Consider the following 461,373-nt stretch of genomic DNA (forward strand, 5'->3'; position numbering starts at 1 on the left):
CGCGAAATTGCTCCGCATTATTACAACAGGGCGATTTTCGATGTGCAGACGCACCTCAAAGAGAGGTTCGAGAGCATCGAAAGCGACGTGTGGGCGCTCGAGAAAAGCTGATTTCCGAGCGATGCTGAACTACTGAATTTGAAGGTTTTCCAGATGCTGATTATCCCCGCTATCGATCTTAAAGACGGTGCCTGTGTGCGTCTGCGCCAAGGCCGCATGGAGGACTCCACCGTGTTCTCCGATGACCCGGTGAGCATGGCTGCCAAGTGGGTGGAAGGTGGCTGCCGTCGTTTGCATCTGGTCGATCTGAACGGTGCGTTCGAAGGCCAGCCAGTCAATGGCGAGGTGGTCACTGCAATCGCTAAGCGCTACCCGCGTTTGCCGATCCAGATTGGCGGCGGTATTCGCTCGCTGGAAACCATCGAGCATTACATCAAGGCTGGCGTCAGCTACGTGATCATCGGCACCAAGGCAGTCAAAGAGCCTGAGTTCGTCGCTGAAGCCTGCCGCGCATTCCCCGGCAAAGTCATCGTCGGTCTGGATGCCAAAGACGGCTTCGTCGCCACCGACGGCTGGGCTGAAATCAGCACCATTCAGGTGATCGATCTGGCCAAGCGCTTTGAAGCGGACGGCGTGGCTGCCATTGTTTATACCGACATCGCCAAAGACGGCATGATGCAGGGCTGCAACGTAACCTTCACGGCGGCGCTGGCTGCGGCGACGCGGATTCCGGTGATCGCTTCGGGCGGTATCCATAATCTGGGCGATATCAAGACTCTGCTCAACGCCAGAGCCCCGGGCATTATCGGTGCGATCACCGGGCGGGCGATCTACGAAGGCACACTCGACGTGGCAGAGGCGCAAGCCTTCTGCGACAGCTACCAAGGCTAAGGAGCAACTCATGGCGCTGGCGAAACGCATCATCCCTTGCCTAGATGTCGACAACGGTCGAGTGGTCAAAGGCGTCAAGTTCGAAAACATCCGCGACGCCGGTGACCCGGTGGAAATTGCCCGTCTTTACGATGAGCAGGGCGCGGACGAAATCACTTTTCTCGATATCACCGCCAGTGTCGACGGGCGTGATACCACGCTACACACCGTCGAACGCATGGCCAGTCAGGTGTTCATCCCGCTGACCGTCGGCGGCGGCGTGCGCACCGTGCAGGACATTCGTAACCTGCTGAATGCCGGTGCGGACAAGGTCTCGATCAACACCGCTGCGGTGTTCAACCCGGATTTCGTCGGTGAAGCGGCCGCACACTTCGGTTCGCAGTGCATCGTGGTTGCCATCGACGCCAAAAAAGTCTCTTTGCCGGGCGAAACGCCGCGCTGGGAAATCTTCACTCACGGCGGGCGCAAGCCGACGGGCCTGGATGCCGTGCTGTGGGCGAAGAAGATGGAAGACCTTGGTGCCGGCGAGATCCTGCTGACCAGCATGGATCAGGACGGTATGAAAAACGGTTTCGACCTGGGTGTGACGCGGGCGATCAGCGACGCGCTGGGTATTCCAGTGATCGCGTCTGGCGGTGTCGGCAATCTGGAGCACTTGGCAGCTGGTGTATTGGACGGGCACGCCAGCGCGGTGTTGGCGGCGAGCATCTTTCACTTCGGTGAATACACTATTCCAGAAGCCAAGGCCTATATGGCCAAGCGTGGCATTGTGGTCCGCTAAGCCCGCCGGCTGATGTCCACTGGACATCAGTCGCGACGCACTGCACTCTGGGCATTGCCATGGATAGGGGTGATGCACGTGTTGAAACGTCTTCTCGTTGCACTCGCAAGTGCGGGTGTTCTGCTGACAGGTCTTGCCCACGGTGAGGCCGCCCCGGCTCAAGGCGCTTCTGGTGGAGATCCCCCCGCCTATTCAGTGGTCTTGCTGACCGAAAATTTTCCGCCTTACAACATGGCGGTCGATGGCAAGAACTTCGCTCCCGAAGACAGGATAAAGGGCATTGCCGCAGAGATCCTGCGCGAAACCTTCAAGCGCGCGGGGGTTGGCTACAGCATGACCCTGCGCTTCCCGTGGGACCGTATCTACAAGCTTGCGATGGTAAAACCCGGTTACGGCGTGTTCGTCACCGCGCGCCTGCCCGAGCGTGAAAAGCTCTTCAAGTGGGTTGGCCCCATCGGCCCGGACGACTGGATCATGCTCGCTCGCGCCGACAGCTCGATTGAGCTGACGACACTGCAGCAAGCGAAGCGGTACCGGATCGGCGCCTACAAGGGCGACGCGATTGCCGAGCAGCTAACCGCTGAGGGCATGAATCCGATCATGGTGTTGCGCGATCAGGACAACGCGAAGAAGCTGGTCGACGGGCAGATCGACCTGTGGGCCACGGGCGATCCTGCGGGTCGTTATCTGGCTCGGGAGGAAGGCGTTATCGGTCTCAAAACCGTGCTGCGCTTCAACAGCGCCGAGTTGTTCCTGGCGCTGAACAAAGACGTCCCCGATGAAATCGTCGCCAAGCTGCAGAAAGCGCTGGATCAAATGCGCGCCGAAGGACGGATTGACGAGATTCTTGGGCGTTACTTGTAACGGCCGCTATCGTGAGGGACTTGGTGCGGTCTCAGCGATAGATCCCATTCTTGCCGTGCGCGGCCATCGCCTGATTGCCACGTACGCTGATCATCCGCCGTAGATCGATCCATTGGATGCCTTGCGCCTTCAGGCGTGGCAGCTCGCGTTCCAGGACGTCGAGAGTCATCGGGTAGGGGTGACCAATCATCACCACTGAACCTTGTTTGTGCGCCAGCTTGATCGCAGCCTCGAACTGAGCGGTGATGGCTGCTGCCGTGCGTTCATCATCGAGAAAAATATCCCGCGAAAGACTGGCCAGACCGATGCGTTGTGCCTCGGCGGCGGCCACGGTGCTGGCGCTGGTGCGGCTGTCGAGCAGAAACAGATGACGGCGTTGCAGTTCAGCCACCAGCCACGTCATGGCCTCTGGCTCGGCGGTCATGCGGCTGCCCATATGGTTGTTGATCCCCACCGCGTAAGGCACGGCAAGGAGCGCCGCGTTCAGGCGCTTTTCCAGCTCGGCAAGCGGGAGTTCGGGATGCCAGGCAAAGGGCCCGGTCGCCGGGTCCATGGGCATATGCAAGATGACCGTTTTGCCCGCGCGATGGGCCTCGCGAGCAAAATCGGCAGCGTGGGGTGTGTCTGGCATCACGGCCAGCGTGACCGGGCCTGGAAGCGTCAGGGCTCGATAGTCGCGGGCCGGGTTTTGCCCGAGGTCATCGATGATCAGGCTGAGGTAGGCAACACGCGGTGGGCCGGTTGTCTTTTCAGGCTCAACCGGCGTTGCATGGGCAACGCCGATCAGGCTGCATGAAAGCGTCAGTAGCAGCCATAAGCGCATGACACTAGTTGCCGCGAGTGACACTCAGGCCCTTAAGCAGGCTCAGTGCCTGGTTCAGCTGGAAGTCATCGTCTTGTGGACGCGCTTTCTTCCCGGCCGATGCCTTGGTGGTCGGTTTGTCCGCGCCGCCATTGCCGTTACCCAAGTGCCCCGCCAGATCGGCTTCCTTGTAGTTCTCGGAATCCACTTCGCTGGTCAATTTGCCACGACGCACTTCGATGTCCGGCAAAATACCCTGAGCCTGAATTGAACGACCATTGGGCGTGTAATACAGCGCGGTGGTGATTTTAATCGCGCGGTCATTGGCCAGCGGCAGAACGGTTTGCACCGAACCTTTACCGAAGCTTTCGGTACCCATCAGTACGGCGCGTTTCTGATCCTGCAAAGCACCCGCAACAATTTCAGCGGCTGAAGCACTGCCCCCGTTGATCAACACCACCAGCGGTACGCCTTCACTGGCGTCGGCCGGGTCGGCGTAGAAGCGCAGTTCGGAGTTGGCGATACGACCCTTGGTGTAAACGATAAGGCCCTTGGTCAAGAACTGGTCGGCCGTTTCAACGGCGGCTTGCAGCACGCCGCCGGGGTTGTTACGCAAGTCAAGGATCAGCCCGCTCATTTTCTTGCCGTTGTCTTTGCGCAGTTTGACCAGCGCCTTGCCGACTTCTTCACCGGTCTTGACTTGGAACTGAGTGATGCGGAGATAGCCATAACCATTTTCCAGCATCTGCGACTTGACGCTCTTGACCTGGATGGTTGCCCGCGCGAGCGTCACGTCGAATGGGGTGCCGCCTTCGCGAATCAGGGTCAGGGTGATTTTTTCACCGATCTTGCCGCGCATCTTGTCGACGGCTTCTTGCATGGTCTGACCACGGGTCGGCGCGCCATTGATCTTGACGATCAGGTCGCCAGCCTCGATGCCAGCCTTGGAGGCGGGCGTGTCGTCGATAGGCGAGACCACTTTGATAAAGCCGTCTTCGATGCCGACTTCGATACCCAACCCGCCGAATTCGCCGCTGGTGCTTTCCTGCAGTTCAAGGAAGTCTTCCGGGCCGAGATAAGCAGAGTGCGGATCAAGGTTGCTGAGCATGCCTTTGATGGCGTTCTCCAGCAGCGTCTTATCGTCTACTGGTTCGACATAGGCGGCTTTGACCCGATCCATGACCTCAGCGAAGGTGCGCAGCTCTTCGAGCGGCAACGGTGCCTTGGCGCCTGCCGAAGTGGCGGCGGCTGCGGGCTTGACGGCCTCGGCGGCTTGCGCCAGAGGAGCACCGATAACGATGGCAATAGCCAGGGCCAGCGAGGTGAGGCGGGACAAATGCAGCATGTCTAACGAACTCCTAAACCTAAAGTAGTGCTTACCCTTGAGCATGGCACCATTGCGCTGGATCACTTGGGCGACCCTGCTGACGAATAGCGAAATACAACGCCGGAGTGTCCTGACCCCCACTGCTGCCCACAGTGGAAATCGCTTCGCCGGCTTTAACAATGTCGCCAGCGTCTTTGAGCAGACTCTGGTTGTGGCCGTACAAACTCAAAAAGCCGTTGCCGTGATCGAGAATGACCAGAAGCCCTGCACCGCGCAACCAGTCGGCGAACACCACACGGCCACCATGCACAGCATGCACCTGGCTGCCCGCAGCGGCGCTGATCATTACGCCATCCCACTTGGTACGAGCGTCATCGCCGCGGGTTTCGCCGAAGCGCGCCAACAGTCGACCATCGACAGGCCATGGAAGTTTGCCGCGTGCCTCGGCAAAAGGTCCGCCATAGGAAACGCCAGCACTGGAAACCAGCACGCCCGGAGCTTTGACCGGGCGTTTTACTGGGGCCTCGTCATCGTCCTCAGCGCTTTTTTTGCTGCTGCTGTTTTTCGCCAGGGCGCGGGCCTGCTCTTCATGTTTGCGCTGTTTTTCTGCTTCCTGCTGAGCGATCAAGGCTTTCTGTCGGGCTTCTTCAGCCTCGCGCGCTTGTCGGGCCAGGGTTTCTTCAATCGTTTTCAGGACATTGGCCAGATCGGCCTGTTCTTGTTGGCGAGTCTGCAGTTTCTGATCGCGGGCTTTCACGTCCTGATTGAGTTTGGCCAGCGCCTGTTGGCGTTCCTGGCGAACTTTGTCCAGTTCTTCGCGCTGACTATCGAGCGTGCTTCTTTGCACCAGTAACTGTGCCTGTTGCAGATCAATGTCTTTTTCGACGCCGGCCAGCTGGCGCAGGGTTTCATTGAAACCGTGCAGTTGAGCCAGGCGCGCCTGGCTCAAGTAATCGTAGTAGGTCAGGGTGCGCGCGAATTTTTCCGGGTTCTGCTGATTGAGCAGCAGTTTGAGGTATTCCTCACGGCCACTTTGATAAGCAGCCCGGGCCTGGATCGCGATCAATCGTTGTTGTTCAACGCGTGCGCTTTGGAGTTTTTTTTTCTCTTGGTCGAGCCGTTGCAGCTCGCTTTCAGTCTTTTTTTGTTCTTTTTGCAGGGCCTCCACCTGCTTTTCCAGCTTGCCCATCTCGGTTTCTGTACCGCGCAGATCTTTCTGCACGCCGGATTTTTCCTGCTGCAATTCACCGAGGCGCTTTTTCAGCTCGGTAACATCCTTGCGTGCAGCATCCAGCTGTTGTTGGGTTTGCGCGCGCTCATCGGCAAACGCCGGATTGAGCAAACACGTGAGAGCAAGGACGATCAGGGCGCGAAGCATGGGGCGGGCGACACCAAGGAAAGAGGATGAACAAAGCCTAGTATGCCCGCCGCGAGCCGCAAAAAAAACGCCTCAAGACGACTGCTTTGAGGCGTTTCGGACAATTAACCGGCGCGATGGTTTTTAAACGTGCCGGTTTAGAGCCTTTTTGTGCTGTTTATCGGGGAACAAGGATCGAATGACCGGTCATCTCTTCCGGTTTTTCCAGGCCCATCAACTGCAACAGAGTCGGCGCGACATCGGCCAGAACCCCGCCGTCACGCACTTTAAAGTCGCGTTTGCCCACATAAATGAACGGCACGGGTTCGGTGGTATGAGCGGTGTGCGCTTGACCTGTGGATTCGTCCGACATTTGTTCGACGTTGCCGTGATCAGCGGTAATCAATGCTTCACCCCCGACCTTCTCCAGCGCGGTCACGATCCGGCCAACGCACACGTCTAGGCATTCCACGGCCTTGATCGCCGCGGCCATGATCCCGCTATGGCCGACCATGTCGCCGTTGGCGTAGTTGACCACGATCACGTCGAAGCGCTGGTTTTCGATAGCCTCGACGATCCTGTCGGTGACTTCCGGTGCGCTCATTTCTGGCTGCAAGTCATACGTGGCAACCTGTGGTGACGGGATCAGGATGCGCTCTTCGCCAGGAAACGGTTCTTCGCGGCCGCCCGAGAAGAAGAAGGTGACGTGGGCGTATTTCTCGGTTTCGGCAATACGTAGCTGGGTTTTGCCGTTTTTTGCCAGGTATTCGCCCAGCACGTTATTCAGGCTGCCGGGTGCAAAGGCTGAGGGCGCCGGAATATTCGCTGCGTATTGGGTCAGCATGACGAAGTCAGCTAGTTTCGGTTGGCGGGCCCGCTCGAAGTCCTTGAAGTCATCTTCGACGAAGACCCGGGTCAGTTCACGGGCGCGGTCGGAGCGGAAGTTCATGAAAATCACGGCGTCGCCGTCTTCGACCCTGACCTGCTCGCCAATGCGGGTGGCCTTGACGAACTCATCGTTTTCGCCACGCTCGTATGCGGCTTCAAGCCCAGCCTGGCTGTTCGCGGCCTGGAATTCGGATTGGCCGTCGACGATCAGGTTGTAGGCGGAGGCTACGCGGTCCCAGCGATTGTCGCGGTCCATGGCGAAGTAGCGGCCAATGATCGTAGCGATGCGGCCTTTGCCCAGGCGGGTGAAGGTTGAATCCAGTAGCTCCAGCGATGACGTGGCGCTACGCGGTGGCGTGTCGCGACCGTCGAGGAAGGCGTGCAGGTAGATTTTTTCAGCGCCGCGCTGGGCCGCCAATTCGGCCATGGCAACCAGATGGTCCTGATGGCTGTGTACGCCGCCGTCGGACAGCAGGCCCAGGATGTGCACGGCTTTGCCCGCGCTGACGGCTTTGTCCACCGCGCCACAAAGGGTCGGGTTCTCGAAAAACTCGCCGTCGCGGATCGCTTTGGTTACGCGAGTGAAGTCCTGATACACCACTCGGCCAGCGCCGAGGTTCATGTGCCCGACTTCAGAGTTGCCCATCTGGCCGTCCGGCAGGCCGACATCCATCCCGGAGCCTGAAATCAAGCCATGGGGCTGGGTGGCGTACAAGTGGTCCATAACCGGCATCTTCGCCGCATAGATGGCGTTGCCCTCGTGACTCTCGCTGTGACCGAAGCCGTCCAGGATGATCAGGACCAAAGGTTTTGGTGTGGCAGTCATAAGAACCCACTCGTGGCTAGTGAAGTAACTTGAAAAAGATCGGCATTTTAAGGACAAGTTCAAACGGCGTCACTGCTTTACGGGCTTTGGCCGACCTTGGGTGCTGTGTATACTGGCCGACATTTTAACGCCCTGGAACCTACTGATGGTTGCTCACCTGATTGAATTTGCCACTAACCACTATTTGCTCGCTGGCGCTTTCGTCGTTCTGTTGGCTCTGCTGATTGCATACGAGCTGAGCAAAGGCGGCCGCAGCCTCAGTACCCGTGAGCTGACGTCGCTGGTCAACAGCGATCAGGGCGTGGTTATCGATGTGCGTAACGCCAAGGATTTCGCGGCAGGCCATATCGTCGGCGCACTGAACTTCCCGCAGGACAAGGTGATCGCTCGTATCGCCGAGCTGGAAAAACACAAGGCCAAGACCCTGATCATTGTTGATGCCATGGGCCAGCACGCTGGCGCCACTGCGCGTGAATTGCTCAAGTCCGGCTTCACCGCAGCCAAGCTGTCGGGTGGCATTTCCTCCTGGCGCGCCGATAATCTTCCTTTGGTGAAATAAAATGGCTGACGTCATCGTCTATTCAAGCGACTGGTGCCCTTACTGTATGCGCGCCAAGCAGTTGCTGCAGAGCAAAGGGGTGGCCTTCGAAGAAATCAAAGTCGATGGCCAGCCTCAAGTTCGTGCCGACATGACCAAGAAAGCCGGGCGCACGTCAGTCCCGCAAATCTGGATTGGCGCCTTGCATGTGGGCGGTTGCGATGACCTGTTTGCCCTGGAGCGCGCCGGTAAGCTGGATGCGCTGCTTCAGGCTTGAATCCGAAACCCTACAAGACCTTAAAAGTAAGAAGGATCTAAGATGACTGACCAACCGACCAACGGCGGTGTAGCAACCGAAGATGAAGCACCGCAGTTTTCCCTGCAGCGCATCTATGTTCGTGACTTGTCGTTCGAAGCCCCAAAAAGCCCGGCGATTTTTCGCAAGGAATGGACTCCAAGCGTCAGCCTGGATCTGAACACCCGTCAAAACGCTCTGGAAGGCGACTTCCATGAAGTGGTCCTGACGCTGTCGGTCACCGTTAATAACGGCGACGAAGTAGCCTTCATCGTTGAAGTGCAGCAGGCCGGGATCTTCCTGATCAAGGGTCTGGACGCAGCCGCCATGAGCCACACGCTCGGCGCGTTCTGCCCGAACATCCTGTTCCCGTATGCTCGCGAAACGATCGACAGCCTTGTCGTGCGTGGTTCGTTCCCTGCGCTGATGCTGGCGCCGGTCAACTTCGACGCGTTGTACGCGCAAGAGCTGGCTCGTATGCAAGAGTCGGGTGAAGGCCAGACTGTGCAATAAGCGACACGCTGGGATTGAAAAAAGCGCCTCTCGGGGCGCTTTTTTATGGCGCGTACTTAGGCGAAATCCAGCTGACGCCAGGCTTCATACACGGCTACGGCTACGGTGTTGGACAGGTTCAGGCTGCGGCAGCCTTCACGCATAGGCAGGCGCAGGCGGTGATCGCTCGGCAGGGCGTCGAGTATGTCCGCTGGCAGGCCACGGCTTTCCGGGCCGAAAAGAAAGGCGTCGCCTTTTTCGAAGGCCGCCTGGTGGAAAGGCCGTGAGCCTTTTGTGGTAAAAGCAAACAGCCGTGGGTGCCCGAGGCTTTCCAGGCAGCTGGGCAGGTCGGGATGGCGATGCAGAGTGGCGTACTCGTGATAATCGAGTCCGGCCCGGCGCAGGCGCTTGTCGTCGAGTTCGAAGCCCAACGGCTCGATCAAATGCAGGGTGCAGCCACTATTGGCGCACAGCCTGATGATGTTGCCGGTATTCGGCGGAATTTCTGGTTGAAAAAGGATGACGTGAAACATGCACGGCTCCGAACTGAAAGACGGGCTGCATTCTACTCCTGAAGAGGACCCGCGACCGAAGCTCTGGCCGCGAGTTCTTGGTTCTATGGCAATTGTCGGGGTCATGGTGGGTCTGATGATCGGCCGTTTGACCGCTCCCGACCCGCTGGAGCTGCAACAAATCGAGGCGCTGCCCAACGGGCTGGCAGTGTGGTTCAACCACGAGCCGCAAGTGCATGGCGAGGAGATTGAAGGCGCGGTGGCATTGCTGTTCAACGTGCACGGGGTGGCGCAGCGCGGAGCGTTCAAGCTAAACGGGAAGGATGTTCGCTGGAGGGTACAACGCAGTGACAAGGGGTTGTTGCTTAACCTGATGGCGGCCCGTCCATTGCACGGCGACTGGCGCGGTGCAAAGGTGGACGGGCGCTGGAGACTGGAGATTAGCCTCCGGGAGGAATAAAAGAGGGGAATCCCCGGCCTGCCTGTACCAAGGTCCCCAAAACTGGTGTTACTTAACCTATTGCAGGTGGCGTGCCAGTTTGAGTGGAAATGCTTATTTTCGTTGCTCAGGCCTTTAAAAGCGGGCTTTTCGCGATTTTCGAATGAAGGTACGAAACGTTTCGGTCGGTTTCTTGATCCGTATTCCTGCACATAATGTGCGCACCCAGGCACGCCAGGTTCCCAAAGTGATGCATTTCTCGCCCTTCGCGAATGACATCACGCAGTATTCCTGCCTTAAACGGTTTATCCCCTATGGGGTGATGATCCCGTGAGCTAGTCAGTGGGTCTGGCCGTGCCATGGCACCAGTTTACGTTGCAGGGCGCGTAGACCCATTTCCATGGCGAAAGCGATCAGCGCGATCACCAGAATGCCCAGCACCACGACGTCGGTGACCAAAAACTGCGCCGCCGACTGGACCATAAAGCCCAGGCCACTGGTGGCGGCGATCAGTTCAGCAGCAACCAGCGTTGACCAGCCCACTCCCAGACCGATGCGCACGCCAGTCAAGATGTCCGGCAGGGCGCTGGGCAGGATCACATGACGAATCAGCTGCCAGCGCGTTGCACCCAGCGATTGCGCGGCGCGGATTTTTGCCGGGTCTACGGTGCGCACACCGGTAGCGGTGGAGATCGCAATCGGCGCAAAAATCGCAAGGTAGATCAGCAGCACTTTGGACAGCTCGCCAATGCCGCACCAAATCACGATCAATGGCAGGTACGCCAGCGGTGGAATGGGCCGGTAGAACTCGATAAGCGGATCGAAGATGCCCCGGGCGATCCGGTTATGACCGATCGCGATGCCGATTGGAATGGCCGTCAGCACAGCGAAACCCAGACCCAGGCCGATACGTTGCAGGCTGGCGCCTAGATGCTGCCAGAGCGTGGAATCCATATAGCCCTTGGTTGCCAGCAGCCAGCCTTTTTCCAGCACCGCCGCCGGTGGCGGTAGGAACAGGGGTTCAATCCATTCGGCCGCCGTGACTGCCCACCAGATGGCCAGCAGGGTCACCAGAGTCAGAACGCTGATCCATCGGGTGCTCAGGCTGCGGCGCAGGGGTACGAGGGTGGACGGGCTATTGCTGGCCTTCACGGTGACCGGTAATTCGTAGCTGCTCATGCGCGCTGCTCCCATGTCGGGATACTGCGTTGAGAAAAGACCCTGGACAGGACGTGCTCGCGGGTCTCGATAAATCGCGGGTCGGATTTGAGTGCGCGCGCCGATTCGCCCGCCGCGTAACGCTGACCGAAGTCCAGTTGCAGACGCTCGACGATCTGCCCCGGATGGGGGGCCAGCAGGATCAAATCGGTGGCGAGAAATACCGCTTCTTCAATGTCATGCGTGATCAGGAACACCGGTTTGGCGGTGCGTTGCCAGACGTGCAGGAGCAACTCCTGCATCTGCTCGCGGGTAAACGCATCAAGGGCGCCGAAGGGTTCATCCATCAGCAATACTCGCGGGTCGGCGGCCAAGGCTCGGGCCAGGCCGACGCGTTGTTTTTGCCCGCCGGACAGCTGCCAGACACGCCGCTGTTCGAACCCGGCGAGATCCACCAGCGCCAGCATTTCCCGCGCTTTGGATTCACGTTGGGTGCGTGGTACTCCCGCCAGTTGCAGACCGAAGGCAACGTTGGCCAGAACATCCTGCCAAGGCAGCAGGGCATCGTCCTGAAACACCACGCCGCGCTCGGCACTTGGGCCTTTGACGGCAACGCCATCAAGGGTAATGCGCCCGGCGCTGGGCTCGACGAAACCAGCGATCAAATTCAACAGCGAAGTCTTGCCACTGCCGGACGGACCGAGTGCGACCAGCAACTGCTGCGGGCCCAGGCTCAGGGAAATATCCGCCAGTACCGGCTCGACTGCGCCGGGGTACTGTGCGCTGATGCGCTCCAGCTGTAATAAGGCCATGACAAGAACCCCTGACTGATTATTGAGTGATGAACTTGGCGCTTACGTAGGGGGAATAATCGGCCAGTACTGCATCGACCTTGCCTTGCTCCTTGAGGAACGCAGCCGTCTTGATCACCGCGTCGATGGTCGGTGCGCCCAGCGCGACAACCTGATCGGCCGCCAGCGGGTACGCATTGCCTTGCAGCAGCACGGGAATGTCAGCAGGTTTTGCACCTGACAATTTCACCAGCTTGTCGACATTGCCGCTGTTGGCGAGCCAGGCGGTCGGGTCTTTGCGGTAGTCGGCGTAGGCGTCGAGGGTGACCTTGGCGAATGCGCTGACGATTTCCGGGTGCTTGGCGGCGAAGTCTTTGCGCACGATCCACGCATCGAACGTCGGGGCGCCGAGCTTGGCCAGGTCGCCAGAAGTGATCAGCACTTTGCCGGTTTCTTTGGCAACACCCAGCGCCGGGTCCCAAACGTAGGTGGCGTCAATGTCGCCGCGCTTCCAGGCGGCCGCTATCGCAGGTGGAGCAAGGTTGAGGATCTGCACTTTGGACGGGTCGATATTCCAGTGTTTCAACGCCGCCAGCAGGCTGTAGTGGCCGGTGGAAACGAACGGTACAGCGACTTTTTTGCCGATCAGGTCCTGGGGCGAATTGATGCCCGAACCGTTGCGCACGACCAGCGCTTCCGAGGCGCCAATCTGGGTAGCGATCAAAAATGTTTCGATCGGTAATTTACGTGTAGCCGCAGCGGTCAGCGGACTTGAGCCGAGGTAACCGATCTGTACGTCGCCCGAGGCGATGGCGGTGATGACGTCGGCACCGTTGTCGAATTTGCGCCAGTCGACCTTGGCGTGGGTGGCCTTTTCATAAGCCCCGTCGGCCTGCGCAACTTTGGCCGGGTCGACGGTGGTTTGGTACGCGACGGTAAAATCTGCGGCGTGCGCGAGAAGAGTTGTGGTAACCAGGGATAGGGCCGCCAACACGCGTAAGGGGGTGTGTAGTTTCATTTGAAAGCTCCAGATCAGGCGGTCGAGGTTCGGCTGAAATAGAGACTAAATGATCTAAGAAACATTAAGTAAATAACTTATTGGTATTAGCTTATGAGGGGAATTGCTCTGGGAGCGATGGCTGAGTGGCCAATTGTCATCGTCCAGTCATAAAAGTGTGACTATATGTGTGGCCGGTATCGACGACGGGTAGGGAAGCAAAAACGCCTTATCCTTTAGTATTACTGGGCGATTACGTGACCGGTCGGTCTGAACGTCGGCAATTTGGTGGGAGAAAATAGACTCCCTGCTGAAAAACGCGCCGAAATATTTTTGGGAATTAAGTCATGAGGTCGATACACTCCGGCTCGACGAACAGAAACAGTTTGTCACTTATAACTCGATGATCTAAAAAATATTAAGTAATACCTTTTAGGTTGAGGAATTTTTGATTACCGTGCAGCGACCCGCACGCGCGGTCTAATCAATTAGTCTCGAAGCGACCAGTAACCATTGACTCAACAGGTCGGGTCTAGCGCTAATCGCGCATCTGCGGGCTTGAGCTTTTGCCTCAAGACCCGTGGAAATACAAAAATTAGATACACGAGGAGCGAAACAATGAACAAGTCCACCTTGGCTTTGGCCATCGCAGTAGGGGTTTTGGCCCAACAAGCCGGTGCTGCTGGTTTCATCGAAGACAGCAAGCTGAACCTGAGTTCCCGTACATTTTTCTTCGACAATGACAACCATTCCGGCAAAGCAGATCAGCGCGAAACGGCTGAGGTTCTGAAACTCGATTACCTTTCCGGTTTCACCCAAGGCGTCATTGGCGTCGGTGTTGACGCACAGCTGATTTACGGGCTGCACCTTGATGGTGGCCGTGGTAACCATCCAGATCCAAACACATTCTGGCCAAGCGATCACGACAACTCTGCCGTACATGACCTTGCTCGTGGCGACGCGAACGTCAAGTTCCGTTACTCCAAAACAGAATTGCACGTGGGTGGCGCCTTGGCCCCACAACTGCCGATTCTGACGGCTAACGACAGCCGCACCATGCCGGCGAACTACGACGGTGGCATCATCACCTCCAAAGACCTCGACAACGTAACATTTGTCGGTGGTCAACTGGAGCACTCCACCGGCCGTGCAACCACCAACAGCACTGGCCTGTCGGTTAACGGCGCCACGATGGACAGCAACCAGTTCCGTTTCGCCGGTGCTGACTGGAAGGTTACTAAAGACCTGACCTTGCAGTACTACTACGCGAATCTGGAAGACTTCTACAAACAGCACTTCCTCGGCTTGGTACACGTTCTGCCAATCGGCGACAATCAGTCGTTCAAAACCGATGTGCGCTATTTCAACAGCAGTTCCGATGGCAAGAGCAGCGCCGGTGATGCTGGGTACGCGTTCAACAACAACGGTGGTTACGCCAAGAAACCAGGAGAGGTTGATAACACCACCTGGAGTGCGATGTTCACCTACCAACTGGGTGGCAACTCGTTCTTGCTGGGTCACCAGCGTGTCAGCAACGACGGCGGTTTCGTCTACCTGAACCAGGGTAATGTCACTACAAATGGTAAGGCATCTGGTGCAAACGAAGGCAACGGCGGCCCGAGCTTCTACCTGTTCACTGACTCCATGATCAATGGTTTCGTTCGTGCCGGTGAGAACACCACGTTCGGTAAGTACACCTATGACTTCGCAGGGCTTGGCGTTCCGGGCCTGAAAGCCTCGATCGCTTACTTGAGTGGCGATAACATCAAAGACAAGACTCTCGCGGGTGTAGATCACTCCGAGTGGGAACGTGACATGCGTGTGGATTACGTGATCCAGACCGGTTACCTCAAAGGCTTCGGCACCACCCTGAGCAACGGCGCTTACCGTGGCGACGGTACTGGTATTGATTCCCAAAACCAGACTCGTCTGATCTTCAACTACACCTACTCTTTCCTGTAAGTGTATTGAGTACAAGAAGCCCCGCTTGCGGGGCTTTTTGTTGTCTGGGTTTTCATGGTCCAGACGGTGCAACACTATTTGCTATCAGCTGAATTCAATTGGCCAGGACTTTCGGCCAATCGTTCGCGTTGATAAAACCGAGCAAATGGGGTTGCTGTTGATCATCAACCGTGATGAACAGCGACGATCCGTAGTCGGGCGTCGGTGAGTCACGAAACTTCATGGTTTTCGCCAGCGCGTTCATGCATTCGCTGTGGGTCACCAGAACAAGATTGCGGTTCTTCGCTTTGTGTTGAAGCGAGTCGCTGAGCATGTTTTGCCGACAATTGGACAGCCACTCCTGACCCGCGCCCGTGTAGTTGAACATGAAGGCTGCGGTTTGTGCCGTTCGGGTCATAGGGCTGCTGTAAATGTCGGCCTTCCCCAGACCAAGCGTTTGAAAATGTTGCCCTACGGCTTCGGCGACACTTTTGCCCGGCAGGGTGATGCCGTCTGCGGGGCCCAGGCAAGGCGCAGAGGAGTGATCGCAGCGCTCGACGTGGCGCACGAGGACGATCATGTCACCTTGAGCCCAGCGTGATTTGAAGTCGGTGATCGTGACGTTGTTGCCTTTTGCAAGGTCAGGAACCGCAGCGGGTTTCAACAGGAAAAATGTCACGCTTGCCAAAGCGGCTACACAGACTAACGCGGCCAGTTTTGTTTTGTTTTTTGCGAAGTTACTTGGATGGAACAAACGTCGGGTTCCGCTCAGCAAAGTCTGTACTCCATGTTTAAACCGCTCCCACGGCAATTCTCAGCGTTGTAACGCGTCATCAGATAAACAACAAAATACGTTCCAGCGGGTGAAGGTTCTGAACCCGACGCCCAATAGCACCAGTAGGAGGTTAGTGTGCAGGTCCATACGTCAATGAACGGTGAAATAGGCGTGAAAATTTAACTGTTCCGGGCGTCCTGGGTGAGAGCCTTGCTGAGTTGAACGGGGCAGAGGAAGGCAGTGAGGTTCTTTAGATTCAAAATGAATAAACAAATTAAAATTCATTCTTTTTTATTTCTTTTGGATCGGTGCAAAGTAGGGCGCTTCATAGTCAACCAGGAGCCGCACCATGAGCCTACGACTCGGCGATATCGCCCCCGACTTCGAGCAGGAATCAAGTGAGGGGAAAATCCATTTCCATGAGTGGCTTGGGAGCAGCTGGGGTGTATTGTTTTCCCACCCGGCCGACTTCACGCCGGTGTGCACCACTGAGCTGGGTTTTACGGCCAAGCTCAAGGATGAATTTGCCAAACGCGGGGTTAAAGCGATTGCGCTGTCGGTGGATTCGGTCGATTCCCACATCAAGTGGATTGACGACATCAATACCACCCAGAACACGATCGTTAATTTCCCTATCCTGGCCGACGCCGACCACAAGGTGTCGGACCTGTACGACCTGATCCACCCCAATGCCAGCGACACCCTGACGGTGCGTTCGCTATTCGTGATCGATCCGAACAAAAAAATTCGCCTGACCATCACCTACCCAGCCAGCACCGGGCGTAATTTCCATGAAATTCTGCGGGTCATCGACTCGCTGCAACTGACCGATAACTACAAGGTCGCAACGCCGGCCAATTGGCAGGACGGGGATGACGTGGTCATCGTGCCGTCGATCAAGGACGAAGACGAAATCAAGAAACGCTTCCCCAAAGGCTATAAGGCCGTCACGCCTTACTTGCGTCTGACGCCGCAACCTAACCGATAAGCCTCGCTGTCTGGTGAGGTTGTTTTTTGTTGAAAAGAGGGCCGTTGAATCGGCCCTTTTTTTCATCTGCGATTTGGAGGCCTGCTAATTTCATGCGCTTAAATTGCATATGCAATTTAAGAATAAACAAATGAAAAAATAAGATTTATAGATATAAAAAACACCTGTTAATGTCTGTTCACTTAGCGAAATCGCTAACCCCACCTTACTCACCCGCCAACGGGCAAGCAGGTGCAACTTCATAGCTACAGCAAAGGAGAGCGCCATGCGCACTGTCATTTTGCGTCGAAGCTTGGTCGCTCTGTTTGCTGCGGCTGTCACCTTCGGCGCTATTACTCAAGCTCAGGCAGAAACCCTGCGCATCGGTTATCAGAAGTACGGCACGTTGGTTTTGTTGAGGGCCAAAGGCACGCTGGAGAAGCGCCTCGCCGAGCAAAACGTGCAAGTGCAATGGACCGAGTTTCCGGGTGGTCCGCAGTTGCTGGAAGGGCTGAACGTGGGTTCCATCGATTTTGGCGTGACCGGCGAAACACCGCCCGTGTTCGCTCAAGCGGCCGGTGCCGACCTGCTGTATGTCGCGTATGAGCCGCCGGCCCCGACCAGTGAAGCGATTCTGGTCCCCAAAGATTCACCGATCACGTCGATAAAGGACCTCAAAGGCAAAAAAGTCGTACTGAATAAAGGCTCCAACGTGCATTACCTGCTGGTGCGTGCGCTTGAAGATGCTGGTCTGAAGTACAGCGATATCCAGACCGTATTCTTGCCGCCGGCCGATGCGCGTGCCGCTTTCGAGCGCGGCAGTGTGGATGCCTGGGTTATCTGGGACCCCTACCAAGCGGCCGCCGAGCAACAACTGCAAGCGCGCACTCTGCGTGACGGCACCGGCATCGTCGACAACCATCAGTTTTATCTGGCAACCAAGCCGTACGCTGAAAAACATCCGCAAGTGATTCAGGCATTGGTCGAGGAAGTTCGCGCCGTCGGCGAGTGGTCCAAGGCCAACCCCGATGAAGTGACCCAACAGGTCGCGCCATTGCTCGGCCTGACGCCGGACATCACCCGCACCGCCGTCAAACGCCAAGGTTACGGGGCACTGTTCATCAGCCCAGACGTGGTCGCGGCGCAGCAGAAAATCGCTGACACCTTTTACCAGCTCAAGTTGATTCCCAAGCCGCTGAGCATCAAAGACGTGATCTGGACGCCCCCGGCCAAAGTAGCCACGGCTCAGTAATCAACAGGCCCCTAGAGGAGACAACTCCATGAGCCTCAGTGCTTCGCAAAAAATCATTCACAGGCTGGCGCCTTGGGCACTTCCAGTCTTGTTGTTGGCGGTCTGGCAACTCTCGGTCAGCGCGGGCTGGCTTTCGACTCGCATCCTGCCGGCGCCGAGCGCCGTCATCGAAGCGAGCATAAGCCTGGTGCGCAGCGGCGAAATCTGGAAGCACCTGGCAATCAGTGGCTGGCGTGCCGGGATCGGATTCGCCATTGGCGGTGGTCTCGGCCTGGCGCTGGGCTTTATCACAGGCCTGTCGAAATGGGGTGAACGCCTGCTCGACAGCTCGGTGCAGATGATTCGCAACGTGCCGCATCTGGCGCTTATTCCGTTGGTGATCCTGTGGTTTGGCATTGATGAGTCTGCGAAGATTTTTCTGGTGGCGTTGGGCACCGTGTTTCCGATTTACCTGAACACCTATCACGGGATTCGCAACGTTGATCCGGCGCTGGTGGAAATGGCACGCAGCTATGGCCTGTCCGGTTTCGCATTGTTCCGGCAGGTGATTTTACCGGGCGCATTGCCCTCGATTCTGGTGGGGGTGCGCTTCGCTCTGGGCTTTATGTGGTTGACCCTGATCGTGGCTGAAACCATTTCCGCCAGTTCAGGAATCGGTTACCTGGCAATGAATGCCCGGGAGTTTCTGCAGACCGATGTGGTGGTCCTGGCGATTCTTCTTTACGCGGTGCTCGGCAAGCTGGCGGACCTTGCGGCGCGCAGTCTGGAGCGTGTCTGGCTGCGCTGGCATCCGGCGTATCAAACGGTAAAAGGCGGTGCGGTATGAGCAGTCTTAAGCAGCAACAGCCGCCCCACCTGCTGCGCGGTATTCCGCTGGCGGTACGCAAGCTGCGCAAAACCTTCGGTCAGCGCAAGGTGCTTCGCGATATCGATCTGCATATCCCGGCGGGGCAATTCGTCGCGGTGGTTGGTCGTAGCGGTTGTGGCAAAAGCACCCTGCTTCGCTTGTTGGCCGGTCTTGATAAACCGACTGGCGGTGAACTGCTGGCGGGGTCAGCACCGCTCAGTGATGCGCTGGAAGATACCCGTTTGATGTTTCAGGAAGCGCGGTTGCTGCCCTGGAAAAAAGTTATCGATAACGTGGGTCTTGGCTTACAGGGCAACTGGCGCCCACACGCTTTGGACGCATTGGATGCTGTGGGCCTGGCGGAGCGCGCCGATGAATGGCCGGCAGCCTTGTCCGGCGGGCAAAAGCAGCGCGTGGCCCTGGCTCGGGCATTGATTCACCAACCGCGACTGCTGCTGCTCGATGAGCCCCTAGGTGCGCTGGATGCACTGACCCGTATCGAGATGCAGCAACTGATCGAACGCCTTTGGCAACAGCATGGCTTCACCGTGTTGCTGGTCACCCATGATGTCAGCGAAGCCGTGGCGATTGCTGATCGGGTGATCCTGATTGAAGAGGGCCAGGTCGGCCTCGACGTGATGATAGACCTGCCTCGTCCAAGGGTACGTGGCTCTCATCGCCTGGCGGCGCTGGAAACCCAAGTACTGAACCGGGTGCTGCAGATACCCGGCTCGCCGCCTGAACCGGAGCCCGTATCACCGTTGCCCACGCAGTTGCGTTGGGCCCAATAACCGAACCGTACCGATACCGTTTGAACCCCCAACTCTTACAGGAAATACATCATGACTATTAAAGCTATCAACGTTCGTAACCAGTTCAAAGGCACCATCAAAGAAATCCTCGAAGGCCCGGTGTTGTCGGAAATCGACGTACAAACAGCGTCAGGTGTCGTCACTTCCGTGATCACTACCCGCTCGGTCAAAGAGTTGGAGCTGGTGGTTGGCAGCGAAGTGATCGCCTTCGTCAAATCCACTGAGGTATCGATCGCCAAGCTGTGATCGATGCGTTGCAGACAACCCCGGACGGCCAAAGCCCTTCGGGGTTTTTTATGTGAAAAACGCAATCCATGTAAGCGCCCTTGCCCCGTCTTATCGCGGGCAAGCGCGCTCCTACAGGGGGGCGATGTGTTTCTTGGGCAGATACGGCGGTAAATACAATCCAAGATACGCATCGAACACCCGCATGCCTTCTTCGGCCAGGCGCGGGGTGATCTGGTCGTGGAGCTGCACCGAACGGGCGTAAACCCGGTCGCCGAGTTCCATCGCCAACGCAAACACGTCGACATCGTCCGGCAGGGCAGGGAGCTGGAAGTGCCTGGCGAACAGCGCGTGCATCAGATTGCCGAGCTCGATATCGTGCTGCCGGTCGGCCTGGGTGACTTCGGTCAGGCCGTGTTGTGCGAGGATCAGTTGGCGGGCGGCGGCATCGGCGCTGTAGATACTTAACATCCGTTGTTCGACCAGTCGTGATAGGTCGCGCCAGCTCGTCAGCTGTTCGTGTTCTATGGGCGCTTGCAGGCAGGCGCGAAAGGCAGCGTGGACGTCTGCGGTCAAGGCTTCGAGCAGGGCCGGGACGCCGGCAAAGAAGTGATAAACCGAAGACGGTGGTATTTGCGCACGTTCGGCAACGCTGTAGATCGACAGACTGGCCACCCCTTCGGCGGCAAGCAGCGTGCGGGCGGCATCGAGAATCGAGTCGATCCGGGCCTGGCTGCGTGCGCGGGGTTTACGGGGCGCGGCGAGTCGCGTCATGGGTGATTTCCTGTTTTGGGCAGTGGGCATTGTACGGGTTGCAGTGCAGCGGCCACAAAAAAACGCCGCCAACCTTGCGGCCGACGGCGTTCTTTTTATTGCACAGCGTTAGACGGTGTGCAGGTACCAGTTGTATTCGAGGTCGGAGATAGAGTGTTCGAACTCTTCCAGCTCACTTTCCTTACAGGCGACGAAGATATCGATGTATTTCGGGTCGATATAGCGCGCCATGATTTCACTGTCGTCCAGCTCGCGCAGGGCATCACGCAAGTTGTTGGGCAGGCTTTGTTCGTTCTGCTCGTAGGAGTTGCCTTCTACGGGGGCGCCTGGCTCGATCTTGTTGGTCAAGCCGTGGTGCACGCCCGCCAGCACAGAGGCCAGCAGCAAGTACGGGTTGGCATCGGCACCGGCTACGCGGTGTTCGATACGCACGGCATCGGGAGCGTCGGTCGGAACGCGCAACGCGACCGTCCGGTTGTCCAGGCCCCAGCACGGCGAGTTCGGCACGTAGAACTGTGCGCCGAAACGACGATAGGAGTTAACGTTCGGGCACAAGAACGCCATTGATGCCGGTAGGGTCTCGAGCACACCGCCGATCGCGTGACGTAATGCGGCGTTCTGCTCGGGATCCTCACTGGTGAAGATGTTTTTACCATCGCGATCAAGGATCGAGATGTGGACGTGAAGACCGTTACCCGCCTGACCCGGATAGGGTTTGGCCATAAAGGTCGAATCCATTTCGTGGTCGTAAGCGATGTTCTTGATCAGGCGCTTGAGCAGTACCGCGTAGTCGCATGCCTTGATCGGGTCGGCAACGTGGTGCAGGTTCACTTCGAACTGCGCCGGGGCACTTTCCTTGACGATGGCGTCAGCCGGGATGCCTTGTTCCTTGGCACCTTCCAGAACGTCCTGGAGGCAGTCGACGTATTCGTCCAGGTCATCGATCAGGTAAACCTGAGTCGAGTGAGGGCGTTTGCCGGAAATCGGCGAGCGCGGAGGTTGTGGGCGACCGTTCACGTTCTCCTGATCGATCAGGTAGAACTCAAGTTCGAATGCGGCGCAGATAGTCAGGCCCATTTCGTCGAACTTGCTGACGACCTGACGCAGTACTTCGCGGGGGTCGGCAAAGAAGGGTTCGCCTTCGATTTCGTGCATGGTCATCAGCAGTTGCGCGGTTGGGCGCTTTTGCCACGGCTCATTGCACAGGGTGCCCGGGATCGGATAACAGATTCGGTCAGCATCACCGATATCCAGACCCAGACCGGTGCTTTCCACCGTTGAGCCATTGATATCCAAGGCAAATAAAGAGGCAGGCAAGTTAATGCCTTTCTCGTAAACCTTATGGAGGCTGGTGCGTTCTATGCGCTTACCACGCACCACACCATTCATATCTGCAATCAGAAGGTCAACGTACAGAACCTCAGGATGTTCCTTAAGGAACGCGTTCGCTTCGTTAAGCTGAACGGCACGCGGGGGTACCGACATGATGCAACACCTTTGTTGTTAAAAATATCAATCATCGAGCTTCGTGGGATTCAGTCAATCCGAAAGCCATCATGAAGTCAATAGAGCTCTTTTTTGCACTCAAAAAGCGCTCAGAGGCCGTTTTTGCCGCAAATTAGGGCAAGTATTGCGTTTTGACAGCCTTGGAATCTGCGGGCTTGAGCGGGCTGTGTTCTATTTTTTACGGGGGTGTTGTGAAAAAAAATGAACAAGGCTAAGCTCGATTGCAACCCATAACAGCAATAATACTCGGGGGTTCCATGTCTCGCCTGCCGTTAATCGGCGTGACCGCCTGCACCAAGCAGATCGGTCTGCACAGTTATCACATCAGTGGCGACAAGTACGTCCGCGCAGTCGCAATCGCTGCCAAGGGCTTGCCGCTGATATTGCCGTCACTGGCTGAATTATTTAACACGGCCCAGATACTCGCCAGCGTCGATGGACTCCTGTTCACCGGCTCGCCCTCCAATGTCGACCCCTCCTATTACGACGGTCCAGCCAGCGCGCCGGGCACCGCTCATGATCCTGATCGTGACCGCACTACTCTACCCCTGATTCGTGCTGCTGTGGCGGCGGGCGTACCGGTGTTGGGAATTTGCCGGGGGTTTCAGGAGATGAACGTGGCCTTCGGTGGCAGCCTGCATCAACGTGTTCATGAAGTTGGAACATTCATGGACCACCGTGAACAGGATAACGAGCCGCTCGAAGTCCAGTACGGGCCAAGCCATATCCTGCATATCCAGCCGGGCGGCGTGCTCGCGGGCCTTGGCCTGCCAAGCGACATTCAAGTCAATTCGATTCATGGTCAGGGCGTTGAGCGTCTGGCGCCGGGCTTGCGCGTCGAGGCTCTGGCGCCTGACGGGTTGATCGAGGCGGTCTCGGTCGCGGCAGGCTCGGGTTTTGCTTTAGGTGTGCAATGGCACCCCGAGTGGCAAGTGACCTCGAATCCGCATTATCTTGCGATTTTCCAGGCATTTGGCGATGCCTGTAGAAAGCGGGCAATACAACGCGACGCAGCCGCGTCAGAAAGTGCCTGACCCCTTCGGGGCCAAGGTGTCTACCTCCTGAGGTATTTATGAGTACCAATCTCGACCAGCTCACCGATTGGTTGAAAGAGCACAAGATCACTGAGGTCGAATGCATGATTGCCGACCTCACTGGGATTACTCGCGGGAAGATCTCACCGACCAATAAGTTCATCGCCGAAAAAGGCATGCGCTTGCCCGAGAGTGTGTTGCTGCAAACGGTCACCGGCGATTATGTCGAAGATGACATCTATTACGAACTGCTGGACCCGGCGGACATCGACATGATCTGCCGCCCGGACCAGAACGCGGTGTTCCTGGTGCCATGGGCCATCGAACCGACGGCTCAGGTGATTCACGACACCTACGACAAGCAAGGCAACCCGATCGAGCTGTCGCCGCGCAACGTATTGAAGAAAGTCCTGAAACTCTATACCGACAAGGGCTGGCAGCCGATTGTGGCCCCGGAAATGGAGTTTTACCTGACCAAGCGTTGCGAAGACCCGGACTTCCCGTTGCAGCCGCCGATTGGTCGCTCCGGTCGCCCGGAAACCGGTCGTCAATCGTTCTCTATAGAAGCTGCCAACGAATTCGACCCGTTGTTCGAGGATGTTTACGACTGGTGCGAACTGCAGAATCTGGACCTGGACACACTGATCCACGAAGACGGCACGGCGCAGATGGAAATCAACTTCCGTCACGGTGATGCGTTGTCGCTGGCCGACCAGATTCTGGTGTTCAAGCGGACCATGCGTGAAGCCGCGCTGAAGCACGACGTGGCGGCAACCTTCATGGCCAAGCCGATGACCGGCGAACCAGGCAGCGCCATGCACTTGCACCAGAGCGTGATCGATATCGCCACCGGCAAAAACATCTTCTCCAACGAAGACGGTTCGATGAGTGAGTTGTTCCTGTGCCACATCGGTGGCCTGCAAAAATTCATCCCCGAGCTGTTGCCGTTGTTCGCGCCGAACGTCAATTCGTTCCGCCGCTTCCTGCCTGATACTTCGGCACCGGTGAACGTGGAGTGGGGTGAAGAGAACCGGACCGTGGGCCTTCGGGTGCCAGATGCGGGTCCGCAAAACCGTCGGGTGGAAAACCGCCTGCCGGGTGCCGACGCCAACCCGTATCTGGCCATCGCGGCGAGCCTGCTGTGCGGCTACATCGGGATGGTCGAAGCAATCAATCCGAGTGCGCCGGTCGTGGGGCGTGGTTATGAACGACGCAATCTGCGTCTGCCGTTGACCATCGAAGACGCGCTGGAGCGAATGGAAAACAGCAAGACAATCGAAAAATACCTCGGTAAGAAATTCATTGTCGGTTACGTCGCGGTCAAGCGTGCCGAGCATGAGAATTTCAAGCGCGTGATCAGCTCTTGGGAACGTGAGTTCCTGCTGTTCGCGGTCTGATTATGATGGGCGCGGCTATGGTCGGCCGCGCCACTTTGAATACGGAGAGAGCGGCATGAGTAATAACAATCCACAAACGCGCGTCTGGCAGGCCTTGAGCAATGATCACCATCTGGCGCCGTTCAGCGACTTCAAACAATTGAAAGAAAAAGGCCCGCGCATCATCACTCGCGCCAAGGGCGTTTATCTGTGGGACAGCGAAGGCAACAAGATTCTCGACGGCATGGCCGGTCTCTGGTGCGTGGCCATCGGTTACGGCCGTGACGAACTGGCCGATGCCGCCAGCAAGCAAATGCGCGAGCTGCCGTATTACAACTTGTTCTTCCAGACCGCTCACCCGCCGGTCCTGGAGTTGGCCAAAGTCATTTCCGATATTGCGCCGGAAGGCATGAACCATGTGTTCTTCACTGGTTCGGGCTCTGAAGGCAACGACACCGTGCTGCGCATGGTGCGTCACTACTGGTCGATCAAAGGCCAGCCGAAGAAGAAAATAATCATCAGCCGAATCAACGGCTATCACGGTTCGACCGTTGCTGGCGCCAGCTTGGGTGGCATGGTTGGCATGCATGAACAGGGTGACTTGCCGATCCCCGGCATCGTCCACATCGCACAGCCGTATTGGTTCGGCGAAGGCGGCGACATGAGCCCGGATGAATTCGGGGTCTGGGCGGCCGAGCAACTGGAGAAGAAAATTCTCGAGTTGGGCGTCGACAACGTGGGCGCCTTTATTGCCGAGCCGATCCAGGGCGCGGGCGGTGTGATCGTTCCACCCGACACCTACTGGCCGAAGATCAAAGAGATCCTCGCCAAGTACGACATCCTGTTTATCGCTGATGAAGTGATCTGCGGGTTTGGTCGCACCGGCGAATGGTTCGGCAGCGATTTCTACGGCCTGAGACCGGACATGATGACCATCGCCAAAGGCCTGACCTCGGGTTACATCCCGATGGGTGGTTTGATCGTGCGCGATGAAGTGGTCGACGTGCTTAACGAAGGCGGCGATTTCAACCACGGATTCACTTACTCCGGTCACCCGGTTGCCGCTGCGGTGGCCCTGGAAAACATCCGTATTTTGCGCGATGAAAAAATTATCGAGCACGTCCGGGAAGAAACGGCACCCTATTTGCAAAAGCGTTTACGTGAGCTGAATGATCACCCATTGGTAGGTGAAGTTCGGGGCGTAGGGCTGCTGGGTGCAATCGAGCTGGTGAAAGATAAATCCACTCGTGAGCGTTATACCGGCAAGGGCGTCGGGATGATTTGCCGACAGTTCTGCTTCGATAACGGCCTGATCATGCGCGCCGTGGGCGACACCATGATCATTGCGCCGCCGCTGGTGATCAGTTTTGCTGAGATTGATGAGCTGGTGACCAAGGCTCGTACGTGCCTGGACCTGACCTTACGTGCCATACAAGGCTAAGTGCTGGGATCAGGTGGAAAAGTGCTTGATTGAGGTGAGTGAAACCGTAGCAAGTTCAACGATTTTCACTCACTTTAAACAGGGCTGGTTTTTGATGTATGCAGTGGACAGGTATTAAGGCGGGCCATGTGGTCTTGAAAGCCCGCCCGGAATCTTGCCAGACTCATGGCGGATTCAGTTGCCGCTACCCAACGGTTAGTGTTCAAACAACGGAGCTGTACGCATGAAGATATTTGGCAAGACCCTCCTCGCCTTGTCCCTTATGGGCGTAGTGGCCGCTGCTGCTCAGGCCGATGACAAAGTTCTGCACGTCTATAACTGGTCCGACTACATCGCACCGGATACCGTCGCGAAATTTGAAAAAGAGTCGGGCATCAAGGTCGTTTACGACGTCTTTGACAGTAACGAAACCCTCGAAGCCAAGTTGTTGGCCGGCAAGTCCGGTTACGACATTGTGGTGCCGTCCAACAACTTCCTGGCCAAGCAAATCAAAGCCGGCGTTTATCAGGAACTGGACCGCTCCAAGCTGCCTAACTGGAAAAACCTGAACGAGAATCTGCTCAAAACCGTGGGCGCAGCCAGCGACCCAGGTAACAAGCATGCCTTCCCGTACATGTGGGGTTCGATCGGCATTGGTTACAACGCCGAAAAAGTTAAAGCAGCCTTGGGCGCTGATGCGCCGGTCAATTCCTGGGACTTGCTGTTCAAGCCAGAGAACGCAGCCAAGCTGAAGGGCTGTGGCGTCAGCTTCCTCGACTCGCCAACCGAGATGATTCCGGTGGCCCTGCATTACTTAGGTTATCCAACCGACACCAAGGACAAAAAGCAGCTGAAAGAAGCTGAAGACTTGTTCCTGAAAATCCGCCCATCGATCACCTATTTCCACTCTTCCAAGTACATCGGTGACTTGGCCAACGGCAACATCTGTGTGGCGGTCGGTTACTCGGGTGACGTTTACCAGGCCAAAGCCCGTGCTGAAGAAGCCGGTGGCAAGGTCAAGGTCAGCTATAGCATTCCTAAGGAAGGGGCCGGTAGCTTCTACGACATGGTTGCGATTCCCAAGGATGCCGAGAACGTCGAAGGTGCTTACAAATTCATGACCTTCCTGCAGAAACCGGAAATCATGGCTGAAATCACCAACAGCGTGCACTTCCCTAACGGCAACGCCGCAGCAACACCGTTGGTCAACGAAGATATCCGTACCGACCCAGGCGTTTATCCGTCGACCGAAGTGCAGGCAAAACTGTACGCCATCAGCGATTTGGATGCCGCAACACAGCGACTTCTGACGCGCAGCTGGACCAAGATCAAATCGGGCAAGTAATGCTCGTGTAAGACCAGCGTGGATCACTTGCAGGGGCTGATGTGTTGGCGAAGAACGCAACGCGGTGTGATGGATACGCCGCCTTCGCCAATACATGGGTTCTTGCAGGGGATCGCACCCATGCTATTGAAGTGTTTTTGGCTGGATGGGTTTATCGAAGGTCAGTTACGCGCCGATTTTGTTGTTCGGCAGGTACCGTGCTGTCTGACACGGGCAAAAGGCCCGCAATAGAAGAGGACCACCCCATTGTCTATTTCTTATTTTCACAACGCATTGTTGGTCGGTGCGAGCTTGACCTTGGCGGTCAGTGTTCAAGCCGCTTCCACGGTGCATATTTATAACTGGTCTGATTATATCGGCGAGACCACCTTGGTGGACTTTGAAGCGGCCACCCACATCAAACCGTTGTATGACGTATTCGATTCCAACGAAACGCTTGAAGGCAAGCTGCTCGCCGGGCATACCGGTTATGACGTGGTCGTTCCGTCCAACCACTTCCTGGGCAAGCAGATCAAAGCCGGGGCGTTCCAGAAACTCGACAAGGCCCAGTTGCCCAATTGGCAGAACCTCGACCCGGCGCTGCTCAAGCGTCTGCAGAAGAATGATCCGGGCAATCAGTACGCCGTGCCGTATCTATGGGGCACCAATGGTATTGGTTACAACGTCGATAAAATCAAGGCGGTACTGGGTGTCGACAAGATCGACTCCTGGGCAATGTTGTTCGAGCCCGAGAACATCAAAAAGCTTTCTAAATGCGGCGTAGCGTTTCTCGACTCTGGCGATGAAATGATTCCCGCCATGCTCAATTACATGGGCCTGAAACCCAACAGTGAAGACCCGGAAGATTACAAAAAAGCGGAAGCGAAGTTACTGGCCATCCGGCCCTACGTGACGTACTTCAACTCGTCCAAATACATCACCGACCTGGCCAACGGCGACATCTGCGTGGCCGCCGGATTTTCCGGTGATGTGTTCCAGGCAAGAGCCCGCGCGGCAGAAGCCGGCAAGGGCGTGAAGGTGGCTTACGTCATCCCCAAGGAAGGCGGCAACCTGTGGTTTGACATGCTGGCGATCCCCCGTGATGCGAGCAACGTCAAAGAGGCCCATGCCTTCATTAACTATCTGCTCAAGCCGGAGGTGATTGCTCAGGTCAGCGACACCGTCGGCTATGCCAACCCGAACTTAAAGGCTGACGCGTTGATGGATCAGAAAGTACGCACCGATGCCGCGGTTTATCCACCGCAAGAGGTCCTGGACAAGCTTTACGTCAATGCTGAGTTGCCCCCGAAGGTGCAACGTTTAATGACCCGCAGCTGGACTAAGGTCAAGTCGGGTAAATAAGAAAAATCCAGGCCCGGCTGTACTGGTCGGGCTGCAAATTTTGTTGGGAGTTTCACCAAATGGCAGTTGCCTCCGGCGCCTATAAGAAAGCCCTCGAAGGTGGTCAGCAACCTAAACAGGTGCTGGTCAAAATCGACCGGGTCACGAAGAAGTTCGACGAGACGATTGCCGTGGACGACGTGTCCCTGCAAATCAATAAAGGCGAGATTTTTGCCTTGCTCGGCGGCTCTGGTTCAGGAAAGTCCACGCTTCTGCGCATGCTCGCAGGCTTTGAGCGGCCGACCGAGGGGCGTATCTACCTTGATGGCGTGGACATCACCGATATGCCGCCCTACGAGCGGCCGATCAACATGATGTTCCAGTCCTACGCGCTGTTCCCGCATATGACCGTCGCGCAGAACATCGCCTTCGGTTTAAAGCAGGACAAGATTTCCGCTCAGGAGATCGATGCCCGCGTGGCTGAGATGCTCAAGCTGGTGCAGATGAGCCAGTACGCCAAGCGCAAGCCGCATCAGTTGTCCGGCGGTCAGCGCCAGCGTGTGGCCCTGGCGCGCTCGCTGGCGAAAAAGCCGAAGCTGTTGCTGCTCGACGAACCCATGGGTGCGCTGGACAAAAAACTGCGCTCGCAAATGCAGCTGGAATTGGTCGAGATCATCGAGCGCGTTGGCGTGACCTGCATCATGGTGACCCACGATCAGGAAGAGGCCATGACCATGGCCCAGCGCATCGCAATTATGCACCTGGGCTGGATCGCACAGATTGGCAGCCCGATTGATATTTATGAAACCCCGACCAGCCGGCTGGTCTGCGAATTCATCGGCAACGTCAACCTGTTCGAAGGCGAAGTCGTCGATGACGCCGAAGGTCACGCGCTGATCGCAAGCCCGGAACTGGAACGCAATATCTTCGTCGGCCACGGTATTAGTACGTCGGTTGAAGACAAGCACATTACCTATGCGATTCGTCCGGAAAAGCTTTTGGTTACCACGATGATGCCAAGCTGCGAGTACAACTGGTCGCGCGGCAAAGTACACGACATCGCTTACCTGGGGGGCCACTCGGTGTTTTATGTCGAGTTGCCGTGCGGCAAGATGGTCCAGTCGTTCGTTGCCAACGCTGAACGCCGTGGTGCACGTCCGACCTGGGACGATGAAGTCTACGTATGGTGGGAAGACGACAGCGGCGTGGTATTACGCTCATGAAAATGCGAAAAATAACACGCACGCTCAGCCGAATAATTCCCGGTGGCCGGCAGTTGGTCATCGGGGTCCCTTTCCTCTGGATGTTCCTGTTCTTCATGCTGCCGTTCATCATCGTGCTGAAAATCAGCTTCGCTGAGGCAGACGTTGCGATTCCGCCGTACACCGAAATTTTCAACGTTATCGAACAGAAACTGCAGCTGATTCTCAACCTCGGCAATTACGCGATGCTCGGCGATGATGAGCTGTACATCGCTGCTTACCTGGGCTCGCTGAAGATGGCGTTTTTCAGCACGCTGCTGTGCTTGCTGATCGGCTATCCCATGGCCTACGGCATCGCCACGGCGCGCAAAGAAAGCCAGACGGTCTTGCTGCTATTGATCATGATGCCAACCTGGACCGCGATCCTGATTCGCGTTTACGCGTGGATGGGCATCCTTAGCAACAACGGCCTGCTCAACAGCTTCCTGATGTGGCTGGGGGTCATCAACGAGCCCTTGCAGATACTCAATACCAACCTGGCGGTCTATATCGGCGTGGTGTATTCCTACCTGCCGTTCATGATCCTGCCGCTGTACGCCAACTTGGTGAAACATGATCAAAGCCTGCTTGAAGCCGCTTCGGACCTGGGTTCGAGCACCTTCAACAGCTTCTGGAAAATCACCGTGCCGTTGTCCAAAAACGGCATTATCGCCGGCTGCATGCTGGTCTTCATTCCGGTAGTGGGCGAGTTCGTGATCCCGGAACTGCTGGGCGGTCCCGAGACGTTGATGATTGGTAAAGTGCTGTGGCAAGAGTTCTTCAATAACCGTGACTGGCCGGTAGCGTCTGCTCTGGCGGTGGTGATGCTGGCGATCCTGATCGTGCCGATCATCCTCTTCAACCGTAGCCAGGCCAAAGAACTGGAGGCTAAAGCATGAAGCGCTTCAGATTCTCGAACATGATGCTGATATTGGGCCTGGTATTTATCTACGCCCCCATGGTCATCCTGGTTATCTACTCGTTCAACGCCTCCAAGCTGGTGACGGTCTGGGGTGGCTGGTCGATCAAGTGGTACGTTGGCCTGCTGGATAACACCCAACTGATGGGTTCTGTCATGCGTTCGCTGGAGATCGCGTGCTATACGTCGATCGCCGCCGTGGCGCTGGGGACCATGGCTGCGTTTGTGTTGACGCGTATCGCTCACTTCAAAGGCCGGACGCTGTTCGGTGGGTTGGCGACGGCCCCTCTGGTGATGCCTGAAGTGATCACCGGTCTGTCGCTGTTGCTGCTGTTCGTGGCCATGGCGCAGATGATCGGCTGGCCGCAGGAACGCGGCATCGTCACCATCTGGATCGCTCACACAACGTTCTGTGCGGCGTACGTGTCGGTGGTGGTTTCGGCTCGCTTGCGTGAGTTGGACCTGTCCATTGAAGAAGCGGCCATGGACCTGGGGGCGCGGCCGTGGAAGGTGTTTTTCCAGATCACCATCCCGATGATTGCGCCGTCACTGGCTGCGGGCGCGATGATGTCTTTCGCCCTGTCGCTGGACGATCTGGTCCTCGCCAGTTTCGTGTCGGGCCCTGGCTCGACGACCTTACCGATGGAAGTGTTCTCCGCCGTGCGCCTGGGCGTTAAACCGGAAATCAACGCCATCGCCAGCTTGATCCTGTTGGCCGTTTCGATAGCGACCTTCATGGTCTGGTTCTTCAGCCGTCGGGCTGAAGATCAGCGCAAGCGCGCTATCCAGCTCGCCATCGACGAAGCTGCTGCCGAGACCTGGTCACAACCCGATCCACGTCGGGCGCAGGTATCTGAAGTCGCGTGATTGATTGTGCCGGACGTCGTTATAAACGGCGTCTGGCACTTGGCTTTTGCCGAGAGACCGGCAGCGCCAGCGAACTCTATCTGGCTGGCACCAGCTTCAACGTCCCCCGCATATTTGCCGCTACATCCCCTTCATCGAAATGCTCCTGCACATAGCCGCCTTCGATGTAGGTCTTGGCTTGATCCGAATAATGCTCATCGAACAACACGCCACTTTGCCCAACCGGGTTGATGCCCAGGCTGTGGGCCGGGTCTGCAAAGTCGATCAAGCGTCGGGTCGAGGGGCCATAGGTCACTGGCCACGGCGCTGAACTGATACGGGCAGACTGGTTGTTCGGCACTTCATGGGTGCCCGGCGCGGGAAACGGGCCGACGTTGAACAGCCCGTCCAACGGTTTCTGCATACCCAGCGGGTGACCATGGGTCAAGGTATGCGCCTTGCCCCAGCGCCATTCATCAGGGTTAGCGCCATACAGGGATTTGAGGTGCAAGACGCTGGCGTGCCACGCGGCTTTGACCACGTCTGCCCGGTTCTTTTCGGCGGGTGAATTGCGGTTGTTCCACCACGGTGAGTCGGCATCGGCCACCAATCGCGGCAGCGCCGCGTCGATCACACGGCTCGAGAGCAAGGTGTCGAAAAAGCCATCGCCCAGTTCATCGTGCATCGCTTCCCGGATCAGGTCCGAGACGAACTGATTGAACAGCGTCGCCCCGACTGAATCCAGTGAGTAGTCGCCTTTCCAGTTGGCCAGGCGCTCGACCATTGCCCGTTCTTCGGGGTCGTCCACGGCGCTGCGCAAGACCGGAATCAGTGGCTTCAACACCCGTGGCGCGTAGTCGGTCTGGGTGCCCAGTTGCAGTTTTTTGCTGCTTTCCAGATCCCACTTCACGGCCGGGTCGCTCAGTTGCCTGTTCAGTTGTTGACCGCGGTCTGCGAGGTTGTAGTAACCGGGAATTTCCATGCCTGTCGGCGACACGGGCTGGAAGTTGGCCGAGACGATGTAGCCGCGTGCCGGGTTCTCTTCCTGCGGGTTGGCGCTGAAGGGGTAGAAGCCTGCCTTGTCTGCCTGCGCGGTGCTGCCGTCGAGGATGAAAGTGGGGTTCACGCCCTCGGGCCTGATGGGCAGTTGTGCCGCGGCCCACCAGCCGATGTCGCCTTTGGCGTTGGCCCAGACCACATTCAGCCCTGGCGATTGAATTTTTTCGGCCGCCGCGCGCATTTTGCTCAGGGTGTCGGCGCGATTAGCTTCGTAGAAGCCTTGCAGAATCGGGTTCTCGGACGCCAGAAACGACCACCACATCGCGACCGGTGCGGTGCCGGCTGTCGCACCCAACGCATCGTTGATGATCGGGCCGTGAGGCGATTGGCGCAGGTGCAGGGTGACGGCAGGCGCGTCCTTGACCAGGATTTGCTGCTCGCTTTGGATCATGTCGACCCAGGCCCCGTGATACCAGACCTGATTGGGGTTGTCCGGGTTGGTCTTCTCGGCGATCAGGTCCAGATCGTCGTTCTGGAACATGGTCAGGCTCCAGCCGAAGTCGCGGTTGTGCCCCAGCGACGCGAATGGGTTGAGCGCCTGGTGATGGCCATACAGCTCGAATCCCGGCGCCGACAATTGCGCTTCGTACCACACCGACGGCACGGCAAACCGAATATGCGGGTCGCCGGCCAGCAGCGGCTTACCGCTTTGGGTGCGGCTGCCGGAGATCGCCCAGGCGTTACTGCCTTCGAATTGCGGCAAGCCGGCCTCTTCCAGCGCGCGCAGGCTCAGGCGAGACAGGTCGTTCAAACCTTTCCAGTCGGCACTGGCGAGCGCGGGTGCCTGGCCCAGCGCGCCTTGTGGCTGCCAGGCGAGGTCAAAGACTTTCAGGTAGTCGGCCCCCAACTGGTCGCGCACATAGGTCAGCAAGGGTTCGGTGCGAAAGGCTGCGGCAAAGCTGTACGCCATGTAACCGCCGACGCTCAGGGTGTCTTCGGCGGTAAACGGACGCTTCTTGATGCCCAGCAGGTCGAACTCGATGGGTTTGGCGTGGGTGTCCTGATATTGGTTAATACCGTCCAGATACGCTTCCAGGGCCTTCCAGGCAGGCATTTGTTTGTCCTGTTGGGCGACGTAGGTGTCGGCATGCTCACGAATGCGCAGGCTGCGGAACAGTTTGTCGGTGTCCAGCAGCTTGGGGCCCAGCACCTCGGCCAGTTCGCCACGCGCCAGCCGCCGCAGCATCTCCATCTGAAACAGCCGGTCCTGCGCGTGGACATAACCCAGGGTGCGATACAGATCCGCCTCGTTTTCGGCGCTGATGTGCGGCACGCCGCGCTCGTCGTAACGTACGGTGACTGGCGCCTGCAGGTGGGCCAGGGTCATTTCGCCCTGACGCACGGGCTGCTTGCTGTGGATATACCAGGCGCCACCGCCCGTGATGAGGGTGATAACGAGGGTGACGGCGGTCAGGCTGCGCTTCATCTGCGTTCTCGTGAATGATTCAGGCCGGGGGGTTGCAGGCTACAGAGTTGCTTTAGGCCTGTGTAGCGGCGTCGGGGGCTTGATCAGTGTCCGGAATGTCGGATCACAGCCCGACCCGCCAAGGGCAATAGCAACCGACAGCCATGGTGTGCGTGGCATTGACTGCGCGACCGGCGCTCAGGGCCTGGAGAATCGGCTCGATAAAGCTGTTGCCGGAATTGCAGGTGGCGCCTTCGCTGTAGGGACCGAAGTAGGCCAGGCGACCTTCACGGTCCCAGATCGCGACAGCGGGGCTGGCGGTGATGCGCTCCGCACCGGGCAGGCTGGCCAGCGGTTTGATCGCGTCCAGGGTGCTGGGTAATTGGCCGTGGGTTCCCGGTTTCTGCACCGAGTAGAAGTCCACGCCCTGTGCGCCGCCGTAGTGCTCGACCAGTTCGCTCAAGTGCTGCTGATTGCCGACGTTGCACGGGCAGGCCGGGTCCCAGAAATGCACCAGGCGAATTCGCCCCGGCCCGGCCAGTTCGGCAGGCAGACTCAGTACGTCACCGGCGAACAGCGCCGTCTGGTCGCTGAACGGGCGGATGTAGCGGCCCTGGAACCAATCGTATGCCGCCCACAGCCCGGCCGCGCACATGAGGGCAAGCAGGCACGCGAGGAGGGTAGGGCGATGACGTGAGTTCATGCGGGACAGTTCGGTTTAGGGAGGCGTAGCTTGCCATGCCTGACGAGACAGATGAATATCGCAGCCAAATCATTGTCATGTTCGGATGAAAATGACCTCCGTTTTTGCCTGGATACCCCATGACTGCCACGTTTGCCCCTGATTCTTTACGATCCAGCCTGCAACCTTTGCTCGCCGCGCAGCCGATGTCCAGCCAAGGGCTGGCGTATCAGCGCTTCTATGGCCTGACGTTTGTCGGGCGCGCGACTCCGGTGCGCAGTTGGCTGGGACGCTTTGACATCGGTGGTTACCAAGTAGTCAGCCAGGTCTGGCTGCCCGAACAGCCTGTCGCGACCTTATTTTTGATCCACGGTTTCTACGACCATATGGGTTTGTATCGGCATGTCATCGAGTGGGCGCTGGATCAGCATTTTGCGGTGATTGCCTGCGATCTGCCGGGGCATGGCTTGTCCAGCGGCGCTCGCGCGAGCATCCATGACTTCGCCGAGTACCAGGAGGTGCTGCACGCGTTGTTTGCCGAAGCGATGAGGCTAAAGTTGCCGCAACCCTGGCATCTGTGCGGGCAAAGTACGGGCGGGGCGATAGTGATCGACCATCTGCTCAACCACGGCATCGACAGCCCTGCGCAAGGGCAGGCGATCTTGCTGGCGCCGTTGATCCGACCACGGGCCTGGGGTTGGTCGAAACTCAGTTACTACCTGCTCAACCCCTTCGTCAAAGGTATTGCTCGGCGTTTCAGCGAAAACTCCAACGACCCTGCGTTCCTGCCGTTTTTGTTGGCGGATCCGCTGCAACCGCAACGCCTGCCGACCGCCTGGGTAGGCGCCTTGGCCAAGTGGATCAAACGTATCGAGGCCGCGCCACGCAGTACCCGCAGCCCGTTGATCGTTCAGGGTGACGCGGACATGACCGTCGACTGGGGTCACAACCTCGAGGTGCTCAAGGATAAATTCGCCCAGCCACAGATATTGATGCTGAGCGGGGCACGGCATCACCTGGCTAATGAACTGCCTGCGTTGCGTCAGCGTTATTTTGCATTTTTGAGTGAGCGAATGGGGCAGGCGCGTTCTTAACCCGCGCTTAACCCCCCGGCTGCCCTGCGGGTGCGAGGCTCGATGTACTTTGCCCAACCGCCAGCCCGGCGCGAATCGCTGCCAGCGCGGCTTTGTAATACGCTTTGCCTGCGGGGGATTCGGCGAAGGTGGTGAACTCTTCCAGTTCCGGGTCTGAAAGGTCGCGGTAGACGTAGAGCAGGGTGTTGTTCATGTCGTTGCCGATCTGCGCCATCAAGCGTTCGCGCTGACCATCCAGCATGCCTTGGGCCTGGCCACCGCCCAGCAGGCCGGGGATCATCTGGCTCAGGCTGTCAGCCGCAACGCCGGCGATGGCAAGGCTGACCTCGGCTCCCGCCTCACGGGCGGGCAGGTCCTGGGCCAGATGGCCGATCAGTAATTGACGGGTTGCGCTGGCTTCAATGTGTGGCAGGCCTTGAGCGTTTTTCGCCAGTTGATCGGGGCGGGTCGCGGTCAGTTCGGCGGTGACGATCTTGCGGCCCAGGGGCGACTGGAAAAACTGCAGCGCTGGCGCCGGGTCTTTCAGGGCTTGTCGCAAGTGTTGCTCGGCGCGCTGATCCATGGCCTGCGGAGCGAAGCGCTGATTGCTGTTGTTGACCAATGCGTCATAGACCGCTGGCGGCAAGCTGTTGCGATAGCGTTGTTGAGCCGCGCTCAAGGCAGCATTGAAATGCGCGCGTTGTTCTGGCCAACCGGCGACCGTGTACAACTGGTCGTGGCCGTCTGCCCACGCGGGCATCGTGCAGAACATCAACAGCAAAACAAACAAACGGCGCATAAGGACTCCTGTCAGCAGGCCGCTATTCTCAGTGCGGTGGCGGGGACTTGTCGAGTTAACACTTCGTTCGCTCGGCGGTGCTGTCGGTTTTCAAGACGTATGGATACTATGCGCGACATGCAAATACCCTCTGATCACCCGCTACTGCTACGAATCGTCGATGATCTGGCCGCTCACGGTTGGTCACAGCAGAATATTTTCTTGCCGGAAACGCTGACCCTCGAGTTGGCCGCCGAGTGCCGCGAGCGTGCGGCTGAGGGCGAACTGTCGCCAGCGGCGGTGGGACGCGGCTCGACTCAGGAAGTGCGAGAGGGGGTTCGCGGTGACCATATCCAGTGGCTGGAAGCCAGTGAGTCCGCAGCCTGTGACCGTTATCTGGGCTTGATGGAGAGCCTGCGCCAGGCGCTCAATCGCGGATTATTTCTCGGACTGGAAGACTATGAGAGCCATTTTTCGCTCTACCCACCGGGCGCGTTCTACCTCAAGCATGTCGACCGCTTCCGCGACGATGACCGGCGCACGGTCTCTGCGGTGCTTTACCTGAATCAAGGCTGGTTGCCCGAGCACGGTGGCCAGTTGCGCATGTTTCTAAAAGAGGGCGTCGACCATGACGTGCAGCCCAAGGGCGGCTGTCTGGTGGTGTTCCTCTCTGGCGAAATTCCCCATGAGGTGCTGCCGTCGACCCGCGAACGCCTTTCCCTGACGGGCTGGTTTCGGCGACGCGGGGATGATCCGTTCTGACCCGGTTACGGTTTGGACGGCTTGCTCGCATCAATACCGAACCATTTTTCAGACAGCGCGCTCAACCGGCCATCGGCTTTGATTCGCTGCAATGCCCCGTCCAGCACGCCCTGGAATGCTGGATTACCCTTCTGAAACGGGATTGCCAGGACCAAGGGCGGTCCGACGTCATTGCCGGGCTTGACGGGCAGATGGCTGTCACGAATCGCAGAAGGTACTAGCAGGCGATCACTGATCGCGGCGTCGATCTGGTCGTTGGCCAGCGCCTTCAACGGCTGCTGTGCATCCGGGTAGCTGCGCAGGTCGATGCCTTCACGGGTACGCGCCTCTTCGGCGAACTGGCTGCTCTGGGCGACGCCCAGCGAGAGACCTTTAAGGGCGTCCAGAGTGCTCAACGGGCGCTTTTCCTCACTGCGCACAATCAGTTGCGCGTTGGAATAGCTATAGGGCTCGCTGAAATCGACGCGCGCCTTGAGTTCCGGGGTGACCGCAATGTGATTCAGGGCGATGTCGTATTTGTCGCCTTCGACACCTGGCAGCAGGTCGGCCGCGTCGGTAGTGACAAACGAAGCGCGTACGTCCAGCTCATCGGCCAACAGCTGGCCGAGTTCGACTTCGAAGCCCGTCAGTTTGCCGTCCTGCATGAAGCTGAAAGGCGCAAAGTTTGCCTCCATGGCTATGCGTAATTCGCCACGATCATTCACTTCGTCGATCAAGTCGGCATGAGCCAAGGGGCTCAAAAAGACAGATAGAAATAACAGGCTTGGCACAAAATGCATGAACGCTCCTAAGGTAAAAGAAATCACAACCGCTATGCTTTATGGTGTTTAGCTTAGTCGGCCGCAGCTTTGGACACTTAAATGAACCGAAGTTGTTGTTGTAGGTCCGATTTTGTGTAAAAAATTACCTGGAGAAACCATGAAGACCTTATTTTCAAGAACGACTATCGCCGGGTTGTTATTGGGAGGCTCTTTGTTAGGCGCTTCTTTAGTAGCTAACGCTGCCGATGTTCCGCGTACCGCCTCACCTGCGGGGGCCGAGGTGTACATTATTTCACCCAAAGATGGAGCCACTGTCGGCAAGACCTTCAAGGTCCAGTTCGGCCTTAAAGGCATGGGCGTTGCGCCTGCGGGTGTCGATATTCCAGACACCGGCCACCATCACCTGCTGATTGATGTGAAAGATCAGCCCGCGATGGATGCACCCCTGCCAGTGACCGACAACATCAAGCACTTCGGCAAAGGTCAGACCGAAACCGAACTGACCTTGACGCCAGGCAAGCACACCCTGCAATTGCTGGTGGGCGACAAGAGCCACATCCCGCTGAACCCGCCGGTCGAGTCGAAGAAAATCACGGTAAACGTCAAGTAACCTGAACTCGACGCGATAAAAAAGGAGACCCGAAGGTCTCCTTTTTGACATCTGAAAAACCTAGAACAGCACGCGGCTACGGATAGTGCCGTTGATGGTCTGCAGCTTTTCTTGCGCCAGATCGGAGTATTCGGCGTCGACATCGATCACCACGTAACCAACTCTCTCGTTGGTTTGCAGGAACTGACCGGAGATGTTGATACCGTTTTCGGCGAAGACCTTGTTAATCTCGCTCATCACGCCCGGGATGTTCTGGTGGATGTGCAGCAGACGGTGCTTGCCAGGGTGAGCCGGCAACGCCACTTCTGGGAAGTTGACCGAGGACACCGACGTACCGTTGTCGCTGTACTTGACCAGCTTCTCAGCCACTTCCAGACCAATATTGGCCTGAGCTTCGGCTGTCGAACCACCGATGTGCGGGGTCAGGATCACGTTGTCCAGGCCACGCAATGGGCTTTCGAACTCTTCGTTGTTCGAGCGAGGCTCGACCGGGAAGACGTCGATGGCCGCGCCGATCAAGTGTTTATCCTTGATGGCGTCTGCCAGGGCGTCCAGTTCGACCACGGTGCCGCGAGCGGCGTTGATCAGGATGCTGCCCTTTTTCATCGAGCGGATTTCTTTTTCGCCGATCATCCACTGGGTCGCAGCGGTTTCCGGAACGTGCAGGGTGACGATGTCCGCCAGACCCAACAGTTCGTTCAGGCTGGAGACCTGCGTCGAGTTGCCCAGCGGCAGTTTGGTCAGGGTGTCGTAGAAAAACACCTGCATGCCCAGGCCTTCAGCCAGCACCGAAAGCTGAGTGCCGATCGAGCCGTAGCCGACGATGCCCAGTTTCTTGCCGCGAATTTCGAAGGAGTTGGCCGCGCTTTTGATCCAGCCACCACGGTGGCAGGAAGCGTTTTTCTCTGGGATGCCGCGCAGCAACAGGATCGCTTCAGCCAGTACCAGCTCCGCCACCGAACGGGTGTTGGAGTAGGGGGCGTTGAAAACAGCGATGCCGCGTTCGCGGGCAGCATTGAGATCGACCTGATTGGTACCGATGCAGAAACAGCCGACCGCGACCAGTTTCTTGGCGCAATCGAATACTTCTTCAGTCAGTTGGGTGCGGGAACGGATGCCAATGAAGTGTGCATCGGCGATCTTTTCCTTCAGCTCGGCTTCCGGCAGAGAGCCGGTGAGGTACTCAATAGTTGTGTACCCGGCCGCCTTGAGGACGTCCACGGCGGATTGGTGGACGCCTTCGAGAAGAAGGAACTTGATCTTGCTCTTATCGAGAGAAGTCTTGCTCATCTGCGTAAACCTGTGTCCCGGAGAAAATGGCAGGGGTCGCAGATCGGCCATAGGCACGATTAGCGGGGGGCGTATGCTAGCATATGCACCCCGCGAAACACCCATTCCTGGACGTGAAGCGTTCTCAGGATGACCATGAATTGTTCGAGAGTTCCTTCGATGACCCATCCTGCTTTGATAGATGAGCTGAAGACCCTGGTTGAGCCTGGCAAGGTGCTGACCGATGCCGACTCCCTCAACGTTTACGGCAAGGATTGGACCAAGCATTTTGCGCCCGCGCCATTGGCCATTGTGTTTCCCAAAAGCACCGAACAGGTACAGGCCATTGTCCGTTGGGCCAATGAGCGTCGGGTTGCGCTGGTACCGTCCGGGGGACGGACCGGGCTCTCCGCTGCGGCCGTTGCTGCCAATGGCGAAGTGGTCGTTGCGTTCGACTACATGAACCAGGTGTTGGAATTCAATACCACGGACCGCACCGTGGCCTGTCAGCCGGGTGTTATCACCGCACAGCTGCAGACCTTGGCTGAAGAGAACGGCCTGTATTACCCGGTCGACTTCGCTTCCGCCGGCTCCAGCCAGATTGGCGGCAATATCGGCACCAATGCCGGCGGGATCAAGGTCATTCGCTACGGTATGACCCGCAATTGGGTGGCGGGCCTCAAAGTCGTTACCGGCAAAGGCGACCTGCTCGAACTCAATAAAGATTTGATCAAAAACGCCACCGGCTATGACTTGCGTCAGCTGTTCATCGGCGCCGAGGGTACGCTTGGCTTCGTTGTCGAAGCCACCATGCGCCTTGATCGTGCGCCGAAAAACCTGACCGCCATGGTCCTGGGTACCAGTGATTTCGACGCGATCATGCCGGTACTGCATGCGTTCCAGAACAAGCTCGACCTGACCGCTTTCGAATTTTTCTCCGACAAAGCGCTGGCCAAGGTGCTGGCGCGCGGCGATGTTCCGGCACCTTTCGAGTCCGATTGCCCGTTCTACGCGTTGCTGGAATTCGAGGCGATCTCCGAAGACGTGGCCAACGATGCACTGGCAACCTTCGAGCATTGCGTTGAACAGGGCTGGGTACTTGACGGCGTAATGAGCCAGAGCGACCAGCAGTTGCAGAACCTGTGGAAGTTGCGCGAGTACATTTCCGAGACCATCTCACACTGGACTCCGTACAAAAACGACATCTCGGTGACGGTGTCGAAAGTGCCAGCGTTCCTCAAGGAAATCGACGCTATCGTCGGCGAACACTATCCTGATTTCGAAATCGTCTGGTTCGGCCACATTGGCGACGGCAACCTGCACTTGAACATCCTCAAGCCGGACAACCTGAGCAAGGATGAGTTTTTCGCCAAGTGCGCGACAGTCAACAAGTGGGTGTTCGAGACCGTGCAGAAGTACAACGGCTCGATCTCTGCCGAGCATGGCGTGGGCATGACCAAGCGTGACTACCTGACGTACAGTCGTTCGCCGGTAGAGATCGAGTACATGAAAGCGGTTAAAGCGGTGTTCGACCCGAACGGGATCATGAACCCTGGCAAAATTTTCGCTGTTTGATCCGTTGGCCTGAACGGGCCGTATCGTATAGAGAGACCCAGGAGTCGCCCATGAGCTATCAGCACCAGTATGTAGACGGTACGCGGATCCACTTCCCGGTGGGTAAAGTCGTCTGTATCGGCCGTAACTACGCCGAACACGCCAAGGAACTGGATAACCCGGTGCCGACCGAACCGCTGTTGTTTATCAAGCCCGGCAGTTGCGTGGTGGCTTTGGACGGTGGTTTCACTATTCCGGCCGACCGTGGCTCGGTGCACTACGAAGCCGAAATCGTGGTGTTGATCGGCAAACCGTTGACGCGTAACCCGTCGCGTGAAGAAGTGCTGGATGCGATCACCGGTTTTGCGCCTGGCCTCGACCTGACCTTGCGTGACGTTCAGTCCAGGCTCAAGGAAAAGGGCCTGCCTTGGGAGATCGCCAAGTCGTTTGACGGTGCTGCGGTATTGGCGCCCTTCGTCTCGGCTGACGCCTATGAAGACCTGACCGATATCGGCATTCGCCTGACCATCAACGGTGAAGTGCGCCAGGACGGCAACAGCAGCGCGATGCTCAACCCTATCGTGCCGATGATTCAGTACATGGCGTCGAACTTCTCCTTGCAGGCCGGTGACGTGATCATGACCGGAACCCCTGCGGGTGTCGGTCCGCTCAATGTGGGCGATGAAATCGTGCTGGAGCTGACCGGCAAGAGCCGTTTCGAAAGCAGCGTGCGCTAAACCATTCGCAGCGGGACGCGTCCCGCTGCAAATGTAGTCTCAGCGTTTAAGTGTCTTCACGCCTTCAGCCGTACCCAAGAACAGCAAGTCAGCCGAACGCGCAGCGAACAACCCGTTGGTGACCACTCCGACGATGGCGTTGATTTGGGTTTCCAGCTCCACCGGGTTGGTGATGTTCAGGTTGAACACGTCGAGGATGATATTGCCGTTGTCGGTCACCACGCCTTCGCGATACACCGGATCGCCGCCCAGTTTCACTAGCTGACGGGCCACATGGCTGCGGGCCATAGGGATCACTTCGACGGGCAGCGGGAAAGCACCCAGCACGGACACCAGCTTGCTGCCATCGGCGATGCAGATGAAGGTCTGGGCCACGGCCGCAACGATTTTTTCCCGGGTCAACGCAGCGCCGCCGCCTTTGATCAGGTGCAGGTGCTCATCGGCTTCGTCAGCACCGTCGATGTAAAACTCCAAGTCACTGACGGTATTCAGTTCATACACCGGAATGCCGTGGCCCTTGAGGCGCGCTGCAGTGGCTTCGGAACTGGCGACAGCACCGTCGAACGCACCCTTGTGTTTGGCCAGCGCATCAATGAAACAGTTGGCCGTGGAGCCGGTACCCACACCCACAACGCTCTTGTCGTTGAGTTTTGGAAGGATGAAGTCGACAGCGGCTTGGGCCACGGCCTGTTTGAGTTGATCCTGGGTCATGCGTGCTCCACGGTGCCAAAGGTGTGCAAAAGGACGCGCATTATAGCGGCATGGCAGGCGTAAAACCCTGTCATTCGTGTGGGCGTGTATCTGAGTGCTGGGTTAAACTTCGCGACCTCGTCCCCATTCGCCAGTGATGCTTTCCCGATGCTTGAACAGTACGTCAAGAAAATCCTCACCTCGCGCGTCTATGACGTGGCCGTTGAAACCCCCTTGCAGCAGGCTCGCCAGCTGTCCGAGCGCCTTGGCAATCAGGTATTGCTCAAGCGCGAAGACTTGCAGCCGGTGTTCTCGTTCAAGATTCGCGGCGCGTACAACAAGCTGACGCAACTGAGCGAAGCCGAACGGGCCAAGGGCGTGGTCACCGCGTCGGCCGGCAATCACGCGCAGGGGTTGGCGTTGGCGGCCAAGGTATTGGGGGTCAAAGCCACGATCGTCATGCCCAAAACCACCCCCGAGATCAAGGTCGAAGGCGTGCGTTCGCGCGGCGGCAAGGTGGTATTGCACGGCGACTCGTTCCCCGAGGCGCTGGCGTTCTCCCTGAAACTGGTCGAAGAAAAAGGCTACGTCTACGTCCACCCGTATGACGACCCGGACACCATTGCCGGGCAAGGCACCGTGGCGATGGAGATCCTGCGTCAGCATCCGGGTCGTCTGGACGCGATTTTTGTCCCGGTGGGCGGTGGCGGTTTGATCGCGGGCATCGCGGCGTATGTGAAATACCTGCGCCCGGAGATCAAGGTGATCGGCGTCGAGCCTGACGATTCCAACTGCCTGCAAGCGGCCATGGCCGCAGGCGAGCGCGTGGTGCTGAGTCAGGTCGGTCTGTTTGCCGATGGTGTGGCGGTGGCGCAGATTGGCAAGCACACCTTTGATATCTGCAAGGATTACGTCGACGAAGTGATCACCGTCAGCACCGACGAAATCTGCGCGGCGATCAAGGACATCTACGACGACACCCGCTCGATCACTGAGCCTGCCGGTGCATTGGGCGTGGCCGGGATCAAGAAGTACGTCGAGCGGTACGGCGTCAGTGGTCAGACCCTAGTGGCCATCGACTCCGGGGCCAACGTCAACTTCGACCGTCTGCGCCACGTTGCCGAACGCGCCGAGCTGGGCGAAGGCCGCGAAGCGATCATCGCGGTGACCATTCCCGAGAAGCCGGGCAGCTTCAAAGCCTTCTGCAAAGCCATCGGTAAACGCCAGATCACCGAATTCAACTACCGCTATCACACCGATCGCGAAGCGCACATCTTCGTCGGCGTGCAGACCCACCCGGAAAACGACCCGCGCGCCGCGCTGCTCAGCAGCCTGACCGAACAGGGCTTCCCGGTGCTGGACCTGACCCACAACGAACTGGCGAAGCTGCATATTCGGCACATGGTCGGTGGCCATGCGCCAAGGGTCAGCGATGAAGTGGTGTTCCGCTTCGAATTCCCCGAGCGTCCCGGCGCGCTGTTCAACTTCCTGAACAAGCTCGGCGGCCAGTGGAATATCTCGATGTTCCACTACCGCAACCACGGCGCTGCAGATGGCCGCGTTATGGCGGGGCTGGTGGTGCCGGAAGAGGAGCGTCACCTGATCCCTGCGGCACTGGCCGAGATCGGTTATCCATACTGGGATGAAACGGATAACCCGGCGTACAAGCTCTTCCTGGGATAAAACGCTGGGATGAGGGGCGCGCTGCTACGCTGACGACAATGATCTGACAGGGATTCAAAGAATATGGAAACTTTCACCGCCCTAAAAATCGTGCACAGCGTGGCAACGGTGCTGTTTGTACTCAGTGCCCTGGGACTTGCGGGCTGGGTCATTCGCGGCCGTTTTGCGGGCGACGCACTGGTCCAGAACCGTACGTTGCAACTGCCTTGGGTGCTCGTTTGGGCCTTGATGGGCCTATGCCTGCTGACCTTGCCCGTCAGCGGCTGGTGGCTGGTGCATTACGGCGGCTGGCCGCTCAGTCAGACTTGGCTGTTGACCGCAGAAGTGCTGTATCTGTTCGGCAGCCTGAGCTGGTTGTGGCTGCTGGTGAGACTGAACCGCCTGCGCGTACCGGGCGCAACAGGTAACCCGAAACTCACCGTGGTGCTCGCCGTGTTCAGCGGTCTGTGTTTTATCGCGATTGCCGGGTTGATGGGCGCCAAGCCGGTCTGACCGATGACCCGTTAAGGTCCTTCGGACCTTATTCGCAGGCAAGCCTGCTCCCACAGTGTGGGAGCAGGCCTGACCGCGAAGGGTCGCAATGAGGGTCACTTACGCAGCGTAATCACCGGCCAGCCGCGACGTTTGGCTTCGGCGCGCAGTTGTGAGTCGGGGTCGACCGCTACCGGGTTGGCGACTTGCTCCAGCAGTGGCAGATCGTTCATCGAGTCGCTGTAGAAATAGCTGTCGTCCAGGTTCAAGCCGGTTTCCTCAAGCCAGAGGTTCAGGCGCGTCACTTTGCCTTCACGAAAGCAGGGTATATGGATGGTGCGGCCGCTGTAGCGCCCGTCGATGATTTCGCATTCGGTGGCAAGCAGGGTATCCACACCGAGGCGCGTCACTATCGGTGCCGTAACAAATCGGTTGGTGGCGGTGATGATCACCAGTTTGTCGCCTGCTTCACGGTGTTTGGCCAGCAACGCTTCGGCTTTGGGCAGAATGATCGGCTCAATGCAGTCGCGCATGAACTCGCGGTGCCATTGATCCAGCTGAGCCATCTCGGTACGGCCGAGGATTTCCAGGCTGAAGTTCAGGTAATCGTTCAGGTTCAGGGTGCCCGCCAGGTAATCCTGGTAAAACGCGTCGTTGCGCGCCTTGTAGGCGATGGCGTCAAGAATGCCGCGTTCGCATAGGTAATCGCCCCAAGCGTGGTCGCTGTCGCCACCCAGAAGTGTGTTATCAAGGTCGAATAAAGCCAGGCGCATGGAGTTACTCACTGAAATAGCTGAAAAAAGGCCACCAGAATACGGCGTTTTCACAAGAGTGCACATAAGCTGCGCAGCCTCGTTGCTGCTTTCATAATCTTTGTGGAACAATGCGGCAACATGCGTTTACGAGGTTGTTGCCGTGATCGACCCCGATGGTTTTCGCCCTAATGTCGGGATTATTCTGACAAATGATGCTGGCCAGGTCTTATGGGCTCGGCGAATCAACCAAGATGCCTGGCAGTTTCCTCAAGGTGGAATCAACCCTCAGGAGACGCCGGAAGACGCTTTGTACCGCGAATTGAATGAAGAAGTCGGGCTGGAACGGCATGATGTGCAAATTCTCGCCTGCACCCGGGGCTGGTTGCGTTATCGTTTGCCGCAACGTTTGGTCCGTACCCACAGTCAACCGCTGTGCATCGGCCAGAAACAGAAGTGGTTTCTCCTGCGCCTGATCTCCAACGAGCAGCGGGTGCGGATGGATTTGACCGGTAAACCGGAATTTGATGGCTGGCGTTGGGTCAGTTATTGGTATCCGTTGGGCCAGGTGGTGACATTCAAGCGCGAGGTGTATCGACGCGCCCTTAAAGAGCTTGCCCCGCGCCTGCTAGCGCGCGACTGACGACGGAGTTCGACCCCGAGCCATGCTCAATACGCTGCGCAAGATCGTCCAGGAAGTTAACTCCGCCAAGGATCTCAAGGCGGCGTTGGGGATTATTGTGTTACGCGTCAAAGAGGCCATGGGCAGCCAAGTCTGCTCGGTCTATTTGCTCGACCCTGAATCCAACCGCTTCGTGTTGATGGCCACCGAGGGCCTGAACAAGCGCTCTATCGGCAAGGTCAGCATGGCGCCCAACGAAGGCCTGGTTGGCCTCGTGGGCACCCGCGAAGAACCGCTGAACCTCGAAAACGCTGCTGATCACCCGCGTTATCGCTACTTTGCCGAGACGGGCGAAGAGCGCTACGCGTCCTTCCTGGGTGCGCCGATCATCCACCACCGTCGTGTGGTCGGCGTATTGGTCATCCAGCAAAAGGAGCGGCGTCAGTTCGACGAGGGCGAAGAAGCCTTCCTCGTGACCATGAGCGCCCAGTTGGCGGGTGTTATCGCCCACGCTGAGGCCACCGGCTCGATCCGTGGGCTGGGCCGTCAGGGCAAAGGCATTCAGGAAGCCCGATTCGTCGGTGTGCCGGGTTCGCCGGGCGCAGCAGTGGGTACGGCTTTCGTCATGTTGCCGCCGGCTGATCTTGAAGTCGTGCCGGACAAAACCGTCAGCGACATCAAAGCCGAACTGGCCTTGTTCCAGAATGCCCTGGAAGGCGTGCGCGGCGACATGCGCTCGCTGTCGGCCAAGCTTGCCACCCAGTTGCGCCCCGAAGAGCGCGCACTGTTCGACGTTTACCTGATGATGCTCGACGACGCTTCGCTGGGCAGCGAAGTGACCGACGTGATCAAGACCGGGCAGTGGGCACAAGGCGCGTTGCGCCAAGTGGTCAGCGAGCACGTCAAACGTTTCGAATTGATGGACGACGCTTACCTGCGTGAGCGGGCGTCCGACGTCAAAGACCTGGGCCGCCGCCTGTTGGCCTATCTCCAGGAGGCGCGCCAGCAGACGCTGGTCTACCCCGATAACACTATTCTGGTCAGCGAAGAGCTGTCACCGGCCATGCTCGGCGAAGTGCCGGAAGGCAAGCTGGTCGGCTTGATCTCGGTACTCGGTTCCGGCAACTCCCACGTCGCGATTCTGGCTCGGGCCATGGGTATCCCCACGGTCATGGGCGTGGTTGATCTGCCGTACTCCAAGGTCGATGGCATTCAGTTGATCGTCGACGGCTACCACGGCGAAGTCTTCACCAACCCCAGCGAGATCATGCGCAAGCAGTACGCCGAGGTGGTTGAAGAAGAACGGCAACTGTCCCAGGGCCTCGATGCCCTGCGTGAGCTGCCGTGTGTGACCCTGGACGGGCATCGCATGCCATTGTGGGTCAACACCGGCCTGCTGGCCGATGTCGCCCGTGCTCAGCAGCGTGGCGCCGAAGGGGTGGGCCTGTACCGCACCGAAGTGCCGTTCATGATCAATCAGCGCTTCCCGAGCGAAAAAGAACAGCTGGCGATTTATCGCGAACAACTGGCGGCCTTTCATCCGCTGCCAGTCACCATGCGCAGCCTGGACATTGGTGGCGACAAATCGCTCTCGTACTTCCCGATCAAGGAAGACAACCCGTTCCTCGGCTGGCGCGGGATTCGCGTTACCCTCGATCACCCGGAAATCTTCCTGGTGCAGACCCGGGCGATGCTCAAGGCCAGCGAAGGCTTGAACAACCTGAAGATCCTGCTGCCCATGATTTCGGGCACCCATGAGCTGGAAGAGGCGCTGCACCTGATCCACCGCGCCTGGGGTGAAGTGCGCGACGAAGGCACCGACGTGCCGATGCCGCCGATTGGCGTGATGATCGAAATCCCGGCAGCGGTTTACCAGACGCGCGAACTGGCGCGTCAGGTGGACTTCCTGTCAGTGGGCTCCAACGACTTGACTCAATATTTGTTGGCGGTCGACCGCAACAACCCGCGTGTAGCCGACCTGTATGACTACCTGCACCCGGCCGTGCTGCAAGCCCTGCAAAATGTAGTGCGCGATGCCCACGCCGAAGGCAAGCCGGTCAGCATCTGCGGTGAAATGGCTGGCGACCCGGCGGCGGCCGTGCTGTTGATGGCGATGGGCTTCGACAGCCTGTCGATGAACGCCACCAACCTGCCGAAAGTGAAGTGGATGTTGCGTCAGATCAACCTGAGCAAAGCCAAGGAACTGCTGGCGCAGTTGATGACCATCGACAACCCGCAAGTGATCCACAGCTCCCTGCAACTGGCCCTGAAAAACCTGGGCCTGTCGCGGATGATCAACCCGGCGTCGGTGAAAGGGCATTGACCTTTAGCGCCTGACACTCAGCCATCGCGGGCAAGCACAGGGTGTCCCCACGCTCTTACAAGGTGCTGCGGCTTACTGTAGATACCGTCCGCCAGTTTAGGGTCAAACCCAAACCTGCCGGAAGCCCGTGCCGGGCTTATTCGCAGACAAGTCAGCTCCTACCTATCAAAAGCATTGTGCCCACACGGTCTCAGCTTCTGGCCGCTATGCCGTAGGAGCAGACTTGTCTGCGAAAGGCCGGGGTCTTCGGTCGGACCCCGGCCCGATTCGCAGCCTTCGGCAGCGCCTGCAAGGGAGTGACGCCAACGCCCTAAACCCGCAACTCAACCTCACCCAAGTGCCCGCCATAGGGCCCGAAACTGTGCTCGACGAAGTGGCGGCTGCCGTCGGCGTTGACGATCAGCGCGCTGCTGGCGCGGGTGCCGTAGCTGGGGCTGGCGATGAATACGCTCGACAGTAAGCTCTCGGTGGCCAGGCCCACGCCGGTATCGGGCAATTCAGCGAACGGCGCTGTCGCCGGATCTCGCAGCAAGGTCAGAAGCCCCGACGGCTGCGGGTCATCCAGCTGCGCGACCAGGGCGGCCTTGGCCTTCAGCAGTTTCGGCCACGGCGTATCCAGGCTTGCGTTCGACACGCCATAGACGCCTTCTTCCAGGCGTTGCGGGTGCGGATTCACGGCGCTCAGGTAATACAGCGCTTCGGCATTCCCGAGCAACAGATTGAAGCCCGCGTACTCATCGGAGCGGCCCACCACTTCGGCCAGATAGTCCTCCATCGATTGCTCGCCACACAGAAATTGCGCCACCAGCTCGCCTCGAGAGCGACGCCCCAGCGGCTGATTCGGGTTGCGGATATTGGTCAAGGCGGCAAAGCGCCCATCAGCGCCGATACCCAGCCAGGTTCCACCCGCCTCAAGGTCACGTCCGGCATATACGTCGGGTGCCTCTGGCCACTGGGCCAGCGGCACGGTCGGGCGCGCATAAAACTCATCGCGATTGGCGGCGACGATCAATGGCTGGCGATGAGCAGGGCGCCAGGCGAAGACAATCAGGCACATGCGGGACTCCTTTTTTCTTCACTCTACCTTACGGATCAAGCGTACATCACATCGCTCACCGCTAGAGCTGAGTGCCGTGCTTCCGTTACCATGCCTGACTGATTTGAGGGACACCCATGGAATTCCTGCTCTATTTGCTATTGGGCGCCGGCGCCGGCGTGCTGGCGGGGCTGTTTGGTGTGGGTGGCGGGATCATCATCGTTCCGGTGTTGGTCTACAGTTTCACCCTGCAAGGCTTCGATCCGTCGATATTGACCCACCTGGCAGTTGGCACATCGCTGGCAACCATCATTTTTACCTCGATCAACGCGGTGCGCGAGCATCACCGTCTCGGCGCGGTGCGCTGGGCAATTTTTATCTGGATGACCGTGGGTATCCTCGTGGGGGCCGGGTTTGGCGCGCTGACGGCAAAAGCCATCGCCGGCCCGCACCTGCAAAAGATCATTGGCGTGTTCGCCGTGTTGGTGGCCTTGCAGTTATTTGCCGAGTTCAAGCCCAAGGCCAGTCGCGGCGTGCCGGGCAAGGTGGGTCTGACACTCGCGGGCACTGTTCTCGGCTGGGCCTCGGCCATCTTTGGCATCGGTGGCGGCTCGCTGACCGTGCCGTTTCTGGTCTGGCGCAGCGTGCCGATGCGGCAGGCAGTCGCAACCTCGTCGGCCTGTGGCTTCCCGATTGCGGTGGCCAGCGCCTTGAGCTTCATGATCCTGGGCTGGCATGACCCGCGGTTGCCTGCGCACAGCCTGGGGTTCATCTACTTGCCGGCGCTGCTGGGTATCGCCTTGACCAGTATGATTTTTGCGCGCTTCGGCGCCCGACTGGCGCATACACTGTCGCCACGCTTGTTGAAACGAATGTTCGCCGCGCTGCTGCTGTGCGTGGGTATAAGCTTTCTGGTTCAGTAGCTCTAGTGACTAGAGCGTTTTATTTGAGGAGTCGCAATGCTGCCTTACCCGCAGATTGATCCGGTTGCATTGGCCATTGGCCCGCTGAAAATCCATTGGTACGGCTTGATGTACCTGGTTGGTATTGGCGGTGCATGGTTACTCGCTTCACGCCGTCTGAACCGTTTCGACCCGACCTGGACCAAGGAAAAGCTCTCCGATCTGATCTTTTGGCTCGCCATGGGCGTGATTGTCGGCGGCCGACTGGGTTACGTGCTGTTCTACGATTTGAGCGCGTATATCGCCAATCCACTGTTGATTTTCGAAGTCTGGAAAGGCGGTATGGCATTCCACGGCGGGTTTATCGGCGTGATGCTGGCGGCCTGGTGGTTCGGCAAACGCAACGGCAAGTCGTTCTTCGAGTTGATGGATTTTGTCGCGCCGATGGTGCCGATTGGTTTGGGGGCCGGGCGCATTGGCAACTTCATCAACGCCGAGTTATGGGGCAAACCGACCGATGTGCCGTGGGCGATGGTCTTCCCGCCGTTCAGCGATCCGGCGCAGTTGGCGCGTCATCCGTCGCAGCTGTATCAGTTCGCTCTGGAAGGCGTGGCGCTGTTCCTGATTCTCTGGCTGTTCTCGCGTAAACCGCGCCCAACGATGGCCGTTTCGGGGATGTTCGCCCTGTTTTACGGGATTTTCCGTTTTGTCGTCGAGTTCGTTCGCGTGCCGGATGTGCAACTGGGCTATCTGGCCTGGGGCTGGGTCACCATGGGGCAGATCCTTAGCCTGCCGATGATCATCGGTGGTCTGTTGTTGATCTGGCTGGCTTATCACCGCGCTCCCTCGGCCAAAAACGCTGCGGTTTAACACTAAACGCCGGGGATACTGCCCGGCGAGTTCACCGATACAGGTAATTTATGAAGCAATATCTGGATTTAGTCGCCCATGTGATCAAGAACGGGACCTTGCAGGCCAACCGTACCGGAGTGAAGACCATCAGCTTCCCCGGCGCGATGTTGCGTTATGACCTGAAGGAAGGTTTCCCGGCGATCACCACCCGGCGCATGGCCTTCAAATCGGCTGTCGGCGAAATGGTCGGCTTCCTGCGCGGGGTGAATAACGCCGCCGAATTCCGTGCGCTGGGCTGTAAAGTCTGGGACCAGAACGCCAACGAAAACGCGCAGTGGCTGGACAATCCGTTCCGCAAGGGCGAAGACGATCTGGGCGAAATCTACGGTGTGCAGTGGCGTAAATGGCCAGCCTACAAAAGGATTGAGAGCAGCAATCCTGCGGCCATCGAACGGGCAATCAGTCAGGGTTATCAGCAGATCGCTCAGTCCGAAGAAGACGGCCAGGCCTACGTCGTGTTGTACAAGGCCATCGACCAGATTCGCCAGTGCGTCGACACCATCATCAAAGACCCTGGCAGCCGCCGGATTTTGTTCCACGGCTGGAACTGCGCTCAGCTCGATGAAATGGCGCTGCCGCCGTGCCACCTGCTCTACCAGTTCCACCCGAACCAGGAGACTCGCGAGATCTCCCTGACGCTGTACATACGCTCCAACGATCTCGGACTGGGCACGCCGTTCAACCTGACCGAAGGCGCGGCGTTGCTGTCGTTGATTGGTCGCTTGACCGGTTACACGCCGCGCTGGTTCACCTATTTCATCGGTGATGCCCACGTCTATGAAAACCATCTGGACATGCTCAACGAACAGCTCAAGCGCGAGCCATTCCCGGCACCGCAATTGGTGATCTCCGAGCGTGTGCCCGCGTTCGCCCAGACCGGTGTGTATCAGCCTGAGTGGCTGGAGCTGATCGAACCAGGCGATTTTACGCTGGAAGGGTACGAGCACCATCCGGCGATGACGGCACCGATGGCGGTGTGATGCGTTGTGGCTGATCGCTCTCACAGGACTTTCGAGATCTTTGTGGGAGCGAATGCATTGGCAAATGTCTCGACGCGGTGTGTCTTGATGCAACGCGATCAATGCCCGTGGCTTCTTCCCACATGAGAGTGTTCACTCTCTGCCGCCACAACCCCTCCGCTGGCTTCCAGCTGCTGCAAGATCCCGCAATGCTCCAGGGTGCCATCGATGCAGCGCTGACGCAGCTCCAGTAGCTGTGCCTGCAACGCTTGCAGGCTCGCCACCCGGGCGTTGACATGCTGGATGTGCTCGTCGATCAGCGCATTGACGTTCTCGCACTGGTCTTGCGGGCTGTCGCGCAGGCTTAGCAGGCTGCGAATTTCTTCGAGGGTCATGTCCAGGCTGCGACAGTTGCGGATGAACGTCAGCCGTTCGACATGCGCCTGGGTGTAGAGCCGATAGTTGCCATCGCTGCGTGCGGGCGGCGGCAGCAGGCCTTCGCGTTCGTAATAGCGGATGGTTTCTACCTGGCAATCCGTCAGTTTTGCCAGCTCGCCAATCTTCATGGGGATTAATCTCGTTTACGCGCTTGACCCTATAGTGGCTACAGGGTGTTCACTTGGCAACAAGCACCTTCAAGGACTCGATGATGAGCCGCTCTGAACATCCGCATTCCGAACACGACCATTCTGAACATCACCACGCCAAGCCCCATGCGGCGGCTGATCATGCGCACACCTGCTGTTCGTCAGCCGCCACACCTGCGGTCGTCCAGTTCAACGAATCCGCTTCGTCCTCGGCGCAGTTCAGCAGCTTTCGTATCGAGCAAATGGATTGTCCTACCGAGCAGACGCTGATCCAGAACAAGCTGGGCAAGCTGGCGGGGGTGCACAAGCTCGAGTTCAATTTGATCAATCGCCTGCTGGGCGTCTGGCACGAGTTGCCGTCTACCGATCCAATCTGCGAAGCGATCAGCTCGCTGGGCATGCACGCCGAGCCCGTTGAGAAGGGTGCCAGTGCCGATGCGACTGCTCCTGCGCCGGTGAAAAAACCGTGGTGGCCGCTGGCGTTGTCGGGCGTGGCCGCGTTGGCGTCTGAAGTGATCCATTTTGCCCAGTTGGCACCCAACTGGGTGGTAGCGCTGGTGGCGTTGGTCGCGATTGTGAGTGGTGGCCTGAGCACCTACAAAAGGGGCTGGATTGCCCTGAAAAACTTCAACCTGAACATTAATGCGTTGATGAGCATCGCCGTGACCGGTGCGTTGTTGATTGGTCAATGGCCGGAAGCGGCCATGGTGATGTTCCTGTTCACCGTGGCTGAGTTGATCGAAGCCAAGTCTCTGGATCGGGCGCGTAACGCCATCGGTGGCTTGATGCAGCTGACCCCCGAGTCGGCCACCGTGCAGCAGGCCGACGGTACATGGCTCAAGCAAGAGGTGAAAACCGTCGAGTTGGGTGCGCTGTTGCGCGTGCGGCCGGGCGAGCGAATCGGGCTGGACGGTGAAGTGGTCTCGGGTAACTCGACCATCGACCAGGCACCGATCACCGGAGAAAGCCTGCCGGTAGAAAAAGCCGCTGGGGACAAAGTCTTCGCGGGCACCATCAATCAGGCGGGCTCGCTGGAATATCGGGTGACTGCAGCGGCGAATCACTCAACGCTGGCGCGGATCATTCATGCAGTCGAAGCGGCTCAAAGTGCGCGTGCGCCGACTCAACGGTTTGTCGACAGCTTCTCTAGAATCTACACCCCGGCGGTCTTCCTGCTGGCCTTGGCTGTGGCGCTGATCCCTCCGCTATTGATGGGCGCTATCTGGTTCGACTGGATCTACCGTGCGCTGGTGCTGTTGGTGGTCGCTTGCCCCTGTGCGCTGGTGATTTCCACCCCGGTGACCATCGTCAGCGGGCTGGCGGCAGCCGCGCGCAAGGGCATTCTGGTCAAGGGCGGGGTGTACCTGGAAAACGGGCACAGGCTCGACTATCTGGCGCTGGATAAAACCGGGACCATTACCCACGGCAAGCCCGTGCAGACTGATTACCTGGCGTTAGGCCCCGATGCCCCGGGGATCAGCGACATCACGCGGAGCATCGCTGCCAGTCTGGCCAGCCGCTCCGATCACCCTGTGTCGCAGGCCATTGCCAAAGCCTCGGCTGAGCAGTCATTGACCCTGCATGAGGTCCAGGCGTTCGAAGCCCTGGCCGGTCGTGGTGTGCGCGGTGAGGTGGGTGGTCAGCTTTATCACTTGGGCAATCACCGGTTGGTAGAAGAACTTGGCCTGTGTTCGCCGGAGTTGGAGCTAAAGCTCGACGCAATGGAGCGCCAGGGGAAATCCGTGGTGCTGCTGTGTGATTCCCTCGGCCCGATAGCACTGTTCGCGGTTGCCGATACGGTCAAGGAAAGCAGCCGTGAGGCGATTCGCGAATTGCACGCGCTGGGCATCAAAACCATGATGCTGACCGGCGACAATCCGCATACCGCGAAGGCGATTGCTGATGTGGTCGGTATCGATCAGGCGCAGGGCAACCTGTTGCCAGCAGACAAACTGCAGGCCATCGAAGCGCTTTATGCGCGGGGTCATCGCGTGGGCATGGTCGGAGACGGCATCAACGATGCGCCAGCCCTGGCTCGCGCCGAGATTGGTTTCGCGATGGCGGCGGCGGGGACTGACACTGCAATCGAAACCGCCGATGTCGCCTTGATGGACGATGATCTGCGCAAGATTCCGGCCTTTATTCGCCTGTCACGTCAGACGTCGGCGATTCTCAAGCAGAATATTATTCTCGCTTTGGTGATCAAGGCGGTGTTCCTGATCGTCACCTTCGCCGGCATGGCAACCATGTGGATGGCCGTGTTTGCCGACATGGGCGTCAGCCTGCTGGTGGTGTTCAACGGGTTGCGGTTGCTCAGGAAATAGCGGTCGCCTGACATGATGCTTTCGCGATGTCAGCCTGGATAGCGCTTCTGTCCCCAGTCGATCAGCGTTTGCAGCAGGTTTTGCAGCACCTCTTGTGTGGGCTCGGCCAGGTCTGGGCGATACTTGAAGGGTTCGAACTCTTCCATGTAGGTGTTTTGCACCAGTTCCAGCTGCACGGCATGGATGTTGTTGGCAGGGTCACCGTAATGGCGGGTGATGTGGCCGCCCTTGAAGCGTCCGTTGAGGACATGGGTGTAATCGGTGGCTGATGCGCAGGTCGCTTCCAGCTCGCGGGCCAGTGTTGTGTCGCAGCTGGCGCCGTTGAACGTACCGAGGTTGAAGTCCGGCAGGCGGCCTTCGAACAGGTGCGCAATCTCGCCCCGAATGGAATGCGCATCGAACAGCAGCGCATAGCCGAATTCGTCACGCAGCCGCGCCAGTTCGTGCTGCAACCTTTGGTGATACGGGGTCCAAATCAGCGCAAGGTAGCGGGCGCGCTCTTCAGCGCTGGGTGCCAGGCCTTCGCGGAACAGCGGCGAGCCGTCAAACAGCGTCGCCGGGAACAGCCCTGTGGTCGCGCCGGCATACAACGGCTTGTCATCGGCCGGGCGATTGAGGTCGATGACGAAACGCGAATACTCGGCCGCCAGGGTGCTGGCGCCGAGTTCGCCGGCGAAATCATACAGCTGCGGGATGTGCCAGTCGGTGTCTGGCAGGCTTTGCGCTGCGTCCACCAGGCCCGCTTCGACCGCCGGGGTCAGGCGCAATCCAGCATGGGGCATGCTGACCAGCAAGGGCAGCCGGCCACGTTTGAAATCCAGAACCTTATTCACACCTACCTCCTGAGTATCACACCAGTGATTCGGCGCCGTGACGCACGATCCGCTTGTCCAGATCGCCGCCCAGCCAGTAAGCCAGGTCCGCTGGCCGTTCAATCTTCCACGCCACGAAGTCGGCGATTTTGCCCACTTCCAGCGAACCATGGGTATCGCCCAGCCCCAGCGCTTTGGCGGCGTTGAGGGTGACGCCCGCCAGGGCCTCTTCCGGGGTCATGCGGAACAGCGTACACGCCATGTTCAGCATCAAGCGCAACGACAGGGCCGGCGAAGTGCCGGGGTTCAGGTCGGTGGCTATCGCGATGTTGACCCCGTATTTACGCAGCGCGTCCATGGGTGGCAATCGGGTTTCCCGAAGAAAGTAGAAGGCTCCCGGCAGCAGCACTGCGACGGTGCCAGACGCGGCCATGGCGATGGCATCGTCTTCGGTCATGAACTCCAGATGATCCGCCGACAACGCGTGATAGCGCGCCGCGAGGCTGGAGCCGCCCAGGGATGACAGCTGCTCGGCGTGCAGTTTCACCGGCAGGCCCAATTGAGCCGCAGTGATAAACACCTGCTCAACCTGCGCGGGCGAGAACGCCAGGTATTCGCAGAACGCATCCACCGCGTCCACCAGACCTTCCGCCGCCAGTGCCGGGAGCATCTCGTGGCAGATATGGTCGATGTAGTCGTCGGCGCGGTTGGCGTATTCCGGCGGCAAGGCGTGGGCGGCCAGGCACGTACTGCGTACCGTGACCGGGAGCACTGCACCCAGCCGACGGATCACCCGCAGAATTTTGCGCTCACTGGCCAGGTCCAGGCCGTAGCCGGATTTGATTTCCACCGTGGTCACACCGTCGCGGAGCAAGCGCTTGAGACGCTGCTCTGCACTGGCGAAGAGTTGATCTTCGCTGGCGGCGCGGGTGGCGCGTACGGTACTGGCGATGCCGCCACCGGCCGCCGCGATCTCTGCGTAGCTCACGCCTTGCAAGCGCTGCTCGAATTCGCCGCTGCGGTTACCGCCAAAAACCGTGTGCGTGTGACAGTCGATCAGGCCTGGCGTGACCCAGGCACCGCCCAGGTCGACGACGTTGGTATGGTCGTACGCGGGTTGTTCAGCCTGCGGGCCGATCCACTCGATGTGCTCGCCTGACGTCACGATCGCGGCATCCTCGATGATCGAGTACTTACCTTGCGCCATGGTCGCAACGTGACAGTGTTGCCAGAGCGTTTTCATCTGCGGCCTCCGAGGTCAGTGAGGTGAGAAAAGAGAAGGTTCAGACACTAATCGCGCCTTTGGTGTGCCCGGTTTGACCCAGATCCGGTAGGCAATCACCAGCAGCACGATCCATATCGCACCGACGATCAGTGCCGCCCGGCTGTCCGGGAAATAACCCAGCACGCCAAATATGAACAGCATGAACATGATCGCCGCCGCCGGGGCATAGGGCCAGAACGGCACCGGGAATTTCAGTTGCGCGACCTCTTTGCTGTCCATTGAACGACGCATGGCGACCTGCGTAAACAGGATCATCAGCCAGACCCAGACCGTGGCGAACGTCGCGATGGACGCTATCACGAGGAACACGTTTTCCGGGATCACATAGTTGAGAACCACGCCGCCAAGCAGGGATGCACCCATGACCAGCACGCTCATCCATGGCACACCCTGGCGCGACAGTCGGGCAAAGCTTTTCGGCGCCTGGCCTTGCTCGGCGAGGCCATACATCATGCGTCCGGCACCGAAAATGTCGCTGTTGATCGCCGATACCGCAGCTGAAATCACCACGATATTGAGAATGGTCGCGGCCGAGGAAATGCCCAGTTTGTCGAAAATCTGCACGAATGGACTGCCTTGGGTGCCGATCTGTGGCCAAGGGTAGATCGACATCAGCACGAACAACGTCAGCACGTAGAACAACAGAATGCGCAATGGCACGGCATTGATCGCACGGGGGATCACGTGCTGTGGGTCTTTGGCTTCACCGGCCGTGATGCCGATGATTTCGATGCCGCCGAAGGCGAACATCACCACCGCGAACGAAGCGATCAGGCCGCCGATCCCGTTGGGCATGAAGCCGCCATGGGCCCAGAGATTACTGATGCCTGCGACCGTTTCAGGAGTAGAAACGCCGGACGAGCTGATGCCAAACAGCATGATGCCCAGGCCGCCGAGGATCATTGCGACGATGGCGCTGACCTTGAGCAGGGACAGCCAGAACTCTGTTTCACCGAAGACTTTGACGCTGCACAGATTGAGCGCGCCGATCAGGAATACGATGCTCAGCACCCAGATCCAGCGCGGCACATCGGGAAACCAGAACCCCATATAAATACCGAATGCGGTCACGTCGGCGAGGCAGACGATGATCATTTCAAAGGCGTAGGTCCAGCCCAGGACAAAGCCTGCCATGGGCCCGAGATACGTGCTGGCGTATTGGCCGAACGAGCCAGACACAGGGTTATGCACGGCCATTTCGCCAAGGGCACGCATGACCATGAACACCGCTGCGCCACCGATCAGATAGGCCAGCAACACGGCCGGCCCCGCCATCTGGATCGCCGACGCGGAACCGTAGAACAAGCCGGTGCCGATAGCTGAGCCAAGGGCCATGAATCGAATGTGCCGAGCGGGGAGTCCACGCTTCAGGCCGGTTGGGTGTGGCTTCATATCGCATCCCTTATTTTTGTTGTATGGCGAGAAGTGCTGCGAATCCTGGCCTCCGGGTTCGCAGCACTTCTCCCATAACGAACCGGTCCAGGTTCGGCAGTGATTTACAGGCTTGGCAACAGATTGGCGGGCACCAGCGTGTTCAAGCAGTTGGATGCCAGCAATTGGCAGGCGGCTTCGATGTCCGGTGCGAAGAAACGGTCCTTATCGTAGAACGGCACTTTGCTGCGCAGAGCGGCGCGGGCTTGTTCGAGTTTTGGCGAGGTTTTCAAGCCATCGCGGAAATCCAGACCCTGACAGGCCGCCAGCCATTCTACGGCGAGAATGCCCCGAACGTTCTCAGCCATTTCCCACAGACGCTTGCCGGCAGCAGGAGCCATGGACACATGGTCTTCCTGGTTGGCAGAGGTCGGGATGCTGTCGACGCTGTGCGGGTGGGCCAACGCCTTGTTCTCGCTGGCCAACGCGGCTGCAGTCACTTGCGCGATCATGAAACCGGAGTTCACGCCGCCATTGGCCACCAGGAACGGTGGCAATTGCGACATGTGCTTGTCCATCATCAACGAGATGCGACGCTCGCTGAGGGCACCGATTTCCGCCAGGGCGAGGGCCAGGTTATCCGCCGCCATGGCGACCGGTTCAGCGTGGAAGTTACCGCCCGAGATCACTTCGCCTTCAGCGGCGAACACCAGCGGGTTGTCGGAAACGGCATTGGATTCGACGGCCAGCACTTCAGCGGCCTGACGCAGCTGGGTCAGGCATGCGCCCATGACTTGTGGCTGGCAGCGCAGCGAGTACGGGTCTTGAACCTTGTCGCAGTCGATGTGGGAGTTAGAGATCTGGCTGCTTTCACCCAGCAGGTCGCGGTAGCAGGCAGCGGCGTCGATTTGTCCGCGTTGACCGCGAGCGGTATGAATCCGGGCATCGAACGGTGCGCGCGAACCCAGCACGGCTTCGACCGTCAGCGAGCCACAGGACAGCGCGGCGGCGAACAGGTCTTCGCCTTCGAACAGGCCGCGCAGGGCAAACGCAGTGGAGACCTGAGTGCCGTTGAGCAGCGCCAGGCCTTCCTTGGCCGCCAGGGTCAGGGGTTTCAGACCAGCAATGGCCAGGGCGTCAGTCGCTTGCAGCCATTCGCCTTTGTGACGGGCTTTGCCTTCGCCGAGCAATACCAGGGACATGTGCGCCAATGGCGCGAGGTCACCGGACGCGCCGACCGAGCCTTTGAGCGGAATGTGAGGGTAAACCTCGGCATTGATCAGCGCGATCAAGGCGTCGATCACCTGACGGCGAATACCCGAAAAACCACGGCTCAGGCTGTTGACCTTGAGCACCATGATCAGGCGCACCAGTTCATCGCTGATCGGCTGACCGATCCCGGCTGCGTGGGACAGCACCAGCGAGCGCTGGAGGTTTTCCAAGTCTTCGCTGGCAATGCGCGTCGATGCCAAAAGACCGAACCCCGTGTTGATACCGTAGGCGGTACGGTTCTCGGCGAGAATCTGCTCGACGCAGGCCACGCTGTTTTCAATTTGTTGCGAGGCACTTTCATGCAGGCGAAGGGTTACCGGGTGGTGGTAAATCGCTCGCAATTGCGCCAGGGACAGTTGGCCGGGGGTCAGGTTTAACTCAGTCACATTCATACTCCCTTGTGGGTGTTGATTAATGCCGGCTGCTTGAAGCCAACGCTTGTCGGCTGGGCCTTGTGGGCGTGTGCATCGGCTATCTTGGAAAGGCGGTGTTCACAATAAGTTCGCGAACATCGGCTGTAGGTATTCATTGTTCTTGAGGATCGCCGCGCTTCAGTTTTCACGGTCTCTCCCACTAACGAGTGCATTGGCGACCGTCAGTTCAGTGCGGCCTGGGATCGCAAATCCGATGGCATTCCTTCGGTCGTGTCGTTGTCTACCGGCAAAATCAGGCGATCTGGAATTGCGCTGTGCCATTTTTTGGCGATCAGGTAGTACGCGACGGCAGGCACCACCAGACCAATGATCCAGGATATATCGGTATCGCCCAGGGGCTCGACCAAGGGGCCGGTGTAGAAGTGGGTGGAAATGAACGGCATTTGAATCAATACGCCCAAGACATAGACGCTGATACCGATCCAGTTCCAGCGACCATAGCGGCCATCCGGGTTCGACAGCGCCGGGATGTCGTAGCGCTCTTTGGTAACGCAGTAGAAGTCCACCAGGTTGATCGCGCTCCATGGCGTGAAAAACGCCAGCAGGAACAGGATAAACGCCGAAAAGTCCTTGAGGAACGAGTCCTTGCCCAGCAAGGCCAGCAACGTTGCTACGCCGACCATGGCGAAGATGTACGTCAGTCGCAGACCACTGGAGATATGCCGGTTGCCACGAAAGCCACTGACGATGGTTGCGATCGACATGAAGCTGCCGTAGGCGTTGAGGGTCGTGATGGTGACTTTGCCGAATGCCACGCTAAAATACAGCAGGGCTGCGACAACGCCAGTGCCGCCGAGGCTGACGATGAACGACACCTCGTGGTGGGCGAATTGCTTACCCGCCAATGCGGCTGCGAACACACCGAACACCATCGATGCTTGTGCACCAATGATCGAACCCAGGCCGACTGCCCAGAACGTTTTGACTGCCGATATGCTGCGCGGCAAGTACCTTGAGTAGTCCGCCACGTACGGGCCGAACGCGATCTGCCAGGAGGCCGACAGCGAAATCGCCAACAGAAAGCTGCTCAATGAGAAGTGCTTGTTGCCCAGCAGCGCGCCAACATCATTGCCTTCCAGCAAGGCGCCAAACAGGTAGATGAACGCGATCACCCCAATCACGCTCGCCACGCGGCCAATCGCGTGAATGGCCCGGTAACCGAAGATGGTCGCCACCACGATCAACCCCGCGAAGATAACGATGCCTTGCCAGTCCTGCACATGAAGCAACTGCGCCAGCGCCTGTCCCGCCAGTAACGAACCACTGGCCGAGAAACCGATGTACATCAGGCACACCAACACCAGCGGGATCACCGCGCCATATACGCCGAACTGCACGCGGCTGGAGATCATTTGTGGCAAGCCCAGTTTCGGACCTTGCGCCGCGTGCAACGCCATAACCCCGCCGCCCAGCAGTTGCCCGACCAGCAAGCCAATCAACGACCAGAACACATCACCGCCCAGCACCACGGCCAATGCCCCGGTGACAATCGCAGTGATTTGCAGGTTGGCACCCAACCACAGCGTAAATTGACTGAACAGACGACCATGTCTTTCCCCGTCGGGGATGTAATCGATCGAACGCCTTTCGATCATTGATTTGTTTGCAACACGATCATTTGGAACAGCCATGCGACCACCTTCTATGGGGGAATGCGAAGAACTCTGTAGGAGCCGGCTTGCCTGCGAATGGGGCGGCTCGGTGTATCAGGCCAGACGCCTTCGCAGCTGGACGCTTAGTTGCACGCCTGCCCCCACAGGTTTATGCGATCAGCGGTTAACCATTGGCAGGTTCAGGCCCTGTTCTTTGGCACAGTCGATAGCGATCTGATAGCCCGCATCCGCGTGGCGCATGACGCCGGTGGCCGGGTCGTTGTGCAGTACGCGGGCGATGCGTTCGGCTGCTTCATCGGTGCCGTCGCAAACAATCACCATGCCCGAATGCTGAGAGAAGCCCATGCCGACGCCGCCGCCGTGGTGCAAGGACACCCAGGTCGCGCCGCTGGCGGTGTTGAGCAAGGCATTGAGCAATGGCCAGTCAGACACGGCATCGGAGCCATCCTGCATGGATTCGGTTTCACGGTTCGGGCTGGCGACCGAGCCTGAGTCCAGGTGGTCACGGCCAATAACGATCGGTGCCGATAGCTCGCCGCTGCGGACCATTTCGTTGAACGCCAGACCAAGCTTGGCGCGCTGGCCCAGCCCGACCCAGCAGATACGTGCCGGCAGACCCTGGAAGGCGATGCGCTCACGGGCCATTTCCAGCCAGTTGTGCAGGTGGGCATCGTCCGGGATCAGTTCCTTGACCTTGGCGTCAGTCTTGTAGATGTCTTGCGGATCGCCCGACAGCGCAGCCCAACGGAACGGACCGATGCCACGGCAGAACAGCGGACGGATATAGGCCGGTACGAAACCTGGGAAGTCGAATGCGTTTTCTACGCCTTCTTCTTGAGCCATCTGACGGATGTTGTTGCCGTAATCGAAGGTCGGCACGCCCATTTTCTGGAAGTCCAGCATGGCGTTGACGTGAACGGCCATGGATTGCTTGGCAGCCTTCACGACGGCCGCTGGCTCGGTCTTGGCGCGAGCGCGGTATTCGTCCCAGGTCCAGCCTATTGGAAGGTAGCCGTTGAGTGGATCGTGGGCGCTGGTCTGGTCAGTGACCATGTCGGGACGCACACCGCGACGGACCATTTCCGGGAGGATTTCAGCGGCGTTACCGCACAGGGCGATGGAGATCGCCTTGCCTTCGGCGGTGTATTTGGCGATGCGTGCCAGTGCGTCGTCGAGGTCAGTAGCCTGCTCGTCGACGTAGCGGGTTTTGAGGCGAAAATCGATGCTGATCTGCTGGCATTCGATGTTCAGCGAGCAGGCACCAGCCAGCGTCGCTGCCAGTGGTTGAGCGCCACCCATGCCGCCCAGCCCTGCAGTCAGTACCCAGCGACCTGTCAGGTTGTCGTTGTAGTGCTGGCGACCGGCTTCGACGAAGGTTTCATAGGTGCCTTGAACGATGCCTTGGCTGCCGATGTAGATCCAGCTGCCGGCGGTCATCTGGCCGTACATGGCCAGGCCCTTGGCATCCAGTTCATTGAAGTGTTCCCAGCTGGCCCAGTGCGGCACCAGGTTGGAGTTGGCGATCAGGACGCGTGGGGCGTTGCTGTGGGTCTTGAACACGCCGACCGGTTTGCCGGATTGAATCAGCAGGGTTTCGTCGTCATTCAGGTTGGTCAGGCTTTCGACGATCTTGTCGTAGCACTCCCAGTTGCGCGCGGCGCGACCGATGCCACCGTAAACCACCAGTTCTTTCGGGTTTTCGGCGACTTCGGGGTCGAGGTTGTTCATCAACATCCGCAGCGGTGCTTCGGTCATCCAGCTTTTAGCCGTCAGTTTGGTGCCACGGGCAGCGCGGACTTCGACGTCACGGTGCTTGGTCCAGGTTTCCGGGGTCCAGTGTTGGGTATTCTCAGTCACGAAAAAACTCCTCAGCGATCAATCCAAACCAGCCCAGGCAGTGGGCAAGCCGGCCTGTGTCGAGCATCTCGAAACAGACGAAACAGGTTTAGCAAGTAAATGGGGCAAGGCATGTGCATCGGGGTTGGGGTGGTTACCGGCTCTCTCTTACGCACACATCTTTACTTGTACATACAAGCATATGCAATCGGAAGACCAACTCGCTTTGCGGGTCGGCAATAAATCTTTAAACCCGCTGTGAGCCTCGAAATAGAAGGGCTGGGCGGATACCAAAAAAGATGAGATTTTTTTGGTCAGGACGTGGGCCTGTTGTGACGAGGTAGTTTTGCGCGGTATTGGGGCGTTTGGTAACAGTTTGCGAGAGGAGGGTGCGCGAGGAGAAACGGTTTGGAGAGAGGGGCTCTACAGGTCAGTCGTAGCGTTTGCACCGTGTTCTCGCCGCTGCGTTGCAATGGAGGACCTTGTGTCCTCCATTGCAACGCAGCGGCGATGACTAATCGTAGTGACTGGCGGTGTTTTTCACGTCAGCCAGCTCTGGGTGGGCGACCAGTTTGTCGATGTGCAGTTCGTCGTTGTTCAGCCAGGTTTCGGTGAGTACCCGGTAGTGCTCCATGTCTCTGCAGCGCATGCGCAAGCTGTAGTCGAACGGACCGCTGATGAGTTGGCATTCGAACACATGCGAGCATGCTTTGACGCACGCTTCGAAGGCTTTCTGGGCGGCCCGCCCGCTCTGATTGGACAGGGCAACCAGCACCAGCAGTGACAGGCCCGGCGAAACGGCTTTGACATCGATGATGGCGCTATAGCCACGAATCACACCGCGCCTTTCAAGCTTGCGTACCCGTTCCAGACAAGGCCTGGGGGTCAGATGAACCAGCGATGAAAGCTTCTCGTAGGTGATCCGTCCGTTATGCCGCAAGACGTCGAGAATGGCTTCATCGATGCGATCCAGGGGGGCTGTGCCAGGAGGTTCGTTATCCTTCGTAACCATTGGTTTTTTCACTTCAATCGGCTGGACAGAAACTGCGTAAGTCGTTCGCTGTTCGGGTGACCATCACTATGGTACGACCTTCCTCAGCCAGCGTCTGTATGACCTGAGGACCTCGCCTACACGCCGCTGTGTGGTAGGAGGGCAAGGATCAGGCGCGTTTTTTTGGGCTATCAGTGTAGGCAGATGAATTTCGGCGAGCATGCAGCGAGCGCTGCCGCCACCAATGCTTTCGATATGGTCGATGTTCACCACCACTGGCTGGGTGTGTCGTTCGATGTGCTGTTGCTGGGCGGGTTCGAGCGATCGCCAGGCACTGCGGGACATTACCAGCAACGCTTGACCGTTCTTGTCGTGCAGTTCAAGCATGTTGCCGGCGAAGGACTCCAACTGATCCCAGTTCAACGTGAGGATCTCTTTGCCGGTGTCATGCAGGGAGTTTTGCAGCGCTGTGCGTTCTTTGAGGTTGGGCAGTGCTTGCAGGCAGACCACCGAAAGGTGGCGGCCGACACTCATCATCACGTTGCTGTGATAGATAGGTGATTGATGGCGGTCGACGGCATGGAACAGGCACAACGTGTAGTTCAGGCGCTCGGCAAATTGGCGCAGGGCATCCGCGTGTGTTCGTCCAGAATGGCAGGCATAGCTAATTCGATGTTCGCGATCAAGCACCATGCTGCCGGTGCCCTCAAGGAAAATGTTCTGCTGCTCCAGCGGGCTGAAGTCGATGGTTTCGCGAATGGCGTAATGCTGGTCGAGTGCTTTCAATACCCCTTTTTGCCGCTCCAGACGTCGATTCTGGCCTTCCATGGGGTAGAGCACGAGACTGCCGTCGGCATGGCTACTCCACCAGTTGTTCGGGAAGATCGAATCCGGAGTATGCGGCGCTGGCGTGTCTTGCACCACCAGCACGTCGACACCGTATTGACGCAAGGTCTCGACATAACCGTTGAACTCTTCCAGCGCTTTATGCTGTGCCTGTTCAGGGTCGCGCGGCGCCCGCTGAAAGCGGTTGTTGATGGCGGTGTCCGGGTTGAAGGCGAACCGCGCCGGGCGGATCATCAAGACGCTGTTGGTGGTTTGCATGGAGCGCGCATCCAAGGGTTGGTTATGCGTCCATCTTGTGCCCGACATCGTTGTAATTCTTGCTGACCTGGCTGGGTTGCCCAGCGGGGATGGCCGAAAAAGGCGGCGCTACAGCCGATTCGGCTGCTAGGGGGAGGGCGACATGAGTCGCGTCGGCCCTTTCGTGAAGAAGGCAACGCCGTTTCGAATCAGATCGCAGTCAGTTCAATCAAACAGCACGAACCGCTGACGGAGATTTCCAGCAGTTCACGGTTACCGTTCAGTTGCAGGCAGTCATGTTTGCCGAGCGTTTCGGTGGTGGTCCCTACGCTGACCCTCAAGCCCTCAGCCACGCTGAAGACCAGCACGGTGCCTGCCGAGGTAAAAAACCGCTGCTTGCTGTCGATCCATTGCAAGCGAGCGGTGTAACGATCCGGCGCATAGATCAGGTTGAAATCACGAATGGCGCCACCGAGCAGCGTGCAGGCCACCTGGCTTTCGCCGCTGAAAGCGAAGGGGTCCAATGGCAGCAGGGGCCGAGTCGTTTGACCGTCCACGTGCAGAGTCATGCCCGCGCCTTGGAGCACGGTAATGATTCGCTGATAGCCGGCGAAGGTAGAGAAACCGCCCGACTCGGCGATGTCGGCAATCGACAGGCGCCAGCCGAAGCCGTCGAGGCCAACACCCGCATCGCGAGTGATTTCCTCCGTACTGCCCCCGCCATTTTTCCACGGCATGCGCGGGTAGCTGGCTGCGCGCAAAACAGTGAGCTGACTCATTTGCTGAAACGTCCTTCCAGTCGATGCCTGGAGCCTGGGTGGATAAGGCGCGCGGCTGTCACTGGCTGGCGCCCGGACCAGGTCCGGCGGCGAATCAGCAGGCAGGGCTCGCCAGGTTCTATTTGCAGCAGTTTGCATTCCAGCGGTTCGGCCAGAATCGCTTCGACCACGTGCTCGCCCTCGGTCAGCGGTGCGACTTGCGACAGGTAGGCGTAGGGCGTTTGCAGGGTGAAGTCCTGCTTGAGGTAGTCGGGCGCGACCAGAGCGTTGACGAAGCGGTCTTCGATTTGCACGGGAATATCGTTTTCGAAGTGCACGATCAGCGAATGAAACACCCGCTGACCTTCACGCATGTCCAGTGCCAGGGCGCGCTCGGAGCCTGCGGCCTCTTCATTGAGGATGATGACCTTGCAGGTGTGACGATGGCCTCGCGAGGCGATCTCATCGGCAATGTTGTGCACTTCGAACAGCGCCGACTGGCTCTTGGGCTCGGCGACGAAAGTGCCCACGCCCTGCATGCGCACCAATAACCCTTCGGCGGTCAGTTCGCGCAAGGCCCGGTTGATGGTCATGCGGCTGAAGCCCAGCTGGGTCACCAGTTCGCTTTCTGACGGCACGCGATGATGTGGCGCCCAGGTTCCGTTCTGGATCTGCTGGGCGATCATATGCTTGACGCGGGCGTACAGAGGCGCCGGACTGTCGCCCATTTGGGCAGCCAGCGAAGAGACGGCAGGCGGAGTCGGCACAGTGAAATCCTTGTTCGATGGGTGATGATTCGGGAAGTGGGTCCATGGCGCAGATGCGCTCAAGCTAACCATTGATCCGACCGACGACAAGCTTGCTGGAGTTTACCGAGCAGGCAAACGTCTGTATATGTATATACAAATAAACACGATGGAGTGTAGAGCCATGTCCGCCTTCTTTGCCGAGCGCGCATTATTGCCCAGTGGTTGGGCCAACAATGTTCGTTTCGACGTCAGCGCCGATGGCCTGCTCACCGGTGTCCAGGTCGATACCGATGCGCAGGGTGCCGAGTTTATCAAGGGGCCGTTGTTGCCGGGTATGCCTAATCTGCATTCGCATGCCTTTCAGCGCGCCATGGCCGGTTTGGCCGAAGTGGCAGGTAACCCGAACGACAGTTTCTGGACCTGGCGCGACCTGATGTACCGTCTGGTCGGGAAGATCAGCCCGGAACAGCTCGGCGTCATTGCTCGCCAGCTGTACATTGAAATGCTCAAGGGCGGTTTTACCTCGGTCGCTGAATTCCATTACGTGCACCAGGACACGTCCGGCAAACCCTACGCCGACCCCGCTGAGTTGGCCCTGCAAATCAGCCAGGCTGCCAGCTTCGCGGGCATTGGCCTGACCCTGCTGCCGGTGCTGTACAGCCATTCCGGTTTCGGTGGCCAGGCGCCTGACGAGGGGCAGCGTCGCTTTATCCACAGCACCGACAGTTATCTGGATCTACAGGCGCGCTTGGGCCCGATTCTGGCTCGGCAGCCCGCGCAGGCATTGGGTCTGTGTTTCCACTCGTTGCGCGCCGTCACTCCGCAACAGATCCGTGACGTGTTGGCCGCCAGCGACAAGCAGTGTCCAGCGCACATTCATATCGCCGAGCAGCAGAAAGAAGTCGAAGACTGCCTGAGCTGGAGCGGGCTTCGTCCGCTGCAATGGCTGTACGAAAATGTCGCTGTGGACTCACGTTGGTGCCTGGTACATGCCACCCATGCCGACCCCGATGAAGTTGCGCTGATGGCTGAAAGTCGCGCAGTGGCCGGTTTGTGCCTGACCACCGAAGCAAATCTTGGCGACGGAATCTTCCCTGCGGTGGACTTCATCGCGCAGGGTGGACGCTGGGGGATCGGTTCGGACAGCCATGTGTCACTGAGCGTGGTCGAAGAATTGCGTTGGCTGGAATATGGCCAGCGTCTGCGTGATCAGCGACGTAATCGGTTGCATCGCAGCGATCAGCCAATGGTTGGGCGAACCTTGTACGATGCGGCGCTTGGTGGCGGGGCGCAGGCCTTGGGGCAGGCGATTGGCTCGCTCCAGGTGGGGCAGCGCGCGGACTGGCTGGTGTTGGATGGCAACGATCCCTATCTGGCGACGGCCAGTGGCGACGCGATTCTCAATCGTTGGCTGTTCGCTGGGGGCGATCGGCAGATCCGCGATGTGATGGTCAATGGTCGCTGGGTAGTGCGAGCTGGGCGTCATGCGGGCGAGGAAGAAAGCAGCAGGGCGTTTGCCCAGGTATTGCGGGAATTGCTGGGATAGTCAGGCGGATCTTATGCGCCTGACATGTCGCCTTCGCGAATAAATCTGCTCCCCCGGCTCAGTTTTCTGCGGGAGCTGATTTATCCGCGAAGCGGTTCATACGGTCTATTTTCCGACAGGTTTGGCGATTTTCGAATCATCCACGCGCCAGATCAGCTTACTGGTGTCGTAACCCTGCTGACGTGCTTTGGCCAGCAGCTCCTCGCGCGTTGCATCGGACACCCGCGTGTTGCGCGACAGTAGCCACAGGTATTTGCGGTTCGGGTTACCTACCACCGCAGTTTTGTAGTCATCGCTGACATACAGCACCCAGTAACCACCCTTGGCGACGCCCGGTAGCAACCGGGAAAACCAGGTATCGAACTCCACCCAGAGCTTGTCGGTTTTATCAGGGACTTGCGGCGACGCTGTGCCGTGCACTTCTTCCCACTTACCCTCAAGTGTCCGACAGCGGTTGGTCACGCCCACGTTGCCATCGTCTTCAAGGATGTAATGGGCTTCGGACTTCGCACAATTGCGTTGGAAAAACATCGGCATCCGCGCCAACTCATACCAGGTCCCCTGGTAACGCTTGAGGTCAACATGATCGACCGTCTTGGGTTCGATCAGCTCGCTCGAGGAGTTGGCGCACCCTGCCAGCAATAGACCCGCCAGCATCCCTATCCATAAACGCATAAGGCTCTCCTTTCAGGCTTACTTCAGGCCCTGGCCGGAAAACATCAGCACCTTGTCGCCTGCGTATTGCACGCTGATAAAGGTCTTCTGATCGCCCCATGTGCAGCTAGACATGCCCAGCGCGCCGGAGCAATCAGTCGGGCTGCCCAGCAGCTTTTCGACTTCGGCCTTGGGCATCCCTGAGGAGATTTTCGAATAATTTTCCTGAGTGACTTTACTGCACGCAGCCAACAGCACACAAAACGACAACAACGCGAGGGTACGCAGAGACATGAGTGAAGCTCCTGAACAGTAGGGGGCGGCGCTACAGCGTGTAGGACGCTGGCGAATTGCCAATAGGTTAGAAGAGAAATACGCGATCTGGTTCCCGTGGGCGGCAGGGATTTATATCTCGCTTAAAATCGCGACCCAGGCTCTTTCAAAAACACCCGTTCTTCAGCTGTTGATGTACGTCCAAGGATTTGATTGCGGTGGGGGAAACGCGAGAAACGGGCAATGACCCTTTGATGCTTTTTGGCGTAATCAAGTTGGTCGGCGAAGACGTCATGATCCGTGGCCGATTGCTGGTGGAACAGTTCGGTAAAGTGGGCAACGGCTTGATCCTGCATCTCCAGGTCTTCACTGTGTTCCAGCACCAGGTAGATGAATGATCGCTGGATCGGCAGCAAATGCTGGTCGCGGCCCAGTTTCAGGCCGTGTTCGACCAATGCCTGGGCGCGTTGATCGCCTGCAAACGCCTTGGGCGTATCGCGATAAATCATGCGCGGGAGTTGATCGAGGAGCAGTACCAGTGCAAGCCAGCCTTGAGGGGATTCGGCCCATTCGGACAGCCCTCCCGCCAATGCGTGTTCGACCTGTACAGCGAAACGCTCGCGCGCATAGCTGTCCTGGCTTTTCTTCTTGCCGAACCAAAGCGGGCCCTTGGCCTTTACCACGTTGGTTGGTGATTCGGCTGAACCGAACCACCATTCAAGCAGCGGATGCCAGGGCGCGTACATGGCTTAGACGTTGTGATAGGACGTGGCGCGCTCGACTTCTTCCTTGGAACCCAGGAAGACCGCGACACGCTGGTGCAGGCCTTCAGGCTGGATGTCGAGGATGCGCTGATGGCCGTCGGTGGACATGCCGCCCGCCTGTTCTACGATGAACGACATCGGGTTGGCTTCGTACATCAGGCGTAGCTTGCCTGGCTTGGACGGGTCACGGCTGTCACGTGGGTACATGAACATGCCGCCACGGGTCAGGATGCGATGCACGTCGGCAACCATGGCTGCGATCCAGCGCATGTTGTAGTTCTTTTTCAGCGGGCCGTCTTCGCCAGCCAGCAGTTCGTCGACGTAGCGTTTGACCGGAGCTTCCCAGTGACGCGCGTTGGACATGTTGATGGCAAATTCCTGGGTGGTCTCAGGGATCCGCATGTCTTCGTGGGTCAGCACGAAGCTGCCCAGCTCGCGATCGAGGGTGAAGCCTTTGACGCCGTCGCCCAGGGTCAGGACCAACATGGTTTGCGGGCCGTAGATCGCGTAACCGGCAGCAACTTGCTGGGTGCCCGGTTGCAGGAAAGCTTTCTCGCTCAGGTTGTCGTTCTGGCTCAGGTGACCGCTCGGGCAACGCAGCACCGAGAAGATGGTGCCGACCGACACGTTGACGTCAATGTTCGAGGAACCGTCCAATGGGTCGAATACCAGCAGGTACGCGCCTTTTGGGTACTTGCCGGGAATCTGGTAGGCATTGTCCATTTCTTCGGACGCCATGCCGGCCAGGTGACCGCCCCATTCGTTGGCTTCGAGCAGAATGTCGTTGGAGATCACGTCGAGCTTTTTCTGCACTTCGCCCTGTACGTTTTCAGTGTTCATGCTGCCGAGCACACCGCCCAGCGCGCCTTTGGAGACGGCGTGGCTGATTTCCTTGCATGCGCGTGCTACCACTTCGATAAGGAAGCGCAGATCGGCAGGAGTGTTGTTGCTGCGGGTCTGCTCAATCAAATAGCGACTTAGGGTAACGCGGGACATGGAGAGCTCCGAAGTGGGGGATAAAAACCCGCACAGTTTAGCGCGAGTGGACACGTAATACTCCAGTCAGACCGGGTTCTGGCCCATAGAGTTCACATGTCGGTTGAGAGTAGCCTCAAAACGGCAACAAGCAGGTGACCCTGCTCAAGATTTTGCCGAGGGCGTGCGCAACAGGCTCACTGCCATCCAGCCAAGGAAAACGACGCCCAGCAACAACACTGCCCATAAACCGGTGCGCTTCCAGTCCGTGCCTTTCACGGCCGGTGTTGGCGTGCGTGCGATGACCACGGGTGAGGCCGCCGGTTGCGCAATGCCCAGTGATGCGAGCACCTGCGGTTGATAATCGGGGATCAGCGTGGACAGCGGCAAGTCTGCCGCCCGCGCCGCCGTGTTACCAATGGCGAGAGTATACGGCCCTGCACCTTTGGCCAGGAACACCAGTTGCGTGGCGCGGACTGCGAAACGCAGTTGTGGGGCCGCAGTGCCCAGACCGCCGCCACGCTCATCCACATCGAGCTTGAATTGCTGCACGGTACGGCCAGCCAGCTGTAACTCATCCTGCAGCACGTCCTGACCATTCTGTGTCAGTCGATACAACAAGCCGCCGCCCACGATTTGCCACGGGGCGTTGCTGTCGAGGCGCGCCGACAGGGTGGCCGGTGCCAGACTGTTGGCCTGGCTGATGTCGACCTTTACGCGCTCCACGGCTAGATCAATGGGCAATTGCCAGCTGTATTCGCCCGGTTTGACGGTGCTGCCCGCCAGCGGTTGTGACCAGACCAAAGGCTGCGGCAGGTGGTCGGGGCTGGCGCTGATCAATTGCGCGGAGGTCAGTGTCGGTGCGGAGTTCGGGGTGTTCCACAGCAAACGCAGGTAGCGCGCCGGTTGGCCGGGTAGAGTGACTTCGCGTTGCTCGATCACTTCATCGGCAAACGACAGTCGTGCAACCTGGCCCTCGCCCCAGGATTGCCAGTGCTGCAGATCGTTACTGGCCTCGATACTGAAGCGCTGAAAACCTTCCCGTTCGGTGTTCCAGTCAAGAATCAACTGCTCCAGCGGGGCCTTGATCTCGCTGGTGTCGAGCAGCCAACCGCGCAGTACTTCTTCGCCGGCTTCGATTTCGCCTTGTGGTTGCACTTCAACCAGCGTGCCGCTGGCGGTGCGCTCGACCCGAATCGTAGGCACTGCATCACTGGCATCGGCGGCGTCATAGAGGGCAAACCACTTAACCGGGATCGGCGTCTGGTTTTCCCGGCGCTGAACGTCGCTATGGGTCAGTGAGTACGCCAGTGCCTGGCCCTCAGCGTTGAAAACGCGAACGTCACCCAGACCGGCCTGACGCGCACCCAGTTGTACCGCCAGCGGTAGTTCAAGGCGATACCACGGGCCATTACCGCTCAAGGTCAACGGTACCTGACTAGCGAAATCAGCCGGTTTTTCCTGCGCATGGGCGGACATCGTTGCGAAGAGGGCCGCACATAACGCCGCGCCAAATACGGCGCGGATGAAGGTTGACTGACAGCTCAAGAATGAGTTCCTCATACGATGGTCCTAGTCGGATCGGGCGTAGATTTTTTAGAGGGCAAAGGCATCGGCGACGAAGGTCCGGGCGGCAAGGGAGAGAAATATCCCACTACCAATAGCAACACGCCAACCCCGATGAACGACACGATACGCGCCAGTCCACCGCGGTTGCTCAGTTCGACGAAGAACAGCTTGGCGACCACCACACCGATCAGTGTGGCGCCAACGATCCAGATATCACGTCGGCCGCGCAGGTGTCCGCCAACCATCAGTGCTAAGGCCATCAAGGTCCAGACAATCGACAGACCGGCTTGCACCCTCATCGAATCCAGCAATTCATCCAACTGATAGGGCACGCCACTCCAATTATGGGCCGTGCGCATGACCATCCCAGTGAACAGGGCGAATAAGCTAGCCCCTGCTACCACCTGTGCCACTCGCTGCGCGCGATCATGGGCGATACCGAGTTGAGGCAATCGGCTGCGCGCCCAGACGAATACCCCGGCCAATGCGAGCAACAGGCCCAATTCCAGCGGATTGAGCAGTGGCAGATAGGCCAGCGGTGCGGCGGCACCGTCGCTGACGATGTTCGCCAGCCAGAACCAGATCAACATCAGCAGCGCCAAGGGGGCAGCGGCCCAGACCCGGTATTCACGGGGATAGGCCTCGATGGGCCACGGCAGTGCGCGGGGCGCAGCCATCAATAGCAAATAGGTGCTCGGCAGCAACGCCCAGCCCAGCCAGCGCCATGCGTTGTAGTGTTCGGACAATGTCATCAAGCCGAAGCGCAACTCCAGCGCCAACACGCCGATGATCAGCCAGAAACCCAAGACATGTGCCGCGCTGACCACCCAGCTCGGCAGTGTGCCCGCCAGGTGCCGCAGCGACAGCAGATGTACGACGAACACCGCGCCCCACGCCAGCCAACCCCAGTAGGCTGCCGGGTGATAGCTGGCGTTCAGCGCGAGCAGCAATAGCAAGGTGCAGGCCGGGGTCAGCAGAGTACAAAGCACTGCCAGTGCCGACCAGTGCAGTCGCAGGGCGAGGACCGTCCATAGCGCGACGCTGACAGCCGCGAGGCATAGCAACGTGGGTATTTGCAATTCGGTCGGTGCGAATCGTTGTGCGCCGTTGACCAGTGCCACAGCCCACCAACCCACTCCCCACGCCAGCAGCAATGCGCTCAGACGCTGCAGATTCATGGTTTTCATGGGGATTGCATTGACTGGGCTCAGGCGTTGCTGGAGCCACGCGCTGAGCATCGCGGCCAGCGCGAGGACCATCGGCGTCCAGGCATCGCGATGGGCCAGTAAAGTGGTGTCGGTTCGATACAGGTCGCCCTGTAGGTCGCCGAACAGCGCGAGGCCTGCTCCCAGCTGCAACAGCAGGCCGAAAGCGCGTGCCAGCACTCGTTGCTGACGCAAGCCCAGCCAGAAAACGGCCGCGCCTTCCAGGGCCCACGCGGCCGAGGTCCAGCGTGCATCCAGCCCGAGGGGTATCGCCAATGACGCGAATACCACACCCAGTGCCAGGCAGGTCTCCACTAACAGTAAGGCGCGTCCCGGCGCCCGGCCGGACAGCAGGCGCGCCAGGCCTATATAGAGCATTCCCATTACCAGCGCGCTGTAGGCGGGAGCGAACTCCATGTGTTGGACCAGCGCGAACTGCAGGCCGAAACCGACAATCGGTGGGCCGAACAAGATGCTGCCGTCGACGTAGTCACCCTGGCGAGCTGACCAGCGCAATATCGCTTCGCGGCTATTGTCTTCGGGCGCGGTGCTCAGCTCTTGCAGTTTGCGTCGAGCGAACAGCAGACCAATCGCCAGATACATCAGGAAAAACACGATCAGAAACGGCTCGGTGCTCCAGAACAGTGCGGGCGTGTATGCCTGCAGGCCCCAGACGAAACCGATGCCGAAGGTGCCGACAAAACCGATCAGGTTCAGTAGGCGCCAGGCCTTGAACCAGGCGATGGCAAAAATCCCGGCATTGAGCAGTGCGAAGTAACTGAACAGGGCTACATGGCTGCCAGCGCCGGTAGACGTCAGCAGCGGTGCGGCGAATCCTCCGAGTGCCGCCGCCGCAGCCAGACCCAGTGCGTCCTGTTTTACCGCGAGGATCGCCGAGAACACCGTCACCACCACCAGCAGGCCGAACGCCATGTTCGGGTCGAGCAACGCATTCAAACACATGGCGGCAAATACCGTCAGGTACAGCACGCCGACCCCCGCGCCCTGCAGGATCAATGCGTAATTGCGGTTGCGTTGTCGTAGCCACCAGCCCAGCGCCAGCAATGCCAAGGCGCAGGCGGCAACGGCGGCGTAGCGGGCTTCCAGTGGAATGACCACACCTTCAGTGGCGTAGCGCAGCAAAAAGGCCAGCCCGAGGAACAGCAGCAGCACCCCGACCCGCAGCACGGTATTACCGCCCAGCAGCCAGTTACGTACGCCGGCCAATGCGCGCTCGATCATGTTTGGGGTTGCCGGCGTAGAAACCGGGTTCGGCGTTGCTGTTGGCTGGGTCCATTCGTCGTCGACGGGCAGATCCCAAGTCAATTCGGTGGCTGCTTCAAGGGCGGGGGGCACACTGACAAGTGGCTGAGCCGCAGGCGCCGGGATTTCAGCGTTGCCAGGAGCAGATTCGAGGAGGGTAAGGCGTTGCTGAACCGCCTCGAGCTGACGGCCAAGCAGGGTCATACAAATGGCCTGTCCAAGACCAAGCCCGGCGAGTGCGCCGATTGCAGCACCCACGAAAGACTCGTCCAGGTAACCACCCAGCACGAGACCGACCAGCAGGAGAATCCATTGCACGCGTTGACATCCCTTTATGCGGCTTGCCTGGAGTATATCGGTCCAGGCCGTCGGGGACATGATTTGTAGCGGAGGTCGGCGATGAATTCACTCGCGAAGACGGCACGCCGGGTAATCCGTGTCAGGCCATTCGCGAGTGAGTTCACCCACAGATTTATTCCTCCAACGCTTTCCAGATGTCGTTCGAATATTCGCGAATGGTTCGGTCCGACGAGAACCAGCCCATCCGTGAAGTATTGAGCACCGCTGAGCGCCACCACTGTTTAGGGTCGTGCCACAGTGTCTGGACCTTGCCTTGAGCCTCCCAATAGGACTCGAAGTCGGCGCACACCAAAAAGCGGTCGTAAGCGATCAATTGATCGATCAGGCCGACATAGCGGTTTGGATCATCCGGTGAGAATACCCCGCCCCGGATCGCTTCCAGCACATCATTGAGCCGCGGTGAACTCGCGATATCGCCAGTGGCACTGTAATCGCCGGCGCGTTTTCGTGCTTCGACCTGCTGCGACGTCAGGCCGAAGATGAACATGTGCTCAAGTCCGATTCGCTCGCTCATTTCCACGTTGGCACCATCAAGGGTGCCGATGGTCAGTGCGCCATTGAGGCCGAATTTCATGTTGCTGGTGCCCGAGGCCTCCAGGCCTGCGGTGGAGATCTGCTCCGAGAGGTCGGCGGCCGGGATAATACTTTCTGCCAGGCTGACGTTGTAGTTGGGTATGAACACCACTTTGAGCAAGCCGCGCACGGTGGGGTCGTTGTTTACGGTGCGAGCGATGTCATTGGTCAGTTTGATGATCAACTTGGCCGTGTGATAACTGGCGGCTGCCTTGCCGGCAAAAATTTTCACCCGCGGCACCCAGTTAATCTCCGGTTCGGCCCGCATTGCCTGATACAGCGCGATGGTGTGGAACAGGTTCAACAGTTGGCGTTTGTATTCGTGGATGCGTTTGACCTGAACGTCGAACATCGCCGTTGGGTCGACCATGATTCCCAGCCGCTCATGAATGAGGGTCGCCAGGGCTTGCTTGCTCTTCAGGCGCTGAGCGGCAAATTGTTGGCGGAACGCTTCCTTCTCGGCGAACGGCTCTAACTCGATCAGGCGTGATTCAGCATTATCCAGAACGTCTGCACCCAGGGCCTCGACCAGCATGCGGGTCAATGGCGGGTTGGCCTGATGCAGCCAGCGCCTAAAGGTGATGCCGTTGGTTTTGTTGTTGATCCGCTCGGGATATAGCTTGTGCAATTCGGCGAACACGGTCTTGCGCATCAATTGGGTGTGCAGCGCCGACACGCCATTCACACTGTGCGAACCCAGAAACGCCAGGTTACCCATGCGCACGCGGCGGCCGTTGTCCTCTTCGATCAGCGAGACTGCGCGCAGCACTTCAAAGTCGTGAATGCCTTTGGCCCGCAATTCGTCGATGTGCAGGGCGTTGATCAGGTAAATGATCTGCATGTGCCGCGGCAGCATCCGCTCCATCAGGCCAACCGACCAAGTCTCCAGCGCCTCGGGAAGCAAGGTGTGGTTGGTGTAGGCCAGGGTGTCGACGGTGATCTTCCAGGCCGAATCCCATGGGATGCCGTGGGTATCGATCAACAAACGCATCAACTCGGCAACGGCGATCGAAGGGTGCGTGTCGTTCATCTGGATCGCGGCGTGATCGGCCAGCGAGTGTAGGGATTCGTGCATGTTCAGGTGGCGTCGCAGCAAATCCTGCAGCGACGCGGAAACGAAGAAGTATTCCTGGCGCAGGCGTAGCTCCTGACCGGCTTCGGTGCTGTCGTTGGGGTACAGCACACGGGAAATACTTTCTGCGCGAACGACTTCGGCTACCGCACCAAAGTGATCGCCGGCATTGAAGCGTTCAAGGTGCAGGTCCTCGACCGCCCGTGCCCGCCACAAGCGCAGAGTATTGACGCTCGATCCGCGCCAGCCGACCACCGGGGTGTCGTAAGCAACGGCGCGCACAACTTCCGCCGGACGCCAGACCTGGCGTTGCTCGCCCGCTTCATTGACCAGCGTCTCGACGCTGCCGCCGAAGCCGATCGGGTAAATCACCTCGGCACGCTCGAACTCCCAAGGGTTACCGAAGTCCAGCCAGTTCTCGGTTTGCTCTTGTTGCCAGCCATCGACCACGGCTTGACGGAACAAGCCATGCTCGTAACGAATACCGTAACCATGGGACGCGACACCGAGGGTCGACATGCTCTCCATGAAGCAGGCAGCCAGACGACCGAGACCGCCGTTGCCCAGCGCGGCATCCGGTTCGAGCAAGCGAATGCGCTCGATGTCCACGCCCAGCTCAGTCATGGCTTCACGAGCGATGTCCAGCAGGCCAAGGTTGCTCAGGCTGTCGTAGAGCAGTCGGCCGATCAGGAACTCGAGAGACAGGTAATAAACCCGTTTCTGGCCTTTACGGTAAATCTGTCGGGTGTGGTCCATCCAATGCTCGACCATATGGTCGCGGGCGGCCAGGGCGATTGCTTCGAACCAGTCATGGTCAAACGCGTGATCTGGATCTTTACCCACCGCATAAGTGAGTTTTTCGAGTACAGCGGCACGGAAAGCGGCCACCTCGGCGTCACGAACAAGCGGTTCCTCTGACATCAATACGACCTCTAACGAGCAGACGAATAGGAAGCTGGATGATTAACTCTAGATGGTTCGACACGGGTCTGTCTTTCTGGTTCGCGGGTAATTGCAATTGATGAAAACCCTGCATTGATCGTTCCATCGCGAGCAACCCTTCTCTCTCTGGGGGCATGATCATTCTTCGATTCGGGTTTATGATGCTCCACGGCAAAATAAATAGAAGCCCCTGACCGCCCCTTTGGAGCACCTATGCAGACTTTGTACCCGCAGATCAAACCTTACGCCCGGCACGATCTGGCCGTGGAAAAGCCTCATGTGCTGTACGTCGATGAAAGCGGTTCGCCCGAAGGTTTGCCAGTGGTTTTCATCCACGGCGGGCCGGGTGCGGGTTGCGATGCCCAGAGCCGTCGGTTTTTTGACCCGAATATGTACCGCATTATTACCTTCGATCAGCGCGGTTGTGGGCGCTCCACCCCCCACGCCAGCCTGGAAAACAATACCACTTGGCATTTGGTCGAAGACCTGGAACGTATTCGTCTGCACCTGGGGATCGAAAAATGGGTGCTGTTCGGCGGCTCCTGGGGTTCGACCCTGGCATTGGCTTACGCTCAGACCCATCCGGAACGCGTCCATGCCTTGATCCTGCGGGGCATCTTTTTGTGCCGGCCACAGGAAATCAACTGGTTCTACCAGGCGGGTGCCAGCCGCTTGTTTCCCGATTATTGGCAGGACTACCTGGCGCCGATTCCGCTGGATGAGCGCCATGACTTGCTGGGCGCCTTCCACAAACGCCTGACGGGCAGCGATCAGATCGCCCAGATGCACGCCGCCAAAGCCTGGTCCACCTGGGAAGGGCGCACGGCAACGCTACGGCCGAATCCGATGGTGGTGGATCGCTTCTCGGAACCGCAGCGCGCGTTGTCTATCGCCCGCATCGAATGCCATTACTTCACCAACAACGCGTTCCTCGAAGAGAATCAGTTGATTCGCGATATGCCCAGGATTGCTCATTTGCCGGGCATCATCGTGCATGGCCGCTACGATGTGATCTGCCCACTGGACAACGCCTGGGAGCTGCATCAAGCCTGGCCCAACAGTGAACTGCAGGTGATCCGCGATGCAGGTCATGCGGCATCCGAGCCGGGCATTACCGATGCGTTGGTGCGCGCAGCCAGCCAGATTGCCCGTCGGTTGCTCGATCTGCCGCCCGAAGAAGCGTGAAAGGCCTGGTATGAAAGGTCTGCTCCAGCGCGTGAGTGGCGCGCACGTCGAAGTGGCGGGTGAGATCGTAGGTGCCATTGATCAGGGCTTGTTGGTATTGATCGGCGTCGAGCCGCAAGATACGCGCGCCAGCGCCGATAAGTTGCTGAGCAAACTGCTGAACTATCGGGTGTTCAGCGACGCCGAAGGCAAAATGAACCTGTCGCTCAGGGATGTCGGTGGCGGTTTGCTGTTAGTGTCGCAGTTCACCTTGGCTGCTGACACCAAAAGCGGCCTGCGGCCGAGCTTTTCAAAAGCCGCACCGCCCGCGCTTGGCGCCGAGTTATTCAGCTATTTGTTAGAGCAGGCGAGAGGCGTGCACGATAAGGTTGCAGCAGGCCAATTTGGTGCGGACATGCAGGTTCATCTGGTCAATGATGGCCCTGTGACATTTTTACTTGAGAGCTAAACAGGCGATTGCCCTGGGCCGCCCTGATTTATCAGGTGAAAAAGCAATAAATACTTCATCGGACCTGATGCGTTGTAACGCGGCCTGCTAGATAATCGCGCGCTACGGGGATCAGCGTTCGTTGACCCGATTGATATAGCCAGAGGCTGGTCCGTCGCCGTTTAGGGAATCATTAGGTCCTTTCGGAGTCGGAACAATGCTCGCCAACCCGGCACTTGATAGCTGGCCGTTGGTTTTATGATCTGTTTTTCGGCGAGGGTTGCTCGTGATTGTTAGTCCCTGTATTGCTCCAATGAAACCCGGTAAACGGTTACGTAGTGCCCTGTTGGCAGGTTCTGCACTGATCTGTCTGTTCAGCGCAGGCCAGCTTTGGGCGTTCAGCCTGGACGATGTTGCGGCCAAGGCCAAAGACATGGCCGGGCAGAAGTACGAAGCTCCGAAGAGCAATCTGCCGAACGAATTTCGCGACATGAAGTTCGCGGATTATCAAAAAATCCGTTTTCTTCAAGAAAAGGGCGTGTGGGCTGGGGAAAAGACACCCTTCAAGCTGTCCTTTTATCACCAGGGCATGCACTTCGACACGCCGGTCAAAATCAATGAAGTCACGGCGACCGATGTACAGGAATTCAAGTACGACCCTGGCCGGTTCGATTTTGGCGACATGAAGTTCGACCCGAAAGCCACCGAAAAACTCGGTTACGCAGGCTTTCGCGTGCTTTACCCGATCAATAAAGATGATAAGAACGACGAGATCATGACGATGCTGGGCGCGAGCTACTTCCGCGTGATTGGCAAAGGTCAGGTCTACGGCTTGTCTGCGCGCGGTATGGCTATCGACACCGCAATGCCATCGGGTGAGGAGTTCCCGCGTTTCACCGAGTTCTGGATCGAGCGTCCACAACCGGACGACAACCATTTGGTGATCTTTGCACTGCTGGACTCTCCACGTGCGACAGGCGCCTATCAACTGACCTTGCGTCCGGGCACCAACACCCTCGTCGACGTCAAGTCGCGCATGTTCCTGCGCGATAAAGTTGGCAAACTGGGCGTCGCTCCACTGACCAGCATGTACCTGTTTGGCGCCAATCAGCCGTCCAAAGTACTGAACTATCGCCGCGAACTGCATGACTCCAGCGGTCTGTCGATTCAGGCCGCCAATGGCGAGTGGATCTGGCGTCCGTTGAACAACCCGAAACACCTCGCGGTCAGCAGCTTCTCGGTGGAAAACCCGCGTGGCTTCGGTCTGCTTCAGCGTGGCCGTAACTTCAGCCACTACGAAGACCTGGATGATCGTTATGACAAACGCCCAAGTGCCTGGATCGAACCGAAAGGCGACTGGGGCAAAGGCACCGTTGATCTGGTAGAAATCCCGACTGCCGACGAAACCAACGACAACATCGTTGCGTTCTGGAAGCCGGAAGTCATTCCTGAGCCAGGCCAGCCGATGGAGTTCAACTATCGCCTGCACTGGACCATGGACGAAAGCTCCATCCATTCCCCTGATCTGGGCTGGGTCAAGCAGACCCTGCGCTCTACCGGTGACGTCAAACAGTCCAATCTGATCCGTCAGCCTGACGGCAGTGTGGCTTTCCTGGTCGACTTCGAAGGCCCGGTGCTCGCAAAACTGGGTGAAGACCCGGCGATCCGCAGCCAAGTGACCACTGACGACAACACTGAGTTGGTAGAAAACAATCTGCGCTACAACCCGGTGACCAAAGGCTGGCGTCTGACGTTGCGCCTGAAAGCCAAAGATTCGGGCAAGTCGATCGACATGCGCGCTTATCTGCTTCGTGAAGTTCCTGCCGAGCCTGGTAAGGAACCTGCGGCAATTGTTGCTGACAAAGCAGATAAGAAAGTAGAGAAGAAGGTCGAGAGCAAAGTGGCTCCGAAAGAAGAGAAAACCGTCATAGTCAAGGCTGACACGGCTAAGCCCGCCGAGGCGAAAGGCGACTCCACAAAAGCAGACGTAGCGAAGGCCGACTCGACAAAAGCAGACGCTGCAAAAGCAGAAGTAGCGAAGGCCGATGTCGCGAAAGACAAAGATGGCAAACAGATCCCGCAGCCTGAAGCCGAGACTGCCCCCACTAATCCGGAACCGGCCAAGAATGTACAAATCTTGACCGAGACCTGGAGCTATCAGTTGCCTGCCGATGAGTAATGTCCAGTCTGTGCCAGAGTCTCTGACCGAGTACCTGGCACATTTGCCGATGAGCGATGAGCAGCGGGCGGAACTCGCCAGCTGCACCTCGTTCACCGAGCTGCACCAGCGTCTTTCAACGCAGCCATTCACCGATAGCGCCGAGGCCGCTCAGGCTTCGGTTGGCCGTCGTTTGACATTGACCACCGCTGACGAGCTGGAAGAAGCTGAAATGCTCGTCCTCGACGCCAGTGGTCGGGTCTGCCTGAAAGCCACGCCGCCGATTCGTCGTACCAAAGTCATCCCTGAGCCATGGCGCACCAATATCCTGGTGCGTGGCTGGCGCCGTCTGATGGGTCGCAAGAATCTTCCCTCACCGCCCCAGCGCGAGCTGCCTTCGGCACGCTGGCGTTTTGTCGGCTCATTGCGCCGTTACATCTTGCTGGTGCTGATGCTGGGTCAAACCGTCGTTGCCACTTGGTACATGAAAGGGATCATGCCTTACCAAGGCTGGTCCTTCGTGTCACTGGATGAAATCACTCGCCAGACATTGTTCCAGACTGCGGTGCAAGTGCTGCCCTATGCCTTGCAGACCAGCATTCTATTGCTGTTCGGGATTTTGTTCTGTTGGGTCTCGGCCGGCTTCTGGACGGCGTTGATGGGCTTTCTCGAATTGCTCACCGGGCATGACAAATACCGCATTTCCGGGGCCAGCGCAGGTAACGAACCCATCGAAGCCGGTGCTCGTACCGCCATCGTGATGCCGATCTGTAATGAAGACGTTCCTCGTGTGTTCGCCGGTCTGCGCGCTACTTTTGAATCGGTAGCCGCCACGGGCGACCTGGACCGCTTTGACTTTTTCGTCCTCAGTGATACCAACGACTCCGATATCGCCGTCGCCGAACAGCAGGCCTGGCTTGAGGTCTGCCGTGAAAGCGAAGGCTTCGGCAAGATCTTCTATCGTCGCCGTCGTCGTCGGGTAAAACGCAAAAGCGGCAACCTTGATGACTTCTGCCGTCGCTGGGGCGGTGAATACCGCTACATGGTCGTGCTCGATGCCGACAGCGTCATGAGCGGTGAATGCCTGACCAGTCTGGTGCGTTTGATGGAAGCCACCCCGGACGCCGGCATTATCCAGACCGCGCCACGCGCGTCGGGCATGGACACGCTGTATGCGCGCATGCAGCAGTTCGCTACCCGTGTGTACGGGCCGCTGTTTACCGCCGGTTTGCACTTCTGGCAGTTGGGCGAATCCCACTACTGGGGGCACAACGCGATCATCCGCATGAAGCCGTTCATCGAGCACTGCGCCTTGGCGCCGTTGCCCGGTAAAGGGGCTTTCGCCGGGGCTATTCTGTCTCACGACTTCGTCGAAGCCGCGCTGATGCGCCGTGCCGGTTGGGGCGTGTGGATTGCTTATGATTTGCCCGGCAGTTACGAAGAGTTGCCGCCTAACCTGTTGGATGAACTCAAGCGTGACCGCCGTTGGTGTCACGGTAACTTGATGAACTTCCGGCTGTTCTTGGTCAAAGGTATGCACCCGGTACACCGTGCGGTGTTCCTGACCGGGGTGATGTCGTACCTGTCGGCACCGTTATGGTTCTTCTTCCTTGTGCTGTCGACTGCCTTGTTGGCGGTTAACACGCTCATGGAGCCGCAGTACTTCATGGAGCCACGTCAGCTGTATCCGTTGTGGCCACAATGGCACCCGGACAAAGCTGTCGCGCTGTTCTCGACCACCATCGTGTTGCTGTTCCTGCCCAAACTGCTCAGCATTATTCTGATCTGGGCCAAGGGTTCGGTAGGTTTTGGCGGTCGGATCAAAGTGACCCTGTCGATGCTGATGGAAATGCTGTTTTCGGTGCTGTTGGCACCGGTCCGCATGCTGTTCCACACGCGCTTCGTACTGGCCGCGTTCCTCGGTTGGGCCGCGACCTGGAACTCGCCGCAGCGTGACGATGACTCCACGCCATGGAGCGAAGCGGTCAAGCGCCACGGTCCGCAAACGCTTTTGGGTTTGTGCTGGGGTCTGCTGGTCGCCTCGCTGAACCCAAGCTTCCTATGGTGGCTGGCCCCGATTGTCGGCTCGTTGATGCTGTCGATTCCGGTTTCGGTGATTTCCAGCCGGGTCGGTTTGGGCCTCAAGGCGCGGGACGAGAAACTCTTCCTGATCCCTGAAGAGTACGCGCCGCCAAAAGAGCTGGTCGCGACCGATCATTACACCCATGAAAACCGTTGGCATGCGTTGAAACAGGGCTTCATTCGGGCCGTGGTCGATCCACAGCAGAACGCACTGGCATGCGCCTTGGCGACGTCGCGGCACACGCAGTCCGAGCCGATTGAATGGACGCGCATCGAGCGGGTTCGTCAGGCGATGAAAGTCGGGCCGGATAAACTCAGCAACCAGGAACGCCTGATGCTGTTGAGTGACCCGGTAGCCTTGGCGCGACTGCATGAACAGGTCTGGAGCGAAGGTCATCCTGAGTGGCTCGCCGCGTGGCGTCAGTCGATCGAAGCCGATCCGCATGCGCCTCTGCTGCCGTTGCAACCTGCCACCCATGTTGCCCCGCACCAACTGGCTAACGCCTGATAGCGCGGTAAAAAAGCGCCCTTGAGGTCACTCCTCAAGGGCGTTTTTTTTGGAATGGAATAAACAGCGTGTAGACGATTTCGCTCCGTTTTCGACGCTGCACCTACACCCGAAACCGCCCCACCAGCCCCTGCAAATGAGTCCCCAATCGCGCCAGTTCGACACTCGACGCTGCCGTTTCCTCGCTGGCCGCTGCCGTCTGTTCGGCGATATCACGCACGTTCAGTACGCTGCGAGTGATTTCCTCGGCGACGGCGCTTTGTTCCTCCCCTGCGGTCGCGATCTGCTGGTTCATGCTCTGGATGGTCGAGACAGTGAGCGTGATGTGTTCCAGGGCGCCGCCGGCCCGACGGCTCAATTCGACGCTGCTGTCCGACAGGGTGCGGCTGTTGTCCAAGGTGGTTACCACCTGCTGGGTGCCGTTCTGCAAGGCGGCGATCAGCTCTTCGATCTCTTCGGTGGATTGCTGGGTGCGTTGCGCCAGGCTGCGCACCTCGTCCGCAACCACTGCGAAACCACGGCCCGCTTCACCGGCGCGTGCGGCTTCAATGGCGGCGTTCAGGGCCAGTAGATTGGTTTGCTGCGACACTGATTTGATCACGTCGAGCACGCTGCCAATTTTATCGCTTTCCAGCTTGAGTTGGTTCATCGCCACGGTTGAGTTGCCGACCTCAACGGCCAGACTCTCAATCAGGGTAATGGCTTCAGCTACCACTTTGTCGCCCTCGCGGGCCTGCTGATCGGCCTGGACTGCGGCGTTCGACGCTTCCTCGGCATTGCGGGCGACCTCCCGTACAGTTGCTGTCATCTCGTTCATGGCGGTGGCGACCTGATCGGTTTCATCTTTTTGGCTGTTCACGCCGACACTGGTCTGCGCCGTCACCGCAGACAACTGCTCTGCGGCGCTGGCGATTTGCGAAACACCGTCGCCAATTCCGCCGATCAGCTCACGCAGGCTCAGGGTCATTTGCTGCATGCTGGCCTGCAGTTGGCCCATTTCATCGCGGCGCTCGATGACCAGGTCTTTGCTCAAGTCGCCTTGAGCAATGCGTCCGGCCGCAGTCAGTGTTTGTTGCAGGGGGACGATGATCTGTCGTGTTATTAGCCAAGCAGCAAAGAGCCCGAACAGCAGCGCCATAGAGGCAACGCTGATCAAGGTGGTGCGCGCCCGCGCCGCCTCGTTATCGCGCTGAGCGGTCTGGCGGTTACTCAGCTCGGCGCTGGAGGCGAGCAACGTGTTACCCAGCGCTTCCATGCTCTCTTGTGCGGCCTCGGCCTTGATCTGAATGTCTTTGAATTGGCTTAGTTTGTCGCGATAGTTCTGTAAAGTCTGATTGGCTTGTTGCAGCCCGGAGACATTGGCGTCGGCTTGATCCTCGGATATCTGGCTAACCTCTTTGAGTGCCTCATTGATGGCTGCAATCGCCGCAAGTTCATATCGCTCCTGACCGCTGAAGGTATAAGCCTGCACTTGATAGCGCGCAGCCTCGATCTGCTGCCGCAGCTGAGAGATGTTGGTAAATTCGCCCAGCCGTTCGTTGCTGTCCTGCTCTTGGCTGACGGCCTTCAGTACCTCGGTTTCCACCTGTGCCACCGTTTTCATGGCCTGCACGGATTGTTGCTCAAGCAGTTCGCGGATGTTGCCGCGTGCCTTCAATGTCTGCCCAAGTTCGGTGAAGGTCCTTTCAAAGCTGCGTACCGTCTCACTCTGGTTCGATAGCAACGCGAGGCTGACCGGGTCGTCCATGGTGCTGCGTAACGCATTGAGCTGTACTTGGAGTTCGTTAAGGCGCTTTAGCACTGTGGCGGCACTCTCCGGTGTATTTTCAACGCGAAAGGTGATCCGCTCAATCCGCAGGTCCTTGCTCGCGTTGGTCAACTGGCCGATGCCCGTCAGCTTTTCGGAGCGGTCGATCATGGTGTCGAGCGCATGCCAGCCCGTCACGGTGATCGCCAGAGTCAGCAGTAAGACCAGGCCGAAGCCCAGTGCGAGTTTAAGCTTGACGCTTGTATTACCCAGAGCCTGGGTCAGGGTTCGGAACATGAGAGTTCTCCTGCAAGGGATGCGAAAAGAAGGCAAAACATCGTTGTGCCTGGTTAACGCATCGGCAGGGGAAGGGGTCGCTCGACCTGAACAGGTCGTAGGAAAAGTCTGAAAATAACTGATAGATGTCACATGCGCTGTAGGAGGGACTGGACCGTCTTGTCTGCGAAGGCCCAGCAGCGCGGTGTCTGGCCGACCTGGTTGTCTGGTCTTCGCAGACAAGTCTGCTCCTACAGATATGTGTTGTTTTACACCCTGAACTTGCCCACCAACATTTGTAGATGGTTGCCCAGTCGCGCCAGTTCGACACTGGATGCTGCGGTTTCTTCACTGGCTGCGGAGGTTTGCTCGGAGACGTCGCGTACGTTCAATACGCTGCGGTTGATCTCTTCGGCGGTAGCGCTTTGTTGTTCGGCTGCGGCGGCGATTTGCTGGTTCATGCCCTGGATCGCTGACACGGTGCGAGCAATATTCTCCAGCGAGCTGCCGGCTCGGCGCGTCAGTTCGACACTGCTGACGGTCAGGCTGCGGCTGTTGTCCATGATGGTCGCCACGTGCTGGGTGCCTTTTTGCAGGCCGGCGATCAGCGACTCGATCTCTTCGGTGGATTTTTGCGTGCGCTGGGCAAGGCTGCGCACTTCATCGGCCACCACGGCGAAACCACGACCGGCTTCCCCTGCTCGCGCGGCTTCAATGGCGGCGTTGAGCGCCAGGAGGTTGGTCTGTTGCGCAACCGATTTGATCACGTCGAGCACACTGCCAATCTTGTCGCTTTCACGCTTGAGTTCAGTCATCGCGTCGGTGGAGTTGCCGACTTCACTGGCCAGACGTTCGATCTGGGTGATGGCTTCCTTGACCACCCGGTCGCCTTCACGCGCCTGTTGATCAGCGGCAACGGCGGCTTCAGACGCTTCTTCGGCATTGCGCGCGACCTCCTGAACAGTGGCCGTCATTTCGTGCATGGCCGTGGCCACCTGATCGGTTTCGACCTTCTGGCTGTTAACCCCGGCACTGGTTTGTTCGGTCACAGCGGACAACTCTTCAGCGGCGCTGGCGATTTGCGTCACACTGTCGCTGATGCCCCCAATCAAGGCACGCAAGTTGACGGTCATGCGCTGAATACTGTTCTGCAACTGGCCTATCTCGTCCTTGCGCTCGACGTGTAAATCCTGGCTCAAATCACCTGAAGCGACACGTTCCACGACGTGGAGCGTGTGCAGCAGCGGGGTGACGATCTGGCGAGTGATAGCCCAAGCCGCAATGACACCGAACAGCAGTGCCAGGGCCGTTGCGATGCCGAGCATGGAGCGGGCTTGAGCGCTATCAGCATCGCGCTTGAGGTTTTGTGAAGCAGACAGTTGGCTGCTGAGTGTCAGCAGGCTATCACCCAGCCCCGACATTTTTGCCAGCGCTTGCTGGTTCAGCAGTTGGGCATCACGGTATTGGCCCACGGCACCGCGATAGGCCTTGAGGGCATCGCTGGCGTCTTTGAGTTTGCCCAGATACTCGGACGGTATCGAGCCCGGCAGCGTGTTAAGCCCGGTCAGCGCGGCGTCGATAGCGGTGTTGGCGTTTTGCTCGAACTCAGGCTTGCCACTGTAGGTGTAGCTGCGCACCTCAAAGCGTGCCTGCTGGATCAGCTTGCTCAGTTCCACAACACCGTTGAACGCCAGAATGCTATCGCCCTTGAGCAACGATTCTTCGATGCCGGAGACATGCTCCACGGCACGGTCGGCGGTAGCGCCCAGATTCACGCGACTCGCTTCCCGGGTTTGAATGGCTTGGGTCATGTCGGCGAAAGCGCGACGGTAGCTTGCGCTGGCCTGGCTCTGCTGATCAAGCATGTCCTGATCAGCCTTGTTCTGAATCTTGGTTGTTGCAGTGCGCAGATTTTGCTCGACCTTATCGAGAACGCCAGTTACCGCGGCTGCGGACTCGGCGCTAGGTTGTGCTTCGTAATGTTGTCGGGCGACACGCAGGTCCCTGTTCAAGTCATTGAGTTGGGTGATCGACGCCAGCTTGTCACCCCGATCAATCAGCGAGGTCATGCTCAGCCAGCCCGTAAGGGTGATAACGATTGTGAGCAACAGCACCAGACCGAAGCCGATACCCAGTTTCAGGCTGACACTTATATTTCCGAGGCTTCGGACTAACCAACTGTACATGACGGCTCCCTGAGGTGAACTTGTTATAGCGTCCTCCTGCATCGGCTGCAGGGATCGGAACTGAAGCGCGTTGGTCGATAAAGTCGGACTAATTGCGTAGGAGATTTCGACCATTGCTCCATGCTGCGTCGTAAATCGAGTCTTGAAGATCGATGTGGGAATCTTCTTTAGAACAGGCGGGCGAGCAGGGCCGTGACAGCGGTTTCGACCCGCAGGATGCGTTCGCCGAGCTGGACCGGCTGGAGGCCAGCCTTGCTCAACAAGTCGATTTCGTAGGGGATCCAGCCGCCTTCCGGGCCGATGGCCAATGTGACGGACTGATCGGTGCCGCGCGGGCAGGCAGGGTAGTCACCCGGATGACCGACCAGACCCAGGCTGCCTTCAACCAGCTGAGGCAGACGGTCTTCGACGAACGGCTTGAAGCGTTTTTCGATCAGAATCTCTGGCAGTACGCAATCGCGTGCCTGTTCCAGACCCAATACAAGCTGTTCACGGATGGCTTCGGGCTCCAGAAACGGTGTTTGCCAGAAGCTTTTTTCCACCCGATAGCTGTTGAGTAGAATCACTCTGGGCACGCCCATGGTTGCGATTGTCTGAAACACCCGGCGCAGCATCTTCGGCCTGGGCAAGGCCAGCAGCAGGGTCAGGGGCAGTTTGGCCGGTGGCGCGCGATCAAGGCTGATCTGCAATTCGGCTTCATGGCTTTCCAGGCGCAGCAATTCGCCAGTGCCTAGCAAACCACCGATGCGGCCTACACGCAGGCTGTCGCCAACGACTGCGCGATGCACCTCTTGCATGTGCTTCAGGCGGCGGTCGCGCAGGATGACTCTGTCAGCTGCGATAAAGTCAGCTTTTTCGAGCAGCAGCAGGTTCACGGCTGGGTCGCAGGCGGCTGGTCGTGTTTGTCAGAGTCCTCATCCGTCTGGTCATCCGGGTGATCGCCACGCTTGACGATCAAGCCGCTGCACAACACGCCGATCTCGAACAGCAGCCACATTGGCACCGCAAGCAACGTCTGCGAAAAGATGTCCGGCGGTGTCAGAATCATGCCGACCACGAAGCAGCCAATGACCACGTACGGGCGCATTTTTTTCAAGTATTTGACATCGACGATGCCAATCCATACCAGCAACACCACCGCTACCGGGATCTCGAAAGCGACACCGAAGGCGAAGAACAAGGTCATGACAAAGTCCAAGTAACTGGCGATGTCAGTCATCATCGAAACGCCTTCCGGGGTCACGCTGGCGAAGAAGTGGAAAATCAGCGGGAACACCAAAAAGTACGCGAAGGCCATGCCTGAATAGAACAGGATAATGCTCGAAACCAGCAGCGGCACGGCGACGCGCTTTTCATGCTTATACAGACCGGGTGCAATAAAGCCCCATATCTGGTGCAGGATCACCGGCATCGCCAGAAACAGCGAGCACATCATGGTCAGCTTGAACGGTGTCAGGAACGGCGAGGCCACGTCGGTGGCGATCATCGTCGCGCCTTCGGGCAAATACACCCGCAGAGGTGCGGAAACCAGGGTGTAGATCTTTTGGGTGAAGTAAAACAACCCGGCAAAGATCAGGAAAATTGCCACAACGCAACGCAACAGGCGTGTGCGCAGCTCGGTGAGGTGCGAGATCAGCGGCATTTGCTGATCGTTTTCCGGGATATCAGCGCTCATGGGGCTCGCGGTGGCAAAGAAGAATCGTTGACGGGCGGTGCGCTTGGCACCGGGCTGACGTGTGCGACCGGGGCAGCCTCGGCTGGAGCTGCTGGAGCTGCTGGAGCAACGGGGACCGGGACAACGGCAACCGGTTCAGTCGCGACGACGGGCGTTTCCGGCTGCGATGCCGGTGTCGGCGGCGCGATGGTCTGTGCCTCGACTGGCGGGCTGACCGTCGCGACGGGCTCGACCGGTGCCTGTTGCGGCGCGAAAATCTTTTTGGCTTCCTGCTCTAACGACAGAATGTGCTCGTTGTGCAGCTGCCGACGAATTTCATCGGCACCGATTTCGCGCTCGACTTCCTGTTTGATCGCATTGAAGCTGCGCTTCAGCCGCCCGACCCAAAGGCCAGCAGTACGTGCAGCACCCGGCAGGCGCTCGGGGCCAAGCACCAGCAGGGCAACGAGGCCGACGAGCAGCAGTTCAGAGAAGCTGATACCAAACATTCAACACGACCTAGTCTTTGCGGATTGGCTCTTCGACTTTATGTGCTTGCGCGTCGATGGTCTGTGGCTCATGCAGGGTCGAACCCTGAGGCGCCTGCTGCGGTTGCATCGGCGGCTGCTGTTCAGCAGGTTTCTCTTCATCGTTCATGGCTTTGCGGAAGCCTTTGATTGATTCGCCAACATCCGTACCCAAGCCTTTGAGTTTCTTGGTGCCGAACACCAATACGACGACAACCAAAATGATGAGCCAGTGTTTCCAGTCAAAAATACCCATGAAACTTTCCTCCTCGAGGTGCGTGTTTAGTCGGCAGAGCGTGCGGCTTTTTCAGCGTGCCCGGACAGCCCGAAGCGCCGATCCAGTTCATCGAGTACAGCTTGCGGATGCTGACCCAAAGCTGCAAGCATCACCATGCTGTGAAACCACAGGTCCGCGGTCTCATAGATGACATCACTGCAATCACCGCTGATGGCGGCATCCTTGGCAGCGATGATGGTTTCGACCGATTCTTCACCGACCTTTTCCAGAATCTTGTTCAAACCCTTGTGGTACAGGCTGGCGACATAAGAACTGTCGGCAGCGGCGCCCTTGCGTGCTTCAAGCACTTCGGCCAGACGGGCCAGGGTGTCAGTCATGTGTGTGTCCTGCCTGATAGATAGCGTGCGGGTCTTTGAGCACCGGGTCGACAACCTTCCAGCCGGCATCGTCGTACACCCGGTAGAAGCAGCTTTCACGACCCGTGTGGCAGGCAATCCCGCCGATCTGTTCGACCTTCAGGATAATCACGTCGGCATCGCAGTCCAGGCGCAATTCGTGAAGCTTCTGCACATGCCCGGATTCTTCACCTTTGCGCCAGAGTTTGCCACGGGAACGCGACCAATAAATGGCCCGGTTCTCGGTCGCGGTCAAGCTCAGCGCTTCGCGATTCATCCAGGCCATCATCAGCACGCGTCCGGTTTCATGGTCCTGGGCAATCGCAGGCACCAAACCATCGCTGTTCCAGTGAATCTCGTCCAGCCAGTCTTTCATCGTCGACTCCGCAAGCCGGGCCTTGAGGCCTCGGCGATTGAATAGTGTGCCAGCGACCTGCGCTGCTGGCTATCGGCGCACGACCAGATACAGACCTGCCACCAACATGACCCAGGCTGGCCATGCTGCCAGCGCGACCAGGGCCGTGCCGCTGGCAGCCAGGGTCGAGCCCAGTACCGCGCCGCCTGCCAGTAAACCTGCGCCAGTCAGACGCAACGCCCAGCCGTCGCCACGCTCACGCCACGCGGGCTGCGGTGCGGAGGCGTGGGGCTTGGACATGCGCTCCAGCAGGTCGCGGGTCATGTTGGCCAGGTGGGGTATCTGTTCAACCTGCGTGTGCAGGTTGTGCAGCAGGGTTTTCGGGCTGACGCGCTCGCGCATCCAGCGCTCCAAAAACGGTTGAGCGGTGCTCCACAGGTCAAGTTCCGGGTACAGTTGGCGCCCCAGACCCTCAATGTTGAGCAGGGTTTTTTGTAACAGCACCAATTGTGGCTGGACTTCCATGTTGAAGCGGCGTGCGGTCTGGAACAAACGCATCAGCACCTGGCCGAACGAAATGTCTTTAAGCGGCTTCTCGAAAATCGGTTCGCAAACAGTGCGGATCGCGGCTTCGAATTCGTTGAGCTTGGTATGCGCCGGCACCCAGCCCGAGTCGATGTGCAACTGGGCCACGCGACGATAGTCACGCTTGAAGAACGCAAACAGGTTGCGCGCCAGATAGTCCTGGTCTTCGGGCGTCAGGCTGCCGACGATGCCGCAGTCGATGGCGATGTACTGCGGGCTCCAAGGCTGCACGGTGCTGACGAAAATGTTGCCGGGATGCATGTCGGCATGAAAGAAGCTGTCACGAAATACTTGGGTGAAGAAAATCTCCACGCCGCGCTCGGCGAGCATTTTCATGTCGGTGCGCTGATCGGCCAGGGTCGCGAGGTCCGTGACCTGAATGCCGTAGATGCGCTCCATCACCAGTACTTTGGGGCGGCACCAGTCCCAATAGACTTGAGGCACGTAGAGCAGCGGCGAGCCTTCGAAGTTGCGTCGCAGCTGGCTGGAGTTGGCGGCCTCGCGCAACAAATCGAGTTCGTCGTAGATGGTCTTTTCGTAATCGCTGACCACCTCTACCGGATGCAGCAGACGTGCATCGGCCGAGAGCCGTTCGGCCACGCGGGCCAGTATGAACAACCACGCCAGATCCTGGCTGATGATCGGTTTGAGGCCGGGGCGCACGACTTTGACCACCACCTCTTCGCCGGTTTTCAACTGCGCGGCATGCACCTGCGCGACCGAGGCAGAGGCCAGCGGTGCGACATCGAAGCGGCTGAACACGGCACTGATTTTTGCGCCGAGCTGCTCTTCGATCAGGCCGATGGCCTGCTGCGAATCGAACGGCGGCACGCGGTCCTGCAAGTGCATCAACTCGTCGGCGATGTCCTCGGGGAGCAGATCGCGGCGGGTGGAGAGCAGCTGGCCGAATTTTATGAAAATCGGCCCGAGGTCCTGCAGCGCCATGCGCAAGCGTGCGCCACGGCTCAGCTCCAGGGGTTTACGCGGGAACCAGCGCCACGGCATGGCATAACGCAGGGCGAGCATCCACCAGGGCAGCGGCAGGGCAAACAACAAGTCATCGAGACGGTAGCGGATCACGACGCGTTGGATGCGAAACAGACGGCGGACGGCAAGCAGCTTCATGCGTTATCGCTGGATTTGAGGGAGAGGGCAAGGCGCTCGAAGCGCGCCTCGAGACGTTCAAGGTCGAGCCTGGTCTGGTCCAGCTCGGCGAAGCGGGCTTCGGCTTCACGTTGGCCGACCAGGGTGCGCGATTCCTCACTGAGGTAGTCGGCGAGGTTGTGCGTGAGGTTGGTCAGGCTGTCGCGGGTCCAGCGGGCGCTGCTGCGCAGTTGGCCCCCGAGCAAAGGACTGGCGACCGGACCGAGCCAGCGCGAGAGTTCGTACTCCCAGTCCAGCTCAAGGTCTTGCAGCACGCCGACCAGTTCCAGCAATACGGCGCTGTCGCCTTCAAGCTCGACTTCAGGGCCATGCAGTACGGCGGTTTTGTCCTGGCTCAGGGCTAGACGCAGCAAACTCGAGGCTGGCGCACGCAGGGTACAGTCGGCCTCAGCGGCCCAGTGTGCCGCCAACAGCAAGCCTTCATCGCTGGGCAAAATGAACAGCTGAAAGGCCGGGTTACGGCAATCGACTGCAATCATCTTGCCTGCCAGGCGTTCGAGGCGTGGCAGGGCGGTGCTGTCCATGCGCAGCACACGGTTGATGCCGAGCTCGACGCTGGCGAGCAAGCCGCTGAGTAACATCAGGGCTTGATGCCGCGATGCAGGGCAACGATGCCTGCGGTCATGTTGTGATAGGTCACACGGTCGAAACCGGCTTCTACCATCATCGACTTGAGGGTTTCCTGATTCGGGTGCATGCGGATCGACTCCGCCAGATAGCGGTAGCTTTCCGAGTCATTGGTAATCAGTTTGCCCATCAGCGGCATGAACGCGAACGAGTAAGCGTCGTAGGCCTTGGACATCAGCGCGTTGGTCGGTTTGGAGAACTCCAGGACCAACAAGCGCCCGCCGGGCTTGAGGACACGCAGCATCGAGCGCAGGGCGTCTTCTTTATGCGTCACGTTGCGCAGGCCGAAGGCGATGGTCACGCAGTCGAAATGGTTGTCCGGGAACGGCAGCTTTTCCGCGTCGGCCTGAACGAACTTGACGTTGCCAGCCACACCCAGGTCCAGCAGACGGTCGCGGCCGACTTTCAACATCGAGGCGTTGATGTCCGCCAGTACGACTTCGCCGGTCGGACCGACCAGATGCGAAAACTTTCTTGCCAGATCGCCAGTGCCGCCAGCGATGTCCAGCACGCGATTGCCCGTGCGTACGCCAGACAACTCGATAGCAAAGCGCTTCCACAACCGGTGCATGCCACCGGACAGCAGGTCGTTCATCAAGTCGTACTTGGCCGCAACGGAGTGGAAAACCTCAGCGACTTTCTCGGCTTTCTGGCTTTCCGGTACGTTTTTGTAGCCGAAGTGAGTGGTGGGTTCGGCATCGCTGCCTTTGCGCGGATCGTTCATATCGCTGTCACCGGAATAAAGTGGGGCCATTCTAATCGTCGGGGCAGCCTTTGTCTTGACAAGGCTCATGGTTGACATCTCCTCTTGGTCTCGCTGCTCATGGTGGCGCGATATAGAATGTGGCTCGAAACCGACCAAGGAGTCCTTGCATGGCCCAAATAACTGTTGAACGTGAACACGCCCTTGGCCGCGAAGCTGCGCGGGAAAAGGCCGAGCATCTGGTGCTCAAGCTGGCGGATAAATATGCGCTGAAACCGACATGGTCAGGCGATGTAGTGGAGCTCGAGGGCAAGGGCGCCAAGGGGAAAATCGAGGTCGAAGACACATTGATCAGGGTCAGCATCGAGCTGAACTTTTTCCTCTCGGCAATGAGCGGCGCGATCAAATCCGAGGTGGAGAGGGTCCTGGACAAAGAACTGCTGGCTTGAATTCCTGAATCCCCTCGCGGCTGTGTGATGTTTATCGATTAAACGCGTTACCGCTCCACAGCCCGCCCCCCCCCGCAAAATAGCCACCAACCTAGGGTGAGCATTCTAATTTTTCTGATTATTTTGTGCTCATGCCCATCAACCCGTGGGCAGTTCCTCCAACCTTTTTGAGCGTGAGGTGCACCATGGCCAAAGTAGCCCTGAAGAAGAAAGTTGATGCCGAGCAAGCCACGGCCCTTTCCGAAGTAAAACTGTATGCCCGCAAAATCTGGCTGGCTGGCTTGGGTGCCTACTCCAAGGCCGGTCAAGAAGGCGCCGAGTATGTAAAAGACTTGATCAAGACCGGCGAAGAAGTTGAAAAAAAGGGTAAGAAAATCGTCGACAAGCAGCTCGATGCGGCCAACAGCGAGATCGACACGATCAAAGACGACGTGGCAGGCGTCAAGGGCAAGTTCGAAGTGCAACTTCATAAAGTCGAGAAGGCTTTTGACCGCCGTGTTGGCCGCGCCTTGAATCGGTTTGGCATTGCGTCTAAACATGATGTTGAGACACTCTCTGCTAAGCTCGATGGGCTGACGGCATTGCTTGAACGTGTCGCGCATAAACAATAAGGAGATCGGGATGGCTGGCAAAAAGAAGATTGAAAAAGAAGGCAGCTCCTGGATTGGCGAGGTTGAAAAATACTCCCGTCAAATCTGGCTGGCTGGTTTAGGCGCTTACTCAAAAATCAGCAATGACGGCAGTAAGCTTTTCGAAACCCTGGTCAAAGACGGCGAGAAGGCCGAAAAGCAGACCAAGAGCGGCGTCGACAAGCAAGTCGATGCAGCGAAGGCAACAGCGCAATCGGCAAAATCCCGAGTGGGCGACGTCAAGGACCTTGCGCTGGGTAAGTGGAGCGAGCTCGAAGGTGCTTTCGACAAACGCCTGAACAGCGCCATCTCGCGCCTCGGTGTCCCAAGCCGCAACGAAGTCAAGGCACTGCACAGCAAGGTCGATCTCCTGACTAGGCAAATCGAGAAACTGACCGGCGCGTCGGTGACGCCTGTGTCCTCCAAAGCCGCTGCAAAACCTGCGGCTAAACCCGTAGCCAAGGCAACGGCCAAGGCAGTGGCCAAACCCGCGGCTAAAGCGCCGGCCAAAACGGCAGCCGCCAAGCCAGCCGCGAAACCGGTTGCCAAGCCTGTTGCCGCGAAATCGGTAGCTAAACCAGCCGCCACCAAGCCCGCAGCAGCGAAAGCACCCGCAGTGAAAAAAGCAGCAGCACCCAAGCCCGCTGCGGCCAAACCTGCAGTAGCAGCAACGCCAACTGCCGTTGCTGCTTCAGCGGCAACCCCTGCGCCAGCAACGACCGCTGCGTCGACGCCCGCCAGCCAGTCCTGATTTTTACGGACTGCCAAAAGCCCGGCTGCAAGGTCGGGCTTTTTCGTTTGTGCGTTACCTGTTAGAGAGACATAAGTGCAGCACGTGACGAGTCGTTGCGTGATGGAGTGGTCGGTTTCAACTACTCCTCCAGATAATGCATCGCCAGCTTCTCCACCCCCTGCCGCGAGTCGGGGATCAGGTGGGGCGCGACCAGCATCATGATCTGGTAGACAACGACGCGTACTTCGCCTTCTTTGCCGAGGATGCGTTGGTAGTCCAGGGAGAACAGCAGGGTCATGCTGATCTGTTCCACCAGTTGCCCCAGCGCTTGTGTGTCGCTGACCAGTTGCCTCTGTGCTTTCAGCTGTGCCAGTAACGATGCCAGGGTGCGTTTTAGTGCGTTGAGCAGGTTGCGGATACCGCGTGCCAGTTTTGGCAGACGGCCCGCGAGGTTGGACAGGTCCTGGAACAGGAAGCGGTAATACGACAGGCGCTCGACGATCAGGTGCAGAAACACCCAGTAGTCTTCCGGCGCGAGCTGTGCGTTGGCCGGGGGATTGAGTAGCGGCGACAGTTCTGTCTGGAAACGCTCGAACAAGCCCATGACCAGCGGCTCTTTGCCGTGAAAGTGGTAGTAGAGATTGCCGGGGCTGATCCCCAGTTCGTTAGCGATTTCCAGTGTCGAGACGTTAGGTTCGCCCTGTTGGTTGAACAAGTGCAAGGCGCATTCAAGGATACGGTCGCGTGTTTTCATCCGGTCTTCTTGTGTGGGTTAATCAGGAATGCACGCAGTGTGTGTTCGCGGCGCCACAGAGGATTTGCATCTCAGCGCACACGCACATAGGTTCCAGGCGCGGCCTCCATCGGTGGGTAGTTCTGGTTGCCGAGGGCCATGAGGGTTTCTCGTTGTGCGCCGGAGCGCTGCTGAATCCAGTTCAACCAGTTCGGCCACCAGCTGCCTTCGACGGTTTCTCCATCGTAGTACCAGGCCCGGGGGTCGCTGCTGAGTTTGCCGTTTTCGATGTAGCTCGATTTGGGGTTGCCTGGCGGGTTGAGGATGCTTTGTACGTGACCGCTGTTGGCCAGCAAGAAGCGCCGGTCGCCGCCGAGCAGCAAGGTCGAGCGATAGACCGCGTCCCACGGTGTGATGTGGTCATTGATCCCTGCCACGCTGAAGCTGTCGACGGTGACTTTCTGCAGGTCCACGGGCGTGCCGCATACCTCCAGACCGCCGGGGTGGCTGAGTGGGTTGTATTTGAAAAAGTCCAGCAAGTCGCCATGCAGGGCGGCCGGCAGGCGTGTGCTGTCGTTGTTCCAGTAGAGGATGTCGAAGGGCGGCGGCGCCTTGCCCAGCAGGTAGTTATTGACCCAGTAATTCCAGATCAAATCGTTGGGGCGCATCCAGGCGAAGATTTTGGCCATGTCGCGGCCATCAAGCACACCTTGCTGGTAAGAGCGGCGCTTAGCGGCTTCCAGGGTCTCTTCATCGACGAACAAGGTTGCTGCGCTGTCGATCTGGCTGTCCAGCAGGCTGACCAGGTAGGTTGCGCTGGAGACCCGGCGCATTTGTCGCTTGGCCTGGAGATGGCCTTGCAGTGCGGCCATGGTCAGGCCGCCGGCGCAGGCACCCAACAGGTTCACTTCGCGGCTGCCAGTAATGGCGCGGCATACGTTCATCGCTTCTTCGACGGCTTCGACGTAGCTGGACAACCCCCATTCGCGATGACGCACATCCGGGTTGCGCCAGCTGATCATGAACATTTGCAGGCCGTTTTTCAGTGCGTACTGGACGAAGCTGTTGGCCGGGCTGAGGTCGAAAATGTAGTACTTGTTAATTTGCGGCGGAACGATCAGCAGAGGCCGAGCGTACTGCTTTTCGCTCATCGGCTTGTACTGCATCAGCTCCAGCAGCTCGTTGCGAAACACGACTGCACCGGGGGTGGTGGCGACGGTCTTGCCGACCTCGAATGCATCTTTGGTGATCTGGCTGGGCAGGCCATTGTTGTGCATCAGGTCATCGACCAGGTGGCTGATGCCCTTGAATACGCTGCTGCCGCCGGAGTTGAACAGCTCCTTGACCGCCAGCGGGTTGAGCAGGGTGTTGGAGGGTGACAGGGCATCGCTGAGCAAGGACAGGATGAAGTGCGCACGGGCGCGATCATCCTCGGACATCTCGCTATCATCGATCCAACTCTTGAGCTGATGCTGCCAGCTCAGATAGGCCTGCAGCCCGCGTCGATAGAGGGGGTTTTGCAGCCACGTCGGGTCCGCGAAGCGGCTGTCACGAGGGTTGGGCGTGTGCAGGTTGTCACCCAGTATGACGCGACCCAACTGACCACCCAGGGCCAGCACATGACGTGCGCTGTGGACCGGGTGACGCAGGCTTTGGACGGCCACGCTACGCAGCGTGGAAAACACATCTCGCCCGCGCAAACCACTGATGACGCTTTGCGCATTGATGAATGTGGCCGGGGTGGGCACAGATTCCTTCGCTGGCTTGTCTCGCATGGGGCAACACTCCTTCGTCAGGCCATGACTAAAGCCCTTTACCTATCGATGAATCGGGGTCGGGTGCGGATGCATGACCGCGCGCTGCCGCTCCTCCAGTAGGAATTTCATGATGATGGGCGCCACCGCTTCGGCACGGGTGATCAAAAATAAATGACCGTCATCGATTATGTGTAGCTGGGCATTGGGTATCCGCCAAGCCAGCATGCGCATATTTATCAAAGGAATGAGCGGATCGTCGTCGCCCGCGAGGATCAATGTAGGCTGACGAATCTTGTGCAGCCAATGGATGCTGGTCCAGCCCATCCCGGCAAACAGCTGCCAGTAATAACCCAGCTTGCCCGACGATCGGACCTTGGCGGCGTGATTGGCGGCCAGGTGAGGGTCCCGACGAAAGGCGCCACCGTAGATTTCCGGCGCGATGCGTATCACATGGGACGGCTGAATATATCGCCGTGGGCTGGCCATCAACCACAGCACACGAGGCTTGCCCGGCACCATGACTGCGCCGGCGGCTGTCGCGGCGAGCACCAGTTTTTTGCAGCGTTCTGGATAGTCGTAGGCGAACTGTTGCGCCAACGCGCCGCCCCACGACACCCCGATCACATTGACCTGGCCGTAATTCAGGTAGTCGAGCATCCTCGCGGTCAGCTTGGCCAGCCCGGGAAAGCGAAAGGGGCGACTGGGCGTGGAAGAGCCGCCGACACCCGGCACATCGAAGGCGATCACTTCCATGTCCGGGTCAAGCGCGTCGACGAACGGAAATACCAGCTCCAGGTTGGCGCCGATGCCATTGAAAATCAGCAACGGTGTCATATCACCCTTGCCTGGGCGGACGGCCGTGCGGATGGTGTGACCATCCAGGTCGATGGTACGAAAAACAAACGGTTTCGACATGCGCGGGCCCTATGGGTTAAACCGCTGGTTAAGCCGTCCTGCGCTTTTCCAGACGGGTCGAGGTGATCCTCGTATTACTGCTCGTCACGTGACCGCGCGTCGGAGGCTGATGGCACTTCCAGATATCCATCAGCACCCTGTTTTGTTGTTTAGCGTTCGTGTACGTAAGTGCCCGGTGCAGCTTCGCCAGCCGGGTGTGCTTTGTTGCCGAGCACGCTCGGCGCCTTTTTCAATTTACCTGAGCGCTCTGCTTGCCAGCTTTGCCAGTAAAGCCACCAGGAATCGGTGTGCTTGGTCGAGTTCTCTTGCCACTCTTTGGCATCGACCGGCAGCTCGGGGTTGGTCATGTAGCGTGACTTGGGGTTGCCCGGCGGGTTGAGAATGCTTTGAATATGGCCGCTGCTGGACAGTACGAATTCAGTCTTTCCGCCGAATAGACGGGCCGATTTGTAGCACGAGCCCCATGGCGTGATGTGGTCGTTGGTGCCTGCCAGGCTAAACACATCGCTGGTCACCTTTTTCAGGTCGATCGGTGTGCCACACACTTCAAGGGCGTTGGCGCGGATCAGCGGGTTGGTCTTGAACATCTCGATCAGGTCGCCATGGAACGCGGCGGGCAGGCGGGTGGTGTCGTTGTTCCAGAACAGGATGTCGAAGACTGGCGGTTCGTTGCCCAACAGGTAATTGTTGACCCAGTAATTCCAGATCAGGTCATTGGGGCGCATCCAGGCGAAAATCTTGGCCATGTCACGGCCTTCCAGTACGCCCGCTTGATAGGAGTGGCGCTTGGCCGATTCCAGGGTCTTTTCGTCGACAAACAGCGCGACCTCGCTGTCGAGGGTGGTATCCAGCACGCTGACCAACAAGGTCAGGGCATGGACCTTCTGCTCGCCCAGCGCGGCGTAGTGACCCAGCAGCGCGGTGCAGGTGATGCCGCCGGAGCAAGCGCCCAGCATGTTGATGTCTTTGCTGCCGGTGATAGCGCGGACCACGTCAACCGCTTCTTTGAGCGCGTCGATGTAGGTCGACAGGCCCCACTCCCGCTGTGCCTTGGTCGGGTTGCGCCAACTGACGATAAACGTCTGCACGCCACCGCGCAGGCAGAAGCGTGCCAGGCTTTTATCCGGGTTCAGGTCGAACACATAGAACTTGTTGATCTGCGGTGGAACGACCAATAACGGCCGCTCAAGCACCTGTTCGGTCATCGGTTTGTACTGGATCAGTTCAAGCACGTCATTGCGAAAGACCACCGAGCCTTCGGTGGTGCCGAGGCTCTTGCCGACTTCGAAGGCGTCCATATTGACCTGGCTCGGCATGCCGCCGTTATGCACCAAGTCCTTGGCCAAGTGTGACAACCCGTCGAGAAGGCTTTTGCCACCGGTTTCGAAAAACCGTTTGACCGCAGCCGGGTTGGCGGCGCTGTTGGTCGGCGACATGGCTTCGGTCATCAGATTGATCACAAAGTGACCACGATTAATGTTTTGTTCTGACAGATTGCTGTCACTGATCCAGTCGTGCAACTCCTTGCGCCAGGCCAGGTAGGTTTGTAGATAACGGCGATACAGCGGGTTCTGGCTCCAGGCAGGGTCAGCGAATCGACGGTCGTCGCTGGCAGGTTGCAAACTGGATTTCCCTAGCAAAACATTCTTCAGTTCGACACCGAAATGAGCGACATGCTTGACGCTGTGGAAAGGTTGCCTGAGGGCTTGGGTTAGAACCATCCGAGCAGTGGTCAGCAAATCTTTACTCCGCAAGCCGACCACGGGGTTTAGCCCCAGAGTGTTTTCCGAGGCTTGGCGCTGCAAGTCATCGTTGTTCTTGATACTCATCTACGACGCTCCATTGTCCTGAGACGAGTACCGGACATCCCTGTGGATCAGTGACACAGGCGCCTGCCGGTACTACTGCTCGGGTGACCGATGATGGCTAAACCACATGCTCCCGGCAGGTGTTTGCGCAAAGATGAGTCCTGTCTTTTTCGCGGCAGCCGGATCTCATCTGTTGCGTCATCGCACGCGCCAGCTCTGCACGGATTGAATGCAGAGAACTTGCCAGATCTATTGGTTACCCGAGATTTCAAAAAATCGCAAGCAGGGCCAGTCGTTGGCCTCTGCGAGGAATATTGAAGCAAACAGAATTAGAAACGTCGCCCTAAAAGGTCAGACGGTTGGGCTAGAGCATCAGCTTGATGATTTGCTCGGAGGGGTCGCGGGATTTACCAGCTGTTTTCAGCTCGGCAAGATAATCGGTCCACAGCTGTTCCTGGCGTTGCGCCAATTGGTACAGGTAGTCCCAGGTGAACAATCCGCTGTCATGACCGTCGTCGAAGGTCAATTTTAGTGCGTACTGCCCGGCCGGTTCGATTTTGCTCAAGCCCACGCCGAGCTTGCCAAATTGCAGGATCGGTTTGCCATGACCCTGAACCTCGGCCGATGGTGAGTGCACCCGCAAGAACTCGGCGCTCAAGTGGTATTCCTCGTCGGGCGCGTATTTCAGCGTCAGGGTTTTCGAAGCTTTGTGCAGATTGATTGCGCTGGGGAGCTTGGTATTGGCCATGAGGTTCAGGGCCGCGAGCGGCCCTGCCGGTTCCAGTTAAGTGCGTGTTAAAGGATATACCGCGAGAGGTCTTCGTCCTTGGCCAGTTCGCCCAAGTGACTGTTGACGTAGTCGGCATTGATCAGGAGGGTCTCTGCATCTTGCGCGCTGGCCAGGTCGGCAGCACTAAAGGACACCTCTTCGAGCAGGCGCTCAAGCAACGTGTGCAAACGACGCGCGCCGATGTTTTCGGTCTTCTCGTTGACCTGCCAGGCAATCTCGGCGATGCGCTTGATGCCGTCGGGCAAGAACTCGATGTTCAGGCCTTCGGTCTTGAGCAGTTCGCGGTATTGCTCGGTCAGCGACGCATGCGGCTCGCTGAGGATGCGCTCGAAATCCTGCGGTGTCAGGGCCTTGAGTTCAACGCGGATAGGCAGACGGCCTTGCAGCTCAGGCACCAGATCGCTCGGCTTGCTCAGGTGGAACGCCCCGGAAGCAATGAACAGGATGTGGTCGGTCTTGACCATGCCCAGCTTGGTGTTCACGGTGCAGCCTTCGATCAGCGGCAGCAGGTCACGTTGCACGCCTTCGCGGGACACGTCGACGCCACCGGAATTGCCGCGTCTGGCGACCTTGTCGATTTCATCGATAAACACGATGCCGTGCTGCTCAACCGCTTCCAGCGCCTTGGCTTTCAGTTCTTCTTCATTGACCAGGCGCCCGGCTTCTTCGTCGCGGACCAGCTTCAGTGCGTCCTTGACCTTGAGCTTGCGGCTTTTCTTTTTGCCCTTGCCCATGTTGGCGAACAGGTTTTGCAGCTGGCTGGTCATCTCTTCCATGCCTGGCGGCGCGGAAATATCGACACCGACGGACTCGGAGACTTCGATCTCGATGTCCTTGTCATCCAGCTGGCCTTCACGCAGGCGCTTGCGGAACAGCTGACGGGTATTGGAATCGGTGCTCGGTGCGGCATCTTCGTTGAAGCCAGCGCGTGCGGGCGGCAGCAGGGCGTCGAGGATGCGTTCTTCGGCAGCGTCTTCGGCGCGATGGCGGACCTTGGTCATTTCCTGTTCGCGCAGGAGCTTGATCGCGGCGTCGGCCAGATCGCGAATGATCGATTCGACATCGCGGCCGACATAGCCGACTTCGGTGAATTTGGTCGCTTCGACCTTGATGAACGGCGCGTTGGCCAGTTTGGCCAGGCGACGGGCGATTTCGGTTTTACCGACACCGGTCGGGCCGATCATCAGAATGTTTTTTGGCGTGACTTCGACGCGCAGTTCTTCAGGCAACTGCATCCGGCGCCAGCGGTTACGCAAAGCGATGGCGACGGCGCGTTTGGCATCGTCCTGGCCAATGATGTGGCGATTGAGTTCGTGGACGATTTCACGGGGAGTCATAGACATGGTAGTGGCGGTCCTCTAGCTGAAAAAAGCGCGCATGGCTGTTTATGCAAACGGCATGGGAAACGGCTTATTCGGCGAGGTCCTGCTCCTCAATGGTGATGTTGTGGTTGGTGAACACGCAGATATCGGCAGCGATGCCCAGTGCGGTTTCGGCAATTTCGCGGGCCGAGAGTTCGGTTTTCATCAGCAGGGCGCGCGCGGCAGCTTGAGCGTAGGGGCCACCGGAGCCCATGGCAATCAGACCGTCTTCAGGTTCAACGACATCGCCGTTACCCGTGATGATCAGCGATGCATCTTTGTTGGCGACCGCCAGCATGGCTTCCAGGCGGCTCAGGGAACGGTCGGTGCGCCATTCTTTAGCCAGTTCAACGGCCGCGCGGACCAGATGGCCCTGGTGTTTTTCAAGTTGGCCTTCGAAACGTTCGAAAAGGGTGAAGGCGTCGGCGGTGGCTCCGGCGAAACCGGCAATGACTTCGCCGTGGTACAGGCGGCGAACTTTTTTCGCGTTGCCTTTCATGACGGTATTGCCGAGAGAAACCTGGCCGTCGCCAGCCATGACGACTTTGCCGTTACGGCGCACTGAAACGATGGTGGTCAAAGGAGCGTCTCCACGCAGCGGGGCGAAAATGCCCTAATGGAAACTCATATGGGGGTGGTGGCTGACATTTCAACCATGGGGTATGTCATGGGGTGAATGGAAATATCTGGATACGGGCTGTCTGGGCAGATCGCTTTTGCGCAGGAACTCGCCCCCACGGAGCGCGGATGATCCACTGGGGGAGTGAATCTATTCGTCAAAGCGGCGTATCCGACACGCCGCTTTGACCTGGACTACAGGTGGATCACTTACCCTGACGCTGTTGTAACAGCAGATTGCTGAAGCCGCTGCCCGCCAGTTGTTTCTGCGCGATGGTCAGTTGCTCACGATTGCTGTAAGGACCGACGAGCACCCGATACCAGATTTCGTCCTTCACGGTGCCGGATTCAACCTGCACTGTTTGCCCCAGCAGAATGATCTGCGCCCGGACCTTGTCCGCGTCGGCTTGCTTGCGGAACGAACCGGCCTGCAAGAAGAACTTCGTCACCGCAGCCGGTTTGGCCACCGGTGGCGCTGGCGGGGGCGTCAGGCCGCTGAGTGCAGCTTGGGCGCGGGCGGTGTCAATCTTCGCCGCTTGCGCAGGCGTGACCGGTGCAACCGGCGCTACGACCGCGGGCAGTGTTTTTTCGGGCACGGCTTCGTTCGGCACGATGACTTCGGACTCCGGCAGCAAGGTATAGAAGTCGTACTTCGGCTTCGCCGGTGCCTGCGGGCTGGGTGCCGTCTTGTTCGCCTCGGCGATTTTCGCGGCCTTGGCGTCTTCTTTAACCCGCTTGACGTCAGTACCGCCTGGTTCGAGTTTCATCAAAAACACGATGAAAGCACCCACCGACAGGCCAATCGCCAGCCACAACCATCCTGGAATCGGCTTCTTCGCGGGTGCCTGATAACGGCTGGCGCCGCGCTTGGGAGCAGGTTTTTTTTTCGCAGCCAACTTACATACGCTCCAGAGTTTCCAGACCCAAGAGTTCCAGGCCTTGCTTGAGGGTGCGGCCAGTCAGTGCGGTGAGACGCAGACGGCTTTGCTGTTGTTCCGGGTTCTCGGCACCGAGGATCGGGCAGTTCTCGTAGAAACTGGAGAACAGACCGGCGAGCTCATAGATGTAGGCACACAGTACATGCGGCGTGCCTTTTTCCGCGACGTTGTTCAACGTTTCGCCAAACTGCGCCAGGCGGGCCGCCAGCTCCTGCTCTTGAGGCGCCTCAAGCACGATATGCCCCTGGTTGATGTCGAACGGCTTGCCCAACTTGCGGAACACACCGGCGACGCGGGTGTAAGCGTAGAGCAGGTACGGCGCGGTGTTGCCTTCGAAGCTGAGCATCTGATCGAAGTTGAAGCTGTAGTCGCTGGTGCGATGCTTGGACAGGTCGGCGTATTTCACCGCGCTGATCCCTACTGCATTGGCGATGCTGCGCAATTCGGCTTCAGCGACTTCCGGGTTCTTTTCTTTCACCAGGGTGTAGGCGCGCTCCTGGGCTTCGTCGAGCAGGTCTACCAGCTTGACGGTGCCACCGTCACGGGTCTTGAACGGACGGCCATCGGCGCCGTTCATGGTGCCGAAGCCCATGTGTTCCATGTGCATGCCATTGGTCACGAAACCGGCGCGGCGGGCGACTTCGAACACCTGTTGGAAGTGCAGGGCCTGACGTTGATCGACGAAGTACAGCGCGCGGTCGGCCTTCAACACATTACTGCGGTAGCGGATCGCGGCCAGGTCGGTGGTGGCGTACAGATAACCGCCGCCCGCCTTTTGCACGATCACCGGCAGAGGCGTGTCTTCAGCGGTCCTGAACTCTTCGAGGAACACGCACTGGGCGCCGTTGCTCTCGACCAGCAGGCCTGCAGCCTTGAGGTCGCTGACAACGTTGGCCAGGTCATCGTTGTAGGCGCTTTCGCCCCTGACGTCAGCCGGGGTCAGGTTGACGTTCAAACGGTCGTAAATTGTTTGGCAGTGAGACAGCGATATGTTTTTGAAGCGTTCCCACAACGTCAGGCATTCCGGGTCACCGGCTTGCAGTTTGACCACCAGGCCTCGGGCGCGCTCGGCGAACTCTTCGGATTCGTCGAAGCGATGCTTGGCCGCACGGTAGAAGTTTTCCAGGTCCGACAACTCATCGCTGGTCGTCGGTTTTTCCTGCAGGTACGCCAGGAGCATGCCGAATTGAGTGCCCCAGTCTCCCACGTGGTTCTGACGAATCACAGTGTCGCCCATGAACGCCAGCACATTGGCCACGCCATCGCCGATAACAGTCGAGCGCAGGTGGCCGACGTGCATCTCTTTGGCCAGGTTGGGCGCGGACAAGTCGACCACCACGCGTTGTACGGGACCGACCTTGCGGACTGACAGTTGTGGGTCGATCAGCGCGGCATCGAGACGTGCTGCCAGAGCCTGGGTGTTCTGGAAGAAGTTGAGAAAGCCGGGACCGGCGATTTCGACCTTGCTGACCTGTGCGTCGGCGGGCAGCGCGGCAACCAGTTTTTCCGCCAGATCACGGGGTTTCAAACCGGCAGGCTTGGCCAGCATCATCGCGATGTTGCTGGCGAAGTCACCGTGGGTTTTGTCCCGCACGTTTTCCACCTGGATCGCCGGTGTCAGCCCTTCCGGCAGGACGCCTTCGTTGACGAGTTGGGTCAGGGCTTGTTGGATCAGCTGGCGAATGGTGTCTTTCATGGTCTTCTCTTTCGACCGCAAGCGCGGCGGCGCCTGGATGCGCTGGTGGAAAAACTGGGCATTATCCGTTGCGAGAGCAGGCTTGCCAACCATGATGGACATGCGGTCTTAAAGATGCCGGCTTTGGCCCTTAATACAAATCAACCGGGTCCACGTCCAGCGACCAGCGCACCTGACGCCCGCTGGGCATGTTTTCAAGCACCAGCAGCCATGCGCTGAGCAAGCGATGCAGGGGCGCGCGGGCGCTGGCTTGCAGGAGCAATTGCGCGCGGTAGCGGCCGGCGCGCCGCTCCATCGGCGCCGGGACCGGGCCCAGCAACTCAATGGCGCCCAGATTCATTTCAGCCAACAAGCGTTCGGCCTCGGCGCAGGCGTTGTCGAGAAAGCCTTCGGCCTGTCCCGGCTTGTGCGCTTCGGCGCGCAGCAGCGCCAGGTGCGAGAACGGTGGCAGGCCAGCGGCCCGGCGTTCGCTCAACGCTTGTTCGGCGAAGGCGAAGTAGCCTTGTTCGGTCAGCTGAATTAACAGGGGGTGGTCGGCCAGATGCGTTTGGATGATCACTTTGCCTGGTTCTTCGGCCCGTCCTGCACGCCCTGCGACCTGAACGATCAACTGCGCCATGCGCTCGCTGGCGCGGAAGTCGCCGGAAAACAAACCGCCGTCGGCATCCAGAATCGACACCAGGGTCACACGGGGGAAGTGGTGCCCTTTGGCGAGCATTTGGGTGCCGACCAGAATGCACGGCTGACCGCGCTGAATGGTGGCGAACAGCTGGTTCATTGCGTCTTTGCGCGAGGTGCTGTCGCGGTCGACCCGCAGCACCGGGAAGTCCGGGAACAAAATACCCAGGCGCTCTTCTGCACGCTCGGTGCCCGCACCCACGGGGCGCAGGTCGACCTTGCCGCATGCCGGACAGTGTCGAGGGACACGCTCGACATGGCCGCAATGGTGGCAGCGCAATTCGCCGGAACGCTGGTGCACAGTCATGCGCGCGTCGCAGCGCGGGCATTCCGAGAGCCAGCTGCAGTCGTGGCAAAGCAAGGTCGGCGCAAAGCCGCGACGGTTGAGGAACACCAGGACCTGCTGGCCTGCAGCCAGAGTCTGAGCGATGGCTTGCTGCATCGGTCCGGAAATACCGCTGTCCAGTGGCCGGCTCTTCACATCCAGCCGCAGGAAGCGCGGTTGTTGCGCACCGCCTGCGCGTTGGTTCAGGCGCAGCAGGCCGTAGCGTCCGGTGTAGGCGTTGTGCAGGCTTTCCAGTGATGGCGTGGCGGATCCGAGGACAATCGGAATGTTTTCCTGCCGGGCCCGCACCAACGCCAGATCGCGGGCGTGGTAGCGCAGACCTTCCTGCTGTTTATAGGAGCCGTCGTGCTCTTCATCAATAATGATCAGGCCGGGGTTCTTCATTGGCGTGAACAGCGCGGAGCGGGTGCCGATAATAATGTCGGCCTCGCCGTCGCGCGCCGCCAGCCAGGCATCCAGGCGATCCCGGTCATTGACCGCCGAGTGCACCAGCGCGATGCGTGCGTTGAAACGTTGTTCGAAGCGCGCCAGGGTTTGCGGGCCGAGGTTGATCTCCGGGATCAACACCAGCGCCTGCTTGCCGGCTTCCAGGGTTTCGCGGATCAGCTGTAAATAGACTTCGGTTTTGCCACTGCCGGTGACGCCTGCCAGCAGAAATGCATGAAAGGTGTCGAAGCCGGCACGAATGGCTTCGTATGCGGCGCGTTGCTCGGGGTTGAGTGGCAGCTCAGGTTGCGCCAGCCAGCGCTCATGACGTTCGCTCGGCGCATGGCGGCGCACTTCGGCCTTGACCATGTCCTTGGCCAGCAACAGGTTCAGGCTTTCCCGGTTGAGCATCAGTTTGCTGAGTAACTGATTGGCCACGCCATGCGGATGCTGGGCGAGGGTGGTCAGGGCCTCACGCTGTTTCGGTGCGCGGGCGATGCGCGGGTCATCGAGTCTGGCGCCGGGAGCCACTTGCCAGAATCGTTCCTGCCGCGCTTCGGCGGGTTCGCCCTGGCGCAGCAGTACCGGCAAGGCCCAGCTCAAGGTGTCGCCGAGGCTGTGCTGGTAATACTGCGATGTCCACAGGCACAGTTTGAACAGCGAAGGCGGCAGCGGCGGATGCTCATCGAGGATGGCCACGGCCGGTTTGAGCTTTTCAGCCGGGACGTCACTGTGGTCAGTGATCTCCACCAGAATGCCAATCATCTCGCGCCGACCGAACGGCACGCGTACGCGCATGCCCGGCTGTAACGCACTGCGCAACACCCCGGTGGGGGCGCGGTAGTCGAATAAGCGTCTGAGCGGCGAGGGCAGAGCGAGGCGCAAAATGGCGTCGGGCACGCGGAGGGTTCTCTGTAACGGTCTGTGACGAAGCGGCGATCTTAGCAGACGGCCGGTTTTAACGTTCGCTTGCGTCGTTGGCGATGTCTGGTAGTATCCGCAGCCTAATTACGTGCGGTGTTCAACAATAGTGTTGCGCGGCGGCACGCTAGCCCGGAGAAGTACCCATGAAAGCTGACATTCATCCAGTTTACGAAGCCATTGTCGCGACTTGCAGCTGCGGCAACGTGATCCACACTCGCTCCAACCTCGCCAAGCCATTGAGCCTTGACGTGTGCAACGAGTGCCACCCGTTCTACACCGGCAAGCAGAAGACTCTTGATATCGGCGGCCGTGTCGACAAGTTCAAATCGCGTTTCGGTGCTTTCGGCGCAGCCAAAGCTCCTGAAGCTGCTGCAGAGTAAGACTGGCCGTTCTGGAAGGTCCATTGGACTACTCCAGGCTGCTTAAAAAGGCGTCCCTCGCGGGCGCCTTTTTTATGTCCGCGATTTGGCTGACGGCAGCCCAGGCCTTGTGCCCGGCGCCCGACTCCCTGCCTGTATTCGCGGTCCAGCGGGTCGTGGATGGCGATACCCTGCGCCTGAGCGATGGCCGCAGTGTGCGGATGATTGGACTGAATGCGCCAGAGACCGGCAAGAAAGGCCGTTCCGCCGAGCCTTTCGCTGAGGCCGCCAGGCGCCGCCTGCAAAGTCTGGTCGACGAAAACGACGGCCGGGTCAGTCTGCAGGTGGGCCAGGAGCCCAAGGATCATTACGGCCGTACGCTGGCCAACGTCTATGGTCGTCAGGGCGAAAACCTTGAGGCGCAGTTGTTGGCCGAGGGTTTGGCCTATCAAGTGGTGATCGCCCCCAATGTCGCCCTGCTCGACTGCCTGCAGCGGGCAGAGCGCAGTGCGCGCCAAGCCGGGTTGGGTGTGTGGCGTACGTCGCCGGTACAGCCGGTCGGGAAAATCAATAGCGGCGGTTTTGCCCTGATCTCCGGGCAGGTCAGCGACGTGCAGCGCAATGCTGGCGGCGTGTGGATTGAGTTGCAGGGCTCGCTGGTGTTGCGGATCGCGCCGAAGTTAGTGAGTCAGTTCGACGTCTCTCGACTGGAGCGCCTTAAAGGCCGGAGCATCGAAGCGCGTGGTTGGGTGATTGATCGTTCGCGTCGTGGCGGGCTCAAGTCAGGGCAGGCGCGCTGGATGTTGCCCATTACTCATCCCGCGATGCTGAGTTTTCTCGATCAATAAAAAGTGTAGGCAGTTTGCTTTTTGAGTTGTAGACAGTCCTGGTCTTGTGTTCCGTCCCCCTTGGCGTAAAGTCGTAGAGGCCGGGCCTTGACAGAAGTGACTAGTCAGTCTTGTGAGGACTTTCCTTCTTGCGTATCCTCGGCGGTCCGTCAGTCCAACAGTAAAAAAGCGGAATGCCCACATGTCAGATTTGAAAACTGCCGCTCTCGAATATCATGCCAAGCCTCGCCCCGGGAAACTGAGTGTCGAGATAACCAAACCTACCGCCACTGCGCGTGACCTGGCCCTGGCATACAGCCCGGGCGTTGCCGAGCCGGTGCGCGAAATTGCCCGTGATCCTGAGCTTGCTTATAAGTACACCGGCAAGGGTAATCTGGTAGCGGTCATTTCCAACGGCACCGCTATTCTTGGCTTGGGTGACCTTGGTCCATTGGCTTCCAAGCCAGTGATGGAAGGTAAAGGCTTGCTGTTCAAACGTTTCGCAGGGATTGACGTTTTCGATATCGAAGTCGATGCAGAAAGCCCGCAAGCGTTCATCGACACCGTTAAGCGCATCTCCATCACCTTTGGCGGCATCAACCTTGAAGACATCAAGGCGCCAGAGTGCTTTGAGATCGAGAAAGCGCTGATTGAACAATGTGACATTCCGGTGTTCCACGATGATCAACACGGCACGGCGATTGTTACTGCGGCCGGCATGATCAACGCATTGGAAATCGTCGGCAAAAGCCTGGACAGCGCCCAAATCGTTTGCCTAGGCGCAGGCGCAGCAGCCATCTCCTGCATGAAGTTGCTGGTGAGCATGGGTGCGAAGATCGAAAATATCTTCATGGTCGACCGTACTGGCGTGATTCACTCCGGCCGTAACGATCTGAACCAGTACAAAGCCGTGTTCGCCCACGCGACTGAAAAACGCACGCTGTCCGACGCCTTGAAAGGTGCTGATGTGTTCGTGGGGCTGTCCGGCCCGAACCTGCTGAGCGCTGAAAACCTGAGCTTGATGGCGGCTAACCCGATCGTGTTCGCGTGCTCGAACCCGGATCCGGAAATCGCCCCAGAGTTGGCTCACGCCACTCGCAATGACGTGATCATGGCCACTGGCCGTTCGGACTACCCGAACCAGGTCAATAACGTATTGGGTTTCCCGTTCATCTTCCGTGGCGCACTGGATGTTCGTGCTAAGCGTATCAACGAAGAGATGAAAATCGCTGCCGCCCACGCCCTGCGTAAACTGGCCAAGCTACCGGTTCCTCAGGAAGTCTGCGATGCGTACGGTGGTATCAAGCTGGAATTCGGTCGCGAATACATCATTCCGAAGCCAATGGATGCGCGCCTCCTGGGTGTGATCTCCGATGCCGTGGCTAAAGCCGCCATCGAAACCGGCGTAGCCACCCTGCCGTATCCGAAGAACTACCCGCTCAAGAGCGTCGATGACGTTTTCAACGGCTAAGTCCTGGTTGCGATACACAAAAAACCCTGCAGCGATGCAGGGTTTTTTTGTGGGTGCCAATCAGGGTGCCTTCCACAAGGAGTCTGTTGTGATCAACAGATTCCTTATGGAAGGCAAGGGCATCAGAACAGATCGATTGGCGCCGATTCATCCGCAGGTAGCGGGCTGTTGGGTGCATTGCCGCCGCCCACTTCGTTCACGCTGGGTGGCGTGTCTTCGCTTTTGAACAGCTCGAAATACGCGTTGGGCGTGCTCGGCGTTGCGGCACGGCCACTGACCGGGTCGACTCGCAGGCTGAGGATGCCTTCCGGTTCGGCCTGAACATGCGGTGGTTTATCTTTCAAGGCGGCGCTCATGTAGCTCATCCAGATCGGCAGGGCGACCGTGCCGCCGAATTCCTGGCGACCCAGGCTTTCCGGCTGATCGAACCCGGTCCAGACGCTGGTGATGTAGTCCGCGTTGTAACCGGTGAACCAGGCGTCCTTAGACTCGTTGGTCGTACCGGTTTTGCCGGCGATGTCCGGACGGTTCATCGACAGGGCGCGGCGGCCGGTACCGCGCTTGATCACGTCCTGCAGCATGCTGTTGAGGATGTAGGTGGTGCGGCCATCGACGATGCGCTCGGCGACGGCTGGCGCTTGTGGCTCGTTGGTCGTTGAGGTCGACGAGGCGGGCACCATGCTCGGGTTGTCATTGACGGCAAAGGTGGCGGTGTTGGCCGCGGGCTTGGCGTCATTGGCCGGTACGCTCGGCGGATTGGCGACGAACAGGGTTGCGCCGTCACGGTTTTCGATGCGCTGTATCAGGTACGGGCTGATCTTGTAACCGCCGTTGGCGAAGGTGCTCCAGCCAGTGGCGACTTCCATCGGCGTCAGCGTTGCAGTCCCCAGGGCCAGCGACAGGTTGCGTGGCAGATCCTGCTTGTTGAAGCCGAAGCGGGTGATGTAGTTGATCGCGGTGTCGATGCCAAGGCCTTGCAGCAGGCGGATGGACACCAGGTTGCGTGACTTGTACAACGCTTCGCGCAAACGGATCGGGCCGAGGAACGTGTTGGTATCGTTTTTCGGCCGCCAGACTTTGTCCAGGTACTCATCGACGAACACGATAGGCGCGTCGTTGACCAGGCTGGCGGCGGTGTAGCCGTTGTCCAGCGCGGCGCTATACAGGAACGGCTTGAAGCTCGAGCCCGGTTGACGCTTGGCCTGCATGGCGCGGTTGTAATTGCTCTGTTCGAAAGCAAAGCCGCCGACCAGCGCGCGAATCGCACCATTTTGGGGGTCCAGCGACACCAGTGCGCTTTGCACTGCCGGGGTCTGGCTGAACTTCAGGCTTCCGTCCACTTGACGCTGCACCCGGATCAGATCGCCCACTTGCGCGACATCGGATGGTTGTTGTGGGCGTGCACCCAAGCTGTTTGTATTAAGGAACGGTCGTGCCCACTTCATGCTGTCCCAGGAGACGGCTTCTTCTTTTTCGCCGTTGCGGGACAGCACATGCAGGCCGGCTTTATCGACTTGAGTGACAATCGCCGGCTCGAGGCCGCTGATGGAACGCTGTTTGGTCAGCTCCAGTGCCCATGCATCACGGGTTTTGCCGGGCAGACGGCTTTCCGGACCACGATAGCCGTGACGTTGGTCATAGCTGATCAAGCCTTCCTGAACGGCGGTGTTTGCATTTTCCTGAAGATTGCTGGGTACCGTGGTGGTGACGCGGAAACCTTCCGTGTACGCTTCGCTGCCATAACGGCCGACCATTTCGGCGCGGGCCATTTCGGCGATATAGGGCGCGTTTACTTCCGGGCTCTGGACGTGGTAGCTGGCATTGATGGGTTCGGCCAGGGCGATTTCATAGGCGCTCTGATCGATCTTGCCCAATTTGTGCATGCGCCCCAGAATCCAGTCGCGACGCTCTTTGGCCCGCACGGGGTTGGCCAACGGGTTGAAGCGCGAAGGTGCTTTGGGCAGGCCGGCGATCATCGCCATCTGTGCAATGCTCAGGTCGCGGATCGATTTACCGTAATACACTTGCGCCGCAGCTTCGATGCCGTAAGCGCGGTTGCCCAGGTAGATTTTGTTGACGTACAGCTCAAGGATTTCGTCCTTGCTCAGTTCGCGCTCGATCTGCAGGGCCAGAAGGATTTCGTTGGTTTTTCGGGAAAAGCTTCTTTCGCTGGTCAAAAAGAAGTTTTTCGCGACTTGCATGGTGATCGTGCTGCCGCCGGACTGGATATGGCCGCTCTTCACCAATTGGGAGGCGGCGCGCATCAGGCTGCTGGGGTCAACGCCGTAGTGATTGGCGAAGTTGTCATCTTCTGCCGATAACAGGGCGTTAATGAAATTGGGTGGAATGTCGGCGAAGCGAATAGGGGAGCGGCGCATTTCGCCGAACTCTGCAATCAATTTGCCGTCGCTGCTGAAAACCCGCAGCGGAATTTGCAATTGGATGCTTCTCAGCGACTCGACGGAAGGCAGGCCCGGGCTGAGGTACAAAAAAGCACCGCTCAAAACGAGCAGCAGCCCGCAGAACACAGCGACGAATGACCACCAGAAAAACTTCAGCAGGCGTATCAAGGCTTTTGGATTTCCAGATAAAAGAATGGGTTAAGCGCAGGCATCTACAAATGAACACGGTTTGAAGCTTGGCTTTACGAAAAAACGCTTGGGCATTATAAGCATTTTTCGTGTCGGAGCGTGATTTGCGCTACTGTCAAGGCGGCTGGCACAGGCATTGGACACTCAATAATCCGTAAGTGACGGAAACTCATAGGGAATCGGTTGTGTTCGAACTCTTCAGTAAGAAGGCCAATACCCTTCTAGGGATCGATATTAGCTCCACCTCGGTAAAACTCCTTGAATTGAGTCGTTCCGGCACTCGCTACAAAGTTGAGTCCTACGCGGTCGAACCGCTACCCGCCAACGCTGTAGTCGAAAAAAATATCGCCGATCTCGACGGGGTCGGTCAGGCATTGTCACGGGTGTTGGTCAAGGCCAAGACTCATGTCAAAAGCGTCGCCGTGGCAGTGGCCGGCTCTGCCGTGATCACCAAGACCATCGAGATGGACGCTGGCCTGTCGGACGATGACATGGAAAGTCAGCTCAAGATTGAAGCTGATCAGTACATTCCGTATCCCCTTGAAGAAGTCGCCATCGATTTTGAAGTGCAGGGTTACTCGGCGCGCAACCCCGAGCGCGTTGAAGTCCTGCTCGCCGCCTGCCGCAAGGAAAACGTAGAGGTTCGCGAAGCCGCCCTGGCGCTGGCGGGCCTCAATGCCAAGGTCGTGGATGTCGAAGCGTATGCGTTGGAGCGCGCCTTCGGCCTGCTTGCTGCGCAGTTGGGCAACGATCACGAGCAGCTGACCGTGGCGGTGGTCGACATCGGCGCCACCATGACTACTTTGAGCGTGCTGCACAACGGTCGGATTATTTATACCCGCGAACAATTGTTCGGCGGCCGGCAACTGACTGAAGAAATTCAGCGTCGTTATGGTCTGGCGGTAGAAGAAGCGGGCCTGGCGAAAAAACAGGGCGGTCTGCCGGATGACTATGTCAGCGAGGTGCTGCAGCCGTTCAAGGATGCCGTGGTTCAGCAAGTTACCCGCTCGTTGCAGTTCTTTTTTGCGGCCGGTCAGTACAACACCGTGGATTACATCATGCTGGCGGGTGGTACCTCTTCGCTTGCAGGCCTGGACCATTTGATTCAGCAACGTCTGGGCACGCCCACGCTGGTGGCCAATCCGTTCGCCGACATGGCGCTAAGTAGCAAGGTCAACGCGGGGGCGCTGGCCAGTGATGCTCCGGCCTTGATGATTGCCTGTGGTCTGGCGTTAAGGAGCTTTGACTGATGGCGCGGATCAACCTGTTACCGTGGCGCGAACAACTGCGCGAAGAGCGAAAGAAGCGTTTCCTGACGGCGCTTGTCGGGGTGTTGGTCATTGCCGTCGGCGTGATCTTCTTTGGCGATCAATACATCAGCAATGCGGTCGACCACCAAGTGGCGCGCAATGGGTATGTGCAGAAAGAAATTACCCTGCTCGATGACCGGATTAAAGAAATCAGCGAGTTGAAGGCGCGGCGCAAGCAATTGCTGGAGCGGATGAAAATCATTCAGGACCTGCAAGGCAATCGCCCGATCATCGGACGAATTTTCGATCAGTTGGCGCGTACCTTGCCTGATGGCGTGTATTTCTCTGATGTAAAAATGACCGGCAAGATTATTAGCATCAGCGGTGCCGCTGAATCGAACAACCGTGTTTCGGACCTGATGCGTAATCTCGACGCCTCTGATTGGCTTGAGGCGCCTAGTCTCAACGAGGTCAAGGCCAACCCGGCGGGTGCGGTCGACCAGACAAACACCTTCCAGTTAACGGTGCGTCAGACTCAGCCTGCGATTAAAGGGGTCAAGCCATGAATCCAAAGGAATGGCTGGACAGCCTGCGCAAGATCGACTTCAACGATCTGGACCTGAACAACCTTGGCTCATGGCCAGCGGCAGTCAAATCCATCGCCGGGGCGATGGTGTTGATCGTGGTCCTGGCGCTGGGCTACAACTTTTACCTCAAAGACTTGCTGGATCAGCTCGACCAGTCGCGAGCGACCGAAGTCGCGCTCAAAGAGCAATTTGCCACGAAGGCTTTCAAGGCTGCAAACCTGGAGGCCTACAAAGCGCAGATGACGGAAATGCAGACGTCCTTCGGCGCATTATTGCGGCAATTGCCCAGCGACACTGAAGTCCCTGGGTTGCTCGAAGACATCACCCGCACCGGTCTGGGCAGTGGCCTTGAGTTCGAAGAGATCAAATTGCTGCCGGAAGCGGCTCAGCAGTTCTATATCGAATTGCCGATCCAGATCACGGTGGTCGGTGCCTATCACGACCTTGCGACCTTTGTCAGCGGCGTGGCCAGTCTGCCGCGCATCGTGACCTTGCATGATTTCGAGATCAAACCCGTGGAGCCTGGCAGTACGCAAAAGCTGCGCATGAGCATTCTGGCCAAGACCTACCGTTATAACGATAAAGGGCAGCAGCAATGAGGGCCGCTCGACTGTTGTGCATGAGTGTGGCTTTGATCGGGCTGTCCGGTTGCGACAATGGCAATCAGTTTGGCGACTTGCAGACCTATATGGATGAAGTGCGGGCACGCCCGACGGGCGTTATCGAGCCATTGCCAAAGTTCCGCCCTTACGAAGCCTTTACCTACAGCGCCGCTGCACTGCGTAGCCCGTTCCAGCCGCTCGTCAAGATTGATTTGGTCCGTCGGCAGAAGGGCTCGCAGCAGGTCAAACCGGATGAAACGCGGGTCAAGCAATTCCTCGAAGGCTTCAATATCGAGCAATTCGAAATGGTCGGCACGATGGCCAACGACTCGGGGATCTTTGCCCTGATGCGCGGTGGTGGTGGTGGTGGTGGTGGTGGTGGTGGCGTTGGTGTGTACCGCATGAAAGTCGGTGATTATCTGGGGCGCAATCATGGTCGCATCGTTTCAATCAGCGACTCGCAGGTCGATGTCGTCGAAATAGTGCCTGATGGCGAGGGTGCATGGCTCGAACGGCCACGCAGTATTTCCCTCAAGGAACGCTCATGAGCGAGATGTGCGAACACGCAGTATTGCCGAGCGCAGTAGTTTTCACTCGTCCGGTGACGGACGGGGCCAGCATTTACAACACCCTCGGGTCAGCACAACGGAAATTGATAATGACTAGGATTTTCTCGGTTGTCGGCATTTCGCTATGGATAGCGATGGTTTCGCCGATGCTCCAGGCGGCTAACTTGAAAGCTCTGGATGTCGCCGCTTTGCCAGGAGATCGGGTCGAGTTGAAGCTGACCTTCGACGGACCAATCCCCGCGCCGCGCGGCTATACCACTGAGCAACCCGCACGTATTGCTCTGGATTTGCCCGGTGTGACCAGCCAACTGGCGACCAAAAGTCGTGATTTGGGCGTGGGCAATGCTCGCAGTGTGGTGGTGGTCGAGGCCAAAGACCGCACGCGGGTCATTATCAATATGACGGTGCTTGCGCCCTACAGCTCGCGGGTCGAGGGTAATAACCTGTTCGTGGTCGTGGGTCAGGGCGCAGCCTCTGCTCAGGGGATCAAGCCAGGCGCGGCGCCCACGTCTGCACGGGTTTCAGTTCCGGCCGCAGCACCTGCCAGGCCCTATGTTGCCGTGGGAAAAGCGATCAAGAACATCGATTTCCAGCGCGGTGAGTTGGGGGAAGGTAACGTCATCATCGAACTGAGTGACCCAGGCATCGCCCCGGACATTCAGGAGCAAGGTGGCAAAATCCGGGTCAATTTCGCGAAAACCCAGCTCCCGGACCCCTTGCGCGTTCGGTTGGATGTCAAGGATTTCGCCACGCCTGTGCAGTTCGTCAATGCCAGCGTAGCGGGTGACAAGGCCAGTATCAGCATCGAGCCGACTGGCGCGTTTGATTATTCGGCCTATCAGACCGATAACAAACTGACCATCAGTGTGCGGCCGTTGACGTCCGAAGACCTGGATCGTCGAAATGCAGACAAGCCGATCTACACCGGAGAAAAGCTGTCGCTGAACTTCCAGGACATCGACGTTCGCTCGGTCTTGCAGCTGATTGCCGATTTTACCAACCTCAATCTGGTGGCCAGCGACACAGTGCAGGGCGGGATCACCTTGCGCTTGCAGAACGTGCCGTGGGATCAGGCGCTGGATCTGGTACTGAAAACCAAAGGACTGGATAAACGCAAGATCGGCAATGTCCTGTTAGTCGCGCCTGCGGATGAAATCGCCGCTCGCGAACGTCAGGAACTGGAGTCGATGAAGCAGATTGCCGAGTTGGCGCCGTTGCGCCGCGAGCTGCTGCAAGTGAATTACGCCAAGGCGGCCGACATCGCCAAGCTGTTCCAGTCGGTGACCAGCGCTGAGACCAAAGCCGATGAGCGCGGCTCGATCACCGTCGATGACCGGACGAACAACATCATTGCCTACCAGACTCAGGACCGTCTCGATGAGCTGCGCAGGATTGTTTCGCAGCTGGATATCCCCGTGCGACAGGTGATGATCGAGGCACGCATCGTCGAGGCCAACGTCGATTATGACAAGGCGCTGGGCGTGCGCTGGGGAGGTTCGAGCAATCGCAGCGGTAGCAACAATGCGACTGTCGGCGGCAAAGGTACGGTGACCGGCGCCAATGGTGTCGTCACTAACTCCAACTCACCTTTCGTCGATCTGGGCGCTGCCAACGCGACGTCCGGGATCGGTATCGCTTTCGTGACCGATAACGTGCTGCTGGACCTTGAGTTGAGTGCCATGGAGAAAACCGGTAACGGTGAGATCGTTTCCCAACCCAAGGTCGTGACCTCCGATAAAGAGACCGCGAAGATCCTCAAGGGGACTGAAGTCCCGTATCAGGAAGCCAGTTCCAGTGGCGCGACGTCGGTGTCTTTCAAAGAGGCGTCGCTGTCCCTGGAGGTGACGCCGCAAATCACCCCTGATAACCGCATTATCATGGAGGTCAAGGTTACCAAGGATGAGCCGGATTACATCAATACCGTGCTGGGTGTACCGCCAATCAAGAAAAACGAAGTCAACGCCAAGGTGCTGGTGGCTGACGGCGAAACCATCGTCATCGGCGGTGTTTTCTCTAATACGCAGAGTAAAATCGTCGACAAGGTGCCATTTCTTGGCGATGTGCCGTATGTTGGCCGGCTTTTCCGGCGTGACGTTGTTTCAGAGAAAAAATCCGAGCTGCTGGTATTCCTGACTCCGCGTATCATGAACAACCAGGCGATTGCTGTGAGTCGTTGATTCTGTGCGAAATTTGATACTTGTTGGACCGATGGGGGCGGGCAAAAGCACCATCGGTCGCTTGCTGGCCAAAGAGCTGCGACTACCGTTCAAAGATTCCGACAAGGAAATTGAGCTGCGTACCGGCGCCAATATCCCGTGGATTTTCGATAAGGAAGGCGAGCCGGGCTTTCGCGACCGCGAGCAGGCGGTGATTGCTGAGCTGTGCGAGTCCGATGGTGTCGTGCTGGCGACCGGTGGTGGCGCAGTGATGCGCAGTGAAAACCGTCAGGCGCTGCATGCCGGAGGGCGTGTGGTGTATTTGCACGCCTCGGTCGAGCAGCAGGTCGAACGTACAGCCCGTGATCGCAATCGGCCGTTGCTGCGTAACGCCGATCCGGCACGGGTATTGCGCGATCTGCTGGCAATCCGTGATCCGCTCTACCGGGAAATCGCCGATCTTGTGGTGGAAACCGATGAGCGGCCGCCGCGGATGGTGGTGCTGGACATCCTTACGCGTCTGGCCGAGCTTGCTCCTCGTTAATGTGCGCGTCGAAATGCGCTATCCTCCGGCACATTAAGCCCGCGCCGCAGCGTGGCGTAAGGCCATGATTTTATAACCAGAATTCAGCGATGGCGCGACACGCGCACTTGTTAAACAACGTGGGGACACATGCAGACACTTAAGGTCGAGCTTGGCGAGCGAAGCTATCCGATTCACATTGGCGAAGGCTTGTTGGATCGGCTTGATCTGCTGGCGCCGCACATCGCCGGACGACAAGTGGCGATTGTTTCCAATGCGACTGTCGCGCCACGCTACCTTGAGCGATTGACTCGCACGCTGAGCACTTACAACGTGCTGCCCGTAGTGCTTCCCGATGGCGAAGCCTTCAAAAACTGGGAAACCCTGCAAACCATTTTCGATGCCTTGCTCACCGCTCGGCATGACCGCCGTACCACTGTTATCGCCTTGGGTGGCGGGGTGGTGGGCGATATGGCTGGTTTTGCTGCGGCCTGCTATCAGCGCGGCGTGGATTTCATCCAGGTGCCCACCACCTTGCTGTCCCAAGTGGATTCGTCGGTGGGTGGCAAGACCGGCATCAACCATCCGCTGGGCAAGAACATGGTGGGTGCGTTCTATCAGCCCAATGTGGTGCTGATTGATACGACGACGCTCAATACCCTGCCTGCGCGCGAGTTGTCGGCGGGGCTGGCTGAGGTCATCAAGTACGGCCTGATCTGCGATGAGCCGTTCCTGACCTGGCTGGAAGAAAATGTCGATCAGTTGCGGGCCCTCGATCAGGCGGCCCTGACGGTTGCAATCGAGCGCTCCTGTGCGGCCAAGGCCGCGGTGGTGGGCGCCGATGAGCGAGAGACGGGGGTGCGCGCGACGCTTAACCTGGGTCACACCTTCGGCCACGCTATCGAAACCCACATGGGTTATGGCGTCTGGCTGCACGGTGAAGCCGTGGCGGCGGGTACGGTGATGGCGCTTGAGATGTCTGCGCGTCTCGGCTGGATCACCCAGCAAGAACGTGATCGCGGGATTCGTCTGTTCCAGCGCGCCGGGCTGCCAGTCGTGCCGCCAGAAGAGATGACTGTGGATGACTTCCTCGAACACATGGCAATTGACAAGAAGGTGATCGATGGTCGCTTGCGCCTGGTCCTGCTGCGGCGGATCGGCGAAGCCGTTGTGACTGCCGATTATCCAAAAGAAGTATTACAGGCCACGCTGGGGGCGGACTACCGCGCCTTGGTGGATCAGCTTAGAGGTTAATGAAAATCCATGACTAGTTTGCACGCCGACGAGGCCTTCCTCGGCCATTACCAGTTGAGTCATGACCCCTTTGCAACGCGGGTACCTGGCTTCAAGTTTTTCCCGGCTCAGCGCAAACCCGTGCTCGGTCAGCTTCATCACCTGGCGCGCTATAGCCAGTTGCTGCTTGTAGTCACAGGCCCGCACGGCAGCGGTAAAACGTTGCTGCGCCAGGCGCTGGTCGCCAGCACCAACAAACAATCGGTGCAGAGCGTGGTGGTTTCTGCGCGTGGCGCCAGCGACGCTGCAGGTGTCATGCGTCAGGTCGCTCAGGCCCTGAACGTGGTTCAGCCGGAAATGCGTGCGATCCTGTCTCAGGTCGTGCAATTGGCGCTGACCGGACAGGAGGTCTATTTATTGGTGGACGACGCCGAACAACTCGGCGAATCCGCACTCGAAGCTTTGCTCGGGTTGGCAGCAGGTACGCCTGAAGGTCGCCCGCATGTGTTCCTGTTCGGCGAGTCGTCATTGATCGACCGTCTGGAGCAGCTCAGCGCCGAGGAAGAGCGTTTTCACGTCATTGAGTTGCAACCGTACACCGAAGAAGAAACCCGCGAGTACCTGGCTCAGCGCCTGGACGGTGCAGGTCAAGGCATCGAGTTGTTCACGGCTGATCAGATCACCGATATCCATGAGCGCTCCGATGGTTGGCCGGGCGCGATCAACCAGGTCGCCCGCGATGCAATGATCGAAGCGATGATCGCCAGCCGCACTGCGGTCAAGCGTCCAAGTATGGGGTTCAAGATGCCGAAGAAACATGTGTTGGCTTTGGGTGCAGTAGTCGTGGTCGGGATAATGGCCGCATGGTTGATGCCAGGCCGTAGCAACAACAGCGCCACCGCGCCTGCAGCGCCGCCAGCGAATGCGCAAGCACAACTGCCACTGGGTCAGGGGCAGCCGACTGCTCAGCAATCGAATAATCAGGGTGGTCCGGCCATTGAGTTTGCCGGTAACTCGCAGCCGATGCCTTTGCCGTTGGTAGGTAAATCGCAGCCCGTCATGCGTGGGCCATTGGCCGAGGCAGCTGGCAATGCAGAGGATGATGAGCCGGGTCCCGCTGGCGGCACCTCGCGTCAGCCGCCTACAGTCACCACCACGGCTCCGCCAGTAGGTGTGCCAGCAGGCCCGGCACCGACTCCGGCGCCAGCCCGTCCGGCTGCAGCTGTTGCCGCTGCCAAGCCAGTAGCGCCAGTCGTCAAGCCAGCGCCCGTTCAGGTCGCGACAGCCAAGCCAGCGCCAAAAGTGGCGGAAAAAGTAACGGAAAAACCTGCTGCCTCCTCCGCGCCAGCCTCGGGTGGTAACTGGTACGCCGGTCAGGCGCCGGGCCATTATGTCGTGCAAATTGTGGGTACAAGCTCGGAAGCCGCTGCTCAGGCGATCGTTAAAGAGAACGGTGGCGAGTACCGGTATTTCAAGAAAAACCTGCAAGGCAAACCACTGTATGTAGTGACCTACGGTAACTTTTCTGACCGCGCTGCTGCCCTTGCAGCCATCAAGGTATTGCCAGCCAAGGTTCAGGCTGGTAAACCTTGGCCTCGTACTGTCGCCAGCGTCCAACAGGAACTGGCTGCAACGCACTGAAGTCGCAGCGGCCTTATCCAGGCCGCCTGCACTGCTCCCCCGGAATATCGCATGTGCGTGCTGCTTTCGAGCAGCGCGCCTTGTGGTGTCTGCGTCCCGGACGTCATAAATGTTCTTGGGCTCGCAGGCCGGGCTCGTAAAAATGTTTTGACTAGCACATTATCTGGCCTTAAACCTTTCATTAATGCGACATAGATTTACGGCTGCTGGTCGTTAAGTTTGTGAGCTTTTGTGTCGATGTGTACAATGACCTCCCTTTTGCCCCCGCAAAGCTGGCATACGTTCGGCGCGGTTGGTAAGTGGTTGAATTGAAAAGAAATTTGCCTCGACAAGAGGCAGCCTGGTGAGAAAGTGTCTATGAAAGCAGGTCTGTACCATCCAGATGAATTCAAGGATAACTGTGGTTTCGGCCTGATTGCGCACATGCAAGGCGAACCCAGTCATAACCTGTTGCAAACGGCTATCGAAGCCCTGACCTGCATGACCCACCGTGGTGGGATCAACGCTGACGGCAAGACCGGCGACGGCTGTGGCCTGCTGATACAGAAGCCGGATGCATTCCTGCGCGCAATGGCCAGCGAACACTTCGGCATCGACCTGCCCAAGCAGTACGCCGTCGGCATGGTGTTCTTCAACCAGGACACCGCCAAGGCAGAAGCTGCGCGCGCGAACATGAATCGCGAAATCCAGGCCGCTGGCCTGCAACTGATCGGTTGGCGCAAAGTGCCGATCGACACCAGCGTACTCGGCCGCCTGGCCCTGGAGCGCCTGCCGCAAATCGAGCAGGTGTTCATCGGTGGCGAAGGCCTGAGCGATCAACAGTTCGCCATCAAACTGTTCAGCTCCCGTCGCCGTTCGTCGGTGTCCAACGCCGCAGACACCGATCACTACATCTGCAGTTTTTCGCACAAGACCATCATCTACAAAGGCTTGATGATGCCGGCGGACCTGACGGCCTTCTATCCGGACCTCAGTGACGAACGCCTGAAAACCGCGATTTGTGTGTTCCACCAGCGTTTCTCTACCAACACTTTGCCGAAATGGCCGCTGGCTCAGCCGTTCCGTTTTCTTGCCCACAACGGCGAGATCAACACCATCACTGGCAACCGCAACTGGGCGCAGGCCCGTCGCACCAAGTTTGCCAACGAGTTGATCCCTGATCTGGAAGAGCTCGGCCCGCTGGTCAACAGCGTGGGCTCCGACTCCTCAAGCATGGACAACATGCTTGAGCTGATGGTCACCGGCGGTATCGACCTGTTCCGTGGCGTGCGCATGCTTATTCCGCCTGCCTGGCAGAACGCCGAGACCATGGACGCCGAACTGCGCGCGTTCTACGAATACAACTCCATGCACATGGAACCATGGGACGGCCCGGCTGGCGTGGTCATGACCGATGGTCGCCATGCGGTCTGCCTGCTCGACCGTAACGGTCTGCGCCCGGCGCGCTGGGTCACCACCAAAAATGGTTTCATCACCCTGGCGTCAGAGATTGGCGTGTGGAACTACAAGCCTGAAGACGTTATCGCCAAGGGTCGTGTCGGCCCAGGGCAGATCTTCGCGGTCGACACCGAGACCGGTCAGATCCTTGATACCGACGCTATCGACAACCGCTTGAAGTCGCGCCATCCGTACAAGCAGTGGCTGCGCAAGAACGCCTTGCGCATCCAGGCGACGCTGGTCGACGACCAGGGCGTGGCCAGCTACGACACTGACCAGCTCAAGCAATACATGAAAATGTTCCAGGTCACCTTCGAGGAGCGTGATCAGGTGCTGCGTCCGTTGGCCGAACAGGGTCAGGAAGCCGTTGGCTCGATGGGCGACGACACGCCAATGGCCGTGTTGTCCCAGCGTGTACGTACGCCTTACGATTATTTCCGTCAGCAGTTTGCGCAGGTGACCAACCCGCCTATCGACCCGCTGCGTGAAGCGATCGTCATGTCGCTCGAGATCTGTCTGGGTGCCGAGCGCAACATCTTCCAGGAATCGGCTGAGCACGCTTCACGCGTGATCCTCAGCACGCCGGTCATCTCTCCGGCGAAATGGCGCTCGTTGATGACCCTGGATCGTCCAGGTTTCGAGCGTCATTTCATCGACCTCAACTATGACGAGAGCGTCGGGCTCGAAGCTGCGGTGCGTAACATCGCCGATCAGGCCGAAGAGGCCGTGCGTGCCGGCAAGACTCAGCTGGTGCTGAGTGACCGTCACATCGCGCCAGGCAAGTTGCCTGCTCACGCCGCGCTGGCGGTGGGTGCCGTGCACCACCGTCTGACCGAGTGTGGTCTGCGTTGCGACAGCAACATCTTGGTTGAAACGGCCACCGCTCGTGACCCGCACCACTTTGCAGTGTTGATGGGCTTCGGTGCGTCTGCGATCTACCCGTACCTCGCTTATGAAGTGCTGGCCGACCTGATCCGTACCGGTGAAGTCCTTGCGGACCTAGACGAAGCGTTCAAGTTCTACCGCAAGGGCATCTCCAAAGGGCTGCTGAAGATACTGTCGAAGATGGGCATTTCGACCGTCGCGTCTTACCGTGGTGCGCAGCTGTTCGAAGCCATCGGCCTGGCCGATGAAATCGTCAACCTGAGCTTCCGTGGCGTGCCAAGCCGGATCAAGGGTGCGCGCTTCGTCGACCTCGAAGCCGAACAGAAGCTGCTGGCCCTCGAAGCCTGGAGCCCGCGCAAGCCAATCCAGCAGGGCGGTCTGCTCAAGTTTGTGTATGGCGGCGAATACCACGCGTACAACCCAGACGTTGTCAGCACCTTGCAAGCCGCCGTGCAGCAGGGGGATTACAGCAAGTTCAAGGAGTACACCGCGTTAGTCGACAACCGTCCGGTGTCGATGCTTCGCGATCTGCTCAAGGTCACGACCCTCGATCAGCCGTTGGCGATTGAGGAAATCGAACCGTTGGAGAAAATTCTCAAGCGCTTCGACTCCGCCGGGATTTCCCTCGGCGCACTGTCGCCTGAGGCGCACGAAGCCTTGGCCGAAGCGATGAACCGCTTGGGCGCACGCTCTAACTCCGGTGAAGGCGGCGAAGACCCTGTGCGTTATGGCACGGTGAAAAGCTCGAAGATCAAGCAGGTGGCGACCGGTCGTTTTGGCGTTACCGCTGAATATCTGGTCAACGCCGAAGTGCTGCAGATCAAAGTCGCTCAGGGCGCCAAGCCCGGCGAAGGTGGTCAGTTGCCCGGTGGCAAGGTCAACGGTTTGATCGCCAAGCTGCGTTATGCGGTGCCTGGCGTGACCCTGATTTCACCGCCGCCGCACCACGACATCTACTCGATTGAAGACTTGTCGCAGCTGATTTTTGACCTGAAACAGGTCAACCCGGCGGCGCTGGTTTCGGTCAAACTGGTGGCAGAAGCGGGCGTAGGCACCATCGCAGCCGGTGTGGCCAAGGCTTACGCCGACCTGATCACCATCTCCGGTTACGACGGTGGTACCGGTGCTTCGCCGCTGACCTCGATCAAATACGCGGGCGCTCCGTGGGAACTCGGCCTGGCTGAAACTCACCAGACCCTGCGCGGCAACGACCTGCGCGGCAAAGTCCGGGTGCAGACCGATGGTGGTCTGAAAACCGGTCTGGACGTGATCAAGGCGGCGATCCTCGGCGCTGAAAGCTTCGGCTTCGGCACCGCGCCAATGATCGCCCTGGGCTGCAAATACCTGCGCATCTGCCACCTGAACAACTGCGCCACCGGCGTGGCGACGCAGAACGAGAAGCTGCGTAAAGATCACTACATCGGCACCGTCGACATGGTGGTGAACTTCTTCACCTTCGTCGCCGAAGAGACCCGCGAGTGGCTGGCCAAGCTGGGCGTGCGCACCCTCGAAGAACTGATCGGGCGTACTGACCTGCTGGAAATCCTGCCGGGCGAAACCGCCAAGCAGCAGCACCTGGATTTGACGCCGCTGCTGGGCAGCGACTATATCCCGGCGGACAAGCCACAGTTCTGTCAGGTGGAACGCAACCCGCCGTTCGACAAAGGCTTGCTGGCCGAGAAAATGGTCGAGATGGCCAAGCCTGCAATCGTCGGCCTCAGCGGCGCTGACTTCTCCATGGATATCTGCAACTGCGACCGGTCCATCGGCGCGCGGATTTCCGGTGAAGTCGCCAAGCTGCACGGCAACCAGGGCATGGCCAGGGCGCCGATCACGTTCCGTTTCAAAGGCACGGCCGGGCAAAGCTTCGGCGTGTGGAACGTCGGTGGCTTGAACATGTACCTGGAAGGCGATGCCAACGACTACGTCGGCAAGGGCATGACCGGCGGCAAGCTGGTCATCGTTCCGCCAGTCGGCAGCGCGTACAAGACTCAGGACAGCGCCATCATCGGCAACACCTGTCTGTACGGTGCAACCGGCGGCAAACTGTTCGCGGCCGGTACCGCTGGCGAGCGGTTTGCAGTGCGTAACTCCGGTGCCCACACCGTCGTTGAAGGCACGGGCGACCACTGCTGTGAATACATGACAGGCGGTTTCGTCTGTGTACTGGGTAAAACGGGCTATAACTTCGGCTCCGGTATGACCGGTGGTTTCGCCTACGTGCTGGACCAAGACAACACCTTCGTTGACAAGGTCAACCACGAACTGGTGGAAATCCAACGGATCAGCGGCGAAACGATGGAGGCTTATCGCAGCCACCTGCAACGCGTGCTGGCCGAATACGTCGAGGAAACCAATAGCGAGTGGGGTCGTCACCTCACCGAAAACCTCGATGACTATCTGCGTCGGTTCTGGTTGGTCAAGCCTAAGGCTGCCAGCTTGAAATCGTTGCTTTCCAGCACCCGTGCCAACCCGCAGTGATATGCGCCTGAAGTGTTTGATGAGGTTTTAACATGGCTGAACGTCTAAATAATGACTTCCAGTTCATCGAGGTCGGGCGCAAAGATCCGAAGAAGAAACTGTTGCGTCAACGCAAGAAAGAGTTCGTAGAAATCTACGAACCGTTCAAACCCCAGCAGTCGGCCGATCAGGCCCACCGCTGTCTGGGTTGCGGCAACCCGTACTGCGAATGGAAGTGCCCGGTGCACAACTTCATTCCCAACTGGCTCAAACTGGTGGCCGAAGGCAATATCCTGGCGGCTGCCGAGCTGTCACACCAGACCAACACCCTGCCGGAAGTCTGTGGCCGGGTATGCCCTCAGGATCGTCTGTGTGAGGGTGCCTGCACCCTCAACGACGGTTTTGGTGCGGTCACCATCGGTTCGGTGGAGAAGTACATCACGGACACCGCGTTCGCCATGGGCTGGCGCCCAGACATGTCCAAGGTCAAAGCGACCGGCAAACGTGTTGCGGTGATCGGTGCCGGGCCTGCGGGCCTGGGGTGTGCCGACGTGCTGGTGCGCGGTGGCGTGACCCCGGTGGTGTTCGACAAAAACCCGGAAATCGGCGGTTTGCTGACCTTCGGCATCCCGGAGTTCAAGCTGGAAAAAAGCGTGCTGAGCAATCGTCGCGAAGTTTTCACCGGCATGGGTATCGAGTTCCGCCTCAATACCGAAGTCGGCAAGGACGTCACCATCGATCAACTGCTTGAAGAATACGATGCTGTGTTCATGGGCATGGGCACCTACACCTATATGAAGGGTGGCTTTGCCGGTGAAGACCTGCCAGGCGTGCACGATGCACTGGATTACTTGATCGCCAACGTCAACCGCAATCTGGGCTTCGAAAAGGCGCCGGAAGATTTCGTCGACATGAAGGGCAAGAAGATTGTGGTGCTCGGCGGTGGTGACACCGCGATGGACTGCAACCGCACCGCGATTCGCCAAGGCGCCAAATCGGTGACCTGTGCTTATCGTCGCGACGAAGCGAACATGCCCGGCTCGCGTAAAGAAGTGAAGAACGCCAAGGAAGAAGGGGTGAAATTCCTCTACAACCGTCAGCCAATCGCTATCGTTGGCGAAGACAAGGTCGAAGGCGTGAAGGTGGTCGAGACCCGTCTTGGCGAGCCAGACGCCCGTGGCCGTCGCAGCCCCGAGCCAATCCCGGGCTCCGAAGAGATCATCCCGGCCGATGCCGTGGTCATCGCATTCGGTTTCCGTCCAAGCCCGTCGTTGTGGTTTGAGGAATTCAGCATCCAGACTGACAGCCAGGGCCGCGTGATTGCTCCGGAACAGGCGCAGTTCAAGCACCAGACCAGCAACCCGAAAATCTTCGCCGGTGGCGATATGGTTCGCGGATCTGACTTGGTGGTGACTGCGATCTTCGAAGGCCGAAATGCCGCCGAAGGAATCCTGGATTACCTGGGTCTGTGATCACCCCGACAGGGTGGCGCGACCTCTGATTCCTGCGACAAATCGCCTCGATACATAAAAGGCACGGCTCATGCCGTGCCTTTTGCGTTGCGCTCTGAGAAAATACCCGCACTTTTTAACCGGATGCCGACATGACTGCCCTGAAGAACGACCGTTTCCTTCGTGCCCTGCTCAAGCAACCCGTCGACGTCACCCCTGTGTGGATGATGCGTCAGGCCGGTCGCTACCTGCCGGAATACCGCGCCAGTCGGGCCAAGGCCGGTGATTTCATGAGCTTGTGCATGAACCCGGAGTTCGCGTGCGAAGTCACCCTGCAACCGCTGGACCGCTATCCACAACTGGACGCGGCGATCCTGTTCTCCGACATTCTGACCATCCCCGACGCCATGGGCCTGGGCCTGTACTTCGAAACCGGGGAAGGTCCGCGCTTCAAAAAAACCGTCTCCACCCTGGCCGATATCGAAGCCCTGCCGATTCCTGATCCGCAGAAAGACCTGGGCTATGTGATGGACGCGGTCAGCACCATCCGCCGTGAACTCAACGGCCGTGTGCCGCTGATCGGGTTCTCCGGCAGCCCGTGGACCCTGGCGACCTATATGGTCGAAGGCGGCTCGTCGAAAGACTTCCGCAAGTCCAAGGCCATGCTCTACGACAACCCGCAAGCCATGCACTTGTTGCTGGATAAACTGGCGCAGTCGGTGACCTCGTACCTCAACGGCCAGATCCTCGCGGGTGCGCAAGCGGTGCAGATCTTCGACAGTTGGGGTGGCAGCCTGTCAGACGCCGCGTATCAGGAGTTCTCCCTGGCCTACATGCGTAAAATCGTTAGCGGTCTGATCCGTGAACACGACGGGCGCAAAGTGCCGGTCATCCTGTTCACCAAAGGCGGCGGTCTGTGGCTTGAAAGCATCGCCGATGCGGGTGCTGATGCCTTGGGTCTGGACTGGACCTGCGACATCGGAGAAGCCCGTCGTCGCGTCGGCAACAAAGTCGCGTTGCAAGGCAACATGGACCCTACCGTGCTTTACGCTAACCCTACAGCCATCCGCGCCGAAGTCGCCCGCATCCTCGCCCGCTATGGCAGCGGCACCGGACACGTCTTCAACCTCGGTCACGGCATTACCCCTGAAGTCGACCCGGTCAATGCTGGCGTCTTCATGGAAGCTGTGCATGAGTTCTCGGCGCAGTATCACCAGTAAGCTGACTGCGGCCGCTTAGCGACCCATCGCGGGCAAGCGCGCGCCTACAAACCTGTAGGCGCGCGCTTGCCCGCGATGCTTTCAGTTGCGAGTCACCAGCGGCGCCAACCGGGCCAGGCGCAACGCCACAGCCAGGGCGATCAGCAGCAGTACGCCGATGAACAGGCCAATGCCATTCCAGCCTGCGTAGTGCCAGAACATCCCACCTGCGGTACCGGCCACGCTGGAGCCCGCGTAGTAACTAAACAAATAGAGCGATGACGCCTGGCCTTTGGCCTTGAGGGCGCGGCGGCCGATCCAGCTGCTGGCGACCGAGTGGGCGCCGAAGAAGCCGAAGGTGAACATCAGTACGCCGACGATCACCACTGGCAGCAGGGTGAACATCGTCAGGGCGACGCCCGCCAGCATCAGCACAATCACCGACCACAAGACTTTGCGCCGTCCGAGTTTATCGGCTAACGCGCCGATTTTCGCCGAGCTGTAGATACCGGACAGGTACACCACGGAGAACAGTCCGACCAGCGACTGGCTCAGGTGGTAAGGCTCAGCCAGCAAGCGATAACCGATGTAGTTGAACAACGTGACGAACGCGCCCATCAGCAGGAAGGCTTCGAGAAACAGCCACGGCAAACCGGCATCGCGAAACTGCAGGGTAAAGCCGTTGAGCAGGCTGCGTGGGTGCAGCGAGCGTGGGCGGAAGTTGCGCGACTCGGGGAGAATCCTCCAGAACACCGCAGCGGCAATCAATGCCAGACCGCCGATGATCAGCATCGCGGTATGCCAGCTGACAAAGTCGACCAGGATCCCCGTGATAAGACGCCCGCTCATACCGCCAATGGCGTTTCCGCCGATGTACAGGCCCATGGCCAGGCCGATGTGCTGCGGATGGATCTCTTCGCTGAGGTAGGTCATGGCGACCGCTGCCAGGCCGCTGAGGGACAGGCCGACCAGTGCGCGTGTCAACAGGATGCCTTCCCAGGTCGGCATCAGTGCGCTGATCATGGTAAACAGCGCGGCGCAAAACAGCGCCGTCACCATCACAGGTTTACGCCCTAGCCGATCCGAAATGGGGCCGGTGATCAGCAAACCAATCGCGAGCATGCCCGTGGCTACCGAAAGAATCAGGCTGCTTTGCGCTGCGTTGATTGAAAACTCATGGGACAGGACCGGCATCATCGGCTGCACGCAGTACAGCAGGGCAAAGGTCGCAAAGCCGCCAGAGAACAACGCCAGCACCGTGCGCATGAACATCGGCGTGCCTTTTTCGATGTAGATCTCGCTCAACGCCATCGCGACATCGCCGGTAGGCGAAGACTCGATATCGTTAGCGTGGGGGTGAGCAGCAATTTTCACAATGGACCTCGGTGGGTCAACGGGTCGGGCAATGTGAAAAAGAATATAGCTCGCTAATGATTCTTTCCAATATATTGTTCGACCTGTTTGATATTTAAAACGACCTAATGGTGAATCCATGGAACTGCGACATCTTCGGTATTTCATTGCGGTGGCCGAAGAGCTGCATTTCGGCCGGGCCGCGCAAGCACTGGGTATCTCCCAACCGCCGTTGAGCCAGCAAATTCAGGCGCTTGAACAGGAGGTAGGGGCGCGGTTGTTCGAGCGCACCAATCGTCGCGTCGAGCTGAGTGAAGCCGGTCGGCTGTTTCTGGCCGAAGCCCGTCTGGTGTTGGCCCAGGTCGACAAAGCGGCCGACGTGGCGCGGCGTGCGCAGTTGGGGCTGTTAGGCGAGCTGAAAATCGGTTTCACCTCCTCGGCGCCTTTCAACTCAAGCATTCCGCAGGTGATTTTTGCGTTCCGTCAGGCCTTCCCGGCGGTTCACCTGGCGTTGCAGGAAATGAGCAGCAAGGAAGTGGCCGAGGCGCTGGTGGATGAGTCGGTGCAGGTCGGCATCATGCGTCCCTTGCCTTTGCCGGAATCTTTGGTCGCCGTGGAGTTGTTCCGCGAACCGCTGGTGGCGATTATACGTGCCGATCACCCGTTGGCGGTGGGCAGTGAAAAAGGCCTGCAGCTGTCGGCGTTGGCGGCTGAACCCTTTGTGTTTTTCCCGCGCTCATATGGCAGCGGCTTGTACGCGCAGTTGATCAACCTGGCGCGCCAGGCAGGGTTCAGCCCGCTGATCACCCAAGAGGCGGGCGAGGCGATGACCATTATCGGGCTGGTGGCCGCAGGGTTGGGGGTGACGGTGTTGCCGGCGTCCTACCAGCGCATGCGTATCGACGGCGTGGTCTACCGAACGTTGCTCGATGCAGAGGCCAATACGGCGGTTTGGCTAGTGCAGCGCCGGGACCAGCATTCACCGATGGCCAAGGCATTCGTCGAATTGTTGACCAAGCAGGCGGTAGCGCTGTAAGAGGCCCCACCTCGTCTTCGCCGCCGTGCTGTCGCGCAGAAAACTGGATCTCGATTCTGCCCGGAGGGCGTAGGAGCTGACTTGTCTGCGAAAAGGGCCGGAGGACCTTCATGCGGTGGTGACGTCAGTCATTTTGCGACTGCTTCGCAGCCGATTCGCAGACAAGTCAGCTCCTACAGGGTATTTGTGGGGCTACTACCAGCGTCGGAAGATCAGTGAAGTGTTCACACCACCAAACGCGAAGTTATTGTTCATCACGAATTGGTTGCTCATATGCCGCGATTCCCCGCGTAAATAATCAAGTTCGGCACAACGCGGATCGACAGCATCGAGGTTGAGGGTGTGGATGTAGCGGTCGCGGTTCATCATCTCGATGCAGAACCACGACTCCAGCGCACCGCAGGCGCCCAGGGTGTGGCCGAGAAAGCTTTTCTGCGAACTGATGGGCATCCGCGCGCCGAACAGGCTGTGGGTCGCCAGGGTCTCTGCAATGTCGCCTTGTTCGGTGGCGGTGCCGTGACCATTGACGTAACCGATGGCGTCGGCACTCAGGTGGGCGTCCTCCAGGGCCAGCTCCATGGCGCGACGCATGGTGGTCTGCTCCGGACGCGTGGCGTGTGCGCCATCGGCGTTGCTGCCGAAGCCAACGATCTCGGCGTGGATGTGCGCGCCCCGGGCCAGGGCGTGTTCCAGTTCTTCGAGGACCAGCATGCCGCCGCCTTCACCGATCACCAGGCCGTCGCGGTCGCTGTCGTAAGGGCGAGGGCTGGTGTGCGGGGCGTCGTTTTTCAGGCTGGTGGCGTACAGCGCGTCGAAGACCATGGCTTCGGTCGGACACAGCTCCTCGGCGCCACCGGCCAGCATCAGCGGCAGGCGACCGAACTTGATCGATTCGTAGGCATAGCCGATGCCCTGGCTGCCGCTGGTGCAGGCGCTGGAGGTCGGTATCAAACGCCCGGTCAGGCCGAAGAAGATGCTGATGTTCGCCGCCGTAGTGTGCGGCATCATCCGCACATAGGAGTTGGCGTTCAGGCCCTCGGCGACGGAGTTGATCAGCATGTTGCCGAACGCTTTGATTTCATCGGTGCTGCCGGTGGACGAACCACAGGAAACGCCCATGCGCCCGTCGCGAATGATCGGGTCGTTGAGCAGGCCCGCGTCGAGCAACGCCTGTTCAGCCGCGCCGACGGCGAGCCGCGACACGCGACCCATGCTGCGCAACTGTTTGCGGGACCAGTGTCCAGGCACCGCGAAATCGTCGATCGGGCCGGCGAGGCGGGTGTTGAGTTCGGTAAAACGGTCCCACTCATCCATCCGCCGAATGCCGCTGCGGTTGGCGTTGAAATTGGCTTCGATACTGGTCCAGTCACTGCCCAGCGATGTAATACCGGCCATGCCGGTAACAACTACGCGCTTCATTAGCACAGGCCTCCGTTGACCGCCAGAACCTGACGGGTGATGTAGGACGCTTCGGCCGACATCAGGAAATTCACGGCACCGGCGACTTCTTCGGGGGTGCCCATGCGTTGCGCGGGGATCATGTTCATCAGCTCATCCACGGGCACATTTTCGTCGAGCATTGCCGTATCGATCAAGCCGGGGGCGACGCAGTTGACGGTGATCTTGCGTTTGCCCAGTTCGATGGCGAGCGCTTTGGCAGCCCCAATGATACCTGCCTTGGAGGCGCTGTAATTTACCTGTCCACGATTGCCGATCAAGCCCGAAACCGATGTGATGCACACTATCCGCCCAGCGGCGCGACGCCTGATCATTGGCATCATTACCGGGTGCAGAACGTTGTAGAAACCATCGAGGTTGGTGCGCATGACCACGTCCCAGTCTTCGTCGGTCAACGCCGGAAAGGCGCCGTCACGGGTCAGACCGGCATTGCAGACAACGCCGTAATAGGCGCCGTGAGTGTCCACATCGGCTTCGAGAATCGCCTTGCACGCAGCCCGGTCGGCGACGTCGAATTGCAGTATGCGCGCTTGTCGGCCCAAGGCCTGGATTTCCCGCTGAACCGCTTCGGCCTCAGTACGGCCGCTACGACAATGCAGGATCAGATCGTAACCGGCCTGGGCCAGACGCAGGGCGATGGCACGGCCGATGCCACGGCTGGAGCCGGTGACCAGTATTGATTCAGTCATGCGCAAACTCCTTCAGCGAGATAGTCAGCGGGCAGGGGTGGGCAATACACGTTAACCCGCGCCATGGCCTTGATGCCGGGGCCGGTCAGGTGGCACTCGAAGACGCCCATGCCGTTGTCATCCTGCAGTGAGCGTAGGGCGTGGATGGTCAGTTCGCTGCCTGCGGGGAAGTGCTCGACGTTGCATTCGAACTTGCGCGTGCCCAACAAAAAGCCGAGTTGGACCTTATGGCCTTGCGCGCGCGCCTTGCAACCCGCGTAGGCGGCAATGCTCTGGGCCATGAGTTCGATCCCGACCCAGGCTGGGAGGCTACCATCGGCGCGGCTGAACAAGCCGCCAGGGCGGACTTTCAGACGGGTGTGAATTTGTTCTTCGTCGAACGTCAGGACCTGATCGATGAGGATCATGTCTCCGGCGTGGGGCACCAGTTCGGCAATCGGCCAATCGATCATGGGGCGTCTCCGATAATCAGGCTGACGTTATTGCCGCCGAAGGCGAAGGAATTGCTCATCAGTCGGCGTGGTCGGGTGTGCAGCAGGCGCTGGCCGGGCTCAACCCATTTCAAAGCGGGCAGTTGGGAATCGGCTTCGCCGTCCCAGAGGTGCGGTGGCAATGCCTGTTGCGTATTTTCCGGGGCCAGGCTCAGCCAGCAGAATGCTGCTTCCAGCGCTCCGGCAGCGCCGAGGGTGTGGCCGCTCATGGGTTTGGTTGATGAACAGGGCACGCCGTCTGGAAAAATCGCCTGCACGGCGAAGCTTTCCATCGCGTCATTGTGCTGCGTGGCGGTGCCGTGCAAGTTCAGGTAATCGATCTGCTCTGCATGCAGGCCGGCATTGTTCAGCGCTTTTTGCATGGCTTGGCGCGCGCCGCGACCACTGGGTTCCGGTGCGGAAATATGGTGGGCATCAGAGCTCGCGCCCGCACCGAGCAGGGCAATCGACGTGGCACCGCTGGCCTCGGGGGTCATGAGGTACAAGACCGCTGCCTCGCCGATGTTGATCCCGTTGCGATTGCGCGAAAATGGATTGCAGCGCTGTTCCGATACCGCTTCCAGTGCGGAAAACCCGTTCAGCGTCAGCTTGCACAGGGTGTCTACGCCACCGCACAGCACCGCGTCGCACACCCCCATGTCCAGCAAGCGCCGCGCACTGAGCAGCGCCCGCGCGCTGGAGGTGCAGGCGGTGGAAATGACGTAAGCCGGGCCGCTGAGTTGCAGCCAGGCCGCGAGGAAATTCGCCGGGGCGCTGAGTTCCTGTTGCTGATAGTCATAATCGCAGGGGAATCGCTGCTCGCGCAGATACATCGCAATGCCACGACTGGCTTCATCGATCCCCGAGGTGCTGGTGCCGAGAATCACGCCGATACGCGAGCGGCCATAGCGTTCAATGGCTTGCTGGATATCGTCTTTGATTTGCAGGGCGGCGGCCAGCAGGAGTTGATTGTTGCGGCTGCTTTGCTGGCCCAACTCGGGAGGAATCTGAGGTAATACGTCGTGTACGGCACCGACCGGCAAGCGCCGACCCGGAACCCAGTCGTTCTCGTCGACCATGCCTGAGTCATCGCCTGCGAACAACCTGCGCGCGACCTCGGTTTTGTTATTGCCCAGGGCGCAAATCAACCCCAGGGCATTGAGGTAGGCGGTCATGGCGTGGCCTCGTCATTCAACGGGCTGACGTTGTAACTCAGGCCCTGCTCCAGCCGCAGACTGAAGACCTGCGGTTGACGGTAATCGACGCGCCAGCGCGTGCCCAAGTTGCGTTGGCGGGCCTGGGATTGCGCGGCAGGATAGCGGCTGCGTAACTCAGGGGCCGGCGTCAGGGCGAACAGCAGCGCGGCGAACAGCTCGCGTGCTTCCGGATTGGGCGGCAACAGACCATCGGCCTGCCATGTGCCGTTGTTCAAGCGCTGGCGGGCGAGAGGAATGCCCAGCGGGTCGAGCAGCGACCAACGCAAACTGGCCTCTTCTTGCTGGATCACCAACAACCAATCCTGGCGTTGGCCCGCTTGCTCGCGCTGGATGTGCAATTGCAGCGGCAACGGCAGGTGCGGCAGTGTCTCGGGCAGGGGCGCCCGGCTGGCGCAGGCGCACAGCAAAAGAAGGCAAACGCTCAGCAGCAGGCCGCGAATCATCCTGCGCCACCTTGCACGGGTTTGCGCGCGACGACGTTGACCAGGGTTTCTTCGCGCTGACCGAAGGGCGCGGGGCGGCGCAGTCCAAAGCGCTCCAGCAGGCCGAAATCCTTTGAACGACTCCACCATAAATACGGGTACGAAACAGTGTGCGGGCCGAACTCAAAGCCCTGTCCGCGCAGCATGTCGAGGTATTGCCCGGCGCTCTTCTGCACCTGCATCGGATGGCGGAACAGCCAGCGGATCACCCAGGTATCGATGTAGGCCTTGGTCGATTCGGCGAACAGCAGATAACCGCCCGGCTTCAGCACCCGATAGAACTCGGCGAGGGCCTGTTCTTGCTCCACCAGATGGTGAAAAGTCTGGTGGCAGAACAGCAGGTCGACGCTGGCATCCGGCAGTTGCAAGTGCGCGCAATCGCTGCCGATCAGTTCGACATTGATGCCTTGGCGCATCGCTTCATCGCGGCTCACGGACAGGCTTTGCGGGTCGGCATCCACGCCCAGTAAACGCGCCGGGGCGAACACCTGCTGCAAGTAGCGGAAGGATTTCCCCTGGCCACAGCCCGCATCCAGGAGCACGGCGTCAGCCGGTGGCGCGATGCCGGGCGCGCCTTGATCAAAGAGCCTACGCAAATCATTGATCGCCACGCGCAGGACGTGGTGCTGCCACGTGTGGCTGCGCAGGAACCATAAGCCGAAGCGGGTTTCCTCGACGAAACTGTCGCTCAGGTAGGCGCTGCTCATTGGGCTGTGCTCGCGCAGACTTCCGAGATCACCCGCAAGCGGCGCTTGGCTTCGCTGACAAAGGGGTTGCGTTCATCCCAGGCATAACCCGCGAGGATTGCACTGATCATGCGGCGGATTTCCGGAGGACTGTCGGAATGGAAGATCACATCCTGGAAGGTGCCTTCGTACCAGCCTTCGACATAGGCACGGAACGTGTCGACGCCGCGCTTGAGCGGCACGGAGAACTCGGTGTGCCAATCGACGGTTTCGCCTTGCAACTGACGATGCAGCAGGCCGGCAGCCATGCTTGCCGAGCGCATAGCGATGGTCACGCCGGAAGAGAACACCGGGTCGAGAAACTCTGCCGCGTTACCCAGCAGAGCGAAGCCCTGGCCGTGCAGGGTTTTGACGTTGGCCGAATAACCATTGATGGCGCGCGCCGGGGTATCCCACACAGCGTTTTGCAGCAGGCCAGAGAGGCTTGGTGTTTCGTCGATAAACGCCCGCAGGCAGGCCTCCAGATCCTCTGGCTTGCGTTGAAAGTGCTCGGCCGAAGCGACCACGCCCAACGAGCAGCGGCCATCGCTGAACGGGATCAGCCAGAACCAGATGTCGCGATGCGTGGGGTGAATGCTGACGAGGATCTTCTCGCGGTCGAATTGCATGTCATCAATGCGGTCTTCGATGTGGGTAAACACCGCCTGGCGAATCGGAAAGTTCGACGGTGCTTCCAGGTCGAGCAGTCGCGGCAGTACCCGGCCATAGCCGCTGGCATCCAGCACGAAGTCCGCTTCGAGGGTGTACTCACTGCCATCTTCGCGGCGTGCGCGCAGCTGCGGTTGCGGGCCATCGAAATTGGCTGCAGTGATTTCTTCCAGATAGCGAATTTCTACGCCTTGCAGTTCAGCCTGATCGGCGAGCAACTTGTCGAAGGTGGCGCGTTGCACCTGGAACGTGGTCGGCTTGCCGTTGCTGAAGGTGTCGCCAAAGTCGAAATGGGTGTAGCGCTCGCCCCAGGCGAAGGCCGCGCCGTTTTTTACTTGAAAACCAGCGGCCTCCACGGCGTCGAGCATGCCGGCTTCTTCGACGAAATCCAGGCAGTGCGAGAGCAGGCTCTCGCCAATGGAGAAGCGTGGGAAAAGCTGGCGCTCAATGATCAGCACGTCGTGTCCCTGACGCTTGAGCAGTGCCGCAGCGATTGCGCCAGAGGGACCGGCACCAATTACTACGACCTGGCGTCTTTCCATTTCAGCTGTTGGCACAAGGGCTCCTTGCCTGTTCGGCGGGTTTGACAATCATTCGGTTCATGCCCGCGAATGCGGGCATCAGGGTCGCGATCAAGCCCATCAGCATCAGCGCGAAGTACAGCGCAGGACTGATCAGCTGTTGTTGCAGCAGCAGGTTGAGGAAGACGATCTCACTCAACCCGCGAATATTGAGCAGCAGGCTTTCACGCCAGCGGCTTGCGCCAGTAAACGACGGCGTAGCCCAGCGCAGACCGAGCCAGTTGCCGAACACTTTGCTGGCAATCGGCAGCGCCAGCAGCGCGCCGAGTTGCAGCCAACTGAGGCTGCTTACCGCGCTGTGAACGTTGATCTGGACGATCCCGAACGTCAGGATCAGGGGGATTGCCAGTGTGTTCTGCAGGCGTTTGAACCGTTCGGGGCTTAGTGGCAGTACGAAGGGTTGCTTGAGCCAGGCCATGCAAAACAGGTAGCCGATACCCAGGATCAAGGCGTTGAGTTTGTAGTGCTCGGCGACCACCAGCAGTGCGAAAAAGGTCAGGCTATAGACCCATGGCTGGCGCAGACGCAGCGCCCTGAAGAGCAACGGTACGCAGGCGCCCAGCAGCGGTAGCAACAGGCTGCTAAGGTGCAGGCTGCCTTGGGCGATGGCGAACAGACTCCAGCAGGTCAGGTCGATCAGGATCGCAGTCTGTACCAGGCGTCGGGTCGCCGCAGGTGGGTAGTCGATGTGGTGCAGGTATAAAAACAACACGGGAATCGCCGTGATTGCGAACACCAGGCCGACCGCCAGCGAACTTAGCCACGCTTGCTCCGGCAGCAGCCAGAACGCGCACGCCAGCCCGCAGCAGAAGGGCACGCAAAAGCTCGGCACGGCGATTTTCAGGCTTTGCCGGTCCATGTCCAGTTCGATCACGTCGCTGAGGATGTGCCCAAGCACGAGGGCGAAACCCAGGCCATACAGGGTCTTCAACCAAACGGGCTCCACCAGTTGTGCGCCGCTGAGTTGCCAATGCGGCTCGATCCAGAACACCATCAGCAACGGCAGGCCGAACGTCGCCAGGAGCAATTGGCTGACGATGGGAATCAGGCCAACGTAGCGACCCAGGCGTGTTGCCAGCGCAAACATCAGCAAGGCCAGCAGCCAGAACAGCGCGATCATCATGCTGCCGACTCGGCGATGGCGGGTGTATGCGGTTGACGACCGGCCCACGGGGCGAGCATGAAGCTGAACGCCAGGCCGAGGCTTACGGACAGGCCGAAGTTGCTCACCGCAGGCGTGCTGGAAACCGCCAGCAGGCCGAACGACAGCCAGGTGGTGACGGCGGCGAGCAGGGTGCCGAGCAGGCTGACCGCCGCGCCGCCGACCTGCTCACGCATCAGGATCGCGTAATCGACGCTGATGGCTGTGACCAGGAGCAGCCCGAACAGGCTGAACAAGGTCAGCGGCTGACCCAGCCAGCCGAGGCTTGCCAGGCTGCACAGTGCCGCCAACAGTGGCAGGGCGACGATCCGCAGGGCGCCACTGAGACCGAAGGGCAGAATCAACAGCAACACGATCAGGCCACAGGACAACAGCTTGAGCTCCGCAGCGCTGATTTGGGTGGCGGCGAACACGTTGTTCAGATCGCCGAGACGGTCCACCAGTTGCACGCCCTCAAGGTCCAGCGCCTGTACGCGTAACAATGCCGGGTTATTCAAGCCCTGCAGGCTGACCATGCCGGCCACGCCATCAGGTGTAGCCCCCAGCCACAGCCCGCGCCACGGTTCGCCCAAAGGACCGGCCAACGCCATGTCGATGTCCTCAGTCGGTAGTGCCTGCAAGCGTGCCAGCTCTGCTTGCAGCGCACTGGCCGGTACGCCCAGCTCAATCAGCGGCTGCCAATACAACGGCAGTTTGCCCAGAGCATCGCGCACGCGGCGTTGCTCTTCGGGCGGACTGAGCAATTGGTTAAGCGCCAAGTAGCCCTGCAACTTGTCGAGGCTGATCAGTTGGTCCAGCCGCTGGCTCAGCTTGGTCTGCCGTTCGAGCAATTGCTGCTGATCGGCGGCGCGCACAAGGAAGAACTGACTGGTTGGCTGATAGCCGGTGATACGGGCAATGGTTTGGGCTTCGGCCAGCAATTGCGGCGGCGCGCTGATCCATTGGCGGATGTCGTTTTTGCTGGTCAGTTGCCACAGCCCGGCGGCACAGAATGTGAGCAGCAGCCCCAGCAACACGGGCGTGCCGATGCGGCCGAGCAGGGCTTCACGCATGCTCAACAAGCACTCAGCGATACGCAGCGGCCAGGTGGCCGGACGCAGCTCCATGTTGTTGAGCATCGCTGGCAGCAGGCACACCGCAGTCAAATAGGCGCCGACCAGCCCGGCAGCGGAGAACACCGCAATTTGGGTCAGGGCCGGGAAAGGCGTCCAGGCCAAGGCCAGATAGCCGATGCAACTGGTGGCCAGACTCAGGCTCAAGCCCGAGAGTGTCAGGCGCAAGGCTGGCCAACTGCGCCAGGACTTCATGCTCCAGCTTTTCGACAGGTAATGCAGCGGGTAATCCACCGCGACCCCGATCAGGCTGGAACCCAGCACCAGGGTCATCACGTGCATGTGGCCGAACAGCGCCACGCAGGCCACCGAGCCGAATAACATGCCCACCACCACTGGCACGAATGCCAGCAGTACGCGCCAGCGCCGAAACGCCAGTAGCAGCAGCAACAAAATACCCAGCGTGGCGCCGCCGCCGACCCAGGTGATTTCCCGGGAGGCTTGGCGTTGGCCCTCGGCGGCGTATAGCAAACCGCTGGCGGCGAGCAATTGCGCGTCCGCCTGGCGGGCCTGTTCGCGCGCGGCACTGAGCAGGTCGGCGACCTGCAGGGGCAAGTGCATGTCGAATGCATTGCCTCGGGTTCGTGCGCGCAGCAACACCCAGCTTTTACCGTCGGCGTTGGCGATCAACGCGCCACTGCCGAGATCCAGCTGCACGGAACCATGCTGCGGCTGGCTGTTTTGGATACGCCCGGTCAGGCCGAGCCAGTCATCCTGGCTGGGCACCAGACTGAAGCCGGTGAAGGGGTCGAACAGACTCTGTACGCGTTGCTGAATGAACGCTTGCGGTTGCTCGATCAACTCGCTACGGTCGGCGGGCGACAACATCGCCAGTCGCCCCTGGAGCAATTGCTGGCGCAGCCCCGGGATGTCGGTTTGCAGGTTCCATTGAACCTTCTCGAACAACCCGCTGGCCTGCCATTTTTCGCCCAGCTGTTGGGCCAGATCGATGGCGTGCTGGCGATCCGCGTGGCCAACCAGCACCAGCATCTCGCGGTTGAGGGGTTCTTGCATGCGCTCTTCGGCGCGCAGTTCCAGGGCATCCGGGGTTGAGCCGGGCACCAGCTCCATCAAGTTCGCCGACAGTGGAGGACCGTTGCGCCATTGCCAGCCAGCCAGGGCCAGCATGGCCAGCAAGAGTACCAGGAACAGGCGCGGCATCCAGCGTTCAAACGACTGGCGTCTAGTCAACAAAGTCATGGTGCTCCGCATCGCTCAAGGTGCCAGCGGCGCTGCTGTTGATCATGCGTAGCAGGGTGCTGTCACCCTGAGTTTCAAGCAGTTCGATACGCTGAACCAGTTCGCCGCCGTCAATATTGATTTGTTTGAACACCTGTTGCAGCAGCAACGAGCGCGGGGTCAGGGTCAGTTGCCACGCCTGTGCATCGCCTTTAAGTTGCAGGTCGAAATCGCGTTGCAGGCCACTGCTGTCGCCTTGCAGTACGGCGAGGAACAGCCGGTTTTGCTCGGCGCCTGCGCTCTTGTTCGGCAGCAATTGCCAACCATTGGCATCGCGGCGGGCGATCCCGACGGTACTGATTCGATAATCCTGTTTCAGCGGTGTCGCCAGCAGCCAGAGCAGGCCATAGTCCTTGGCGAGGACGAATTTACCCTTGCTGGTCAACGGCTGGGGCAGGGCGCGCAGGTGTTTTTCCTGAATGAAATCGCCATGAATCACTGAGGGTTTCCCCAGTTGCGTGCTCAGTTGTTGCAGGTCAAAGGCGTTGGCCAGCGATGACAGACCAAGCAGCGCAACGGCGAACAACAGGTGGTAAAGGCGGTTCATGGCAGCGCTCTCTGTACCGCATCGGTGAACACTTTGGGCGATGCCAGTTGCATGTCGTGGCTGGTAATCTCCACGGCCACTTGAATTGTGGTGGCGCGGGTCATGCGCTCGCCCGTGACGGCGTCGCTGATCAGGTAGTTGATCTTCAAGCGGTTCTCCCACTCCACCAGACTGGCGCGAACGTTAAGCTTCTGGCCGAAAACTGCGCCGCGTATATAACGTAATTGCAGGTCAATGACCGGCCAGGCGTAGCCGGAATCGAGCATCTGCTGGTAGTTGTGGTCCAGTTGGTCGAGCAGCGCACAGCGGGCGACTTCCAGGTACTTGATGTAATGGCCGTGCCAGACCACGTTCATCATGTCGATGTCGAAAAATGGCACCTGGATTTCGGTGTCAGTGTGGATCAGGCCCTTACTGCGCATGCAGCCTCCAGTGGCGGTCGGCGATCCGCTGCAGGCACAGCCGCAGTTCGCCGTCCAGCGCGCGGTCTTCGATCACGGGCGGGAAGTCTTTGCTCAGTTGCTCGTGCATGGCTGCCAGCGCGGGCGGCAGGGGCCGAGCATCGTCAGCCTGACTGCGCAGCCAGACACCTTGGTTGGCCGCGAGCAAGGTGGCGGCGGCTACTTGCTCGGTCAGCTCCAGTACGCGGATCGCATCACGGGCGGCGATGGTGCCCATGCTGACCTTGTCCTGGTTATGGCATTCGGTGGAACGCGAGAACACGCTGGCCGGCATGGTGTTTTTCAAGGCTTCGGCTGTCCAGGCACTGGTGCCGATCTGCACTGCCTTGAACCCGTGGTTGAGCATTGCCCGCTCAGCGCTGGCGCCTGACAGGTTGCTTGGCAGGCCGTGGCTGTAACGCACGTCCACCAGCAATGCCAGTTGCCGATCCAGCAGGTCGGCGACGTTGGCTACCAGGGTCTTGAGGCTGTCCATGGCGAACGCGATGTGGCCGCCATAGAAGTGGCCGCCATGCAGTACGCGTTCGGCTTCAGCGTCGATGATCGGGTTGTCGTTGGCGCTGTTCAGCTCGATTTCGATGAATGAACGCAGCCAGTTCAGGCTGTCGGCCAACACGCCCAGGACATGGGGGGCGCAACGCAGCGAATAGCGATCTTGCAAGCGGTGCAAGGGCGCGGTCGGTGCATCGATGGCCAGGTCCTGGCGCAACCAGGCGGCGACTTGCATCTGCCCTGGGTGTGGCTTGGTGGCAAACAGGCGTTCATCGAAATGCTCGGGATTGCCCTGCAAGGCCACCACGTTCATGGCGGTGATGCGGGTCGCCAGTTGCAGCAGGTAATCGGCGCGGGCGAAGGCGAGGCAGGCGATGCCGGTCATGACTGCGGTGCCGTTCATCAAGGCCAGCGCTTCTTTCGGGCGCAGGACCAACGGCTCCCAGCCCAACTCGCGGTGCACGTCAGCGGCCGCGCGGCGCTCGCCACGGAACATCACTTCGCGCTCACCGGACAAGGTCGCGGCCACGTAAGACAGCGGCGTCAGGTCACCGCTGGCGCCCACTGAGCCTTCTTCCGGGATCTGCGGCAGGATGTCTTGGTCGATAAAGGCCTGAAGGCGCTCCAGCAACTCCACGCGCACCCCGGAAACGCCCATGCACAGCGACTGCAACCGCGCAGCGAGTACCGCACGGGTCGCTTGTGCGTCGAGCATTTTACCGAGACCGCAGCCGTGGAACGTGTACAAGTGACGTGGCAGCGCTTCGACGTGCTGCAACGGCACCGCGACGACACAGGAGTCGCCATAACCGGTGGTTACGCCATAGATCACGCCTTCCTTGTCCAACAGGGAATCAAGAAATTGCGCGCCTTTGGCGATGCGCAGGCGAAATGCGCTGTCGTTTTGCAGCTGCGTCGGCACTTGGCGATTGGCCAGAAGCAGCACCTCTTCAATACGCAACGGCCGTTCGCCGAAGGTTACCGGTTCAAGCGCTTGGATCGTCATCGGTCTTCCAGAATGAGTAGAAGTTGAACCACTGATGTGGTGCCTCAAGGCAATAATGGGCGAGGCGTGCGGCGTAGCGCTGGACATGTCCGGCGACCACCTGCTCGCGATCACTGCGCCGCCATTTAATGCGCTCGGCGAAAGGTTCGAGAATGACGCGATAACCGCTGGCGCCCTTCAGGCAGAAAATCAGATTGATCGGGCATTGCAGCAAGCCCGCCAACAGCCATGGGCCCTGCGGGAATGCGGCGGGGTGGCCAAGGAAATCCACCCGTACATTGCGCCCGCCATGCAGGGGGACGCGGTCGCCAGCAATGGCCAGCCATTCACCGTTATCCAGGCGTTGGCTCAATTGCAGCATGATCATCGGGTTCAGCTCGCTGACCTGAATCAGGCGCAGATTAGTGGCCCCCGCTTCACCCAACAGGCGATTGAAGCGTTCGGCGTGCTTGGTGTGCACCAGCACGTTCATGGTGACCCGTTCACCCAGTTCGGCCAGCGCGCGGCAGACTTCGAGATTGCCCAGATGGGTGCCGACCAGCATTTGCCCGCGCCCACTGCGCAACTGGTTGCGCAGCAAGTCGTGATCGACAATCGTGATCTGGTCCAGCGTGAGCTTGCCGTTCCATACGTCGAGCTTGTCCAGCAGTGCATCGGCGAAGGCCATGAACTGCTTGAACACGCTCCGCCGGGTGGGGCGTAGCGCCGATTGTCTGCTCCAGCTGGCCAGGTACTGCTGGTATTGCCAGGCATTCTGTCGGGCGCCAGGGCCCAATACGAAGAAGTACAGGACGATGCCGTACAGCACGGGAGTCAGCAGGCGTCGCCCGAAATGACGCACGCCCCAGGCCATCAGTTTCATCAGCAGAAAGCTGCCACGCTCCTGATGAGCGGCCCAATGTTTTTTGGCTTCGTTCGTCGGCTCACTCATGTCGCCACCGACGCCACAGGATCAGCGGCATACGCACCAACATGCCGAAGAACAGTTTGGTGTGCATTTTCGTGATCAGTACGTTGTCGCGGAACAGCCGGAAGTGCGACACCCCGTCCAGCGGGTAATGAACACGGGTCGGCAGCCAGCGCATTGGCTGATTGCGCCAGGACAGGCGCACTAGGATGTCCGAGTCGAAGTCCATCCGCGTGCCCACCTGCACCGAGTCGATCAGCTTGATAGTCGGTGCCAGGGGGTAGAGCCGGAAGCCACACATCGAATCGCGAATCTGAAACGACAGGGTGTTGACCCAGACCCAGAAGTGGGTCAGGTAGCGTGCATACAGGCGAACCTTGGGCACGCTGGCGTCGTACTGCGGATAGCCGCAAATCACCGCCAGGGGAGCACGGCGCGAGGCGTCGAGAAACAGTGATACGTCGTTCAGGTCATGTTGACCGTCGGCATCCACTTGCAGTGCATGACTGAAACCCAGGCGCGCAGCTTCGCGGAAACCGGTCATCACCGCGCCACCTTTGCCTTGGTTGATCGGCAGGCGCACCAGATAGACGTTCTCTTCTCCGGCCAGCGCTTGCAGCACCGCCGCGCAACTCGGGCTGCTGCCGTCGTCGACCAGCACACAGGGTAGGCCTGCCTTCAGCAGTTCATGCACGACGGCGGACACCGTCCGTTCGTGGTCATAGACCGGGATCACCGCGCAAGGGCTATGCATGCTCAGCCTCCAGCACGATACGGCCACTGGAGCAGGCAGCTTCTGTGTTGCGGTAGGAGAAATACAGTTTGCTGCGCTCGGCATCGAAACGCAGGGTCAGCGCAACCTGATCGCCGGGGCGCACCAGTTGCTGGAACTTCAACACTTCCATGCCTGCAAATCGCGGTGGCAGATCCAGCAGGCGCCGGCCCAGACTCAGCGCCCAATCGACCTGCACCACGCCCGGCAGTACCGGGGTTTGCGGGAAGTGTCCGCTGAAATAAGCCAGGTCCGCGGGAATGATCAAGTCAAGGTGCCACTCGCCGCCTACTTGCTGCTGGCTGAGCAGTTCCGGCTCTTTGGGACGCGCAGCAAGCAACAGGACTTCGACCTCGGCCTGTGGCAGTTTGCCTTGGGCGTTGAGCGGTAGCTGGCGCAGCAGTCGCCAGCGCCTCGGTAGGGAGATGGCCTCGCAATACGGGCGCAAATGGCGGCGCAGTTGCTCGGTCAGCGTACGTCGGCCTTGATTGCGCAAGGCATGCAGACCGCTTTCGCTGAGAACCACCAACGCGCCGAGGGACGCCCGGTTCTCTTGAACCACGCCCAGACGCACCTCGCTGACCCACTCATGTGCCGCCAGCGCGTGTTCCAGTTGCGGCAGGGAAATACGCTTTTCTTCAAGCTTGACGATGCGGTCCAGCCGGCCGAGCAATTCAAAACGTCCGTCAGCGCTGAAGCGCGCGGCGTCGGCCGTGTGTTCGACATGGCCAACAGGCAAGTAAGGGGACTCGATCAGCAGGGCGCCGTCGCTGTCCTGGCTCAGTTGCACTCCTTCAAAACCCTGCCACAGGCTGTCGCCCTGACGCCAGGCGATGCCGCCGGTTTCCGAACTGCCGAGGATTTCGGTTGGCCATTGGCCCAAACGCTGCTGCAAGCTGCGCGCGGCTTCGGCGGGCAGCGCACCGCCCGAAGAGAATACGCGGCGCACGTTGCTCAAGGCCGGCCAATCGAGGTTGTCGCCCATGCGCTTGAGCAGTGCCGGACTGGCGACCCAGGCGAATGTCGGATGTTCGCGACTGGTTCGCTGTAAATCTTCGGGGAATGGCAGCTGCTTGCGCACAAAACTGCGTCCGGCACACAGCGGCCACAGCACCCGGAACAGCAAGCCGTAAATATGCTGGGTGGCAACGCTGCCGATGATGCAGGACGTGCCGAGGTCGGCGCCCCACAGCGCTTCCAGTGCTTTGACTTCATTGGCCAACTGGCGCAGACGCTTTTCGATCAGCTTCGGTTCGCCACTGGAGCCTGACGTGCACAGGCTCAGGCGACAAGTGTCGAGGTCCAGCGCGGCGGGCGACAGCGGCGCGGCGTGTAATTCATCCAGGTGTGTGTCGCCCACCTGATCGCTGAGCCACAGGTCGACGTCGTTCGACCAGCGCTCGCGGGTTTGTGCTTGCAGGTCTGCGGGCAATAACACGCTGACACCGGCACGCCATGCGCCGAACAAGGCCACGGCCAGCTGACCGGCGTCTTCCAGATGCAGCGCAAGGCGCTTGACGTCTCGGGCCTGGAGACCGGCGGCAACACTCAGGGCCTGCTCGCAGAAACGGGCGTGGTCCAGGGCGGGGGCCATCGTCAGTTCGCGGGCAGGCAAAGCCTCGAGCAACAGGTGCTCAAGTGGTATCCAATTCATGCGCGACCTCTTACACGTTGACGCAACAGCCATTCACCGGCAAACAGCAGGCCCATCAGGCCATAAGCGATCAAGCCGTTGTACAGCGTCCACCAACTCAATGGCGCCCACAGGGTCAACGCCGCTGCGAGCAGGCCATTACACAGAAAAAACAGGCTCCAGACCTGGGTCACCTGTCGGGTGTAGCGGATCGCGATCACGGGCAAGTCAGGCTCGCTCAGGCGTGCCAATCGCTCGATGACGGGTGGGCCATAGATCAGGCTGAGGCCGAACAGACTCAACATGAATCCGCTGACGAGCACCGGGTACCAGCGCAGTAATAACGGGCTATTGAACAGCCCCAGCAGCAGGCAAAAACCCAGGGCGACAACGGCCGTCAACACGCTGCCAGGACGGCGTTTTCCCGTCAGCGCCCGCGCCAGCCATAGCCCTCCGAGCAGCAAGGCAAACTGCCAAGGGGCGAAATGTTCAATGCCGAAATACACCGCAAAGGGGTAAAGCACGCCAGCCAACAGCAGGCCAAGGGCGATCAGCCGACTCATGCGGTCGGATTGACCAGGCGGTAAACCGCCTCGACCACATCGTTGACGGTGCGTACGGCTTTGAAGTCTTCAGCGGCGATTTTCTTGCCGGTCTTGCGTTTGATGTGGTCGATCAGGTCCACGGCATCAATGCTGTCAATTTCCAGGTCCTGGTACAGGTTGGCTTGCAGGTTGACTCGCTCAGGCTCAAGTTCGAACAGCTCAACCAGCGCACTGCGCAGGGTGTCGAAGATGTCTTCACGGGTTTGCATTGTTATTCCTCAGGCCGCTTGTCTGGCGCTGACGAACGCCGCAAGGCTGTCCACGCTGGTGAAGTGATTACGGGTATCTTTGGCGTCGGCGTCGATCTTGATGCCGTAACGTTTCTGAATCGCCAGGCCCAGCTCCAGGGCGTCTACCGAATCCAGGCCAAGGCCTTCGCCGAACAGGATCTGATCGTTGCCGATGTCATGGGTGCTGATGTCTTCGAGGCCCAGGGCGTCGATAATCAGCTGTTTAATTTCCAGGTGCAGATCGCTCATCTTTGGCGAGCTCCTTGATGAAGTACTGATGCAGATAATCGTTGAGCTTGCGCGAGGCTATGGGTGCCGGGCCAAGCACAGCAAAGGCTTGTGGATCTATATCGGCCCCAACGCGCAAACTGAAGTGCGCCCGGCGCTTTGGGATGCGATACCAGGGCTGGGCTTTAGTCAGGGTGCTGGGATTGACTTGGATCGTCACCGGGGTAATGAGTTTCGCACCTCGCAGTGCGATTGAGGCTCCGCCACGATGAAAGGCAGGCACCTGCCCCGGCGTGGTGCGCGTGCCTTCCGGGAAAATAATCAGTGTCTGCCCGCCGCGTAGAGCGTCTGCGGCAGCATCGAGCATCTCCATGCTGCCATCATTGCTGATGTAATCGGCGGAACGCACCGGCCCCCGGGTAAAGGGGTTCTGCCACAAGCTCTGTTTGACCACGCAATTGGCATTGCGCACCAACCCGATCAGAAATACCACGTCGATCAGCGACGGATGGTTGGCAATGATCATCTGGCCCGGGCGGCCGAGTTTTTCCGCGCCCTGGACGTCATAGGTCAGCACGCCGGTGCGTGCCATAAATCGGATGAACCGCCAGAGCAGCCAACTGATCGTGCGTCGGGCGCGGGACCGATGGCGTTGCGCATCGCCGGGCAGGCAGCTCAACAAAGGGAAAAACACCAATCGCAGGCACAGGCCGACCACCCCGAAAAGGGCAAAGCTCAGGGCGGTAGCCAGCAGGCGCCAATAATAGGCGTCGCGGCGCTTGCTCAGCGGGTCCGTTGCCAGGTCCACAATCGGTTTTTCCATGAATGTTGGCAGGTGGTCTGCTCGCTCGTTAACGTGCGCAACAGGTTGAGGGCGTGAGGCCACTCTGTATGGGACATGTTTTCGCTGCCGGTGCTCAGGCACAACTGCCAGTCGGTGCCAGGGGTCAGCAGCAGCCCTACCGCGTAGGGAAAGGGCACGTCCTCGATCCAGTCGGCATAAGCTGCAGGTGGCTGGTCTTCCGTGACGATCAGCAGCACGGCTGGCGAGCCCTCGGCCAGCAGGGCAACGGCTTCAATAATACCGTGTTCCAGGCCGTCACCCGCTGCAGCCAGCGCCGTCATCTCACTGGTTTCACCGCGCATGATCGACCACAGGCCAATCACGGCATTGTGCACTGAGAGGCTGAACTGGGTGGGCGACAGCGGCTGATTGGCGGCCAGATCGGAGAGGATGTCGAGGGTCCGAGGGGTTTCGCCATGGCGCGAGACGAACACCAGCGGAAGCTGTTCAAGACCTTCAGCCAATGGCCAGCCAACGCTGAAAGCCATCCGCGCCAGGCGACTCAAGCGTCTGCGCTGCATAGCGGGCAAAAACGAGACGTCGGGCGCCATATCCCCACTGTCTAAAAGGGAAGGGCTCAGGCTCCATTGCTGCCAGTCCTCGACCGTTTCCAGGCCGGGGGCCCAGGCGCGCCATTGTGCGATGTTGAACGTGATCACGAGTTTTCTTCCCGCCCCTGCGGGCATGCCTTTCGCTGCGGTTTTCCGAGACAACACCCATTTGAGCACGGTTCGCCGAAACGGCACCCATTCGGGTGAGGCGCTTTAGCCGAGAGGCGCGCATTATCCCGATGGGGCTGATGAGTAGCAAATGCTGTTACGAATAGTTTATTTAGACAAATAGTTCCTTCGTTATGCATTTTTAATTTCGACTTCGCTGTGTAGGAAAATCGCTATTAATTATGTAAGCCTAAGTCCGTTATCGGCGTCTTTTCAGATGAAGCGCTCGCCCTTGTCACCCGCTTTGCTTAGACTCGGGCCCATTCATCAAGGCCATTTACAGAACCAAGGAGGTCTATTCATGCGGCGCGTGGTGTTCAATCAGAAAGGCGGAGTGGGTAAGTCCAGTATCGCCTGCAACCTGGCGGCAGTCAGCGCTCACGAAGGGTATCGGACGCTTTTGATCGATCTTGATGCCCAGGCCAACTCGACGCAGTACCTCACCGGTTTGACCGGCGACGATATTCCGATGGGCATCGCCGATTTCTTCAAGCAAACCCTGTCGTCAGGTCCGTTTGCCAAGAAGAATAAGGTCGATATCTATGAAACGCCCTTCGACAACCTGCACGTGGTAACCGCCACGGCAGAGCTGGCCGACTTGCAGCCCAAGCTTGAGGCCAAACACAAGATCAACAAGTTGCGAAAACTTCTTGATGAACTGGACGAGGATTACGACCGGATTTATCTGGATACACCGCCTGCGCTGAATTTTTACGCGGTTTCGGCGCTGATCGCTGCCGACAGGGTATTGATCCCTTTTGACTGCGATAGTTTTTCGCGTCAGGCGCTGTATGGCCTGCTCAAGGAAATCGAAGAGCTGAAGGAAGATCATAACGAGGGCCTGGAAGTGGAAGGCATTATCGTCAACCAATTCCAGTCCCGCGCCAGTCTGCCGCAGCAAATCCTCGATGAGCTGATCGCTGAAGGTTTGCCGGTGTTGCCGGTTTACCTCAACAGTTCGGTGAAAATGCGCGAGTCGCATCAGGCCAACATTCCGTTGATCCATCTCGAGCCACGGCACAAGTTGACCCAGCAGTTCGTTGATCTGCACGACCTGCTTGAATCGGGAGCTCAGCGCTGACACCTACCGCACTGGAGGGTTGTCGCAGAGGTGAAAACAACTTCTCGCGCAATGAGCCGTCGTGGATGGCGCGGGACCATTGTTCGGCGGCCATCCGCGCGGCTTCGGCGAGGTCTGCCGGGATGGGAATCGTCGCCTCCATATCGGCCTGAATGCTGTCTTGTGTCGCCAACAATCGATGGCTGCCCAGCATGCAGCCGCACTGCACCCACTGGCCGTGGGTTGCCACCGCGACATACTCGTCAACGTAAGTTGGATTGCCTTGGGCGATGTAACCGACGCTATCGCACGCCGGGCACCACACGGGGTCGCCCATCCTCGCCAGTTTGCGCAGCAACACGATTGCCTTGGCGGAAGCCGCTATGACAAAACCGTCCGTGGTAGTGAGATCACCTTCCCTGATGACAAATGTCATAGATAGTCCTTACCCATCGCTCAAGTAGAGTAAGGAAGGCTAGTAGTAAAGCGCGGCAGCAGGTGCCGGAAAACCCTGTTTCGGAATCGGCCTACAGAAAAGTCAGCACCTGTGCCGCTGCTGAAAAACGTCTAAATCCCTTGGCTTTTCAACCAGGCCAGTAGCTGCGGCAAAGGGAAGGCGCCACTTTGACGCGCGACTTCCTGGCCATTCTTGAACAGGATCAAGCTGGGGATCGAACGAATGCCTAGCTGAGCCGACAGCTGTTGGTTGGCCTCACTGTCCAGCTTGGCGAGCCGGCAGCGCCCTGACAGCTGACTGGCCGCCTGTTCGAAGACGGGAGCAAAAGACTTGCACGGGCCGCACCACGCCGCCCACACGTCCACCAACAGCGGCAGATCGCCTTTGATCTGGCTGGCGTAGTCGCCCTGAGTCAGTTCGAAAGGCTTGCTCAGCACTACCTGCGCCTTGCAGCGCCCACATTTAGGCTGATCGCCAAGGCGGTCGGCCGGGATGCGATTGAGCCCGTTGCAGTGCGGGCAGGGGATCAGGAGTGGGTCTGGCATGGGAGGCTCCGTTGGCAGTGTGTGCATTTGAGATAAATGGTGATGCTGGCGTCGAGAATCAAGTCGGCTTTTATTAGAAAAGATCCAAGTGATTAAACTATAGGCGGTGAGTTTCCGGAAATCTGTAGGGATGACCGGGGGCGCGCAGTCTTGAGTGCGAATAAGCAGTCGATCGTAGGCAAGCCTGCTCCTACAGGCCTAGGTACTTGTCCCTGTGGGATAGTCAACTACCCGTTCAGGGAGTGGTGCTCGGCAATCGAGCTCGATAGTCTCTGGCAACAGCAATCAATCTGTTGTTTTTCTTGAATAAGCGTCTATGTATAAGTGTCGAGGTCCCGTATCGCCCCCTATTAATAAATAAGCAGTGTTCGGTTTTCAATATAAAAACAATACCCTCGACTCAAGTTGGACTATCACAATGCACATTATCAATCCCATCGTTTTCTCGGTAATGCTGGCGGCTGTCACTGTTTCCTCGGCAGCGCAGGCCGGGCCGGCGGTCAGTGTTACTTTTAAAAATAACGGCACAGCGGCGGCGATCTACAGTGCCGTGGGCAAAAATGGGGCCGGCACCAAGGCGAATGCTTCGCCCACCCCAGGCGATAAGGTAGAGAAGGGAAGTTTCGACAGTTATAAAGTGCAAAGCAATCTTTCGCCGGATGTGAATTATGCCGTTGTGCATTACCAGATAGGCTCCAAGGCTTGTCAGTTCACAACGACGTATCTCAAGTCGCGTGTGCGCGGCGTGGAACTGCCGAAATGGAATAAAAATGCAGTCGCCAGTGGGGGCGCTCGGTGTGACGTAAAGATCACATCCGTTGATTTTGCTACTCACGCATGGGCTGTTGAATTTGCAATGAAATAACACGTCGGTTATCAGGTTTACAGGACGTGCTCTGCAGGTATATCTGCGTGCAGAGCAGAGTCTTGTAAGGCGTGTTTTTATCGATTAACAGGGGTGGTACATGATTAGTAATATACAGGCTTCGCCGGTAAGTTCATCCAGTACGGTAATACTCACCCAGCCTATATCAATGAGTGACAGCACGCCGGCCCAGTCTGCAATCGCTTCAACCGACACGGTGAAGGTATCAACGCTGTCTCGCCAGTTGAGTGACAGCGCGGCGCGAGCGGAGGTGCGTGATAAAAATACGAGCCGTGGCGAGCTCGGTGATATGGCTCGAAAGTTGAAAGATGATTTTTTAGGCGATAGCTACAATGCGCAAAGAGTCAGGCATGACGCGGAAAAGCCTGAAACTGACGATCCTGATTTATTAGCGAGGGCTCGGCACGCTACGGCGTATGTGAACCTTGCCAGCACGGGCGATAGGAGTACCAAGAGTCCGTTTGCTGACCTGACAACCGAGCAACTCGCCCTCATCATTTACGATGACAGCGGTTCGTATACTGTGAATGAGAGGCGAGCTGCTGCATATGACGCTAATGATATAGAACAAAAATGGCGAGTCGAGGTGATTGCCCAATCAAGGCAAGAAAGTGAGGGTAACGTCAACACACCTAAGTTCTATGCTGAAGTGCTGTCCCACTACAAATCATTACCCCCTATCGAGCAGGCTCAATACCCGGGCGATTATGAGACCCGCCTGCTGGGCAGGATCAGCGAGGGCGGGGGTGTTCAAAACACCGAGGACGACCGTCTCCTCACCCTGTTCGAAGTCCTGGCAAATATACAACTGCCTGAAAAAGAGTCTGGCCCCACCGTCCCTGGCCTCAGGATGAACAGCTTATCTCCAGATGTTTCCCCCACTCCGGCGGCCGTTCTGCGTAGTTAGCCATGCCGGGCTGTTCTTCGAAGGGGTTGCTCAGCACGGTGTGCAGGCGGCGCACTTCTTCATAGTTGCCGTCTTCGGCGGCGTCGATGGCTTTTTGTGCCAGATAGTTGCGCAGGATATAGAGCGGGTTGACCGCGTGCATGCGTGCTTGGCGTTGTTGCTCGGTGCCATTGTCTTCACGGGCGATCCGGGCTTGGTAGTCAGTGGCCCAGACATCGAAGCCTTTGATGTCGACAAAGTCATCGCGTAGGCGGGTGGAGGCCAGGGCGGCGGGCTCATCACCCAGTCGACGGAAGAACAGGGTGTAGTCGACGCCGCTGTTCTGCATCAGTTTGAGCAGGCGTTCGATCAGTTGGGTATCGCCGTCTTCGGCGCGGGTCAGGCCCAGTCTGCTGCGCATCAGGTCCAGGTAATGAGCCTGGTACAACGGCAGGAACAGACCGAGGGCTTCACGCAGGGCTTCGACACTGATGAACGGTGTCAGGGCTTGAGCGAGGGCGCTGAGGTTCCATTGGCCGATGGGCACCTGATTGCTGAAGGAGTAACGACCTTCGTGATCGGAGTGGTTGCAGATGAAGTTCTGGTCGAAATCATCGAGAAAGGCGAACGGGCCGAAGTCGAAAGTGATGCCCAGGATCGACATGTTGTCGGTGTTCATGACGCCATGGCAGAAACCGTAGGCTTGCCACTTGGCAATCAACTCGGCATTGCGCTCGACGATTGTCCGGAACATCGCCAGGTACGGCTCAGGCTGTTCCAGGCAGTCGGGAAAATGCATCGCCAGCACGTGCTCGCCCAGCTCTTTCAGGCGTTCCGGCTGCTTGGTGTAGAAGAAATACTCGAAACTGCCGAAGCGGATATGGCTCGGCGCCAGGCGCAGGACCATGGCTGCACGTTCTTGCTTCTCCCGCCACACGGGTGTGCTTGAGCCGATCACGCACGCGGCTCGACTGCTGGGGATGCCCAGTGCGTGCAAAGCTTCAGAGGCCAGAAACTCTCGGATCGATGAGCGCAATACCGCCCGGCCATCGCCCATGCGTGAATAAGGGGTCTGCCCGGCGCCCTTGAGGTGCAAGTCCCAATGTTCGCCAGCGTCGTTGTAAACCTCGCCCAACAACAGGCCGCGACCATCGCCCAGCCGTGGGTTGTAGGAGCCGAATTGGTGACCTGAATACACCATGGCCCTCGCATCGGCGTCGGCCCAGAGTTTGTGCCCACTGAAGATTTCGGCGAAGACCGGCAGTTCGGCCTGTGCCGGATCGAGATCGAGCAACGCCATGGCGGCAGCACTTGCCACCACCAGACGCGGATCAGCGATGGGCTCGGGCAGGACCGAAGTGGAGAACGCATCCCCCAGGCGGGCGAAGCGGTTGTCGAAGGTCAGTTCGTCGAGGGCTTTCAAGGGCCACCTCCAGCAGAATGTCCGACCATTCTGCTGGGATTAAGCGTATCAGTCGAGTCTGATGTCCGGTGGCTCGGGTGCGTCCTTGGCGGCAGGGGGCGCTGGCGGGACCGGTGCACTGGTTTTGTCTGCGGCTTCGATGGGCACCATCTTGTATTCCTGACCCTGCATGTTCTTGAGGTAGACCTCCACCTGGCGGAACGAGATGTTGATGTGGTGTGCCTTGAACTCGCGATTAATAAAGCGGTTGATCTCGTCGAGTACCGGGTTGCGGTCGCCGAGGTCACGCACGTGCATGCGCAGCTCGTGGTCGAGGGTGCTTTCGCCGAAGTTCAGGAAGTACACGATAGGCGGCGGGTCTTTGAGTACCCGCGGGTTTTCGTGGGCGGCCTTGAGCAGCAGGTTGCGCACCAACTCCAAGTCCGAGCCGTAATCGACCCCCAGTTTCAGGGTGACGCGGGTGATGGTGTCGGTCAGTGACCAGTTGATCAATTGCCCGGTGATGAAGGTCTTGTTCGGGACAATAATGTCCTTGCGGTCGAAGTCGGTGATGGTCGTGGCGCGGATACGGATCTTGCTGACCGTGCCTGACAGGTTGCCAATGGTGATGGTGTCGCCGATCCGCACCGGACGTTCGAACAGGATCATGATGCCGGAGATGAAGTTGGCGAAAATCTCCTGCATCCCGAAACCCAAACCTACCGACAGTGCCGCGACCAGCCATTGCAGTTTGTCCCAACTCACGCCCAGCGCCGACAGGGTGGAAACGAAACCGACCCCGGCAATCGCATACGACAGCAGGGTCGTCGTCGCGTAGGCGCTGCCCTGGGCCAGGCTCAGGCGTGACAGCACCAGCACTTCGAGCAGGCCTGGCAGGTTACCGGCCAGTACGACGGTGATGCAGATGATGATCAGTGCGCCAATCATGTCGCCGAGGCTGATTGGCACCATGCTCATGGTCGCGCCGGTGCCGCTGGTGTATTCGTAGAGGGTGATGTTGTCCAGATAGGAGAATACCGTGATCAGGTCGGACCAGACCCAATACAGCGCGCCGATAAAGCCGCCGAGCAGGGCTAGGCGAATCAAGCGCAAGGACTGTTCGTTGACCTGTTCGATATCCAGTGTCGGCTCTTCGATTACCGAGTCACCGTCACCGCTTTCCTTGGCCGCCTGACGTTTGCTCAGGGCGCGCTGGTAGGCCAGACGCCTTGCCGCTACGCCCAGGCCGCGGATGAAGGCGGCTTCGATGACCAGCCACAGCATCAGTAAGTACAGGGTGTTGATCAGTCGATCACTGAGTTTCAGCGCGGTGTAGTAGTAGCCGAAGCACACCGCGATGAACAAGGCTATTGGCAGGGCGGTGAAGATCACGCCGACCGCTTTGCGGAACAGCGACGCGCTCTCGCGAGTGGGGCTGCTGATCAGCAAACGGCTTAGCAGCCAGGTCATCATGGCGTAGCACGTCAGAACAACGGCAATCCCCAGGACGTCGTCGGCCAGCGCGGCAGGTTGATGTTCCGCCATCGCAACGACGGCGACCAACGCCAGCACCACCAGGCCCAGGCGGCGAATCCAGCCTCTGAGGAATTCAACCTGTGGTTTTTCCCAGCGGAAATGCAGTTGTGCGACGCCTCCCGGCGCGAGAATCCGGTAAGCGGTATAGAACACCAGCCAGGCCAGGGCGATTTGTAGCAAAGCCGAGCCCAGGTTGGCGTTTTGCCCGCGTGCGTCAATTTGCAGGGCATAGCCACACAACGCCAGGCCCAGCGCCACGGGCATGGCCAGCAAGATATTGATCAGGATCGCCAGCGGTGTCTGCCATTGGCTGTCGCGTTTGAAGTGGCCGATATCGGAGTGCAATTTGTTCAGCTTGCTGTAGAGCGCTTTGCGTTTCCATACCAGTGCGCCGATCAACAACAGCAGCGGCAGAAACAGCAGGGGTCTGCTTGTCAGCCCGTCTGCCAACTCGCTGACACTTGACGTCCATGGAAGGGTGGCGAGCTGTTTTGTCAGGCGCGGCTGGATGCCTTCTATCCATTCCAGGTCCAGCGGTTTATTGCTGGGAATCCAGAACATCTGCTCGTCGAGGGTCGAGCGCAGACTCAGCGCCGTGCTGGCCAGCTGTTTCTGACTGAGCTGCAGGGTAATGGACTCGTTGAGCAGCGCGCTCAGCTCACGGTTCAAACGTTCCAGCAGATCGCTGCGGGTGGTCGCAAGGTCAAGCAGGGTTTTGCGCAGCAGCGGCGTAACGTCTTCTGGCGGTTGGGTGGCGAGCAGCTTTTCGACATAAGCGCTTGGGCTGCTGATCAATTCCCGCTGTTGATTGACTTCGAATTGATACAGACGAATGTCAGCGATTTCGTCTGCCAAGCCGCTGTCGAGCGTCAGGTGCGGCAGTGCCTGTTTCTGTTTGTAGAGGATTTTGGACAGCAGCAGGCTGCCCTTGAGCACGCTGATCTGTTCATCCAGCGCCTGATCGCTTTGGGTCAGGCTATCCAGCTGTTGCTTGGTCTTGAGGTTTTGCTGGGTCAAGTCGTTGAGGCGGTCAGTGCCGCGCAACAGGTAATCCGAGAGTTTGAGATTGGCCGCGCTTTCAGTGGCCAGCAGGCTGCTGCTGCCCGCTTTTTGCGCTTCGATGGACAGTTGTGTGACGGTTTGTTGTGACTGGGCACGGCGCTTGTCGTTGATCAGGGTTTGCAGGTCTTGAATATCCTGCTCTTGCCGGCTGACGCGCTCGGTCAGCAGGTCATGCTGGCTGCTGCTCAGATCTTGCAGCAGGCTGTTGCCTGCCAGTTCCTGACGGCGCAATACCGTCAGGGCGTTGAGCGAGGCCAGTTCGGCATTGAGTTGGTTACGCTGGTCGGCGCTGAGTGGTTTGCCGCTGTCCTTGCCCGTTTTAAGGAGGTTGTTGATCTGCTGAATGCGCGTCTGATTGCTGCTAATCTCGGCCTGCGCCCGTTCCGGACGGGTCTGTGCGGTGATGGTCAGACTGTTAGCATCGTTCAGGCTTTTTTGCAGGTCGTTGAGCTGAGTGCTGCGCTCGGTGAGCATTTGCTCGAGTGGCGGCACGTCGAGGCTCGCGTAACGCTGGGTCGTCGGGACGGTTTTGCTGGCTTTGAGACGAGTCAGTTCGCGCTGGTTTTCCGCCGTCTGGCGCGGAGCCAGGCTCAGTTGCTGTTTGAGTTCGGTCAGACGCTTTTCAGCGTCTTCCTTGCTAGCGATCAGCGTCAGGGTTTGCTCAAGCACCTGTTGCAGGGCTTTTTGATCCGCATCAGCCAATTTGCGTTCGGCAATTTTATCCAGACTTTGCTGTACGGCGCTGCGGGTGGGCGGCTCGGCAGCCTGTGCCGGGATGGTAGAGAGGCAGAGCCCAAGAAGGGCGGCAACAAAAAAAGTGCGCAGGTTGAGCATAAGTACCGGTCGAACTGATCGAAGAGAGAGGGAGTTTAGAGGAACAACCCAGGACCTGGGCGGGTCCCTTCGGGAAATTTGACGCCGACTTTAAGTATCTTGTTCCCGTCCATCACCGCAACGGTCCAAATGGTACCGTTCCATTCGATCTGATCGCCGACCACAGGCTCGCCGCGATTCTTCTGAATGATGAATTGGCTAAGCGGCATCTCTGGATCCAGACCGTCGAGTTTCAAACCATACAATGCTGCGACAGGCCCGAGCTGAGCGTCTCCCTCGAGGACGAAGTCGCCGAAGAAACGCAAATCCAGACCGCGCTGCGGGGCCTGGCTGAACAGCTTGCCCAAGGCAGACAGGTCATGTTCATGGCCGATCACGCAAAGCAGATCACCGACTTCAAGGGTGGTACTACCCGACGGATGGAGCAGTTGCTGACCTCGAAACAGGGCCGCGATACGGGTGCCCTCGGGCATTTTCAGTTCACGCAGGGCGGCGCCGATGCACCATTTTTCAGCACCCAGGCGGTAAACGAACAGTTCCCACTCACTGGTGGCATGCACCTCCAGCGCGGCGCGTGAAATCGGTGCCGGTTCTGGCGGTACGGTGACTTTCAGCAGCTTGGCGACCCACGGCAGGCTGGTTCCCTGGACCAACAACGAGACAAGTACGATAAAAAACGCGAGGTTGAAATACAGCTGGGCGTGGGGCAGCCCGGCCATAAGCGGGAACACCGCGAGAATGATCGGCACCGCGCCGCGCAGACCGACCCAGGCGATAAATGCTTTTTCCCGGTCATGGAACGCCTTGAATGGCAGCAGGCCGACCAGCACCGACAGCGGCCGGGCAAACAGAATCATCCACAGTGCCAGACCCAGCGCGGGCAGGGCGATAGGCAGTAAATCATGCGGTGTGACCAGCAGGCCCAGCACCAGGAACATGCCGATCTGCGCCAGCCAGGCCATGCCGTCGAGCATGTGCAGAATGCCGTGGCGACTGCGGATCGGACGGTTGCCAAGCACCAGGCCACACAGGTACACCGCTAAAAAGCCGCTGCCGTGGATGGCGTTGGTCAGGGCAAACACCGCCAGCCCGCCGCTGATCACCAGAATGGGGTACAGGCCGTTTGCCAGATTGATCCGGTTGACCAGTTGCAGCATCAGCCAGCCGCCGCCCAGACCGATAATCCCGCCGATACCAAACTCACGAATCAGTTGCCCCAGCAGGCCCCAGTGCAGGCCGGTTTCGCCGCTGGCGAGCATGTCGATCAGGGTCACGGTCAGGAAAACCGCCATCGGGTCGTTACTGCCGGATTCGATTTCCAGGCTGGCGGTGACCCGTTCGTTCAGGCCTTTGCCGCCCAGCAGCGAGAAGACCGCCGCAGCATCGGTGGAGCCAACAATGGCGCCGATCAACAGGCCCTGAATCAAATTCAGATTAAACAACCATGCAGCCGCTACCCCGGTCAGCCCGGTGGTGATCAGTACACCGACCGTTGCCAATGACAGGGCCGGCCACAGCGCAACCCGGAAGCTGGCGACGCGTGTGCGCAAGCCGCCATCGAGCAAAATCACCGCCAGGGCGAGGTTGCCGACCAGATAGGCCGTTGGGTAGTTGTCGAAAATGATCCCGCCGCCATCGACGCCCGCGGCCATGCCCACCGCGAGGATGATGACCAGAATCGGGATGCCCAGACGTGAAGAGAGGGAGCTGACCAGGATACTTGCACCCACCAGCAACGCGCCGATCAAGAACAGGCTGTTGATGGTTGTTGCATCCAAGGGCGGTACTCCAGAAAGCAAATTCAAAAGGCTGGGCGCGAACTGCCTATGCAGTCCGCGTGCCAAGCGATTCTAACCTGTTGAATTGGCTGGCTGTCAAAGCTTTGTCTGTTTGGGGCTTGGATCAGTCGGGATGATTTGCCTTATGACGTGCGCGACAGCGAGTCTGCCAGCCCGTTAAAACCAGGCGTCCTGCATTGACAGGCAGGTGTCATCCCTCGCTTCGAGAATCGCCAGCTCGTGATGGCAGCCCGGTATTTCCCACGTCAGGAAGTACCGGGCAGCTTGAAGCTTGCCTTTATAGAAGCTGACGTCGGCTTCGTTGCCTTTTGCCAGGCCTTCTTCTGCGCGGATCGCCTGTTCCAGCCAGCGCCAGCCGATCACGGTATGACCGAACGCCTTCAGGTACAGCGCCGAATTGGCCAGGCTGCTATTGACCTTGCCCTGCGCCAGGTCGGTCAACAGGCCGATGGTCACGGTTTGCAGGCGTGCCACCAATTGCTCCAGTGGTTGGCGCAGCGAGGTTAAACCTTCATGAGCCTGCGCACTTGCTGCGGTGTCGGCGATCAGGCGGATCAGTTGCTTGAGTCCGGCACCGCCGTTTTGCCCCAGTTTTCGCCCGAGCAGGTCCAGCGACTGAATGCCGTGAGTACCCTCATGAATCGGGTTCAAGCGGTTATCGCGGTAGTACTGTTCCACCGGGTATTCGCGGGTGTAGCCATGGCCGCCGAGAATCTGGATCGCCAGTTCGTTGGCCTTGAGGCAGAACTCGGAGGGCCAGGATTTGACGATAGGCGTCAGTAAGTCGAGTAACTCGTGGGCCTGCTTGCGGACCTCTTCGGTTTCCCCGGTGGTGGTGTCGTCAAATAGCCGCGCCGCATACAGACCGAGGTCGAAGGCGCCTTCGACGTAGGCTTTCTGCGTCAGCAACATGCGTTTGACGTCAGCATGCTGGATGATCGCAACCGGCGCGGTTTCCGGGTTTTTGCTGTCCGGCAGACGACCTTGCGGGCGTTCGCGGGCGTACTCCAGTGAGTACAGATACCCGGCGTAACCCAGCATCACGGCGCCCATGCCGACGCCGATCCGTGCTTCGTTCATCATCTGGAACATATAGCTCAAGCCTTGATGCGGCTTGCCCACCAGATAGCCGACACACTCGCCGTTATCACCAAAGTTCAGCGCCGTGGACGTGGTGCCGCGCCAGCCCATCTTGTGGAACAAACCGGCCAGCAGCACGTCGTTGCGTTTGCCCAGACTGCCATCATCGTTGACCAGGAACTTGGGCACGATAAACAGCGAGATGCCTTTTACCCCGGCTGGGGCGTCAGGCAGCTTGGCCAGGACCATGTGCACGATGTTTTCCGACAACGGATGATCGCCGCCAGAGATGAAAATCTTATTGCCGCGCAGGCGATAGCTGCCGTCCGCCGCAGGTTCGGCGCGGGTGCGAATATCCGACAGCGAGGAGCCGGCATGCGGTTCAGTCAGGGCCATGGTGCCGAAAAAGCGTCCGTCGATCATCGGCTGCAAAAAGCGCTGTTTCTGTTCTTCGCTGCCAAAGCTTTCGATCAGGTTGGCCGCACCCATGGTCAGGAACGGGTACGACGTCGACGCGGCATTGGCCGATTGAAAATGCGCAAAACAGGCTTGCGACAGCAGCGTAGGCAACTGCATACCGCCCGCCTCGAAGCTACGTGCGGCATTAAGAAAGCCCGCTGCAAGGAATGCATCCACCGCAGGCTTGACCTCCGGGATCAGGATCGCCTCGCCGTTTTCATAGCGCGGCTCGTTCTCGTCACCCTTGCGGTTGTGCGGGGCGAAATACTTTTCCGCAATGGTCCGCGCCGTACTAATCGCCGCATCGAAGGTCTCGCGATTGTGCTCGACGAAACGCTCGCGCTGGGTCAGGGCTTCGGCATCGAGCACTTCATACAGCTCGAAAGCCAGATTGCGGGAACTGAGCAGCGTCTCGGACATGGCGGCCTACCTTTTTTTGGAGTGCTCGGAGTCTAGGCGTTGGAGCAGGCTGCTGAATAGCAAGATTGATGCGGGTGATGGAGGGGTAAAACGTGGGGTAAGTCGAGTTAGATGACGTGCTGTTTCAAATTTGCCGGACGATTTTTTTGTGAAAAAAAGGGGAGCCTGAGCTCCCCTTTTGTACCCGCTGCGCTAACGATTAACCAATCGTCATCAAGCTGGCATTTCCTCCTGCTGCCGCAGTGTTCACGCTCAGGGCTCGCTCGATCACCAGGCGCTCCAGCGCGATGTTGGTTTCGCCGTGTGACAGGCCTTGAACCCCGACGATAGCGCCCGCGCGTTTGGCGACTTGCTGGCAGATCGCTCGCAGTTGGTCGGAGTCGCCGTGATGCAGGACTGCATCGATGACCACTTCGTCCTTGTTCCAGTCAGCGATCAACTGGATGCGTGCCTGTACTTCTTTAGGCAGGCGAGCGCGCAGTGGTTTGCTCACGTCGTTTTCCGGCACCATAGCGGTGCTACCGACGGCCAATACGGCGGCCAGCTGGATCAACAGGTCAGCTTCGATGTCCGCCAGACACAGCACATGCTCACGGGGCAGCAGGCTGTAGCTGTTGCGTTCGCCGGTCGGGCCGTTCAGCAAGCGGATGGTGCCGCTTTGCGACTGCTCGGCGAACTGTTTGCACAACGCGCCCAGCGCGTCTTGCTGGTGACTGCTGGCCCAGGCTTGCAGGGCGCCGAGCGGTTTGCTCATGGCTTCACGCATCTGGGTGTCCGGCGCAGCCAGCGCATCGCCGCGAGCGAAGGACTGCTCGATGGCATCCACCGGGCGAACCGAGAGCAGGCGATAGAGGTACAACGGTCCACCGGCTTTAGGCCCGGTGCCCGACAACCCTTCACCTCCGAACGGCTGCACACCCACTACAGCGCCGACGATGTTGCGGTTGACGTAGACGTTACCGGCATTGACCTTGTCGACGACCTTGGCGATGGTTTCGTCGATACGCGTGTGCACACCGAGCGTCAGACCGTAGCCCGAGGCGTTGATCTGGCCGATCAGCTGGTCCAGTTCCTTACGCTTGTAGCGCACCACGTGCAGCACTGGGCCGAAGATCTCCCGTTGCAGTTCGTCGAAGCTTTCCAGTTCGATCAAGGTTGGCATCACATAGGTGCCGCGCTTTATTTCTGTGCTGTCGGCAATCGCCATCTGGTACACGGTGCGGCCTTTGTCGCGCATGGCCTGGATGTGCTTCTCGATCCCGGCTTTGGCCTCGGCATCGATCACCGGCCCGATATCCACGGACAAACGCTCCGGGTTGCCAAGGCGGCATTCAGCCATGGCGCCTTTAAGCATTTCGATCACGCGGTCGGCAGAGTCCTCTTGCAGGCATAGCACACGCAGAGCCGAGCAGCGTTGACCGGCACTGTCGAAGGCCGAGGACACCACGTCGATGACCACTTGTTCGGTCAGCGCGGAGGAGTCGACGATCATCGCGTTTTGTCCGCCGGTTTCGGCGATCAGCGGAATCGGCCGACCTTGTGCGTCCAGGCGACCGGCGATATTGCGTTGCAGCAAGCGCGCGACTTCGGTCGAACCCGTGAACATCACGCCCTTGACCCGATTATCCCCCACCAGACGTGCGCCGACCGTTTCACCACGGCCCGGCAGCAGTTGCACCACGCCCTCAGGGATGCCGGCTTCAAGTAACAAGCGCACCGCTTGTGCAGCAATCAGCGGGGTTTGTTCGGCGGGTTTGGCCAGCACCGGGTTACCGGCGGCCAATGCGGCGGCGACCTGGCCACTGAAAATAGCCAGCGGGAAGTTCCACGGGCTGATACAGACCACTGGCCCTAAGGGGCGATGCGCGTCGTTGGTGAAGTCATTGCGCGCCTGCACTGCGTAGTAACGCAGGAAGTCCACGGCTTCACGTACTTCGGCGATGGCGTTGGCGAATGTCTTGCCGGCTTCACGCGCCAGCAGGCCCATCAGCGGCTGGATTTCACCCTCCATCAACTCAGCGGCACGTTCCAGGATCGCAGCGCGTTCTGCGGGTGGTGTCGCTTGCCAGATGGGGGCGGCGTTGAGCGCACACTGGATGGCGTTATCGACGTCTTCCAGATTGGCTTCCTGAACGTGACCGACCACATCACGCAAATCCGACGGGTTCAGGACCGGCGCAAAAGCGCCGGTGCTCGCAGGGCTGCCGAGCATCGGAGCGGCTTTCCAGTCGTTGTGCGCGGTTGCCAGCAATGCCGAGGACAGCGACGCCAGGCGGTGTTCGTTTGCCAGGTCGATACCGCTGGAGTTGGCGCGAGCCGGGCCGTAAAGATCACGCGGCAGCGGGATACGTGGGTGTGGCAGGCCGAAGCCGCCTTCCTGCGCGGCCATCTGCTCGATGCTGCTCACTGGATCGGCCACCAGTTCCTGAATGGCGATGGAGTGGTCGGCAATGCGGTTGACGAACGAGGTGTTCGCGCCGTTTTCCAGGAGGCGACGTACCAAGTACGCCAACAATGTTTCGTGGGTGCCGACCGGTGCATAGACCCTGCATGGGCGGTTCAGCTTGCCATCGGCAACCTTGCCCACCACTTGTTCGTACAACGGTTCGCCCATGCCGTGGAGGCACTGGAACTCGTACTGGCCGGGGTAATAGTTCTGACCGGCAATATGGTAGATCGCTGCCAGGGTGTGGGCGTTGTGCGTGGCAAATTGCGGATAGATGACTTCCGGCACAGACAGCAGTTTGCGTGCGCAGGCGATGTAGGAAACGTCGGTGTATACCTTGCGGGTATAGACCGGATAGCCTTCCAGGCCGTCGACCTGGGCGCGCTTGATTTCGCTGTCCCAGTACGCGCCTTTCACCAAGCGGATCATCAGGCGATGGCGGCTGCGGCGGGCCAGATCGATCACGTAGTCAATCACATACGGGCACCGTTTCTGGTACGCCTGAATCACGAAGCCAATGCCGTTCCAGCCGGTCAGCTGCGGCTCGAAGCACAGGCGTTCCAGCAGATCCAGTGACAGCTCGAGACGGTCGGCCTCTTCGGCGTCGATGTTCAGGCCGATGTCGTATTGCTTGGCCAGCAAGGTCAGCGACAACAGGCGCGGGTACAACTCTTCCATGACGCGTTCGTACTGCGCGCGGCTGTAGCGCGGGTGCAGGGCGGAGAGTTTGATCGAGATCCCGGGGCCTTCATAAATGCCACGACCATGGGACGCTTTGCCAATGGAGTGGATCGCTTGCTCGTAGGACGCGAGGTATTTCTGTGCGTCGTGTTCGGTCAGGGCCGCTTCACCGAGCATGTCGTAGGAGTAGCGGAAGCCCTTGGCTTCGAAGCGGCTGGCATTGGCCAGGGCTTCTGCGATGGTTTCGCCGGTGACGAACTGCTCGCCCATCAGGCGCATCGCCATGTCCACGCCTTTTCGGATCATCGGCTCGCCGCTTTTGCCAATGATCCGGCTCAGCGAAGAGGTCAGGCCTGTTTCATTATGGGTAGCGACCAGTTTGCCGGTCAGTAGCAGGCCCCACGTGGCAGCGTTGACGAACAGCGACGGACTATTGCCCAAGTGCGGCTGCCAGTTTCCGGTGCTGATCTTGTCGCGAATCAGTGCGTCGCGGGTGCCCTTGTCCGGGATGCGCAGCAGCGCTTCGGCCAGGCACATCAGTGCCACGCCTTCTTGAGAGGACAACGAGAATTCTTGCAACAAACCCTGGACGATGCCGGCACGGCCTCCCGCGCTTTTCTGATTGCGCAGTTTTTCGGCGATGCTCGCGGCGAGCTTCTGGGTGGCCTCGGCCATGCTCACGGGCAGGCGCGCCTGTTCCAGCAGCATCGGTACCACTTCAGGTTCCGGGCGGCGATAGGCGGAGGTAATCGCCGCACGCAAAACCGATTGCGGCAGGATGCTCTCGGCGAACTCGAGGAAGCACTGGTGGGCGATGTCTGCTGGCAGGCCGACGTGGTCGTCGCCATCCTTGAGTGTCAGCCCGTTCAATTCTGTCAGGGTTGCACCCCCTTCGAGTTTTTCCAGGTAGTTGAAAATCGCTTGCTTGATCAACCAGTGTGGCGTGCGGTCGATTGATTGAGCAGCGGCTTTCAATCGCTCACGGGTAGGGTCGTCAAGTTTGACACCCAGGGTGGTCGTCGCCATTTCTTGTCCTCGTTATCGCCACCACGGTGTGGCATCAGCTGGCGCTCAGATTAGCCTCGCGTTTGACGGGGTGCAACCTAGTGCAACCTATTTTCATCGGAAATTTTTTGCTCATCTCGGAAAACGAGGAGCAGCCAGAACTAAGTGCGCTCTTATGGTGCTTTTAATTATGTAAAAGTGCTTTTTTGCTCCGAAAGGAAGCAAAAAACATTCCGGTACGTAAAAGACTCAATAAGGTGCAACTTAATTTCCAAAACTGGTTGCGCCTTATTTGCATAGTTGACTAGGATTCGCGGCCAAGGTGCAACCCGGTACGCATGAGGTTCATCTGCTGACATTTTCCTGGGGAAATTTCAGTCAAACGCGCGGTCAGTAGTTCATGCATGCGAGGCGAGCTCTTCGTTTCGGCGTGCCTGATAGCCGCCGCTAAATAAAAACAATGCCAGGGCTCAGCTCAATGATTGTCAGCAACCCAACCCTGATCACCTTTGTGATCTACATCGCAGCAATGGTGCTGATCGGCTTCATGGCCTATCGCTCTACCAACAACCTTTCTGATTATATTCTGGGTGGTCGTAGCCTCGGCAGTGTGGTCACCGCGCTTTCGGCTGGCGCATCGGACATGAGTGGCTGGCTGTTGATGGGGCTGCCAGGCGCCATTTACATGTCAGGTCTGTCGGAAAGCTGGATCGCCATCGGCCTGATCGTCGGTGCTTACCTGAACTGGCTGTTCGTTGCGGGGCGGCTGCGGGTGCAGACCGAACACAATGGCGACGCATTGACCCTGCCGGATTACTTCACCGGCCGTTTCGAAGACAAGAGCGGGTTGCTGCGGATTATCTCGGCCATCGTGATCCTGGTGTTTTTCACCATCTATTGTGCATCGGGCATCGTGGCCGGCGCCCGCTTGTTTGAAAGCACTTTCGGCATGTCTTACGAGACTGCGTTGTGGGCCGGCGCTGCCGCGACCATCGCCTACACCTTCGTCGGCGGTTTCCTTGCGGTGAGCTGGACCGATACCGTGCAGGCCACGCTGATGATCTTCGCGTTGATCCTTACGCCGATTATCGTATTGCTGGCCACCGGAGGCATCGATACCACATTCCTGGTGATCGAAGCGAAAGACCCGACTAACTTCGACATGCTGAAAAATACCAGCTTCATCGGCGTCATTTCGTTGATGGGTTGGGGGTTGGGCTACTTCGGCCAACCGCACATCCTTGCGCGGTTCATGGCGGCGGATTCGGTCAAGTCGATTGCCAAAGCGCGTCGGATCTCCATGACCTGGATGATCCTGTGTCTGGGCGGCACGGTAGCAGTGGGCTTCTTCGGTATCGCGTACTTCTCGGTGCACCCTGATCTCGTCGGCCCGGTTCTCGAGAACCCGGAGCGGGTATTCATCGAACTGGCGAAAATCCTGTTCAACCCATGGATTGCCGGTGTGTTGCTGTCGGCGATTCTTGCTGCGGTGATGAGTACCCTGAGCTGTCAGTTGCTGGTGTGCTCCAGCGCGCTGACCGAAGACTTCTACAAAGCTTTCTTCCGCAAACGCGCTTCGCAGGCCGAGCTGGTATGGGTAGGGCGCAGCATGGTTCTGTTGATCGCGCTGATTGCCATCGCCCTGGCCTCTAATCCGGATAACAGGGTGTTGGGTCTGGTCAGCTATGCCTGGGCAGGTTTCGGTGCTGCTTTCGGTCCTGTGGTATTGATCTCGGTGCTGTGGAAGGGCATGACGCGTAACGGCGCCCTAGCCGGTATTCTGGTCGGCGCGATCACCGTCATCGTCTGGAAGCACTTCAGCCTGCTGGGTCTGTACGAAATCATTCCTGGCTTCATCTTCGCCAGCATTGCCATCGTGGTTTTCAGCCTGATTGGCAAGGGGCCAACGGCGGGTATGTTGACGCGCTTCGATGCAGCCGAGAAAGAGTTCAACGACGCTTCTCGCTGAGTGAATGGATGGGCTGGCTTACGGCTGGCTCATGTTTCAAAAAAAACGGCCCGCATCTTCAGGATGTCGGGCCGTTTTTTGTGTGGGGTCGTTTTTAGTGAGCGGTGTGATCAGGTTTAGTTGTGGTCGATATCCAGCTTGTAGAACGTCGCCATACCTCCTTCATTGGTGTAGCCGGAGTTGTCCTGGGCATAGACGCCAGCCTTGAAGTACAGAGGCTTGTCACGCCAGGTGGCACTGATCGGGCTGCTCCAGTTCGCGTCGCGCACGCTAACGCCCAAGTCACCCCCCGGGCTCAGGTGGATGATGTATTTGAATTGTTCATTGAGCGGCACGTTCTCGGCGATGATAATCACGCGACTCTTCTGGTCATCAAACCGATTGCGCACTTTGGCGACGACAATGCCGCTCTTCGTCGCGTCCTTGTATTGGTATTCGACCTTCAGCAGCGGCTCGGTACTCTCGTAGGCATGAATCTGGCCGATGACGATTCTGCCCGATGATGGCACCTGATTGACGGCGAGGGTTGCGCGCAAAAAGTGATCGCCGCTGGGGTACAACCAATTGTGCAGCGTGCCATTGGAGTAGGTTTCTCGGAGTTCGCTGCGCGGGTATTTGGCGTTGGCGGTACGCGAGCCCGTGACCGGAGCCCAAAAAAACAGGGTTCCCGTGTCGGCGTGGAAATATTTGCCGTTGTAGCCGTCGACCAATTTGGGCGTGTCGATAGTCGCCGGGGGGGAGCCCACGGGGATGCTCAAATTCCAGGATGCCAGATCGATCATTGTTCAGTCTTCCAAATATGTCTCATTGCCAGCAGGAAAGCGTCTAGCGCAAGGGTTTGGGCGCGACCTTTATACGGGCTGAGCACGTGTTTGTTAATGCTGGCCCGGTGAATGGGTGGTGTCAAAGTGCCTCTGCAGGGGCTCAAACACCCGTGCGTTACTCCCTGAAGCGATATACCGTTAGTCGGATCGAGCTGCGTTTCGTCGTTGGTTACCGTCGCGCAGTTTGCCCAACCGTTCGATGGGGCGGGGCTCAAAGTGAGCTGAATTCGGTACACTGGGTGCTTCCAAATCTTCGTTGCTCCTTATGACCGCGCCAGCCCTCTCTCCCTTGAAATACCTGCAAGCCTACCCGCCGGCCTTGCAAGACCAAGTGCGTCAGTTGATTGCACAGAATCGGCTGGACGCTTACCTGAAGCAACGCTACCCGGAGCGGCATGCCGTGCAGAGCGATAAAGCGCTGTACGCCTATGCTTTGGCGTTGAAGCAAGAGCATCTGCGTAATGCGCCGAATATCGACAAGGTGCTGTTCGATAATCGTCTGGACCTGACGCATCGAGCGCTGGGCCTGCATACGGCGATATCCCGTGTGCAGGGTGGCAAGCTCAAGGCCAAGAAAGAAATCCGCATCGCCTCGTTGTTCAAGGAGGCCGCTCCAGAGTTTCTGAAAATGATCGTGGTGCACGAGTTGGCGCACTTCAAGGAATCCGACCACAACAAGGCGTTTTATCAGCTTTGTGAGTACATGCAGCCCGGCTACCACCAGTTGGAGTTCGATCTACGCATTTACCTGACCTGGCGCGACCTGCAAGGCAAGGCCACCGAATGAGCCTCGATAAGGATTTGACGATGGACGTCAGCAAGACCAAAAGCAGTTTTTATCGCCGGTTGTATGTGGCGTATTTGATAGACAGCCGGATCGCCAGCAGTGTCCCCGCTTTGATGGAGGCCACCGGCATGCCGCGTCGCACGGCGCAGGACACCATTGCCGCCCTGGCCGATCTCGATATTCTCTGTGAATTCGAACAGTTGGACGGCGCACGCAATCATGCAGGCGGTTATCAGATCCGCGAGTGGGGGGCGATCGACAAAGGCTGGATTGCGCAGCATCTGGTGCAGATCAAGACGGTGCTGGGCTACCCCTGAGGCGCGATGTGCCTGCGAGTTGGCGATGAGAGCTAAAGCTATAGCATTTGGCTCTCATCGTTGGAGCGTGTCGGCGAGCAAGCCGAATGGAGTAATGAGCATCCAGGGAAAAGTTGAATGCTCAAGGGTACCTGCTTAGCCGAAACTGAAGGCTGTGACGATGCCTGCGTCATCACCGGTCATGCCAATTCGCTGTGTATCAAACTCCCGGGTGGCAACGTCCTTCAGACCGACCACGCGAGGTCGACCGGTCAGTTCACTGATGTAGGCTTTGACAGTAGGCACGTAGCGGCTGCCGATCAAATGCTGGATCTGTTGAAGGGCTTCTTCATTAGTCATGTACATGTTCCTTATGCAGTTGAGATGTCCTTATGGACGCCCTGATGTTTACCTCTGTCGGCCCCTGCTGTGCGGTATATATTTGTCGCGTCCCCCGCTAAAGCCGCATGAGTTTTGCGGCATGTTTCCAATACGTCCTGCTTTCGCTCTTCTCATCCAGGAATGCGTTTTTATTCCAAGTCACGGCGCATGCCGATATGGGGGATGTCGTCTTCCAGATACACCTCGCCCACCGGGGTGAAGCCATAGCGTCCGTAATAGCCTTGCAGATGCGCTTGGGCCGCAAGGTAGATTGGTTGGTCAGGCCATTGCTTTTCAGCGTGCTCCAGCGCCTGAATCATCAGCGCATGGCCCATGCCTTTATTGCGCGCAGTGGGGGCTGTCACAACCCGACCGATCACTACGTCGCCGCCTTGCTGGATGGGGTCAAGCAGGCGCAGATAAGCCACCAGAAGATCGTTTTCCCATGCCATCAGGTGGCAGGTGTCGCCATCCAGGTCCTGACCGTCGACATCCTGATAACAGCATTTTTGCTCGACCACGAACACTTCGGCACGCAGCTGCAAAATGGCGTACAGTTGTTCTTTGCTGAGATCGGTATGGTGTTTGCAGACCCAATTGATAGACATATGGCGGACTCTGAATAGACATTCTGGTCGAATACTAAAGCCAGCATCGTGTGAGAGGCCAAACAAAACTGTAGCGGCTTAATGCTGAGTGCGGTGATTCAGGCCAGGAGGTCTTGATAAAGCAGTAGCTCAGCGCAAAAAACAACCTGTCCAGTGGCATGGCTACGGGGTCAGTCTTTGGCTGGCAAGCACCGCATTAGAACGATTCCTTGAGCCAGCGCTCACATCAATCACTCATATGAGTTGTGCCTGCTCCACTATGAGTATTCAATCGAGGCTAATAGCCCTCATCCGGATTGGTTGCCATGTCATATTTGTGTAATCTGCATTGAGCCCCTGGGTTCCGGGTTTTATGGACCACTGTTAATGAGAGTCCAAGCGTAACGCGCCCTTAATACGGCGGGCGATCTGCCTGCCTCAGGAACTTGAGCATGCCGCGACTGCTTCGAGCCATGGGTTTGATGGGCTTGTTGTTGCTGACGCAAGCCGCCGCAGCGGAGAAGCTACGTTTGGTGGCCGATGCTTGGCCTCCGTTCACCGACATCAATCTGGTCAATGGCGGCCTCGCCACTGATCTTGTCAGTACGGCCCTGGCGCGGGCGGGATACGCCAGCGAGTTCGAACAAGTGCCGTGGGCAAGGGCGCTGCAAGGTATTGGCGACGGGCGTTATGACGTGCTGGTCAGTGCCTGGTTCAATCATGAGCGAACGTTGATCGGTGAGTTTTCTAACGAGTACCTGATCAACCGGGTGCGCTTCCTCAAACGCAAGGACTCGTCCATCGAGTTCGACCGTCTGAAGGCGCTGCACGCTTACCCGATTGCCGTGGTACGCGGCTATGCCTATTCATCCGCTTTCGACGGTGATCCCGAACTACAAAAAGTTCCGGTGCACAGTTTCTCCGTGGCGGTGCGCATGCTGGCAGCAGGACGGGTGGCGCTGGCGGTGGAGGACGAATATGTCGCTCGCTACAACCTCAGCAGTGAAGCGCCTCGTGTCCGCGAGAGTGTTGAATTTTTGCCTAAACCACTGAGCGAGAACGGTCTGCATATTCTGGTCAGTCTGAAGAACCCCAATCATGCGCAGATTGTCGCCAACTTTGACCGAGGCATTGCAGCGATGAAAGCCGATGGCAGTTACGCCCGGATGTTTCGCCAGCACGGCCTGTAACAGGCTGTGTGAACAGGTTTCAGGCTTCTGTGGGCTCTTTGATCAAATGCGCAGCCAATGTTCGCAGCGGTCCCAATTGCCGGCCGATCAATGCGAGTTGGGTTTGCACCAATCGCTGGCTTTCGTCCATGTCATCGGGCATGTGCTCCAGATCGCTGGCCAGCGCTTCTTCGGCATCGCTCTGGATCGCTACCGGTTTTTTATTGGCCAGGCTTTGGGCGATTTCATCAATGCTCGCTGCCAGGCTTGCCGCAGCACCCTCAATCAAATGTTCGCGTACTTCGGCCGGCAACTGGGTTTCGCGGTGCGCGCCCAAGCCCGACAGGTAGCTGAGCAACGTGTGTGACAACACCAGAAAGCGAAAGCCCACGTCGGCTTCTTTGCGGAAGTGCCCCGGCTCCATCAGCATATTAGCCAAGGTGGTGGACAGTGCCGCATCGGCGTTGTGCGCGTTGCGCCGGGCCAGGCGGTACGTCAGGTCATCACTTTTGCCTTTGGCGTATTGCTGCATGATCTGGCGCAGGTAAATGCTGTTGCAGGTCAGGGTGTTCGCCAGCACTTTATTCAAGCGCCGCCCCTTCCAGTCCGGAAGGAACAGGAACACGGTCAGCCCGGCAATCAAGCTTCCAAGCAAGGTGTCGAACAACCGCGGAAGGAACAGTCCGTAACTGTCGCCTACCTGGTTGAAGCAGAACAACACCATCAAGGTGATTGCCGCCGTCGACAGGGTGTAGCGGGTGGTTCGGTTGACGAAGAACACCACACCAGCGACCACGGCGAACATTGCTTGAATCAGCGGGCTGGGGAATAGATCAAACAACGCCCATCCTGCAGTCAGGCCTATCGCCGTACCACTGATCCGTTGAACCAGTTTGCGCCGGGTTGCGCCGTAGTTGGGTTGGCAGACGAACAGCGTGGTCAGAATGATCCAGTAACCCTGGGTCGGGTGCACCAAGTGCACCATGCCGTAACCGATGCTCAACGCCAATGGCAGACGCAAGGCGTGGCGGAACAGCAGCGAGGTGGGGGTCATTTGCAGGCGCAAGCGATCCCACACGTCCTTGAATGTGTGGGGCGAACGGTCGAGCAGGCTGCTGTCTGTGGCGTCGGCCAGGCTGTCGGGATTGCTGGCATCCTTGATCAGTCGATCGAGTGTGCCCAGGTTCGCGGCCAGAGCGCGCAATGAGCGCAGGAGCCCACGCCATGCCGGGTTGTTCTGGGTGCGCAGGTACTCCAGCGAAGCGTGCAAGTCTTCCTGCGCGTGGGCAAAGCCCTCATCGTAGATGAATGGCTGACGCAACTGGATCGACTCCGACAGCAAGCGGCAGGCGACTCCCTGTTGGCGCAGCAAGCGCAAACAACGGAACAGTACATCACTGTGGAAGAACGCTTCGGCCAACGCGTTGTAGGGGTAATGCGACGAACTGGCGCGTTCGTGAATGTCCTGGGCGAGAAAGTACAGCTTCAGATAGCGACTGACCTTGGCGCCGGGCCGCCCATCGCCGACGCGGTGCAGAATGATTTCCTTGGCTGCATTCAGGGCCGCGACGACGCGACCGTTTTGCTGCGCCAGTTTCAGTCGGCGCGCTTCGATGTCGAGTTGCCGGATCGGCTCGAACAGTGTCGCCTTGAGTTCCAGATACAGCCCCAGCTCACGAAACAGTCGGGCCAGGCTTTGCTGCACAGGCTGATTGGAAAACAGCATTTGCCACAGCACCGACAGCAGCCCGTACCAGGCGGCGCCAGCGACCAGCAGCATGGGCTCGTGCCAGAAATCGTTGACCTCGCCCCCGCGCTGATCCACGCCGATCATGGTGTACACAGACAGAATCAGCGTGGCCGAAGCGATGGTGCCATACCGTTCGCCCAAGGCGCCGAGCATGGTCAGGCCAAAGGCGGCCAGCGCCAGCGCAAAGACAAAAATCAGGGGGTAGGGGAATAGCAGCTCGACGGCAAGTGACGCGACGCTGAAACACACCAGCGTCACTGCCAGCGCATTCAGGCGGCCCTGCCAGCTGTCATCGGTTTCGGCCAGGGCGCTGGCGATAATTCCCAGAAAAACCGGGGTCAGCAGGCCCATTTCATTTTGATACCAGCACAGCGCCATGCTGCCGGTTAGCGCAATAAACACCCGCATGCTGTAGCTGAACTTGTCCAGCGCCCACAAACGACGGAGCGTATGACGAAAGGAAGTCGATGACATAAGTGAGCTAACGGCCTTGTTCGCTGGTTTCTTTAAGCATTCAGCTAAATTCAGCTAAGTATGTACAGCGCCAATCGAGGGCTGTACATGAGCTTTAGCAAAATTTATTTCCTGGTCGATCTTTGCCGCTCACCGCGACACCCGGTCAGACGTATTGCGCGGCCGCATAGGCCGAGGCCCAGGCCCACTGGAAATTGAAACCGCCCAGATGCCCACTGACGTCCAGCACTTCGCCAATGAAATACAGCCCTGGCGATTTCAGCGACTCCATGGTCTTGGAAGACACTTCGCGGGTGTCTATTCCGCCGAGGGTCACTTCCGCCGTGCGATAGCCTTCGGTACCTGCGGGCACCACCTGCCAGCACGCGAGTTTTTCGGCGATATCGCTGAGTTCGCTCGGGGTGTACTGCTTCATCGGTTTGGAAACGAACCAGTGCTCGGCGAGCAGGTTGGCCATTTTCTTGGTGAAGATTTCGCCCAGCAGGGTTTTCAGTTCGCTGTTGGGCCGTTCGGCTTGTTGTTGCAGTAGCCAGCTTGGCACATCGTGGTCCGGCATCAGGTTGATGACGACCGTTTCGCCTGATTGCCAGAACGAAGATATCTGCAAAATCGCCGGCCCGCTGAGGCCGCGATGGGTGAACAGGATGTTTTCGCGAAAGCTTGTGTCGTTGCAGCTGACCAGGCAATCCACCGATGTACCGGACAACTCGGTGCACAGCGTTTTGAGTTGGTCGGTGATGGTGAACGGCACCAGCCCTGCACGGGTCGGCAGCAAGGTATGGCCGAACTGCTTGCCCACTTGATAACCGAAGCCGGTAGCCCCCAGCGTCGGGATCGACAGGCCGCCAGTGGCGACGACCAGCGACTGGCAATTCAACACGCCCGCCGTGGTGTTCAGGCTGTAACCGGTGTCGGTTTTTTCGATGTTCTGCACCGACGTGTCCAGATGCAGGCTGACGCCAGCCTGTTCGCATTCGTTGAGCAGCATGTCGAGGATGTCGCTGGATTTGTTATCACAAAATAACTGACCGAGTTTTTTCTCGTGGTACGCCACGCCATGCTTGGCCACCAGGGCGATGAAATCCCATTGGGTATAACGCGCCAGGGCGGATTTGCAGAAGTGCGGGTTTTGCGAGAGGAAGTTGTCAGGCTCGGTGTAGAGGTTGGTGAAATTGCAGCGCCCACCGCCAGACATGAGGATTTTCTTGCCAGCCTTGTTCGCGTGATCGATCAGCATCACCTTGCGCCCACGATTGGCGGCGGTCAGCGCGCACATCAAGCCTGCGGCGCCAGCGCCGATGATCACAACGTCAGTAACGGGCAAAGCAGAATCCTCAAAGAGCAGTTGAATCTTCGGTGTTTGATATGACGTCTTCGCGGATAAATCCGCTCCCACAATGTGAATGCGTTTCCCTGTGGGAGCGGATTTATCCGCGAAGCTTTTCGGCGGTTCTTACAAAATCCGCACGCGCAACGAGCGGCCTTTGATTTTGCCGTTGTTCAAGCGCTCCAGCGCTTGCATGGCCACGACGCTTTCGACGGCCACATACGCCTGGAAATCGAAAATGGCGATTTTACCGACCTGGGTGCCGGGAATTCCGGCATCGCCGGTCAAAGCGCCAAGAATATCGCCAGGGCGAACCTTATCCTTACGGCCCGCGCCGATCATCAGCGTGGTCATGGTCGGTTGCAGCGGTGCGCCGCCTTTGCTTTTCAGTTCGTCCAGTTGTTCCCACTTCAGCGGAGATCTCTGCACGTCTTCGATGGCTCGGGCACGGTGTGCTTCGGACGGTGCAACCAGGCTGATCGCCAGACCTTTCTCGCCGGCGCGACCGGTACGACCAACCCGGTGAATGTGCATTTCCGAGTCCCGTGCCAGTTCGACGTTGAGCACCATGTCCAGTGCGTCGATATCCAGACCACGCGCCGCGACATCGGTCGCAACCAGCACCGAGGTGCTGCGGTTGGCGAACATCGCCAGGACTTGATCCCGATCACGCTGTTCCAGGTCGCCGTGCAGGCCGACGGCGGAAATGCCTTTGGCGGTCAGGTGATCGACCACTTCCTGGCATTGCTGCTTGGTGAAGCAGAACGCGACGCAGGACTGAGGGCGGAAATGCCCGAGTACCTTCACCACGGCTTCAAGACGTTGCTCCGGGGTGATTTCGTAGAAGTGCTGCTCGATCTGGCTGTCCGCATGCAAGGCTTCGACCTTGACCGTTTGCGGCGTGCGCATGAACTTCGATGACAGCTGCTTGATACCGGTCGGGTAGGTCGCCGAAAACAGCAGGGTCTGACGCTTGGCCGGGGTCTGCTCGATGATGTTCTCGATCGAGTCGTAGAAACCCATGTCGAGCATACGGTCGGCTTCGTCGAGGATCAGCGTGTTCAGGCCGTCGAGGACCAGTGAGCCCTTGCGTAGGTGCTGCTGAATGCGTCCTGGGGTGCCGACGATGATGTGCGCGCCGTGTTCCAACGAGCCGATCTGTGGGCCGAACGGCACGCCGCCGCACAGGGTCAGGACCTTGATGTTGTCTTCGGAGCGCGCCAGACGGCGGATTTCCTTGGCCACCTGGTCGGCCAGCTCACGGGTTGGGCACAGCACCAACGCCTGGCAACCGAAGAAGCGCGGGTTGATCGGGTTGAGCAGGCCGATGCCGAACGCAGCGGTCTTGCCACTGCCGGTCTTGGCCTGGGCAATCAGGTCCATGCCCTTGAGAATCACCGGCAGGCTCTGTGCCTGAATCGGCGTCATCTCGGCATAACCAAGGGACTCCAGGTTAGCCAACATGGGTGCGGAAAGAGGCAGTGAGTTAAAAGCGGTGCTAGTCACGGGACGGGCCTGCAAAACAAAATGTCGCGCAGTGTATCAGGTCGCGGGCCAGCATTAATGCTCGATCTCTGGTTCCGGACGAGGAACACCCTGACTCCCCTTGGGCGGCAACTGCAAGAAAATCCCGGCGGCCAGCATCGACAGCACGCCAACACTGAGGAAGGTCATTTGGAACGCGCCCAACAGGCTGCTCACTTCGCCGCTGGTCACGTCGTCGGTAAAGCCGCCCAGCAACGCGGCGGCGCAGGCCACCCCAAGGCTCAAGGACAACTGCGCCACAACGGACAGCAGGCTGTTACCGCTGGCGGCGCTGGCGTCGTCGAGGTCGATCAGGGTCACGGCGTTCATCGCGGTGAACTGCAGTGAATTCACCGCGCCCATCAAGCCGAGATGGACCAGCAACACCCAATACTGAGTCTGTGCGTCGACCAGCGCCAGACTCGCCAGCAGTGCACCCAGCAGAAACGTGTTGCCGGTCAGCACCACACGGTAACCGAGGCGTTCAATCAGCGGGCGTGCCACCGGCTTGGTGAGCATGGCGGCGATGGCCAGCGGGATCATGCTCATCCCGGCCTTGGAGGGTGAATAACCGAGGGCCACTTGTAACAGTAGCGGTACCAGGAAGGGCAGGGCGCCGCTGCCCAGCCGGGAGAAAAGGTTGCCAAAAATCCCTACAGCGAAAGACCGGGTTCGGAACAGCGCTGGTGCGAACAAGGGGTAATCGATATTCCCGGCCCGCAGCCAGTAAGCCGCCAGACAGGCCATGCCGCCAAACAACAGCAGCACCACGCGCATGTGCGGCAGGTGAAGTTCGCCCAAGCCTTCCAGAGCGATGGTGATCAGCACCATCGACGCACCGAACAGCGCAAAGCCGACGCCATCGAAGCGTGTTCGGCCACCGCCTTGCAGGTCCGGCACGAGGGTTTTGACCGCGTAACAGCCGAGCAGTCCCACGGGCAGGTTGATCAGGAAAATCCAGTGCCAGCTCAGGTACTCAACGATCCAGCCACCCAGGGTAGGTCCCAGCAACGGGCCGAGCAGGCCGGGCACCGTGATGAAACTCATGATCCGCACCAGCTCTGAGCGGGGGTAGGCGCGCAACACAATCAAGCGGCCGATGGGCACCATCAACGCACCGCCCAGGCCCTGAACCACGCGTGCGGCCACCAGCATGCTCAGTGAGCTGGACAGCGCACACAGCAGTGAGCCCAGGCTGAACAACAGGATCGCGCCAAAGAAAATCCGCTTGATGCCGAACCGGTCCGCGATCCAGCCCGACGCTGGAATCAGCAAGGCCACGGTCAGCATGTACGCGATCACTACCGACTGCATGCGCAACGGGTCTTCGGCCAGGGAACGGGCCATGGCCGGCAACGCGGTGTTGAGGATCGTGCCGTCGAGGCTTTGCATGAAAAACGCAATCGCGACGACCCATGGCAGCCAGCGCAGGGTTCGAGCATCCAGAAACGGTGTGCTGTTCGGCATACGATCCTTAGAGCGTGAGGGTCAATCGGCTGATCAAGGCGCCCGGCAGCAGGCTTGAAGCTGTCTGGCGTTGATTGTAGGTGCTGGCGGACAGAATCAGTTCCCGCTCTCGGGTCAACGCTTCGAGGGCGGTACCCAGCAGGCTGTAGGCGCTGTCGTCGAAACGCATGGTGCTGACGGGCGCCTGAATCTTGCCATTCTCGACCCAGAACGTGGCGAAGCGGGTCATTCCGGTCAGGCGTGCGGCTGCCTGGTCGGAGAAGTTGAGGTACCAAAGGTTGCTGATATAGAGCCCGGTGCCGAGCTGTTCGAGTACCTGCTCCAGCTCCAGCGTACCTGCCGCCATGCTCAGTGCACTTGGCGATTCGCCTCCGCCAGCACCGTTGGCGGCCAGGCCATACTCTGCCGCGCTGCGCGAACCGACCAGTTGTTCTTGGGCGAGGCCCGCATTGATCAGCGGCAGATCCCGGCGCGGATACCCTTCTCCGGAGAACGCCGGTGACAGTGAGCCTGTCACCTGTTCGTCCAGACTCACTCGCGGGTTGAGCTGGGCGTCGCCGTTGTACAGCCGTTGCAGCGGGCTGGTCTTGCTGGCCAGCGCTTCTGCGGAAAAACCACCCCAGCACAACATGCCGATGATTTCATCGAGCGCGGCGGGGGCCAGATAGGCGCGGTATTGGCCGGGCGCCAGGGTGTGCAGGGGTTGATCGAGAAACTCAAGTTGCTCACACGCTTGCTGGAAGCGCCGGGCGAACGTCGCATCGTCCCAGTCGTGGCCCGCGTAGTTGGCTTTGACTGCCTGACCGTTGGCGTGGAACAGGCTCCAGTCGAAGTTGAAACTGTTGGCCTGATGCCAGCCCAGAGCACCCCATGAACTGGCGAAACCCCGGTACAGCGGGCCAGCGGCGTAAAAGCCCACCAGGTCCAGGCCTTCAGCCAGATCACTGATATGTTCAAGCACGCGGGCGGTGTCTGGCAGCGGCGGGTTCTGGCTGTTGCTGATCTGCCAGGCGTCGGTGTTGGGCAGCAGATAGGGATCCTGCGGTAGCAATACCAACGTTTCGCGCAATTGTTGCAGCGCCTCGGCCAAGCGTGCCTGATCGACCTGAGCATCGCCCGCCAAGGTCAGGTGCAGGTCTGCATGTCGGCCGTCATTGATCAATTTGACGTTCAGACTGGCCTGCTGCACATGCCCGGCCTGACGTACTTTGGCATGGTTGAAACGAATGAATTCCGAGGCTTCGGCGTTGTAGCCGAGGGTGAAAGCTTCCGTTCCGGTGATCGCGCTGCGCAGCCACTCGACCAGCGCTTCGAACTGCTGTTGCTGAGTCATCTGCGCCATCACGCATCCCCTCCGAAAACATCGACCTGGGAGAAGACACAGGCGGGTGAGGCATGGCCTACGCGGACCACCTGATTAGGTTCGCCTTTGCCACAGTTGGGTGTGCCCAGGACTTCAAAGGTACTGGCATCGCCAACAGCGCTGAGGTTGCGCCAGAAGTACGCGGAAATGGCCCGGTAGTTCGGGTTTTTTACCACGCCTTTGAGTTCGCCGTTTTCGATCAATTGACCCCATTCGCACCCGAACTGGAATTTATTGCGTGCGTCATCAATCGACCACGAGCGGTTGGTCGACATCAGGATGCCGTGCTCGATGCCGCCGATCAGCTGTTCCAGTGGTTGGTCTCCGGGCTCGATATTCAGATTGGCCATGCGGTCGATCGGCGGGCGGTTCCAGCTGCACGCGCGGCTGTTGGCGACCCCTTCCATGCCGGAGCGGTATTGCGACAACGCGCCGCCCAAGGGCCGAATCAGCAAGCCTTCGCGGATCAGGAACTCTTTGTTCGCTGGCGTGCCGTCGTCGTCATACGCGTAGCTGGCGAGCTGTTCGGGTATGTCCGGGTTAAAGGTCACGTTGAGCAGTTCCGAACCGTATTGCAGGCTGCCGAAGTCACTGGCTTTGACGAAGCTGGTGCCCGCGTAATTACGCTCGTCGCCGAGAATGCGGTCCAGTTCCAGCGGATGGCCGATTGATTCATGGATTTGCAGGATCATCTGGTCCGGCGTCAGCAGCAGATCACGCGGTCCCGACGGGGTGTTGGGGGCCATGATCAGTTGCAAGGCCTGATCGGCAACCTGCGCCGCCGCGCCAATCAGCCCGCAGTTGGCGATGACTTCGGCGCCGCCTTGCTGGCCAAAGTTGTCGCGGCCGAGGCTGCGGGTCTGGCTGTCCTGGCCGTCGTAAGCGGTGACGCTCATTCCCGGGTAGACGTAACGCTGGGCCTGACGAATCTCGGCACCGGCGCTGTTCAGGTAAATTTGCTCGACGTTCTCCAGGCCAAGGCTGACCTGCCAGCTCACCAGACGTTTGTCGGCGGGCACGGCGGCAGACTCGGCGCCGAGCAATTGGTAACACTCACTCAGCGATGGGAAGGCGTCGCTGAGGTTGGGCGAAAGATAATCGGCGCGGCTGATGGACACCGGCTGATCGCGAAGATCCAGAAGGGCGTGGGGTGCGAGAGCCAGAGCATGTTGCTCGGCTTTTTCCAGCGCGGTCTGTAGCCCCCGTTGCGAGACATCGTTAGTCGCGGCGTAGGCTTCGACGCCGTTGATCCGCACCGTCAACATCGCACCTTCGTCACGGCTCAGGTGCGGGGGCTCGGCGACGTTTTTGCGTACCGACAGGTGTTGGCTGGTTTGCCGGACGTAACGCAGCGAGAAAAATTCGGCGCGACTCTGCAAGGCGGCAAACCGCTGCTTGAGCTGAGCGGAGAAATCGAACATGCAGGGCGGCTCCTTTTTGCGGGCATCGCCGATGTATGAGCGCGCTTACCCGCGATCGACCGCATAGCGGTCGCAAAATAGCTGACAGGGTTATAGGTTCAGCCTGAACAGTTTTAAACCGGGCAACCCTTGCTGCGCAGAATTGCGTCGAAGCGTGCCGGGTCCAGCGTGCCGGCCTGGATCGCTTCCAGCGTGGCTTTTTCGCGCGCCAGCAGGTCGTGGCAGCGCACCAGCAGTTCGGCCAGTTCACTGCGGGCTGCGGCGACTACTCCATCACCGTCGCCGATCATCAAGTCGCCGGGCATTACCAGCATGCCCGCGCAGGAAATCGGTACGTTGATTTCGCCGCCACCGTCGGTACTCGGGCCACGGTGTACGCCACCGATGGCATAAGCCGGAAGCTCGCCGGTCTGCCACTCATCGAGGTCACGCAGGGCGCCGTTGATGACCACGCCGACGATGCCGGCCTTGAGTGCCATGGCGCGCATGATGCCGCCGAACACCGCGCGGGTCAGGTCGGCGCTGCCGTCGATGACCAGCACATCGCCGGGACGGGCCATTTGCATGGCTTTGAGGATCATCAGGTTATCGCCAGGACGAACGCGCACGGTCAGGGCGCTGCCGAGCATGGGAGTATTACCGTGGAACGCTTTGAGCCCCAGACCGCCGACATTGCGGCCCAGGCAGTCGCTGACCGCTGCGGCGGGAATCTTGCTGAAGGCTTGCAGCCATTTCGGGTCGAGGGGTTCAGCGTTTGGGTTGATCATATAGCCCGTGGGCCATAAGCTCGAAGACACTACATCAAACATAGAAAAAGCCTCGTGGCCAGTCGGGGCTGGCGCGTCGATTGAAGCAGGGGGTTGATCGTTTGCGTGGCAATAGATTAGGCCTGCGCACAGGTCGGGATCAAGTGCGGTCAGGTGCAGGAAGGGTTTGACGCGGTGTGCGGGACACACCGCGTCAGTCAGGCTTACTGTGCCGTACGGCTGACTTCACGCAGCGGTTTGCCGCGTGCAGGCTTGTCGCCGGCCACATAGTAGACAGCCGTGCTGCGGGGCAGGGGAGACCGGCCACGGATTTTATCGGCGATTTTTTCGGCGATCATGATCGTGGGTGCGTTGAGGTTGCCGGTGGTGATCAGCGGCATGATCGACGCGTCGACCACACGCAAACCCTGCACCCCATGCACGCGACCTTCACCATCGACCACGGCCAATTCGTCGGTGCCCATCTTGCACGAGCAGGAGGGGTGGAACGCGGTTTCGGCATGTTCACGCACGAACTGATCGAGTTGCTCATCCGTCTGCACGTCGATGCCCGGGCTGATTTCACGGCCACGGTACGGGTCCAGCGCTGGCTGCTGCATGATTTCCCGGGTCAGGCGGATGCCGTCGCGGAATTCCTGCCAGTCCTGCTCGGTGGCCATGTAGTTGAAAAGGATGCTCGGGTATTCGCGCGGGTTTTTGGATTTCAACTGCACGCGACCACGGCTCGGCGAACGCATGGAACCGACGTGCGCCTGGAAGCCATGTTCTTTCACGCCGTTGCTGCCGTTGTAGTTAATCGCGACCGGCAGGAAATGGTACTGAATGTTCGGCCACTCGAATTCTTCACGCGAGCGAATGAAACCGCCGGCTTCGAACTGGTTGCTGGCGCCGATGCCGGTACCCAGGAACATCCACTCTGCGCCAATGGCCGGCTGGTTCCACCACAACAGCGAGGGGTACAGCGAAACCGGCTGGGTGCAGGCGTACTGCAGGTACATTTCCAGGTGGTCCTGGAGGTTCTGGCCCACGCCTGGCAGGTCGTGAACCACAGGGATGTCCAGGCTCTCGAGCAGTGCGGCCGGGCCGACGCCGGAGCGCTGCAGAATCTGCGGCGAACCGATGGCGCCGCTGCACAGCAACACTTCTTTGCGCGCTTTGGCTTCGATACGGGTATCGCTGTCGCCGACCATGTAAGACACGCCGACTGCGCGCTTGCCATCGAACAGAATCCGGTCGGTCAGGGCGTGGGTGACGATGGTCAGGGTCGAGCGATTTTTGGCTTGATCGAGGTAACCGCGAGCGGTGCTGGCGCGACGGCCATTGGGCGTCACGGTACGGTCCATCGGGCCGAAACCTTCCTGCTGATAACCGTTCAGGTCGTCGGTACGCGGGTAACCAGCTTGCACACCGGCTTCGACCATGGCGTGGAACAGGGGGTTGTTACCGGCTTTAGGTGTGGCCACGCTGACCGGGCCGTCGCCACCGTGGTAGTCGTTCGGGCCGATATCACGGGTTTCCGCCTTGCGGAAATACGGCAGGCAGTCGAGGTAACTCCAGTCTTCCAGGCCTGGGGTTTTCGACCAGCCGTCGTAGTCCATGGCGTTACCACGGATGTAGCACATGCCATTGATCAGCGAAGAGCCACCCAGGCCCTTGCCACGACCACATTCCATGCGGCGGTTGTCCATGTGCGGTTCTGGATCGGTTTCGTACGCCCAGTTGTAGCGACGGCCCTGAAGCGGGAAGGCCAGGGCAGCAGGCATTTGGGTACGGAAGTCGAAGCGATAGTCCGGGCCGCCCGCTTCGAGCAGCAGCACGGTGACGCCGGGGTCTTCAGTCAGACGGGCCGCCAGGGTGTTACCGGCAGAGCCGGCCCCGATGATGATGTAATCGAATGCTTGGGACATTAAATGCACCCTCTGTTAATGGGCGGGGGTGTGTCAGATGTGCCGCCTTCGCGAATGTATTCGCGAAGGCGGCCAGTGGGATGTCAGAACACCGACGCGTAATCGCCCAGTTCAACTTGTACGGACTTGATGCGGGTGTACTGCGCCAGCGAGCTGATGCCGTTTTCACGACCTACGCCCGACTGCTTGTAGCCACCGACCGGCATTTCTGCGGCTGACTCGCCCCAGGCATTGATCCAGCAGATACCGGCTTCGAGCTGGTGAATGACGCGGTGGGCGCGGTTCAGGTCTTTGGTGACGACCCCGGCGGCCAGACCGAATTCAGTATCGTTGGCGCGGCGGATTACTTCTTCCTCGGTGTCGTAGCTGAGGATGCTCATGACCGGGCCAAAGATTTCTTCGCGGACGATGGTCATCTCGTCGGTGCAATCAGTGAATACGGTGGCTGAAACGAATGCGCCTTTAGCCAATTCACCTTCAGTCAACCGTTCGCCGCCGCACAGCAGACGAGCGCCTTCTGCTTTGCCTTTGGCGATGTAGCCCAGCACGCTTTCCATGTGGGCGAAGCTCACCAGCGGGCCGAAGTTGGTGTTTTCATCCTGCGGGCTGCCGACCCGGATGCGCTTGACGCGCTCGAGGATCTTGGCTTCGAAGGCGGTTTTCAATGCGCTCGGTACGAACACCCGAGTACCGTTGGTGCACACCTGACCGGAACTGTAGAAGTTGGCCATCATCGCGATGTCGGCCGCACGGTCCAGGTCGGCATCGTCGAAAATGATCAGCGGCGACTTGCCGCCCAGTTCCATGGTCACGTCTTTGAGCGACGAACTCGACGCACTGGCCATGACTTTCTTGCCCGTGTCAGTACCCCCCGTGAACGAAATCTTTTCGATGCGCGGGTGTTCGGTCAGCCAGGTGCCCACTTCACGGCCACTGCCGGTCAGCACGTTGAATACGCCATCCGGAACACCGGCTTCGGTATAGATTTCGGCCAGCTTCAGGGTGGTCAGTGACGTGACTTCGCTGGGTTTGAAGATCATCGCGTTGCCGGCCGCCAAGGCTGGGGCGGACTTCCACAGAGCGATCTGGATTGGGTAGTTCCAGGCGCCGATACCGGCGACTACACCCAGCGGCTCGCGGCGGGTGTAGACAAACGAAGAGGTGCGCAGCGGGATTTGCTCGCCTTCGATGGCCGGGACCAGGCCTGCGTAATATTCCAGGACGTCGGCGCCGGTGACGATGTCGACGTAACGGGTTTCGGAAATCGATTTCCCGGTGTCCAGGGTTTCCAGGTCGGCCAGTTGATCATTGCGCTCACGCAAAATATCCACCGCCCGACGCAAAATGCGCGAGCGCTGCATGGCCGTCATCGCGGCCCAGATTTTCTGACCTTTTTCGGCACTTGCCACGGCGCGTTCGACGTCTTCTTTGGTCGCGCGCTGTACGGTGGCAAGGACTTCGCCGTTAGCCGGGTTGATGGATTCGAAAGTGGCATCGCCACTGGCGTCGACGTAACCGCCGTCGATGTAGAGTTTTTGCAGTTCGAAACGGGCCATAGTGTCCTCGCAAGTGCGGTGTGGTTTGGCGCTCACCACTGATCTGGTGCCATCTGGTTGTGGCAACGCGAGTCAGTGGTAGTTCAGGGGCTGATGCGGTTGTGCGTTCTAGCTCGCCTGCTTCGCCAGTTGCTGGTCCATGTATTCGTAAGCGATCTGTTGCGCCTGCTCGGTGTCGAAAGCATCTCCCGACAGCGCGCCGCGCAACCATAATCCGTCGATCAAAGCCGCCAGGCCGCGGGCTGCACTGCGCGCTTGAGGCTGTGGCAGTACCCGGCGGAACTGGCAGCACAGGTTTGAATACAGACGGTGATCGTTGATCCGCTGCAACCTGTGCAATGAAGGCTGGTGCATGCTGGCGGCCCAAAAGGCCAACCAGGTTTTCATCGCCGGGCCGTTGACCTGGCTGGCGTCGAAGTTGCCCTCGACAATCACCTGAAGGTGCGCCCGTGGGCTGTTATCGCTGAGTGCCATGCGGCGCTCGCTGACGTTCACGATCAGGGCATTCATCAGATGGCGCATGGTCGCTGCGATCAGGCCATTCTTGTCTTTGAAGTAGTGGCTGATGATGCCGTTCGACACACCGGCCAATCGTGCGATCAGCGCGATGCTGGCGTCGCCCATCCCAACCTGATCGACCGCCTCTAGCGTGGCCTGGATCAACTGTTGACGGCGGATGGGTTGCATACCGACCTTTGGCATTTCAAGCATCTCCTTAGGTCGCCAAGTGATCATGTTTTGATCGATTCGGCGGTGAAGCAGTCTATTTTGTTTTAATTGAACGTTCAATCAATAAAAAATAACGGCTACGACTATGGGGTGATGTTCTTGATGTTCGGGTTATGAAAGGAGAAAAAATGTGGGAGCCGGCTCGCCCGCTCCCACAGTGGAGTCAGCCCAAATTCTTCCCGAGTAATGCGTGGTACAACTCGCTGTCGCCGAGGATGCCGACCACGCGGTTGCCTTCTTGCAGGACCAGCTTGTTGCCAGTCTGATAGCGGATTTGCAGCGCGTCGCGCATGCCGATGTCTGAATGCACCAGCGTCGGACGACGGTGCAGCCCTTCCATGGGTTGCCCGGGCGTCCAGTTTTGCAGGTCGAGGTTGGCTGCGCCTTGGCGAGCACCCTTGATGGTGTTGCCTTCCGCGAGACCAATCCACGAGTCCCCGCTCGGGTCGAGGCAGATCTCGCCGTTGACGCGGGTGCAGTTATCCACGGTGCGCATCAAGCTACGGCCGCACAAGACGTTGAGCGGGTTGGTATGGGCGACGAACGTGCGCACATACTCATCAGCTGGATTAAGGACGATTTCTTCGGGCACGCTGTACTGGACGATCCGACCGTCTTTCATGATCGCGATCCGACTGCCGAGCTTGAGCGCTTCATCAAGGTCGTGGCTTACGAATACGATGGTTTTGTTCAGCTTGCTTTGCAGCTCCAGCAGCTCGTCCTGCAAGCCCTGGCGAATCAGTGGGTCGAGGGCCGAGAAGGGTTCGTCCATCAGCAGAATGTCGGCGTCCATCGCCAGTGCACGCGCCAGGCCGACACGCTGTTGCATGCCCCCGGAAAGCTCATCGGGTTTTTTATTGCGCCACTGGGTCAGGCCCACCAGCTCAAGTTTTTCATCCACCAGCTTGTGACGTTCTTTTTCGGGACGCCCCTGCATCTCGAGACCGAAGCTGATGTTCTCGCGCACCGTCAGCCACGGCATCAGGGCGAATTTCTGGAAGACCATGGCGATACGCTTGGTGCGCATCAGTTTCAATTCGGCCGGTGTACACGACGCGATATTGATTTGCGCGCCTTCGTGTTCGACGAACAATGCGCCACGGCTGACAGTGTTCAAACCGTTGATACACCGCAACAGACTAGATTTACCTGAACCGGAAAGGCCCATCAGCACGCAGATTTCGCCTTTCTCGACATCTAGGCTGGCTTTTTCTACACCGACGATCTGGCCGGTCTTCTTCAGGATCTGATCACGCGTGAGGCCTTGGTCCAGCAATTTCAGGGCCTCACGCGGGTCTTTGGCGAAGACAACGTCTACGTTGTCGAAGCGGATTATGCTCATGCGTCACCCCTTACCTGTGCGTCAGGCTGTTTGCAGATACGGTCGAGCATGATCGCCAGCAGTACGATCGCCAGGCCTGCTTCGAAGCCCAGGGCGATATCGGCAGTGTTCAATGCGTTGACCACGGGTTTACCCAAGCCGTCAGCGCCTACCAGTGCCGCGATCACAACCATCGATAACGACAACATGATGCATTGGGTGATACCGGCTGCGATGCTCGGCATGGCATAGGGCAATTCAATGCGCGAGAGCAATTGACGGCGCGAGCAGCCGAAGGCCTTGCCGGCGTCCATCAACTCTTGCGGTACATCGCGGATACCCAGATAAGTCAGGCGGATAGGCGCGGCAATCGCGAACACCACCGTGGAAATCAGGCCGGGTACCACACCCAGACCGAACAGAGTCAGGGTAGGAATGAGGTAAACGAAGGTCGGTACAGTCTGCATCAGATCGAGGACCGGTCGCATGATGGTATAGAACATCGGTTTGTGCGCTGCGACGATGCCTAGCGGTACGCCAATCAGCACGCAGACGAAGGTAGCGAACAGCACCTGGGCGAGGGTTTCCATGGTTTCCTGCCAGTAACCCAGGTTGAGGATCAGCAGGAAGGAGAGGATGACAAACGCGGTCAGGCCCCATTTACGCTGGATAAAGTGCGCGAGTAGAGCAATCAGGCCGATCAATGCCAGCGGATTGAACCAAGTCAGCGCGAACGTCACGCCGTGGATCATCGTTTCCAGTGTCGAAGCGATCAAATCGAAATAGTTGGCACCGTGTTTAGTCAACCATTCGACGAAGGCAGCGATGTACTGGCCTAGAGGGATTTTGTGATCAGTCAGCATGGTATTGAACGTCCGCATGCGGGGGAATATTTACAACTGCAGGCGGGCGAACCCGCCTGCACTCGGGTTACTGGGTCAGTTTGGCCTTAGCGGCCTCCAGGCCTGGTTTACCGTCAATGGTGGTCACGCCAGCGAGCCAGGTATCAAGGATCTGTGGGTTTTTCTTCAGCCAGGCTTTGGCTGCTACATCAGGCTTCATTTTGTCGTCCAGGACGTTGCCCATCAGCGAGCTTTCCATGTTCAAGGTGAACGACAGGTTTTTCAGCAACTGACCCACGTTGCTGCACTCCTGGGTGTAGCCCTTGCGGGTGTTGGTGTAGATGGTGGCCTGACCGAAGTTCGGACCGAAGTAGTCGTCGCCACCTGTCAGGTACTTCATCTTGAAGCGAGTGTTCATTGGGTGCGGTTCCCAGCCGAGGAAGACCACGTCAGTGTTGCGACGCGAGGCGCGATCCACTTGGGACAGCATGCCGGCTTCACTGGACTCGACCACTTTGAAGCCCGCGGCCTTTAGGCCGAACGCGTCCTTGTCGATCATGGACTGGATCAGGCGGTTGCCATCGTTACCCGGTTCGATGCCGTAGATCTTGCCGTCGAGTTCCTTCTTGAATTTGGCGATGTCGGCGAAGTCATGCAGGCCTTTGTCGTAAAGCGCCTGAGGAACGGCCAGGGTGTACTTGGCGTTTTCCAGGTTAGGACGAACGGTTTCCACGGTGCCGGCATCACGATAAGCCTTGATGTCGTTCTCCATGGTCGGCATCCAGTTGCCGAGGAACACGTCCATGTTCTTGCCGTCGGCCAGTGACTTGTAGGTCACGGGTACGGAAATCATGGTGGTTTTAGTTTTGTAACCGAGCGACTCAAGCACGGCGCTGGTTACTGCGGTGGTCACGGTGATGTCGGTCCAGCCGACATCGGAGAAGTTAACGGTCGCGCACTGCGCCGGTTCTGCAGCTTGCGCCAACAGCGGCAGACTCAGCGCAACGGCCAACAGCAACGTTTGGGAACCTTTCATCGATGGACTCCTGGGTGTTTTCTTCTCGTCATCAGCCGAAGGGGCTGATGCGGTTTGTGTGTTGCAGCTGAATGGCGAGGCGTGTCACGCAACAGCTCTACCGCTGCGCCTGGCAATCGAGTCGAGACTGATCATGTAACAGTGAAAAACAAACGCCTACAGGGGGCGTCGCATCCAGTACACACAGGGTCGTATCCAGTGTCGGCAACGTCGCTTACAGATTTTTTAGCCGGCAAAAAGGTACTTTCAGGTGTCGATACGGCATCTTGATGTTCAGATCAGTCGCAAACCGTCATGCCGGGATGCTCTCCATCGGCGGCGACGTTAGTGAGTATGGGTACGTCGGTGTCAGACGCCGTACGCCGCGATAAAAGCCTGATGATGCGCCCATCTCGGCGGATAGCAGCTTCAGCGTAGCAGCTCCGTCACCGGGCGCTTTTGGCGTCGGGAGTCTCGACTACAGAGGGTTTGCGGTAATGGCTATCAGTGTGTTCGACCTGTTCAAGATCGGTATCGGTCCCTCCAGTTCACACACCGTGGGGCCCATGCGCGCCGCGGCGCTTTTTGTTCAAGGGCTGCGCGAGCGTGAGCAATTGGCCCAGGTCGGCAGGGTTGAGGTGCGGCTATATGGGTCGCTGTCGGCCACCGGTATCGGCCATGGCAGCGACAATGCGGTGATCATGGGGTTGATGGGCGAATGGCCGGATGCTATCGACCCGTCGCAGATCGGGCTGCGCATCGCCACCCTGAAGGAAACCGACACGCTGCTATTGGACAGTGCCTTGCCCATCCCGTTCCAGTGGCAGCGCGACATGCGGCTCATTGATGAAAACCTGCCGTTCCATCCCAACGCCATGACCCTGATTGCCGAAGGCGCTGACGGAGAGCTGCACCGAGACACGTATTACTCGGTCGGTGGTGGTTTTGTGGTGGATGAAGCCCAGGCTGCAAGCGGCGTGCTGGACATGGACCGAACGGTGTTGCCGTACGATTTCTCCAGCGCTGCCGAGCTGCTTGGCCTGTGCCGGCAGCATGGCTTGCGCGTGTCCGAGCTGATGATGGCTAACGAAAAGGTCTGGCGCAGCGAAGAAGAAATCCGCACCGGACTGATGCGTTTATGGCGCGCCATGCAGGACTGTGTCGAAGAGGGCCTTAAGCACGAAGGCATTCTGCCCGGCGGTTTGAATGTGCGCCGTCGCGCTGCGCGTTTGCATCGCAGCCTGTTGGAGTTAGGCAAGCCTAACGTGATCGGCTCGACCCTCAGCGCCATGGAGTGGGTCAACCTGTTCGCCCTGGCCGTCAACGAAGAGAACGCCGCCGGCGGGCGCATGGTCACGGCCCCCACCAATGGCGCGGCGGGGATTATTCCGGCGGTGTTGCATTACTTCGTCAAGTTCAGCGAGGAAGTCAGCGAGGCCAATGTGGTCGACTACTTCCTGGCGGCCGCAGCGGTGGGCATTCTCTGCAAGAAGAACGCATCGATCTCGGGTGCCGAGGTCGGTTGCCAGGGCGAAGTGGGTTCGGCCTGCGCCATGGCGGCGGCGGGGTTGGCGGACATTCTCGGCGCTACCCCGGAGCAATTGTGCAACGCGGCGGAAATCGGACTGGAACATAACCTGGGGCTGACCTGCGATCCGGTCGGCGGGCTGGTGCAGGTGCCGTGCATCGAACGCAACGCCATCGCGGCGGTGAAGGCGATCAATGCTGCGCAGATGGCTTTGCGGGGCGACGGTCAGCACTTTATCTCGCTGGATCGGGTGATCCGGACCATGCGTGATACGGGCGCTGACATGCATGACAAATACAAGGAAACCTCGCGCGGCGGGTTGGCGGTCAGCGCCATTGAGTGTTGAGACACCATCTGCGGCGAGCCCAAATCCTGCAGGCGCGGGCTTGACGGGTTAGCCAGGCAGACTGCCATCGCGGCGGGACGCGTAGTTATAGGCTTGCTCCTTCAATGGGCACTGTCCGTCTGCACCGCCACCTTTTAGCGCGCGGCACTTTGAGCACCTACCGCTGGTCGGTTCGTGCACTGCAGTGACACTCCTTTAGTCTAGGTCGGTACGCACTTCACACAAGTGCTACCGAAGTGCTCAACCTCCCGAATCAGCCCGCAGCATAAGGCGTCTGCGACGTATAACCCCTCTAGTCGTGGGTCCTTATATAGACGCATCACGACGTCGTTTTCAGGTTTTATTGAATGGCCATTCAACTTTAGGCATGGCATTTGCGTTGTCATCACAAAGCCCTCATCGCATGGGCAATAACAAGAGCCTCGCCTGAGGCCATCAATCGCTTTGTGTGAGGAGATACCGTGATGACTTCGTTCAACTCCGGGGCCCAACCCCAGAACCGCGCGCCGCAATCCATCGGCTTTCTGCTGTTGGATAATTTCACGCTGATTTCCCTCGCCTCGGCGGTTGAGCCGCTGCGAATGGCCAACCAGCTGTCTGGTCGTGAGCTGTATCGCTGGACCACCCTGAGCGCCGACGGTGGGCAAGTCTGGGCCAGCGATGGTCTGCAAATCACCCCTGACGCCTCCATGCACAAAGCCCCCGTCCTGGACACCGTGATTGTGTGCGGCGGCGTGGGCATCCAGCGCACCGTGACCCGCGAGCACGTCAGTTGGCTGCAAAGCCAGGCGCGCCAATCGCGTCGTCTGGGCGCTGTCTGCACCGGTAGTTGGGCCTTGGCCTGTGCCGGCCTGCTTGACGGTTTCGATTGCAGCGTGCACTGGGAATGCCTGGCCGCGATGCAGGAAGCTTTCCCGCGTGTGGCCATGAGCACCCGCTTGTTTACCCTCGACCGTAACCGCTTCACCAGCTCTGGCGGCACTGCGCCGCTGGACATGATGCTGCACTTGATCAGCCGCGATCACGGTCGCGAACTGTCGGCAGCGATTTCCGAGATGTTCGTCTACGAGCGCATTCGCAACGAGCAGGATCACCAGCGTGTGCCGCTCAAGCACATGCTCGGCACCAATCAGCCGAAACTGCAGGAAATCGTTGCGTTGATGGAGGCCAACCTGGAAGAGCCTATCGACTTGGACGAGCTGGCAGTGTATGTCACCGTTTCCCGGCGTCAGCTAGAGCGGCTGTTCCAGAAATACCTGCACTGCTCACCGTCGCGCTATTACCTCAAGCTGCGCTTGATCCGCGCCCGGCAACTGCTCAAGCAGACGCCAATGTCGATCATCGAAGTGGCGTCGGTGTGTGGCTTCGTGTCCACGCCGCACTTCTCCAAGTGCTACCGTGAATACTTCGGCATTCCGCCGCGTGACGAACGCGTCGGCTCCAACACCGCGCAGCAAGTCGCAATGATGCCAATCCCGCAATCACTGGTACTGGCGCCGCTGTCCGGTCCGCTGTCGGCGCTGAGCCAGGCGCGTAATGAATCGACATTTGCGAGTGTGCGGTTGTAAGACGAGCTAGTACTCCCCTGTAGGAGCCAACGTGTTGGCTCCTACAGGGGATGGTTATTTTTTTTGTATACCGCCAACGCTGGCAACAATTGCTGATCAATTGCCTGGCGCACTGCTGGCAAGATCGTCGCGCTGCCGGTGAGTATTTGTTCGATCATTCTGCGTAACGCCGTGGCGCGGGCTTCGGTCAGGCCGCATACCGCTTGGGTGCAGGCTTGTTCGGCGGTGGCGCCAGGGGGCATGTCGAAACCCAAGGCCCTGAGTTGGCTGAGCAGGTCTTCTTGGTCAATCAAATCCGCATGCATCATGTCGTCCACTCCTTTTATTCGGTATGGGTTGATTCTCGTTGCGCCCGTACGTGGCGGCAAGACCCTGCGAGGGCAATGGCCGGCATTCCTATGAACAGGTCGTTTTCGGTGATCCGCCGCCTTCACCTCGCAGCAAAGGCGAGACCAAAAAAAGGGCCGTTAGGCCCCCTAAATGAAATCAATATTTACCAGCTGTAGCGCAGACCTACGTTCATGCACCACGGCTGCTCAATGTTGTTGCCCTTCATGTAGTCGAAGTCAGCATGCACTTGCAGTACATCGGTCAGTTGCGCAGCGATACCTGCGCCCAACTCGGCACGTGAACCTGACAGATCGTTAGTAAAACGATTGCCGTTAATGCTGACTTGATTGCTGCTGAGGAACTCACGCGCCGCCGCGACCTTCACGTACGGTTGTACAAAGCCGCCATCCGTCAGCGCGAATTTACGCCCCGCATGGGTACCGACCTTGGCCATTAGCGAATCGGCCTTGTTGCTGCTCGCTTGCATACCGTTGTCCAAGTCGTAGTCCTGGCCGCTGACCCACAGACCGGAGACCTGAGCGAAGGGTTCGATGAACCAGTCTTCATTGAGCTTTATGCGTTTGCCAGCTTCCACCGACACACCGATACCGTGGTTGGTGTACGTGCCTTTGGACTTCTCGCCGTCGCGCATCACTACGTCCGAAGAGTTTTGGAAGCGGTTGGCCTTGATCAGCGCATCGACGTAGAAACCATCGTCTGCCAGCCAGGTCGTGTAAGCCCCGATGTAGTAGCTGTCGACTTCGCCGGTGGTGCCTTCTTTCAAGTCGAGATCCGACTTGCTGTACCCGCCCATCAGGCCGGCCAGCCATTGCCCGTTACTGCTTGGCAACGGTGCGTCGGCGCCGAAGGAAATACCCTGCTGGACTTGCGAGTAAGAGACGCCGCCGCCGGCTGACAGTTTGTATTTGTTGCCATAGCTGCGCATCCAGCCGCCACCCTGATCGCCACCGTTGCGCAGTTCACCCATGCGACTGCGCAGGGTTGCGGACTCACCATACCAAACGGTAGGTGCCGCGCTGAACAATCCAATCACCGAGCGCGAACCGGCGGAAACTTCGCCGGTTTGCACCAATGACCAGTCGGTGCCGCCCGTGCTGTTTTCCTGCTGTTCCAGCTCATAGGCGAAGGTGCCGAAATCGACCTTGTCACCCACCAACGAAAACTGCACATCGCCGCTGCCGGTATGCACTATTTGCTGCGGATCAGCGCCTTCCAGCGGATCTATACCTGTGTTCTGTACGCGCAATTGATGACTGCCGGTTGCGCTGCCGGTGACATCGAGAAAATCACTCTTCTGCGCCGCCAGATCGGTGCCCAAGGCAAAGGTCCCCGAGCCATTCAGCTCGCCAACGGTCAGTGTCTGGAAGCCGTCTGAAGTACCGCGCAAGTCAACGGATCCTCCGTTCAGTTCGAGCTTGCCGACCGTGGAATTCCCTTCCATCAGCCATGTCGAGGAACCATCGATATTCAACGTCGTAGCGTTGTTGATAGCGCCAGTCAGGCTGGCATTGTTCGCCAAAGACAGGTGCGCGATCGAGTCACTGGTGACCAGAACATCGCCCATCAGTTGGCTGTCATTAATAGCGACATAGCCGGTTGCCGCATTATTAACTTCAAGGGCAATACCGTTACCACCGGACAGCGTCGAACCGTTGCGGATATCGATATGAACATCTTGATTGGCAGCCGCCGATCGGGTGATGACAATGGCGCTGCCTTCCAGGCCCACAACGGACGACTGATCGACTACCAGCGACGCAGGTCTTTCAGTTGCGCCGGTTGCATCACCCCAAATGACGACACCGTTATTATCGCCCGTGACCACACTGTTCTGATTGAATGAGGCGCTGGCACCGGCCACCACTACGCCCGCGCCACCGCTGACAAAACCATTGCCCGAAGCACCCGCGTGGCCTTCAACATGCGTATTGAACAGTTCAAGGGATGCACTGTCGGTAACGTTAATGCCTCGGTCCGTCCCCGAAACGAAGCTGTTGCTGATGTGTGCGCTGGAAGCCTGCTCAAACCCCGATAGCCGAATGCCGAAACTGCTGACGTCGGGCCGGGCGGGATCAGCCTCGGCGATGATGGTGCTGTTGTTGATAACGGCACGGCTGTTGTACAGCGCGATGGCAGGTTCACCCGTGGAAGTGACCCTGCCGCCGTCCATTTCGAGTCGGGAATCGGCGGTCGCATGGATACGTCCTGTTTCGCCCCCAGCCTTCACGATCAAATGTGAGTCCTGAAGATTGAACTCATAAACGGGGTCGCCATCTCGGATGACCACATTTTGCCCCGGCGGTACATCAATGGCGGCCTCGCACACGTTGGCCGTTATCACGCCCAATACCATAACCAGTTGCCCGGCTTGCCCTTTGAACCGCTTCATTGCCACGCCCACACCTTGAATAATCGAGGGGCGCCATTTGATAGAGAAGGACTATATAAAAAGATCAGGCATTTCAGCAGTTGCTGTAGGACTTTTCCTAAAAATATGAGCGGATATACTCAAAATCACGTAGGCAGCGTTTTGCAGATAGCGGGCCCGCCAGTATCACCAGGTATATCGCACACCCAAGTTGACTCCCCAAGGCTGTTCAATGTTATTGCCGTTGCTGTAATCAATGTCAGCGTGCAATTGCAGCACATTGGATAGTTGTGCCGCGATGCCAGCCCCCACTTCGCCTCGGCTACCGGAAAGGTCATCACTGAAGGTGGTGCGATTGACGCTGACCTCATTGCTCTTGGCAAACTCATGGGCCACCGCCAGTTTCACGTAGGGCTGAACGAAACCACCGGACCTCAACGCAATCGTTCGTCCTACATGAGTTCCTACTTTGCCAAGGAACGAGTCGGCTTTGTTACTTTTGGCTTCAAGTCCGTGGTCCAGGCCGTAATTCTCGCCCGTCACCCACAAGGCCGAACCCTGCAGATAGGGCTCGACGAACCAGCCGTCCGAGAAATCGAAGTGTCTGCCGGCCTCCACCGAGCCGCCTACGCCGTAGTTGCCGTAATCGCCCTTGGCCTTGACCCCGTCGCTCATGGTGACATCAGCTTTGTTTTGGAAGCGGTTGGCCTTGATGATTGCATCGATGTAATAGCCGTCATTCGCAAGCCAAGTAGTGTAAAGCCCGAGGTAATAACTGCTGACCCGGCCATTGGAACCCAGTTGCATGTTCAGATCAGAGTTGCTGTATCCCCCTAATACGCCAAGAAGCCAATGACCGTCGGTGGATATTGGCGTATCTGCGCCGAACGATATGCCTTGCTGAACTTGGCTGTAATGCACTTGATCAGCTGCGGAAACGTTGTACTTGTTGCCATACGTGCGGGCCCAGGCGCCGCCTTGCTCGTGGCCATTGCGTAACTCACCCATGCGGCTGCGCAGCGTGCTCAACTCGCCATACCACACCGTCGGCGCGGCACTGAATACGCCGATGACAGCCCGAGCACTTGGACTGATGATCGGGTCGCCCCCGCTGTCGCCCCCATCACCCCCATCACCCCCATCACTGCCATCACCGCCATCGCCAGTGGTCTCCTGGACCAGATACCAATCGGTGCCACGCTGCTGTAAACGGTAAACAAAAGTACCCGCATCAACTTGGCCACCCAACACAGTGAAGCTCGCTGTTCCGCTGCCGGTATGGACAACCTGCTGAGCATGATTTTCCTGGAGGGGTTCGACCCCCGTATTCTGAATGCTAAGCGAATGACTGCCACTGGCAGCGCCGGTGATGTTGACCAGATCACTTAGATGACCTGCAAGGTCGGTACCCAGCGCAAACGTGCCGCTTCCTGTCAGGCTCGATGCGGTCAAGGTTCGAAACGCACCCTTGCCGCCGCGCAAATTCACGGTCCCACCGTTCAAGGTCAGCGCCCCAACGGTCGAGTTGTTGACCATGTTGAATGTGGACGTAGTGTCAATCGAGAGGCTTTGCGCGCTGCTGACGGTGCCTGTCAAGCGGCCGCCATGGGTCAGCGTCAACGTGGCGGGCGTTTGAGCGTCTTGGACAATATCACCGGTCATCACACTGTTATCCAGACTCAGGCTGCTGATGTTGCTCATCGCGCCGGTAAACACAGAACCAGCAGCCATAGTGACTGATGCCGAAGATCCGGACGGCTCAACCACGTTCCCGGTAACCTGGCTGGCATTCATGTTCAGGCTGCTGATATTGCTCATGGTCCCGGTCAGCGTTGCGCCATTGCGCATCAAGACATCTGCGGTAGCGCCGGCCAACACCTGCACATCACCCACCAGTTGACTGTTATCAACGGTAAGTTGTGCCGCGGTCACCGAACCAACCGCTGATGTTGCAAGCCCAACTTCAAGCAGCACTCCATTCCCCGCCCTCATCGTGGAGCCGTTGAGCACTTCAATATTGGCACGCATCGGCGGGATGCCAATATTGCCTACAAGAATGGCACTGCCCGTACCGGATGTAAGGCTGGAACCATCGAGAACCAACGTTGGCGTCGCAGTTAAGGTTCTGTTGGAAAATAAGCCAGCCCCATGATTACTGCCCGTTGCCTGACTGCCCTGAAGGATGACTTCCCCCCCCACCAGCGAGATGCCAAGGCCGTCACCGGCAATTGATGCGCCTACAGCACCAGTGCCCGTGATTTGTGAATTAATCACCGTGGCGATACTTCCTCCCGAGACATTCAGGCCACGCCCGGCCGCAGAAATAATGCTGTTGGTGACCGTTGCGGTAGAACCCGGAACCGTGTCATCTGCTCCGCGCACAACGGACAGGCCGGTATTGCGGGTGGAAACAAGGGTCGAGTCAGTGATCGCTCCAATGCTGTTGGTTAACACCAGTGCGCTCAGTGAAGTGGCAGAAACAGTTGCACCATTGAGAACCACCGTTGACCCGGCTGTGGTGACGATGTCCAGTGTTTGCCCGCCTGGGGCTACCGTCAAACTGGCTGCGGTTAACGACCATTGTTGCGCCGGTTCCCCGTTATTCACGGTAACGGATCCACCTGGGGGCACATTGAGCCCCCACGCTTGCCCGCTTACAGTAATAACCGTTATGGCGACGATCCATTGGCCGCAGAACTGAAGATTGTAGCGATCGCTGATGTCCATTAATCCTCCCTGATCGTTAAGCAGTCAATGCCCAATGGCATGCTGCTGATCTCGTTTCCTACGTAGATCGAAATTGCGGCGCTACTCCCAAAAGCAATAACAACTTAGTAGTCCTATGGGTTTTATTCGTCAACAACTTGGTCGTCGTCTTGTTGATTTGGCTAGAGCTATTCGCAACAAATGCAATTGCTAAATAATATATGCAAGAACATCAGGGGGTTAGTTGATTTTTATGATTGCTGGTCGCCCAACCTGTCATTTATGACAGGTTACAGCGCTTAGTCTTTATGAATAACCTGAGCGTGCCTTCTGACATGGAGTCACGCAAATGGCACATTCTCACTCACGCAAAAAAATTAAAACTCGCGCTAACCTCCCGAGCCTGGAAGTCCCTGCTGCTTTGGAGGACGGACGGATTCCCCTCGATCGTTATGAAGAGGATCTTTTAGTGCGGATACCTCATTTCGCGGAAATGAAAGAGTCCGACATACTTAACCTTTATGACGGTGTCACCTCGCTGATCATGACCTATACCCTTAAAAAAGGAGAGGCTGAAGACCCTGATTTCAATGCGGAATTATTTATTCCTAAAGGGCGTTTTCCACCTGCCGGAGGCTTCACTGAATTAAGTCTGGATTATGAAATTATAGATCCTGTGACGGAAGACGGCGAACGCTCAGGGAAAACAGTGACCGTTGTATTCGACAGAGAATCCCCAGGTGGCACTTCGTTGACCGCGCTTTCTTTCACCGAAGAGCAAAAAGAAGGTATCACCGAAGAGGACTTGGTCGATGGCTACTTGCCGGTGACGGCCTATGCCTGGTACGGAATGGAAAAGGGTGATTTTATCACGCCTTGGCTAAGCGAACTCCCCGCCTCTGCTGACTCACAAGAGCTGTACCTGATTAAAAATGCAGAAATAGAAATAAGTACGGCCGGAACAAGGACGTCGCTAGGATTTCCTAAAGGTAGTTTCACGGCAGCCGCCGATTACTATTTTGGGTATCAAGTACGCGACAAGTTGGGTAACACTTCAGTGATCTCTAGCACGGTAAAAATTGCGGTTAACGTGGGTTAATTAATTAAACACTACTCATCAAGCAGGGTGTAATCATGACCATTATTCAAGCGTATGCGGGTGTAAAAAAAACTGCAGTCACTCTTGCGCCGTCCGCATTGCCCGCGCTCACGGTGCCGGCTGCTGATTCCCTGAGGGGGACTATTCCAATTGCATTGCTGACAGCCGATGTCGTTGTGAAAGTACCAAAATCCCCAGAGATGAAAAATACCGACTCTATTCAGCTTCTTAGGGATGGCGTCGCTTATGGCGCTCCTGTTGACTTGTCCTTGGTTGATCTTACCGATCCGTCACTTACTGAATTTGATCTTCTGATCAAAGTAGCGGATTTTCCGGCAAACGGAACGGACACGCGGGTTGTACTGAATTACCAAATTTACGACACCGCTTCCGAAGACGGTCAAACTACGTTATTGCCACTCACGGTCCGGTTTGACCGGCTCGCGCCAGGCGGTGATCAGTTACCACCCTTGCTATTTACCGAGGCCCAGCTTTCAGGTATTACCGTTAGCGACTTGGTGGACGGGCTTCTAAATATTGTCGTAGACCCCTTTTTCGACAGCGAAGCGGACGACCTTGTAGAACTGTGGCTGGGAACCAGCCCCACAACAGGTTCTTTTCTTTCGCCAACGTTCATGGTGACAGATCCTAAACGTCAACTGCCTGTCACCATTACCGAGGCCGATCTGAAAGCCACGGCCGATGGTAAAAAATATTTTAGCTATCGGGTAACCGACTGGGCTGGAAATGTCCGGAGTAATCCGGAATCTACCGCCATTGACGTATTCCTCAATCTGCCGGAATTACTTGCACCACTGGTGCCTGAAAACGATGACGGTCTGATTACCTACAACGATGCCGTGGCCGATGTCGGGGTGGTCATTCCGCACTACGACGGTGCCGTGGCAGGTGATTTTATTTACGTCATTTGGGGTGGCCGGACCATCAGTCCCTTCTCCGTGTCCGACCCAGTTCCACCTGCCCCCGATCCGATCGCGACCATTGCCGTACCCTACGACGTCGTAGCGGAAGTCGGAAACGGTCGGGATATCAAGGTCAGCTACTGGCTGCAGAGAACCGGTTCGCCTCGTGTCGACTCCCTTGTAGCCTTGGTCAATGTCGACTTGCGTACACCTGGCGGACCAAACCCAGACCCAGACCCAACGACGCCTGAGCATGAGAACATCAAACCCCCCAGCATCCAATGTGGGACCAGCCCGGTTAACACGATAAATCCCGGGAATTATGGGCAGAATGCAACCGCAACCATTCCCCGTGTAGGGGAAGACTTAAACGTCATCTGGACTATTGGCGATGTCATTCAATTGTACTGGGGCACAGTGTCTTTGCCTGAGATGCCATTTGTCACGGTCACCGCGCCGAACGAAGGGAGCAATATATTGATACCGGTACCTTTTGTTGCAGTTATCGGGGCCATAGGTGTCGGTGATATCAATGTCTATTTCACCGTCACAAGAAAGCTGGATGCTACTAACACCGTGACCGTTAAATCTAAAGTTCAGGTAGTCACGGTTGCGTCGAGTACTGAGCTTCCCGGTGATGGCGCTCCGCTAGCACGGGGTATTTTTCCGGAAGCAAACGCCAGCAATATTATTACCCGGGCCGCCGGCCTAAACGGCACGACTTTCCGTATTACCTTGTCGGGGGTAAGCAATATAGACATCGGTAGGTCGCCCGTCCTAAGTTATAACTTTGTGGGCGTCAGCAGCGTGGACGCAACAGATCCAGCTGCCCCGCCCATTGAAGCGTCGAGATTGAAGTCGGATGACGTGCCCATTACTCAGGCGATGCTGGCGGCCGGTTATTACGAGGTTGCGCTGCCGTACTCGTTGATCTACTTGATTTGCCGGAACGGTGCGATTCTCGACTACAGCATCAGCAATGATCGCGGCAGAACTAACGGGCTCCAGAAGTTTGTCCGGTTTGCCATGAACGAGGCCGGAGGCAGTTGTTCGATCCCCTTACTTTAGGGCTATAGCAGGGGGATGGCTTATTTCGGCTAAGCGGTAGAAATGAGTCCTCCTCCTCTGCTACTTCAGAACATGAAGCGTTAGACGATTAACGCATCCTCAAGGACGAACCACCATGAGTGCATTAACCGCAGCACAAGAAAAAACCACCGACGCGTTCGCTTCGGCAACCAAGGACTCCTCGTTGATGGCCCTCAACAGCCTCGCACCCACGCAAAATACTGATTACCCCAAACCGCATGTGCAAGAAGCCCCTTCGGATACTCTGGACCCGCTGCTGGGTAACCCGTCCGGGGTGCATGTCGAGGTGGCTTATCCATCAATGAGGTCGTCCGACATCATTGGCTTGTTCTTTAACGGCAACGACACCTTTGCGGTGCAAAACGGCAGTGTGTTTGGCACGGTGACGTTCCTGGCTCCCGTCGCCGATGTCACCCTCGCGGTGGGCAAAACCATTCAGGTCATCTATGCCGTGGTCCGTCCGGATGGGGTGATCCTGTCCGAGATTCTGAACCTGATCGTGCAACCGATCGCGGCAGACAAACTGCCCACCCCGCAGATCACTCAGGCCTCGGAGGGCGTGCTGGACTTGACGACGTTTGACGGGGATGCCGATGTGACGGTTGAGGCCTGGCCGTTGATTGCGGTGGGGCAAACGGTTTGGTTGACGGTTACAGGGCCGGGTGGGGTACCGATTTGGAAGTTGTTGGAGGGGTATGCGATTACGGCAGCGGATGTGACTAATGGGATTGGTCGGGTTATTGCGCGAGGGGAGTTGGATAGGCTTGAGGAAGGAGGGGAGTTGAGGGTGGTTTTTAAGGTTGGGTTTGAGTGGGGGAGTGATGAGTCGATAGCTGTTGGATTTCCGATTTCAATTTTTAATATAAGTCTGAACTGGCGTATAGAAATCGAAAATTTCGAAACTGCAATTCACAATGAAACTATCCCGGCCGGAGGCGTTAGGCAATTCCCGGCACTAACTATTTTAGCCAGAACCGAAGTTAAAATCGTAAATGCGGGCTATAGCCCTTGGGCAACAAATTATATGGTTTGGATGCTTGGCGGCACAGTAGAGTTCAGACTTGCAACACCCGCCGAGCGCGTGGTTTTTGGAATCTACTCTGATTCAGTCGGTACGATAACAATCAATTATCTTGATGTGCAGGGACTGTCGTTGTCTGTGTACCAGTTTGGTGGCGTGCTTGGTAAATGGGTCGAGTATACTTGTGATTCTGGCAAGAAAATATACACTATATCTGTAATTTATAGCCGCGGTGATCGCGGTGCAATAGTCATGGATAATTTTTCCATAGCGCACCGACCCGCGGCATGAGTCAATGGGACTGATTCATCAGCGAAAGAATAAGGCAGTTTGATTTATTCATATGATTGGTTGCGGAAGTTGGGGTCAAGTTTTCAGTAGCGCGTTGAAACTAAATCAAACCCTTCCCGCTTCGTCAGAGCGTAACGTTCTGACAGTCTATCTAAAGTTAAACATTAAGGACGGCAACCATGAACATCGACGATCTCGGCCCTCTGGTCTTCAGTGACTTCAACGACTCCGACGAAAACCCCCGCCGCGGCCTGGGGTATCACCAACTCTATGACCCCAGCAAGAGAATCGGACTGACCGCCAAACTCCCTGACGTCACGCGCGTGGGCGACACCATCACGCTGTACTGGAATAACAACGACGTGCAGCAGTACAACCTCGATCAGCCGACCATCGACCAGGGCTGGCTGAGTTTCAGCGTGGGCACTGTCCTTGTTCAGGACCCCGGCGCCGAAGTGTATTACACACTGTTTGACAACCAGGCCGGGGACTTGCAGACATCGCCCACGCGCACCGTCGCGGTCAGCCGCCTATCGCCGGGGGATTTGGACCCCGATACCTCGACCGCCATCAACGAAAATCTGGTGGCCTGCACGGTCAGCCCTGATCCGGTAAATAACCCAGCTGCCGCTGTCATCGTCACCGTGCCTGCATGGGCTTATCAAGAAGTAGGCGATGAACTGACTGTGATGTGGAACAACCTGCGCGTGATCCATCCGGCGCTGACAACGTTAGGGCCGCAAAACGTCGTGGTCCCCCCAGAGACGCTCGAAGCGGGCGGCAGCAGTGACATGCTGCTGGTCAATTATGAAGTCCGCGACATTGTGGATAACTACTCGTTGGTGTCACCGTCAACTTATGTGCGGGTTGAGATTGATCCAGATGCGTTGGCTTCCCCTCGGGTTAATGAGGCCGACCGCGTTACGTTGATCCTCAATCTGGAAGCGCTCGGCGATGCTGATGCGCATGTGGCGATTCCTTCTTACACCGGCAACGGAAAAGCCTACACCGTCACCCTCGACTGGGTAGGCAAAACACCGACCGCCGACATCAGCCTGACCCTTGCACCAGTGACAGTCGACGATCCCGGCTTCGATCACGCGACCTTCACCATCCCCAACGCCCACCTGAAACTCATCGCGGGCGGCTCTGCGGTGGTGCGTTACAGCCTCAGCCAAACAGGCGCTACGCCAGATAAACAATCAAAAACCACCACCATCACCCTCACTGGCTTGCCAGTTCAGCTCGCCCTGGCCGTCGTCAAAGAAGCTGGCGGCACCACCACCATCGACCTCGCCCTGATCATCGGCGACAGCGCAACGGTAACTATCGCCGCCTATTCCGGCCAAAGCGTCGGCGACAAAATCGTCGTCAACTGGAAGGGCACCAGCGCTTTAGGCGACCCGGTCAACTACAGCAGCAGTACCGTCATCGTAGTGGGAGGCGAACTGAAAGAAATCACCTTCAACGTCCCGAGGGCCTACGCCGATCAACTGGCAGGCGGCGCGCTGGAGTTGAGTTACCAAGTGGTGTTCAGCGCGACGGGCAGCACACAGAACTCGCCGATTGCAGGGTATACGGTCATCGGAACGCCCCTCCAATTGGCACCGCCTGCGGTGGATGAGGCCAATGGCGCGCTCATTGATCCCGGCACAGTGACCTTGGCGGCGACAGTACGTATCAAGCCTTACAACGGCAAGGATTTTGGCGACATCATTTACCTGCGCTGGGAGGGCAGAACTCAGACCGGAACCTCGCTCGTTCACACCGATGAGTACAGCGTAGGGCAAAATGAGAGCAACACAGACGTCACCTTCCTCGTTGATAAAAGCCATCTTGACCTACTGATCAATGGCACGCTGGCCGTGAGCTATCGCGTGCTGTCAGCGACAACTGAAAACACCCAGCCCTCAAGTGCGGCCACCTACACGGTAGGCACCAGTATCCTGCTGCTTATGCCGGCGGTGGATAACGCACCAGGCGATGTTTTCGACCCCGCTAAGTACCCACAGGGCACATCTGTACATGTAGACGGTCAGGCCATTTCATTGAAGCGACTGGACACCGTCACGATTTACTGGACAGGTGCCACCGCAGACGGCACAGCCTCGCGGGATTTCAGAGCCGCCACCGACAACCAAATGCTCACATGGCCCATAACGACTGCATTGATTGGCTTTAGCCGAGACGCAAGTGTCGATGTGTTTTACGAGGTGCTTCGCAGCGCAGGCGGCCAGTCCAAATCGTTCACCAGAACATTAAGCATTCTGGGCGATGCGGTTCCTGGCGAGATTACCGACGACTTTTCGATCCATACCGGGGACTTGATAACCGTCGGAGGGTCGGTCACTACGCCCCACATGACCATTCGGTTTTTATCCGGGACAGGGCAGGCGGGTTTTGCTCCCGGCTACATACTGCCTCCAGAGGCCGCCGACTATTTCGTCGGCACAGTGCTACAACTCGGTTATGCCGCCTCAGGCAACCAAACCCTTGAACTTGAACTGAATGTCGAATGCCGCGTAGTGAACTGCGATGTCCACGGCGTAGAGACCGGTAGCACGGCCATTCGGTATCTGGATGCATAAACTAGAGCTTCATGCAGAGGTGCTGCCCAAGGCCAGCAATCAACATTTGCACTATGAAAGCCTTGGCAAGCCTATTCGTTACATAGAAATCGTGAATCAAAACAAAGACTGGACGCTGTGGGATAACTTTGTAATGCAAGTCTGATCGCCCATTGGGGACGGATCGATTTTCGGTGCAAGTCCGAAACTGAATCATTCCCCTAACTCGGAGCAGGCCATGTCATGCGCGTGCCTGCCAGCTTCACCCACATCAAGGAAGAACGCCATGAGTGTATTAACTGCGGCACAGGAAATAGAAATCTCCGACGCGTTTGCCTCGGCAACCAAGAGCGCGTTGTCGACGGTCCTCAACAGCCTCGCGCCCACGCAAAATGCTGATTACCCCAAACCGCATGTGCAAGAAGCCCCTTCGGATTCCCTGGACCCGCTTTTGGGTAACCCTTCCGGGGTGAATGTCGAGGTGGTTTATCCATCAATGACGTCGTCCGACTTCATTGGCTTGTCCTTCAATGGCAACGACACTTTCGAGGTAAAAAATGGCAGCCTGTTTGGAAAGGTAACGTTTCTGGTCCCCGTCGCCGATGTGACTCTCGCGGTGGGCAAAACCATTCAGGTCATCTATGCCGTGGTCCGTCCGGATGGGGTGATCCTGTCCGAGATTCTGAACCTGATCGTGCAACCGATCGCGGCAGACAAACTGCCCACCCCGCAGATCACTCAGGTCTCGGAGGACGTACTGGATTTGACAACGTTTGACGGGGGAGGCGATGTAACCGTTGAGGCCTGGCCGTTGATAGCGGTAGGGCAGACGGTATGGCTGACACTCATTGGTACGATGGTGGATGGCTCCAGGTTCCAACTAAATCTGCTGGATGGATATATTATTGGTCAACAAGAGATCTTGAATGGCATTGCGCTGAATATCCCTCAGGTTGACTTGGAGCGATTGAAAGACTCCAGTGAGCTTACCCTGACTATTGAAGTTGGATTTGGCAAATCTCCCTCGCAGCATGATGCAATGTCTTTCCCTGTGCTTCGATTGAAGGTAAGTGCGCAGTTAGAGACGTTTGAGTTCATTCCTGTACAAAGTACGTCCCTTGGGGGGAGTATTGACACCCCTTTCCTGGAGATCGCACTCGTCTCGGGGAGCACCAGCGCAATTGTGAGCGTTGTTTGCTATCCCCCTGCGGCACCTCGGGACATTTGGTATCTCCATTACAACGACAATGAAAGCCCTCCTGCGGTATTTGCGATGGAACTCAGATTGAAGTCAACGTACGCGAAAGTTAGTTTTCGGTGGTACGGACAAGCGAGCCTCTTCGAAGCGTACGATAAAAATCGAATACTATTATCTAGTCAGCGACACCCAAGCGTAGGCCCCAAACCGATAGATATTTCTTTCTCAAATGTTGGGCTGAACGTTATCAAAATATTTCCGGACCATACCGGCGGAAGTATTATAGAAATAATAAAACTAACTAGATAATAACGACACCTTGACCGGTGACCTGCAGGAGTCACCCAAACGCACCATTTCGGGCAGCGATAATCGCCGAGCAATTTGGACCCTTCCAGCACAGCTGCTAAACTCCGCTCCCTTCCAGGAGCCGCCATGAATTACCGTCACGCCTTCCACGCAGGCAACCATGCCGACGTGTTCAAACACCTGATCCTGACTCGCTTGATCGCCCTGATGGCGCGCAAGGAGCAGCCGTTCGCCTACATCGACAGTCACGCCGGGATTGGTCTGTATGACCTCAAGGGCGATCAGGCCACCCGCACGGGCGAATGGCTCGAGGGCATTGCGCGCTTGTGGGACGCGCCGGACCTGCCTGCGCTGGCGGCCGATTACCTGCAAGTGCTGCACGACATGAACCCCGACGGCGAGCTGCGTTATTACCCAGGTTCTCCGGAAATTGCCCGTCGCCTGACCCGCGAGCGTGAGCGCATTCTGCTCAATGAGAAGCACCCCGAAGACGGGCGACTGCTTAAAGAGAACATGAAGGGTGATCGCCGCGTTGCGGTGCATTTGGGTGAGGGTTGGCACGTGCCGCGTGCGCTGCTGCCAGTGGCGGAAAAACGTGGGCTGTTGCTGATCGACCCGCCGTTCGAACAACTCGACGAAATGAAGCGCTGCGCCGTGGCCCTGAAAGAAGCCATCGGCCGCATGCGTCAGACCGTGACCGCGATCTGGTACCCGATCAAGGATCAGCGTCTGTTGAAACGCTTCTATCAAGACCTGGCCGAAACCGGTGCGCCGAAGTTGTTGCGAGTAGAATTATTCGTGCACCCGCTGGACACCCCGCAAAGCTTGAATGGCTCTGGCCTGGCCATCGCTAACCCGCCTTGGGGTCTGGAAGAGGAGCTGCGCGAGCTGATGCCATGGCTGGCCAAGACCTTGGGGCAAACCCAAGGTGATTGGCGCATGGATTGGTTGATCGCGGAGTAAGTTGGGTGCCAGATTAATCTTCGGTGATTGATCTGGCCTCTTCGCAGGCAAGCCTGCTCCCACAGGATGAACTGCGCCCACAGTTAGCTAGACACTTGACTCAAGCCGGCAAACAAACCCCCGTCCCGCCCAGTCCACAATACCCAGCCGGGTTCTTCGCCAGGTATTGCTGGTGGTACGCCTCAGCGTAGTAGAAGGTCGGTGCTTCTTCGATTTCAGTTGTGATCTGGCCCAGGCCAGCTTTGTTCAGTTCGGCCTGGAATGCTTCCTTGCTCGCTTGGGCCGCTTTGAGTTGGGCTTCGTTGGTGCAATAGATAACCGAGCGATATTGCGTGCCGATGTCGCCGCCCTGGCGCATGCCCTGAGTCGGGTTGTGCGCTTCCCAGAACACTTTCAACAGCGCGTCATAGGTGGTGTGTTCGGTGTCGTAGACTACCAGAACGACTTCGCTGTGGCCGGTCAGGCCCGAGCAGACTTCTTCGTAGGTCGGGTTGGGCGTCATGCCTCCGGCGTAACCGACTGCCGTGCTGTACACGCCCGGTTGCTGCCATAGACGGCGTTCAGCACCCCAGAAACAGCCCATCCCAAAAATCGCAAAATCCACGGTGCCAGGAAACGGGCCGAGCAACGGGTTGCCGTTGACGAAATGCTTTTCCGGCACGGTCATGTGCGTTTCACGGCCTGGCAGTGCCTGCGAGGCGGTAGGCAGTTCATTTTTGTTCACGAGTATCTCCGAGCGCAAAACCATGAGCCAAATCCTCTGAATAGATCGAGACAACGGATAAGCATTGTCAGTCAGGGCTTCTGATTAATAGAGGGTGAGTGACGATAGACCGACAGTTTGCCCGACTGTTCAGGGTCGAGGGAAGGGGCGGGACACGCGTAGGGAGAGGCGCGCTGATGTCAGACCAGAGGGCCGCGAGGGTAACGTCGGAGCTTGTCGATCAGCTCCAGCCCTGGAATCGGCCGGTCAAACAGATAGCCTTGACCGACGTCGCATCGATGGCGACGCAGGAACGCCAGTTGTTCGGCGGTTTCGACACCTTCGGCCACGACCGTGAGTTTAAGGTTGTGGGCCATGGCGATCACCGCTGAGGTGATTTCCATGTCGTCCTGATTATCCGGAATGTCGCGGATGAAGCTGCGATCGATCTTGATGACGTCAATCGGGAATTTTTTCAGGTAGCTGAGGGAAGAGTAACCGGTGCCGAAGTCATCCATGGCCAGGGTCAGCCCGAGACTTTTCAGGGAATCGAGTTGTTGTCGGGTGTCCTCGGTCGCTTCCAGCAGCAAACCTTCGGTGAGTTCAAGCTCCAGCAAGGGGGCTGGCAGACGTTCTTCCTTGAGGATGCTGGCAATCGAAGACACCAGGTCCGGGTCGGAAAACTGCTTGGGTGACAGGTTGATCGCAACGTGCAAGAGCCCCAGCCCGGCGGCGGTCAGTTGTTTGCTCATGCGGCACGCTTCACGCGCGACCCATTTACCAATGGGGATGATCAGGCCGGTTTCTTCTGCAACGCTGATGAACTGGTCCGGGCGAATCATGCCTTTTTCCGGGTGACTCCAGCGCAACAGCGCTTCCATCCCCAGCAACCTTCCGCTGCGCAGGCACAGCTTGGGTTGGTAGAACACTTCCAGCTCGTTTTGGGTCAAGGCGCGTCGCAGGTTGTTCTCGACGAACAGCTTATAGCTGGCCTCGGCGTTGAGGGCTTCTGTGAACACTTGCACCTGATGTTTGCCGTTGGCCTTGGCCTTGTGCAGAGCCAAGCCGGCGTTCTTCATCAGGGTTTGCGGATCGCGGCCGTGCAGTGGCGCGCAGGCGAGGCCCACGGAGCCGGTGACGCTGATCAACTGGTTGTCGACGAACATCGGTTTATCCAGGGTCTTGAGTACCTGAATGGCGATCTGCTGGCCGGCGTCGAGGTCGGTGTCATCCAACAGAACGGCAAACTCGTTACTGGCAAATCGCGCCAGACTGCTGCTGGGGCTCAGGCTGTTCCGCAGGCGCCGGGCAAGGCTGATCAGCAGTTTGTCGCCAGTCTGATGGCCAAGGCTGTCGTTGATGCGTTTGAAGTTGTCGATGTCCACCAGCAACAGGCTGATGGGCGTGTCGCTGTCACGGGCAAAGCGCTCATCAAGGTTGCGAATGAACGCCGGCCGGTTGCCCAGGCTGGTGAGGTTGTCGGTGTAGGCCAGGCGTTCGATGCGCTGTTGTGCGAGCTTGGTCTGGGTGATGTCTTCGTAAATGCCGATGTAATGAGTCAACTCACGATTGTCGCCATACACCTTGGAGATCGAAAGCTGACCCCAATAGGGTTCCAGATTTTTGCGACGGCTCTTGAACTCGCCTTGCCAGCTGTTGCTTTTGGCGAGGCTGGAGTTGGCGTCGAGCAGCAATTCGTTGAGGTTTTCCAGCGCTGTCAGATCTGACAGCCGGTGGCCGTGGACCTCTTCGGTGGTGTATTGGGTGATCGCGGTGAAGCTCGGGTTGACGTATTCAACCACCCCGTCGCAATTGACCAGCAAGAAGGCGTTGGCGCTTTGTTCCACGGCGCGCTGGAACAAATGCAAGGCGCTGGTGGCGGTGCGTCGGTTGTGGTTGTTGAGAACCTGCGCGAATTGATCGGCCAACTCGCCGGCAAAGGTTATTTCATCGGCCTGCCAGGCGCGCGGGGTGCCAGTCTGTTCCAGGCACAGCACACCGACGACATTGCCATCGACACGGATACTGGCATCGAGCATCGCATTGATGTCCCGAGGCTTCAGGCTTTCGGCCATCTCGCGGGTGCGCGGGTCTAGTGATACGTCATTGGCATCAATGGCGCGGCCGGTGTGCAGGGCACCGAGGTAGCTCGGGAACAGGCTGGCGTCGATGGGTTGTGGCAGCAGGCAGTCGCCAGTGTCGCGATTGAACGCGGCAATCGGCTCCAGGCGCTGGTCGTTGAGGTTCCAGATGCTGGCGCAGGCGATGTCGTAGATTTCACAGGCGCTTTGAGTGATCAGCTGGGCCGCTTCCTGCACTGAGTTTTGGCTGCTGTAGCGATGACGGGCCAGGCGCAGGATCAGGCTTTGCTGAGCGCGAACACGCTCCAGATGCAGCAGTTGCTCATGCTGGGCACGCTGGTTGAGCTCAAGGGCAATTTGCAGGCGGTTGTTCTGGTTTTCCAGATCCGGGTCTGATGCAGGGCCGCTGTCACCGAGCAGGCCTTGGACCACGATGATGTAGCCGCGTAGCAGGTGGCGGTTATGCTGCTTAAAGCCCTCACCCATCTCCAGCAGGCTGATCGGGCCAACGGCAGTGTGCAGCGTATAGCGGATCAGATAGAACGGGCTGTTGGCCAATTGCAGCTGGATGTCGTCATGCATCTGATAGCGCGCTTCGGGCTCCATCAGGCTGGCATAAGGCGAGCCAACGAGGGAGCAAAGGTCTACCGCGGGCAGGCCAAACTGCTTTTCGCAATTGGGATCGAGGTACAGCAGCGCCCAGCTAGCGTCATTCAGCCGTTCGAAACGCAACATACCGAGCCGCGAGGGCACCGGTAATTGCGTGACTACCTCGACCGCGGTTCGACCGACGGCATCGGGTTGGCTTTTCATTAACAAACTCGCTTCCAGAATGCTGATCGCGCCCGGGCTTGCGCCCTCTTTTTTGTCGCGTGCGCCAAGGTTGCATCATGCAGCTCAGGCTGACAAGGGAGGGCAGTGGCTTAGTGCTATAAATCGTACCGATTGGCGTATTGATCTGCAGTATTTCCCGGGACTTTCGGGGTGTGCCTGGCTTGGGGCTTCGCATGCAAGCCCTTACCCACAAGCTCTGCGCTGGATTGTGGGTACCGGCTGGCCTGCAAAGAGGATAGACGCGGTCTGTTAGTCCAATGTAATGACGACAGGCTGTTTTTCCAGGGTTTGGCCATTTTTGCCAAAGAATTGCACCTGAACTTCTTTTTCATTCGCGCTCACATAGGCAAAGTTGTCTTCGCTGTGAACGTTGCTGATGAGTTGGCTGTTGTAAGCACCGTCGTTCACGATGCTCACCAGCCCATTCAGTATGAAGTCCGATTCATAGGAGTAAGCATACGTCGCCAACAGCGGGATTTTGTACAGCGGCGAAGACACGATGGTGTGCACGCTAAAGTCGGGGTCGGCCGAATGGGTCAGTTTACTGATCAGCGAACAATGAACGTCGCCGGAAACGAATACGACGTTCTGGATTTTATTGAAGCGAATGTAGTCGAGGATCTGGTTGCGTTGTTCCGGGAACGACTTCCAGCTGTCGCCATGGTCTGACTGGAGGTCCGGGTAAAACATGACCGGCGTAACCACGAACTTGACTCGCGCCTCACTGGTTTTCAACCTGTCGAGCAGGGCGGCCATTTGCACCGTGCCAATCATTTCGGGTGGTATGGTGTGCAATTTGCGCTCGGTTCGGACGTCCATGACAAACCAGTCTGATACGCCGTTGGTGACGGTGTACCAAAACTTCTTCGGGATGACCGCGCCGGAAATGTCTCCGCTCTCCCTGGCGTCGTACAGGGGGCTGTGGCTGCACTGGTAGATGCTGTACGCCTTGATGGCTGCAGGGTAGAGCGTTTCTATGTCCTGAGGGGTGGCCTTGGCGGGCCAGTTGTCCTCGATCTCATGGTCGTCGAGGATCATGTAGGTGGGTACGTTGTTCATCATTTTGCCGATACCTTCCTGGCTGAACGCGACCCGGTAGCGGCTGAGGAAATCTTCCAGCGCCGCTGCCGGGTTGATCAGGTTGAGGTCGTCGGCATAGATCTGATCACCCACCATGAACACGGCATCAATGGGCATTTTCTTTCGGGTGACTTTGTCGAACATCACTTTGAACATTTGGTCGCCCAGATCCGGCCATAGGCCCATTCCATCACTGCCCCTCAAAGTATGGATATAACGGCAGGAGCCGACGATGAAGTTGCGCTCGGCTTTTGGATTGCGGGTGGCCGTTTTGAAGACATAGGTGCTGCTGGGCCACTTCAGTTTGCCGCTGCTTTGCAGGGCGACATTGTCCAGGGTTGTTTCAGCGCTGAACCAGCCTGCTTGATAGTCATAGACCGTGTTGTCATCGAGGCCATCGAGGATCATGACCGCCGTCATGTCGTTGTAAGGCATCAGTTGGTTGAACACAGGTTCAGACCAGTCAGGATTGTGACTGACTCGGTAACGTGCAACGCTGAAATGAGGGGTTTGCGACTCGCTTTTTTTGCTGCGAAGAAATATCCGGCATTGTTGCGAGGTGGTGTGGCCAACGATAGGGCCGACAGTGGGCTTGAGTATTTCCATGATTGAATCCGTTCAAATCAAATTGGGTGTGTAGTGCCTCATTGATTTTAGGGTGGACAGGAAAAAAATCGCTTCATGAAGGGCTACAGCGTTTGCGGCTGCTGACGATGCGTGCTGTAGGAAAAGCGGTTCGGCGGACAAAAAAAAGCCCCGCCAAGCTGGCGGGGTTGAGGTACGAGCGTGGCAGCTCGGAAAACAGTGCTCGGCAGGCCCGGGGAAACGGGCCTGCCGGCTTTTTTACAGGAGCATCGTGCGGATATCCCCAAGCAGCTCGCTTAAGCGCTTGGTGAAGCGCGCAGCCGCAGCGCCGTTGATCACGCGGTGATCATAGGACAGCGAGAGTGGCAGCATCAGTTTCGGCTGGAAGGCTTTACCGTCCCAGACTGGCTGGATAGTGGCCTTGGACACGCCAAGGATCGCCACTTCCGGTGCGTTGACGATCGGCGTGAAGCCGGTGCCGCCAATGTGGCCGAGGCTGGAGATCGTGAAGCAGGCGCCTTGCATGTCATCGGCGGAGAGCTTTTTGGCGCGCGCTTTTTCTGCCAGAGCGGCAGCTTCAGCGGCCAGTTGCAGGAGGCTCTTCTGATCGACGTTCTTGATGACCGGGACCAGCAGACCTTCCGGTGTGTCCACGGCGAAGCCGATGTTCACGTACTTCTTGCGGATGATCGCTTTGCCGCTTGGCGCCAACGAGCTGTTGAAGTCCGGCAGTTCCTTGAGCAAATGCGCAGCGGCCTTGAGCAGCAGTGGCAGGACGGTCAGCTTGACGCCAGCCTTCTCTGCGACGGCTTTCTGAGCGATGCGGAAAGCTTCCAGTTCGGTGATGTCGGCCTGGTCGAACTGAGTCACGTGCGGAATGTTCAGCCAGCTGCGGTGCAGGCTTGACGCGCCGAGTTGCATCAGGCGAGTCATCGGCACTTCTTCGGTTTCGCCATAACGGCTGAAATCGACTTCCGGGATCGGCGGGATACCCGCGCCCCCGGTAGCGCCGCCGGCCGGTGCTTCCTTGGCCTTCTGCATCATGGCTTTGACGTAAACCTGCACGTCTTCTTTGAGCACGCGACCGTGTGGGCCGGTTGAGCCAACCGCACTCAGTTCTACCCCGAATTCACGGGCCAGTTGGCGAACTGCCGGGCCTGCGTGAACCTTGGCGCCGTCTTTCGCGGGTGCCACGGCGGCTGGAGCAGCGGCTTCGGCTTTTGGTGCCGACGCTGCTGCCGGTACGGCCGCTTCGGTTGGAGCTGGTGCAGCCGCCTGAGCCTGAGCCGGTGCTGCGGCTGGAGCTGCAGCGCCCGCCACTTTCAATTTCAGGATCAGGTCGCCGGTGCCGACTTCCTGGTCCAGCTTGACGCTGATGCTTTCGACCACGCCAGCAGCGGGCGAAGGAATTTCCATGCTGGCTTTGTCGGATTCGAGCGTGATCAGCGATTGATCAGCGACGATGGTGTCCCCGACCTTGACCATCAATTCGATGATCTTGGCTTTGCCCGACGAACCGATGTCCGGAACATGGATGTCCTGGACCGTTTCGCTGGCCGCGGCCGCGGGTGCAGCAACCGGTGCCTGGGCGGCGGCAGGCGCCGCTTTTTCTGGCGTGGCAGCGGCTGGTGCGGTCGCAGCGGGAGCCGCTTGTGCAGGAGCAGCCGCGTCGCCTTCGACTTCCAGTTCGAACAACTCGTCGCCTTCGACTTCCAGTTCGAACAACTCGTCGCCTTCTTTCAGGCGGTCGCCGAGCTTCACTTTCATGCTTTTGATGACACCGGCTTTAGGCGCAGGGATTTCCATGCTTGCCTTGTCCGACTCCAGCGTCAGGATGCTCTGATCGGCTTCGATACGATCGCCGACCTTGACCATCAACTCAATGACTTCACCTTCACCGTTGCCGATGTCGGGTACTCGAATTAGCTCACTCACAATCTCTCTCCTTCGGAGAACCTGTTCACTCTCGACTGCACTGGTTTCAGTTGAGACGAAAACAGCGTTGGGTGCTCATTTACCGATGTAAATTCCGCACCCTCTGCTGCTTCGCGCACCTCATCAGCGCTGTGTGCGATCTGAAAACAGACTCTTAACAGTCCAGTGGGTTGCGTTTCTCAGGGTCGATGCCGAACTTGACGATGGCTTCAGCCACCACCTTGGGTTCGATATCGCCGCGATCAGCCAAGGCTTCCAGAGCTGCCAGGACCACGAAGTTACGATCGACTTCAAAGAAGTGACGCAGCTTCTTGCGGCTGTCACTGCGGCCGAAACCATCAGTGCCCAGGACTTTGTATTCCTTGGTCGGTACCCACTGACGAATCTGGTCAGCGAACAGTTTCATGTAGTCGGTCGAAGCGATCACCGGACCTTTACGGCCACTGAGGCATTCTTCCACGTAGCTCAATGCAGGCTTCTGACCCGGGTGCAGGCGGTTGCTGCGCTCTACGGCCAGGCCATCGCGACGCAGTTCGTTGAAGCTGGTAACGCTCCAGACATCCGCGCCGACGTTGAACTGCTCGCGCAGGATCTTCGCCGCTTCACGCACTTCACGCAGGATAGTGCCCGACCCCATAAGCTGGACGTGGTGCGCCGCTTCCTTGGTGTCTTCTTCGAGCAGGTACATACCCTTGATGATGCCTTCCTCGACGCCAGCCGGCATGGCCGGTTGCACGTAGGATTCGTTCATCACGGTGAGGTAGTAGAAAACGTCCTGCTGCTCTTCGAACATCAGGCGCATGCCTTCGCGGATGATCACCGCCAACTCATAGCCGTAGGTCGGGTCGAACGTGCGGCAGTTCGGAATGGTCGAGGCCAGGATGTGGCTGTGACCGTCTTCGTGCTGCAAACCTTCGCCGTTGAGCGTGGTCCGACCGGCCGTGCCGCCGACCAGGAAACCCCGGGTGCGGCTGTCGCCAGCGGCCCAGGCCAGGTCGCCGATACGTTGGAACCCGAACATCGAATAGAAGATGTAGAACGGGATCATCGGTTGGTTGTGAGTGCTGTAGGACGTACCGGCAGCGATGAAGGAGGACATGGCGCCTGCTTCGTTGATACCTTCCTCGAGGATCTGACCTTTCTTGTCCTCGCGGTAGAACATCACTTGTTCTTTATCGACTGGCTCGTAGAGCTGGCCGACGGCCGAGTAGATGCCCAACTGGCGGAACATGCCTTCCATACCGAAGGTACGGGCTTCGTCGGGAATGATCGGCACGATGCGCTGGCCGATCTCTTTGTCCTTGATCAGTTGCGACAGAATCCGCACGAAGGCCATGGTGGTGGAGATTTCGCGATCGCCGGAACCGTCGAGGATAGCCTTGAGGGTTTCCAGTGGCGGAGTCGGCAGATTGAAGCTCTTGGCGCGACGCTGTGGCACGAAACCGCCCAGTGCGGCACGGCGCTCGCTCAAGTAGCGGGCTTCGGCGCTGCCTTCTTCGGGCTTGAAGAACGGCAGGGTTTCCAGTTGGTCATCTTTGATTGGAATGTCGAAGCGGTCACGGAAGCTTTTCAGGCTGTCGACGTCGACTTTCTTGGTGTTGTGCGCGGTGTTCTTCGCTTCACCCGCACCGGTGCCGTAACCCTTGATGGTCTTGGCCAGAACCACGGTCGGTTGACCCTTGTGGTTAACGGCTTCGTGGTACGCCGCGTAGACCTTGTACGGGTCGTGGCCGCCACGGTTGAGTTTCCAGATTTCATCGTCGGACAGATCAGCAACCATCGCCTTGAGTTCGGGCGAGTTGAAGAAGTGTTCACGCACGAACGCGCCGTCTTTGGCTTTGTAGTTCTGATACTCGCCGTCGACCACTTCGTCCATCCGGCGTTGCAGGATGCCGTCGACGTCTTTGGCCAGCAGTGGGTCCCAGAAACGGCCCCAGACCACTTTGGTCACGTTCCATTGAGCGCCACGGAACACACCTTCGAGTTCCTGGATGATCTTGCCGTTACCGCGAACCGGGCCGTCGAGACGTTGCAGGTTGCAGTTAACGACGAAGATCAGGTTGTCGAGGTTTTCACGACCGGCCAGGGAGATTGCACCCAGGGATTCCGGCTCGTCGGTCTCGCCATCGCCCAGGAAGCACCAGACTTTCTGCTTGCCTTCAGGGATGTAGCCACGGTGTTCCAGGTACTTCATGAAGCGTGCCTGGTAGATCGCCTGGATCGGGCCAAGGCCCATGGATACAGTCGGGAACTGCCAGAAATCTTTCATCAGCCACGGGTGTGGATAAGACGACAGGCCTTTGCCGTCGACTTCCTGACGGAAGTTGTTCATTTGGTCTTCGGTGATCCGGCCTTCCATGAACGCCCGTGCGTAAACGCCCGGCGAAGCGTGACCCTGGAAGTAGATCAGGTCGCCGCCATGTTCGTCGGTCGGGGCCTGGAAGAAGTAGTTGAAACCAATGTCATACAGCGTCGCGCTGGAGGCGAAGCTGGAGATGTGACCGCCCAGGTCAGGGTCATGCAGGTTGGTTTTGACAACCATTGCCAACGCGTTCCAACGCACCAGCGAGCGAATGCGGCGTTCCATGAACAGGTCGCCAGGCATGCGTGCTTCGTGGGTAACGGGGATCGTGTTGCGGTAGGGCGTGGTGATGGCGTAAGGCAGCTGTGAGCCACTTCTGGTGGCCAGCTCGCCCATACGGGTCATCAAATAGTGAGCACGGTCTTCGCCTTCTTTGTCGAGAACCGATTCCAGGGCGTCCAGCCATTCCTGGGTTTCGACGGGATCGAGGTCTTGCATGGCTTGCTCCAGGGCGGAAAGGCTTCCAGAATCGGTTGCCTGAGTTTGCGACTGGCCTTGTGGGCAGACGACATAAATTCTTGGATTACCGGGGGTTGTACCGGCGTTGTGTAGTTTTACTACAAATCGTCGGCCATTTCAGCCTTTCGAGTAGGTGCCTCAGTAGTAAAACTACAGAAGAGCGACTTATGGGCTCCTGTTGTGTTGTGAGATAAATCGTTAATGTAGGTGTAACGTGAACTCGGACGGGGAAAGACTTGATGTTGGCTGCCAAGAAATATGATTTTTCAGCTATTTATAACCTTTGTTCGACGATCCGCCTCACTACGTATTTCTTGTTGTCACGACAACCGGCCCTCCGTACGCCGATAAAGGATAGACCATGAGCCTCCCTTTGCTGGCCGATCTGCCAGCCATCCTGCAGCCGTTTGTCACGCGTGCGCATCAGTCGTGGGGCACCGCCGTGGCCTCCCTTTCCGACGATATCCTTGTCACGCTTGATACGTGGCCCGATGCGCGCCGCGCCGCTTTCGAACGCGTGTGCGCGGCCAGTGACTTTGTCGCCGATCAGGTGTGTCGCGACCCGCAAATGCTCCTCGACCTTGCCGCGTCCGGCCAGTTGGAGCGCAGTTTTGCCGTGGGCGAGATGCGCGAGCAGCTTGACGCCGCTGTGCAACTCGCCAGCACCGAGGATGAGTTGGGCCGCCATCTGCGCCGCCAGCGCACCCGACATCAGGTGCGCATCGTCTGGCGTGATCTGACCCGTCAGGCCGATCTGGTTGAAACCTGCCGCGACCTGTCGGACATGGCCGACGCCTGCATCGATCTGGCCTATCAATGGCTGTATCAGCGCCATTGTCAGCAGTTCGGTGTGCCGACCGGGCGTCGCAGCGGTGAGCCGCAGCAGATGGTCATCCTTGGGATGGGCAAGCTGGGGGCGGTCGAACTCAACTTGTCGTCGGACATCGATCTGATCTTCGGTTACCCCGAAGGTGGCGAAACCCAAGGGGTCAAGCGCCCTCTGGACAATCAGGAATTCTTCATTCGCCTGGGGCAACGGCTGATCAAGGCGCTGGACCCGATCACCGTCGATGGTTTCGTGTTCCGCGTGGATATGCGCTTGCGGCCTTATGGCTCGTCTGGTGCGCTGGTGCTCAGTTTTAACGCGCTGGAGCAGTATTACCAGGATCAGGGTCGTGACTGGGAACGCTACGCGATGATCAAGGCGCGGGTGGTGGGCGGCGATCAAGTCGCTGGCGCGCAGTTGCTCGACATGCTGCGGCCGTTCGTCTACCGGCGTTATCTGGACTTCTCTGCTATTGAAGCGCTGCGCACCATGAAGCAGCTGATTCAGCAGGAAGTCCGGCGCAAAGGCATGGCCGAGAACATAAAGCTTGGCGCAGGCGGAATTCGCGAAGTGGAGTTCATCGCCCAGGCGTTCCAGTTGATTCACGGCGGTCGAGACCTGAGCCTGCAACAACGCCCACTGCTTAAAGTGCTGAACACCCTGGAAGGTCAGGGGTATCTGCCGCCTGCGGTGATTAGTGAGCTGCGCGATGCCTATGAGTTTTTGCGATACACCGAGCACGCGATCCAGGCCATCGCCGATCGCCAGACCCAGATGCTCCCGGACAGCCCGGAAGATCAGGCGCGCATCGCCTTCATGCTGGGCTTTGCCGACTGGACGAGTTTCCACGAACGGTTGATGCACTGGCGTGGTCGCGTGGATTGGCATTTCCGCCAAGTGATCGCTGATCCCGATGAAGAGCAGGGTGAAGAAAGCCAAATGGTGGTCGGCGGTGAATGGTTGCCGCTGTGGGAAGAATCCCAGGACGAAGACGCCGCCTGCCGCCAGTTGCAGGAAGGAGGATTTACCGATGCCGCCAAGGCGCTGAGACAATTGTCAGGCCTGCGCGGCAGTCCGCAACTACGCTCCATGCAGCGCCTGAGTCGCGAACGTCTGGACGCCTTTATTCCACGGCTGATGGCGCAGACGGTGGAGCATGAAAATCCCGACTTGGTATTGGAACGCGTGTTACCACTGGTCGAAGCGGTCGCTCGACGCTCCGCCTATCTGGTGCTCCTCACGGAAAACCCCAATGCCCTGCGTCGTTTACTGACGCTGTGTGCGGCCAGCCCGTGGATCGCCGAGCAAATCGCACGCTTCCCGCTGTTGCTCGATGAATTGCTCAACGAAGGCCGTCTGTTCAGCCCGCCGTTGGCCCCGGAACTGGCAGCGGAGCTGCGCGAGCGGTTGACCCGGATTCCCGAAGATGACCTCGAACAACAGATGGAGGCCCTGCGACACTTCAAGCTGGCCCACCGGCTGCGTGTGGCGGCCTCGGAAATAACCGGCAGCTTGCCCCTGATGAAAGTCAGCGATTACCTGACCTGGCTGGCTGAAGCGATTCTGGAGCAGGTGTTGGCCTTGGCCTGGCGCCACACGGTCGCCAGGCACGGCACGCCGTCGCGCCCGGATGGCACCCTGTGCGATCCCGGTTTCATCATTGTCGGGTACGGCAAAGTCGGGGGGATCGAGCTCGGTCACGGTTCGGACCTGGACTTGGTGTTCATTCATGACGGCGATCCGCAGGCTGAAACCGACGGTGCCAAGCCTATAGATGGCGCGCAGTTTTTCACCCGACTGGGCCAGCGGATCATCCATTTGCTGACCACCCAGACCAACTCCGGTCAGTTGTACGAGGTCGATATGCGCCTGCGTCCGTCTGGCGCGTCGGGGCTGCTGGTCAGTTCATTGGGCGCCTTCAGCCGCTATCAGGAAAACGAAGCCTGGACCTGGGAGCATCAGGCGCTGGTGCGTGCGCGGGTGTTGGTGGGCAGCCAAGAGGTAGGTGCCGCTTTCGAAAAAGTACGGGCCTCGGTGCTGGGTCGCAAGCGTGATTTGCCTGCGCTGCGACTGGAAGTGAGCGAGATGCGCGCCAAGATGCGGGACAATCTGGGCAGCAAGTCGACGGCCGCCGGAACGGCCGCGAATGCCTTCGAAGCCACGGCGCCGTTCGATCTCAAGCAGGACGCCGGTGGTATCGTCGATATCGAATTTATGGTGCAATACGCCGCCTTGGCGTGGTCCTGGGAGCATCCGGCACTGCTGCGTTATACCGATAACATCCGTATTCTGGAAGGTCTGGAACAGGCCGGGTTGGTTCCCGACACAGATGCCCACCTGTTACGCGAGGCTTATAAGGCCTATCGTGCAGCGGCTCACCGGCAGGCTTTGCAGAAAGAGGCCGGGGTGATCGGCGGCGATCAATTTCACGCCCAACGGCGCGAAGTGCTACGGATCTGGTCTGAGTTAGGTTTGAGTTAAGGGTGTGAATCAATGGCATCCGGCGAGCGCTCGCGGCCTTAACCGTCGTGTTGCGCAGGATTTATAACGCTATGACAGGGAGGCGTCAGGTTGTGTGGCAAGGTCGCGCAATTTGATAAGCCTCCCTGCTCGTTTCTGGTGGTTTTTGGATTAAGCATGAGAATTCTAATCGTTGGGCCAAGCTGGGTCGGTGACATGGTGATGGCGCAAACGCTGTTCCAGTGCCTGAAACAGCGTCATCCCGAGTGCGAAATCGATGTGTTGGCCCCTGAGTGGAGCCGGCCGATTCTTGAGCGCATGCCCGAAGTGCGCAAGGCCTTGAGCTTTCCGCTCGGCCACGGCGCGCTCGAACTGGCAACCCGCCGCAGGATAGGCAAGTCGCTGGCTGGCCAGTATGACCAGGCGATTCTGTTACCCAACTCGCTGAAGTCGGCGCTGGTGCCGTTTTTTGCGGGCATTCCGAAACGCACCGGCTGGCGTGGCGAGTTCCGTTACGGCCTGCTCAACGATGTGCGCACCTTGGACAAGCAGCGTTACCCGCTGATGATCGAACGTTTCATGGCATTGGCCTATGACGCGGGCGTCGAGCTGCCTCAGCCGTATCCACGGCCGAGCCTGCGAATCGATGCCGCCACTCGCGATGCCGCGCTGAGCAAGTTCGGTTTGACCCTTGATCGCCCGGTGCTGGCGCTGTGTCCTGGCGCCGAGTTCGGCGAGTCCAAGCGCTGGCCCGCTGAACATTACGCCAAGGTCGCTGAAACCCGAATTCGCCAAGGCTGGCAGGTCTGGTTGTTTGGTTCGAAAAATGATCATGCGGTGGGCGAGAGCATTCGTGATCGATTGATCCCCGGCTTGCGCGAAGAGGCCGTCAACCTCAGCGGCGACACGTCGCTGGCCGAAGCGATTGACCTGATGTCCTGCGCTGACGCAGTGGTGTCCAATGACTCGGGCTTGATGCACGTCGCCGCGGCGCTCAATCGCCCGCTGGTGGCGGTGTACGGCTCGACATCTCCGGGCTTCACCCCACCGTTGGCCGACAAGGTCGAAATCGTCCGGTTGGGCATCGAATGCAGCCCGTGTTTCGACCGTACCTGTCGCTTTGGTCATTACAACTGCATGCGTCAGCTGGAGCCAACACCTGTGGTCGAGGCGCTGGAGCGTCTGGGCGGCACACCGGTCGAGGTTATCTGAGTTGCGGGTACTGTTGATCAAAACTTCTTCGCTGGGGGATGTGATTCACACGCTGCCAGCGTTGACCGATGCTGCGCGGGCGTTGCCTGGTATTCAATTCGACTGGGTGGTCGAAGAAGGCTTCGCCGAGATCCCGACCTGGCATCCGGCGGTGGCCGGGGTGATCCCGGTGGCCATCCGGCGCTGGCGCAAGAACCTCTGGCAAACCCTCAAGAGTGGCGAGTGGCGGCGCTTTAAGCAGCGCTTGAGCGAGACTGACTACGACTTGGTCATTGATGCTCAAGGGCTGCTGAAAAGTGCGTTGCTGACGCGTTACGTCAACGCGCCGGTGGTGGGCCTTGATCGGCAATCGGCGCGTGAGCCGTTGGCCAGTCGTTTTTATGACCGACCGTATCCAGTGGCGCGCGGGCAACATGCGGTGGAGCGCTTACGCCAGTTGTTCGCTCAAGCGCTGGGCTATCAAGTGCCTGACGGTCTGGGCGATTACGGTCTGGATCGCACGCGTCTGCTGGACGCGCCCGACAGTGAGCCTTTTGTCCTGTTTCTGCACGGCACCACGTGGACGACCAAACACTGGCCGGAGCTCTATTGGCGGCAATTGGCTGAGTTGATGGGCGCACGCGGTCTTCAGGTGCGCCTGCCGTGGGGTAACCCGGCTGAGCTGGCACGTGCCGAGCGCATTGCCGACGGCCTGGATAATGCGGTGGTGCTGCCCAAGCTGAATTTGGCGGGTGTTGCCAAAGTATTGGCTGGCGCTCAAGCGTGTGTCGCGGTGGACACCGGTCTCGGTCATTTGGCTGCCGCGCTGGACGTGCCAACTCTGTCGCTGTTCGGCCCGACCAACCCTGGCCTGACGGGTGCATATGGTAAGTCGCAAGTGCACATTGCCAGCGACTTTCCATGTGCCCCGTGCCTGCAAAAGAAATGCACCTATCGCCCGACCGCTGAAGATCAGCGTCGGTTCGATCTAAAACGCGAGTGGCCATTGTGCTTCACTCGCTTGAATCCCGAGCGAGTAGCGAGCCAATTGGGCGCGCTGTTGCTGGCAAAGGAACCAAGCTGATGCAACTGGCTTTTGTGCTTTATAAATATTTCCCGTTCGGCGGCCTGCAACGCGACTTCATGCGTATTGCCCTGGAATGCCAGCAGCGCGGGCATCAAATCCGCGTCTACACCTTGATTTGGGAAGGCGACGTGCCGCCCGGCTTTGAAGTGCTGGTGGCGCCGGTCAAGGCAATGTTCAACCATCGCCGTAACGAAAAGCTCAGCGCGTGGATGGAAGCGGATCTGGCCAAGCGTCCGGTGGACCGTCTGATCGGCTTCAATAAAATGCCCGGTCTGGACGTGTACTACGCTGCTGATGGGTGCTTTGAAGACAAGGCGCAAAACCTGCGTAACGCGTTATACCGTCGCTGGGGACGCTATCGTCACTTCGCCGAGTATGAGCGAGCGGTGTTCGCCAAAGATGCGAAAACCGAAGTGTTGATGATTTCCGAAGTGCAGCAACCGTTGTTTATCAAGCACTACGACACGCCGCTGGAACGCTTCCACCTGTTACCGCCGGGCATTGCCCTGGATCGCCGTGCACCGGCCGATGCGCCGCAGATTCGCGCCGAGTTCCGGCGCGAGTTTGGCCTCGCGGACGACGACTTGCTGGTGGTGCAGATTGGCTCCGGGTTCAAGACCAAAGGTGTTGATCGCAGTCTGAAAGCGCTGGCCGGCTTGCCGTCAGCGCTGAAGAAGCGCACCCGGTTGTTTGTGATTGGCCAGGACGACCCCAAGGTATTCCAGCTGCAAAGCGCCACGCTGGGGCTGGGCGAACATGTGCAGTTCCTCAAGGGGCGTAGCGATATTCCGCGTTTTCTGCTGGGTGCTGACTTGTTGATTCACCCTGCCTACAACGAAAACACCGGCACGGTTCTGCTTGAAGCGCTGGTGGCTGGCTTACCGGTGCTGGTCAGTGCAGTGTGCGGTTATGCGCATTACATCGCCGAAGCCGATTGCGGCCGGGTGCTGGACGAGCCTTTCGAGCAGGCGCAACTCAACGACTACCTGGCAACCATGCTCAAGGATGACGCTGCACGCACGGCCTGGAGCCGTCATGGCCTGGCCTTCGCCGATACGGCGGACCTCTATAGCATGCCGCAGCATGCGGCCGATGTGATTCTGGCGGAGCACCACGGATGAAATTGATCCTTGCTGAGCCGTTCAAAAGCCTCTGGGATGGGCGCGATGCGTTCGCCGAAGTCGAGCGTTTGGACGGTCAGGTTTATCGCGAACTCGAAGGTCGGCGCACGTTGCGCACTGAGGTCGAGGGGCGCGGGTATTTCGTCAAGATTCACCGGGGTATCGGCTGGGGCGAAGTGGTCAAAAACCTGATGACCGCCAAATTGCCAGTACTGGGCGCCGGTCAGGAGTGGAAGGCGATCAATCGCCTGCATGAAATCGGTGTGCCCACCATGACCGCCGTTGCCTATGGCGAGCGCGGCAGCAATCCGGCCGCGCAGCACTCATTCATCGTCACCGAAGAATTGGCGCCGACCGTCAGCCTGGAAGATTTCAGCATCCATTGGCGTCAGCAACCGCCGCAGCCAAGGCTCAAGCGCGCATTGATCGCCGAGGTCGCGCGCATGACCGGCATGATGCACCGCGCCGGGGTCAATCATCGTGACTGCTACATCTGTCACTTTCTGTTGCATACCGACAAGCCGGTGACGGCCGATGACTTCAAACTGTCGTTGATCGACCTGCACCGCGCTCAGACACGCAAGACGATCAGCATGCGATGGCGTAACAAGGACTTGGCCGCGCTGTATTTTTCGGCGCTGGATATTGGCCTGACCCGGCGTGACAAATTGCGCTTCCTGCGCGGCTACTTCCAGCAGCCGTTGAGGCAGATCCTGGCAGAGGAAGCCGCGTTGCTCCGTTGGCTGGAAAGCAAGGCCAACAAGCTGTACGCACGCAAAGTACGCTACGGGGATGCGCTCTGATGGGGGGGCTGTAAGTTGAGCCGGCTGGACAAAAAAGCATCTGCTATATACTCGGTTTTTTCGAGGCGCGCGGATGAGTGACTTCATTGCGGCAACTGATCGGGGGTTGCTTGATCGCCATGGCCTGGCTGATTTCGATGCCTTGTGGGACATGCCACGAGACATCGTCGGCGAGCCTGGCACCCTGGGCTCCGGCTGGAGCCGCGTGGATAGCCTGGAGCTGGAAGCGTCCGGCTTTTACCTGAAGCGCCAGAGCAACTACCTGGTCCGAAGCGCGTATCGACCGTTAGGCGAGCCCTCGTTTGCTCGTGAATTTCGCATGATCAACCGCTACCAGTCATTGGGCATTCCCTCGTTGTATGCGGTGTTCTACGGCGAGCGCAAAGTAAAAGGCGAGCGTCGGGCGATTCTGATGACGCGGGCGCTGGACGGTTGGGTCGATCTGGACGCTCTGTTGCAGCAGTGGTCGACGCTCAATCCCCACCAGCATCTGGCGATCCTTCGGTCCTGTGGGCAGTTGGCGCGCACACTGCATTCTGCCGGGCAGGTTCACGGCTGCTTCTGCCCCAGGCATGTCTTCCTGCGTTCGCGATCTGATGCGTATCAGGCGCAGTTAATAGGTCTGGAGAAAACGCGGCCCGCACTGTTCGGTTGGCGTGACCGTATCAGAGACCTTGAGTCGTTGCTGCGCCAAGCGCCGATTTGGAATGAAACCGAGGTGCGTGACTTTTTGGCAACGTACCTGCAAGCGCCAGCCACCAGTACGGTGGTCAATACGTGGTGGCGACGACTGGTCAAACGCCGCAGTCATAAAGAGGTTCTCTGATGCGTTTGTCTGAACTCAAATCCGCTGGGCGTACGCCTGCGCTGCCGATAAACCTGGCACTGTCTGATGCTGCAGGCCCGGCCGAGTTGCAACTGTTGACCTTGCTGCGGGTGTTGCCGGGGCAACGCTATGTCGGCGCCGGTATCTGGCGTGGACGTGTGGTATTGGCAAAGTTGTTGGTCGGACCCAAAGCCGCGCGACATTTTCAGCGCGAGCTGGCGGGCGCTCGACTGCTTGCCGAGCAAGGCATGACCACACCCTTGCTGCTGGCCGATGGCTTGCAAAATGGCGAGGGTGGTTGGTTATTGTTCGAGTATCTGGAGCACGCACATAGCCTCGGTGAAGCCTGGGCTGAAGTTGAAAGCTTACCAGTCTTGGCTCAAGAGCAGCACGCGGTGCTGGGTGATGCGCTTTCAGCCATCGCCCGCCTGCACAGCAAAGGGCTTTGGCAGGAAGACCTGCACCTGGACAACCTACTGCGTCACAACGGTCAGTTGTATTTGATTGACGGTGCCGGGATTTGCGCAGAACAGGCTGGCAAGCCGTTGTCGCGAACACGGGTTCTGGAAAATCTCGGGGTATTTTTCGCCCAGTTGCCCAAGACCCTCGAGCCATTTACTGAAGAATTGCTGGTGCATTACCTGTTGAGCAACGGCGAACATGGTTTGCCAATGGAGGCGCTGCAAAAACAGATCGATAAGGTTCGCGTTTGGCGCCTGAAGGACTTCCTCAGCAAGGTCGGCCGCGATTGCAGTCTGTTCAGCGTCAAAGACAGCGCCTTTGGCCTGCGCGCAATTCGGCGCGAAGAAGAGGTCGCGATGACGCCGGTACTGGCCCAGGCCGACCAGTTGCTTGATCACGGTCATCTTTACAAGACTGGTGGAGCGGCCAGCGTCGGGCGTGTGGATGTGGCGGGTCGATCACTGGTGATCAAACGCTACAACATCAAGAGTTTTGCTCATTGGCTCAAGCGTTTCTGGCGTCCGAGTCGCGCTTGGCACTCCTGGCGTGAAGGCAATCGGCTGGCGTTCCTCGGTATCGCGACGCCCAAACCACTGGCGTTGCTGGAGCAGCGATTCTTCTGGCTGCGGCGCAAGGCTTACCTGGTGACCGAGTTCTTGCCGGGGCCGGACATCATTGAGCGGTTCGCGCCTTATGTAGCGACAGGCAATGCGCCGGAAGTTGAGTTGCAGGCGCTGGATCAGTTGTTCGGCCAGTTGTTGCGCGAACGCATCAGCCATGGCGATCTGAAAGGGCACAACGTGTTCTGGCATCAGGATCGCTGGGCGCTGATCGACCTTGATGCGATGTGCCGGCACACTTCAGCTGCATCCTTCGCCAAGGCGTTCGAGCGAGACCGTGCACGGTTTATGCGTAACTGGCCTGCCGTCAGTGTGCTGCGTCAGTCACTGGAACAGCGCTTGCCCAAAATCGCCGAATAAGTGCGTGCCTCTTTTGTTCGCCGGGGCTTGAGCCGCAACGTAGTCTGCGCGGGTCAGGTGTCTGGCGGCCCCTTCTGCCCGCGCTGACAGGTCCATGATCATCCTTGACCGTGTGCTGTGAGCCACCCGACCACACGTAGCCTCATTGCGCTATAATCCCGCCCTTTAGCTGTTCCTCGCGCCTTTTGCGAGAGCACATTTTTCTCAGGCGCCTACCGCCTGCATGCAGACTAAAGAGGCTAGACCCCTGTGGCATTGACGATTCTTGGCCTGTCCGGCGCCCTTAGCCATGATCCTTCCGCAGCCCTGTATATCGACGGCAAGCTAATTGCGGCCGCTGAAGAAGAGCGCTTCGTTCGCGATAAGCACGCAAAGAACCGCATGCCCTACGAGTCGGCGAAGTTCTGTCTGGAGCAAGCGGGTATCAAGCCTTCGGACGTTGACGTGGTGGCGATTCCTTTCGCCCCTATCAGCCTGTTCGGCAAGGCGCGTTGGCACTATGCCAAGCGCTACTGGTACGCACCTGATCGCGCCCTTGATGCGCTGCTGATGGGCAACCGCCGCTACAAACGCTATCGCAACAAAATCGTCTTCTGCCTGGAGCAGTTGGGCTTCGATCCGAAGAAAATCAAGATCGAGCCTGTCGAACACCACTTGGCCCACGCCTCTAGCGCTTACCACTGCTCCGGTTTTCAAGAGAAAACCGCGATCATGGGCATCGATGGCAAGGGTGAGTACGCCACGACGTTCTTCGGCTATGGCGAAAACGGCAAGATCCACAAGATCAAAGAGTTCTTCGACCCGGACTCCCTCGGCGGCCTATACGGCGCGATCACCGAATTCCTCGGCTTCGAAATGCTCGACGGTGAATTCAAGGTCATGGGCATGGCGCCGTATGGCGATGCCAGCAAATACGATTTCTCACGTCTGGCGACGTTCGAAAATGGTGAGTTGGTCATCAACACCGACTACGCCAACGTGATCGGCCTGCGTCGCTATAAAGAGAAGGGCAAAGGTTTCTACTTCTCGCCTAAGCTCATCGAGTGGCTGGGTCCCAAGCGCGAAGGCGACATAGCGGACGAGCCCTACATCCACTACGCCGCAAGTATGCAAGCGCTGTTCGAGAAACTGTCGCTGCAAATGATGGACTTCTACCTGGGCGATATCCTCAAGGAGACCGGCAAGCTGGCCTTCGCAGGCGGTTGTGCACTGAACGTCAAACTGAACCAGAAGATCATCGCACGTCCGGAAGTCAAAGAGCTGTTTGTGCAACCTGCCTCCGGCGATGCCGGGACCGCTGTGGGCGCTGCGGCTTATGTGTCTCACGCGCGCGGGGTACCCGTGGAGAAGATGGAACACGTCTATCTTGGCCCGTCGTACAGCAACGAAGACGTGATCGCCGCTTGCGCTCGCCACCCGAGCAAACCGGTCTGGCGCAAGATCGACAACACTCCACAGCGCATCGCCAAAATCATGGTCGAAGGTAACCCAGTCGCCTGGTTCCAGGGTCGGATGGAATTCGGTCCGCGAGCCTTGGGCGGTCGTTCGATCATTGGTTGCCCGAGCATTGCTGGCGTGGCCAACCGTATCAACGAGCAAATCAAGTTCCGTGAACGCTGGAGGCCTTTCTGCCCGTCGATGCTCGATACCGTTGGCCCACAGATGATCAAGGTCGATCACCCGGCTCCTTTTATGACCTTCACCTTTGAAGTGTCGGACGAGTGGAAGAGCCGTGTGCCGGAAGTGGTCCATGAAGATGGAACCTCCCGCGCACAGGTGCTGGAGCGCAAATACAACCCGCGCTACTACGACATGATGAAGGCGCTGGAAGAACTGACCGGCAACGGCGTGTCGTTGAACACCTCGCTCAACCGTCGTGGCGAACCGATGATCTGCTCGCCGACGGACGCCTTGAATATGTTCTTTGGCTCCGATCTGGAGTACTTGATCATGGAAGATATCCTGGTGCTCAAAGACGGCGTGGATGCTTATGACACTTTCGGCTGAACGCCATGTGCTGCAGTTTTGTCACGGCTATGACGGGCCGTTTCTCGACTGCGCCCGGCAATACGCCAGCCTGTTTGCGGGAACGGGGTATCGGGTGACCACGGTCTTTCTGACAGGCGATGCCGATGCCGATGTCGCTGCCGACTGTGCTTCGGACGAAGTGCTGTTCATGGAGTACAGTTCCAAAGCCATCCGGGGGCTGAAACTGGGGGCGATATGCGACTTGCGCAAAATCGCCCGGTCCCGAAACTTCAGTTTCTGTATTGCCCATCGTTTCAAGCCTATTTACGTCGCGTTGCTGGCCACCACTTTGCCGGTGATCGGCGTACATCATGCGTTTGGTGATTATGCGCGCCGCAGTCGCAAGCTGTTCGCGCACCTGTTGCGCAAACGTTTGAGCCTGCTTGGCGTTTCCGATGCGGTGCGTGATGACATGCGCCAATGCCTGCCGACATGGCCGAACGGGCGTATTCGTACGTTGTACAACCGTGTTGATATCGATGCGCTGCAAGCCAGTCAATTATCCAAAGCCCAGTCGCGTGATGTGCTGGGTCTGCCTGCCGATGGCTGGATTGTCGGTAACGTGGGCCGACTTCATCCCGATAAGGACCAGGCCACTCTACTGCGAGGGTTTGCTACGGCCTTGCCCTCTTTGCCAAAAAACAGCTATTTAGTGATTGTGGGTGTCGGTCGTCTTGAGCAGGCGCTTAAACAACTGGCAGAGGAACTTGGGGTAAGTGATCGAGTTCTGTTTCTGGGGCAGATCCCAGAGGCGCGCCGTTATTTTCGTGCGTTCGATGTCTTTGCTTTGAGTTCTGATCATGAGCCGTTCGGCATGGTACTGCTCGAAGCCATGGCTGCCGGTGTCCCTCTGTTGGCTACGGCGTGTGGCGGGGCCAAGGAAGTGGTCGAGGGCGTGGGTATTTTGTTTGCGCAAGGTAGTGCCGAGCAGTTGGCCCAAGGGCTTGAACACCTTGCCGCGCTTAATGATGAACAGCGTCAGGACTGTGCTCGTTTGATGCTTGAGCGCCTTCGTGAGCGTTTCTCTGACCAGGCGGTACGTGACGCATTCTGGCGTTTGCCACAGGTGACTGACCTGACTGCGGAGGTTTGATGCTCAACCGATTTCAAGGCTGGCGTGAGCGCGGTTGGTCGGCAGTTGATGCGTGTACCTATGCCGCCGCCTGGCAGCAGTTTGGCGGCAGTGTGGCGACTCATCCGTTGGTGGTCGAGCGCTTGGCGCACCTGGCGCAGATTCCGGTTCGGTACCTGGCCTGGGAGCAAAAGGGTGAGTTGAAGGCATCTATTGCGACTTGGGGCCGCGATTTGGCGCTGTCCAAGGATGTGCTTAAGCGTTGTGGCAAGAAAGGCCTGTTCGACCTGGGTAATGCCGAGTTGATTTTGCCTGTGGCGGCGGATGCACAGGTTGCTTTGCGCCACCGTGGCCGTTATTTGTCGTCATTGCATGACGGGCAGATCACCACTCTGCAACCGCAGGCTGAACAGTTGGCGATGGCGCGTACCCCTGAAACGTTATCGAAGAAGTTTCGCTATAACCAGCGACGCGAGTTACGGTTGCTGGAGGAGGCAGGCGGTGTGGTGCGGCCCGTCAGCGAGTTTGGCAGTCGGGAGTTGGCGGCGATTTACTGCGACCTGTTTCAGCGGCGCTGGGGCTTCCCTGCGACGGGTGCCGAGCGCATGGCCGAGGTCGTCGAGCTATTGCGCGAACTGCTGATCGGGTCGGTTATTTTCCTCAATGATGCTCCTATCGCCATTCAACTGGTGTATAGGGTTGAGGCGCCGCAGTGGGTCAGTGTGGAGTACATCAACGGCGGCGTAGACCCCGAGACACGTGAGTTCAGTCCGGGGAGCGTGTTGAGCTTTCTTAATACCCAAAGTGCCTGGGAGCATGCCAGGACCTTGGGGAAGCCCTTGCGCTTTTCGTTTGGTCGAGCGGATCGAGAATATAAAGAGCGTTGGTGCAACCCTGTGCCGGTATTCAAGGTATGAGTCAGGACGTCAGTCGAAAGCAGCAGTTGCTCAAGCGTCATCGGCGGCATAAACGCATTGTTTTATTGGTGGGGCTTGTGCTGTTAGGGGCCCTTGGGGTCCTAGTTGCCTGGTGGTTGCCGCTCCTGCTCGGTGTGCTGGTGTGGATTGCCCATGAGGCTTGGTTCGCCGACCATCTGTTCTATTCGCCCAAGGATGATTATCAGTACACCTTCCCATCGGACAGTCGTGTGCTTGAGGTTCGCCTTGAGGGACAGCACTTGTTGATGGACACGCCGCTGGATCCCGCCGCCGATCAAACGCTGGTGCTGGCGTTGCAGGTCAAGAGTACGTGGCTGGGGCGTTTCTTTGATCCTGTGGTGATGGTGCTCGATGGTGATCAACAGGACCGTCAGACATTTGAGCGCGGGGTCAACGGCTTGCGTTATCTGAACCTCAGTACGGTTGCACAACCCTTGGCGCGTGGTGAGGTGCGCTTGCGAGGCCGTTTCTGTCGCCTGAAGGGGCTGCCGAAGTTGTGGTCTTTTCAGTATCCGGATTACAGACGTCAGCGGGTCATGGTGATTGCTCCCCATGCTGATGATGCCGAGTTGGCAGCGTTTGGTTTGTACAGTCAGGCTGATGAGGCTTGGATCGTGACCCTGACGGCAGGTGAAATTGAAGCGCAGCATTACCAGAAAATGGGACTCGACCCTGTTGAAGCGGCTCGAATCAAGGGCCGCTTGCGGGCTTGGGACAGCATTGCGGTGCCGCGTTGGGCTGGCGTGCCGCAGGAACATTGTGTGCAGCTCGGGTATTTCTGCCTGCAGCTTACCGCGATGCAAGCGGCACCCGATAAGCCTGTTGGTTCACGCGAAGCAGCGTTGAGTGATACCCGCTTGTTTCGCCAGTTCAACGCGTTTGTGTTGCCCGGCGACACAGATGGTGCTCCGACTTGGAATAACCTGCTGGCGGATTTGCGAGCGCTCCTTATCCGGGCCCGGCCGCAGGTGATTGTGATGCCCCATCCGACACTGGACCCGCACCCTGACCATATTTGTGCCCAGGCTGCGGTTCTGGAAGCGTTAAAAGGGTTGGAGTGGCAGCCGCAGGCATTGCTCGGTTATGCCAACCACCTCCATGACAATGATCGCTGGCCAATGGGGGATTCGGGAGCCGGTATTGCGCTTGCGCCTGCGTTCGATCCAGATCAGGTTTTGCAGCCTTGTGTTTACTCTCTGACACTGGAGCAGCAGCGGGACAAGGCGATGGCGCTGGGAATGATGCATGATCTGCAAACGGCCGTGCCTTTCAAGCGACGACTACGACGTTTGATACAACGGCTATTGGTCGGCAGGGCATCGTCACCCTACGGGGAGAATGAGTTTTTTCGCAAAGCGGTCAGACGTCACGAGTTGTTCTGGTTTCTGCCACGCAAATAATGAAGCAGCCTAGGGCGGAACATGGCCTAAATAAAAACAATGTACAGTGAGTATTTTGTGAGCAAGCCAAATCCGCGGATTCTTTTTATCATTCCTTACTTTGGCCGTTGGCCGTTCTGGATGCCTTTCTTTCTTGAAAGCTGTCGGCATAACGCAGATATCGACTGGCTACTGTTTAGTGATTGCGGTATTCCAGAGAACCTTCCAGATAATGTCAGGGTTGAAATCATTGATTTTAAGAGCTATTGCCAGTTGGTCTCGGATCGTTTGGGTATTCACTTCTCGCCCGTAGCAGCTTATAAATTGTGCGATATCAAACCAGCCTTGGGTTTTATTCATGCCGATCGCCTTGACGGTTACGACTTTTGGGCATTCGGCGATACTGATCTAGTCTACGGTGATCTGCGGCGCTGCTTTGCGCGAGAGCGTTTGGCTCGCTACGACCTGTTTTCGACCCATGAACGGCGTGTGGCCGGGCATTTGTGTTTGATGCGCAACTCAGTGCGCAGCCGTGAACTATTCATGCGGATTAAAAACTGGCGTAAGCGTTTTGCCGATCAACAGCAGCATGCTTTGGATGAAGGTGCATTCAGTCGTATTTTTCTGTGGCGTAAAAATTTCCCGAGGCCGCTGTTCAATCTGGTGGGGAAATTTAATCCGTGGCGGCGACGCAGTGAATTTACAGAAGCATTCAGTACACCGGGCGGCTGCATCAAGTGGCATGATGGCTCTCATGGTTTCCCCTCTCGCTGGCTATGGCACAAGGGGCAGTTGACCAATGAGCAGGATGGGAGTCGACCTTTCCCGTATTTTCATTTTATGTTTTGGAAGCGGCATGAGTGGTCGAGTTTGCCAGCGCCCGACCCTGAAACGGTAAAACACTTGGCGGCGCAGTCGGCTTGGGTTATTGATGCGTCAGGCTTTCAGCGGGGAGCGGTATGAGTCAGCGCTTAAAAGTGCTGCAGTTGCAGCCGGATTACAACGTTAAGGCTTACGATTTCGCTGATTTGGCGGAACAGATTGTCAAAGCTCTGCCCGCAGATCGCTATGACGTGACGGCGGCGTTTATGCGTGGCAAGCCGGACTCTGGAGGCGCGGTGAGTCGCGCTGACCGCTCAGTGTATTTTGAGTTTCCCGAAAAATCGCTCAAGGGCTTGCGCCTGCGCGCTATGTGGCGGCTTTTTTGGTTTTGCCGCAAAGAACAGTTCGATGTGGTGATCTGTAATCGCTTCAAACCGGTCAATATGATGCTCCAGCTTAATCGTTGGCTGAAGATCCCTTTGTGTATCGGCATTTCCCATGGGTTTGGCGAGTACGATCGATTTTATCGCCGGCGCCAAGCTCAGGGCCGGATTGATAAGCACTGGCGTTTTGTCGGCGTCTCCCCGGCAGTCAAGCAGTACCTGATTGACTGCGACTGTGGCTTTACCGATGAGAATACCTACGCCATCACCAATGCTATCGACATTGAGCAAGCTGAAGGCCTGCAGTACGCTCGAGAGCAGGCTCGGCAGTTGCTGGGGCTTGATCCCTCCGTACGGCTGGTTGGCGCATTGGGGAGGCTGGTGCCGGTCAAGGGGCACACGTACCTCTTGCAGGCTTTTGCCGCTCTGAAAGACAAGTACCCGAATGCTCAATTGGCAATCATCGGAGCGGGGCGTGAGGAGTCGCGACTGCGTTGTGAAATTGAACAATTGGGGCTGATCGGCCGCGCTCATTTACTGGGTTTTCGCGAAAATGCACTGCAGTACGTCAGGGCTTTCGATATTTGGACCATGCCCTCCCTGGCTGAGGGCTTGGGGTTGGCGCTGCTTGAAGGCATGAGCGGGCATCTGCCGGTTATTGCTTCCAGTGTTCCAGCCATGCTCCCGCTCATTCACGGTGCCGGTGGGCTTGCCGTAGAGCCGGCTAATGTTCCCGCGCTTAAGGCGGCCCTGGATGAGTACTTGAGCCTCTCGGATGAAGTGCTTCAGGCTAAGGGTGAGCAAGCCTATCGTTATTTGCTGGCTCAGCACGATATCGATGTATTTCGTCAGGAGTATCTGGCGTTGATTGAGACAGGTCTGGGCCTGGCGCAGAAGGGGGTTTTGTGACAGGCGATCAACCACGGGTGACGGTGATTATCGCCTCCTATAACCATGGCCCCTATATCGAACAAAGCATTCTGAGCGTCCTGAACCAGACGTACCCGCATATTGAGTTGCTGGTCATCGATGATGGTTCTAAGGATGACAGTGTCGAGCGTATTCGCCGCCTGCAAACCCGCTATGGTTTTGATTTTAGGGTCCAGCAAAACCAGGGTTTGACCCATACCCTCAATGACGCTATCGCGCGTTCAACCGGCAGCTTGATCGCCCCTTTCGGGTCGGATGACATCATGTTGCCGGAGCGTATTGCGACTCAAGTGGCATACATGCAGGACAAGCCGGAAGTCGGTATTTGCGCGGGCAATATCGAATTGATTGATGCTGAGGGCAACCTGTTTCCCGAGAAGCGTCAGCGCCGGGAGGTACCATTTCGTCGCCTTGATTTCGATGATATGTTCTTGGAGCGAAAGCCCTATCCACCAGCCCCTACGTTATTGATCCGGCGTGAAGCGCTGGAAAAAGTCGGCGGTTTCGACCCTGATATTCGTTTGGAAGACCTGTTGATTGAATTGAAAATCACCCACGCCGGGTATTTTATCGATGGCCTGAGTGTATTGATGGCGCGCTATCGTAAGCACGCTACCAACTCGTATAAAAACCACCGATTCATGATTGATAACATTCTGCGCTCGTATGCGCTATTCAGTGACCATCCGCGTTATGAGGAAGTGCGTTACAAATTCCTCAACTCCATGTTCCTGAAAACATCCAATCGTGACCGCCCACTGGCTCGTGAGCTTTTGGCGCAGTTGCCCTTCAAGGCTTGGACGGGCAAAACCTGGCGCGCACTAGGGCGTTTGTACTTTTCGCGCTTGGAAAAAAACTGAGCGAGTATTCTTACGGGTTGGATTCAGCGGTTTTTGAACAAGCGCATGGCGCGTCCTGAAATCCGAAAGTTACCAAAAACAGAACGTGGCACGGCTCGTTTCAGAGAGCGCTATCCCGGCTATCACATCGGTCGTGGTAGCTGCGGTTTGCCTCAGGTCCACGACTGGCCAGAGGTTGAGTTGCAGAGCGTTTTGAGTAAGCTCTGCAGTTCTGATATGGATGATTTCCTGACGTATACCCGAGAGCGTCGACCGCGCTGCCCCCTCTATTTACGCTGGCCGTGTCGACTCACCCCGCCTTTACTGCAAAAGCCAGCACATGTTTGTGCATGTTATCCACTGCTCGTTTCGGCGCCAATTTACCGTACCCTTGGAGTAGAGCCTGTAATTGCTCTTCAAACAGCCAGCGCCTGTCTTCGGGGTAACGCTGTATATGCCGTAGATTTCGCTGGCGTAGCGACAAATTGAGCGGCGAGGGCAGGATTCGCATGTCGGCCAGGTCGATTAAGCCAAACTCGCCGGTGTCGAGCAGCAGGACATTGCCCAGGTGAACCGAGCGAAAGTAGATGCCTCGGTCATGCAGTTGAGCCAGAAATTTGCCAAAGCGCTCGACCAATGCCTCGCGAACGGCAGGCGCGCCCGTCGACTGCAGAATTTGGCGCAGGGTTTGGCCTGACAGCGGTTGGTAGAGTACGGCACTGCTTCCATCATCCAGTTGATACAACTTGAGGATGTCCGGGCTTGGGATATCCAGGCTGCGCAGGTGCTCACTGTTCGAAGCGAAGCGTTCAGAGTAGGGGGTGAAGTGCCCCGATGTGTACCAGCGCCGAGGGCGGAACAGTTTTAGGAAGTGGCCGTTGCTGAGCCGTAATACTTTGGGTCCCAGCCCATCCTTCTCGACGACATGAGCGCCGTCTGCCAATTGCGTCATAGCGCTGGTGGTTAGAGGCTCGACGTGTATGCCTGGGAGTCGGCCGCTACGCCGGCTGATGTTAAGGGCGGCAATCAGGGCCAGCGGGATAACCAACAGGTACCAGTGTTCTTTAGGGCGACTCAAAATGCCGCCACCTTCTGTCAGCCCTGCACCCATACCGAAAACCAGCCATGTGGAGGCGATGATAAACAATGGGTGCGCCCGTTGCCGCCAAGCGCTCAGCAGTGCCCATGCCTGCATGAACAGCCAGGGTATGAAGCCAATGATGCCGACATAGTAGAGGACGCCAAGTGCAAAACTGTGGGGTTCTTCCAGAAGATAGCCGACCCCGACATCAAGGCTCAGTGACGCGTTTAGACCTTTGCCTATCCAGGGGTGATGGGCAATCTGTTCGAGGGCCAGTTTCCATAATTCGAAACGATAGGACCCTCCCCGAGCGGTAATAATCCCAGAGAACTCAAACACCACAATGGCAGCACAGATGGCCGTGCCGATCAGTACGAATAAGGAGCGGCGATTCCAGCAGACAAAGCAGAGCCACAGTGTTGCAAGGGCCAATGCGACCAGCGGAGTTCGGGAGCCCGTCGCCATCACCGCCGTGAACATTACGATCAATGCGGGGATGCTTAGCCAAAGTACCGCTCGTCGCTTACAGGTCATGCTCAGGCTCAGCCAATAAATGCAGAAAAAGCCAAAGACGTGGGAACTCAGCAGTGGATTGTCGAAAGCGCCGGCTCCGATCATCCGTAGGTCGGGAGAGTAGGCTTTGGCGAACGCATACAAATTGAAGAGTGAGGCAATCAGCGCAACCACGGCGGCCCCAAAAAACAAGGGTTGCAGGTATTCGCTACGGTAGCGCACCAGTAATACGCAGCCGATGAACAGCATGAGCGTGTGCAGTGGCGGCTTTATCAGTCCTCCGATGCTTTCGTCGAGGGGGCTCCAGAATAGGCTGATCAGTGACCAGGCTAAAAAGGCCAGAAAGCTCAAAATGAGAGGCTCGTGTAGCAGGTCACGCAGTTCTCGGGGGCGCAGGCAAATGGCGATCAGCGTTGGAATGCTGAACAGTGCGTAATAAAGCTTGTGATGCTGCGGACGTCCGGGAAGAAAAAACAGGTCGCATAGCAATAGGAAAAAGCCGATGGGAATGATCCACAGGCAAATAAACTCGAAGGCTCGATTGGAGGCATGACGCAGACCGCTGTAGTGCATACGAGAAGCTCGCTCCAGAAGGTGATTAGCTATCATAAGTTGATGGCAATTTGATGTTGTTGCGTGGGCTGAGCAGGCTTGTATTCTAAACCGCTGCCAGTACATCAGAGAAGCTGTGCTAAAGTCAGCCTCCTTTTTCAATTACCGCCGCGTGATATGACCGAATCCAGTCCCTCCGGTAGCCCTTCGAGCATGAAGATCTACTTCCGCTTGCTCGGCTACGTCCGACCCTATGCCGGGATTTTTCTGATTAGCATTGTCGGGTTTGTGATTTTTGCTTCGACGCAGCCAATGCTGGGGTACATCCTAAAGTACTTTGTTGATGGTCTGTCCAACCCGGAAGCCGTGTTGTTCCCCAGTGTTCCTTACCTGCGCGATTTGCAGCTGCTGCAGGCTGTGCCATTGTTGATTGTCCTGATCGCGGCCTGGCAGGGGTTGGGATCCTATCTGGGTAACTACTTTCTGGCAAAGGTATCGCTAGGGCTGGTCCATGACCTGCGAATGGAGTTGTTCAATAACTTGCTGGTCTTGCCGAATCGTTATTTCGACCAGAATAACTCGGGGCATCTGATCTCGCGTATCACCTTTAACGTCACCATGGTCACCGGGGCGGCAACGGATGCGATCAAGGTCGTAATCCGTGAGGGAATGAGCGTTGTCTTCCTGTTTGCCTCGCTGCTTTTTATGAACTGGCGTTTGACGCTGGTGATGATTGCCATTCTTCCAATGATTGCATTCATGGTCGGTACGGCCAGTAAAAAGTTTCGCAAGCAAAGCAAGAAAATACAGGCCGCGATGGGCGACGTCACCCATGTGGCGTCTGAAACTATCCAGGGTTATCGCGTGGTCCGCAGCTTTGGCGGCGAGGCCTACGAGAAACAGCGGTTTCTCAACGCGAGCGAAAGCAATACCAACCGGCAATTACGCATGACTCGCACCGGGGCTATTTACACCCCGATGTTGCAGTTGGTGATTTACACGGCCATGGCGGTCTTGATGTTCCTGGTGCTGTACCTGCGTGGTGATGCTTCTGCGGGCGATATGATTGCCTACATCACCCTGGCGGGTTTTTTACCCAAGCCGATTCGTCAATTGTCTGAGGTCAGTTCAACCATCCAGAAGGGCGTTGCGGGTGCTGAGAGCATTTTCGAACAGTTGGATGTCGAGCCTGAAATGGACGGCGGTACCCTTGAACGCAGTTCGCTGACAGGGCGGTTGGAGGTGCGGAATCTGAGTTTTACCTATCCGGGAACTGATCGTCTGGTCCTGGATAATATTTCCTTTACCGTTGAACCGGGACAGGTCGTGGCGCTGGTAGGGCGTTCTGGCAGCGGGAAGTCGACGCTGGCCAGCTTGATTCCGCGCTTTTATCACCATACGGACGGTCAAATCCTATTGGACGGTATTGAGGTTGAGCATTACCGCTTGCTCAATCTACGTCGGCACATCGCCCAGGTCACCCAACACGTCACGCTGTTCAGCGATACCGTGGCTAACAACATTGCGTATGGCGATTTAGCAGGCGCGCCGCGTGCGGCCATCGAGAAAGCTGCGGAAGATGCCTATGCCAAGGATTTTATCGAGCAGTTGCCTAAAGGCCTGGACACCTTGGTGGGCGAGAACGGTGTCTTGTTGTCGGGTGGGCAGCGTCAGCGTTTGGCGATTGCTCGGGCACTGTTGAAAAATGCTCCGTTGCTGATTCTTGATGAAGCAACATCTGCTTTGGATACCGAGTCTGAACGGCATATTCAGGCCGCACTGGATCAGGCGATGAAGGGACGCACCACGCTGGTCATTGCTCACCGCCTTTCGACCATTGAGAAAGCCGACCTGATTTTGGTCATGGACAAAGGACAGATTGTCGAGCGAGGCACTCACGCCCAGTTGCTGGCCCAGAATGGCTACTATGCCAGGCTGAACTCAATGGGTTTGGATGAGCCGACGACCTCCGGGATAGCCTGACGCTTGACCAGAGGGTGGGCTCCCGCCCTCTGGCGCATTGTCCTGCGATGTAGAGTGAATCATGTGTTTTGTATCGTGAAGCTTGCGATCTTGATCAACTCTACATACGGACAGTGAGTACGCTTGGTATTGTCTCCAGCCACCAGTTGGTCCACGTCGACGAATACGTCTATTGGCAAAAAGCGCTCCTTGCGGCATTGTCGACTAAAGACTGGCGCTGATTCGTAGCACGTAGGCAGGATTTTAGTGAGGCTCTTGGGTATCATTGGACCGTTAGGTGCCTAAGGGCTTCGAGGGTGTCGTGCTGAAACAGCAACAGCTCCCACGGAAGATGGGCGATTTATTTTTAAACCGTAGCGGTGTTTAGGGAGGGGGATGATAGTTGTCGTTGTCGTTGTTGTTGATGGTCTTTTCCATCTTCCCATCATGTCTCCCGCGTAAGCCTTTATCGCCGCCTCGTCATCGACGCATTCTCAGCCGGGGCGCTGATGTTATCGCCATCTTATCTAATCGACTGTTTTGGGGTCGCCGTGTCGGCCAGTATTCGCTCATCAGTTAGCCTGCGGGACGGAGCCTCCCTGCCTCTCTGTCTTGGGCCTGTCTCTCTATGACTGACGAGATATCCAATAGTTCGTGGGCGGATAAAGCTCGAGCCATGGATCGTTATCGCTGGCGGTTGTTACGTGAGCGCCATAGCTGGCTTGGCAGCGTGCTTCGATTTGCGCGCGACGCCCTGAGTGACTGTCTATTTGGCTGGAGAGCGCAGGCCAGGTTGAGTGCTGAAGTCGTGGCTGAGCCCTGTGATTTTCTGTTGCTGCAATCAGCCACCAAGGTCATTGCTTTTCAGCGCAAGAAACTGTTGATCACCGCTTTACGCGATCATCACTACCTTTTGGTTGAAACCGCTCTGCAAGACCAGCCGACAATCCTCGCGCGGCGCCTGCTCAAGCGTCCACCGCAAGCTGTGCCGTTGCGCTATTTTGGCTATGCCGCTTATGCGGAGTGGCTGGTTGCACATCACCAGCCGAGAATTTTGCTCAATGACCGTAATGGCAGCCTGTATGCGCCGTTTTTGCGTTTGGCATTGAACCAGCGGCAATGTTTGTTGGTGCATCTGGCGCACGCCACGACGGTCGAGTCATCCAGCCGTCTGAGTATGAATGACTACGACTACTATTTTATGTTCGGTCACAGTTCTCTGGAGGCTCTGCAGTCACGGCCGCTACGGTTTGGCAACTCCAACGCCGTGTTGTCGGGTTCGCACATGATTGACCTGTCTTACGATTTGCTGCCGGCGACGCCCGAGCGTCGAGTCCTGTTGGTACTCGGTGTGGGGCCGGATAAAGAGAAGGAACCGGGTTACCAGAGAACCTATGCCTTACTTTACGAATGGGTGTCTCAACATCCGGAGTTCCAAGTGTTGATCAAGGCGCACCCTCGCAGTCAGATACCGTTCTGGCAGAAAGCGGCGCTGGACTTGCCCCATGTTCAGGTGTTGCCCCCTGAGTGCAGTTTGGCGGCCGCATTGGATAAGGCCTCTATCGTGATCAATATCATGTCCAACGCTGTCATTGAGGCCGCACTGGCACGACGACCGATTATTTATGTCAATGCCAGTGAACATCACGATATTTTTTCCCAGGAGCGTTTTCTGGGCCGTCGAGTGGCCACGGTTGCGGCATTGTCGGAGCGTATTGTTTGGATTCAGACGCACTATCGGCAGTGCCTTGAAGAGGCTGAGCGTTTTGCCGAGTTTCATTTGGTTAATGGGGCTGGGGCGCTGGACAGAACCGTCAACCTGTTGGTTGACCTATTGAACGCCAAGCCTGTGCCTAGCCAAGTGCTTGATGGCACGGTTTAGTCGCCAATGTGAGTAAATTCATTCGGATGAAGGGTGTGAGTCGCGGTGGTATGAAAAGCATAATTTGGCCGTTTGAGCACGCTTGCGTCATCAATCTCGACAGCCGAAATGATCGCTGGTCACGGCTGCAGAACCACTTACAGGGTTTGGGCTTGGAGGCCGAGCGCTTTTCTGCGGTCTCTCTGCATGAGCTTGGCGATGACCAGCCTTCGCAGTCGCTACGCGAGTTCCTTTTGCGTACTGACGGGCCGAGTGATAAGTCAGAGCATAAGCTGCTGGCCACTTGGGCGTGCATGCGCAGCCATTTGGCGGTGATCGCCAAGGCGAGAGCTAGCGGTTGGCCTTACGTGCTGGTGCTTGAGGATGACTGTGAGTTTGAAACCTTTACTCCGGCGGTTCTGCGGCGCGTACAGGCCCAATTGCAGGGGCGTGATTGGACCCTGCTCTATTTGGGGGGCACCCTGAAGAAGGGCGGCCAGGCCCGCAAAGTCTCACCTAACTTGACGGCCGTGACTCGCGTGCGCCTGGCGCATGCCTATGTGGTCAGGGCTGAGCTTTATGACAGAATTTTGCAGGAGGCTCCCGTTTCTGGCCTGCCACTGGACTGGTATTACTCGGAAATGCTGTTGTCCACGACTCGGGCTTTTATCGTGCAGCCAATCCTGGCTCGACAGAGCTTGATGGTAATGAGTGATATTGAGCAGGTGGTTCGAAAACCGAAGCTTAAGACTCGACAGTGGGTCAGTCGCTTGGCCGCACGGTTGCGTTATGGGGTCTTTGGCTAAAGGCCTGCGCGACGTTCGCTTTGTGTGCACATGCAGGTCGGTTCGTCAGGTTTGCCAAGGTGATTATGCAATGCCTTGGAGATACGGCTCAACGAGCAGGGTGTGCATACCTTTGTGCTCGATGGCGATAACGTGCGCAGTGGCCTGAGCAGTGATTTGGGTGTGTGTGCCAAATCGCGAACGGAAAATATCCGCCGAATGGCGCACTTTGCTCGCCTAATGGTAGATGCTGGCTTGGTGGTGATTGTCTCGGCGACCTCACCTTTGCGCCGGGAGTGGCAACCCCTTCGATACAGTCGACCTAGGGGCTGTTCACCCTGTGTTAATATCGCGCCCCTGTTCATTTTGTATTTGGGTTGCCCATGAAGTTGTCCATGCCGCGTTTCGATCAAGCGCCTGTCTTGGTAGTTGGCGATGTCATGCTCGACCGTTATTGGCATGGCGGTACCTCACGGATTTCACCGGAGGCACCGGTGCCGGTGGTCAAGGTCGAGCAGATAGAGGATCGCCCAGGCGGTGCTGCCAACGTTGCCTTGAATATTGCAGCCCTGGGTGCGCCAGCCTCGCTGGTGGGTGTAACCGGGGAAGATGAGGCGGCCGAAAGTCTGGCCAATAGCCTGAAAGCGGCGGGTGTGACCGCACGTTTTCAGCGCATCGCCCATCAACCGACCATCGTTAAACTGCGGGTCATGAGTCGTCACCAGCAGTTGCTGCGTATCGACTTCGAAGAACCGTTTGCCACCGATGCCTTGGCGCTGAGCGCAGATGTCGAAGACATGCTCGACGGCATCAAAGTGCTGGTGCTGTCCGATTACGGCAAAGGCGCGCTGAAAAACCATCAAGTATTGATTCAGGCTGCGCGTGCTCGGGGTATCCCTGTCCTTGCTGACCCTAAAGGTAAGGATTTTGCGATCTACCGCGGCGTCAGCGTGCTTACGCCGAACCTCAGTGAATTCGAAGTCATTGTCGGCCATTGCTCCGATGAGGCTGAACTGGTCGCCAAGGGCGCGAAGTTGATGAGTGAGCTGGAGCTGGGTGCATTGCTGGTGACCCGTGGCGAACACGGCATGACCCTGTTGCGTCCTGACTGTCCGGCCCTTCATTTGCCGGCGCGTGCCCGTGAAGTGTTTGACGTCACGGGTGCGGGCGATACCGTTATTTCTACCTTGGCGGCGGCGATTGCTGCCGGTGAAGAGCTGCCGCACGCCGTTGCGCTGGCCAATCTGGCCGCCGGCATCGTGGTCGGCAAGCTGGGTACAGCCGCTATCAGCGCGCCGGAGTTGCGTCGTGCGATCCAGCGTGAAGAAGGCTCGGAGCGTGGGGTGTTGAGCCTCGATCAATTGCTCCTGGCAATCGACGATGCGCGTGCGCACAAAGAATCGATCGTCTTCACCAACGGCTGTTTCGATATTCTCCATGCCGGGCATGTGACCTACCTGGAGCAGGCGCGCGCGCAAGGCGATCGGCTGATCGTTGCGGTCAATGATGATTCGTCTGTCAGCCGCCTGAAAGGGCCTGGACGGCCGATTAATAGTGTCGACCGACGCATGGCTGTGCTGGCGGGATTGGGCGCTGTGGATTGGGTGATCAGCTTTCCTGAGGACACCCCGGAAAACCTCCTGTCCCACGTCAAGCCTGACGTGTTGGTCAAGGGCGGGGATTACGGCATCGATCAAGTGGTCGGTGCTGAAATCGTTGAAGCCTATGGTGGCAAGGTGAAGGTGTTGGGGCTGGTTGCCAATAGTTCGACCACCGCTATCGTCGAGAAAATTCGCAGGCAGTGATGGGGGGAGGCGTCAGCCGTGCTGACGCCTTCATCGCGAATAAGACTGCGCGTTCCGATTGCTCCCGCACTGCGACTGCTCCGCAGCCTTCGGCAACTCCTACAGGTGAGACGCCAATCTGTGGGATCACTTGCTCAGGGTGCTTCGGGCAAGGTCGATCAATTGCCGGGCTTTGCTCGTCAGGCGCTTGAGGCCGGTCTTCTTTGGCGCTGGGGTCAAACCCTGTTGCCGGAGCCAATCCTTCCAGCGAATCCGCTCATCACGCACAACCCAACCTTCCTGCGGTGCAAAACTTTCGGCCAGGTACAGGCCGCGGGTGCTGGCCGGTTGCAGCTTGTCGCGCTTGAGGGTGTACAGCTCGGGTTTGGGCAAGCCATTTTCCAGGGGCATCAGGTACAGGTCGGGGCGGCTGCGGTTGAGTCGTGCCACCAACTGATCGTTTTCCAGGCTCTCATCAACGTGAAACAGGCTCATTGGCCGCGCTTCTTTGGGCACTTCCAGACGCATGTCGTAAATCAGCTGCAGAGACGACGTCGGCAGGTGCACGTAAGCACGCGGGCGCTCAATCAGGGGCATGCTCCCGCAGCGCACGGGTCTGGCAGCACCGGACAGCGGGCTTAAACGAAAAGGCAGGGCTTCGCGGTAATGCAGCGCCGAGGCATAGGGCGCAGGCAGCCAGGTGTCATTGAAGCGTCCGCTCAGCCAGCCTTGCGGGGTTTCGATCAAGCACTCTTCAGCGACTTCCTGAATGGCGGTGTGCAGTGGCAGATTCAATTCGTGCGCGGGCACGTAGCCGGAAATCAATTTCAGTACGACATCGCCACGGTCTCGCCGACGCTGTCTGACCAGCACCCAGTAATCGCGGTTCTGCCAGTTCAGGGTCAAGCGCACCGACACCCCGAGGTTGGCCAGCTCCACAGAAAAGCGTTCCACATCGGCCACTTCGATCTTGCGTCGACGTTGCAGGGTCTGGGCGAAATTCAACGGCATCCCGATGCTCTGGTAATTCAGGCCTTCGGGAGTGGCTTCGACAGCGAGCGGCAGGGTTTTAAAGTTGTTGGGGTTTTTTCGAATCAACGTTCGCGGCATGTCGGCTCCTTCTTGCGTTGGGGTCGGCCGCCGCCTGAATCAGGTTTGACGGCGAATCACGGCGGCGGCAGTCGCCACGTTATGGGCCAGGTGCAGCGGATTAATAGTCCCGACAATAGCACTGGCGACACCCGGATGGGCAAACAGCAACTCGAAGCTGGCCTGCACCGGGTCCACGCCGGGGCTCAGGCACACATGACCGCTGGCCAGCGCCTTCTTCACCAGGATGGCTTTGCCATGGCTGGCGGCGTAGTCCAGTACCGGCTTTTCACTTTGTTCGTTGAGATTGTAGGTGACCATCGCGCAATCGCCTTCGCGCAACGCCAGCAGGCCGCCTTCGACAGTTTTTCCGGAAAAACCGTAGCCGCGAATCTTGCCTTGCTGCTTGAGTTCGGCCAGTGCTTGATACACACCGGAATCGTTGAGCACGGCCAAATCATTGCCGTCGGAATGGACCAGCACTAGGTCGATGAAGTCAGTCTCAAGGCGCTTGAGGCTGCGCTCCACCGACAGCCGCGTGTGTTCGGCACTGAAGTCGTGGCGCGATTGGCCGCCCTCGAACTCCTCGCCGACTTTGCTGACAATCACCCATTCTTGACGCTGCCCTCGCAGCAATGGGCCCAGGCGCTCTTCGCTGGTGCCGTAGGCGGGGGCCGTGTCGATCAGGTTGATGCCCAGATCGCGAGCCAGCTTGAGCAGCATCTGTGCTTCTCGATCATCGGGGATCGTGAAACCGTTGGGGTATTTGACCCCTTGATCACGGCCGAGCTTGACGGTGCCCAGTCCCAGTGGCGAAACACGCAGACCGGTACTGCCGAGCGGGCGGTGCAGTTCATGCAGGGTTTTCATGGCAGCAGTTGATCCCAAATCGGTTGGGCCATGGGCGGTTTCGGCAGGCCGACGGCTGGCGACTGCGGTGTCGGATGGACACCGTCGCGGGCCAGTGCGGCCAATACCCGATCAGCAAAGTCAGGGGCCAGCGCCAGCTTGGTCGGCCAGCCCACCATCAGGCGTTGTTGCACGGAAAGATAGGCGTTGTCCGGGCGCACCAGGCCGGACTGCGCCGGTTCGGCCCGATCAATACGCAAGGTCGCCCATTGCGCCTGGCTGAGGTCGACCCACGGCAGCAAGTTGCCAAGTTCTTTTTTGGCCGCAGCGATCTGAGCCTCGGGTTCGCGGGCGACGCCCTCAGCTTCGGCCAGATCCCCTCCCAGGTACCAGACCCATTGGCCATCGGCTGCGGGGTGGGTGGTGACGGTGACCCGAGGTTTCGGCCCGCCGCCCAGGCAATGGGCATACAAGGGCTTCAAGGTCGGTCCTTTGACCAACACCATATGCAGCGGGCGGCGTTGCATAGGGGGATGGGACAGCCCCATGGACTTCAGCAGCTCGGCGTTACCCGCGCCCGCGCTCAAAACCACACGCTGGGCGAGGATCTCGCGGCCATCGACCCGCAGGCCGATCAGATCTTCACCTTCGAACAGGGGTTCGATTTTTGTGCCCGCCAGCAGGCTGTCGCCGGACAGTTCGGCGAGACGCTCGACCAGACTGGGCACGTCGATCACCAGTTCGGCCAGTCGATAGACCTTGCCCTTGAACCCGGGATTCTGCAGCGCCGGAGGCAGGTCATTGCCGGTGACGTGATCGACCCTGCCGCGTACGGCCTTGCTGGCGAAAAAACTGGTGAGGTTGCCGGCGAGGGTGCCGGGTGACCATAAGTAATGCGCTTCGGACAGCAAGCGTACGCCAGACAGGTCCAGCTCGCCTTTGCCCGCGAGCGCATCACGCCAGCGACGCGGCATGTCGGCAATCGCTTCGGAAGCACCGCTCAGTGCGCCGTGCAGCGCATATTTGGCGCCGCCGTGGATGATCCCCTGAGACTTTGTACTTTGCCCGCCGCCGAGGCTGGCGCTTTCCACCAAAACGGTCGAGAACCCTTGACGGCGCAGGCGCGCATTGAGCCAAAGACCGGCAACACCGGCGCCGACGATCAGGACGTCAGTGGTCATAGGGGATGGAGTGAGCGCAGATGGCATGAGCGACCTCGGTGGCTAAACGGATGTCGCCATTATAGGGGATCGCGTTTTCAATGCCCGGCGGTTTTCGAGAACAGTTGAATCACCACCACGCCGAGGACGATCAGGCCCATGCCAAGCATCGCGGGCACGTCGAGTTTCTGCCCGTAAATGAACAGCGCGGCGATGCTTACCATGACGATGCCCATGCCCGCCCAGACCGCATACGCGACCCCCACCGGAATGCTGCGCACTACCAGCGTCAGCATCCAGAACGCAATGGCGTAACCCACGATCACCAGCAGCAATGGCAGTGGCGTGCTGATGCCTTTGACCGCTTTCATCGAGACGGTAGCGATAACTTCTGCGCAGATGGCGATGGCCAGATAGTAGTAGGCGGTCATGACGGGATTCCTCTTCATTAGCCACGCATTCTAGAGATTGCTTGGATGGGGTAAAGTCATTACCTATCTTTCTGCGCGATAGGTTGGTGTGCTTTGCAATGGAACCTCGAGCAAATTCGTTTATTCGTCAGCGTAGCCGAACAGCGCTCGTTTTCGGCCGTGGCGCGTGATCTGCAGCGCGCACAATCGGCGGTCAGCAGTGGTATCGCGCTGTTGGAGGCTGATCTGGGAGTCAGCCTGTTCGACCGCAGCAGTGGCCGTCAGCCACGCTTGACCGAAGCCGGTAGTGCGTTGCTCGAAGAAGCGCGAGAGCTGTTGCGCCAGTGTGAGCGTCTGGACGGTCGGGCACTGGCCTTGATGCGTGGCGAAGAGGCCCGCTTGCGACTGGCGCATGACGAAGCCATGCCTTATCAACCGGTGCTGGACAGCCTGGAGGCGCTGGCTGAACAGTTTCCCGGTCTGGAGGTGCAACTGGCCAGCGGCGCCCAAGGTGATGTGGCGCGCAAACTGGTGGAGCGCCGCGCCGATCTCGGGCTGCTGTTTCATCATGAGCAGATGCCCGAAGCTCTGGAACGCCGGGTGCTGGGCAGCGTCGAAATGGTCACGGTCTGTGCAGTGGGGCATCCATTGGTCAACGCGTCACGGGTCAGTCGTCAGCAGTTGGGGCGCCATCGGCAGCTATTGATCGCGCCTCAGCAAAGCGGCTATCCCGGTGGCGAACCCATCAGTGCACAGGTCTGGCGTGCCGACAGCTTTTACGTGATGGCTGAATTGCTCATGCGTGGCCTCGGCTGGGCCTGGTTGCCCCGGCATGTGGTGCAGTACCCGGCTTACCAGCATCAGATGGTCGAGCTGATCAGCGACTGGACCCCGCCGGCCCTGGTGGTGGAGATGGTCTGGCGCCGTGACGAACCACTTGGTCCGGCGGCCCGGTGGCTGGCCGAATGCTTTGCCCGGCATTTGCAGGCGATTGGCTGATAAACTCCGCCGCCATGAATAGAACTCTTTATACCCTGCTGTTTCATCTCGGTTTACCTCTTGTCGCGCTGCGCCTGTGGTTGCGGGCGCGCAAAGCCCCGGCGTACGCGCAGCGAGTCAGCGAGCGGTTTTCGTTCGGTCTGCCGCCCATGCAGCGTGGCGGCATTTGGGTGCATGCAGTGTCGGTGGGTGAAAGCATCGCAGCGGCGCCGATGATTCGCGCCTTGCTGACGCGTTATCCACAGTTACCGATCACTGTGACCTGCATGACGCCGACCGGTTCGGAGCGGATCAAGGCGCTGTTCGCTGACGAGCCGCGCATTCAGCATTGTTATCTACCCTACGATTTGCCTTGGGCAGCCGGACGTTTTCTCGATCATGTCGCGCCTCGGCTCGGGGTCATCATGGAAACCGAACTGTGGCCCAACCACATTCACCAATGCGCCAGGCGCGGCATCCCTGTAGTCCTGGCCAACGCCCGACTGTCAGAGCGCTCGGCACGCGGTTATGGGCGTTTCACCAAGCTGACCCGACCGATGCTTGCCGAAATGAGCGGATTCGCCGTGCAGACCGAAACCGAGGCCCAACGCTTTCTCGATCTGGGGGCGCGGCGCGATTGCGTAGAAGTGACAGGTTCGATCAAGTTCGACTTGAGCATCGACCCGCAGCTGTTGATGCGCGCCGCTGAGCTGCGTGAGCAATGGCACACGCGCCAGCGCCCGACATGGATCGCGGCCAGTACCCACGCCGGCGAAGATGAAACCGTGTTGGCGGCGCACCGTCAGTTGCTCCTCCGCCATCCCGATGCGTTGCTGATCCTGGTCCCGCGTCACCCCGAGCGCTTCAACAGCGTTTACGATTTATGCCAGCAGCAAGGCTTCGAGACGGTTCGTCGCTCGACGGCGCAAGCGGTGACGTCAACCACGTCGGTGTTGCTGGGTGACACCATGGGTGAACTGCTGTTTCTGTACGCGTTGGCCGATTGCGCGTTTGTCGGCGGCAGCCTGGTGCCCAATGGCGGGCACAACCTGCTGGAACCTGCGGCATTGGCCAAGCCGGTCTTGAGCGGCCCGCACCTGTTCAACTTTCTGGAAATCGCTGCGCTGCTGCGTCAGGCTGGCGCGTTGGAAGAAGTGAGTGATGTGGCGGGGCTGGCGGTCGCGGTGCAGCGCCTGTTCGATCAGCCGCAGTTGGCGCGCATCATGGCCGATGCCGGCCTGACAGTGATGCGTGCCAATCAGGGCGCTTTGCAGCGGTTACTGGCAATGTTGGCGCGGGTGGCGAAGCTGTAAGGCCGTCGCAAGCCTCTGTGGGGAAGGCCGTCAATACTCCGAAGGCTTCTCCAGGTTTTTCTGTGCCGCCTTCGCCAGGTCTGGTGGCAGGAAGTCTTTGTCCGGGTTGTAGTCGGCTTTGAGGTAGCGCGACAACCCCTGCAAGTCAGCCGGGCTCAGCGTGCCCGCCGCCTGCTTCAAGCGCAGGTTGTCGATGAGGTAGTCATAGCGCGTGTTGTTGTATAAACGCACCGAGTTGTACAGCTGGCGCTGGGCGTCGAGCACATCGACGATATTGCGCGTCCCGACCTGATAACCGACTTCGGTCGCTTCCAGTGCACTTTGGTTGGAAATGATCGATTGTTTGCGTGCCTGAACCTGTTCGACATCGGTGTTCACGGCGCGGTGCAGGTTGCGGGTATTTTCCACGACCTGACGACGCAAGGCTTCGCGGCGCTGCTCGATCTGGCTCAGGCGTGCATAGGCTTCACGCACTTGTGAACTGGTCAAGCCACCACTGTAGATCGGAATGTTCAACTCAACGCCAACGCTGCGTTGTTCGACGTTGCCGCCATAATTCTGACCCGTGAAGTTGGGGTTGCTGAAACCCAGCGCGTCGTTATCCCCGCGCTTGTACGAAGCGACCGCATCGAGAGTCGGCGCATGCCCGGCTTTGCGTTGGCGCAGGGTTTCTTCAGCGGCGCTCACCGCGTAGTTACTGGCAAGCAGGTTCAGGTTCTGTTGCGACGCGGTGTCGACCCAGGCTTTGGCATCGTTGGGCGTTGGCGCCAACACGGGCAGGGTGTGGACGATGCCTTCGATGGCGTTGTAGTCGCGGTTGGTCAAGGTCACCAGCGCCTCGAACGCATCGTCTACCCGACGCTTGGCGGCGATTCGGTTGGCGCGCGCTGTGTCGTAACTGGCTTGGGATTGCAGTACGTCGGTCTTGTCCGACAGGCCAACGTCAAAGCGCTCGTTGGCTTGATCCAGTTGGCGCTTGAACGCGGCTTCTTCAGCCTTGGTCGAGGCCAGGGTGTCCTGGGCGCGCAGGACCTCGAAGTAGTCTTGCGCACTCTGCAAAATGAGGTTCTGCTCGGTCGCGGAAAGCTCCAGCGCCGCCTGTTCGTTGACGGCCTTGGCGGCCTGTAACTGGAACCAGCGATCCGCGCGGAAGATGGGCTGGCTCAATGTTGCTTGATAGGCCGTGCCGCTACGGGTAGCGGTCATTGAGGGCTGATCCATTTGAGTGCGGGTATTGCTGACACCCGCGCCTGCAGACAGGTTAGGCAGCAGACCGGCGCGAGCCTGGGGCACGATTTCCTTGCGGGCCGAGTAATCAGCGATAGCGGCAGCCAGGTCTGCGTTGTTATTCACGGCATCCTGGTACACGTTGACCAGGCCGGTCTTGGTCGGTATGGGCGCGTCTGCTGCCCAGGCCATTCCGTTGGAAGCACAAGACACGGCAAGCGCCAGTGAAAGTTTGCGCAGCATGAGACGTTCCCTAGAGTTGATAGTGCAATGAGGATGTGAAGATCGCTGCTACGGGGCACGATCCGCAACGCAGCGAGTGTAGTTCTCGGGGTTGCTCACAACAATCCTGTATATCCGCCATTTATCGAACGATATAAGAGGAAGTTGGCGTTCTGTCCATATCTTGCACTAGACTGGTCGGGTTCTTGTCGGGGTGCCTTGCTATGAGGCTGAGATCGGTTAATCCGGATCCCGTTGAACCTGATCAGGTTAACGCCTGCGTAGGGAACAAGATTTCTCGTCTCCCGGCGAGTCCTCTTGAGTGTCGTCCGGGGTCGATTGTTCAATAAATGAACAGTACGCCTCCTTTCTATACTCAGCGCCAGCCTTGGTGCGTCCGTGTCATTCAGGTTTGCTCCGACAATTAATCCGCCGCTGGATGATGCCTGGAGTGCCCGTGATGAGTAAAAAACTAAAAGACGCCACCAATTTGAGCGATTCGGCCAAGGTCGACTCGGGGTCAGTGCAGCCCTTTACCCGCTCGCAAAAAATCTATGTTCAGGGTTCGCGCCCGGACATTCTTGTGCCGATGCGTGAAGTGACTCTGGATGTGACGCCCACCGACTTTGGCGGCGAGATCAACGCGCCAGTGGTTATTTATGACACCTCGGGCCCTTACACCGATCCCAACGTGATCATCGACGTGCGCAAAGGCCTGGCAGACATCCGTTCGCCGTGGATTGAGTCGCGTAACGACACCGAGCGCCTGGCGGGGCTGAGCTCCAACTTTGGCCAGGAACGTCTGAGCGATGCCGAACTGACAGCCCTGCGCTTCGCCCATGTGCGCAACCCGCGCCGGGCCAAGGCCGGCGCCAACGTAAGCCAGATGCACTATGCGCGTCAGGGCATCATCACCGCCGAGATGGAATACGTCGCCATCCGCGAAAACATGAAACTTCAGGAAGCCCGCGCCGCCGGTCTGCTGACTCCGCAGCACGCGGGTCACAGCTTCGGCGCCAGTGTCCCGAAAGAAATCACCGCTGAATTCGTCCGTGACGAAATCGCCCGCGGTCGCGCGATCATTCCGGCCAACATCAACCACGTTGAACTGGAACCGATGATCATCGGCCGTAACTTCCTGGTGAAGATCAACGGCAACATCGGCAACAGCGCGCTGGGTTCTTCCATCGAAGAAGAAGTCGCCAAACTGACCTGGGGCATCCGCTGGGGTTCTGACACTGTCATGGACCTGTCCACCGGCAAACACATTCACGAAACCCGCGAATGGATCATCCGTAATTCGCCGGTCCCGATCGGCACCGTGCCGATTTATCAGGCGCTGGAAAAAGTCGACGGCGCGGCTGAGGACCTGACCTGGGAGCTGTTCCGCGACACCTTGATCGAGCAAGCCGAGCAGGGCGTCGACTACTTCACCATTCACGCTGGCGTGCTGTTGCGGTATGTACCGCTGACCGCCAAACGCGTGACCGGGATTGTGAGCCGTGGTGGTTCGATCATGGCCAAGTGGTGCCTTGCGCATCACCAGGAAAACTTCCTGTACACCCATTTCGAAGACATTTGCGAAATCATGAAGGCCTACGACGTCAGCTTCTCGCTGGGCGACGGCCTGCGTCCGGGCTCGATTGCCGATGCCAACGATGCGGCGCAATTCGGCGAGCTGGAAACCCTCGGCGAGCTGACCAAGATTGCCTGGAAGCATGACGTGCAGACCATGATCGAAGGCCCGGGCCATGTCCCGATGCAGCTGATCAAAGAGAACATGGACAAGCAGCTGGAATGCTGTGACGAGGCGCCGTTCTACACCCTCGGGCCGTTGACCACCGACATCGCACCGGGTTACGACCACATCACCTCGGGCATCGGTGCGGCCATGATCGGCTGGTTCGGTTGCGCCATGCTCTGCTACGTCACGCCTAAAGAACATTTGGGCTTGCCGAACAAGGATGACGTGAAGACCGGGATCATTACCTATAAAATCGCGGCCCACGCGGCGGACCTGGCCAAAGGGCACCCTGGCGCGCAGATTCGCGACAATGCCTTGAGCAAGGCGCGCTTCGAGTTTCGTTGGGAGGACCAGTTCAACCTCGGCCTCGATCCTGATACCGCACGCTCGTATCATGACGAAACCCTGCCGAAGGACTCGGCCAAGGTCGCGCACTTCTGCTCCATGTGCGGACCGAAGTTCTGCTCGATGAAAATTACCCAGGAAGTTCGGATATACGCCGCCAACCAGCACATCGAAACCGTGGATGCGGCCGTGCAGGAGGGCCTGCGAGAACAGGCCGAGCGCTTCAAGCAGGAAGGCAGTCAGCTGTACAAAAAAGTTTAAGTCTTTTGGCCTGAATGCGGGGTGTCTGACACCCCGCATCCGCGAAGAGGTCAGGCAAGGCACCAAAAAAACAAAGGGTTAACCCCTATCATCTGCTCCTCTGAGATAACCCCGTGAACCCTTCAACCAATACCTACTCCCCCGATGTCGCGGTGCCTGCGGGCAAGCGTGTGTTCGGCGGTCGTGATTTGTTTTCCCTGTGGTTTTCCCTCGGCATTGGCCTGATGGTCCTGCAAACCGGCGCGTTGCTGGCGCCGGGGCTGGGCTTGTCAGGGTCACTGCTGGCGATTTTTCTTGGCACCCTCGTCGGCGTTTTGCTGCTGGCCGCCGTGGGTGTGATCGGTAGCGATACCGGGCTTTCGGCCATGGCCGCGCTCAAGCTCAGCCTTGGCACCCGTGGCGCGTCGCTGCCAGCGGTGCTGAACCTGCTGCAATTGGTGGGTTGGGGGGCTTTCGAGATCATCATCATGCGTGACGCCGCCAGTCTGCTGGGCGCGCGTGCGTTTGCCGAGGGCAGTCTATGGGCTAACCCTCTGCTCTGGACGTTGTTCTTCGGCGCGCTGGCCACCTTGCTGGCGGTCAGCGGACCGCTGACTTTCGTCCGTCAGATACTGCGCAAGTGGGGCATCTGGCTACTGTTGGCTGCGTGTGTGTGGTTGACCTGGAACCTGCTGACCAAAACCGACTTGTCCGCACTCTGGTCGCGTGCCGGTGACGGTTCGATGCCGTTTGCCGTGGGTTTTGATATCGCCATTGCCATGCCGTTGTCCTGGCTGCCATTGATCGCCGACTACTCGCGGTTCGGCAAACGCGCCAAAAGTGTCTTTGGCGGCACAGCGCTGGGCTTCTTTATCGGCAATTTCTGGCTGATGAGCCTGGGCGTTGCCTACACCCTGGCGTTCGCGCCGAGCGGTGAAATCAATGCGTTGCTGCTGGCGTTGGCCGGTGCCGGACTGGGTATTCCACTGTTGCTGATTCTGCTCGACGAGTCAGAAAACGCGTTCGCCGATATTCACTCGGCGGCGGTGTCCAGCGGGATTCTGCTGCGTTTGAAGGTAGAGCATCTGGCATTGGCCATCGGTGTGATCTGCACCCTGATCGCCTGCTTTGCACCGCTGGCGCAGTACCAGAACTTCCTGCTGCTGATCGGCTCGGTGTTCGCACCGTTGTTCGGTGTGGTGTTGGTGGACCACTTCATCCAGCGTCGCCGCCGCAGCCAGATGGCAACAGTAGGCTTTCGCGGGATGACGCTGTTGGCCTGGCTGGGTGGCGTCAGCACCTATCACCTGCTGGCCAACATGTACCCTGACGTGGGTGCAACACTGCCAGCCCTGATTGTGGCTGGCGTGCTGCAACTGTTGCTGGGTCAGACATTCAACCGCGGCGCGGGAACAGTTCCGGCTTGAGGATGCCATTGAGCTGAAGGTAAGACATCTTCAGCTCAATGTGACCGTTGGCATAAGGGGCAATCGTCGCCACCTCGTATTTTAGAATGACTCCGCCAGAGGTCAGGGCGACGTTAGGGGTTTTCTGGAACGGCCACGTCTTCACGAACGCGGGGTCCTGAGTGAACCGGGTGTTGATCATCCATTCTTTGTGGGCTTGCTGCGCTGTCAGCCAGAATGCCTCTTCCTGGCCCGGTAAAAGCATGTCTTGCAGGGTCAGTGCTCTGTGTTGCTGACGGGAGTAGTTGATGAATCCGCGACCGGGTGTTCCCTGTTCGTCACCGGTGTCCAGATAACTGGACAGTTCGACAATCACCAGACCGTCATGCTGGTCGCGTACCTTGGCTTGCAGATAGCTGCCGTTGTGGCTTTGCGCTTCACGCAGGAATTGTTCTTCATAGACTTTGAGCGACACCGGCAACGGTGCGTTCGGCGAGGTACGGGTCATTTTCAGCAAGGACTTCTCGACAAGACTGTCGAGCGTCGGCTCGCTCTGAAAATGCACCGTATCGACGTTCACCAGTGGGCAGTCAGCCACGGTGCAGCCCGGCTTGATCTGTTCCGAGGCATCACGCCGGACTTCAAGCGGTGCACGCATGTCGGGCTGGAACAGGCTCTGGCAGGCGCCCAGCATCAGTGCGATGCACGCGAGCGAAGTGATCCTCAAAATTGACATGTTGATCCTTGGCAGTAACAAAAAAAGCGAGTTGACGTGTTTCGACTGCAAGCAGCCCCATCAGTTCGCCACTAGGCTAATTAGAAGTTGTTTGCGACCTGGCCGTCTACCCCGGTTGCCCCAATGACTGGTTTAAAGGGCTGCATCCGGTGAAAGACCGCGCTAGGATGGCGCGAAGTCGACGTGGGCCAGTAGCGAGAACTATATGAGTGATACGACCAGATCCGTCCCGGTGGCGGTGGCAATTACGAAGCGTGAAAACTGCTTCAAGGGTTTTTACCGCCTCGACCGCATGCACCTGCGCCACGAGCTTTTCGGTGGCGGCATGAGCAACGAAATCAGCCGTGAGTTGTTTGTTCGTCACGATGCGGTGTGCGTGCTGCCCTACGATGCCAAGCGCGACGAGGTGGTCCTGATTGAGCAGTTTCGAGTCGGTGCGCTGGGCAAGGTCGATAACCCGTGGTTGATTGAGCTGGTGGCCGGTCTGATCGACAAGGACGAGGAACCAGAAGAGGTTGCCCACCGCGAGGCAGAAGAGGAAGCTGGACTTACTTTCAGTGCGATGTTGCCGATCACCAAGTACTTTCCATCGCCGGGTGGCAGCAGTGAATACGTTCACCTGTACTTGGGGCATTGCGAAAGCGAGGGGGCGGGAGGGTTACACGGGCTGGAAGCGGAAGGCGAGGATATTCGCGTGACGGTGTGGTCGCTGGACGATGCGCTACAGGCCGTACGTGATGGACGAATTTTCAACGCGGCCACTCTTATTGCATTGCAATGGCTGGCATTGAACCGTACTGAAGTCAGGGGGCAATGGTCGTGAACCTTGTGCGCGAGCGCTACCGTGTTGACCTTGTCGGGCTGCAAGCGGCCTGCGAGGCCAACTATGCGCGCTTGATGCGATTGCTCCCCGACATGCGCAACCAGCAACGCTCGCGTCGGGTGGCCGTCACCCAGGGCGATCAAATGCTCGGTGTGCTGGCCGTCGAAGTGCTGCTCGATTGTCCGTACACCACCACCCTGCAAGTGCGTCAGGAACACAGCCTGCCGTGGCTGCCGGTGCCCAAGCTCGAAGTGCAGGTCTATCACGACGCCCGCATGGCCGAAGTCATCGGCGCCGAACATGCCCGCCGGTTTCGCGGCATCTACCCTTATCCCAATGCCGCCATGCACCAGCCGGATGAAAAAGCCCAGCTCAACCTGTTTCTTGGGGAGTGGCTGAGCCATTGCCTGGCGTGCGGGCATGAGTTTGAAGTGGTGCGCTAAGGCGGCTGTGGAAGGGCTCTATTAAACAGCTACGCGCGGGGAGTTTTCCCCTGTCGCGCGCTGAAGTGACGTGAATCCATTACAGACTTACTGTTTTGTGGGGGCACTGCGGACGGCGATCAAATCATGCTTGAACAGACTAAATGATGCGGCCAACAGTACAGCGTCTTTAATAAGGAAAGAGGTAGCGCTGCCCATGGCAGGGAAACCGCCAGCAGATGCTTCCCATCCACCTGGTGTAGAAATGATGAGTGTCAAGGTAGTGAGGAACGTGACGACGGAGGCCGCGGCTGCGACGACAGAAACCCTTGGTATCCAGGCTCCGACCACCAATCCCAAGCCAATGGCCCATTCGGCCACGCCCAGCGCATAGCTTGCGCCTTGCACGCCAAAGGCCGGGTACAGCCATGAGAATAGCGCGCTGTTAGACATCAGCGGGATCAGCGATTGTGCCTCGTAAGGGAACCATTTGGTGTAACCAAACAATGCAAAAATCAACACGAGCGTCCAGCGCATGAGTTGAACATCGATGTTGGAGTGGCAAAGGCGATTCAGGGCGCATCCGTGCATGGGTAAATCTCAGTGTTATGGGGGAGATTTCAATATAGCCGGCGTCTTGTTCTGCGTTGCCGTGTAGACATATCTGGAATGAACTTTGCTGGCTAAGTCCGCTCGTTACCCTCATTGTTCGGCCTCCATGTGAGGGAAAGAGTCTTGCACGCTATGTCTGGTTGTCTGTCAGAGATAAGTCGATGTAATGCAGATTTTGATATCCCCTCAAATGTAAGCCGAATCGTTGGACAGGTTTGCCGCCTCTACCATCGGCCGCCATAATCGTCGCAGACCCCGCTCAAGGAGATGGCCTTGCCGAGCCCCCCCAGCCCTATCGCCGATTCTTCAGTCCTGCTGGTCCAGCTAACCGACAGCCATTTGTTTGCCAATGCAGACGAAAAGCTGCTGGGCATGAGTACCTTTGAAAGCCTGAACAAGGTGATTGAGTGCGTCCTGGCTGAGCAGTCGCAGATCGACCTGCTGATCGCCAGCGGTGATTTGTCCCAGGACGGCAGTCTTGAGTCCTACCAGGCGTTTCGTCAGGCCAGTGGGCGGATTCAGGCACCGGCGCGTTGGTTTCCCGGGAATCACGATGAGGTGCCGGCGATGACCGAGGCTGCGCGGCAGAGCGATTTTCTCGCGCCGATCATCGATCTCGGCCATTGGCGTATCACCCTGCTGGACTCTTCGGTGCCTGGTTCGGTGCCGGGGTATTTGCAGGATCAGCAATTGCAGCTGTTGGCGCAGTCCCTGAGTGAAGAGCCTGATCGCCACCATCTGGTGTGCCTGCACCACAATCCGGTGAACATCGGTTGTGCCTGGATGGACCCCATCGGCCTGCGTAACCCCGAGGCGCTGTTTGCCGTGCTTGATCGATTCCCGCAGGTGCGCGCTGTACTCTGGGGCCATGTCCATCAGGAATACGACCAGCTGCGCAATGGCGTACGGCTGCTGGCCTCACCGTCCACCTGCATTCAGTTTGCACCGGGCAGTGTCGAGTTCAAGGTCGACAGCACCGCGCCAGGCTACCGCTGGTTGCGTCTGCACGCAGACGGCCGCCTTGAAACCGGTGTGTCGCGGGTAGAGGGGCTGGCCTTTGACGTGGATTACAGTGGCCGAGGTTATTGAGCGATCCGTCCTGATTTGAGTGGGAAATGTCTGAAGGCGAGTCAACGGGCGGCAGTCCCTGTAAACTGCGCGTCTTTGCTTGCGCTCAAAAGTTTCAGGAGGGAATGTGACCGGCGAACCATCCACACTGTTGTATATCCATGGTTTGAACAGCTCGCCGCGCTCAAAGAAGGCCAGCCAGTTGTCGACCTTGATGCAAACGCTTGGCCTCGATGAGCATTTGCGGGTGCCGGAGCTGCATCATCACCCGCGTCAGGCGATTGCTCAGCTCGACGCATTGATCACCGAGCTGGGTCGACCGCTGCTGGTCGGCAGCTCCCTCGGCGGCTACTATGCCACTCACTTGGCTGAGCGCCATGGCCTCAAGGCTCTGCTGATCAACCCGGCAGTCATGCCACATCCGCTGTTCGACGGGTATATCGGTACCCAACAGAATCTTTACAGCGGTGAAAGCTGGGAGTTGACCCACGACCATGTGCAGGCTCTCGCCGAACTGGAAGTGCCCGCCCCGCAGGATCCGTTGCGCTTCCAGGTGTGGTTGCAGACAGGTGATGAAACCCTGGACTACCGCAGTGCCCAGTCCTATTACCGAGCGTGCGCCTTGCGCATTCAGCCTGGCGGCGATCACAGCTTTCAGGGCTTTACCGAGCAGTTGCCGGCGTTGCTGGGTTTTGCAGGCTTTGCCCCGGCGCTGCTCCAGGCGATTGATCGTTCTGTGCTGTAACACCTGTAATCAATTGACTGATATTCCGAAATTTCACGAACGACTGATGACGAGACCCCATGGCCAATCCCAGCGCTAGCTCTTATAACGCAGACGCCATCGAAGTCCTCTCGGGCCTCGACCCGGTACGCAAACGCCCGGGCATGTACACCGACACCACGCGGCCGAACCACCTCGCCCAGGAAGTCATCGACAACAGCGTCGATGAAGCCCTTGCCGGGCATGCGAAATCGGTGCAGGTCATTCTTCACGCCGACAACTCGCTGGAAGTGTCCGATGACGGTCGCGGTATGCCGGTGGACATTCACCCGGAAGAGGGTGTGTCTGGCGTCGAGCTGATCCTGACCAAACTGCACGCGGGCGGCAAGTTCTCGAACAAGAACTACCAGTTCTCAGGCGGCCTGCACGGCGTGGGGATTTCCGTGGTGAACGCGCTCTCGAACCATGTTCGGGTCCGGGTCAAACGCGACGGCAACGAATACGAAATGACCTTCGCTGACGGCTACAAAGCCAGCGAACTGGCGGTTATCGGCACGGTTGGTAAACGCAATACCGGGACCAGCGTGTACTTCGCTCCGGACCCTAAATATTTCGACACGCCGAAATTCTCTGTCAGCCGCCTCAAGCATGTGCTCAAAGCCAAGGCGGTATTGTGCCCGGGGCTGTTGGTCAGCTTCGAAGACAAAGCCACCGGCGAGAAAATCGAGTGGCATTTCGAAGACGGCTTGCGTTCTTACCTGCAAGATTCGGTCAGCGAGTTTTTGCGTCTACCGGATGAACCATTCTGCGGCAGTTTCGCCGGTAATAAAGAAGCCATCGATTGGGCTTTGCTCTGGTTGCCCGAGGGTGGCGACAGCGTTCAGGAAAGCTACGTCAACCTGATTCCTACCCAGCAGGGCGGGACCCACGTCAACGGCCTGCGCCAGGGTTTACTTGACGCGATGCGCGAGTTTTGCGAGTTCCGCAACCTGCTGCCGCGTGGCGTCAAACTGGCGCCCGAAGACGTCTGGGAGAAGATCGCGTTCGTCCTGTCGATGAAAATGCAGGAGCCGCAATTCTCCGGCCAGACCAAAGAGCGGCTGTCATCGCGTGAAGCGGCGGCGTTCGTCTCTGGCGTGGTCAAGGACGCATTTAGCCTGTGGCTCAATACGCACTCCGAACTCGGTATGCAGTTGGCGGAATTGGCGATCAACAACGCTGGTCGTCGCCTTAAGGCCAGCAAGAAGGTTGAGCGTAAACGCGTCACTCAAGGCCCCGCGCTGCCTGGCAAGCTGGCCGACTGCGCCGGACAGGACCCGATGCGTTCCGAGCTGTTTCTGGTCGAAGGCGACTCCGCTGGCGGTTCGGCCAAACAGGCGCGAGACAAAGAGTTTCAAGCGATCTTGCCGTTGCGCGGCAAGATCCTTAATACCTGGGAAGTCGATGGCGGTGAAGTGCTCGCCAGCCAGGAAGTGCACAACATCGCCGTGGCCATCGGCGTTGACCCGGGTGTGGCCGACATCAGCCAGCTGCGTTACGGCAAGATTTGTATTCTCGCCGACGCCGACTCCGACGGCCTGCACATCGCAACGTTGCTTTGTGCGTTATTCGTCCAGCATTTCCGCCCGCTGGTGGACGCGGGCCACGTCTACGTTGCAATGCCGCCGCTGTACCGGATCGACCTGGGCAAAGAGATCTACTACGCGCTGGATGAGTCGGAGCGTGACGGGATTCTTGATCGTCTGATCGCGGAGAAAAAGCGCGGTAAGCCACAGGTCACCCGATTCAAAGGCCTGGGTGAGATGAACCCGCCCCAGCTTCGCGAAACCACCATGGACCCGAACACCCGGCGCCTGGTCCAGCTCACCCTGGACGATTACGCGGCGACCTCGGAAATGATGGATATGTTGCTGGCAAAAAAACGCGCGGGCGACCGCAAGACCTGGCTCGAATCAAAAGGCAATCTGGCCGAGGTTCTCACTTGATGAGAGGCTGGTTCGTCGCGTTATGGCTGATCGCTTCACCGGTATTCGCAGCGCCGCTGGCTGAACTGAAGATGCTGTCCGAACATGCGGTCGAGGGCATGGTGGGCGGTAATCTGTCGGGACTGGCGTCTTGCAATGGCGAGCTGTGGACAGTATCGGACCGCGATGATGCCTTGCTGTACAGGCTCGATACCTCTTCGGTGGTGTGGAAGGCCGAGGCGAATACCATTGACGTGCCGACCGTGCCGGACAGTGGTCTGGCGTTGAGTGTGCGTTCGATGGTCGGGGCGTCGTCGCTGGTTCGTGGGGGCGCCCTGGATTTCGAAGGCGTGACGTGCGACGCGGCGGGGAATCGTTACCTGGTCAGCGAGGGGTACGCGGCGGTGCTGCAAGTGCCTGTTTCCGGCGCGCCGAGTTGGTTGAAGCTGCCGCCGAGTCTGGTCCGCCAGGCGCGTGCCAAGGGAATGCTCCAGCACTTCAATGCGATCTTCGAGGGTATCGCGATCAATCCGGCCGGAGATCGGCTGTGGCTGGCGGCCGAGCGGCAGAAGCGCGGGTTGCTGGTGGTCCATCGTGATCAGGCTGCCTGGAGCTGCAAAGGGGGTTGCGTGATCCTCAGTGAGGCGGGCAAGCAAACCATGCCGGCGCAAATGGACAGTCGCGAGGCGCCAAAAGACTTTTCCGATATTTCGCTGTTCAACGGCAAGCGGTTTACCCTGGAACGCGCCGCATATCGAGTCTGTCGTCGCGATCTGGACACTGGGAAGGTCGAGCTTTGCTGGTCGTTCGCCGATGATGCATTGGTGCCGTCGCGACGTTATTCGCAGCCTTACGGACTGGCCGAGGCGCTGGTTATAGACGCGGAAGGCGCCTGGATCGGTGTCGACAATAACTTTGGCGCCCGAGCCGATGGCGAGAAACGTCCGATAGTCTGGCGTTTCGCGGCACCCGAGGGTGGTTGGAGCGCCAAGCCGTGAGTCAGCAACTTCCCGGCAAGCGTGCGGGCCGCGTGCTGATGATTCTGGCGTGGGGTGCTGCGCTGTTTCTGGCCACACGCTTTTTCGGGCAGTGGGAGGCGCGCCAGGAAAACCCCAATACGGAGGTAACTTCGCAACACGGTGATGGCTATATCGAAGTGCAACTGCTGAGCAACGGCCAGGGCCATTTCGTCAGCAGTGGTCAGATCAATGGCCAGACGGTGCAGTTTTTACTGGATACCGGCGCCACCGACGTTGCGATTCCCGGCAAGGTAGCCGATACATTGCGACTCAAACGCGGCACGCCGGTGACGGTCAATACCGCCAATGGCCGGAGCGAGGGTTTTCGCACCACGATCGACCGTCTGCAAGTGGGCGATATCGTCCTGCATGACGTACGCGCCCTGGTGGCGCCCGGTCTGGAAGGCGAACAGATACTGCTGGGCATGAGCGCAATGAAACAACTTGAATTCACCCAGCGCGGCGGCACTATGCTGCTGCGCCAGACCACGAAATGATGAGGCTTGCATGAGCAATTCCCTTGACCTCAGCCTGGATGGCGTAGAACGCCGATCACTGGCTGACTTCACAGAACAGGCCTACCTCAACTACTCCATGTACGTGATCATGGACCGTGCCCTGCCGCATATCGGCGACGGCCTGAAGCCTGTACAGCGGCGTATTATCTACGCCATGAGCGAGTTGGGGCTCGATGCCGACTCCAAGCACAAGAAGTCGGCGCGTACCGTCGGCGACGTTCTCGGTAAATTCCACCCCCATGGCGACTCGGCCTGCTATGAAGCCATGGTGCTGATGGCGCAGCCGTTCAGCTATCGCTACACGCTGGTCGACGGCCAGGGTAACTGGGGCGCGCCGGATGATCCGAAGTCCTTCGCCGCCATGCGTTACACCGAAGCCCGGTTGTCGCGCTATTCCGAAGTGCTGCTCAGCGAACTGGGTCAGGGCACGGCGGATTGGGTACCGAACTTCGACGGAACCCTCGACGAGCCGGCCGTGTTGCCGGCGCGCCTGCCGAATATTCTGCTCAACGGCACCACCGGCATCGCCGTGGGCATGGCCACTGATGTACCGCCGCATAACTTGCGTGAAGTCGCCTCTGCCTGCGTGCATTTGCTCGATGAGCCCACGGCCACGATCGAAGAGCTGTGTGAGCACATTAAGGGCCCGGATTATCCGACCGAAGCGGAAATCATCACCCCGCACGCCGATCTGCTGAAAATGTACGAAACCGGCAAAGGCTCGGTGCGCATGCGTGCGGTGTATCGCATCGAAGACGGCGATATCGTCGTCACTGCGTTGCCGCATCAGGTGTCCGGCGCCAAAGTGCTGGAGCAGATCGCTGCGCAGATGCAGGCCAAGAAGCTGCCGATGGTCGCCGATTTACGCGACGAGTCGGATCATGAGCATCCTTGCCGCATCGTGATTATCCCGCGTTCCAATCGGGTCGAACTCGACGAGTTGATGCAGCATCTGTTCGCCACCACCGAGCTGGAATCCAGCTACCGGGTGAACATCAACATCATCGGTCTCGATGGCAAGCCGCAACTCAAGAACCTCAAGGCGTTGCTCAGCGAGTGGCTGGTGTTCCGTATCGGCACCGTGCGCCGACGTTTGCAATTCCGTCTGGACAAGGTCGAGCGCCGCCTGCACCTGTTGGACGGTTTGCTAACGGCTTACCTGAACCTTGATGAAGTCATCCATATCATCCGCACCGCGGAACACCCGAAAGCGGAGCTGATCGAGCGGTTCGCGCTGTCGGAAATTCAGGCTGACTACATCCTCGACACGCGTTTGCGTCAACTGGCTCGCCTGGAAGAAATGAAGCTGCGGGCCGAGCAGGATGAGTTGCGCAAGGAACAGGCGCGTCTGCAATCGCTGCTGGGCAGCGAAACCAAGTTGCGTAAGCTGGTGCGCACTGAGCTGATCGCGGACGCTGAAACGTATGGCGACAACCGTCGCTCGCCTATTGTGTCCCGCACTGAAGCCAAGGCGTTGTCGGAAAACGAGCTGATGCCGACCGAGCCGGTCACAGTTGTGCTGTCGGATAAAGGTTGGGTGCGTTGCGCCAAGGGTCACGATATCGACGCCACCGGTCTTTCCTACAAAGCCGGGGATAGCTTCAAGACCTCGGCCGCCGGGCGCTCCAACCAATTTGCGGTTTTCATTGACTCTACGGGGCGCAGCTACTCGCTGCCGGCACATACCTTGCCGTCCGCCCGTGGCCAGGGTGAACCGTTGAGCGGTCGTCTCACGCCGCCGCCGGGTGCGAGCTTTGAATGTGTACTGTTGCCGGACGACGACGCGCTGTACGTCATCGCTTCCGACGCAGGCTATGGCTTTGTGGTTAAAGGTGAAGACCTGCAAGCCAAGAACAAGGCGGGCAAGGCGTTGCTGAGTCTGCCTAATGGCGCCAAGGTGATTCTGCCGCGGCCAGTGGCTGATCGTGAGCAAAACTGGCTTGCGGCAGTGACCACTGAGGGACGCTTGTTGATTTTCAAAGTCAGTGATTTGCCGCAGCTGGGCAAAGGCAAGGGCAACAAAATCATCGGTATTCCGGGCGAGCGTGTGGCCAGCCGCGAAGAGTACGTGACCGACCTGGCGGTGGTCCCGGAAGGCGCGACATTGGTGCTGCAAGCCGGCAAGCGCACCCTGTCGTTGAAGGCTGATGACCTCGAGCATTACAAAGGGGAGCGCGGTCGACGCGGTAACAAGCTTCCCCGAGGCTTCCAGCGTGTGGATGCATTATTGGTCGAAAGTAGCCTGTAATGCCGGAATAGAGCGCTCGGTCTTCATTTGGCCATGATGGCCGACGCATAATCGCTGGAGTCATGAGCAATATTCACGGATGATATGACGTCTTGAGTCACCAGCGTGGCTGAGTGCCTTCATGTATTTTGTGAGTATTGACGCTGTGGTGTGCCTTGTGGCGACTACCTGGATGGGATGATGAATTTTTTACGCCTTCCTTTTGTTTTATTAATGACCGGCGTAATTGGGCTTGCCGGTTGCAGCATGCAACAACCGACTTCGTTATATCAGCTTGACGCCGGTGAGCCGGGTCAACCTAAACAAAGTGCAGGGCTGGCTGTTTTGTTGGGGCCGGTTTCAGTGGCCGATTACCTTCAACGTGAAACCCTGTTGCAACGGCAGCCGGATGGCAGCCTGACGGCATCGGCCGATGGTCGCTGGGCGGGTAGTCTGTCTTCTGACATCGATCAACTACTGTTGCGCCGACTGGCCTGGAAGCTGGACAGTCAGCGGGTGGTGCTGGCACCGGCTGTCGCTGGTTTTACACCGGATGTGCAGGTCTTATTGTCCATTACCCGGCTTGATTCGGGTGTAAGCCAACCAGCGGTGCTCGATGCTCAGTGGCGCTTGCTTGATCGCAGGGGCCAGGTTCGCGATAGCCGACTGATTCACCTGGAAGAGCCCCACGTCGGGACCTCTGCTGCACAGGTAAAAGCGCAGGGCGTACTTTTGCAGCGTCTGGCCGATCAGTTGAGCGTTGCGGTCAAACCCCTGGCCAACCAGCCTGCGGACGAACCTAAAAAGCAGCCTTCGGCTCAGACTCGCACTAATAAAGAGCAAGATCAGGGCAGACCAAAGATTCCCTTGGCTTCACCGATTCGTACGGATATGGAAGTGTTCCGCTTCTAAGGAAGTGGCTCCACCGCCCAATAAAAAGCCCACAGCGATGTGGGCTTTTTATTGGGCGGTGACTCACCAACACCTTCAGGCTGGCGCAGGCTTATCCGCGATGGCGGTATCCGCTAAACCTTGCCCCGGCTCTCATGCATCCGCGCCAGTTGGCGTTCGAGCATGGATGGGTAGGGTTCCATCAGCCGTTCGACGCAGCAAGCGCCTTCCGGGCTGGCGATAGGTCGGATACGGGCGCGTTGGCGGATCAGGACATCATCACTGATCTTGCGCTCCACCAGCAGCAGGTTCCGGCTGTGTTGTGACAGCGCAAGTGCATCTTGGGCGGTTTCGGTCAGCAACAGGTCGATTTGACTCAAACCGAACAGCCCGTCACTCAGGGTCAGGCCTAACTGCAATTGCAGAGTGATGCCGCTGTCGGCGACCTCGATCTGCAAGGCATGGCCCAGGGCGCGCAGGAGCTCGCCACAGCAAATTGCGTTGGTCAGGTAATCCTCGCCACTGTCCTGGCTATGGAACAGCATCAGCGTGCTGCCATCGTTCAGGGTGTGCAGTTCGCTTTGATACAGCGATGCCGCCTGATCCAGGCAGTCACGGTAACGTTGCAGCAAATCGGTCAGGCGAGCGCGGGGCAAACGGCGCAGTTGATCCTGGGCGCCAAGCTGTACGGCCAGTACCGCACTGTGTTGCGGCTGGCTCGGGACAATCGGAGCGTGCTTGACCACGGGTGCGGGGGTGGAATGATCACGCAGATCGGCGAAGGGGTCTTCTTCGTCCTCTTCATCTTCATCCGCGACGATGCGCCTCGGCGCTTGCGCTGGCAGGCGAGGTTTAGGTGCTTCATCGAAACCAGGTTCGTGCAGGTCGTTCGCGGTAAACCCGGGTTCGTCGTCCTCTTCGGTTTCAAGGTGCGGATCGTTGCCAGCGTGTTCGTCGTATTCGGGTTCCGGAACGGGCTGAGGTTCAGGCGGTTCGGGCGCGAACGAGGCGTGCAGTTGACGGGCCAGGTCGCCGATTTCATCCTGACGCTCGGTGGCGGGTGTGTGCTCGTCGATATCGCGCAGCCACACGCGCAATTGCAGCAGGGGCGTCGAGATATAACGACCCAGACGCAAGCTCAGCGCCAGTGCCAATGCCAGCAGAATGCCGCTGAGGATGCCCATGCTTTGCAAGCTGATGGTCATCGGCTGCTGGAATTGCGCCATGTCCAGGCTGATGCGCAGATGCCCGGCGATCACGTCCTGGAAGGTGATTTTGATCTCGTACAAGCCTTCGGCTTCACCCAGCAGGCCGTTTTTAGGGCGCTGACCGGCTTCTGCAAGGATGCGGTTATCCACGCTGTAGATGGCTGCGTGGGCCACTAGCGGGTTCTTCACCAGATTGCCCAACAGTACGTTGAGACTGAGGATGTCGTTGGACACCAACAGTTCCGTGGCGGACGTCGCGGTTTGCGTGGTCAGGGCCTGGCCGAGGGCATCAGCCTGTTCGTGCATGGCCTGCTTGAACTGCAGGCCCATCACGCAGGCATAGATCACCAACGCCAAGGCGACCAGAATCACGTTATGGCTGGCTATGCGCAAAGCAAGCGGTACACGCCTATGGCGCAATGCCCGAAAGATCAGCAGGAAAAAATTATCGGTTTTAACTGGCGTGGGCCGGTTCACTGAGCACGGTTCTTTTGGTGAAGTTGCCGGGCAGTATAGCGACCGACCCTTGAGCGGCAAAGCGCTCGCTGTGCCCGATGGTCACTGAAAGTGGTTAGAATGCGGTTTTTTTCCACTGCGGGGGTGCGCCTTGCGCGAAATCGTCCTGATAAACATCACTGGTGAAGACCGTCCGGGTCTCACTGCGGCCATTACCGGGGTGCTTGCCCAGGGTGGGGTGAATATTCTCGATATTGGTCAGGCGGTGATCCACGACACGTTGTCGTTCGGCATCCTGGTTGAGATTCCGGGAACCGAACAAGGCTCCTCGGTGCTTAAAGACATCCTGTTCACGGCTTACAAGCTTGATCAGCAGGTGCGCTTCACGGCAGTTTCCGAAGAGGACTACGCGCACTGGGTCAACGGGCAGGGCAAGGCGCGGCATATCGTGACGTTGCTCACCCGTAAGGTCACGGCCGAGCAATTGCAGCGTGTCAGTTCCATTACCGCCAAGTATGGCCTGAACATCGATCAGATTGATCGCCTGTCGGGACGCATGCCGCTCGATACGCCAGCCGATAAAGGCAAGGGTTGCATCGAGTTTTCCGTGCGCGGCGAGCCGGCCGATCCAGGTGCGATGCAGGCCGAGTTCCTCAGCGTGGCGCAAGAACTCAATGTTGATATCGCGTTCCAGCAGGACTCGCTGTTTCGGCGCAACCGCCGTCTGGCGGTATTTGACATGGACTCGACGCTGATCGAGGCTGAAGTTATCGACGAGCTGGCCAAGGCGGCCGGTGTCGGCGAGCGGGTGTCGGAAATTACTGAGCGGGCCATGCGTGGCGAACTGGATTTTCGCGCCAGTTTCAAAGAGCGACTGGCGCTGCTTAAAGGCCTGGACGTCAGTGTGCTGGATGAAATAGGGGCTTCGTTGCGTCTGACCGAGGGCGCCGAAACCCTGTTCGCCGAGCTCAAGAGATTGGGCTACAAGACTGCGATTCTGTCGGGTGGTTTCACTTATTTCGCCAAACAGCTGCAAGCCAAGTTGGGCATCGACTACGTGTTCGCCAATGAATTGGAAGTGGTCGATGGCAAGGTTACCGGCGTGGCCATCGAGCCGATCGTCGATGCTCGACGCAAAGCCGACCTGCTGCGTGAGTTGGCGCACAAAGAAGGCCTGAGCCTTGAGCAGACGATTGCCGTCGGTGACGGGGCCAATGATTTGCCGATGTTAGCGATTGCCGGTCTTGGCGTCGCTTTCCGAGCCAAACCGCTGGTCAAACAGTCGGCCAAACAGGCGATCTCGACGCTGGGGCTGGACGGGATTCTATACCTGCTCGGTTTTCGTGATCGGGATGGGCGGGGCTTATAAGGTTTTTGCTCCCTCAGTCTGACTGGGGGAGCAGGCTTGCCTACCAAGTGCTACCAGGTGCGCCGCCTGTTACAAAGACGTCCACAACGAGTCGAACTCTTGTCCGGACGTCGCATCTTCGGCGCCGCCGGCGATGCCTTTCTTGCGTGGTGCCTCAATCGTCTGGTATTCGAACTGATTGAAGCTGCCGGTGCCGGTACGACGCTTGCCCAGGCCGGCCCGACGCTCTTCGCCGTTGGTGTTGATCCTTACCTTGTTGCCTTCCTGAAAGGGCAGGCGCGGCGCCAATAACGTCGCTGGCTGGTCGATTGCGCGCACTTCAGGCAGCAGCAGTGCCCGCAGGTATTGGCTGCTTGGCTCGCTGACGCGTACCAGTTGCAGGCCGCATGGCTGAGCATAGGGTGCAACCAGTTCAATACCCATTTGCGTGCCGCCACCGCGAACCTGACGAATCCAGCGCACGACCGCGATACTCCAGCCCTGACCGGCACCGTCTTGAATGCCGACCATTTCCCCTGCCTGTAACTGAGGCGGAACGTCTTTGGGCCACGCCAGGCAGTAGCCGCCCGGACTGTGGTTGATAACGTTCAGGGCGTGGGTCGGGAACGTCTGCTGGGCGTTGGACACCGGGTCGCCACCGTCCACTTCGGCCTGCTGATACTGAATCTCCTCGTACGGCAGCATGCTGTCCGATGTGCCGTCACGCTCACTGTCGAAGGTGGTGGCCCACGCATCGGTGGAGGCGATTTTGGCGAACTGCGTCGTGAACTGTGCAGTCTGACTGACGGCGGGCAGTTTGAGCATCTCGCTGAACGACTTCTGTCCGCCCAGGTAATAGTGCAGGGCGTTCATCCCAAGGCACAAGGTCAGGGTGCCTTGGCCGGCCGTGCGCTGAAACGTCCGTTCGGAGACGTCGCCCCAGGCCGCCGCCAGGTGTTGCAACAGATCCAGAGTGAAGCCGTGGGGTACTAGCAGCGGCGATTGCCCGCGTTTCTCCTCGGGCAAGTCCAGGTAGTCCTTGATGGCTGCCGCCAGTGGCAGTGGATTGATGCCCAGCAGACCGGGCAGTTGCTCATCAAGGAACAGTGACTTGTAACGCGGTGGCGCATCGACGGTCTGTGCTACAGCGAACAGGCTGGAGTCTTCCGCTGGCGATTGCAGCTTGATCAATGCACTCCAGGACCCGAGGACTTCGGCCAAGCGGCCGATATTGAGCTGACGCATCTGGTTACAGCGCGAACAACCCAAGAGCAAAGCCACCCCATACGTTTGCTCGATGCTCAGCGTCTGGGTATGGCTCGCCAGGCTGTCGGGCACGGCGATGTTATTTAACTGATGCTGACGCGCAATCAGATAAATCTGATGCAGCTCAAGCCACAGGCCCTCTGGTACGGGGCAATACAGTTGACTGGCGCGAATCAAAGAGCCATTGAGGCAGTGCATAGCGCGCTGCATGGCGGTGGTCAGCAGCGAAGCTCTATCTTTAGTCAGGTTCGGCGAGACGCGCGCGATGATCTGTTTGTAGCCAATGGCCAAGTGGTTTTGCAGGGCCTGGCAGAGGTTCGCAACTTTACGCGGGCGTTCGTCGAGCACAATCGCCTGACTGAGGAAGTGCCGCTCAAGGTTCTTGCAGACGTAATAAACCTCGGGGCGCAGGAGTTCGAGCAATTGCAGGCGGTTGTCGCTGGGCGTCAGTAACTGGCTGAGCTCGCCCATACTTTGGTAGAGCAGGCGGGCGGTTTCACCGAGATTGGCTTTGGGCAGGCTTGAGATCCAGCGTTTCAGGTCGCGCGGAGTGGCATCGCAGAACGACAGGCTCGACTGCGTTGGCGTGGGTACACGCAGCAACAACTCCAGACTTGAATTACTCATTTGCCCGACAAACTCCAACAGCACAATGGCTCGAGCGGCTGCTCATCTGAACATTGCCAGATTCGACTTTAGCAGCATAGGCGTGCAGTCGCAGCCTTTGATGATCGAGTGCCGCCGACGGGCGGCAATACTCGCCCGTCAGTCTATCGGATTGAGGGTATTGAGCGGCGTGACTTGACGTCACGCCTGGGCAGCCAGGCCTATGGCTTGCCCCATCTGCACCGGAGTGCCTGCGGCAAGCTGTTCGGCCCACTTTACTTGATTTGGCCCGAACAGCACGATGGCGGTGGAGCCCAGTTTGAAGCGTCCAAGCTCAGCGCCTTTCTCCAGATGAATCGGCGCGCGAGCAGCTTCGTCATAGCGTACGGTTTTCAGCTCGCGTTTGGGCGGTGTAACCAAACCGGCCCAGACTGTTTCAATCGAGGCGACGATCATCGCGCCCACTAACACCACGGCCATTGGGCCACGCTCAGTATCGAACAGGCAAACTACGCGTTCGTTACGGGCGAACAGCTCAGGGACGTTTTCGGCTGTGGTCTGGTTGACCGAGAAAATGCGTCCTGGCACGTAGACCATTTCACGCAAAGTCCCGGCCAGCGGCATGTGGACCCGATGGTAGTCTTTTGGCGACAAGTAGATCGTCGCGAATTCACCACCCATGAACGGTGCGGACAGGTTTGCATCACCGCCCAGCAGTTCCAGCACGCTGAAGCTGTGACCCTTGGCCTGGAAAATTCGACCATGATCGATTGGGCCCAATTGGCTGACTGCGCCGTCGGCAGGGCTGAGGATCGCGCCAGGCGTTTCATCCAGCGGTCGTGCGCCAGGCTTCAGGGCGCGGGTGAAGAAAGCGTTGAAATGCTCATAAGCGGTCAGGTCTTCGACCAAGGCTTGCGTCATGTCCACCTGATAGCGCCGGGCGAACCAGGCGGTGAAGGCATTTTTGAACCAGCGCACCTTGCACTCGGCAACGCAGCCCGCCAGACGAGACAACAAATGGTGTGGCATCAGGTACTGGCTGAGGATAAACAAACGCTGTTTCATCAAAATTCCTAAAGCGAAGCATCTATAAAAAGTTGCAGTTAAAAGAGGTTGCAATACGGGCCCTGGTCAGCGGTGACCCGGGCTGATGGATCGCCTCATTTTTCGACAGGCGTATCTGGGTGGTTACCCCATTCGCCCCACGAGCCGGCGTAACCTTTGACGCGCGGATAACCCAGCGCCTTGGCCACCAGATAGGTGAAGCCGGAGCGATGGTGGGTCTGGCAATGGGTGATCACTTCCTTGTCCTTCGTGATGCCCAGGCTTTCAAGAATCTGCGGCATGTCCTTGCGGATGCGTAAGTCGCGTGCCGGGTCCATGCCAGCGGTCCATTCGAAATTGACCGCGCCGGGGATATGCCCACCCTTGGCTGCGAGGACTTTTTCGCCTGAGTATTCGGTCGGTCCGCGTGCGTCCCAAATTGCCAGATCGGCAGCGCCCAGACGACATTGCAGGTATTCGCGGGTCGCGGTCGGTTCGCTGTGCAGGGTCAATGGCACGGGACCTCCAACGCTCGGTGGAACCTCACTCGAGAGTGGCCGCGCTTCAGCTCGCCAGGCATGCAGGCCGCCGTCGAGGTAGTGATAGCGTGAGTGACCAATCACGTCTAGCAACCAGATAAAGCGTCCGGCCCAACCGCCGCCTTCGTCGTCATAGACCACGTAAACCGCTTTAGGATTATGCCCCAGCTCACCGAACAGGACTTCAAGCTGGGCCTGCGACGGCAAAAGGCCCGGCGCGGGTGGGTGGCCCATTTGTGTGCGTTTCGGATCGACGAAGCGTGCGCCGGGAATGTGTCCGGCGCTGTAGCTCGCGCTACTGGTCAGATCGACAAGAATCAGTTCTGGCGCGTCAAGGCGGGCCAGCAGGTCGCTGGGCTCGATGACCAGCGGCAAGCTAGAGAAGTCCGGCATTTAGTTCTCCAGATCAGAAAAAAGAGGCAAATTGTAGCTTACGCGTCAGGCTTTGCGGGCGCTAAAGCTGCTTAAGGCGCGCTCGATACATTGCGCGGTTTTACCAAAGGCCTGCACGCTGATTTCCGAGAGTGGTCCGCCGCCTTGATCGGCAAACACCAGCATGACCACCTTACCGTTGCTGCTGAGTGAGCGTAGCAACAGATGCTCGCCGGTAAACAGCCCTTTCAGCTGTCCGGGCAACAGCGCCGAAAACTGCGCGTTGTTGGCTGGATTCAAGCGCAATTGGGTCGGTTGCGCGAGCAAGCGTTGCAAGACGGTGCTTTCACTGATTTGCAGCGTGAGGTTGGCCGCGCTTTTGTCCAGCCCTGCAATTTGATGAACGCGCAGGGTGGTCATGTTGCGGTCCGTCATCAATAGCATGACGCGCTGCATGCCGCAGGCCACTAACGCATCGCGGGCGGAAGTAGTCAGGTGCATTGCGTTGTTGAAGCCGCTGGGCTCGACCAACAGCTCGGTGCAGCATTTGCGCCAGGCCAGCAGTGCCTCGGCCGACGGTGGCGGCGCAGGCAGCAGGCCACGGTGCATCCGCCGTGTTTCCCACGGCCAGATCAACGCTTCTGCAGGGTGCCAAAGCCCGCGCGCCCAATGTTGGCGAGCGCTTTGCACCGCCTGTTGGTGCAGTTGCTGTTGCACTTCACTCAGGGGTTGTTGCAGGTACAGGCTGGTGAGCAACTGCCAGCGCAGGCTGTGCGGGGTATCCCAGGCCTGTTGCGCCGACAGCGCGATGCCGTTGGCCAGCAGGATGGTATTGGCCGGATGGTTGAGCCAGCGTTGCAGGGCAGGGTCCTCGTCCAGCAGTTGCCGCTGGCGTAACGGGTGGAGATGGTCGCGGGAAATACGTATCGCTTTGACCAGCAATCGGCGTTCACTGATCAGCAGCCGATAACCCTGCGTGACCCACATGGGCAGGCGCCAGGCTTCAGCCACTGTCAGGCACAGTTTGAGCAGGCTGACGCCGAACAATTGGGTTTCAACGATCAGCGCCGACTCGCCCTTGTGAATCACCCTCAGCTCCCATTCCTCAAGCAGTGTGGGATGGGCGACCGCCATTGGCCACAGCGGCGACAAGAACAGCAAACTGCCCCAGTGAATGTCCTGCCAGAGTCGAGCCAGGCGACCGGCGAACAGCCCGTTGGCCTGCTGCGTCGCGTGCTGGCTGATCAGCTGTAACTGGCGCAGGGCTGGTGGTATGTCCTGCGGGGCCCGTGCGGGCAGGCGCTGGAGCAATTCTTCGGTACGTTTCAAGCCCAGGCGGTTGATGGCAACTTCAAGACTTTCCGCCGGTTCCGACAAGCCAGTACTGTGATGATTGGCTTCGCGCAATACGCTGAGCACCAGCGACGGACTTTCCTGCATCAGCTCGGCAATCTCGCGCAACGAGCGGCGGCTATCAGCCAGCGCACCGAGCACGCGTTCGTGGCTGGCGATGGGCACAGGCAAGCGGATGCTCTCCAGTTGCTTGAGCCAAGCGTCGAGGCTGCGTGGAACGGGAAGCTGTGCTGAGGTTTCTGGGGGCATGCAGGGGCCTGTACGGCTAAGAGGTCAGGATAATGTCGTATGCCGGGTTCAAGGACCGATCGACGCCAGACTCCTCGCTATGCGGGCCGAACTGGCTTTTCGCCTTAACTGACTATAGTCTGGCGCACTTATGCCGATAAGTAGAAGAAGAGTTTCAAGAACTTCCGCTCATGACCTCGAACCCGACTCAGTAAGAACTCTTTATCTATGGCTAAAATTATCGGCATCATTGTCGTTTTCGCTAGTGTGCTCGGCGGATACGTCCTTTCTCACGGCAAGATTGCCGCGCTGATCCAGCCTTTCGAGGTCATGATTATCGGTGGCGCGGCATTGGGTGCGTTCCTCCAGGCCAACCCCGGTTACACGACCCTCCTCGTGATCAAGAAGTCGCTGAAGATGTTCAGCACGCGCTTCAATCACGCGTTTTATCTGGAAGTTCTCAGCCTGATCTACGAGATTCTCAACAAGAGCCGCCGCGAAGGCATGATGGCGATTGAAGGCGATATCGAAGATGCCGCGGCCAGCCCGATTTTCGCCAAGTACCCCGGCGTGCTCAAAGACGAGCGCATGATCGCTTATATCTGCGATTACCTGCGGATCATGTCGTCAGGGAACATGGCGCCGCACGAGCTTGAAGGCTTGTTCGACATGGAATTACAAAGCATGAAGGAAGAGCTGGACCATCCTTCCCACGCGGTCACCGGGATTGCCGATGCGATGCCCGGTTTCGGTATCGTCGCGGCGGTGCTTGGCATCGTGGTGACCATGGCTTCGCTGGGTGAGGGTGACCAGGCTGCGATCGGCATGCACGTGGGTGCCGCACTGGTGGGTACCTTCTTCGGTATTCTCGCTGCGTACGGTTTCTTCGGCCCGTTGGCCACGTCTCTGGCCCATGACGCCAAGGAAGAGCTGAACGTTTTTGAAGCCATCAAGGCGTCGCTGGTTGCCTCGGCCTCGGGCATGCCGCCATCACTGGCTGTGGAGTTCGGTCGCAAGGTTCTGTATCCAGCGCATCGCCCCAGCTTCAGTGAGCTGGAGCAAGCGGTTCGCGGTCGCTGAGTCATGGAAAATAATCAGCCGATAATCGTCAAGCGCATCAAGCGCTATGCCGCCGGGCACCACGGCGGCGCCTGGAAAATCGCTTTTGCCGACTTTGCGACGGCGATGATGGCGTTCTTTCTGGTGTTGTGGCTGATGTCCTCGGCCACTCCGGAACAGAAACTTGCCATTTCCGGGTACTTCAAGGATCCGATCGGTTTCAGTGAAAGCGGCACGCCGTTCATCATTGACCTAGGGGGGTCGCCAACGCTTGCGCCCGACAAAACCTTGAATCCCGAAGTCGAGACCGTGCCGCAGCAAGACAAAATCAAGATCGAGAGCGAAAAGGTCGACGCCGTTGCAGAGCAAGTCGAGCAGGAGCGTCTGGATATGCTGCTGCAAGAGCTGCAGAACAAGGTCGAGGAAAATCCGGAACTGAAGAAGTTCAAGGACCAGATATTGTTCGAAATCACCCAGGACGGTTTGCGCATACAGATCATGGACGCTGCAAATCGGCCGATGTTCGACATTGGCAGCGCTCGTTTGAAGCCGTATTTCGAAGATATCCTGCTGGCCATGGCAGACACCATCCGAACTGTGCCGAACAAAATCAGCATCAGCGGTCATACGGACGCTACGCCTTATGCCGGGACCAAAGAGTTCGGCAACTGGGAGTTGTCGTCGAACCGAGCCAACGCTGCGCGTCGGGCGTTGGTCGCGGGTGGTTATCCTGAATCGCAAGTGGCGCGCGTCGTCGGGTACGCGTCGTCATCCTTATACGATCATGAAAACCCGCAGAACCCGGTGAACCGTCGTATCGACATCATTGTGCTGACCAAGAAAGCCCAACAGCGTATCGAGGGTATCCAGTCAGCACCGCAAACGCCTGAGTCCGGGACGCCAGCACCCGGTGCCGCTGCTCCGGCTGTCACCCCTGGTACTTCAGTAGATCCGGCCCCGCAAGCACCCCTGCAGCCCCATGAACTGCGAGACAAGCTCAACATCTTTGAAGATGGCGTGTTGAAGATGGATGAGACCAAGAAGTAGGGTGGGTCAACAGGTGCAAAAAAGCCGCGATGATCGCGGCTTTTTACTGCGTGCAGGAAAGCTTAGTAACTGTTTTCAGGCAGGCTGGCGATGATCGAGCGGTAGCTGTTCATCCGTTGTTGCTGAACGCGGCCTTCTTCAAGGGCCTTGAGCAGGGCACAGCCCGGTTCGCGATCATGTTTGCAGTCGCGGAAACGGCAGGTTCCGATCAAATCATTGAATTCGATGAAGCCAGCTTCGACATCGGCGCGGCTGACATGGCCCAGGCCGAACTCGCGAATTCCCGGGGAGTCGATCAAGTCGCCGCCGCGTGGAAAGTGGAACAGGCGCGCGGTGGTCGTGGTGTGAGTGCCCTGACCCGACAGTTCGGAAAGCGGGCCGACACGGGCTTCGACTTCCGGGAGCAAGCTGTTGACCAGCGACGATTTACCGACACCGGACTGACCGACAAACACGCTGATATGCCCGTCCAGCTGGGTTTGCAGCTGCTGCATGCCGTCGCCTTGATGGGCGGACACTTCCAGTAGTGGGTAGCCCAACTGCCGATAAACTGCCAGCAACGCATTGAGCGCTGGAGCGTTTTGGTCGTCGATCAGGTCAGCCTTGTTCAACAGCAGCAGAGGACGAATCCCCGCGTGTTCGGCGGCAACCAGATAACGGTCGATCAGGTTGGCGTGCGGCTCCGGCATCGGCGCGAAGACGATCACGATCAGATCGACGTTGGCGGCAACCGGCTTGAGCTGACCACGGCTGTCCGGGCGGCAAAGCTCGGTTGTGCGGGGCAGTTGCGCGACGATGACGCCGATACCCTGATTGCCGGCACGCCAGACAACCCGGTCGCCGGTGACCAGCGCCGGCAGGTTGGCGCGCAAGTGGCAACGGAACACCTGACCGGTTTGCTCGCCTTCCTGTGCCTCGACTTCGACCTGCACACCAAAGTGAGCGATCACAAGCCCTATTTGCTCAGGGCCGAGATCGCCGCCCTCAAGTGTTTCAAGGGTCTGCGATTCACGTTTGGCGGCGCGGGAGGCGCGCTCGCCCTGAATCTTTTCGATGCGCCAGTTTTGGCGACGATTGAGTTGGCGTTTGGCCATGGGTGTTCCGAGTCGATAAAGCAGCTGATTAGGTAAAACGCCGCAAGTCTAGCATGTCCCGCTAGGCTAAACTGCGCGCCTAAGTTGAGGAGTCGCGACATGCCCACGCAAGAAAAATTTAGTAAGCAGAACCTGATTTGGATCGACCTGGAGATGACCGGTCTGGACCCGGACACCGACGTCATTATCGAGATGGCGACCATCATCACCGACAGCGAACTGAACACGCTGGCTGAAGGGCCGGTGATTGCCGTGCATCAAAGTGACGAGACGCTGGCCCGCATGGATGAGTGGAACACCCGTCAACACGGTGGCTCTGGCTTGACTCAACGGGTCCGTGACAGCCGCATCAGTACCGCTGAAGCCGAAGCGCAGACCCTGGCCTTTATCCAGCAATGGGTGCCGGAACGCAGCTCGCCGATCTGCGGTAACAGCATTTGTCAGGATCGTCGCTTTCTGTATCGGCACATGCCAACGCTGGAGCACTACTTTCATTACCGCAACCTCGATGTTTCCACGCTTAAAGAGCTGGCAGCCCGCTGGGCGCCAAACTTGAAGAAGTTCGAGAAGGGCGGCTCCCATCTGGCGATGGACGATATTCGCGAATCGATCGGCGAATTGCGTCACTACCGTGAGCACTTCATCAAGGTGTAACAGGGAAACAACGTGATGTGAAAGCAGAGGCGTGGCGATAAATTTCGCCGCGCACCTCTTTTGGTGCTTCGTCTGACTGGTTAGACTGCGCGGCTTTATCGCGGGGACTCCGCCATGTTGCTGATGCTTTATCTAATCGCCATCACTGCGGAGGCCATGACGGGTGCGCTGTCAGCCGGACGGCGAGGGATGGACTGGTTTGGCGTGGTGCTGATTGCTTGCGTCACTGCACTGGGTGGCGGTTCGGTCCGTGACGTGTTGCTGGGTCATTATCCTCTGACCTGGGTCAAACACCCTGAATATCTGGTTCTGACCAGCGTCGCGGCGTTGGTGACCGTCTTCATTGCGCCGTTGATGCGCCATTTGCGTTCGTTGTTTCTGGTACTGGATGCGGTGGGGTTGGTGGCGTTCACGCTGATCGGCTGCATGACAGCGCTGGAGACCGGGCATGGCATGCTGGTCGCGTCAGTCTGCGGGGTGATTACCGGGGTATTTGGCGGCATCTTGCGAGATATCTTCTGCAACGACATCCCGTTGATTTTCCGTCGCGAACTTTACGCCAGCGTGTCATTCGTGGCGGCCTGGTGCTATCTGATCTGCCAATATCTGGGGTTACCCAATGAGCAGGCAATTCTGATCACCTTGTTTGGCGGTTTTTTGTTGCGGCTGCTGGCGATCCGTTTTCGTTGGGAAATGCCCAAGTTCGTTTACAGCGATGAGCCGTAAAATCCGGACCTGCACCGTTTCATCGCCCATGTTGCCTCAATGCCCACTCCACATGCTCACGCACCAGCTCCGACGGGTAGTCGCGTCGAGCTTCCAGCGCTTCCAGCACGGGAATGGTCGATGGTGCATTGCCCAGCCCAACCGCCAGATTGCGCAACCAGCGCTCATAACCGGCGCGGCGCAGGGGCGAGCCTTCGGTGTTGCTGAGGAAGGTCGTTTCATCCCACAGGAACAACTCGGCCAGCCCCGCATTGTCCAGATTATGCCGTGGCTGAAAATCACCCTGGCTGGTGGGGCGGGCGAAGCGGTTCCAGGGGCAGACGATCTGGCAGTCATCGCAACCGAACACACGATTCCCAATCAGCGGGCGCAGCTCTTCAGGGATCGCCGTCTTGAGCTCGATGGTCAGGTAGGAAATGCAGCGTCGGGCGTCCAGCACGTAAGGGCCGACGAACGCTGCAGTAGGGCATATATCCAGGCAGGCCGTGCAGCGCCCGCAATGCTCGCTGGTGTGCGGCGGGTCGACGGGCAGCGGCAGGTCGACGAACAACTCACTGAGGAAAAAATAGCTGCCGGCCTTGCGATTGAGTATCAGGGTGTTTTTGCCGATCCAGCCCAGCCCGGCTTGTTCGGCGATGGCTTTTTCCAGTACCGGTGCACTGTCGACGAACGCCCGATAACCAAACGGACCGATGGCGTGCTGGATGCGTTCGGCCAGTTGCTGGACGCGTTTGCGGATCAGCTTGTGATAGTCGCGGCCCAGGGCGTAGCGCGAGACGTAGGCTTTTTCCGGCTGGGCCAGACGTTGCGCCATTTCAGTGTCGCCCGGCAGATAGTCCATGCGTAGCGACACCACGCGCAGCGTCCCCGGCACCAGCTCTTCCGGGTGCGAACGTTTGCTCCCGTGGGCGGCCATATAGTCCATCTCGCCGTGGTAACCCGCATCGAGCCAGCGTTGCAGGTGCTGTTCATGCTCAGCCAGATCCAGGCCGGCGATCCCGACTTGCTGGAAGCCCAACTCGCGTCCCCAGGTCTTGATCGATTGGGCCAGGGCGGCCAGGTCGGCGGTAATTGGCGGATTGGCAATAATAGCGGGCATGTGAAGAGGAAACCGGAGCGGAGGTGCGTATAATTCTGCCAGACATCGGAGCCTATGACGCATGTTGCCAACTAAACCCGACGCATTGTACTGCGCAGCCCACGTGCGAGACCTCGACGCCCGCCTGATTGCGGCCGGCACGCCTGGCATTGAATTGATGCAGCGTGCGGCCCATGCGACGTGGCGAGCATTGCGTCGCCATTGGCCAGAGGCACGTGAATTGACCGTGCTGGCAGGGCGTGGGAATAACGCCGGTGACGGATATCTGGTCGCGGCGCAGGCCCGGCGAGCGGGCTGGCAGGTCGTGGTGCTGGCGGTGGGTGATCCTGCACAATTGTCTGGCGACGCCTTGCAGGCACACGCCGAGGCGGTGAAGGCGGGCGTCAGCATCGTGCGCTGGTCCACCGAGCGGGTGCTGAGCGGCATTGTCCTCGATGCGCTGCTTGGTACGGGCCTGAGCGGTGAGGTGCGAGAGCCTTACCGCAGCGCGATCAATACGATCAATGCCAGCGGTCTGCCTGTCGTGGCGGTCGATATTCCTTCCGGGGTGTGTGCCGACACCGGTAAAACCCTTGGCGTTGCGGTTCGGGCTCAGCTCACGGTGACCTTTATCGGTCTGAAGCTGGGGTTGCTCACCGGCGATGCCGTGGACCGGGTTGGCGAGTTGGTATTCGATGACCTGCAGGCCGATCCGCTGATCGTGGCGCAAACGCCCGTCAGTGCTAAACGCCTGGATACGTTTAATTTGCCGCGTCTGGCCGCTCGATCTGCCTCGGCGAACAAAGGGCTGTTCGGTCGCGTGTTGGTGATTGGCGGTGATCACGGGTTTGGTGGTGCGGCGCTGTTGTCGGCAGAAAGCGCCTTGCGCAGTGGTGCGGGCATGGTGACGCTCGCGACCCGCCGTGAACATGTGCCGGCCGCGCTGACGCGAGCCCCGGAAGTCATGAGCGCGGGCATCAGCTCGGCCAATCAATTGCGCGCCTTGATCGAGCCGGCTGCCGTGCTGGTGGTGGGGCCTGGTTTGGGTCAGGCCAGTTGGGGGCGCAGCCTGTTGTCAGCGGCGGCCAATGCCCAGCGTCCGCAAGTGTGGGACGCCGATGCGCTGAATCTGTTGGCCGTTGGCGTTGTGACCCTGCCGCCCGATAGCGTGATCACCCCGCATCCAGGCGAAGCGGCGCGGTTGTTGGGGGTCAGCACTCAGGCGGTTCAGGCGGATCGTCCGGCTGCGGCGCAGGCGCTGGCACAGAAATACAAGACGGTTGTCGTCCTCAAAGGGGCGGGCAGCCTGATTGCCAGCGTCGATGGGCGGCTGGCGTTGTGTGATCACGGTCATCCGGCGATGGCCACTGCTGGTTTGGGCGATGTGCTCGCTGGACTGGTCGGGGCGCTGATGGCGCAGAAACTGCCGGCGTTCGAAGCGGCGTGTCTGGCGGTCTGGTTACACGCCAGCGCTGGCGAGCGTGCAGGGAAATCGGGCCGGGGGCTGGCGGCCAGTGATGTCATTCCAGCCATTCGTCAGTTATTGGAGGAACAGTCACCGTGTCTGAACTAACGCTGCACCTGGCCGATGAAGACGCCATGATGAGCTTCGGTTCACGTATCGCTCAGGTTACCGAAGGGCTTGGGGTGATCTTTCTCGAAGGCGACCTCGGTGCGGGCAAAACCACCCTGTCACGCGGGATTATCCGGGGCTTTGGGCATGTCGGTGCCGTCAAAAGCCCGACCTTCACCCTGGTCGAACCCTATGAAATCGGACCGGTTCGGGCCTTTCACTTTGATCTGTACAGGCTGGTCGATCCGGAGGAGCTAGAGTACATGGGTATCCGTGATTACTTCGATGGGAGTGCGCTTTGTCTGATCGAGTGGCCCCAACGTGGTGCGGGCTTTTTGCCAAAGCCCGACCTGACCATTACCATTAGGACGCATGCGGAAGGTCGATCACTGACTTTGAGCCCGAGAGGCTCGCGTGGCGAAACCTGGTGTGCCGCTTTGGCTTTGGAATTCAAATAAATGATGGGGTTAGGTATGCGCATGCGCGCGCTGGTTACTGTTGTAGGTCTGCTGCTGACGGCGCTGGCTGTTGACGCGTTAGCCGCTACACAGGTACGAAGTGTTCGCTTATGGCGCGCACCGGACAACACTCGGCTGGTTTTCGACTTGTCCGGGCCGGTCCAGCACAGTGTTTTCACCCTCACATCACCTGATCGTTTGGTTATCGACATTAACGGCGCGACGCTGGCGGCGCCGTTGAAGATCTCTACGGCTAACACCCCGATCACCAGCATGCGTTCGGCTCAGCGCACGCCGACCGACTTGCGCGTGGTTATCGACCTGAAAAAGGCCGTAAACCCGAAAAGCTTTATCCTCGCTCCCAACCAGCAGTATGGCAACCGTCTGGTGGTCGATCTGTTCGATCAGGACGCCGAGGCGAGCCCGGTGGTGCCCGATACAGCGGCCAACACCGCGCCCGCTGCGCCCGTCAGTCCGGCCAAGCCTGAGATCAGGCTGGTGCCTGTTCCCAACGGCAAACGCGATATCGTGATTGCCATCGACGCTGGCCATGGTGGCGAAGACCCTGGCGCGGGTGGTGCGCGAGGTCAGAAAGAAAAAGACATCGTGCTGTCTATTGCCAAAGAACTGCAGCGCCAGATCAACTCGGAGAAAGGCTACCGTGCGGAGTTGACGCGTACTGGTGATTATTTCATTCCGTTGCGCAAACGTACGGAGATCGCCCGCAAGAAGGGCGCCGACCTGTTCGTTTCGATCCACGCCGACGCCGCGCCGTCCTCGGCCGCGTTCGGTGCGTCGGTGTTCGCCCTGTCCGAGCGCGGTGCTACGTCCGAAACCGCGCGCTGGCTGGCCGACAGTGAAAACCGTTCCGACTTGATTGGTGGTGCTGGCGCCGTAAGCCTCGACGACAAGGACAAGATGTTGGCCGGGGTGCTGCTGGACTTGTCCATGACCGCCTCACTGTCTTCCAGTCTCAATGTCGGGCAGAAAGTCCTGAGCAATATTGGGCGCGTTACGTCGCTGCACAAATCCCGGGTCGAGCAGGCCGGGTTTATGGTGCTCAAATCTCCGGATATCCCATCGATCCTGGTAGAGACCGGCTTCATCTCCAACTCGGAGGAAGCGGCGAAACTCGCAGGTTCATCTCATCAGCAGGCATTGGCGCGCTCGATCAGCTCGGGTGTGAAACAGTTCTTCCAACAGAATCCACCGCTGGGCACCTATATCGCCTGGCTGCGGGACAGTGGCAAGATCGTCCAGGGGCCGCGCGACCACACGGTTCGCTCGGGTGAGACGCTGGCCATGATCGCGGTTCGTTACCAGGTGAGCGTGGCGACACTACGTCATGCCAACAGCTTGAGTTCCGATGAGCTCAGAGTGGGGCAGCGGCTGGATATCCCGAGTAATGCGTTGGCAGCTCAGCCATGAGCGAGTCGGCAGTGGACGGTGTGACCGACAGCGTTGAGATCAATAGCAGTGCGCGGATTGAGCTGCTTAGCCCGCGGCTGGCGAACCAGATCGCGGCCGGTGAGGTGGTCGAGCGGCCTGCATCGGTGATCAAGGAACTGCTGGAAAACAGCCTTGACTCAGGGGCGAAGCGCATCGATATCGATGTCGAACAGGCCGGGATCAAGCTGTTGCGTGTCCGTGATGACGGCGGCGGGATTTCCTCCGATGATTTGCCGTTGGCGCTCGCACGGCACGCAACCAGTAAAATTCGCGAACTGGAAGACCTTGAACGAGTGATGAGCCTGGGCTTTCGGGGTGAGGCGCTGGCGTCGATCAGCTCGGTGGCGCGTCTGACCCTGACCTCGCGCACCCGTGATGCCGATCAAGCATGGCAGGTCGAAACCGAAGGCCGCGACATGGCCTCGCGGGTGCAGCCCGCCGCTCACCCGGTGGGCACTTCAGTCGAAGTCCGCGATCTGTTCTTCAATACCCCGGCGCGGCGCAAATTCCTCAAAGCCGAAAAAACCGAGTTCGATCACCTGCAAGAAGTGATCAAACGCATGGCGCTGGCGCGTTTCGATGTCGCGTTTCATTTACGGCACAACGGCAAGACGATCCTCAGCCTGCACGAAGCGAATGATGACAACGCTCGCGCCCGGCGTGTGGCAGCCATCTGCGGTCCAGGCTTTCTGGAGCAGGCGCTGCCGATCGAGGTTGAGCGCAACGGTCTGCACTTATGGGGCTGGGTCGGTTTGCCGACGTTCTCCCGTAGTCAGGCAGACTTGCAATATTTCTACGTGAACGGCCGTGCGGTGCGCGACAAACTGGTCGCCCATGCGGTGCGCCAAGCGTACCGCGATGTACTGTTCAATGGTCGGCACCCGACCTTCGTCCTGTTTTTCGAAGTCGATCCGGCGGTGGTCGACGTTAATGTGCACCCGACCAAACACGAAGTACGCTTCCGTGACGGGCGCATGGTGCATGACTTCCTGTATGGCACGCTGCACCGTGCGCTAGGGGATGTCCGCCCGGAAAATCAGCTGGCGGGTACCGCTCCAGCGACGGCGCTGATCCGCCCGAGCGGCCCGGATGCGGGTGAGTTCGGCCCTCAAGGCGAAATGCGCCTGGCCAATAATCTGCTGGAACAGCCACAGGCCGAACCTTACGTGCGGCCGGCGGGCTCAGGTTCAGGCGCTGGGTATCAATACCAGTACTCGCCTCGCACCTCCGCGCCACTGCCGACGGCCGAGGCGCAAAGCGCGTATCGCGAGTTCTTCGCGCCGCTGCCTGAAGGCGGTGCGGCGCCTTTACCTGGCTCTCAGGACGACATCCCGCCGCTGGGGTATGCCCTGGCTCAGCTCAAGGGGATTTATATCCTCGCGGAAAATGCCCACGGTCTGGTGCTGGTGGACATGCATGCCGCCCACGAACGCATCATGTACGAACGCTTGAAAATCGCCATGGCCAGCGAAGGACTGAGCGGCCAGCCATTGCTGGTCCCGGAATCCATTGCAGTCAGTCAGCGTGAGGCCGATTGCGCCGAAGAACATGTCACCTGGTTCCAGCGCCTGGGCTTCGAGCTACAGCGGCTGGGCCCGGAAACCCTGGCGATTCGGCAGATCCCGGCGTTGCTCAAGCAAGCCGAAGCCAATCGGCTGGTGCATGATGTGTTGGCTGACCTGATGGAATACGGCACCAGTGACCGGATTCAGGCACACCTCAACGAGCTGCTGGGGACCATGGCCTGTCACGGCGCGATTCGCGCCAATCGGCGCCTGGCCCTGCCGGAGATGAACGGGTTGCTGCGCGACATGGAAAACACAGAGCGCAGTGGCCAATGCAACCATGGTCGACCGACCTGGACCCAGATGGGTCTGGACGATCTGGACAAACTTTTCCTGCGTGGTCGCTGATGAGTGCTTTGCCCCCGGCTATCTTCCTCATGGGCCCCACCGCTGCAGGCAAGACCGATCTGGCCATTGAGCTGACCAAGGTTCTGCCCTGCGAGCTGATCAGCGTCGATTCGGCGTTGGTGTATCGCGGCATGGACATCGGCACCGCCAAACCGTCCAAAGAGCTGTTGTCCGAGTTCCCCCATCGCCTGATCGACATTATTGACCCCGTGCAAAGCTATTCGGCTGCCGAATTTCGTGCCGATGCATTGGCTGCGATGGCCGACATCACTGCGCGCGGCAATATTCCGCTGCTGGTGGGCGGCACCATGTTGTATTTCAAGGCATTGCAGGAGGGGTTGGCGGATATGCCGCCCGCCGATGCGAGCGTTCGTGCGCAGCTAGAAGCCGAGGCCGCCGCGCTTGGCTGGCAGGGCTTGCACGATCAATTGGCCCAGGTTGATCCGGTGTCGGCGGCGCGAATTCATCCCAATGATCCACAGCGGCTGATTCGAGCTCTGGAAGTTTATCGGGTGAGCGGATTGAGCATGACCGCACATCGCGAGCAACAAACTGCGCAAAGTACTGACGCAGCCGCTTCGGGACGTCATCAATTGCCCTATACTGTCGCAAACCTGGCCATCGCTCCGGCAGATCGCCACGTACTGCATGACCGTATTGCGCAACGATTTGTACATATGCTGGAACAGGGGTTCGTTGACGAGGTCCTAGCTCTGCGAGCACGAGGTGACCTGCATGCGGGGTTGTCGTCGATGCGAGCCGTGGGCTATCGCCAAGTCTGGGATCATCTGGATGGCAAACTGACGTGGGACCAGATGCAGGAGCGTGGCGTTATTGCCACGCGCCAGTTGGCCAAGCGACAGTTTACCTGGTTGCGTAGTTGGGCAGATTTGCAGTGGCTGGACAGTCTGGCTTGCGACAATCTGCCACGTGCCTTGAAATACATGGCATCGGTCTCCATATTGAGCTGATACCGTGCAATTGCCGTCTATCCTTGGGGGGTGGCGGCCTAAGTCAATTTGCTTACTATTTTTTTCTATTGATCCTTAAAGGAGTGCGGCACATGTCAAAAGGGCATTCGCTACAAGACCCTTACCTGAATACTTTGCGTAAAGAGAAGGTTGGGGTTTCGATTTATCTGGTTAACGGTATCAAGCTGCAAGGCACGATCGAGTCCTTTGACCAATTCGTGATTTTGCTGAAAAACACCGTCAGCCAAATGGTTTACAAACACGCTATCTCTACCGTTGTGCCAGTTCGTCCAATTCGCCTGCCTAGCGCAGCCGAAACGGAGCTGGGCGACGCTGAGCCAGGTAACGCCTGATAGGAGTCTGCTTTGTTCTTTGAGCGCCACGGTGGTGGTGAACGGGCCATTCTCGTTCACTTGGATGGTCAGGACCCTGAGGCGCGTGAAGATCCGCAGGAGTTTCAGGAGCTGGCGATTTCTGCTGGCGCCGAGACCGTCGCGTTTGTCAGCGTGCCGCGTCATCGGCCAACAGCTAAATACCTGATCGGCAGCGGTAAGGTCGAGGAACTTCGCGACCTGGTCAAAGCCGAGCACGTAGATATCGTGATTTTCAATCACGTCCTCACGCCCAGTCAGGAGCGCAACCTCGAACGTGTTTTCGAGTGTCGCGTGCTTGATCGCACAGGTTTGATTCTGGATATCTTCGCGCAACGAGCGCGCACTCATGAAGGCAAATTGCAGGTCGAGCTGGCCCAGCTTGATCACATGAGTACTCGTCTGGTTCGTGGCTGGACCCACCTGGAGCGACAGGGCGGCGGCATCGGCATGCGCGGTCCAGGTGAAACCCAACTGGAAACCGACCGGCGTTTGTTGCGTGTGCGTGTGCGGCAGCTCAAGAGCCGTCTGGAGAAGGTCCGCAGTCAGCGGGACCAAGCCCGTCGCGGTCGCAAGCGCGCCGATATTCCTTCGGTGTCGCTGGTGGGATATACCAACGCGGGCAAGTCGACGCTGTTCAATGCGATGACCGACTCCAATGTCTTTGCCGCAAACCAACTGTTCGCGACCCTAGATCCCACCCTCCGTCGCCTCGAACTCGATGACTTTGGGCCGATCGTGCTAGCTGATACGGTCGGTTTCATTCGTCATCTGCCACACAAACTGGTCGAGGCGTTTCGCTCCACACTCGAAGAATCGAGCAACTCCGATTTGCTCTTGCACGTCATCGACGCTCATGAGCCTGAGCGCATGGCGCAGATTGAACAGGTGATGGCGGTGCTGGGCGAGATCGGTGCGGATGGCTTGCCGATCCTTGAGGTGTACAACAAACTCGATTTGCTTGAAGGGGTCGAGCCCCAGATTCAGCGAGATGCCGATGGCAAGCCGCAGAGGGTCTGGGTGTCTGCCCGTGATGGTCGAGGGCTGGATCTGCTTAAACAAGCAGTGGCTGAACTGTTGGGCGATGATTTATTCGTTGGCACCTTGCGCTTGCCTCAACGTTTTGCTCGACTGCGTGCTCAGTTCTTCAAGTTGGGCGCAGTTCAAAGCGAAGAACATGATGAGGAAGGCGGGAGTCTGTTGGCGGTACGTTTGCCGCGTGTTGAGTTCAATCGCCTGGTGAGTCGCGAAGGAATGCAGCCGCAGGAATTCATCGAGCAACACACTTTGCAATAAAAGCCTGAGAAAGCGGTTGTGCCGCGGACACAGGCATTCTGTAGCATTGGTTGGCGTGCCGTGGGCGCGTCTTTGCTTTATCAGATGGAGAGCGCTATGGCTTGGAATGAGCCGGGTGGCAACTCGAATAATCAGGATCCTTGGGGTGGTAAGCGCAAGGGCGGCGACCGCAAGGGGCCACCAGATCTCGACGAGGCCTTCCGAAAGCTGCAGGAAAGCCTGAACGGGTTGTTCGGTGGTGGTAAAAAACGTGGTGGCGGCGAGGACGATGGTCAACGCAAGGGCGGCGGTTTAGGTCTGCTCGGCATTGGTCTGGTCGTCATTGCGGCTGTCTGGCTGTATAGCGCCATCTATGTCGTGGATGAGCAGGAGCAGGCCGTAGTGCTGCGCTTCGGCAAGTACTACGAAACCGTCGGTGCGGGTCTGAATATCTATTTCCCGCCATTCGATCGTAAATATATGGAAAACGTCACGCGTGAGCGTGCCTATAGCAAGCAAGGGCAGATGCTGACCGAAGACGAAAACATCGTCGAAGTGCCGCTGACCGTGCAATACAAAATTACCAACCTGAAAGATTTCGTGCTGAACGTCGATCAGCCGGAAGTCAGTCTGCAGCATGCGACTGAGAGCGCTTTGCGCCACGTAGTGGGTTCCACTGCGATGGACCAGGTGCTGACTGAAGGTCGTGAGCTGATGGCCAGTGAGATCAAGGAGCGTCTGCAGCGCTTCCTCGATACGTATCGCACCGGCATCACCGTGACTCAGGTGAACGTACAAAGTGCTGCTGCGCCGCGTGAAGTTCAGGAGGCGTTCGATGATGTGATTCGCGCCCGGGAAGACGAACAGCGTTCGCGTAACCAGGCTGAAACCTATGCTAACGGTGTGATTCCCGAAGCGCGTGGCCAAGCTCAACGCATCGTCGAAAATGCCAATGGCTATCGCGATGAAGTCGTGTCCCGCGCCAAGGGTGAAGCTGATCGTTTTACCAAGCTGGTCGTCGAGTACCGCAAGGCTCCAGAAGTGACGCGTGAGCGTCTATATCTGGACACCATGCAAGAAGTATTCAGCAACACCAGTAAGGTTCTCGTGACCGGTGGCAACAAAGGGCAGAACAACCTGCTCTATCTGCCATTGGACAAGATGATCGAAAGCGGTCGTAGCACCACTGCTCCGACAACCGGCGCACCTGCCGCTGCCAATGAAATCGGCGCACGTGCTGCGACCGAGTCTCAACAGCAGCACGATGCGCGTTCAAGGGAGAGTCGCTGATGAGCAATAAATCGCTGATCGCCCTGATTGTTTGTGTCGTGCTGGCGGTCGTTGCCTGGAATAGCATCTACATCGTTGCTCAGACTGAGCGTGCGGTCTTGCTGCAATTCGGCCGTGTCGTCCAGGCGGACGTCCAGCCAGGTCTGCATGTGAAGGTTCCGTACGTCAATCAGGTGCGCAAGTTCGACGGGCGCTTGATGACCCTCGATGCACCGACGCAACGTTTTCTGACGCTGGAAAAGAAAGCGGTCATGGTTGATGCCTATGCCAAGTGGCGGGTGAAGGACGCTGAGCGTTTCTACACTGCGACTTCCGGTCTCAAGCAGATCGCTGATGAGCGTCTGTCACGCCGTCTTGAATCCGGGCTGCGCGATCAGTTCGGCAAGCGCACCTTGCATGAAGTGGTGTCGGGTGAGCGTGATGCGTTGATGGCGGATATCACCGCTTCGCTCAACACGATGGCAAGCAAAGAGCTGGGCATTGAAGTTATTGATGTCCGGGTCAAAGGCATTGACCTGCCGAAAGAAGTGAACCGCAGCGTTTTCGAGCGGATGAGTACCGAACGTGAGCGTGAAGCGCGTGAGCATCGGGCCAAAGGTAACGAGTTGGCAGAAGGCATTCGTGCCGATGCCGATCGTCAGCGTCGGGTTCTTCTGGCAGAAGCCTATCGTGAGTCTGAAGAAGCTCGCGGTGATGGCGATGCCCAGGCGTCCGCGATCTACGCCAAGGCCTACGGTCAGGATCAGGAGTTCTACGCGTTCTATCGTAGCCTGCGCGCCTACCGTGAAAGCTTCGCGAACAAAAGCGACGTGATGGTGCTGGACCCGAGCAGCGATTTCTTCCGTTATCTGGAAAAATCCAAGCCGTAACCGGTTCACCCCGCCGGGCGGCAAAACCGCCTGGCGGGGTGATCGTTTAGGAAAACGTGTGTATGATGCGGCAGCCGGGAAAATCCCGGCTTTTTTGCGTCTGCACGATTGATTGGCCATGGCGTGGTAAAGCGCTGGGCAAGGTTTTTCGAGGAGAGCGGTTTGTAAAGCGGGTCTCGGACCGCTCGTTCTGTTGGGCTTGCATGTAAAAGCGCTCAGAATGTGACCGCACTCTGCTTCACTCAAGGCTCGCCCTCAGGGCTGGCCGCCCGGATCATAGGGGATTGGCGTAATGGCAACGGTTGACCGCTGGCTGCTACCAGATGGCATCGAAGAAGTACTGCCGCCGGAAGCGGCGCGCATTGAAGTGGCGCGCCGTCAGGTGTTGGATCTGTTCCAGAGCTGGGGCTATGAGTTCGTCGTCACCCCGCATATCGAATACCTGGAGTCGTTGCTCACGGGCGCGGGTCAGGACCTGGATCTGCGTACCTTCAAGGTGATCGATCCGCAATCAGGCCGGCAAATGGGTTTCCGTGCCGATATCACGCCGCAAGTGGCGCGTATCGATGCGCACACCTTGCGCCGCGAAGGGCCTAGCCGTCTGTGCTATGCCGGCAGCGTGTTGCATGCGCAGCCGCGAGCCTTGTCGTCCTCGCGTAGCCCGATTCAGTTGGGCGCCGAGTTGTACGGCGATGCCAGCCCGAGCAGTGATGTCGAAGTCATTAGCCTGATGTTGACTATGCTGCAGCTGGCCGACGTGCCTGATGTGCATATGGACTTGGGCCATGTCGGTATTTACCGTGGCCTGGCACGTGCCGCCGATTTGTCTGGCGAGGTCGAGCAGCTGTTGTTCGACGCTTTGCAGCGCAAGGCGATAGACGAAGTCATCGCGCTCACCGCTGATTTGCCAGCTGATCTGGCTGCGATGCTGCGCGCGCTGGTCGATTTGTGTGGTGGTCGTGAAGTGCTTGCGTCCGCTCGTGATCGACTGGCCCATGCGCCTGCTCCAGTGTTGGCTGCCCTGGATGATTTGCTGGCGATTGCCGAGCGCCTTTCCGCGCGCTTCCCGCAATTGCCGCTGTACTTCGATCTCGGTGAGTTACGGGGTTATCACTACCACACCGGCGTCGTGTTTGCGGTGTTCGTGCCGGGCGTAGGTCAGATGATCGCCCAGGGCGGTCGCTATGACGACATCGGCGCGGACTTTGGTCGGGCGCGCCCGGCTACGGGCTTCTCCACGGATTTGAAAACCCTGGTCACCCTGGGGCGTGCGGACATCGAGCTACCGTCTGGCGGTATCTGGATGCCGGACAGTACTGATGCGGCACTCTGGCAGCAGGTCTGCCAATTGCGTAGCGAAGGTCATCGTGTGGTTCAGGCATTGCCTGGGCAGTCGGTGTCTGCCGCGCGTGAAGCCGATTGTGACCGGCAATTGATTCAGCATGATGGGCTTTGGCAGTTAGTGCCGCTGGCTTCTTGAGTTTCCCTGTCGGCCGCAGCCGGCACCAAGTTTGCGCGAATGAGGACAAGTGTTATGGGTAAGAATGTCGTAGTCCTGGGCACCCAATGGGGTGATGAGGGCAAAGGCAAGATCGTTGATCTGCTGACCGAACATGCTACCGCTGTAGTTCGATACCAAGGGGGCCACAACGCGGGTCACACCCTGGTCATCGATGGCGAAAAAACCGTATTGCACCTGATTCCGTCCGGTGTGCTGCGCGAAGGCGTGCAGTGCCTGATCGGTAACGGTGTGGTGGTTGCGCCTGACGCACTCATGCGAGAAATCATCAAGCTTGAAGAGAAGGGTATTCCGGTACGTGAGCGTCTGCGTATCAGCCCTTCCTGCCCGCTGATCCTGTCCTATCACGTTGCGCTGGATCAGGCGCGTGAGAAGGCTCGTGGCGAGCTCAAGATCGGCACGACCGGTCGTGGTATCGGCCCGGCCTACGAAGACAAGGTCGCACGTCGCGGTCTGCGCATCGGCGACCTGTTCCACCGCGAGCGTTTCGCGGCCAAGCTGGGTGAGCTGCTCGATTACCACAACTTCGTTCTGGTCAATTACTACAAAGAACCGGCCATCGACTTCCAGAAAACACTCGACGAGTGCATGGAATACGCTGAACTGCTCAAGCCGATGATGCTCGACGTCACTGCTGCGCTGCATGAAATGCGCCGCGAAGGCAAAGACATCATGTTCGAAGGTGCCCAGGGTTCGCTGCTGGACATCGATCACGGTACTTACCCGTACGTGACCAGTTCTAACACCACGGCGGGTGGCATCGCGACCGGTTCTGGTTTTGGTCCGATGTACCTGGATTACATCCTCGGCATCACCAAGGCTTACACCACTCGCGTCGGTTCGGGTCCTTTCCCGACTGAGCTGTTCGACGATGTTGGTGCGTTCCTGGCCAAGCGCGGTCACGAGTTCGGTGCAACCACCGGTCGCGCTCGCCGTTGCGGCTGGTTCGATGCCGTCATCCTGCGTCGCGCAATCGAGATCAACAGCATCTCCGGTCTGTGCCTGACCAAGCTCGACGTGCTCGACGGTCTGGAAACCATCAACATCTGCATCGGTTACAAGAACGAAAATGGTGCAGTGATCGATGCTCCAACCGATGCTGACAGCTACATCGGCCTGATGCCGGTTTACGAAGAAATGCCGGGCTGGACCGAATCGACCTTGGGCGCTAAAACCCTGGAAGAACTGCCCGCAAACGCCCGTGCTTATATCAAGCGTGTGGAAGAGTTGGTCGGCGCGCCGATCGATATCATTTCCACTGGCCCGGACCGCAACGAGACAATCGTGCTGCGTCATCCGTTTGCTTGATAAATCGTTGAAATAGTTACTGGAATGCGACAAAGGGCCACTTATGTGGCCCTTTGTCGTTTCTGTCTATCGGTTAGTGCTGGCGCGGCACGGCGCTTGCTGTAATTATCGTTCCAAAGAGTGCCATCATTTTAATGGCATCCGTAGTAGAGGAATAATCCCGTGTCCGCCGTCCTTTCTCTTTTACGTAGCCGCTTGTTGCGGCCTGTGTTCATTGCCCTGGGTGTCGCCCTTTTGGTGCAGGTGTTGGTCGCGGTTGCTCTGACCCGGAGCACGGTGACGGCGCTTGAGGCAGATTTGGCCACTCGACTAGGTGTAGATTCGCAACACCTGTCTGCGGAGCTGGAGCAAGCGAGTCGGGAAGTTACTTCCAGTCTGGATGCGTTGTCATCCAGCACTCGTCAACGCCTGAGTGCAGGTTTGTCATCGCGTCTGAAGGATGAGCAGGTGCAGCTGCGCGGCACGCTCGAAAAAGACCTCAAGGACTCGGCTAATGATATGGCGCAGTTGCTGGCGGCGGTCGCTCCGCGTGCCATGTGGGATAACGATACGCCGACTCTGTCGGAGTTTGCCCGCCGCGCTCAGCGCAATCCCAATGTGCTGTTTGTCATCTATGACGATGCTCAAGGTGAGCACCTGACGCGTTATCTGAATCGCGATAGCCCGCAGATTAAAGCCTTGCTCGCCAAAGGGGAGGGTGACCGGGCGATGGATAAAGTCCTGAACGCCGCCAGGAATGATCCTTCGGTGTATTACGTCGAGGCCGGGATCAGTCCTAATGGCGTCGAAATCGGCAAGGTGCTGATGGGGGTTTCTACCGCAACGGTCGAGCAGGACCTTGCGGCTCTGGACAAGCGCTTCTCCGCTTTAATTGTCGGTGGCGAACAGTTGGTCTCTGACAGTTTGGTGGGGGCGGCGGCCGATAGTTCCGCCGCGTTACGTACGCGTTTGCAGGGGGCGCAAACCGCTGCCTCGGCAATGGCCGCCAACACCAGCATCACGGTCCAGGAGGCGGCAGCGACATTGCGCTGGAGGATCGGTCTGGGACTGGCACTGGTCGGTCTCGGCGTATTGCTGCTGCTGGCCGTAGTGCTCGGGCGCCGGGTCGTGAGCAAATTGCACCTGCTGATTGCAGCGCTGGATGATCTGGCTGCTGGCGAAGGCGACTTGACCAAGCGCGTACAGCTCAACAGTAACGACGAAATCGGTGACATGGCGTCAGCGGTCAATCGTTTTGTCGACAAGCTTCAGCCTATCGTGCGTGAGGCGGGGGATGTGGCGCAGCGTACCGGGGTGGAAATTGGCGCCTTGAGCCTGCGTAACGCCGGGTCGGGCAAGGCGGCTGAATTGCAGCGAGATGAAGTGGCCGCCAGTCTCAAAGCCCTTTCGCAGATGGCGGATGAGGCTCAGGCAGAAAGTAATGCAATGCAGGCGGCCTTGAAGCAGGTTGTCGACATTCGAGTCGCGACCGACGAAAACACGCGGACGTCAACGCAGGTGGGTAACTTGATCGAAGCGTTGGCGGGGCAGGTTGATACCGGCGCCAAGGTCATTGAGCGTCTGGCCCAGCAAAGCGAGCAGATTGAAGTGGTGCTGACGGTTATTCACGGTATTGCCGAGCAAACCAACTTGCTGGCCCTTAACGCGGCAATCGAGGCTGCGCGGGCGGGTGAGACGGGTCGCGGTTTTGCGGTGGTGGCAGACGAAGTGCGTGCGCTGGCCAGCAAGACTCAAAGCTCCACAGGTGATATCCAGGCGCATATCGGGGCCTTGCAGCAGGGTGCCAAAGAAGCGGTGGCAGCGATTGGCTTGGCAGGTCGGCAGGCCAGCGAGGGGCTGGCGGTGTTGCGCAGCAGCGCCAAGCTGCAATTGACGGTGCAGGCATCGGTAGAACAGGTTCATGCCGCCATAGGTCTTGCAACCGAGGCTGCGGCGCATCAGGCGCAGGGCGCGCAAGCGGTGAGGGGCCGAGTGGAAGTTATTCATGCTCAGGCTCAGCGCGCGGCTCAGGCGGTTGTAGAAACCACGGCCAGCGGTAAGGTGCTTGATGGTCTGGCTGCACAATTGAAGGCAAGCCTGGGTCAGTTCCGCGCCTGACGGCGCTGAGCTACAGAGTTGGAAGAGGGTGCGCCAGGCGCACCCTGGGGTGGCGGCTTTTGATGGTTGATCTAGAATCTCAAACGCAGAAAACACAAAACCGAGCACGGGGCTCGGTTTTGTTTGAATTGGTGCCCAGAAGAAGACTCGAACTTCCACGACCTTGCGGTCACCAGCACCTGAAGCTGGCGTGTCTACCAATTTCACCATCTGGGCAGTTCGTTGGGTTCAGCAGCAGCTGTTAAGCTATTGTTTACTTTCAACTACAACAACGTTTGCCGTCGTTGTGGGGCGCATCATACGGAGGAGCTTAGTACCTGTAAACCCCCGTTGTGAAAAATATTTTTGAAATAGCGAACGGAGATAGCAAATGGTGTCTTCGCGTTTCAATCCGGTATATGCCAAACTAAATATATATAGATAAGGTGAACTCATTCTAATGGCCGATTGGCAGTCCCTCGATCCCGAGGCCGCTCGTGAAGCGGAAAAATACGAAAACCCTATCCCCAGCCGTGAGCTGATTTTGCAGCACCTTGCCGATCGAGGGTCTCCGGCGAGTCGCGAGCAATTGGTGGAAGAGTTTGGTCTGACAACTGAAGACCAGTTCGAAGCCCTGCGTCGCCGCTTGCGCGCAATGGAGCGCGATGCTCAGTTGATATACACCCGCCGGGGCACCTATGCCCCCGTGGACAAGCTCGACCTGATCCTGGGGCGGATTACCGGCCACCGTGACGGTTTCGGCTTCCTCATCCCTGATGACGGCACCGATGACCTGTTCATGAGCCCTGCGCAAATGCGTCTGGTGTTCGACGGCGATCGTGCTTTGGCGCGGGTTTCCGGTCTTGATCGTCGGGGTCGTCGCGAAGGCGTGATCGTCGAAGTGATCTCCCGTGCGCACGAAACCATCGTGGGTCGCTACTTCGAAGAGAGCGGCATCGGTTTTGTCGTGCCCGACAATCCGAAGATCCAGCAGGAAGTCCTGATTACCCCTGGCCGCAACTCCAGCGCCAAGATCGGTCAGTTCGTCGAGGTGAAGATTACTCACTGGCCGACGCCGCGCTTCCAGCCGCAAGGCGATGTGGTCGAAGTCGTGGGCAATTACATGGCGCCCGGCATGGAAATCGACATTGCCCTGCGCACCTACGATATTCCGCACGTCTGGCCTGAAGCGGTGCTCAAAGAAGCTGCCAAGCTCAAGCCGGAAGTGGAGGAGAAAGACAAGGAACACCGCGTCGATCTGCGTCATCTGCCGTTCGTGACCATCGATGGCGAAGATGCTCGCGACTTCGACGATGCGGTTTTCTGCGAAGCCAAGCCCGGCAAGCTGCGTCTGTTTTCCGGTGGCTGGAAGTTGTACGTCGCCATCGCCGACGTATCGAGCTACGTCAAAATCGGTTCGGCGCTGGACGCTGAATCGCAAGTGCGTGGCAACTCGGTGTACTTCCCCGAGCGCGTGATTCCGATGTTGCCCGAGCAGTTGTCCAACGGCTTATGCTCGCTGAATCCGCACGTCGATCGCTTGGCCATGGTCTGTGAAATGACCCTGTCCAAATCCGGCGAGATGACTGATTACCAGTTCTACGAGGCAGTCATTCACTCCCATGCCCGCCTGACCTACAACAAGGTCAGCTCGATCCTGGAGCAGCCAAAAACGGCTGAAGCCAAGGAATTGCGTGGCGAATACGCCGGCGTCGTGCCGCACCTGAAGCAGCTTTATGCGCTGTACAAAGTGCTGCTGAGCGCTCGTCATACCCGTGGCGCGATTGATTTTGAAACTCAGGAAACCCGGATCATCTTCGGTACTGAGCGCAAAATCGCCGAAATCCGGCCGACCACGCGCAACGATGCGCACAAGCTGATCGAGGAATGCATGCTGGCGGCCAACGTGGCCACGGCTGAATTCCTGAAAAAGCACGAAATTCCAGCCTTGTACCGTGTGCACGATGGTCCGCCGCCAGAGCGTCTGGAAAAACTCCGGGCCTTCCTCGGCGAGCTGGGTCTGTCGCTGCACAAGGGCAAAGACGGTCCGTCGCCGAAGGATTACCAGGCGCTGCTGGCAAGCATCAAGGACCGTCCGGATTTCCATCTGATCCAGACCGTGATGCTGCGTTCGTTGAGTCAGGCGGTGTACAGCGCGGATAACCAGGGTCACTTTGGCCTGAATTACGAGGCGTATACGCACTTCACTTCGCCGATTCGTCGCTACCCGGATTTGCTCACGCACCGGGCTATCCGCAGCGTGATCCATTCCAAGCAAGATACCCCGCACGTTCGTCGTGCGGGTGCCATGACCATCCCGAAAGCGCGCATCTATCCATACGATGAGGCGATTCTGGAGCAGTTGGGCGAACAGTGTTCCATGAGCGAACGCCGTGCCGACGAAGCTACGCGTGACGTGGTCAACTGGCTCAAGTGCGAGTTCATGAAAGACCGCGTGGGCGAGTCGTTCCCAGGCGTGATCACGGCGGTTACCGGTTTTGGTCTATTCGTTGAGCTGACCGACATCTACGTCGAAGGCTTGGTGCACGTCACTGCCTTGCCGGGCGATTACTACCACTTCGATCCAGTGCATCACCGCTTGGCGGGCGAGCGCACCGGTCGCAGCTTCCGCTTGGGCGACACTGTTGAAGTGCGGGTCATGCGCGTCGATCTCGACGAACGCAAGATCGACTTCGAGATGGCTGAAAAAACCATCAGCGCGCCGATTGGTCGCAAGCGTCGTGGTGCTGAGCCGGCTGCGACGGAAAAAGCAGCTGCGCCAGCCAAGGCGGGGCGCCGTGGCGCTTCGACCAAGGCTGCGCCAGTGACTGAAGCCTATCGCCCAAGCGATGCCGTCGCGAAAAACGCGGAAGTGCGCAAAAGCCGTGAGCTGAAGCAGGCCTTGCTGGCAGAAGCGAAAGGTGGTGGAAGGGCGGCGTCGGGAAAGTCCAGTAAAGTGGATTCCGATTCGTCGGCCAAGCCAGCCAAACCGAGCAAACACCGTAAAGGCCCGCCAAAAGCGGGCTCGGCCCCTGCTGCGAAAAGCGGTGGGGTGCGTAAACCTAAGGCCAAGTCATGAGTCAGTTGGAAAAAATCTACGGTTTGCATGCTGTAGAAGCGTTGTTGCGTCACCATCCGAAACGCGTCAAGCAAGTCTGGCTGGCTGAAAACCGCAACGATCCGCGGGTTCAGGTGTTGATCCAACTGGCTAACGAAAATCGTGTGTCTGTGGGTCAGGCCGAGCGTCGCGAAATGGACGTCTGGGTCGAAGGCGTGCACCAAGGTGTGGTTGCCGAGGTCAGCCCGAGTCAGGTGTGGGGTGAAGCCATGCTTGATGAGTTGCTCGACCGTACCGAAGGCGCGCCACTGATTCTCGTGCTCGATGGTGTGACCGATCCGCATAACCTCGGCGCGTGCCTGCGCACTGCCGATGCGGCCGGTGCGCTCGCGGTTGTGGTGCCAAAGGACAAGTCGGCGACATTGACGCCGACGGTCCGGAAAGTGGCCTGCGGCGCGGCGGAAGTCATCCCGTTGGTGGCGGTCACCAACCTGGCCCGCACCCTTGAGAAGCTTCAGCAGCGCGGCCTTTGGGTCGTGGGTACGGCGGGTGAGGCTGAGGTTGAGCTGTATCAGCAAGACCTGACCGGCCCGACGATTCTGATCATGGGCGCCGAAGGCAAGGGCATGCGTCGCTTGACTCGCGATCATTGCGATTACTTGGTGCGCCTGCCGATGGCCGGCAGCGTCAGCAGCCTGAACGTCTCTGTGGCGACGGGCGTGTGTCTGTTCGAAGCGTTGCGTCAGCGCAGCGTCAAGGCAGCCGCGAAGAAGTAACCCTTGTAGGCGCGCGCTTGTCCGCGATGGAACGATAACGCTGTGTGTCAGGCAGACCGCGTCGTTGCTATCGCGGGCAAGCGCGCTCCTACAAGTATTGAGTAGTACTCATTGCTCAAATAATCACCAATTGCCTTGCGCCCCACCAAGCCCTTCTCTACAATTGCGCCCCTTGCTGTCATGGCAGGCGCTCATGTGCCTGTCCCTGAGCAAGACAAACAGTGTCATTCACTCCTTGTCTGACCGCTTTTTAGTTAGCGGCAGGCTACAACCCGTAAGGAGCATTCATGCGTCATTACGAAATCATCTTTTTGGTCCACCCGGATCAAAGCGAGCAAGTCGGCGGCATGGTTGAGCGTTATACCAAGCTGATCGAAGAAGACGGCGGCAAAATCCACCGTCTGGAAGATTGGGGTCGTCGTCAACTGGCCTATGCAATCAACAATGTTCACAAGGCTCACTACGTGATGCTGAACGTTGAATGCACCGGTAAAGCTTTGGCTGAACTGGAAGACAACTTCCGTTACAACGATGCCGTGATCCGTAACCTGGTCATCCGTCGCGACGAAGCCGTTACTGGCCAGTCCGAGATGCTCAAGGCTGAAGAAAACCGCAGTGAGCGCCGTGAGCGTCGTGACCGTCCTGAGCACTCCGACAGCGCCGATGGCGATGACGGCGACAACAGCGACGCCAGCGATAACGCTGACGAGTAATCCACGGACCTTTTGAGGAGCCAATTACATGGCACGTTTCTTCCGTCGTCGTAAATTCTGCCGCTTCACCGCTGAAGACGTGAAAGAGATCGATTACAAAGATCTCAACACTCTGAAAGCCTACGTATCCGAGACCGGCAAAATCGTTCCAAGCCGTATCACTGGTACAAAAGCACGTTATCAGCGTCAGCTGGCCACCGCTATCAAGCGTGCCCGCTTCCTGGCCCTGCTGGCCTACACCGACAGCCACGGCCGCTGAGACCAGGCAGTCGACAAAGTAGTAAGGGATAGAACGCATGCGCGCCATGGCTAATTTCATCATGCGCGGCCGCGTGCAGGCCACTCTCGTAGTGGTCGGATGTGCGGCGTTGCCGCTGTTGTTCTGGTTGAGTGCTGCCGCGGGTTGCCTTGTGCTTCTGCGGCGCGGTTTGAGTGATGCCGTTGGCATCCTCGCCTGGGCTCTGCTGCCGGCATTGGTCTGGTGGTATTTCGGTGAACCCCGCACGCTTATGGTGTTGTTGGGTTCGCTAGGGTTGGCAGCGTTGTTACGTGCCAGCGAGTCTTGGGTCCGCGTGCTGCTGGTCAGCGTGGCATTGGGTCTGTTGTATGCAGTAATCCTGGGAGCGGTTTTCCGCGAACCCATCGACGCGATGGCGCTGGAGTTGCAAAAACTCCTGCCGCAAGTCCTCGATGGTCTCTACCAGCAGTTATCGGTAGAAGAGCGAGCGCGTCTAGGGGCACTGATTGCACCGGTCCTTAATGGCCTTATAGCGGCTTTGTTGCAGATCGTCAGTGTGTTGAGCCTGATTCTTGGGCGTTACTGGCAAGCGTTGTTGTACAACCCGGGTGGTTTTGGCCGCGAATTTCGCAGCATAAGACTCCCGCGGGTACCGGCGTTGGTGCTGCTGGTGTGCATGCTTCTGGGGCCGAATTTCGGTCCGCAGATGGCGATGTTGACACCGTTGTGCAGCGTACCGCTGGTGTTTGCAGGGCTGGCCTTGATACATGGCCTGGTGGCTGAAAAGCACCTTGGCAGGTTCTGGTTGGTGGGGTTGTACGTAACGCTGTTGCTGTTTATGCAGCTGATCTATCCGTTGCTGGTGGTGTTAGCCATCGTCGACAGCCTGATTGATTTTCGCGGTCGTTTCGCGTCGAAAGACGTCGATAACGGGTCTGCGAACGGTGAAGGTTAAAAGTTAAGAGGATTTTCACATGCAACTGATCCTTCTGGAAAAAGTCGCCAACCTGGGCAACCTGGGCGACAAAGTGAATGTTAAGGCCGGTTACGGTCGTAACTTCCTGCTGCCGTACGGTAAAGCTACCGCTGCGACCGCTGCCAACGTGGCTGCGTTCGAAGAGCGTCGTGCTGACCTGGAAAAACTGGCTGCAGACAAAAAAGCTTCTGCTGAAACTCGTGCTGCCCAACTGGCTGAGCTGGAAGTGACTATCACTGCCACCGCCGGTGACGAAGGCAAGCTGTTCGGTTCGATCGGCACCCACGACATCGCTGATGCACTGACCGCCTCTGGCGTTGAAGTTGCAAAAAGCGAAGTTCGTCTGCCGAACGGCACTATCCGTAACGTTGGCGAATTCGACGTAGCCGTGCACCTGCACAGCGACGTAGAAGCCACTGTACGCGTTATTGTTGTAGCCGCTTAAAGCAACACTCAATCGTCTGGCGACTTGCTCGTCAGACGGTTAACATCGGGCACGATCCTGTTCACAGGTCGTGCCTTTTGTCTTTTTGTTCCCCCTGATTCCGTGTGGCCATGAACGATATTTCCGCGCCCGAGCAATACGATCTGCAAACCGCTGCCCTCAAGGTGCCGCCGCACTCCATCGAGGCCGAGCAGGCTGTGCTCGGTGGCCTGATGCTGGACAACAACGCCTGGGAGCGCGTGCTCGATCAAGTATCGGACGGCGATTTCTATCGACATGACCACCGCCTGATTTTCCGCGCCATTGCCAAACTGGCCGATCAAAACAGCCCGATTGACGTCGTCACCCTTGCCGAGCAACTGGACAAGGAAGGTCAGACCTCGCAGGTCGGCGGCCTGGGCTACCTCAGTGAGCTGGCGAAAAACATTCCATCGGTCGCCAACATCAAGGCTTACGCGCAGATCGTGCGTGAGCGGGCGACCTTGCGTCAGTTGATCGGCATCAGTGCCGAAATCGCCGACAGTGCGTTCAACCCTGAAGGTCGCAGCGCCGCCGAGATTCTCGACGAGGCCGAGCGGCAGATCTTCCAGATTGCCGAAGCGCGTCCAAAAAGTGGCGGCCCGGTCAGCGTCAATGACCTGCTGACCAAAGCCATCGACCGCATCGACACGTTGTTCAACACCGATAACGCGATTACTGGCCTGTCTACCGGTTATACCGACCTCGACGAGAAAACCAGCGGCCTGCAACCGTCTGACTTGATCATCGTTGCGGGTCGTCCGTCGATGGGTAAAACCACGTTCGCCATGAACCTGGTAGAGAACGCGGTTCTGCGCAGCGATAAGGTAGTTCTGGTCTATTCGCTGGAGATGCCAGGCGAATCGCTGATCATGCGTATGCTGTCGTCGCTGGGTCGTATCGACCAGTCCAAAGTTCGCGCCGGGCGCCTGGAGGACGACGATTGGCCACGCCTGACATCGGCGGTCAATCTGCTCAACGACCGCAAACTATTCATCGATGACACCGCTGGCATCAGCCCTTCAGAGATGCGCGCGCGTACTCGCCGCGTGGTGCGTGAACACGGCGAAGTCGGCCTGATCATGATCGACTACCTGCAATTGATGCAGATCCCGGGTTCCAGTGGTGACAACCGTACCAACGAGATTTCCGAGATTTCTCGCTCGTTGAAATCCCTGGCCAAAGAATTCGCCTGCCCAGTGGTCGCCTTGTCCCAGCTCAACCGTTCCCTTGAGCAGCGCCCTAACAAGCGCCCGATCAACTCCGACTTGCGTGAATCCGGAGCGATCGAGCAGGATGCTGACGTCATCATGTTCGTTTACCGGGACGAGGTGTACCACCCGGAAACCGAGCATAAAGGCATCGCCGAGATCATCATCGGCAAGCAGCGTAACGGTCCCATCGGTACAACGCGGCTGGCGTTCATCGGCAAATACACCCGTTTCGAGAACCTCGCGCCGGGCAGTTACAACTTCGACGACGAGTGATTCGCTGGCGACCTTGCAGGCACGTCAGCGCCTGCAGGGGATTTCAGCCAGCACACCCTTTTCCGACCATTGCGGTCGGAATTGGTTATTTTTTGTGCTATATTCCGCGACCGCGATTTTGTCGATAAAAATCGCCTCCCTGAACACCAACGCCGGTCATCGTCATGCAAGCAGCCAAGCCGTTATTTGACTATCCCAAGTACTGGGCCGAATGTTTCGGACCAGCGCCTTTCCTGCCCATGTGCCGGGAAGAAATGGATCAGCTGGGTTGGGATTCCTGCGACATCATCATCGTTACCGGGGATGCGTACGTTGACCATCCGTCGTTTGGCATGGCAATCATCGGCCGGCTGCTGGAGTCCCAGGGCTTCCGCGTCGGGATCATTGCCCAGCCGAACTGGCAGTCCAAAGACGACTTCATGAAGCTCGGTGAGCCAAATCTGTTCTTCGGTGTCGCTGCCGGCAACATGGACTCGATGATCAACCGCTACACCGCCGACAAAAAAGTGCGCTCCGATGACGCGTATACGCCTGGCGGTATGGCCGGTAAGCGTCCAGACCGTGCCAGCCTGGTGTACAGCCAGCGCTGCAAAGAAGCCTACAAGCATGTGCCGATCGTATTGGGCGGTATCGAAGCCTCGTTGCGCCGCATTGCCCACTACGATTATTGGCAAGACCGGGTTCGTAACTCGATCCTCATAGACGCCTGCGCCGATATCCTGCTGTACGGCAACGCGGAGCGGGCCATTGTCGAAGTCGCCCAGCGTCTGTCCTACGGTCACAAGATCGAAGACATCACCGACGTGCGCGGCACCGCATTCATTCGTCGCGACACGCCGCAAGGCTGGTACGAAGTTGATTCCACGCGTATTGACCGTCCGGGCAAGGTCGACAAGATCATCAACCCATACGTCAACACCCAGGACACCCAGGCCTGCGCCATCGAGCAGGAAAAAGGTCCGGTGGACGATCCGCAAGAAGCCAAGGTCGTGCAGTTGTTGGCCAGCCCTCGGATGACTCGCGATAAGACAGTCATTCGTCTGCCGTCCATGGAAAAAGTCCGCGCTGACGCCGTGCTCTATGCCCACGCCAACCGCGTGTTGCACCTGGAAACCAACCCGGGCAACGCCCGCGCACTGGTACAGAAGCACGGCGAAGTGGACGTCTGGTTCAACCCGCCACCGATTCCGATGACCACCGAAGAAATGGACTACGTGTTTGGCATGCCCTATGCGCGTGTTCCGCACCCGGTGTATGGCAAGGAGAAAATCCCGGCCTACGACATGATCCGTTTCTCGGTGAACATTATGCGTGGCTGCTTCGGCGGCTGTACCTTCTGCTCGATCACCGAGCACGAAGGGCGGATCATTCAGAACCGTTCCGAAGAGTCGATCATTCGCGAGATCGAAGAAATTCGTGACAAGGTTCCGGGTTTTACTGGCGTGATCTCTGACCTCGGCGGCCCGACCGCGAACATGTATCGCATCGCCTGCAAGAGCACCGAGATCGAATCCGCCTGCCGTAAACCGTCCTGCGTGTTCCCTGGCATTTGCCCGAATCTGAACACCGACCACTCGGCGCTGATTCAGCTGTACCGCAGCGCCCGGGCATTGCCCGGCGTGAAGAAGATCCTGATCGCCTCCGGCCTGCGCTACGACCTGGCGGTCGAGTCACCGGAGTACGTCAAAGAGTTGGTGACTCACCACGTCGGTGGTTACCTGAAGATCGCCCCGGAACACACCGAGGAAGGTCCGCTCAACCAGATGATGAAACCGGGCATTGGCAGCTATGACAAGTTCAAGCGCATGTTCGAGAAGTATTCGAAAGAAGCCGGTAAAGAGCAGTACCTGATCCCGTACTTCATCGCAGCCCACCCAGGCACCACCGATGAAGACATGATGAACCTGGCGCTGTGGCTCAAGGGCAACGGTTTCCGCGCCGATCAGGTGCAGGCGTTCTACCCGTCGCCGATGGCCACCGCCACCGCTATGTATCACTCGGGCAAGAACCCGTTGCGCAAAGTGACCTACAAGAGCGACTCGGTCACTATCGTTAAAAGCGAAGAGCAACGCCGGCTGCACAAGGCATTCCTGCGCTACCACGACCCGAAAGGCTGGCCGATGCTGCGTGAAGCCCTCATACGCATGGGCCGCTCCGACCTGATCGGGCCGGGCAAGAATCAGCTTATCCCGCTGCATCAACCCGCGACGGATAGCTATGAAAGCGCCCGTCGCAAGAACTCGACGCCGGCTGGCAGCCATAAGGTTGCCAAGACCACGAAGAGCACGCTGATTCAGACCCAGCACACGGGTCTTCCACCTCGTGCAAGCGATGGCGGCAACCCGTGGGACAAGCGCGAAGAGGCTAAAGCAGCGGCGTTTGCCCGCAACAAACAGGCGGCCAAAGAGCGCATTGAGGCCGCCAAGGGCGGCAAGAGCCAGCGGCCCGTGCGCAAGCCAGTGGTTCCACGCTAAGCAGCGAGCCCATGCACCACAACGCCAGCCTCAGGCGAGCGTTGTGGTCAGGCCGTCAGGCGTGTTTAACGTCTTCGGTCAAGGTAGCCGGCCTCCTTCGAACACCGTGAACTCCCCATCAGGCACTTTCGATTTAAGTGCCATGAGCCCCGCAGTGCAGGACTGGCAGGTCGGATAGGTTGAAAAAACCTCTATCGATTCCACCTTGGTAAAGTCAATTTTATCGGCGTTTAGTGCGTTCAATATCATGTGCTCGCTGTCCATCATCCTGTGATTTCCTGACGCGTTAGCGGTCAGGTCGGGAAGGAAGAGGGCCTCGTGAGGGTCCGCTTTACGCGTGCCGACCGGGTTTTTAGTTCGCTGAGCGTTGATGTAATGCGTTTTGTCCGGCGACACCGCGATGCCTGCCTTGGTGATGTTCCAGTTTTTCAGCGTGGAGTCATCGCCTTTGTCGACCTGTTTTGTCAGTGGAAAATCAAGACGAGGCTTTTTTAAGCCTGACAGGCTGTAATAGACTTTCGTCGGTTGGCTGTCTGAATCTTTTGATTTGATTTTTACGTACGCGAAGTTTTTGTTTTCAGGGGTCAGGCGTTGTGTCGTTGCCCGCTGTGTAATGTTGTCTGCGGTAAATGTTGTCTCTGACACGTGCAGCCTGTTCAGTTCAGTGGCAATCCCCGCTCTCGCTGTCAGCGGAGTGTTCAGGTCGAGCGACGTCCATGAGGGCCTGTTAACACGAGCAGCCACAACAGCGCGGTCTTGAGTATATTTGCAAAAGAGTGCCGCCTGCTGAGGCGTAGTACCCATGTCGAAAGGCCCCCCTACAAATGTGCTGATGTAGGTTTCCCTTCCCGCAACGATGTCCCGCCTGATCGCGTTCAGGTCGGCGTCGATGACGGCGGGGCTAAGTTCTTTTATGTACCTGTTCGCATCATAAGAGCCATTATAAATATAGATAAGATAGTGTTCATCTTTGAGGCGGGTTGCCGAGTCCACGTTATTAATGTTCACCTGTATTCTGGTTAAGGCCAGCGACCGGTCGTCAAAAAAATTTCCAGAGTAATAAATGCCCTCGTCCGCCTGGGTAACGATGACTCTCGCGCCGCCGACTGTTCGTTTTGCGACAACAGCCGAAATGATACGGGTATCTTTTATACCCTCCACCAGACCCTCTTTAATCTCGATCTGTTTGAAAATATCGTTTCCCCCCGTAACGTTTGCCGTAATTTTCTGCTTGTAGTTTTTAGGCAGAAGTAGCGTGGTTGCTGGTTGTTTAATGAGTCGGCCGTTTTTTATTTCATGGACACTGCGTTGATGAACCAGTGTGCCCGTATCGGCGGCGGTCACGCGCCTATCTGTAAACCAGGGCACGGCATCGACCCCCTGTGTCCGGGCCGCGTCAACGTTACTGTGTCCTGCATTAATGAACCTGTTCGCGGCACACTTAATAAGGTCGTCCGGTGATCTTTTAAGTCGGCAAGGCACTTTCAAGAGCGGGTCCAATTCATCTGCTTTGTTTAAAGCCCGTGCCCGCTTCAATACAGACTGCCCGTTCTCGCGGGTTATCTTTTTATACGTAATGCCGCCAGCTTCCAGAAAGAGATCATCCCCCCAGCGCGTCCAATGTTTAGTAAGGTTCGGTGTCGTGTCCAAAAGCGTCCAGCCGCCATTCTGATCATTGAGTGCGATGTCTGTGGGCACATGGCGACTGAGGCTGCCTTGGTCGTTGATACGCATCAATGGCGCGCCATAGGGCTGACGTGTCATGGGGTCGACAAGATAAGGTGTCGAACCTTTTGCCGATGAACGAAGGTCATGATAAGTCAGCACGTTTTGATGCTGATTGACCTTTCGCACGCGATAGCGGCTGTCTGATAATGTCCAGACGGCTTGTTGTTCGTCGGTGACCAGACGTAAACCCTTATTGCCATGACGGACTATCGTCAGCCGATCCCTCAACTGTTTGACGCCAACCCGAAGTAAGCGCGTGCCTGCATGATTCAGTTTCAGGACGACGTGTGTGCCGGAGTTGAACAGGGTGAAAACTCCGTCTAACGGGTTAATTGCCGTCACTGCGGTGACAAGGTAGTTGCTGGCAAGAGGCGCCAGGCGGGGCAGGCTGGCTCTGAGGCCAAATGTCGCGGCATTGCGCACGAAGCGAAACGTGAGGCTACCGACTTTTGCCAGCGGCGCTATTAGAGAAAGCACATCAAAAGCAAGTCCGATCGTGGCCATGATGATAGTGCGAAGGTCGCCCGACTTGATGCCCGAAACAAGATCTTCCAGTGGACCCCATATAGGGATGACGTAGTCTTTCAGAAACGCCACCGCATCGACCGAGCCGTCGAACAGGGTGACTCCCCTGGCCGCTTCGCGCAGTTTACTTTCGCTTTCGAAAAGATAACCTTGGGCCACGTCACGGCCTATCTGCGCCGCTCGCAACGGTCGCCAGGTCTCCGCCAGCGCTGTTGTGTGCTGGGCAGGAAGATACCCGTGGAGAAAGTGAACAACCGCGGTAGAAGTGGTGTTTAACAGAGGCGCAGCCCCTGTGGCGTGTGCGTTCAGGTCGAATGGCAGCAGCGTCCCACGACGCATAAAGGCGCTGTTGCGGAGCTTGATTGCATTGGATATCGGCGCAAGAGCGAGGTCATCCCTGCGACGGATAAACCCTGCATAAGGCAACACTTCATGAACGTTTTCTCGGCCTTCATGGGTGGCGTGGATGATGAATCCATACCGCGCCATCAGTGGCAGGAAGTTGCGATCATCATCGTCCAGCGCAATGTTGGCGGTAGGTTTACGCAATCCATATAACTGAACATGGCCTTGTTCAATGGCGTCGCGTTCTTGCTTGGGAAGATCGCTGATGAGCGCCATGATGATGTGTTCATAGGCAGCCTTTGTGCTTTTCAGCCATGACCCGAAGTCGGCCTCGAATGCGGTGGGTATGTCAGGAAGGTCTTTGTATCTTAAAAACTGCGGGTGGAAGGCGCCAAGCTCATAGAGATAGGGCGGGATCCACGCAGGGTTATCCCCCTTTAATCGACCAGAGGCCAGCAGGTCCAGAGCCGAATAACTCGCGGGTCCGTTAGGGTAGAAGTTTCTGTAGTCGACTGAATAACGGCGTCTGTTGGCCTGTAGGGTCATGTCCAGGTCTGTCTCCGGAAAACTGATGAATTCAGTCTCTGGAGGCAAGTTCCATTCGGCCAGTGTTTTTCGTGTCATGTCCATGCGTTGGGGGGCAGGTTGTTTAAGCTGTTGTATGGCGTTCTCTAGCGTTTCTTCGTGGTCGGTAAACTGCGCCATTGCCGTGTTGCGCTGTTCCGTTGAATAGCCTCCGTCTTCCGTGGGCTGGATCACTGTGTGCGCAGTGGCCCACTGTATGGCTGGCGGTGTAAGTGTTGCCGAAATCAATAACTCTTGTTCGGGTGTCGCCGTGCCGAGCAAGGTCGATGCATAGGTTGAGAGCTGCTGGTAATTCATCGTCAGCGCCGAGCCGGGTTCAATGGCGTGGGCAAGGTTGATGCCGTGTTGAAAATGCACCCACGCCGAACTCCATCGGTACCCGAGTTCGGGGGGCGAACCTTCAATCTGGAAGTCGACCGGGTAATGCGCTCTCAGCAAGAAACTGACCAGCACTGCCGTTTTGTCATAGGCCGCTATGCCGTGCTGCTGGTAGTGCTTTTCAATGTCGTCACGCAGGGCGCTGTAACTTTTCCCCGCGTTTTCTGGGCTTTCAAATTCATAGCCCAGCAGGTTTGAGGCAGGGTCCAACGCCCGCGCGAGCGCGTGATGTACCAGTTTCGCAACGATGGCCGGTGATGTCCTCTGGTGTGCGTGGGCTCCATACCAGCCCAGGGCAACTAGCAGGCTATGGGCAAGACGTTGTCCTTCGGCAGACTCCACGATCTTTGCAAACGTGGTCATTGGATAGGCGCGAATGTCGGCGATCAGCGACGACCTCAGAAAGGTCCCGCCGAGTTGATCCACCCAAGGCGCAGCACTGCCTGACATGAAGTGTTTGAGCGTCTCGATGACGAGTGCGCCGTCGATGTTCTCGCCGATATCTACCGTTTCACGGGTGATGATTCGAAGTACTGCTTCTTGGGTGGCTTGCAGCGCATCAATGCAAACCCGACTCTCGACCTGATTTGTTGGCGGCGTCAAACCATAGCGTTTCAGCAGTTGAAAGGGTTGTACCGTACCGTCGCCGTACAGTGCTCCACCCAGTTGATCTGCGGTATCAAACAGTGCTTTCAGGGCGTCCCTGAGTTCGTCCGATGCCCTGATGATCAGGGTCAGATCGTGATCTGTTCGTTCAGCATCATATCCGCGCAGCCCCTGGGTCCTGGTAATACTGACCTCGGTGAGTGACCCTATTTTTTGAGCCGCACAGACGTCGATAAATGTACGGGTGGCCGCGAAGGCATTCAACGTGTCGACTGCCGCGGCATAGTCCTTGTGAAAGGGCGTGCCGGGAGTGGGTTGAAGACGGGGTATTTCGAAGTTGAAATCGCTGGCAGTTTTTTTCGCAGTAAGCACGTCCAGCAACAGTGCGAAGTCACCCAATTCAGGGCGGCCCCAATGAGTGAAAGGTGTGTGTTTGGTCGGTGCTGCTAATGAGGTTTCAATGTTGGCGTTGAGCATTTCTATTGAGGTTGTCTCTAAAGATGTCATTTCCACGACTCGATCTATGCCCTCGCTGGGGGAGTCTTGTTCGTGCCCGCCCATGATCAATGGGTGGACCATCTAAGCCGGGAGCGCCAGGAAGCCTGCTTTACATAGTTATTGTGTGTGTGGGATTCACCAGGCGCTGGGCCGCAGAGGGACTTTCTGAAGGAAACCGTTCAGGGCGCAGGTTTTTTGGGCGCAAGCACTGTTTGTGTGCAACGCTTGCACCGCAGGTCAGACATGGCGCTTTAATGGTGCCCAACGCTGCTGCTGTACCGAGGAACCGCCGTATTTGCCCGGATGGCATAAGTCTTGCGCGGTTCCATTACCGTCCAGGCTCGCAGGAGGCACGCCGTGTCGATTCATATCGCCTTGCACCATGTCACGCATTACCGCTACGACCGCGCGGTCGAGTTGGGTCCGCAGATCGTTCGACTCCGTCCGGCGGCGCATAGCCGTACACGCATTTTGTCTTATGCCTTGAAAGTCCAGCCTGAGCAGCACTTCGTCAACTGGCAGCAGGACCCTCAAGGTAACTATCTGGCCCGCCTGGTCTTCCCCGAAAAGACCAACGAGTTACGCGTAGAGGTTGATCTGGTCGCCGAGATGGCGGTGTTCAACCCGTTCGACTTCTTTCTTGAGCCGTACGCGGAAAAAATCCCCTTTACCTACGCCAGCGATGAACAGCGAGAGCTGGCGCCGTACCTTGAAAAATTGCCGCTGACCCCGAAGTTTTCGGCTTATCTGGCGAGCATCGATCGCACGCCATTGCCTGCCATCGATTTTCTGGTGGCGCTGAACCAGCGCTTGAGCCAGGACATCGATTACCTGATTCGTATGGAGCCTGGCGTGCAGACGCCGGAATTCACCCTGGAAAACGCTTCCGGCTCATGCCGCGATTCGGCCTGGTTGCTGGTGCAGTTGCTGCGTCACTTGGGCATGGCTGCGCGTTTCGTGTCGGGCTACCTGATCCAGCTCAAGGCGGATGTCGAAGCGCTCGACGGGCCGTCCGGCACCGATGTCGATTTCACCGATTTGCACGCGTGGTGCGAGGTGTATCTGCCCGGTGCTGGCTGGGTCGGACTTGATGCAACGTCCGGTCTGTTCGCGGGCGAAGGCCATATTCCATTGGCTTGCAGCCCGGAGCCGTCTTCTGCGGCGCCGATCAGTGGCCTGGTCGAGCCCTGTGAAACCGAGTTCACTCATGAAATGTCGGTCGAGCGCATCTGGGAAGCGCCCCGCGTCACCAAGCCCTACAGCGAAGAACAGTGGCTGGCGATCCAGGCCCTTGGGCACAAGATCGACAGTGACCTGACCCGTGATGACGTGCGCCTGACCATGGGCGGCGAACCGACGTTTGTATCGATTGATGACCGTGATGGCGATGAGTGGAACACCGCCGCCCTCGGCCCGGAAAAACGTCGGTTGTCTGCCGAGTTGTTCCAGCGCATGCGTAAGCATTACGCGCCAAAGGGCCTCGTGCACTTTGGGCAGGGCAAGTGGTACCCCGGCGAGCAATTGCCGCGCTGGTCTCTGAACTGTTTCTGGCGTCGCGATGGGCAGCCGGTATGGCGTAACAACGCCTTGGTCGCAGATGAAACCGAAGACTACGGTGCCGATGGCACGTTGGCCGGACGTTTCCTTGCCAGCGTTGCAGAGCGCCTGAAACTGCCCGCGCGCTTTGTATTCCCGGCCTATGAAGATAATTTCTATTACCTGTGGCGCGAAGGTGCGTTGCCGCTGAACGTCGGGGCCGAGGATTCGCGTCTGGCTGACCCGCTGGAGCGTGATCGCCTGCGCAAAGTGTTCGCCCAAGGGCTGGACAAGGTCATCGGGCAAGTTCTGCCCCTGGCGCGCAATGCGGCGGGCGACCTGTGGCAGAGCGGTCGCTGGTTTCTGCGCGGCAATCATTGCCGGCTGGTGCCGGGGGATTCGGCACTCGGTTATCGACTGCCGCTGGCGTCGCAACCGTGGGTCAAGGCGGCGGAATACCCATTCATTCATCCGACTGACCACAATCAGGCGTTTGCTGAACTGCCTGCCAGCGAGCAGTTGCAGACGCAGCTCCGCGGCTTGACCGAGCACGCAAACCCAGGCGCCGAGCGCGAGCCCAAGATCGATGAGTCGGCCGATTGGCTGACGCGTACCGCGTTGTGCGCCGAAGCGCGAGAAGGGCGGTTGTACCTGTTCATGCCGCCGCTGGAGAAACTCGAGGACTACCTCGAACTGGTCGCTGCCATCGAAGCCACTGCCGAGGAACTGCACTGCCCGGTATTGCTCGAAGGGTATGAGCCGCCCAGCGATCCACGGTTGTCGAATTTCCGGATCACCCCTGATCCGGGTGTCATCGAAGTCAATGTGCAGCCCTCTGCCAGTTGGGATGAGTTGGTTGAACGCACCGAATTTCTCTATGAACAGGCGCGGCTGACACGTCTGACCACCGAGAAATTCATGATCGATGGTCGCCACACCGGTACCGGCGGTGGCAACCATTTCGTCCTCGGCGGCGCGACCCCTGCGGACTCACCCTTTCTACGGCGTCCGGATTTGCTGCGCAGTTTGCTCAGCTATTGGCACAACCATCCCTCATTGTCGTATCTGTTTTCCGGCTTGTTTATCGGCCCGACCTCACAAGCGCCGCGTGTCGATGAGGCGCGCAACGATTCGCTGTACGAACTGGAGATTGCCTTCGCGCAAATGCCGGAACCGGGCGAAGAATGTGCGCCGTGGCGGGTGGACCGGTTGCTGCGAAACCTGTTGATCGATGTCACCGGCAACACGCACCGCGCTGAGTTCTGTGTCGACAAACTCTACTCGCCTGATGGTGCGACGGGGCGTTTGGGCCTGCTGGAGCTGCGCGCTTTTGAAATGCCTCCCCATGCCCGCATGAGCCTGGCTCAGCAGCTGTTGCTGCGTGCATTGGTCGCGCGTTTCTGGCGTGAGCCGTATGCGCCCGCCAAGTTGGCGCGTTGGGGCACCGAGCTGCACGACCGCTTCATGCTGCCGCACTTTATCGAACAGGATTTTGCCGATGTCATCGTCGAGCTGAATGCCGCCGGTTATCCAGTGCGTGCCGAATGGTTTGCCGCGCATCTGGAGTTCCGTTTCCCGAAAGTCGGCGATTACGCGGTCAGCGGCATCGAACTGGAAGTGCGTCAGGCACTGGAGCCCTGGCATGTGCTGGGTGAAGAAGGGGCTGCGGGAGGCGCGGTGCGCTATGTCGACTCGTCGCTGGAGCGCTTGCAGATCAAGGTCAATGGCTTGCCGCCGCAGCGTTACATGCTGACCTGCAATGGCATCGCGGTGCCGCTGCAGCCGACAGGACGGGTCGGCGAGTTCGTTGCGGGCGTGCGTTATCGTGCGTGGCAGCCCTCCAATTGTTTGCAGCCGACCATCCCGGTGCACGCGCCGTTGGTGTTCGACCTGCTCGACACGTGGATGCAGCGTTCGCTGGGGGGTTGCGAGTATCATGTCGCGCATCCTGGGGGGCGCAATTACGAGACGTTGCCGGTGAATGCCAATGAGGCAGAAAGCCGTCGTCTGTCGCGTTTCTTCCGTATTGGCCATAGCCCCGGCAAGCTGCAAGTGCCGTTGTTGAGCATTAATGATGAACTGCCGATGACGCTGGATATGCGCCGCCACTAGCAAGCCCATTGAGGGAGATGCCACGCGCAGGGTTTGCCTGAGCGCGTGACATTTTTCTGTACTCATTCGATGTCTTTTGTTGTCTGCCGAGACTTTCATGCCTGACCTGCTTGACCGTTATCCGCTGACTGCGGGTACTTATCACGAGATGCTCGATGCCAGTGGCGCTGTTCGTCCGCATTGGCAGCGCCTGTATGAGCATCTGCAACGCAGCACGCCCGCGCAGTTGATGCAGCGTCAGGCGTTGCTGACTCGGCAGATTCAGGAAAACGGGGTGACCTACAATGTCTATGCCGATCCAAAAGGCGCAGACCGGCCTTGGGAACTCGATCTACTGCCACACCTGATACCGGCTCAGGAATGGCAGCACGTCGCTGCGGGCATCGCTCAGCGGGCGCGATTGCTCAATGCGGTACTGGCCGACCTGTACGGTCCTCAGCAGTTGATCGCCGACGGCTTGCTGCCGGCGGAACTGGTGTTCGGGCATAACAATTTTCTGTGGCCGTGTCAGGGCGTGAAACCGCCCGAAGGCACGTTCCTGCACATGTACGCTGTGGATTTGGCGCGCACTCCCGACGGCCGCTGGTGGGTAACCGCCGACCGTACCCAGGCGCCCTCGGGGGCCGGTTTTGCGCTGGAAAACCGGCAAATCGTTTCGCGCGCGTTCCCGGACATGTACCGCGACTTGCAGGTGCAGCACCTGTCGGGCTTTTTCCGCGCCTTGCAAGAGACGCTGGTGCGCCAGGCGCCCAGCGACAACGAGGCGCCACTGGTGGTCCTGTTGACCCCCGGCCGCTTCAACGAAAGCTACTTCGAACACCTTTATCTCGCTCGCCAACTGGGTTATCCGCTGGTCGAAGGCGGCGATCTGACGGTGCGCGACGCCACGGTTTACCTGAAAACGCTCAGCGGCCTGCGTCGGGTTCACGCGATCATGCGTCGGCTCGACGATGACTTCTGCGATCCATTGGAGTTGCGTACCGACTCTGCGCTGGGCGTTCCCGGTTTGTTGGAGGCGGTGCGCCAAGGGCGGGTACTGGTCGCCAACGCCTTGGGCAGCGGCGTTCTGGAATCACCTGGCTTACTGGGCTTTCTGCCGAAAATCAATCAGCACCTGTTTGGTGAAGAATTGATCCTTCCGTCCGTGGCGACATGGTGGTGCGGCGAACCTCCGGTGCTGGCCCAGGCGCTGGAAAAACTTCCTGAACTGCTGATCAAACCAGCGTTCCCGTCACAAAGTTTCACGCCGGTGTTCGGCCGCGATTTGAATGCCGAGCAGCGTCAGGCATTGGCGGAGCGGATGCAGGCCCGGCCTTACGCGTATGTTGCGCAGGAGCTGGCGCAACTGTCCCACGCACCTGTGTGGCAAACCGATGGCGATCAGTTGCAACCTCGGGCGATTGGCATGCGGGTGTATGCCGTCGCCTGCGCCGACGGTTATCGGGTGCTGCCGGGTGGATTGACCCGGGTGGCTGCCGAGGCCGATGCCGACGTGGTGTCGATGCAGCGTGGCGGAGCGAGCAAGGACACCTGGGTCTTGGGTGAGCGTGTCTATGGTGTCGAACCGTGGAAAGGTCAGCGTGCCCTCGGTGTGCGTGACCTAATTCGACGTGATCCTTATCTGCCATCGCGGGTGGTGGAGAATTTGTTCTGGTTCGGCCGCTACTGCGAGCGTTGCGATGACAGCGCTCGTTTGTTGCGGATCATGTTGGCGCGTTATGTCGATGGCGACGACCCTTTGGCCCTGCAAGCGGCGGTAAAGCTGGGCGAGAGCCTGCACTTGCTGCCGGACGAGGAAGAGGAGGGCGAACTGCATGAGCGTTTGCTCGCGGGGCTGTTGGGCGAAGACGGGGTCTTCAGCCTGCGGGCCAACCTGCAACGCCTGCAATGGGCGGCATCGCAAGTGCGCGGCAAGCTGTCGCGAGAAAACTGGCAAGCGCTGGTTGAACTGCAGCGCGAAACCATGAGCCTGGAAACAGACGATCCCGACTTTGGTGAACTGCTGGACTTCCTCAACCGTCTGGTGATGTCACTGGCAGCCTTGTCCGGCTTTGCTCTGGACGACATGACCCGCGATGAAGGCTGGCGCTTTTTGATGATCGGTCGACGTATCGAGCGGCTACGGTTTCTCAGTACCAGCCTGGCGGCGTTTCTGCGCGATGCTGCGGTAAACGATGACGCGGGCCTGGAGTGGCTGTTGGAGCTGGGCAATAGCAGCATCACCTACCGCTCGCGTTACCTGGCAGTGCCGCAATTGATTCCGGTGCTCGACTTGCTGTTGCTCGATGAGCAAAACCCGCACGCGGTGTTGTTCCAGTTGAAGCTGGTGTCGAGTTCGCTGGTCCGTTTGAACGAAGACTTCGGCGCGCCTCGCGATACCAGCTTGCCGTTATTGATCAGACGCCTGTCGGCCTTCGACCTTGGCAGCCTGGAGAACTCGCTGTTCGGCCAGGGCAGCGTGCGCGCTGTACTCGATGGTCTGGCCGATTTGCTGCAGAGCATCGGCGAGGCCAGCGGCCAAGTGTCGGACCGATTGGCCTTGCGCCATTTTGCCCACGTCGATGATGTCAGCCAGCGTACGGTGTCCGTCTGATGAGCGCCCATTACCAGATTTTTCACGACACTCATTATGAATACGACAGCCCGGTGTCCCTGGCGCAGCAATTGGCCCATTTGTGGCCACGGCCTTGTGCTTGGCAGCGTTGTACCGAGCAGCAATTGTTGATCAACCCGACGCCCACTAGCCGACGGGATGAGCTGGATGTATTTGGCAATCCGCTCACGCGCCTGGCGTTCGAAAGGCCGCATGATGAATTGAAGGTCAACGCACGACTGCGGGTCGAAGTGTTGGCCCGGCCGTCGCTGGACTTTAGCCTGTCCGCCGATTGGGATGCCACGCGCAGCGCGTTGACCTACAGCGGGCGGCCGATGTCGCCAGCGATTCTAGAAGCGTGCCGGTTCCGCTTCGAGTCCCCGTATGTGCATTTGAAACAAACCTTCGTCGACTTCTCCGAAAGCTGTTTTCCGCACGATCAGCCGTTATTGCTGTGCGTGCAGGCGTTGATGGAGAAGATTTTCAGTGAGTTCACCTTCGACGGTGAAGCCACTCAGGTGGCAACGCCGCTGGTCGAGGTGTTGGAAAATCGACGCGGGGTGTGTCAGGACTTTGCCCACTTGATGCTTGCCTGCCTGCGTTCGCGCGGCCTTGCGGCACGCTATGTCAGCGGTTATCTGCTCACCCAGCCACCGCCCGGCCAGCCACGCATGATTGGCGCAGATGCGTCGCATGCCTGGATTTCGGTATTTTGTCCGGTGTTGGGTTGGGTCGATTTTGATCCGACCAACAATGTGCAGCCAGCGTTGGAGCACATCAGCCTGGCCTGGGGCCGGGATTTCTCCGATGTATCGCCGTTGCGTGGGGTGATTCTGGGGGGCGGCAGTCATGACCCGGAGGTTCGGGTGACGGTGATGCCGGTCAGCGCCGAGGCCGATTGACCTTGGTGGATACGTTCTGAAGGGGGAGGTGCCATGGTCTGCCGCATGAGCGACAGACGTGGCGTACGGGCTTCGTCGATTGGCGAAGCCCCGCGGTTTCAGCTGGCAGGCGTTTGCTCTGGAGTCGCCTCAGCGTCGTCGGCAGGCTCTTGGCCTTCAACGGTTTCGCCTTCTGCGCCGGTTTCAGTCAGGGCAGCATTCTTTTTCTGCAGCTTTTCCTCTTTCTTCTGCTCTTTTGCCAGATCTCTCTGACGTTTGGCGAAGGAATAGTTAGGTTTAGCCATGGGCGGTCCTCTGTATAAGGCGGGAAATGCCGCTATTCTGCCTGAGAACCGGGTCGGGCACACGGCGTTGTGTGCTCAACGGTCTCTGCGAGGCATTTGACCGGCTGGTCAGGTCGGCTTTTGGTCTGCCCACTTCGGGGCTGCCAAGGGTTTCCAGGCCTCCAGGGCGTCCAGCAGTTCGCTCGGCGACTCGCTGATCTGCAGCATGCCGCGGTGCTGCTCGCGGACAAAACCTTCGCTGGCCACGTGGTCGAGAAAGTCGGTCAGTTTGCTGTAAAAACCGTTCACGTCCATCAGCCCCAGCGGTTTGGCGTGATAGCCCAACTGGCCCCAGGTCCAGACTTCGAACATTTCTTCCAGCGTCCCCAAACCACCCGGTAAGGCGATGAAGGCGTCGCTCAGTTCCGCCATGCGCGCTTTGCGGGCGTGCATGCCATCGACGACTTCCAGTCGGGTCAGACCTTTGTGGCCGATTTCCGCATTTTGCAGGCTTTCGGGAATGATCCCGATCACTTCGCCGCCCGCCGCCAATGCGGCATCGGCCACGATACCCATCAGGCCGACGGCACCGCCGCCGTAGATCAGGGTCAACTTGCGTTCAGCCAAGGTACGGCCCAACGCAATCGCCGCTTCACGGTACACCGGGTTGGTGCCGGTGCTGGCACCGCAAAATATACATACGGATGTTAAAGACATTGCCTGCTCCATGGTCATCGACGCCCACAGAGTAAGGGTTCGGGCACCTCAGTCCAAGCGCCAGTCGCGCCCTGGTTAATCGTAATGGTGTTCATAGGTACCGCTGGCGCCGCACGCATAAGCGGCAAACAAGCTGCGAAACAGGCTGTTGAGGTGCATGATGTGTGCTCCAGTGAGTGATGATGGCCCCATGTTAGGGCGTCGCTACTCGCTTGGCTGGTTGATTGTTTCGATGACGTCGATAGCTGTAGACAGTGACATGCGTTGCGTTGACGCAGGTCATTGGAACTTGACCGCAGATCAGGCAGTCTTCCAACAGACAGTTTTTTCAAAAAAATTACCCTGCCTTGGAGATTCACCATGCTTCGTAAACTTGTTGCTGTATCCCTGCTGACATTAGTCAGTGGCCACCTGTTGGCGGCAGAGTGCAAGGTCGACATCGATTCCACGGACCAGATGTCCTACAGCACTAAAGAAATCACTGTCGACAAAACCTGCAAAACGTTCACTGTTAATCTGACCCACTCCGGCAGCTTGGCAAAAACTGTCATGGGCCATAACTGGGTGTTGGCCAAAGAAGCTGACGCGCAACCCGTCGCTACCGACGGTATCGGCGCAGGCATCGACAAAAATTACCTGAAAGACGGTGATGCCCGGGTCATTGCGCACACCAAAGTCATTGGTGCTGGCGAAAAGGATTCGGTGACGTTCGATGTGTCGAAGCTTAATGCCGCTGAAAAATATGCGTTTTTCTGCACGTTCCCAGGCCACATCAGCATGATGAAAGGCGCTATCGTCCTGAAGTAACGCTTGCGCACAGTGTCATGGCCCGGCCCCGCGTCGGGCTATGACGCTTCAGCCATCCTGAATGTCATGTGGATGGTTTTACCCGCCAGTTCATTGCGGCTCACGGCGCCTCCCGGGCGACGCGGCCTGCGCTGATCGCCGATCAGTGTCCACTGCCGATTCGCGGCATGGCAGGTCAAGAGCGATTGCAGGTTTTGCCCATCCGGCTGGGTATACGTCTGCCAACTGCATATCCCGCGATATTCCTTTTCCCCGGATTCGGGAAACCCCGGTACACCTTTTTGCAGCGCATCACGCACGGCGATTGCGCCGCTGGTCGTACTGCTGCGTTGCGCGTACCCGGCCCCATAAAAACCCTCCGTGACGAAATCCACTTCGCTTAACTGCAGCGTGCAGTCTGGAAGGTGCCACGCCAGCGGTACTTCAAAGCTGAATGTCTGCGGTAAATCGCTTGGGCGAGTGTCCAGGTGTAACTGTGGGTGGTGATAAGGGCAGCCGCGCTGGCCCGGCATCGGATCGTATTGGGCCGTTCCCCGCAGGGCGGTGTTCGCGGGCATTTCGCCAATCAACATAAAGTGGGTGCTGCTGCGGTAACCGCTGTCGTTGGCGGGGGACTCGCAGGTGGCGATTGCGATCCAGCTGATGACGCCGAGACCAGCGAACAGTGGAAGAAACCAGGCACGCTGAATCATCGAAAGGCGTTGAAGGTGATAAGCCCTGTAGGCACTGAGCATCCAACTGAGTCCTTGCGCGAAACGTCTGACAACAGGTTGCCTAACGCATCGCGCCAACTCAATGGGTTAACAGAAATCGGGAAGTTTCCTACAGTGTTATGCTCGGTGCAGTGTGTTCTTCTTCAGGACGTCATCTTAAAGATGGCCTGCGCATTGCTGCTGTCGAAGTTCAGATCGAGCTTGTCGTCGACGGGGTCGAGTTTGCGCTGGATAAATTCGACAAACGAGCCGGGCACCTGATGCTCATGCAACTGGCCATTGGTGTCCGCCATTGCGCGACTCACGGTGCAGGCCTTGTAGGCGGTTTGCATCACTCGGCCCGATGCGGACACTTCGATGCAGGCCTTCATAGGCCGATCCTTGCGGTTCTGGTCGGCCACTAAAGCCTCAAGGTCGGTGACCCGGTCGGTCAGGTGATTGAAGCTATTGCCTTCGGTGGCGATCCAGGCCATTTCCGCGCTCTCGCTCAGGACTTGCTGATAATCCGCGTGCTGCACCACGGCATGCTGGCGCTCGAATGCGTCGTATAGCCCCGGCAGCAAGCGATACGCTTCGGCCAAGGTGCAGTGACGGGTCAGTTGCAGGCGTTTGAGGATGCTCAAGTGCTCGGCGTTCAGCGGATCGCGGCTGGAGCGGGCCACGCGGCTGACGGCCCCCTGAAACGCTTCGCTGAACCGACCGGGATGCAGTTCGGAAACGAAGAACTGGGCGATGTCTTCCGGCAGATCTTGCTGGCGATAAGCCCAGCCAGTCATGTTCAGTTTGGTCAGTGGATACGTGCGCACGTCAGTAAAGCCCAACGGCTCCAGTAAGCGAGTGAACGCCAGGCGACCGCGCGGCAGTTCGCCGTTATCGAACCAGTCCACGGTACGAATCGCGCCGTGGTCGAACAGCACTTTGCGGCCATTTTCGGCTTGTTCGTCGACGTATACGCGACCTGCTGGCACAGCCTCCACCAGCTTGTGGAGTAGGCACAGGTTCAGCGCTTCAGCCAACCACGCGCGATGCAGCGCGCTGTCGCTCCAGCTGAAGGCGTGCAGCCCTTCCGGTACTTCGACGTGGGATTCAAGCCACTGCGCAGCGGGTTGGCCGACGACGGAGGCGACGAGAGAGAAAAGGCCTTGGAACGAGGACATGGGCAGCGGCTCTGGCTGAATGAGAGGTGCCTATGAAAGCGTTGATCAGCCAGCCGGACAAGCGAAAAAAAACGGCAGGTTCATTCCGTTTTCTATTGTTGAAACGCCATCCCTCTGTAGGCGCGGGCTTGCAACTACGCGTCCCGCCGCGATCAGATTGATACGGTGTGTCAGTTACACCGCAATCGCGGGCAAGCCCGCTCCTACGTGGGTTCTGTGTTGTTTTACGGCGCGAATGGCAGTTCGCGCTTGTGCTGCGTTTTTGCGTAGGTGTCGCGGATGATCTTGAAGGCTTCTTCGCGGACCGTCTCGCCATGCAGGAACGCATCGATCTCGGCATAGGTCACGCCGTGGGACGCCTCATCCGGTTTGCCGGGTACCAGGTCTTCAAGGTCAGCGGTGGGGACTTTTTCCACCAGCGATTGCGGGGCGCCAAAACTGCGGGCAATGGCCCGAACCTGATTTTTCACCAGCCCGCTGAGCGGTGCCAGGTCGCAGGCACCGTCGCCGAACTTGGTGAAAAAGCCCATCACGGCTTCCGCCGCATGGTCGGTGCCGATCACCAGCCCCTGGCGCGCGCCGGCGATGGTGTATTGCGCGACCATGCGCATCCGCGCCTTGGTGTTGCCCATCACAAAATCTACCGCGCTGGCGTGTTGGCCTTCGAATGCCTTGATCTGCGCTGCCAGCGCTTGCACGGACGGACCGATATTGACTGTGTGCGACTCGTCCGGCGCAATGAACTCCAGACATGCCTGGGCTTCGTGCTCGTCGAACTGGACCTGGTACGGCAGGCGGACTGCGATGAACCGATAACTGTCATCCCCGGTGCTTTTACGCAATTGCTCGACGGCGCGTTGCGCGAGCAAACCGGCGGTCAGCGAGTCGACACCGCCACTGATGCCCAGTACCAGGGTCTTGAGCCTGGCGTTCTGCAGGCATTGCTGGATAAAGGCGATCCGTCGGGCGACCTCGGCTTCAAGTGCATTCTGGTTGGCGAAAGGCGGCTGGACCTTGAGCTGTTCAGCGATCTGGAGCTGTACGGCTTGCATGATTCACTCCTTAACAGGTTGTGCAGAAACGGAAGGGTTGGAAACCGGGCTCGCAGGCACTTCGAACACATGCCGAAGGTAGGCGACAAAGTTGGGGTCCTTGCATTGCGTCTTACCGGGTTCGTCGGAAATTTTCGCCACGGCCTGACCCGCGCAAGCCGTCATTTTAAGCACAATGCTCAAGGGCTCTACACCGGGGATGTCGGCGGTGAGATTGGTCCCGATGCCGAAGCTGACGTTGATTCGACCTTGTAGCGTACGGAATATATCCAGCGCCTTGGGCAGGTTCAGGCCGTCGGAGAACACCAGGGTCTTGCTCATCGGGTCGATGCCGAGCTTCTGGTAATGATCAATGCATTTTTCGGCCCACATGATCGGGTCGCCGGAATCATGGCGTAACCCGTCGAACAGTTTGGCGAAGTACAGATCGAAATCGTTGAGGAAGGCGTCGGTGGTGATGCAATCGGTCAAGGCAATACCTAGCAGGCCACGGTATTCACGGACCCAGCAGTCGAGCGCGGCACTTTGACTGTCGATCAGCCTCGGGCCGAGTTGCTGGTGGGCCATGATCCATTCGTGGGCCATGGTGCCGAGCGGTTTGAGGTCCAGCGTGCGGGCCAGTTGCACGTTGCTGGTGCCGACGAACTGGCCGGGGAAGTCGCGCTTGAGCACGCTGACCACTTCCTCTTGCACGCGGTAGGAGAAGCGCCGACGGGTGCCGAAGTCCGCAACTTTCAGTTCTGCCAGCTCATCGGCGGTGGCGTTGGCGTATAGCCAGTCGAATTTGCGATACAGCTGATCACGCGCCTGCACGAGCAATGTGTCGGGATGGCGATGACGGTTGCGCACTTCGCTGACAATGGCCAGCAGCGGCACTTCGAACATAATCACGTGCAGCCACGGCCCGTGGAGGCGGATGCACAGCTCACCGTTCTCGATGCTGGTCTGCACATAGCGCATGTTGAAGCGGAACAAGCCGAGGAAGCGCAGGAAATCGGGCTTCATAAAGCTGATGCGCTCAAGAAAACCCAATTGGGCGTCGCTCATGGACAGCTCGCAGAGCAGCTCGATCTGATGACGGATCTCGGCCAGATAAGGCCGCAGGTCTTCGCCATTGCGGCAACGAAACTCCCACTCCACGTCGACGTTTGGGTAGTTGTGCAGCACCGCTTGCATCATGGTCAGTTTGTAGAAGTCGGTGTCGAGCAGGTTCTGCACGATGCGATCGGAGAAGGCGCTCTCACTCATGTTGTCAGCTCTCCAGAGCAGCCGATGGGGTTGGGCTCGCAACGCTCAGGCAACGCTGTAAAGGCGCTGCTGACGTCCGTGCGGGCTGCTGGGCAGGCATTGTCGCCCCTAACTTGTCGGGTTATCCAACTGTTCCAGCATCCAGCGCACGAAATCGCGGATTTTCGGCACTTCTGCCGTGTGCTCCGGGTAGGCCAGGTAATAAGCATCACGGCTAGGCAGCGTGTGGGGCCAGGGGATGACCAGCTTGCCGTCCGCCAGCTCCTCCTCGACCAGAAACCGCGGGAGCAGCGCAACCCCGCACCCGACCTGCGCGGCGCGTATGCACATATAGAACGTCTCGAAGCGCGGTCCGTGGTAGCTGTGTTCGGTGTGGTAACCCTGGCTGTCGAACCAGTCATGCCAGGCTTGCGGGCGTGAGGCGCTTTGCAGCAGCACCAGATCGCTCAGCTGGGTCGGGTCGGTAAACGGTGTGTCCGGCAGGCTGCCGGGCGCGCAGACCGGAATAAGTTCTTCGCTGAACAGTTTTACCGACTCGGCACCCGGACGGGCGCCTTGGCCGAAATAAAACGCCATGTCACAGCGGCCCTGAATCAGGTCGTCGGGTTCCTGTTCATCCATCAGGTCCAGGTGGATGTGCGGATGGCGCAATCGCCAGCCCTTGAGCCGGGGCACCAGCCAGCGGGCGCCGAAGGTCGATGGCGTGGACACGCGCAGCACTTCGGTTTCGCCACCGTAGGACCGCAGGTAGTGGGTCGACATTTCCACCTGTGTGAGGATTTTGCGCACTTCGCCCAAGTACAGCGCGCCGGCCGGGGTCAGTTGCAGACGTCGGCGCACGCGGCGAAACAGCAAGTGCTGCACCAGTTCTTCAAGCTGGGCGACTTGTTTGCTGACGGCGCTTTGCGTCAGGTTCAGCTCTTCGGCCGCGCGGGTAAAACTCAAGTGCCGGGTCACTGCCTCAAAGCATTGCAACGCGGTGATTGATGGCAGATAACGTTTGTTGAGCATGCTCAGGCCTTATGTTTTTCGAGGCTGCCACGTGCAGACGGGAGGGGGCAGCATGAATAAACGGAATGATATCTCGCCTAATGGTCGTTTGTTCGCACGTCTCAGGCCAGCTATTAGTAAAGCCTGACGCTTCACCTATCTTTCGATTTCCGTTTTTCATGTCCAGAATCAAGGAGACAACATGCTTACCGACTTGCTCAATCGCCTCGGTGTCGATCCCGCCCTGTATCAGAACGGCGATCAGGCCGTGCACACGCCTGTCGATGGCAGCCGTATCGCTTCCGTGCATTGGGAAGGGCGAGCGGAAGTCGAGCAGCACGTCACCCGTGCCGAGCACGCGTTCGAAGCCTGGCGTAAAGTTCCGGCGCCTCGCCGTGGTGAGCTGATTCGTTTGTTTGGTGATGCCCTGCGCAAGCACAAGGCCGAGTTGGGCCAGTTGGTGTCTTGGGAAGCAGGCAAAATCACTCAGGAAGGTCTGGGTGAAGTGCAGGAAATGATCGACATCTGCGATTTCGCTGTCGGCCTGTCGCGCCAGCTGTACGGTCTGACCATCGCTTCCGAGCGCCCAGGTCACCATATGCGCGAAACCTGGCACCCGCTGGGCGTCGTCGGTGTGATCAGTGCGTTCAACTTCCCGGTCGCGGTCTGGGCCTGGAACACCGCACTGGCGCTGGTCTGCGGCAATGCCGTGATCTGGAAACCGTCGGAAAAAACCCCGCTGACCGCACTGGCCTGCCAGGCGCTGTTCGAAGGCGTGCTCAAACATTTCCCTGATGCGCCTGCTTACTTGAGCCAGGTGGTTATCGGTGGGCGTGAAGCCGGCGAAGCACTGGTCGACGACCCACGCGTGGCGCTGATCAGTGCCACTGGCAGCACGCGCATGGGCCGCGAAGTCGCGCCGAAAATCGCGGCACGCTTTGCCCGCAGCATTCTTGAACTGGGCGGCAACAACGCAATGATCCTCGGCCCAAGCGCCGACCTTGATCTCGCCGTGCGCGCGATTCTGTTCAGCGCAGTCGGTACGGCCGGCCAACGCTGCACCAGTTTGCGTCGCTTGATTGCCCACGAATCGGTCAAGGACGAAATCGTCAGCCGCCTGAAAACCGCCTACGCCAAAGTACGCATCGGTCATCCGCTGGAAGGCAATCTGGTCGGTCCGTTGATCGACAAAAACAGCTACGAAAATATGCAGGACGCCCTTGAACAGGCCCTGAGCGAAGGCGGTCGAGTATTTGGCGGCAAGCGTCAATTGGTCGAGCAGTTCCCCGATGCTTACTACGTGTCCCCGGCCATCGTCGAAATGCCAGAGCAAAGTGATGTGGTTTGTACCGAAACCTTCGCCCCGATTTTATACGTGGTGGGTTACGACGATTTCGCTGAAGCCGTGCGCCTGAACAACGCCGTGCCGCAAGGCCTGTCCTCGTGCATTTTCACGACGGACGTGCGCGAAGCAGAGCAGTTTATTTCTGCGTTGGGCAGCGACTGCGGGATCGCCAACGTCAACATCGGCCCAAGCGGTGCGGAAATCGGCGGCGCTTTTGGCGGTGAGAAAGAAACCGGTGGCGGTCGTGAGTCGGGCTCGGATTCATGGCGCGGTTACATGCGTCGCCAGACGGCGACCGTGAACTACTCCCTTGAATTGCCGCTGGCGCAGGGCATTACGTTCGACTGACAGTCCCTTGTCGCGGGCAAGCCCGCTCCTACAGGTTCTGCGTTGTCCTTGTAGGAGCGGACTTGCCCGCGATTGACTTGATTTGGGGTTTTTGCGATGGCGCTACGCGAAGAATGTCTGTGGGAAAAGCTGACGCCACAACGGCCTGAGGCCGAGGCGCTCAAGGGCGAATTGACGGTCGATGTGTGCGTGATTGGCGCGGGCATCACCGGGTTGTCGGCAGCGATTCATTTGTTGGAGCAAGGCAAACGGGTCGCCGTGCTTGAGGCCCACCGCACCGGCCATGGGGGCTCTGGGCGCAATGTAGGGCTGGTCAACGCCGGGTTGTGGATACCTCCAGACGAGATTGAAGCCGGCTTCGGAAAGAAAGTCGGCAGTCAGTTGAATCAGATGCTCGGCGCCGCGCCGTCGTTGGTGTTCAGCCTGGTCGACAAATACAACATCGATTGCCAGTTGCGCCGCGAAGGTACGCTGCACATGGCGCACAACGCCCGTGGCGAAGCCGATCTGCGCAGTCGCGAGGAACAATGGAAGCGTCGGGGCGCGCCGGTCGAGTTACTCACCGGCAAGGCGTGCCAGGACGCCACCGGCACTCAGAAAATATCCGCAGCCCTGCTGGATCGCCGTGCAGGCACATTCAACCCGATGGCCTTCACCAGCGGGCTCGCAAAAGCCGTAGGCAGCCTCGGCGGTCAACTATTCGATCACTCCCCGGTCACCCGCCTGGAACGTCAGGGCGAGCGTTGGTGCGTCATCACCGAACACGGTGCCGTGCTGGCCGAGAAAGTGGTGATTGCTTCCAATGCGTATACCGAAGGCGAATGGACGGAGCTGCGCCGTAACTTTTTCCCAGGTTATTACTATCAGGTCGCCTCGGCGCCACTGACCGAAGAGGCTGCACAGCGGATTTTGCCGGGTGGGCAGGGTTCCTGGGACACGCGCCAGGTGCTCAGCAGCATTCGTCGCGACGCTGATGGTCGTCTGTTGTTAGGCAGCCTGGGCAACGGTAATCAGAAGCCGGCCTGGTTCCTCAAAGCGTGGGCAGACCGCGTCCAGCAGCATTATTTCCCCTACCTCAAACCGGTGGACTGGGAATTCACCTGGACGGGCTGTATCGCGTTTACCCCTGACCACCTGTTGCGGCTCTTTGAGCCTGCGCCGGGGTTGGTGGCCGTCACCGGTTATAACGGTCGAGGCAACACCACGGGCAGCGTCGTGGGTAAGGCGTTTGCCGATTACCTGTGCCATGGCGATACCAAGGTGTTGCCGATTCCGTTTGCGCCGATGCTGCCGTTGTCGGGTGTGGGGCTGCGCAGCTGCCTTTATGAGGCGGGTTTTTCCCTGTATCACGCGGGCCAGTGCCTGCGAATCGTGATTTGAGGAGAATTTTCTGGCAACGAGCGGCGCTTTTTCGCGCACCAACTAACCTCTAATGGTGCGTCCCGTAGCGGACGCGCACTGCGGATGTGCACTTCGGTTACGCGTACGGTTACAGTCGGGTTGCACGGGGTCGCCTGCATGGGTTGCAAGTTTTAAGGGGGAGGGTTGCTCTTTTATATAAGGAGGGTTGTACCTGTTCCGGTTTAGACGGTTGCACGCCCAATGAAAAAGGGCACAAAACGGTCGAATAACAACAAAACAACGACTTTTTTCAGAATAAAAAACCTATGGCACGCCACTTGCTCTGCGCTTGTAGCTGAATCGAAGCTTCCGCTGAAGTTGCTGTGCTAACTAAAACACCTCAGGAGCACCATCACATGTCGCAGACGTTTTACAGGAAAGGTTTTCTGGCACTCGCAGTTGCTACTGCATTGGGTGTTTCTTCGTTTGTTCAGGCAGATGTCAAAATTGGCGTAGCAGGTCCGATGACCGGTGCGAACGCGTCCTTCGGCGAGCAATACATGAGAGGCGCCCAGGCTGCAGCGGACGCGATCAATGCCAGCGGTGGTGTAAACGGCGAGAAAATCGTATTGGTCAAGGGCGATGACGCCTGCGAACCGAAACAGGCGGTCGCGGTAGCCAACCGTCTGACCGATCAGGACAAAGTGGTGGGCGTGGTTGGGCACTTCTGCTCATCGTCGACGATTCCTGCTTCAGAAGTGTATGCCGACGCAGGCATCATCGTGATGACCCCGGGTTCCACCAACCCCGTCGTCACCGAGCGCGGCCTGAAAGCCATGTTCCGTATGTGTGGGCGTGATGATCAGCAGGGCATCGTCGCCGGCGATTACATCGTCGATGTGCTCAAAGGCAAACGCGTTGCTGTGATCAACGACAAAGACACTTACGGCAAGGGTCTGGCTGACGCTACGTCGAAGCAGTTGACCGCGCGTGGTGTTAAACCGGTTATTGAAGAAGGTCTGACCCGCGGCGAGAAAGATTTCAGCGCCCTGGTCACCAAGATCCGTTCAGAAAAAGCCGATGTCGTTTACTTCGGTGGCCTGCACCCGGAAGCCGGCCCACTGGTCCGTCAACTGCGTGAACAGGGCCTCAAAGACGTTAAGTTCATGTCCGATGACGGCATCGTGACTGACGAGCTGGTGACCACCGCCGGTGGTGCTCAGTACGTCGACGGCGTGTACATGACCTTCGGTGCCGACCCTCGCATGTTGCCAGACAGCAAGGCTGTGGTTGAGAAGTTCCGCTCCTCCGGTTACGAGCCTGAAGGCTACACCCTGTATGCCTACGCGTCTGTGCAGGCCTTGGCTGCAGCATTCAATGGTGCCAAGTCCAACAAAGGCGAGGCTGCCGCCGAGTGGCTCAAAGCCAATACGGTGCAAACCGTAATGGGCAAGAAAAACTGGGACGGTAAAGGCGACTTGAAAGTCTCCGATTACGTGGTTTACCAGTGGGATGCACAAGGCAAATACCATCAGCTGGAAAAACAGAAGTGAGATAAACGCATCGCAGAGCCTGCGTCTCCCGACATAAGTCGTCAGAAGCAGGCTCAGCTTTGGTAATGGGTTCTAATTTCTTCTGGAGCCACTTGAACCCGGCCAGATGCGCCTCACAAGGGCTCATCGAAACCGGATTCAACGTGGCCTCTCAAGCGTGTGAGAGTGCATGATGGACGGTATTTTCCTGCAGCAAATTATCAATGGCCTGACCCTCGGGTCGGTCTACGGCCTGATCGCCATCGGCTACACAATGGTCTACGGCATCATCGGCATGATCAACTTCGCCCACGGCGAGGTGTATATGATCTCTGCGTATCTCGCGGCGATCAGCCTGGCTCTGCTGTCCTCCTTCGGTATTCAATCCTTTCCGCTGTTGATCTTCGGGACGTTGCTGTTCACCGTCTTTGTGACCGGTGTGTATGGCTGGGTCATCGAGCGTATCGCTTACAAACCGCTGCGTAACTCCACCCGACTGGCGCCGCTGATCAGTGCCATCGGCGTTTCACTGATCCTGCAGAACTATGCGCAGATCAGCCAGGGTTCACGGCAACAAGGTGTGCCGACGTTGCTGGCCGGGGCGTTGAAACTGGATATCGGGACAGGTTTCGTCCAGATCACCTACACCAAAATCTTCATTCTGGTTGCAGCGTTTGCCGGGATGGCCCTGCTGACCTACATCATCAAGTACACCAAGCTGGGCCGCATGTGTCGCGCGACCCAACAAGACCGCAAAATGGCTTCGATCCTCGGGATCAACACGGATCGGGTCATTTCCTACGTGTTCATCATCGGTGCAGCCATGGCCGCACTGGCCGGTGTCCTGATCACCTTGAACTACGGCACCTTCGACTTCTACGCAGGCTTCGTGATCGGTATCAAAGCGTTCACCGCTGCGGTGTTGGGCGGGATTGGCTCGCTGCCTGGGGCCATGCTCGGCGGGATTATCCTGGGCATCTCCGAGTCGCTGTTTTCCGGACTGATCAACTCTGACTATAAGGACGTCTTCAGCTTCTCGCTGTTGGTACTGATCCTGATTTTCCGTCCTCAAGGCCTGTTGGGTCGCCCACTCGTGGCGAAGGTGTAAGTATGTCTGCAGCCAATAATAAACCTATCGATATCAAGAAAAGCCTGGTTGACGCCATTCTGGCCGGGCTGATCTCCCTGATTGTGTTCGGCCCGGTTGTCGGCGTGGTGCTCGATGGCTATAGCTACAACCTGCAACCCACCCGTGTGGCGTGGATGGTCGGGATTGTCATGGTCGGGCGTTTTTTCTTGAGCCTGTTTCTGCAAACTGCACAGGGCCTGAAAGTACTGCAAGGGTTCGAAGTCACCGGCTCAGGCGTGCATGTGCGGGCACCTGACCACAAGTCAAAGCTGTACTGGGTCATTCCGCTGCTGATCGTGATTGCCATCATCTTCCCGATCTTCGCCAACAAGTACCTGCTGACAGTGGTGATTCTCGGCCTGATCTACGTATTGCTGGGCCTTGGCCTCAATATCGTGGTCGGTCTGGCCGGTCTGCTCGACTTGGGTTATGTGGCGTTCTATGCCATTGGTGCCTATGGCCTGGCGCTGGGTTATCACTACCTTGGGCTGGGGTTCTGGACGGTCCTGCCGCTGGCGGCCATCACGGCTGCGCTGGCCGGATGCATACTTGGCTTCCCGGTATTACGAATGCACGGTGACTATCTCGCCATCGTGACCCTGGGCTTCGGTGAAATCATTCGTCTGGTGCTGACCAACTGGCTGTCTTTTACCGGCGGACCGAACGGCATGCCGGTGCCATCGCCGACCTTTCTCGGCCTGGAGTTCGGGCGGGTGGCCAAGGATGGTGGGATACCTTTCCACCAGTTCTTCGGGACTGAATACAACCCGAACCTGAAATTCCTGTTCATTTACACCGTGCTGTTCCTGGTGGTCCTGCTGGTGCTCTACGTCAAACATCGCCTGACTCGCATGCCGGTCGGTCGTGCGTGGGAAGCGCTGCGTGAAGATGAAATCGCCTGCCGCTCCATGGGCCTGAACCATGTTCTGGTGAAGCTCTCTGCGTTCACTATCGGTGCGTCCACTGCCGGTTTGGCGGGTGTGTTTTTCGCCAGCTATCAGGGGTTCGTCAACCCGACGTCGTTCTCCTTCTTCGAGTCGGCGCTGATCCTCGCCATTGTGGTGCTGGGGGGCATGGGCTCGACCATCGGTGTGGTGATTGCGGCATTCGTTCTGACCGTCGCCCCGGAACTGCTGCGCAGCTTCTCGGAATACCGTGTGTTGTTGTTCGGCATCCTGATGGTGTTGATGATGATCTGGAGACCGCGTGGCTTGATCCGTATCAGCCGGACCGGTATTACCCCGCGTAAAGGAGTGGCGCCATGAGCGATGAAGTCATTCTTTCGGTAGAGAACCTGATGATGCACTTTGGTGGGATCAAGGCGCTCAGCGACGTCAGCCTGAAGGTCAAGCGCAACTCGATCTTCGCCTTGATCGGGCCTAACGGTGCCGGCAAAACCACGGTGTTCAACTGCCTGACCGGTTTCTACAAAGCCTCGGGCGGGCGGATCGAGCTGAATGCCCGCGGCACCCGTACCAATATCATCCAGTTGCTGGGTGAGTCCTTTCGCGCCACTGATTTCGTCGCGCCAAAAGCCTTCGCCAGCCGTCTGTTCTACAAAATGTTCGGCGGCACGCACCTGGTGAATCGTGCCGGTCTGGCACGCACATTCCAGAACATCCGCTTGTTCAAGGAAATGTCGGTACTGGAAAACCTGCTGGTGGCTCAGCACATGTGGGTCAACCGCAGCATGGTGGCCGGGATTCTCAACACCAAGGGCTACCGCAAAGCTGAAAGCGATGCCCTGGACCATGCTTTCTACTGGCTGGAAGTGGTGGACCTGGTGGACTGCGCCAACCGTCTTGCGGGCGAGCTGTCCTACGGCCAGCAACGGCGTCTGGAAATCGCCCGGGCCATGTGCACACGGCCGCAGATCATTTGCCTGGACGAACCGGCTGCGGGCCTCAACCCGCAGGAAACCGAAGCCTTGAGCAAAATGATTCGGTTGCTGCGCGACGAACACGACCTGACAGTGGTGTTGATCGAGCACGACATGGGCATGGTCATGAGTATTTCCGATTACATCGTGGTCCTCGACCATGGCAACGTGATCGCCGAAGGTGGCCCCGATCAGATCCGCCACGACCCGAAAGTGATTGCCGCGTACCTGGGCGCTGATGAAGAGGAGTTGGTATGAGCGAACCGATCCTCGAACTGAAAGAGATCGATGTGTTTTACGGGCCGATCCAGGCCCTGAAAAAAGTGTCATTGCACATCAACGAAGGTGAAACCGTCAGCCTGATCGGCTCCAACGGTGCCGGCAAGTCGACCCTGTTGATGTCGATCTTCGGCCAGCCACGGGCCGCCAGTGGGCAGATCATTTATCGCGGCGTCGACATCACGCAGAAGTCTTCGCACTACATCGCCTCCAATGGCATTGCGCAGTCGCCAGAAGGGCGGCGGGTGTTTCCCGACATGTCAGTCGAGGAGAACCTGCTGATGGGCACCATTCCGATTGGCGACAAGTTCGCCACGCAAGACATGCAACACATGTTCGACCTGTTCCCACGGCTCAAGGAGCGCCGTAATCAGCGCGCCATGACCATGTCCGGTGGTGAGCAGCAAATGCTCGCCATCGCTCGCGCATTGATGAGCCGACCCAAACTGCTGCTGCTCGATGAGCCGTCGCTGGGGCTGGCGCCGATCGTGGTCAAGCAGATCTTCCAGACCCTGCGTGAACTGGCCTCCAGCGGAATGACGATCTTCCTGGTGGAACAGAACGCCAACCACGCGCTGAAGCTCTCTGATCGCGCTTACGTGATGGTTAACGGTGAGATCCGCCTGACAGGTACCGGGCAGGAGTTGTTGGTCAACGATGAGGTCAGGAACGCTTATCTCGGCGGTCACTGATCCGCACTCAAACAGGCTGTAAATACCAAGCGCGCCCCGGGTGAATTCACTCGGGGCGCGCTTTTTTCAAATTGTGGAAAACAATTTTCACAAGCTCTGAAAGCGCGGCATAAAGCCGCTGCAAATAGTTGTTTTGTCACGCTTTTGACTTGTCCAAGATTGCTGTGGAGGCGGCTGTGGGTAACATGGGAGTAGCTGGCTGAAGCCCTTGTTGTACGCGGGCTGTAGAAGGTTGGTTGTTTTTTGATCAGTGGTTTTTACGCGAGCTCCAGTGCGTTCTGTCAACGTTTTTATAGCTGGTTATTCATACAGCTAATTTATCGGTGCAACCTGTGGATAAGTCTGTGGGCAAGCACTGGAAAGGTTCGGCTAAGGGCCGTAGTTACTGGCATGGGGCCTTCACCTGCAGTTTTGGCCTGGCCGGCTGATTTTTGCCTGCTACACGCGCGGACCCCAGGGTCAAGTGAAAAACTTCCGATATCCGCACGCCGGCCCTGAATTGGCGGGTTTGAGCGAATGTGCACTTGCCCCCAAAGACTGTGGGTCTGGCTGTGGATAAGGTGGGTAAAACCCAGTGCAGCCCATATGGAACGTGGCTTTGCCTCGATAGAGTGTTTTTTGTACAGTCGCAGCCAGCGCAGAAGGCTGATTTATCCCCAAAGGGTTGCTGGAAACCCGCTTGGGCGGGCATTCTGCTGACCTGTTTCCCTTATCCGTCATCATGGCTGCGCTACGTTCAAGCCAAATCAGGAGAAAGACATGACTTCCACTGTGTTCATTACCGGTGCCACTTCCGGCTTTGGCGAAGCGTGCGCCCGTCGATTTGCCGACGCTGGCTGGTCGCTGGTGCTGACGGGCCGTCGTGAGGAGCGCCTTGACGCGCTGTGCGCCGAGTTGTCCAAGCAGACCAAAGTCCATGGCCTGGTGCTGGACGTACGCGACCGTCAGGCCATGGAGAGCGCTATCGAGGGCCTGCCGGCTGAGTTCGCGACCCTGCGCGCGCTGATCAATAACGCCGGTTTGGCACTGGGTGTGGACCCAGCGCCGAAATGCGATCTGGATGACTGGGACACCATGGTCGACACCAACATCAAGGGCCTGCTGTACAGCACCCGTTTGTTGCTGCCACGGTTGATCGCTCACGGGCGTGGGGCCGGGATCATCAACCTGGGCTCCATCGCGGGCAATTATCCGTACCCGGGCAGTCACGTGTATGGCGCGTCCAAAGCGTTCGTCAAACAGTTTTCGTTGAACCTGCGCTGCGACCTGGTAGGCACTGGCGTGCGTGTGACCAACATCGAGCCGGGCCTGTGCGAAAGCGAGTTCTCGCTGGTGCGTTTCGCCGGTGACAAGGCGCGTTATGACGCCACGTACGCTGGTGCCGAGCCGATCCAGCCACAGGATATCGCCGAGACCATCTTCTGGGTGCTGAACACGCCTGCGCACATCAACATCAACAGCCTTGAGTTGATGCCGGTGAGCCAGACTTGGGCTGGTTTTTCGATTGATCGCAGCCGGGGCTGAGTCAGCGGCTGCACATCGTTTATGGCGTGCTCAACCCAGGCAAACCGGTTGACCCACAATTTGCGCTTGCGCGGTGAGGGTCAAGACGGAATCTACAGATTCTTTGCCAGAGAAGGCGGTGTCAGGGTTGGCCGAAATACTCAGCCAATCCGCTGTAGCAGGTCGCCAGGTGATAGGGCGTGGTCGACGGCATATCGTTGCGGCTGACCTTGCCATCGGCATCCAGGCATTCATGCCAGCCTGCCGGGTGCAGAAAGCGTTGTTGCAGGGCCACCAGTTGGCGCGCCAGTAATGCATCGCTGTCAGGCCGCAAGGTCAATGCCCGCAGGTATTCGGCCTGCGCCCAGATTCGCTGGGTGCCATCGCGCACCGCGCCGTTCACTTCCAGCATTGCCTTGACCGCACCTGTTTGCAGGTCGACGCCATGTTGCTCGGTAAATGCGAACGCTCGGCTCAGCGATGCGTGCAGGGGACTGTTGCGCAGCAGTGGTGAGGACTCCAGCAAGAAAAACCATTCGAACTGATGCCCCGGTTCGAACCAGTTATTCACAGCCTCCGTCGGTTTTTCCAGTATTACGCCGTGCACCGGGTCGATGAATCGCTGCTGCATCGCGGCGACCAACGCGGCCAATGCTGCTTGAGTGGGCAGGTCTTCGCGCACTGACACCGTGGCGAGGAAGGCCTCGGCCAGATGCATCAATGGGTTCTGCAGTGGACCACTGTCGAGGAACGACCAATCCTGACCGAGACAGGCTTCGTATAGCCCGTCGCCATTGGTGAAGCGCTCGGCCACCACGTTCAGGGCAGCATTGAGTACCGATTCGACCAGCGGATCGCGCACTTTGGCCCAGTAATGAGCGCAGGCGAAAATGATGAACGCGTGGGTGTACAGGTCTTTGCACCGATCCAGAGGCCCACCTTGTGGATCGATGCTGTAAAACCAGCCACCGTATTCGGCATCATGGAAATGCTGCTGCAAAGAGCGGAACAGCGCTGCGGCATGGACACGTGCATCCGGCGTCGAGGGTTGATCGATCAGGCTGGAGAACAGATACAACTGCCGTGCACACGCCATGGCGCGATAGCGCTTGGGAGGCAACGGCTGATGATCGGCGTCCACGGCCTCATAGGGCAGCGCCAGCGCCGCATTCCAGCCAGAACCTAGCCAGAGCGGCACGATTACCTGCTGGAAATGTAGCTGCACGGCAGCGAATACAGGGGTCAATTCAGGCTTGGAGGCAGAGCTGGAAACATCGGGCATCGGCTGGCGTCACGGCTAGGGCGTTTGCGCGACATGGTAACGCAACGGTGTATTGGGCACACCGTGTTGACCCATTCGCGAATAAATTCGCCCCCACAAAAAAATAGGCGATCTGTGGGGGGATTCGCGAAAGTGCCAACTCATGCGCGTCAGATCACGCCACCTGAGTCAACAGGCCCTGGCGCTCGATGAAGGCAATGATCTGCTCAAGACCCAAGCCGGTTTTCTGGTTGCTGAAGACGAAGGGTTTATCACCGCGCATCTTTTTCGTGTCGCGGTCCATTATTTCCAGCGATGCGCCTACCAGCGGGGCGAGGTCGACCTTGTTGATCACCAGTAAATCCGACTTGCAGATACCGGGGCCGCCCTTGCGTGGCAGTTTGTCGCCGGCCGAGACGTCGATCACATAGAGGGTCAGGTCCGACAGCTCGGGGCTGAAGGTGGCGGACAGGTTATCGCCACCGGATTCGACGATGATCAGGTCCAGTCCCGGAAAGCGTCGGTTCAACTGATCCACCGCTTCCAGATTGATCGAGGCATCTTCGCGAATGGCTGTGTGTGGGCAGCCGCCTGTTTCGACGCCGATGATCCGCTCGGGCGCGAGGGCTTCATTGCGTACCAGAAAGTCGGCGTCTTCACGGGTGTAGATATCGTTGGTGACCACGGCCAGGTTGTAACGGTCGCGCAGGGCCAGGCACAGGGCCAGAGTCAGGGCAGTCTTGCCGGAACCGACCGGGCCACCGATGCCGACACGCAGGGGTTGGCTGTTCATAATGTTCTCCATTGAGCGCTACAAGGCTCTTCACAAAAAAAGATCAGGACCGAAACAGTCGGCTGTATTGACGTTCATGGGCCATGCTCGCCAGCGAGAGGCCGAAGGCGGCGCTGCCGTAATGTCGGGGCTCGGTTGTGGCGGCCTGTTGTTGGGCCTGTTGCAGCAAGGGCAACAGCTCGCTGGTCAGGCGTTGCGCAGCTTGCTGGCCCATCGGCAGGGTTTTCATCAGCACGGCCAGTTGGTTTTCCAGCCAGCTCCATAACCACGCGGCCAAGGCGTCTTGCGGGCTGATTTGCCAGGCACGGGCAGCCAAGGCCCAGCCTAATGCGAAGTGCACCTCTGGCAGTTGCACAAGGAACGCCCGGGCCGGTTGATCCAGTTCAGGCAGACCGTTGAGCAGCTGTTGCAGGGAATAGCCCATCTGCCGGCTTTCCTGATAGAACTCGCGGGTTTCCCGACTGGCGCGGTGTTCCTGGCTCAGCTGGAATAATTGGCCCCAATCGTCCTGTGCCGCTGCGGTGCAGTGGGCCAGCAATAATGGCGCTTCGAAACGCGCCAGATTGAGCAACAGTTGATCGCCTATCCAGCGTCGAGCGCTGCCGGAGTCGGCGACCAACGCTTGCTCGACCGCCATTTCCAGACCTTGCGAATAGCTGTAACCGCCAATCGGCAGCTGCGGACTGGCCAGACGCAGCAGCGCCCAGGCGTTGTTCACGTACGCACGCCAAATTGGTGCATGCGTGGCGGGTAATTAAACTCTTCTTCGCCCGCTCGCGAATGGTGATGGCCGCCACCATAAGCGCCATGCTCGGGTTGGAACGGGGCCTCAATGGATTCGGTGGTTGCGCCGAGCTGGTCGAGCATGGCCTTGAGTACATAGTCATCAAGCAGGCGCAACCAGCCATCGCCTACTTGCAGGGCGACATGTCGATTACCTAGGTGATACGCGGCGCGGGTCAGCTCATAAGCGTTGGAACAGGTAACGTGCAGCAGTCGTTCAGGCCGGGCGCACACGCGAACGATGCGCCCGTCCTCGGCTTGCAGGCACTCACCGTCGCGCAGGGGCGGCTGACCGCGCTCGAGAAATAGCCCAACGTCTTCACCCTCGGCACTGAAGCAACGCAGGCGGCTTTTACTGCGCGCCTCGAAATTCAAATGCAGCTCGGCAGCCCATGTGGCTTGAGGATCGATTCTTCGATGAATCACCAGCATCAGAGTGCTTCCAGCTAAGTGCGATGCAGTAGGCAGAGCAAGGTGCTTGCCAACAGTGATCGTGTGGGGGTTTGCTGACAGAGAGTGCTGCATCTGCGTGCAGATAGCACGCAGAGGGGCACTCTATTGGTGCGTAGCACTGATTGGGGCGCTATTGCGGGTCACTCGGTACTGCCAAGCCCTTGCCAATGGTTGGCGCCGATAAAGATGAAGCGCAACTGCTGGGTGATTTTAGCTCTAGGCGTCAGGTGTTCGGCAAGGTTCTCGGCGGGTGGGTCGATCAGCTCTGGGAGCATGGCGAAGACGCTTTTCACCACCAGATCGGCCATGACAGACAGGTCATCAGGGTTGAGGTGTCGCAATTTTGGCATCCCCGCCAAGTCAGTGGCGAGGTCAGCGCTGATGCCTTCACGCAGGGCGCCCAGCGCCTGACGCACTTGAAGCGAGCCCCCATATTGTTCGCGGGCCAGAAACAGAAACTGTGAGCGGTTGGCGGCAACCACCTCGAGAAAGATTTTCACCGACGCGTCAATGATCCCGGTCGCCACGAAGGTGTTGTGCCGCACCAGCCGAATGGTTTCGCGAAAGGTTTCGCCCACTTCGCAGACCAAGGTCAGGCCCAGTTGATCCATGTCCTCGAAATGCCGGTAGAATCCGGTCGGCACGATGCCCGCTGCTTTGGCCACTTCACGCAGGCTCAGGCTGCCGAATCCTCGGCCGCTCTCCATCAAGCTGCGAGCGGCGTCGAGCAAGGCGTGACGGGTTTGTTGTTTCTGTTCGGCGCGGAGCAGCATGGGGCAGCAGATATCTGAAAGGAGACTGCTCGGCACTCTATCAAATGAACTTCGCATGCGTCGAATCGACCGCTGCAAAAGTGAATATCAGTCAACAGCAGGAATCCGCTGACAGTGAGCCGGCTAAACGATCAGAACCGCCTTCAGTGCTCGGCTGAGTGAGCAGACTGGCGTTGACGTCATCGAATCGAATTCAGCTTATTTGCCACGTTGACCAAACCTGAGCGGCTTTTTCCAGTCGAACAGCAAAGTCGTTCGGAGGCGCGTCCCTACATATGTGGGCGTGTTACCGCTATCAGGAGAATCGTGCAATGACGCGCGGCAGTAAAATTTTTAGCGGTATTAGTGCCACGCTGTTGGTGTTGTTGGCCGTTCTGGGCATTGTGATTGCGACGTTCGATTGGAACCGAATCAAACCGACCCTCAACGAAAAAGTCTCTGAGGCCCTGCATCGACCCTTTGCAATCAATGGCAATCTCGCGGTGCAATGGCAGCGTGAACCTGACCAAGGCGGTTGGCGCGCCTGGTTGCCGTGGCCGCATTTCGTCGCTGAAGACCTGACGCTAGGCAATCCGGACTGGTCGAAAAGTCCGCAGATGGTCATCCTCAAGCGTGTTGAGTTTCGTTTGGCACTCCTGCCGTTGTTGCTTCAACAGGTTGTGATCCCGCGAATCGATTTAACCGGGCCCGATGCGAAGCTGGAACGCCTGGCCGATGGCCGCGCCAACTGGACCTTCGACTTGCCCAAGGTCGACGCAAACGCCGAGCCTTCGAAGTGGGTGATCGACATCGGTACGATTGGCTTTGATAAAGGACTGGTCAGTCTCAATGACCAGCGCCTCAAAACGCAAGTCGAACTGGTCATTGATCTGTTGGGCAAACCCATCCCGTTTAGCGATATCGTCGGCAGTGGCCAGGCGAAAAAAATCCACGATCAGGGCGTCGTGCCGCAGGATTACACCTTTGGCCTGACGGTCAAAGGGCAGTATCACGGCCAGAAACTCAGTGGCACCGGCAAAGTCGGTGGGTTGCTGGCGCTCAAAGACGCAACACAACCTTTCCCGCTGCAAGCCGATCTGCAGATTGCCGACACCCATATTGCGGTTGCCGGCACCCTGACCGACCCGCAAAACCTGGGTGCGCTGGACCTGCGCCTGAAGCTCGCGGGCAGCAGCCTGGCTAACCTGTACCCGCTGACCGGTGTCACGTTGCCGGACTCGCCAGCCTATGCCACCGACGGTCATCTGGTTGCCAAACTGCATGAGCCCGAGGGCGCGTCGTTTCGGTACGAGGGCTTCAACGGCAAGATCGGCAACAGCGATATCCAGGGTGATCTCGGTTATGCCGCCAGCCAGCCGCGTCCGAAGCTGACCGGGACCCTTGTGTCCAACCAGTTACTGCTGGCCGATCTGGCGCCATTGATTGGTGCCGACTCCAATGCCGCGCAGAAAAAGCGCGGGGGCGACAGCAAGCAACCTGTAGGCAAGGTGCTACCCGTTGAAGCGTTCCGCACCGAGCGCTGGCGCGATATGGATGCCGACGTCGAGTTCACCGGTAAGAAAATTGTCCAGAGCACAGACTTGCCGTTCACTGACCTGTACACCCACGTGGTGCTCGACGACGGCCAGTTGAGCCTGCAACCCCTGCGCTTTGGCGTGGCGGGCGGCAAGCTGGACGCGGACATTCGTCTGGACGGACGTGCCACGCCGCTGCAAGGGCGGGCGAAGCTCACCGCGCGTAACTTCAAACTCAAGCAGCTTTTTCCGACATTCGAGCCCATGAAAACCAGCTTCGGCGAGCTGAATGGTGACGCAGACATCAGCGGGCGCGGCAATTCGATAGCCGCGTTGCTGGGAACGTCCAATGGTGATCTGAAAATGTTGGTCAACGACGGCGCCATCAGCCGTGGGTTGATGGAGATCGCCGGGCTCAACGTCGGCAACTATGTGGTCGGCAAGATGTTTGGCGACCAGACAGTGAAGATCAATTGTGCCGCAGCTGATCTGGGGATCAAGAACGGCCTCGCCACAACCCGGTTGTTCGTGTTCGACACCGAGAACGCGATCGTCTACATCGATGGCACGGCGAACTTCCGCAGCGAGCAGCTGGATCTGAAGATCAATCCGGAATCCAAGGGCATGCGCGTGTTTTCGTTGCGTTCGCCCCTGTATGTCCGCGGGCCGTTCGCCAAGCCTGACGCCGGTGTTGAGACCGGGCCGCTGCTATTAAGAGGGGCGGGGATGGTGCTGTTGGGGGCGGTCATGGGACCCGCTGCCGGTTTGCTCGCCCTGGTGGCGCCTAGCGGAGGCGAACCGAATCAATGCGCACCGTTGCTGGAACAGATGAAAGCGGGCAAGGCACCGAAGACGGTGAAGTGAATTAGACAGATCGCATTCTCTGGTGGATGCCGCCCGGTCTCCGACGCCGCGCTGTCGCGCAGCAGACTGAGTCTCGATTCTGCCCAGAGGGAGTGGGAGCTGACTTGTCTGCGAAGAAACCGGGGTGCGCTCGACTCGGCACGACCTTCCTGAAGTGGTGAATTCAACCATTTTGCGACTGCTGCGCAGCCGATTCGCAGACAAGTCAGCTCCCACGAAGTAAATCACCTATTTACCGTGGGAGCCGGGGGACGCTTACAAATCTTTCAAAATATCCGCCATGTCATCGGCGTGCTCTTCTTCCTGAGCAAGGATCACTTCGAAAATACGCCGGGTGGTCGGGTCCTGTTCGCCGATGTATTGAATGATTTCGCGATAGCTGTCGATGGCGATCCGCTCGGCGACCAGGTCCTCGTAGACCATTTCCTTAAGCGTGTTGCCGGCGACGTACTGTGCGTGGGAGTTTTTCGATAGGGTGTCGGGATTGAATTCCGGTTCGCCGCCCAACTGTACGATCCGCTCCGCCAGCAGGTCCGCATGCTCGGCCTCTTGCTGAGCGTGCTCGAGGAACTCGGTGGCCGCGACGTTAGCTTTCAGGCCTTTGGCCATGTAGTAGTGGCGCTTGTAGCGCAGGATGCACACCAGTTCTGTGGCCAGTGACTCGTTGAGCAAACGCAATACGGTTTCACGGTCAGCGCTGTAACCTTCGGTTACGGCACCGTTTTCCACATTCACGCGCGCACGTTGGCGCAAGCTGCTCACATCTGATAATTGCTGCTCGTTGCTCATCATCAATCTCCAGGGCTAATCCGGTTTCCGTCTCGCTTTCGAGAGCTGCCCGTTAAAACTTTCAAATGGGTACTCCGGCGTGATCGGTACGTAGTTGAGAGTGATGAACAACGAGAAAGTTTTATTGAGATGGGGGTGATTGGTCCATTGCCAGTTTCAATTGGACACGAGACAGTGAGCCCGCATTGCGCAGGTACCGTTAAGGTTGAAGTCCTCTCTGCAAAGGATCCGGGTTTATGACGCAAGAGTTGGCGACGCGTTATCCGCTGGTGATGGTTCCGGGTTTATTAGGGTTTGTCCGGGTGGTGGTGTACCCCTACTGGTTCGGGATCGTGTCGAGGTTGCGGCAGGGTGGGGCCAAGGTCTTCCCGGTGAGGGTGTCTGCAGTCAATTCCACAGAAGTGTGCGGCGAACAATTGCTGCAACAGATCGAGCGAATACTGCGCGAAACGGGAGCGGCCAAGGTCAACCTGATTGGCCATAGTCAGGGCGCACTGACCAGTCGCTACGCCGCAGCGAAACGCCCGGATCTGGTGGCGTCCGTGACCTCGGTCGCGGGCCCCAACCATGGCTCGGAGCTGGCGGATTACCTGGGACGAAGCTTCCCTCCCGGCACGGTCCGACGACGCTTGCTCAACGGCGTCATGCGCCTGATGGCCGGGCTGATGCGCCTGTTGGAGACCGGCTATCGCGGGCCGAAGTTGCCGACCGATGTCGATGCGTCTCACCAATCGCTGACCACCGAAGGCGTGTCGCTGTTCAACCGCCGCTGCCCGCAAGGCTTGCCCGAGACGTGGGGCGGGCAGGGCGAAGAGTCGGTCAACGGTGTGCGTTATTACTCGTGGTCTGGCACGTTGCAGCCAGGGCGCAGTGATCGCGGACGTAATCGTCTGGACGGTACCAACGTCACCTGCCGCCTGTTTGCCCGGACCTTTACCCGAGAACGCGGGCATTGCGACGGTATGGTCGGGCGTTTCAGTTCGCACCTGGGGACGGTCATCGGCGATGACTATCCGCTCGACCATTTCGACATCGTTAACCAGACACTCGGGCTGGTGGGCAAGGGGGCTGATCCGGTGCGGTTGTTCACCGAGCATGCCGAGCGTCTCAAAGCTGCAGGGCTATAAGGCTGCTGATGGGGCCCGCAAGGGTGTTTTCCAGCGTTCCGCCAGCACCACGCCGCCCAGCGTCAGCGCACCACCGAGCAAGTGATACAGGGCCAGACGTTCGCCCAGCACTGCAGCGGCAATCAGTGCGGTGATGATCGGCAACAGGTTGAAAAATAACGTCGTGCGACTCGGGCCCAGACGGCTGATGGCGTGCATCCACATCAGCGGGGCCAGCATCGAGGTCGGAATGCAGGCATACAAAATCAAAGGGATATTGCTCGGGCTCAGCCCTGCTTTGGGCGACAGGATAAACAGCGGCAGCAGAACAATAATCGCCACCAACACTTGCAGGTACAGCAGTTGCAGGGGCGGCATGCGCAATTGCCACTTTTTGAGCAGCGTGCTGTAGACCGCATACGCCAGGGTCGCGACCAGCATCATTGCGTCGCCCATGTTCACACCCTGCTCGATCAAGGTACTCAGGTTGCCCGCTGAAATCACCACCAAGACCCCGCCAAACGACAGCACCGCACCCACCAGCGCCCCAGCGGTCAGGCGATTACCGAGACTGGTGATCGACAGCGTCAGGGCCATCATCGGCATCAGCGACAGAATGATCCCCATGTTGGTGGCCGAGGTCAGGGTCGCGGCGAAGTACGCCAGGCTTTGATACACCGCCATGCCGAGCACGCCGAGGATGAAAACTTTCCCCAGGTTGGGTTTTATCATCGTCCAGTTGCTCAGCACTGGTTTGAGCATGAAGGGCGTGAACAGGATCCCGGCCAGCACCCAGCGATAGAAACCGATCTCGGCGGGGAAGATCACCCCCACGGCCAATTTGTTGACGACGGTATTGCCGGCCCAGATCAAAATGGCCAATAACGGATACAGGTATTGCATGAGGACAACCACAACAGAAATGAGGCTGGATTATCCCCTGTCTGGATCGATGGCTATACTCTGTTTCAGACAATATCCCCTTGAATACAGACAGCATGAACAACAAGCTTTTAAGCATTCCAGACTTTTCCGGGCTGCCGTCCCCGGTTTACCTGCGTCACGACGAGTTCGGCGCTGACACTCACAGTGCGTCGCACAGCCACGCCTGGGGCCAGCTCAACTTTGTCGCCCATGGGGTGATGGAACTGGATATCGCCGGGCAGCGCTTTATCTCGCCACCGCACTATGCCGTGTGGATACCCCCCACTACCGAACACAGTTGCTACAACCGCCAGGCTATCGTTTATCGCTCGGTCTATCTCGCCCTCGAACATTGCGCCAGTTTACCGAGCGAGCCGTGCACGCTGGTGATCAGCGATATTCTCAAAGCGATCCTCAATGACTTTGCGGAACGGGACGTGAAAATCCCTGAGCGCGAAGCTGATATCCGGTTGGCGCAAGTGGTGGTCGATCAATTGCGCGTGGCGCAGGTGCAAACGCGTTATCTGCCTTATGCACAAAGCCCAGGGCTGCACAGCGTGCTCCAGGCCTTGCAGGCCGATCCCGGGGATAATCGGCCCTTGGTCGAGTGGGCGCGTGAGGTGCATGTCAGTGAGCGGACATTAGCGCGCTTGTGCTTGCGCGAGCTGGGGATGAGCTTCGGTGACTGGCGTCAGCGCATGCGATTTCTGGCGGCCATCGAGGCGCTGGAAGGACGTCGCTCTGTGCAGGAAATCGCTTTCGATATGGGCTACAGCAGTGCCTCGGCGTTTATCTCGATGTTCCAGCGTCTGGCCGGATGTACGCCCGAGCAGTATCGGCGGCAGGCAAAAAAAGCCTGATAGACAGATGCCGTAACACATGGCGGAGCGTTGGCTACACTTCAACGCGAACCGTGCTGCCCGGTGCGGTAATCAGGAGAAAACTCCATGAAGATGCTGCATATACCTTTGCTGATCGTGGGTGTGTTGATGTGTGCCCAAGGATTCGCCGCCACAGAACAACAGAACAAGATGGCCGCGTGCAATGCGGACCCCCAGGCGAAAACCCTAAAGGGCGATGAGCGCAAAGCGTTCATGAGCAATTGCCTGAAGGCGTCACCCGCACCGGCAGCCAAGGCGGTCACGCCTCAGCAACAGAAAATGAAAGACTGCAATGCCGATCCTCAGGCGAAAGCGCTGAAGGGTGATGAGCGCAAAGCATTCATGAGCCAGTGTCTCAAAAAATAATCGACAACCGGCTGCCATGACAGGCACAGCGGTACGTCCAGCGCATTTAAACCTGCGATTGCCGGCTTTGATTCGGGTCGTCATCGCCGGCGTGGTCGGCTGATCATCGGCACGGCTATCGGATCGCTGGTCCTCGACCCCGAACGCTGGCAGACTGCCCACCTTTTCGAGCCGTTCGTTTTGGGGCTGTCATGCCAACGTTTTCTCCGCGTCACGTGTTGTTGGCCAGTTGGATCATCATTTTTTGCGGTTTGTTACTGGTCTTGCCGTTCAAACTGCTACCGAGTCTATTGGCTGGGTTGCTGGTGTACGAGCTGGTCAACATGCTCACACCGAAGCTGCAGCGTCTGATTGCAGGAGATCGTGCGCGCTGGCTGGCGGTGGCGTTGCTGGGCACGCTGGTGGTCAGTGTGCTGGCCTTGCTGTTTGCAGGCGCGATCAGTTTCTTGCTGCACGAAGCAGAAAACCCTGGCGCATCGCTGGATAAATTCATGATTCTGGTGGACCGCGCTCGCGGGCAACTGCCACCGTTCATCGACAGTTATCTGCCCGCCAGCGCCGCCGAGTTCCGTGTGTCGCTGGGTGCCTGGCTGGCGAAGCATGTGGGCGAGTTACAGCTGCTAGGCAAGGGCGCGGCGCACATGTTTGTCACGCTGCTGATCGGTATGGTGTTGGGGGCGATCATCGCCTTGCAGCAGGTGAGCGACGTTCACAAGCGCAAACCGCTGGCGGCGGCGCTGTTCGATCGTCTGAGTTTTTTGAGTCAGGCCTTTCGTAATATCGTTTTCGCGCAGATCAAGATTTCCCTGCTGAACACCGCGTTTACCGGGATCTTTCTGGCGGTGGTCATGCCGTTGTTCGGGGTTCACCTGCCGCTGACCAAAACGCTGATCATCCTCACCTTCCTGCTTGGCCTGCTGCCGGTGGTGGGGAATCTGATGTCCAACACGCTGATCTTCATTGTCGGTATGTCGCTGTCGATCTGGGTGGCCGCAGCGGCACTGGGTTATCTGATCGTGATCCACAAGCTCGAGTACTTCCTCAACGCGCGGATCGTCGGCGGCCAGATCAGTGCCAAATCGTGGGAATTGTTACTGGCGATGCTGATCTTTGAAGCAGCCTTCGGCCTGCCCGGCGTTGTGGCCGGGCCGATTTATTACGCGTATTTGAAAAGTGAGTTGAGGGGTGTCGGGCTGGTTTAGCGCGGTATCAGATCGACCGTTTCGGGCCATTTGCGAATGAGTTCACTCCCACAGAAGCATGCGATCTTCTGTGTGAGCCAACTGTCTGACTGAATCAGCCGTAGCGCTTCTTGGCTTCGATCGCCAAGCCGCTGCCGATGCTGCCGAAGATGTTGCCTTCCACATGGCGGGCGTTGGGCAGCATGGCCGAGACGCTGTTGCGCAACGCCGGAATGCCGCTCGAGCCGCCGGTGAAGAACACCGTATCAACCTGATCGACACTCACGCCCGCATCATTAAGCAGCTTCGACACGCTGTTGCGCACCCGCGTCAGCAATGCGCCGATGGCTGACTCGAACAACGCCCGGCTCAGTTCCACGCTCAAGCCAGGCTGAATCCGGTCCAGCGCAAGATGGCGGCTTTCTTCGTGGGTCAGCTGGATCTTGGTTTCTTCCACTTCCATCGCCAGCCAATGCCCGGCGCGCTGCTCGATCAGCTTGAACAGGCGGTCGATGCCGCTGGTGTCCTCGATGTCGTAACGCATGCTGCCTAACGCCAGCTGGGATTTCTGCGAGTACACGGCATTGATGGTGTGCCAGGTCGCCAGGTTCATGTGGTGACTGGTGGGCATGTAGGCCTGGCTCTTCATCCGGCTGCCGTAACCGAACAGCGGCATCACGCCTTGCAGGCTCAGTTGCTTGTCGAAATCAGTCCCGCCGACGTGTACGCCGCCGGTGGCGAGAATGTCGTCGTGACGGTCGGCGATGAAGCGCCGGTCCGGCGACAGGCGTACCAACGAGAAGTCCGAGGTACCACCGCCAATGTCGACGATCAATACCAATTCTTCGCGCTCGATGGTCGACTCGTAGTCGAACGCCGCTGCGATGGGTTCGTACTGGAAGGAGACTTCCTTGAAGCCAATCTTGTGGGCGACTTCCACCAGGGTGTCTTCGGCTTCCTGGTCGGCGGCGGCGTCGTCATCGACAAAATGCACCGGGCGGCCCAGTACCACTTCATCGAACGCGCGGTCGGCGGTGACCTCGGCGCGTTTTTTCAGCTCACCGATAAACAACCCCAACAGGTCCTTGAACGGCATGGCCGTGCCCAGAACGCTGGTGTCGTGTTTGATCAGTTTGGAGCCCAACAGGCTTTTCAGCGAGCGCATCAGGCGGCCTTCATAGCCGTCCAGGTACTCGTGCAGTGCCAGACGGCCATACACCGGGCGGCGTTCTTCCATGTTGAAGAACACCACCGAAGGCAATGTAATTTTGTTGTCTTCCAGCGCGATAAGCGATTCCATGCCAGGGCGCAGCCAGCCGACAGTGGAGTTGGACGTGCCGAAGTCGATACCGCAGGCACGGGCTGGAGATTCGTTTTTCATGTGTTCCATGTTCCAGTTAAAAAACGGCCGCGCAGTGTATGTCAGCGCACCGCAGATGCGTAGGGCAAACGTCGGTTAGATGCAGTTAAATGCTGATTTTGAGGATCGATCCGTGCGCAAGGCTTGAACTGGCCGCACTTGCCCCCAATCTTGCGGGTATTGCCTGGCGCCTGGGCGGTTTATAAGCTGAACTCATCACGGGAGTCCGCTCGTCAGCCGCTAAGCTTGCAACGTTAATCGATCCAAACGCGCCGAATGAGAGGATGCTATGCGCAGAGCATGGGCGTTTCGGGGCTAAGCTGAATAAATTTGGGGAGGGTGACCGTTAGATGGACTTCAAAGACTACTACAAGATTCTTGGCGTAGAGCCGACGGCGGACGACAAGGCGATCAAGACCGCGTACCGCAAAATGGCGCGCAAGTATCACCCTGATGTCAGCAAAGAAGTGGGCGCAGAAGCCAAGTTCAAAGAGGCTTCAGAGGCTTATGAAGTCCTCAAAAGCGCGGAGAAACGCGCCGAATACGATGACCTGCGCAAGTACGGCCAGCAGGGCCGTCCATTCCAGGGGCCGCCTGGGTGGCAGGGTCGTGGTGCGCCTCAAGGTGGTTTCGGGGATGAAGCCGGGGGCGATTTTTCAGACTTTTTCAGCTCGATCTTTGGTGGTCGGGCTCAGCAAGGCCGTGCGCACAGCGCCGGTCGCCGTGGACAGGATGTAGAGATGGAACTTCCGATCTTCCTTGAAGAAACCCTGTCGACCGAATCGAAACAGGTCAGCTTCAAGGTCGCGCAACACAGCGCTGACGGCCAGCGTATGCCGGACATCACCAAGACCCTGAACGTGAAAATCCCGGCCGGTGTCGCCGACGGTGAGCGTATCCGCCTAAAAGGGCAGGGCGCGCCGGGTGTGGGCGGTGCGGCCAACGGTGATCTGTACCTGATCATCCGTCTGGCACCTCATCCGTTGTTCGATGTCGAAGGTCATGACCTGATCATCACCGTACCGTTGACCCCATGGGAAGCTGCTCTGGGTGCCAAAGTCGCGGTGCCGACCCTGACTGGCAAGATCCACCTGACCATCCGGCCGGACAGCCAGAGCGGTCAGCGCTTACGCGTCAAAGGCAATGGTTTGGTCGACAAAAAGGGGCAGCGGGGTGATCTCTACGCCCAGCTTAAAGTCGTCATGCCCACGTTTTCTGACGAAGAAACCAAGGCGATTTGGCAAAGCCTGGCTGAAAAAGCCGCCTTTGATCCGCGGGTCCAATGGAGTAACTGATCATGAGCAGCACCCTGGTCGTAGAGCTGGATATGAAGGAATTCTGTCAGGTAACCGAGATACCGGCTGCCTACGTGATCGAAATCGTCGAACACGGCATCCTCGAACCTCAGGGGCAAAAGCCGGATGACTGGTTGTTCGACGCCCACGCCCTGGCGGTCGCCAAGCGAGCGCTGAAATTGCAGCGTGACTTGGATCTGGAATGGCAAGGGGTGGCTGTGGCGCTGGATCTGTTGGACGAAGTCGAGCTTTTACGGGCCGAGAACCGCATGCTCAAGCAGCGCTTGGGGCGGTTTTTGCTGGAGTAGTCTGGAACTCTCGCCAACGAGGCTGTGCGGCCCGGATGTTCTTACAGTAGTTCACGTTCCCACTGTAGGAGCCAACGTGTTGGCGAAGCGCTCAATCAGGCACTCAATGCTTCGGTAAAGTCACCGTAAACGTCGTGCCATCGTCACGGTTCGACGTGACCTTGATACTGCCCTGATGGGCATTGACCACTTCCCTGACGATAAACAGCCCCAGCCCAAGGCTGGTCGATGGTTGGCCGACGACTTCGCTGGCGCTGCGTACCAGCGGGTCGAAAATCGTTGCGATCGCATCCTCCGCAATAGGCTCGCCGAAGTTGTGCATGAGCAGGGTAACGTCGTGCTCATCGGCAGTGAGGGTCAGGCTGATTTTGCGGTTGTTGGAGCCGTGCTGTAGCGCATTGCCAATCAGGTTTTGCAGCAATTGATCGATGCGCCCGCGATCCCATTCACCGTGGGTATCACCGCTGACCACAAGACTTGGATCGCAGTGCGGCTGACCGGCGCAGGCTTCTGCGATGGCCTCGCGACAGGCGCTGGCCATGTCCATGGGCTTACGCTCGACCGGCAAGCTGGCACCCAGACGGCTGCGCACGAACTCGAGTAAATCCCGAACCATCGCCCCCATGTGCCGGGTGCCACCTTTAATGCGTGCCACATAAGCCTGCGCGCTTTCATCGAGGTCGAGCTTACGCGCCAGCAGTTCTGTGGACATGCTGACCGCTTGCAAAGGCGTGCGCAGATCATGTCCCAGAATCGCCAGGAAGATATCCCGTGAGCGTGTCACTTGCTCGGCATAGGCCGCGGTGGACTCGGCCAGCGCTTCATCGATGGCTTCGTTGAAGCGAATCATGTCTTGAAAGTACGTCAGATCTGGCGACTCCAGACTGGCGACCCATAATCGAATCACGCTGGCACGCAAATGACGAAATTCAGACGTCATCTGCACTAAATCAAAGCCTACGTTATGACGCAACTCGCCATGGCTGGCGGCTGCCTGATCCAGTGTCGGGGATTTTTCCGGGCCTTCGCCTTTCGCTTTGGCCGCCTGTTCGCTTGCAGTCTGCGAGGTGGTCATGTCCCGGGCGGCCGCCAGCAGAATCGTTTTGGCGTGGTCACGTAGCTCGATTCGGTTCATCGAGTCGGCTGCAGGCTTTATGGTTTTTGCGAACTTTTCCCACTCATCGACTATACGGTCAACCTGTTGGACGATGAATTCAGAGAGGCGCATGGCCGGTTACCTTGCTGGGCAGCTATAAATGAGGTGGCGCATCTTAGCGTCTTTGTCTCGTTTCAAGCACTGCCAGGTTCCGGGCGGCCTGTTAACGCTTCAAAACAGGCCGCATCGAAACCAACGGCATCAGAATAGAAAGTACCGTTGTGCCATGGGCAACACTGCAGCGGGTTCGCACCACAACAACACGCCATCGGCCTTGACCTGATACGTCTGTGGATCGACGTCGATTTTTGGCAGGTAGTCATTGTGGATAAGATCGGTTTTTTTTACGTTGCGACAGCCCTTTACCACGCTGATTTTCTTTTTCAGGCCCAGTGATTCGGGGATCCCGGCATCAAGCGCCGCCTGGCTGATGAAGGTCAGGCTGGTGGCGTGCAGCGAGCCACCGTAACTGGCGAACATAGGTCGGTAATGCACGGGCTGCGGCGTCGGAATCGAGGCGTTGGCATCGCCCATCAGGCTGGCGGCGATGGCGCCACCTTTCAGAATCAGGCTGGGTTTTACCCCGAAGAACGCAGGACGCCACAGCACCAGATCGGCCCATTTACCCACTTCGATCGAGCCCACTTCATGGCTGATGCCGTGGGTAATCGCCGGGTTGATGGTGTATTTGGCGATGTAACGTTTGGCGCGGAAGTTGTCGTTGCCGGGGCCGTCTTCAGGCAGCGGGCCGCGCTGCTTCTTCATTTTGTCGGCGGTTTGCCAGGTGCGCATGATCACTTCGCCGACGCGGCCCATGGCCTGGCTGTCGGAGCTGATCATCGAGAACGCGCCGAGGTCGTGCAGGATGTCTTCGGCAGCGATGGTTTCGCGGCGGATGCGGCTTTCGGCGAACGCCACGTCTTCGGCAATGCTCGGGTCCAGGTGATGGCAAACCATCAGCATGTCCAGGTGTTCGTCGATGGTGTTCTTGGTGAACGGCCGGGTCGGGTTGGTTGAACTGGGCAATACATTGGGGAAGCCGCAGGCCTTGATGATGTCCGGGGCATGCCCGCCACCCGCGCCTTCGGTGTGATAGGTGTGAATGGTGCGGCCCTTGAACGCGGCCAACGTGGTTTCCACAAAACCGGACTCGTTGAGCGTGTCGGTGTGGATCGCCACCTGCACATCGTATTGATCGGCCACGCTCAGGCAGTTGTCGATGGCGGCTGGCGTGGTACCCCAGTCTTCGTGCAGCTTGAGGCCAATGGCCCCAGCCTTGACTTGCTCGATCAGGGGTTCGGGCAGGCTGACATTGCCCTTGCCGGTGAAACCGATGTTCATCGGGAAGGCATCGGCAGCTTGCAGCATGCGCGCCAGATGCCACGGCCCCGGGGTGACCGTGGTCGCATTGGTGCCCGTGGCCGGGCCGGTGCCGCCGCCAATCATGGTGGTCACGCCGCTCATCAAGGCTTCTTCGATCTGCTGCGGGCAGATGAAGTGGATATGGGTGTCGACGCCACCGGCAGTCAGGATCATGCCTTCGCCAGCAATCACTTCGGTGCTGGCGCCGACCGCGATGGTGACGTCAGGCTGGATATCCGGATTGCCGGCTTTGCCGATGGCGGCAATGCGTCCGTTCTTCAGGCCAACATCTGCTTTGACGATGCCCCAGTGGTCGATGATCAGGGCGTTGGTAATCAAGGTATCGACGACCTCGGCCGCCAGCAATTGGCCCTGGCCCATGCCGTCACGAATGACTTTGCCTCCGCCAAACTTCACTTCCTCCCCATAGGTGGTGAAATCTTTCTCGACTTCGATCCACAGCTCGGTATCGGCCAGCCGCACGCGGTCGCCAACGGTGGGGCCGAACATGTCGGCGTAGGCTTGTCTGGAAATCTTCATGGCGATCCCTTGGTTCGTTCGGTGCCTGTACCGGCCTCTTCGCGGACAAGTCCGCTCCTACAGGTGAAACGCAATCCATTGTGGGAGTGGGCTTGTCCGCGAAGGCGTCCGTTCAGATGAAAAATATCGGTCTGGCGAAATGAATCATTTCAATCCAACTCACCCATGACCCGACCGGCAAAGCCGAACACCCGGCGGTGGCCAGCCAGGTCGACCAGCTCCACATCCCGCGACTGGCCGGGCTCGAAGCGCACGGCGGTGCCAGCGGGGATGTTCAGGCGCATGCCACGGCTGGCCATCCGGTCGAAGGTCAGGGCGTCGTTGGTTTCGAAAAAGTGATAGTGCGAGCCCACCTGAATGGGCCGGTCACCGCTGTTGGCGACGTTCAGGTTGATCGTGCGACGGCCGGCATTGAGTTCGATATCGCCGGGCTGGATCTGGTATTCGCCAGGGATCATTCGGTCTTCCTCGCCAGAGTTTTGTAATAAATGGCTGTCGCTTTGTATTCACCGTCGGGGTTGCACGCGTAATCGGGCAACTTGCCGGCGCAGGTGTAGCCCAACGAGCGATAGAAGTTTTCAGCAGGCGAACCGGACTCGGTTTCCAGGTACAGCAGACCGCGCTTGTGTTGGTGCGCCGCCAACTCGACTGCCCCCATCAACTGTCCGCCCAACCCTCGCCGTTGCGCGACGCTGAGCACCAGCAGTTTTTGTACTTCGGCGCGATTCAGTCCGTTCTGTTTCTCGCACAGCGACAGTTGCACGCTGGCCAGCACCTGCTCTTCCTGAACGACTGCCCACAGCAGCAAGTTGCCTTTTTCCAGCGCTGCACGCACCCCGTCGAAATAGGTGTAGGCCTCACTGGCCGAGAGATTGGCCATGAACCCCACCGATGCGCCTTGCTTGACGGCGTCCAGCAGCAACTCGACCAGACCTTGGCGATAGTGGGCAAAGCTTTCGGCAGTGACGCGTCGTAACTGGGCGGCGTTCATGGCGGTATTACTCCTGATGGGGTGCGGGAGCCGGGGCATCCGGTGACAGGTTCAGTTGCATAAAGGTCAGGTCCAGCCAGCGACCGAACTTGGTCCCGACCTGCGCCATCTGGCCTGTGACCGCGAAACCCAGGCGCTCGTGCAGGTGCACCGAGGCGGTATTACCGCTTTCGATAGCGGCGACCATCATGTGTTTGTCGCAGGCCTTTGCACGTTCGATCAGTGCCTGCATCAGTCGCGGGCCGAGGCCGTTACCACGTTGGTCGGCGCGCACGTAAACCGAATGCTCGACGGTATGCCGAAAGCCGTCGAACGGACGCCAGTCGCCGAACGAGGAGTAACCCAGTACCTCGTCAGCCGCATCGACTACCACCAAAATAGGGTAGCCCTGAGTCTGGCGAGCGTCGAACCAGGCCTTGCGATTGGCGAGATCGACTGCTTGTTCGTTCCAGATGGCCGTGGTGTTGAGCACGGCGTCGTTGTAGATATCGCGGATGCCGGCAAGGTCGGCTTCCACTGCGTCACGAATGAGGTATGTCATTACAGGGCTCGCAGGGTCAAAAATCAGACAATCGGTTGGTGTACGGTGACCAGCTTGGTGCCGTCAGGAAAGGTCGCTTCGACCTGGATCTCCGGGATCATTTCCGGGATACCTTCCATCACCTGTTCGCGGCTGAGCAGGGTGGTGCCGACATGCATCAGCTCGGCAACGGTTCTGCCATCACGGGCGCCTTCCAGCAGTGCGGCGGAGATGTAGGCCATGGCTTCCGGGTAATTGAGCTTTACCCCTCTGGCCAAACGCCGTTCGGCAACCAGACCGGCGGTGAATATCAGCAGTTTGTCTTTTTCGCGTGGTGTCAGGTCCATTGTTTAATCCGTTTCAAATGGGTCAGGCCGCCGCGATCCTGTAGGCGCTGGCTTGCCTGCAATCGGCCGCGAAGCGGTCGTGCTTTAAAATTGCATGAAGATCCTGCATCAGGTGCTCCATATTCTAGGTGCAACCGCTTCGCGCCCGAGCAATGCCGGGCGCAGCAGCGTCCATAACTCGATCAGCCAGGCGCGTGCGTGCAGGGCTTCGTCAGCCAGGCAGCGGGCGACCAACAGGCCGGGCAATTGGGTCAGGTTACCGCGTACCGGGTTTTGCAGGTTGCGGCAGGTTTCCAGCAACTCACTGCTGGCCTCGCCGGTCATCAGCAGCGTGGCAAAAACCGGCTTGCCATCCAGGCCGATGGGCGAATCGAGCAGGCCATCGCCGCCTATGATTCGCTGGCGTTCGTGCCACAGCCATTGGCCATCGCGGCGAATATCCAGCTGCGATTGAAAATGGCCCAGGTCGAAACGCTCGCCACTGGCCGGGCGACCCAGCGCAACCATGTCCCAGTAGCACAGTCGCGCATCGCCTTGCAGCTCAATATGCGTGGTCAACTCGGCCTGGGCGGCGCTAAAGACGATGGTTTCCTGCGGCAGCCATTCCAGCGTGGCGCCCGCTTCAACGTGCAGTTCCAGCTGCTGGTATGCCGGGCTTGCGGCGCGGTACCACTTGGCGGCGCCGGGGCTGGTCAGTTGTGCCCACGCGTTTTTACCGACGGTGGCGCAAATATCGAGTCGATCCCCGCCGGCAATCCCGCCCGGAGGGTGAACAATGATGTGCTGACAGACCTGCGGACCTTCGGCATACAGGTGTTTTTGCACCCGCAACGGGCCTTGATGCCGACGCATGACCGGCCGCGTGCTGTCACCGAAACGCCCATAGCCCAGCTCCAGCTCGGCATGCCAACTGGGGGTGAACAGCGCGGTGTGGGCAGGAAGGTTCATTCGTCGTTATGTGTATGAGGTATACAGGGAGACCGCACCTTAGCGGATTGGCGCATCAAATTGTAACCAGACCACGAACCCCTTGCGTTTCCATGTCCTCGCCACGGCCTTGCTGGACGATTTCGCCACGGGACATCACCAGGTATTGATCGGCCAGCTCGGCAGCAAAGTCATAGAACTGCTCCACCAACAAAATCGCCATGTCCCCACGTGCCGAGAGCTGTTTGATCACCGCGCCGATCTCTTTGATCACCGAGGGCTGGATGCCTTCAGTCGGCTCATCGAGGATCAGCAGGCGAGGGCGACTGGCCAGCGCGCGGCCAATGGCCAGTTGCTGTTGCTGACCGCCGGACAGATCGCCGCCGCGTCGTTGTTTCATTTGCAGGAGCACCGGAAACAGCTCGTAGATAAATGCCGGGACTTCCTTGGCCTCGGAGCCAGGGAAACGTGACAGGCCCATGAGCAGGTTTTCTTCTACGGTCAGACGCCCGAAAATTTCCCTGCCCTGAGGTACGTAAGCGATGCCCGCGTGCACCCGTTGATGGGGTTTAAAACCGGTGATGACCTTGCCTTCCCATTGCACCACGCCTTCCTTGGAAGGCAGCAGCCCCATAAGGACTTTGAGCAGCGTGGTCTTGCCCACGCCGTTGCGGCCGAGCAAGCAGGTCACTTCGCCGATCTTCACGTCGAAAGACAGCCCCCGAAGGATATGGCTACCGCCGTAATACTGGTGGAGCTTGTCGACTTGCAGCATGGGTAAGTTCTCAAGCAAATAGATGTGCAGGAATGTGCGTTATCGCCCTAAATACACTTCAATCACCCGTTCATTCGTCTGCACATCGTCCAGCGACCCTTCAGCCAGTACGCTGCCTTGATGCAGGACGGTGACGTGATCGGCTATCGAACCGACGAAGCCCATGTCGTGCTCCACCACCATCAATGAGTGCTTGCCCGCCAGGCTTTTGAACAGCTCGGCGGTGAACTCGGTTTCGGCGTCGGTCATCCCTGCGACGGGTTCGTCGAGCAACAGCAATTGCGGGTCCTGGACCAGCAGCATGCCGATCTCCAGAAACTGCTTCTGACCGTGGGACAGCAGCCCCGCCGGACGATGCATCGAAGACGTCAGGCGGATGGTTTCCAGCACTTCATGGATACGGTCGCGCTGCTCGCCGGTCAGGCGTGCACGCAAGCTGGCCCACACGGATTTGTCCGTTTTCTGCGCCAGCTCCAGGTTTTCGAACACGCTCAAGGCTTCGAACACCGTTGGTTTCTGGAATTTACGGCCGATCCCCGATTGGGCAATCTGCACTTCACTCATCTGCGTCAGGTCCAGGGTCTCGCCGAACCAGGCCTTGCCGTGGCTTGGGCGAGTCTTGCCGGTGATCACGTCCATCAGCGTGGTTTTGCCCGCGCCGTTGGGACCGATGATGCAGCGCAGCTCGCCGACGCTGATGTACAGGTTCAAATTGTTCAACGCCTTGAAGCCATCGAAGCTGACGCTGATGTCTTCCAGGGTCAGGATCGTGCCGTGTCGCGTGTTAAGGCCTTCTTCGGCACGCTGGCCGAGGCCGATGGCATCCCGGCTGGTGCCCGCGTCTGAATTCGGATCGAGGATCGGTTCGAGCATGAAGGCGGGTGTCGGTGTGGTTTTCATTGCTCGCCCCTTTTCTTCAGCAGGCCAATCACGCCTTTGGGCAGGTACAACGTCACGCCAATAAACAGCGCACCGAGAAAGAACAGCCAGTACTCGGGGAAGGCCACGGTAAACCAGCTCTTCATGCCATTGACCAGCCCGGCGCCCAGCAGCGGGCCGATCAGCGTGCCACGTCCGCCCAAGGCGACCCAAACGGCCGCTTCAATGGAGTTGGTCGGCGACATTTCGCTGGGGTTGATGATGCCGACTTGCGGCACATATAGCGCCCCGGCCAGGCCGCACAGTACTGCGCTCAGGACCCAGACGAACAGCTTGAAACCGCGCGGGTCGTAGCCGCAGAACATCAGGCGGTTTTCGGCGTCACGCAGCGCGGTCAAGACCCGGCCGAATTTGCTTTGCGCCAGACGCCAGCCGACAAACAGGCTGCCCACCAGCAGGACCACGGTGGCCAGAAACAAGGTTGCCCGGGTGCCCTGCGAACTGATGCTGAAGCCCAGAATGCTGCGGAAGTTGGTGAAGCCGTTGTTGCCGCCGAAGCCGGTTTCGTTGCGAAAGAACAGGAGCATCCCGGCGAAGGTCAGGGCCTGGGTCATGATCGAGAAATACACGCCCTTGATCCGCGAGCGGAAGGCGAAGAAACCAAAGATCAACGCCAGTAAGCCGGGGGCCAAGACCACCAGGCACATGGCCCAGAGGAAGTGATTGGTCCCGGTCCAGTACCAGGGCAGTTCGGTCCATGACAAGAAGGTCATGAATGCAGGTAACTCATCGCCTGCCGCTTCGCGCATCAGGTACATGCCCATGGCATAACCGCCGAGGGCGAAGAACAGTCCGTGTCCCAGCGACAGCAGCCCGGCGTAACCCCAGACCAGGTCCAGCGCGACGGCAACGATGGCGTAACACAGGATCTTGCCCACCAGCGTCAGGGTGTAAGCCGAGACATGCAGGCTGTTATCGGCTGGCAGTAACGACAACAGTGCCAGTGCGACCAGCAGCACGAGCACGACTGCGCAGAGGGCCAGGGTGATTTTCGGGCCGGCCTTTTGCGCGGCCGTCACCATAAGAGGCTGGTTCATCAGTCGATCATCCGTCCTTTGAGTGCGAAGAGCCCTTGCGGACGTTTCTGGATAAACAGAATGATCAGCGCCAGGATCAGGATCTTTCCGAGTACGGCGCCGATCTGCGGTTCGAGGATTTTGTTGGCGATGCCCAGCCCGAAGGCCGCCATCACACTACCGGCCAATTGACCGACCCCACCCAGCACCACGACCAGGAACGAGTCGATGATGTAGCTCTGGCCCAGGTCCGGGCCGACGTTGCCGATCTGACTCAAGGCCACGCCACCCAGGCCAGCGATGCCTGAACCAAGACCGAAGGCCATCATGTCGATGCGCCCGGTGGGCACGCCGCAGCAGGCGGCCATGTTGCGGTTCTGAGTGACGGCGCGCACGTTCAGACCCAGACGGGTCTTGTTCAGCAGCAGCCAGGTCAGGGCCACCACGAACAGCGCGAAGGCGATGATCACAATCCGGTTGTAGGGCAGCACCAGGTTGGGCAGTACTTGAATCCCGCCCGATAGCCAGTCGGGGTTGGCGACTTCAACGTTCTGCGCGCCGAATACCAGGCGAACCATCTGGATCAGCATCAGGCTGATACCCCAGGTGGCGAGCAGGGTTTCCAAAGGTCGGCCATACAGATGGCGAATCACCGTGCGCTCTAGCGCCATGCCGATAACCGCCGTGACGAAGAACGCCACCGGCAGCGCGACCACTGGATAGAACTCCAATGCTCCTGGCGCATAACGCTGGAACATCAGCTGCACGACATAAGTGGAATAGGCCCCGAGCATCAGCATCTCGCCGTGAGCCATGTTGATCACGCCCAGCAGGCCGAAGGTGATCGCCAGTCCCAGCGCGGCCAACAACAGAATCGAGCCCAGCGACAGACCGCTGAATGCCTGACCGAGGATCTCGCCGATCAGCAGTTTCCGTTTGACTTGCGCCAGGCTGGTTTCGGCCGCCGTGCGCACACCCGCATCGGTTTCGACGGCGGGGTCGAGCAGGGTTTCCAAGCGTGTGCGGGCCAATGGGTCGCCGGTTTCACCCAGTAAGCGGACGGCTGCCAAGCGTACGGCCGGGTCGCCATCGACCAGTTGCAGATTGGCCAGCGCCAGGCTCAAGGCGGTGTGTACGTCGGCGTTGGTTTCGCTCGCAAGCTGCCGATCCAGGAATTTCAGTTGCGCCGGTTTCGCGCTTTTTTGCAGGTGTTGCGCGGCGCCCAGACGCAGCTTGGCGTCTGCGGCGAGTAATTGGTGACTGGCGAGGGCGGTGTCGACCAGCCCGCGCAGTCGGTTATTCAGACGGAGGGTTTTGGTTTCACCGTCGACGGTAATCTGACCTTGTTGCAGGCTATTGATCAACTCGACACGTGCCGGATCGGGCTGTGCGGCCCACGCTTCAAGCAATTTGGCTTGTTGCCCGGAATCGGCCGCAACGAAGTCGCCAGCATCACTGGCATGGGCTGCAAAGGGCAGCAGCAGCGCCACAGCGAGAATGAAGCGGTAAAAGGCAGTGGGCATATTGGTGTCTCACGTTCATCCACGGACTTTGTAGGAGCGAACTTGTTCGCGAAGGCCAGACAACGCGGTCGGTCAGGCACTCCGCGCCGCATGGCCTTCGCAGACAAGTCAGCTCCTGCAAGGCGAGCTGAATCAGGAATCAAACCGACTTAGTTGCTCTTCACTGCATAGTCCGGCTTCTTGTCGTTGCCAGGGATGTACGGGCTCCACGGTTGCGCGCGGATCGGTTCCTTGGTCTGCCAGACCACGTTGAACTGCCCGTCGTCCTGGATTTCGCCGATCATTACCGGTTTGTGCAGGTGATGGTTGGTCTTGTCCATGGTCAGAGTGAAGCCCGACGGTGCAGCGAAAGTCTGGCCAGCCATCGCTTCGCGGACCTTGTCGACGTCGGTCGATTTGGCTTTCTCGGCGGCTTGCGCCCACATGTGGATGCCGACGTAAGTGGCTTCCATCGGGTCGTTGGTCACCGCTTTGTCAGCGCCCGGCAGGTTTTTCTTCTTGGCGTAGGCTTTCCAGTCAGCGACAAACTTGGTGTTGACCGGGTTCTGTACGGATTCGAAGTAGTTCCAGGCCGCGAGGTTGCCCACCAACGGCTTGGTGTCGATACCGCGCAGTTCTTCTTCGCCGACCGAGAACGCAACAACCGGCACGTCGGTGGCTTTCAGGCCTTGGTTGGCCAGCTCTTTATAGAACGGCACGTTGGAGTCGCCGTTGACCGTGGAGATCACAGCGGTCTTGCCACCGGCAGAGAATTTTTTGATGTTCGACACGATGGTCTGGTAATCGCTGTGGCCGAACGGGGTGTAAACCTCTTCGATGTCTTTGTCGGCAACGCCTTTGGACTTGAGGAACGACCGCAGAATTTTGTTGGTGGTGCGTGGGTAGACGTAGTCAGTGCCCAGCAGGAAGAAGCGCTTGGCGCTGCCGCCTTCTTCGCCCATCAGGTATTCGACGGCCGGAATGGCTTGTTGGTTAGGCGCTGCACCGGTGTAGAAGACGTTAGGCGACATTTCTTCGCCTTCGTATTGCACAGGGTAGAACAGCAGCCCGTTGAGTTCTTCGAACACCGGCAATACCGATTTGCGCGAGACCGACGTCCAGCAGCCGAAGACCACCGCGACCTTGTCCTGGGTCAGCAACTGACGGCCCTTTTCAGCGAACAGCGGCCAGTTGGAGGCCGGGTCGACAACCACGGCCTCAAGCATTTTGCCATTGACGCCACCCTTGGCGTTGATTTCGTCGATGGTCATCAACGCCATGTCTTTGAGTGAGGTCTCAGAGATCGCCATGGTGCCGGACAGTGAATGCAGGATCCCGACTTTGATCGTTTCGGCTGCCTGAATAGTCCAAGTCATGCCCATTGCGGCAATCGAGGCGGACAGGGTGAAAGCTTTGATCAGACTGCGACGCTTCATAGGGCCATCTCCATTCACTTGGAATTTTTAGTAGGGCGAATCAGAACACCTGAAAGCTTCTTAGCAAAGGCTATGCCCAGCTCGGGAAATGGAGCATATGCGGGGGGTATATCGGCTGAATATGGCAGGAGCGCACCACGATGGTGCCGGGAAAAACCCTTGGTGCGCAGTTGCGGGTACAAACAGTGCGTGATCTGGAGGGGATCTGATGGCTCGATGCCAAGGGAGAGCAGCCTGCAACAAGTGTTGCCTGCCATAGCAAAGTGGGCCCTGAAACCGGGCGGGGGAGGAACTCATCAAAATCCCTCCCGCCAGGTATCAGGGCCCACACCTGCAATCTAAGCCGTAGCGACGGATTTGGCAAAGCGCGAAAGGACTATCTGATCGAATAGGCACACTCCCACTAATGAAGCCCCCACCAGTGGAAACGCCACCCCCACGCCAATCATGATGATAATCGCGGTTTTCCAGCGTGGCAGGTCATGGCGCAGCGGCGGCACACCCAGGCCACCTTGCGGACGACGCTGCCACCAGATCACCAGCCCGCTGATGGCGCTGAGCAGCACCATCAGGCAAATCAGGAAAATGATGAGCTGGTTGATCCAGCCAAAGAACTTCCCTTCATGCAGCATTACCCCCATTTCCGTGGCGCGGGAAACCGTGCTGTAGTCCTTCCAGCCCACATCGGCCAGCACCTTGCCGGTGTACTGATCAATGTGCAGGGTGGCATCGTTGCGCGGGTCGTCGGCGAACACTGAGACGGTGAACACGCCATCGGCGGTGGCGGGTTGTGTGATGCTGTAGCCCGGCTCTATGCGGTGCTCGGTAGCGATGTCGACGACCTGTTGCAGCGACAGCGTGGGCGTAGCGGGTGCCGACATGCCGCCGCCGTGAGCCATGTGTTCGGCGTGGTCAGCGGACCGTGGCATTGGCGTGTTTTCCAGAGCCCAAGGGACGGTCTGGCGGGTCGCGGTATTGAGCTCACCGGCCTGTTTGTCGGACTTGGGGATATCGTTCCACATCGCCGCCGGGAAGGTGTTCCAGACATCGGCGAATTGCTTGCCCCAAAAGCCGGTCCAGGTCATGCCGCTGAGCAGCATCAACAGCAGCAACAGGGCGCCCCAAAAACCGGTCACCGCATGCACGTCTCGCCACAGCACGCGCCCGCGACTCTTGAACCGCGGCCACAGCACGCCTGACCCGGACTTGCCCCTTGGCCACCACAGGTACAGGCCCGACACCACCAGCAGAATGCCCCAGCCCGCGGCCAGTTCAATCAGCCGGTCACCGACTTTGCCGATCATGAGTTCGCCATGCAGAGCACGGGCGATGGCCTGCACGTTATTCCTGGCATCCTGCTCGCCAAGAGTATCCCCGCTATACGGGTCGATAAACACGTTCAGTTCGCGGCCTTCCTGCTGCATCACGAATTGCGCGCTGCCTTGGGCGTTCAACGGTGGCAGGTACTTGCTGACATGCGCCTGCGGATAATCGACTTGCACCCACTGTTGCAGTACATCGGCACTGAGTCGATGCTGGCCTGGCGTCACGTACAGCAGATCGCTGTACATCACGGTGTCCAGTTGAGGCTTGAACAGATAAATCATCCCGGTCAGGGACAGTAGAATCATGAACGGTGCGACGAACAGGCCGGCATAGAAATGCCAGCGCCATGCAAGGTTGTAGAAGGAGACGTTTGATTTATTCATGTGTAGCGCTCCCGGCGACATCATTTACAACACGGTTCAGATGGAACAAAGGAGCAGGCATGCCCGCTCCTCTGGAGGCGCAGTGGTCTAGAAGCTCATGTCGACTTTGGTCCACAGCGTGCGGCCCGGTTCGTTGATCGACTGCGGGTTGTCTGAAGGGAAGCCAAAACCGGCGTTGCCGGCCAGGTTCAGGTGCTCGGCATAAGCTTTGTCCAGGAGGTTGTCGACGCCGGCACTGACCTTCAGGTGCTTGTTGATCCGGTAGGCGCCATTCAGCGAGAACACGCCAAACCCTGAGCTGTCACCGAGGTCTTTGCCGACCACGTTGCCTTTGTTCAGGTCGACCCGGGTCTGCGCGCTGACCACTCGCCACAAAGCTCCGGCACTCCAGGCGTCGCGGCTGTAGCTGAGGCCCAGACGGGTCTCCAGTGGCGGCATTTGCGGCAGGGCCGTGCCGTCGCTACTGTTCTTGCCCCAGGCGTAGGCCAGGGTCGCATCGGTTTTCCAGTTGGAAGTCAGCTGGTACGCCGCGCCCAGTTCGCCGCCCATGATCCTGGCGTCGATGTTCTCGGCCTGAGAGGTCGTGCCCATCATGCCGGTGGTGTAGTTGAACAGAATGTAATCACGGACCTGACCGACATAACCCGACGCCCAGGCCTGCAAGTCGTCATGTTGGTATTGCACGCCGAAATCCAGTTGCGTGGTTTTTTCCGGCTTGATCGCATCGAAGGCATTGAGTGATCCGGCCGGGCCTGAGGAGGGGGAAAACAATTCCCAATAGTCCGGAAAGCGCTGCACATGGCCCAGGCCGACGTAGAGCGTGGCAGGCGCTGCGGCAAGGTCGTGCTCATAACGCACAAAGCCACTGGGCAGGGTGTCGGCGCGGGTTTCGTTGGCCGTGGGGTTCGCCTTGGCCGTCATTCCCGAACCGCTGCTTTTCCGGTAATCCTTGGCCGAGGCACGGTCCAGGCGCGCCCCTGTGATCAGTCGATTATCCTGCGCGACGTACCACGTCAGTTCGCTGAATACCCCGTAGTTGTGGAAGTCTGCATCCTTGGTCCACGGCAGCTCCTTATAGACGTCGATACCCATAGCGCTGCGCTGGCGGTGCTCGTTGGTCTGCGCATCAATGCCACTGATCAACTGCACGTCGGCCCAGCGCCACGTGGCCTTGATTCGCGCGCCCAGGGTTCGGCGATCCACGTTCGATGCCATTGGCCCGGCCATCATCCCGGTGCCAGACGGCGTGCGCAGGCTATAGTTGTCCATCACATGGTCGGCGTAGTTGTAGTAGACCTGCGCCTCAACCTTGTCCAGAACATCGCCGATATTGGACTTCTCGAAACGCAGCCCCAGGCTCTCGCGCTTGAACTGCGAACCGTCCATGCCGCGCCCAGCATAACGGGCTTCACCGTCACCTTTGCCCGCCGTCAACTCCACCAGCGTGTCAGCGTCCGGTGTCCAACCCAGCGCGACATCGCCGTTCCACTTGTCCCAGCGCGACGGCACGGTATTACCATTGCCGTCCTTGTAATCGTCGGAGTGGGACTGGTTGCCGATCACCCTCGCGTAACCCAATTCACCGCCGGCTGCGGCGTCTATCAGCTTGTCGAAACGGCCATTGGATCCGGCCAGTACGCTGGCGTTGACCCGGCTGCCCAGCTCACCGAATTTCTCGGGCTCACGTTCGAACAGCACTGTGCCCGCCGAAGCGCCTGGCCCCCAGAGCACGGTCTGCGGACCCTTGATCACGGTCAGGCGGTCAAAGGTTTCCGGGGAAATATACGACGTGGGCGCGTCCATCCGGTTTGGGCAGGCGCCCAGCATCATGCCGCCGTTGGTGAGGATGTTCAGGCGTGAGCCGAACATCCCGCGCAGCACTGGATCGCCATTGGTCCCGCCCGCACGAATGGCGGTAAAACCGGGAATGGTTTTCAGGTAATCCGCTCCGTCGCTGGCCGGAACCGGCTGCCGCGGATCTTTGGGGTTGGTCACTATCGTCAGCGGCGAGCTGGGGGCGATGGCCGTGATCACCGTCGGGCTGATCTCGGTGGCGTCTTGCTGAGGTTCATCAAGGGTCGGCAGTGCAAACGCCAGAGGTGTGAGCATGCAACCGCACAGTACGGCGACTGCGTGCTTCATGCGCAGTTGAGGTTCGTTCAGGGTAAAGCGGGGAGCCACTCGCATCGTGCACAGGCGAGTCTTGGCAGTGGAGCTGGACATAAGCGTTCCATCATCAATCAGTCGGGATCGTCACACCCTGCAACCGCTTCAGGCGGTGCATGCAGGTGTGAACAATAAGGGTGTCAGAGCAGGACTGAAGAGGGTGGCGCGCGGGTGCGGGCGTTGGGGAAGGTGGTCTGCCGCGCATAACCCTGGCGGGCTGCAGCGGTAAAGAAGCCTGTCGGTTTTGGCGGGGTAGCGGCGATAAAGGCCAGAGCTTGCGGCAGTGCCGGGCAACTGAACAGCAGTGTGCAATAACCGCACTTGGCCCATATGACGTGATCGGTCGTGACCGAGGGTGTGGCTTGTTCTGCGCTGTGGCAGGCGGGGGTGTCTGCCGTCATGTCCATGGACGCGGACATCGGCATCGACATACCGGCGTGCGGATCCATCGGCATCGCTTGGGAGATCAGCGGGCCGATAAAGATCATCAACATGGCGAACAGGCTCAGCCATGCGCCTCGCGTCCCGTTGGGGCGAGGCTGCACGGAGGACCTGAAGCCTGGTGAGCGCCTGTGGTTCAACGCAGGTCAGTCAGTTACTGCATGTGCATATTCATGGGCATGGAGTCGGTATTCTCGTCCGGTGCGTGCTTTTGCACCGCAACCTCGACCGTTACGTCACCGGCTTTTTCGAAATGCAGCGTCAGCGGGAAACGTTGGCCGTCGACGAGCGTCGACTTATCTTTAAGCCCGAGCAGCATGACGTGATAGCCCATGGGCGCAAACGCCACCTCGCCACCAGCGGGGATGTCGACGCTCTGAACCTGCTGCATCTTCATCAAACCGTTCTGATGCTGGTGTTCATGCAGCTCGGCTTTGCCGGCCACGGGCGTGTCGACACTGAGCAAGCGATCGGGGGTTTTACCGTTGTTGTGCACGACGAAATACGCGGCCACGGTGGGTGCGTTGGGCGGTAATTCCATGGACCACGGATGAGCGATGTGCAATTCGCCGACGGCGTATTCGTGGGCATTGGCAAAGCAGGCAGGCAGCAACAGTGCGGCCACAACAAGGATTTTCTTGATCATGGTAATTCTCCAGCGGGATCGATTCCGATGCACCCAGCCTCATGAGGCTATGGCGCTGATTCAACGGCTCGGATCAGACCAGCGGAGAAGCACGCGGATTGAGGCTTGGCCATTGCTGGCGTGGGGACAGCGGGGCAGGGGAATGAATCGAAAGGGTTTTTCGCGTTTCAAGCTGAGAGGCATACCACGCGGCAAAGCTGGCAGGGATTGCCACCAGCGGTGCGGACCCACTGCAGCACCAGCAATGCTGCATGGTCGAGTGATCATCGTTGTGCGGCGCACTGTGATCGGCCTTGCCCAACGAAATCGCCACCAGCTTAGTGCCGCTGGCCGTACAGAAACTGCCCCACAACACTTGCTCGCTGGCCGTCTTTGGCGCCGCCCCGGAAAGCGGCATGGCAAGCATGTTGAACAGCACTGCAAAGCAGGCAATCCAGGCAAATGCCATCCGACGTTGGGACATGGGAGGTGCTTTCCGTGTCAGTAAGCGATCAATGGCGCTATTTAGCCTGAATGGCCGGGATAAGTAAAAGAAGCGAGTGTGGTGTGATGCCGCAGTGACTGACATCGATCCTGCGACCCCTTCGCGGTCGATCGCAGGCAATAGAACCTTGGCGCCTCTCAAACTGTAGGCGCTGCCGAAGGCTGCGATAAGGTCGGAACGACCTTCAAATACGTTCTAGCCTTTACAAAAAATGGTGCTCATCCAACGCTGACAGCAATTGGCTGACATCTAAAAACTCCCGATCCACCCCCGGCAACTCCGGCCTGCGCAGTATCAACACCGGCACCCCTCGCTCCCGCGCCACCTCCAGCTTCGGCTCTGTGGCGCTGCTGCCGCTGTTTTTGCTGATCAGGACGTCGATATGCCGACGTTCGAACAAGGCGCGTTCGTCGTCCAGCACAAAGGGCCCGCGGGCGCCGATCACTTCGCAGCGTTCGTTGCCTGGGTAGTCGTCCAGGGCGCGCAAGGTCCAGAACTGGTGGCCGGGGATTTCGTGCAGGTGCTGCAAGGGTTCGCGACCGAGGGTGAATAGCGGCCGCGTGAAGGGTTCGAGAGCGGCGATCAGTTCGGCCCAGTCGCCGACTTCGCGCCAGTCATCGTCAGGTTGTGCCGCCCAGGCCGGGCGTCGCAATGCCCAGCAGGGGACACCGCTGAGGTGCGCGGCGGTCACGGCATTTTGGCTGATTTGCGCCGCGTAGGGATGCGTCGCGTCCAGCAGCAAATCGATGCGTTCAGCGCGAATGAACTGCGCCAGACCATCAGCCCCGCCGTAGCCACCGACCCGCACCCTGCACGCCAGATCAGTCGGCACCCGACCCACGCCCGCCAGGCTGTAGATATGCTGCGGCCCCAGTCGACGCGCGATGGCAAGGGCCTCGGTGACGCCGCCGAGCAATAGCAGACGCTTCATTCGCAGCCTCCTGCCTGACCGACGATCCCGCCTTGGCGGTCGATGGCAAACACTTCCACGTGAACCTGTGCCGGCACCACACTGCGGGCAAACGCTCGGGCATGACGGCATACCTCATCGCCCAGGGCGATACCGGCCGCGCTGGCCATCGCCAACGCTTGCTGGCTGGTGTTGGCCTCGCGGATGGCCTGTTGCAGCGTCGCATCGGCACCGAGGGTCGCGGCCCACTTGGCCAGTTGTGGCAGGTCGATGCTGGAATGACGGCTGTGCAGGTCCATGTGGCCGGCCGCCAGCTTACTGATTTTGCCGAAGCCGCCGCAAATGCTCAATTTATCCACAGGCACCTTGCGCAGATGCTTGAGCACCGCGCCGACAAAGTCGCCCATCTCGATCAAGGCGATTTCCGGCAGGTTGTAGACCCGGCGCATGGTGTCTTCGCTGGCGTTGCCGGTGCAGGCGGCGATGTGCAGATAACCATTGGTTTTGGCGACGTCGATGCCTTGATGGATGGATGCGATATACGCCGCGCAGGAAAACGGTCGGACAATGCCGCTGGTGCCGAGGATCGACAGGCCACCGAGAATGCCCAAGCGCGGGTTCATGGTTTTCAACGCCAGTGCTTCGCCGCCTTCGACACACAGGGTGACTTCGAAACCACCGGTGTACCCGGTCTTATCAGCCAGCTGCAGCAAATGTTCGCTGATCATCTTGCGCGGCACCGGATTGATCGCGGGCTCACCCACATTCAACACCAGGCCGGGCCGGGTAACGGTGCCCACACCGGGGCCCGCGACGAATTGCACGCCGGTTTCGGTCGTCAGTCGCACCCGTGAAAATACCAGCGCGCCATGGGTGACATCCGGGTCGTCGCCGGCATCCTTGATCGTGCCCGCTTCAGCGCCATCGGCAAACGGTCGGCAGAACTCCAGGCGCATCTGCACCTGCCTGCCTTTGGGCAAGACGATTTCCACTGCGTCGCTCACCTCGCCGTCGAGTAATAAACGGGCCGCCGCCAGGCAGGTGGCTGTCGCGCAACTACCGGTGGTGTAGCCACTGCGCAAGGGAGCGGGCTGTTCGGCGGTTTCGGCGCGCATCAGGGTTTGATCGCTTCAAGCAGGGTGATGGGCAGGGCCTGGCGCCAGGTATCGAATTCGCCCAGTGGCTTGGCGTGGGCAATATGGATGCGGGTCAGTTCGCCGCCGTGCTGTTCACGCCAGTTGATCAGCGCGGTCTCGCTTTGCAGGGTCACGGCGTTGGCCACCAGTCGTCCGCCAGAGCGCAGCTGTTGCCAGCAGGTATCGAGCACACCGGGACGCGTGACGCCGCCGCCAATGAAAATCGCATCGGGCGCTTCCAGACCTTGCAGCGCCTGAGGTGCCCGACCGCGAATCAATTGCAGGCCCGGCACGCCCAACGCGTCGCGGTTGTGCTCGATCAGTAACTGGCGACCCTCGTCGGCTTCGACCGCCAGAGCACGGCAGCTTGGGTGCGCGCGCATCCATTCGATGCCTATGGAGCCGCAACCCGCGCCCACGTCCCACAGCAGTTCACCGGGTGCCGGGGCCAGGCGGGCGAGGGTGATGGCGCGTATATCGCGTTTGGTCAGTTGACCGTCATGTTCAAAGGCACTGTCCGCCAGCCCGGCCAGCAGGGACAGGCGTGACGCACCGGGTTCAGCACGGCATTCGATGGCGACCAGATTTAGCGCCGCAATCGGCAGGTCTACCCACTCACTGGCGATGCCTTCGACCCGGCGTTCAGCGTCTCCGCCCAAATGCTCCAGCACGGTCATCCGGCTCGGGCCGAAGCCACGGGCGCGCAACAGCTCGGCGATGGCGGCGGGGCTGCTGCCGTCGTTGCTCAGCACCAACAGGCGCAAACCGTTATGCAACTGCGCGTTCAACGCCGCCAGCGGTCGGGCGACCACCGACAAGGTGACCACGTCCTGCAATGGCCAACCCAAGCGCGCAGCAGCCAATGAATAAGACGAGGGCGCAGGCAGCACGCGCATTTCATCGACACTGACCTGTCGCGCCAGGCTGGCGCCCACGCCAAACAACATGGGGTCGCCACTGGCCAGCACGCAAATCGGCGTGCCGCGCTGCTCAAGCACCGGGCTCAGGGAAAACGGGCTGGGCCACGGGCTGCGCTCGGCACGAATGCAGGCGGGCAGCAGATCAAGCTGGCGCTGCCCCCCAAACACCTGCCCGGCTTGCAGCAGCGCACGGCGAGCCGTCTTGCCCAAGCCTTTGAAGCCGTCCTCACCGATTCCCACGACTGTCAGCCACGGCGACATGTACATTCCTCAGCCAACTAATGCGTACTTCCGACAGACCGGCTTTTCATGCCTGCGGACAAAGCAGGCATAATACCGCGCCCAATGGGCTATAGCGCCTTTTCAAATTCTGCCGGGTGACCCATTGAACGAGCCAATGCCTGCTCGCACGTCCTCAATCTCTTTACGCCCCTCGGCTTGTCCGGGGTTGTTGCGCATCGTCCCGGCGCTGGACGGCGGTATTTGCCGGATCAAGCTGGCGGGCGGGTCGATCACGGCCGCCCAGGCGTGCGCGGTGGCCGATGCGGCGCAGCGTTATGCCGGGGGCGTGATCGAGGCGACCAACCGCGCGAACCTGCAGATTCGCGGGGTCGGTACTGATCCGGACGGTTTGATCGCGATTCTATTGGACGCCGGTCTGGGGCCGAGTAACCCTGCAAGCGACGATGTGCGCAACCTGATGCTCAGCCCGACGGCAGGCATCGACCCACAGCAGTTGTTCGACAGCCGGCCGTTGGCCGCGCAGATTCTAGGCACCCTGGAGAACGAGCCTCGTTTCCATGACCTGTCGCCTAAATTTGCCCTGTCGCTGGATGGCGGCGAAGCACTGGCGATGCTCGAGCATCCCCATGATATGTGGTTGTCTGCACGGATGATCGACGACGACGTCTTGATGGCGTTCGGCCTGGCCGGTTGCCCTGCCGAGGATGCGCCGTTGGCCGCTGTGCCGCTGAGTCATGCTCATGAATTGGTGGTGGCGGTGCTGGACGCGTTCCTTGAGCTGGCGCGACCTGAGCAGACGCGCATGCGCCATCTGTTGGCTGAAATGTCGACCGAGGCGTTTCTTCAGGCGGTGGCCAAGCGCATGACTGTTGATTTCTGTAGGAGCCAACGTGTTGGCGAATGGCTTGACACGGTTTGCCTGACACACCGCCTCGCGAGCAAGCTCGCTCCTACAGGGGGCCAATTGCAGTCCCCTGCGAATCGGCATCTTGGTATTTATCCACAGGACGTGGCCGGTCTGGTGGCCGTCGGTGGTGCTGCGCCGCTGGGGCGACTTGACGCGTCGATGTTGCGCTCGGTCGCGCAATTGGCGGCCGAATGGGGCGACGGAACGTTGCGCCTGACACCCTGGCAGAGCCTGTTACTGCCTAACGTTCGCCGTGACCACGCGGCGAACGTGCTGACGGGCCTGCAGGCCGCCGGGTTGATCTGCTCGCCCGAACAACCGTTGGCCCACTTGATCGCCTGCACCGGCTCGGCGGGCTGTGGCAAAGGATTGGCCGACACCAAGGCGGATGCACTGCTGCTGGCCGCCCGACTCGAACACCTCGACCTGAAACAGGCGGCGCACCTGACGGGCTGTTCGCGTTCATGCGCGGCAGCCCATGTCGCCCCGGTGACCTTGTTGGCGGTGTCCGCCGGCCATTACGACCTCTATTTTCGCGACGCGCAGCAACCGGGTTTCGGTAGCTTGCGCGCGCGTGACCTCACTATTGAAGCAGTCGGCACGCTGTTAGCCGCCGACTCACGGAGCAGCACCGATGATTGATTACATCCGCGACGGTCAGGAGATCTATCGCAACTCCTTCTCGATCATTCGCGCCGAGGCCCGGCTTGATCAGATCCCTGCCGACCTGGAAAAACTCGCGGTGCGGGTGATCCATGCGTGTGGGATGGTCGAGGTCATCGAAGACCTGCGCTTCTCCCCCGGTGCTGGCACGGCCGGGCGCAATGCGCTGGCCGCCGGCGCGCCGATCTTGTGTGATGCGCGCATGGTGTCCGAAGGCGTGACCCGCACGCGCTTGCCCGCCAACAATCAGGTGATTTGCACCCTTAAAGACGAAGGCGTGCCGGAGTTGGCCCGCGAGCTGGGCAATACTCGCTCTGCCGCCGCGCTGGAACTGTGGCGCCCGTACCTGGAAGGCAGCGTGGTGGTGATTGGCAATGCGCCGACTGCGTTGTTCTACCTGCTGGAAATGCTCGATGCCTGTGCACCTAAACCCGCATTGATCCTCGGCTTCCCGGTTGGTTTCGTTGGCGCTGCAGAGTCCAAGGCAATGCTCGCGGCGAACAGCCGGGGTGTGCCGTTTGTGATCATGCAGGGCCGTCGTGGCGGCAGCGCCATGGCTGCGGCTGCGGTCAATGCATTAGCGACGGAGATCGAATGATGCAGCAACCCGGTCGTTTGATTGGCTTGGGCGTCGGCCCCGGCGATCCTGAGCTGATTACCGTCAAAGCCCTGCGCCTGTTGCGTGAATCGCCAGTGGTCGCGTACTTCGTCGCCAAGGGCAAGAAAGGCAACGCGTTCGGCATCATCGAAGCCCACTTGCAAGACGCGCAGACCCTGTTGCCGCTGGTGTACCCGGTGACCACCGAAGCCTTGCCTGCACCGTTGTCCTACGAGCAAGTGATCAGCGATTTCTACGATGACGCCAGTGAGGCACTGGCCGCGCATCTGGACGCGGGGCGCGATGTTGCGGTGATCTGTGAAGGCGATCCGTTCTTCTACGGCTCGTATATGTACCTGCACGACCGCCTCGCCGAGCGTTATGAAGCCGAAGTGGTGCCGGGCGTCTGCTCGATGCTCGGTGGCGCTTCGGTGCTGGGCGCGCCACTGGTGTACCGCAATCAAAGCCTGTCGGTGCTGTCCGGTGTACTGCCCCACGACGAGCTCAAGCGTCGTCTGGCCGATGCCGATGCGGCGGTGATCATGAAGCTGGGGCGCAACTTCCCCAAAGTCCGGCAGGTGCTGGAAGAACTGGGCATGGCGGATCGCGCGTTGTATGTCGAGCGCGCAACCATGTCCAATCAGAAGATCGTGGCGCTGGACCAGGTCGAGCCAATGTCTTCACCGTATTTCTCCCTGATCATTGTTCCGGGCGAAAGGTGGCAAGGCTGATGATTGTTAAAACACCCGCCATCGTCATTCTGGGCAATGGCAGCCTGGCGACGGCACGCCGCATTCAACAGCTTTTTCCGGATGCCTTGATCCATGGTCTGGCGGCACGGGTTGAAGGTGCCGATCTGACGTACACCGAGTTTGGCGCCACGTTGCGTCAGCTCTATCAGCAGGACACACCGATCATTGCCTTGTGTGCTGCCGGCATCGTGATCCGGACGCTAGCGCCCCTGCTCCTGGAAAAAGGCGTTGAGCCACCCGTGCTGGCCGTGGCTGAGGACGGCAGTGCAGTCGTGCCATTGTTGGGCGGGCTGGGCGGGGTCAACGTCATGGCCCGTGAGATTGCTGCAGGACTGGGGATCGCTGCAGCGATCACCACCAGCGGCGAGTTGCGTTTCGGCACCTGTCTGCTCAATCCACCGAGCGGTTACGCGCTAGGCGATCTGGAGTTGGGCAAACGATTTGTCTCCGACTTATTGTCCGGGCAACACGTGCGGATTGAAGGTGCCGCGCCATGGCTCGCGCAAGCGCAGTTGCCTGAAGATGAGCACGCACAGCTGGCGATTCATGTCGGTTGCGCCGAACGCGAGCCGGCGGCCAACGAGCTGCTGATCTACCCGCGCAGTGTATTGGTGGCTGTCAGCGCGACCGTGCCGGATCTGGTGAATGCTGTGCGCGCCGCTTTGCACAACGCCGGGATTGCCGTTCAGGCGCTGGCCTGCTTGCTGGCGTCCGACCGTGAGATGGCCAACCCTGCGCTACGTGAAGCCGCATGGGCGCTGGGCGTGCCGCTGCGGTTTGCTTCAACAGCAGCGGAGGCTGAAGTCAGCGAGTTGGCGCAACAGGCCGTGCCACAGCTACTGCCCCCCATCAGTGTGGGCAGTGGCATCGCCATTGCTGTCGCCGCGCAGCCGTTGGATGTGCAGCAGATCGGTCGTGGACGCGGGCGTCTGGCGGTTATCGGCCTTGGCCCTGGCGCTGCCGAACTGATGGTGCCAGCGGTCAAAGCCGAACTGGCGCGGGCCAACGATGTGCTGGGTTACGAAACCTACGTGCGCATGGCCGGGCCGTTCCATGCCGATCAAGTGCTGCACTGCACCGATAATCGCGAAGAAATGCAGCGCGCCCGACACGCCTTCGAACTCGCGGCACAAGGACGCTCGGTGGTCGTGGTGTCGTCGGGTGATCCTGGCGTGTTCGCCATGGCCTCGGCCGTACTTGAAGCACTGCATGAGTCGGGCAACGCCGATTGGCACGCCGTTGAACTGGAAATACTGCCGGGGGTGTCCGCCTCGCTGGCCACTGCCGCCCAGGCGGGCGCACCGTTGGGCCATGACTTCTGCGTGATGTCGCTGTCGGACAACCTCAAGCCATGGGACGTGATTGAAAAACGTCTGGATCTGGCGTCTCAGGCCGATCTGGCGCTGGCGTTCTACAACCCGATCTCGCGCTCTCGCCCCTGGCAATTGGGGCGTGCGCTGGAAATCGTCCGCCAACATCGCACCCCGAAAACCCCTGTCACTCTGGGCCGTGATATCGGCCGGCCAGGGCAAACACTGCGTATCATCACCTTGGGCGAATTGACCCCGGACCAAGTGGATATGCGCACAATGGTCCTGATCGGTTCGTCGACGACCTGCACCTTCCCCCGTGCCGATGGCGGCAGTTGGGTCTATACGCCGCGATGGTATGGCGTGAAGCCGAGCGGTTGAGTCAACGTCGTCAATATGGGTATTTAGTTCGTAAGACAAGTCTCTGGTTCTGTGGGCTTACGTCGAAGTTATAAAGGCGAAAGTCCACGAATGGCTGTTGAAAATGTACAGGGCTAAGTATTCCGGATGTTTGACGGTATGCACTTGAATAATACCCGGCAGAATGCTCCAGGTAGGCGGCTAGAAGCGATCATCAATGTGCGCTAGTTTGAGTGGTGCCCGCGAAGGGTGATCGCTGAATTAGAAAAGGATTTACACATGAATGATTACGTTGAACCAACAATGAGTGTTGAAGCGTGCCGGGCTTATATTATGGGTTGCGAATTTCCGGCAGTAGCGCTGTCTTCGGATGAAGTCGATCATCCTGTACAGGGCAAAATGCTCCGATCCTTGACAGTCGACGAGAAAAAGGAAGGCGCCGCAGTCGTCGCTAATAGTATTGTTTCCTTTGTGGCGGGTATGTCGAAGCAGAATAAGGACGATATCAAGAACTCCGTACTGTTCGCGACGCTGGTTGCCAATCGTGAACATCCCGAGATGGAAGGCCAACGCTGGTATGAGAAGTTCATGGAGGTGATGTCCCGGGCATCTGGATGGCTCCCGAAGCGCAAGGATTACGCCAGGTACACGACGGTCGAACAGCAGTTCACGATGGATCAGGTTGGCCTCAAGATCCTCTCTTCCGCAGTTGCCGCCGCGGCGCTTCCTGGTCCGACCTCGGTATTGCTGCTGGGCGTGGCGAAGCAGGCACTTGATGCCCTTCAGGCCAGCAAAGAGCCACTCAGGTTGTTTGAGGGTAAAAGCCGCTCTCATGCAGGGGGTACCTTCAGTATTGTCTCTTGCACCGAGTCGAGCGATGGCGAAGTGGTAATGGCCGTGGGGACCGTCAGCTTCTCGTCCACTCTGGATGTCACGAACGTCCTGTTCTGGAACTGGAACAATACGTCGGTGAGTATTTCCCGCGCCGAGTCGCACCTGGTGTTGAATCAGGGTGTTTACGCCAACGTGCGGGACGACATCCTTGCAAAACTGGGGAGCAACGCGAAAGACGCCGTTGCAGAATACAGTATTTAATAACCCAGAGAGCCGCAGGTACTGCGGCTCTCTGGCGCAGGTAACGTTATCAAGGAGAGGCCCATGCGCAATGGAATGCAGGATGCTTATGTGAACGCAGGAAGTGTCGTTCTTTTTGATGACGGCGTCGGTCATTCATTTAAAGAGGACGTGCTTGATGCTCAGTTATATATTCAGCTGGCCGCATCGAAGAAGTATTCGAAGTTCGCTGAGTTTGAGGCGTGGCGTACAACATACTTCGCGGCAATGGCTACGTTCGGCTGGATAGTTTCAGGCCGTAAATACGACAGTCACCCAATAGAGAAAGATGAACTGTTTGAACCGTGGTCGTGGATCGAACGTGAACTTGATGACCGTGTACCGGCGTCACTCATCGCTCATGCTAAACGGGTATTGGTACCCGGCCCCGAGCGTGTCCTGAACCCTCCCGCACAGTTGCTTCTCGGAGAGAATACTCTGCAATCTGAACCGTGGCAGGCAGAAGTGAATGAGCGTCTTTCCGGCGATATTTCAGCTCATGTGCTTCAGATACCACCCGCCACCCAATTGTTCAGCGTGGTGTTACAGCTGAGCTTTGTTCATGCCGCCCCTTCGATGAGCTCGGTGTTAATCTCGTTTAAAACCGTAGAACCCATTGAGCCACAGTCATTCCTCCTGACATTCGACCCTGACCGAATCGTGGGCAACATCGCGGTTGCCTCCTACTCGGCCGAATTGTTGGATATTCGTTACGCACAGTTTCGGGAGCCGTTCATTACGGCCCTTGGCGGCCGAAGGACGTCAATGATTCTGCGGCTTGAGGACACGGAACAATGATGGCTAAAAACGCTAGCGCTGCGTTGATAGGCAGCAGCCTGACATCATTTTATTCCGGGATGTCGGAGCAGGAGCGGCAAGATATCAAGGATTGCCTGTTGTACGCGGAGCTGTATGCCAGTGAGAAATTTGACCGGCAACAGCTCTGGACAAGCTGGATGAATCGTTATCAGCGCGGATTGTTGAAGCTCGGGTTCACATTGACGGGTTTCATTGTGGAAAACCCGATACAGATTGAGTCCGCGCGGGATTTCGACCGGGTTACCTTCGACGCGATGAGCAAGGTCGGGTCAGCTCATCTTGTCGAGCTTGCGCAGACCTCGTTCAATGCCATGAAAACCAATGAGCATGCAAAGGTGTTTCTGGACAGTTGGTTCAGTACCGGACGCTCGGAAAGCTTTCAGGTTGTGCCCTGTGAAAATCTGCCCTCGGGAGAGTTACAGGTTCTGGTCTGTGGGCTGAATATGACCTCTCGCGTTGTGGTGGAGGGATCATTTTTTTGGAAGAACATCAACTCGGAGATGACTGTCCGAATCAACGGTGGCAGCTTTGCGTTCAACAGCACTGCCTATGTTGAACACAGGGGGCGCGTGAGGAATGAGTTGGGCGACCAGGCCAAACGCTACATCACTGAAATAGAACTTTAGCGCGGTGGCAGGCTGGCTTCACTACGGCACCAGGTACCCCTTCACCCCGGTAAAGATTATTTGCGCCGCCAGTGCGCACACGAACAAGCCCATCAACCGACTGACGATCTGCAGGCCTTGATCGCCGAGAATGCGTTCAATGCGGTTGGAGAGGTACAGCACAATCCCGACGGTGAGGCTGGCAAGGGCGATGCTGAGGATCGCGGTGACCTTGTCGTCCCAGTGTGGCTGGCTGACGCCCATGACCAGCAAGGCGCCGATGGTGCCGGGGCCAACAGTCAGGGGAATGGTCAGCGGCACGATGGTCACGTCTTGCTGAACGTTGTCGGTCTGGACTGCGGATTTACCTTGAGCCATGCCCAATGCCGAGATGAACAACACACTGCCGGCGCCAATGCGGAACGCATCCACGGTGATGCCGAACACGGTAAAAATCGCCCGCCCGAACAGGTACAGCAGAACACTTGAAACGAGCGTGGCCAGCGCGACTTTCCACGCCAGGCGACGACGTTCCTTGCTGGAATAACCACGGGTCAGGCTGATAAAGCAGGACAGGACGAAGAACGGGCTATAGAGCACCAACATCTTCAAATAAACGCTGAACAACACGTGGAGCATGGTTTTAGCTCGCCCGACAGGTGAATGACGAAAAGAAGTCTATCAGGCGGCGCATGCCGTCTTGTGGAGGAATATCAGTTTCATTTGCGCGTGGGTGAAATCAGCCGGTTTGGGTCTGAGCCTGACGTTGCTCGCGTTTGGCGACCCAGTGTTCAATCAGCTCGCGCAATTGCGACAGCTCTACGGGTTTGGCCATGTGTCCGTCCATGCCTGCTTGAACGGCGCGCTCTTTATGCTCCGTCAGGATATGCGCGGTCAGTGCGACTACCGGCGTGCGTATTCGTTGATTACCGACTTCCCAAGCGCGCAGCTGTTGGGTGGCGGAAAACCCGTCAAGGATCGGCATCTCGCAGTCCATCAACACCAGGTCATAGTGTCGGGCCTTCATCGCGATCAGTGCTTCTTCGCCGTTGCTGGCGGTGTCCGGTTGGAGGTTGAGCTTGCCGAGCATGCCGCGAATCACTTTGGTCGAGATGCTGTTGTCTTCGGCAACGAGGATGCGGAAATCGCTCGGGACGCTGATGGGCTTGCTGGCAGCGGACTGCAAACTGAGCGGGGACGTGCCCTTATTGCGCTGGTTGAGTTCGTCGGCCAGGGTCGTCTTGAGCGTATAGCCCGCTACCGGTTTGGCCAGGATGCGTTTGATGCCGGCGTTGCGTGCGATGATTTTGCTCGGCGCGTTACTGATGCCAGTGAGCATGATCAACAGGATGTCGTGGTTCAGGCTTGGGTCTTCCTTGATCTTGGCTGCCAGTTGCATCCCGGTCATGCCGGGCATGTTCTGGTCGAGCAGGACAGCGTCGAAATAATCACGCAGATGCGCCTTGGTCCGCAGCAGTGCCAGCGCTTCCTTGCCCGACGGCACGGCACTGACATTCAAGCCCCAGGCGCTGCATTGCTGCACCAGGACTTTGCGGCAGGTGTCATTGTCGTCTACCACCAACACACGGGCGCCCTTGAGCGAACTATCGAGGTCTGTGGTGGGTTGTTCCAGTCGATCCGGGTCCAGCGGCAACGTGAGCCAGAGCGTACTGCCCTGATTGGTGCCGCTCTGGATGCCGAATTCACCGTGCATCAGCATGATCAATTGCCGGGCAATCGCCAGCCCCAGGTTGCCGCCGAGCTTGGTGCTGGAGAGGAAATTCTTGCTGTGCAATTCGGTGTGCAGCAGCGCGTCGCGCTCCTTGGCCGCCAAGGGCTCGCCGCTGTCTTGCACGGCAATCCGCAGGCGCGGTTTGCCGCTGCGCGAATCCAGTGCAACCACCAGCAGAACCTCGCCCTGGTCGGTTTTCTTCAGGGCATTTTCCAGCAGGCTGAGTAACGTTTGGCGGAGGCGCGTAGGGTCGCCGCTGATCACGCGCGGGACCTGTGGTTGAATAAAACTGATCAGTTCGACGTTCTGCTGTTCGGCTTTGGCCCGGAAGATATTCAGGCAGTCCTCGAGCAGTGCGTTGAGGTCGAACTGCACATCATCGAGCTCGATTTGTCCGGACTCGAGCTTGGTGATGTCGAGAATCTCGTTGATCAGCGTCAGCAGCTCATTCCCGGCGCTGTGGATGGTCTGTACGTAATCACGCTGCTTGACTGAAAGCGGCGTGCCCAGCAGCAGCTCGGTCATGCCCAGCACGCCATTCATCGGGGTGCGGATTTCGTGGCTGAGCTTCGCCAGAAACTCGGCCTTGGCATTGATTTCGGCGGTGCTGGCGGCCAGATCGCGGCTGGCGCTGAAGTTATCTTCGGTGATGCTGCGATGACGCTCGCTGAGGGCAATACTCATCAGCAGCCCCGCGATACAGAACACACCCAGCAGGGTAATGATCAGCCATTGCGGGGCGATCAGAGTCAGACGGAGCAAGGCTGGCAGAATCACCAGGCAACCCAGATTGAACACGACCATCGCCAGGACAAATAGCCGGGCAGGGCTGTAACCCTTGTGCCAGTGGCAGGAGGCAACAAACAGGATGCTCAGGCTCGCCAGCGCCACCACGCCAAAGGTGATGATATTCAGGGGCAGGGCATCGACGAACAATACCAATAGGCCACACAGCCCGATGACCAGCATGTCGGCCAGCAAAAAACGGTTCAGGCGTCTGGACCGCCGAGGCGCGAAAAATCGATAAGCGAACATCAGGCCGCTCAGAGCCGCAAGGATCAATGCCAGGTATGCACCGGGTGTCTGCGCCAGGTGCCTGTTGGGCAGCCAGGGTGCCAGCAGATTCAGGAGCAGCAGCGCACTCAAGGCCAGCATCGCCTCACAGGCCCCCAGCCACAGGCTACTTTGTGCGCGAGTGTGGGCGAAGCGCGTGATGTTTTGCAGGACCAACATTGCCAGGCAGCCGAGGAACAGGCCAAGCAACAACGGCTGCCGCTCGTCTGCCGCGCTGGCTATCGCCGATTGCAGGGTGATGTTGGGGCGCAATTTCTGTTCTGACACCGAGCGCAGGTAGATGTCCAGTGGGACATTGCTTTGTGGCAGTGGCAGGAGGAAGTCGGTGGAGGGTGGCAATTTGTTATCGCGCGGTATGTTATTACCGGCACGTGAGTGGCTGATCAGTGTGTTGCCGTCAAGCACGTACAGGTCCAGGCTAGCCAGGTCGGGCGCGAAGATGCGCAGCAGTTGTTCGTGATCGTCGGGTTGCAGGCGATAGTGCAGCCAGACTGCGCTGTTGCGGTCACCTGCGCTGACTTGATCGAGCTCGATTGGACTGAATTGATTCGAGTAGCGCGCCGAATGGACATCGCTTAATTGCAGGTCGGCCTTTTCATCAAGCAATGTAGACCAGCCACCGCCTTGCTCGGCGTAAGCCGGGGGCATGCAGAGCAGGGTCAGCAGACTGACAGTGAAACCTATGGCGATCCTGAGCCAGCGCACGGCGAAATCCCTTCGTAGGTGAATGCCAGATAACTATGCGCGGGGCTGGAATAAACAGGCAAGCACCTGCTGATAGGTGCCTGCCTGGCTGGCCGTCTAGCCTTATTCCAGGTCTTCACCACGCTCGCGAGCAATGGCACGGTAGCCAATGTCGTTGCGATAGAAACAACCTTCCCAATCAATTTCAGCCGCCAGTCGGTAAGCGTGCTCCTGGGCGCTCGCTACGCTTTCACCTAGCGCGGTGGCACACAGGACACGCCCGCCGGACGTCACGACTTGACCATCCTTCAATGCTGTACCTGCGTGGAATACTTTGCCAGGCAAACCCGCTGCAGCGTCCAGACCTTTTATCACGGCATCTTTGGCGTAATCGCCTGGGTATCCGCCGGCGGCCAGCACGACGCCCAGACTCGGACGCGGGTCCCACTGAGCTTCAACTTTGTCCAGCGCTTGCGCCAGAGCGGCCTCGATCAGTAGTACCAGGCTCGATTGCAGGCGCAACATCACCGGTTGGGTTTCCGGATCGCCAAAGCGGCAATTGAATTCGATGACCTTCGGATTGCCTGCTTTGTCGATCATCAGCCCAGCATAGAGGAAACCGGTGTAAACGTTGCCTTCCTCAGCCATGCCCCGGACAGTCGGCCATATGACCAGGTCCATGACACGTTGGTGGACCTGTGCAGTCACCACCGGGGCCGGGGAGTAAGCACCCATGCCGCCGGTATTCGGGCCGCTGTCGCCGTCGCCGACGCGCTTGTGATCCTGACTGGTGGCCATTGGCAATACGTTCTTGCCGTCGACCATCACAATAAAGCTGGCCTCTTCGCCATCGAGGAACTCTTCGATGACTACCCGCGAACCGGCTTCGCCAAACGCGTTGCCAGCGAGCATGTCGCGCACAGCGTCTTCGGCTTCAGTCAGCGTCATGGCAACAATGACGCCTTTGCCTGCCGCCAGGCCGTCTGCCTTGATCACGATCGGTGCGCCGGTTTTTTGCAGATAAGCCAACGCAGGCTCGACCTCGGTGAAGGTCTCATAATCCGCTGTCGGGATCTTGTGGCGGGCGAGGAAATCTTTGGTGAAGGCTTTCGAACCTTCCAGCTGCGCGGCACCTGCGGTCGGACCGAAGCAGTCCAGGCCACGGGCACGGAACAGATCTACGACGCCCGCGACCAGTGGCACTTCCGGGCCAACGATGGTCAGGGACACGTTCTTTTGTGCAAAATCTGCAAGCTGCTCAAGGGCCAGCACGTCGATGGCGACGTTTTCGCACTTGGCTTCAGTCGCGGTCCCGGCATTGCCCGGTGCCACGAAAACTTTCACGACACGCGGGTCCTGTGCGACTTTCCACGCCAGGGCGTGTTCACGGCCACCGCTGCCAATGATCAAAACATTCATTTCAAAAACCTCGATGACGCTGAATTCTGTTTTAGAACCTAAAGCGCTTTTCGCCGTAGGAGGTCGCACTGAAGCACATACCTGCTTCAGTGCGGCCGCTGCCAAGTTAGTGGCGGAAATGGCGCATGCCGGTGAACACCATCGCAATCCCGGCTTCATCGGCTGCGGCGATCACTTCGTTGTCGCGCATCGAGCCACCTGGCTGGATGACGGCAGTGATCCCAGCCTTGGCTGCGTTGTCGATGCCGTCACGGAACGGGAAAAACGCATCCGATGCCATGACCGCGCCCTGTACTTGCAGGCCAGCGTGTTCAGCTTTGATCGCGGCGATGCGTGCAGAGTTTACGCGGCTCATCTGGCCAGCGCCGACGCCGATGGTCTGACGATTCTTGGCGTAGACGATGGCGTTGGACTTCACGTATTTGGCGACTTTCCAGGCGAAGATCAGGTCGTGGATTTCCTGTTCGGTCGGCGCGCGCTGGGTCACGACTTTCAGGTCGTCGCTGCCGATCATGCCGATGTCGCGGCTCTGCACCAGCAACCCGCCATTGACGCGTTTGAAGTCCCAGGCGGGCATGCGCTCGGCAGCCCATTGCCCGGTAGTCAGCAGGCGAACGTTGGCCTTGGTGGCAATAATGGCTTTTGCTTCGGCCGTTACGCTTGGCGCGATGATCACTTCGACGAACTGACGATCGACAATGGCCTTGGCTGTTTCAGCATCCAGCTCGCGGTTGAAGGCGATGATGCCGCCGAAAGCCGATTCGGTGTCGGTGGCATAGGCCAGTTCATACGCCTGGCGAATGCCGCCTTCGTCGTCCGGGCTGACCGCGACGCCGCACGGGTTGGCGTGTTTGACGATGACACAGGCAGGCTTGACGAAGCTTTTCACGCATTCCAGCGCGGCATCGGTGTCGGCCACGTTGTTGAAGGACAGTTCCTTGCCTTGCAACTGGGTCGCCGTGGCGATGCTTACTTCGGCAGGGTGGGCTTCCACGTAGAACGCCGCGCTCTGATGCGGGTTCTCGCCATAGCGCATTTCTTGAGCCTTGATGAACTGGCTGTTGAACGTACGCGGGAAGGCGCTACGGCCTTCAGTGCTGAGGGTTTCGGCGCTCTGGTCGATGCTGCCCAGGTAGTTGGCGATCATGCCGTCGTAGGCGGCAGTATGCTCGAATGCCTTGAGCATCAGATCGAAACGCTGGGCGTACGTCAGGCCACCGGCCTTGAGGCTTTCCAGCACGTGGCTGTAGTCGCTGGCGTTGACCACGATGGCCACGTCTTTGTGGTTTTTGGCTGCCGAGCGAACCATGGTCGGGCCGCCGATATCGATGTTCTCGATAGCGGTCGGCAGGTCACAACCTGGCTTGGCGATGGTCGCTTCGAACGGGTAAAGGTTGACCGCAACCAGATCGATCGGCTTGATCCCGTGCTCGCTCATGATGGCGTCGTCGATACCGCGACGGCCAAGGATGCCGCCGTGGATTTTCGGGTGCAGGGTCTTGACCCGGCCATCCATCATTTCTGCGAAGCCGGTGTAATCAGCGACTTCTACCGCAGCAATACCATTGTCCTTGAGCAGCTTGAAGGTGCCGCCGGTGGAGAGGATCTCGACGCCCAGAGCGGTAAGCCCGCGCGCGAATTCGAGAATCCCGGTCTTGTCGGAGACGCTGATCAACGCGCGGCGGATTGGCAGGCGGGTAGTCTGGTCGGTCATTTCAATTCCCATCTAAAGCAAAGGAGTCAGCAAAAAAAGGCGACCCAATGAGGTGGGTCGCCTCTTCTGTTTTAAATGCTTACAGCAGATCGTACTGCTTGAGTTTCTTGCGCAGGGTGCCGCGATTGAGGCCCAGTAATTCGGACGCTTTGGTCTGGTTACCCTTGACGTAGTTCATCACGCATTCGAGCAATGGCGCCTCGACTTCCGACAGCACGAGGTTGTACACATCCGTGACGGCAGCGCCTTCCAGGTGGGCGAAATAATTGTGCAGCGCTTTCTCGACGCTCCCGCGCAGGGTTTGACCCTCTTCGCTCGGGGTGTTGAGGTGCTGTTTCAAATTGACGTTGTCGCTCACGGGTGTTGTTCCACTCACTAAAGTCTCGGTCATCATCGTCATGCGGCCACCTCTTCTTCGTCCCTTGTTTCCGGGCTCTTGTAACGCTCGCTGAAAAAGTCGCGAACGTTGGCGCACTGTGCTTCCGTATCTTCCAAACGATTGAAGTGGGCGCGAAACTCCCTGGCGCCCGGCAAGGTTGCGAGATACCAGCCGACATGCTTGCGCGCAATACGCACGCCCAGCACATCGCCATAGAAAGTGTGCAGCGCCGCCAGATGCTCAAGCAGGATGCGTTCCACCTCACTCAACTGCAGCGCCGGTAATGTCTCGCCGGTGCGCAGGTAGTGTTCTATCTCGCGAAAAATCCATGGGCGCCCTTGGGCGGCCCGACCAATCAACAACCCGTCTGCACCGGTCGCCTGTAGCACGTACCGGGCTTTTGCCGGTGAATCGATATCGCCATTGGCGAAGACCGGGATCGACACTGCCTGTTTGATTTCGGCAATGGTGTCGTATTCGGCTTCGCCGGTGTACAGGTCTGCCCGGGTGCGGCCATGTACCGCCAGCGCCATTATTCCCGCCTGCTCGGCGATTTTCGCCACGGTCAGACCATTTTTGTTCGCCCGGTCCCAGCCGGTACGAATCTTCAAGGTGACCGGTACATCGACTGCAGCCACTACGGCCTGCAGGATCTCGCTCACTAGGTGTTCGTCTTTCAATAACGCAGAGCCGGCAGCCTTGTTGCAGACTTTTTTTGCCGGACAACCCATGTTGATATCAATAATCTGTGCGCCCATTTCGACATTGGCGCGTGCTGCATCCGCCAGCATCTGCGGGTCACCGCCGGCGATCTGTACCGAGCGTGGCTCGGGATCACCTTCGTGGATCATGCGCAGGCGCGATTTGCGACTGTTCCACAGGCTCATGTCACTGGTGACCATTTCCGAAACCACCAGCCCCGCACCGAGTTGACGGCAGAGCTGACGAAAAGGCTGGTCCGTGACCCCGGCCATCGGGGCGAGAATCAAGCCGTTTTGCAATGTATAGGGGCCGATACGTACCGCCGACATAGGTGTGCCTGTTGTGGGGCCGAATCAATGCATGTCATGTGGAAACGACTGCGGGCCTGGCACGCAACGGTTCCACACGGGCCTGCTCGGGTTCTGTCCGTTAAGTGCTTGCGCGACTTTTCAGACCGAACTCAGAGTGTGAAAAAGGGTTGGCATGATACCCGCTCTCGATGACTGGATAAAGGCTGAATTGGATAAAATCTGAACAGTTATTTTCTTGTCGTTGACGGTTCGGTTTTCTGCCACGACGTCATAAAAACGCCGTCAATCCCGGAAGGGTGAGCGCTTCATGCTCAAGCTTGAGGCTATCAGCCTTTTTTACCGGAGCGCTGCTGGCAGGCTGGGCTCTCCGGTCCGCGCGCGCTCACTCGGGTGAGCGGAAGCTCAAGCTGTAATTCACGGCTTTGGTCCCTGGATCGAGGATGTCCAGTGCGATATGAATCGGCGTTTGCGGTGGCATTTCAGCTTTACCGGCCATCTCGCCGCTCAGGTATTCGCTGGGTTTGAATCGACGACTGGCGATCAACTGGCCATTGGGATCGGCGAATCGCAACTCCAGCAGCGGAAACGGCTGAGAAAAGGACGCCCGGTTATAGATGATTGCGTCAACCACCAGTGCGCCCTTGAACTCGGGATGGCTGCGCACCACCAGATTGCTGCTCTTGAGCAGCTTGATATCAACTTTTGACGGTACGGTGCAACCGATCTGCGGACAGATCTGCTGGAACCATGGGCGGTATTGATCCTGGCGCGCCAGCTCGTCGAAGTGATACCAGATGTATTGACCGGCCAATGCGACGCTCGCAAGCACAATCAGCAATCCCCAGAAAAAGCGTCGGCCCCAGCGCGGCTTGGGTTTCTGCCAGTCGAGTTGCAGTGGGTCGTCGGTCAGATCGAGGAGTGGCTTGTCTCGCGTCCCTTCATCGTACAAACCGGGTTCACTGCGACCGAGTTTGAGTCTTGGCTCCTGACGCTCATGCGATTCGTCGAGGGTGTCCGGTTCGTCGCCGTCGATGGCCGACCAACTTCCGGGGTCTTCTTTGGGCGGAGGAGGGCTCTGGCTTTCGCTCAGGCGTGGTCCCTGCGCCTCGGGTTCGTCGTCCAGTGCTGCGCTGTCGAGTGACAACGAAGGCTCGGTACGATGGTGTGAAGTCGGTTCGGACGCTTCGTTCGTTTTGGGCGCGGCGCTGGCTTCAACGTGGAGGTGTTCTGGTGCATCGTCGTTGAGCAGGCTGTCGACCCACTGCTCGTTTTCTATATTGGCGCTGTCGCGACGTGCGCTCAGTGCCGAGTCGTCATGCCTGGAGTGGCCTTCGCGCCCGAACGTTTCAGGCAGCTGGATTTCCCGTTGCTCAAGTCTGGCGAGCTCTTCGTCCAAGTCGAGGTCGTCCAGATCAAGGCTGTCGAGCTCAATTGCGCTGGCCTTCCACTGAGGGGCAGGCTTGACTGGTTCTTCAGTGGGTACGACCACAGGCTCGGGCGGGATGATGGGAGCGGCGGGAAGAGGCGCTTGCGTTTCTGCGGGCGACTTGCCTGACCGTTGTTCGAGCAGTTGTTTTGCCGCATTGAAGACCTGCAGGCAGGAGCCGCACCGGACCACGCCCCGGGCCACGCTCAATTGGGCGTGGCTGACGCGGAAACTGGTCTGGCAGTGCGGACACTGAGTAACGAAACTGTCGGTCATGCGGCTATCCGGTTTAGGCAGGCGCTCATCTTAGTCCATGGTTTCAAATAGCGGTTAACGGCGACGACCTGTGATACGGACCCAGCCATCACGATTGGCGATGGGGTCCAGGTCGAACGTGTCGGCGTAAGCCGCGGCCACTTCTTCGCCTTGTTCAGCGAGGATGCCCGATAACGCCAGGCGACCACCGGTTTTGACCAGACTTGCCAGGGTTGGTGCCAACGACACCAAGGGGCCGGCCAGGATATTGGCGACCAACACGTCGGCTTTTTCTTGCGGCAGGTCTTCCGGCAGGTACAGGGTGAAACGCTCGGGGGCGATAGCGTTGCGGTCTGCGTTGTCGCGCGAGGCATCCAGCGCCTGGTAGTCAATGTCGGTGCCGACGGCTTGTTTGGCGCCCAGCAACAACGCCGCAATCGCCAGAATCCCCGAGCCGCAGCCGAAGTCCAGCACGCTGCAGTCTTTCAGGTCCTGACCGTCGAGCCATTCCAGGCACAGCGCGGTAGTGGGGTGCGTGCCGGTGCCGAAGGCCAGGCCTGGATCGAGCAGCAGGTTGACCGCATCCGGCTCGGGTGCCGCGTGCCAGCTCGGGACGATCCACAGGCGCTGACCAAAACGCATGGGATGGAAGTTGTCCATCCAGCTGCGTTCCCAGTCCTGGTCTTCGATGACTTCGCTCATGTGTTCCGGCAATTCTGCACCGGTGAGCAATTGCAGGTGGGCCAGCACCTGATCGGCATCGGTGTCGGCTTCGAACAGCGCCAGCAAGTGGGTATGCGACCACAGCGGCGTAGTGTTGAGTTCCGGCTCGAAAATCGGCTGATCTTCGGCGTCCATGAAGGTTACGGACACGGCGCCTACTTCAAGAAAAGCGTCTTCGTAGGTTTCGGCTTGTTCTGGGCTGATGGCGAGACGGACTTGCAGCCAAGGCATGGCGGGCACCTTTGAAAAATGACGATGTGCAGCCAGCGGCTGCGAGAAGCGCGCAAGTTTACTTGAGCGCGAAGGGGAAGGGCAAAAAACAACAAAGCCGCGGCTAGGCGGCTTTGAGGGGAAGAGCCCAAGACAGGCTCTTTCTGACATGACAGATCAGATAGGGCTGGGCGACACAATGATTTTGACGTTGTGTTCCTTGTTGTTGACCAGTTCCTCGAACCCGCGACTGACAATGTCCTCCAGGCCAATCCGTCCGGTGACCAGCGGCGTGATGTCCAGGCTGCCGTCGGCGATAAGGGCGATCACATCGGCGAACTCGCCGTTGTAGGCCAAAGAGCCCATGACCTGTTTTTCGGTGGACACCAAGTCGAAGAAATTGAATTGGCTGGGCTCCTCGAAAATACCCACCAGCACGCATTTGCCGGCTTTGCGGATCACATCGATGGCGAGCTTGGCCGTGTGTTTATTGCCGATGCATTCGAAGCTCACATCGGCGCCCAAGCCATGGGTGGCCGCGCGAATTTCGGCAAGCGCGTCGCACTCGGAAGGATCGAAGACCCGGTTGGCGCCGACTTCGAGTGCCTTGGCCTTGCGCGCCGACGACATTTCCAGGGCAATAACCTGTGCGGCACCGGCCGCTTTGGCGCACATGATTGTGCACAGGCCAATGGTGCCAGCGCCCACGACCACCACGGTTTGCCCGTGCAGGCTGCCTGCCTTCTTGACGGCATGCATGCCCACCGCCAGTGGCTCGATCAGCGCACCGGCCTCTTTAGGGAAACCTGCCGGCAATTTGTACAAAAGGTTGGCAGGCACATTGACCCACTCAGCGAAGGCGCCATTGTTCATCAGGCCGGTAAACGCCAGTCGTTCACAGATGTTGTAGAGGCCATGGGTGCAGTAATAACAGGTGCCGCAATGCTGGCAGGCGTCAGCGGTGATCAGGTCACCCACGGCAAAACCCTGGACGTTGGCGCCGAGTTTGATGATTTCGCCGCAGAACTCATGGCCCAGAATGCATTGGCCCTGAATGCCGGTCATCGGGTGCGGAGCGTCTACCGGAATGAACACTGGTCCGGCGACGTATTCATGCAGGTCCGAACCGCAGATGCCACACCAGTCCACGCGAATCTGTACCCAGTCGGCAGGCGGGTCGGAGGGCAGCGGCACGTCTTCTACGCGGATATCGTGGCGTCCATGCCAGACCGCTGCGCGCATGCTGGCGGTGCTTTTCAATGCAGTGCTCATCGTGTGTTATCTCCTCACAACAGTGTGGAAGCTCCAGCGAGCGTCGGGCAGGCCAGAGCCGCTGATTTATTGGCCCTGCAGGAAGCCGAGAATCAGGCGGTTGACCTGCTCCGCCGCTTCCATCTGCACCATGTGGCCTTGACCCGCCAACACCTCGACCTGTGCACTGAGCCCTTGAGCATGAGCGGCAGGGATGATGGCGTCGTTGGCGCCCCAAATCACCAGGCTCGGCTGCTGCGCGACGACTGACCGCAGGTCGCTGTGCTGCTGTCCGCCAGCAAACAATTGGGTGGTCAGCAGGCGCAGGGCTGCGTCGACCCCTTCCAGGCGTTTGAACTTGAGCATGTCTTCAAGCATTTGCCGATTCACCAGCGCCGGGTCGGAAAACAGCTGCACCAGTTGTGGCTTCAAGGCGTTGCGGTTGGCGGCGTCGATAAAGCCCTGCAAATACTCGCCATTGATCTGCGAGCCCAAGCCAGCGCTGGCGATCAAGGTCAGTGAGCGGACTCGATTCGGTGCAAGGCGGGCGGCGTTGAGTGCGACGGCGCCACCCATCGAATGGCCGACCAAGTGTGCGGACTCTATGTCCAGATGATCGAGCAAGCTCAGGACGGTCTGGCTCAGTTCATCCAAGTCGCCGCGTTGCAGAGTTTTGCCCGACTCGCCATGCCCCGGCAGATCGAGTGCGATAACGCGGCGCCCGGCAGCCAGTGCGTCGTGGTTGAACAGCCAGTTGTTTAAATCTCCGCCGAAACCGTGAATCAACACCAGCGGACTGGTGCCTTCGCCACGGTCGAAGAAGCGTAGCGTGCGGCCCTCGAGCTGGATTTTCTGCGGCGCTGGACCGCTGTCTTCTGCAGCATCGCCACCGGGCACGAACTCGGCCTGGAAGCGTTCGATCACCGCGTCGACCTCTGCATCACTGGCATCCCCCTCGACAACGATGGCGAGCAGGGCGCCCACGGACAGGGTTTCATCCTGTTGCGCTATCCGGCGCCGCAACACGCCAGAAAAAGGGGTTTCGACGCTGCTGGAAATTTTGTCGGTTTCGACATCGAGCACCTGATCGCCTTTCTCTATGCGCTCGCCTTCCTCCTTGAGCCACGTGTCGACGCGCCCTTCGGTCATCGACAGGCCCCATTTAGGCATGGTTAGCGTATGAATCTGGCTCATGCAACCTTCCTCCCTTCGCAAATTTTATGCACGGCCGCCTCGATTTTCGCCGCGGTAGGGATGTACAGGTCCTCCAGCGCGTCGGAGAAAGGCACAGGGGTGTGCGGCGCGGTGACCATTTCAATCGGTGCTTTGAGGGCGAAAAACGCTTTCTGAGCGACCAGTGCCGAGATGTCGGTGGCCATCGAACAGCGTGGGTTGGCTTCGTCGATCACCACCAGACGCCCGGTTTTTTCTACACTTTCGAGGATGCTGTCTAGGTCCAGCGGGCTGGTGGTACGCAAGTCCAGAACTTCACAGGCAATGCCCTGGCGTGCGAGGTTGTTTGCTGCCTCCAGCGCCAAATGGACCATGCGACCGTAGGTCACGAGGGTTACGTCATCGCCCTCGCGCAAGAAATTGGCTTCGCCAAACGGCACGGTATACAGCTCTTCCGGGACTTCACCCTGCATGCTGTAAAGCATTTTGTGCTCGCAGAAAATCACCGGGTCGTTGTCGCGAATGGCCTGGATCAGCAAGCCCTTGGCGTCATAGGGCGAGGACGGGCACACCACTTTCAGGCCGGGGATGTGGGTCCACAGGGAGGTGAGCATTTGCGAGTGCTGGGCGGCGGCCCTCAAGCCGGCGCCATACATGGTGCGGATCACCACCGGGGTGACGGCCTTACCACCGAACATGTAGCGAAATTTAGCCGCCTGGTTGAGGATCTGATCCAGACAGCAGCCCGCGAAATCAACGAACATCAGTTCGCACACGGGGCGAACCCCTTGAGTGGCGGCGCCTATGGCGGCACCGACATACCCCAGTTCGGATAGCGGCGTATCCAGAACCCGCCCAGGAAACTGGTGATAGAGACCCTTGGTGACGCCGAGCACGCCGCCCCAGGCATCCTGCTCGCCGGGTGCGCCTGCGCCGCCAGCGACGTCTTCACCCATGATGAATACGGTGGGGTCGCGGCGCATTTCCTGGGCAAGCGCTTCGTTGATCGCCTGCTGATAGCTTATTTTTCTCGCCATGATAATTCTCCTGTTGTTCTTGTTTTGAGGTCGGCTCAGGGATAGGACACGTACACGTCGGTCAGCAGGTCGCTTGCCTGGGGTTTAGGGTCGGATTTGGCCCGGCGTACGGCGTCTTCGATCAGGTGCTCGACGTCTAGATCGATCTGGTCTAGTTGAGCGACTTTCAGCAGCCCGGCATTCAGGCTGCGTTCGCGGAACTGCATGAGACAGTCACGGGTGTCGCGAAAGTTCTTGATCTCGTCGGGCGCGCGGTAGGTTTGTGCATCACCTTCGAAGTGGCCGTAGTAGCGGGTGAGTTTCATCTCGATCAGCGACGGCCCTTCGCCGGCTCGGGCGCGAGCGACAGCGGCACCCGCAGCTTCGTGGACCGCGAAGAAGTCGAAGCCGTCTACCGTCACGCCGGGCATGCCGAAACCGGCTGCGCGGTCGGCGATATGGTCACTGGCGACCGACCACACAGACGTCGTGGCCTCGGCGTAACCGTTGTTTTCGGCGATGAACAGGCAGGGCAGGTTCCAGATCGACGCGAGGTTCATGGCTTCGAAAACCGCCCCCTCGTTTGAACCGCCATCGCCAAAGAAGGCCACCGCAACACCCTGCGTGCCTTTGAGCTTGGCGGCCAGGGCGGCACCGGCAGCCAAGGGTGCGCCGGCGCCGACGATGCCGTTGGCGCCGAGCATGCCTTTCTCCAGGTCGGCGATGTGCATCGAACCGCCCTTGCCGCCGCAGACCCCGGTTTTCTTGCCGTAGATCTCGGCCATCATGCCGTACACATCGACCCCCTTGGCGATGCAATGGCCATGGCCGCGGTGGGTGGAAGCAATGCAGTCATCGTCGGTAAGGTGGGCCATGACGCCAGCGGCCGAGGCTTCTTCGCCGGCATACAGGTGGACGAAGCCAGGGATCTCGCCAGTGGCGAATTCGACGTGCAGGCGCTCTTCGAAGACGCGGATCGTGCGCATCACTTTGTAGGCGTGCAACAGTTGCTCATGGGACAGGTGAGTGGACATCTTGTTGTTCTCCTGGGTTGTCTCAACACGGAAGGTTTGCGGGGTGTTGCGGGTGCTCGCGACCTATCGCCAGCAGGCGATGGAGCGCGGCGTAGGCCAAAACGGCTTCGACATCAATGCTGATCGGGCCGTAAGGGTCGAGGGTGACGGTGGGGTGGTCGTTGGCGCTGAACTCGATTTCACGCTCGCCGTCCAGGGCCAGGGTGCCATTGAGCAGACTCGGCGAATAAGCCACCCCAGGTTGCATCGAGCCGCAGGCACTGACGGCGCAGCCCTGGAGCAAACCTGGCGCCAGCGGCACCAGAACGGCATCGTCGGCGTTGGGGTTCAGGCGGACCCAGGCGCCCAGCGGTGATTGGCGCGAAACTGGACACCACAGCCCGCAGAGTGCCGAAAGGCCAATGGCATGGGGCTCGGCAAACGTCACGAAAACTTCCGCCAGGTCTTCGGCGCGGCAGATCGCACGGGCTCCGATGAAAGGTTGCGACGAGACGGCGACATCGACCAGCGCCCATTCACAAATGCCCCGGGCGTGCTCGCGAACCAGCAAACGCTTGTTGCGCCGCAGGCCAACCCCGGAAGGAATACGTCCGCTTGCGCAGAGCCCACCGGCCAGCCCGGCACTGGTGGCTTCACGCAGTTCAGGGAAGGCGTTGTTAGTCCCGGTCGAGAGTGTCAGCAGGGGAATGTCACCGACTTCGGCGGCAACCGCCTTGTGCGTCCCGTCGCCGCCCAACACTGCGATCAGTGCGACCCCTTGTTCGGCCATCATTCGTGCGGCCAGACGTGTGTCTTCGACGGTCTGGCGCAAGGGCATGTCGAGAAAGGTCAGGCGTGGCCAGTGGCTTTCACGAGCGTTACGTCCCTGGCTGGCTTTGAGCACAGCGGCGGCGATGCCTGTCATGTCGGGCGCCAGCAAGACGTGCTGGATGCCGGTGGCGCCGAAAGCACCGAGCAGACGCTGGACCACGGAGGCCTTCTCGGTACTCGAATAAACGCCAGCATTGGCCGTCAGGCGGCGCACATCGCGACCCGACGCCGGGTTGGCGATGATCCCCACGGTCAGCGCGGGTTCAGTCATGGCACACCTCTGATTATTGTTTGTCTGTGTCAGAGCAAGGCCGGTGCCAACCCGGTTGATATGGCCGCAGAGGGCCGGTGCAGAGCGCTTCGTGCAACAGCGTCGAGTGCCTGGCGGAGGGGCTGGGCGAGACGCGTGGTTGCAGATGACCGGGGGTTTGAGCGAGACGTTGAGACGCTCCGTCTCAACGACGGCTCGCTCGCAGGAAGGGTTGTCGTGGGTAGGCAAACGGCGCTTAATAACGCGCATAACAACAATACGCCCAGAGGTGGACAGGCCATGTTTGCCGCACACTCCAAAGCTCATGTGGACTGCGTCAGCCGCGTGCTGAGGCATGCCGGTCGCCTGCCACAAGCCCCCGTCCCGGACTTGATTCTCGATTCCTGGCGACGCTCGATGGACCAATACCATTTGGACCCTGCCTCGCAGCAAGGTCCGCGCATCCTTTCTCACACTGTCCTCAAGGAATGCCGCGAGCGTGCTGACCTGTTCCTGCGAATTGCCGGCGAGGAAGTCGCGAGGCTACACGGACGGGTTCGCGAAGCCGATTATTGTGTGCTGCTGACCGACGCGCAGGGCCAGACCATCGACTATCGGGTCGAGTCGGGCATCCGCAACGATTGCCGCAAGGCCGGTTTATACCTGGGAACCTGCTGGTCGGAAGGCGAGGAAGGGACCTGCGGGGTTGCCGCCGTGCTCACGGGCAAGGCGCCGGTGACGGTTCATAAACGTGATCACTTTCGGGCGGCCTTCATCGGGTTGACCTGTTCTGCGGCGCCGGTGTTCGATCCCCAAGGTGAGCTGCTCGGCGTGCTGGACGTTTCGGCGCTGCAATCGCCGGATGATCGGCGCAGTCAGCATTTGATCCGGCAGATGGTCGTGCAGAGTGCCCGCGTTATAGAAAACGCGTTCTTCATGCACAGCGCTCAGGGGCATTGGTTGTTACGTGCGCACAGCGCGCCGGGGTATGTCGACAGTCAGCCCGATTACCTGTTGGCGCTGGATAACGACGGCCGCTTGTTGGCCCTCAACAGCATGGCGCGACAGGCTTTGCGTCAGCGTTTTGGTCGCTTGCCAGAGCACATCAACGAGGTGTTCGGCCCTGATGCCTTGCAGGCGGTAACGGATGAAACGCCGCAACTGCTGCGCTGGGGAGGCGATGACGGCGAATTGCATGTGCGACTCAGCGCGCCCCGCAGGCAGCACCCGATGCGAGCCGTGCCGACAGAGGAAAGCGCCGCCACCCAACTCGATCCGCGCATTGCCCAGAGCTTGCAGTTGGCGGTGCGGGTCAAGGATTGCAACTTGCCTGTCCTGATTCAGGGTGAGACCGGCTCAGGCAAAGAGGTGTTTGCCCGGCAGTTGCATGACATCAGCGCCAGGCGCAGCGGGCCGTTTGTCGCCCTCAACTGTGCGGCTATTCCGGAAAGCCTGATCGAGAGCGAGTTGTTCGGCTACGTCGCCGGTGCGTTCACGGGGGCGTCGAGCAAGGGCATGCGCGGGCTGTTGCAGCAGGCTGACGGTGGCACGTTGTTCCTTGATGAGATCGGCGACATGCCCTTGAGTTTGCAGACCCGTCTGCTGCGGGTCATGGCCGAAGGCGAGGTCGCCCCCTTGGGCGGTGCGCGGCGGCAAACGGTGGATATTCAAGTGATCTGTGCGACACACCGCAATCTTGCGGCGATGGTGGCGGACGGTAGTTTTCGTGAGGATTTATATTTTCGTCTCAGCGGTGCGCGATTCCAGTTGCCGCCTTTACGCGAGCGCAGCGACCGCCTGGTGTTGCTCAATCGACTGTTCGAAGAAGAAGCGCGTTTGTGCGGCGGGCGGGCGGGTTTGAGTGCGTCGGCACTGGAATGCCTGCTCAGCTACGCGTGGCCGGGCAATATCCGCCAATTGCGCTATGTCTTGCGTTACGCCTGTGCGGTGTCCGCAGGCATGACTGTCCAGTTGAGTGACCTGCCGGAAGATGTCCGTGGGGCACCTGGCACCGAGCGTTCGTTGACTCATTCGGTTGAAGAACGCGTCAGTCCGCAACGTCAGCTATTACTGGATGCGCTCATCCGTCATCGCTGGAAACCCGGTGATGCCGCCCGATCACTGGGGATATCGCGGGCGACGTTGTACCGGCGGGTGAACCTGCACGGTATCGAGATGCCGGGTAAAAGGCGCATTTAGGGCCAAAAAAAAGACCCTTGCCGCGAGGCGAGGGTCTTTTTCAGGTGCTGCGAGTGGCTCGAGTAACGGAGACCGTTATTCGTTAGCCAATTTGTGTTCCAGGTAGTGGATGTTGACTCCGCCTTTGCAGAAGCCTTCATCACGAACCAGGTCACGGTGCAGCGGGATGTTGGTTTTGATCCCGTCTACCACAATCTCGTCCAGCGCATTGCGCATGCGCGCCATGGCTTCGTCACGGGTTGCGCCCCACGTGATCAGCTTGCCGATCAACGAGTCGTAGTTCGGCGGTACTTTGTAGCCACTGTAAAGGTGGGAGTCGACCCGTACGCCATTACCGCCCGGCGCATGGAAATGCTTGACCAGTCCAGGGCTCGGAATGAACGTTTTCGGGTCTTCGGCATTGATCCGGCACTCCAGTGCATGCCCGCGAATGACTACGTCATCCTGGGTATACGAGAGTTTGTTGCCGGCGGCGATGCTGAGCATCTCCTTGACGATGTCGATGCCGGTGACCATTTCCGATACCGGATGCTCTACTTGAACCCGAGTGTTCATCTCGATGAAGTAGAAGTTGCCGTCCTCGTAAAGGAACTCGAACGTGCCGGCACCACGGTAACCGATGTCGATGCAGGCCTTGACGCAACGCGCTAGAACTTCCTGGCGAGCCTTTTCGTCGATGCCCGGTGCCGGTGCTTCTTCAAGCACCTTCTGGTGCCGACGTTGCAGCGAGCAATCACGGTCGCCCAAGTGGATCGCGTGACCCTGGCCATCGGACAGCACCTGAACTTCCACGTGACGTGGGTTGGTCAGGAACTTTTCCAGATAGACCATCGGGTTGCTGAACCAGGCTGCCGCTTCGGCACGGGTCTGCTTCGCCGCTTCGATCAGGTCTTCTTCGCGGTGCACTTCGCGCATACCACGACCACCACCGCCGCCAGCGGCTTTGATGATCACGGGGTAACCGACTTCGCGACCGATGCGCAGCGCGGTTTCTTCGTCTTCGGGCAGTGGGCCGTCAGAACCTGGAACCGTTGGCACGCCAGCACGCTTCATGGCGTCCTTGGCAGAAACCTTGTCGCCCATCAGGCGGATGGTTTCGGCGGTAGGACCAATAAAGGCGAAACCGGATTTCTCCACCTGTTCGGCGAAGTCGGCGTTTTCCGCAAGGAAGCCGTAACCCGGGTGAATCGCCGTGGCGCCTGTCAGTTCGGCAGCCGAGATGATGGCTGGAACGTTCAGATACGACAGGTTGGCAGGTCCAGGACCAATGCAGACGGTTTCGTCTGCCAGGCCCAGGTGCATCAACTCGCGGTCTGCCGTTGAGTGTACGGCGACGGTCTTGATGCCCAGTTCTTTACAGGCACGCAAGATGCGCAGGGCGATTTCGCCGCGGTTGGCGATCAGAACTTTTTCCAACATCGCAGGCTCTCCGTGGTTCAAACGATGGTGAACAGCGGCTGGTCGTACTCAACCGGCTGACCGTTTTCTACCAGGATGGATTCGATCACACCGCTGGTTTCAGCTTCGATGTGGTTCATCATTTTCATCGCTTCAACGATGCAAATGATGTCGCCCTTCTTCACGGTCTGGCCGATTTCGACAAAAGCTGGCGAAGTCGGAGCAGGCGTGCGGTAGAACGTACCGACCATCGGCGAACGAGCGATCGTGCCGTTGAGTTTTGGTGCGGCAGGTGCTTCTGCAACAACGGCAACGGGCGCGGCAGCAACAGGTGCAACCGGCGCAGCCATTGGAGCAGGTGCGTAGTACTGCTGAGCAGGGGTTTTGCTGTGACGGCTGATGCGTACGGACTCTTCACCTTCACGGATCTCGAGCTCGTCGATGCCGGATTCTTCCAGCAGTTCGATCAGTTTCTTAACTTTACGGATATCCATTAATCATCAACTCCCAAGGGTCGGTCAGGGGCGTATAGCTTGTTGTTCAAGCTGTTCCAGGGCGGCCTCCAGGGCCAGTCGGTAACCGCTGGCGCCAAGGCCGCAGATCACTCCCACCGCTACATCCGAGAAGTAAGAGTGATGGCGGAAAGGTTCGCGTTTGTGCACGTTAGAGAGATGCACTTCGATGAATGGGATGCTCACGGCCAGCAGCGCGTCACGTAATGCGACGCTGGTGTGCGTAAAAGCTGCTGGATTGATCACAATGAAGTCCACGCCTTCATCGCGTGCGGCGTGAATGCGATCGATCAGTTCATACTCGGCATTACTTTGCAGGTACATCAGATGATGGCCACGGTCTCGGGCCTGTTTTTCCAGATCCTGATTGATCTGCGCCAAGGTCACCGCGCCGTAGAGGCCCGGTTCGCGTGTGCCGAGCAGGTTCAGGTTAGGTCCGTGGAGAACCAGTAAGGTCGCCATCTGTTGTTCCTTCTTGTGTATGCGAGCATCGATGCGCAGCGACTATGCCGTAAACCCCTGCGGACTGTCCAGTTAACTGCAATAGCCAGCACGATGACCGATGTTCGCGCGAAGTTTGTGACTCGTTTATTGAATTTGGTCATTTGCCCTGGCGATGCGTGCCGCGAAGGCTGTCGCATTGATTTCGCCGACCACCCGAATATCCGCAAGCTCCGCGCCCTTTTTGCCGAAGAACAGCAGCGCAGGCGGGCCGAACAGCTTGTAGCGGTCGAGCAGGGCGCGTTGTTCGGCGCTGCTGTCGGTCATGTCGAAACGAATCAGGCTATAACCGGTCAGCTTGCTCGTCACGCGGGGATCGGGCAGCACGTCATGTTCGATGACTTTGCAGCTGATGCACCAGTCGGCGTACCAGTCCAGCAGCAACGGTTGACCGGCATTTTTTGCGTCGTTCAGGGCGCGGTCCAGTTCGGCCGCAGTGCTGATGGTCTGCCATGGGCTGGTGGGTGCCACGGCTTCATTGGCCATCAATGCCGCTTGTGGTCGGCCCAGCGGACGCAAAGGATCGGTCTGGCCGCTCAGTGCGCCGTACCAGCAGGCCACTGCGTAGACCAGCAAAAACAGGCCAAGCAACTGATTAAGGCGTTGTGGACCGGACTTGTAGGTGAACTCCAGTGCGCCAAGAAACAGGGCAACGCCGGCCCCCAGCAAGCCCAGCAGGAGCAGGGTGATCTCGCCTGGGATGACCCGGCTGAGCAGGCCGATGGCCACGGCCAGCAGCAGGACGCCGATAATGTTTTTTACCGAGATCAGCCACTCGCCGCTTTTAGGCAGCCATGCTGCGCCGCCCGTGGCGACCAGCAGCAAGGGCGTGCCCATGCCGAGTCCCAGCGCGAACAGCTTCAAGGCTCCACCCAGCGCATCACCGCTGGCGCTGATATAAAGCAGCGCGCCTGCCAGGGGCGCCGAGACACACGGCGAAACCAGCAGGCTGGAGACCACGCCGAGGACTGCCGCGCCCCATAAAGAGCCGCCTTCAGTGCGTCCCGCAACCCGGTGCAGGTGAAAGCTGATGAAGTGCGGCAGACGCAGTTCGAACAGACCAAACATTGCCGCAGCGAAAATCATGAAGAACAGCGAAAAAGGTACCAGCACCCAGGCTGATTGCAGGCGCGCCTGTAAGTTCAGCTCTGCGCCGAACATGCCCATCAACGCCCCGAGCAGGGAAAAACAGATGGCCATCGGGAGCACATACGCCAGCGACAAGCTGAAACCGCGCAACCCGCCGACCTGCCCGCGTAGGACCACGCCGGACAGGATCGGTAGCATAGGCAGTACGCACGGGGTGAATGTCAGGCCGATACCCGCAAGGAAAAACAGCGCCAGTTCCTTCCAGCCCCAGGTGCCCTTGGTTGGTGGTGTGGCAGACAAGCCTGTACTTGCGGCCGCAACGTCGCCGATGTCCAGGCGCTCGGTTTCAGGCGGATAGCACAGACCCTTGTCGGCACAGCCTTGATAGGTGACGGCCAGGGTGAACGGTCGGTTGTCGCCGGGTTTGCGTGGCAGGTCGACATCGAGAATGCCGTGATAGACCTCTACGTCGCCAAAGTACTCGTCGTGTTTTTGCTCGCCCTGAGGCAGCTGCGCGGCGCCCTGGCCGATATCGGCAGGCTCGGTGCGGAACTGAAAGCGATGGCGGTATAGGTAATAGCCTTCGCTGGCGACGAAACGCAATTTGATCGATTGCGGTGTGGTTTCGATCAGGCTCAGGCGAAATGCTTCGCGGACCGGCAGGAAGTCAGCGCTGTTGTTTAGCGATGCTGTGCCTAGTGTGGTGCTGGGGCGATTGTCCAGGAGGCTGGCACCCGAGGCGGGCAGGGCGAGGATCAATAACATCAGGCAGAGCAGGCGGCGCATAGCGGTCTCGCATGTCGAAAGTCCGCGCATGATAGCGGACTGCTCCCTGTCTTGCATGACACAGACCTTGTAGGCGCTTGCGCCTACAAAAGGCGGATCTACACCCTGAACGCTTGCACGGCGGTGTTCAGTCGCCCGCCAAGTTGTTGCAGGTGCTGGCTTTGGCTGCGGCCTTCGCCGATGCGCAGGAGGTTATCCCCGCCCAATTGGTGGATGCCTTCGCTGTGATCGCGAATTTCGCTGACGGCACCGCTTTGTTGGGCGGTAACGTCGGCGATGCGTTCTGCGGTGTTGGCGATGGTCTGGATCGCACCGACGATTTCATCCAGCGCGCCATCGGCGGCTTGTGCCTGATTGGCGGTGGCTTTGGCGTGCTCGACCTGAGCACGCATGCCTTCTACCGACTCACTTGCCGCTTTTTGCAAGCTGGCAATTAGTACTTGAATCTCGCCCGTGGCCCCGGCAGTGCGCTGGGCCAGTGAGCGTACCTCCTCGGCGACCACCGCAAACCCCCGACCCATTTCCCCGGCGCGAGCGGCCTCGATGGCGGCGTTGAGGGCCAGCAGGTTGGTCTGGTCGGCGATAGAACGGATCACGGTCAACACGCTGCCAATGGTGGCCGACTCCACAGCCAGGATTTCTATGGCCTGAGCGTTGTGTTGCACTTCGCCCACCAGGGCATGCAGCCCGGTCAGGCTCAGGCCGATCACCCGTTGACCCTGTTCTACGGCGCGACCGGCATCGCGGCTGGCCTCTGCGGCTTGGCTGGCGTCCCCGGCCACCTGTTGAATGGTGGCTTCCAGTTCGCCCAGCGAGTCGCGAATCAACGCGGTATCACTGGCCTGGCGTTCTGCGCCGCCATGCAGGCCGGTGCAGAGTTCGGCCAAGGCATGACTGCTGCCCTCAACCTGCTCTGCGTTCAAGCGGATAGTGCCGACCAGGTCCACGAGGTAGGCCCGCAGACGATTCAGCGATTCTTCGATGTCGCGCAGTTCGCGGTTGGTCGCGCCCAGCTGGATGTCCTTGGCGAAATCCCCCTCGGCCCAGGTCGATAACGCGGGCGCAAGATTGGTCAGAACGCGGGACAGGCGCCGTTGCAGGGTGTCGATCAACAGCGCGATCAACAGGATCAGGCCGATCATCAGGCCTTGCATCATCCGCACATCGCCCTGGATAAGTGCGTGCTGTCCGCGCACCTCCGGTTCCAGGCTGGTGATTGCTTTTTGCAGCGTGTCGATTTTGAGTTGAGCGCTGGCGCTGAGTTCTGCGCGGCGCTGAATCTGATCCCGGGTACGGTTCAGCTCGGCAGGGTAACGGTTAAGCAGGCTGCTCAATTCACGTTTGTAGCCCACGCCGCTGTCTTCGGCGACGGCTTTCTCGCTGTTGCCCAGGCCCATCATGGCGGAGAAGTCTTCGGTGCTCGACTCGGCACTGGCCGTGACGCCGAGCAATGGCAAGGCATCCAGTGCTTGCGCCTGGGTGCTGATGGCGGCGACTTCACGTTCGACGTCGGCGGCCAGCTCACTGCGGCCGCTGCTGACCAGTTTGTCCCGGGCCAGACTCAGGCGTCCCAAGTGTTGTGATGCGCTCAGTAGCGGGCCTTGGTAGCTGGGCGCCGCAGGGTTGGTGTTGCTGGAAGCATAGTGCGTGAGCTGTTCAAGCGCGGCGCCCAGTTCGCGTTCAGCCTGTAACAGCAGGCCTTGCGGATCACCCGCCAGCTTACCGGCGGCCAGCAGGTCGTTACTGCTGAACTCGCGCAGTTGGGAGAGGCTCGGGCGCAGGCTGTCGGCCATCTGTGGCGGCAGCGCATCGAGCTCATGCTGGAGCTTGTCGATGGCCTGAATGGCATCGCTTTGGCGCAGCGCATCGCCGCTGGAGAGGTAATCCTCAATGCTGCGCGCGACTTGGTTTTGAAACGCTTGAGACAGGCTCAGGTAGCGCTCCATCAGTTGATAGGGGCGTTCCAGTGCCTGCTGTGACCACCAAAGCGTTATTCCTAACGCGACACAAACGGTGACCAGCAGTAACGTATTGAGATTGGTAAGCAGCTTCAGGCGCATGTGGTCTCGACCCGACGACTAAGGGTAAGCGCTTGAAGTTATTGCGTTTTGGTTACAGTGTTATGACCGAATCGGTCGATTCATGAATAAAAGTGGCACTTTGCCTCTGGCGGCCCGCGTGCACCTGATTACGTCCCGCATCTTTAGCGTGGTACAGCGCATCATCTGCCAGTGACGACAACGTCAGGCTGTCGGCGCTTTCGTACAATTCCACAACACCTGCACTAAAGGTGCACGACAAATCCACCGGTTGCGCCGGGTAATGAATCTCAGCAAAGCGCTGGCGGATCTCGTCCAGCACTCGGTGCGCGTTGTGCAGGTCGGTGTCAGGCATCACGATGGCAAACTCTTCGCCACCGTAACGGCCAATGTAGTCGGTCTTGCGCAGGCGTTGTTTGAGGAACAGCGCCAGGCTTTTGATCACCCTGTCGCCCATGGGGTGACCATGGCTGTCGTTGACGCGCTTGAAGTGATCGATGTCGAGCATGGCAAAGCTCAGCGGCTTGCCTTCGCGGCGTGCGCGGAAGCTGCAATCTTCAAGCAGTTGCAGGATATGTGTGTGGTTATACAGGCCGGTCAGACTGTCGCGAACCATCCGCGCTTTGAGGTTGCGCGCTCGCGCCGCGCGGTTGCGCACGGTGGTGATCAAATGCCGTGGCTTGATCGGTTTGGTCAGGAAGTCATCGCCGCCTTCACTCATGGCATCGAGTTGCTTGTCCAGATCGTCTTCGGCCGACAGGTAGATGATCGGTACGCTGACATAACGGTCGTTATGGCGGATCACCTTGGCCAGCTCGGTACCTGTGCAGCCCGGCATGTACATGTCGAGGATGATCAGGTCAGGTTGGAACTCCGCGAGTTCGGCCATGGCCTGGATCGGGTCAATCAATGTGCGGGTGATGATTCCGGCACTGTTCAGCAGGCGCTCGGTGTGAGTGGCCTGAGCGCGGGAGTCATCGATGATCAGCACTTTATAGGGCTCGTATTGCGCCACACAGGTGAGGACTTCGATTTTTTCCAGAAGGCTCGATGCGTCTAGCGTGCCGGTGAGAAACTCCTGACCGCCAGCGCGTACGGCGGCCAGTCGGGTCGGGGTGTCAGTTTCGTTATGGCTGAAAAACAACAGCGGCAGCTTGTGCTCCAGTCCGTCCTGCACCTTTGCCGCCAGGATCAGGCCTTCGCCGGGGCCGCAGAAGTCGACGTCCATCACGATCGCTGCCGGGTAGCGCTCAGCCATAGTGGCGTGGAACGCGGCAATACTGTCCAGCGACAAGGCGCTCAGACCGAAGAACTCAAGTTGTTTGGCCAGTCGCTCTGCGCGCTCGTGGTCCTGAAGCATCACGTAGATTGGCTTACGCAGGGGCGGCAACGACGTTTGGTCCAGGTGGTCACCGTGGCGCAGGCCGGTGCGCGACAAGCGTTGCATCAACCGGTTGAGTTCGGTGATCAGGCTGCTGCTCAGGCGTCCACGGTTGGCTTCGACGTCATCAAGTGCCACGCTGATACTGCGTGCCAATTGTGCGTGCTCAGCCTGTTCAAAGCGCTCGGCGAAACGCAGCAGGCGCAAGTTGGAATCGGTGAGCTCCGCCATGTCTGCAGTTGACCATTCACTTTGCTGCAGGCGTTGCCAGACCTCAAGAATTTGACGTGCCTGATGAATTACCCGCTGGGCAAAATGATGCTTGAGACGATCACGACTCGGATCTTCTGGCTCGGTCATATCCTGGCTACTAGTGAGGGTGCAAGCGTAGGTAGGCTGGTGGCTCTATGCTAGCACCTCTCGTCATCCCCCAGCGTGCCGTAAGTCAATTAGCCCCTAAAGTATTGAGCCTTCTAATGACCAATCCGTTTGCGTGGGTAGTACAGAATTACAGGGGTTGAATTGGCGTTTTTTTGCAGATTTTGCATCCGAAACAGGATGTGAGCAGGCAAGCCTGCGAACGGCTGAGAATCGGACGCAACAGGGTGGCGAAAACACCGGGATAGATAGGTAAGAAAATTCTGATTTTTTGGCTCGGCGCTCTGAATGATTTGTGAGCTATCGCTGTAAGAACTTTCTGATTTTTTAGCTCAAGGCTTCGGGCAAGCCTGCGCCTGATAGGGTTTCGACATCCAATCAGGGGCCACCTCAATGACTCAGTGCTTTAAAGATCACGAATGCGACAAACAGGTCTTGAATCAAAACACCAAGCCCATCGCTGAGTGCGCGAGCCACGTCGTCGAACTGTACGGATGCAAAACCAGGGTCACTGAGGTGCCGGTTCTGACCTGTGAGGGTGCCTGGCGCGTTTTTCAGCGGGAGGCCGAAGAGGTTGTGGCCCCCGGCGGCATCCTGATTGCCGACCCCATCGAACGAAACCGCGCCATCAACGCCGCCTACGCCAGACTGTGGCTGCACGAGCCGCGCTTCCAGTGGGCCGGACTGGCGGCCTTTGCTTCCAAGCAAGTCGGCTGCGGGCTGTTGCATGCGGCGGGCGCTGTCGACGGCGTCCAGGCGGAGTACGACGCAGGGCAGAGATTGCTGGCCGGTAGTTCGGTTTCAAGCTCTGGCATTCCGGGCATGTACACCATCAGCGATATGGATAAGCAAACGCTGCGCGATTACCAGCAAGCGAAGGACAGCAACCCCGTCCCATCCCCCGATATTCGCCGTGAGGGAGAGCCGTTATCCCTGATGCAGCAGCAGTTCCAGCACGTCTACGAAATGATGGCGCTGGGCAACACCACGTTGTTCCTGGATATCTTTCCGTTGCATGCGTTTTATAAAAAGCGTGGATTTCAGGAATTGAAGACGTGTCTGGAATTGCGCAAGAGCATTTATGGTCATCCCCAATTCCCGGTGCTGTGGCCGGTTGGCCAGGAAATACTTCCTTTCGGAACCGCTCACCTGGAAATCCTGCAAGCCTTTGAGGCAATAGAAGCAGGGGATATTGCCGAGAGCGTGAGACGTTTTGCTGCTCACGAGCAGCGGAACATCCTGCAACCGTCAATCTACGAGGACCGGCAACTGGTAACTCTGTTACGCGGCAACCACGCGTCCTATGTCACCGGTCTCCCCTCCGGCGTGGCCCAAGCCATCGAGTTGACTCTCGCCAGCCAATGTCGGCGGGTCGAGGATGGCCGCACCATCGGCTTCGGCAGCAACCCGTTGGCGGACCTGTCAGACGTTGAGCAGCGGATGGCCTTCGTGCTCAGGGCAGCAGCGCGCTTCGACGAGATGCTGCACGACGACAACCGCAGTGCCCTGGAGCAGTCGATCAACGAGATCGCCGCTGGCGAGGGCGTGCGATGAAACTGCAATCACGCGTCGGTGGCCGGCGTCGGCGACTGGGCATTGTCCTGCTCGCCCTTTTGGCTGTTGCGCTGATGCGCTGGGGTTTTCAGGCGTTAGCGGATGAACCGGAAATCGCGTTAGTGATCGGTGAACCCTGGGAAGACATGCGCAAGCGTTCAAGTGCGGCCATTAGTCCGGCGATACCTGGAGAGGTTTGGTTTGGCATGCCCAAGTCCGATGCGCGATTGCGGGTCAGTGACCCGCAGTACGGGTTCGTCACGCCGCTGGCTCGCTTCTTCACCATTGGATTTGAAAACGAGCGAATTGACGGTATCCGCATGTCCCCGCAAATCGAACCGCTGCTGCTCGATGACGCCCTTAAGGTTGTTCTGGAATTACAGGATCAATGGCGCCAGAGCGGCTGGATCCCCATCAGACAGAGGAGCGCCCCTCCTTTCGCGGATACCCCCGAATGGCGAGCCCAATTGCGTGACGTGAACAAGGGCGGGACGACCTATTGGCAGGCCGGTGACAAATACCAGGTTCTGCTGCGGGTGCATCGCTTCAAAGACTACAAACGCCCCGACGAAGAGCGCTACATGATCACCCTCAATCTCGGCAAACCGTGGCTGCCCACCCATACGGAGCCCCCCGTGCTTGCACGCTGAGTACTCGCCCCACGGCAGTCACCCGAATACTTTTTCTCGAAAAAAAATGGAGCATCCGAATGCCAAGTCCCGCCTACATGACCATTCACGGAACCCAGCAAGGCCTTATCACTGCCGGTGCGCTCGGCAAGGACTCGGTTGGTAACGCATGGCAGTTGGGCCATGAAGATCAGATTCTGGTGCAGGCATACGACCACGGAGTCGTTATTCCAGGCGGAGTAACCGGTCGTCGTATGCACAAGCCGTTGATCATCACCAAGGCGGTCGATAAGTCCTCACCTTTGCTCTTTAATGCAGCCGCCAACGGTGAAGCGATCAAAACGTGCCGATTAGACTTGTATCGCCCCGCTGGCAACGGTGTCCAGGAACACTTTTACACTATTGAATTGGAAGGCGCGATCATCGTCGCCTTCAATGTGACCATGCCCCACTGTCAGAACTTGAGTACTGCCCATTTCACTCAATTGGAAACGGTGCACTTTGCCTATCAGTTCATTGCTTGTCGACACGAAATCGGTAAAACCAGTGGCTATGACGAATGGCACGCAGGGTCTCAGCAGTGAAGTTGATCAGCGCGTTGTACCCGTCATTGTCGGAGGTGAAACATACCTATCCGGTTGACGAAGCGCTGGATATCGTCAAGCAGCATCTTGAAAGGGGGGCCGATATCGATGGGATGGAGCCGCTTCGTAACGTTCTGATGCTCCCGTTTGACAGCGAGGTGGTGAAACGGGTCGAGAGTGGCGAATGGTTGTTGGTGAGGGACGAGGCATATTACTTTGATGGCGGGCAAATAGATAAGTCGGTGGGTGCGAAGTTGCTTGAGCATCGAGTGATGGAGTTGATGAATCCTTCGCCGGGCGCTAAAAAAAGCTATGGTTGTATATTCAAGGTGATAAGTTTCGACTCTAGGGAGCCACTTGTTGGGCGGCCTTACATAGCTATGGTGAGCGGTAAGATTATTGAGGGTCACACTGATGGCGACGGCCTGGTACAGTTGCCTACACCCTCAGATGGTGTACCCGTTTCTATACGCGTCTCGTTTAGAACTCCACTTCAGCATACAGGCGGTCTTTTTTCGGAGTCAACAGATACGGTATTTGTGACCGAATTGATGTCCCGTGAGCTTGATGCTAACACGTGGGTTTGTCGTATCGCGGTGAATGATCGAGCTATGACTCGGCAGACTATCCTGCATACCATGGACGTCGCTGGTTTTAAAGTTCGGCAGCGTTCGTTATGGGAGGCGAAATCAGTCAAAAATGGAATGGTGCCGGGTTGGAATTACTCCATGATTGCACTGCACCACGCAGGGCGAGGCTATGGGTGCGGAGACTTCGGCGCAATGCAAATGAAAAGGGCGCAAAATAATCATTTAGGCAGAGGTTATGACGATATTGGATATCACTTTGGAATAGACTGCGCTGGTCAGGTTTTTGAAGGAAGGGATATCCGCTCTAAAGGCGCAAGTGTAGATGAGTATAATACGGGTGTCATTGGGATCGTATTGTTGGAAGATTTGACCGTTACCGGTGAGGTGGATGATTGGATTGATGGGCTGCGGAGTGGTATGGAAGTTTGGAAGCAAAATACTCAAAATACTCCGCCTGCTTTACAGGTTGAAGCCCTGTGCGCTCTAATTGAAGCTCTGCGCCAAGTATTTTCAATAAGGGTTTTGGGTGGGCATAGGGAGTACCCGAATCAGAAAGGAGACGACAAGTATTGCCCTGGTAACACGGGTATGGAACTGGTGGCGAAATTAAGACGTTCGACTGGACTGAGCGAGCCCTCTGTCCTATGAAGCTGATTGCAATAACTACGTCACTGGCGATGCTCCTCTGTCTAACGGTGGGGTGTTATACGTCTGCGGGGATGCATGGCCCGGTGCAATGGCATTTTTTTATTAAAAAGTCGCCAACCTTTAAGGTGAAATTTACTAACCTGTTTGCCAAATCTGGAGATTATCCGAGGTTTCAATACTTGAGTGATTCTGAAAGGCGCCAGATTATTGATTATTGTAAATATCGACTAGGGATTGATACCAACCTTCAGAGTCAAAAGGAGATGTTACGGTGCAGCGCTCGATAGGGGTGTTTGCGGGGCTTTTGATTCTGGTAGTGATATTGAATGTTGGTTATTACAATTATGTCGAGGAATATGGTCCCGATTCAACCACTTTTTTTTGGAAAAGTCACTCGCGCTCCAAGTGAAATTCGTTAACCCGAACGCGAATTGGGGGGTGAATATGATGTGTTGGATGACGAGCAACAACAACAGCTTATTGATTATTGTAAGTATCGGCTTGGGATCGAAACTAATCTCGATCATCCAGATGATGCGAGGCGTTGTAGCAGGTTGTGAGGTGGTAGGGTGCGTCGGTGTTTTTAACTCAGTCGTGGATGGAACAGGTATTAGGTTGTGCGGCGATCATTTTATTGGTTCTGATTGAGGTGTTTAAAGTGCGAAATCTTAGATCGTTAAATTTTCAGGGTGAGGGCATCGGTGCTGGCACTGCATCGGATCGTGAACAATAACCTGTAGAGCCTTTAGACTACGAAGCGAATGCCCCCGGCCACCCCCCTCAAACCATTTCCACGCAACCTCCCTCCCACACCCAAGGCACCTTGCTGTAAGGTTGTGGTCGAACCATTGAATTTCGTGATTGAAAGGATATAGCCATGCTGGACTGGAAGAACCGCGCGGGCCGCGCACAGGACCGTGTCGATGACTCAGCGGTTGGAACCCGCCCCCGAAGCTATTGGGGTGGTGTTTTTTTTAGCCGTGCCCTAGGTGTTCTGGTCGGCCTGTATTTGCTGGTCACGCTAGTGATCGGCTGGTACTGGAGCCAGGAACCGGCGCTGTTTCCGGTTCAGCAAAACGCGCAGTTGGCCGCTGAGAGCCAGGGCAAGCAGATGGTCATCGGCTACACCACGGTCGAAACGCTCAAGACCGTGGCATCGACGCTGCTCGATAAGCGCGGTGGTTATATTTCCAACGACCGCTTTCCGCCGGGCGTGTGGCTGGACAACATCTCGCATTGGGAATATGGCGTACTGGTGCAGGTGCGTGACCTGAGCCGTGCTTTGCGTAAGGACTTTGCCCGCTCGCAATCGCAATCGGCAGAAGACGCCGACTTGGCCAAAGCTGAGCCGCGTTTCAACTTCGACAATAAAAGCTGGGTCTTGCCGTCGAGTGAGTCCGAGTACCGGGAGGGGATCAATTCGTTGAGCCGCTATCAAGCGCGCTTGTCCGATCCTAGCCAAAAAAGTGCACTATTTTATGCCCGCGCCGATAACTTGAATAACTGGTTGGGTGACGTCGCCACCCGTCTTGGTTCGCTGTCGCAGCGGCTGTCGGCCAGCGTCGGCCGGGTGAAGCTAAACAGCAGCTTGAAAACCGAGTCTGTTCTCCCAGGCCAAGTACCGAAGGTCGATGAAGAGATCGTGGAGACACCGTGGCTGCAGATTGACGACGTGTTCTACGAAGCCCGGGGTCAGGCGTGGGCGTTGTCGCACCTGCTTCGCGCTATCGAAGTAGACTTTGCCGATGTGTTGGCGAAAAAGAACGCCACGGTCAGCGTGCGCCAGATCATTCGTGAGCTGGAAGCTTCGCAGGCACCGGTCTGGAGCCCAATGATTCTCAATGGCAGCGGCTTCGGCGTGCTGGCTAACCACTCGCTGGTCATGGCCAACTACATTTCCCGGGCCAACGCTGCGGTGATCGACTTGCGCCAACTGCTTTCGCAGGGTTGATCGATGCCGTTCTCCTCTCAGGAGGCCGCGCACCGCGCCGCCTCCGACGCCGAACAGATTGCCTGGGTCGATGAGCAGGACAAACAGCTGGGTTCTATTGAGCGGGCTCAGCTACGCGAGCGCGGTCTGATTGGACGTGGCACCTATATATTGCTGTTCAACTCTGCCGGTGACTTGTGCGTGCATCGGCGCACCTTGAGCAAGGCTATTTATCCGGGTTATTGGGACGTGGCCGCTGGTGGCATGGTGCTGGCCGAAGAAACGTACGCCGAATCAGCGGCCCGCGAACTCGAGGAAGAGTTGGGCGTCAGTGGTGTATCGCTGAGCGCGCATGAACATTTCTTCTTCGATCAACCGGGCAATCGCCTGTGGTGCGCGGTGTTCAGCGCTGTCTGGGACGGGCCGCTGACGTTGCAGCCTGAAGAGGTGCTGGAAGCACGCTTCATTCCGGTGGCCGAGGCCTTGAGTGAAACGCTGCACAAGCCTTACTGCCCGGACTCTCTGGCGGCACTGAAGCGTTATTTGGGGCAGACGGAGTCTTAGGCGCAAATGTTCAAGAAATTGGCGCATATTTGCCCTTAGCATCTGCACTTTTTGCCGTTACACTGCGCGACCTTTTCAAGCTGAGCCATTATTGGCCCAGTAGCGCTGCCCCTGCCTGAGTGGGGCTTCGCGGTCGGTTACCCGCTACGCCGGAGCCGGCCCATCTTTGTCCTCAAACAAGAGGATTGCTGGTGGCCAAAAAAGCCGCATCCTTCGCCGCCTTGGGCGGTCTGGTATTTTCCACCGACGCAGGACGGCATTGCCCCGACTGTCGTCAGCCCGTGGATACCTGTGTCTGCAAACAAACCGTTATCCCCGATGGAGATGGCATCGCCCGTGTGCGCCGCGAAAGCAAAGGTCGTGGCGGTAAAACGGTGACCACTGTCACGGGGGTACCGTTGGCCGAAGACCCGCTCAAAGAGCTGGCAACTGCGCTCAAACGGCGTTGCGGAACTGGCGGTGCGCTCAAGGACGGGGTGATCGAGATTCAGGGCGATCATGTCGAACTGCTGTTGGCGGAGCTGGTGAAACTTGGGTTCAAAGCAAAGAAGTCCGGCGGTTAAGCCTCCACGTCTAAACTCTGTGCCTTGATCCGGGTCTACTTCTCAACGCAGACGGGCGCCTGTCGACACAGTGCCAAATCGTCACTTCCATTCTTTACACTGCGCCAGCCCTGTTGCGGCTGACGCTATTTGACTTCTTTATAGGGGACTTCGATGTCCGTACGACGCACACGCAAAGACGATGGCAGCCAATGGACAGTTGCGGACAGCCGCAGTGTTTATGGGATTCGTCATTGGGGAGCCGGTTATTTTGCAATCAACGACGCCGGCCGCGTTGAAGTTCGCCCCAACGGTCCGAGCAGTGCGCCTATCGATCTGTATGAACAGGTCGACGAGCTGCGCAAAAGTGGTCTCTCCCTGCCGCTGCTGGTGCGCTTCCCCGACATCCTGCAAGACCGCGTTCGTCAGTTGACTGGTGCGTTCGACGCCAACATCGAGCGTCTGGGCTACCAGAGCAAATACACTGCGCTGTACCCGATCAAGGTCAACCAGCAAGAAGCCGTGGTGGAAAGCATCATCGCCACGCAGGACGTCTCCATCGGCCTGGAAGCGGGTTCCAAGCCGGAGTTGATGGCCGTGCTGGCCTTGGCGCCCAAAGGCGGGACCATCGTTTGCAACGGCTACAAGGACCGCGAGTTCATCCGTCTGGCATTGATGGGGCAAAAGCTGGGTCACAACGTCTTCATCGTGATCGAAAAAGAATCCGAAGTGGCGTTGGTCATCGACGAGGCTGCCGATCTCAAGGTCGCGCCACAGATTGGCCTGCGTGTGCGCCTGTCTTCGCTGGCATCAAGCAAATGGGCTGATACCGGCGGTGAGAAATCCAAGTTTGGTTTGTCTGCAGCGCAGCTGTTGTCCGTGGTCGAGCGTTTCCGCGCGGCGGGCCTTGATCAAGGCGTGCGCCTGTTGCACTTCCACATGGGGTCGCAGATCGCCAACCTGGCTGACTACCAACACGGGTTCAAAGAGGCGATCCGCTACTACGGCGAACTGCGCAATCTGGGCTTGCCGGTCGACCATATCGACGTGGGCGGTGGCTTGGGCGTGGACTACGACGGTACTCACTCGCGCAATGCCAGCTCGATCAACTACGACATGGACGATTACGCCGGTGTCGTGGTCGGCATGCTCAAGGACTTCTGCGACGAGCAGGAGTTGCCGCATCCGAACATTTTCTCCGAAAGCGGCCGCTCGCTGACGGCGCATCACGCGATGTTGGTGGTGCAGGTGACTGACGTCGAAAGGCACAACGACGAAATCCCGAAGATCGCTGACAAGGAAAGCCTGCCGGAGACCGTGCAATGGCTGGTAGACCTGCTCGGGCCGACCGACATCGAGATGGTCACCGAAACCTACTGGCGTGCCACGCACTACATGAGTGACATTGCCACGCAGTATGCGGATGGCAAGATCACGCTGGCGCAGAAAGCCTTGGCCGAGCAGTGCTACTTCGCGGTCTGCCGCCGTCTGCACAACTCGTTGAAGGCGCGCCAGCGTTCGCACCGTCAGGTGCTGGACGAACTCAATGACAAGCTCGCCGACAAGTACATCTGCAATTTCTCGGTGTTCCAGAGCCTGCCGGACACCTGGGCGATTGGCCAGGTACTGCCGATCTTGCCGCTGCACCGTCTCGACGAAGAGCCGAATCGCCGTGCGGTCCTGCAGGATTTGACCTGCGACTCCGACGGCAAGATCAAGCAGTACGTCGACGAGCAGAGCATCGAGACCAGCTTGCCGGTTCATGCCCTCAATGAAGGCGAAGATTATCTGCTGGGGATTTTCCTGGTGGGCGCCTATCAGGAAATTCTCGGTGACATGCACAACTTGTTCGGTGACACCGACTCGGTAAACATCTATCAGAAACCGGACGGCAGCGTGTACCACGGGGGCATCGAAACTCACGACACCATCGAGGACATGCTCCGCTACGTGCACTTGTCTCCGGACGAGCTGATGACGCATTACCGCGACAAGGTTGCCAGCGCCAAGATCAGTCCGCGCGAACGTACTCAGTACCTGGACGCGCTGCGTCTGGGTCTGACGCGGTCGTCGTACTTGTCTTCCTGATCGGATCGCCGGCGGCTGAGCTGTACACGAACGGGCCCTGAATGTGGCCCGTTCGTTTGTCTGGCTATCTGTCTGCCTTGTCGTTTTTTTTTGTAGGCTCTTTCCTGTTCTGCGTTCCAGCCCTCTACTCGGAAGGTTCTCTCGGCGAGAATCCCCGGTCGTACCCACGTAGAGGAGCCGCCGATGTTGGATCCAGTCACCGAGCCTTTTTTTCGCCTGGATATCCCGAACCTGTCCCACAGGCTCAACGTGCTGTCGTTTACCGGCACGGAAGCGATCAACCAGCCTTTTGCGTTTGAGCTGGAAGTGGTCAGTGAGTCCTCTGATCTGAACCTGCAAAGCCTGATGTACCGGTCGGCATGGTTGAGCTTTGTGGACACTAAAACCGGGATCAACGGGCAGATCCATGGCGCCGACCAAAGCCGTCGAGGGCCGCATCTCGGCCACTATCGTTTAAGCCTTGGTCCTCGGCTCGCGTGCCTTGCCGGGCGTTCTAACCAGCGGATCTTTCAAGGCCTGTCGGCCCCGCAAATCATTGCCAGGGTGCTCAAGGAGCATGGCATTCGCGCCGATGCGCACCGCTTTGAACTCAGCGGCACCTACCGTGAACGCATGTATTGCGCGCAGCACCATGAGTCGGATTTGCAATTCGTTCAGCGCCTGTGTGAGGAAGAGGGCATTCATTACCATTTTCAGCATTCAAGGCGCTGCCATATGTTGGTGTTCGGGGATAGCCAGGGTGGCTTTCGACGTGCGCCGACCTGTCCTTTCCAGACGGAATCGGCGCAAATAAAGCCCCGCAAGGTCGCTGCCGCACAGCATGCTGTTACTCGCTTTTCCGTCAGCACCGCCGACGGTGGGCAGGACAGTCGCCGCGCTCTGGAGCAGGCCGAGGGCGAAAGTACGGCGCCTTATCTGGGGGCCGGACTGCTATTGCCGTTGAGTGAGCATCCGCAAAAAGAGTGGAATCATCTCTGGCTCCTGACCGAGGTTCAGCACCGGGGTTATCAGCCGCAGGAGCTCGATGAGCTGTTGGCCGCCGTCATCAGCTCCGACTCGCCGTACAGCAATCATTTCCAGGCGACGCCGTGGGAGGTTGGCTTCCGCCCTTCGCCCGTAACGGCTCGGCCGCCCATGCGGGGTGTGCAGCGCGCGCGGGTGGTGGGCCCTGTTTTCGATCAGGTGTACTGCGACTCGATGGGCCGGATCAATGTGCAGTTCGACTGGGGGCTTCAAGGCGAGGGCGCGCAATACGCCAGCTGTTGGGTGCCGGTGTCTTCGGCGCTGGTCGGCGAGGGCGATGATGAGAGTGCCCAGCCGAGGGTCGGCATGGAGGTGATGGTGAGTTTTATCCACGGCGACCCCGATCAGCCAGAGGTAACCGCGTACTTGCAACGTCAGGGGGCGGAGGGCTTTGACCGCGCAGACAGTGCCCATCCCGAGTCTGTTTCTGACCTTGCCGGGTCAGACGCGAGTGAGGTACCGCGTCAGGACGAGCAGGTTCTGCGGATGCGCCTCGATCCGCGAACGTTTGTCAGCGAAGGGCAAAAAATCGAATTGTCTGGCGGGATCACGCTGACGTTCGAAAAAGACAGCGAACTGTTGTTTAGCGTTGGCAGTAGCTCGGTCCTCCTTAGGCATGACGGTTTGAAACTGAGCAGTGCGCAGATCATGTTTAACGCGGACCCTGCGCCGCAGTCTGCAGCGGACAAGCTCCGCGATGAAGCCGAACTGCACGCGCGAGCCAACGAACTGCTGGAGCTGTTGCAGGCCGGCCATCCGTTGGTCCTGCTGTGTCAGTTGCCTTCGGGTGGAAGTTTTGCCCACTGCCAAAGGACGCCTTGCGCCTGTCGGGCGATGACGCGAATCGACGGGGAGGGAGCGCCATGAAAGAGTCCGATTTCAACGGGTTTTACAGGCCTGACAATAAATGGCTATTGCTTGATACGCCGAGCGTGCCCGGCCTGGCCAGCCAGCTAAAAAAGCGCTTCCCTCGCACCCGCTGCTACGAACTGTTTGCGGACACGGAGATGCACCTGATCCGCAAACAGGGCCCGCTGCTGGTGTCCCTGCGTCCCGACGACCCCTTCAACGTTGTCTGCGAGAGTGAGACGGCGGCCTGGCCAGGTCTGACTATTTTTTGCTCGGCGCCCAAGAACGAATTGTTGGCCCATTTGCGGCGCATGCTCACTGTTCGTTTCAGCGATCACTACAAAAGCCTGATCACTTATTACAACGCACAGACCGCCTCCTATTTTTTCGACTCGATGGACGTGCAGGCGTTGAGCCGCTGGTTGGGGCCGATAGACTCGATCAGTTGGGTCGGCGGCACTTGGGCAGACAAAGCCGACGACTATCAGGACCGGCTGTACCTGAACAATCCGAAGCTGGACGTTGTGCCGTTGACGGCCGAACCCCAACTCAGCGTCCAGCAAGAGAAAAAGCTGCAACAGTGCCTGCTGGAACGCCATGCGTATTTCTGGAGCCATGCGACAGACAACAGCTACCGCAAGACCCTGCGCCATCTTCAGGAAGGCCTGCGCCTTGGCTTCAATGATCCACAGATTCTTGATGAATGGCTCGGGTTGAGGGCCAGGTTTCCGACGGCCTCGTTGCCCTCGAACCTGGCAGACATGGGGCAGCAGGTGCGTTTCGACAACGTGCGTAATTATTGGGAGGGCGGACGATCGTAGTTTTACGCGCGCGGTCAGCTCAATGAGTAGGGGTCAATGTCCAGCGTTGGCAAACCAGCCATTGCTGCGGTTCAGGCGCCAGGCAAGTATGCCCAGCGTCGCGCCGCGCAGCAGCATGAACACCATGAACGTCAGCCACAGCCCATGATTGCCCAGGCCTTGGGCGAACCAGGCCAGCGGCGCCACGAGCACCACGCTGAGGACCATGGCATTGCGCATCTCCCGCGCACGGGTCGCGCCGATGAACAGGCCATCGAGCAGATAGCTCCAGACCGCAACCAGCGGCAGCGCAGCCAGATAAGGCAAGTAGATAAAAGCGGTCTCACGCACGGCCGGGATATCGGTTTGCATCTGGATAAACAGATGCCCTGCGAACATGAACACTACCGCGAACGCGACACTGGCTAGCAGGGACCAACCGGCAGCAATCGTCAGCGAACGGCGCAACGCGGCTCGGTCATGGGCGCCAATGGCGTGACCGCACAGGGCCTCCACGGCGTGGGCCAGTCCGTCCAGTGCATGAGCGGTGAGCAGCAGGCCGTTAAGCAGTAGCGCGTTGGCGGCCACCGTGGCGTCTCCCAATCGCGCACCTTGTACCGTGATCAGAAAAAAGACCGATTGCAGCGCCAGACTGCGAATGAAGATGTCACGGTTGACCGCCAACAGTGGCCGCCAGCTCTGCCACAAGGCGAGTGCCGCCCACGCGACCTTGCCGGGGTAGGCACGTAATGCTTGTTGGGTCAGCGCCAGGCCGAGAAGGGCGCCGGTCCATTCAGCCAGCACCGAGGCCCGCGCTGAACCGACCACGCCCCACTCCAGGCCAATCACAAACCACAGATTGAGGGCGATGTTCACCAGGTTGGTGGTCAATAGAATTGCCAGCGGGGCACGGGCGTTCTGGGTGCCGAGAAACCAGCCGACCAGCGCGTAACTGGCCAGTGCAGCAGGCAGGCCAAACAGGCGGGTGTGGAAAAAATCCAGGGTCAGTTGCTTGAGATCGGCCGAGGGCTGCATCAGGCCCAGTGCCAGTTGGCTGAACGGTAAGGCGAAGAGGCCGAGCACCAGCGCCAGCAGTACGGCCAGCAGCAACCCTTGCAACAGGATTTTCCGCAGCGCTGCTCCATCGCTGCGCCCGGCAGCCTGCGCGGCAAACCCCGTGGTGCCCATGCGTAGAAAACCCATGGCCCAGGCGAGGAAGGTGTACAGGCTGGCACCTACTGCGACTGCGCCCAGTTGATGGGCATGCGGCAGATGGCCGATCACCGCACTGTCGACCAATGCCACCAATGGCACGGAAATATTGGACAGAATCATCGGTCCTGCCAGCGCCCAGACCCGGCGATGGGTAGGGCGGTCGCGCCAATCGTTCAGCAGTGTCGACATGAAAGCTCCCTGGAAGGTGCGCAGTGTAGCAATCCCCATGAGAACAAAGTCTCAATCCGGCGGTCTATCTGCCCACTGCGCTGCCCGTTAGGTCGCGGTTGCTCTATAGTTCACCCTCTCACTACCGCTGCCGATGAGTGACCCATGCTTGACAAAGGATTGTTTCTGGCCTGTGTGCTGACGCTGCTAAGCGCCTGCGATTCGTCCACTTCACACAAGGCTGCGCCGGCCTCCGCACCCAATCCGGCCGCCGCGGTCGTTGAGTCGAGCAAGCCCAAACCGGCACTGGATCTTTCTGCCCTGAGCCAACGCTATGCGGGCCGTGAGCTGACAGTGGTCGATGTCTCGGAAATCCAGGTCGAGGGTGCCAGCACCCTGTCCGTGAGCTTTTCCGTACCGCTGGACCCGGAGCAGAAATTCGCTGAAAAGCTGCACCTGGTGGACACCAAAACCGGCAAGGTCGACGGCGCTTGGGAACTCTCCGACAATTTGATGGAGCTGCGTCTGCGCCATCTTGAGCCTCAGCGCAAATTGGTCCTGACCCTGGATGCCGGTCTGCTCGGGGTGAACAAGGCCAAGCTGGCAGCGGAATACATCAGTCGTCTGGAAACCAGTGATCTGCAAGCCACCGTCGGTTTCGCCAGCCGTGGCAGTCTGTTGCCGACCCGGTTGGCCGAAGGTCTGCCGGTGATCGCGTTGAACGTCGCCAAGGTCGATGTTGAATTCTTCCGCATCAAGCCCGAATCCCTGCCTGCGTTTCTCAGCCAATGGGGCCGTAGCAGCACCTTGCAGGGTTATGAATCCAAAGACCTGTTGCCCATGGCCGATCTGGTCTATGGCGGCCGCTTCGACCTGAACCCGGCGCGCAATACACGGGAAACCCTGTTGCTGCCGATTGCCGGCCTCAAGCCGTTGCAACAGCCTGGCGTCTATCTGGCGGTCATGCGTGCTTCGGGCACTTACAACTATTCCCAGCCGGCGACCTTGTTCACCCTGAGCGACATTGGTCTGTCGGTGCACCGTTATCAGAATCGACTGGACGTGTTCACCCAAGCGCTGGAGGGTGGCAAGGCCCTGAGCGGTATCGAGCTTGAACTGTATGACGCCGATGGTCGCGTGGTCGGCCAGGGCAAGACCGATAACGCTGGACACGCCCAATTGCCATTGCCCGCCAAGGCCGAAGTGCTGCTGGCGCATCAACGTGAACAGACCAGCCTGCTGCGCCTGAACAGCGCGGCGCTGGACCTGGCCGAATTCGATATCACGGGGCCTAAAGCCCACCCTCTGCAATTCTTCGTCTTCGGCCCGCGCGATCTGTATCGCCCCGGCGAAACCGTGTTGCTCAACGGCCTGCTGCGTGACAGTGACGGCAAGGACGTGAAGCCGCAACCGATTAGCGTCGAAGTGCGTCGACCGGATGAACAGGTCAGCCGCAAGTTCGTCTGGGAAGCTGATGCGACATCGCTCTATCAATATCAGTTGCAACTCGCGGGTGAAGCGCCGACCGGGCGCTGGCAACTGGTCTTCGACCTCGGCGACGGCAAACCGCAGGTGTATGAATTCCAGGTAGAGGATTTCCTGCCAGAGCGTCTGGCGCTGGAAATCAAGGGCAGCGACACGGCGCTCAACCCAGCCGACAACGCTGATTTCAACATCAATGGCCGCTACCTGTACGGCGCTCCAGCATCGGGTAATCGCCTGACGGGCCAGCTGTATGTCCGACCGTTGCGTGATGCAGTAAAAGCCTTGCCCGGTTACCAGTTTGGCTCGATCACCGAAGAGGAGCTGAGCCAGGACCTCGACCTGGAAGAAAGCACCCTCGACGCCAATGGCGAGCTGAGCCTTGAGGTGGAGAGCAAATGGGCGCAGGCCAAATCGCCTCTGCAACTGATACTGCAAGCCAGCCTGCAAGAGTCTGGCGGACGCCCGATTACCCGGCGTTTGGTGCAACCGGTATGGCCAGCGGATCGGCTGCCGGGGCTGCGCGCCTTGTTCGACGGTGATCAGACCGATGGCAACGGTCCGGCAGAATTCGAGTTGTTGGTGGCTGACAGCGAAGGCCACAAACTGGCAGCCGATAACCTCAAGGTGCGGCTGGTGCGTGAGCGCCGCGACTACTACTGGAACTACTCGGAGAGCGATGGCTGGAGCTCTCGTTACAACGAGAAGTTCCTGAACCTTGACGAAGAAACCCTGAGCATCAAACAAGGCGACACTGCCAAAATCAGCTTCCCGGTGGAGTGGGGCCCATACCGCGTCGAGGTCGAAGACCCGGCAACCGGGATGATCAGCAGCCTGCGCTTCTGGGCCGGCTACCGCTGGCAGGACAATGCCGAAGGCGGCGCGGTGCGTCCGGATCAGGTCAAATTGGCGCTGGACAAACCGGCTTACGCCGACGGCGATACGGTCAACGTCACCGTCACACCTCCGGCGGCAGGCAAGGGTTACTTGTTGGTCGAGTCCAGCGACGGGCCGTTGTGGTGGCAGGAAATCGACGTGCCGGCTGAAGGCAAGCGCTTCGATATTGCGCTGGATAAACAATGGACGCGGCATGATCTGTACATCAGCGCGCTGGTGATTCGACCGGGCGAACGCAAAGCCAATATCACACCGAAACGTGCGGTGGGCGTGCTTCATCTGCCGCTGGATCGCTCACAACGCAAGCTGGCGCTGACGGTTTCGACACCCGAGAAAATGCGCCCCAAACAACCGTTGACCGTCAAGCTGCAAGCAAAAAATGCTGATGGCAGCGTGCCCAAAGAGGTGCATGTGCTGGTGTCGGCCGTGGACGTGGGCATCCTTAATATCACCGAGTACCCGACGCCAGACCCGTTCGCCAAGCTGTTCGGGCGCAAGGCGTATGGCGCTGATCAACTGGACATCTACGGGCAACTGATCGAAGCCGGGCGGGGTCGTTTGGCGAGTCTGGCGTTCGGTGGCGATGCAGCGTTGGCCAAGGGCGGTAAGCGTCCGGAAACCAGCGTGACCATCGTGGCGCTGCAAAGCGCGCCGGTGACCCTGAATGCGCAGGGCGAAGGCGAAATCAGTGTCGATATACCCGACTTCAACGGTGAACTACGGGTCATGGCGCAGGCCTGGACGGGCGAGCGTTACGGCATGGCTGAAGCTAAAACCGTGGTCGCCGCACCGCTGATTGCCGAACTCTCAGCCCCACGGTTTCTTGCGGGAGGCGATCAGACTCAACTGGCACTGGACCTGTCTAACCTGTCCGGCAAAGCACAAAAACTTACTGTCCAGCTCAGTGCTGAAGGGCAACTGAGCGTGATCAACGCCAGCGCCGGTCAGAGCGTTGAATTGGCTCAAGGCCAACGCATCACGCTACAGATTCCGGTACGCGCCGAAGGTGGTTTTGGCCAAGGGAAAATCAAGGTGGTCGTGCAAGGGCTGGACTTGCCGGGGGAAAACCTGCCGGCGTTTAGTCGAGAGTGGACCTTGGGTATACGCCCGGCCTATCCGGCGCTGCTCAAACACTACCGTGCGGTGCTCAAGGATCAAGCCTGGAGCCTGCCCGAGGGTGCGCTTGAAGCCTTTGAACCGGCGGGTCGCGAAGCATTGCTATCGGTGTCGAGTCGTCCGCCGTTGAACCTTGGCGAGCAGATTCGCGCACTGAAAGCCTACCCTTATGGTTGTCTGGAGCAGACCGCCAGCGGCCTGTACCCGTCACTGTATGCGGATGCCGCGAGCCTCAAACGCTTGGGGCTCGAAGGCGAGCCGGATGCTGATCGCAAGCGCAAGATCGAGCTGGGGATCGAGCGGCTGCTGGGCATGCAACGCTACAACGGCAGCTTCGGTTTGTGGGGCGCCGATGGCGAAGAGGAATACTGGCTGACCGCGTATGTCACCGATTTCCTCCTGCGGGCCCGCGAACAAGGATTTGCCGTACCACCTGAGGCCTTGAAAAAGGCCAATGAACGGCTGTTGCGTTACCTGCAAGAACGCAACCTGGTCGACGTCAACTACAGCGAAAATGCCGAACACACCCGCTTTGCCGTGCAGGCCTATGCAGGCTTGGTGCTGGCGCGCAGCCAACAGGCGCCGTTGGGCGCGTTGCGCAGCCTGTTCGACAGGCGCACCGATGCGCGCTCTGGTTTGCCGCTGGTGCAGCTGTCGATAGCGCTGGAAAAAATGGGTGATAAACCGCGTGCCGAACAGGCGCTGATCGGCGGTCTTGCGGCCACCCGCAAACCCAATGACTGGCTCGCCGACTATGGCAGTCCGCTACGCGATCAGGCGCTGATTTTTGCGCTGCTCGAAGAGAACAACCTGGCGGCAGACAAACGCGAAGAGCGGCTGTTTGAGCTCTCGGATCAACTGGCGGCCACGCAATGGTTGTCGACTCAGGAACGCAACTCGCTGTTCCTCGCCGGGCGTGGTGTGCTCGGCAAGCCGGAAGCCAACTGGGCCGCGCAACTGAGCAGCGGCAATCAAACGCGTGAACTGAGCAACCATCAGCCGGGCCTCAAGCTTGAAGGCGCAACCCTGGCGTCGCCGTTGTCGTTGCAAAACACAGGCAGCACGACCCTGTATCAACAGCTGACTATTTCCGGCTATCCACAGCAGCCGCCGTTACCGGGGGGTGAAAACCTGAGTATTCGCCGCGAGTACTTGGGTATGAAGGGCCAGGCGCTGAACCTTGATGCGCTGAAAAGCGGTGAGCTGGTGCTGGTCCATATCGAGGTCAAGGCCAGGCAGCGGGTGCCTGATGCACTGGTGGTGGATTTGCTGCCGGCCGGTCTGGAGTTGGAGAACCAGAACCTGGCGCAAAGCGCGGCCAGCCTGGCAGACGCCAGCAGTGAGGTCAAAGAGTGGCGCGAGTCGATGCAGAACGCCGGGCTCAAGCATCAGGAGTTCCGCGATGACCGTTATGTGGCTGCGCTGAATCTGGATGCCTTCAACACCACGCACCTGCTGTACCTGGCGCGAGCGGTGACCCCGGGCACCTACCGTGTGCCGCCGCCGCAGGTTGAATCCATGTACCGGCCTAACTGGCACGCCTTGGGTGACGCGCCGGCGCAGATGGTGGTGAAGGGGAAATGAGCCTGTAACCGTCGATCCGGCAGGGCAGGGTTTGCTAGTGAATTATCCAGCTCAACAACCACAGGCCCAGAATCAGATAAATGATGCCGAACACGATCGAGGCGCGCATGAAGGCGCGGATGGCGGAGTACAACAGCATCAGGCCGATGATCAGCGCCAGGATGCTGATCAGCGACGTGTCCATGCCCAGCGTTCGGGACAGGCCTTCGACAAAATTGCCACCGGCATGAGCCAGCAGATTGAATAGCCCATCCAATCCGTTCACGATAAATCGAATCACGGCGTCCAGCGCCTGGCCGAGCCATTCGAAAAAGCTTTCTACCTGCATGTCTGATTCCTGATGAGGCTAATAAAAGAACACCTGTGTTCGCTTGGGCTATCGGTCGGCTCTGCGAGTTCCCGAGATAATAGAGGCTCTTGCGCTTGAACCCCCGAAAACTTGCGCGCTGGACGATGGGCAGCCTGTTGCTGCTGATCGCCTTGCTGTGGCTGGCCGACCATCTCTGGCCGTTGCCGCTGCCCAAGGATGATCTGGCGCGTGTGGTCCTGGCCGAGGACGGTACGCCGCTGTGGCGGTTTGCCGATGCCAATGGCGTGTGGCGCTACCCGGTGACGACTGATCAGGTGTCGCCGTATTACCTCGATGCCTTACTGACGTATGAGGACCGCTGGTTCTATCAACATCCGGGGGTGAACCCGCTGGCGTTGCTTCGGGCGACCTGGCAGAACCTCAGCGGCGCACGGGTGGTGTCGGGCGGCAGCACGCTGTCGATGCAAGTGGCTCGTCTGCTCGATCCGCATTCGCGAACCCTGCCCGGCAAGTTGCGCCAGTTGTGGCGCACGGCACAGCTGGAATGGCATTTGTCCAAGGATCAGATTCTCGGCTTGTACCTTAACCGGGCGCCTTTCGGTGGGACGTTGCAGGGCGTGGCGGCCGCCAGCTGGGCATACTTGGGCAAGTCACCCTTGCAGCTGACCCGCGCCGATGCGGCGTTACTTGCGGTCTTGCCTCAGGCGCCGAGTCGTTTGCGCCCTGACCGCCACCCCAGGCGAGCGCAGGCGGCGCGTGACAAAGTGCTCAGGCGGCTGGCCGAGTTTCAGGTCTGGCCACAATCAGCGGTCGATGAGGCACTGGAAGAACCGCTGCTCCTGGCGCCGCGTCAGGAACCGAGCCTTGCGCCGTTGCTCGCCCGGCGCTTGAACCGCGCCGACAGCCCGCCGCTGATTCGCACCACTATCGACGCTACCTTGCAGCGTCGCCTCGAAGACTTGCTGCTGGGTTGGCGTGCGCGCTTACCGGAGCACACGTCGGCGGCGATTCTGGTGGTCGAGGAAGAGACCATGGCGGTGCGCGCTTACCTCGGTTCGGTTGACATCAATGATGCCCGGCGCTTCGGCCACGTCGACATGATCAGCGCGCTGCGCTCCCCGGGCTCGACCCTCAAGCCCTTTCTGTATGGCATGACACTGGACGCCGGGCTGATTCATTCCGAATCATTGCTGCAAGATGTGCCGCGCCGTTATGGCGATTATCGTCCGGGCAATTTTTCCTCGGGTTTCAGTGGCGCGGTTTCAGCCAGCAGCGCGTTGGCGATGTCGCTGAACCTGCCAGCGGTGCAATTGCTCGAAGCGTACGGCCCGAAACGCTTTGCCGCCGAGTTGCGCAACGGCGGTGTGCCGCTGACCCTGCCGCCGTTGGCCGAGCCGAATCTGGCCTTGATTCTGGGGGGCGCGGGCAGTCGTCTGGAAGACCTGGTCAGTGGTTACAGCGCCTTTGCTCGCGGCGGGAAAAACGCCAACCTGCGCCTGCAACCGCCAGATACATTGCGCGAACGAAGGATGCTGTCGCCCGGTTCAGCGTGGATCGTGCGGCGTATTCTCAGCGGTCAGGCTCGGCCGGACATCGACCCCCACGCCGACTTGGTCCAACGCCCGGTACTGGCCTGGAAGACCGGCACCAGTTATGGCTTTCGCGATGCGTGGGCAATTGGAGTGGGGCCCCGATTCCTGATCGGCATCTGGATCGGTCGCCCGGACGGCACGCCGGTACCGGGGCAATTCGGCCTGGCGTCGGCGGCACCGTTGATGCTCCAGGTGCATGACATGCTGATCAACCGCGACAGTCAACGCGGCATTACCGCCCCCGTGCAACCGGTGCCGATGAACGTGGGTGTCGCGGCGATCTGCTGGCCATTGGGCCAGCCCATGAGTAAAAGCGATCCGAACTGCCGACGTCAGCGTTTCGCCTGGACGCTGGACAACACCACGCCGCCGACTTTGCAGGCCGCCGATCAACCGCTCGGCCTGGGGTTGTTGGAGAAAATATGGGTCAATGGCAAAGGCCTGCGGGTCGCCGCCAATTGCCCCGACGCACAGCCTCGGGACATAGCATTGTGGCCTGCGCCGCTGGAACCGTGGCTGCCGCGCCTGGAGCGCCGTGACGCCCGGATGCCGCCGAGCGATCCCGAGTGCCCACCCCAAGCCTCAAGCCTGGCTGCACCGTTGTCGGTGGTCGGTGTGCGAGAGGGGGATCAGTTGCGCCTGCCGACGGGCAGTAAAAACTCGCTGCGTCTCACCCTGTCGGCGTTGGGTGGCAGTGGTCGGCGCTGGTGGTTTATTGATGGTGTGCCCACGGCCGACACGGCTGACCAAGGCAGCTTCAACCCGACCCTGAGCCGGTTGGGACGCTATCAACTCAGCGTCCTCGATGAAGGCGGGCACACGGCACGGGTTGAATTCAGTGTCGTGGATTGAGTCGATCCCCTGTCCTTGATCCGCATCGTCGTGGCGACCTCACAGGGTCGATCTGAAGGATCTGCTCAGCGCGGTGGATACTGCGCCAGCACCTTGGCCACGGTCTGCCGGATTGCTGTATCGCGAGCCGCCGGGTTGTTCGTGTCGGTGTCCACGACCTGTTCGGTGCTGCCGCGCCACACCAATTTGCCGTCTTTGCCGTCGAGAAAATCGATTTGCAGGGTGCTGACTTTGTAGTCGACGCTACGGGTTTCGCTCATGCCTCCCCATCCGCCCCAGCCGTTGCCCCATGGACCACCGCCATAGTTGGTGTTGATCATCTGCTGACGATTCTCGACGATCAGGTAGGTTTGCACTTGGACATCAACTTTGCCCCCCGCCTGCGCCATACGCAGCCCGCGTTGATCGAGTTGCTCAGCCACCGCCTGACGAATGCGTTGTTCGGTCAGGTCGCTTTTTATCCGAGGATCATCGGGGCGGTATTGAACCCCTGGCTCTTTCCAGCCCCAGGTTCGATAGGCGCCAAAGTCCCTTGATGCATCGAAGTCGCGGTTGACCGGGGTTGCACAGGCACCGAGTACCAACGCGAGAGACAGTACAGCCAGGCGGCGGAACATGATGGTTCTCCGGTAAAGATTATGAGGGAGGGTACGCCTTCAGGGCTTGTTGCACCGCCTGACGCAAGGCCTTGCCACGGGCAGACTGGTCGCCGCCACTGGCCGTTTCGGCGCTCGCACTCCATACAGGCTGACCGCTTTTTCCGTCGAACAGGCTGATGCGCACCACGATCACTTGCTCTTGATACGTACGCACGATTGGGACTGTTGCATACGCGCCATAACCGCCGCCGTGATAGCCGTCGTAATGGCTATAACCCATCCCACCGCCGTAGTAAGGATTGTAGGCGTCTTCACGGTATTGCCGCAGACGTGTTTCCAGGCGCACATCGGCGCTTACGCGCACGTCTGCCGGTTGATTGTTCATCGCCGGGCGTAAGCCGCGCTGATCCAGGCCATTGCCGATAGCTTCAGCCAGCTGCGCCGAATCCGCCCATGCTGAGCCCGTCGGGAGCTGGTCGTTGACCCAGGCCCAATTGCGATAACGCCCATAATCCCGGGGTGCCGCCGGGTAGGCGCTCAGGTCCAGCGTATGGGCCGCTTGCGCCGGTGCCGGCGGTATAGGGTTGGCGCTGGCGACATAGGGATTGCTGCTCTGACAGGCGCTAAGCCCCAGGCAGAGGAGGATTAAAGCGAGGCGGCACTTCATGATGGTCTCCGCAATGAGCCTCTTGGCGATGAACTACTCACCGTGGCTTGCACATCCAGTGCAGATAGCGCCCCAAGCCGGCAAAGGCAGGGTGGCGACGGTGGGCCAGTTCCATTTCCAGCAAATCCGCGAGTTGGACCCTGGCCTGAAATTCAGGCGGCATATAGTCGTGGAAAACCCGTACACCACTTTGGGTTTCGACCTGCCACAGAGGTTCAAGTTGCGCTGCTAATTCGCGCGGATCAAGGGGTTGTTGCGGGGTCAGGCTTTGCTTTTCTCCCGCCATGTCATTTTTGCGCATTTTGCGGAAATGACCTTTGAGCAGATTGCGATAAATCAAGGCGTCGCGGTTATAAAACGCCAGCGACAGCCAGCCGTCTTTCCGGGTCAACTGGTGTAGGACTGGCAGGATCGCGTGGGGTTCTGCGAGCCATTCCAGCACGGCGTGACAGATCACCAGATCATAAGGTTCGGTCAGTTGGCCGAGCAATTGTTGCCAGGAGGCCTGAATGAAGGTCGCGCTTTGCCCTGCATCGGCAAAGCGTTGGCGTGCGCTGTCGAGCATGGGTTCGGCCGGTTCGGCCAACGTTACCTGATGCCCGTGTTCGGCCAGCCACAACGACATATGGCCCAACCCGGCACCGATATCCAGGACGCGCAGAGGCCGGTCAGGCAGGACCTCGATGAGGTCAGCCTGCAAAACGGCCAGGCGGATGGCACCTTTGGCGCCGCCATAGATTTTTTCGGCGAAACGGGTCGCGAGCAGATCGAAATGACGGTCGCTCATTTGCTGAAACGCCGTTCGCTGTCGGCCAGTTTGTTGCGCACCACTTGATCCATATCCAGCCCCAACTCGCTGCACATCAGCAGCAGATACAAGACGATATCGCCCACTTCCTGCCCGGCATGCGCCAGTTGTTCAGCAGGCAACTGCCGCGATTGGTCTTCGCTGAGCCATTGGAAAATCTCGACCAGTTCGGCCATTTCCACGCTGGCAGCCATGGCCAGGTTTTTCGGGCTGTGGAATGGGCGCCAGTCATTCTGGTCGCGGATCTGGTGCAGGCGTTGGGTGAGTTCGTCGAGGTTCATGGGTCTCTCCTGAAGGCGTGTAGCTTCAAGGGGATGACGGCCGGAAGCAAGTGCTTCGAACGGCTGGAGACACGGTGTGTGGCTTACCTGAGTGGCACAAAGGTTTTAAGCCGCTCGGGCTTCTTCTCGTGCGGCTTGTGATAACTGTTTATGGTTGCGACTCGCGTAGTTTTCCGCGATCACCGAACAGACGATCAGCTGCATCGGGTGATAGATCATGATCGGCAACAGGATCAGGCCCAGCCCAGGGTTGGCGCCGAATATCAGTGCCGCCATCGGTGCGCCGGCGGCCAGGGACTTTTTGCTCGCGCAAAACACCGCTGCCACTTCATCGGCGTGATTGAAGTTCAGGGCGCGAGTCGTGCGCGTGGTCATGAACAGAATGACTGCCAGCAAGACGCCACTGCCAATAAAGGCGCTGAGAATCACCGTATCGCCTTGCTGTTGCCACATGCCGGACACCATCGAATTGCAAAACGCGGCGTAGACCAGCAACAGGATCACGACCTTGTCGACGATGTTGGTGTAGCGCTTGTGCCGGGCGAAAAAGGTGCCGAGGAACGGACGCACCAGTTGTCCCAGCACCAGTGGCAACAGAAGCATTGCGCTCAAGTCGAGCAGGGTCGAACCCAGATCAATCCCGCCAGCACCCGTGCCAACCACCAGGCTCACCAGCCAAGGGGTCATGAAAATCCCGAACACACTGGACATGCTGGCATTGAGAATGGCTGCGGGAACGTTGCCTCCGGCACTGCCGGTCAGGGCAACTGAAGAGGAAATGGTTGAGGGCAGGGCGCACAGATAGAAGAAGCCGAGCATCAACAGGGCTGGCATGTGGGAGCCAAACAGTTGGTTGCAGATCAGCCAGATCAGGGGGAAGACCACGAACGTGAAGCCCTGCACCATAATGTGCAGTTTCCAGTTTTTCAGGCCGTGGCTGATTTGTTCGCTGGACAGGTTCACCCCGTGCAGGAAGAACACCAGAAATACCCCGATGTTGATCACATATTCGGCATGCATCCCGCCGCCAGCACTGCCGAAGCCTGGGAAGAAATACGCAAGTAACGTCGCGATCAGCATGCCGCAAAGGAACCAGTCCGTGACAACGCGTTTGAGGTGCTTGAAGGCATGCATAAAGAGATCGGCCTGATGTTGTGGAGACGTTCTTGAGAGGGGAACGCGCTATAAAAGAGTTTTGTAAAAAAAGATGACCGAAGGTTAACCTGCGCGCGATGATGCCGTCTTGCGACATAAGGTCAATCGATAGCGACTAACGGACAATCTATGGGCTTTCGTCAGGGTAACGAGCGTCAGATACCTCTACTCAGCGCTTTGCCGAGGCCGGTCTATGCGCGGGCGGAAAGCCTGGGTGCGGGTTCCTGGACGCCGCCTCATCGTCATGACTGGGTGCAGTTTTCTTATGCAATCAGCGGTGTATTGGGTGTGCATACCGCCGAGGGCAGTTTTTTCGCGCCGCCGCAGTGGGGCGTGTGGATTCCGGCCGGGGTCGAGCATGACGTGGCCACGTCGATGCGTGCGGAGATGCGTAGCCTGTATGTGCGCAAGGACGATTGCCGTTGGGCGCCGGAGCGTTGTCGCGTTCTGGAAGTCACGCCGTTGGCCCGCGAGCTGATCAAGACGTTTTGTTTGCTGCCGCCAAGTTATCCACAGGGTGACAGCAGTGAGGCGCGGCTGGTGCAGGTGCTGCTCGATCAACTGGCCCATCTGCCGGAAGTCGGGTTCTCTCTGCCGCTACCGCGTCATCCGCGTTTGCTTGGGCTGTGCGACGAATTGATCGAAAACCCCAGTCAGTCGATCACCCTGCAGGGCTGGGCCGAGCGTCTGGGCATGTCGGAAAAAACGGTGATGCGTTTGTTTCAGCGCGAAACTGGCTTGAGTTTTCGTGGATGGCGTCAGCGCGCGCGATTGTTATCCTCGCTCAGCGCACTGGAAGAGGGCGAAAGCGTGACAAACACGGCCCTGTCCTGTGGGTATGACTCGACCTCGGCGTTCATCGCCGCGTTTAAAAGCTTGTTTGGCTTCACCCCGGGTGAGTTGTTCAAGCCTTGATGCCTGCGGTCTGGTGTTTTTTGCAGGCCCGTCTTAGAGAATTTATGTTATCTGTAACGCCAATGGATAAAACTGCTTACAGCTTGCGTGGTCCCATCTGACTGGGCTCGGTTATGCTCTGCCCGGCATGGAAGCTGCTAAGAACCTGCTAAATAGTTGAAGCCTTTCGTAAATCTCTGAAGGTCAAAGGTCGGCATCTACTACTCGCTGTGAGAGGATTGCCGTATAACGAGCAACAATCGCGTGTTTGGCAACGAAGGACCCACAATAAAAGCTGATGAAGACTCCAAAACGCATTGAACCCCTGATCGAGGACGGTCTGGTCGACGAGGTGCTGCGCCCACTCATGAGTGGTAAAGAGGCAGCTGTTTATGTGGTGCGCTGTGGCAACGAGCTGCGGTGCGCCAAGGTTTACAAGGAGGCGAATAAACGAAGTTTCCGGCAGGCCGCGGAGTATCAGGAGGGTCGTAAGGTTCGCAACAGCCGGCAGGCCCGAGCGATGGCCAAGGGCTCGAAGTTCGGTCGTAAAGAGACCGAAGATGCCTGGCAGAATGCTGAAGTAGCCGCGCTGTTTCGTTTGGCCAGCGCGGGTGTGCGAGTGCCCAAGCCGTACGACTTCCTTGAAGGCGTGCTGTTGATGGAACTGATCGCCGACGAGTTTGGCGACGCGGCACCTCGCTTGAACGATGTGGTGATGGAACCGGATCAGGCGCGGGAGTATCACGAGTTCCTGATCAGGCAGATCGTGTTGATGCTGTGTACCGGTCTGGTGCACGGTGACTTGTCCGAGTTCAACGTGCTGTTGACCCCGGGCGGGCCGGTGATTATCGATCTGCCGCAGGCTGTCGACGCCGCAGGCAACAACCATGCATTTAGCATGTTGGAGCGCGATGTCGGCAACATGGCTTCTTATTTCGGACGCTTTGCCCCGGAATTGAAGGCAACCCGGTACGCGAAAGAGATGTGGGCGCTTTATGAAGCTGGCATCTTGCACCCGGGCAGTCCGCTGACCGGCGAGTTCGATGAGCCTGAAGACCTGGCCGATGTCGGTGGGGTTCTGCGGGAAATCGAGGCGGCCCGTCTGGACGAGGATCACCGTCAGGCTGTCCGCGCCGCAGATGACGCGCCACCGAGCAAAACCGAAGAGCCGCCTCCACCCTGGATGCAGTGATCCGCTAAATAAAAAATCCGGCTCAGGCCGGATTTTTTATTGGGCAGTCGAAACCCCTGCGGCCAGGATCAGTCGCAGCACCCTCCCGATGCCAGGTCCTTGAGAATCGGACAGTCCGGACGATGGTCGCCCTGGCAGTGCTCGACCAGTTCTTGCAAGGTATCGCGCAGGCTGGCCAGCTCGCTGATCTTCTGGTCCAGCGCAGTGATGTGTTGACGTGCCAGGGCTTTCACGTCGCTGCTGGCACGCTGGCGGTCTTGCCACAGGGTCAGCAGTTTGGCCACTTCTTCCAGTGAGAAACCCAGGTCCCGCGAACGCTTGATGAAGGCCAGCGTATGCAGATCTTCCGACCCATACAGTCGATAACCGCTGTCACTGCGGTGCGCGGCCTTGAGCAGTCCAATGGACTCGTAATAACGAATCATCTTGGCGCTCAGACCACTGTTTTTGGCGGCTTGACCGATGTTCATCATGGCTCCTCAATCGATATCCTTCGGTTTCCAGGTTTTCAGCAGCAGCGCATTGCTCACCACACTGACGCTCGACAGCGCCATCGCAGCGCCCGCCAACACGGGGTTGAGGAAGCCGAATGCGGCCAGTGGAATGCCGATCAGGTTGTAGACGAAGGCCCAGAACAGGTTCTGGCGAATCTTCGCATAGGTTTTGCGGCTGATCTCCAGCGCCGCCGGGATCAAGCGCGGGTCGCCGCGCATCAGGGTAATCCCGGCCGCATGCATGGCCACATCGGTTCCGCCGCCCATGGCGATGCCGATGTCTGCCGCCGCCAATGCCGGTGCGTCGTTGATGCCGTCACCAACCATTGCCACCACCCCGGTTTTTTTCAGCTCGACAATGGTCGCCGCTTTATCGGCGGGTAGGACTTCTGCGTGCACATCGCTGATACCCAATGCTTCGGCCACCGCGCGGGCGCTGCCGCGGTTGTCGCCGGTGAGCAAGTGGCTGCTGATATGGCGTGCAGTGAGTTGTTGAACCGCTTCCAGAGCGCCGGGCTTGAGCGTGTCTCCAAAGGCCAACAACCCCAGTACCGATGGCTGCGCACCACGCTCGATCAACCAGGACAACGTACGACCTTCTGCCTCCCATGATTGCGCGGATGGCGCCAGGGCTCCCATGGTCAGGCCGCTTTCTTCCAGCAGGCGGCGATTACCCAGCGCCAGATCCCGACCTTGCACGGTCCCGGCAATGCCTCGCCCTGGCAGCGCCTGGCTGGCGGTGACTGTCTCGATGTTCAAATGGCGGGCCGTGCAGGCATCCAGCACGGCTTTGGCCAGTGGGTGCTCGCTGCCCTGTTGCAGCGAGCCGGCCCATTGCAGCAGGGCGTCTTCGTTGCCACCGACAGCGCTCAAGTGGGCGATGCGTGGTGTACCGGAGGTCAGCGTGCCGGTCTTGTCGAAGACCATGGCCGTGACTTCGTGGGCGCGCTCGAGTGCTTCCGCGTCCTTGATCAAAATGCCGTAACGCGCCGCCACGCCGGTGCCGGCCATGATCGCCGTTGGCGTTGCCAGCCCCAGCGCGCATGGGCAGGCAATCACTAACACCGCCACGGCATTGATCAGAGCTGTTTCCAGTGGTGCTCCGGCCAACAGCCATCCCATCAGGGTGATGACGGCGATCACCAGCACCGTCGGGACGAATACCTGACTGACTTTATCCACAAGTTTCTGAATAGGGGCTTTGCTCGCCTGAGCATCCTCGACCAGACGAATGATCCGCGCTAACACGGTTTCCGCGCCCAGCGCCCGGGTCTTGACCAGCAAGCGGCCTTCGCCATTAATCGCGCCACCGGTCACCTTGTCGCCTGGCTGCTTCGGCACGGGCAGGCTCTCACCACTGATCAAGGCTTCGTCGGCGTGGCTCTGGCCATCAATGACTTCGCCATCCACCGGGAAGCGTTCGCCGGGCTTGACCACCACCAGATCGTTGAGGCGCAAAGCGCTGATGGCCACGTCCCGTTCTTGTCCGTCGATCAGTTGGATAGCACGTTCGGGGCGCAGTGCCTCCAGCGCGCGAATGGCGCTGGCGGTCTGGCGTTTGGCGCGGCTTTCCAGGTATTTGCCCAGCAGTACCAGTGCGATCACCACTGCCGAGGCTTCGAAATACAGATGCGGCATGCTGCCCGGAGGGGTGTGCGCCCATTGATAAAGGCTCAGTCCATAACCGGCACTGGTGCCCAGCGCGACCAGCAAATCCATGTTGCCAGCACCGGCCCTGATGGCTTTCCAGGCGGCGATGTAAAACCGCGCGCCGAGAATGAATTGCACGGGCGTTGCCAAGGCAAATTGCACCCAGGCCGGTAGCATCCAGTGCACACCCAATGGCGCCACCAGCATGGGTAGAACCAGCGGCAGCGCGAGGGCAATCGCCAACAGTAATGCCCAGCGCTCCCGGGTCAGTCGTTGTTGTTGGTTGTCGGCGTTGGCGCGAGTGTCTTCCAGCAGGCTTGCGCCGTAACCGGCCTGGGTAACGGCCGCAATCAGTACCGCCGGGTCGATAGGCCCCGACGATTCGACGTGCGCGCGTTCGCTGGCGAGATTGACGCTGACAGTTTTGACGCCGGCAACTTTGCTTAATGCGCGCTCGACCCGTCCGGCACAACTGGCGCAGGTCATTCCGGTTATGGGTAATTCGAGCGTATTGGACATAGGCATGGGTCAGTTCCCTGAGAGCTATGCCTCAAGGATTAACCTTGCCATACGGGTAAGGTCAAGCCCCAATCAATATTCCAGAGCCGCCCGCTTCAGGTACATGCCATTGGGGCCCATGGCGATCCGGTATTTGCTGACTTCGCCGGCCTTTATGTCAATAACCATGCTCGGGGGGACGTCCATGCCTGGCAGGCATCCCGATGCCTTGCCGGGTAACAGGCGAAGACGTACCGTGGTTTTACCCGGCGCCAGGTTGAAGGACGTCGACTCCTCCTGAAATAAACGCCCGACCAATTGGTCCTGGAGATACAGACCGATCTCGCATGAGGTGTTCACCTCCAGCCGCTCCCGGGAAATAATCAGGACGCCGTAGTCTTGCGAGTCGGCGTTGGCGAAGGGTACTGTCGCCCATAGGCCGAGGATGCTCATTAGACTCAATGCTGACCAGCGCATTGCTGATACTCCTGCTTTTAATACGGTTATGACGCAGCTTGGCCGAGCCGTGAGACGAATACCAGCCCGGCAGAAAAAAACAGGGGCTTGACCTTGCCATGATGGAAAGGTTGAACATGCCTGCAACCTTACCGAGGAGCAACAATATGCAACGATTCAATGTTCAGGGTATGACCTGTGGCCACTGTGTTCGGGCAATCACCCAAGCGCTGCAGAGCAGCGACCCGGCGGCAGATGTCCAGGTCGACTTGACCAGTGGCGAAGTGCGGGTTGAAAGCACACTCACGGCCGAGGTCATTATCAGTCTGATCAGCGCTGAAGGGTATGCGGTGCAGAAGATTTAAACGATGCGCCGAGTGATTGTGTTCCTGCTTTGCGACGGTACGACCCGCTGAACAATTTTGAAGTAATTTCCCCATCAAGGCGCTCTAAGGATTCAGGACGGTTAGACTAGCTAATTGCGCTGGACACAGTTTTGGATGCCCGATGAACCTGAGAATAATCTTGATTCTTGGCGCTTTGAGCGCTTTTGGGCCGCTGGCCATTGATTTTTATCTGCCTGGTTTTCCGGCGATTGCCTTGGCTTTTGGCACCGACGAAAAACATGTGCAACTGACCTTGGCGTCTTATTTTCTGGGCTTGTCCATCGGCCAGTTGGCCTATGGTCCGGTCGCGGATCGCTTTGGTCGGCGCGTGCCGTTGCTGGTGGGGGTCGGGCTCTTTACCCTGGCATCGCTAGCGTGCGCTTTTGCGCCCACTCTTGAGTGGCTGATTGCTGCGCGCTTCGTTCAGGCGTTGGGCGGATGCGCCGGGATGGTGTTGTCGCGAGCCATTGTGAGTGATAAGTGCGACGCCGTGCAGTCGGCGAAAGTCTTCTCGCAATTGATGTTGATCATGGGCCTGGCGCCGATTCTCGCACCCATGCTGGGTGGTCTGTTGGTCAACCTGTATGGCTGGCAGTCGATCTTTCTGGTGCTGACGGTATTCAGTGCTGTGTGCTCGCTGGCGGTTGCGCTGGGCTTGCCGGAAAGCATGCCAGCGACCCATCCACGCCATCCGTTGGCCGGTGCATTGGGGCAATATCGGCGGTTGTTGGCTGATCGGATATTTCTCGGTCATGCCTTGACCGGCGGCATCGCGATAGCCGGTATGTTCGCCTACATCGCGGGCTCACCATTCGTATTCATCAAGTTGTATGGCGTGCCGCCCGAGCACTATGGCTGGCTGTTCGGTGCGAACGCGGCGGGTTTCATTCTGGTGGCGCAGGTCAATGCGCGCATATTGGGCAAACTCGGACCAGCGCTTCTGTTGTCTCGCACGGTCTGGGTTTATCTGGCAGCGGCGCTGGTCTTGCTCGGCATTGCCGAACTGCACACTCAGGCGCTTTGGCCGCTATTGATCCCGTTGTTTATCTGCATTGCCAGCCTGGGCTGCATCATCCCCAATGCTTCGGCCTGTGCCATGAACGGCCAGTGGGCGAGGGCAGGGAGTGCGTCGGCGTTACTCGGGTGCCTGCAATTCAGTGTCGCCGCAGGGGCATCCGCATTGGTGGGCGTGTTGCACGATGGCAGCGCAGTTCCCATGGCAATGGTGATTAGTTTGTGCGGGATTTTTGCGGTGAGTGCCGCAGTATTGACCCGCCGTTTGCAGCGCACGCGTGATGCGAGTGTGGCTCAAACGGCTCAGGTCTGAGGCTGCCCGAGTTGCAGGCCAGCCTTGGCTCAGCCGGTGGCTTGCTGGCGACTTTCAGGTAATTTGTGCGGAGCCCGCAGCCGGGATTCAAGCGTGTTGACGAAGGCGCGGGCTTCGGCTTCAGAACGAAAACTCACGACATGCTGATCCATCCGGACCTGCCACGGGCCGCCTTGGGATTTTGCTGATTCACGTACCAGGACTTTCATTGCTGACTCCCTCCTGTTGGTAAGGCTGCAATTGTAGACCTGGATCAGGCGAAAATAATGATCCAGGTCAAACCTCAGACTGACGGTCTTAAGTGATCAAAAACCTTCGAGAACGATCTTGCCTTTGGCCTTGCCGCTTTCCAGAAACGCATGAGCGCGACGCAGGTTGGCGGCGTTGATGGTGCCGAAGTGTTCACCAAAAGTGGTTTTCAAGGTGCCAGCATCAATCAGCTCCGCGACGCGGTTGAGCAGCTTGTGCTGCTCGATCATGTCGGCGGTTTCGAACAGCGACCGGGTGTACATGAACTCCCAATGCAGTGACAGACTCTTGCGTTTCAGCTTGCTGACGTCGAGGGACTTGGGGTCGTCGATCAAGGCCAGCCGACCTTGCGGCGCCAGGGCTTCGACCAGTTGATCCAGATGCTGGTCGGTCTGTGTCAGGCTGGCCACGTGAGTCACCTGTGGCAGACCCGCGCGGGTGAGTTCTTCGTTCAGCGGCTTGCTGTGATCAAGCACATGATGCGCGCCCAGTTGGCGAACCCATGCCTCGGTTTCAGGTCGTGAGGCGGTGCCAATAACGTTCAACCCTGTGAGCTGCCGGGCCAACTGAGTGAGCATCGAACCCACGCCACCGGCAGCACCGACGATCATCAGACGCTGTCCGGTGTCAGTGGCGCCTTCAGTAATTTGCAGGCGCTCGAAGAGCAGCTCCCATGCAGTGATTGCCGTCAGCGGCAAGGCTGCGGCATGGGCGAAGCTCAAGGATTTTGGCATGTGCCCGACGATTCGCTCATCGACCACGTGCCGTTCGCTGTTGGCACCAGCGCGGGCGATGGAGCCTGCATAGAACACCTTGTCGCCCGGTTGAAATAGCGTCACTTCGCTGCCGACCGCTTTGACGATACCGGCCACGTCCCAACCCAGGACCTTGGCGTCGCCGCCTTCGGGTTGAACGTTCTGACGAACCTTGGTATCGACCGGATTGACGGAGATGGCTTTGACCTCCACCAGCAAGTCCTGAGGACCGGCAACCGGCTCGGCCAGCTCGATGTCCTGCAATGACCGGGGGTCGCTGATCGGCAGGGACTGGTAATACGCGATAGCTTTCATGGGGCGCTCCTGAGAAGTAAGCCTGAATAAATGGCATGGAGGGATGATTGGCTATTTCTCTTAAAGATAAAACCCGCTAAAACTGCAGGCTCTTTCAATTTATTTTTGATAATGCGAGCAAGTGATGCTGCGTTTTGATGATCTGCAACTGTTTGTCCGGGCCACCGATCTGGGCAGCCTGTCCGCTGCTGCGCGGGTCATGGACATGTCGGCGGCGGTCGCCAGCGCTGCGCTCAAACGTATCGAGCAGCAACTGGGCGCGCGTCTTTTGGCACGCTCGACCCGTAGCCTGCGTCTGACGGCCGAGGGTGAGGGGTTCCTCGAATACGCCCGCGCGGCCCTGAGTAGCCTGGAAGAGGGGCAGCGCTTTCTGGCCAGCAGCCAGGATCAAGTCAGTGGCGTCCTGCTGCTGTCGGCGCCCTCGGATTTTGGCCGTAACGTGTTATTGCCCTGGCTCGACGAATTCCAGCGTCAACATCCGCTGCTCACGGTCCGCCTGCTGCTGGGCGACAGGATTGCCGATCTATTTCGCCAGCCGGTAGACATTGCTCTGCGTTATGGAGAGCCGGAAGATTCGAGCCTTATCGCGTTACCCATCGTCCCGGATAACCGTCGCGTGTTATGCGCCGCCCCGTCGTATCTGGCCCGTCATGGTGAACCCCAGCATGTGGAACAGTTGGCACAGCACAACTGCCTGCTGTTCATGCTAGGCAATCGGGTGCATGACCATTGGCGTTTCCATGACGGCAAACGTGAAATGGGTTTGACCGTGCACGGGGATCGTTTTAGCGACGATGCTGACGTCGTACGCCGGTGGGCATTGGCCGGTGTTGGCGTTGCCTATAAATCCTGGCTGGATGTTGCGGCCGATGTGCATGCCGGACGCCTGAAGCTATTGATCCCGGAACTGCAGGGGGAACTGGCCCCGCTCAATGTGCTCTGTGCGCACCGGGCGCAACTGAGTAAGCCGGTCAATTTATTGTGCGAAATGCTCAGGTCACGCTGTGCGGAGTTGGCGCAACGGCATCCTGACAGCAAGTGACGTCAGGTTCATGTTGCGGTGGCTTACAGCGGCAATGGAATCGTCTGACAGTCGACACACAGGCGCTCTGGAGAAAAAAAGATTATCAAGTGTTTTCAGCGTAAACATCGCTGTTTTGAGGTCGTATTTTCTTGCCTGTTTTTTGTGTTTTTTCCGTAGGCATTTCCCTCGTGATGCACGCCAGATTTTTCTGAGGTCGGCTGAGAGTGTCCGGCCAGCGCTGCTTTCACGGCAGCCAGGTAAATCGAGACGGGTTTTCGTTGGCCTGGGTGATGTCTGACTTTGCCTATAGGGTGTCAGCTAATCCTCTGTCGTGGTTTTAATCCCATTTCGTAACAGGGCGCTGGGCTTATACTTGGCGCCAGCGGCCAGGTCCGCATAGGTCGCCAAGCCAGGTCCGAGGTGCAGGACGCTACCAGGCGAGGCGTTATCAATGCAGATGTGAGTGGGGCGTCTGAGGCAGAAACGGTTGCGGTATGTAAGCGCTGCGAGATGACGTTCTGGGCGTACGAGGTCAAATACAGCCCTTGTTTTGGCGGCTTAGCGTCTTGGCTGGACCCGATTTGCTGTTCACTATGTCAGTGCAATAGACGAATGTTTCAACAGGGAGTGAATACATGGAATATGCACCTTGCATTAGCCAGATTGCCGCGCTGCTGGCTGACCCCAAGCGCAGTGCAATGATTTGGGCGTTGATGGATGGTACCGCCCGCCCCGCGGACGAGCTGGCTTTGATGGCTGGTCTATCCACTTCTTCGGCAGGTGCGCATCTGGCGCGACTGACTACCGGCGGGCTATTGAAGCAGGAGGCTCGCGGCAGAAAGCGTTTTTTCCGACTGGCTGCACCGGAAGTTGGCACTGCAGTCGAGGCGCTGGCCAATGCATCGATGGTCAGCACCGATCACATCAGCAGAAGTGTGTCACAACCCGTTCCACCCACACCGCTTTCGCCGCTACGTCGTGCCCGGATTTGTTCCGACCATCTTGGGGGCGAGTTGGCTGCGGAACTGTATCAGCGTCTGTTGGGTGCGGGCTGGATCGAACAACATGAGCAGCGCGTCGAAGTCACCAGCAAAGGTGTCGCTCAATTTGCCGAGCGCGGCATCTATGTTCCGGCGCTGGCCCATCGAAAGCTTAAGACCGTTTGCGCTTGCCCCGACTGGAGCGAGCGCAAGCCGCATTTAGGCGGAGCATTGGGTGCCGGGTTACTGCAATTGTTCATACAGTTGGGCTGGTTGCGCACTAGCGATGAGTCCACCGCTTTGCAGGTCTCGACTAACGGTCAGCGTGAGATCAGCAAAATAGCTTCGGCTGCCTGATGGCCCCATCGTTCTCGCGCGTTCATTGCGCGGGAACGATTACCGCTGCATCAAGGCTTGACCAACCGTGCATCCAGGCTGTTTTGCGCCAGGCGTCGGGCCTGATCCTGAGTCATCCCCAGATGCTTGTGCAGCGCGTAAAAATTCTCGGTCACATAACCACCGAAATACGCAGGGTCGTCTGAATTGACCGTGACTTTCACACCGCGCTCAAGCATGTCGAGAATGTTGTGGTGGGCCATGTCGTCGAAGACGCAGAGCTTGGTATTGGACAGCGGACACACCGTCAGCGGGATCTGTTCATCAATGATGCGCTGCATCAGCCGCTCATCTTCGATAGCGCGCACACCATGATCGATACGCTGAATCTTCAACAGGTCCAGCGCTTGCCAAATGTATTCGGGTGGGCCTTCTTCGCCTGCATGGGCTACTGTCAAAAAGCCTTCGTTACGGGCGCGGTCGAACACGCGCTGGAACTTGCTCGGAGGATGGCCCATCTCTGAGCTGTCGAGACCCACTGCAATAAATGCATCGCGAAATGGCAGCGCTTGATCGAGGGTTTTTTCAGCTTCTTCTTCGCTCAAATGGCGCAGGAAGCTGAGAATCAACCCGCTGGAGATACCGAGTTTTTCCTGGCCATCCTTCAATGCACTGGCGATACCGTTGATCACCACTTCAAAGGGGATGCCCCGATCGGTATGGGTTTGCGGATCAAAGAAGGGTTCGGTGTGAATGACGTTTTGCGCCTTGCAGCGTTGCAGGTAAGCCCAAGTCAGGTCGTAAAAATCCTGCTCGGTGCGCAGTACATCCGCACCCCGGTAATACAGGTCGAGAAACTCCTGCAAATTGTTGAAGGCATAGGCCCGGCGCAATGTTTCGACATCGGCCCAAGGCAAGGCGATCTTGTTGCGATCAGCCAGTGCAAAGAGCAATTCGGGTTCCAGCGAGCCTTCCAGGTGCAGGTGCAGTTCTGCCTTGGGCAATGCGTTGAGCCATTCGTACATGTGCTTTTCTCATCAGGTGCAGATAGTCGCCATTCTACAGACGGATGTCCGCTTTGAGATCGCTTCCTTTACGTGGCGTGGCTGATCGGCCGGTTGAAGCCACAGCGCAACGTCTTTGCTGTTACCGTTAGCCGTGAAACATTTACTGATAATGACCCGCCTGTATGAGACCGGTCAGTCCCAGGCAAGACACTTTTGACCCAAGGCATTCCAATGCTGACTTATTTGAGAGATGAAAAGTTTCTACTGCTGGCTGTTCTCGGTGCGCTGATCGCGTTCCCCTTCGAACATGCGTTGCTGAATCACGGTCAGGGTGTTGCGCTGGCGGGCGGGATTGCACTGGTGGTGGCGATTGTCTGCGCGTCGATGCGCGTGGCCCACCATGCCGAACTGTTGGCGCATAAATTCGGCGATCCCTATGGCACTATGATCCTGACGCTGTCGGCCGTCTTGGTCGAGGTCGTGATTCTGGCGATCATGATGAGCAACGAGCCCTCACCGACACTGGTGCGCGACACGATCTATTCAGCGGTGATGCTCGATATCAATGGCATTCTGGGGCTGGCGGCGCTGATGGGCGGGCTCAAGCATGGCGAACAGTCCTACAACGATGATTCGGCGCGCACTTACAGTGTGATGATCCTCACTGCGATGGGCGTTTCCATGGTGGTGCCTGAGTTCATTCCCGAAGGTGACTGGAAGATTTATTCGGCGTTTACGATTGGCGCGATGGTGCTGCTGTACGCCCTGTTTCTGCGCATGCAGGTGGGGCCGCACAGTTATTTTTTCAGCTACAGCTATCCCGAAAAAATGCGCAAGAATTCGCCTGCCGAAGAGGATCCATCGATCAATCTGGTGCGCTCGATCGGCACCCTGATTTTTGGCGTAGTGGTAATCGGTGCGCTGGCTGAAGTGATGTCGAAAACCGTCGACCTCGGTCTGGAAGGGACAGGTGCACCGCCGGTCATGACGGCGATTCTGGTGGCGGCTATTTCCGCTGCCCCCGAGATCCTCACGGCCTTGCGCGCGGCGTTGGCCAACCGCATGCAGTCCGTCGTAAACATTGCGTTGGGCGCCTCGTTGTCAACGGTGATCCTGACCGTACCCGTCATGGAGGCCATGGCGCTGTACAGCGGCCAGCCGTTCCAGATGGCGATGACCCCGGTGCAGAGCGTGATGATCTTCATCACGCTTTTGGTCAGCGCGATCAACCTGAATGATGGTGAAACCAATGCCATCGAAGGCATGACGCATTTCGTGCTGTTCGCAACCTTTATCATGCTGTCGTTGTTGGGGCTTTGAACCCGACAGCACTAGCAGCACTACACGCTCGCTACAGATCCAGGGTCGCCGCGCTTCAGATAGAAGCAGCGGCGAGGCTGAAGTTCATCTGGCCAGTTAATTACCAGGGAATTGTTTCACCCTTGTAGTTGATGAAGTAATGACCACCCTTGCCGGTATAGGCATCAATCTGTTCGACCAAACCACGGGTGCTGGTTTCTACATCGATATGAGCACCTTCGCCGCCCATGTCTGTTTTCACCCAGCCCGGATGCAGGGACAGGACTGTCGGCTTCGGGTCGGCCAATTGTGTAACGAAGGAATTGGTCATGGAGTTCAGCGCGGCCTTGCTGGCTTTGTACAATGCCATGTCGTTGCCTTCAGGGCACATCACACTGCCTAGCACCGAACTCATAAACGCCAGGACCCCGGTGTCGGGACGAATCTGCTGGATCATTCGTTCGGCCAGACGAATGGGGGCAATGGCGTTGGTCATGAACAACTGGCCGAGTTCGTCGACGGTCGCTTGCGCAGCGCTCTGATGTTTTGGTCCGCTGACGCCGGCATTGATGAACAGCAGATCAAAAACCTGTCCTTTCAGCTTCTCGGTGAAAACATTCAACGATGACAGCTCATTGATATCCAGCACCTCGACCTGCACCTCGGGGATCGTCTGGGGTCCACCTGCTTTGTGCAGGTCACGCACTGTGGCGGTCACTTGCCAGCCCTGTTCCGACAGGCGATGCACCAGGCCCAGGCCTAAGCCACGGGAGGCGCCAATGATTAACGCAGTTTTGGTATTCGGCATGGATCGAGCTCCTTGTTCACAAATAGTGGTTCAGGGGAGAAATAGCCCAGAGGGACATTGTCGCCTCAAGGACTTAATGGACAACGTTGACCCAAGCGTTGTTGCAACTCAAGGCGTAACTCGTTTAGTTCGGCGATTCGAGCGTCGATAGCGTTGAGTTTGTCTTCCTGTCGTTGAACAAAAAATGACCAGCTGAGCGCGCGCCATGATCTGTCTGCGCCAGAGACAGGCTTGCACGGCTTATCCACAGGTTGCTCCACAGTTATTGTGTGCAAGCGAAAAGTGCGGGAATAAAGAGTGACCGTGAAGTGCCCAACTGCGATAAGTGACGATAACACCCTGTTTTAAGGAGGTTTTATTCCAGTAATGGGTGGATTGAGCAAAAAACAACCAGTCGTCGCAACGCCATACGCAGCAAGGCCCGCAGGGGTGTGTACTCAGCTTATCCACAGCCGGGTGCACAGTAGATGTGGGCAATTAACCAGGGAGTGCGCACGCGCGGATTCAGTCTTCCTCAAGCGGCTGCAAGAGAATTCGTCCGCGACTCAGATCTGCCAGTTGTCGCTGCAAAATGTCGATGTGCTCCGGGCCCAGGGCAATCTGCAATTCGACGCCGTTGGCGGTGAATGTTTCGTGCTCCAGCAGTCCATGCAGTTCGGCCAGCCGCACCTTGACCAGCGCCAGTTCGCTGAAGCTGCACGTACAGCTCAATTGCACCCGATGGATCAAGGGCAGGCGCTCGGCCTGGTGCAGGCATTTATTGGCGCCACCACCGTACGCGCGAGCGAGGCCGCCAGTGCCCAATTGGATGCCGCCGTACCAGCGGATGACCAACACCACGACTTGATCGCAATCCTGCGCTTCGATCGCTGCCAGAATGGGTCGGCCAGCGGTCCCGCCGGGTTCTCCATCGTCGCTGCTACGATATTGATCGGCCAGTTTCCAGGCCCAGCAATTGTGCGTGGCATTCAGATCGCTGTGCTGCTCAATGAACGCTTGGGCCTGAGCAGCGCTGGTGATGGGGGCGGCGAGGGTAATAAAGCGGCTTTTGCGAATCTCTTCCCGGTATTCGCAAGGGCCAGCAAGGGTAAAAGGCATGCGTATGTTCCAGCTATCGACGACGTGAACCACTGTTTCCGGTAACGGACCGCTCAAGCAGCCGGAGGCGTCAGCCCACAGCCTTTGAGGATGATGCGGATCAAATTGTCGCTGGCGGTTTCCATGTCCTGCTTGGTCAAACGGGTGCGACCGGTAACCCGACATATTTGCGTGGCGAAGTCAGCGTAGTGCTGCGTGCTGCCCCAGAGCAGGAAGATCAGATGCACAGGGTCGACGGGGTCCATTTTTCCGGCATCGATCCAGGCTTGAAACACGGCTGCCCGGCCCTGAAACCAGGCACGGTAGTCCTGACTGAAATGCTCATTCAGGCATTCGCCTCCGCTGATGATTTCCATGGCGAAGATCCGTGACGCTTGTGGCTGGCGTCGGGAAAACTCCATCTTGGCTCGAATGTAATGGCTCAGTGCCTGAGCGGGATCGTCGTCGACGCTCAACGCGTTGAACGTGCTGTCCCACAGGTCGAGGATGTTGCTCAACACCGCAATGTACAACCCCAGCTTGTTGGTGAAGTAGTAGTGCAGGTTAGCTTTGGGCAAGCCTGCATTCTGCGCGATGGTGTTCATACTGGTGCCTTTGAAGCCGTGACGAGCGAACTCGTCCTCTGCGGCTTTGATGATTGCTTCTTCGTTCTTCTGACGAATGCGGCTGGCAGGTTTAGCGACGGCTTGGGCGCTATGGGCTGGGACTTCAAAGGTCATGGGCGGTTCCGAACGGGTCATGGGCTGCAAGCTGAGAACAGATAACGCACCCGCGAAGATCAGACAAGAGCCAGTCGTGCAAATTAATGCTCCAAGCTTTCGATTTCGGCTTCAGATTGGCCTGCGTGAGTGGTCTCTTTAACTATTTAGTTGGTTGCGCATCCACAGCGCAAAGTCCTGAAAAGCCTCATCGGGTGGCGGCCAGACTTTCAAGGAAGCTTTCCAGTACCAGATGAGGGCGACGTCCCTTGCGAGTGACCGAAGCCAGACTCAGGTCATAAAAACGTGCCGTCGGTTTCAGCGCTCGCAGTCGGCCTTGCTGAACCCACAGGCTGGCGTAGTGATCTGGCAGGTAGCCGATATAGCGCCCGGTGAGAATCAAAAAGGCCATGCCCTCACGATCCGAGGCGCTGGCGGTGCAATTGAGTGCCTGGTAATGCGCCTGAATGTCCGCAGGCAAGCGAAAGGTCGGAGCGATAGCGTCCTGAGCATTCAATCGTTCGTCATTCAGCGCGGCGTCATCCATATAGAAGAGCGGATGGCCGACAGCGCAATAGAGCAGAGAGCGTTCGCTGTACAGCGGCTGATATTCCAGCCCGGACAGGGCACTGGCCTGCGGAACAACGCCTACGTGCAAACGCCCATCGAGCACGCCCTGTTCCACTTCATGGGGCGCGATCATGCGGATCTGGATATGTACGTCTGGGCCGCGTTCCTTCAATTGGGCCAGGGCATGGGTGATGCGCATGTGCGGCAGGGTGACCAGGTTGTCGGTCAGACCGATGTTCAGTTCGCCGCGCAAATGCTGGTGCAGGCCATTGACCTCGGTGCGAAAGCTTTCTACGGCACTTAATAGCTGCAAAGACGATTGATAGACCTCCCGACCTTCTTCGGTCAGGGAAAACCCCGCGCGTCCACGCTGGCACAGGCGCAAGCCGAGTCGTTGTTCAAGATCGCTCATCTGTTGGCTGATCGCCGAACGGCCTATGCCCAGCGCGCTTTCGGCCGCCGAGAAGCCACCTGACTCGACTACGCTTCGAAAGATGCGCAGCAAACGAATATCAAAGTCGCTGACTTGGGCCAGTGGATCGGGTCGACGGATGCTCATAGTTTAGTGATTGTCTAACTGAAGATTATAAATGTTGGGTTTTTAAGACTTTATCCCCGTGGCAACTTAGCTGCAACCACACAGCTCAATAAGCTGCCCCATCGCCCCGTGAGGTATTTGCATCCATGACTCTTCCTGAATCCGCCGAGAATTCTCTGGCCAGCCAATTGAAGCTCGACGCTCATTGGATGCCATACACCGCAAACCGTAATTTTCAGCGCGATCCCCGGCTGATCGTGGCGGCGCAAGGCAGCTACCTGACGGACGATAAGGGTCGCAAGATTTATGACGCGTTGTCCGGGCTATGGACGTGCGGCGCCGGGCATTCGCGCAAGGAAATTCAGGAGGCGGTCTCGCGTCAGTTGGGCACTCTGGATTATTCGCCAGCGTTCCAATACGGCCACCCCTTGTCCTTCCAGCTGGCTGAGAAAATCACCGACCTGGCACCTGGCAATCTGAACCACGTCTTTTTCACTGATTCGGGTTCTGAGTGCGCGGATACCGCAGTGAAAATGGTGCGCGCCTACTGGCGCCTGAAAGGTCAGGCCACCAAAACCAAAATGATCGGTCGTGCCCGTGGTTATCACGGGGTCAACATTGGTGGCACCAGCTTGGGCGGAGTGAACGGCAACCGTAAAATGTTCGGCCAATTGATGGACGTCGATCATTTGCCTCATACCTTGCTGGCCAGCAATGCCTATTCACGTGGCGAGCCTGAGTTGGGCGGCATTGCGCTGGCCGATGAGATGCTCAAACTGATCGAGTTGCACGATGCATCCAATATTGCGGCAGTGATTGTCGAGCCGATGGCGGGCTCTGCCGGTGTGATCGTTCCACCAAAAGGTTATCTGAAGCGCCTGCGCGAAATCTGCGATCAGCACAACATCCTATTGATCTTCGACGAAGTCATCACTGGTTTCGGTCGCACCGGGTCGATGTTCGGCGCCGACAGCTTCGGTGTGACGCCTGACCTGATGTGTATCGCCAAGCAAATCACCAACGGCGCGATCCCGATGGGCGCAGTGATTGCCAGTAGCGAGATTTATCACACGTTCATGAACCAGCCGACGCCCGAGTATGCGGTCGAGTTCCCACACGGCTACACCTACTCCGCGCACCCGGTCGCCTGTGCGGCGGGTCTTGCCTCGCTGGAATTGTTGCAGCGGGAGAATCTGGTTCAGCAAGTCGCCGAGATTTCGCCTCATTTCGAAAGCGCGTTGCACGGCCTCAAAGGCTCGAAAAACGTTGTGGACATCCGTAACTACGGTCTGGCCGGTGCGATCCAGATCGCGCCCCGTGATGGCGATGCCATCGTGCGTCCTTTCGAAGCGGGGATGAAACTGTGGAAAGCGGGCTTCTACGTGCGTTTCGGCGGCGACACGCTGCAGTTCGGGCCAACCTTCAATAGCAAACCGCAGGATTTGGATCGCTTGTTCGATGCTGTCGGCGACGTGCTGAATCAGATCGACTGATTCGCTGTGGGTTTAAACCACAGGCGCGGCCGAGATCGCGCCTGACCGTATTTTTTGGAGTCCTGTCATGAGCAACATCCAACACCTGATCAATGGCGAGTTCGTTACCGATACCGGCCGTACTGCCGATGTGTTCAATCCATCGACCGGTCAGGCCGTTCATAAAGTCCCCTTGGCCAGCCGCGAAACTGTTCAGCAAGCAATCGATGCTGCGAAGGCTGCATTTCCAGCCTGGCGCAATACGCCCGCCGCCAAACGCGCGCAAGTGATGTTCCGCTTCAAGCAATTACTGGAACAGAATGAAGCGCGTATCGCGCAGTTGATCAGTGAAGAGCACGGCAAGACCCTGGAAGACGCCGCCGGTGAGTTGAAGCGCGGGATCGAGAACGTCGAATACGCGTGTGCCGCGCCAGAGATCCTCAAGGGGGAGTACAGCCGCAACGTAGGGCCAAACATTGACGCATGGTCCGACTTTCAGCCGCTGGGTGTGGTTGCAGGTATTACGCCGTTCAACTTCCCGGCCATGGTCCCGCTGTGGATGTACCCACTGGCGATTGTGTGCGGTAACTGCTTCATCCTGAAGCCTTCTGAGCGTGATCCAAGTTCGACGTTGTTGATTGCTCAACTGCTGAATGAGGCGGGTCTGCCAAACGGTGTGCTTAACGTCGTGCACGGTGACAAAACAGCGGTTGATGCGTTGATCGAAGCGCCTGAAGTCAAAGCGTTGAGTTTTGTCGGTTCAACGCCTATCGCTGAATACATCTATAGAGAAGCTACTTCTCGCGGGAAGCGAGTCCAGGCATTGGGCGGCGCGAAGAATCACGCGGTGCTGATGCCCGACGCAGATCTGGACAATGCGGTCAGCGCGTTGATGGGCGCTGCGTACGGTTCATGTGGCGAGCGTTGCATGGCGATATCGGTTGCTGTCTGTGTAGGTGATCAGGTCGCCGATGCGTTGGTGGCCAAACTGGTCCCGCAGATCAAGGCGTTGAAAATCGGTGCCGGGACTACCTGTGGCCTGGATATGGGGCCGTTGGTGACCGGACAACATCGCGACAAGGTCTGTAGCTATATAGAAGACGGCGTGAACTCGGGTGCCGAGCTTGTGATCGATGGTCGTGGTCTGAGCGTTGCAGGCAATGAAGAGGGCTTCTTCCTGGGTGGCTGCCTGTTTGATCGGGTCACGCCGGAGATGCGTATCTATAAAGAAGAGATCTTTGGCCCGGTGCTGTGCATCGTCCGGGTCGATAGCCTGGAGCAGGCCATGCAACTGATCAACGATCACGAGTATGGCAATGGCACCTGCATCTTTACCCGTGATGGTGAAGTCGCGCGTTTGTTCTGCGACGAGATTGAAGTCGGTATGGTCGGGGTCAACGTGCCACTGCCGGTACCGGTGGCCTATCACAGCTTCGGCGGCTGGAAGCGTTCGCTGTTTGGCGACCTGCATGCTTATGGCCCGGATGGGGTGCGCTTCTATACCCGCCGCAAAGCCATCACCCAGCGTTGGCCGCAACGTGCCAGCCATGAGGCTTCGCAGTTTGCCTTTCCTAGTTTGTAAGGGATGAAAGAGGCGGGCCGTGAGGCCCGCCTCTTGCGTTTAGAGCCCTGTTTTAACGATGTGACAGGTTTGTGAAATTAGGTGTTGACGCCCCGTCAAATCTGTCTATAATTCGCACCTCTTCCGGAGCAGATGAAACGGAAAACTCCTTGTAAATCAAAGAGTTATCCAGAGTAAGCGGCGAGGAAGGGGTTTTGATCTTCTGGATCGAAAGCGGTAGAAAAGAGGTGTTGACAGCAGCGTGTAACGCTGTAGAATTCGCCTCCCGCTAACGAGAGACGTGAAGTTGATCGAAGCGCAAGTGGTTGAAGTTGCAAAGGAAACTTTGAAACTTGTTAAAATAACCGCTTGACAGCAACAGGGGCTGCTGTAGAATGCGCGCCTCGGCTGAGACGAAAGATCTCAACCACCCGCTCTTTAACAATTGAATCAAGCAATTCGTGTGGGTGCTTGTGTTGTAAGACTGAAGTCAACTGATTATCAGCATCACAAGTTACTCCGCGAGAAATCAAAGATGTAACCAACGATTGCTGAGCTAAGTTTAGGGTTTTGTCAAAACCCAAAGATGTTTGAACTGAAGAGTTTGATCATGGCTCAGATTGAACGCTGGCGGCAGGCCTAACACATGCAAGTCGAGCGGCAGCACGGGTACTTGTACCTGGTGGCGAGCGGCGGACGGGTGAGTAATACCTAGGAATCTGCCTGGTAGTGGGGGATAACGTTCGGAAACGGACGCTAATACCGCATACGTCCTACGGGAGAAAGCAGGGGACCTTCGGGCCTTGCGCTATCAGATGAGCCTAGGTCGGATTAGCTAGTTGGTGAGGTAATGGCTCACCAAGGCTACGATCCGTAACTGGTCTGAGAGGATGATCAGTCACACTGGAACTGAGACACGGTCCAGACTCCTACGGGAGGCAGCAGTGGGGAATATTGGACAATGGGCGAAAGCCTGATCCAGCCATGCCGCGTGTGTGAAGAAGGTCTTCGGATTGTAAAGCACTTTAAGTTGGGAGGAAGGGCATTAACCTAATACGTTAGTGTTTTGACGTTACCGACAGAATAAGCACCGGCTAACTCTGTGCCAGCAGCCGCGGTAATACAGAGGGTGCAAGCGTTAATCGGAATTACTGGGCGTAAAGCGCGCGTAGGTGGTTCGTTAAGTTGGATGTGAAATCCCCGGGCTCAACCTGGGAACTGCATTCAAAACTGTCGAGCTAGAGTATGGTAGAGGGTGGTGGAATTTCCTGTGTAGCGGTGAAATGCGTAGATATAGGAAGGAACACCAGTGGCGAAGGCGACCACCTGGACTGATACTGACACTGAGGTGCGAAAGCGTGGGGAGCAAACAGGATTAGATACCCTGGTAGTCCACGCCGTAAACGATGTCAACTAGCCGTTGGGAGCCTTGAGCTCTTAGTGGCGCAGCTAACGCATTAAGTTGACCGCCTGGGGAGTACGGCCGCAAGGTTAAAACTCAAATGAATTGACGGGGGCCCGCACAAGCGGTGGAGCATGTGGTTTAATTCGAAGCAACGCGAAGAACCTTACCAGGCCTTGACATCCAATGAATCTGCTAGAGATAGCGGAGTGCCTTCGGGAGCATTGAGACAGGTGCTGCATGGCTGTCGTCAGCTCGTGTCGTGAGATGTTGGGTTAAGTCCCGTAACGAGCGCAACCCTTGTCCTTAGTTACCAGCGCGTAATGGCGGGCACTCTAAGGAGACTGCCGGTGACAAACCGGAGGAAGGTGGGGATGACGTCAAGTCATCATGGCCCTTACGGCCTGGGCTACACACGTGCTACAATGGTCGGTACAGAGGGTCGCCAAGCCGCGAGGTGGAGCTAATCCCAGAAAACCGATCGTAGTCCGGATCGCAGTCTGCAACTCGACTGCGTGAAGTCGGAATCGCTAGTAATCGCGAATCAGAATGTCGCGGTGAATACGTTCCCGGGCCTTGTACACACCGCCCGTCACACCATGGGAGTGGGTTGCACCAGAAGTAGCTAGTCTAACCTTCGGGAGGACGGTTACCACGGTGTGATTCATGACTGGGGTGAAGTCGTAACAAGGTAGCCGTAGGGGAACCTGCGGCTGGATCACCTCCTTAATCGAAGACATCAGCTTCTTCATAAGTTCCCACACGAATTGCTTGATTCATTGAAAAAGACGATTTAGAAGCAGCCCGAAATTGGGTCTGTAGCTCAGTTGGTTAGAGCGCACCCCTGATAAGGGTGAGGTCGGCAGTTCGAATCTGCCCAGACCCACCAATTTTGTGTGGGAAACGCCTGTAGAGATACGGGGCCATAGCTCAGCTGGGAGAGCGCCTGCCTTGCACGCAGGAGGTCAACGGTTCGATCCCGTTTGGCTCCACCACTTACTGCTTCTGTATTGTAGAGTTTAGAAATGAGCATTCCATCGATTGGATGGTGAATGTTGATTTCTAGTCTTTGATTAGATCGTTCTTTAAAAATTTGGGTATGTGATAGAAAGTTAGACCGGGCAGCACTTTCACTGGTGCTGTTACGGGCTAAGGTAAAATTTGTGAGTTAAATTGCGAATTTTCGGCGAATGTCGTCTTCATAGTATAACCAGATTGCTTGGGGTTATATGGTCAAGTGAAGAAGCGCATACGGTGGATGCCTTGGCAGTCAGAGGCGATGAAAGACGTGGTAGCCTGCGAAAAGCTTCGGGGAGTCGGCAAACAGACTTTGATCCGGAGATGTCTGAATGGGGGAACCCAGCGGTCATAAGACCGTTACCTTACACTGAATACATAGGTGTATGGAGCGAACCAGGGGAACTGAAACATCTAAGTACCCTGAGGAAAAGAAATCAACCGAGATTCCCTTAGTAGTGGCGAGCGAACGGGGACCAGCCCTTAAGCTGTATTGAGATTAGCGGAACGTTCTGGAAAGGACGGCCATAGTGGGTGATAGCCCTGTACGCGAAAATCTCTTTGCAGTGAAATCGAGTAGGACGGAGCACGAGAAACTTTGTCTGAATATGGGGGGACCATCCTCCAAGGCTAAATACTACTGACTGACCGATAGTGAACTAGTACCGTGAGGGAAAGGCGAAAAGAACCCCGGAGAGGGGAGTGAAATAGATCCTGAAACCGTATGCGTACAAGCAGTGGGAGCCCACTTTGTTGGGTGACTGCGTACCTTTTGTATAATGGGTCAGCGACTTATTTTCAGTGGCGAGCTTAACCGAATAGGGGAGGCGTAGCGAAAGCGAGTCTTAATAGGGCGTCTAGTCGCTGGGAATAGACCCGAAACCGGGCGATCTATCCATGGGCAGGTTGAAGGTTGGGTAACACTAACTGGAGGACCGAACCGACTACCGTTGAAAAGTTAGCGGATGACCTGTGGATCGGAGTGAAAGGCTAATCAAGCTCGGAGATAGCTGGTTCTCCTCGAAAGCTATTTAGGTAGCGCCTCATGTATCACTGTAGGGGGTAGAGCACTGTTTCGGCTAGGGGATCATCCCGATTTACCAACCCGATGCAAACTCCGAATACCTACAAGTGCCGAGCATGGGAGACACACGGCGGGTGCTAACGTCCGTCGTGAAAAGGGAAACAACCCAGACCGTCAGCTAAGGTCCCAAAGTTATGGTTAAGTGGGAAACGATGTGGGAAGGCTTAGACAGCTAGGAGGTTGGCTTAGAAGCAGCCACCCTTTAAAGAAAGCGTAATAGCTCACTAGTCGAGTCGGCCTGCGCGGAAGATGTAACGGGGCTCAAACCATACACCGAAGCTACGGGTATCACTTAGGTGATGCGGTAGAGGAGCGTTCTGTAAGCCTGTGAAGGTGAGTTGAGAAGCTTGCTGGAGGTATCAGAAGTGCGAATGCTGACATGAGTAACGATAATGGGTGTGAAAAACACCCACGCCGAAAGACCAAGGTTTCCTGCGCAACGTTAATCGACGCAGGGTTAGTCGGTCCCTAAGGCGAGGCTGAAAAGCGTAGTCGATGGAAAACAGGTTAATATTCCTGTACTTCTGGTTATTGCGATGGAGGGACGGAGAAGGCTAGGCCAGCTTGGCGTTGGTTGTCCAAGTTTAAGGTGGTAGGCTGAGATCTTAGGTAAATCCGGGATCTTAAGGCCGAGAGCTGATGACGAGTGTGCTTAGGCACACGAAGTGGTTGATGCCATGCTTCCAAGAAAAGCTTCTAAGCTTCAGGTAACCAGGAACCGTACCCCAAACCGACACAGGTGGTTGGGTAGAGAATACCAAGGCGCTTGAGAGAACTCGGGTGAAGGAACTAGGCAAAATGGCACCGTAACTTCGGGAGAAGGTGCGCCGGTGAGGGTGAAGCATTTACTGCGTAAGCCCATGCCGGTCGAAGATACCAGGCCGCTGCGACTGTTTATTAAAAACACAGCACTCTGCAAACACGAAAGTGGACGTATAGGGTGTGACGCCTGCCCGGTGCCGGAAGGTTAATTGATGGGGTTAGCTAACGCGAAGCTCTTGATCGAAGCCCCGGTAAACGGCGGCCGTAACTATAACGGTCCTAAGGTAGCGAAATTCCTTGTCGGGTAAGTTCCGACCTGCACGAATGGCGTAACGATGGCGGCGCTGTCTCCACCCGAGACTCAGTGAAATTGAAATCGCTGTGAAGATGCAGTGTATCCGCGGCTAGACGGAAAGACCCCGTGAACCTTTACTATAGCTTTGCACTGGACTTTGAATTTGCTTGTGTAGGATAGGTGGGAGGCTTTGAAGCGTGGACGCCAGTCTGCGTGGAGCCAACCTTGAAATACCACCCTGGCAACTTTGAGGTTCTAACTCAGGTCCGTTATCCGGATCGAGGACAGTGTATGGTGGGTAGTTTGACTGGGGCGGTCTCCTCCTAAAGAGTAACGGAGGAGTACGAAGGTGCGCTCAGACCGGTCGGAAATCGGTCGTAGAGTATAAAGGCAAAAGCGCGCTTGACTGCGAGACAGACACGTCGAGCAGGTACGAAAGTAGGTCTTAGTGATCCGGTGGTTCTGTATGGAAGGGCCATCGCTCAACGGATAAAAGGTACTCCGGGGATAACAGGCTGATACCGCCCAAGAGTTCATATCGACGGCGGTGTTTGGCACCTCGATGTCGGCTCATCACATCCTGGGGCTGAAGCCGGTCCCAAGGGTATGGCTGTTCGCCATTTAAAGTGGTACGCGAGCTGGGTTTAGAACGTCGTGAGACAGTTCGGTCCCTATCTGCCGTGGACGTTTGAGATTTGAGAGGGGCTGCTCCTAGTACGAGAGGACCGGAGTGGACGAACCTCTGGTGTTCCGGTTGTCACGCCAGTGGCATTGCCGGGTAGCTACGTTCGGAATAGATAACCGCTGAAAGCATCTAAGCGGGAAACTAGCCTCAAGATGAGATCTCACTGGGACCTTGAGTCCCCTGAAGGGCCGTCGAAGACTACGACGTTGATAGGTTGGGTGTGTAAGCGCTGTGAGGCGTTGAGCTAACCAATACTAATTGCCCGTGAGGCTTGACCATATAACACCCAAGCAATTTGCGTCGAAAGAGCAGATTGCGGTGTGTGAAGACGACACAAACCGAAAATTGGCAACAACCCACAGATCTATCACATCCCCATTAGTTGGCCCGTTGCGCGCAAGCACGACGATCCGGCAGCCGAATTTCTTGACGACCATAGAGCATTGGAACCACCTGATCCCATCCCGAACTCAGCAGTGAAACGATGCATCGCCGATGGTAGTGTGGGGTTTCCCCATGTGAGAGTAGGTCATCGTCAAGATTAAATTCCGAAACCCCTGTTTGCTTACGCAAACAGGGGTTTTGTTTGTGTGCGGAGAAAAAGTTGGATCAGGTGGCAATCCTGCTCGCTTGCCCTTAAGGTTCTGCCATCAGTTTTTCATCCAATTCATGGGCCGTCTGCGCGAAACTCAATGACGGTATCAGTCAAGGAAGCAGCTATGCCGGTTACACCAACGCTCACTGCTGGATTCATGGTGGTTCATGGCAACCGACTGGATGAGTTGCGCAGCCTTGTCGTTTCCTGGATGCGGCGTTATCCGCTGGCGCCCCTGGAGAATGAGATTGCGTTGGTGCAAAGCAACGGCATCGCTCAATGGTTGAAACTGGCGTTGGCTGAGGACTCTCAGGACGACGATCAGGGTGGATGCGGAATTGCAGCCGCAGTGGATGTGCAACTCCCCGGTAGTTTCATGTGGCAGCTGTACCGAGTGGTGTTGGGACGTGATGAAATTCCAGCGACTTCGCTGTTGGACAAGGCCCCTCTTACTTGGCGTTTGATGCGCCTGCTTCCTGCGTTGATTGACCAGCCGCATTTCGAGCCTCTGCAACGCTTCCTCACTAACGACACCGATCTACGCAAGCGCTATCAGCTGTCTGAGCGACTCGCGGACCTGTTTGACCAGTACCAGGTATACCGGGCTGACTGGCTCGAAGACTGGGCTGCCGGCCATCATCAATTGCGCAATGGCCGAGGTGAGAGCAAAGCTCTGACACCGGCCAATTGCTGGCAGGCAGAGTTATGGCGTGCGCTACTGCTGGACGTCGGTGTCGAAGACATGGCGCAAAGTCGCGCGGGCGTTCACCAGCGTTTTATCGAGCGTATCAATAGCCTGACCGAGGCACCTGCGGGCCTCCCTTCGCGGGTCATTGTGTTTGGCATCTCTTCGCTACCGGCACAAGCGCTCGAAGCCTTGGCCGGTCTGGCAAAATTCAGTCAGGTGCTGCTCTGTGTGCACAACCCGTGTCGGCACCATTGGGCAGACATCGTCGCCGATAAAGACCTGTTACGGCATCAATATAAGCGTCAGGCGCGTAAAGCCGGAATGCCCGTTGTGCTGGATCCCGAAGCGCTGCACCAGCATGCACATCCGCTGCTCGCCGCGTGGGGCAAACAAGGTCGTGACTACATCAATTTGCTGGACAGTTATGACGAGCCCAACAGCTACCGGGCAGCGTTCAGAGACGGACGTATCGATCTGTTCAGTGAGAGCGAACCTCACACGATATTGAACCAGCTACAGGACGACATTCTCGAACTGCGCCCACTCAGCGAGACCCGCGATCTGTGGCCAGCGGTCGATCCTGGCAAAGACCGTTCGATCCGTTTCCATGTAGCGCACAGCGCGCAGCGGGAAGTGGAAATCCTTCATGATCAATTACTCGCCCGTTTCAGCGCTGACCCTGATCTGCGCCCGCGCGATGTGATCGTCATGGTCCCCGACATCGATAGCTATGCCCCGCACATCCGTGCTGTGTTCGGCCAGCTCGAGCGTGATGATCGACGTTTCATTCCGTTCACTCTGGCGGACCAGGGTCAGCGCGGCCGTGAGCCGTTGTTGATTGCAGTCGAACATCTACTGAAGATCCCGGACAGTCGATTCCCGGTCAGTGAAATCCTTGACCTGCTGGACGTCCCGGCGCTGCGTGCAAGGTTTGGCGTCGAAGAGCGTGACCTTGCGACGCTGCATCGCTGGATTGAAGGGGCAGGTGTTCGTTGGGGCTTGAACGCCAAGCAGCGCGCGGGCCTGGGTTTGCCTGATGAACTGGAGCAGAACAGCTGGCATTTCGGCCTGCGTCGCATGCTGCTGGGTTACGCCGTTGGGGCGGGTGCCTCCTATTACGGCATTGAACCGTACGATGAGATTGGCGGGCTTGATGCCGCGCTGATTGGCCCACTGGTCTCACTGATCGATGCCCTACAGGTCGCTCATAGTGAGCTCTCGCTCCCGGCGCCGCCTCACGTTTGGGGCGCGCGCCTGCAAGCCCTGATGCACGTGTTCTTCGCGGCCGACAGTGAGCATGACGACTACCTGCTTGGCCAACTTGAGCAACTGCGTGAAACCTGGCTGGAAACGTGTGAAGCGGTTGGCTTGCTCGACGAACTTCCCCTGACCGTCGTCCGCGAAGCCTGGTTGGCCGGCCTTGACCAAGGACGTCTGTCTCAGCGATTTCTGGCAGGCTCGGTTAACTTTTGCACCCTGATGCCCATGCGGGCAATCCCCTTCAAACTGGTCTGCCTGTTGGGCATGAACGATGGCGATTACCCACGGGCACAACCGCCGCTGGACTTCGATTTGATGGGCAGCGACTACCGTCCCGGTGATCGCTCCCGGCGTGAAGATGATCGTTACTTGCTGCTTGAAGCGCTGCTCTCTGCCCGCGATCAGCTATACATCAGTTGGGTCGGGCGCAGCATCCGCGACAACAGCGAACGTCCGGCGTCGGTGCTGATTGGTCAACTTCGCGATCATCTCGCCAGCGGTTGGAAGCCGGTCGGCGCGGCAGAGCCAGAAGACACGGAGAAACGTAATCCCGGCGAACAGTTGCTCCACAAGCTGACCCTCGAACACCCCTTGCAGCCGTTCAGTGCACAGTATTTCCATGACGGCAGCGGTTTCTTCAGCTTTGCTCGCGAATGGCAGATGCTGCATGAGTCGAACATCCCGGCTGTCGAAGCGCCAGCACTGTCGGAGCATCAGCAGGAGGAGCCGCTGAGCCTCGCGCAATTACAAGATTTTTTGCGCAATCCCGTCCGGCACTTCTTCAGCCAGCGATTGAAGATTTTCTTCGAAGTGGCCGAAGCGCCCCTCGCGGATGAAGAACCCTTCGTGCTCGATGCCCTTGAGCGATACAGCCTGAGTGAAAGCCTGCTTGAAGCAGCATTGGCTCGACCCGAGCAGATCGACGACGCCTTGCTGTCCCAAGCCCGACGACTGCAAGGCAGTGGGTTGCTGCCCATGGCCGGTTTTGGTGCGAGTCTGCAAGAGGAGCTGATCGAGCCGTTACCTGACCTGCTCCAGCGTTATCACGACCTGCTGAGCCAGTGGCCCGAACCGCTGAACAGTGCATTGCCTGTCAGCTTTGCTCACCAGCAGGTGAGTCTGGACGGCTGGCTCAGCGGGCTGCATAAAAACAGCAGCGGTGGGTTGTTGGCCGTGACCGCAATTCCGAACGCCATTGGCTCGAAGAGAACCCGCAAGTGGCATCGATTGACGCGGCCTTGGGTTATTCACCTGGTGGCCTGCGCGTGTGGTCTATCGCTGAGCACGGCGTTGGTCGCCAGCGATGAAACCCTGTTGCTGGACCCGCTGGAAAAAGACGCTGCGGCGACTGCGCTTAATCATCTGTTGATGGCCTGGCAAACCGGTATGCAGCGACCACTGCCCGTGGCCGTAAAAACCGCGTTTGCCTGGCTCGGTCAGAGTGACGAAGCGAAGGCAGAGGCAGCAGCCTGTAAGGCTTACGAAGGCGATGGTCAGACCACCAATGGTGAGCGTCGCGAAAGCACGGCGCTGGCCCGTCAGTTCCCGGACTTTGCAGCACTGATCGGCAGCGAAGAATTTGTGGGTTGGTGTGACGCGCTGTATCGACCGTTATTCGAAGCCTCCTGGCAATCCCTGTCCACTGCGGAGGCCAGCGCATGAACCTCAATCAAACAGAACAGCCGACCCAACAACAGACGGCATCCCTGGCCCTGCGCTTCCCTCTTCACGGAAGCCAGTTGATCGAGGCCAGCGCCGGCACCGGCAAGACCTTCACCATTTCTGCGTTGTACCTGCGCCTGGTCCTCGGCCATGGCGGCGAATCGGGTTTCGGCCGCGAGTTACTGCCGCCGCAAATTCTGGTGGTGACCTTCACCGATGCCGCCACCAAAGAACTGCGCGACCGTATTCGCACGCGCTTGGCGGAAGCTGCACGGTTCTTTCGTGATGAGATGGCTGCACCCGATGATCTGATCGCGGAGTTACGCGATCAGTACAGCGCTGAGCAATGGCCCGGGTGCGCCAATCGCCTGGATATTGCAGCACAGTGGATGGATGAGGCTGCGGTGTCGACTATCCACAGTTGGTGTCAGCGCATGCTGCGCGAGCACGCCTTCGACAGTGGCAGCCTGTTCACCCAGACCCTGGAAACCGATCACAGCGAATTGCTCAGTGAAGTGCTGCGCGATTACTGGCGCCGGTTTTGCTATCCCATGAACGGTGATGCGCTGAAGTGGGTGCGCGCTCATTGGGGCAGTCCTGCGGCATTGCTGCCGAGGGTTCGAGCCCTGTTCGGCAACGCTGGCGACGGCGAAAGAGGCAATACAACCCAAGAGCCTGCCGAGCTGATCGCGGCGACATTGCAGCAACGTCGCGAAGCGTTGCAGGCCCTGAAAGCCCCTTGGGTCGATTGGGCCGCCGAGCTACAGGTGATCTGCATTGACGCTGTCACACGCAAGGCCGTCGATGGTCGCAAGATGCAGGAGCGCTATTTCAAACCGTGGTTCGAAAAGCTCACCGCATGGGCGGCTGACGAGGATCAGGAAGAACTCGATCTGGGCACTGGCTTCACTCGCCTTACGCCAGATGGTTTTGCCGAAGCGTGGAAGGGCGACGCACCATCGCACCCGGCGCTCGAAGCGATGCTTGAACTCAAGGCCAGTCTCGACACCCTACCCACGCCCGATGCTGCAGTGCTTGAACACGCCGCGCAATGGGTAGGCACGCGCTTCGAAGAAGAGAAGCGTCGGCGGGCGGAAATGGGTTTCGACGACATGCTGCTCAGGCTCGATGCGGCATTGGGCAGCGCCGGGGGCGAGCGTCTGGCGACCTTGATTCGTGAACAGTTCCCCGTCGCTCTGATCGATGAGTTCCAGGACACCGACCCCGTGCAGTACCGGATTTTCGAGCGCATCTACCGACTCGAAGAGAACAGCCGCGAGACCGGGCTGTTCCTGATCGGCGACCCCAAGCAGGCGATTTATGCGTTCCGTGGCGCTGACATCTACACCTACCTGCGCGCGCGCTCTGCCACCACTGGGCGCTGGCACACGCTGGATAAAAACTTTCGCTCCAGCCACGCCATGGTCGAGGCCGTCAATCATGTATTCGAACGCGCCGAGCAACGTGAGCAGGGGCGTGGCGCCTTTCTGTTCCGTGACGGCGCTGACAATCAGGTGCCGTTCGGACCTGCCAAATCCCAAGGGCGCAAAGAACTGTTCCAGGTCAATGGTCATGCCCCCGCCGCGCTGAATGTCTGGCAGCTGGAAAGTGATCAGCCGGTCTCCGGTGCGACCTATCGACAACAGCTGGCCGCCAGTTGTGCCAGCGAAATCGTGCGCCTGCTCAATGAAGGCCAGCAAGGTCTCACCGGGTTCGGCCTGCCGGGTAAAGCGCTGCGCGGTTTACTGCCCGCCGATATCGCGATCCTGGTGCGCGACGGTAAA

Annotated in this window: 374 protein-coding genes, 3 tRNA genes, 3 rRNA genes, 7 pseudogenes and 1 riboswitch (2 of these 388 only partly in view); of the genes and pseudogenes, 185 read left to right on the forward strand and 202 right to left on the reverse strand. The window is 58.5% G+C overall.

What is annotated here, in order from left to right; genetic code table 11:
* The 4 genes from RGU44_RS21155 to RGU44_RS21170 all read left to right on the forward strand — a co-directional run.
* Positions 1–111, forward strand: partial view of a DUF2164 domain-containing protein gene (locus RGU44_RS21155; protein WP_322277863.1) — the 3' end only. The gene continues 147 nt to the left of window position 1, outside the view; 111 of the gene's 258 nt are visible here — the last part of the coding sequence; its start codon lies off the left edge, out of view; its stop codon occupies positions 109–111.
* Between the two features lie 42 nt (positions 112–153).
* A complete protein-coding gene (gene hisA, locus RGU44_RS21160) occupies positions 154–891 on the forward strand; it encodes a 1-(5-phosphoribosyl)-5-[(5-phosphoribosylamino)methylideneamino]imidazole-4-carboxamide isomerase (protein WP_322177362.1) in 738 nt (245 codons plus the stop codon).
* Positions 892–901: 10 nt separating this feature from the next.
* Positions 902–1,672 (forward strand): imidazole glycerol phosphate synthase subunit HisF, encoded by a 771-nt coding sequence (hisF, locus tag RGU44_RS21165; RefSeq protein WP_322177363.1) that lies wholly within the window; start codon positions 902–904, stop codon positions 1,670–1,672.
* 78 nt (positions 1,673–1,750) lie between these two features.
* Positions 1,751–2,536, forward strand: a complete 786-nt coding sequence (locus tag RGU44_RS21170) for an ABC transporter substrate-binding protein (protein ID WP_322182982.1) — start codon at positions 1,751–1,753, stop codon at positions 2,534–2,536.
* A gap of 31 nt (positions 2,537–2,567) precedes the next feature.
* Here RGU44_RS21170 and RGU44_RS21175 read toward each other — a convergent pair whose 3' ends face one another.
* The 4 genes from RGU44_RS21175 to gpmI form a co-directional block, all read right to left on the reverse strand.
* Positions 2,568–3,359: a divergent polysaccharide deacetylase family protein gene (locus RGU44_RS21175; protein ID WP_322177364.1), complete on the reverse strand. Its 792-nt coding sequence runs from the start codon at positions 3,357–3,359 to the stop codon at positions 2,568–2,570.
* Between the two features lie 4 nt (positions 3,360–3,363).
* Positions 3,364–4,683, reverse strand: coding sequence for a S41 family peptidase (locus tag RGU44_RS21180; protein WP_322177365.1), 1,320 nt, complete (start codon positions 4,681–4,683; stop codon positions 3,364–3,366).
* A 31-nt stretch (positions 4,684–4,714) separates the two neighbouring features.
* Positions 4,715–6,043: a murein hydrolase activator EnvC gene (locus RGU44_RS21185; protein ID WP_322277865.1), complete on the reverse strand. Its 1,329-nt coding sequence runs from the start codon at positions 6,041–6,043 to the stop codon at positions 4,715–4,717.
* 157 nt (positions 6,044–6,200) lie between these two features.
* The gene (gpmI, locus tag RGU44_RS21190; RefSeq protein WP_322277866.1) at positions 6,201–7,736 is read right to left on the reverse strand and encodes a 2,3-bisphosphoglycerate-independent phosphoglycerate mutase; all 1,536 of its coding nucleotides are present in this window, start codon (positions 7,734–7,736) and stop codon (positions 6,201–6,203) included.
* Positions 7,737–7,881: 145 nt separating this feature from the next.
* On the opposite strand from gpmI, the gene RGU44_RS21195 reads away from it, so the two are divergent.
* The 3 genes from RGU44_RS21195 to secB are packed head-to-tail and all read left to right on the forward strand — an operon-like array spanning position 7,882 to position 9,082.
* Positions 7,882–8,295 (forward strand): rhodanese-like domain-containing protein, encoded by a 414-nt coding sequence (locus tag RGU44_RS21195; protein ID WP_322177368.1) that lies wholly within the window; start codon positions 7,882–7,884, stop codon positions 8,293–8,295.
* Position 8,296: 1 nt separating this feature from the next.
* Positions 8,297–8,551 (forward strand): glutaredoxin 3, encoded by a 255-nt coding sequence (grxC, locus tag RGU44_RS21200; RefSeq protein WP_322177369.1) that lies wholly within the window; start codon positions 8,297–8,299, stop codon positions 8,549–8,551.
* A 42-nt stretch (positions 8,552–8,593) separates the two neighbouring features.
* A complete protein-coding gene (gene secB, locus RGU44_RS21205; RefSeq protein WP_322177370.1) occupies positions 8,594–9,082 on the forward strand; it encodes a protein-export chaperone SecB in 489 nt (162 codons plus the stop codon).
* Between the two features lie 56 nt (positions 9,083–9,138).
* On the opposite strand, the gene trmL is transcribed toward secB, so the two are convergent.
* Positions 9,139–9,594: a tRNA (uridine(34)/cytosine(34)/5-carboxymethylaminomethyluridine(34)-2'-O)-methyltransferase TrmL gene (trmL, locus tag RGU44_RS21210; RefSeq protein WP_322277867.1), complete on the reverse strand. Its 456-nt coding sequence runs from the start codon at positions 9,592–9,594 to the stop codon at positions 9,139–9,141.
* Here trmL and RGU44_RS21215 point away from each other — a divergent pair.
* Positions 9,593–10,033 (forward strand): hypothetical protein, encoded by a 441-nt coding sequence (locus RGU44_RS21215; RefSeq protein WP_322177372.1) that lies wholly within the window; start codon positions 9,593–9,595, stop codon positions 10,031–10,033. The two genes, trmL and RGU44_RS21215, sit on opposite strands and share 2 nt — an antisense overlap.
* Before the next feature lie 318 nt (positions 10,034–10,351).
* Here the strand turns inward: RGU44_RS21215 and tauC are convergent, their stop codons facing one another.
* The 3 genes from tauC to tauA are packed head-to-tail and all read right to left on the reverse strand — an operon-like array spanning position 10,352 to position 12,979.
* Positions 10,352–11,191: a taurine ABC transporter permease TauC gene (gene tauC / locus RGU44_RS21220; protein ID WP_322177373.1), complete on the reverse strand. Its 840-nt coding sequence runs from the start codon at positions 11,189–11,191 to the stop codon at positions 10,352–10,354.
* Positions 11,188–11,982: a taurine ABC transporter ATP-binding subunit gene (gene tauB / locus RGU44_RS21225; RefSeq protein WP_322277869.1), complete on the reverse strand. Its 795-nt coding sequence runs from the start codon at positions 11,980–11,982 to the stop codon at positions 11,188–11,190. The genes tauC and tauB overlap by 4 nt, the downstream gene beginning before the upstream one ends.
* Positions 11,983–12,001: 19 nt before the next feature.
* Positions 12,002–12,979, reverse strand: coding sequence for a taurine ABC transporter substrate-binding protein (tauA, locus tag RGU44_RS21230; protein ID WP_322277870.1), 978 nt, complete (start codon positions 12,977–12,979; stop codon positions 12,002–12,004).
* Positions 12,980–13,576: 597 nt separating this feature from the next.
* On the opposite strand from tauA, the gene RGU44_RS21235 reads away from it, so the two are divergent.
* Complete coding sequence (locus tag RGU44_RS21235) at positions 13,577–14,920, forward strand: OprD family outer membrane porin (RefSeq protein ID WP_322177376.1); 1,344 nt, start codon at positions 13,577–13,579, stop codon at positions 14,918–14,920.
* 94 nt (positions 14,921–15,014) lie between these two features.
* Here RGU44_RS21235 and RGU44_RS21240 read toward each other — a convergent pair whose 3' ends face one another.
* Positions 15,015–15,674: a histidine phosphatase family protein gene (locus RGU44_RS21240; protein ID WP_322277871.1), complete on the reverse strand. Its 660-nt coding sequence runs from the start codon at positions 15,672–15,674 to the stop codon at positions 15,015–15,017.
* Between the two features lie 349 nt (positions 15,675–16,023).
* On the opposite strand from RGU44_RS21240, the gene RGU44_RS21245 reads away from it, so the two are divergent.
* From RGU44_RS21245 to RGU44_RS21265, 5 genes are all read left to right on the forward strand, one after another.
* Positions 16,024–16,662 (forward strand): peroxiredoxin, encoded by a 639-nt coding sequence (locus RGU44_RS21245; protein ID WP_322177378.1) that lies wholly within the window; start codon positions 16,024–16,026, stop codon positions 16,660–16,662.
* Positions 16,663–16,927: 265 nt separating this feature from the next.
* Positions 16,928–17,893, forward strand: a complete 966-nt coding sequence (locus RGU44_RS21250; RefSeq protein WP_322177379.1) for a sulfonate ABC transporter substrate-binding protein — start codon at positions 16,928–16,930, stop codon at positions 17,891–17,893.
* A 28-nt stretch (positions 17,894–17,921) separates the two neighbouring features.
* On the forward strand, positions 17,922–18,719 hold the full coding sequence (gene ssuC / locus RGU44_RS21255) for an aliphatic sulfonate ABC transporter permease SsuC (RefSeq protein WP_322277873.1): 798 nt from the start codon (positions 17,922–17,924) through the stop codon (positions 18,717–18,719).
* The gene (gene ssuB, locus RGU44_RS21260) at positions 18,716–19,531 is read left to right on the forward strand and encodes an aliphatic sulfonates ABC transporter ATP-binding protein (RefSeq protein WP_322277874.1); all 816 of its coding nucleotides are present in this window, start codon (positions 18,716–18,718) and stop codon (positions 19,529–19,531) included. Before ssuC ends, ssuB begins: the two co-directional genes overlap by 4 nt.
* Before the next feature lie 51 nt (positions 19,532–19,582).
* The gene (locus RGU44_RS21265) at positions 19,583–19,798 is read left to right on the forward strand and encodes a TOBE domain-containing protein (protein ID WP_219063645.1); all 216 of its coding nucleotides are present in this window, start codon (positions 19,583–19,585) and stop codon (positions 19,796–19,798) included.
* Positions 19,799–19,909: 111 nt separating this feature from the next.
* Here the strand turns inward: RGU44_RS21265 and RGU44_RS21270 are convergent, their stop codons facing one another.
* Positions 19,910–20,551, reverse strand: a complete 642-nt coding sequence (locus RGU44_RS21270; protein WP_322177382.1) for a TetR/AcrR family transcriptional regulator — start codon at positions 20,549–20,551, stop codon at positions 19,910–19,912.
* A gap of 108 nt (positions 20,552–20,659) precedes the next feature.
* Entirely contained in the window at positions 20,660–22,036 is a 1,377-nt protein-coding gene (locus RGU44_RS21275; protein WP_322177383.1) for a glutamine synthetase family protein, read from the reverse strand.
* 278 nt (positions 22,037–22,314) lie between these two features.
* Between RGU44_RS21275 and RGU44_RS21280 the strand changes: the two genes are divergently transcribed.
* From RGU44_RS21280 to RGU44_RS21315, 8 genes are all read left to right on the forward strand, one after another.
* The gene (locus RGU44_RS21280) at positions 22,315–23,091 is read left to right on the forward strand and encodes a gamma-glutamyl-gamma-aminobutyrate hydrolase family protein (RefSeq protein WP_322177384.1); all 777 of its coding nucleotides are present in this window, start codon (positions 22,315–22,317) and stop codon (positions 23,089–23,091) included.
* 38 nt (positions 23,092–23,129) lie between these two features.
* Entirely contained in the window at positions 23,130–24,488 is a 1,359-nt protein-coding gene (locus tag RGU44_RS21285; RefSeq protein WP_322177385.1) for a glutamine synthetase family protein, read from the forward strand.
* A gap of 55 nt (positions 24,489–24,543) precedes the next feature.
* Positions 24,544–25,908: an aspartate aminotransferase family protein gene (locus tag RGU44_RS21290; protein ID WP_322277875.1), complete on the forward strand. Its 1,365-nt coding sequence runs from the start codon at positions 24,544–24,546 to the stop codon at positions 25,906–25,908.
* A gap of 223 nt (positions 25,909–26,131) precedes the next feature.
* Complete coding sequence (locus RGU44_RS21295; protein ID WP_322177387.1) at positions 26,132–27,232, forward strand: polyamine ABC transporter substrate-binding protein; 1,101 nt, start codon at positions 26,132–26,134, stop codon at positions 27,230–27,232.
* A gap of 246 nt (positions 27,233–27,478) precedes the next feature.
* Positions 27,479–28,573 (forward strand): polyamine ABC transporter substrate-binding protein, encoded by a 1,095-nt coding sequence (locus RGU44_RS21300; protein WP_322177388.1) that lies wholly within the window; start codon positions 27,479–27,481, stop codon positions 28,571–28,573.
* A 59-nt stretch (positions 28,574–28,632) separates the two neighbouring features.
* Positions 28,633–29,775 (forward strand): polyamine ABC transporter ATP-binding protein, encoded by a 1,143-nt coding sequence (potA, locus tag RGU44_RS21305; protein ID WP_322177389.1) that lies wholly within the window; start codon positions 28,633–28,635, stop codon positions 29,773–29,775.
* Between the two features lie 35 nt (positions 29,776–29,810).
* On the forward strand, positions 29,811–30,692 hold the full coding sequence (locus RGU44_RS21310) for an ABC transporter permease subunit (RefSeq protein WP_322182984.1): 882 nt from the start codon (positions 29,811–29,813) through the stop codon (positions 30,690–30,692).
* Entirely contained in the window at positions 30,689–31,579 is an 891-nt protein-coding gene (locus RGU44_RS21315; RefSeq protein ID WP_322177390.1) for an ABC transporter permease subunit, read from the forward strand. Before RGU44_RS21310 ends, RGU44_RS21315 begins: the two co-directional genes overlap by 4 nt.
* Before the next feature lie 76 nt (positions 31,580–31,655).
* Here the strand turns inward: RGU44_RS21315 and RGU44_RS21320 are convergent, their stop codons facing one another.
* Positions 31,656–34,043, reverse strand: a complete 2,388-nt coding sequence (locus tag RGU44_RS21320; protein ID WP_322277876.1) for a penicillin acylase family protein — start codon at positions 34,041–34,043, stop codon at positions 31,656–31,658.
* A 103-nt stretch (positions 34,044–34,146) separates the two neighbouring features.
* Positions 34,147–34,725, reverse strand: coding sequence for a DUF6436 domain-containing protein (locus RGU44_RS21325; RefSeq protein WP_322277877.1), 579 nt, complete (start codon positions 34,723–34,725; stop codon positions 34,147–34,149).
* A gap of 119 nt (positions 34,726–34,844) precedes the next feature.
* Here RGU44_RS21325 and RGU44_RS21330 point away from each other — a divergent pair, with 119 nt between their 5' ends.
* A complete protein-coding gene (locus RGU44_RS21330; protein WP_322277878.1) occupies positions 34,845–35,798 on the forward strand; it encodes an alpha/beta hydrolase in 954 nt (317 codons plus the stop codon).
* Between the two features lie 7 nt (positions 35,799–35,805).
* On the opposite strand, the gene RGU44_RS21335 is transcribed toward RGU44_RS21330, so the two are convergent.
* Positions 35,806–36,576: a DUF2059 domain-containing protein gene (locus RGU44_RS21335; RefSeq protein ID WP_322277879.1), complete on the reverse strand. Its 771-nt coding sequence runs from the start codon at positions 36,574–36,576 to the stop codon at positions 35,806–35,808.
* Positions 36,577–36,684: 108 nt separating this feature from the next.
* Here RGU44_RS21335 and RGU44_RS21340 point away from each other — a divergent pair, with 108 nt between their 5' ends.
* Entirely contained in the window at positions 36,685–37,317 is a 633-nt protein-coding gene (locus RGU44_RS21340) for a 2OG-Fe(II) oxygenase (protein ID WP_322182986.1), read from the forward strand.
* Between the two features lie 5 nt (positions 37,318–37,322).
* Here the strand turns inward: RGU44_RS21340 and RGU44_RS21345 are convergent, their stop codons facing one another.
* A complete protein-coding gene (locus RGU44_RS21345; RefSeq protein ID WP_322177395.1) occupies positions 37,323–38,096 on the reverse strand; it encodes a transporter substrate-binding domain-containing protein in 774 nt (257 codons plus the stop codon).
* Between the two features lie 139 nt (positions 38,097–38,235).
* Here RGU44_RS21345 and RGU44_RS21350 point away from each other — a divergent pair, with 139 nt between their 5' ends.
* Positions 38,236–38,688: a DUF4399 domain-containing protein gene (locus tag RGU44_RS21350; protein WP_322177396.1), complete on the forward strand. Its 453-nt coding sequence runs from the start codon at positions 38,236–38,238 to the stop codon at positions 38,686–38,688.
* A 60-nt stretch (positions 38,689–38,748) separates the two neighbouring features.
* Here the strand turns inward: RGU44_RS21350 and serA are convergent, their stop codons facing one another.
* Entirely contained in the window at positions 38,749–39,978 is a 1,230-nt protein-coding gene (gene serA / locus RGU44_RS21355; protein WP_322177397.1) for a phosphoglycerate dehydrogenase, read from the reverse strand.
* Positions 39,979–40,137: 159 nt separating this feature from the next.
* Here serA and RGU44_RS21360 point away from each other — a divergent pair, with 159 nt between their 5' ends.
* Positions 40,138–41,532, forward strand: coding sequence for an FAD-binding oxidoreductase (locus tag RGU44_RS21360; protein WP_322177398.1), 1,395 nt, complete (start codon positions 40,138–40,140; stop codon positions 41,530–41,532).
* Between the two features lie 50 nt (positions 41,533–41,582).
* Positions 41,583–42,248, forward strand: a complete 666-nt coding sequence (locus RGU44_RS21365; protein ID WP_322177399.1) for a fumarylacetoacetate hydrolase family protein — start codon at positions 41,583–41,585, stop codon at positions 42,246–42,248.
* 39 nt (positions 42,249–42,287) lie between these two features.
* On the opposite strand, the gene rpiA is transcribed toward RGU44_RS21365, so the two are convergent.
* Positions 42,288–42,959 carry a ribose-5-phosphate isomerase RpiA gene (gene rpiA, locus RGU44_RS21370; protein WP_322277880.1) on the reverse strand — a complete coding sequence of 224 codons (672 nt, stop codon included), beginning with the start codon at positions 42,957–42,959 and terminating at the stop codon, positions 42,288–42,290.
* Positions 42,960–43,106: 147 nt separating this feature from the next.
* Here rpiA and ilvA point away from each other — a divergent pair, with 147 nt between their 5' ends.
* Together ilvA and RGU44_RS21380 are read left to right on the forward strand one after the other, a co-directional pair.
* Positions 43,107–44,621: a threonine ammonia-lyase, biosynthetic gene (gene ilvA, locus RGU44_RS21375; protein WP_322277881.1), complete on the forward strand. Its 1,515-nt coding sequence runs from the start codon at positions 43,107–43,109 to the stop codon at positions 44,619–44,621.
* Positions 44,622–44,684: 63 nt separating this feature from the next.
* Positions 44,685–45,113, forward strand: a complete 429-nt coding sequence (locus RGU44_RS21380; protein WP_322277882.1) for a DUF2269 family protein — start codon at positions 44,685–44,687, stop codon at positions 45,111–45,113.
* Between the two features lie 95 nt (positions 45,114–45,208).
* On the opposite strand, the gene RGU44_RS21385 is transcribed toward RGU44_RS21380, so the two are convergent.
* Positions 45,209–45,865 (reverse strand): HAD family hydrolase, encoded by a 657-nt coding sequence (locus tag RGU44_RS21385; RefSeq protein WP_322177403.1) that lies wholly within the window; start codon positions 45,863–45,865, stop codon positions 45,209–45,211.
* Between the two features lie 142 nt (positions 45,866–46,007).
* Here RGU44_RS21385 and RGU44_RS21390 point away from each other — a divergent pair, with 142 nt between their 5' ends.
* A complete protein-coding gene (locus RGU44_RS21390; RefSeq protein WP_219063620.1) occupies positions 46,008–46,487 on the forward strand; it encodes an RNA pyrophosphohydrolase in 480 nt (159 codons plus the stop codon).
* Positions 46,488–46,509: 22 nt separating this feature from the next.
* Complete coding sequence (gene ptsP / locus RGU44_RS21395) at positions 46,510–48,789, forward strand: phosphoenolpyruvate--protein phosphotransferase (protein ID WP_219063619.1); 2,280 nt, start codon at positions 46,510–46,512, stop codon at positions 48,787–48,789.
* Between the two features lie 310 nt (positions 48,790–49,099).
* Here ptsP and RGU44_RS21400 read toward each other — a convergent pair whose 3' ends face one another.
* Positions 49,100–49,846 carry an NRDE family protein gene (locus RGU44_RS21400; RefSeq protein WP_322277883.1) on the reverse strand — a complete coding sequence of 249 codons (747 nt, stop codon included), beginning with the start codon at positions 49,844–49,846 and terminating at the stop codon, positions 49,100–49,102.
* Between the two features lie 116 nt (positions 49,847–49,962).
* Here RGU44_RS21400 and RGU44_RS21405 point away from each other — a divergent pair, with 116 nt between their 5' ends.
* Genes RGU44_RS21405 through RGU44_RS21415 form a run of 3 tightly spaced genes read left to right on the forward strand, consistent with a single transcriptional unit; the run spans position 49,963 to position 52,619 of the window.
* Positions 49,963–50,748: a sulfite exporter TauE/SafE family protein gene (locus tag RGU44_RS21405; RefSeq protein WP_322177406.1), complete on the forward strand. Its 786-nt coding sequence runs from the start codon at positions 49,963–49,965 to the stop codon at positions 50,746–50,748.
* Between the two features lie 36 nt (positions 50,749–50,784).
* A complete protein-coding gene (gene lgt / locus RGU44_RS21410) occupies positions 50,785–51,597 on the forward strand; it encodes a prolipoprotein diacylglyceryl transferase (RefSeq protein ID WP_322177407.1) in 813 nt (270 codons plus the stop codon).
* A gap of 50 nt (positions 51,598–51,647) precedes the next feature.
* Positions 51,648–52,619 carry a thymidylate synthase gene (locus tag RGU44_RS21415; RefSeq protein WP_322277884.1) on the forward strand — a complete coding sequence of 324 codons (972 nt, stop codon included), beginning with the start codon at positions 51,648–51,650 and terminating at the stop codon, positions 52,617–52,619.
* 98 nt (positions 52,620–52,717) lie between these two features.
* Here the strand turns inward: RGU44_RS21415 and cadR are convergent, their stop codons facing one another.
* Complete coding sequence (gene cadR / locus RGU44_RS21420; RefSeq protein ID WP_322177409.1) at positions 52,718–53,164, reverse strand: Cd(II)/Pb(II)-responsive transcriptional regulator; 447 nt, start codon at positions 53,162–53,164, stop codon at positions 52,718–52,720.
* Between the two features lie 80 nt (positions 53,165–53,244).
* Between cadR and RGU44_RS21425 the strand changes: the two genes are divergently transcribed.
* A complete protein-coding gene (locus RGU44_RS21425; RefSeq protein WP_416194656.1) occupies positions 53,245–55,509 on the forward strand; it encodes a heavy metal translocating P-type ATPase in 2,265 nt (754 codons plus the stop codon).
* 29 nt (positions 55,510–55,538) lie between these two features.
* Here RGU44_RS21425 and hutG read toward each other — a convergent pair whose 3' ends face one another.
* The 10 genes and pseudogenes from hutG to hutC all read right to left on the reverse strand — a co-directional run bounded on the left by hutG (position 55,539) and on the right by hutC (position 67,692).
* Entirely contained in the window at positions 55,539–56,342 is an 804-nt protein-coding gene (gene hutG / locus RGU44_RS21430) for an N-formylglutamate deformylase (protein ID WP_322177411.1), read from the reverse strand.
* Between the two features lie 16 nt (positions 56,343–56,358).
* Entirely contained in the window at positions 56,359–57,564 is a 1,206-nt protein-coding gene (hutI, locus tag RGU44_RS21435) for an imidazolonepropionase (RefSeq protein ID WP_322277886.1), read from the reverse strand.
* A gap of 15 nt (positions 57,565–57,579) precedes the next feature.
* Positions 57,580–58,998 carry an amino acid permease gene (locus tag RGU44_RS21440; RefSeq protein WP_322277887.1) on the reverse strand — a complete coding sequence of 473 codons (1,419 nt, stop codon included), beginning with the start codon at positions 58,996–58,998 and terminating at the stop codon, positions 57,580–57,582.
* Positions 58,999–59,102: 104 nt separating this feature from the next.
* Entirely contained in the window at positions 59,103–60,641 is a 1,539-nt protein-coding gene (gene hutH, locus RGU44_RS21445) for a histidine ammonia-lyase (protein ID WP_322277888.1), read from the reverse strand.
* 203 nt (positions 60,642–60,844) lie between these two features.
* Positions 60,845–62,314, reverse strand: a complete 1,470-nt coding sequence (locus RGU44_RS21450; protein WP_322177415.1) for a cytosine permease — start codon at positions 62,312–62,314, stop codon at positions 60,845–60,847.
* Between the two features lie 138 nt (positions 62,315–62,452).
* Positions 62,453–64,153 (reverse strand): urocanate hydratase, encoded by a 1,701-nt coding sequence (gene hutU, locus RGU44_RS21455; protein ID WP_322177416.1) that lies wholly within the window; start codon positions 64,151–64,153, stop codon positions 62,453–62,455.
* A gap of 493 nt (positions 64,154–64,646) precedes the next feature.
* Positions 64,647–65,144 (reverse strand): Lrp/AsnC family transcriptional regulator, encoded by a 498-nt coding sequence (locus RGU44_RS21460; RefSeq protein ID WP_322177417.1) that lies wholly within the window; start codon positions 65,142–65,144, stop codon positions 64,647–64,649.
* A gap of 177 nt (positions 65,145–65,321) precedes the next feature.
* A pseudogene (ctlX, locus tag RGU44_RS21465) lies at positions 65,322–66,227 on the reverse strand (citrulline utilization hydrolase CtlX); the annotation flags it as partial.
* 188 nt (positions 66,228–66,415) lie between these two features.
* On the reverse strand, positions 66,416–66,985 hold the full coding sequence (locus tag RGU44_RS21470) for a HutD family protein (protein WP_322177418.1): 570 nt from the start codon (positions 66,983–66,985) through the stop codon (positions 66,416–66,418).
* On the reverse strand, positions 66,982–67,692 hold the full coding sequence (gene hutC / locus RGU44_RS21475) for a histidine utilization repressor (RefSeq protein WP_322182988.1): 711 nt from the start codon (positions 67,690–67,692) through the stop codon (positions 66,982–66,984). The genes RGU44_RS21470 and hutC overlap by 4 nt, the downstream gene beginning before the upstream one ends.
* Before the next feature lie 202 nt (positions 67,693–67,894).
* Here hutC and RGU44_RS21480 point away from each other — a divergent pair, with 202 nt between their 5' ends.
* The gene (locus tag RGU44_RS21480) at positions 67,895–69,259 is read left to right on the forward strand and encodes a formimidoylglutamate deiminase (protein ID WP_322177419.1); all 1,365 of its coding nucleotides are present in this window, start codon (positions 67,895–67,897) and stop codon (positions 69,257–69,259) included.
* Positions 69,260–69,364: 105 nt separating this feature from the next.
* Here the strand turns inward: RGU44_RS21480 and RGU44_RS21485 are convergent, their stop codons facing one another.
* The 7 genes from RGU44_RS21485 to RGU44_RS21515 form a co-directional block, all read right to left on the reverse strand.
* Positions 69,365–69,934, reverse strand: a complete 570-nt coding sequence (locus RGU44_RS21485; RefSeq protein ID WP_322277889.1) for a lipocalin family protein — start codon at positions 69,932–69,934, stop codon at positions 69,365–69,367.
* An 18-nt stretch (positions 69,935–69,952) separates the two neighbouring features.
* Entirely contained in the window at positions 69,953–70,207 is a 255-nt protein-coding gene (locus RGU44_RS21490) for a hypothetical protein (protein ID WP_322177421.1), read from the reverse strand.
* 122 nt (positions 70,208–70,329) lie between these two features.
* Positions 70,330–70,932 (reverse strand): DUF924 family protein, encoded by a 603-nt coding sequence (locus RGU44_RS21495; RefSeq protein ID WP_322277891.1) that lies wholly within the window; start codon positions 70,930–70,932, stop codon positions 70,330–70,332.
* A gap of 3 nt (positions 70,933–70,935) precedes the next feature.
* Positions 70,936–71,946, reverse strand: a complete 1,011-nt coding sequence (locus RGU44_RS21500; RefSeq protein WP_322177423.1) for a class 1 fructose-bisphosphatase — start codon at positions 71,944–71,946, stop codon at positions 70,936–70,938.
* Positions 71,947–72,090: 144 nt separating this feature from the next.
* The gene (locus RGU44_RS21505) at positions 72,091–73,404 is read right to left on the reverse strand and encodes a DUF3999 domain-containing protein (protein ID WP_322278487.1); all 1,314 of its coding nucleotides are present in this window, start codon (positions 73,402–73,404) and stop codon (positions 72,091–72,093) included.
* Positions 73,405–73,484: 80 nt separating this feature from the next.
* Positions 73,485–76,280: a DUF2339 domain-containing protein gene (locus RGU44_RS21510; protein ID WP_322277892.1), complete on the reverse strand. Its 2,796-nt coding sequence runs from the start codon at positions 76,278–76,280 to the stop codon at positions 73,485–73,487.
* Between the two features lie 154 nt (positions 76,281–76,434).
* Positions 76,435–78,888, reverse strand: a complete 2,454-nt coding sequence (locus tag RGU44_RS21515) for a glycogen/starch/alpha-glucan phosphorylase (protein ID WP_322177425.1) — start codon at positions 78,886–78,888, stop codon at positions 76,435–76,437.
* A 234-nt stretch (positions 78,889–79,122) separates the two neighbouring features.
* Between RGU44_RS21515 and pip the strand changes: the two genes are divergently transcribed.
* The 4 genes from pip (at position 79,123) to mdoH (ending at position 85,269) form a co-directional block, all read left to right on the forward strand.
* The gene (pip, locus tag RGU44_RS21520) at positions 79,123–80,094 is read left to right on the forward strand and encodes a prolyl aminopeptidase (protein WP_322177426.1); all 972 of its coding nucleotides are present in this window, start codon (positions 79,123–79,125) and stop codon (positions 80,092–80,094) included.
* Positions 80,095–80,104: 10 nt separating this feature from the next.
* Positions 80,105–80,542 carry a D-aminoacyl-tRNA deacylase gene (dtd, locus tag RGU44_RS21525; protein ID WP_322277893.1) on the forward strand — a complete coding sequence of 146 codons (438 nt, stop codon included), beginning with the start codon at positions 80,105–80,107 and terminating at the stop codon, positions 80,540–80,542.
* A 265-nt stretch (positions 80,543–80,807) separates the two neighbouring features.
* On the forward strand, positions 80,808–82,700 hold the full coding sequence (locus RGU44_RS21530; protein WP_322177428.1) for a glucan biosynthesis protein G: 1,893 nt from the start codon (positions 80,808–80,810) through the stop codon (positions 82,698–82,700).
* Entirely contained in the window at positions 82,693–85,269 is a 2,577-nt protein-coding gene (mdoH, locus tag RGU44_RS21535; RefSeq protein WP_322277894.1) for a glucans biosynthesis glucosyltransferase MdoH, read from the forward strand. The genes RGU44_RS21530 and mdoH overlap by 8 nt, the downstream gene beginning before the upstream one ends.
* Positions 85,270–85,372: 103 nt before the next feature.
* Here the strand turns inward: mdoH and RGU44_RS25195 are convergent, their stop codons facing one another.
* The 13 genes and pseudogenes from RGU44_RS25195 to ubiE all read right to left on the reverse strand — a co-directional run bounded on the left by RGU44_RS25195 (position 85,373) and on the right by ubiE (position 95,747).
* Positions 85,373–86,245: a methyl-accepting chemotaxis protein gene (locus RGU44_RS25195; RefSeq protein WP_407074650.1), complete on the reverse strand. Its 873-nt coding sequence runs from the start codon at positions 86,243–86,245 to the stop codon at positions 85,373–85,375.
* Positions 86,228–87,313: pseudogene (locus RGU44_RS25200) on the reverse strand (methyl-accepting chemotaxis protein); the annotation flags it as partial. The pseudogene RGU44_RS25200 and the gene RGU44_RS25195, both read right to left, overlap by 18 nt.
* Positions 87,314–87,561: 248 nt before the next feature.
* A complete protein-coding gene (locus RGU44_RS25205) occupies positions 87,562–88,425 on the reverse strand; it encodes a methyl-accepting chemotaxis protein (protein ID WP_416194657.1) in 864 nt (287 codons plus the stop codon).
* Positions 88,417–89,592 (reverse strand): annotated as a pseudogene (locus RGU44_RS25210) (methyl-accepting chemotaxis protein); the annotation flags it as partial. The gene RGU44_RS25205 and the pseudogene RGU44_RS25210, both read right to left, overlap by 9 nt.
* A gap of 53 nt (positions 89,593–89,645) precedes the next feature.
* The gene (locus tag RGU44_RS21550) at positions 89,646–90,353 is read right to left on the reverse strand and encodes a 16S rRNA (uracil(1498)-N(3))-methyltransferase (RefSeq protein WP_322177432.1); all 708 of its coding nucleotides are present in this window, start codon (positions 90,351–90,353) and stop codon (positions 89,646–89,648) included.
* On the reverse strand, positions 90,350–91,153 hold the full coding sequence (gene tatC / locus RGU44_RS21555) for a twin-arginine translocase subunit TatC (protein ID WP_322177433.1): 804 nt from the start codon (positions 91,151–91,153) through the stop codon (positions 90,350–90,352). The genes RGU44_RS21550 and tatC overlap by 4 nt, the downstream gene beginning before the upstream one ends.
* The gene (gene tatB / locus RGU44_RS21560; protein WP_322277897.1) at positions 91,150–91,641 is read right to left on the reverse strand and encodes a Sec-independent protein translocase protein TatB; all 492 of its coding nucleotides are present in this window, start codon (positions 91,639–91,641) and stop codon (positions 91,150–91,152) included. The genes tatC and tatB overlap by 4 nt, the downstream gene beginning before the upstream one ends.
* 10 nt (positions 91,642–91,651) lie before the next feature.
* Positions 91,652–91,915 carry a twin-arginine translocase TatA/TatE family subunit gene (locus tag RGU44_RS21565; protein WP_219063590.1) on the reverse strand — a complete coding sequence of 88 codons (264 nt, stop codon included), beginning with the start codon at positions 91,913–91,915 and terminating at the stop codon, positions 91,652–91,654.
* Between the two features lie 26 nt (positions 91,916–91,941).
* Positions 91,942–92,274 (reverse strand): phosphoribosyl-ATP diphosphatase, encoded by a 333-nt coding sequence (locus RGU44_RS21570; protein ID WP_219063589.1) that lies wholly within the window; start codon positions 92,272–92,274, stop codon positions 91,942–91,944.
* Positions 92,267–92,668, reverse strand: coding sequence for a phosphoribosyl-AMP cyclohydrolase (hisI, locus tag RGU44_RS21575; RefSeq protein WP_322177435.1), 402 nt, complete (start codon positions 92,666–92,668; stop codon positions 92,267–92,269). Before hisI ends, RGU44_RS21570 begins: the two co-directional genes overlap by 8 nt.
* A gap of 69 nt (positions 92,669–92,737) precedes the next feature.
* Positions 92,738–94,357: a ubiquinone biosynthesis regulatory protein kinase UbiB gene (ubiB, locus tag RGU44_RS21580; protein ID WP_322177436.1), complete on the reverse strand. Its 1,620-nt coding sequence runs from the start codon at positions 94,355–94,357 to the stop codon at positions 92,738–92,740.
* Positions 94,354–94,977 carry a ubiquinone biosynthesis accessory factor UbiJ gene (locus RGU44_RS21585; protein WP_322177437.1) on the reverse strand — a complete coding sequence of 208 codons (624 nt, stop codon included), beginning with the start codon at positions 94,975–94,977 and terminating at the stop codon, positions 94,354–94,356. Before RGU44_RS21585 ends, ubiB begins: the two co-directional genes overlap by 4 nt.
* Positions 94,977–95,747, reverse strand: a complete 771-nt coding sequence (ubiE, locus tag RGU44_RS21590; RefSeq protein ID WP_219063685.1) for a bifunctional demethylmenaquinone methyltransferase/2-methoxy-6-polyprenyl-1,4-benzoquinol methylase UbiE — start codon at positions 95,745–95,747, stop codon at positions 94,977–94,979. Before ubiE ends, RGU44_RS21585 begins: the two co-directional genes overlap by 1 nt.
* Before the next feature lie 149 nt (positions 95,748–95,896).
* Between ubiE and RGU44_RS21595 the strand changes: the two genes are divergently transcribed.
* The 3 genes from RGU44_RS21595 to RGU44_RS21605 all read left to right on the forward strand — a co-directional run bounded on the left by RGU44_RS21595 (position 95,897) and on the right by RGU44_RS21605 (position 97,555).
* Positions 95,897–96,175, forward strand: a complete 279-nt coding sequence (locus RGU44_RS21595; RefSeq protein WP_322177438.1) for a polyhydroxyalkanoic acid system family protein — start codon at positions 95,897–95,899, stop codon at positions 96,173–96,175.
* Between the two features lie 185 nt (positions 96,176–96,360).
* Positions 96,361–96,786 (forward strand): phasin family protein, encoded by a 426-nt coding sequence (locus RGU44_RS21600; RefSeq protein ID WP_322177439.1) that lies wholly within the window; start codon positions 96,361–96,363, stop codon positions 96,784–96,786.
* A gap of 10 nt (positions 96,787–96,796) precedes the next feature.
* Entirely contained in the window at positions 96,797–97,555 is a 759-nt protein-coding gene (locus RGU44_RS21605; RefSeq protein WP_322177440.1) for a phasin family protein, read from the forward strand.
* Positions 97,556–97,676: 121 nt separating this feature from the next.
* Here the strand turns inward: RGU44_RS21605 and RGU44_RS21610 are convergent, their stop codons facing one another.
* From RGU44_RS21610 to RGU44_RS21655, 10 genes are all read right to left on the reverse strand, one after another.
* Positions 97,677–98,291, reverse strand: coding sequence for a TetR/AcrR family transcriptional regulator (locus tag RGU44_RS21610; RefSeq protein WP_322177441.1), 615 nt, complete (start codon positions 98,289–98,291; stop codon positions 97,677–97,679).
* Positions 98,292–98,362: 71 nt separating this feature from the next.
* Positions 98,363–100,045: a class II poly(R)-hydroxyalkanoic acid synthase gene (phaC, locus tag RGU44_RS21615; protein WP_322277898.1), complete on the reverse strand. Its 1,683-nt coding sequence runs from the start codon at positions 100,043–100,045 to the stop codon at positions 98,363–98,365.
* A 42-nt stretch (positions 100,046–100,087) separates the two neighbouring features.
* Complete coding sequence (gene phaZ / locus RGU44_RS21620) at positions 100,088–100,942, reverse strand: poly(3-hydroxyalkanoate) depolymerase (RefSeq protein ID WP_219063580.1); 855 nt, start codon at positions 100,940–100,942, stop codon at positions 100,088–100,090.
* Positions 100,943–101,091: 149 nt separating this feature from the next.
* The gene (gene phaC, locus RGU44_RS21625) at positions 101,092–102,771 is read right to left on the reverse strand and encodes a class II poly(R)-hydroxyalkanoic acid synthase (RefSeq protein WP_322177443.1); all 1,680 of its coding nucleotides are present in this window, start codon (positions 102,769–102,771) and stop codon (positions 101,092–101,094) included.
* Positions 102,772–103,114: 343 nt separating this feature from the next.
* Positions 103,115–103,498 (reverse strand): DUF971 domain-containing protein, encoded by a 384-nt coding sequence (locus RGU44_RS21630; RefSeq protein ID WP_322177444.1) that lies wholly within the window; start codon positions 103,496–103,498, stop codon positions 103,115–103,117.
* A 47-nt stretch (positions 103,499–103,545) separates the two neighbouring features.
* On the reverse strand, positions 103,546–104,883 hold the full coding sequence (gene hslU, locus RGU44_RS21635) for an ATP-dependent protease ATPase subunit HslU (protein WP_322277899.1): 1,338 nt from the start codon (positions 104,881–104,883) through the stop codon (positions 103,546–103,548).
* A 67-nt stretch (positions 104,884–104,950) separates the two neighbouring features.
* A complete protein-coding gene (gene hslV / locus RGU44_RS21640) occupies positions 104,951–105,481 on the reverse strand; it encodes an ATP-dependent protease subunit HslV (RefSeq protein WP_219063576.1) in 531 nt (176 codons plus the stop codon).
* A 244-nt stretch (positions 105,482–105,725) separates the two neighbouring features.
* Complete coding sequence (locus tag RGU44_RS21645) at positions 105,726–106,415, reverse strand: SPOR domain-containing protein (protein ID WP_322177446.1); 690 nt, start codon at positions 106,413–106,415, stop codon at positions 105,726–105,728.
* A gap of 1 nt (position 106,416) precedes the next feature.
* Positions 106,417–108,153 carry an arginine--tRNA ligase gene (gene argS / locus RGU44_RS21650; RefSeq protein WP_322277900.1) on the reverse strand — a complete coding sequence of 579 codons (1,737 nt, stop codon included), beginning with the start codon at positions 108,151–108,153 and terminating at the stop codon, positions 106,417–106,419.
* A gap of 130 nt (positions 108,154–108,283) precedes the next feature.
* Positions 108,284–110,503, reverse strand: a complete 2,220-nt coding sequence (locus RGU44_RS21655) for a primosomal protein N' (RefSeq protein ID WP_322177448.1) — start codon at positions 110,501–110,503, stop codon at positions 108,284–108,286.
* Between the two features lie 167 nt (positions 110,504–110,670).
* On the opposite strand from RGU44_RS21655, the gene rpmE reads away from it, so the two are divergent.
* The 3 genes from rpmE to RGU44_RS21670 all read left to right on the forward strand — a co-directional run bounded on the left by rpmE (position 110,671) and on the right by RGU44_RS21670 (position 113,184).
* Positions 110,671–110,907 carry a 50S ribosomal protein L31 gene (gene rpmE / locus RGU44_RS21660; RefSeq protein WP_219063572.1) on the forward strand — a complete coding sequence of 79 codons (237 nt, stop codon included), beginning with the start codon at positions 110,671–110,673 and terminating at the stop codon, positions 110,905–110,907.
* 23 nt (positions 110,908–110,930) lie between these two features.
* Positions 110,931–111,734 (forward strand): thermonuclease family protein, encoded by an 804-nt coding sequence (locus RGU44_RS21665; protein WP_322277901.1) that lies wholly within the window; start codon positions 110,931–110,933, stop codon positions 111,732–111,734.
* A 181-nt stretch (positions 111,735–111,915) separates the two neighbouring features.
* Positions 111,916–113,184 (forward strand): malic enzyme-like NAD(P)-binding protein, encoded by a 1,269-nt coding sequence (locus RGU44_RS21670; protein WP_322177450.1) that lies wholly within the window; start codon positions 111,916–111,918, stop codon positions 113,182–113,184.
* 122 nt (positions 113,185–113,306) lie between these two features.
* On the opposite strand, the gene RGU44_RS21675 is transcribed toward RGU44_RS21670, so the two are convergent.
* The gene (locus RGU44_RS21675) at positions 113,307–115,751 is read right to left on the reverse strand and encodes a penicillin-binding protein 1A (protein WP_407074652.1); all 2,445 of its coding nucleotides are present in this window, start codon (positions 115,749–115,751) and stop codon (positions 113,307–113,309) included.
* Positions 115,752–115,960: 209 nt separating this feature from the next.
* Between RGU44_RS21675 and RGU44_RS21680 the strand changes: the two genes are divergently transcribed.
* The 11 genes from RGU44_RS21680 to hemE all read left to right on the forward strand — a co-directional run bounded on the left by RGU44_RS21680 (position 115,961) and on the right by hemE (position 131,789).
* A complete protein-coding gene (locus RGU44_RS21680; protein WP_322177452.1) occupies positions 115,961–117,025 on the forward strand; it encodes a pilus assembly protein PilM in 1,065 nt (354 codons plus the stop codon).
* Positions 117,025–117,591: a PilN domain-containing protein gene (locus RGU44_RS21685; protein ID WP_322177453.1), complete on the forward strand. Its 567-nt coding sequence runs from the start codon at positions 117,025–117,027 to the stop codon at positions 117,589–117,591. Before RGU44_RS21680 ends, RGU44_RS21685 begins: the two co-directional genes overlap by 1 nt.
* The gene (gene pilO, locus RGU44_RS21690; RefSeq protein WP_322177454.1) at positions 117,588–118,211 is read left to right on the forward strand and encodes a type 4a pilus biogenesis protein PilO; all 624 of its coding nucleotides are present in this window, start codon (positions 117,588–117,590) and stop codon (positions 118,209–118,211) included. The genes RGU44_RS21685 and pilO overlap by 4 nt, the downstream gene beginning before the upstream one ends.
* Positions 118,208–118,762, forward strand: a complete 555-nt coding sequence (locus tag RGU44_RS21695; RefSeq protein ID WP_322277903.1) for a pilus assembly protein PilP — start codon at positions 118,208–118,210, stop codon at positions 118,760–118,762. The genes pilO and RGU44_RS21695 overlap by 4 nt, the downstream gene beginning before the upstream one ends.
* Positions 118,763–118,872: 110 nt before the next feature.
* Positions 118,873–120,960: a type IV pilus secretin PilQ gene (gene pilQ, locus RGU44_RS21700; RefSeq protein ID WP_322277904.1), complete on the forward strand. Its 2,088-nt coding sequence runs from the start codon at positions 118,873–118,875 to the stop codon at positions 120,958–120,960.
* A gap of 4 nt (positions 120,961–120,964) precedes the next feature.
* Entirely contained in the window at positions 120,965–121,483 is a 519-nt protein-coding gene (gene aroK / locus RGU44_RS21705) for a shikimate kinase AroK (RefSeq protein ID WP_322177457.1), read from the forward strand.
* Positions 121,484–121,612: 129 nt separating this feature from the next.
* Complete coding sequence (gene aroB, locus RGU44_RS21710; protein ID WP_322277905.1) at positions 121,613–122,716, forward strand: 3-dehydroquinate synthase; 1,104 nt, start codon at positions 121,613–121,615, stop codon at positions 122,714–122,716.
* A 9-nt stretch (positions 122,717–122,725) separates the two neighbouring features.
* A complete protein-coding gene (locus RGU44_RS21715; RefSeq protein WP_322277907.1) occupies positions 122,726–124,336 on the forward strand; it encodes an AAA family ATPase in 1,611 nt (536 codons plus the stop codon).
* A gap of 357 nt (positions 124,337–124,693) precedes the next feature.
* Entirely contained in the window at positions 124,694–129,139 is a 4,446-nt protein-coding gene (gltB, locus tag RGU44_RS21720) for a glutamate synthase large subunit (RefSeq protein WP_322177460.1), read from the forward strand.
* Between the two features lie 32 nt (positions 129,140–129,171).
* Positions 129,172–130,590 carry an FAD-dependent oxidoreductase gene (locus RGU44_RS21725; protein WP_219063559.1) on the forward strand — a complete coding sequence of 473 codons (1,419 nt, stop codon included), beginning with the start codon at positions 129,172–129,174 and terminating at the stop codon, positions 130,588–130,590.
* Positions 130,591–130,721: 131 nt separating this feature from the next.
* Complete coding sequence (gene hemE / locus RGU44_RS21730) at positions 130,722–131,789, forward strand: uroporphyrinogen decarboxylase (protein WP_219063558.1); 1,068 nt, start codon at positions 130,722–130,724, stop codon at positions 131,787–131,789.
* Between the two features lie 81 nt (positions 131,790–131,870).
* Here hemE and RGU44_RS21735 read toward each other — a convergent pair whose 3' ends face one another.
* Positions 131,871–133,142: an MFS transporter gene (locus tag RGU44_RS21735; protein WP_322177461.1), complete on the reverse strand. Its 1,272-nt coding sequence runs from the start codon at positions 133,140–133,142 to the stop codon at positions 131,871–131,873.
* 118 nt (positions 133,143–133,260) lie between these two features.
* Between RGU44_RS21735 and RGU44_RS21740 the strand changes: the two genes are divergently transcribed.
* Positions 133,261–134,157 (forward strand): LysR family transcriptional regulator, encoded by an 897-nt coding sequence (locus RGU44_RS21740; protein ID WP_322177462.1) that lies wholly within the window; start codon positions 133,261–133,263, stop codon positions 134,155–134,157.
* A 195-nt stretch (positions 134,158–134,352) separates the two neighbouring features.
* On the opposite strand, the gene RGU44_RS21745 is transcribed toward RGU44_RS21740, so the two are convergent.
* The 20 genes from RGU44_RS21745 to RGU44_RS21840 are packed head-to-tail and all read right to left on the reverse strand — an operon-like array spanning position 134,353 to position 152,345.
* Positions 134,353–135,576: a beta-ketoacyl-ACP synthase gene (locus RGU44_RS21745; RefSeq protein WP_322177463.1), complete on the reverse strand. Its 1,224-nt coding sequence runs from the start codon at positions 135,574–135,576 to the stop codon at positions 134,353–134,355.
* On the reverse strand, positions 135,576–136,304 hold the full coding sequence (gene fabG / locus RGU44_RS21750) for a 3-oxoacyl-ACP reductase FabG (RefSeq protein ID WP_322277908.1): 729 nt from the start codon (positions 136,302–136,304) through the stop codon (positions 135,576–135,578). The genes RGU44_RS21745 and fabG overlap by 1 nt, the downstream gene beginning before the upstream one ends.
* Complete coding sequence (locus RGU44_RS21755) at positions 136,301–136,756, reverse strand: hotdog family protein (protein ID WP_322177465.1); 456 nt, start codon at positions 136,754–136,756, stop codon at positions 136,301–136,303. The genes fabG and RGU44_RS21755 overlap by 4 nt, the downstream gene beginning before the upstream one ends.
* Positions 136,753–137,949, reverse strand: a complete 1,197-nt coding sequence (locus RGU44_RS21760) for a beta-ketoacyl-[acyl-carrier-protein] synthase family protein (RefSeq protein WP_322277909.1) — start codon at positions 137,947–137,949, stop codon at positions 136,753–136,755. The genes RGU44_RS21755 and RGU44_RS21760 overlap by 4 nt, the downstream gene beginning before the upstream one ends.
* A complete protein-coding gene (locus tag RGU44_RS21765) occupies positions 137,946–138,434 on the reverse strand; it encodes a DUF3261 domain-containing protein (protein ID WP_322177467.1) in 489 nt (162 codons plus the stop codon). The genes RGU44_RS21760 and RGU44_RS21765 overlap by 4 nt, the downstream gene beginning before the upstream one ends.
* Positions 138,431–139,180, reverse strand: a complete 750-nt coding sequence (locus RGU44_RS21770; protein WP_322177468.1) for a class I SAM-dependent methyltransferase — start codon at positions 139,178–139,180, stop codon at positions 138,431–138,433. The genes RGU44_RS21765 and RGU44_RS21770 overlap by 4 nt, the downstream gene beginning before the upstream one ends.
* Positions 139,177–140,409 (reverse strand): NAD(P)/FAD-dependent oxidoreductase, encoded by a 1,233-nt coding sequence (locus RGU44_RS21775; RefSeq protein ID WP_407074655.1) that lies wholly within the window; start codon positions 140,407–140,409, stop codon positions 139,177–139,179. The genes RGU44_RS21770 and RGU44_RS21775 overlap by 4 nt, the downstream gene beginning before the upstream one ends.
* A gap of 1 nt (position 140,410) precedes the next feature.
* A complete protein-coding gene (locus RGU44_RS21780; protein ID WP_322177470.1) occupies positions 140,411–141,571 on the reverse strand; it encodes a sodium:proton antiporter in 1,161 nt (386 codons plus the stop codon).
* Complete coding sequence (locus tag RGU44_RS21785; protein WP_322277911.1) at positions 141,568–143,922, reverse strand: MMPL family transporter; 2,355 nt, start codon at positions 143,920–143,922, stop codon at positions 141,568–141,570. Before RGU44_RS21785 ends, RGU44_RS21780 begins: the two co-directional genes overlap by 4 nt.
* On the reverse strand, positions 143,906–144,508 hold the full coding sequence (locus tag RGU44_RS21790; RefSeq protein WP_322177472.1) for an outer membrane lipoprotein carrier protein LolA: 603 nt from the start codon (positions 144,506–144,508) through the stop codon (positions 143,906–143,908). Before RGU44_RS21790 ends, RGU44_RS21785 begins: the two co-directional genes overlap by 17 nt.
* Positions 144,505–144,930 (reverse strand): acyl-CoA thioesterase, encoded by a 426-nt coding sequence (locus tag RGU44_RS21795; RefSeq protein ID WP_322177473.1) that lies wholly within the window; start codon positions 144,928–144,930, stop codon positions 144,505–144,507. Before RGU44_RS21795 ends, RGU44_RS21790 begins: the two co-directional genes overlap by 4 nt.
* Positions 144,920–146,467, reverse strand: coding sequence for an aromatic amino acid ammonia-lyase (locus RGU44_RS21800; protein WP_322177474.1), 1,548 nt, complete (start codon positions 146,465–146,467; stop codon positions 144,920–144,922). The genes RGU44_RS21795 and RGU44_RS21800 overlap by 11 nt, the downstream gene beginning before the upstream one ends.
* Positions 146,448–147,398, reverse strand: coding sequence for a glycosyl transferase (locus RGU44_RS21805; protein WP_322277912.1), 951 nt, complete (start codon positions 147,396–147,398; stop codon positions 146,448–146,450). Before RGU44_RS21805 ends, RGU44_RS21800 begins: the two co-directional genes overlap by 20 nt.
* On the reverse strand, positions 147,391–148,128 hold the full coding sequence (locus tag RGU44_RS21810; protein WP_322277913.1) for a glycosyltransferase family 2 protein: 738 nt from the start codon (positions 148,126–148,128) through the stop codon (positions 147,391–147,393). The genes RGU44_RS21805 and RGU44_RS21810 overlap by 8 nt, the downstream gene beginning before the upstream one ends.
* Complete coding sequence (locus tag RGU44_RS21815; protein WP_322277915.1) at positions 148,121–149,800, reverse strand: AMP-binding protein; 1,680 nt, start codon at positions 149,798–149,800, stop codon at positions 148,121–148,123. The genes RGU44_RS21810 and RGU44_RS21815 overlap by 8 nt, the downstream gene beginning before the upstream one ends.
* Positions 149,797–150,342 (reverse strand): hypothetical protein, encoded by a 546-nt coding sequence (locus RGU44_RS21820; RefSeq protein ID WP_322177478.1) that lies wholly within the window; start codon positions 150,340–150,342, stop codon positions 149,797–149,799. The genes RGU44_RS21815 and RGU44_RS21820 overlap by 4 nt, the downstream gene beginning before the upstream one ends.
* On the reverse strand, positions 150,339–150,593 hold the full coding sequence (locus tag RGU44_RS21825; protein WP_322177479.1) for an acyl carrier protein: 255 nt from the start codon (positions 150,591–150,593) through the stop codon (positions 150,339–150,341). The genes RGU44_RS21820 and RGU44_RS21825 overlap by 4 nt, the downstream gene beginning before the upstream one ends.
* Positions 150,594–150,602: 9 nt before the next feature.
* A complete protein-coding gene (locus RGU44_RS21830) occupies positions 150,603–150,863 on the reverse strand; it encodes a phosphopantetheine-binding protein (protein WP_219064478.1) in 261 nt (86 codons plus the stop codon).
* Positions 150,838–151,650, reverse strand: coding sequence for a lysophospholipid acyltransferase family protein (locus tag RGU44_RS21835; RefSeq protein WP_322278488.1), 813 nt, complete (start codon positions 151,648–151,650; stop codon positions 150,838–150,840). Before RGU44_RS21835 ends, RGU44_RS21830 begins: the two co-directional genes overlap by 26 nt.
* The gene (locus tag RGU44_RS21840) at positions 151,626–152,345 is read right to left on the reverse strand and encodes a beta-ketoacyl synthase chain length factor (protein ID WP_322177480.1); all 720 of its coding nucleotides are present in this window, start codon (positions 152,343–152,345) and stop codon (positions 151,626–151,628) included. The genes RGU44_RS21835 and RGU44_RS21840 overlap by 25 nt, the downstream gene beginning before the upstream one ends.
* Before the next feature lie 361 nt (positions 152,346–152,706).
* Between RGU44_RS21840 and RGU44_RS21845 the strand changes: the two genes are divergently transcribed.
* The gene (locus RGU44_RS21845; RefSeq protein WP_219064476.1) at positions 152,707–153,486 is read left to right on the forward strand and encodes a ParA family protein; all 780 of its coding nucleotides are present in this window, start codon (positions 152,707–152,709) and stop codon (positions 153,484–153,486) included.
* Positions 153,487–153,514: 28 nt separating this feature from the next.
* Here the strand turns inward: RGU44_RS21845 and RGU44_RS21850 are convergent.
* Positions 153,515–153,901 (reverse strand): annotated as a pseudogene (locus tag RGU44_RS21850) (PAAR domain-containing protein); the annotation flags it as partial.
* Between the two features lie 131 nt (positions 153,902–154,032).
* Positions 154,033–154,467, reverse strand: a complete 435-nt coding sequence (gene trxC, locus RGU44_RS21855; protein ID WP_219064475.1) for a thioredoxin TrxC — start codon at positions 154,465–154,467, stop codon at positions 154,033–154,035.
* Between the two features lie 418 nt (positions 154,468–154,885).
* On the opposite strand from trxC, the gene RGU44_RS21860 reads away from it, so the two are divergent.
* Both RGU44_RS21860 and RGU44_RS21865 read left to right on the forward strand, forming a co-directional pair.
* Positions 154,886–155,332 (forward strand): hypothetical protein, encoded by a 447-nt coding sequence (locus RGU44_RS21860; RefSeq protein ID WP_322177481.1) that lies wholly within the window; start codon positions 154,886–154,888, stop codon positions 155,330–155,332.
* Between the two features lie 100 nt (positions 155,333–155,432).
* Positions 155,433–156,260 carry a hypothetical protein gene (locus RGU44_RS21865; RefSeq protein WP_322277916.1) on the forward strand — a complete coding sequence of 276 codons (828 nt, stop codon included), beginning with the start codon at positions 155,433–155,435 and terminating at the stop codon, positions 156,258–156,260.
* Here RGU44_RS21865 and selO read toward each other — a convergent pair.
* The 5 genes from selO to putA form a co-directional block, all read right to left on the reverse strand.
* Positions 156,199–157,662: a protein adenylyltransferase SelO gene (gene selO / locus RGU44_RS21870; RefSeq protein WP_322177483.1), complete on the reverse strand. Its 1,464-nt coding sequence runs from the start codon at positions 157,660–157,662 to the stop codon at positions 156,199–156,201. The genes RGU44_RS21865 and selO overlap by 62 nt on opposite strands.
* Before the next feature lie 48 nt (positions 157,663–157,710).
* Positions 157,711–161,073 carry a mechanosensitive channel MscK gene (mscK, locus tag RGU44_RS21875; protein ID WP_322277918.1) on the reverse strand — a complete coding sequence of 1,121 codons (3,363 nt, stop codon included), beginning with the start codon at positions 161,071–161,073 and terminating at the stop codon, positions 157,711–157,713.
* Between the two features lie 35 nt (positions 161,074–161,108).
* Positions 161,109–162,851 (reverse strand): potassium/proton antiporter, encoded by a 1,743-nt coding sequence (locus tag RGU44_RS21880; protein WP_322277919.1) that lies wholly within the window; start codon positions 162,849–162,851, stop codon positions 161,109–161,111.
* 177 nt (positions 162,852–163,028) lie between these two features.
* Entirely contained in the window at positions 163,029–164,831 is a 1,803-nt protein-coding gene (locus tag RGU44_RS21885; protein ID WP_322277920.1) for an acyl-CoA dehydrogenase, read from the reverse strand.
* 199 nt (positions 164,832–165,030) lie between these two features.
* Positions 165,031–168,984: a trifunctional transcriptional regulator/proline dehydrogenase/L-glutamate gamma-semialdehyde dehydrogenase gene (gene putA / locus RGU44_RS21890; protein WP_322277921.1), complete on the reverse strand. Its 3,954-nt coding sequence runs from the start codon at positions 168,982–168,984 to the stop codon at positions 165,031–165,033.
* A 457-nt stretch (positions 168,985–169,441) separates the two neighbouring features.
* Between putA and putP the strand changes: the two genes are divergently transcribed.
* Positions 169,442–170,932, forward strand: a complete 1,491-nt coding sequence (gene putP / locus RGU44_RS21895) for a sodium/proline symporter PutP (protein WP_322177488.1) — start codon at positions 169,442–169,444, stop codon at positions 170,930–170,932.
* A gap of 116 nt (positions 170,933–171,048) precedes the next feature.
* Here putP and RGU44_RS21900 read toward each other — a convergent pair whose 3' ends face one another.
* Positions 171,049–171,714: a polysaccharide lyase family 7 protein gene (locus RGU44_RS21900; protein WP_322177489.1), complete on the reverse strand. Its 666-nt coding sequence runs from the start codon at positions 171,712–171,714 to the stop codon at positions 171,049–171,051.
* 307 nt (positions 171,715–172,021) lie between these two features.
* Here RGU44_RS21900 and RGU44_RS21905 point away from each other — a divergent pair, with 307 nt between their 5' ends.
* Positions 172,022–172,543 carry a YgjP-like metallopeptidase domain-containing protein gene (locus RGU44_RS21905; protein WP_219064466.1) on the forward strand — a complete coding sequence of 174 codons (522 nt, stop codon included), beginning with the start codon at positions 172,022–172,024 and terminating at the stop codon, positions 172,541–172,543.
* Between the two features lie 20 nt (positions 172,544–172,563).
* On the forward strand, positions 172,564–172,860 hold the full coding sequence (locus RGU44_RS21910) for a winged helix-turn-helix domain-containing protein (protein ID WP_322278489.1): 297 nt from the start codon (positions 172,564–172,566) through the stop codon (positions 172,858–172,860).
* A gap of 135 nt (positions 172,861–172,995) precedes the next feature.
* Here the strand turns inward: RGU44_RS21910 and RGU44_RS21915 are convergent, their stop codons facing one another.
* Positions 172,996–173,199, reverse strand: coding sequence for a hypothetical protein (locus tag RGU44_RS21915; RefSeq protein ID WP_322177492.1), 204 nt, complete (start codon positions 173,197–173,199; stop codon positions 172,996–172,998).
* 170 nt (positions 173,200–173,369) lie between these two features.
* Complete coding sequence (locus RGU44_RS21920; protein ID WP_322177493.1) at positions 173,370–173,828, reverse strand: GNAT family N-acetyltransferase; 459 nt, start codon at positions 173,826–173,828, stop codon at positions 173,370–173,372.
* A 431-nt stretch (positions 173,829–174,259) separates the two neighbouring features.
* On the opposite strand from RGU44_RS21920, the gene RGU44_RS21925 reads away from it, so the two are divergent.
* On the forward strand, positions 174,260–174,997 hold the full coding sequence (locus RGU44_RS21925; RefSeq protein WP_322277922.1) for a substrate-binding periplasmic protein: 738 nt from the start codon (positions 174,260–174,262) through the stop codon (positions 174,995–174,997).
* A gap of 19 nt (positions 174,998–175,016) precedes the next feature.
* On the opposite strand, the gene yccS is transcribed toward RGU44_RS21925, so the two are convergent.
* The 13 genes from yccS to RGU44_RS21990 form a co-directional block, all read right to left on the reverse strand.
* On the reverse strand, positions 175,017–177,200 hold the full coding sequence (gene yccS, locus RGU44_RS21930; protein WP_322277923.1) for a YccS family putative transporter: 2,184 nt from the start codon (positions 177,198–177,200) through the stop codon (positions 175,017–175,019).
* A 145-nt stretch (positions 177,201–177,345) separates the two neighbouring features.
* Entirely contained in the window at positions 177,346–178,524 is a 1,179-nt protein-coding gene (locus RGU44_RS21935) for an NAD(P)/FAD-dependent oxidoreductase (RefSeq protein ID WP_322177496.1), read from the reverse strand.
* A gap of 129 nt (positions 178,525–178,653) precedes the next feature.
* On the reverse strand, positions 178,654–180,033 hold the full coding sequence (gene dbpA / locus RGU44_RS21940; RefSeq protein ID WP_219064461.1) for an ATP-dependent RNA helicase DbpA: 1,380 nt from the start codon (positions 180,031–180,033) through the stop codon (positions 178,654–178,656).
* A 54-nt stretch (positions 180,034–180,087) separates the two neighbouring features.
* On the reverse strand, positions 180,088–181,518 hold the full coding sequence (mdtD, locus tag RGU44_RS21945) for a multidrug transporter subunit MdtD (RefSeq protein WP_322177497.1): 1,431 nt from the start codon (positions 181,516–181,518) through the stop codon (positions 180,088–180,090).
* Positions 181,519–181,525: 7 nt separating this feature from the next.
* Positions 181,526–182,851: a TldD/PmbA family protein gene (locus RGU44_RS21950; protein WP_322182995.1), complete on the reverse strand. Its 1,326-nt coding sequence runs from the start codon at positions 182,849–182,851 to the stop codon at positions 181,526–181,528.
* Between the two features lie 8 nt (positions 182,852–182,859).
* Positions 182,860–184,302 (reverse strand): TldD/PmbA family protein, encoded by a 1,443-nt coding sequence (locus RGU44_RS21955; RefSeq protein ID WP_322177498.1) that lies wholly within the window; start codon positions 184,300–184,302, stop codon positions 182,860–182,862.
* 113 nt (positions 184,303–184,415) lie between these two features.
* Positions 184,416–185,069: an RraA family protein gene (locus tag RGU44_RS21960; RefSeq protein WP_322177499.1), complete on the reverse strand. Its 654-nt coding sequence runs from the start codon at positions 185,067–185,069 to the stop codon at positions 184,416–184,418.
* A 203-nt stretch (positions 185,070–185,272) separates the two neighbouring features.
* A complete protein-coding gene (gene betA / locus RGU44_RS21965) occupies positions 185,273–186,976 on the reverse strand; it encodes a choline dehydrogenase (RefSeq protein WP_322177500.1) in 1,704 nt (567 codons plus the stop codon).
* Positions 186,977–187,059: 83 nt separating this feature from the next.
* Complete coding sequence (gene betB / locus RGU44_RS21970; RefSeq protein WP_322177501.1) at positions 187,060–188,532, reverse strand: betaine-aldehyde dehydrogenase; 1,473 nt, start codon at positions 188,530–188,532, stop codon at positions 187,060–187,062.
* A gap of 108 nt (positions 188,533–188,640) precedes the next feature.
* Positions 188,641–189,234 carry a transcriptional regulator BetI gene (gene betI, locus RGU44_RS21975; protein WP_322177502.1) on the reverse strand — a complete coding sequence of 198 codons (594 nt, stop codon included), beginning with the start codon at positions 189,232–189,234 and terminating at the stop codon, positions 188,641–188,643.
* 190 nt (positions 189,235–189,424) lie between these two features.
* A complete protein-coding gene (gene choV, locus RGU44_RS21980) occupies positions 189,425–190,603 on the reverse strand; it encodes a choline ABC transporter ATP-binding protein (protein WP_322177503.1) in 1,179 nt (392 codons plus the stop codon).
* The gene (choW, locus tag RGU44_RS21985) at positions 190,600–191,445 is read right to left on the reverse strand and encodes a choline ABC transporter permease subunit (protein ID WP_322177504.1); all 846 of its coding nucleotides are present in this window, start codon (positions 191,443–191,445) and stop codon (positions 190,600–190,602) included. The genes choV and choW overlap by 4 nt, the downstream gene beginning before the upstream one ends.
* Before the next feature lie 67 nt (positions 191,446–191,512).
* Positions 191,513–192,460, reverse strand: a complete 948-nt coding sequence (locus tag RGU44_RS21990) for a choline ABC transporter substrate-binding protein (protein WP_322177505.1) — start codon at positions 192,458–192,460, stop codon at positions 191,513–191,515.
* A 476-nt stretch (positions 192,461–192,936) separates the two neighbouring features.
* Between RGU44_RS21990 and RGU44_RS21995 the strand changes: the two genes are divergently transcribed.
* Complete coding sequence (locus tag RGU44_RS21995; RefSeq protein WP_322177506.1) at positions 192,937–194,313, forward strand: L-serine ammonia-lyase; 1,377 nt, start codon at positions 192,937–192,939, stop codon at positions 194,311–194,313.
* Positions 194,314–194,777: 464 nt separating this feature from the next.
* Positions 194,778–195,881 (forward strand): GlxA family transcriptional regulator, encoded by a 1,104-nt coding sequence (locus tag RGU44_RS22000; RefSeq protein WP_322277924.1) that lies wholly within the window; start codon positions 194,778–194,780, stop codon positions 195,879–195,881.
* Between the two features lie 41 nt (positions 195,882–195,922).
* Here the strand turns inward: RGU44_RS22000 and RGU44_RS22005 are convergent, their stop codons facing one another.
* From RGU44_RS22005 to RGU44_RS22015, 3 genes are all read right to left on the reverse strand, one after another.
* A complete protein-coding gene (locus RGU44_RS22005) occupies positions 195,923–196,189 on the reverse strand; it encodes a hypothetical protein (RefSeq protein WP_322177508.1) in 267 nt (88 codons plus the stop codon).
* A 185-nt stretch (positions 196,190–196,374) separates the two neighbouring features.
* Positions 196,375–198,621, reverse strand: a complete 2,247-nt coding sequence (locus tag RGU44_RS22010; RefSeq protein WP_322277925.1) for an autotransporter outer membrane beta-barrel domain-containing protein — start codon at positions 198,619–198,621, stop codon at positions 196,375–196,377.
* Positions 198,622–198,786: 165 nt separating this feature from the next.
* Positions 198,787–201,327, reverse strand: a complete 2,541-nt coding sequence (locus RGU44_RS22015; protein WP_322277926.1) for an autotransporter outer membrane beta-barrel domain-containing protein — start codon at positions 201,325–201,327, stop codon at positions 198,787–198,789.
* Between the two features lie 328 nt (positions 201,328–201,655).
* Between RGU44_RS22015 and RGU44_RS22020 the strand changes: the two genes are divergently transcribed.
* The 6 genes from RGU44_RS22020 to RGU44_RS22045 all read left to right on the forward strand — a co-directional run bounded on the left by RGU44_RS22020 (position 201,656) and on the right by RGU44_RS22045 (position 210,766).
* Positions 201,656–202,405, forward strand: a complete 750-nt coding sequence (locus RGU44_RS22020; RefSeq protein ID WP_322177511.1) for a hypothetical protein — start codon at positions 201,656–201,658, stop codon at positions 202,403–202,405.
* A gap of 35 nt (positions 202,406–202,440) precedes the next feature.
* Positions 202,441–204,396: a hypothetical protein gene (locus RGU44_RS22025; RefSeq protein ID WP_322277927.1), complete on the forward strand. Its 1,956-nt coding sequence runs from the start codon at positions 202,441–202,443 to the stop codon at positions 204,394–204,396.
* A 115-nt stretch (positions 204,397–204,511) separates the two neighbouring features.
* Positions 204,512–205,729: a hypothetical protein gene (locus RGU44_RS22030; RefSeq protein ID WP_322277928.1), complete on the forward strand. Its 1,218-nt coding sequence runs from the start codon at positions 204,512–204,514 to the stop codon at positions 205,727–205,729.
* Positions 205,730–205,908: 179 nt separating this feature from the next.
* Positions 205,909–208,317, forward strand: a complete 2,409-nt coding sequence (locus RGU44_RS22035; protein ID WP_322277929.1) for a hypothetical protein — start codon at positions 205,909–205,911, stop codon at positions 208,315–208,317.
* Positions 208,318–208,582: 265 nt separating this feature from the next.
* The gene (locus tag RGU44_RS22040; RefSeq protein ID WP_322277930.1) at positions 208,583–209,803 is read left to right on the forward strand and encodes a hypothetical protein; all 1,221 of its coding nucleotides are present in this window, start codon (positions 208,583–208,585) and stop codon (positions 209,801–209,803) included.
* Between the two features lie 126 nt (positions 209,804–209,929).
* Positions 209,930–210,766: a 23S rRNA (adenine(2030)-N(6))-methyltransferase RlmJ gene (locus RGU44_RS22045; RefSeq protein WP_322277931.1), complete on the forward strand. Its 837-nt coding sequence runs from the start codon at positions 209,930–209,932 to the stop codon at positions 210,764–210,766.
* A 100-nt stretch (positions 210,767–210,866) separates the two neighbouring features.
* Here the strand turns inward: RGU44_RS22045 and msrA are convergent, their stop codons facing one another.
* The 5 genes from msrA to aceE form a co-directional block, all read right to left on the reverse strand.
* A complete protein-coding gene (gene msrA / locus RGU44_RS22050) occupies positions 210,867–211,514 on the reverse strand; it encodes a peptide-methionine (S)-S-oxide reductase MsrA (RefSeq protein ID WP_322277932.1) in 648 nt (215 codons plus the stop codon).
* Between the two features lie 155 nt (positions 211,515–211,669).
* Positions 211,670–214,363, reverse strand: coding sequence for a putative bifunctional diguanylate cyclase/phosphodiesterase (locus RGU44_RS22055; RefSeq protein ID WP_322277933.1), 2,694 nt, complete (start codon positions 214,361–214,363; stop codon positions 211,670–211,672).
* Between the two features lie 270 nt (positions 214,364–214,633).
* Positions 214,634–216,070, reverse strand: coding sequence for an alkaline phosphatase D family protein (locus tag RGU44_RS22060; protein ID WP_322277934.1), 1,437 nt, complete (start codon positions 216,068–216,070; stop codon positions 214,634–214,636).
* Between the two features lie 237 nt (positions 216,071–216,307).
* A complete protein-coding gene (aceF, locus tag RGU44_RS22065; RefSeq protein WP_322277935.1) occupies positions 216,308–217,984 on the reverse strand; it encodes a dihydrolipoyllysine-residue acetyltransferase in 1,677 nt (558 codons plus the stop codon).
* Between the two features lie 154 nt (positions 217,985–218,138).
* Positions 218,139–220,784, reverse strand: a complete 2,646-nt coding sequence (aceE, locus tag RGU44_RS22070) for a pyruvate dehydrogenase (acetyl-transferring), homodimeric type (protein WP_322177524.1) — start codon at positions 220,782–220,784, stop codon at positions 218,139–218,141.
* Between the two features lie 382 nt (positions 220,785–221,166).
* Here aceE and glnE point away from each other — a divergent pair, with 382 nt between their 5' ends.
* The 14 genes from glnE (at position 221,167) to RGU44_RS22140 (ending at position 238,973) form a co-directional block, all read left to right on the forward strand.
* Entirely contained in the window at positions 221,167–224,112 is a 2,946-nt protein-coding gene (gene glnE / locus RGU44_RS22075; protein ID WP_322177525.1) for a bifunctional [glutamate--ammonia ligase]-adenylyl-L-tyrosine phosphorylase/[glutamate--ammonia-ligase] adenylyltransferase, read from the forward strand.
* Positions 224,113–224,268: 156 nt separating this feature from the next.
* A complete protein-coding gene (gene waaF, locus RGU44_RS22080) occupies positions 224,269–225,303 on the forward strand; it encodes a lipopolysaccharide heptosyltransferase II (protein ID WP_322177526.1) in 1,035 nt (344 codons plus the stop codon).
* A 1-nt stretch (position 225,304) separates the two neighbouring features.
* Positions 225,305–226,366, forward strand: coding sequence for a lipopolysaccharide heptosyltransferase I (waaC, locus tag RGU44_RS22085; RefSeq protein WP_322277936.1), 1,062 nt, complete (start codon positions 225,305–225,307; stop codon positions 226,364–226,366).
* Positions 226,366–227,490, forward strand: coding sequence for a glycosyltransferase family 4 protein (locus RGU44_RS22090; protein ID WP_322177528.1), 1,125 nt, complete (start codon positions 226,366–226,368; stop codon positions 227,488–227,490). The genes waaC and RGU44_RS22090 overlap by 1 nt, the downstream gene beginning before the upstream one ends.
* Positions 227,487–228,293 carry a lipopolysaccharide core heptose(I) kinase RfaP gene (gene rfaP, locus RGU44_RS22095; RefSeq protein WP_322277937.1) on the forward strand — a complete coding sequence of 269 codons (807 nt, stop codon included), beginning with the start codon at positions 227,487–227,489 and terminating at the stop codon, positions 228,291–228,293. The genes RGU44_RS22090 and rfaP overlap by 4 nt, the downstream gene beginning before the upstream one ends.
* 73 nt (positions 228,294–228,366) lie before the next feature.
* The gene (locus tag RGU44_RS22100) at positions 228,367–229,119 is read left to right on the forward strand and encodes a lipopolysaccharide kinase InaA family protein (RefSeq protein WP_322277938.1); all 753 of its coding nucleotides are present in this window, start codon (positions 228,367–228,369) and stop codon (positions 229,117–229,119) included.
* Entirely contained in the window at positions 229,119–230,561 is a 1,443-nt protein-coding gene (locus tag RGU44_RS22105; RefSeq protein WP_322277939.1) for a lipopolysaccharide kinase InaA family protein, read from the forward strand. The genes RGU44_RS22100 and RGU44_RS22105 overlap by 1 nt, the downstream gene beginning before the upstream one ends.
* A gap of 249 nt (positions 230,562–230,810) precedes the next feature.
* On the forward strand, positions 230,811–232,568 hold the full coding sequence (locus tag RGU44_RS22110; protein WP_322177532.1) for a carbamoyltransferase: 1,758 nt from the start codon (positions 230,811–230,813) through the stop codon (positions 232,566–232,568).
* Positions 232,552–233,682 (forward strand): glycosyltransferase, encoded by a 1,131-nt coding sequence (locus RGU44_RS22115; RefSeq protein WP_322278490.1) that lies wholly within the window; start codon positions 232,552–232,554, stop codon positions 233,680–233,682. Before RGU44_RS22110 ends, RGU44_RS22115 begins: the two co-directional genes overlap by 17 nt.
* Positions 233,682–234,578 carry an antimicrobial resistance protein Mig-14 gene (locus RGU44_RS22120; protein WP_322177534.1) on the forward strand — a complete coding sequence of 299 codons (897 nt, stop codon included), beginning with the start codon at positions 233,682–233,684 and terminating at the stop codon, positions 234,576–234,578. The genes RGU44_RS22115 and RGU44_RS22120 overlap by 1 nt, the downstream gene beginning before the upstream one ends.
* Positions 234,575–235,999, forward strand: a complete 1,425-nt coding sequence (locus RGU44_RS22125; protein ID WP_322277940.1) for a PIG-L deacetylase family protein — start codon at positions 234,575–234,577, stop codon at positions 235,997–235,999. The genes RGU44_RS22120 and RGU44_RS22125 overlap by 4 nt, the downstream gene beginning before the upstream one ends.
* A 57-nt stretch (positions 236,000–236,056) precedes the next feature.
* Positions 236,057–236,941, forward strand: a complete 885-nt coding sequence (locus RGU44_RS22130) for a DUF6625 family protein (RefSeq protein ID WP_322277942.1) — start codon at positions 236,057–236,059, stop codon at positions 236,939–236,941.
* The gene (locus RGU44_RS22135) at positions 236,938–238,092 is read left to right on the forward strand and encodes a glycosyltransferase (RefSeq protein WP_322277944.1); all 1,155 of its coding nucleotides are present in this window, start codon (positions 236,938–236,940) and stop codon (positions 238,090–238,092) included. Before RGU44_RS22130 ends, RGU44_RS22135 begins: the two co-directional genes overlap by 4 nt.
* Positions 238,089–238,973: a glycosyltransferase gene (locus RGU44_RS22140; protein WP_322177538.1), complete on the forward strand. Its 885-nt coding sequence runs from the start codon at positions 238,089–238,091 to the stop codon at positions 238,971–238,973. Before RGU44_RS22135 ends, RGU44_RS22140 begins: the two co-directional genes overlap by 4 nt.
* Before the next feature lie 289 nt (positions 238,974–239,262).
* Here the strand turns inward: RGU44_RS22140 and RGU44_RS22145 are convergent, their stop codons facing one another.
* Entirely contained in the window at positions 239,263–241,119 is a 1,857-nt protein-coding gene (locus RGU44_RS22145) for an O-antigen ligase family protein (protein WP_322277945.1), read from the reverse strand.
* Positions 241,120–241,275: 156 nt separating this feature from the next.
* Between RGU44_RS22145 and msbA the strand changes: the two genes are divergently transcribed.
* The 5 genes and pseudogenes from msbA to hldE all read left to right on the forward strand — a co-directional run bounded on the left by msbA (position 241,276) and on the right by hldE (position 247,511).
* Positions 241,276–243,081: a lipid A export permease/ATP-binding protein MsbA gene (gene msbA / locus RGU44_RS22150; protein WP_322277946.1), complete on the forward strand. Its 1,806-nt coding sequence runs from the start codon at positions 241,276–241,278 to the stop codon at positions 243,079–243,081.
* A gap of 655 nt (positions 243,082–243,736) precedes the next feature.
* Positions 243,737–244,942, forward strand: a complete 1,206-nt coding sequence (locus tag RGU44_RS22155; RefSeq protein WP_322277947.1) for a capsule biosynthesis protein — start codon at positions 243,737–243,739, stop codon at positions 244,940–244,942.
* A 50-nt stretch (positions 244,943–244,992) separates the two neighbouring features.
* Positions 244,993–245,727, forward strand: a complete 735-nt coding sequence (locus tag RGU44_RS22160) for a glycosyltransferase family 25 protein (RefSeq protein WP_322177542.1) — start codon at positions 244,993–244,995, stop codon at positions 245,725–245,727.
* Between the two features lie 63 nt (positions 245,728–245,790).
* Positions 245,791–246,003, forward strand: a pseudogene (locus tag RGU44_RS22165) (adenylyl-sulfate kinase); the annotation flags it as partial.
* 86 nt (positions 246,004–246,089) lie between these two features.
* Positions 246,090–247,511, forward strand: coding sequence for a bifunctional D-glycero-beta-D-manno-heptose-7-phosphate kinase/D-glycero-beta-D-manno-heptose 1-phosphate adenylyltransferase HldE (hldE, locus tag RGU44_RS22170; protein ID WP_322177543.1), 1,422 nt, complete (start codon positions 246,090–246,092; stop codon positions 247,509–247,511).
* A gap of 126 nt (positions 247,512–247,637) precedes the next feature.
* Here hldE and RGU44_RS22175 read toward each other — a convergent pair whose 3' ends face one another.
* The 4 genes from RGU44_RS22175 to RGU44_RS22190 are packed head-to-tail and all read right to left on the reverse strand — an operon-like array spanning position 247,638 to position 251,019.
* Entirely contained in the window at positions 247,638–248,600 is a 963-nt protein-coding gene (locus tag RGU44_RS22175; RefSeq protein WP_322177544.1) for a metal ABC transporter ATPase, read from the reverse strand.
* A 39-nt stretch (positions 248,601–248,639) separates the two neighbouring features.
* A complete protein-coding gene (locus RGU44_RS22180) occupies positions 248,640–249,449 on the reverse strand; it encodes an aldo/keto reductase (protein WP_322177545.1) in 810 nt (269 codons plus the stop codon).
* Entirely contained in the window at positions 249,446–250,636 is a 1,191-nt protein-coding gene (locus RGU44_RS22185; protein ID WP_322177546.1) for an NAD(P)/FAD-dependent oxidoreductase, read from the reverse strand. The genes RGU44_RS22180 and RGU44_RS22185 overlap by 4 nt, the downstream gene beginning before the upstream one ends.
* 50 nt (positions 250,637–250,686) lie before the next feature.
* The gene (locus tag RGU44_RS22190) at positions 250,687–251,019 is read right to left on the reverse strand and encodes a multidrug efflux SMR transporter (protein ID WP_322177547.1); all 333 of its coding nucleotides are present in this window, start codon (positions 251,017–251,019) and stop codon (positions 250,687–250,689) included.
* Between the two features lie 93 nt (positions 251,020–251,112).
* Between RGU44_RS22190 and RGU44_RS22195 the strand changes: the two genes are divergently transcribed.
* Entirely contained in the window at positions 251,113–251,997 is an 885-nt protein-coding gene (locus RGU44_RS22195) for a LysR family transcriptional regulator (RefSeq protein ID WP_322177548.1), read from the forward strand.
* Positions 251,998–252,011: 14 nt separating this feature from the next.
* Positions 252,012–253,289, forward strand: coding sequence for a lipid IV(A) 3-deoxy-D-manno-octulosonic acid transferase (waaA, locus tag RGU44_RS22200; RefSeq protein ID WP_322177549.1), 1,278 nt, complete (start codon positions 252,012–252,014; stop codon positions 253,287–253,289).
* Positions 253,290–253,319: 30 nt separating this feature from the next.
* Here waaA and RGU44_RS22205 read toward each other — a convergent pair whose 3' ends face one another.
* Positions 253,320–254,759: a TolC family outer membrane protein gene (locus tag RGU44_RS22205; RefSeq protein ID WP_322277948.1), complete on the reverse strand. Its 1,440-nt coding sequence runs from the start codon at positions 254,757–254,759 to the stop codon at positions 253,320–253,322.
* Positions 254,760–254,938: 179 nt separating this feature from the next.
* Positions 254,939–255,043, forward strand: a riboswitch (TPP riboswitch).
* A 155-nt stretch (positions 255,044–255,198) separates the two neighbouring features.
* On the opposite strand from RGU44_RS22205, the gene thiC reads away from it, so the two are divergent.
* Positions 255,199–257,088 (forward strand): phosphomethylpyrimidine synthase ThiC, encoded by a 1,890-nt coding sequence (gene thiC / locus RGU44_RS22210; RefSeq protein ID WP_219062402.1) that lies wholly within the window; start codon positions 255,199–255,201, stop codon positions 257,086–257,088.
* 113 nt (positions 257,089–257,201) lie between these two features.
* Positions 257,202–258,494 (forward strand): putative hydroxymethylpyrimidine transporter CytX, encoded by a 1,293-nt coding sequence (cytX, locus tag RGU44_RS22215; RefSeq protein WP_322177551.1) that lies wholly within the window; start codon positions 257,202–257,204, stop codon positions 258,492–258,494.
* Here the strand turns inward: cytX and RGU44_RS22220 are convergent.
* Complete coding sequence (locus tag RGU44_RS22220) at positions 258,463–259,209, reverse strand: DUF3298 domain-containing protein (RefSeq protein WP_322177552.1); 747 nt, start codon at positions 259,207–259,209, stop codon at positions 258,463–258,465. The two genes, cytX and RGU44_RS22220, sit on opposite strands and share 32 nt — an antisense overlap.
* Positions 259,210–259,414: 205 nt before the next feature.
* Between RGU44_RS22220 and RGU44_RS22225 the strand changes: the two genes are divergently transcribed.
* Both RGU44_RS22225 and RGU44_RS22230 read left to right on the forward strand, forming a co-directional pair.
* On the forward strand, positions 259,415–260,032 hold the full coding sequence (locus RGU44_RS22225; protein WP_322277949.1) for an NUDIX domain-containing protein: 618 nt from the start codon (positions 259,415–259,417) through the stop codon (positions 260,030–260,032).
* Positions 260,023–260,475 (forward strand): DUF1249 domain-containing protein, encoded by a 453-nt coding sequence (locus tag RGU44_RS22230; protein WP_219062406.1) that lies wholly within the window; start codon positions 260,023–260,025, stop codon positions 260,473–260,475. The genes RGU44_RS22225 and RGU44_RS22230 overlap by 10 nt, the downstream gene beginning before the upstream one ends.
* 87 nt (positions 260,476–260,562) lie before the next feature.
* On the opposite strand, the gene RGU44_RS22235 is transcribed toward RGU44_RS22230, so the two are convergent.
* Complete coding sequence (locus tag RGU44_RS22235) at positions 260,563–261,045, reverse strand: YkgB family protein (RefSeq protein ID WP_322277950.1); 483 nt, start codon at positions 261,043–261,045, stop codon at positions 260,563–260,565.
* Positions 261,046–261,333: 288 nt separating this feature from the next.
* On the opposite strand from RGU44_RS22235, the gene cpdA reads away from it, so the two are divergent.
* From cpdA to RGU44_RS22270, 7 genes are all read left to right on the forward strand, one after another.
* The gene (gene cpdA, locus RGU44_RS22240) at positions 261,334–262,155 is read left to right on the forward strand and encodes a 3',5'-cyclic-AMP phosphodiesterase (protein WP_322177554.1); all 822 of its coding nucleotides are present in this window, start codon (positions 261,334–261,336) and stop codon (positions 262,153–262,155) included.
* 106 nt (positions 262,156–262,261) lie between these two features.
* A complete protein-coding gene (locus tag RGU44_RS22245; protein ID WP_322277951.1) occupies positions 262,262–262,879 on the forward strand; it encodes a YqiA/YcfP family alpha/beta fold hydrolase in 618 nt (205 codons plus the stop codon).
* 59 nt (positions 262,880–262,938) lie between these two features.
* Positions 262,939–264,843, forward strand: a complete 1,905-nt coding sequence (gene parE, locus RGU44_RS22250; protein ID WP_322177556.1) for a DNA topoisomerase IV subunit B — start codon at positions 262,939–262,941, stop codon at positions 264,841–264,843.
* Positions 264,843–265,820 (forward strand): esterase-like activity of phytase family protein, encoded by a 978-nt coding sequence (locus RGU44_RS22255; RefSeq protein WP_322277952.1) that lies wholly within the window; start codon positions 264,843–264,845, stop codon positions 265,818–265,820. The genes parE and RGU44_RS22255 overlap by 1 nt, the downstream gene beginning before the upstream one ends.
* A 38-nt stretch (positions 265,821–265,858) precedes the next feature.
* Positions 265,859–266,338, forward strand: a complete 480-nt coding sequence (locus RGU44_RS22260) for a retropepsin-like aspartic protease family protein (protein WP_407074642.1) — start codon at positions 265,859–265,861, stop codon at positions 266,336–266,338.
* A gap of 10 nt (positions 266,339–266,348) precedes the next feature.
* Entirely contained in the window at positions 266,349–268,607 is a 2,259-nt protein-coding gene (gene parC / locus RGU44_RS22265; RefSeq protein ID WP_322277953.1) for a DNA topoisomerase IV subunit A, read from the forward strand.
* Positions 268,608–268,787: 180 nt separating this feature from the next.
* Entirely contained in the window at positions 268,788–269,498 is a 711-nt protein-coding gene (locus RGU44_RS22270) for a PqiC family protein (RefSeq protein ID WP_322177560.1), read from the forward strand.
* 113 nt (positions 269,499–269,611) lie between these two features.
* Here RGU44_RS22270 and RGU44_RS22275 read toward each other — a convergent pair whose 3' ends face one another.
* Positions 269,612–271,162 carry a histidine kinase gene (locus RGU44_RS22275; RefSeq protein WP_322277954.1) on the reverse strand — a complete coding sequence of 517 codons (1,551 nt, stop codon included), beginning with the start codon at positions 271,160–271,162 and terminating at the stop codon, positions 269,612–269,614.
* Positions 271,163–271,292: 130 nt separating this feature from the next.
* Here RGU44_RS22275 and serB point away from each other — a divergent pair, with 130 nt between their 5' ends.
* Positions 271,293–272,510 (forward strand): phosphoserine phosphatase SerB, encoded by a 1,218-nt coding sequence (gene serB / locus RGU44_RS22280; RefSeq protein WP_322177562.1) that lies wholly within the window; start codon positions 271,293–271,295, stop codon positions 272,508–272,510.
* Between the two features lie 69 nt (positions 272,511–272,579).
* On the opposite strand, the gene RGU44_RS22285 is transcribed toward serB, so the two are convergent.
* From RGU44_RS22285 to RGU44_RS22300, 4 genes are all read right to left on the reverse strand, one after another.
* A complete protein-coding gene (locus tag RGU44_RS22285; protein WP_322277955.1) occupies positions 272,580–274,382 on the reverse strand; it encodes a molecular chaperone in 1,803 nt (600 codons plus the stop codon).
* Positions 274,383–274,562: 180 nt separating this feature from the next.
* On the reverse strand, positions 274,563–275,432 hold the full coding sequence (asd, locus tag RGU44_RS22290; protein WP_322182998.1) for an archaetidylserine decarboxylase: 870 nt from the start codon (positions 275,430–275,432) through the stop codon (positions 274,563–274,565).
* Between the two features lie 89 nt (positions 275,433–275,521).
* Complete coding sequence (rhdA, locus tag RGU44_RS22295; protein ID WP_322277956.1) at positions 275,522–276,337, reverse strand: thiosulfate sulfurtransferase; 816 nt, start codon at positions 276,335–276,337, stop codon at positions 275,522–275,524.
* A 45-nt stretch (positions 276,338–276,382) separates the two neighbouring features.
* A complete protein-coding gene (locus RGU44_RS22300; RefSeq protein ID WP_322177564.1) occupies positions 276,383–277,918 on the reverse strand; it encodes an HDOD domain-containing protein in 1,536 nt (511 codons plus the stop codon).
* Positions 277,919–278,125: 207 nt separating this feature from the next.
* Here RGU44_RS22300 and motA point away from each other — a divergent pair, with 207 nt between their 5' ends.
* Positions 278,126–278,977, forward strand: a complete 852-nt coding sequence (motA, locus tag RGU44_RS22305) for a flagellar motor stator protein MotA (RefSeq protein WP_322177565.1) — start codon at positions 278,126–278,128, stop codon at positions 278,975–278,977.
* 3 nt (positions 278,978–278,980) lie between these two features.
* On the forward strand, positions 278,981–280,003 hold the full coding sequence (motB, locus tag RGU44_RS22310; protein ID WP_322277957.1) for a flagellar motor protein MotB: 1,023 nt from the start codon (positions 278,981–278,983) through the stop codon (positions 280,001–280,003).
* A 62-nt stretch (positions 280,004–280,065) separates the two neighbouring features.
* Here motB and rsgA read toward each other — a convergent pair whose 3' ends face one another.
* On the reverse strand, positions 280,066–281,097 hold the full coding sequence (rsgA, locus tag RGU44_RS22315; protein WP_219062421.1) for a small ribosomal subunit biogenesis GTPase RsgA: 1,032 nt from the start codon (positions 281,095–281,097) through the stop codon (positions 280,066–280,068).
* A gap of 99 nt (positions 281,098–281,196) precedes the next feature.
* On the opposite strand from rsgA, the gene orn reads away from it, so the two are divergent.
* A complete protein-coding gene (gene orn, locus RGU44_RS22320) occupies positions 281,197–281,751 on the forward strand; it encodes an oligoribonuclease (RefSeq protein WP_322177568.1) in 555 nt (184 codons plus the stop codon).
* Between the two features lie 114 nt (positions 281,752–281,865).
* Positions 281,866–282,477, forward strand: a complete 612-nt coding sequence (locus RGU44_RS22325; RefSeq protein WP_322277958.1) for a trimeric intracellular cation channel family protein — start codon at positions 281,866–281,868, stop codon at positions 282,475–282,477.
* A 19-nt stretch (positions 282,478–282,496) separates the two neighbouring features.
* Here the strand turns inward: RGU44_RS22325 and queG are convergent, their stop codons facing one another.
* Entirely contained in the window at positions 282,497–283,576 is a 1,080-nt protein-coding gene (gene queG, locus RGU44_RS22330) for a tRNA epoxyqueuosine(34) reductase QueG (RefSeq protein WP_322277959.1), read from the reverse strand.
* 61 nt (positions 283,577–283,637) lie between these two features.
* On the opposite strand from queG, the gene RGU44_RS22335 reads away from it, so the two are divergent.
* The 12 genes from RGU44_RS22335 to RGU44_RS22390 all read left to right on the forward strand — a co-directional run bounded on the left by RGU44_RS22335 (position 283,638) and on the right by RGU44_RS22390 (position 298,648).
* Positions 283,638–285,128 (forward strand): NAD(P)H-hydrate dehydratase, encoded by a 1,491-nt coding sequence (locus RGU44_RS22335; RefSeq protein ID WP_322277960.1) that lies wholly within the window; start codon positions 283,638–283,640, stop codon positions 285,126–285,128.
* On the forward strand, positions 285,116–285,586 hold the full coding sequence (tsaE, locus tag RGU44_RS22340; RefSeq protein WP_322277961.1) for a tRNA (adenosine(37)-N6)-threonylcarbamoyltransferase complex ATPase subunit type 1 TsaE: 471 nt from the start codon (positions 285,116–285,118) through the stop codon (positions 285,584–285,586). Before RGU44_RS22335 ends, tsaE begins: the two co-directional genes overlap by 13 nt.
* A gap of 3 nt (positions 285,587–285,589) precedes the next feature.
* Positions 285,590–287,014: an N-acetylmuramoyl-L-alanine amidase gene (locus RGU44_RS22345; protein ID WP_322278491.1), complete on the forward strand. Its 1,425-nt coding sequence runs from the start codon at positions 285,590–285,592 to the stop codon at positions 287,012–287,014.
* Positions 287,011–288,948 carry a DNA mismatch repair endonuclease MutL gene (gene mutL / locus RGU44_RS22350; protein ID WP_416194648.1) on the forward strand — a complete coding sequence of 646 codons (1,938 nt, stop codon included), beginning with the start codon at positions 287,011–287,013 and terminating at the stop codon, positions 288,946–288,948. The genes RGU44_RS22345 and mutL overlap by 4 nt, the downstream gene beginning before the upstream one ends.
* Positions 288,948–289,919 carry a tRNA (adenosine(37)-N6)-dimethylallyltransferase MiaA gene (miaA, locus tag RGU44_RS22355; protein ID WP_322177573.1) on the forward strand — a complete coding sequence of 324 codons (972 nt, stop codon included), beginning with the start codon at positions 288,948–288,950 and terminating at the stop codon, positions 289,917–289,919. The genes mutL and miaA overlap by 1 nt, the downstream gene beginning before the upstream one ends.
* A gap of 92 nt (positions 289,920–290,011) precedes the next feature.
* A complete protein-coding gene (gene hfq / locus RGU44_RS22360) occupies positions 290,012–290,272 on the forward strand; it encodes an RNA chaperone Hfq (protein ID WP_219062428.1) in 261 nt (86 codons plus the stop codon).
* A 12-nt stretch (positions 290,273–290,284) separates the two neighbouring features.
* Entirely contained in the window at positions 290,285–291,586 is a 1,302-nt protein-coding gene (hflX, locus tag RGU44_RS22365; RefSeq protein WP_322177574.1) for a ribosome rescue GTPase HflX, read from the forward strand.
* A gap of 96 nt (positions 291,587–291,682) precedes the next feature.
* Positions 291,683–292,855: an FtsH protease activity modulator HflK gene (gene hflK, locus RGU44_RS22370; RefSeq protein ID WP_322177575.1), complete on the forward strand. Its 1,173-nt coding sequence runs from the start codon at positions 291,683–291,685 to the stop codon at positions 292,853–292,855.
* Positions 292,855–293,724, forward strand: coding sequence for a protease modulator HflC (hflC, locus tag RGU44_RS22375; protein WP_322177576.1), 870 nt, complete (start codon positions 292,855–292,857; stop codon positions 293,722–293,724). The genes hflK and hflC overlap by 1 nt, the downstream gene beginning before the upstream one ends.
* Before the next feature lie 292 nt (positions 293,725–294,016).
* Entirely contained in the window at positions 294,017–295,204 is a 1,188-nt protein-coding gene (locus tag RGU44_RS22380) for an ATP phosphoribosyltransferase regulatory subunit (protein WP_322177577.1), read from the forward strand.
* Positions 295,205–295,258: 54 nt separating this feature from the next.
* Positions 295,259–296,551: an adenylosuccinate synthase gene (locus RGU44_RS22385; protein WP_219062433.1), complete on the forward strand. Its 1,293-nt coding sequence runs from the start codon at positions 295,259–295,261 to the stop codon at positions 296,549–296,551.
* Between the two features lie 162 nt (positions 296,552–296,713).
* Positions 296,714–298,648, forward strand: coding sequence for a methyl-accepting chemotaxis protein (locus RGU44_RS22390; RefSeq protein WP_322277962.1), 1,935 nt, complete (start codon positions 296,714–296,716; stop codon positions 298,646–298,648).
* 129 nt (positions 298,649–298,777) lie between these two features.
* Here the strand turns inward: RGU44_RS22390 and RGU44_RS22395 are convergent.
* A tRNA-Leu gene (locus tag RGU44_RS22395) sits at positions 298,778–298,864 on the reverse strand.
* Between the two features lie 223 nt (positions 298,865–299,087).
* On the opposite strand from RGU44_RS22395, the gene rnr reads away from it, so the two are divergent.
* The 8 genes from rnr to RGU44_RS22435 all read left to right on the forward strand — a co-directional run bounded on the left by rnr (position 299,088) and on the right by RGU44_RS22435 (position 308,812).
* Positions 299,088–301,706: a ribonuclease R gene (gene rnr, locus RGU44_RS22400; RefSeq protein WP_322277963.1), complete on the forward strand. Its 2,619-nt coding sequence runs from the start codon at positions 299,088–299,090 to the stop codon at positions 301,704–301,706.
* Positions 301,703–302,461, forward strand: coding sequence for a 23S rRNA (guanosine(2251)-2'-O)-methyltransferase RlmB (gene rlmB / locus RGU44_RS22405; protein ID WP_322177580.1), 759 nt, complete (start codon positions 301,703–301,705; stop codon positions 302,459–302,461). The genes rnr and rlmB overlap by 4 nt, the downstream gene beginning before the upstream one ends.
* A gap of 287 nt (positions 302,462–302,748) precedes the next feature.
* A complete protein-coding gene (rpsF, locus tag RGU44_RS22410) occupies positions 302,749–303,174 on the forward strand; it encodes a 30S ribosomal protein S6 (RefSeq protein ID WP_020293663.1) in 426 nt (141 codons plus the stop codon).
* 28 nt (positions 303,175–303,202) lie between these two features.
* Positions 303,203–303,433 carry a 30S ribosomal protein S18 gene (rpsR, locus tag RGU44_RS22415; RefSeq protein WP_002551829.1) on the forward strand — a complete coding sequence of 77 codons (231 nt, stop codon included), beginning with the start codon at positions 303,203–303,205 and terminating at the stop codon, positions 303,431–303,433.
* A 37-nt stretch (positions 303,434–303,470) separates the two neighbouring features.
* A complete protein-coding gene (locus RGU44_RS22420) occupies positions 303,471–304,367 on the forward strand; it encodes a hypothetical protein (RefSeq protein WP_219062437.1) in 897 nt (298 codons plus the stop codon).
* A 19-nt stretch (positions 304,368–304,386) separates the two neighbouring features.
* Positions 304,387–304,833, forward strand: a complete 447-nt coding sequence (rplI, locus tag RGU44_RS22425; RefSeq protein WP_322177581.1) for a 50S ribosomal protein L9 — start codon at positions 304,387–304,389, stop codon at positions 304,831–304,833.
* A 110-nt stretch (positions 304,834–304,943) separates the two neighbouring features.
* Entirely contained in the window at positions 304,944–306,338 is a 1,395-nt protein-coding gene (dnaB, locus tag RGU44_RS22430; protein WP_219062439.1) for a replicative DNA helicase, read from the forward strand.
* A gap of 164 nt (positions 306,339–306,502) precedes the next feature.
* The gene (locus RGU44_RS22435; RefSeq protein ID WP_322177582.1) at positions 306,503–308,812 is read left to right on the forward strand and encodes a YgiQ family radical SAM protein; all 2,310 of its coding nucleotides are present in this window, start codon (positions 306,503–306,505) and stop codon (positions 308,810–308,812) included.
* Between the two features lie 78 nt (positions 308,813–308,890).
* Here the strand turns inward: RGU44_RS22435 and RGU44_RS22440 are convergent, their stop codons facing one another.
* Positions 308,891–313,492 carry a hypothetical protein gene (locus tag RGU44_RS22440; protein ID WP_322277964.1) on the reverse strand — a complete coding sequence of 1,534 codons (4,602 nt, stop codon included), beginning with the start codon at positions 313,490–313,492 and terminating at the stop codon, positions 308,891–308,893.
* Between the two features lie 342 nt (positions 313,493–313,834).
* On the opposite strand from RGU44_RS22440, the gene RGU44_RS22445 reads away from it, so the two are divergent.
* From RGU44_RS22445 to RGU44_RS22455, 3 genes are all read left to right on the forward strand, one after another.
* Positions 313,835–317,125 carry a transglutaminase family protein gene (locus RGU44_RS22445; protein ID WP_322277965.1) on the forward strand — a complete coding sequence of 1,097 codons (3,291 nt, stop codon included), beginning with the start codon at positions 313,835–313,837 and terminating at the stop codon, positions 317,123–317,125.
* A gap of 97 nt (positions 317,126–317,222) precedes the next feature.
* The gene (locus tag RGU44_RS22450) at positions 317,223–319,718 is read left to right on the forward strand and encodes a circularly permuted type 2 ATP-grasp protein (RefSeq protein ID WP_322277966.1); all 2,496 of its coding nucleotides are present in this window, start codon (positions 317,223–317,225) and stop codon (positions 319,716–319,718) included.
* Entirely contained in the window at positions 319,718–320,620 is a 903-nt protein-coding gene (locus RGU44_RS22455) for a transglutaminase family protein (protein ID WP_322277968.1), read from the forward strand. The genes RGU44_RS22450 and RGU44_RS22455 overlap by 1 nt, the downstream gene beginning before the upstream one ends.
* Positions 320,621–320,718: 98 nt before the next feature.
* On the opposite strand, the gene RGU44_RS22460 is transcribed toward RGU44_RS22455, so the two are convergent.
* Positions 320,719–320,904 (reverse strand): hypothetical protein, encoded by a 186-nt coding sequence (locus tag RGU44_RS22460; protein WP_219062446.1) that lies wholly within the window; start codon positions 320,902–320,904, stop codon positions 320,719–320,721.
* A gap of 108 nt (positions 320,905–321,012) precedes the next feature.
* Positions 321,013–321,600 carry a TIGR00730 family Rossman fold protein gene (locus tag RGU44_RS22465; protein WP_322277969.1) on the reverse strand — a complete coding sequence of 196 codons (588 nt, stop codon included), beginning with the start codon at positions 321,598–321,600 and terminating at the stop codon, positions 321,013–321,015.
* Positions 321,601–321,960: 360 nt separating this feature from the next.
* On the opposite strand from RGU44_RS22465, the gene azu reads away from it, so the two are divergent.
* Positions 321,961–322,407 (forward strand): azurin, encoded by a 447-nt coding sequence (gene azu, locus RGU44_RS22470; protein ID WP_322177588.1) that lies wholly within the window; start codon positions 321,961–321,963, stop codon positions 322,405–322,407.
* Positions 322,408–322,445: 38 nt separating this feature from the next.
* On the opposite strand, the gene RGU44_RS22475 is transcribed toward azu, so the two are convergent.
* From RGU44_RS22475 to RGU44_RS22495, 5 genes are all read right to left on the reverse strand, one after another.
* On the reverse strand, positions 322,446–323,141 hold the full coding sequence (locus tag RGU44_RS22475) for a hypothetical protein (protein WP_322277970.1): 696 nt from the start codon (positions 323,139–323,141) through the stop codon (positions 322,446–322,448).
* Positions 323,142–323,263: 122 nt separating this feature from the next.
* The gene (locus RGU44_RS22480) at positions 323,264–324,277 is read right to left on the reverse strand and encodes a 2-oxoadipate dioxygenase/decarboxylase family protein (protein WP_322277971.1); all 1,014 of its coding nucleotides are present in this window, start codon (positions 324,275–324,277) and stop codon (positions 323,264–323,266) included.
* A gap of 224 nt (positions 324,278–324,501) precedes the next feature.
* Positions 324,502–325,329, reverse strand: coding sequence for an ammonia-dependent NAD(+) synthetase (gene nadE / locus RGU44_RS22485; protein WP_322177591.1), 828 nt, complete (start codon positions 325,327–325,329; stop codon positions 324,502–324,504).
* Between the two features lie 3 nt (positions 325,330–325,332).
* On the reverse strand, positions 325,333–326,577 hold the full coding sequence (gene pncB / locus RGU44_RS22490) for a nicotinate phosphoribosyltransferase (RefSeq protein ID WP_322277972.1): 1,245 nt from the start codon (positions 326,575–326,577) through the stop codon (positions 325,333–325,335).
* Between the two features lie 108 nt (positions 326,578–326,685).
* A complete protein-coding gene (locus tag RGU44_RS22495) occupies positions 326,686–327,588 on the reverse strand; it encodes a LysR family transcriptional regulator (protein ID WP_322277973.1) in 903 nt (300 codons plus the stop codon).
* A gap of 181 nt (positions 327,589–327,769) precedes the next feature.
* Between RGU44_RS22495 and RGU44_RS22500 the strand changes: the two genes are divergently transcribed.
* The 8 genes from RGU44_RS22500 to RGU44_RS22535 all read left to right on the forward strand — a co-directional run bounded on the left by RGU44_RS22500 (position 327,770) and on the right by RGU44_RS22535 (position 337,636).
* Positions 327,770–329,260, forward strand: a complete 1,491-nt coding sequence (locus tag RGU44_RS22500) for an aldehyde dehydrogenase family protein (protein WP_322277974.1) — start codon at positions 327,770–327,772, stop codon at positions 329,258–329,260.
* Between the two features lie 96 nt (positions 329,261–329,356).
* Positions 329,357–330,640 (forward strand): FAD-binding oxidoreductase, encoded by a 1,284-nt coding sequence (locus tag RGU44_RS22505; protein WP_322277976.1) that lies wholly within the window; start codon positions 329,357–329,359, stop codon positions 330,638–330,640.
* Positions 330,641–331,017: 377 nt separating this feature from the next.
* Entirely contained in the window at positions 331,018–332,154 is a 1,137-nt protein-coding gene (locus tag RGU44_RS22510; RefSeq protein WP_322277979.1) for a branched-chain amino acid ABC transporter substrate-binding protein, read from the forward strand.
* Positions 332,155–332,326: 172 nt separating this feature from the next.
* On the forward strand, positions 332,327–333,241 hold the full coding sequence (locus RGU44_RS22515) for an ABC transporter permease subunit (RefSeq protein ID WP_219062578.1): 915 nt from the start codon (positions 332,327–332,329) through the stop codon (positions 333,239–333,241).
* 2 nt (positions 333,242–333,243) lie between these two features.
* Positions 333,244–334,527: a high-affinity branched-chain amino acid ABC transporter permease LivM gene (gene livM / locus RGU44_RS22520; RefSeq protein ID WP_322177597.1), complete on the forward strand. Its 1,284-nt coding sequence runs from the start codon at positions 333,244–333,246 to the stop codon at positions 334,525–334,527.
* On the forward strand, positions 334,524–335,399 hold the full coding sequence (locus tag RGU44_RS22525; RefSeq protein WP_322277981.1) for an ABC transporter ATP-binding protein: 876 nt from the start codon (positions 334,524–334,526) through the stop codon (positions 335,397–335,399). The genes livM and RGU44_RS22525 overlap by 4 nt, the downstream gene beginning before the upstream one ends.
* The gene (locus RGU44_RS22530; protein ID WP_322177599.1) at positions 335,396–336,112 is read left to right on the forward strand and encodes an ABC transporter ATP-binding protein; all 717 of its coding nucleotides are present in this window, start codon (positions 335,396–335,398) and stop codon (positions 336,110–336,112) included. Before RGU44_RS22525 ends, RGU44_RS22530 begins: the two co-directional genes overlap by 4 nt.
* A gap of 759 nt (positions 336,113–336,871) precedes the next feature.
* On the forward strand, positions 336,872–337,636 hold the full coding sequence (locus tag RGU44_RS22535; RefSeq protein ID WP_322277984.1) for an SDR family oxidoreductase: 765 nt from the start codon (positions 336,872–336,874) through the stop codon (positions 337,634–337,636).
* Positions 337,637–337,757: 121 nt separating this feature from the next.
* Here the strand turns inward: RGU44_RS22535 and RGU44_RS22540 are convergent, their stop codons facing one another.
* The 5 genes from RGU44_RS22540 to RGU44_RS22560 all read right to left on the reverse strand — a co-directional run bounded on the left by RGU44_RS22540 (position 337,758) and on the right by RGU44_RS22560 (position 341,678).
* Positions 337,758–338,897, reverse strand: a complete 1,140-nt coding sequence (locus RGU44_RS22540) for an AGE family epimerase/isomerase (RefSeq protein WP_322177601.1) — start codon at positions 338,895–338,897, stop codon at positions 337,758–337,760.
* Positions 338,898–339,051: 154 nt separating this feature from the next.
* A complete protein-coding gene (ureG, locus tag RGU44_RS22545) occupies positions 339,052–339,669 on the reverse strand; it encodes an urease accessory protein UreG (RefSeq protein WP_322177602.1) in 618 nt (205 codons plus the stop codon).
* Between the two features lie 43 nt (positions 339,670–339,712).
* On the reverse strand, positions 339,713–340,387 hold the full coding sequence (locus tag RGU44_RS22550) for an urease accessory protein UreF (RefSeq protein WP_322177603.1): 675 nt from the start codon (positions 340,385–340,387) through the stop codon (positions 339,713–339,715).
* Positions 340,384–340,884 (reverse strand): urease accessory protein UreE, encoded by a 501-nt coding sequence (gene ureE / locus RGU44_RS22555; protein WP_322277986.1) that lies wholly within the window; start codon positions 340,882–340,884, stop codon positions 340,384–340,386. The genes RGU44_RS22550 and ureE overlap by 4 nt, the downstream gene beginning before the upstream one ends.
* Before the next feature lie 161 nt (positions 340,885–341,045).
* Positions 341,046–341,678 carry a TetR family transcriptional regulator gene (locus tag RGU44_RS22560; protein WP_322177605.1) on the reverse strand — a complete coding sequence of 211 codons (633 nt, stop codon included), beginning with the start codon at positions 341,676–341,678 and terminating at the stop codon, positions 341,046–341,048.
* A 311-nt stretch (positions 341,679–341,989) separates the two neighbouring features.
* Here RGU44_RS22560 and RGU44_RS22565 point away from each other — a divergent pair, with 311 nt between their 5' ends.
* A complete protein-coding gene (locus tag RGU44_RS22565; RefSeq protein ID WP_322177606.1) occupies positions 341,990–344,056 on the forward strand; it encodes an AsmA family protein in 2,067 nt (688 codons plus the stop codon).
* A gap of 255 nt (positions 344,057–344,311) precedes the next feature.
* Here the strand turns inward: RGU44_RS22565 and RGU44_RS22570 are convergent, their stop codons facing one another.
* Positions 344,312–344,845 (reverse strand): ferritin-like domain-containing protein, encoded by a 534-nt coding sequence (locus RGU44_RS22570; protein WP_374028650.1) that lies wholly within the window; start codon positions 344,843–344,845, stop codon positions 344,312–344,314.
* Positions 344,846–345,081: 236 nt separating this feature from the next.
* Here RGU44_RS22570 and RGU44_RS22575 point away from each other — a divergent pair, with 236 nt between their 5' ends.
* A complete protein-coding gene (locus RGU44_RS22575; protein ID WP_322177607.1) occupies positions 345,082–345,972 on the forward strand; it encodes a triacylglycerol lipase in 891 nt (296 codons plus the stop codon).
* On the opposite strand, the gene RGU44_RS22580 is transcribed toward RGU44_RS22575, so the two are convergent.
* On the reverse strand, positions 345,967–346,854 hold the full coding sequence (locus tag RGU44_RS22580; RefSeq protein WP_322177608.1) for a DMT family transporter: 888 nt from the start codon (positions 346,852–346,854) through the stop codon (positions 345,967–345,969). The genes RGU44_RS22575 and RGU44_RS22580 overlap by 6 nt on opposite strands.
* A 95-nt stretch (positions 346,855–346,949) precedes the next feature.
* Here RGU44_RS22580 and RGU44_RS22585 point away from each other — a divergent pair, with 95 nt between their 5' ends.
* From RGU44_RS22585 to RGU44_RS22595, 3 genes are all read left to right on the forward strand, one after another.
* Positions 346,950–347,735: a helix-turn-helix transcriptional regulator gene (locus RGU44_RS22585; protein WP_322277989.1), complete on the forward strand. Its 786-nt coding sequence runs from the start codon at positions 346,950–346,952 to the stop codon at positions 347,733–347,735.
* A gap of 87 nt (positions 347,736–347,822) precedes the next feature.
* Positions 347,823–348,122: a PsiF family protein gene (locus RGU44_RS22590; protein ID WP_322177610.1), complete on the forward strand. Its 300-nt coding sequence runs from the start codon at positions 347,823–347,825 to the stop codon at positions 348,120–348,122.
* 191 nt (positions 348,123–348,313) lie between these two features.
* Positions 348,314–349,324 carry a hypothetical protein gene (locus RGU44_RS22595; protein WP_322177611.1) on the forward strand — a complete coding sequence of 337 codons (1,011 nt, stop codon included), beginning with the start codon at positions 348,314–348,316 and terminating at the stop codon, positions 349,322–349,324.
* A gap of 94 nt (positions 349,325–349,418) precedes the next feature.
* Here RGU44_RS22595 and RGU44_RS22600 read toward each other — a convergent pair whose 3' ends face one another.
* A complete protein-coding gene (locus RGU44_RS22600) occupies positions 349,419–350,684 on the reverse strand; it encodes an Hsp70 family protein (protein WP_322177612.1) in 1,266 nt (421 codons plus the stop codon).
* Between the two features lie 329 nt (positions 350,685–351,013).
* Here RGU44_RS22600 and cbpA point away from each other — a divergent pair, with 329 nt between their 5' ends.
* Together cbpA and RGU44_RS22610 are read left to right on the forward strand one after the other, a co-directional pair.
* Positions 351,014–351,958, forward strand: a complete 945-nt coding sequence (gene cbpA / locus RGU44_RS22605; RefSeq protein WP_322277991.1) for a curved DNA-binding protein — start codon at positions 351,014–351,016, stop codon at positions 351,956–351,958.
* 2 nt (positions 351,959–351,960) lie between these two features.
* Positions 351,961–352,266, forward strand: a complete 306-nt coding sequence (locus tag RGU44_RS22610; protein ID WP_322277994.1) for a chaperone modulator CbpM — start codon at positions 351,961–351,963, stop codon at positions 352,264–352,266.
* Between the two features lie 103 nt (positions 352,267–352,369).
* Here RGU44_RS22610 and RGU44_RS22615 read toward each other — a convergent pair whose 3' ends face one another.
* The 20 genes from RGU44_RS22615 to cbiE all read right to left on the reverse strand — a co-directional run bounded on the left by RGU44_RS22615 (position 352,370) and on the right by cbiE (position 372,450).
* Complete coding sequence (locus RGU44_RS22615) at positions 352,370–353,494, reverse strand: HAMP domain-containing sensor histidine kinase (protein WP_322177615.1); 1,125 nt, start codon at positions 353,492–353,494, stop codon at positions 352,370–352,372.
* A 129-nt stretch (positions 353,495–353,623) separates the two neighbouring features.
* On the reverse strand, positions 353,624–355,324 hold the full coding sequence (gene ureC / locus RGU44_RS22620; RefSeq protein ID WP_322277996.1) for an urease subunit alpha: 1,701 nt from the start codon (positions 355,322–355,324) through the stop codon (positions 353,624–353,626).
* A gap of 149 nt (positions 355,325–355,473) precedes the next feature.
* A complete protein-coding gene (locus RGU44_RS22625) occupies positions 355,474–355,782 on the reverse strand; it encodes an urease subunit beta (protein WP_322177617.1) in 309 nt (102 codons plus the stop codon).
* On the reverse strand, positions 355,779–356,315 hold the full coding sequence (locus RGU44_RS22630; protein WP_322177618.1) for a GNAT family N-acetyltransferase: 537 nt from the start codon (positions 356,313–356,315) through the stop codon (positions 355,779–355,781). The genes RGU44_RS22625 and RGU44_RS22630 overlap by 4 nt, the downstream gene beginning before the upstream one ends.
* 7 nt (positions 356,316–356,322) lie before the next feature.
* On the reverse strand, positions 356,323–356,856 hold the full coding sequence (locus RGU44_RS22635) for an N-acetyltransferase family protein (RefSeq protein WP_322177619.1): 534 nt from the start codon (positions 356,854–356,856) through the stop codon (positions 356,323–356,325).
* 23 nt (positions 356,857–356,879) lie between these two features.
* Positions 356,880–357,182 (reverse strand): urease subunit gamma, encoded by a 303-nt coding sequence (gene ureA / locus RGU44_RS22640; RefSeq protein ID WP_322177620.1) that lies wholly within the window; start codon positions 357,180–357,182, stop codon positions 356,880–356,882.
* Between the two features lie 108 nt (positions 357,183–357,290).
* Positions 357,291–358,130: an urease accessory protein UreD gene (locus tag RGU44_RS22645; RefSeq protein ID WP_322277998.1), complete on the reverse strand. Its 840-nt coding sequence runs from the start codon at positions 358,128–358,130 to the stop codon at positions 357,291–357,293.
* A 55-nt stretch (positions 358,131–358,185) separates the two neighbouring features.
* Positions 358,186–358,884 carry an urea ABC transporter ATP-binding subunit UrtE gene (gene urtE / locus RGU44_RS22650; RefSeq protein ID WP_322177622.1) on the reverse strand — a complete coding sequence of 233 codons (699 nt, stop codon included), beginning with the start codon at positions 358,882–358,884 and terminating at the stop codon, positions 358,186–358,188.
* Between the two features lie 39 nt (positions 358,885–358,923).
* On the reverse strand, positions 358,924–359,784 hold the full coding sequence (gene urtD / locus RGU44_RS22655) for an urea ABC transporter ATP-binding protein UrtD (protein WP_322177623.1): 861 nt from the start codon (positions 359,782–359,784) through the stop codon (positions 358,924–358,926).
* Entirely contained in the window at positions 359,781–360,860 is a 1,080-nt protein-coding gene (urtC, locus tag RGU44_RS22660) for an urea ABC transporter permease subunit UrtC (protein ID WP_322278000.1), read from the reverse strand. The genes urtD and urtC overlap by 4 nt, the downstream gene beginning before the upstream one ends.
* Positions 360,860–362,362: an urea ABC transporter permease subunit UrtB gene (gene urtB / locus RGU44_RS22665; protein WP_322278003.1), complete on the reverse strand. Its 1,503-nt coding sequence runs from the start codon at positions 362,360–362,362 to the stop codon at positions 360,860–360,862. Before urtB ends, urtC begins: the two co-directional genes overlap by 1 nt.
* Before the next feature lie 149 nt (positions 362,363–362,511).
* Positions 362,512–363,777, reverse strand: coding sequence for an urea ABC transporter substrate-binding protein (gene urtA, locus RGU44_RS22670; RefSeq protein WP_322177626.1), 1,266 nt, complete (start codon positions 363,775–363,777; stop codon positions 362,512–362,514).
* Between the two features lie 338 nt (positions 363,778–364,115).
* Positions 364,116–365,486 carry a PepSY domain-containing protein gene (locus RGU44_RS22675; RefSeq protein ID WP_322278005.1) on the reverse strand — a complete coding sequence of 457 codons (1,371 nt, stop codon included), beginning with the start codon at positions 365,484–365,486 and terminating at the stop codon, positions 364,116–364,118.
* Positions 365,487–365,573: 87 nt separating this feature from the next.
* Positions 365,574–367,709, reverse strand: coding sequence for a TonB-dependent copper receptor (locus RGU44_RS22680; protein ID WP_322278007.1), 2,136 nt, complete (start codon positions 367,707–367,709; stop codon positions 365,574–365,576).
* An 83-nt stretch (positions 367,710–367,792) separates the two neighbouring features.
* Positions 367,793–368,197, reverse strand: coding sequence for a DUF2946 domain-containing protein (locus tag RGU44_RS22685; protein ID WP_322278009.1), 405 nt, complete (start codon positions 368,195–368,197; stop codon positions 367,793–367,795).
* A 50-nt stretch (positions 368,198–368,247) separates the two neighbouring features.
* Positions 368,248–368,739: a copper chaperone PCu(A)C gene (locus RGU44_RS22690; RefSeq protein WP_322278011.1), complete on the reverse strand. Its 492-nt coding sequence runs from the start codon at positions 368,737–368,739 to the stop codon at positions 368,248–368,250.
* Between the two features lie 73 nt (positions 368,740–368,812).
* Positions 368,813–369,202, reverse strand: coding sequence for a DUF2946 domain-containing protein (locus RGU44_RS22695; protein WP_322177630.1), 390 nt, complete (start codon positions 369,200–369,202; stop codon positions 368,813–368,815).
* A 223-nt stretch (positions 369,203–369,425) separates the two neighbouring features.
* The gene (locus tag RGU44_RS22700; protein WP_322177631.1) at positions 369,426–370,154 is read right to left on the reverse strand and encodes a cobalt-precorrin-6A reductase; all 729 of its coding nucleotides are present in this window, start codon (positions 370,152–370,154) and stop codon (positions 369,426–369,428) included.
* Positions 370,151–371,248, reverse strand: coding sequence for a cobalt-precorrin-5B (C(1))-methyltransferase (locus tag RGU44_RS22705; RefSeq protein ID WP_322177632.1), 1,098 nt, complete (start codon positions 371,246–371,248; stop codon positions 370,151–370,153). The genes RGU44_RS22700 and RGU44_RS22705 overlap by 4 nt, the downstream gene beginning before the upstream one ends.
* Complete coding sequence (cbiE, locus tag RGU44_RS22710) at positions 371,248–372,450, reverse strand: precorrin-6y C5,15-methyltransferase (decarboxylating) subunit CbiE (protein WP_322278013.1); 1,203 nt, start codon at positions 372,448–372,450, stop codon at positions 371,248–371,250. Before cbiE ends, RGU44_RS22705 begins: the two co-directional genes overlap by 1 nt.
* Before the next feature lie 124 nt (positions 372,451–372,574).
* On the opposite strand from cbiE, the gene cobG reads away from it, so the two are divergent.
* The 7 genes from cobG (at position 372,575) to RGU44_RS22745 (ending at position 379,580) form a co-directional block, all read left to right on the forward strand.
* Positions 372,575–373,981: a precorrin-3B synthase gene (gene cobG / locus RGU44_RS22715; protein ID WP_322278015.1), complete on the forward strand. Its 1,407-nt coding sequence runs from the start codon at positions 372,575–372,577 to the stop codon at positions 373,979–373,981.
* The gene (locus tag RGU44_RS22720) at positions 373,974–374,600 is read left to right on the forward strand and encodes a precorrin-8X methylmutase (protein ID WP_322278017.1); all 627 of its coding nucleotides are present in this window, start codon (positions 373,974–373,976) and stop codon (positions 374,598–374,600) included. Before cobG ends, RGU44_RS22720 begins: the two co-directional genes overlap by 8 nt.
* Entirely contained in the window at positions 374,600–375,331 is a 732-nt protein-coding gene (locus tag RGU44_RS22725) for a precorrin-2 C(20)-methyltransferase (RefSeq protein WP_322183008.1), read from the forward strand. The genes RGU44_RS22720 and RGU44_RS22725 overlap by 1 nt, the downstream gene beginning before the upstream one ends.
* Entirely contained in the window at positions 375,331–377,043 is a 1,713-nt protein-coding gene (gene cobJ, locus RGU44_RS22730; RefSeq protein WP_322278019.1) for a precorrin-3B C(17)-methyltransferase, read from the forward strand. The genes RGU44_RS22725 and cobJ overlap by 1 nt, the downstream gene beginning before the upstream one ends.
* Before the next feature lie 258 nt (positions 377,044–377,301).
* A complete protein-coding gene (locus RGU44_RS22735; protein WP_322278022.1) occupies positions 377,302–378,117 on the forward strand; it encodes a hypothetical protein in 816 nt (271 codons plus the stop codon).
* Positions 378,118–378,180: 63 nt separating this feature from the next.
* Positions 378,181–378,933, forward strand: a complete 753-nt coding sequence (locus RGU44_RS22740; RefSeq protein WP_322177638.1) for a hypothetical protein — start codon at positions 378,181–378,183, stop codon at positions 378,931–378,933.
* Entirely contained in the window at positions 378,933–379,580 is a 648-nt protein-coding gene (locus RGU44_RS22745) for a hypothetical protein (protein ID WP_322177639.1), read from the forward strand. The genes RGU44_RS22740 and RGU44_RS22745 overlap by 1 nt, the downstream gene beginning before the upstream one ends.
* Positions 379,581–379,601: 21 nt before the next feature.
* Here RGU44_RS22745 and RGU44_RS22750 read toward each other — a convergent pair whose 3' ends face one another.
* The 13 genes from RGU44_RS22750 to RGU44_RS22810 all read right to left on the reverse strand — a co-directional run bounded on the left by RGU44_RS22750 (position 379,602) and on the right by RGU44_RS22810 (position 395,743).
* Positions 379,602–380,198, reverse strand: a complete 597-nt coding sequence (locus tag RGU44_RS22750; RefSeq protein WP_322177640.1) for a MarC family protein — start codon at positions 380,196–380,198, stop codon at positions 379,602–379,604.
* 100 nt (positions 380,199–380,298) lie between these two features.
* Entirely contained in the window at positions 380,299–383,070 is a 2,772-nt protein-coding gene (locus tag RGU44_RS22755; protein WP_322278024.1) for a hybrid sensor histidine kinase/response regulator, read from the reverse strand.
* A gap of 102 nt (positions 383,071–383,172) precedes the next feature.
* A complete protein-coding gene (purD, locus tag RGU44_RS22760) occupies positions 383,173–384,468 on the reverse strand; it encodes a phosphoribosylamine--glycine ligase (protein WP_322177642.1) in 1,296 nt (431 codons plus the stop codon).
* Between the two features lie 106 nt (positions 384,469–384,574).
* Entirely contained in the window at positions 384,575–386,182 is a 1,608-nt protein-coding gene (purH, locus tag RGU44_RS22765; protein ID WP_322177643.1) for a bifunctional phosphoribosylaminoimidazolecarboxamide formyltransferase/IMP cyclohydrolase, read from the reverse strand.
* A 79-nt stretch (positions 386,183–386,261) separates the two neighbouring features.
* Positions 386,262–386,582: a DNA-binding transcriptional regulator Fis gene (fis, locus tag RGU44_RS22770; RefSeq protein WP_007907419.1), complete on the reverse strand. Its 321-nt coding sequence runs from the start codon at positions 386,580–386,582 to the stop codon at positions 386,262–386,264.
* Positions 386,579–387,592 (reverse strand): tRNA dihydrouridine synthase DusB, encoded by a 1,014-nt coding sequence (gene dusB / locus RGU44_RS22775; RefSeq protein WP_322177644.1) that lies wholly within the window; start codon positions 387,590–387,592, stop codon positions 386,579–386,581. The genes fis and dusB overlap by 4 nt, the downstream gene beginning before the upstream one ends.
* A 364-nt stretch (positions 387,593–387,956) precedes the next feature.
* Positions 387,957–389,276 carry a DUF3426 domain-containing protein gene (locus tag RGU44_RS22780; protein WP_322278026.1) on the reverse strand — a complete coding sequence of 440 codons (1,320 nt, stop codon included), beginning with the start codon at positions 389,274–389,276 and terminating at the stop codon, positions 387,957–387,959.
* Between the two features lie 54 nt (positions 389,277–389,330).
* The gene (gene prmA, locus RGU44_RS22785; RefSeq protein ID WP_322177646.1) at positions 389,331–390,209 is read right to left on the reverse strand and encodes a 50S ribosomal protein L11 methyltransferase; all 879 of its coding nucleotides are present in this window, start codon (positions 390,207–390,209) and stop codon (positions 389,331–389,333) included.
* Between the two features lie 156 nt (positions 390,210–390,365).
* A complete protein-coding gene (locus RGU44_RS22790) occupies positions 390,366–391,430 on the reverse strand; it encodes a 2,3-butanediol dehydrogenase (protein ID WP_322278493.1) in 1,065 nt (354 codons plus the stop codon).
* Between the two features lie 96 nt (positions 391,431–391,526).
* Positions 391,527–392,633: an acetoin dehydrogenase dihydrolipoyllysine-residue acetyltransferase subunit gene (locus RGU44_RS22795; RefSeq protein ID WP_322278029.1), complete on the reverse strand. Its 1,107-nt coding sequence runs from the start codon at positions 392,631–392,633 to the stop codon at positions 391,527–391,529.
* Positions 392,630–393,649 carry an alpha-ketoacid dehydrogenase subunit beta gene (locus tag RGU44_RS22800; protein ID WP_219062518.1) on the reverse strand — a complete coding sequence of 340 codons (1,020 nt, stop codon included), beginning with the start codon at positions 393,647–393,649 and terminating at the stop codon, positions 392,630–392,632. Before RGU44_RS22800 ends, RGU44_RS22795 begins: the two co-directional genes overlap by 4 nt.
* A 35-nt stretch (positions 393,650–393,684) precedes the next feature.
* Positions 393,685–394,662 (reverse strand): thiamine pyrophosphate-dependent dehydrogenase E1 component subunit alpha, encoded by a 978-nt coding sequence (locus RGU44_RS22805; protein WP_322278031.1) that lies wholly within the window; start codon positions 394,660–394,662, stop codon positions 393,685–393,687.
* Between the two features lie 22 nt (positions 394,663–394,684).
* Positions 394,685–395,743, reverse strand: coding sequence for an ATP-NAD kinase family protein (locus tag RGU44_RS22810; RefSeq protein WP_322177649.1), 1,059 nt, complete (start codon positions 395,741–395,743; stop codon positions 394,685–394,687).
* A gap of 279 nt (positions 395,744–396,022) precedes the next feature.
* Here RGU44_RS22810 and RGU44_RS22815 point away from each other — a divergent pair, with 279 nt between their 5' ends.
* Positions 396,023–397,921 carry a sigma-54-dependent Fis family transcriptional regulator gene (locus tag RGU44_RS22815; protein ID WP_322278033.1) on the forward strand — a complete coding sequence of 633 codons (1,899 nt, stop codon included), beginning with the start codon at positions 396,023–396,025 and terminating at the stop codon, positions 397,919–397,921.
* Positions 397,922–397,996: 75 nt separating this feature from the next.
* Here the strand turns inward: RGU44_RS22815 and accC are convergent, their stop codons facing one another.
* The 6 genes and pseudogenes from accC to RGU44_RS22845 all read right to left on the reverse strand — a co-directional run bounded on the left by accC (position 397,997) and on the right by RGU44_RS22845 (position 405,987).
* A complete protein-coding gene (gene accC, locus RGU44_RS22820) occupies positions 397,997–399,340 on the reverse strand; it encodes an acetyl-CoA carboxylase biotin carboxylase subunit (protein WP_322177651.1) in 1,344 nt (447 codons plus the stop codon).
* 17 nt (positions 399,341–399,357) lie between these two features.
* Positions 399,358–399,813 (reverse strand): acetyl-CoA carboxylase biotin carboxyl carrier protein, encoded by a 456-nt coding sequence (accB, locus tag RGU44_RS22825; protein ID WP_219062523.1) that lies wholly within the window; start codon positions 399,811–399,813, stop codon positions 399,358–399,360.
* 24 nt (positions 399,814–399,837) lie between these two features.
* Entirely contained in the window at positions 399,838–400,293 is a 456-nt protein-coding gene (gene aroQ / locus RGU44_RS22830; RefSeq protein WP_322177652.1) for a type II 3-dehydroquinate dehydratase, read from the reverse strand.
* Between the two features lie 126 nt (positions 400,294–400,419).
* Positions 400,420–402,207, reverse strand: a complete 1,788-nt coding sequence (locus tag RGU44_RS22835) for a protein-disulfide reductase DsbD (protein ID WP_322278036.1) — start codon at positions 402,205–402,207, stop codon at positions 400,420–400,422.
* A 98-nt stretch (positions 402,208–402,305) separates the two neighbouring features.
* Positions 402,306–402,821, reverse strand: a pseudogene (locus RGU44_RS25215) (methyl-accepting chemotaxis protein); the annotation flags it as partial.
* Between the two features lie 1,498 nt (positions 402,822–404,319).
* Positions 404,320–405,987, reverse strand: a complete 1,668-nt coding sequence (locus tag RGU44_RS22845) for a PleD family two-component system response regulator (protein ID WP_322278038.1) — start codon at positions 405,985–405,987, stop codon at positions 404,320–404,322.
* A gap of 411 nt (positions 405,988–406,398) precedes the next feature.
* On the opposite strand from RGU44_RS22845, the gene RGU44_RS22850 reads away from it, so the two are divergent.
* The 10 genes from RGU44_RS22850 to RGU44_RS22895 all read left to right on the forward strand — a co-directional run bounded on the left by RGU44_RS22850 (position 406,399) and on the right by RGU44_RS22895 (position 417,827).
* A complete protein-coding gene (locus RGU44_RS22850) occupies positions 406,399–407,559 on the forward strand; it encodes a DUF2515 family protein (RefSeq protein ID WP_322278040.1) in 1,161 nt (386 codons plus the stop codon).
* Positions 407,556–408,209 carry a hypothetical protein gene (locus RGU44_RS22855; RefSeq protein WP_322278042.1) on the forward strand — a complete coding sequence of 218 codons (654 nt, stop codon included), beginning with the start codon at positions 407,556–407,558 and terminating at the stop codon, positions 408,207–408,209. The genes RGU44_RS22850 and RGU44_RS22855 overlap by 4 nt, the downstream gene beginning before the upstream one ends.
* Positions 408,210–408,268: 59 nt before the next feature.
* Positions 408,269–408,772, forward strand: coding sequence for an Hcp family type VI secretion system effector (locus tag RGU44_RS22860; protein ID WP_322278044.1), 504 nt, complete (start codon positions 408,269–408,271; stop codon positions 408,770–408,772).
* Positions 408,769–410,010, forward strand: coding sequence for a peptidoglycan recognition family protein (locus tag RGU44_RS22865; RefSeq protein ID WP_322278046.1), 1,242 nt, complete (start codon positions 408,769–408,771; stop codon positions 410,008–410,010). Before RGU44_RS22860 ends, RGU44_RS22865 begins: the two co-directional genes overlap by 4 nt.
* An 877-nt stretch (positions 410,011–410,887) precedes the next feature.
* Positions 410,888–411,961 (forward strand): DUF2333 family protein, encoded by a 1,074-nt coding sequence (locus RGU44_RS22870; RefSeq protein ID WP_322177661.1) that lies wholly within the window; start codon positions 410,888–410,890, stop codon positions 411,959–411,961.
* A gap of 3 nt (positions 411,962–411,964) precedes the next feature.
* Positions 411,965–412,504: an NUDIX hydrolase gene (locus tag RGU44_RS22875; protein ID WP_322177662.1), complete on the forward strand. Its 540-nt coding sequence runs from the start codon at positions 411,965–411,967 to the stop codon at positions 412,502–412,504.
* Positions 412,505–412,695: 191 nt separating this feature from the next.
* On the forward strand, positions 412,696–413,067 hold the full coding sequence (locus tag RGU44_RS22880) for a translation initiation factor Sui1 (RefSeq protein WP_322177663.1): 372 nt from the start codon (positions 412,696–412,698) through the stop codon (positions 413,065–413,067).
* A gap of 153 nt (positions 413,068–413,220) precedes the next feature.
* The gene (gene speA / locus RGU44_RS22885) at positions 413,221–415,134 is read left to right on the forward strand and encodes an arginine decarboxylase (protein WP_322177664.1); all 1,914 of its coding nucleotides are present in this window, start codon (positions 413,221–413,223) and stop codon (positions 415,132–415,134) included.
* A gap of 183 nt (positions 415,135–415,317) precedes the next feature.
* Positions 415,318–417,024: a type VI secretion system tip protein VgrG gene (gene vgrG / locus RGU44_RS22890; protein WP_322177665.1), complete on the forward strand. Its 1,707-nt coding sequence runs from the start codon at positions 415,318–415,320 to the stop codon at positions 417,022–417,024.
* Positions 417,021–417,827, forward strand: a complete 807-nt coding sequence (locus RGU44_RS22895) for a DUF4123 domain-containing protein (protein WP_322278049.1) — start codon at positions 417,021–417,023, stop codon at positions 417,825–417,827. Before vgrG ends, RGU44_RS22895 begins: the two co-directional genes overlap by 4 nt.
* A 33-nt stretch (positions 417,828–417,860) precedes the next feature.
* On the opposite strand, the gene RGU44_RS22900 is transcribed toward RGU44_RS22895, so the two are convergent.
* A complete protein-coding gene (locus RGU44_RS22900; protein WP_322177667.1) occupies positions 417,861–419,210 on the reverse strand; it encodes an MATE family efflux transporter in 1,350 nt (449 codons plus the stop codon).
* 144 nt (positions 419,211–419,354) lie between these two features.
* On the opposite strand from RGU44_RS22900, the gene RGU44_RS22905 reads away from it, so the two are divergent.
* Complete coding sequence (locus RGU44_RS22905; RefSeq protein WP_322278051.1) at positions 419,355–424,268, forward strand: alpha-2-macroglobulin; 4,914 nt, start codon at positions 419,355–419,357, stop codon at positions 424,266–424,268.
* Positions 424,269–424,302: 34 nt separating this feature from the next.
* Here RGU44_RS22905 and RGU44_RS22910 read toward each other — a convergent pair whose 3' ends face one another.
* Positions 424,303–424,596, reverse strand: a complete 294-nt coding sequence (locus RGU44_RS22910) for a hypothetical protein (protein WP_322278053.1) — start codon at positions 424,594–424,596, stop codon at positions 424,303–424,305.
* Positions 424,597–424,691: 95 nt separating this feature from the next.
* On the opposite strand from RGU44_RS22910, the gene pbpC reads away from it, so the two are divergent.
* Positions 424,692–427,022 carry a peptidoglycan glycosyltransferase PbpC gene (gene pbpC / locus RGU44_RS22915; protein ID WP_322278057.1) on the forward strand — a complete coding sequence of 777 codons (2,331 nt, stop codon included), beginning with the start codon at positions 424,692–424,694 and terminating at the stop codon, positions 427,020–427,022.
* A gap of 65 nt (positions 427,023–427,087) precedes the next feature.
* On the opposite strand, the gene RGU44_RS22920 is transcribed toward pbpC, so the two are convergent.
* The 5 genes from RGU44_RS22920 to RGU44_RS22940 all read right to left on the reverse strand — a co-directional run bounded on the left by RGU44_RS22920 (position 427,088) and on the right by RGU44_RS22940 (position 430,511).
* A complete protein-coding gene (locus RGU44_RS22920; protein ID WP_322278059.1) occupies positions 427,088–427,639 on the reverse strand; it encodes a DUF4136 domain-containing protein in 552 nt (183 codons plus the stop codon).
* A 19-nt stretch (positions 427,640–427,658) separates the two neighbouring features.
* On the reverse strand, positions 427,659–428,288 hold the full coding sequence (locus RGU44_RS22925) for a DUF4136 domain-containing protein (protein ID WP_322278062.1): 630 nt from the start codon (positions 428,286–428,288) through the stop codon (positions 427,659–427,661).
* A gap of 37 nt (positions 428,289–428,325) precedes the next feature.
* Complete coding sequence (locus tag RGU44_RS22930; RefSeq protein ID WP_322278064.1) at positions 428,326–429,075, reverse strand: methyltransferase domain-containing protein; 750 nt, start codon at positions 429,073–429,075, stop codon at positions 428,326–428,328.
* Positions 429,072–429,377: a nucleotide pyrophosphohydrolase gene (locus RGU44_RS22935; protein WP_219062549.1), complete on the reverse strand. Its 306-nt coding sequence runs from the start codon at positions 429,375–429,377 to the stop codon at positions 429,072–429,074. The genes RGU44_RS22930 and RGU44_RS22935 overlap by 4 nt, the downstream gene beginning before the upstream one ends.
* Positions 429,378–429,482: 105 nt before the next feature.
* Entirely contained in the window at positions 429,483–430,511 is a 1,029-nt protein-coding gene (locus RGU44_RS22940) for a bile acid:sodium symporter family protein (RefSeq protein WP_322278066.1), read from the reverse strand.
* A gap of 129 nt (positions 430,512–430,640) precedes the next feature.
* On the opposite strand from RGU44_RS22940, the gene RGU44_RS22945 reads away from it, so the two are divergent.
* Positions 430,641–431,447: an AraC family transcriptional regulator gene (locus RGU44_RS22945; RefSeq protein ID WP_407074675.1), complete on the forward strand. Its 807-nt coding sequence runs from the start codon at positions 430,641–430,643 to the stop codon at positions 431,445–431,447.
* Positions 431,448–431,724: 277 nt separating this feature from the next.
* Positions 431,725–432,618 (forward strand): PA4780 family RIO1-like protein kinase, encoded by an 894-nt coding sequence (locus tag RGU44_RS22950; protein WP_322278070.1) that lies wholly within the window; start codon positions 431,725–431,727, stop codon positions 432,616–432,618.
* Between the two features lie 68 nt (positions 432,619–432,686).
* On the opposite strand, the gene cueR is transcribed toward RGU44_RS22950, so the two are convergent.
* From cueR to RGU44_RS22965, 3 genes are all read right to left on the reverse strand, one after another.
* Positions 432,687–433,088 carry a Cu(I)-responsive transcriptional regulator gene (cueR, locus tag RGU44_RS22955; protein ID WP_322278073.1) on the reverse strand — a complete coding sequence of 134 codons (402 nt, stop codon included), beginning with the start codon at positions 433,086–433,088 and terminating at the stop codon, positions 432,687–432,689.
* A 9-nt stretch (positions 433,089–433,097) separates the two neighbouring features.
* Positions 433,098–435,287, reverse strand: a complete 2,190-nt coding sequence (locus tag RGU44_RS22960) for a heavy metal translocating P-type ATPase (protein ID WP_322278076.1) — start codon at positions 435,285–435,287, stop codon at positions 433,098–433,100.
* Between the two features lie 66 nt (positions 435,288–435,353).
* Positions 435,354–435,737, reverse strand: a complete 384-nt coding sequence (locus RGU44_RS22965; protein WP_322278078.1) for a hypothetical protein — start codon at positions 435,735–435,737, stop codon at positions 435,354–435,356.
* 146 nt (positions 435,738–435,883) lie between these two features.
* Between RGU44_RS22965 and RGU44_RS22970 the strand changes: the two genes are divergently transcribed.
* Positions 435,884–436,081: a heavy-metal-associated domain-containing protein gene (locus RGU44_RS22970; RefSeq protein WP_322278080.1), complete on the forward strand. Its 198-nt coding sequence runs from the start codon at positions 435,884–435,886 to the stop codon at positions 436,079–436,081.
* A gap of 142 nt (positions 436,082–436,223) precedes the next feature.
* Positions 436,224–437,429 (forward strand): multidrug effflux MFS transporter, encoded by a 1,206-nt coding sequence (locus RGU44_RS22975; protein ID WP_322278082.1) that lies wholly within the window; start codon positions 436,224–436,226, stop codon positions 437,427–437,429.
* A 29-nt stretch (positions 437,430–437,458) separates the two neighbouring features.
* Here the strand turns inward: RGU44_RS22975 and RGU44_RS22980 are convergent, their stop codons facing one another.
* A complete protein-coding gene (locus tag RGU44_RS22980; protein ID WP_219062561.1) occupies positions 437,459–437,638 on the reverse strand; it encodes a hypothetical protein in 180 nt (59 codons plus the stop codon).
* Positions 437,639–437,734: 96 nt separating this feature from the next.
* Positions 437,735–438,748, reverse strand: a complete 1,014-nt coding sequence (locus RGU44_RS22985; protein ID WP_322278084.1) for a zinc-binding alcohol dehydrogenase family protein — start codon at positions 438,746–438,748, stop codon at positions 437,735–437,737.
* Positions 438,749–438,872: 124 nt separating this feature from the next.
* On the opposite strand from RGU44_RS22985, the gene RGU44_RS22990 reads away from it, so the two are divergent.
* Both RGU44_RS22990 and RGU44_RS22995 read left to right on the forward strand, forming a co-directional pair.
* Positions 438,873–439,790, forward strand: a complete 918-nt coding sequence (locus tag RGU44_RS22990) for a LysR family transcriptional regulator (RefSeq protein ID WP_322278086.1) — start codon at positions 438,873–438,875, stop codon at positions 439,788–439,790.
* A 617-nt stretch (positions 439,791–440,407) separates the two neighbouring features.
* Positions 440,408–441,109 carry a helix-turn-helix transcriptional regulator gene (locus tag RGU44_RS22995; protein WP_322278088.1) on the forward strand — a complete coding sequence of 234 codons (702 nt, stop codon included), beginning with the start codon at positions 440,408–440,410 and terminating at the stop codon, positions 441,107–441,109.
* Between the two features lie 50 nt (positions 441,110–441,159).
* On the opposite strand, the gene RGU44_RS23000 is transcribed toward RGU44_RS22995, so the two are convergent.
* On the reverse strand, positions 441,160–442,113 hold the full coding sequence (locus RGU44_RS23000) for an adenosine deaminase (protein WP_322278090.1): 954 nt from the start codon (positions 442,111–442,113) through the stop codon (positions 441,160–441,162).
* Positions 442,114–442,326: 213 nt separating this feature from the next.
* Here RGU44_RS23000 and RGU44_RS23005 point away from each other — a divergent pair, with 213 nt between their 5' ends.
* On the forward strand, positions 442,327–443,415 hold the full coding sequence (locus RGU44_RS23005; protein ID WP_322278092.1) for a calcium:proton antiporter: 1,089 nt from the start codon (positions 442,327–442,329) through the stop codon (positions 443,413–443,415).
* Positions 443,416–443,515: 100 nt separating this feature from the next.
* Here the strand turns inward: RGU44_RS23005 and RGU44_RS23010 are convergent, their stop codons facing one another.
* The 5 genes and pseudogenes from RGU44_RS23010 to RGU44_RS23030 all read right to left on the reverse strand — a co-directional run bounded on the left by RGU44_RS23010 (position 443,516) and on the right by RGU44_RS23030 (position 447,127).
* Complete coding sequence (locus RGU44_RS23010; protein ID WP_322278094.1) at positions 443,516–444,202, reverse strand: SDR family oxidoreductase; 687 nt, start codon at positions 444,200–444,202, stop codon at positions 443,516–443,518.
* Between the two features lie 65 nt (positions 444,203–444,267).
* Positions 444,268–444,378, reverse strand: a pseudogene (locus RGU44_RS23015) (MerR family transcriptional regulator); the annotation flags it as partial.
* Between the two features lie 328 nt (positions 444,379–444,706).
* Positions 444,707–445,300 (reverse strand): YigZ family protein, encoded by a 594-nt coding sequence (locus tag RGU44_RS23020; RefSeq protein WP_322278096.1) that lies wholly within the window; start codon positions 445,298–445,300, stop codon positions 444,707–444,709.
* 53 nt (positions 445,301–445,353) lie between these two features.
* Positions 445,354–446,019, reverse strand: a complete 666-nt coding sequence (locus tag RGU44_RS23025; protein ID WP_322278099.1) for a TetR/AcrR family transcriptional regulator — start codon at positions 446,017–446,019, stop codon at positions 445,354–445,356.
* Positions 446,020–446,206: 187 nt separating this feature from the next.
* On the reverse strand, positions 446,207–447,127 hold the full coding sequence (locus tag RGU44_RS23030) for a LysR family transcriptional regulator (RefSeq protein WP_219062570.1): 921 nt from the start codon (positions 447,125–447,127) through the stop codon (positions 446,207–446,209).
* Between the two features lie 125 nt (positions 447,128–447,252).
* Here RGU44_RS23030 and RGU44_RS23035 point away from each other — a divergent pair, with 125 nt between their 5' ends.
* The 9 genes from RGU44_RS23035 to recB all read left to right on the forward strand — a co-directional run.
* Positions 447,253–448,599 (forward strand): aspartate aminotransferase family protein, encoded by a 1,347-nt coding sequence (locus RGU44_RS23035; RefSeq protein ID WP_322278101.1) that lies wholly within the window; start codon positions 447,253–447,255, stop codon positions 448,597–448,599.
* Positions 448,600–448,666: 67 nt separating this feature from the next.
* Positions 448,667–450,160 carry a CoA-acylating methylmalonate-semialdehyde dehydrogenase gene (locus RGU44_RS23040; protein ID WP_322278105.1) on the forward strand — a complete coding sequence of 498 codons (1,494 nt, stop codon included), beginning with the start codon at positions 448,667–448,669 and terminating at the stop codon, positions 450,158–450,160.
* Positions 450,161–450,731: 571 nt separating this feature from the next.
* Positions 450,732–452,270, forward strand: a 16S ribosomal RNA gene (locus RGU44_RS23045).
* Between the two features lie 83 nt (positions 452,271–452,353).
* Positions 452,354–452,430, forward strand: a tRNA-Ile gene (locus RGU44_RS23050).
* 30 nt (positions 452,431–452,460) lie between these two features.
* Positions 452,461–452,536, forward strand: a tRNA-Ala gene (locus tag RGU44_RS23055).
* Between the two features lie 236 nt (positions 452,537–452,772).
* Positions 452,773–455,663, forward strand: a 23S ribosomal RNA gene (locus tag RGU44_RS23060).
* Positions 455,664–455,809: 146 nt separating this feature from the next.
* Positions 455,810–455,925: ribosomal RNA gene (gene rrf / locus RGU44_RS23065) — 5S ribosomal RNA — on the forward strand.
* Together the 16S, 23S and 5S rRNA genes with 2 tRNA genes alongside form the textbook arrangement of a ribosomal RNA operon.
* A 178-nt stretch (positions 455,926–456,103) precedes the next feature.
* A complete protein-coding gene (recC, locus tag RGU44_RS23070) occupies positions 456,104–459,589 on the forward strand; it encodes an exodeoxyribonuclease V subunit gamma (RefSeq protein WP_322278107.1) in 3,486 nt (1,161 codons plus the stop codon).
* Positions 459,586–461,373, forward strand: the 5' portion of a protein-coding gene (gene recB, locus RGU44_RS23075; RefSeq protein ID WP_322278109.1) for an exodeoxyribonuclease V subunit beta. Its footprint extends 1,938 nt past the window's final position; the window shows 1,788 of its 3,726 coding nt (coding positions 1–1,788); the start codon lies at positions 459,586–459,588; its stop codon lies beyond the right edge, outside the window. The genes recC and recB overlap by 4 nt, the downstream gene beginning before the upstream one ends.

The sequence above is a fragment of the Pseudomonas sp. 5C2 genome (assembly GCF_034314155.1).
Taxonomy (GTDB): domain Bacteria; phylum Pseudomonadota; class Gammaproteobacteria; order Pseudomonadales; family Pseudomonadaceae; genus Aquipseudomonas.

Bases quoted from the DNA above. Each gene is read 5' to 3' on its own strand.
- hisA (WP_322177362.1), top strand. From the start codon at position 154: ATGCTGATTATCCCCGCTATCGATCTTAAAGACGGTGCCTGTGTGCGT.
- hisF (WP_322177363.1), top strand. From the start codon at position 902: ATGGCGCTGGCGAAACGCATCATCCCTTGCCTAGATGTCGACAACGGT.
- RGU44_RS21175 (WP_322177364.1), bottom strand. From the start codon at position 3,359: ATGCGCTTATGGCTGCTACTGACGCTTTCATGCAGCCTGATCGGCGTT.
- RGU44_RS21180 (WP_322177365.1), bottom strand. From the start codon at position 4,683: ATGCTGCATTTGTCCCGCCTCACCTCGCTGGCCCTGGCTATTGCCATC.
- RGU44_RS21185 (WP_322277865.1), bottom strand. From the start codon at position 6,043: ATGCTTCGCGCCCTGATCGTCCTTGCTCTCACGTGTTTGCTCAATCCG.
- gpmI (WP_322277866.1), bottom strand. From the start codon at position 7,736: ATGACTGCCACACCAAAACCTTTGGTCCTGATCATCCTGGACGGCTTC.
- RGU44_RS21195 (WP_322177368.1), top strand. From the start codon at position 7,882: ATGGTTGCTCACCTGATTGAATTTGCCACTAACCACTATTTGCTCGCT.
- grxC (WP_322177369.1), top strand. From the start codon at position 8,297: ATGGCTGACGTCATCGTCTATTCAAGCGACTGGTGCCCTTACTGTATG.
- secB (WP_322177370.1), top strand. From the start codon at position 8,594: ATGACTGACCAACCGACCAACGGCGGTGTAGCAACCGAAGATGAAGCA.
- RGU44_RS21215 (WP_322177372.1), top strand. From the start codon at position 9,593: ATGCACGGCTCCGAACTGAAAGACGGGCTGCATTCTACTCCTGAAGAG.
- trmL (WP_322277867.1), bottom strand. From the start codon at position 9,594: ATGTTTCACGTCATCCTTTTTCAACCAGAAATTCCGCCGAATACCGGC.
- tauC (WP_322177373.1), bottom strand. From the start codon at position 11,191: ATGAGCAGCTACGAATTACCGGTCACCGTGAAGGCCAGCAATAGCCCG.
- tauB (WP_322277869.1), bottom strand. From the start codon at position 11,982: ATGGCCTTATTACAGCTGGAGCGCATCAGCGCACAGTACCCCGGCGCA.
- tauA (WP_322277870.1), bottom strand. From the start codon at position 12,979: ATGAAACTACACACCCCCTTACGCGTGTTGGCGGCCCTATCCCTGGTT.
- RGU44_RS21235 (WP_322177376.1), top strand. From the start codon at position 13,577: ATGAACAAGTCCACCTTGGCTTTGGCCATCGCAGTAGGGGTTTTGGCC.
- RGU44_RS21245 (WP_322177378.1), top strand. From the start codon at position 16,024: ATGAGCCTACGACTCGGCGATATCGCCCCCGACTTCGAGCAGGAATCA.
- RGU44_RS21250 (WP_322177379.1), top strand. From the start codon at position 16,928: ATGCGCACTGTCATTTTGCGTCGAAGCTTGGTCGCTCTGTTTGCTGCG.
- ssuC (WP_322277873.1), top strand. From the start codon at position 17,922: ATGAGCCTCAGTGCTTCGCAAAAAATCATTCACAGGCTGGCGCCTTGG.
- ssuB (WP_322277874.1), top strand. From the start codon at position 18,716: ATGAGCAGTCTTAAGCAGCAACAGCCGCCCCACCTGCTGCGCGGTATT.
- RGU44_RS21265 (WP_219063645.1), top strand. From the start codon at position 19,583: ATGACTATTAAAGCTATCAACGTTCGTAACCAGTTCAAAGGCACCATC.
- RGU44_RS21270 (WP_322177382.1), bottom strand. From the start codon at position 20,551: ATGACGCGACTCGCCGCGCCCCGTAAACCCCGCGCACGCAGCCAGGCC.
- RGU44_RS21275 (WP_322177383.1), bottom strand. From the start codon at position 22,036: ATGTCGGTACCCCCGCGTGCCGTTCAGCTTAACGAAGCGAACGCGTTC.
- RGU44_RS21280 (WP_322177384.1), top strand. From the start codon at position 22,315: ATGTCTCGCCTGCCGTTAATCGGCGTGACCGCCTGCACCAAGCAGATC.
- RGU44_RS21285 (WP_322177385.1), top strand. From the start codon at position 23,130: ATGAGTACCAATCTCGACCAGCTCACCGATTGGTTGAAAGAGCACAAG.
- RGU44_RS21290 (WP_322277875.1), top strand. From the start codon at position 24,544: ATGAGTAATAACAATCCACAAACGCGCGTCTGGCAGGCCTTGAGCAAT.
- RGU44_RS21295 (WP_322177387.1), top strand. From the start codon at position 26,132: ATGAAGATATTTGGCAAGACCCTCCTCGCCTTGTCCCTTATGGGCGTA.
- potA (WP_322177389.1), top strand. From the start codon at position 28,633: ATGGCAGTTGCCTCCGGCGCCTATAAGAAAGCCCTCGAAGGTGGTCAG.
- RGU44_RS21315 (WP_322177390.1), top strand. From the start codon at position 30,689: ATGAAGCGCTTCAGATTCTCGAACATGATGCTGATATTGGGCCTGGTA.
- RGU44_RS21320 (WP_322277876.1), bottom strand. From the start codon at position 34,043: ATGAAGCGCAGCCTGACCGCCGTCACCCTCGTTATCACCCTCATCACG.
- RGU44_RS21325 (WP_322277877.1), bottom strand. From the start codon at position 34,725: ATGAACTCACGTCATCGCCCTACCCTCCTCGCGTGCCTGCTTGCCCTC.
- RGU44_RS21330 (WP_322277878.1), top strand. From the start codon at position 34,845: ATGACTGCCACGTTTGCCCCTGATTCTTTACGATCCAGCCTGCAACCT.
- RGU44_RS21335 (WP_322277879.1), bottom strand. From the start codon at position 36,576: ATGCGCCGTTTGTTTGTTTTGCTGTTGATGTTCTGCACGATGCCCGCG.
- RGU44_RS21340 (WP_322182986.1), top strand. From the start codon at position 36,685: ATGCGCGACATGCAAATACCCTCTGATCACCCGCTACTGCTACGAATC.
- RGU44_RS21345 (WP_322177395.1), bottom strand. From the start codon at position 38,096: ATGCATTTTGTGCCAAGCCTGTTATTTCTATCTGTCTTTTTGAGCCCC.
- RGU44_RS21350 (WP_322177396.1), top strand. From the start codon at position 38,236: ATGAAGACCTTATTTTCAAGAACGACTATCGCCGGGTTGTTATTGGGA.
- serA (WP_322177397.1), bottom strand. From the start codon at position 39,978: ATGAGCAAGACTTCTCTCGATAAGAGCAAGATCAAGTTCCTTCTTCTC.
- RGU44_RS21360 (WP_322177398.1), top strand. From the start codon at position 40,138: ATGACCCATCCTGCTTTGATAGATGAGCTGAAGACCCTGGTTGAGCCT.
- RGU44_RS21365 (WP_322177399.1), top strand. From the start codon at position 41,583: ATGAGCTATCAGCACCAGTATGTAGACGGTACGCGGATCCACTTCCCG.
- rpiA (WP_322277880.1), bottom strand. From the start codon at position 42,959: ATGACCCAGGATCAACTCAAACAGGCCGTGGCCCAAGCCGCTGTCGAC.
- ilvA (WP_322277881.1), top strand. From the start codon at position 43,107: ATGCTTGAACAGTACGTCAAGAAAATCCTCACCTCGCGCGTCTATGAC.
- RGU44_RS21380 (WP_322277882.1), top strand. From the start codon at position 44,685: ATGGAAACTTTCACCGCCCTAAAAATCGTGCACAGCGTGGCAACGGTG.
- RGU44_RS21385 (WP_322177403.1), bottom strand. From the start codon at position 45,865: ATGCGCCTGGCTTTATTCGACCTTGATAACACACTTCTGGGTGGCGAC.
- ptsP (WP_219063619.1), top strand. From the start codon at position 46,510: ATGCTCAATACGCTGCGCAAGATCGTCCAGGAAGTTAACTCCGCCAAG.
- RGU44_RS21400 (WP_322277883.1), bottom strand. From the start codon at position 49,846: ATGTGCCTGATTGTCTTCGCCTGGCGCCCTGCTCATCGCCAGCCATTG.
- RGU44_RS21405 (WP_322177406.1), top strand. From the start codon at position 49,963: ATGGAATTCCTGCTCTATTTGCTATTGGGCGCCGGCGCCGGCGTGCTG.
- lgt (WP_322177407.1), top strand. From the start codon at position 50,785: ATGCTGCCTTACCCGCAGATTGATCCGGTTGCATTGGCCATTGGCCCG.
- RGU44_RS21415 (WP_322277884.1), top strand. From the start codon at position 51,648: ATGAAGCAATATCTGGATTTAGTCGCCCATGTGATCAAGAACGGGACC.
- cadR (WP_322177409.1), bottom strand. From the start codon at position 53,164: ATGAAGATTGGCGAGCTGGCAAAACTGACGGATTGCCAGGTAGAAACC.
- RGU44_RS21425 (WP_416194656.1), top strand. From the start codon at position 53,245: ATGATGAGCCGCTCTGAACATCCGCATTCCGAACACGACCATTCTGAA.
- hutI (WP_322277886.1), bottom strand. From the start codon at position 57,564: ATGAAAACGCTCTGGCAACACTGTCACGTTGCGACCATGGCGCAAGGT.
- RGU44_RS21440 (WP_322277887.1), bottom strand. From the start codon at position 58,998: ATGAAGCCACACCCAACCGGCCTGAAGCGTGGACTCCCCGCTCGGCAC.
- hutH (WP_322277888.1), bottom strand. From the start codon at position 60,641: ATGAATGTGACTGAGTTAAACCTGACCCCCGGCCAACTGTCCCTGGCG.
- RGU44_RS21450 (WP_322177415.1), bottom strand. From the start codon at position 62,314: ATGGCTGTTCCAAATGATCGTGTTGCAAACAAATCAATGATCGAAAGG.
- RGU44_RS21460 (WP_322177417.1), bottom strand. From the start codon at position 65,144: ATGGTTACGAAGGATAACGAACCTCCTGGCACAGCCCCCCTGGATCGC.
- RGU44_RS21470 (WP_322177418.1), bottom strand. From the start codon at position 66,985: ATGAGTCAGCTCACTGTTTTGCGCGCAGCCAGCTACCCGCGCATGCCG.
- hutC (WP_322182988.1), bottom strand. From the start codon at position 67,692: ATGGGCGACAGTCCGGCGCCTCTGTACGCCCGCGTCAAGCATATGATC.
- RGU44_RS21480 (WP_322177419.1), top strand. From the start codon at position 67,895: ATGTCCGCCTTCTTTGCCGAGCGCGCATTATTGCCCAGTGGTTGGGCC.
- RGU44_RS21485 (WP_322277889.1), bottom strand. From the start codon at position 69,934: ATGCGTTTATGGATAGGGATGCTGGCGGGTCTATTGCTGGCAGGGTGC.
- RGU44_RS21490 (WP_322177421.1), bottom strand. From the start codon at position 70,207: ATGTCTCTGCGTACCCTCGCGTTGTTGTCGTTTTGTGTGCTGTTGGCT.
- RGU44_RS21495 (WP_322277891.1), bottom strand. From the start codon at position 70,932: ATGTACGCGCCCTGGCATCCGCTGCTTGAATGGTGGTTCGGTTCAGCC.
- RGU44_RS21500 (WP_322177423.1), bottom strand. From the start codon at position 71,946: ATGTCCCGCGTTACCCTAAGTCGCTATTTGATTGAGCAGACCCGCAGC.
- RGU44_RS21505 (WP_322278487.1), bottom strand. From the start codon at position 73,404: ATGTCCGCCCATGCGCAGGAAAAACCGGCTGATTTCGCTAGTCAGGTA.
- RGU44_RS21515 (WP_322177425.1), bottom strand. From the start codon at position 78,888: ATGTCAGAGGAACCGCTTGTTCGTGACGCCGAGGTGGCCGCTTTCCGT.
- pip (WP_322177426.1), top strand. From the start codon at position 79,123: ATGCAGACTTTGTACCCGCAGATCAAACCTTACGCCCGGCACGATCTG.
- dtd (WP_322277893.1), top strand. From the start codon at position 80,105: ATGAAAGGTCTGCTCCAGCGCGTGAGTGGCGCGCACGTCGAAGTGGCG.
- mdoH (WP_322277894.1), top strand. From the start codon at position 82,693: ATGAGTAATGTCCAGTCTGTGCCAGAGTCTCTGACCGAGTACCTGGCA.
- RGU44_RS25195 (WP_407074650.1), bottom strand. From the start codon at position 86,245: ATGCAGCAAATGACCCTGAGCCTGCGTGAGCTGATCGGCGGAATTGGC.
- RGU44_RS25205 (WP_416194657.1), bottom strand. From the start codon at position 88,425: ATGACCGTCAACTTGCGTGCCTTGATTGGGGGCATCAGCGACAGTGTG.
- tatC (WP_322177433.1), bottom strand. From the start codon at position 91,153: ATGAGCGCTGATATCCCGGAAAACGATCAGCAAATGCCGCTGATCTCG.
- tatB (WP_322277897.1), bottom strand. From the start codon at position 91,641: ATGTTTGGTATCAGCTTCTCTGAACTGCTGCTCGTCGGCCTCGTTGCC.
- RGU44_RS21565 (WP_219063590.1), bottom strand. From the start codon at position 91,915: ATGGGTATTTTTGACTGGAAACACTGGCTCATCATTTTGGTTGTCGTC.
- RGU44_RS21570 (WP_219063589.1), bottom strand. From the start codon at position 92,274: ATGACTGACACCCTGGCCCGTCTGGCCGAAGTGCTTGAAGCACGCAAG.
- hisI (WP_322177435.1), bottom strand. From the start codon at position 92,668: ATGAAAGACTGGCTGGACGAGATTCACTGGAACAGCGATGGTTTGGTG.
- ubiB (WP_322177436.1), bottom strand. From the start codon at position 94,357: ATGAAGCTGCTTGCCGTCCGCCGTCTGTTTCGCATCCAACGCGTCGTG.
- RGU44_RS21585 (WP_322177437.1), bottom strand. From the start codon at position 94,977: ATGTTACTCAGCGGCTTGCTCGCCAGCGTCGAGCTCGGCATCAACCGT.
- ubiE (WP_219063685.1), bottom strand. From the start codon at position 95,747: ATGAACGATCCGCGCAAAGGCAGCGATGCCGAACCCACCACTCACTTC.
- RGU44_RS21595 (WP_322177438.1), top strand. From the start codon at position 95,897: ATGGCCCAAATAACTGTTGAACGTGAACACGCCCTTGGCCGCGAAGCT.
- RGU44_RS21600 (WP_322177439.1), top strand. From the start codon at position 96,361: ATGGCCAAAGTAGCCCTGAAGAAGAAAGTTGATGCCGAGCAAGCCACG.
- RGU44_RS21605 (WP_322177440.1), top strand. From the start codon at position 96,797: ATGGCTGGCAAAAAGAAGATTGAAAAAGAAGGCAGCTCCTGGATTGGC.
- RGU44_RS21610 (WP_322177441.1), bottom strand. From the start codon at position 98,291: ATGAAAACACGCGACCGTATCCTTGAATGCGCCTTGCACTTGTTCAAC.
- phaC (WP_322277898.1), bottom strand. From the start codon at position 100,045: ATGCGAGACAAGCCAGCGAAGGAATCTGTGCCCACCCCGGCCACATTC.
- phaZ (WP_219063580.1), bottom strand. From the start codon at position 100,942: ATGTCGAAACCGTTTGTTTTTCGTACCATCGACCTGGATGGTCACACC.
- phaC (WP_322177443.1), bottom strand. From the start codon at position 102,771: ATGAGTATCAAGAACAACGATGACTTGCAGCGCCAAGCCTCGGAAAAC.
- RGU44_RS21630 (WP_322177444.1), bottom strand. From the start codon at position 103,498: ATGGCCAATACCAAGCTCCCCAGCGCAATCAATCTGCACAAAGCTTCG.
- hslU (WP_322277899.1), bottom strand. From the start codon at position 104,883: ATGTCTATGACTCCCCGTGAAATCGTCCACGAACTCAATCGCCACATC.
- argS (WP_322277900.1), bottom strand. From the start codon at position 108,153: ATGAAAGACACCATTCGCCAGCTGATCCAACAAGCCCTGACCCAACTC.
- rpmE (WP_219063572.1), top strand. From the start codon at position 110,671: ATGAAAGCTGACATTCATCCAGTTTACGAAGCCATTGTCGCGACTTGC.
- RGU44_RS21670 (WP_322177450.1), top strand. From the start codon at position 111,916: ATGTCAGATTTGAAAACTGCCGCTCTCGAATATCATGCCAAGCCTCGC.
- RGU44_RS21685 (WP_322177453.1), top strand. From the start codon at position 117,025: ATGGCGCGGATCAACCTGTTACCGTGGCGCGAACAACTGCGCGAAGAG.
- pilO (WP_322177454.1), top strand. From the start codon at position 117,588: ATGAATCCAAAGGAATGGCTGGACAGCCTGCGCAAGATCGACTTCAAC.
- RGU44_RS21695 (WP_322277903.1), top strand. From the start codon at position 118,208: ATGAGGGCCGCTCGACTGTTGTGCATGAGTGTGGCTTTGATCGGGCTG.
- pilQ (WP_322277904.1), top strand. From the start codon at position 118,873: ATGACTAGGATTTTCTCGGTTGTCGGCATTTCGCTATGGATAGCGATG.
- aroB (WP_322277905.1), top strand. From the start codon at position 121,613: ATGCAGACACTTAAGGTCGAGCTTGGCGAGCGAAGCTATCCGATTCAC.
- RGU44_RS21715 (WP_322277907.1), top strand. From the start codon at position 122,726: ATGACTAGTTTGCACGCCGACGAGGCCTTCCTCGGCCATTACCAGTTG.
- gltB (WP_322177460.1), top strand. From the start codon at position 124,694: ATGAAAGCAGGTCTGTACCATCCAGATGAATTCAAGGATAACTGTGGT.
- RGU44_RS21725 (WP_219063559.1), top strand. From the start codon at position 129,172: ATGGCTGAACGTCTAAATAATGACTTCCAGTTCATCGAGGTCGGGCGC.
- hemE (WP_219063558.1), top strand. From the start codon at position 130,722: ATGACTGCCCTGAAGAACGACCGTTTCCTTCGTGCCCTGCTCAAGCAA.
- RGU44_RS21740 (WP_322177462.1), top strand. From the start codon at position 133,261: ATGGAACTGCGACATCTTCGGTATTTCATTGCGGTGGCCGAAGAGCTG.
- RGU44_RS21745 (WP_322177463.1), bottom strand. From the start codon at position 135,576: ATGAAGCGCGTAGTTGTTACCGGCATGGCCGGTATTACATCGCTGGGC.
- fabG (WP_322277908.1), bottom strand. From the start codon at position 136,304: ATGACTGAATCAATACTGGTCACCGGCTCCAGCCGTGGCATCGGCCGT.
- RGU44_RS21755 (WP_322177465.1), bottom strand. From the start codon at position 136,756: ATGATCGATTGGCCGATTGCCGAACTGGTGCCCCACGCCGGAGACATG.
- RGU44_RS21760 (WP_322277909.1), bottom strand. From the start codon at position 137,949: ATGACCGCCTACCTCAATGCCCTGGGGTTGATTTGCGCCCTGGGCAAT.
- RGU44_RS21765 (WP_322177467.1), bottom strand. From the start codon at position 138,434: ATGATTCGCGGCCTGCTGCTGAGCGTTTGCCTTCTTTTGCTGTGCGCC.
- RGU44_RS21770 (WP_322177468.1), bottom strand. From the start codon at position 139,180: ATGAGCAGCGCCTACCTGAGCGACAGTTTCGTCGAGGAAACCCGCTTC.
- RGU44_RS21775 (WP_407074655.1), bottom strand. From the start codon at position 140,409: ATGGAAAGACGCCAGGTCGTAGTAATTGGTGCCGGTCCCTCTGGCGCA.
- RGU44_RS21780 (WP_322177470.1), bottom strand. From the start codon at position 141,571: ATGATGATCGCGCTGTTCTGGCTGCTGGCCTTGCTGATGTTTGCGCTG.
- RGU44_RS21785 (WP_322277911.1), bottom strand. From the start codon at position 143,922: ATGACTTTGTTGACTAGACGCCAGTCGTTTGAACGCTGGATGCCGCGC.
- RGU44_RS21790 (WP_322177472.1), bottom strand. From the start codon at position 144,508: ATGAACCGCCTTTACCACCTGTTGTTCGCCGTTGCGCTGCTTGGTCTG.
- RGU44_RS21795 (WP_322177473.1), bottom strand. From the start codon at position 144,930: ATGCGCAGTAAGGGCCTGATCCACACTGACACCGAAATCCAGGTGCCA.
- RGU44_RS21800 (WP_322177474.1), bottom strand. From the start codon at position 146,467: ATGACGATCCAAGCGCTTGAACCGGTAACCTTCGGCGAACGGCCGTTG.
- RGU44_RS21805 (WP_322277912.1), bottom strand. From the start codon at position 147,398: ATGAGTGAGCCGACGAACGAAGCCAAAAAACATTGGGCCGCTCATCAG.
- RGU44_RS21810 (WP_322277913.1), bottom strand. From the start codon at position 148,128: ATGCATAGCCCTTGCGCGGTGATCCCGGTCTATGACCACGAACGGACG.
- RGU44_RS21815 (WP_322277915.1), bottom strand. From the start codon at position 149,800: ATGAATTGGATACCACTTGAGCACCTGTTGCTCGAGGCTTTGCCTGCC.
- RGU44_RS21820 (WP_322177478.1), bottom strand. From the start codon at position 150,342: ATGAGTCGGCTGATCGCCCTTGGCCTGCTGTTGGCTGGCGTGCTTTAC.
- RGU44_RS21825 (WP_322177479.1), bottom strand. From the start codon at position 150,593: ATGCAAACCCGTGAAGACATCTTCGACACCCTGCGCAGTGCGCTGGTT.
- RGU44_RS21830 (WP_219064478.1), bottom strand. From the start codon at position 150,863: ATGAGCGATCTGCACCTGGAAATTAAACAGCTGATTATCGACGCCCTG.
- RGU44_RS21845 (WP_219064476.1), top strand. From the start codon at position 152,707: ATGCGGCGCGTGGTGTTCAATCAGAAAGGCGGAGTGGGTAAGTCCAGT.
- trxC (WP_219064475.1), bottom strand. From the start codon at position 154,467: ATGCCAGACCCACTCCTGATCCCCTGCCCGCACTGCAACGGGCTCAAT.
- RGU44_RS21860 (WP_322177481.1), top strand. From the start codon at position 154,886: ATGCACATTATCAATCCCATCGTTTTCTCGGTAATGCTGGCGGCTGTC.
- RGU44_RS21865 (WP_322277916.1), top strand. From the start codon at position 155,433: ATGATTAGTAATATACAGGCTTCGCCGGTAAGTTCATCCAGTACGGTA.
- mscK (WP_322277918.1), bottom strand. From the start codon at position 161,073: ATGCTCAACCTGCGCACTTTTTTTGTTGCCGCCCTTCTTGGGCTCTGC.
- RGU44_RS21885 (WP_322277920.1), bottom strand. From the start codon at position 164,831: ATGTCCGAGACGCTGCTCAGTTCCCGCAATCTGGCTTTCGAGCTGTAT.
- putA (WP_322277921.1), bottom strand. From the start codon at position 168,984: ATGGCGACGACCACCCTGGGTGTCAAACTTGACGACCCTACCCGTGAG.
- putP (WP_322177488.1), top strand. From the start codon at position 169,442: ATGATTGTCAGCAACCCAACCCTGATCACCTTTGTGATCTACATCGCA.
- RGU44_RS21900 (WP_322177489.1), bottom strand. From the start codon at position 171,714: ATGATCGATCTGGCATCCTGGAATTTGAGCATCCCCGTGGGCTCCCCC.
- RGU44_RS21905 (WP_219064466.1), top strand. From the start codon at position 172,022: ATGACCGCGCCAGCCCTCTCTCCCTTGAAATACCTGCAAGCCTACCCG.
- RGU44_RS21910 (WP_322278489.1), top strand. From the start codon at position 172,564: ATGGACGTCAGCAAGACCAAAAGCAGTTTTTATCGCCGGTTGTATGTG.
- RGU44_RS21915 (WP_322177492.1), bottom strand. From the start codon at position 173,199: ATGACTAATGAAGAAGCCCTTCAACAGATCCAGCATTTGATCGGCAGC.
- RGU44_RS21920 (WP_322177493.1), bottom strand. From the start codon at position 173,828: ATGTCTATCAATTGGGTCTGCAAACACCATACCGATCTCAGCAAAGAA.
- RGU44_RS21925 (WP_322277922.1), top strand. From the start codon at position 174,260: ATGCCGCGACTGCTTCGAGCCATGGGTTTGATGGGCTTGTTGTTGCTG.
- yccS (WP_322277923.1), bottom strand. From the start codon at position 177,200: ATGTCATCGACTTCCTTTCGTCATACGCTCCGTCGTTTGTGGGCGCTG.
- mdtD (WP_322177497.1), bottom strand. From the start codon at position 181,518: ATGCCGAACAGCACACCGTTTCTGGATGCTCGAACCCTGCGCTGGCTG.
- RGU44_RS21950 (WP_322182995.1), bottom strand. From the start codon at position 182,851: ATGACTCAGCAACAGCAGTTCGAAGCGCTGGTCGAGTGGCTGCGCAGC.
- RGU44_RS21955 (WP_322177498.1), bottom strand. From the start codon at position 184,302: ATGTTCGATTTCTCCGCTCAGCTCAAGCAGCGGTTTGCCGCCTTGCAG.
- RGU44_RS21960 (WP_322177499.1), bottom strand. From the start codon at position 185,069: ATGATCAACCCAAACGCTGAACCCCTCGACCCGAAATGGCTGCAAGCC.
- betA (WP_322177500.1), bottom strand. From the start codon at position 186,976: ATGTCCCAAGCATTCGATTACATCATCATCGGGGCCGGCTCTGCCGGT.
- betB (WP_322177501.1), bottom strand. From the start codon at position 188,532: ATGGCCCGTTTCGAACTGCAAAAACTCTACATCGACGGCGGTTACGTC.
- betI (WP_322177502.1), bottom strand. From the start codon at position 189,234: ATGCCAAAGGTCGGTATGCAACCCATCCGCCGTCAACAGTTGATCCAG.
- choV (WP_322177503.1), bottom strand. From the start codon at position 190,603: ATGAGCATAATCCGCTTCGACAACGTAGACGTTGTCTTCGCCAAAGAC.
- choW (WP_322177504.1), bottom strand. From the start codon at position 191,445: ATGCTGACTGATCACAAAATCCCTCTAGGCCAGTACATCGCTGCCTTC.
- RGU44_RS21990 (WP_322177505.1), bottom strand. From the start codon at position 192,460: ATGAAAGGTTCCCAAACGTTGCTGTTGGCCGTTGCGCTGAGTCTGCCG.
- RGU44_RS21995 (WP_322177506.1), top strand. From the start codon at position 192,937: ATGGCTATCAGTGTGTTCGACCTGTTCAAGATCGGTATCGGTCCCTCC.
- RGU44_RS22000 (WP_322277924.1), top strand. From the start codon at position 194,778: ATGACTTCGTTCAACTCCGGGGCCCAACCCCAGAACCGCGCGCCGCAA.
- RGU44_RS22005 (WP_322177508.1), bottom strand. From the start codon at position 196,189: ATGATGCATGCGGATTTGATTGACCAAGAAGACCTGCTCAGCCAACTC.
- RGU44_RS22010 (WP_322277925.1), bottom strand. From the start codon at position 198,621: ATGAAGCGGTTCAAAGGGCAAGCCGGGCAACTGGTTATGGTATTGGGC.
- RGU44_RS22015 (WP_322277926.1), bottom strand. From the start codon at position 201,327: ATGGACATCAGCGATCGCTACAATCTTCAGTTCTGCGGCCAATGGATC.
- RGU44_RS22020 (WP_322177511.1), top strand. From the start codon at position 201,656: ATGGCACATTCTCACTCACGCAAAAAAATTAAAACTCGCGCTAACCTC.
- RGU44_RS22025 (WP_322277927.1), top strand. From the start codon at position 202,441: ATGACCATTATTCAAGCGTATGCGGGTGTAAAAAAAACTGCAGTCACT.
- RGU44_RS22030 (WP_322277928.1), top strand. From the start codon at position 204,512: ATGAGTGCATTAACCGCAGCACAAGAAAAAACCACCGACGCGTTCGCT.
- RGU44_RS22035 (WP_322277929.1), top strand. From the start codon at position 205,909: ATGAACATCGACGATCTCGGCCCTCTGGTCTTCAGTGACTTCAACGAC.
- RGU44_RS22040 (WP_322277930.1), top strand. From the start codon at position 208,583: ATGAGTGTATTAACTGCGGCACAGGAAATAGAAATCTCCGACGCGTTT.
- RGU44_RS22045 (WP_322277931.1), top strand. From the start codon at position 209,930: ATGAATTACCGTCACGCCTTCCACGCAGGCAACCATGCCGACGTGTTC.
- msrA (WP_322277932.1), bottom strand. From the start codon at position 211,514: ATGGTTTTGCGCTCGGAGATACTCGTGAACAAAAATGAACTGCCTACC.
- RGU44_RS22055 (WP_322277933.1), bottom strand. From the start codon at position 214,363: ATGAAAAGCCAACCCGATGCCGTCGGTCGAACCGCGGTCGAGGTAGTC.
- RGU44_RS22060 (WP_322277934.1), bottom strand. From the start codon at position 216,070: ATGGAAATACTCAAGCCCACTGTCGGCCCTATCGTTGGCCACACCACC.
- aceE (WP_322177524.1), bottom strand. From the start codon at position 220,784: ATGCAAGACCTCGATCCCGTCGAAACCCAGGAATGGCTGGACGCCCTG.
- glnE (WP_322177525.1), top strand. From the start codon at position 221,167: ATGAGCCTCCCTTTGCTGGCCGATCTGCCAGCCATCCTGCAGCCGTTT.
- waaF (WP_322177526.1), top strand. From the start codon at position 224,269: ATGAGAATTCTAATCGTTGGGCCAAGCTGGGTCGGTGACATGGTGATG.
- RGU44_RS22090 (WP_322177528.1), top strand. From the start codon at position 226,366: ATGCAACTGGCTTTTGTGCTTTATAAATATTTCCCGTTCGGCGGCCTG.
- rfaP (WP_322277937.1), top strand. From the start codon at position 227,487: ATGAAATTGATCCTTGCTGAGCCGTTCAAAAGCCTCTGGGATGGGCGC.
- RGU44_RS22100 (WP_322277938.1), top strand. From the start codon at position 228,367: ATGAGTGACTTCATTGCGGCAACTGATCGGGGGTTGCTTGATCGCCAT.
- RGU44_RS22105 (WP_322277939.1), top strand. From the start codon at position 229,119: ATGCGTTTGTCTGAACTCAAATCCGCTGGGCGTACGCCTGCGCTGCCG.
- RGU44_RS22115 (WP_322278490.1), top strand. From the start codon at position 232,552: ATGACACTTTCGGCTGAACGCCATGTGCTGCAGTTTTGTCACGGCTAT.
- RGU44_RS22120 (WP_322177534.1), top strand. From the start codon at position 233,682: ATGCTCAACCGATTTCAAGGCTGGCGTGAGCGCGGTTGGTCGGCAGTT.
- RGU44_RS22125 (WP_322277940.1), top strand. From the start codon at position 234,575: ATGAGTCAGGACGTCAGTCGAAAGCAGCAGTTGCTCAAGCGTCATCGG.
- RGU44_RS22135 (WP_322277944.1), top strand. From the start codon at position 236,938: ATGAGTCAGCGCTTAAAAGTGCTGCAGTTGCAGCCGGATTACAACGTT.
- RGU44_RS22145 (WP_322277945.1), bottom strand. From the start codon at position 241,119: ATGCACTACAGCGGTCTGCGTCATGCCTCCAATCGAGCCTTCGAGTTT.
- msbA (WP_322277946.1), top strand. From the start codon at position 241,276: ATGACCGAATCCAGTCCCTCCGGTAGCCCTTCGAGCATGAAGATCTAC.
- RGU44_RS22155 (WP_322277947.1), top strand. From the start codon at position 243,737: ATGGATCGTTATCGCTGGCGGTTGTTACGTGAGCGCCATAGCTGGCTT.
- RGU44_RS22160 (WP_322177542.1), top strand. From the start codon at position 244,993: ATGAAAAGCATAATTTGGCCGTTTGAGCACGCTTGCGTCATCAATCTC.
- hldE (WP_322177543.1), top strand. From the start codon at position 246,090: ATGAAGTTGTCCATGCCGCGTTTCGATCAAGCGCCTGTCTTGGTAGTT.
- RGU44_RS22175 (WP_322177544.1), bottom strand. From the start codon at position 248,600: ATGCCGCGAACGTTGATTCGAAAAAACCCCAACAACTTTAAAACCCTG.
- RGU44_RS22180 (WP_322177545.1), bottom strand. From the start codon at position 249,449: ATGAAAACCCTGCATGAACTGCACCGCCCGCTCGGCAGTACCGGTCTG.
- RGU44_RS22185 (WP_322177546.1), bottom strand. From the start codon at position 250,636: ATGCCATCTGCGCTCACTCCATCCCCTATGACCACTGACGTCCTGATC.
- RGU44_RS22190 (WP_322177547.1), bottom strand. From the start codon at position 251,019: ATGACCGCCTACTACTATCTGGCCATCGCCATCTGCGCAGAAGTTATC.
- waaA (WP_322177549.1), top strand. From the start codon at position 252,012: ATGAATAGAACTCTTTATACCCTGCTGTTTCATCTCGGTTTACCTCTT.
- RGU44_RS22205 (WP_322277948.1), bottom strand. From the start codon at position 254,759: ATGCTGCGCAAACTTTCACTGGCGCTTGCCGTGTCTTGTGCTTCCAAC.
- thiC (WP_219062402.1), top strand. From the start codon at position 255,199: ATGAGTAAAAAACTAAAAGACGCCACCAATTTGAGCGATTCGGCCAAG.
- RGU44_RS22220 (WP_322177552.1), bottom strand. From the start codon at position 259,209: ATGTCAATTTTGAGGATCACTTCGCTCGCGTGCATCGCACTGATGCTG.
- RGU44_RS22225 (WP_322277949.1), top strand. From the start codon at position 259,415: ATGAGTGATACGACCAGATCCGTCCCGGTGGCGGTGGCAATTACGAAG.
- RGU44_RS22230 (WP_219062406.1), top strand. From the start codon at position 260,023: ATGGTCGTGAACCTTGTGCGCGAGCGCTACCGTGTTGACCTTGTCGGG.
- RGU44_RS22235 (WP_322277950.1), bottom strand. From the start codon at position 261,045: ATGCACGGATGCGCCCTGAATCGCCTTTGCCACTCCAACATCGATGTT.
- cpdA (WP_322177554.1), top strand. From the start codon at position 261,334: ATGGCCTTGCCGAGCCCCCCCAGCCCTATCGCCGATTCTTCAGTCCTG.
- parE (WP_322177556.1), top strand. From the start codon at position 262,939: ATGGCCAATCCCAGCGCTAGCTCTTATAACGCAGACGCCATCGAAGTC.
- RGU44_RS22255 (WP_322277952.1), top strand. From the start codon at position 264,843: ATGAGAGGCTGGTTCGTCGCGTTATGGCTGATCGCTTCACCGGTATTC.
- RGU44_RS22260 (WP_407074642.1), top strand. From the start codon at position 265,859: ATGATTCTGGCGTGGGGTGCTGCGCTGTTTCTGGCCACACGCTTTTTC.
- parC (WP_322277953.1), top strand. From the start codon at position 266,349: ATGAGCAATTCCCTTGACCTCAGCCTGGATGGCGTAGAACGCCGATCA.
- RGU44_RS22270 (WP_322177560.1), top strand. From the start codon at position 268,788: ATGAATTTTTTACGCCTTCCTTTTGTTTTATTAATGACCGGCGTAATT.
- RGU44_RS22285 (WP_322277955.1), bottom strand. From the start codon at position 274,382: ATGAGTAATTCAAGTCTGGAGTTGTTGCTGCGTGTACCCACGCCAACG.
- rhdA (WP_322277956.1), bottom strand. From the start codon at position 276,337: ATGCCGGACTTCTCTAGCTTGCCGCTGGTCATCGAGCCCAGCGACCTG.
- RGU44_RS22300 (WP_322177564.1), bottom strand. From the start codon at position 277,918: ATGCCCCCAGAAACCTCAGCACAGCTTCCCGTTCCACGCAGCCTCGAC.
- motA (WP_322177565.1), top strand. From the start codon at position 278,126: ATGGCTAAAATTATCGGCATCATTGTCGTTTTCGCTAGTGTGCTCGGC.
- motB (WP_322277957.1), top strand. From the start codon at position 278,981: ATGGAAAATAATCAGCCGATAATCGTCAAGCGCATCAAGCGCTATGCC.
- rsgA (WP_219062421.1), bottom strand. From the start codon at position 281,097: ATGGCCAAACGCCAACTCAATCGTCGCCAAAACTGGCGCATCGAAAAG.
- orn (WP_322177568.1), top strand. From the start codon at position 281,197: ATGCCCACGCAAGAAAAATTTAGTAAGCAGAACCTGATTTGGATCGAC.
- RGU44_RS22325 (WP_322277958.1), top strand. From the start codon at position 281,866: ATGTTGCTGATGCTTTATCTAATCGCCATCACTGCGGAGGCCATGACG.
- queG (WP_322277959.1), bottom strand. From the start codon at position 283,576: ATGCCCGCTATTATTGCCAATCCGCCAATTACCGCCGACCTGGCCGCC.
- RGU44_RS22335 (WP_322277960.1), top strand. From the start codon at position 283,638: ATGTTGCCAACTAAACCCGACGCATTGTACTGCGCAGCCCACGTGCGA.
- RGU44_RS22345 (WP_322278491.1), top strand. From the start codon at position 285,590: ATGGGGTTAGGTATGCGCATGCGCGCGCTGGTTACTGTTGTAGGTCTG.
- mutL (WP_416194648.1), top strand. From the start codon at position 287,011: ATGAGCGAGTCGGCAGTGGACGGTGTGACCGACAGCGTTGAGATCAAT.
- miaA (WP_322177573.1), top strand. From the start codon at position 288,948: ATGAGTGCTTTGCCCCCGGCTATCTTCCTCATGGGCCCCACCGCTGCA.
- hfq (WP_219062428.1), top strand. From the start codon at position 290,012: ATGTCAAAAGGGCATTCGCTACAAGACCCTTACCTGAATACTTTGCGT.
- hflK (WP_322177575.1), top strand. From the start codon at position 291,683: ATGGCTTGGAATGAGCCGGGTGGCAACTCGAATAATCAGGATCCTTGG.
- hflC (WP_322177576.1), top strand. From the start codon at position 292,855: ATGAGCAATAAATCGCTGATCGCCCTGATTGTTTGTGTCGTGCTGGCG.
- RGU44_RS22380 (WP_322177577.1), top strand. From the start codon at position 294,017: ATGGCAACGGTTGACCGCTGGCTGCTACCAGATGGCATCGAAGAAGTA.
- RGU44_RS22385 (WP_219062433.1), top strand. From the start codon at position 295,259: ATGGGTAAGAATGTCGTAGTCCTGGGCACCCAATGGGGTGATGAGGGC.
- rnr (WP_322277963.1), top strand. From the start codon at position 299,088: ATGGCCGATTGGCAGTCCCTCGATCCCGAGGCCGCTCGTGAAGCGGAA.
- rlmB (WP_322177580.1), top strand. From the start codon at position 301,703: ATGAGTCAGTTGGAAAAAATCTACGGTTTGCATGCTGTAGAAGCGTTG.
- rpsF (WP_020293663.1), top strand. From the start codon at position 302,749: ATGCGTCATTACGAAATCATCTTTTTGGTCCACCCGGATCAAAGCGAG.
- rpsR (WP_002551829.1), top strand. From the start codon at position 303,203: ATGGCACGTTTCTTCCGTCGTCGTAAATTCTGCCGCTTCACCGCTGAA.
- RGU44_RS22420 (WP_219062437.1), top strand. From the start codon at position 303,471: ATGCGCGCCATGGCTAATTTCATCATGCGCGGCCGCGTGCAGGCCACT.
- rplI (WP_322177581.1), top strand. From the start codon at position 304,387: ATGCAACTGATCCTTCTGGAAAAAGTCGCCAACCTGGGCAACCTGGGC.
- dnaB (WP_219062439.1), top strand. From the start codon at position 304,944: ATGAACGATATTTCCGCGCCCGAGCAATACGATCTGCAAACCGCTGCC.
- RGU44_RS22435 (WP_322177582.1), top strand. From the start codon at position 306,503: ATGCAAGCAGCCAAGCCGTTATTTGACTATCCCAAGTACTGGGCCGAA.
- RGU44_RS22450 (WP_322277966.1), top strand. From the start codon at position 317,223: ATGCCTGACCTGCTTGACCGTTATCCGCTGACTGCGGGTACTTATCAC.
- RGU44_RS22455 (WP_322277968.1), top strand. From the start codon at position 319,718: ATGAGCGCCCATTACCAGATTTTTCACGACACTCATTATGAATACGAC.
- RGU44_RS22460 (WP_219062446.1), bottom strand. From the start codon at position 320,904: ATGGCTAAACCTAACTATTCCTTCGCCAAACGTCAGAGAGATCTGGCA.
- RGU44_RS22465 (WP_322277969.1), bottom strand. From the start codon at position 321,600: ATGTCTTTAACATCCGTATGTATATTTTGCGGTGCCAGCACCGGCACC.
- azu (WP_322177588.1), top strand. From the start codon at position 321,961: ATGCTTCGTAAACTTGTTGCTGTATCCCTGCTGACATTAGTCAGTGGC.
- RGU44_RS22475 (WP_322277970.1), bottom strand. From the start codon at position 323,141: ATGCTCAGTGCCTACAGGGCTTATCACCTTCAACGCCTTTCGATGATT.
- RGU44_RS22480 (WP_322277971.1), bottom strand. From the start codon at position 324,277: ATGTCCTCGTTCCAAGGCCTTTTCTCTCTCGTCGCCTCCGTCGTCGGC.
- nadE (WP_322177591.1), bottom strand. From the start codon at position 325,329: ATGCAAGCCGTACAGCTCCAGATCGCTGAACAGCTCAAGGTCCAGCCG.
- pncB (WP_322277972.1), bottom strand. From the start codon at position 326,577: ATGAGTGAGAGCGCCTTCTCCGATCGCATCGTGCAGAACCTGCTCGAC.
- RGU44_RS22495 (WP_322277973.1), bottom strand. From the start codon at position 327,588: ATGCTCAACAAACGTTATCTGCCATCAATCACCGCGTTGCAATGCTTT.
- RGU44_RS22500 (WP_322277974.1), top strand. From the start codon at position 327,770: ATGCTTACCGACTTGCTCAATCGCCTCGGTGTCGATCCCGCCCTGTAT.
- RGU44_RS22505 (WP_322277976.1), top strand. From the start codon at position 329,357: ATGGCGCTACGCGAAGAATGTCTGTGGGAAAAGCTGACGCCACAACGG.
- RGU44_RS22510 (WP_322277979.1), top strand. From the start codon at position 331,018: ATGTCGCAGACGTTTTACAGGAAAGGTTTTCTGGCACTCGCAGTTGCT.
- RGU44_RS22515 (WP_219062578.1), top strand. From the start codon at position 332,327: ATGGACGGTATTTTCCTGCAGCAAATTATCAATGGCCTGACCCTCGGG.
- livM (WP_322177597.1), top strand. From the start codon at position 333,244: ATGTCTGCAGCCAATAATAAACCTATCGATATCAAGAAAAGCCTGGTT.
- RGU44_RS22525 (WP_322277981.1), top strand. From the start codon at position 334,524: ATGAGCGATGAAGTCATTCTTTCGGTAGAGAACCTGATGATGCACTTT.
- RGU44_RS22530 (WP_322177599.1), top strand. From the start codon at position 335,396: ATGAGCGAACCGATCCTCGAACTGAAAGAGATCGATGTGTTTTACGGG.
- RGU44_RS22535 (WP_322277984.1), top strand. From the start codon at position 336,872: ATGACTTCCACTGTGTTCATTACCGGTGCCACTTCCGGCTTTGGCGAA.
- RGU44_RS22540 (WP_322177601.1), bottom strand. From the start codon at position 338,897: ATGCCCGATGTTTCCAGCTCTGCCTCCAAGCCTGAATTGACCCCTGTA.
- ureG (WP_322177602.1), bottom strand. From the start codon at position 339,669: ATGAACAGCCAACCCCTGCGTGTCGGCATCGGTGGCCCGGTCGGTTCC.
- ureE (WP_322277986.1), bottom strand. From the start codon at position 340,884: ATGCTGGTGATTCATCGAAGAATCGATCCTCAAGCCACATGGGCTGCC.
- RGU44_RS22560 (WP_322177605.1), bottom strand. From the start codon at position 341,678: ATGCTGCTCCGCGCCGAACAGAAACAACAAACCCGTCACGCCTTGCTC.
- RGU44_RS22565 (WP_322177606.1), top strand. From the start codon at position 341,990: ATGACGCGCGGCAGTAAAATTTTTAGCGGTATTAGTGCCACGCTGTTG.
- RGU44_RS22570 (WP_374028650.1), bottom strand. From the start codon at position 344,845: ATGAGCAACGAGCAGCAATTATCAGATGTGAGCAGCTTGCGCCAACGT.
- RGU44_RS22575 (WP_322177607.1), top strand. From the start codon at position 345,082: ATGACGCAAGAGTTGGCGACGCGTTATCCGCTGGTGATGGTTCCGGGT.
- RGU44_RS22580 (WP_322177608.1), bottom strand. From the start codon at position 346,854: ATGCAATACCTGTATCCGTTATTGGCCATTTTGATCTGGGCCGGCAAT.
- RGU44_RS22585 (WP_322277989.1), top strand. From the start codon at position 346,950: ATGAACAACAAGCTTTTAAGCATTCCAGACTTTTCCGGGCTGCCGTCC.
- RGU44_RS22590 (WP_322177610.1), top strand. From the start codon at position 347,823: ATGAAGATGCTGCATATACCTTTGCTGATCGTGGGTGTGTTGATGTGT.
- RGU44_RS22595 (WP_322177611.1), top strand. From the start codon at position 348,314: ATGCCAACGTTTTCTCCGCGTCACGTGTTGTTGGCCAGTTGGATCATC.
- RGU44_RS22600 (WP_322177612.1), bottom strand. From the start codon at position 350,684: ATGAAAAACGAATCTCCAGCCCGTGCCTGCGGTATCGACTTCGGCACG.
- cbpA (WP_322277991.1), top strand. From the start codon at position 351,014: ATGGACTTCAAAGACTACTACAAGATTCTTGGCGTAGAGCCGACGGCG.
- RGU44_RS22610 (WP_322277994.1), top strand. From the start codon at position 351,961: ATGAGCAGCACCCTGGTCGTAGAGCTGGATATGAAGGAATTCTGTCAG.
- RGU44_RS22615 (WP_322177615.1), bottom strand. From the start codon at position 353,494: ATGCGCCTCTCTGAATTCATCGTCCAACAGGTTGACCGTATAGTCGAT.
- ureC (WP_322277996.1), bottom strand. From the start codon at position 355,324: ATGAAGATTTCCAGACAAGCCTACGCCGACATGTTCGGCCCCACCGTT.
- RGU44_RS22625 (WP_322177617.1), bottom strand. From the start codon at position 355,782: ATGATCCCTGGCGAATACCAGATCCAGCCCGGCGATATCGAACTCAAT.
- RGU44_RS22630 (WP_322177618.1), bottom strand. From the start codon at position 356,315: ATGAACGCCGCCCAGTTACGACGCGTCACTGCCGAAAGCTTTGCCCAC.
- RGU44_RS22635 (WP_322177619.1), bottom strand. From the start codon at position 356,856: ATGACATACCTCATTCGTGACGCAGTGGAAGCCGACCTTGCCGGCATC.
- ureA (WP_322177620.1), bottom strand. From the start codon at position 357,182: ATGGACCTGACACCACGCGAAAAAGACAAACTGCTGATATTCACCGCC.
- RGU44_RS22645 (WP_322277998.1), bottom strand. From the start codon at position 358,130: ATGAACCTTCCTGCCCACACCGCGCTGTTCACCCCCAGTTGGCATGCC.
- urtE (WP_322177622.1), bottom strand. From the start codon at position 358,884: ATGCTGCAAGTCGACAAGCTCCACCAGTATTACGGCGGTAGCCATATC.
- urtD (WP_322177623.1), bottom strand. From the start codon at position 359,784: ATGAAAACCACACCGACACCCGCCTTCATGCTCGAACCGATCCTCGAT.
- urtC (WP_322278000.1), bottom strand. From the start codon at position 360,860: ATGAACCAGCCTCTTATGGTGACGGCCGCGCAAAAGGCCGGCCCGAAA.
- urtB (WP_322278003.1), bottom strand. From the start codon at position 362,362: ATGCCCACTGCCTTTTACCGCTTCATTCTCGCTGTGGCGCTGCTGCTG.
- urtA (WP_322177626.1), bottom strand. From the start codon at position 363,777: ATGAAGCGTCGCAGTCTGATCAAAGCTTTCACCCTGTCCGCCTCGATT.
- RGU44_RS22675 (WP_322278005.1), bottom strand. From the start codon at position 365,486: ATGAATAAATCAAACGTCTCCTTCTACAACCTTGCATGGCGCTGGCAT.
- RGU44_RS22680 (WP_322278007.1), bottom strand. From the start codon at position 367,709: ATGTCCAGCTCCACTGCCAAGACTCGCCTGTGCACGATGCGAGTGGCT.
- RGU44_RS22690 (WP_322278011.1), bottom strand. From the start codon at position 368,739: ATGATCAAGAAAATCCTTGTTGTGGCCGCACTGTTGCTGCCTGCCTGC.
- RGU44_RS22695 (WP_322177630.1), bottom strand. From the start codon at position 369,202: ATGTCCCAACGTCGGATGGCATTTGCCTGGATTGCCTGCTTTGCAGTG.
- RGU44_RS22700 (WP_322177631.1), bottom strand. From the start codon at position 370,154: ATGAAGCGTCTGCTATTGCTCGGCGGCGTCACCGAGGCCCTTGCCATC.
- RGU44_RS22705 (WP_322177632.1), bottom strand. From the start codon at position 371,248: ATGCGCGCCGAAACCGCCGAACAGCCCGCTCCCTTGCGCAGTGGCTAC.
- cbiE (WP_322278013.1), bottom strand. From the start codon at position 372,450: ATGTCGCCGTGGCTGACAGTCGTGGGAATCGGTGAGGACGGCTTCAAA.
- RGU44_RS22720 (WP_322278017.1), top strand. From the start codon at position 373,974: ATGATTGATTACATCCGCGACGGTCAGGAGATCTATCGCAACTCCTTC.
- RGU44_RS22725 (WP_322183008.1), top strand. From the start codon at position 374,600: ATGCAGCAACCCGGTCGTTTGATTGGCTTGGGCGTCGGCCCCGGCGAT.
- cobJ (WP_322278019.1), top strand. From the start codon at position 375,331: ATGATTGTTAAAACACCCGCCATCGTCATTCTGGGCAATGGCAGCCTG.
- RGU44_RS22735 (WP_322278022.1), top strand. From the start codon at position 377,302: ATGAATGATTACGTTGAACCAACAATGAGTGTTGAAGCGTGCCGGGCT.
- RGU44_RS22740 (WP_322177638.1), top strand. From the start codon at position 378,181: ATGCGCAATGGAATGCAGGATGCTTATGTGAACGCAGGAAGTGTCGTT.
- RGU44_RS22745 (WP_322177639.1), top strand. From the start codon at position 378,933: ATGGCTAAAAACGCTAGCGCTGCGTTGATAGGCAGCAGCCTGACATCA.
- RGU44_RS22750 (WP_322177640.1), bottom strand. From the start codon at position 380,198: ATGCTCCACGTGTTGTTCAGCGTTTATTTGAAGATGTTGGTGCTCTAT.
- purD (WP_322177642.1), bottom strand. From the start codon at position 384,468: ATGAATGTTTTGATCATTGGCAGCGGTGGCCGTGAACACGCCCTGGCG.
- purH (WP_322177643.1), bottom strand. From the start codon at position 386,182: ATGACCGACCAGACTACCCGCCTGCCAATCCGCCGCGCGTTGATCAGC.
- fis (WP_007907419.1), bottom strand. From the start codon at position 386,582: ATGACGATGATGACCGAGACTTTAGTGAGTGGAACAACACCCGTGAGC.
- dusB (WP_322177644.1), bottom strand. From the start codon at position 387,592: ATGTCGGCGGTACGTATCGGCCCCTATACATTGCAAAACGGCTTGATT.
- RGU44_RS22780 (WP_322278026.1), bottom strand. From the start codon at position 389,276: ATGACCGACAGTTTCGTTACTCAGTGTCCGCACTGCCAGACCAGTTTC.
- prmA (WP_322177646.1), bottom strand. From the start codon at position 390,209: ATGCCTTGGCTGCAAGTCCGTCTCGCCATCAGCCCAGAACAAGCCGAA.
- RGU44_RS22790 (WP_322278493.1), bottom strand. From the start codon at position 391,430: ATGCGCGCAGCGGTCTGGCATGGACGCCACGATATCCGCGTAGAAGAC.
- RGU44_RS22795 (WP_322278029.1), bottom strand. From the start codon at position 392,633: ATGAGCCAGATTCATACGCTAACCATGCCTAAATGGGGCCTGTCGATG.
- RGU44_RS22800 (WP_219062518.1), bottom strand. From the start codon at position 393,649: ATGGCGAGAAAAATAAGCTATCAGCAGGCGATCAACGAAGCGCTTGCC.
- RGU44_RS22805 (WP_322278031.1), bottom strand. From the start codon at position 394,662: ATGTCCACTCACCTGTCCCATGAGCAACTGTTGCACGCCTACAAAGTG.
- RGU44_RS22810 (WP_322177649.1), bottom strand. From the start codon at position 395,743: ATGACTGAACCCGCGCTGACCGTGGGGATCATCGCCAACCCGGCGTCG.
- RGU44_RS22815 (WP_322278033.1), top strand. From the start codon at position 396,023: ATGTTTGCCGCACACTCCAAAGCTCATGTGGACTGCGTCAGCCGCGTG.
- accC (WP_322177651.1), bottom strand. From the start codon at position 399,340: ATGTTGGAAAAAGTTCTGATCGCCAACCGCGGCGAAATCGCCCTGCGC.
- accB (WP_219062523.1), bottom strand. From the start codon at position 399,813: ATGGATATCCGTAAAGTTAAGAAACTGATCGAACTGCTGGAAGAATCC.
- aroQ (WP_322177652.1), bottom strand. From the start codon at position 400,293: ATGGCGACCTTACTGGTTCTCCACGGACCTAACCTGAACCTGCTCGGC.
- RGU44_RS22835 (WP_322278036.1), bottom strand. From the start codon at position 402,207: ATGCGCCGCCTGCTCTGCCTGATGTTATTGATCCTCGCCCTGCCCGCC.
- RGU44_RS22845 (WP_322278038.1), bottom strand. From the start codon at position 405,987: ATGACCGAGCCAGAAGATCCGAGTCGTGATCGTCTCAAGCATCATTTT.
- RGU44_RS22850 (WP_322278040.1), top strand. From the start codon at position 406,399: ATGACTCAGTGCTTTAAAGATCACGAATGCGACAAACAGGTCTTGAAT.
- RGU44_RS22855 (WP_322278042.1), top strand. From the start codon at position 407,556: ATGAAACTGCAATCACGCGTCGGTGGCCGGCGTCGGCGACTGGGCATT.
- RGU44_RS22860 (WP_322278044.1), top strand. From the start codon at position 408,269: ATGCCAAGTCCCGCCTACATGACCATTCACGGAACCCAGCAAGGCCTT.
- RGU44_RS22870 (WP_322177661.1), top strand. From the start codon at position 410,888: ATGCTGGACTGGAAGAACCGCGCGGGCCGCGCACAGGACCGTGTCGAT.
- RGU44_RS22875 (WP_322177662.1), top strand. From the start codon at position 411,965: ATGCCGTTCTCCTCTCAGGAGGCCGCGCACCGCGCCGCCTCCGACGCC.
- speA (WP_322177664.1), top strand. From the start codon at position 413,221: ATGTCCGTACGACGCACACGCAAAGACGATGGCAGCCAATGGACAGTT.
- vgrG (WP_322177665.1), top strand. From the start codon at position 415,318: ATGTTGGATCCAGTCACCGAGCCTTTTTTTCGCCTGGATATCCCGAAC.
- RGU44_RS22895 (WP_322278049.1), top strand. From the start codon at position 417,021: ATGAAAGAGTCCGATTTCAACGGGTTTTACAGGCCTGACAATAAATGG.
- RGU44_RS22900 (WP_322177667.1), bottom strand. From the start codon at position 419,210: ATGTCGACACTGCTGAACGATTGGCGCGACCGCCCTACCCATCGCCGG.
- RGU44_RS22905 (WP_322278051.1), top strand. From the start codon at position 419,355: ATGCTTGACAAAGGATTGTTTCTGGCCTGTGTGCTGACGCTGCTAAGC.
- RGU44_RS22910 (WP_322278053.1), bottom strand. From the start codon at position 424,596: ATGCAGGTAGAAAGCTTTTTCGAATGGCTCGGCCAGGCGCTGGACGCC.
- RGU44_RS22920 (WP_322278059.1), bottom strand. From the start codon at position 427,639: ATGTTCCGCCGCCTGGCTGTACTGTCTCTCGCGTTGGTACTCGGTGCC.
- RGU44_RS22925 (WP_322278062.1), bottom strand. From the start codon at position 428,288: ATGAAGTGCCGCCTCGCTTTAATCCTCCTCTGCCTGGGGCTTAGCGCC.
- RGU44_RS22930 (WP_322278064.1), bottom strand. From the start codon at position 429,075: ATGAGCGACCGTCATTTCGATCTGCTCGCGACCCGTTTCGCCGAAAAA.
- RGU44_RS22935 (WP_219062549.1), bottom strand. From the start codon at position 429,377: ATGAACCTCGACGAACTCACCCAACGCCTGCACCAGATCCGCGACCAG.
- RGU44_RS22940 (WP_322278066.1), bottom strand. From the start codon at position 430,511: ATGCATGCCTTCAAGCACCTCAAACGCGTTGTCACGGACTGGTTCCTT.
- RGU44_RS22950 (WP_322278070.1), top strand. From the start codon at position 431,725: ATGAAGACTCCAAAACGCATTGAACCCCTGATCGAGGACGGTCTGGTC.
- cueR (WP_322278073.1), bottom strand. From the start codon at position 433,088: ATGAACATCGGTCAAGCCGCCAAAAACAGTGGTCTGAGCGCCAAGATG.
- RGU44_RS22960 (WP_322278076.1), bottom strand. From the start codon at position 435,287: ATGCCTATGTCCAATACGCTCGAATTACCCATAACCGGAATGACCTGC.
- RGU44_RS22965 (WP_322278078.1), bottom strand. From the start codon at position 435,737: ATGCGCTGGTCAGCATTGAGTCTAATGAGCATCCTCGGCCTATGGGCG.
- RGU44_RS22970 (WP_322278080.1), top strand. From the start codon at position 435,884: ATGCAACGATTCAATGTTCAGGGTATGACCTGTGGCCACTGTGTTCGG.
- RGU44_RS22975 (WP_322278082.1), top strand. From the start codon at position 436,224: ATGAACCTGAGAATAATCTTGATTCTTGGCGCTTTGAGCGCTTTTGGG.
- RGU44_RS22980 (WP_219062561.1), bottom strand. From the start codon at position 437,638: ATGAAAGTCCTGGTACGTGAATCAGCAAAATCCCAAGGCGGCCCGTGG.
- RGU44_RS22985 (WP_322278084.1), bottom strand. From the start codon at position 438,748: ATGAAAGCTATCGCGTATTACCAGTCCCTGCCGATCAGCGACCCCCGG.
- RGU44_RS22990 (WP_322278086.1), top strand. From the start codon at position 438,873: ATGCTGCGTTTTGATGATCTGCAACTGTTTGTCCGGGCCACCGATCTG.
- RGU44_RS22995 (WP_322278088.1), top strand. From the start codon at position 440,408: ATGGAATATGCACCTTGCATTAGCCAGATTGCCGCGCTGCTGGCTGAC.
- RGU44_RS23000 (WP_322278090.1), bottom strand. From the start codon at position 442,113: ATGTACGAATGGCTCAACGCATTGCCCAAGGCAGAACTGCACCTGCAC.
- RGU44_RS23005 (WP_322278092.1), top strand. From the start codon at position 442,327: ATGCTGACTTATTTGAGAGATGAAAAGTTTCTACTGCTGGCTGTTCTC.
- RGU44_RS23010 (WP_322278094.1), bottom strand. From the start codon at position 444,202: ATGCCGAATACCAAAACTGCGTTAATCATTGGCGCCTCCCGTGGCTTA.
- RGU44_RS23020 (WP_322278096.1), bottom strand. From the start codon at position 445,300: ATGCCTTTTACCCTTGCTGGCCCTTGCGAATACCGGGAAGAGATTCGC.
- RGU44_RS23025 (WP_322278099.1), bottom strand. From the start codon at position 446,019: ATGACCTTTGAAGTCCCAGCCCATAGCGCCCAAGCCGTCGCTAAACCT.
- RGU44_RS23030 (WP_219062570.1), bottom strand. From the start codon at position 447,127: ATGAGCATCCGTCGACCCGATCCACTGGCCCAAGTCAGCGACTTTGAT.
- RGU44_RS23035 (WP_322278101.1), top strand. From the start codon at position 447,253: ATGACTCTTCCTGAATCCGCCGAGAATTCTCTGGCCAGCCAATTGAAG.
- RGU44_RS23040 (WP_322278105.1), top strand. From the start codon at position 448,667: ATGAGCAACATCCAACACCTGATCAATGGCGAGTTCGTTACCGATACC.
- recC (WP_322278107.1), top strand. From the start codon at position 456,104: ATGCCGGTTACACCAACGCTCACTGCTGGATTCATGGTGGTTCATGGC.